The sequence below is a fragment of the Parvularcula marina genome, assembly GCF_003399445.1.
In the GTDB taxonomy this organism is placed as follows: Bacteria; Pseudomonadota; Alphaproteobacteria; order Caulobacterales; family Parvularculaceae; genus Parvularcula; species Parvularcula marina.
Map to the genome: position 1 here is coordinate 285,333 of NZ_QUQO01000001.1, position 461,373 is coordinate 746,705.

Annotated in this window: 417 protein-coding genes, 4 tRNA genes, 1 other RNA gene and 3 pseudogenes (2 of these 425 running past the window's edge); 164 read left to right on the forward strand and 261 right to left on the reverse strand. The window is 59.2% G+C overall.

Going from position 1 to position 461,373, the window contains the following annotated elements:
• The 3 genes from DX908_RS01330 to DX908_RS01340 all read left to right on the forward strand — a co-directional run.
• Positions 1-515, forward strand: the final stretch of a protein-coding gene (locus tag DX908_RS01330) for an alpha/beta hydrolase (protein WP_158548402.1). The gene continues 619 nt to the left of window position 1, outside the view; 515 of the gene's 1,134 nt are visible here — the last part of the coding sequence; its start codon lies beyond the left edge, outside the window; the stop codon is at positions 513-515.
• A gap of 66 nt (positions 516-581) precedes the next feature.
• Complete coding sequence (locus DX908_RS01335; RefSeq protein ID WP_158548403.1) at positions 582-1,757, forward strand: hypothetical protein; 1,176 nt, start codon at positions 582-584, stop codon at positions 1,755-1,757.
• Positions 1,758-1,859: 102 nt separating this feature from the next.
• Positions 1,860-2,327 (forward strand): Cif family virulence factor, encoded by a 468-nt coding sequence (locus tag DX908_RS01340; protein WP_158548404.1) that lies wholly within the window; start codon positions 1,860-1,862, stop codon positions 2,325-2,327.
• On the opposite strand, the gene DX908_RS01345 is transcribed toward DX908_RS01340, so the two are convergent.
• From DX908_RS01345 to DX908_RS01365, 5 genes are all read right to left on the reverse strand, one after another.
• Positions 2,321-2,638: a hypothetical protein gene (locus DX908_RS01345; RefSeq protein ID WP_116390672.1), complete on the reverse strand. Its 318-nt coding sequence runs from the start codon at positions 2,636-2,638 to the stop codon at positions 2,321-2,323. The genes DX908_RS01340 and DX908_RS01345 overlap by 7 nt on opposite strands.
• Before the next feature lie 46 nt (positions 2,639-2,684).
• Positions 2,685-5,606 (reverse strand): excinuclease ABC subunit UvrA, encoded by a 2,922-nt coding sequence (uvrA, locus tag DX908_RS01350; RefSeq protein WP_116390673.1) that lies wholly within the window; start codon positions 5,604-5,606, stop codon positions 2,685-2,687.
• Between the two features lie 79 nt (positions 5,607-5,685).
• The gene (locus DX908_RS01355) at positions 5,686-6,273 is read right to left on the reverse strand and encodes an exopolysaccharide biosynthesis protein (protein ID WP_116390674.1); all 588 of its coding nucleotides are present in this window, start codon (positions 6,271-6,273) and stop codon (positions 5,686-5,688) included.
• A gap of 40 nt (positions 6,274-6,313) precedes the next feature.
• Positions 6,314-8,506, reverse strand: a complete 2,193-nt coding sequence (locus DX908_RS01360; RefSeq protein WP_116390675.1) for a TonB-dependent receptor — start codon at positions 8,504-8,506, stop codon at positions 6,314-6,316.
• Positions 8,507-8,609: 103 nt separating this feature from the next.
• Positions 8,610-8,897 carry a hypothetical protein gene (locus tag DX908_RS01365; protein ID WP_116390676.1) on the reverse strand — a complete coding sequence of 96 codons (288 nt, stop codon included), beginning with the start codon at positions 8,895-8,897 and terminating at the stop codon, positions 8,610-8,612.
• Between the two features lie 204 nt (positions 8,898-9,101).
• Here DX908_RS01365 and ssb point away from each other — a divergent pair, with 204 nt between their 5' ends.
• The 3 genes from ssb to DX908_RS01380 all read left to right on the forward strand — a co-directional run bounded on the left by ssb (position 9,102) and on the right by DX908_RS01380 (position 11,836).
• Positions 9,102-9,578: a single-stranded DNA-binding protein gene (ssb, locus tag DX908_RS01370; protein ID WP_116390677.1), complete on the forward strand. Its 477-nt coding sequence runs from the start codon at positions 9,102-9,104 to the stop codon at positions 9,576-9,578.
• 17 nt (positions 9,579-9,595) lie between these two features.
• Positions 9,596-10,372, forward strand: a complete 777-nt coding sequence (locus DX908_RS01375) for a 16S rRNA (uracil(1498)-N(3))-methyltransferase (RefSeq protein WP_116390678.1) — start codon at positions 9,596-9,598, stop codon at positions 10,370-10,372.
• A 90-nt stretch (positions 10,373-10,462) separates the two neighbouring features.
• The gene (locus DX908_RS01380) at positions 10,463-11,836 is read left to right on the forward strand and encodes a glutamate--cysteine ligase (RefSeq protein WP_116390679.1); all 1,374 of its coding nucleotides are present in this window, start codon (positions 10,463-10,465) and stop codon (positions 11,834-11,836) included.
• A 3-nt stretch (positions 11,837-11,839) separates the two neighbouring features.
• On the opposite strand, the gene DX908_RS01385 is transcribed toward DX908_RS01380, so the two are convergent.
• The gene (locus tag DX908_RS01385) at positions 11,840-12,871 is read right to left on the reverse strand and encodes an SMP-30/gluconolactonase/LRE family protein (RefSeq protein WP_158548405.1); all 1,032 of its coding nucleotides are present in this window, start codon (positions 12,869-12,871) and stop codon (positions 11,840-11,842) included.
• A gap of 356 nt (positions 12,872-13,227) precedes the next feature.
• Here DX908_RS01385 and DX908_RS01390 point away from each other — a divergent pair, with 356 nt between their 5' ends.
• Entirely contained in the window at positions 13,228-13,794 is a 567-nt protein-coding gene (locus DX908_RS01390) for an HNH endonuclease (protein ID WP_116390681.1), read from the forward strand.
• A gap of 3 nt (positions 13,795-13,797) precedes the next feature.
• Here DX908_RS01390 and DX908_RS01395 read toward each other — a convergent pair whose 3' ends face one another.
• The 5 genes from DX908_RS01395 to DX908_RS01415 form a co-directional block, all read right to left on the reverse strand.
• The gene (locus DX908_RS01395) at positions 13,798-14,313 is read right to left on the reverse strand and encodes a hypothetical protein (RefSeq protein ID WP_116390682.1); all 516 of its coding nucleotides are present in this window, start codon (positions 14,311-14,313) and stop codon (positions 13,798-13,800) included.
• Positions 14,314-14,355: 42 nt separating this feature from the next.
• Positions 14,356-15,867 carry an ABC transporter permease gene (locus DX908_RS01400; protein WP_116390683.1) on the reverse strand — a complete coding sequence of 504 codons (1,512 nt, stop codon included), beginning with the start codon at positions 15,865-15,867 and terminating at the stop codon, positions 14,356-14,358.
• Positions 15,864-16,802 carry an ABC transporter ATP-binding protein gene (locus DX908_RS01405; RefSeq protein WP_116390684.1) on the reverse strand — a complete coding sequence of 313 codons (939 nt, stop codon included), beginning with the start codon at positions 16,800-16,802 and terminating at the stop codon, positions 15,864-15,866. The genes DX908_RS01400 and DX908_RS01405 overlap by 4 nt, the downstream gene beginning before the upstream one ends.
• A gap of 225 nt (positions 16,803-17,027) precedes the next feature.
• Complete coding sequence (locus DX908_RS01410) at positions 17,028-18,122, reverse strand: LysM peptidoglycan-binding domain-containing protein (RefSeq protein WP_116390685.1); 1,095 nt, start codon at positions 18,120-18,122, stop codon at positions 17,028-17,030.
• 181 nt (positions 18,123-18,303) lie between these two features.
• Entirely contained in the window at positions 18,304-19,515 is a 1,212-nt protein-coding gene (locus tag DX908_RS01415; RefSeq protein WP_116390686.1) for an NADP-dependent isocitrate dehydrogenase, read from the reverse strand.
• A gap of 201 nt (positions 19,516-19,716) precedes the next feature.
• Between DX908_RS01415 and DX908_RS16700 the strand changes: the two genes are divergently transcribed.
• The 6 genes from DX908_RS16700 to DX908_RS01445 are packed head-to-tail and all read left to right on the forward strand — an operon-like array spanning position 19,717 to position 25,124.
• Positions 19,717-20,724: a septal ring lytic transglycosylase RlpA family protein gene (locus DX908_RS16700; protein WP_158548407.1), complete on the forward strand. Its 1,008-nt coding sequence runs from the start codon at positions 19,717-19,719 to the stop codon at positions 20,722-20,724.
• A gap of 28 nt (positions 20,725-20,752) precedes the next feature.
• The gene (locus DX908_RS01425) at positions 20,753-21,901 is read left to right on the forward strand and encodes a D-alanyl-D-alanine carboxypeptidase family protein (protein WP_147303692.1); all 1,149 of its coding nucleotides are present in this window, start codon (positions 20,753-20,755) and stop codon (positions 21,899-21,901) included.
• Positions 21,898-22,530 (forward strand): dTMP kinase, encoded by a 633-nt coding sequence (gene tmk, locus DX908_RS01430; protein ID WP_116390688.1) that lies wholly within the window; start codon positions 21,898-21,900, stop codon positions 22,528-22,530. The genes DX908_RS01425 and tmk overlap by 4 nt, the downstream gene beginning before the upstream one ends.
• Entirely contained in the window at positions 22,527-23,510 is a 984-nt protein-coding gene (locus DX908_RS01435; RefSeq protein WP_116390689.1) for a DNA polymerase III delta subunit-related protein, read from the forward strand. Before tmk ends, DX908_RS01435 begins: the two co-directional genes overlap by 4 nt.
• A complete protein-coding gene (locus DX908_RS01440; protein ID WP_233508613.1) occupies positions 23,476-24,279 on the forward strand; it encodes a TatD family hydrolase in 804 nt (267 codons plus the stop codon). Before DX908_RS01435 ends, DX908_RS01440 begins: the two co-directional genes overlap by 35 nt.
• Entirely contained in the window at positions 24,276-25,124 is an 849-nt protein-coding gene (locus tag DX908_RS01445; protein WP_116390690.1) for an MBL fold metallo-hydrolase, read from the forward strand. Before DX908_RS01440 ends, DX908_RS01445 begins: the two co-directional genes overlap by 4 nt.
• A 34-nt stretch (positions 25,125-25,158) precedes the next feature.
• Here DX908_RS01445 and DX908_RS01450 read toward each other — a convergent pair whose 3' ends face one another.
• Both DX908_RS01450 and DX908_RS01455 read right to left on the reverse strand, forming a co-directional pair.
• Positions 25,159-27,105 (reverse strand): aq_1923 C-terminal domain, encoded by a 1,947-nt coding sequence (locus DX908_RS01450; protein ID WP_116390691.1) that lies wholly within the window; start codon positions 27,103-27,105, stop codon positions 25,159-25,161.
• Positions 27,106-27,222: 117 nt separating this feature from the next.
• Positions 27,223-28,335 carry a serine hydrolase domain-containing protein gene (locus DX908_RS01455; protein ID WP_116390692.1) on the reverse strand — a complete coding sequence of 371 codons (1,113 nt, stop codon included), beginning with the start codon at positions 28,333-28,335 and terminating at the stop codon, positions 27,223-27,225.
• A gap of 347 nt (positions 28,336-28,682) precedes the next feature.
• Here DX908_RS01455 and DX908_RS01460 point away from each other — a divergent pair, with 347 nt between their 5' ends.
• A complete protein-coding gene (locus DX908_RS01460) occupies positions 28,683-29,579 on the forward strand; it encodes a nuclear transport factor 2 family protein (protein ID WP_158548408.1) in 897 nt (298 codons plus the stop codon).
• 24 nt (positions 29,580-29,603) lie between these two features.
• On the opposite strand, the gene DX908_RS01465 is transcribed toward DX908_RS01460, so the two are convergent.
• Genes DX908_RS01465 through DX908_RS01475 form a run of 3 tightly spaced genes read right to left on the reverse strand, consistent with a single transcriptional unit; the run spans position 29,604 to position 32,849 of the window.
• Entirely contained in the window at positions 29,604-30,326 is a 723-nt protein-coding gene (locus tag DX908_RS01465) for a sulfotransferase-like domain-containing protein (RefSeq protein ID WP_116392939.1), read from the reverse strand.
• Positions 30,326-31,219: an aminotransferase class IV gene (locus tag DX908_RS01470; RefSeq protein WP_116390694.1), complete on the reverse strand. Its 894-nt coding sequence runs from the start codon at positions 31,217-31,219 to the stop codon at positions 30,326-30,328. Before DX908_RS01470 ends, DX908_RS01465 begins: the two co-directional genes overlap by 1 nt.
• A gap of 49 nt (positions 31,220-31,268) precedes the next feature.
• Entirely contained in the window at positions 31,269-32,849 is a 1,581-nt protein-coding gene (locus tag DX908_RS01475) for a phosphoenolpyruvate carboxykinase (RefSeq protein ID WP_116392940.1), read from the reverse strand.
• A 140-nt stretch (positions 32,850-32,989) separates the two neighbouring features.
• Here DX908_RS01475 and DX908_RS01480 point away from each other — a divergent pair, with 140 nt between their 5' ends.
• From DX908_RS01480 to DX908_RS01490, 3 genes are all read left to right on the forward strand, one after another.
• Positions 32,990-34,168, forward strand: a complete 1,179-nt coding sequence (locus DX908_RS01480; RefSeq protein ID WP_116390695.1) for a vWA domain-containing protein — start codon at positions 32,990-32,992, stop codon at positions 34,166-34,168.
• Between the two features lie 105 nt (positions 34,169-34,273).
• On the forward strand, positions 34,274-36,373 hold the full coding sequence (locus tag DX908_RS01485) for an NAD-dependent epimerase/dehydratase family protein (RefSeq protein WP_116390696.1): 2,100 nt from the start codon (positions 34,274-34,276) through the stop codon (positions 36,371-36,373).
• A complete protein-coding gene (locus DX908_RS01490; protein WP_116390697.1) occupies positions 36,370-37,476 on the forward strand; it encodes a glycosyltransferase family 4 protein in 1,107 nt (368 codons plus the stop codon). Before DX908_RS01485 ends, DX908_RS01490 begins: the two co-directional genes overlap by 4 nt.
• Before the next feature lie 6 nt (positions 37,477-37,482).
• Here the strand turns inward: DX908_RS01490 and DX908_RS01495 are convergent, their stop codons facing one another.
• Genes DX908_RS01495 through DX908_RS16210 form a run of 3 tightly spaced genes read right to left on the reverse strand, consistent with a single transcriptional unit; the run spans position 37,483 to position 40,486 of the window.
• Positions 37,483-38,928 (reverse strand): oligosaccharide flippase family protein, encoded by a 1,446-nt coding sequence (locus tag DX908_RS01495; protein WP_158548409.1) that lies wholly within the window; start codon positions 38,926-38,928, stop codon positions 37,483-37,485.
• A gap of 35 nt (positions 38,929-38,963) precedes the next feature.
• On the reverse strand, positions 38,964-39,806 hold the full coding sequence (locus DX908_RS01500; RefSeq protein ID WP_116390699.1) for an alpha/beta fold hydrolase: 843 nt from the start codon (positions 39,804-39,806) through the stop codon (positions 38,964-38,966).
• On the reverse strand, positions 39,800-40,486 hold the full coding sequence (locus DX908_RS16210) for an alpha/beta hydrolase family protein (protein WP_158548410.1): 687 nt from the start codon (positions 40,484-40,486) through the stop codon (positions 39,800-39,802). The genes DX908_RS01500 and DX908_RS16210 overlap by 7 nt, the downstream gene beginning before the upstream one ends.
• A 93-nt stretch (positions 40,487-40,579) precedes the next feature.
• Here DX908_RS16210 and DX908_RS16215 point away from each other — a divergent pair, with 93 nt between their 5' ends.
• A complete protein-coding gene (locus tag DX908_RS16215; protein ID WP_158548411.1) occupies positions 40,580-41,245 on the forward strand; it encodes a thioesterase II family protein in 666 nt (221 codons plus the stop codon).
• Here DX908_RS16215 and DX908_RS01510 read toward each other — a convergent pair.
• From DX908_RS01510 to DX908_RS01535, 6 genes are read right to left on the reverse strand one after another with little or no spacing between them, the layout of a single operon-like run.
• Positions 41,242-44,472, reverse strand: coding sequence for a non-ribosomal peptide synthetase (locus tag DX908_RS01510; protein ID WP_116390701.1), 3,231 nt, complete (start codon positions 44,470-44,472; stop codon positions 41,242-41,244). The genes DX908_RS16215 and DX908_RS01510 overlap by 4 nt on opposite strands.
• 2 nt (positions 44,473-44,474) lie before the next feature.
• Entirely contained in the window at positions 44,475-46,142 is a 1,668-nt protein-coding gene (locus DX908_RS01515; RefSeq protein WP_158548412.1) for a non-ribosomal peptide synthetase, read from the reverse strand.
• Between the two features lie 11 nt (positions 46,143-46,153).
• On the reverse strand, positions 46,154-49,366 hold the full coding sequence (locus DX908_RS01520) for an aminotransferase class III-fold pyridoxal phosphate-dependent enzyme (protein ID WP_158548413.1): 3,213 nt from the start codon (positions 49,364-49,366) through the stop codon (positions 46,154-46,156).
• Positions 49,367-49,412: 46 nt separating this feature from the next.
• Positions 49,413-52,160, reverse strand: a complete 2,748-nt coding sequence (locus DX908_RS01525; protein WP_116390704.1) for a type I polyketide synthase — start codon at positions 52,158-52,160, stop codon at positions 49,413-49,415.
• Complete coding sequence (locus DX908_RS01530) at positions 52,157-54,172, reverse strand: HAD-IIIC family phosphatase (protein WP_158548414.1); 2,016 nt, start codon at positions 54,170-54,172, stop codon at positions 52,157-52,159. The genes DX908_RS01525 and DX908_RS01530 overlap by 4 nt, the downstream gene beginning before the upstream one ends.
• Before the next feature lie 60 nt (positions 54,173-54,232).
• Positions 54,233-54,814 (reverse strand): 4'-phosphopantetheinyl transferase family protein, encoded by a 582-nt coding sequence (locus DX908_RS01535; RefSeq protein ID WP_158548415.1) that lies wholly within the window; start codon positions 54,812-54,814, stop codon positions 54,233-54,235.
• Positions 54,815-55,018: 204 nt separating this feature from the next.
• Between DX908_RS01535 and DX908_RS01540 the strand changes: the two genes are divergently transcribed.
• From DX908_RS01540 to DX908_RS01560, 5 genes are all read left to right on the forward strand, one after another.
• The gene (locus DX908_RS01540; RefSeq protein ID WP_158548416.1) at positions 55,019-56,086 is read left to right on the forward strand and encodes a sensor domain-containing diguanylate cyclase; all 1,068 of its coding nucleotides are present in this window, start codon (positions 55,019-55,021) and stop codon (positions 56,084-56,086) included.
• Positions 56,087-56,197: 111 nt separating this feature from the next.
• On the forward strand, positions 56,198-57,574 hold the full coding sequence (locus DX908_RS01545; RefSeq protein WP_116390708.1) for a multiheme c-type cytochrome: 1,377 nt from the start codon (positions 56,198-56,200) through the stop codon (positions 57,572-57,574).
• Positions 57,575-57,579: 5 nt separating this feature from the next.
• Positions 57,580-59,637 (forward strand): heme-binding protein, encoded by a 2,058-nt coding sequence (locus DX908_RS01550; RefSeq protein ID WP_116390709.1) that lies wholly within the window; start codon positions 57,580-57,582, stop codon positions 59,635-59,637.
• Between the two features lies 1 nt (position 59,638).
• Complete coding sequence (locus DX908_RS01555) at positions 59,639-61,468, forward strand: hypothetical protein (RefSeq protein ID WP_116390710.1); 1,830 nt, start codon at positions 59,639-59,641, stop codon at positions 61,466-61,468.
• Positions 61,468-65,514 carry an LVIVD repeat-containing protein gene (locus DX908_RS01560; RefSeq protein WP_116390711.1) on the forward strand — a complete coding sequence of 1,349 codons (4,047 nt, stop codon included), beginning with the start codon at positions 61,468-61,470 and terminating at the stop codon, positions 65,512-65,514. The genes DX908_RS01555 and DX908_RS01560 overlap by 1 nt, the downstream gene beginning before the upstream one ends.
• 194 nt (positions 65,515-65,708) lie before the next feature.
• Here the strand turns inward: DX908_RS01560 and DX908_RS01565 are convergent, their stop codons facing one another.
• The 7 genes from DX908_RS01565 to DX908_RS01595 form a co-directional block, all read right to left on the reverse strand.
• Positions 65,709-67,319, reverse strand: coding sequence for a hypothetical protein (locus DX908_RS01565; protein ID WP_116390712.1), 1,611 nt, complete (start codon positions 67,317-67,319; stop codon positions 65,709-65,711).
• A 193-nt stretch (positions 67,320-67,512) separates the two neighbouring features.
• Positions 67,513-67,588, reverse strand: a tRNA-Lys gene (locus tag DX908_RS01570).
• A gap of 64 nt (positions 67,589-67,652) precedes the next feature.
• A complete protein-coding gene (locus tag DX908_RS01575) occupies positions 67,653-68,318 on the reverse strand; it encodes a squalene/phytoene synthase family protein (RefSeq protein ID WP_116390713.1) in 666 nt (221 codons plus the stop codon).
• Entirely contained in the window at positions 68,308-69,321 is a 1,014-nt protein-coding gene (gene secF, locus DX908_RS01580) for a protein translocase subunit SecF (protein WP_116390714.1), read from the reverse strand. The genes DX908_RS01575 and secF overlap by 11 nt, the downstream gene beginning before the upstream one ends.
• 15 nt (positions 69,322-69,336) lie before the next feature.
• Positions 69,337-70,965, reverse strand: coding sequence for a protein translocase subunit SecD (gene secD, locus DX908_RS01585; protein WP_116390715.1), 1,629 nt, complete (start codon positions 70,963-70,965; stop codon positions 69,337-69,339).
• 12 nt (positions 70,966-70,977) lie between these two features.
• A complete protein-coding gene (gene yajC, locus DX908_RS01590) occupies positions 70,978-71,316 on the reverse strand; it encodes a preprotein translocase subunit YajC (RefSeq protein ID WP_116390716.1) in 339 nt (112 codons plus the stop codon).
• A gap of 121 nt (positions 71,317-71,437) precedes the next feature.
• Positions 71,438-72,613: a phenylacetate--CoA ligase family protein gene (locus tag DX908_RS01595; protein ID WP_158548417.1), complete on the reverse strand. Its 1,176-nt coding sequence runs from the start codon at positions 72,611-72,613 to the stop codon at positions 71,438-71,440.
• Positions 72,614-72,622: 9 nt separating this feature from the next.
• On the opposite strand from DX908_RS01595, the gene DX908_RS01600 reads away from it, so the two are divergent.
• Positions 72,623-73,390 (forward strand): class I SAM-dependent methyltransferase, encoded by a 768-nt coding sequence (locus tag DX908_RS01600; protein WP_158548418.1) that lies wholly within the window; start codon positions 72,623-72,625, stop codon positions 73,388-73,390.
• Positions 73,391-73,472: 82 nt separating this feature from the next.
• Here DX908_RS01600 and DX908_RS01605 read toward each other — a convergent pair whose 3' ends face one another.
• Entirely contained in the window at positions 73,473-75,617 is a 2,145-nt protein-coding gene (locus DX908_RS01605; protein WP_233508614.1) for a TonB-dependent hemoglobin/transferrin/lactoferrin family receptor, read from the reverse strand.
• A gap of 116 nt (positions 75,618-75,733) precedes the next feature.
• On the opposite strand from DX908_RS01605, the gene DX908_RS01610 reads away from it, so the two are divergent.
• Both DX908_RS01610 and DX908_RS01615 read left to right on the forward strand, forming a co-directional pair.
• A complete protein-coding gene (locus tag DX908_RS01610; protein WP_199564549.1) occupies positions 75,734-76,774 on the forward strand; it encodes a DUF6607 family protein in 1,041 nt (346 codons plus the stop codon).
• A gap of 143 nt (positions 76,775-76,917) precedes the next feature.
• Complete coding sequence (locus tag DX908_RS01615) at positions 76,918-77,388, forward strand: GNAT family N-acetyltransferase (protein ID WP_116390720.1); 471 nt, start codon at positions 76,918-76,920, stop codon at positions 77,386-77,388.
• Positions 77,389-77,503: 115 nt separating this feature from the next.
• Here the strand turns inward: DX908_RS01615 and sucC are convergent, their stop codons facing one another.
• Positions 77,504-78,691 carry an ADP-forming succinate--CoA ligase subunit beta gene (sucC, locus tag DX908_RS01620; RefSeq protein WP_116390721.1) on the reverse strand — a complete coding sequence of 396 codons (1,188 nt, stop codon included), beginning with the start codon at positions 78,689-78,691 and terminating at the stop codon, positions 77,504-77,506.
• A gap of 288 nt (positions 78,692-78,979) precedes the next feature.
• Between sucC and DX908_RS01625 the strand changes: the two genes are divergently transcribed.
• Both DX908_RS01625 and DX908_RS01630 read left to right on the forward strand, forming a co-directional pair.
• Positions 78,980-79,243, forward strand: coding sequence for a hypothetical protein (locus DX908_RS01625; protein ID WP_158548419.1), 264 nt, complete (start codon positions 78,980-78,982; stop codon positions 79,241-79,243).
• A gap of 163 nt (positions 79,244-79,406) precedes the next feature.
• On the forward strand, positions 79,407-82,121 hold the full coding sequence (locus DX908_RS01630) for a beta-glucosidase H (protein WP_199564550.1): 2,715 nt from the start codon (positions 79,407-79,409) through the stop codon (positions 82,119-82,121).
• A gap of 52 nt (positions 82,122-82,173) precedes the next feature.
• On the opposite strand, the gene mnmA is transcribed toward DX908_RS01630, so the two are convergent.
• A complete protein-coding gene (gene mnmA, locus DX908_RS01635; protein WP_116392943.1) occupies positions 82,174-83,337 on the reverse strand; it encodes a tRNA 2-thiouridine(34) synthase MnmA in 1,164 nt (387 codons plus the stop codon).
• A gap of 44 nt (positions 83,338-83,381) precedes the next feature.
• On the opposite strand from mnmA, the gene DX908_RS01640 reads away from it, so the two are divergent.
• From DX908_RS01640 to DX908_RS01680, 9 genes are all read left to right on the forward strand, one after another.
• On the forward strand, positions 83,382-84,512 hold the full coding sequence (locus DX908_RS01640; RefSeq protein ID WP_116392944.1) for a pyridoxal phosphate-dependent aminotransferase: 1,131 nt from the start codon (positions 83,382-83,384) through the stop codon (positions 84,510-84,512).
• Positions 84,513-84,581: 69 nt separating this feature from the next.
• Positions 84,582-84,956 (forward strand): hypothetical protein, encoded by a 375-nt coding sequence (locus DX908_RS01645; protein ID WP_116390723.1) that lies wholly within the window; start codon positions 84,582-84,584, stop codon positions 84,954-84,956.
• 103 nt (positions 84,957-85,059) lie between these two features.
• Entirely contained in the window at positions 85,060-85,950 is an 891-nt protein-coding gene (locus DX908_RS01650) for a heme-dependent oxidative N-demethylase family protein (protein WP_116390724.1), read from the forward strand.
• Positions 85,951-86,019: 69 nt separating this feature from the next.
• Complete coding sequence (locus tag DX908_RS01655; RefSeq protein WP_116390725.1) at positions 86,020-87,003, forward strand: cysteine synthase A; 984 nt, start codon at positions 86,020-86,022, stop codon at positions 87,001-87,003.
• Between the two features lie 4 nt (positions 87,004-87,007).
• Complete coding sequence (locus tag DX908_RS01660; protein WP_116390726.1) at positions 87,008-87,379, forward strand: tRNA-binding protein; 372 nt, start codon at positions 87,008-87,010, stop codon at positions 87,377-87,379.
• Positions 87,376-87,921, forward strand: a complete 546-nt coding sequence (locus DX908_RS01665) for a GNAT family N-acetyltransferase (RefSeq protein WP_116390727.1) — start codon at positions 87,376-87,378, stop codon at positions 87,919-87,921. Before DX908_RS01660 ends, DX908_RS01665 begins: the two co-directional genes overlap by 4 nt.
• Entirely contained in the window at positions 87,918-89,060 is a 1,143-nt protein-coding gene (gene metC / locus DX908_RS01670) for a cystathionine beta-lyase (RefSeq protein ID WP_116390728.1), read from the forward strand. The genes DX908_RS01665 and metC overlap by 4 nt, the downstream gene beginning before the upstream one ends.
• Positions 89,061-89,073: 13 nt before the next feature.
• Complete coding sequence (locus DX908_RS01675) at positions 89,074-89,397, forward strand: hypothetical protein (protein WP_116390729.1); 324 nt, start codon at positions 89,074-89,076, stop codon at positions 89,395-89,397.
• Between the two features lie 78 nt (positions 89,398-89,475).
• Positions 89,476-90,987, forward strand: a complete 1,512-nt coding sequence (locus DX908_RS01680) for a hypothetical protein (protein ID WP_116390730.1) — start codon at positions 89,476-89,478, stop codon at positions 90,985-90,987.
• A gap of 2 nt (positions 90,988-90,989) precedes the next feature.
• Here the strand turns inward: DX908_RS01680 and DX908_RS01685 are convergent, their stop codons facing one another.
• Positions 90,990-92,135 (reverse strand): anhydro-N-acetylmuramic acid kinase, encoded by a 1,146-nt coding sequence (locus DX908_RS01685; protein ID WP_199564552.1) that lies wholly within the window; start codon positions 92,133-92,135, stop codon positions 90,990-90,992.
• Between the two features lie 59 nt (positions 92,136-92,194).
• Here DX908_RS01685 and tyrS point away from each other — a divergent pair, with 59 nt between their 5' ends.
• Positions 92,195-93,466 (forward strand): tyrosine--tRNA ligase, encoded by a 1,272-nt coding sequence (gene tyrS, locus DX908_RS01690; RefSeq protein WP_116390731.1) that lies wholly within the window; start codon positions 92,195-92,197, stop codon positions 93,464-93,466.
• A complete protein-coding gene (locus DX908_RS01695; protein WP_116390732.1) occupies positions 93,463-94,341 on the forward strand; it encodes a 50S ribosomal protein L11 methyltransferase in 879 nt (292 codons plus the stop codon). Before tyrS ends, DX908_RS01695 begins: the two co-directional genes overlap by 4 nt.
• Positions 94,342-94,488: 147 nt before the next feature.
• On the opposite strand, the gene DX908_RS01700 is transcribed toward DX908_RS01695, so the two are convergent.
• Positions 94,489-94,875 (reverse strand): endonuclease domain-containing protein, encoded by a 387-nt coding sequence (locus DX908_RS01700; protein ID WP_199564553.1) that lies wholly within the window; start codon positions 94,873-94,875, stop codon positions 94,489-94,491.
• A complete protein-coding gene (locus DX908_RS01705; RefSeq protein WP_158548420.1) occupies positions 94,869-96,221 on the reverse strand; it encodes a Y-family DNA polymerase in 1,353 nt (450 codons plus the stop codon). The genes DX908_RS01700 and DX908_RS01705 overlap by 7 nt, the downstream gene beginning before the upstream one ends.
• Positions 96,222-96,350: 129 nt before the next feature.
• Between DX908_RS01705 and DX908_RS01710 the strand changes: the two genes are divergently transcribed.
• The 4 genes from DX908_RS01710 to DX908_RS01725 all read left to right on the forward strand — a co-directional run bounded on the left by DX908_RS01710 (position 96,351) and on the right by DX908_RS01725 (position 102,215).
• Entirely contained in the window at positions 96,351-97,514 is a 1,164-nt protein-coding gene (locus DX908_RS01710) for a DUF418 domain-containing protein (RefSeq protein WP_116390734.1), read from the forward strand.
• 353 nt (positions 97,515-97,867) lie between these two features.
• Positions 97,868-99,712 carry a translational GTPase TypA gene (gene typA / locus DX908_RS01715; RefSeq protein ID WP_116392947.1) on the forward strand — a complete coding sequence of 615 codons (1,845 nt, stop codon included), beginning with the start codon at positions 97,868-97,870 and terminating at the stop codon, positions 99,710-99,712.
• A 77-nt stretch (positions 99,713-99,789) separates the two neighbouring features.
• Positions 99,790-101,790 (forward strand): beta-propeller domain-containing protein, encoded by a 2,001-nt coding sequence (locus DX908_RS01720; RefSeq protein WP_158548421.1) that lies wholly within the window; start codon positions 99,790-99,792, stop codon positions 101,788-101,790.
• Between the two features lie 2 nt (positions 101,791-101,792).
• Complete coding sequence (locus tag DX908_RS01725; protein WP_116392948.1) at positions 101,793-102,215, forward strand: cupin domain-containing protein; 423 nt, start codon at positions 101,793-101,795, stop codon at positions 102,213-102,215.
• Positions 102,216-102,227: 12 nt separating this feature from the next.
• Here the strand turns inward: DX908_RS01725 and DX908_RS01730 are convergent, their stop codons facing one another.
• On the reverse strand, positions 102,228-102,896 hold the full coding sequence (locus tag DX908_RS01730; protein WP_116390736.1) for a hypothetical protein: 669 nt from the start codon (positions 102,894-102,896) through the stop codon (positions 102,228-102,230).
• Positions 102,897-102,983: 87 nt separating this feature from the next.
• Positions 102,984-104,474, reverse strand: a complete 1,491-nt coding sequence (hisS, locus tag DX908_RS01735; protein WP_116390737.1) for a histidine--tRNA ligase — start codon at positions 104,472-104,474, stop codon at positions 102,984-102,986.
• A 124-nt stretch (positions 104,475-104,598) separates the two neighbouring features.
• Here hisS and DX908_RS01740 point away from each other — a divergent pair, with 124 nt between their 5' ends.
• A complete protein-coding gene (locus DX908_RS01740; RefSeq protein WP_116390738.1) occupies positions 104,599-105,390 on the forward strand; it encodes a 3-hydroxybutyrate dehydrogenase in 792 nt (263 codons plus the stop codon).
• On the forward strand, positions 105,390-106,424 hold the full coding sequence (locus DX908_RS01745) for a patatin-like phospholipase family protein (RefSeq protein ID WP_116390739.1): 1,035 nt from the start codon (positions 105,390-105,392) through the stop codon (positions 106,422-106,424). Before DX908_RS01740 ends, DX908_RS01745 begins: the two co-directional genes overlap by 1 nt.
• 97 nt (positions 106,425-106,521) lie before the next feature.
• Here the strand turns inward: DX908_RS01745 and DX908_RS01750 are convergent, their stop codons facing one another.
• The 3 genes from DX908_RS01750 to DX908_RS01760 all read right to left on the reverse strand — a co-directional run bounded on the left by DX908_RS01750 (position 106,522) and on the right by DX908_RS01760 (position 108,676).
• On the reverse strand, positions 106,522-106,965 hold the full coding sequence (locus DX908_RS01750) for a hypothetical protein (RefSeq protein ID WP_116390740.1): 444 nt from the start codon (positions 106,963-106,965) through the stop codon (positions 106,522-106,524).
• Positions 106,966-107,096: 131 nt separating this feature from the next.
• Positions 107,097-107,978 carry a DUF2785 domain-containing protein gene (locus DX908_RS01755; RefSeq protein WP_158548422.1) on the reverse strand — a complete coding sequence of 294 codons (882 nt, stop codon included), beginning with the start codon at positions 107,976-107,978 and terminating at the stop codon, positions 107,097-107,099.
• Between the two features lie 2 nt (positions 107,979-107,980).
• Positions 107,981-108,676 (reverse strand): SOS response-associated peptidase, encoded by a 696-nt coding sequence (locus tag DX908_RS01760; RefSeq protein ID WP_158548423.1) that lies wholly within the window; start codon positions 108,674-108,676, stop codon positions 107,981-107,983.
• Here DX908_RS01760 and DX908_RS01765 point away from each other — a divergent pair.
• Both DX908_RS01765 and DX908_RS01770 read left to right on the forward strand, forming a co-directional pair.
• The gene (locus DX908_RS01765; protein ID WP_116390742.1) at positions 108,675-109,112 is read left to right on the forward strand and encodes an NUDIX hydrolase; all 438 of its coding nucleotides are present in this window, start codon (positions 108,675-108,677) and stop codon (positions 109,110-109,112) included. The genes DX908_RS01760 and DX908_RS01765 overlap by 2 nt on opposite strands.
• A 17-nt stretch (positions 109,113-109,129) precedes the next feature.
• Entirely contained in the window at positions 109,130-109,525 is a 396-nt protein-coding gene (locus DX908_RS01770) for a TIGR02301 family protein (RefSeq protein WP_116390743.1), read from the forward strand.
• Here the strand turns inward: DX908_RS01770 and DX908_RS01775 are convergent.
• From DX908_RS01775 to DX908_RS01800, 6 genes are all read right to left on the reverse strand, one after another.
• Positions 109,522-110,856 carry a dihydroorotase gene (locus DX908_RS01775; protein WP_116390744.1) on the reverse strand — a complete coding sequence of 445 codons (1,335 nt, stop codon included), beginning with the start codon at positions 110,854-110,856 and terminating at the stop codon, positions 109,522-109,524. The genes DX908_RS01770 and DX908_RS01775 overlap by 4 nt on opposite strands.
• Positions 110,857-111,837: a M23 family metallopeptidase gene (locus DX908_RS01780; RefSeq protein ID WP_116390745.1), complete on the reverse strand. Its 981-nt coding sequence runs from the start codon at positions 111,835-111,837 to the stop codon at positions 110,857-110,859.
• Positions 111,837-112,064 carry a DUF2093 domain-containing protein gene (locus DX908_RS01785; RefSeq protein WP_116390746.1) on the reverse strand — a complete coding sequence of 76 codons (228 nt, stop codon included), beginning with the start codon at positions 112,062-112,064 and terminating at the stop codon, positions 111,837-111,839. Before DX908_RS01785 ends, DX908_RS01780 begins: the two co-directional genes overlap by 1 nt.
• 128 nt (positions 112,065-112,192) lie before the next feature.
• Positions 112,193-113,512 (reverse strand): DUF3573 domain-containing protein, encoded by a 1,320-nt coding sequence (locus tag DX908_RS01790; protein ID WP_116390747.1) that lies wholly within the window; start codon positions 113,510-113,512, stop codon positions 112,193-112,195.
• A 79-nt stretch (positions 113,513-113,591) separates the two neighbouring features.
• Positions 113,592-114,347 (reverse strand): ABC transporter permease, encoded by a 756-nt coding sequence (locus DX908_RS01795; protein ID WP_116390748.1) that lies wholly within the window; start codon positions 114,345-114,347, stop codon positions 113,592-113,594.
• Between the two features lie 3 nt (positions 114,348-114,350).
• Positions 114,351-115,265: an ABC transporter ATP-binding protein gene (locus DX908_RS01800; protein ID WP_116390749.1), complete on the reverse strand. Its 915-nt coding sequence runs from the start codon at positions 115,263-115,265 to the stop codon at positions 114,351-114,353.
• Between the two features lie 142 nt (positions 115,266-115,407).
• On the opposite strand from DX908_RS01800, the gene DX908_RS01805 reads away from it, so the two are divergent.
• On the forward strand, positions 115,408-117,573 hold the full coding sequence (locus DX908_RS01805) for an FdhF/YdeP family oxidoreductase (protein WP_116390750.1): 2,166 nt from the start codon (positions 115,408-115,410) through the stop codon (positions 117,571-117,573).
• A 3-nt stretch (positions 117,574-117,576) separates the two neighbouring features.
• Here DX908_RS01805 and DX908_RS01810 read toward each other — a convergent pair whose 3' ends face one another.
• Positions 117,577-118,665 carry a glycoside hydrolase family 5 protein gene (locus DX908_RS01810; protein ID WP_116390751.1) on the reverse strand — a complete coding sequence of 363 codons (1,089 nt, stop codon included), beginning with the start codon at positions 118,663-118,665 and terminating at the stop codon, positions 117,577-117,579.
• A gap of 148 nt (positions 118,666-118,813) precedes the next feature.
• On the opposite strand from DX908_RS01810, the gene DX908_RS01815 reads away from it, so the two are divergent.
• Positions 118,814-119,209: an SPFH domain-containing protein gene (locus DX908_RS01815; RefSeq protein WP_116390752.1), complete on the forward strand. Its 396-nt coding sequence runs from the start codon at positions 118,814-118,816 to the stop codon at positions 119,207-119,209.
• 60 nt (positions 119,210-119,269) lie between these two features.
• Here DX908_RS01815 and DX908_RS01820 read toward each other — a convergent pair whose 3' ends face one another.
• Together DX908_RS01820 and DX908_RS01825 are read right to left on the reverse strand one after the other, a co-directional pair.
• Positions 119,270-120,226, reverse strand: a complete 957-nt coding sequence (locus tag DX908_RS01820) for a hypothetical protein (protein ID WP_116390753.1) — start codon at positions 120,224-120,226, stop codon at positions 119,270-119,272.
• 217 nt (positions 120,227-120,443) lie between these two features.
• Positions 120,444-121,211, reverse strand: a complete 768-nt coding sequence (locus DX908_RS01825; protein WP_116390754.1) for a hypothetical protein — start codon at positions 121,209-121,211, stop codon at positions 120,444-120,446.
• A gap of 26 nt (positions 121,212-121,237) precedes the next feature.
• On the opposite strand from DX908_RS01825, the gene DX908_RS16640 reads away from it, so the two are divergent.
• On the forward strand, positions 121,238-121,366 hold the full coding sequence (locus tag DX908_RS16640; RefSeq protein ID WP_267895848.1) for a hypothetical protein: 129 nt from the start codon (positions 121,238-121,240) through the stop codon (positions 121,364-121,366).
• A 235-nt stretch (positions 121,367-121,601) separates the two neighbouring features.
• On the opposite strand, the gene DX908_RS01830 is transcribed toward DX908_RS16640, so the two are convergent.
• Positions 121,602-121,823 (reverse strand): hypothetical protein, encoded by a 222-nt coding sequence (locus DX908_RS01830; RefSeq protein ID WP_116390755.1) that lies wholly within the window; start codon positions 121,821-121,823, stop codon positions 121,602-121,604.
• The gene (locus tag DX908_RS01835) at positions 121,820-122,863 is read right to left on the reverse strand and encodes a ribonucleotide-diphosphate reductase subunit beta (protein ID WP_116390756.1); all 1,044 of its coding nucleotides are present in this window, start codon (positions 122,861-122,863) and stop codon (positions 121,820-121,822) included. The genes DX908_RS01830 and DX908_RS01835 overlap by 4 nt, the downstream gene beginning before the upstream one ends.
• A 209-nt stretch (positions 122,864-123,072) precedes the next feature.
• Here DX908_RS01835 and DX908_RS01840 point away from each other — a divergent pair, with 209 nt between their 5' ends.
• The 3 genes from DX908_RS01840 to DX908_RS01850 all read left to right on the forward strand — a co-directional run bounded on the left by DX908_RS01840 (position 123,073) and on the right by DX908_RS01850 (position 124,438).
• Positions 123,073-123,264, forward strand: a complete 192-nt coding sequence (locus DX908_RS01840) for a hypothetical protein (RefSeq protein ID WP_116390757.1) — start codon at positions 123,073-123,075, stop codon at positions 123,262-123,264.
• Positions 123,265-123,327: 63 nt separating this feature from the next.
• Positions 123,328-123,996, forward strand: coding sequence for a peptide-methionine (S)-S-oxide reductase MsrA (msrA, locus tag DX908_RS01845; RefSeq protein ID WP_116390758.1), 669 nt, complete (start codon positions 123,328-123,330; stop codon positions 123,994-123,996).
• Between the two features lie 88 nt (positions 123,997-124,084).
• On the forward strand, positions 124,085-124,438 hold the full coding sequence (locus DX908_RS01850; RefSeq protein WP_158548424.1) for an endonuclease domain-containing protein: 354 nt from the start codon (positions 124,085-124,087) through the stop codon (positions 124,436-124,438).
• 89 nt (positions 124,439-124,527) lie between these two features.
• Here the strand turns inward: DX908_RS01850 and DX908_RS01855 are convergent, their stop codons facing one another.
• On the reverse strand, positions 124,528-124,737 hold the full coding sequence (locus DX908_RS01855; protein WP_116390760.1) for a hypothetical protein: 210 nt from the start codon (positions 124,735-124,737) through the stop codon (positions 124,528-124,530).
• 178 nt (positions 124,738-124,915) lie between these two features.
• On the opposite strand from DX908_RS01855, the gene topA reads away from it, so the two are divergent.
• Positions 124,916-127,555, forward strand: coding sequence for a type I DNA topoisomerase (gene topA, locus DX908_RS01860; protein WP_116390761.1), 2,640 nt, complete (start codon positions 124,916-124,918; stop codon positions 127,553-127,555).
• Positions 127,556-127,589: 34 nt separating this feature from the next.
• Here the strand turns inward: topA and DX908_RS01865 are convergent, their stop codons facing one another.
• Entirely contained in the window at positions 127,590-127,784 is a 195-nt protein-coding gene (locus tag DX908_RS01865; protein ID WP_116390762.1) for a hypothetical protein, read from the reverse strand.
• Between DX908_RS01865 and DX908_RS01870 the strand changes: the two genes are divergently transcribed.
• The 3 genes from DX908_RS01870 to DX908_RS01880 all read left to right on the forward strand — a co-directional run bounded on the left by DX908_RS01870 (position 127,777) and on the right by DX908_RS01880 (position 130,538).
• Complete coding sequence (locus tag DX908_RS01870) at positions 127,777-128,214, forward strand: ArsC/Spx/MgsR family protein (protein WP_199564555.1); 438 nt, start codon at positions 127,777-127,779, stop codon at positions 128,212-128,214. The genes DX908_RS01865 and DX908_RS01870 overlap by 8 nt on opposite strands.
• 103 nt (positions 128,215-128,317) lie before the next feature.
• On the forward strand, positions 128,318-130,102 hold the full coding sequence (locus DX908_RS01875) for a tetratricopeptide repeat protein (RefSeq protein WP_116390764.1): 1,785 nt from the start codon (positions 128,318-128,320) through the stop codon (positions 130,100-130,102).
• A 55-nt stretch (positions 130,103-130,157) separates the two neighbouring features.
• Positions 130,158-130,538 (forward strand): hypothetical protein, encoded by a 381-nt coding sequence (locus DX908_RS01880; RefSeq protein ID WP_158548425.1) that lies wholly within the window; start codon positions 130,158-130,160, stop codon positions 130,536-130,538.
• On the opposite strand, the gene DX908_RS01885 is transcribed toward DX908_RS01880, so the two are convergent.
• Positions 130,535-131,455, reverse strand: a complete 921-nt coding sequence (locus DX908_RS01885; RefSeq protein ID WP_199564556.1) for an alpha/beta hydrolase family protein — start codon at positions 131,453-131,455, stop codon at positions 130,535-130,537. The two genes, DX908_RS01880 and DX908_RS01885, sit on opposite strands and share 4 nt — an antisense overlap.
• Positions 131,452-131,808, reverse strand: a complete 357-nt coding sequence (locus tag DX908_RS01890) for a hypothetical protein (protein WP_116390766.1) — start codon at positions 131,806-131,808, stop codon at positions 131,452-131,454. The genes DX908_RS01885 and DX908_RS01890 overlap by 4 nt, the downstream gene beginning before the upstream one ends.
• 92 nt (positions 131,809-131,900) lie before the next feature.
• Here DX908_RS01890 and DX908_RS01895 point away from each other — a divergent pair, with 92 nt between their 5' ends.
• The 3 genes from DX908_RS01895 (at position 131,901) to DX908_RS01905 (ending at position 135,179) form a co-directional block, all read left to right on the forward strand.
• Positions 131,901-133,124 carry an aminotransferase class V-fold PLP-dependent enzyme gene (locus DX908_RS01895; protein WP_116390767.1) on the forward strand — a complete coding sequence of 408 codons (1,224 nt, stop codon included), beginning with the start codon at positions 131,901-131,903 and terminating at the stop codon, positions 133,122-133,124.
• An 89-nt stretch (positions 133,125-133,213) separates the two neighbouring features.
• Positions 133,214-133,897, forward strand: coding sequence for a hypothetical protein (locus DX908_RS01900; RefSeq protein ID WP_116390768.1), 684 nt, complete (start codon positions 133,214-133,216; stop codon positions 133,895-133,897).
• Between the two features lie 85 nt (positions 133,898-133,982).
• Entirely contained in the window at positions 133,983-135,179 is a 1,197-nt protein-coding gene (locus DX908_RS01905) for an MFS transporter (protein ID WP_116390769.1), read from the forward strand.
• Positions 135,180-135,185: 6 nt separating this feature from the next.
• On the opposite strand, the gene DX908_RS01910 is transcribed toward DX908_RS01905, so the two are convergent.
• The 3 genes from DX908_RS01910 to DX908_RS01920 all read right to left on the reverse strand — a co-directional run bounded on the left by DX908_RS01910 (position 135,186) and on the right by DX908_RS01920 (position 136,884).
• The gene (locus tag DX908_RS01910) at positions 135,186-135,482 is read right to left on the reverse strand and encodes a DUF4282 domain-containing protein (protein WP_116390770.1); all 297 of its coding nucleotides are present in this window, start codon (positions 135,480-135,482) and stop codon (positions 135,186-135,188) included.
• 77 nt (positions 135,483-135,559) lie between these two features.
• On the reverse strand, positions 135,560-136,006 hold the full coding sequence (locus DX908_RS01915; protein WP_116390771.1) for a peptidylprolyl isomerase: 447 nt from the start codon (positions 136,004-136,006) through the stop codon (positions 135,560-135,562).
• Positions 136,003-136,884: a peptidylprolyl isomerase gene (locus tag DX908_RS01920; RefSeq protein ID WP_158548426.1), complete on the reverse strand. Its 882-nt coding sequence runs from the start codon at positions 136,882-136,884 to the stop codon at positions 136,003-136,005. Before DX908_RS01920 ends, DX908_RS01915 begins: the two co-directional genes overlap by 4 nt.
• A gap of 226 nt (positions 136,885-137,110) precedes the next feature.
• On the opposite strand from DX908_RS01920, the gene DX908_RS01925 reads away from it, so the two are divergent.
• On the forward strand, positions 137,111-137,875 hold the full coding sequence (locus DX908_RS01925) for an SDR family oxidoreductase (protein WP_116390773.1): 765 nt from the start codon (positions 137,111-137,113) through the stop codon (positions 137,873-137,875).
• Here DX908_RS01925 and coaD read toward each other — a convergent pair whose 3' ends face one another.
• Genes coaD through gyrA form a run of 3 tightly spaced genes read right to left on the reverse strand, consistent with a single transcriptional unit; the run spans position 137,876 to position 141,800 of the window.
• Positions 137,876-138,376: a pantetheine-phosphate adenylyltransferase gene (gene coaD, locus DX908_RS01930; protein ID WP_116390774.1), complete on the reverse strand. Its 501-nt coding sequence runs from the start codon at positions 138,374-138,376 to the stop codon at positions 137,876-137,878. It lies immediately after the preceding gene.
• The gene (locus DX908_RS01935; RefSeq protein ID WP_116390775.1) at positions 138,373-138,993 is read right to left on the reverse strand and encodes a hypothetical protein; all 621 of its coding nucleotides are present in this window, start codon (positions 138,991-138,993) and stop codon (positions 138,373-138,375) included. The genes coaD and DX908_RS01935 overlap by 4 nt, the downstream gene beginning before the upstream one ends.
• Before the next feature lie 23 nt (positions 138,994-139,016).
• Entirely contained in the window at positions 139,017-141,800 is a 2,784-nt protein-coding gene (gene gyrA, locus DX908_RS01940; RefSeq protein ID WP_116390776.1) for a DNA gyrase subunit A, read from the reverse strand.
• A 106-nt stretch (positions 141,801-141,906) separates the two neighbouring features.
• Here gyrA and DX908_RS01945 point away from each other — a divergent pair, with 106 nt between their 5' ends.
• The 3 genes from DX908_RS01945 to DX908_RS01955 all read left to right on the forward strand — a co-directional run bounded on the left by DX908_RS01945 (position 141,907) and on the right by DX908_RS01955 (position 143,971).
• Positions 141,907-142,560, forward strand: coding sequence for a superoxide dismutase family protein (locus DX908_RS01945; protein ID WP_116390777.1), 654 nt, complete (start codon positions 141,907-141,909; stop codon positions 142,558-142,560).
• A 4-nt stretch (positions 142,561-142,564) separates the two neighbouring features.
• Entirely contained in the window at positions 142,565-142,981 is a 417-nt protein-coding gene (locus DX908_RS01950) for a DUF1801 domain-containing protein (RefSeq protein WP_116390778.1), read from the forward strand.
• 90 nt (positions 142,982-143,071) lie between these two features.
• Positions 143,072-143,971 carry a DMT family transporter gene (locus DX908_RS01955; RefSeq protein WP_438943327.1) on the forward strand — a complete coding sequence of 300 codons (900 nt, stop codon included), beginning with the start codon at positions 143,072-143,074 and terminating at the stop codon, positions 143,969-143,971.
• On the opposite strand, the gene DX908_RS01960 is transcribed toward DX908_RS01955, so the two are convergent.
• The 5 genes from DX908_RS01960 to DX908_RS01980 all read right to left on the reverse strand — a co-directional run bounded on the left by DX908_RS01960 (position 143,968) and on the right by DX908_RS01980 (position 150,404).
• On the reverse strand, positions 143,968-145,227 hold the full coding sequence (locus DX908_RS01960; RefSeq protein WP_116390779.1) for an MFS transporter: 1,260 nt from the start codon (positions 145,225-145,227) through the stop codon (positions 143,968-143,970). The two genes, DX908_RS01955 and DX908_RS01960, sit on opposite strands and share 4 nt — an antisense overlap.
• 190 nt (positions 145,228-145,417) lie before the next feature.
• Entirely contained in the window at positions 145,418-147,613 is a 2,196-nt protein-coding gene (locus tag DX908_RS01965; protein WP_116390780.1) for a prolyl oligopeptidase family serine peptidase, read from the reverse strand.
• Positions 147,614-147,633: 20 nt separating this feature from the next.
• Positions 147,634-148,620: a class II fructose-bisphosphatase gene (gene glpX / locus DX908_RS01970; RefSeq protein WP_116390781.1), complete on the reverse strand. Its 987-nt coding sequence runs from the start codon at positions 148,618-148,620 to the stop codon at positions 147,634-147,636.
• 20 nt (positions 148,621-148,640) lie between these two features.
• Entirely contained in the window at positions 148,641-149,921 is a 1,281-nt protein-coding gene (locus DX908_RS01975; RefSeq protein ID WP_116390782.1) for a homoserine dehydrogenase, read from the reverse strand.
• Between the two features lie 48 nt (positions 149,922-149,969).
• Positions 149,970-150,404 (reverse strand): hypothetical protein, encoded by a 435-nt coding sequence (locus tag DX908_RS01980; protein WP_147303697.1) that lies wholly within the window; start codon positions 150,402-150,404, stop codon positions 149,970-149,972.
• A 95-nt stretch (positions 150,405-150,499) separates the two neighbouring features.
• Here DX908_RS01980 and DX908_RS01985 point away from each other — a divergent pair, with 95 nt between their 5' ends.
• The 3 genes from DX908_RS01985 (at position 150,500) to DX908_RS01990 (ending at position 153,133) form a co-directional block, all read left to right on the forward strand.
• Positions 150,500-152,518, forward strand: a complete 2,019-nt coding sequence (locus tag DX908_RS01985) for a PHA/PHB synthase family protein (protein ID WP_116390784.1) — start codon at positions 150,500-150,502, stop codon at positions 152,516-152,518.
• An 87-nt stretch (positions 152,519-152,605) separates the two neighbouring features.
• Positions 152,606-152,776: a hypothetical protein gene (locus DX908_RS16220; RefSeq protein ID WP_158548427.1), complete on the forward strand. Its 171-nt coding sequence runs from the start codon at positions 152,606-152,608 to the stop codon at positions 152,774-152,776.
• Between the two features lie 21 nt (positions 152,777-152,797).
• Positions 152,798-153,133 carry a hypothetical protein gene (locus tag DX908_RS01990; RefSeq protein ID WP_116390785.1) on the forward strand — a complete coding sequence of 112 codons (336 nt, stop codon included), beginning with the start codon at positions 152,798-152,800 and terminating at the stop codon, positions 153,131-153,133.
• Here DX908_RS01990 and DX908_RS01995 read toward each other — a convergent pair.
• From DX908_RS01995 to DX908_RS02015, 5 genes are all read right to left on the reverse strand, one after another.
• Entirely contained in the window at positions 153,130-154,056 is a 927-nt protein-coding gene (locus tag DX908_RS01995) for a pirin family protein (RefSeq protein ID WP_116390786.1), read from the reverse strand. The genes DX908_RS01990 and DX908_RS01995 overlap by 4 nt on opposite strands.
• A gap of 90 nt (positions 154,057-154,146) precedes the next feature.
• Positions 154,147-155,499 carry a glutamate--tRNA ligase gene (gene gltX / locus DX908_RS02000; protein ID WP_116390787.1) on the reverse strand — a complete coding sequence of 451 codons (1,353 nt, stop codon included), beginning with the start codon at positions 155,497-155,499 and terminating at the stop codon, positions 154,147-154,149.
• Positions 155,500-155,571: 72 nt separating this feature from the next.
• A complete protein-coding gene (locus DX908_RS02005) occupies positions 155,572-156,324 on the reverse strand; it encodes a DUF1499 domain-containing protein (RefSeq protein ID WP_116390788.1) in 753 nt (250 codons plus the stop codon).
• Between the two features lie 101 nt (positions 156,325-156,425).
• Positions 156,426-157,286 (reverse strand): hypothetical protein, encoded by an 861-nt coding sequence (locus DX908_RS02010; protein ID WP_147303698.1) that lies wholly within the window; start codon positions 157,284-157,286, stop codon positions 156,426-156,428.
• A gap of 238 nt (positions 157,287-157,524) precedes the next feature.
• Positions 157,525-158,196 (reverse strand): hypothetical protein, encoded by a 672-nt coding sequence (locus DX908_RS02015; RefSeq protein ID WP_116390790.1) that lies wholly within the window; start codon positions 158,194-158,196, stop codon positions 157,525-157,527.
• A 179-nt stretch (positions 158,197-158,375) separates the two neighbouring features.
• On the opposite strand from DX908_RS02015, the gene DX908_RS02020 reads away from it, so the two are divergent.
• Complete coding sequence (locus DX908_RS02020) at positions 158,376-158,735, forward strand: response regulator (RefSeq protein ID WP_116390791.1); 360 nt, start codon at positions 158,376-158,378, stop codon at positions 158,733-158,735.
• On the opposite strand, the gene metB is transcribed toward DX908_RS02020, so the two are convergent.
• The 6 genes from metB to DX908_RS02050 form a co-directional block, all read right to left on the reverse strand.
• The gene (metB, locus tag DX908_RS02025) at positions 158,736-159,902 is read right to left on the reverse strand and encodes a cystathionine gamma-synthase (protein WP_116390792.1); all 1,167 of its coding nucleotides are present in this window, start codon (positions 159,900-159,902) and stop codon (positions 158,736-158,738) included.
• A gap of 118 nt (positions 159,903-160,020) precedes the next feature.
• Positions 160,021-161,265, reverse strand: a complete 1,245-nt coding sequence (locus DX908_RS02030) for an alkaline phosphatase family protein (protein ID WP_116390793.1) — start codon at positions 161,263-161,265, stop codon at positions 160,021-160,023.
• Positions 161,266-161,308: 43 nt separating this feature from the next.
• Entirely contained in the window at positions 161,309-162,013 is a 705-nt protein-coding gene (locus tag DX908_RS02035; protein WP_158548428.1) for an HAD family acid phosphatase, read from the reverse strand.
• A gap of 30 nt (positions 162,014-162,043) precedes the next feature.
• A complete protein-coding gene (guaA, locus tag DX908_RS02040) occupies positions 162,044-163,624 on the reverse strand; it encodes a glutamine-hydrolyzing GMP synthase (RefSeq protein WP_116390795.1) in 1,581 nt (526 codons plus the stop codon).
• 58 nt (positions 163,625-163,682) lie between these two features.
• Entirely contained in the window at positions 163,683-164,501 is an 819-nt protein-coding gene (locus DX908_RS02045; protein ID WP_116390796.1) for a hypothetical protein, read from the reverse strand.
• Positions 164,502-164,570: 69 nt separating this feature from the next.
• Entirely contained in the window at positions 164,571-164,870 is a 300-nt protein-coding gene (locus tag DX908_RS02050) for an I78 family peptidase inhibitor (protein ID WP_116390797.1), read from the reverse strand.
• A 117-nt stretch (positions 164,871-164,987) separates the two neighbouring features.
• Here DX908_RS02050 and DX908_RS02055 point away from each other — a divergent pair, with 117 nt between their 5' ends.
• The 3 genes from DX908_RS02055 (at position 164,988) to DX908_RS02065 (ending at position 168,775) form a co-directional block, all read left to right on the forward strand.
• A complete protein-coding gene (locus DX908_RS02055; protein WP_147303699.1) occupies positions 164,988-166,265 on the forward strand; it encodes a Xaa-Pro dipeptidase in 1,278 nt (425 codons plus the stop codon).
• Between the two features lie 82 nt (positions 166,266-166,347).
• On the forward strand, positions 166,348-168,252 hold the full coding sequence (locus DX908_RS02060) for an acyltransferase family protein (RefSeq protein ID WP_116390798.1): 1,905 nt from the start codon (positions 166,348-166,350) through the stop codon (positions 168,250-168,252).
• Positions 168,253-168,316: 64 nt separating this feature from the next.
• Positions 168,317-168,775: a DUF3617 domain-containing protein gene (locus tag DX908_RS02065; protein WP_116390799.1), complete on the forward strand. Its 459-nt coding sequence runs from the start codon at positions 168,317-168,319 to the stop codon at positions 168,773-168,775.
• Between the two features lie 90 nt (positions 168,776-168,865).
• Here the strand turns inward: DX908_RS02065 and odhB are convergent, their stop codons facing one another.
• The 4 genes from odhB to DX908_RS02085 all read right to left on the reverse strand — a co-directional run bounded on the left by odhB (position 168,866) and on the right by DX908_RS02085 (position 175,192).
• Positions 168,866-170,371: a 2-oxoglutarate dehydrogenase complex dihydrolipoyllysine-residue succinyltransferase gene (gene odhB / locus DX908_RS02070; RefSeq protein ID WP_116390800.1), complete on the reverse strand. Its 1,506-nt coding sequence runs from the start codon at positions 170,369-170,371 to the stop codon at positions 168,866-168,868.
• Between the two features lie 9 nt (positions 170,372-170,380).
• Positions 170,381-173,353 carry a 2-oxoglutarate dehydrogenase E1 component gene (locus DX908_RS02075; protein ID WP_116390801.1) on the reverse strand — a complete coding sequence of 991 codons (2,973 nt, stop codon included), beginning with the start codon at positions 173,351-173,353 and terminating at the stop codon, positions 170,381-170,383.
• Between the two features lie 160 nt (positions 173,354-173,513).
• A complete protein-coding gene (gene sucD, locus DX908_RS02080; RefSeq protein ID WP_116390802.1) occupies positions 173,514-174,413 on the reverse strand; it encodes a succinate--CoA ligase subunit alpha in 900 nt (299 codons plus the stop codon).
• A 191-nt stretch (positions 174,414-174,604) separates the two neighbouring features.
• A complete protein-coding gene (locus DX908_RS02085; protein ID WP_116390803.1) occupies positions 174,605-175,192 on the reverse strand; it encodes a hypothetical protein in 588 nt (195 codons plus the stop codon).
• Between the two features lie 141 nt (positions 175,193-175,333).
• Between DX908_RS02085 and DX908_RS02090 the strand changes: the two genes are divergently transcribed.
• The 6 genes from DX908_RS02090 to DX908_RS02115 all read left to right on the forward strand — a co-directional run bounded on the left by DX908_RS02090 (position 175,334) and on the right by DX908_RS02115 (position 179,700).
• On the forward strand, positions 175,334-175,978 hold the full coding sequence (locus DX908_RS02090; RefSeq protein WP_116390804.1) for a histidine phosphatase family protein: 645 nt from the start codon (positions 175,334-175,336) through the stop codon (positions 175,976-175,978).
• Between the two features lie 78 nt (positions 175,979-176,056).
• The gene (locus tag DX908_RS02095) at positions 176,057-176,599 is read left to right on the forward strand and encodes a hypothetical protein (RefSeq protein ID WP_116390805.1); all 543 of its coding nucleotides are present in this window, start codon (positions 176,057-176,059) and stop codon (positions 176,597-176,599) included.
• On the forward strand, positions 176,596-177,369 hold the full coding sequence (locus DX908_RS02100; RefSeq protein WP_116390806.1) for a DUF6090 family protein: 774 nt from the start codon (positions 176,596-176,598) through the stop codon (positions 177,367-177,369). The genes DX908_RS02095 and DX908_RS02100 overlap by 4 nt, the downstream gene beginning before the upstream one ends.
• Entirely contained in the window at positions 177,369-178,142 is a 774-nt protein-coding gene (locus tag DX908_RS02105) for a hypothetical protein (protein ID WP_116390807.1), read from the forward strand. The genes DX908_RS02100 and DX908_RS02105 overlap by 1 nt, the downstream gene beginning before the upstream one ends.
• Positions 178,139-178,912, forward strand: a complete 774-nt coding sequence (locus tag DX908_RS02110; RefSeq protein WP_116390808.1) for a DUF6090 family protein — start codon at positions 178,139-178,141, stop codon at positions 178,910-178,912. The genes DX908_RS02105 and DX908_RS02110 overlap by 4 nt, the downstream gene beginning before the upstream one ends.
• A gap of 17 nt (positions 178,913-178,929) precedes the next feature.
• Positions 178,930-179,700 carry a hypothetical protein gene (locus tag DX908_RS02115; protein ID WP_116390809.1) on the forward strand — a complete coding sequence of 257 codons (771 nt, stop codon included), beginning with the start codon at positions 178,930-178,932 and terminating at the stop codon, positions 179,698-179,700.
• A 15-nt stretch (positions 179,701-179,715) separates the two neighbouring features.
• Here the strand turns inward: DX908_RS02115 and prmC are convergent, their stop codons facing one another.
• Both prmC and prfA read right to left on the reverse strand, forming a co-directional pair.
• A complete protein-coding gene (prmC, locus tag DX908_RS02120) occupies positions 179,716-180,543 on the reverse strand; it encodes a peptide chain release factor N(5)-glutamine methyltransferase (protein WP_116390810.1) in 828 nt (275 codons plus the stop codon).
• A gap of 15 nt (positions 180,544-180,558) precedes the next feature.
• The gene (gene prfA / locus DX908_RS02125; protein WP_199564558.1) at positions 180,559-181,677 is read right to left on the reverse strand and encodes a peptide chain release factor 1; all 1,119 of its coding nucleotides are present in this window, start codon (positions 181,675-181,677) and stop codon (positions 180,559-180,561) included.
• A 72-nt stretch (positions 181,678-181,749) separates the two neighbouring features.
• On the opposite strand from prfA, the gene DX908_RS02130 reads away from it, so the two are divergent.
• The 4 genes from DX908_RS02130 to DX908_RS02145 all read left to right on the forward strand — a co-directional run bounded on the left by DX908_RS02130 (position 181,750) and on the right by DX908_RS02145 (position 185,075).
• A complete protein-coding gene (locus DX908_RS02130; RefSeq protein WP_116390811.1) occupies positions 181,750-182,118 on the forward strand; it encodes a TfoX/Sxy family protein in 369 nt (122 codons plus the stop codon).
• Positions 182,115-183,206, forward strand: coding sequence for a PDZ domain-containing protein (locus DX908_RS02135; RefSeq protein ID WP_116390812.1), 1,092 nt, complete (start codon positions 182,115-182,117; stop codon positions 183,204-183,206). Before DX908_RS02130 ends, DX908_RS02135 begins: the two co-directional genes overlap by 4 nt.
• 73 nt (positions 183,207-183,279) lie before the next feature.
• Positions 183,280-184,539 (forward strand): DUF418 domain-containing protein, encoded by a 1,260-nt coding sequence (locus tag DX908_RS02140; protein WP_116390813.1) that lies wholly within the window; start codon positions 183,280-183,282, stop codon positions 184,537-184,539.
• 35 nt (positions 184,540-184,574) lie between these two features.
• Positions 184,575-185,075 (forward strand): DUF3592 domain-containing protein, encoded by a 501-nt coding sequence (locus DX908_RS02145; RefSeq protein ID WP_116390814.1) that lies wholly within the window; start codon positions 184,575-184,577, stop codon positions 185,073-185,075.
• Here the strand turns inward: DX908_RS02145 and DX908_RS02150 are convergent.
• From DX908_RS02150 to DX908_RS02160, 3 genes are all read right to left on the reverse strand, one after another.
• On the reverse strand, positions 185,063-186,124 hold the full coding sequence (locus tag DX908_RS02150; protein WP_116390815.1) for a glycosyltransferase family 4 protein: 1,062 nt from the start codon (positions 186,122-186,124) through the stop codon (positions 185,063-185,065). The genes DX908_RS02145 and DX908_RS02150 overlap by 13 nt on opposite strands.
• A 14-nt stretch (positions 186,125-186,138) precedes the next feature.
• Positions 186,139-187,263, reverse strand: coding sequence for a flavodoxin-dependent (E)-4-hydroxy-3-methylbut-2-enyl-diphosphate synthase (gene ispG, locus DX908_RS02155; RefSeq protein WP_116390816.1), 1,125 nt, complete (start codon positions 187,261-187,263; stop codon positions 186,139-186,141).
• A gap of 88 nt (positions 187,264-187,351) precedes the next feature.
• The gene (locus DX908_RS02160) at positions 187,352-188,812 is read right to left on the reverse strand and encodes a TonB family protein (protein ID WP_116390817.1); all 1,461 of its coding nucleotides are present in this window, start codon (positions 188,810-188,812) and stop codon (positions 187,352-187,354) included.
• A gap of 172 nt (positions 188,813-188,984) precedes the next feature.
• Here DX908_RS02160 and DX908_RS02165 point away from each other — a divergent pair, with 172 nt between their 5' ends.
• The 5 genes from DX908_RS02165 to DX908_RS02185 all read left to right on the forward strand — a co-directional run bounded on the left by DX908_RS02165 (position 188,985) and on the right by DX908_RS02185 (position 193,800).
• A complete protein-coding gene (locus DX908_RS02165; protein ID WP_147303701.1) occupies positions 188,985-190,232 on the forward strand; it encodes a hypothetical protein in 1,248 nt (415 codons plus the stop codon).
• Positions 190,225-190,479: a sulfurtransferase TusA family protein gene (locus tag DX908_RS02170; protein WP_116390819.1), complete on the forward strand. Its 255-nt coding sequence runs from the start codon at positions 190,225-190,227 to the stop codon at positions 190,477-190,479. Before DX908_RS02165 ends, DX908_RS02170 begins: the two co-directional genes overlap by 8 nt.
• Before the next feature lie 107 nt (positions 190,480-190,586).
• Positions 190,587-191,942 (forward strand): SEL1-like repeat protein, encoded by a 1,356-nt coding sequence (locus tag DX908_RS02175; RefSeq protein ID WP_158548430.1) that lies wholly within the window; start codon positions 190,587-190,589, stop codon positions 191,940-191,942.
• 23 nt (positions 191,943-191,965) lie between these two features.
• Entirely contained in the window at positions 191,966-193,144 is a 1,179-nt protein-coding gene (locus DX908_RS02180; RefSeq protein ID WP_116390821.1) for a NosD domain-containing protein, read from the forward strand.
• 146 nt (positions 193,145-193,290) lie between these two features.
• Positions 193,291-193,800, forward strand: coding sequence for a tellurite resistance TerB family protein (locus tag DX908_RS02185; RefSeq protein ID WP_147303702.1), 510 nt, complete (start codon positions 193,291-193,293; stop codon positions 193,798-193,800).
• A 6-nt stretch (positions 193,801-193,806) separates the two neighbouring features.
• On the opposite strand, the gene rplA is transcribed toward DX908_RS02185, so the two are convergent.
• The 6 genes from rplA to alaS form a co-directional block, all read right to left on the reverse strand.
• Positions 193,807-194,508, reverse strand: a complete 702-nt coding sequence (rplA, locus tag DX908_RS02190) for a 50S ribosomal protein L1 (RefSeq protein ID WP_116390823.1) — start codon at positions 194,506-194,508, stop codon at positions 193,807-193,809.
• A gap of 3 nt (positions 194,509-194,511) precedes the next feature.
• Positions 194,512-194,940, reverse strand: coding sequence for a 50S ribosomal protein L11 (gene rplK, locus DX908_RS02195; protein WP_116390824.1), 429 nt, complete (start codon positions 194,938-194,940; stop codon positions 194,512-194,514).
• A gap of 129 nt (positions 194,941-195,069) precedes the next feature.
• Positions 195,070-196,137, reverse strand: a complete 1,068-nt coding sequence (locus tag DX908_RS02200; protein ID WP_158548431.1) for a serine hydrolase domain-containing protein — start codon at positions 196,135-196,137, stop codon at positions 195,070-195,072.
• A gap of 167 nt (positions 196,138-196,304) precedes the next feature.
• Positions 196,305-196,799: a DUF6265 family protein gene (locus DX908_RS02205; RefSeq protein ID WP_147303703.1), complete on the reverse strand. Its 495-nt coding sequence runs from the start codon at positions 196,797-196,799 to the stop codon at positions 196,305-196,307.
• Positions 196,800-196,858: 59 nt separating this feature from the next.
• A complete protein-coding gene (locus tag DX908_RS02210) occupies positions 196,859-197,122 on the reverse strand; it encodes a hypothetical protein (protein ID WP_116390827.1) in 264 nt (87 codons plus the stop codon).
• A 14-nt stretch (positions 197,123-197,136) separates the two neighbouring features.
• Positions 197,137-199,791: an alanine--tRNA ligase gene (alaS, locus tag DX908_RS02215; RefSeq protein ID WP_116390828.1), complete on the reverse strand. Its 2,655-nt coding sequence runs from the start codon at positions 199,789-199,791 to the stop codon at positions 197,137-197,139.
• A gap of 77 nt (positions 199,792-199,868) precedes the next feature.
• Between alaS and DX908_RS02220 the strand changes: the two genes are divergently transcribed.
• Both DX908_RS02220 and DX908_RS02225 read left to right on the forward strand, forming a co-directional pair.
• Positions 199,869-200,429, forward strand: coding sequence for a lipocalin family protein (locus tag DX908_RS02220; RefSeq protein ID WP_116390829.1), 561 nt, complete (start codon positions 199,869-199,871; stop codon positions 200,427-200,429).
• Between the two features lie 51 nt (positions 200,430-200,480).
• On the forward strand, positions 200,481-200,666 hold the full coding sequence (locus DX908_RS02225) for a hypothetical protein (protein WP_116390830.1): 186 nt from the start codon (positions 200,481-200,483) through the stop codon (positions 200,664-200,666).
• A gap of 2 nt (positions 200,667-200,668) precedes the next feature.
• Here the strand turns inward: DX908_RS02225 and DX908_RS02230 are convergent, their stop codons facing one another.
• Both DX908_RS02230 and DX908_RS02235 read right to left on the reverse strand, forming a co-directional pair.
• Positions 200,669-201,178 carry a hypothetical protein gene (locus DX908_RS02230; RefSeq protein ID WP_116390831.1) on the reverse strand — a complete coding sequence of 170 codons (510 nt, stop codon included), beginning with the start codon at positions 201,176-201,178 and terminating at the stop codon, positions 200,669-200,671.
• Between the two features lie 68 nt (positions 201,179-201,246).
• Positions 201,247-202,179 (reverse strand): lipid II:glycine glycyltransferase FemX, encoded by a 933-nt coding sequence (locus DX908_RS02235; protein WP_158548432.1) that lies wholly within the window; start codon positions 202,177-202,179, stop codon positions 201,247-201,249.
• Positions 202,180-202,199: 20 nt separating this feature from the next.
• On the opposite strand from DX908_RS02235, the gene DX908_RS02240 reads away from it, so the two are divergent.
• Positions 202,200-202,415: a hypothetical protein gene (locus DX908_RS02240; RefSeq protein ID WP_116390833.1), complete on the forward strand. Its 216-nt coding sequence runs from the start codon at positions 202,200-202,202 to the stop codon at positions 202,413-202,415.
• Here DX908_RS02240 and DX908_RS02245 read toward each other — a convergent pair.
• The 13 genes from DX908_RS02245 to DX908_RS02305 form a co-directional block, all read right to left on the reverse strand.
• Entirely contained in the window at positions 202,412-202,792 is a 381-nt protein-coding gene (locus DX908_RS02245) for a HesB/IscA family protein (RefSeq protein WP_233508615.1), read from the reverse strand. The genes DX908_RS02240 and DX908_RS02245 overlap by 4 nt on opposite strands.
• Positions 202,793-203,123: 331 nt before the next feature.
• Positions 203,124-203,558 carry an SUF system Fe-S cluster assembly protein gene (locus tag DX908_RS02250; protein WP_199564559.1) on the reverse strand — a complete coding sequence of 145 codons (435 nt, stop codon included), beginning with the start codon at positions 203,556-203,558 and terminating at the stop codon, positions 203,124-203,126.
• Between the two features lie 2 nt (positions 203,559-203,560).
• Positions 203,561-204,781 carry a SufS family cysteine desulfurase gene (locus tag DX908_RS02255; protein ID WP_116390834.1) on the reverse strand — a complete coding sequence of 407 codons (1,221 nt, stop codon included), beginning with the start codon at positions 204,779-204,781 and terminating at the stop codon, positions 203,561-203,563.
• On the reverse strand, positions 204,778-205,329 hold the full coding sequence (locus DX908_RS02260; RefSeq protein ID WP_116390835.1) for a protein tyrosine phosphatase family protein: 552 nt from the start codon (positions 205,327-205,329) through the stop codon (positions 204,778-204,780). The genes DX908_RS02255 and DX908_RS02260 overlap by 4 nt, the downstream gene beginning before the upstream one ends.
• A complete protein-coding gene (gene sufD, locus DX908_RS02265; RefSeq protein ID WP_116390836.1) occupies positions 205,326-206,510 on the reverse strand; it encodes a Fe-S cluster assembly protein SufD in 1,185 nt (394 codons plus the stop codon). Before sufD ends, DX908_RS02260 begins: the two co-directional genes overlap by 4 nt.
• On the reverse strand, positions 206,511-207,257 hold the full coding sequence (gene sufC, locus DX908_RS02270) for a Fe-S cluster assembly ATPase SufC (RefSeq protein WP_116390837.1): 747 nt from the start codon (positions 207,255-207,257) through the stop codon (positions 206,511-206,513).
• On the reverse strand, positions 207,257-207,622 hold the full coding sequence (locus DX908_RS02275; RefSeq protein ID WP_116390838.1) for a cupin domain-containing protein: 366 nt from the start codon (positions 207,620-207,622) through the stop codon (positions 207,257-207,259). The genes sufC and DX908_RS02275 overlap by 1 nt, the downstream gene beginning before the upstream one ends.
• On the reverse strand, positions 207,619-208,074 hold the full coding sequence (locus DX908_RS02280; RefSeq protein ID WP_116390839.1) for a YybH family protein: 456 nt from the start codon (positions 208,072-208,074) through the stop codon (positions 207,619-207,621). Before DX908_RS02280 ends, DX908_RS02275 begins: the two co-directional genes overlap by 4 nt.
• Positions 208,074-208,346: a hypothetical protein gene (locus tag DX908_RS02285; RefSeq protein WP_147303704.1), complete on the reverse strand. Its 273-nt coding sequence runs from the start codon at positions 208,344-208,346 to the stop codon at positions 208,074-208,076. Before DX908_RS02285 ends, DX908_RS02280 begins: the two co-directional genes overlap by 1 nt.
• Positions 208,343-209,875 carry a Fe-S cluster assembly protein SufB gene (gene sufB / locus DX908_RS02290; RefSeq protein WP_116390841.1) on the reverse strand — a complete coding sequence of 511 codons (1,533 nt, stop codon included), beginning with the start codon at positions 209,873-209,875 and terminating at the stop codon, positions 208,343-208,345. The genes DX908_RS02285 and sufB overlap by 4 nt, the downstream gene beginning before the upstream one ends.
• 19 nt (positions 209,876-209,894) lie before the next feature.
• Entirely contained in the window at positions 209,895-210,353 is a 459-nt protein-coding gene (locus DX908_RS02295) for a hypothetical protein (protein ID WP_147303705.1), read from the reverse strand.
• On the reverse strand, positions 210,350-211,501 hold the full coding sequence (locus DX908_RS02300) for a cysteine desulfurase family protein (protein ID WP_116390843.1): 1,152 nt from the start codon (positions 211,499-211,501) through the stop codon (positions 210,350-210,352). Before DX908_RS02300 ends, DX908_RS02295 begins: the two co-directional genes overlap by 4 nt.
• A complete protein-coding gene (locus DX908_RS02305) occupies positions 211,494-211,937 on the reverse strand; it encodes an RrF2 family transcriptional regulator (RefSeq protein ID WP_158548433.1) in 444 nt (147 codons plus the stop codon). The genes DX908_RS02300 and DX908_RS02305 overlap by 8 nt, the downstream gene beginning before the upstream one ends.
• 155 nt (positions 211,938-212,092) lie before the next feature.
• Here DX908_RS02305 and DX908_RS02310 point away from each other — a divergent pair, with 155 nt between their 5' ends.
• The gene (locus DX908_RS02310; RefSeq protein ID WP_116390845.1) at positions 212,093-212,761 is read left to right on the forward strand and encodes an alpha/beta hydrolase; all 669 of its coding nucleotides are present in this window, start codon (positions 212,093-212,095) and stop codon (positions 212,759-212,761) included.
• A 5-nt stretch (positions 212,762-212,766) separates the two neighbouring features.
• Here DX908_RS02310 and DX908_RS02315 read toward each other — a convergent pair whose 3' ends face one another.
• Entirely contained in the window at positions 212,767-213,975 is a 1,209-nt protein-coding gene (locus DX908_RS02315; RefSeq protein ID WP_158548434.1) for a cytochrome b/b6 domain-containing protein, read from the reverse strand.
• Between the two features lie 347 nt (positions 213,976-214,322).
• Here DX908_RS02315 and DX908_RS02325 point away from each other — a divergent pair, with 347 nt between their 5' ends.
• Positions 214,323-215,102: a PhoH family protein gene (locus DX908_RS02325; protein WP_116390848.1), complete on the forward strand. Its 780-nt coding sequence runs from the start codon at positions 214,323-214,325 to the stop codon at positions 215,100-215,102.
• An 18-nt stretch (positions 215,103-215,120) separates the two neighbouring features.
• On the opposite strand, the gene DX908_RS02330 is transcribed toward DX908_RS02325, so the two are convergent.
• The 14 genes and pseudogenes from DX908_RS02330 to glpK all read right to left on the reverse strand — a co-directional run bounded on the left by DX908_RS02330 (position 215,121) and on the right by glpK (position 230,938).
• Positions 215,121-215,534 (reverse strand): hypothetical protein, encoded by a 414-nt coding sequence (locus DX908_RS02330; RefSeq protein ID WP_158548435.1) that lies wholly within the window; start codon positions 215,532-215,534, stop codon positions 215,121-215,123.
• 479 nt (positions 215,535-216,013) lie between these two features.
• Positions 216,014-216,643: pseudogene (locus tag DX908_RS16745) on the reverse strand (division plane positioning ATPase MipZ); the annotation flags it as partial.
• Between the two features lie 149 nt (positions 216,644-216,792).
• Complete coding sequence (mgtE, locus tag DX908_RS02340) at positions 216,793-218,295, reverse strand: magnesium transporter (protein WP_116390851.1); 1,503 nt, start codon at positions 218,293-218,295, stop codon at positions 216,793-216,795.
• A gap of 109 nt (positions 218,296-218,404) precedes the next feature.
• The gene (locus tag DX908_RS02345; protein WP_116390852.1) at positions 218,405-218,653 is read right to left on the reverse strand and encodes a DUF1467 family protein; all 249 of its coding nucleotides are present in this window, start codon (positions 218,651-218,653) and stop codon (positions 218,405-218,407) included.
• Positions 218,654-218,658: 5 nt separating this feature from the next.
• On the reverse strand, positions 218,659-220,326 hold the full coding sequence (locus tag DX908_RS02350) for a ribonuclease J (protein WP_116390853.1): 1,668 nt from the start codon (positions 220,324-220,326) through the stop codon (positions 218,659-218,661).
• Complete coding sequence (locus DX908_RS02355) at positions 220,323-221,108, reverse strand: type III pantothenate kinase (RefSeq protein WP_116390854.1); 786 nt, start codon at positions 221,106-221,108, stop codon at positions 220,323-220,325. Before DX908_RS02355 ends, DX908_RS02350 begins: the two co-directional genes overlap by 4 nt.
• A gap of 51 nt (positions 221,109-221,159) precedes the next feature.
• Complete coding sequence (locus tag DX908_RS02360; protein WP_158548436.1) at positions 221,160-221,894, reverse strand: biotin--[acetyl-CoA-carboxylase] ligase; 735 nt, start codon at positions 221,892-221,894, stop codon at positions 221,160-221,162.
• A gap of 11 nt (positions 221,895-221,905) precedes the next feature.
• Positions 221,906-223,342 (reverse strand): NADH-quinone oxidoreductase subunit NuoN, encoded by a 1,437-nt coding sequence (nuoN, locus tag DX908_RS02365; RefSeq protein WP_116390856.1) that lies wholly within the window; start codon positions 223,340-223,342, stop codon positions 221,906-221,908.
• A complete protein-coding gene (locus tag DX908_RS02370) occupies positions 223,342-225,003 on the reverse strand; it encodes an NADH-quinone oxidoreductase subunit M (protein ID WP_116390857.1) in 1,662 nt (553 codons plus the stop codon). The genes nuoN and DX908_RS02370 overlap by 1 nt, the downstream gene beginning before the upstream one ends.
• A complete protein-coding gene (nuoL, locus tag DX908_RS02375; RefSeq protein ID WP_116390858.1) occupies positions 225,000-227,198 on the reverse strand; it encodes an NADH-quinone oxidoreductase subunit L in 2,199 nt (732 codons plus the stop codon). The genes DX908_RS02370 and nuoL overlap by 4 nt, the downstream gene beginning before the upstream one ends.
• A 5-nt stretch (positions 227,199-227,203) precedes the next feature.
• Positions 227,204-227,509 carry an NADH-quinone oxidoreductase subunit NuoK gene (nuoK, locus tag DX908_RS02380; protein ID WP_116390859.1) on the reverse strand — a complete coding sequence of 102 codons (306 nt, stop codon included), beginning with the start codon at positions 227,507-227,509 and terminating at the stop codon, positions 227,204-227,206.
• A 7-nt stretch (positions 227,510-227,516) separates the two neighbouring features.
• Positions 227,517-228,122, reverse strand: a complete 606-nt coding sequence (locus DX908_RS02385; RefSeq protein ID WP_116390860.1) for an NADH-quinone oxidoreductase subunit J — start codon at positions 228,120-228,122, stop codon at positions 227,517-227,519.
• Between the two features lie 143 nt (positions 228,123-228,265).
• Entirely contained in the window at positions 228,266-229,339 is a 1,074-nt protein-coding gene (gene recA / locus DX908_RS02390) for a recombinase RecA (protein ID WP_116390861.1), read from the reverse strand.
• Positions 229,340-229,447: 108 nt separating this feature from the next.
• Positions 229,448-230,938, reverse strand: coding sequence for a glycerol kinase GlpK (glpK, locus tag DX908_RS02395; protein ID WP_116392956.1), 1,491 nt, complete (start codon positions 230,936-230,938; stop codon positions 229,448-229,450).
• A 108-nt stretch (positions 230,939-231,046) separates the two neighbouring features.
• Here glpK and DX908_RS02400 point away from each other — a divergent pair, with 108 nt between their 5' ends.
• Complete coding sequence (locus tag DX908_RS02400; RefSeq protein WP_199564560.1) at positions 231,047-231,751, forward strand: polyamine aminopropyltransferase; 705 nt, start codon at positions 231,047-231,049, stop codon at positions 231,749-231,751.
• 6 nt (positions 231,752-231,757) lie between these two features.
• On the opposite strand, the gene DX908_RS02405 is transcribed toward DX908_RS02400, so the two are convergent.
• Together DX908_RS02405 and DX908_RS02410 are read right to left on the reverse strand one after the other, a co-directional pair.
• On the reverse strand, positions 231,758-233,350 hold the full coding sequence (locus DX908_RS02405) for an FMN-binding glutamate synthase family protein (RefSeq protein WP_116390862.1): 1,593 nt from the start codon (positions 233,348-233,350) through the stop codon (positions 231,758-231,760).
• A gap of 80 nt (positions 233,351-233,430) precedes the next feature.
• Positions 233,431-234,174 carry a hypothetical protein gene (locus DX908_RS02410; protein WP_116390863.1) on the reverse strand — a complete coding sequence of 248 codons (744 nt, stop codon included), beginning with the start codon at positions 234,172-234,174 and terminating at the stop codon, positions 233,431-233,433.
• A gap of 119 nt (positions 234,175-234,293) precedes the next feature.
• On the opposite strand from DX908_RS02410, the gene cobT reads away from it, so the two are divergent.
• From cobT to DX908_RS02425, 3 genes are all read left to right on the forward strand, one after another.
• Complete coding sequence (gene cobT / locus DX908_RS02415) at positions 234,294-236,162, forward strand: cobaltochelatase subunit CobT (protein WP_116390864.1); 1,869 nt, start codon at positions 234,294-234,296, stop codon at positions 236,160-236,162.
• 39 nt (positions 236,163-236,201) lie between these two features.
• On the forward strand, positions 236,202-236,375 hold the full coding sequence (locus DX908_RS16225; protein WP_158548437.1) for a hypothetical protein: 174 nt from the start codon (positions 236,202-236,204) through the stop codon (positions 236,373-236,375).
• 294 nt (positions 236,376-236,669) lie between these two features.
• Complete coding sequence (locus tag DX908_RS02425) at positions 236,670-237,689, forward strand: esterase-like activity of phytase family protein (protein WP_116390866.1); 1,020 nt, start codon at positions 236,670-236,672, stop codon at positions 237,687-237,689.
• Here the strand turns inward: DX908_RS02425 and DX908_RS02430 are convergent.
• Together DX908_RS02430 and rpmB are read right to left on the reverse strand one after the other, a co-directional pair.
• Positions 237,603-238,367 carry a VUT family protein gene (locus DX908_RS02430; protein ID WP_116390867.1) on the reverse strand — a complete coding sequence of 255 codons (765 nt, stop codon included), beginning with the start codon at positions 238,365-238,367 and terminating at the stop codon, positions 237,603-237,605. The two genes, DX908_RS02425 and DX908_RS02430, sit on opposite strands and share 87 nt — an antisense overlap.
• A gap of 44 nt (positions 238,368-238,411) precedes the next feature.
• The gene (rpmB, locus tag DX908_RS02435; protein WP_116390868.1) at positions 238,412-238,693 is read right to left on the reverse strand and encodes a 50S ribosomal protein L28; all 282 of its coding nucleotides are present in this window, start codon (positions 238,691-238,693) and stop codon (positions 238,412-238,414) included.
• Between the two features lie 222 nt (positions 238,694-238,915).
• Between rpmB and DX908_RS02440 the strand changes: the two genes are divergently transcribed.
• Positions 238,916-239,851 carry a DUF3108 domain-containing protein gene (locus tag DX908_RS02440; protein WP_116390869.1) on the forward strand — a complete coding sequence of 312 codons (936 nt, stop codon included), beginning with the start codon at positions 238,916-238,918 and terminating at the stop codon, positions 239,849-239,851.
• 330 nt (positions 239,852-240,181) lie between these two features.
• Here DX908_RS02440 and DX908_RS02445 read toward each other — a convergent pair whose 3' ends face one another.
• Positions 240,182-241,390, reverse strand: a complete 1,209-nt coding sequence (locus DX908_RS02445; RefSeq protein WP_158548438.1) for a peptidoglycan DD-metalloendopeptidase family protein — start codon at positions 241,388-241,390, stop codon at positions 240,182-240,184.
• A 156-nt stretch (positions 241,391-241,546) separates the two neighbouring features.
• On the opposite strand from DX908_RS02445, the gene rnr reads away from it, so the two are divergent.
• From rnr to DX908_RS02470, 5 genes are all read left to right on the forward strand, one after another.
• Positions 241,547-243,961 (forward strand): ribonuclease R, encoded by a 2,415-nt coding sequence (rnr, locus tag DX908_RS02450; RefSeq protein WP_116390871.1) that lies wholly within the window; start codon positions 241,547-241,549, stop codon positions 243,959-243,961.
• Between the two features lie 92 nt (positions 243,962-244,053).
• Positions 244,054-245,181 carry a TRAP transporter substrate-binding protein gene (locus DX908_RS02455; protein WP_116390872.1) on the forward strand — a complete coding sequence of 376 codons (1,128 nt, stop codon included), beginning with the start codon at positions 244,054-244,056 and terminating at the stop codon, positions 245,179-245,181.
• A complete protein-coding gene (locus DX908_RS02460; RefSeq protein ID WP_116390873.1) occupies positions 245,178-245,708 on the forward strand; it encodes a hypothetical protein in 531 nt (176 codons plus the stop codon). The genes DX908_RS02455 and DX908_RS02460 overlap by 4 nt, the downstream gene beginning before the upstream one ends.
• Positions 245,705-246,307, forward strand: coding sequence for a TRAP transporter small permease subunit (locus tag DX908_RS02465; protein WP_116390874.1), 603 nt, complete (start codon positions 245,705-245,707; stop codon positions 246,305-246,307). Before DX908_RS02460 ends, DX908_RS02465 begins: the two co-directional genes overlap by 4 nt.
• Position 246,308: 1 nt before the next feature.
• Positions 246,309-247,922, forward strand: coding sequence for a TRAP transporter large permease (locus tag DX908_RS02470; protein WP_116390875.1), 1,614 nt, complete (start codon positions 246,309-246,311; stop codon positions 247,920-247,922).
• A 57-nt stretch (positions 247,923-247,979) separates the two neighbouring features.
• Here DX908_RS02470 and DX908_RS02475 read toward each other — a convergent pair whose 3' ends face one another.
• Positions 247,980-248,624 (reverse strand): GIN domain-containing protein, encoded by a 645-nt coding sequence (locus DX908_RS02475; RefSeq protein ID WP_116390876.1) that lies wholly within the window; start codon positions 248,622-248,624, stop codon positions 247,980-247,982.
• A 93-nt stretch (positions 248,625-248,717) separates the two neighbouring features.
• Between DX908_RS02475 and maiA the strand changes: the two genes are divergently transcribed.
• Both maiA and DX908_RS02485 read left to right on the forward strand, forming a co-directional pair.
• Complete coding sequence (gene maiA / locus DX908_RS02480; RefSeq protein ID WP_116390877.1) at positions 248,718-249,365, forward strand: maleylacetoacetate isomerase; 648 nt, start codon at positions 248,718-248,720, stop codon at positions 249,363-249,365.
• A 42-nt stretch (positions 249,366-249,407) separates the two neighbouring features.
• Positions 249,408-249,483, forward strand: a tRNA-Thr gene (locus tag DX908_RS02485).
• A 150-nt stretch (positions 249,484-249,633) separates the two neighbouring features.
• Here the strand turns inward: DX908_RS02485 and DX908_RS02490 are convergent.
• From DX908_RS02490 to DX908_RS02500, 3 genes are read right to left on the reverse strand one after another with little or no spacing between them, the layout of a single operon-like run.
• On the reverse strand, positions 249,634-249,870 hold the full coding sequence (locus tag DX908_RS02490) for a hypothetical protein (RefSeq protein WP_147303707.1): 237 nt from the start codon (positions 249,868-249,870) through the stop codon (positions 249,634-249,636).
• A gap of 50 nt (positions 249,871-249,920) precedes the next feature.
• Positions 249,921-250,556 carry a GNAT family N-acetyltransferase gene (locus tag DX908_RS02495; RefSeq protein ID WP_116390879.1) on the reverse strand — a complete coding sequence of 212 codons (636 nt, stop codon included), beginning with the start codon at positions 250,554-250,556 and terminating at the stop codon, positions 249,921-249,923.
• Between the two features lies 1 nt (position 250,557).
• Positions 250,558-251,157 (reverse strand): hypothetical protein, encoded by a 600-nt coding sequence (locus DX908_RS02500; RefSeq protein ID WP_147303708.1) that lies wholly within the window; start codon positions 251,155-251,157, stop codon positions 250,558-250,560.
• 97 nt (positions 251,158-251,254) lie between these two features.
• Here DX908_RS02500 and DX908_RS02505 point away from each other — a divergent pair, with 97 nt between their 5' ends.
• A complete protein-coding gene (locus DX908_RS02505; RefSeq protein WP_116390881.1) occupies positions 251,255-252,304 on the forward strand; it encodes a LysR family transcriptional regulator in 1,050 nt (349 codons plus the stop codon).
• A gap of 30 nt (positions 252,305-252,334) precedes the next feature.
• Here the strand turns inward: DX908_RS02505 and DX908_RS02510 are convergent, their stop codons facing one another.
• Positions 252,335-254,047 (reverse strand): class I adenylate-forming enzyme family protein, encoded by a 1,713-nt coding sequence (locus tag DX908_RS02510; protein WP_233508617.1) that lies wholly within the window; start codon positions 254,045-254,047, stop codon positions 252,335-252,337.
• Between the two features lie 241 nt (positions 254,048-254,288).
• Positions 254,289-256,481 carry a TonB-dependent receptor gene (locus tag DX908_RS02515; protein WP_116390883.1) on the reverse strand — a complete coding sequence of 731 codons (2,193 nt, stop codon included), beginning with the start codon at positions 256,479-256,481 and terminating at the stop codon, positions 254,289-254,291.
• A 195-nt stretch (positions 256,482-256,676) separates the two neighbouring features.
• Here DX908_RS02515 and DX908_RS02520 point away from each other — a divergent pair, with 195 nt between their 5' ends.
• The gene (locus DX908_RS02520) at positions 256,677-257,279 is read left to right on the forward strand and encodes a TetR/AcrR family transcriptional regulator (RefSeq protein WP_158548439.1); all 603 of its coding nucleotides are present in this window, start codon (positions 256,677-256,679) and stop codon (positions 257,277-257,279) included.
• Between the two features lie 11 nt (positions 257,280-257,290).
• Here the strand turns inward: DX908_RS02520 and DX908_RS02525 are convergent, their stop codons facing one another.
• The 13 genes from DX908_RS02525 to hppD form a co-directional block, all read right to left on the reverse strand.
• The gene (locus tag DX908_RS02525; RefSeq protein WP_116390885.1) at positions 257,291-258,223 is read right to left on the reverse strand and encodes an alpha/beta fold hydrolase; all 933 of its coding nucleotides are present in this window, start codon (positions 258,221-258,223) and stop codon (positions 257,291-257,293) included.
• The gene (locus DX908_RS02530) at positions 258,220-258,828 is read right to left on the reverse strand and encodes a DUF1214 domain-containing protein (RefSeq protein WP_116390886.1); all 609 of its coding nucleotides are present in this window, start codon (positions 258,826-258,828) and stop codon (positions 258,220-258,222) included. The genes DX908_RS02525 and DX908_RS02530 overlap by 4 nt, the downstream gene beginning before the upstream one ends.
• Positions 258,828-259,370 carry a DUF1254 domain-containing protein gene (locus DX908_RS02535; RefSeq protein ID WP_116390887.1) on the reverse strand — a complete coding sequence of 181 codons (543 nt, stop codon included), beginning with the start codon at positions 259,368-259,370 and terminating at the stop codon, positions 258,828-258,830. The genes DX908_RS02530 and DX908_RS02535 overlap by 1 nt, the downstream gene beginning before the upstream one ends.
• The gene (locus DX908_RS02540) at positions 259,367-259,972 is read right to left on the reverse strand and encodes a DUF1214 domain-containing protein (protein ID WP_116390888.1); all 606 of its coding nucleotides are present in this window, start codon (positions 259,970-259,972) and stop codon (positions 259,367-259,369) included. Before DX908_RS02540 ends, DX908_RS02535 begins: the two co-directional genes overlap by 4 nt.
• A gap of 3 nt (positions 259,973-259,975) precedes the next feature.
• Entirely contained in the window at positions 259,976-261,469 is a 1,494-nt protein-coding gene (locus DX908_RS02545; protein ID WP_233508618.1) for a carboxylesterase/lipase family protein, read from the reverse strand.
• Between the two features lie 317 nt (positions 261,470-261,786).
• Entirely contained in the window at positions 261,787-262,986 is a 1,200-nt protein-coding gene (locus DX908_RS02550; protein WP_116390890.1) for an acetyl-CoA C-acyltransferase, read from the reverse strand.
• A gap of 49 nt (positions 262,987-263,035) precedes the next feature.
• Entirely contained in the window at positions 263,036-264,400 is a 1,365-nt protein-coding gene (locus DX908_RS02555; RefSeq protein WP_116390891.1) for a spinster family MFS transporter, read from the reverse strand.
• 2 nt (positions 264,401-264,402) lie between these two features.
• Positions 264,403-265,503, reverse strand: coding sequence for an acyl-CoA dehydrogenase family protein (locus tag DX908_RS02560; RefSeq protein ID WP_116390892.1), 1,101 nt, complete (start codon positions 265,501-265,503; stop codon positions 264,403-264,405).
• A 12-nt stretch (positions 265,504-265,515) separates the two neighbouring features.
• A complete protein-coding gene (locus DX908_RS02565; protein WP_438943328.1) occupies positions 265,516-266,610 on the reverse strand; it encodes an acyl-CoA dehydrogenase family protein in 1,095 nt (364 codons plus the stop codon).
• A gap of 346 nt (positions 266,611-266,956) precedes the next feature.
• Entirely contained in the window at positions 266,957-267,970 is a 1,014-nt protein-coding gene (locus DX908_RS02570) for a fumarylacetoacetate hydrolase family protein (protein WP_116390893.1), read from the reverse strand.
• The gene (locus tag DX908_RS16135) at positions 267,967-268,308 is read right to left on the reverse strand and encodes a hypothetical protein (RefSeq protein ID WP_147303710.1); all 342 of its coding nucleotides are present in this window, start codon (positions 268,306-268,308) and stop codon (positions 267,967-267,969) included. The genes DX908_RS02570 and DX908_RS16135 overlap by 4 nt, the downstream gene beginning before the upstream one ends.
• Positions 268,309-268,312: 4 nt before the next feature.
• Entirely contained in the window at positions 268,313-268,855 is a 543-nt protein-coding gene (locus DX908_RS02575) for a VOC family protein (protein WP_116390894.1), read from the reverse strand.
• Entirely contained in the window at positions 268,852-269,955 is a 1,104-nt protein-coding gene (gene hppD, locus DX908_RS02580) for a 4-hydroxyphenylpyruvate dioxygenase (RefSeq protein ID WP_116390895.1), read from the reverse strand. Before hppD ends, DX908_RS02575 begins: the two co-directional genes overlap by 4 nt.
• 100 nt (positions 269,956-270,055) lie before the next feature.
• Here hppD and DX908_RS02585 point away from each other — a divergent pair, with 100 nt between their 5' ends.
• On the forward strand, positions 270,056-270,514 hold the full coding sequence (locus tag DX908_RS02585) for a MarR family winged helix-turn-helix transcriptional regulator (RefSeq protein WP_116390896.1): 459 nt from the start codon (positions 270,056-270,058) through the stop codon (positions 270,512-270,514).
• A 3-nt stretch (positions 270,515-270,517) separates the two neighbouring features.
• Here DX908_RS02585 and DX908_RS02590 read toward each other — a convergent pair whose 3' ends face one another.
• The 5 genes from DX908_RS02590 to DX908_RS02610 form a co-directional block, all read right to left on the reverse strand.
• A complete protein-coding gene (locus tag DX908_RS02590) occupies positions 270,518-271,525 on the reverse strand; it encodes a DUF3667 domain-containing protein (protein WP_116390897.1) in 1,008 nt (335 codons plus the stop codon).
• 85 nt (positions 271,526-271,610) lie between these two features.
• Positions 271,611-273,095 carry a tryptophan halogenase family protein gene (locus tag DX908_RS02595; protein WP_116390898.1) on the reverse strand — a complete coding sequence of 495 codons (1,485 nt, stop codon included), beginning with the start codon at positions 273,093-273,095 and terminating at the stop codon, positions 271,611-271,613.
• A gap of 11 nt (positions 273,096-273,106) precedes the next feature.
• Positions 273,107-274,132: a cupin-like domain-containing protein gene (locus tag DX908_RS02600; protein WP_116390899.1), complete on the reverse strand. Its 1,026-nt coding sequence runs from the start codon at positions 274,130-274,132 to the stop codon at positions 273,107-273,109.
• A 4-nt stretch (positions 274,133-274,136) separates the two neighbouring features.
• Positions 274,137-274,862 (reverse strand): SapC family protein, encoded by a 726-nt coding sequence (locus DX908_RS02605; protein WP_116390900.1) that lies wholly within the window; start codon positions 274,860-274,862, stop codon positions 274,137-274,139.
• Between the two features lie 136 nt (positions 274,863-274,998).
• Positions 274,999-278,067, reverse strand: coding sequence for a TonB-dependent receptor (locus DX908_RS02610; protein WP_199564562.1), 3,069 nt, complete (start codon positions 278,065-278,067; stop codon positions 274,999-275,001).
• A 627-nt stretch (positions 278,068-278,694) separates the two neighbouring features.
• Here DX908_RS02610 and mobC point away from each other — a divergent pair.
• Together mobC and DX908_RS02620 are read left to right on the forward strand one after the other, a co-directional pair.
• Positions 278,695-279,141, forward strand: a complete 447-nt coding sequence (mobC, locus tag DX908_RS16540) for a plasmid mobilization relaxosome protein MobC (RefSeq protein WP_116390901.1) — start codon at positions 278,695-278,697, stop codon at positions 279,139-279,141.
• Complete coding sequence (locus tag DX908_RS02620; protein ID WP_158548441.1) at positions 279,138-280,490, forward strand: relaxase/mobilization nuclease domain-containing protein; 1,353 nt, start codon at positions 279,138-279,140, stop codon at positions 280,488-280,490. Before mobC ends, DX908_RS02620 begins: the two co-directional genes overlap by 4 nt.
• Positions 280,491-280,552: 62 nt before the next feature.
• Here the strand turns inward: DX908_RS02620 and DX908_RS02625 are convergent.
• Positions 280,553-281,209 (reverse strand): annotated as a pseudogene (locus tag DX908_RS02625) (DNA methyltransferase).
• A gap of 329 nt (positions 281,210-281,538) precedes the next feature.
• On the opposite strand from DX908_RS02625, the gene DX908_RS02630 reads away from it, so the two are divergent.
• Complete coding sequence (locus DX908_RS02630; protein ID WP_116390903.1) at positions 281,539-285,624, forward strand: HigA family addiction module antitoxin; 4,086 nt, start codon at positions 281,539-281,541, stop codon at positions 285,622-285,624.
• Positions 285,625-285,650: 26 nt separating this feature from the next.
• On the opposite strand, the gene DX908_RS02635 is transcribed toward DX908_RS02630, so the two are convergent.
• The 3 genes from DX908_RS02635 to DX908_RS02645 all read right to left on the reverse strand — a co-directional run bounded on the left by DX908_RS02635 (position 285,651) and on the right by DX908_RS02645 (position 288,466).
• The gene (locus tag DX908_RS02635; RefSeq protein WP_116390904.1) at positions 285,651-286,451 is read right to left on the reverse strand and encodes a hypothetical protein; all 801 of its coding nucleotides are present in this window, start codon (positions 286,449-286,451) and stop codon (positions 285,651-285,653) included.
• Between the two features lie 661 nt (positions 286,452-287,112).
• On the reverse strand, positions 287,113-287,658 hold the full coding sequence (locus tag DX908_RS02640; RefSeq protein WP_147303711.1) for a hypothetical protein: 546 nt from the start codon (positions 287,656-287,658) through the stop codon (positions 287,113-287,115).
• A gap of 211 nt (positions 287,659-287,869) precedes the next feature.
• Complete coding sequence (locus DX908_RS02645; RefSeq protein WP_116390906.1) at positions 287,870-288,466, reverse strand: recombinase family protein; 597 nt, start codon at positions 288,464-288,466, stop codon at positions 287,870-287,872.
• Between the two features lie 167 nt (positions 288,467-288,633).
• Between DX908_RS02645 and DX908_RS02650 the strand changes: the two genes are divergently transcribed.
• A complete protein-coding gene (locus DX908_RS02650) occupies positions 288,634-289,041 on the forward strand; it encodes a hypothetical protein (RefSeq protein WP_147303712.1) in 408 nt (135 codons plus the stop codon).
• Positions 289,038-289,769: a hypothetical protein gene (locus DX908_RS02655; RefSeq protein WP_116390908.1), complete on the forward strand. Its 732-nt coding sequence runs from the start codon at positions 289,038-289,040 to the stop codon at positions 289,767-289,769. Before DX908_RS02650 ends, DX908_RS02655 begins: the two co-directional genes overlap by 4 nt.
• 61 nt (positions 289,770-289,830) lie before the next feature.
• Here the strand turns inward: DX908_RS02655 and DX908_RS02660 are convergent, their stop codons facing one another.
• Positions 289,831-291,510 (reverse strand): hypothetical protein, encoded by a 1,680-nt coding sequence (locus DX908_RS02660; RefSeq protein ID WP_147303713.1) that lies wholly within the window; start codon positions 291,508-291,510, stop codon positions 289,831-289,833.
• A gap of 46 nt (positions 291,511-291,556) precedes the next feature.
• Positions 291,557-292,174 (reverse strand): hypothetical protein, encoded by a 618-nt coding sequence (locus tag DX908_RS16140; RefSeq protein ID WP_147303714.1) that lies wholly within the window; start codon positions 292,172-292,174, stop codon positions 291,557-291,559.
• A 152-nt stretch (positions 292,175-292,326) separates the two neighbouring features.
• Between DX908_RS16140 and DX908_RS02675 the strand changes: the two genes are divergently transcribed.
• The 7 genes and pseudogenes from DX908_RS02675 to DX908_RS16750 all read left to right on the forward strand — a co-directional run.
• Positions 292,327-292,740 carry a hypothetical protein gene (locus DX908_RS02675; protein WP_147303715.1) on the forward strand — a complete coding sequence of 138 codons (414 nt, stop codon included), beginning with the start codon at positions 292,327-292,329 and terminating at the stop codon, positions 292,738-292,740.
• A gap of 842 nt (positions 292,741-293,582) precedes the next feature.
• The gene (locus DX908_RS02680; RefSeq protein WP_116390913.1) at positions 293,583-294,032 is read left to right on the forward strand and encodes a hypothetical protein; all 450 of its coding nucleotides are present in this window, start codon (positions 293,583-293,585) and stop codon (positions 294,030-294,032) included.
• Complete coding sequence (locus DX908_RS02685; RefSeq protein WP_116390914.1) at positions 294,032-294,280, forward strand: hypothetical protein; 249 nt, start codon at positions 294,032-294,034, stop codon at positions 294,278-294,280. The genes DX908_RS02680 and DX908_RS02685 overlap by 1 nt, the downstream gene beginning before the upstream one ends.
• A gap of 9 nt (positions 294,281-294,289) precedes the next feature.
• Positions 294,290-295,174 carry a type IV secretory system conjugative DNA transfer family protein gene (locus DX908_RS02690; protein WP_116390915.1) on the forward strand — a complete coding sequence of 295 codons (885 nt, stop codon included), beginning with the start codon at positions 294,290-294,292 and terminating at the stop codon, positions 295,172-295,174.
• Positions 295,171-296,205 carry a type IV secretory system conjugative DNA transfer family protein gene (locus tag DX908_RS02695; RefSeq protein WP_116390916.1) on the forward strand — a complete coding sequence of 345 codons (1,035 nt, stop codon included), beginning with the start codon at positions 295,171-295,173 and terminating at the stop codon, positions 296,203-296,205. The genes DX908_RS02690 and DX908_RS02695 overlap by 4 nt, the downstream gene beginning before the upstream one ends.
• A complete protein-coding gene (locus DX908_RS02700) occupies positions 296,148-296,561 on the forward strand; it encodes a hypothetical protein (protein WP_147303716.1) in 414 nt (137 codons plus the stop codon). Before DX908_RS02695 ends, DX908_RS02700 begins: the two co-directional genes overlap by 58 nt.
• Positions 296,558-297,574 (forward strand): annotated as a pseudogene (locus DX908_RS16750) (recombinase family protein); the annotation flags it as partial. The gene DX908_RS02700 and the pseudogene DX908_RS16750, both read left to right, overlap by 4 nt.
• Positions 297,575-298,079: 505 nt before the next feature.
• Here the strand turns inward: DX908_RS16750 and DX908_RS02715 are convergent.
• Together DX908_RS02715 and DX908_RS02720 are read right to left on the reverse strand one after the other, a co-directional pair.
• A tRNA-Leu gene (locus DX908_RS02715) sits at positions 298,080-298,165 on the reverse strand.
• A gap of 43 nt (positions 298,166-298,208) precedes the next feature.
• Positions 298,209-299,132: a homoserine O-succinyltransferase gene (locus tag DX908_RS02720; RefSeq protein WP_116390918.1), complete on the reverse strand. Its 924-nt coding sequence runs from the start codon at positions 299,130-299,132 to the stop codon at positions 298,209-298,211.
• Between the two features lie 168 nt (positions 299,133-299,300).
• On the opposite strand from DX908_RS02720, the gene DX908_RS02725 reads away from it, so the two are divergent.
• Positions 299,301-301,265, forward strand: a complete 1,965-nt coding sequence (locus tag DX908_RS02725; protein ID WP_116390919.1) for an alpha/beta hydrolase family protein — start codon at positions 299,301-299,303, stop codon at positions 301,263-301,265.
• Positions 301,266-301,370: 105 nt separating this feature from the next.
• Positions 301,371-303,320: an alpha/beta hydrolase family protein gene (locus DX908_RS02730; RefSeq protein ID WP_116390920.1), complete on the forward strand. Its 1,950-nt coding sequence runs from the start codon at positions 301,371-301,373 to the stop codon at positions 303,318-303,320.
• A gap of 9 nt (positions 303,321-303,329) precedes the next feature.
• Here DX908_RS02730 and DX908_RS02735 read toward each other — a convergent pair whose 3' ends face one another.
• Positions 303,330-304,694: an L-serine ammonia-lyase gene (locus DX908_RS02735; RefSeq protein WP_116390921.1), complete on the reverse strand. Its 1,365-nt coding sequence runs from the start codon at positions 304,692-304,694 to the stop codon at positions 303,330-303,332.
• A 5-nt stretch (positions 304,695-304,699) separates the two neighbouring features.
• On the reverse strand, positions 304,700-305,488 hold the full coding sequence (locus tag DX908_RS02740) for a competence/damage-inducible protein A (protein ID WP_116390922.1): 789 nt from the start codon (positions 305,486-305,488) through the stop codon (positions 304,700-304,702).
• Positions 305,489-305,591: 103 nt separating this feature from the next.
• Between DX908_RS02740 and DX908_RS02745 the strand changes: the two genes are divergently transcribed.
• The 5 genes from DX908_RS02745 (at position 305,592) to DX908_RS02765 (ending at position 310,956) form a co-directional block, all read left to right on the forward strand.
• Positions 305,592-307,028 carry a cryptochrome/photolyase family protein gene (locus tag DX908_RS02745; RefSeq protein WP_116390923.1) on the forward strand — a complete coding sequence of 479 codons (1,437 nt, stop codon included), beginning with the start codon at positions 305,592-305,594 and terminating at the stop codon, positions 307,026-307,028.
• Positions 307,029-307,118: 90 nt separating this feature from the next.
• A complete protein-coding gene (locus tag DX908_RS02750; protein WP_147303717.1) occupies positions 307,119-307,610 on the forward strand; it encodes a helix-turn-helix domain-containing protein in 492 nt (163 codons plus the stop codon).
• 194 nt (positions 307,611-307,804) lie between these two features.
• Positions 307,805-309,892, forward strand: coding sequence for a TonB-dependent receptor (locus DX908_RS02755; RefSeq protein WP_158548442.1), 2,088 nt, complete (start codon positions 307,805-307,807; stop codon positions 309,890-309,892).
• Position 309,893: 1 nt separating this feature from the next.
• Positions 309,894-310,805 (forward strand): alpha/beta hydrolase, encoded by a 912-nt coding sequence (locus DX908_RS02760; RefSeq protein WP_158548443.1) that lies wholly within the window; start codon positions 309,894-309,896, stop codon positions 310,803-310,805.
• A gap of 63 nt (positions 310,806-310,868) precedes the next feature.
• Positions 310,869-310,956: transfer RNA gene (locus DX908_RS02765), tRNA-Ser, on the forward strand.
• 404 nt (positions 310,957-311,360) lie between these two features.
• On the opposite strand, the gene DX908_RS02770 is transcribed toward DX908_RS02765, so the two are convergent.
• The gene (locus DX908_RS02770) at positions 311,361-312,458 is read right to left on the reverse strand and encodes a hypothetical protein (protein ID WP_116390927.1); all 1,098 of its coding nucleotides are present in this window, start codon (positions 312,456-312,458) and stop codon (positions 311,361-311,363) included.
• 540 nt (positions 312,459-312,998) lie between these two features.
• On the opposite strand from DX908_RS02770, the gene DX908_RS02775 reads away from it, so the two are divergent.
• On the forward strand, positions 312,999-314,165 hold the full coding sequence (locus DX908_RS02775) for an LL-diaminopimelate aminotransferase (RefSeq protein WP_116390928.1): 1,167 nt from the start codon (positions 312,999-313,001) through the stop codon (positions 314,163-314,165).
• Positions 314,166-314,168: 3 nt separating this feature from the next.
• Here DX908_RS02775 and DX908_RS02780 read toward each other — a convergent pair whose 3' ends face one another.
• Entirely contained in the window at positions 314,169-315,971 is a 1,803-nt protein-coding gene (locus DX908_RS02780; protein WP_199564563.1) for a glycoside hydrolase family 9 protein, read from the reverse strand.
• 350 nt (positions 315,972-316,321) lie between these two features.
• Between DX908_RS02780 and DX908_RS02785 the strand changes: the two genes are divergently transcribed.
• The 3 genes from DX908_RS02785 to DX908_RS02795 all read left to right on the forward strand — a co-directional run bounded on the left by DX908_RS02785 (position 316,322) and on the right by DX908_RS02795 (position 322,825).
• Complete coding sequence (locus DX908_RS02785; RefSeq protein WP_116392960.1) at positions 316,322-317,779, forward strand: sugar porter family MFS transporter; 1,458 nt, start codon at positions 316,322-316,324, stop codon at positions 317,777-317,779.
• A gap of 110 nt (positions 317,780-317,889) precedes the next feature.
• Positions 317,890-320,271 carry a glycoside hydrolase family 3 N-terminal domain-containing protein gene (locus tag DX908_RS02790; RefSeq protein WP_116392961.1) on the forward strand — a complete coding sequence of 794 codons (2,382 nt, stop codon included), beginning with the start codon at positions 317,890-317,892 and terminating at the stop codon, positions 320,269-320,271.
• 25 nt (positions 320,272-320,296) lie between these two features.
• On the forward strand, positions 320,297-322,825 hold the full coding sequence (locus DX908_RS02795) for a glycoside hydrolase family 3 protein (protein WP_116390930.1): 2,529 nt from the start codon (positions 320,297-320,299) through the stop codon (positions 322,823-322,825).
• A gap of 11 nt (positions 322,826-322,836) precedes the next feature.
• Here DX908_RS02795 and DX908_RS02800 read toward each other — a convergent pair whose 3' ends face one another.
• Together DX908_RS02800 and DX908_RS02805 are read right to left on the reverse strand one after the other, a co-directional pair.
• Positions 322,837-323,538: a DUF6445 family protein gene (locus DX908_RS02800; protein WP_116390931.1), complete on the reverse strand. Its 702-nt coding sequence runs from the start codon at positions 323,536-323,538 to the stop codon at positions 322,837-322,839.
• 2 nt (positions 323,539-323,540) lie between these two features.
• Positions 323,541-324,347, reverse strand: a complete 807-nt coding sequence (locus DX908_RS02805) for a polysaccharide deacetylase family protein (protein ID WP_116390932.1) — start codon at positions 324,345-324,347, stop codon at positions 323,541-323,543.
• A 162-nt stretch (positions 324,348-324,509) separates the two neighbouring features.
• Between DX908_RS02805 and DX908_RS02810 the strand changes: the two genes are divergently transcribed.
• The gene (locus DX908_RS02810; RefSeq protein ID WP_116390933.1) at positions 324,510-327,392 is read left to right on the forward strand and encodes a glycosyl hydrolase 115 family protein; all 2,883 of its coding nucleotides are present in this window, start codon (positions 324,510-324,512) and stop codon (positions 327,390-327,392) included.
• 12 nt (positions 327,393-327,404) lie between these two features.
• On the opposite strand, the gene DX908_RS02815 is transcribed toward DX908_RS02810, so the two are convergent.
• Together DX908_RS02815 and DX908_RS02820 are read right to left on the reverse strand one after the other, a co-directional pair.
• Positions 327,405-328,460 carry a cupin-like domain-containing protein gene (locus DX908_RS02815; protein ID WP_116390934.1) on the reverse strand — a complete coding sequence of 352 codons (1,056 nt, stop codon included), beginning with the start codon at positions 328,458-328,460 and terminating at the stop codon, positions 327,405-327,407.
• A 91-nt stretch (positions 328,461-328,551) separates the two neighbouring features.
• A complete protein-coding gene (locus DX908_RS02820; RefSeq protein WP_158548444.1) occupies positions 328,552-331,779 on the reverse strand; it encodes a TonB-dependent receptor in 3,228 nt (1,075 codons plus the stop codon).
• A 331-nt stretch (positions 331,780-332,110) separates the two neighbouring features.
• On the opposite strand from DX908_RS02820, the gene DX908_RS02825 reads away from it, so the two are divergent.
• The 4 genes from DX908_RS02825 to DX908_RS02840 are packed head-to-tail and all read left to right on the forward strand — an operon-like array spanning position 332,111 to position 338,089.
• A complete protein-coding gene (locus DX908_RS02825) occupies positions 332,111-333,637 on the forward strand; it encodes a tryptophan halogenase family protein (RefSeq protein ID WP_116390936.1) in 1,527 nt (508 codons plus the stop codon).
• A 2-nt stretch (positions 333,638-333,639) separates the two neighbouring features.
• A complete protein-coding gene (locus DX908_RS02830) occupies positions 333,640-335,040 on the forward strand; it encodes a tryptophan 7-halogenase (protein WP_116390937.1) in 1,401 nt (466 codons plus the stop codon).
• On the forward strand, positions 335,037-336,572 hold the full coding sequence (locus tag DX908_RS02835) for a tryptophan halogenase family protein (RefSeq protein WP_116390938.1): 1,536 nt from the start codon (positions 335,037-335,039) through the stop codon (positions 336,570-336,572). The genes DX908_RS02830 and DX908_RS02835 overlap by 4 nt, the downstream gene beginning before the upstream one ends.
• A complete protein-coding gene (locus tag DX908_RS02840) occupies positions 336,569-338,089 on the forward strand; it encodes a tryptophan halogenase family protein (RefSeq protein ID WP_116390939.1) in 1,521 nt (506 codons plus the stop codon). The genes DX908_RS02835 and DX908_RS02840 overlap by 4 nt, the downstream gene beginning before the upstream one ends.
• On the opposite strand, the gene DX908_RS02845 is transcribed toward DX908_RS02840, so the two are convergent.
• Positions 338,086-339,783, reverse strand: coding sequence for a glycoside hydrolase family 43 protein (locus DX908_RS02845; RefSeq protein WP_116390940.1), 1,698 nt, complete (start codon positions 339,781-339,783; stop codon positions 338,086-338,088). The genes DX908_RS02840 and DX908_RS02845 overlap by 4 nt on opposite strands.
• Positions 339,784-339,954: 171 nt before the next feature.
• On the opposite strand from DX908_RS02845, the gene DX908_RS02850 reads away from it, so the two are divergent.
• From DX908_RS02850 to DX908_RS02865, 4 genes are all read left to right on the forward strand, one after another.
• The gene (locus DX908_RS02850) at positions 339,955-341,073 is read left to right on the forward strand and encodes an endo-1,4-beta-xylanase (protein ID WP_116390941.1); all 1,119 of its coding nucleotides are present in this window, start codon (positions 339,955-339,957) and stop codon (positions 341,071-341,073) included.
• A 61-nt stretch (positions 341,074-341,134) separates the two neighbouring features.
• The gene (gene xylB, locus DX908_RS02855; protein ID WP_116390942.1) at positions 341,135-342,592 is read left to right on the forward strand and encodes a xylulokinase; all 1,458 of its coding nucleotides are present in this window, start codon (positions 341,135-341,137) and stop codon (positions 342,590-342,592) included.
• Positions 342,592-343,908 (forward strand): xylose isomerase, encoded by a 1,317-nt coding sequence (gene xylA, locus DX908_RS02860; protein WP_116390943.1) that lies wholly within the window; start codon positions 342,592-342,594, stop codon positions 343,906-343,908. Before xylB ends, xylA begins: the two co-directional genes overlap by 1 nt.
• A 113-nt stretch (positions 343,909-344,021) precedes the next feature.
• On the forward strand, positions 344,022-345,068 hold the full coding sequence (locus DX908_RS02865; RefSeq protein WP_158548445.1) for a LacI family DNA-binding transcriptional regulator: 1,047 nt from the start codon (positions 344,022-344,024) through the stop codon (positions 345,066-345,068).
• 3 nt (positions 345,069-345,071) lie between these two features.
• Here DX908_RS02865 and DX908_RS02870 read toward each other — a convergent pair whose 3' ends face one another.
• On the reverse strand, positions 345,072-345,683 hold the full coding sequence (locus DX908_RS02870) for a carbohydrate binding domain-containing protein (protein ID WP_116390945.1): 612 nt from the start codon (positions 345,681-345,683) through the stop codon (positions 345,072-345,074).
• A gap of 99 nt (positions 345,684-345,782) precedes the next feature.
• Between DX908_RS02870 and DX908_RS02875 the strand changes: the two genes are divergently transcribed.
• Positions 345,783-346,799, forward strand: a complete 1,017-nt coding sequence (locus DX908_RS02875; protein ID WP_116390946.1) for an aldose epimerase family protein — start codon at positions 345,783-345,785, stop codon at positions 346,797-346,799.
• 3 nt (positions 346,800-346,802) lie between these two features.
• On the opposite strand, the gene rfbC is transcribed toward DX908_RS02875, so the two are convergent.
• Entirely contained in the window at positions 346,803-347,360 is a 558-nt protein-coding gene (gene rfbC / locus DX908_RS02880) for a dTDP-4-dehydrorhamnose 3,5-epimerase (RefSeq protein ID WP_116390947.1), read from the reverse strand.
• Between the two features lie 112 nt (positions 347,361-347,472).
• On the opposite strand from rfbC, the gene DX908_RS02885 reads away from it, so the two are divergent.
• Positions 347,473-348,939, forward strand: coding sequence for an NAD(P)-dependent oxidoreductase (locus DX908_RS02885; RefSeq protein ID WP_438943311.1), 1,467 nt, complete (start codon positions 347,473-347,475; stop codon positions 348,937-348,939).
• The gene (gene gltB / locus DX908_RS02890) at positions 348,920-353,395 is read left to right on the forward strand and encodes a glutamate synthase large subunit (RefSeq protein ID WP_116390949.1); all 4,476 of its coding nucleotides are present in this window, start codon (positions 348,920-348,922) and stop codon (positions 353,393-353,395) included. Before DX908_RS02885 ends, gltB begins: the two co-directional genes overlap by 20 nt.
• A gap of 58 nt (positions 353,396-353,453) precedes the next feature.
• Here the strand turns inward: gltB and DX908_RS02895 are convergent, their stop codons facing one another.
• The 4 genes from DX908_RS02895 to DX908_RS02910 form a co-directional block, all read right to left on the reverse strand.
• A complete protein-coding gene (locus DX908_RS02895; RefSeq protein WP_116390950.1) occupies positions 353,454-354,269 on the reverse strand; it encodes a SapC family protein in 816 nt (271 codons plus the stop codon).
• Positions 354,270-354,382: 113 nt separating this feature from the next.
• Positions 354,383-354,922, reverse strand: a complete 540-nt coding sequence (locus DX908_RS02900) for a 3'-5' exonuclease (RefSeq protein WP_116390951.1) — start codon at positions 354,920-354,922, stop codon at positions 354,383-354,385.
• Between the two features lie 130 nt (positions 354,923-355,052).
• Positions 355,053-355,247 (reverse strand): hypothetical protein, encoded by a 195-nt coding sequence (locus tag DX908_RS02905; protein ID WP_116390952.1) that lies wholly within the window; start codon positions 355,245-355,247, stop codon positions 355,053-355,055.
• 48 nt (positions 355,248-355,295) lie between these two features.
• Entirely contained in the window at positions 355,296-356,138 is an 843-nt protein-coding gene (locus tag DX908_RS02910) for a S49 family peptidase (protein ID WP_116390953.1), read from the reverse strand.
• 167 nt (positions 356,139-356,305) lie between these two features.
• Between DX908_RS02910 and DX908_RS02915 the strand changes: the two genes are divergently transcribed.
• Positions 356,306-357,325, forward strand: coding sequence for a polyprenyl synthetase family protein (locus tag DX908_RS02915; RefSeq protein ID WP_233508621.1), 1,020 nt, complete (start codon positions 356,306-356,308; stop codon positions 357,323-357,325).
• On the opposite strand, the gene DX908_RS02920 is transcribed toward DX908_RS02915, so the two are convergent.
• From DX908_RS02920 to DX908_RS02935, 4 genes are all read right to left on the reverse strand, one after another.
• Positions 357,273-358,337, reverse strand: a complete 1,065-nt coding sequence (locus DX908_RS02920; RefSeq protein WP_116390954.1) for a glycosyltransferase family 4 protein — start codon at positions 358,335-358,337, stop codon at positions 357,273-357,275. The genes DX908_RS02915 and DX908_RS02920 overlap by 53 nt on opposite strands.
• The gene (locus tag DX908_RS02925; protein WP_116390955.1) at positions 358,334-359,224 is read right to left on the reverse strand and encodes a 4-(cytidine 5'-diphospho)-2-C-methyl-D-erythritol kinase; all 891 of its coding nucleotides are present in this window, start codon (positions 359,222-359,224) and stop codon (positions 358,334-358,336) included. Before DX908_RS02925 ends, DX908_RS02920 begins: the two co-directional genes overlap by 4 nt.
• Positions 359,225-359,233: 9 nt before the next feature.
• Complete coding sequence (locus tag DX908_RS02930; RefSeq protein ID WP_147303718.1) at positions 359,234-361,105, reverse strand: tetratricopeptide repeat protein; 1,872 nt, start codon at positions 361,103-361,105, stop codon at positions 359,234-359,236.
• An 83-nt stretch (positions 361,106-361,188) separates the two neighbouring features.
• Positions 361,189-362,592 carry an N-acetylmuramoyl-L-alanine amidase gene (locus DX908_RS02935; RefSeq protein ID WP_116390957.1) on the reverse strand — a complete coding sequence of 468 codons (1,404 nt, stop codon included), beginning with the start codon at positions 362,590-362,592 and terminating at the stop codon, positions 361,189-361,191.
• Between the two features lie 579 nt (positions 362,593-363,171).
• On the opposite strand from DX908_RS02935, the gene DX908_RS02940 reads away from it, so the two are divergent.
• The 4 genes from DX908_RS02940 (at position 363,172) to DX908_RS02955 (ending at position 371,706) form a co-directional block, all read left to right on the forward strand.
• Positions 363,172-366,228 (forward strand): Rne/Rng family ribonuclease, encoded by a 3,057-nt coding sequence (locus DX908_RS02940; RefSeq protein WP_116390958.1) that lies wholly within the window; start codon positions 363,172-363,174, stop codon positions 366,226-366,228.
• A 104-nt stretch (positions 366,229-366,332) separates the two neighbouring features.
• A complete protein-coding gene (locus tag DX908_RS02945) occupies positions 366,333-367,709 on the forward strand; it encodes a M48 family metalloprotease (RefSeq protein WP_158548447.1) in 1,377 nt (458 codons plus the stop codon).
• Positions 367,710-367,734: 25 nt separating this feature from the next.
• Positions 367,735-368,526, forward strand: a complete 792-nt coding sequence (locus DX908_RS02950) for a DsbA family protein (RefSeq protein ID WP_116390960.1) — start codon at positions 367,735-367,737, stop codon at positions 368,524-368,526.
• A gap of 252 nt (positions 368,527-368,778) precedes the next feature.
• Positions 368,779-371,706 (forward strand): TonB-dependent receptor domain-containing protein, encoded by a 2,928-nt coding sequence (locus DX908_RS02955; RefSeq protein WP_158548448.1) that lies wholly within the window; start codon positions 368,779-368,781, stop codon positions 371,704-371,706.
• Between the two features lie 121 nt (positions 371,707-371,827).
• Here the strand turns inward: DX908_RS02955 and DX908_RS02960 are convergent, their stop codons facing one another.
• Positions 371,828-373,819 carry a tetratricopeptide repeat-containing sulfotransferase family protein gene (locus DX908_RS02960; RefSeq protein ID WP_158548449.1) on the reverse strand — a complete coding sequence of 664 codons (1,992 nt, stop codon included), beginning with the start codon at positions 373,817-373,819 and terminating at the stop codon, positions 371,828-371,830.
• 29 nt (positions 373,820-373,848) lie between these two features.
• Between DX908_RS02960 and DX908_RS02965 the strand changes: the two genes are divergently transcribed.
• Positions 373,849-375,681 (forward strand): putative 2OG-Fe(II) oxygenase, encoded by a 1,833-nt coding sequence (locus tag DX908_RS02965; RefSeq protein ID WP_116390963.1) that lies wholly within the window; start codon positions 373,849-373,851, stop codon positions 375,679-375,681.
• Here DX908_RS02965 and DX908_RS02970 read toward each other — a convergent pair.
• Positions 375,678-376,673 carry a class I SAM-dependent methyltransferase gene (locus tag DX908_RS02970; protein WP_116390964.1) on the reverse strand — a complete coding sequence of 332 codons (996 nt, stop codon included), beginning with the start codon at positions 376,671-376,673 and terminating at the stop codon, positions 375,678-375,680. The genes DX908_RS02965 and DX908_RS02970 overlap by 4 nt on opposite strands.
• A 281-nt stretch (positions 376,674-376,954) precedes the next feature.
• On the opposite strand from DX908_RS02970, the gene DX908_RS02975 reads away from it, so the two are divergent.
• Together DX908_RS02975 and DX908_RS02980 are read left to right on the forward strand one after the other, a co-directional pair.
• Positions 376,955-380,404 (forward strand): TonB-dependent receptor domain-containing protein, encoded by a 3,450-nt coding sequence (locus DX908_RS02975; RefSeq protein WP_116390965.1) that lies wholly within the window; start codon positions 376,955-376,957, stop codon positions 380,402-380,404.
• Between the two features lie 101 nt (positions 380,405-380,505).
• The gene (locus tag DX908_RS02980; RefSeq protein WP_116390966.1) at positions 380,506-382,467 is read left to right on the forward strand and encodes an alpha/beta hydrolase family protein; all 1,962 of its coding nucleotides are present in this window, start codon (positions 380,506-380,508) and stop codon (positions 382,465-382,467) included.
• A gap of 96 nt (positions 382,468-382,563) precedes the next feature.
• On the opposite strand, the gene DX908_RS02985 is transcribed toward DX908_RS02980, so the two are convergent.
• Both DX908_RS02985 and thiS read right to left on the reverse strand, forming a co-directional pair.
• The gene (locus tag DX908_RS02985) at positions 382,564-383,346 is read right to left on the reverse strand and encodes a thiazole synthase (protein WP_116390967.1); all 783 of its coding nucleotides are present in this window, start codon (positions 383,344-383,346) and stop codon (positions 382,564-382,566) included.
• Positions 383,346-383,570 (reverse strand): sulfur carrier protein ThiS, encoded by a 225-nt coding sequence (gene thiS, locus DX908_RS02990; protein WP_199564565.1) that lies wholly within the window; start codon positions 383,568-383,570, stop codon positions 383,346-383,348. The genes DX908_RS02985 and thiS overlap by 1 nt, the downstream gene beginning before the upstream one ends.
• A 137-nt stretch (positions 383,571-383,707) precedes the next feature.
• On the opposite strand from thiS, the gene accB reads away from it, so the two are divergent.
• From accB to pgsA, 3 genes are read left to right on the forward strand one after another with little or no spacing between them, the layout of a single operon-like run.
• Positions 383,708-384,178: an acetyl-CoA carboxylase biotin carboxyl carrier protein gene (accB, locus tag DX908_RS02995; protein WP_116390968.1), complete on the forward strand. Its 471-nt coding sequence runs from the start codon at positions 383,708-383,710 to the stop codon at positions 384,176-384,178.
• Positions 384,178-385,524, forward strand: a complete 1,347-nt coding sequence (accC, locus tag DX908_RS03000; protein ID WP_116390969.1) for an acetyl-CoA carboxylase biotin carboxylase subunit — start codon at positions 384,178-384,180, stop codon at positions 385,522-385,524. Before accB ends, accC begins: the two co-directional genes overlap by 1 nt.
• Positions 385,517-386,056, forward strand: coding sequence for a CDP-diacylglycerol--glycerol-3-phosphate 3-phosphatidyltransferase (gene pgsA, locus DX908_RS03005; protein ID WP_116390970.1), 540 nt, complete (start codon positions 385,517-385,519; stop codon positions 386,054-386,056). The genes accC and pgsA overlap by 8 nt, the downstream gene beginning before the upstream one ends.
• Here pgsA and DX908_RS03010 read toward each other — a convergent pair.
• The 17 genes from DX908_RS03010 to rnpB all read right to left on the reverse strand — a co-directional run bounded on the left by DX908_RS03010 (position 386,028) and on the right by rnpB (position 403,663).
• Positions 386,028-386,660 (reverse strand): nitroreductase family protein, encoded by a 633-nt coding sequence (locus DX908_RS03010; RefSeq protein ID WP_116392964.1) that lies wholly within the window; start codon positions 386,658-386,660, stop codon positions 386,028-386,030. The two genes, pgsA and DX908_RS03010, sit on opposite strands and share 29 nt — an antisense overlap.
• Positions 386,661-386,703: 43 nt before the next feature.
• Entirely contained in the window at positions 386,704-387,714 is a 1,011-nt protein-coding gene (locus tag DX908_RS03015) for a hypothetical protein (protein WP_116390971.1), read from the reverse strand.
• A complete protein-coding gene (locus tag DX908_RS03020; protein WP_158548450.1) occupies positions 387,684-388,478 on the reverse strand; it encodes a cell division protein FtsQ/DivIB in 795 nt (264 codons plus the stop codon). Before DX908_RS03020 ends, DX908_RS03015 begins: the two co-directional genes overlap by 31 nt.
• 68 nt (positions 388,479-388,546) lie before the next feature.
• A complete protein-coding gene (locus DX908_RS03025) occupies positions 388,547-389,482 on the reverse strand; it encodes a D-alanine--D-alanine ligase (RefSeq protein WP_116390973.1) in 936 nt (311 codons plus the stop codon).
• Complete coding sequence (gene murB / locus DX908_RS03030; protein ID WP_116390974.1) at positions 389,479-390,369, reverse strand: UDP-N-acetylmuramate dehydrogenase; 891 nt, start codon at positions 390,367-390,369, stop codon at positions 389,479-389,481. The genes DX908_RS03025 and murB overlap by 4 nt, the downstream gene beginning before the upstream one ends.
• Before the next feature lies 1 nt (position 390,370).
• The gene (gene murC, locus DX908_RS03035) at positions 390,371-391,795 is read right to left on the reverse strand and encodes a UDP-N-acetylmuramate--L-alanine ligase (protein WP_116390975.1); all 1,425 of its coding nucleotides are present in this window, start codon (positions 391,793-391,795) and stop codon (positions 390,371-390,373) included.
• Between the two features lie 48 nt (positions 391,796-391,843).
• Positions 391,844-392,935 (reverse strand): UDP-N-acetylglucosamine--N-acetylmuramyl-(pentapeptide) pyrophosphoryl-undecaprenol N-acetylglucosamine transferase, encoded by a 1,092-nt coding sequence (locus DX908_RS03040; RefSeq protein WP_147303719.1) that lies wholly within the window; start codon positions 392,933-392,935, stop codon positions 391,844-391,846.
• Entirely contained in the window at positions 392,932-394,065 is a 1,134-nt protein-coding gene (locus DX908_RS03045) for an FtsW/RodA/SpoVE family cell cycle protein (RefSeq protein ID WP_199564566.1), read from the reverse strand. Before DX908_RS03045 ends, DX908_RS03040 begins: the two co-directional genes overlap by 4 nt.
• Positions 394,058-395,422: a Mur ligase family protein gene (locus tag DX908_RS03050; protein WP_116390977.1), complete on the reverse strand. Its 1,365-nt coding sequence runs from the start codon at positions 395,420-395,422 to the stop codon at positions 394,058-394,060. Before DX908_RS03050 ends, DX908_RS03045 begins: the two co-directional genes overlap by 8 nt.
• A gap of 12 nt (positions 395,423-395,434) precedes the next feature.
• Positions 395,435-396,541 (reverse strand): phospho-N-acetylmuramoyl-pentapeptide-transferase, encoded by a 1,107-nt coding sequence (gene mraY, locus DX908_RS03055; RefSeq protein ID WP_116390978.1) that lies wholly within the window; start codon positions 396,539-396,541, stop codon positions 395,435-395,437.
• 9 nt (positions 396,542-396,550) lie between these two features.
• Complete coding sequence (locus DX908_RS03060; RefSeq protein ID WP_116390979.1) at positions 396,551-397,981, reverse strand: UDP-N-acetylmuramoyl-tripeptide--D-alanyl-D-alanine ligase; 1,431 nt, start codon at positions 397,979-397,981, stop codon at positions 396,551-396,553.
• Entirely contained in the window at positions 397,981-399,429 is a 1,449-nt protein-coding gene (locus tag DX908_RS03065) for a UDP-N-acetylmuramoyl-L-alanyl-D-glutamate--2,6-diaminopimelate ligase (protein ID WP_116390980.1), read from the reverse strand. Before DX908_RS03065 ends, DX908_RS03060 begins: the two co-directional genes overlap by 1 nt.
• A complete protein-coding gene (locus DX908_RS03070; protein ID WP_116390981.1) occupies positions 399,426-401,183 on the reverse strand; it encodes a peptidoglycan D,D-transpeptidase FtsI family protein in 1,758 nt (585 codons plus the stop codon). The genes DX908_RS03065 and DX908_RS03070 overlap by 4 nt, the downstream gene beginning before the upstream one ends.
• Positions 401,180-401,563 (reverse strand): hypothetical protein, encoded by a 384-nt coding sequence (locus DX908_RS03075; protein WP_116390982.1) that lies wholly within the window; start codon positions 401,561-401,563, stop codon positions 401,180-401,182. The genes DX908_RS03070 and DX908_RS03075 overlap by 4 nt, the downstream gene beginning before the upstream one ends.
• 5 nt (positions 401,564-401,568) lie before the next feature.
• The gene (rsmH, locus tag DX908_RS03080) at positions 401,569-402,564 is read right to left on the reverse strand and encodes a 16S rRNA (cytosine(1402)-N(4))-methyltransferase RsmH (RefSeq protein WP_116390983.1); all 996 of its coding nucleotides are present in this window, start codon (positions 402,562-402,564) and stop codon (positions 401,569-401,571) included.
• Positions 402,561-403,097 carry a division/cell wall cluster transcriptional repressor MraZ gene (locus DX908_RS03085; protein ID WP_116390985.1) on the reverse strand — a complete coding sequence of 179 codons (537 nt, stop codon included), beginning with the start codon at positions 403,095-403,097 and terminating at the stop codon, positions 402,561-402,563. The genes rsmH and DX908_RS03085 overlap by 4 nt, the downstream gene beginning before the upstream one ends.
• A gap of 191 nt (positions 403,098-403,288) precedes the next feature.
• Positions 403,289-403,663, reverse strand: an RNA gene (rnpB, locus tag DX908_RS03090) — RNase P RNA component class A.
• A gap of 84 nt (positions 403,664-403,747) precedes the next feature.
• On the opposite strand from rnpB, the gene DX908_RS03095 reads away from it, so the two are divergent.
• The gene (locus DX908_RS03095; RefSeq protein ID WP_116390986.1) at positions 403,748-404,470 is read left to right on the forward strand and encodes an FkbM family methyltransferase; all 723 of its coding nucleotides are present in this window, start codon (positions 403,748-403,750) and stop codon (positions 404,468-404,470) included.
• Here the strand turns inward: DX908_RS03095 and DX908_RS03100 are convergent.
• Positions 404,467-405,525, reverse strand: a complete 1,059-nt coding sequence (locus DX908_RS03100; RefSeq protein WP_116390987.1) for a sensor histidine kinase — start codon at positions 405,523-405,525, stop codon at positions 404,467-404,469. The two genes, DX908_RS03095 and DX908_RS03100, sit on opposite strands and share 4 nt — an antisense overlap.
• A 147-nt stretch (positions 405,526-405,672) precedes the next feature.
• Here DX908_RS03100 and DX908_RS03105 point away from each other — a divergent pair, with 147 nt between their 5' ends.
• The 5 genes from DX908_RS03105 to DX908_RS03125 are packed head-to-tail and all read left to right on the forward strand — an operon-like array spanning position 405,673 to position 409,871.
• Positions 405,673-406,443: a Crp/Fnr family transcriptional regulator gene (locus DX908_RS03105; protein WP_116390989.1), complete on the forward strand. Its 771-nt coding sequence runs from the start codon at positions 405,673-405,675 to the stop codon at positions 406,441-406,443.
• 56 nt (positions 406,444-406,499) lie between these two features.
• Complete coding sequence (locus tag DX908_RS03110) at positions 406,500-407,933, forward strand: UDP-N-acetylmuramate--L-alanine ligase (protein WP_116390990.1); 1,434 nt, start codon at positions 406,500-406,502, stop codon at positions 407,931-407,933.
• 58 nt (positions 407,934-407,991) lie between these two features.
• On the forward strand, positions 407,992-408,603 hold the full coding sequence (locus DX908_RS03115) for a YbjN domain-containing protein (RefSeq protein WP_158548451.1): 612 nt from the start codon (positions 407,992-407,994) through the stop codon (positions 408,601-408,603).
• A gap of 2 nt (positions 408,604-408,605) precedes the next feature.
• The gene (locus tag DX908_RS03120) at positions 408,606-409,226 is read left to right on the forward strand and encodes a YbjN domain-containing protein (RefSeq protein ID WP_116390993.1); all 621 of its coding nucleotides are present in this window, start codon (positions 408,606-408,608) and stop codon (positions 409,224-409,226) included.
• Positions 409,227-409,235: 9 nt separating this feature from the next.
• Complete coding sequence (locus DX908_RS03125) at positions 409,236-409,871, forward strand: type III secretion system chaperone family protein (RefSeq protein ID WP_147303720.1); 636 nt, start codon at positions 409,236-409,238, stop codon at positions 409,869-409,871.
• A 19-nt stretch (positions 409,872-409,890) separates the two neighbouring features.
• On the opposite strand, the gene DX908_RS03130 is transcribed toward DX908_RS03125, so the two are convergent.
• Together DX908_RS03130 and DX908_RS03135 are read right to left on the reverse strand one after the other, a co-directional pair.
• Entirely contained in the window at positions 409,891-410,673 is a 783-nt protein-coding gene (locus tag DX908_RS03130) for a hypothetical protein (protein ID WP_116390996.1), read from the reverse strand.
• A 215-nt stretch (positions 410,674-410,888) separates the two neighbouring features.
• Positions 410,889-411,812, reverse strand: coding sequence for a branched-chain amino acid transaminase (locus DX908_RS03135; RefSeq protein WP_116390997.1), 924 nt, complete (start codon positions 411,810-411,812; stop codon positions 410,889-410,891).
• Between the two features lie 102 nt (positions 411,813-411,914).
• Between DX908_RS03135 and mazG the strand changes: the two genes are divergently transcribed.
• Together mazG and DX908_RS03145 are read left to right on the forward strand one after the other, a co-directional pair.
• Positions 411,915-412,721, forward strand: a complete 807-nt coding sequence (gene mazG / locus DX908_RS03140; protein ID WP_116390998.1) for a nucleoside triphosphate pyrophosphohydrolase — start codon at positions 411,915-411,917, stop codon at positions 412,719-412,721.
• 150 nt (positions 412,722-412,871) lie between these two features.
• Positions 412,872-413,147 (forward strand): hypothetical protein, encoded by a 276-nt coding sequence (locus DX908_RS03145; protein ID WP_116390999.1) that lies wholly within the window; start codon positions 412,872-412,874, stop codon positions 413,145-413,147.
• A gap of 12 nt (positions 413,148-413,159) precedes the next feature.
• Here DX908_RS03145 and DX908_RS03150 read toward each other — a convergent pair whose 3' ends face one another.
• The 5 genes from DX908_RS03150 to DX908_RS03170 are packed head-to-tail and all read right to left on the reverse strand — an operon-like array spanning position 413,160 to position 416,369.
• Positions 413,160-413,486: a low molecular weight protein tyrosine phosphatase family protein gene (locus DX908_RS03150; protein WP_116391000.1), complete on the reverse strand. Its 327-nt coding sequence runs from the start codon at positions 413,484-413,486 to the stop codon at positions 413,160-413,162.
• Positions 413,487-413,492: 6 nt separating this feature from the next.
• Entirely contained in the window at positions 413,493-413,891 is a 399-nt protein-coding gene (locus DX908_RS03155) for a metallopeptidase family protein (protein WP_116391001.1), read from the reverse strand.
• Positions 413,888-414,697 (reverse strand): inositol monophosphatase family protein, encoded by an 810-nt coding sequence (locus DX908_RS03160; RefSeq protein ID WP_116391002.1) that lies wholly within the window; start codon positions 414,695-414,697, stop codon positions 413,888-413,890. The genes DX908_RS03155 and DX908_RS03160 overlap by 4 nt, the downstream gene beginning before the upstream one ends.
• Positions 414,694-415,089 carry a GFA family protein gene (locus tag DX908_RS03165; protein ID WP_199564567.1) on the reverse strand — a complete coding sequence of 132 codons (396 nt, stop codon included), beginning with the start codon at positions 415,087-415,089 and terminating at the stop codon, positions 414,694-414,696. The genes DX908_RS03160 and DX908_RS03165 overlap by 4 nt, the downstream gene beginning before the upstream one ends.
• Positions 415,086-416,369 (reverse strand): NupC/NupG family nucleoside CNT transporter, encoded by a 1,284-nt coding sequence (locus tag DX908_RS03170; RefSeq protein WP_199564568.1) that lies wholly within the window; start codon positions 416,367-416,369, stop codon positions 415,086-415,088. Before DX908_RS03170 ends, DX908_RS03165 begins: the two co-directional genes overlap by 4 nt.
• Positions 416,370-416,496: 127 nt before the next feature.
• Between DX908_RS03170 and DX908_RS03175 the strand changes: the two genes are divergently transcribed.
• The 3 genes from DX908_RS03175 to DX908_RS03185 all read left to right on the forward strand — a co-directional run bounded on the left by DX908_RS03175 (position 416,497) and on the right by DX908_RS03185 (position 420,135).
• Complete coding sequence (locus DX908_RS03175) at positions 416,497-418,173, forward strand: PQQ-dependent sugar dehydrogenase (protein WP_116391004.1); 1,677 nt, start codon at positions 416,497-416,499, stop codon at positions 418,171-418,173.
• Between the two features lie 95 nt (positions 418,174-418,268).
• Positions 418,269-419,774 (forward strand): sensor histidine kinase, encoded by a 1,506-nt coding sequence (locus DX908_RS03180; RefSeq protein WP_116391005.1) that lies wholly within the window; start codon positions 418,269-418,271, stop codon positions 419,772-419,774.
• Positions 419,764-420,135, forward strand: coding sequence for a response regulator (locus DX908_RS03185; protein WP_116391006.1), 372 nt, complete (start codon positions 419,764-419,766; stop codon positions 420,133-420,135). Before DX908_RS03180 ends, DX908_RS03185 begins: the two co-directional genes overlap by 11 nt.
• Positions 420,136-420,150: 15 nt before the next feature.
• On the opposite strand, the gene DX908_RS03190 is transcribed toward DX908_RS03185, so the two are convergent.
• The 7 genes from DX908_RS03190 to ndhC form a co-directional block, all read right to left on the reverse strand.
• Positions 420,151-420,492: a hypothetical protein gene (locus tag DX908_RS03190; RefSeq protein ID WP_147303721.1), complete on the reverse strand. Its 342-nt coding sequence runs from the start codon at positions 420,490-420,492 to the stop codon at positions 420,151-420,153.
• Positions 420,493-420,555: 63 nt separating this feature from the next.
• Entirely contained in the window at positions 420,556-421,776 is a 1,221-nt protein-coding gene (locus DX908_RS03195) for an NADH-quinone oxidoreductase subunit D (protein WP_116391008.1), read from the reverse strand.
• The gene (locus tag DX908_RS03200) at positions 421,776-422,201 is read right to left on the reverse strand and encodes a GFA family protein (RefSeq protein WP_116391009.1); all 426 of its coding nucleotides are present in this window, start codon (positions 422,199-422,201) and stop codon (positions 421,776-421,778) included. The genes DX908_RS03195 and DX908_RS03200 overlap by 1 nt, the downstream gene beginning before the upstream one ends.
• Before the next feature lie 3 nt (positions 422,202-422,204).
• A complete protein-coding gene (locus tag DX908_RS03205; RefSeq protein WP_116391010.1) occupies positions 422,205-422,822 on the reverse strand; it encodes an NADH-quinone oxidoreductase subunit C in 618 nt (205 codons plus the stop codon).
• Entirely contained in the window at positions 422,819-423,211 is a 393-nt protein-coding gene (locus DX908_RS03210) for a hypothetical protein (protein WP_116391011.1), read from the reverse strand. The genes DX908_RS03205 and DX908_RS03210 overlap by 4 nt, the downstream gene beginning before the upstream one ends.
• Complete coding sequence (locus DX908_RS03215; RefSeq protein WP_369122902.1) at positions 423,208-423,870, reverse strand: NuoB/complex I 20 kDa subunit family protein; 663 nt, start codon at positions 423,868-423,870, stop codon at positions 423,208-423,210. Before DX908_RS03215 ends, DX908_RS03210 begins: the two co-directional genes overlap by 4 nt.
• Positions 423,840-424,235: an NADH-quinone oxidoreductase subunit A gene (ndhC, locus tag DX908_RS03220; protein ID WP_116391013.1), complete on the reverse strand. Its 396-nt coding sequence runs from the start codon at positions 424,233-424,235 to the stop codon at positions 423,840-423,842. The genes DX908_RS03215 and ndhC overlap by 31 nt, the downstream gene beginning before the upstream one ends.
• Before the next feature lie 139 nt (positions 424,236-424,374).
• Between ndhC and crtY the strand changes: the two genes are divergently transcribed.
• Positions 424,375-425,571 (forward strand): lycopene beta-cyclase CrtY, encoded by a 1,197-nt coding sequence (gene crtY / locus DX908_RS03225; RefSeq protein ID WP_116391014.1) that lies wholly within the window; start codon positions 424,375-424,377, stop codon positions 425,569-425,571.
• Positions 425,572-425,814: 243 nt separating this feature from the next.
• Here the strand turns inward: crtY and DX908_RS03230 are convergent, their stop codons facing one another.
• The 44 genes from DX908_RS03230 to rpoB all read right to left on the reverse strand — a co-directional run.
• Positions 425,815-426,510: a hypothetical protein gene (locus DX908_RS03230; protein ID WP_116391015.1), complete on the reverse strand. Its 696-nt coding sequence runs from the start codon at positions 426,508-426,510 to the stop codon at positions 425,815-425,817.
• A 91-nt stretch (positions 426,511-426,601) separates the two neighbouring features.
• Positions 426,602-427,564: an acetyl-CoA carboxylase carboxyltransferase subunit alpha gene (locus tag DX908_RS03235; protein WP_116391016.1), complete on the reverse strand. Its 963-nt coding sequence runs from the start codon at positions 427,562-427,564 to the stop codon at positions 426,602-426,604.
• A 73-nt stretch (positions 427,565-427,637) separates the two neighbouring features.
• Positions 427,638-428,573 carry a tyrosine recombinase gene (locus DX908_RS03240; RefSeq protein ID WP_199564569.1) on the reverse strand — a complete coding sequence of 312 codons (936 nt, stop codon included), beginning with the start codon at positions 428,571-428,573 and terminating at the stop codon, positions 427,638-427,640.
• Positions 428,570-430,102, reverse strand: a complete 1,533-nt coding sequence (locus DX908_RS03245) for a hypothetical protein (RefSeq protein ID WP_116391017.1) — start codon at positions 430,100-430,102, stop codon at positions 428,570-428,572. Before DX908_RS03245 ends, DX908_RS03240 begins: the two co-directional genes overlap by 4 nt.
• Positions 430,103-430,107: 5 nt before the next feature.
• Positions 430,108-430,233: a hypothetical protein gene (locus DX908_RS16645; protein WP_267895849.1), complete on the reverse strand. Its 126-nt coding sequence runs from the start codon at positions 430,231-430,233 to the stop codon at positions 430,108-430,110.
• 73 nt (positions 430,234-430,306) lie between these two features.
• Entirely contained in the window at positions 430,307-430,582 is a 276-nt protein-coding gene (locus tag DX908_RS03250) for a DUF5076 domain-containing protein (RefSeq protein ID WP_158548452.1), read from the reverse strand.
• On the reverse strand, positions 430,579-431,889 hold the full coding sequence (locus DX908_RS03255; RefSeq protein ID WP_116391019.1) for a replication-associated recombination protein A: 1,311 nt from the start codon (positions 431,887-431,889) through the stop codon (positions 430,579-430,581). Before DX908_RS03255 ends, DX908_RS03250 begins: the two co-directional genes overlap by 4 nt.
• A complete protein-coding gene (locus DX908_RS03260) occupies positions 431,886-433,283 on the reverse strand; it encodes a Do family serine endopeptidase (RefSeq protein ID WP_116391020.1) in 1,398 nt (465 codons plus the stop codon). Before DX908_RS03260 ends, DX908_RS03255 begins: the two co-directional genes overlap by 4 nt.
• Before the next feature lie 90 nt (positions 433,284-433,373).
• On the reverse strand, positions 433,374-435,137 hold the full coding sequence (locus DX908_RS03265) for a M56 family metallopeptidase (RefSeq protein WP_116391021.1): 1,764 nt from the start codon (positions 435,135-435,137) through the stop codon (positions 433,374-433,376).
• Positions 435,134-435,535: a BlaI/MecI/CopY family transcriptional regulator gene (locus DX908_RS03270; protein ID WP_116391022.1), complete on the reverse strand. Its 402-nt coding sequence runs from the start codon at positions 435,533-435,535 to the stop codon at positions 435,134-435,136. Before DX908_RS03270 ends, DX908_RS03265 begins: the two co-directional genes overlap by 4 nt.
• 76 nt (positions 435,536-435,611) lie before the next feature.
• Positions 435,612-436,199: a hypothetical protein gene (locus DX908_RS03275; RefSeq protein ID WP_116391023.1), complete on the reverse strand. Its 588-nt coding sequence runs from the start codon at positions 436,197-436,199 to the stop codon at positions 435,612-435,614.
• Between the two features lie 192 nt (positions 436,200-436,391).
• A complete protein-coding gene (gene rplQ, locus DX908_RS03280) occupies positions 436,392-436,826 on the reverse strand; it encodes a 50S ribosomal protein L17 (RefSeq protein WP_116391024.1) in 435 nt (144 codons plus the stop codon).
• Positions 436,827-436,919: 93 nt separating this feature from the next.
• Positions 436,920-437,936, reverse strand: a complete 1,017-nt coding sequence (locus tag DX908_RS03285; protein WP_116391025.1) for a DNA-directed RNA polymerase subunit alpha — start codon at positions 437,934-437,936, stop codon at positions 436,920-436,922.
• Between the two features lie 63 nt (positions 437,937-437,999).
• Entirely contained in the window at positions 438,000-438,395 is a 396-nt protein-coding gene (rpsK, locus tag DX908_RS03290; protein ID WP_116391026.1) for a 30S ribosomal protein S11, read from the reverse strand.
• The gene (gene rpsM / locus DX908_RS03295) at positions 438,395-438,763 is read right to left on the reverse strand and encodes a 30S ribosomal protein S13 (RefSeq protein ID WP_116391027.1); all 369 of its coding nucleotides are present in this window, start codon (positions 438,761-438,763) and stop codon (positions 438,395-438,397) included. The genes rpsK and rpsM overlap by 1 nt, the downstream gene beginning before the upstream one ends.
• Positions 438,764-438,913: 150 nt before the next feature.
• Positions 438,914-439,501 carry an adenylate kinase gene (locus DX908_RS03300; RefSeq protein WP_116391028.1) on the reverse strand — a complete coding sequence of 196 codons (588 nt, stop codon included), beginning with the start codon at positions 439,499-439,501 and terminating at the stop codon, positions 438,914-438,916.
• A complete protein-coding gene (gene secY, locus DX908_RS03305; RefSeq protein ID WP_116391029.1) occupies positions 439,501-440,856 on the reverse strand; it encodes a preprotein translocase subunit SecY in 1,356 nt (451 codons plus the stop codon). The genes DX908_RS03300 and secY overlap by 1 nt, the downstream gene beginning before the upstream one ends.
• Positions 440,857-441,009: 153 nt before the next feature.
• Positions 441,010-441,522: a 50S ribosomal protein L15 gene (gene rplO / locus DX908_RS03310; protein WP_116391030.1), complete on the reverse strand. Its 513-nt coding sequence runs from the start codon at positions 441,520-441,522 to the stop codon at positions 441,010-441,012.
• 80 nt (positions 441,523-441,602) lie between these two features.
• Positions 441,603-441,791, reverse strand: coding sequence for a 50S ribosomal protein L30 (gene rpmD / locus DX908_RS03315; RefSeq protein WP_116391031.1), 189 nt, complete (start codon positions 441,789-441,791; stop codon positions 441,603-441,605).
• 12 nt (positions 441,792-441,803) lie between these two features.
• On the reverse strand, positions 441,804-442,403 hold the full coding sequence (gene rpsE, locus DX908_RS03320; protein WP_116391032.1) for a 30S ribosomal protein S5: 600 nt from the start codon (positions 442,401-442,403) through the stop codon (positions 441,804-441,806).
• A gap of 11 nt (positions 442,404-442,414) precedes the next feature.
• Positions 442,415-442,780, reverse strand: coding sequence for a 50S ribosomal protein L18 (rplR, locus tag DX908_RS03325; protein ID WP_116391033.1), 366 nt, complete (start codon positions 442,778-442,780; stop codon positions 442,415-442,417).
• A 33-nt stretch (positions 442,781-442,813) separates the two neighbouring features.
• Positions 442,814-443,347 (reverse strand): 50S ribosomal protein L6, encoded by a 534-nt coding sequence (gene rplF, locus DX908_RS03330; RefSeq protein ID WP_116391034.1) that lies wholly within the window; start codon positions 443,345-443,347, stop codon positions 442,814-442,816.
• Between the two features lie 14 nt (positions 443,348-443,361).
• Positions 443,362-443,760 carry a 30S ribosomal protein S8 gene (gene rpsH / locus DX908_RS03335; RefSeq protein ID WP_116391035.1) on the reverse strand — a complete coding sequence of 133 codons (399 nt, stop codon included), beginning with the start codon at positions 443,758-443,760 and terminating at the stop codon, positions 443,362-443,364.
• 14 nt (positions 443,761-443,774) lie between these two features.
• Positions 443,775-444,080 carry a 30S ribosomal protein S14 gene (gene rpsN / locus DX908_RS03340; protein WP_116391036.1) on the reverse strand — a complete coding sequence of 102 codons (306 nt, stop codon included), beginning with the start codon at positions 444,078-444,080 and terminating at the stop codon, positions 443,775-443,777.
• 66 nt (positions 444,081-444,146) lie between these two features.
• Entirely contained in the window at positions 444,147-444,716 is a 570-nt protein-coding gene (gene rplE / locus DX908_RS03345) for a 50S ribosomal protein L5 (RefSeq protein ID WP_116391037.1), read from the reverse strand.
• Positions 444,709-445,023: a 50S ribosomal protein L24 gene (gene rplX, locus DX908_RS03350; RefSeq protein ID WP_116391038.1), complete on the reverse strand. Its 315-nt coding sequence runs from the start codon at positions 445,021-445,023 to the stop codon at positions 444,709-444,711. Before rplX ends, rplE begins: the two co-directional genes overlap by 8 nt.
• 2 nt (positions 445,024-445,025) lie before the next feature.
• The gene (gene rplN, locus DX908_RS03355) at positions 445,026-445,394 is read right to left on the reverse strand and encodes a 50S ribosomal protein L14 (protein ID WP_116391039.1); all 369 of its coding nucleotides are present in this window, start codon (positions 445,392-445,394) and stop codon (positions 445,026-445,028) included.
• Positions 445,395-445,446: 52 nt separating this feature from the next.
• The gene (rpsQ, locus tag DX908_RS03360; protein ID WP_116391040.1) at positions 445,447-445,743 is read right to left on the reverse strand and encodes a 30S ribosomal protein S17; all 297 of its coding nucleotides are present in this window, start codon (positions 445,741-445,743) and stop codon (positions 445,447-445,449) included.
• 3 nt (positions 445,744-445,746) lie between these two features.
• Positions 445,747-445,962, reverse strand: coding sequence for a 50S ribosomal protein L29 (gene rpmC / locus DX908_RS03365; protein ID WP_116392968.1), 216 nt, complete (start codon positions 445,960-445,962; stop codon positions 445,747-445,749).
• Between the two features lie 2 nt (positions 445,963-445,964).
• On the reverse strand, positions 445,965-446,378 hold the full coding sequence (gene rplP / locus DX908_RS03370; protein WP_116391041.1) for a 50S ribosomal protein L16: 414 nt from the start codon (positions 446,376-446,378) through the stop codon (positions 445,965-445,967).
• A 13-nt stretch (positions 446,379-446,391) separates the two neighbouring features.
• Positions 446,392-447,120 (reverse strand): 30S ribosomal protein S3, encoded by a 729-nt coding sequence (rpsC, locus tag DX908_RS03375; RefSeq protein WP_116391042.1) that lies wholly within the window; start codon positions 447,118-447,120, stop codon positions 446,392-446,394.
• Entirely contained in the window at positions 447,120-447,500 is a 381-nt protein-coding gene (gene rplV, locus DX908_RS03380; RefSeq protein WP_116391043.1) for a 50S ribosomal protein L22, read from the reverse strand. The genes rpsC and rplV overlap by 1 nt, the downstream gene beginning before the upstream one ends.
• Before the next feature lie 2 nt (positions 447,501-447,502).
• A complete protein-coding gene (rpsS, locus tag DX908_RS03385; protein ID WP_116391044.1) occupies positions 447,503-447,781 on the reverse strand; it encodes a 30S ribosomal protein S19 in 279 nt (92 codons plus the stop codon).
• A gap of 3 nt (positions 447,782-447,784) precedes the next feature.
• Positions 447,785-448,624 (reverse strand): 50S ribosomal protein L2, encoded by an 840-nt coding sequence (rplB, locus tag DX908_RS03390; RefSeq protein WP_116391045.1) that lies wholly within the window; start codon positions 448,622-448,624, stop codon positions 447,785-447,787.
• A 12-nt stretch (positions 448,625-448,636) separates the two neighbouring features.
• Positions 448,637-448,936, reverse strand: a complete 300-nt coding sequence (locus DX908_RS03395; RefSeq protein ID WP_116391046.1) for a 50S ribosomal protein L23 — start codon at positions 448,934-448,936, stop codon at positions 448,637-448,639.
• The gene (gene rplD / locus DX908_RS03400) at positions 448,933-449,580 is read right to left on the reverse strand and encodes a 50S ribosomal protein L4 (protein ID WP_116391047.1); all 648 of its coding nucleotides are present in this window, start codon (positions 449,578-449,580) and stop codon (positions 448,933-448,935) included. The genes DX908_RS03395 and rplD overlap by 4 nt, the downstream gene beginning before the upstream one ends.
• On the reverse strand, positions 449,580-450,482 hold the full coding sequence (rplC, locus tag DX908_RS03405; protein ID WP_116391048.1) for a 50S ribosomal protein L3: 903 nt from the start codon (positions 450,480-450,482) through the stop codon (positions 449,580-449,582). Before rplC ends, rplD begins: the two co-directional genes overlap by 1 nt.
• Before the next feature lie 4 nt (positions 450,483-450,486).
• Positions 450,487-450,801 (reverse strand): 30S ribosomal protein S10, encoded by a 315-nt coding sequence (rpsJ, locus tag DX908_RS03410; RefSeq protein ID WP_116391049.1) that lies wholly within the window; start codon positions 450,799-450,801, stop codon positions 450,487-450,489.
• Between the two features lie 120 nt (positions 450,802-450,921).
• Entirely contained in the window at positions 450,922-452,097 is a 1,176-nt protein-coding gene (tuf, locus tag DX908_RS03415) for an elongation factor Tu (RefSeq protein ID WP_116391050.1), read from the reverse strand.
• 50 nt (positions 452,098-452,147) lie between these two features.
• Positions 452,148-454,241: an elongation factor G gene (gene fusA, locus DX908_RS03420; protein ID WP_116391051.1), complete on the reverse strand. Its 2,094-nt coding sequence runs from the start codon at positions 454,239-454,241 to the stop codon at positions 452,148-452,150.
• 39 nt (positions 454,242-454,280) lie between these two features.
• Positions 454,281-454,751: a 30S ribosomal protein S7 gene (rpsG, locus tag DX908_RS03425; protein WP_116391052.1), complete on the reverse strand. Its 471-nt coding sequence runs from the start codon at positions 454,749-454,751 to the stop codon at positions 454,281-454,283.
• A gap of 11 nt (positions 454,752-454,762) precedes the next feature.
• Positions 454,763-455,134 (reverse strand): 30S ribosomal protein S12, encoded by a 372-nt coding sequence (gene rpsL / locus DX908_RS03430; RefSeq protein ID WP_116391053.1) that lies wholly within the window; start codon positions 455,132-455,134, stop codon positions 454,763-454,765.
• A 490-nt stretch (positions 455,135-455,624) separates the two neighbouring features.
• Positions 455,625-459,851: a DNA-directed RNA polymerase subunit beta' gene (gene rpoC / locus DX908_RS03435; RefSeq protein WP_116391054.1), complete on the reverse strand. Its 4,227-nt coding sequence runs from the start codon at positions 459,849-459,851 to the stop codon at positions 455,625-455,627.
• 90 nt (positions 459,852-459,941) lie between these two features.
• On the reverse strand, positions 459,942-461,373 hold the end of the coding sequence (rpoB, locus tag DX908_RS03440) for a DNA-directed RNA polymerase subunit beta (RefSeq protein WP_116391055.1). The gene runs 2,657 nt beyond the window's last position; only the last 1,432 of its 4,089 coding nucleotides appear in the window; the start codon falls outside the window, past its right edge — the gene reads right to left on this strand; it ends in the stop codon at positions 459,942-459,944.

A 461,373-nucleotide genomic window follows, 5' to 3' on the forward strand; every position in this document is an offset into this window, starting at 1 on the left:
TCGCCCACTCCATGGGCAATTACATGATGATGGAAGTGCTGGCGGCGCTGGCCGAGGAAACCGAGGAAGAGGGCGAGCAGTTCGGCCAGATCATCTTTGCCGCGCCGGATGTCGACCGCGACCGCTTCATCGAATGGGCAGAGCAGATCGACGGGCTGGGCCGCGGCATGACGCTTTATGCGTCAAAGCGCGATGTCTCGATGGATATCTCCCGCCAGCTCTGCCGCCTCCAAAGCGGGGAGGCCTGCGGACCGCGCGCAGGGTTCGTGCCTGAGGACGGACCGATCACCCTGACCAATGCGACGCTCGACACGCTCGATGTCTCGAACCTGCCGGACCGGAGTTTCACCCCGCTTGATGAGCACGATTATTATGGGGGCGATCTCTATATCCTGAAGGATATCGGCAAGCTGATCCGCACAGGCCTTCGCGCGCCGCGCGAGGATTTCTGGGAAGAGGAAGGCGGCGGGCCGAATGGCCGGTGGTGGCGCGTGCCGGAAATCTTCCGGCAATAGGCAGAAACCTTGGCTCAATAAGCCGTGGACAGCGAGCGAGGCTGCCTATAGCCTCTTACCGGTGGTATGAGTTCGGGGGCACAGGACGTGATGGGGCGGCCGCATCTCTCAATCATGGGTGTGATCTATGAGGCGCTCGGCTTTGCCGGGGGCCATTTTGGCACCGTTTTGCGCATTGCATGGCTGCCGCTCGTCCTGATCATGGGGCTCGAATTTTATCTCAGCTATCAGGAGATCCTGCCGCAGGGCGCCGCCATGCAGACGGGATTCGTGCTGGAAAAGGGCTGGATCACGCGGGTTGCCGATGTCGTCTTTGCGCTGGGGCAGGGCAGTTTAGATGCCTTTTGGGGCGCCGCCTGTAGCTCGATGAACATGAACGGCTTTGGTGGTGGTTCCGCCAATTGCGGCGGGTTTGCTGCGGTCAAAGACCTCTTCGCCTCGATCAATCCATATGTGTGGCTGATCTTTATCGCCGCCATCCTGCAGGCGAGCGTTCTCGTCTCCCTGACCCGTTATGCCGCCGGGGTCGAACGCCCGCATCACCGCTCCCTGCATTTGAGTTTCGGGATCAAGCATCTCCTCTTCATCGTGACCGCGGCGCTGAGTTTCACCGGCGTCGTTTTTCTCGCGACCCGGCTTTATGGGCTCGCTGCAAAAATTACGACGCCTGCGATTGATGCGCTGTTGAGCACCAAGACGGTCGAGATCGCGAGCGGCGGAGGACTTCACCCGGAACTTGGCCCGACGCATGAGCCTTTCGAGGGGCTCAATACGTTAATCGATGCAGCGGATGGCTGGCTCGGCACTCTGGGGCTCGGGATCGGGACCATCGATCTTGTGATCTTCCTGCCATTTGCGTTGGTCTCGCTCTATCTGATCCTGCGTTTGCTCGCCTGGCCCTATCTTGTGGCGGCAGGGAGTGGGGCGCCGCTCCAGCGGTCGCTGGCGCTGTCCAAGGGGCTTAACGTGCTGGGCCTGTTCGTCATTGTCGTTTTGTGGATCGTTCTGAGCACTGCCACGCTGTGGGTGACGACATGGAGCCTGCATTTCATTTTCGGTTTCCTCTGGAATGGCGCGGCGAGCCTTCTATCGGGCCTTGAGGGGTTCAACCCGAACACGGGGCTAGGCTTCTGGGTCGAATGGATCATCCGGATCATGCTCGGCGGCATTCTGATCGCTATTCAGGCATTTCTTGTCGCGCTGCAGGCCGGGATGGGTGGCGCGCTCGTCCATCGTGCCTAAATAGACTGGCACCGGACCTCACCAATTCTTCATCACAGAGAAGGGCCGGATCGATGGCCCAGACGGCCCGTCAGGGCTAGTCTTCCTGCGGAGGAAATGCCGATGTTCAAGAGCCTTTTCATGTCCGTTGCGACGATCTGCGCGATGCCGGTCGACCGGGAGGCGGATGAGGAAAAGATTGCGACGATCAAATCGGAGGTCTGGCCCTCCCTCTACCGCAATCAGGATGTCGAAGGCTTGGGTGAATTCCTTGCGCCATCCTTCGTCAATCTGGGGCCGGACGGTTCCGCCGAATCGCGTGAACAATCCCTCGCCTGGGTTGCAAGCCATGAGTGGAACCCTGAGAATTTCACTTATTCGATCGAGCGCTTCGACTGGTTCAGTGACGACCTCGTGCTGGTCAGCGGCAAGGGGCGGTCGGACCGGACCGATGAGACGGGCGAGCCCTGCCGACATGAATATTTCTCTTCCAATCTGTTACGCCGCACCCCGGAAACCGATCTTGGCTGGCAGGCACTGAACAGCCATGTCTCCGGCATTGGCTGCGAACCGGAAGATCGGGATCACTGATAATTCTGTTCACGGATCAGATTTCCGTCATGCTCTCTGGGGCGGGTCAGCTTTAAAGGATCGGCGATAGGGCCGGGCAAGCTGTCCTCGGCTGTGATGATACGCGCGTTGATCTCAGAGTTGCGCTCACGCCGGCGCCGGATCCACCGGCGGAACTGGCGGCTGCCGATGATCAGGAACGTCACGCCCGGCAGAAGCAGCACAAATCCGAGCGGCACCGGGGAAATCGAGACCACCAACCCAGGAATGAGGAAAATCAGTCCCAGCAGAATAAATACGGCTTTGCGCGCTTTTAGACGTTTCTGGCCCATAAAGAATGAACCAATAAGACCCGCCGAAGTTCCGTGATCCCTGCCGTCAGGCGGCTTTGCGTTTCTTCGTCGTGCGCTTTTTCGCTGTCTTTTTGGTCGCCGTCTTACGGGCCGGTTTGGCGACCCGGTCGAGGATCGGCGCGAGGAACTGGCCGGTATAGCTATCAGGGTTATCCGCAACATCTTCGGGCGTACCCGTTGCGATGATCTCGCCGCCGCCATCACCACCTTCGGGACCAAGATCGATGATCCAGTCAGCCTGTTTGATGACGTCGAGATTATGCTCGATGATAACGACCGTATTGCCGTTATCGGCAAGTTCCTGGATCACTTCCATCAGCCGGCGGACGTCTTCGAAGTGAAGGCCCGTTGTCGGCTCATCGAGGATATAAAGGGTCGAGCCGGTCGCGACTTTCGAGAGCTCCTTTGCCAGCTTCACCCGCTGGGCTTCACCGCCCGACAGGGTCGTCGCCTGCTGACCGACCTTGATATAGCCGAGCCCCACGCGGTTGAGCGTGACGAGCTTGTTGCGGATTGAGGGGACAGCGGAGAAGAACGCGGCGCCTTCCTCGACCGTCATGTCGAGGACGTCGGCAATCGACTTGCCCTTGAACTCGACTTCGAGCGTCTCGCGGTTATAGCGGCGCCCCTTGCAGACATCGCAGGTGACATAGACGTCGGGCAGGAAGTGCATCTCGATCTTGATGACGCCGTCGCCCTTGCAGGCCTCGCAGCGCCCGCCTTTCACATTGAAAGAAAAGCGCCCGGGCTTGTAGCCGCGCGCCTTTGACTCCGGCAGCTCCGCATACCAGTCGCGGATCGGCCCGAACGCGCCGGTATAGGTCGCAGGGTTCGAACGCGGGGTGCGGCCGATGGGCGACTGGTCAATATCGATGACCTTATCGAGCTGGTCGAGGCCGGTGATATCCTCAAATGTTCCGGGGACGGCCTTTGTGCCCATCAGCTTGCGGGCTGCGGCCTTGTAGAGCGTCTCGATGGTCAGGGTCGATTTGCCGCCGCCCGAGACACCGGTGACGCAAGTGAGGAGCCCGACCGGGAACTCAGCCGTCACGTCTTTGAGGTTGTTCGAGGACGCGCCCTTGATGGTCACGACATGTATGGGATCGAAGACGCGGCGCTCCTCGGGCACGGGCACGAGCCTGCGGCCGGCGAGGTAATCGCCGGTGATCGAGTTCTTGTCCGCCATGATCTGTTTGGGCGTGCCTGAGGCGACGATCTCGCCGCCATGGACACCTGCGCCGGGGCCGATGTCGATGACATGGTCCGCCGTGCGGATCGCATCCTCGTCATGCTCGACGACGACAACGGTGTTGCCCAGATCCCTCAGCTGCCGGAGGGTTTCTAGCAGGCGGTCATTGTCGCGCTGATGCAGGCCGATCGATGGCTCATCGAGAACATAGAGAACGCCCGTCAGACCGGAGCCGATCTGGGAGGCCAGCCGGATGCGCTGGCTTTCCCCGCCCGATAGTGTGCCCGACGCCCGGCCAAGGCCGAGATAGTCGAGCCCGACGGAATTGAGGAAATGCAGTCGGTCGCGGATTTCTTTCAACACCCGGACGGCGATTTCAGCCTGTTTCTTAGAGAAGGTCTTATCGATATCGCGAAACCATTCATCCGCATCCCTGATGGATTTCTGGGAGACGTCCGAAATGGAAAGACCACCGATCTTCACCGCCAGCGCTTCTTCGCGCAGCCTCTGGCCGTCACAGGCATCGCACGGCGTGTTGGACTGGAATTTCTCCATCTCCTCACGCACCCATGAGCTATCAGTCTCGCGCCAGCGCCGCTCAAGGTTCGGGATCACGCCTTCGAAAGTCTTGGTCGTGTCATAGCGGCGCACGCCGTCATCATAGACGAACTGGACCTTCTCGCCGCCCGTGCCGAACAGGATCTTCTTTTTCTGGGCCGCCGTCAGGTCACGCCAGCGATCCTCAACCGTGAAGCCATATTTCTTGCCGAGCGCTTCGAGGGTCTGGGTGTAATAGGGGCTCTGGGTCTTCGACCACGCCGCAATCGCGCCCTCGCGGAGCTTTTTATCCGTATCCGGTATTACAAGATCGGCATCGAACTCCATCCGCGTGCCAAGTCCGTCACAGGTGGGGCAGGCCCCCTGCGGTGAGTTGAAGGAGAAGAGCCGCGGCTCGATTTCCTCAATCGTGAAGCCCGAAACCGGGCAGGCGAATTTTGCCGAGAAGGTCAGTTTCTCGGGCTCACCCTTCTTGCCGCCATCAGCGCTTTCCGCGACGGCCAGGCCATCGGCGAGATCGAGCGCGGTCTCGAAGCTTTCGGCGAGACGCTGCTCCAGCCCCGCTTTGACGACCAGCCGGTCAACGACGACATCGATGTCGTGCTTGAATTTCTTGTCGAGCTTTGGCGCGTCGGCGATGTCGTAGAACTCGCCATCGATGCGGACCCGCTGGAAGCCTTTCTTCATCAGCTCGGCGAGTTCCTTGCGATACTCGCCCTTCCGTCCCCGGATCATCGGTGCGAGCAGGTAATAGCGCGCGCCCTCCGGCGCGGCCATCAGCCGGTCGACCATTTCCGAGACCGTCTGCGCGGTGATCGGCTCACCCGTCGCCGGAGAATAGGGCACGCCGACTCGCGCCCAGAGAAGGCGCATATAGTCGTAGATCTCGGTCACCGTCGCGACGGTCGAGCGGGGGTTTTTCGAGGTCGTCTTTTGCTCGATGGAGATGGCGGGGGAGAGGCCCTCAATCTGGTCAACATCGGGCTTCTGCATCAGCTCAAGGAACTGGCGCGCATAGGCTGAGAGGCTCTCGACATAGCGCCGCTGGCCCTCGGCATAAATCGTGTCGAAGGCGAGAGAGGATTTCCCCGAACCTGAGAGGCCGGTCACCACCGTTAGCGCATCGCGCGGCAGCGAGACGGTCACGTTTTTGAGGTTGTGCTCCCGCGCGCCGGTAACGGTGATCTCTTTGAGCGACAAGGATGGCCTCCGCGATGGGTGATGAGTCGGTCTGTCCGTAGCGCCATTGGCGCTTTGGAACAATAGAAGAACATAATGTTCATCTCATCAGGAAGTAGCTACCGGCGGCGATGCCTGCAATGGCCAGCGTGAGGCCCGCCAGAACCAGCGCGCCATCTCGCAGGAGGAGCGACAGGCCGAAAAGCGCGATTGCCGCCATTGGGATCGTGCTGGCAAAGGGAATGAATTCGAGCGGCGGGACGGTCAGAGCGAACAGTATACAGATGAGTGCGACCACACGGTCCCATCCGCTCTGTGTGAACCATTCCAAACGACCGTGAAACCAGTTGTCGAGGCGACGTGCGACAGGACGTAATGCGCGGCTCGCCTGCATCAGACGGTCATGACTGATACGGCGGCGCTGAACAAAGCCCGGCAGCCAGAGATGCCGCTGGCCCATCAGGATCTGAACGGAGAAGAGAATGATCAGCCCGGCGAGAAATGTCGGCACGCCGGGAATGCCGCCGATCGGGGAGATCTCAATCAGGGCAGGCAGGAGGAGGGCCGGGCCATAGGTCCGGTCCCCCAACTGATCGAACAGCCAGCCAATGCTGACTTTGCGTTCATTTTCGTGACGGCGCTCCAATGCATCGAGAAGAGCGCCGACGCTTTCGATTGTGTCTGCCATGGAAAAGGAACGGACAGCGGCCCGCTCCGGTTCCGGCAGATCAGAACCGGTAGGTCACCGAGAAGCGAACATTCCGGCCCGGCAGCGGCACTTCATCCTTGAGGAAGGAGGTATGCACCCGTGCCTCCTCATCGGTGGCGTTGAGCAGAGCCGCGCTCAAAGTCACATTCTCGAAATCCCGGAACGGTGTGACGTCCGCATAAAGATTGACGAGTGTGTAGCTGTCGGTCGGCAGCTCGAACTCGGTCACCTCGTCCTGTTCCGCCGAATATTCGATCTCGCCGCGAAGGAAGAGACGCTCGCTTTCGGCATTGACCCCGAGCGTTGCGCCGAAAGGCGGAATGCGCGGCAGGGTGTCGCCGCCATCCACTTCGGCATCGACATAGTCGATGACAGCATCACCTGAAATCATGAATGCTCCGGCTTCGGCCAGTTTCGCATCAGCTTCGATTTCAAAGCCGGTGAAGACCGCATCGGCTGCCGTGAACTGGAAGGCGGCAAGCTCACCGAATTCCTCCAGCTCTTCCTCATCCATCTCGCCTTCGGCCATCAGGATATCCGCCCCGGTCAAGCCGGTATCGGCTTCGTAAACGTAATCCCGATAATCCGTGTAGAACACGTTGAGGGTCACGCCGGCACGCGCATTGTGCATGCGCAGGACGCCCTCGATACCGGTTGCGACTTCTTTGCCGAGATTGATATCGCCAATCTCATACTGACCGGTCGCAAGGTGCGGGCCGTTCGAGAACAGCTCTTCAGTCGTAGGCGCACGTTCCGTCCGGTAGCCGGTCAGGCCCGCCATGACATGATCGCTGAAGTGATAAGCTGCACCAACCGAAGCGCTATAGGCGTCAAAGGTCTTGACGAGGCCTAGGGTCGGGTTGCTCTGCTCGGTATTCTCATAACGCAGCGCGCCCTCGGTATGCCAGGGACCGGACTCCCATTCCTGGAAGGTGTAGATGCCGTATTGCTCGGTCTCACTCGGAGGCACGAAGGCTTCCTCGCCGATGGCCGAGAAGTCACGTTTGCGGATCTGGATACCGCTGGCGCCGCGCCAGCCATTCCGGGTCGTCTGGACGAGTTCCAGCCGAACTTCATGGCCTTCATTCGAGAAGACGGTGCCCGGTTCGCCGGGGCCTTCAAATTCCGTATGCTCATAATCGGCAAAGCCGCCGAAGAGCTGGACGGCTTCGAACGGGCCGGAGAGGAATTCGAACCGGCCATTGAAGTCGATCCTGGTCTGATCGAGCTCGATGAAGACGCCGCCTTCCTCGTGGCCGTGCTCTTCCTCTTCGTGATCTTCCTCTTCTTCATGCTCTTCTGCATGGCCGTGACCATGATCATGGCCCGCCGGAATACCGTAAGTCGTGCCCGAGCTCTTGGCCGCAATGGCAAAGAAGCCGCGCTCGCCGATCAGGGAGAGACCACCCGTGAAGCTTTCTGTTTCAGCGAAGGAGTTCTCGAGCGTATCACGGACTTCTTCCTCTTCCTCGTGATCGTGATGTTCCTCCTCTTCTTCTTCGTGCTCGTGTTCCTCTTCTTCCATGGCGCGGAGGAGGGAAGATTCAGCAAAGCCCGGAATATCGTAGTCGCCGGCCTTGCGCAGCGCGAAGCTGGCGTGACCGACGAGGGAGAGATCGCCGAAAGTGCCGAGTAGGAAATTGGCACCACCGGCAGTTTCCGACCCGTCATCGACCGATGTGACACCGCCGCGAATAGCGCCTTCGAAACCGTTCTCAGGGACTTCGGACGGCAGTCGGCCATCGATCACATTGACGACACCGCCTGAGCCCGAGCTGCCATAACGCAGAACAGACGTGCCGCGGATGATCTCGATGCGCTCGGCAAGTGCCGGTTCGACAGCCACCGCGTGATCAGGACTGGCCGAAGACGCATCGATCGAGCCGATCCCGTTATCGAGAACTCGGATGCGGTCGCCGCCTTGGCCCCGGATAATCGGACGGGAGGCACCGGCCCCGAAGAATGTTGTCGAGATCCCAGGCTCACGGCGCAGGGTTTCACCGATCGTCGCTGCCGCCGAGCGGGCCAGCTCTTCACCGCTCAGCACAGACGTACCAGTCAGGATTTCGTCTTCAGTCTCGGCAAAAGGGGCCCCGGTCACGATGATCAGGTCTTCGGGTTCAGAGGCGGTTTCGTCTTCCTGTGCGAATGCAGGTACCGCGGCGGACAGGACAGACAGGGCGCAGAACATGCGCAGTTCAGACTTCTTCATGGATTCGCTCCGTATGATGAGAACCACCGGACGCGAAATGCGGGCTTCCCTCACGGAGCCCACTCGTCAGCGTACCGGCCAAATTTAATGGTAAGGTAGGTTCTCAGCTCAGCGGAGGCGCACGGCCCGGTGGTGTCACCGTGACCGTCGGGATCAGAAGGGCTTTCTGGACGAAGCTGCAAGTTGCCGCCTCAAAACGCGGCAGGATAAGCAGGACGACTTCAGGCGGCACATCCCAGTCATCATCATGACGGTCGCCCGCCTTGGAGATCAGACACTCAGTTCCCTGGTGCTCGTGCGGTCCGTCGCCATACTCAGTCGCGTGCGCAGCCGTCACCGTTTGCATGGTGAGGATGAAGAACGACAGAAGGATGGCGAGAGCTCTGCTCATGGCCGTTACGTAATCACAGGCTCTCTGGATGTCGAGTGACCGAATAACCACGGTGGGCTGCAACTTGCCCTTGTGATCGGGCCGGGATATCGCTACCTCTGGAACAAATATGAAACATTGGGGAAAAACCACCGCTACGGGCGGGTGGCGGGAGTAGAGGTAAATCCCTTAAGCGGGTTGCCTTGATCGAAGGAGTGAAGAGCCATGGCCGGCAGCGTCAATAAAGTCATTCTCGTGGGCAATCTGGGACAGGATCCGGAAATCCGGTCCTTCTCCAATGGCGGCCAGGTGGCAAACCTGTCGATCGCGACATCCGAAAGCTGGAAGGACAAGAATTCTGGTGAGCGTCGTGAGCGCACCGAATGGCACCGCGTCGCCATCATGTCTGAACCGCTCGTCCGGGTGGCCCAGAACTATCTCAAAAAAGGCTCCAAGGTTTATATCGAAGGCCAGCTTGAGACCCGCAAATGGCAGGACAAGGACGGTAATGACCGGTACACGACCGAAGTCGTGCTGCGGCCCTTCCGCTCCGAGCTGACCATGCTCGACAGCCGTGGCGGCGGCGACAATATGGGCGGCGGCTATGGCCAGCAGATTTCCGGCGGCAGCGGCGGCATGAATGAGGATCGTGGTGGCGGCGGGGGCCGGGACTTCGAACTCGACGACGAAATCCCGTTCTAAGCATCGCCTGAGGCCAGATGGCGAAACCACCGCCGAGACTGTTCCTTCCTTCCGATTTGGAAGCGGGAGCTGGCCTGCCACTTGATGGCGCGCGCTGGCATTACCTTCACAATGTCCTGCGGCTTGGGGAGGGGGACGAGGTCCTCCTCTTTAATGGCCGTGACGGGGAATGGCGCGCCCATATTCAGGGGGCGGAGAAACGCCGCGGCGCGGTGACGCTAAGCGTCCAGACCCGAGAACAGGTTACGGTACCGGACCTCACCCTGCTGTTTGCGCCACTCAAGAAAGATCCGACCGAGCTGATCATCCAAAAGGGGACAGAACTCGGTGTCCGGAGCTTCCAGCCCGTCGTGACCCGGCGCACCCAGCTTGCCAAAGGCGGGCTCAAAGCCGACCGGCTTGAGATCATTGCGATGGAAGCCGCCGAGCAATGCGAACGGCTTGACCTGCCGCAAATCGCCGAGCCCGTCCCTCTGGAGGCAGCGCTTGATGCCCTGCCATCCGGCACCCGGCTCGTCTTTTGCGACGAAGCTGGAGATGCGTCCGATCAGCGCTGGGGCGGCGAACACGGCCGGGCCACGCCCATGGCCACCCGGCTGGCGGATGCCGAGACTGGCGGCCCCTGGGCGCTCCTTATCGGTCCCGAAGGCGGCTTCAGCCCCGAGGAACGGGCCATGCTGCGGGAACGTGACGGCGTGCTCGCCGTCTCGCTCGGCCCCCGCATCCTGAAAGCCGAAACCGCCGCGATTGCGGCCATCACAATCCTGCAGGCCCATCAGGGTGACTTCCGCTAATGCCCCCCTGCCGATTTCTGGTGACCGGAGTGCTTCCTCTTTGCGGCCGAACGGCCTAGAGGCGCGTGATTGAGCCGGAGGAGAGGGTGCATGACCCAACTCGACGCGAGTACAAGAGGCGATCTTCCGCCCGTCGAAAGTGTGAGTGAGCTGTCTGCCTATCTTGCCTCCGGCGCCAAGCCGAAAGCCGATTGGCGCATCGGCACCGAGCACGAGAAATTCGGCTTCCTGACCGATACGCTCGCGCCCCTGCCATTCTCCGGTGAGCGGTCGATCGAGACCGTCCTCGCCGGGCTTTCCGACCGTTTCGGCTGGGAGCGTCTTTATGAGGGCGACCATCTGGTGGCGCTCAAAAAGGATGGCGCCTCGATCACGCTGGAGCCCGGCGGGCAGTTCGAGCTCTCCGGCGCGCCGCTCGAGACGATCCACCAGACCTGTAATGAGGTGCACACCCACCTAGCCGAGGTGAAGGCCGTCTCCGATCCTATGGGGGTCGGGTTCATCGGACTCGGTGCTGCACCCGGCTGGTCGCGCGACGACATGCCCAAAGTGCCGAAAGGCCGTTACGGCATCATGCGGGCCTATATGCCCAAACGCGGTGACCTTGGCCTCGACATGATGCACAGGACCGCGACCGTACAGGTCAATCTCGACTTTGCCGATGAAGCCGACATGGTGGCCAAGTTCCGCACCTCGCTGGCGCTGCAACCGCTGGCAACGGCGCTGTTTGCCAATTCTCCCTTCACGGATGGAAAACCGAATGGTTTCCGGTCGTGGCGGGCGCATATCTGGACTGATACCGACCCTGACCGGACGGGCATGCTCGATTTTGTCTTCGAGGACGGCTTCGGGTTCGAGAGGTACACCGAATATATGCTCGATGTGCCGATGTATTTCGTCTGGCGCGACGGTGAGTATATCGACGCGACGGGGTATTCCTTCCGCGACTTCCTCAAGGGCGAGCTGGCCGTCGCGCCGGGTGTCCGGCCGACCATCGAGGACTGGAAGGATCATCTCTCAACCGCATTCCCGGAAGTCCGCCTCAAGACTTTCCTTGAGATGCGCGGCGCGGATTCAGGGAGCTGGGGCCGTATCTGTGCGCTGCCCGCCTTCTGGGTCGGGCTCCTCTATGATGCGGAATCGCTCAGCGGTGCATGGGATCTCGTCAAGGACTGGACACCGGAACAGCGTGCCCAGTTCCGCCTCGATGCCGCCGAAAAGGGCATGCATGCCGAGATCGCCGGGCGGCATCTGCGGGAGCTGGCGCAGGACGTGCTGGCGCTCAGCTCCGCTGGCCTCAAACGCCGGGCCCAGCTCGATACGGGCGGCACGGATGAACGCGGCTTCCTTGAACCTCTGCAGGAGATCTCACGGACAGGGAACAGCTTTGCCTGCACCCTGATGCGCGATGTCAAGGAAGCCGGAGGCGATATCTCGGTCCTGTTCGAAAAATACGCTTTTTAGCGTCTATTCGTCCCTGTACCTCGCCAGCCGGTCATCATGGAAGGCGCCGACCCAGACGGTGCCGCCATAGACGAGGCCGATTGAGACCGCGCCATAGCTGTCGCCAGTGTCGATGAGCGTCATCACCTCGCCCGTCTCAGGATTGATGCTCGCCACCCGGCCGGGCAGATCGCAGCGCGGTTCGGCGGAGAGCACACACGCCCAGATTTCCTCCGGCGTGCCGAACTGGCCCGCCGCCACGACATGGCCATCTGCTGTCAGACTGAGATTGTCCGGGTGGAAATCAAGATCCGCGAGTTTGCGCAGACTGCCATCACTTCGTGTCAGGACATGGATGCTGCTCGTGCCCCAGTCAGCGACATAAAGCGCCGTGCCGTCGGGGCTCGCGATCACGCCATTGGGGCCGGAGAAGCTCGTTCTGTCATGGGTGTGCCAGCCGCCGCTGACCGTCCATTCAATGATGGCGCCGGTCGGCTGGCCTGACAGGATCTTCTGCACCGTCTCCGGATCATCCTTCATCCCGAAAGAGCTGACCGCAAAGGCGCCATCGGGCAGGGCGGTCACGTCATTCGGTGAGATCTTCGCCGGCACGATCTCGCACCCCGTCCAGGCGAGGGTGGGTCCGTCGCCATTCATGTTGATCTCATAGATCTCGATGGCTTCGCGGCCGCCATGATTGACGACGAGTAGCTCATAATAGCCATCCGACTTCGGATGAATATCGATGCCGTGAGCATGAACCGGCGCTTCGGGCGCGCCACATTGGCCATCCATCACCGTATTATCCGGGTAGGCCGCATGAAGCGGGGTCAGATGGCCGCCCGAAAGATCGAGGAGATAAAGGGGAGCCGCCCCATCCACCGCCGGTGCGAAGGAGGAGACAATTGCCATGCCGGTCTCCCCAATGGGCGCAATGTCTTCGGGGTTCTTGATGTCGAAATAGCTGACCGCTGGGCCCGTGGCCGAAGCGGTTCCAGGGATGCTGGCCATACCCAGCGCGAGAGCCGAGCAAAGCGTCCAGTTCAGACGAGACATAGTTCCTCCAATGCGCGGTTCTCGCGCTTTTTCTTGCCGCGGAGTCGCCCCCTGGATGGCGTCTCCGATCCCTTTGTGAGGGTCATCGGCCATGGCGGCAAGCCAGTGATGCCGGGCGGTTGGGAGCGTATTCTTTTGTCCCACTTGGATTTATGACAAGAAACTGTCACATAGAATCAGGTATGAGCTTGAAAAGGCCCGGAAAGTGGTTCCGGGTTTTCGCTCGAAGGAGTAGTCGGGTTCACGATTTTGAGCCGACATATCGCCCATGCCCTTGTCCGGCATGACGCCACCAGCCGAATAGGCTGTAGGCGAACGGTGCACCGACCTCTCCAGTTCATGAGGAGGAGGTAACGGTGCAGCAGCTCCGCCATGCCCCTGACGGGTGTCCCGCTCTTGTGTTGAATGCCGATTTCCGGCCCTTGAGCTACTTCCCGTTATCCCTGTGGTCATGGCAGGATACGCTCAAAGCCGTCTTCCTCGATCGCGTTGACGTGATCGCCGAATATGAGACTGAGGTGAAAAGCCCGAGTTTTGCGATGCGGCTCCCTTCGGTCGTGTCACTGAAAACCTACGTCAATCACTCGAGAAAACCTGCCTTCACACGGTTCAATGTCTTCCTGCGCGACGGGTTCGCCTGTCAGTATTGCGGCACGAAGGATAAGGACAATCTGACCTTCGACCATTTCATTCCCCGCTCGAAAGGCGGCAAGACGACGTGGCAGAATATCGTGACGGCGTGCAGCCCCTGTAACCTCCGTAAGGGGAATAAGATGCCGCATGTCGTCGGTATGCATCCCTTCCAGCCACCGCATCAGCCGAATATGTTCGAGCTGAATGAAAAAGGCCGTGCGTTCCCGCCAAACTATCTGCACCACAGCTGGCACGATTATCTTTACTGGGATGCCGAGCTGGAGGCGTAAGGCCTATTGCGCCCGGAACCAGCGCAGAAATGCGCTCGCCGTTTCGCGATCCATCTCAAGGATGGCCTCGGCCAGAACCAGCTCGCCCTGGCTGAGCGCGGTGGCGCTGGCAGAGATGGCGGCCAAATCGGGGCTTTTCTGGTTTTTCGTCAGATGAAGGACGGTCTCAGGGAAATGGCCCAACGCGGCCTTATAGGCGGCACCCAGATCCTTGGGCATGTCAGGCCCCCGATTGGAGAGACGCGCGATTTCAATACAGACGGCCAGCTGCAAGACGGACCAGTGAGTACGGGCAGGCTGTTCGAGACATACCCTGATGAGATGCGGAAGCGCGGCATATGATGCCGTATAAATGTCCCCCTGATGGCAAAGACTGCTCCAGAGCGTGAAATAGGGTTCGCTCTCTTCGTCCTCAGCCGGCGGGCATTTCTCAAGCGCTGCCAGCAAGCCTGGAATATCAGATGCCGTGCCATATGCATGGGAGAGCTTCGACCACCGATGACTGTTCAGCTCCAGCATTGGATTTGAGAGACCTTAGCGCTCATTTTTCCCTGCCGGGCCTCACCGCCGCACAAGGTTCAGGAATTCCTTCCAGCTCGGCGCGCCGGAGCTGGAGAGGACGCCTTTGCGATAGATCCGCCCCATGGTGAAGACGACATAGCCGACGACGAAGAGGAGAAGGGCAGTTGCGGCCGCTATCTCCCAGAAAGGCGGCTGGGCGGATATCCTCAGCATCACCGCATAGGGCGTATAAAGAGGAATGAAGGTCAGAACGCGCGCAACAATGCCGTTCGGATCCTGAATGACGAGGCTGAGGAATGGCAGCGGCAGGAGCAGCATGAGCGTGAGCGGTACGACAAAGCTCTGTGCGTCCTGAATGGAATCGCTCATTGCACCGACCGCCAGATAGATTGACGAATAAAAGAGATAGCCGAGCACGAAATAGAGGAAGAAGAGCGGCACGAGAGGTGAGCCGAAGAGCCCGCCCTTGATCGCGCCGATAATCTCCGCCGCTGTGCCGGGCGCTGCATCCGCCCCGAAAAAAGTGAGCAGCAGATAGCCGATCCCAAGGAAGAGGGCCGGCATGGTGATGCCGACCAGCGCGAGGCCGACAAGTTTGCCGATCATCAGCTGGGTCGCGGACACAGACGAGAGCAGCATCTCAACGATCTTGTTGGATTTCTCCTCGACCGTGTTGGTCAGCAGCATACCGCCGACCGAGGTGATCATGATGAAAAGCGTATAGGCGAGAACGAGCGGAATCACGGTCCGCACACGGGCCGCCGCACCGTCTTCGCCGCCCGCCTGATCGGCCTTGATCTCGTTCACCGACACCTGGATCTGGCGAATGCGGTCGACGACCGTGACATCGAGCCCTTCTGCCGTGAAGGCTTCATTGCGCAGGGTTTCACCCAGCGCGCGGCCGATGAACCCAGAGAGGTCAGAGGCGATGAGGTTGTTCGTCCAGAAGCCGACCTGACGGCCTTCGCGAATATCAGCGGGGATGACGACGACGGCGAACAGCGCACGGTCATCAGCCAGCATTTTCTTGCCGTTGAGATAAGGCAGAAGCTGTTCGATCTGGCTCTGCTGATCTCCGGCAGCAGGGACATCCATGGGCAGGCCGACCCGGACATAGCGGGCCCGAACGGATGGTACTTCTGGCGCACCGTCTTTCAGATAGGGTTTTGCGGCTGCAAGGGCCGCATCGGTGCCGCCGGCCTCGTAAAACTGGCTGGCCCGATCCGGGGACGGATCACCGGGCGCAAAAGGCGGCTCGAGCGGGAATGTGCCGTCCTCATTAGGACTGACCCATTGATAGGCATACTGATCCCAAACGCCGAGCGTATCCTCGGCATCCCGGTCGGCAAGCGCATCATCGATCCGTGGAATGAACTCGCCTGTCTCGTCGAGCACGACGAAATGCCGGATCGGCGAGGCCTTATCGCTGATCTTGTTGGCAAAGGCGCCGAACGCCCCGGCCAGCGGGATGATCATAATGAAAGCGAGGAAGCCGCGCGTGAAGACATATTTGCGGTATTCATGCGTGATGAGCTGGAGAAGCGCGTTCATGCGGACTGGACCTCCTCGGCGCCGGCGAGGCGGAAGAAAATATCGTGCAGAGAACGTTCTTCCTGACCGAAGAACAGGATGCGGATATTGTTGTTAAGGGCAAAAGCAAGGATCGCCTGACGGTCGGCATCGTCCTCGATAACGAGGCGGTAACGGCCCTTGTCCTGCGCGAGAATGTCAACGACTCCCGGCACATCAAGGAGCGGCAGGGGATCGTCCGGCGTCTGGAGGATCAGGGTTGGCTGTTCCATGCCGCGCGCCGCATCCAGCGTGCCTTCGAAGACTTTCTTCCCTTTGCGGATCATCAAGAAGCGGTCACAGAGCCGCTCCGCATGTTCCATCACATGGGTCGAGAAGACGATCGTCCGGCCCTGATCCCGCAGATTGAGGATCATGGTCTCAAGGACTTTCTGGTTCACCGGGTCGAGCCCGGAAAAGGGCTCATCAAGGATTATGAGGTCCGGCTCATGCGCGATGACGGAGAGAAGCTGGACCTTTTGCGCCATGCCTTTGGACAGGGTCTCGATCTTTGATTTCGAGAATTCACCGAGGCCGAATTCCTCAAGGAGTTGCTCGCCGCGCGCCCGGGCCTTGCCGGCGGGTACGCCTTTCAGGCGCGCAAAATAGGCGATCGTGTCACGCGCCTTCATCTTGCGATAAAGCCCGCGTTCTTCGGGGAGATAGCCTACCTGATGCTTGACGGTGCGGGGGCGGGTTGCGCCAAGGACATTCACCTCGCCGGAAGTCGGCGGGACGATATCCATGATCATGCGCAGGGTCGTCGTCTTCCCCGCGCCGTTCTGGCCGAGAAATCCGTAAATCTCGCCGCGGCGGACAGCGAAGCTGAGATCATTGACGGCAGTGAAAGACCCATATGATTTGGTCACATTCGTGACCTTCAGAGGGAATTCACCCACTTCACGCTTTCCCGCCATCAGTACCCCTTAACAAGCCAGCCCGGCACGTCTCTCAACATGCCGGGCCTCGGTCTTAAGAGCAACATTGTAACGAGCAGTGAAAATGACCTTTTAATTCACTGCTCTTCGCTGAGGTCTGTGCAGCGCTCCCGCCGTTTTTCAGTCTGTCGGCGAACCCGACAAGACGCGTACAAAAAAGCGGGCCCGAAAGCCCGCTTTTGAGATGCAGATCGCAAGCTCACTCTAGTTGAGGTGGGAGTATTGCTGCGAATAGCGCACCGGCTTTGAGTAGACGCGGTATTTGTTGTCCGCTGTTCGGACGCCGACAATCACCTGATCGCGGCGATAGTCGTCATCCTCAAAGCTAATCTCGTGACGATAGCGGCCGTCTCGGTCGGTCGAGGCGCGATGATATTCGCGCATGCGGTCCTGACTGTCGCCAAAGGAGAGGATGATGTCCGATTCAGGCGGCAGGTCCTCAACGATGATCTCGATATCCTCGCCACGACGGATCGTATCGTTCGATAGGCGGATCACCGGATCGTAGCGGGTGTGGTCCTGATACCGGCGGCGGTCATCGTCATAGCGGCGATTATCCGAACGGCGGTCAGATTGCGTATAGCGCACGACTTCTTCGGGCAGGGCAATGCGGTCGCCCGTATCGACATCGTCATGCAGGAGCTGCGGGTTGAGAGAGATGATTGTCCGCTCACTGATCTCAAAGCGCTCACTGATATCATCGAGGTCTTCGCCCCGGCGGGCCGTGTAATAGGCGACATTGTCACGGCGCGGTTGATAGTAATCGTCCCGCGCAGGCTGATAGTCGCGGCGTGGCGCCTGGTATTCCGGGCGCTTGTCCTGCGAATAGCGCGCCTGGAAAAACTGGACGCCTTCATAGACATTGCCCTTCACATAAGGCACGCGCAGTCGCTGGCCGACTTCCAGCTTGTGCGGGCTGTAAAGGCTGTTTGTCTCCATCAACGCGCGGACCGGCACGTCGCAATATTCTGCGATATCAGACAGAGTGTCGCCACGTCGGACCGTCACGACGTTCTCGCAATTACCGTCAACGCGCTCAGCGTAATATTCGCTGTTGTTGCGATGCGCACGGCGCGCCTCATCAATGCCGCCACGTGTCGAGACGTCTTCTAGATAGACTGTGTCATTGCCGTAATACCGACGGTCATTGTCATCATACCGATCATAGCCATAGGCTACATCATCGTAATAACGGTAGTCGTCATAAGGATCGACGGCACAGGCTGGCATCACAAAGGCTGTTGCGAGCAGACCGGCTGTACCAAGTAATCTGGATTTCTTCCGAATATTGAAAGTCATGTCGTCACCATAGTTTAGCTCGTATACGGTTGGTTAACGCGAGCTGTATGCGGATGGTTCCGACAGATATGAAAGAGCCCGGCTCTGCTAGGGGCAGGGCCGGGCTCAATGATTTGTCATGCTAGCCTTGCGTGATCCGGGGAACCGCAAGGCTGATGGGCGCGTTTAATTGCGCCTGCCGTTACGACATGGCTTTCTGGAAGTTCTCGTCGACCTTGTCGAGGAAGCCGGTCGTGGTGAGCCAGCCCTGTTCGGCACCGATAAGGAGCGCAAGATCCTTCGTCATATTGCCCCCCTCGACCGTCTTGATGACAGTCTGCTCCAGCGTCTCAGCGAATTTTGCGACTTCCGGCGTGTTGTCGAGCTTGGCGCGGTGCAGGAGGCCACGCGTCCATGCAAAGATCGAAGCGATCGAGTTGGTCGAGGTTTCCTCCCCACGCTGATGAGCGCGGTAGTGGCGGGTCACCGTGCCGTGAGCGGCTTCGGCTTCCGCCGTCTTGCCATCCGGGGTCAGAAGAACTGATGTCATCAGGCCAAGTGAGCCGAAGCCCTGTGCGACCGTGTCGGACTGGACGTCCCCGTCATAGTTCTTACAAGCCCAGACATAACCGCCCGACCATTTCATGCAGCTTGCGACCATGTCGTCGATGAGGCGGTGCTCATAGATCGTGCCGAGTTTTTCCATCTCGCCTTTGAATTCGGTCTCATAGATCTCCTGGAAGAGATCCTTGAAGCGGCCATCATATTTTTTGAGGATGGTGTTCTTGGTCGACATGTAGACCGGCATTTTGCGCTGCACGCCGTAATTGAAGCAGGCCCGGGCAAAATCGCGGATTGAGTCGTCAAGGTTATACATGCCCATGGCGACACCTGAGCTAGGTGCTTCGAACACGTCATATTCAAGGATCTCGCCGGATTCGCCTTCCCACTTCATCGAGATCTTGCCCTTGCCGGGGAAGAGGAAGTCGGTCGCGCGATACTGGTCGCCAAATGCGTGACGACCGATGATGATCGGCTGGGTCCAGCCAGGGACGAGCCGCGGCACGTTGGAGATGATGATCGGCTCACGGAAAACAACGCCGCCGAGAATATTGCGGATCGTGCCGTTCGGGCTGCGCCACATTTTCTTGAGGCCGAATTCCTCGACCCGGGCTTCGTCCGGCGTGATGGTCGCACATTTGACGCCCACGCCATATTCCTTGATCGCGTTTGCCGCATCGACCGTGATCTGGTCATCGGTCTCATCGCGCGCTTCGATCCCCAGATCGTAATATTTGAGGTCGATATCGAGATAGGGGTGGATCAGCTTGTCTTTGATGAGCTGCCAGATGATCCGTGTCATCTCGTCGCCGTCGAGCTCGACGACCGGGTTTTCGACCTTGATCTTCGTCATGGGATTTCCTTCTTCTATCGGGGGGCAGGGAGCCGGAGCGCACCTGCGAACATCTCGCCGCGCGGGCTACATTATGCCGAGTGAGCGCGCAACATGGGGAGGGATGTGCAGTTCGTTGCGGAGTTTACGGGAGATTAAGGCTGCTGGGGTCATGTCGGCGCTAAGCTTTTTTCTGCGTCATCTCTATCGGGGCGGGACCGCATGTTCGCACGTCATTTTCGGCAGTTTATCAGCCTTCTTCTTGTCACCTCTCTTCTCGCAGCCTGTGGGACGACTTCCAAAGTCGATCCCAAGACTGGCACGTCGCCTAGTCCACGCCAGGCCAAGGCGACGCCGCATGAGAAGATTGGAAATCCCTATTATGTCAGTGGCATACGCTACATCCCGAAGGATGAGCCGGGGTATGTGAAGACCGGGCTCGCCTCTTGGTATGGACCAAAGTTCCATGGCCGGCTGACCGCCAATGGCGAGATTTTCGATCAGGAGCGGCTGACGGCCGCCCACAAAACCCTGCCGCTACCTTCGCTCGTCCGCGTCACCAATCTGGAGAATGGCCGCTCTGCCGTCGTGCGGCTCAATGACCGCGGGCCGTTCTCGGGCGAGCGGATTATCGATCTTTCAAAGAAAACCGCAGAAACGCTCGACATGAAGGATAAGGGCCTTGCCAATGTCCGCGTCGAGTATCTTGGCAAAGCGAGCCTTAATGATGCGATCGTCAAGGTTGGTCTGCCGGAGAATTATGCGGCGCTGAAATCGCCTCTGCCGGAAATCATCGACACGCCCAGCGTCGTGATGGCGCATGCGACGCCGAACCGTAGCGAAGTCCCTGAATCTATTGCCGTGGAGGCTGCGCCCATGGCAGTCCCGGCCAGCTATGAAGACCCGATCGCCATCGTCGTCTCAGGCGAAAGCCTGCCATCCGCCGCAAATGTGCCAATCTCTCCCGTGGTCGAGAGCGATCTCGGACCCATTGCCTATTTCGTGCAGGTCGGGGTTTTCTCCGATCCCCAGAATGCCGCCTCTGCCGCTGGCAAGTTCGACGATATCGTACCGATGAGCCTCGAAACGGTGGCTGTTTCTGGCGAAACACGCCAGCGTCTGCGGATTGGGCCTTATGTGCATGAATTTGCCGCCGAGGCGGCCATGCGCGAGGCCATCGCCCAAGGTTTCGAGGACGCGCATATTGTGAGAGGCGGCGTGCTTTTCTAAACCACCACCTCACGAAGGAGTATGGTGCGTGAAGCGTAGTTTGAGTCCCGTCATCCAGATGCTGGCGGTGCTGGCGGCCATTTTTGGTCTGGCCAGCGCCCAGACCGTTACGACGGACGCAACGCACGCCGTCATCATGGATGGCGACACCGGCGACATCCTGTTCTCAAAGGGCGGGAATGAGCCGATCCCGCCGGCCTCCATGTCGAAGCTGATGACGGTCGCGGTCGTCCTCGACATGATCAAGCGAGGCGAGCTGACCCCTGACACAGAATTCGATGTCTCCGCCAAGGCATGGCGGACGGGCGGCTCGAAAATGTTCGTGCTCGTCGATACCAAAATCCGGGTCGAGGACCTGCTCAAAGGGATCATCACGCTGTCTGGTAATGACGCCGCTGTCGTCGTGGCGGAGAACATCGCCGGGGATGAAGCGAGCTTTGCAGCGCTGATGAACCTGAAGGCGAAGGAATGGGGCCTGAAACAGTCTCATTTCTCGAACCCGCACGGCATGACCGATGAGGGCCAGCGCATGAGCGCGGCGGACATTGCCAAACTCGCCAGACATATGTGGAGTGAATATCCGGCCTACCGCTATCTCTACTCCATCCCGGAAATGACGTGGTCGGACATCACGCAGGCCAACCGCAACCCGCTGTTGGCCGGTTTTCCCGGCGCAGACGGGATGAAGACCGGGCACACTGAAGAAGCCGGCTACGGCATGGTCGGCAGTGCATCGAAAGACGGAGTGCGCCGGATAATCGTTGTCACCGGCCTCCCATCCTTGCAGGCGAGAGCCCGCGAAAGCGTCCGGATGATGGAGATCGCCTTTAATCAATATCTGACCCAGACCTATTACGGCCCGGACGATATTGTCACGGAACTGACGGTCTTTGGCGGCAAGGAAGAGCTCCTGCCGGTTAAGCTCGGCGCGGCCATGACTTTCACCCGGCACCGCAAGATCCTCGAAGGCGCTGAAGCCCGGATCACCTATCGTGATCCCATCATTGCGCCTGTACGAACCGGCGAGCAGGTCGCGGTCATGCGCTTTACGATGCCGGGCGAACCGGTCCGCGAATATCCGCTTTATGCTGCCGCGACGGTCGAGGAAAAAGGCGTCTTCGCCAAGATGGGGATGGGGCTGAAAATCCTCTTCACCCCGCCAGCAGAAGCCGAGTGACCGGCCTCTTCATCACATTCGAAGGCCCTGAAGGGGCCGGCAAGACGACACAAGTGACCCGTCTCGCCGAACGATTGGGTGGCCTTGGCCATGATGTTGTCGTCACACGGGAGCCGGGCGGCACGAAAGGCGGGGAGGCAATCCGCACAGCCCTGCTCGATCCGCAGGCGGACTGGTCGCCGCTGGCTGAATTGCTGATGATGAATGCCGCGCGCGATGTGCACCTGCGGGAGGTCGTTCTACCCGCACTGGCCGCTGGGAAGACCGTCATCTCTGACCGGTTCTGTGATTCCACCCGAGCCTATCAGGGCGGCGGCGGCGGTATGGATCAGGATTTCCTGATGCAGGTTGAGAAGGCCGTCTGCACACGGATGCCGGATCTGACTTTCATCTTCGATCTGCCCGTGGCGGCGGGGCTGTCGCGTGCCGATGGCAGAGGCGCCCGTGACCGGTTCGAGCAGAAGGGTGATGCCTATCATGAGGCGGTGCGCGCCGCATTCCAGAAGATTGCGGATCAAGAGACTCGTGCGGAACAGATTTTCGCGGGCGGCGACATCGAGGATGTCGAAAAAGCTGTCTGGGCAGTGCTTGAAGAGCGCCTGCCAGATTTGACAAAGGCGGCGCCATGAGCCTTCTGATGTCCAAAGCGCTGGCGGCCAAGACCGAAGCTGCGCTCAAAAGCGGTGCACTGTCGGGCGGCTGGCTGATCACCGGGCCACAGCAGATCGGCAAGGGGACGTTTGCGCGCAAGCTTGCTGCCGCGGTCCTCGCTCATTCTGAAACGCTCGACGGCGCTGATGAAAAAACGCGCACGCAGGTTACGAATGAGGGGCACCCGGATCTTTTTATCCTGCGGCGCACTCCCGATGAAAAGACCGGTAAGCTGCCCGCCAATATCAAGGTCGATGAGGTGCGCGAAGTCATCGGCCGGTTCCATCAAACCTCAATGACGGGGCGCCGGATCGTCATCATCGACACGGCGGATGAGCTGAACACCCAAGCTGCTAACGCGCTTCTCAAAACGCTGGAGGAGCCGCCCGACGGGGCGACCATGCTACTCCTTTCCGTGGCGCCGGGTCGCCTCTTGCCGACGATCCGCTCGCGCTGCCGCCGCATGGATATGACGCCTCAACCGGTTGGGGAGATTGCCGGATGGCTTGAACGCGAACACGGCATCGATATGGGCGAAGCACGCGATGCGGCGGAAGCCGCGCGCGGACGGCCGGGACGGGCGCTCAACCTTGCGACAGGTGAGGGACGGCTCGCCCGTGAACTGGCCGATGGGCTGGTGAAGGCTGCAACGGGCCGGGGCGATATCGTCGCTGCCGCGCGCCGGTTCGGCGAGAAGGATTCAGAAGACGCCCGGCGCGATGCGCAGGAGTTGTTCCTCTCACGGCTCAACGATGCCGCCCGGCAATATGCGCGCGGGGAGGGGACAGAACCTGCCTTTTCGGCGGCGCGTTCCGCCCATCAGCTTGTCAGCCTGCATGATGAGATCGCTTCACTCGTCACGCGGGCGGAGGCGCTGAACGCCGACCGGGTGCAGACCGCCATAATGATGGCCATGACCCTGCATGATGGTCTACGAGGGCCGCATGCTGGTCGATAGTCACGTCAATCTACATGGTGAGCGGTATACGGATGACCTAGAAGAGGTCATCGCGCGCGCGAAGGACGCCGGGATCGGCGCCATGCTCGCCATTTCCGACCGTCTCGATTCCGGGCCGGAGATCAAAGAGATCATCGCGGGCCGTTCCAATATGTGGCGCTCGGTCGGGGTCCATCCACATCACGCCAAGGATTATACAGATCTTGCCGCCGAGACGCTGATTGCTGAGGCCACTGATCCGCAAGTTGTCGGCATCGGTGAATGCGGGCTCGATTATCATTACGAATATTCTGACCGCGCATTTCAGGGGCCGGTCTTTGACGCGCATGTCAAAGCCGCCCAGGAAACCGGCCTGCCCCTGATCATCCATACGCGCGAGGCGGATGACGATATGGCCGCCGCACTGGAAGCCGCGCATGCGGAGAAAGCCTTCACGCCGCTGCTCCATTGCTATACTGGCGGGCCGGACCTTGCGAGCCGCGGACTGGCGCTCGGCGCTTATGTCTCCTTCTCTGGCATCCTGACCTTCAAGAAGGCCGAAGAGGTACGAGAGATTGCCCGTATCGTGCCGATGGACCGCCTGCTGATCGAAACGGATTGCCCCTTCCTTGCGCCCGTACCGCATCGCGGGCGGCGCAATGAACCGGCCTATCTCACCCATGTCGCTGAAGCCCTGGCCGAGTTGCGCGGGGTCAGCGCGGAGGAGATCGCAGAGGTCACGACTGACAATTTCTTCCGACTGTTCGCAAAAGCGAAGCGACCCGCATGAGCCTGCGCGCGATCATTCTTGGTTGCGGATCTTCCGCTGGCGTCCCGCGGCTAGGCGGCAAGAATGGTGAGGGGGATTGGGGTGCCTGCGATCCTGAGAACCCCAAGAACCGCCGCCGCCGGTGCTCGATCCTCATCCAGCGTGCCGATGATGACCTTGGATGGAACGTTCCGGCGTTCACCAGCCTCTTGATTGATACGAGCCCGGATCTTCGCATGCAGTTGCTCGATGCGAAAATCGGGCGACTTGATGCAGTCGCCTGGACGCATGACCATGCCGATCAGTGCCACGGGATCGATGATTTACGTGCACTTGTCCTCAACCAGCGGCGGCGCATGCCGGTCTGGCTCAGTGATGTGACATCTCCCGTCCTGAAAGACCGGTTCAGCTATTGCTTTGAAGATAATCCGAAGACGGGCTATCCCGCGATCCTCGACGACCATCCGCTGACACCGGGCGAACCCGTTCAGATCGGCGGGCCGACTGGCAATATCGAGCTCCTCCCCATCCTTATGGAGCATGGCCCGGTGCCTTCCCTCGCGTTCCGCATGGGCGGGATGTGTGAGGAGTCGATTGTCTATTCGCCAGATATCAGCGGCGTGCCGGAGGCTTCATGGCCGATGGTCACGGGCTGCGGCGTCTGGATCTGTGATGCCCTGCGCTACAAACCGCATCCCAGCCATGTGCATCTCGAAGAGACGCTATCTTGGCTCACCCGTGCCGAGGCCGGGCGCGGAGTGCTGACTAATCTTCATATCGACATGGATTATGAGACGCTGGAACGCGAAACGCCGGCGCATGTGGCGCCGGCGTTCGATGGAATGGTGATTGAGACCGGCAGGTGAGGGGGCTCAGCGCCCCTCACCTTTTCATCCGTTCTCAGACTTCGTCGTCAGTGCCTGATTGTTCAACCCGAACACCGAGACCTTCAACAATAGAGTCAGGCGTCGCATCGGGTGCTGAGACGAGCGCTTCGATATCGTCCATCTTGAGCGGCGCTGCCGGCGGCTGGACTGCGACCACAAGAGTGCCGCCTTCTGCGACGAAATCGGCAATCGCGTTGACGTAACCGACAGCAGGCGGGAATTCGCTTGCGACCTGTGTCGCGCCTGCCCGCATCAGACCAGAGATCATCTGGCGCAGCGCCTCTGGCGATTGCGCGGCAATCATGCCGGCTTGTGGATTATCCTCCGCCGGAATGAGGGCCGCGAATTTCGGCACCATGGCGAAGATGTCTTCGAGCAGGCCTATATCTTCAAGCGACAGGTAGAACCCGCCAAAGGCCAAATCCTCTTCGAAGAGACCTTCGACAGCTGACCAGTCCTGGCTGCCATCTTCCTGCATCACAGCGGTCGAAATTCTCTCATAATTCGGCAGGACGACATCAACATCGACGACCTTACGCATGCCTTCACGCAACGTGGCGTCAACGTCATAGGCCGTAGCCCCGTCTTCCGGGTTCCAGCTGAGCGCCAGATCCAGATCCACGACCGGCTTGGTCAGGCCTTGCTCTTCGACGATTGCAATCACCTGATCATAGAGCGCCTGTTCTTCCTCATCGAGGCCGCCTGTGCCCATGGACATGGTCGACAGGAGGCTATCGAGTAGGACGGGCACGTCATACATCAGGCCATCAACTTCGACACCAACTGCAGTTGGCATCAGCCAATGGAAGCTCGACAGATCAAGCGTCAGGCTGTCCATCGTGCTGATGATTTCGCCGTTCGACTTGTCGACCTGACCTTCGATATTCAGCACACCGAGGCTGAGAACATCCGTCTCCGTCATCGGCGGGAGTGCCCCATCGGCAAGATAGCCGAGGAGGGTGGCAAGTTTCATGTCACGCCAGCCATTCGCCTTCACGGTCTGAGACGAATTGGTGATGCCGTCATCGCCCAGGAACAGAATGTGCTGGGTCATCTCCATGGCAATATCGGTCGCAACGGTGTTCTCAAGATCACCGCGCATCCAGCCGGTGGCCCCAGAGAAGCCGGAGCTGAACTCGATATCCATGGCAATTTCCGGCGTCTCAAAGTCGAACTGGCCAACCATGTTCCAGACGGCGGAGCATTCATATGATGAGGCGCGGTAGATATCGGCGACCTTTGCGACGATAGCCATCGGGCTGCCATCATCTTCAGCCGAACCGCTGAGCGGATAAAGCGTCATGCCGTCGATCACGAGGCGGTCGATCGCGAATTTGTATTCGTTGATCGTGAAGGGCGCGTCCGAAGAAGGCTCATCAGCCATTTCAAGGTCGAGATCGCCGTCCGTCAGTTCTTCCATCTCTTCGATGGCTTCGGCCTGGCTTTCAGCCAGTGCATAGCTTTCCTCGGTCTCGGCCGGGCCAAGGCCCATCATCTGCATGGTGAAGAGTTCGACGACTTCGTTGAGGCCGAAAAGCTCGATGCCCTTGGCGTCGATCCGGTCAGCAATCCGCAGCTCGGTCCATTCGCCACCGTTCACCACTGATTCGATGGCGTCTGCGTCGGCGCCATAGAGGCTCAGCTCATCGATGCTGAGGCCCGCATCCGGAAAGCCCGCAATGGTGATTTTGACATCAGTGGCGGCGCCTTCGGTAAAGCCGCCAAATGAGGTTGCGAACATGCCGCTGACGGCATCAGCAACTCGCCGCAGCTCGGCTTCCCCAGCTGCTTCAGCATCGACAGCCTTGGTTGCTGCCTTCTCGATATTGGCTGCCTGCTTAGTCAGAGAAGCTTCGCCAATCGACGGAAGCTCGAACTCACCACCATTTTTCTGCCAGAGCCCGACACCAACCATGGCGATGATCGCAATGGCTAGAAAACCGGAAAATAGATGTCGCATGAAAACCCCACCTGCAAAGATAGATACCCTGTGGCAGAGGTTAACGTATCGCGAGGAAAATTACATCCCCGTTATTGTGATGCTTTGAGGACAGCTGGCAGGCCTCGGAACTGCCAGTCATTCCCGCCGATCGGAGCTGATTGCGGGTAAAACCCATTGAGCGACAAAGTCGTAGAAGTTCAGCTTCCCGTCCCAGTCATGCGCATTGATCATGACGACGGCATCCTCTGTGGGAAAAAGGATGAGAAGTTGACCGCCCTGACCCATGGCGAGGCGTGAGGGGATCGTGCGCCCGTCAATCTCATAGGGCTCTGAATACCACAGATAACCGTAATCGATGCCGTAGATCTGGCCACGTGGGGTGAAAGATTGCTCGATCCAGTCCGATGAGACGATCTGCTCGCCCTGCCAAACACCCTGATCGGCGACCATCTGGCCGATGCGGATGACATCGCGAGGGCGCGCTCTGCCATTGTAACCCATGCCGAGTTGGTCCGGATCGGTCTCGTTCCAACCGAAGTTCGAAATACCGAGTGGCGAGAAGAGGGCGCTTTGCGCAAAATCCGTGACGCTCATGCCGGTCGCGCCTTCTAGGACCGGGCGGAGGAGGTCGGTCGCCATGGTGCAATAGGCTGTGTGGGTACCGGGCTCGTGGACCATGGGCAGTGACAGGATGTCGGCCATACGATCAGCAGACCGCATCCATGCGCGAAACCGCTTCATATTGGTATCATCCGCATCGTCACAATCGAGCCCGTGACGCATGGTCAGGACATGTTCAATGGTAATCGCCCTCTTCGCTTCGTCGAAATAGTTACTATAGGGAGTGTCCGTATAGTACGTATATATCGGCGTATCGACGCCCGATATGTGACCCTGATCGATCGCGATGCCTACCAATAAAGATGTGATGCTTTTTGTGATAGATGCCATGTCGTGGCGGCGCCCAGCAGCGTAGAAATTATGATAGCTTTCGAAGACGAGCGTGCCGTCCTTCATGATGAGAATTGAATCGATCTTCTGCCAGCTATCCGACTGGCGTGCCGCTGCCATGGCGTTGAGCGCGTCAATCGAGAGACCGTGGTCAGCCGCATTGCCGACCGTGAGGCCGTCGCTGAGATCACGCGGCGTCTGATATGGAGTGTCTGACGCAGGAGCTGGAAGAGCTTCGGTGGCGCTGAAGAACGACAGCGCGAGCAGACAGATGCACAGAGAGATGCCGCGAGCCATGTCTTAATCCCCATCAATCCAAAGGGGAGTCTATGCTGGAGCAGAGAGGGACACAAATGGCTGAGCTGCGTTCAGCGGCGCGCTGAGACGTAAAATCGGAGGTTCATTTTCATCAGAGAGCCGCAGGGGTTCATGAGGATCAGGAATCCAGCATATATGCCAATCCTTGGATGCATATTTAATTTGCGACAATATAAATTGTGCAATCAATATTCCAGTGCTGTCAGGGGCTGTACCGGCCCATGGGCGCGCCGCCTTTTTCCGCCGTCCACACCGACAACAGCTCAAGATCATTGCGTGCAAACGCGGTTCTCCGCAGTGTCTGTAACGGAACAAGGGGAACCTCCATGCAACGAACACTTATCCTGACAGTGTCGGGCCTTTCGCTCATGCTCGCAGCCTGCAGCGGCGCAGACGAACCAGCGGCCACGGCACCTGCGATCGACGAAGCTGCGCTCGAAGAAGAGCTGCTTGAGAATTACGTTAAAGCGATCAACTCGAACGATCTCGACACCATCATGGCGATGCTGGCCGAGGATGTCGCCTTCCAGGCACCGCACGGGCCAGAAGTCGTCGGCAAGGAAGCCGTTCGCGAATGGGTCGGCGGCTATTACGACGCTTTTGACACCCAATGGAAAAAAACGTCACTGAGCTTCGATGTCAGCGGTGATATCGCCGTTGAACGCTACGCCTACGAATCGAACGACACGCTGAAAGAGACTGGCGATGTCTTCACCGATGAAGGCAAGGGCATAAATGTCTACAAAAAGGGCGAGGACGGAAAATGGCTCGTCGTCATCGATGGATGGAGCACGGATGTTCCGCTGCCGGAAATGGCGGCCTCTGATGATTCTGCCAAAGCACCTGTCGAGATGATCTATGAAGGCTTTGCCGCGGGCGACATGGCCATGGTGCTGGGCACGATGTCACCGGACATTGTCTGGAACGAGGCTGAAGGAAATCCCTATTCTGACAAAAACCCCTATGAAGGCCCTGAGGCTGTCCTGACCGGCCTCTTCGCCCGGCTTGGTGGTGAATGGGACGGGTTCAGCGCGACGCCTGCGGAGTTTGTCGTTGATGGTGACCGTGTCGTGGTCTTTGGCCGCTATGGCGGCATCAACCTTGCGACCGGTAAGCCGCTTGATGTGCCCTTCGTTCATTCGTGGACAGTCGAGGACGGCAAGATCATCGCCTTCCAGCAATATACGGATACGCTGACGCACACAGCGGCGATGACGGAATAATCCGCTTTACGATGATAGGGAGCTCTACGCTGTCAGTCGCAGCTTGTAGAGCTCCTTATACGGCGTCATGGACGCCAGCGCGGCAGAGAGCGCATCACCTGTGAGAGACGGAATATCCGTCACCGGATCACCAAAGCCCGTTGAGCTGTGAACGGCATCATACCAGTGCGGTGCCCAGACACCGTCACTATCGCGCGGACCCGCCGGCCAGTTCAGCATGCCCGGATCGAATTCAAGATCGAGATTGTCACACAAAGCCCGCAGCATGGCTTCGGGATTTCGGAGCACGTCCTGCGCATCGATAACCGCCGGGGTTGTGCCGGTTAACTTCTCGGCCATCCGAAAGAGGGCGAGTTCACGGGCCAGCCCCAGATCCTCCGCCGTCACCTTATTCATCTTCTTGGCGAACGATGCCGCCATCAGGCGCGGATCACGGATCAGGAAGAAATGCTGCATTTCACTCATGAAACCGAGATCGATCTCGTCCATCATATGCTGGGTCATGTGTTTCTGGAACCAGACCGGCGCCGGCGCCTCGGTCGTTAACGCCTCCGCGACAACGCGCCAATCAGTCGGTTGCGCCGTTAAGACTTCGTCCCGCATGGGATGGTCGAGCCCGGTGACAGTCAGATAATGCGCATAGAACGGCTCATCCGTGACCGCCGTATCGCTGCGGTTCTCAAAGCTGCGCATCATGGTCGTTGAGATATTCCGTGGTCCCGACCACATCGCAATCCGGCGGGTCATCAGGCGCATTCCTTATCGATACGAGCGAGATACGCCGTAATCAGACGCTCCATGACAGGACGGGCGCCCTCTCCGATCTGGCGGTCGTCGACCGATTTCACCGGTGTCAGTCCCGCAAAGGTGCCAGTGATGAAGGCCTCATCCGCGCCATAAACATCGGTGAGCGAAAAGCTCTTTTCACGGACGGTGATCCCCTCCTCTGCTGCCAGCTCCAGGATCACCCCGCGCGTAATCCCGCCAAGGCAGTATTCTCCGGTCGAGGTCCACAGCTCGCCCTTCCGCACGATGAAGAAATGGGTCGAGTTACAGGTCGCCACAAAGCCGTGCGGATCAAGCATCAGCGCCTCATCCGCGCCGGCCTTTGCCGCCTGGATACAGGCCATGATGCAGTTGATCTTGGAATGCGAATTGAGCTTCTGGTCCTGCACATCGGGAAAGCCGCGCCGCACATGCACCGTGAAGAGATTGACGCCTTCATGATGCGCCACGGGCGTTTTATATTCAGGGATGATCACGATGGTCGGCGGCGTGATGGTGACGCGCGGATCCTGATAGGGGGTCGAGCGCTCGCCCCGCGTGACCATCAGGCGGATATGCACCCCCTCCTCCATGCCATTGGCCTCAAGGCAGGCATGGAGCCGGGCGATGATCTCGTCCCGGGACGGCATATTGGCGAAGTCGAGCGTCTTTGCGCCTTCAAAAAGGCGATCCATATGCCGCTCAAGGAACGGGATCTTACCCTTGTGAACGCGTAAGCCCTCCCACACGCCATCGCCGAGCATGAAGCCTGAATCAAAGACCGAGACCTTAGCCTTGGCCCGAGGGAAAAGCTCACCATTGACGTCGATCAGGATCGTTTCGTTGCGGGGATCGGCCAGATAATCATGTGTCATGCATGACGATCTAGCCGGTCCGCCGCATGCGGAAAAGCCGCGACGTCACTTAACTTCCGGGTGCCGCCTTGCGGACATCTTCTGCGACATGGGCCTCGAATTTCTCGAAATTCCGGCGGAACATCTCGGCGAGCTTCCGAGCCTGCTGATCATAGGCCGCAGGGTCCGCCCATGTGCTGCGCGGATTGAGAATATCCGTCTCAATGCCGGGGGCTTCCATCGGCACGAGGAAGCCGAAATTCTCATCCTCGCGATAGCGCTCCGTATTCAGAGAACCATCAAGCGCCGCATTGAGGAGCGCACGGGTCGCCGCAATCGGCATCCGCTCCCCTGCCCCATAGGCGCCGCCCGTCCAGCCTGTATTTACCAGCCAGCAGGTCGCGCCTGTCTCCTCCAGCCGTCGGCGAAGGAGTTCGCCATAGACAGACGGATGACGCGGCATGAAGGGCGCCCCGAAGCAGGTTGAGAAGGTCGCGGTCGGCTCGGTCACGCCGCGTTCTGTGCCGGCGACCTTCGCGGTATAGCCTGAAAGGAAGTGATACATGGCCTGCGGCGTTGAGAGTTTCGCAATCGGCGGCATGACGCCGAAGGCATCACAGGTCAGCATCACGACATTCCGGGCGGGCCCGCACTGGCCATCCTCCACGATGTTCGGGATATAGTGGATGGGATAGGCGCCACGGCTATTTTCCGCCAGCGTATCATCATCAAGATCCAGTTCCCGTGTCTCGGGGTCCATCACTACATTTTCGAGCACCGTTCCCCATTTCTTCGTGGTGGCATGGATTTCGGGCTCGGCTTTCGCCGACAGGCGGATCATCTTGGCGTAACAGCCACCTTCGAAATTAAAGAGCCCATCCTTTGTCCAGCCATGCTCGTCATCGCCGACAAGCTGGCGGTTCGGATCCGCCGACAGGGTCGTCTTGCCCGTACCGGACAGGCCAAAGAACACGGCCGCGTCACCGTCACTGCCGACATTGACGGAGCAATGCATCGGCATGATGCCGCGTTCGGGCAGGACATAATTGAGCAGGGTAAAGACCGATTTCTTGGTCTCCCCGGCATAGGCAGTCCCGCCGATCAGGATCAGCTTTTTCGTGAAATTGACCGCGATCACCGTATCACTGCGGACGCCATGTCGCGCAGGGTCCGCCTTGAAACTCGGCAGGTTGATGATCGTATATTCAGGATCAAAACGCTCGAGTTCTTCATCTGAGGGCCGCCGCAGCAGGTGCCGGATAAAGAGATTGTGCCAGGCCAGCTCATTGATGACTCGGACGGCAATCCGGTTCTGCGGATCCGCGCCGCCAAAAAGATCCTGTACGAACAGCTCACGGCCTTCGAGATGTTCCCTGAAGTCACTCCACAGGGCTTCGAAATTGCCCGGCGACATTTCGGCATTATTGTCCCACCACAGAGTGTCTTCGCTGGTGTCGTCGCGGACGGTGAATTTGTCCTTCGCCGACCGGCCCGTGTGAAGCCCTGTCTTGACGACGAGCGGGCCGCCTTCGGCGATCTCACCCTCACCGCGCTCAATCGCCTGTTGATAGAGCGCTGCTTCCTTCAGATTGTGATGCAATAGTCCTGCGGTCTTGACGCCAAAAGGCGCAAGCATGTGTTCGGAAGTCATCTTCCGCATTCCCCTATTTATGTTTTTATCAGCCCGCCGTTTGCCGACAGTGCCCGTTCTGCCGATTATCTAAACAGAAGCGAATTGAGAGGGCAATCAGTCACTTGGGTTGAGCGCTCGAACGCTCTATTGTCCCGCTCATGTTCACGCGATTTTTCCATGACCTCAAAGATGCTGGCGTACCAGTGTCACTCCGCGAATACCTTACATTGCTCGAGGCGATGAAGGCTGGCCTGCCCGGTATGGAGGTCGAGAATTTCTATTATCTCTCGCGCGCGGCCTTGGTGAAGGATGAGCGCCATCTCGATAAATTCGACCGGATTTTCGGGGAGACCTTCAAGGGGCTCGAAAGCCTCGCCGGGATTGCGCCCGACGCACGCGAATTGCCCGATGAGTGGCTGAGAGCGCTAACAGAGAAATATCTGACGCCGGAGGAAATGGCCGAGATCGAAAAGCTCGGCGGCTGGGACGAGCTGATGAAGACGCTCGGCGAACGCCTGAAGGAACAAAAAGAGCGCCATGAGGGCGGCAATAAATGGATCGGCACGGGCGGAACCTCGCCCTTCGGGCATTCAGGCTATCACCCCGAAGGCGTGCGCATCGGCGGTGAGTCGCGGCACAAGCGCGCGGTCAAAGTCTGGGAAAAGCGTGAGTTCCGCAACCTGCAGGACGATATCGAAATCGGCACAAGGAACATCAAGGTCGCGCTCCGCAAGCTGAGGAAATTTGCGCGCGAGGGCGTGCCCGATGAATTCGACCTTGGCGGCACCATCAATTCGACAGCGCGGTCAGGCTATCTTGACGTCAAGATGCGTCCAGAGCGGCGCAACACGATCAAGGTGTTGCTGTTCTTTGATATTGGCGGATCGATGGACCCCTATATCCGTGTGTGTGAAGAGCTTTTCTCCGCCGCCAAGACCGAGTTCAAGCATCTGGAATATTTCTACTTCCACAATTTCCTCTACGACTTTGTGTGGAAGGACAATTCGCGACGCTGGACGGACAAGCTCTCCACCCATGAGGTGCTGCGGACCTATGGCGATGATTATGTCGTGATCTTTGTCGGCGATGCCTCGATGAGCCCTTACGAGATCACCATGCCAGGCGGCTCAGTCGAATATATGAACCAGGAGCCGGGCGCGATCTGGATGGATCGGCTGACCTCAAAATTCGGGCGCATGGCGTGGCTGAATCCGGTCGCAGAAGCGCGCTGGGGCTATACGCCCTCCATCGCCATGACCAATGAATTGCTGGAGGGACGGATGTATCCGCTGACGCTGTCCGGCCTCGACCGGGCGATTGCGGCCCTGCGGCGATAGGCGCGGGGCGAAAACCCCGTCACCTTAAGGCAAGATAAGAGAAATCCTAAGAAATCACCGTTAATCAGGATCTTAATCCAGTCATTCCGGGTTGGCGGGCATTCTATGAGTAACAAACGCAAAGTGGCGCTGATCGGGGCGGGTTTTATCGCGCCGGTCCATCTGACGGCGCTTCAGTCCATCAGGAGAGTACGGGTCTCGGCGATCGTCGATCCGAACATGGCGCGCGCCGAGGGCCTCGCGAGGCAGGCGGGCGCAACCGCCTATCCCTCGATCGAAGCGATGCTGGAAGCGGACCGTCCCGATGCCGCGCATGTGGTGACGCCCCCGCCTCTTCATGAAGCGACCACCCTGCCCCTGCTGGCCGTCGGGGTGCCAGTCCTGCTCGAAAAGCCGATGGCGCAGGATGCGGAAGAATGCACAAGGCTGATCGCGGCCGCTGAGGAAGGCGGCACCAGTCTCGCGATCAATCATAATTTCATCCATCACCCTGTCTTTGTCCGGGCAAAGAAGATGCTGGAGAGTGGCCGCTATGGCCGTCTGCGCCGGGTGCAGATGCGCTATGCCGCCCCGCTGCGCCAGATGACGGCCCGGGCCTTTGGCCACTGGATGTTCAACTCTCCGCGCAATTTGCTGCTTGAGCAAGCCGTGCACCCCCTCTCCCAACTTGATGTGCTGATCGGTGAGGTCAGCGACGTACAGGTGCTGCCCGGTCCCGTGCGGCGTCCGGCAGACGGCATCGAGCTTGTCACCGATTACGCGATCAGCCTTCAGGGCGCGCACGCCGATGCGCAGCTCCAGATCGTGCTGGGCGCGAATTTTCCGTCCTGGACGATGAGCCTTCTGTGTGATGACGGCGTGATCGATGCGGATATTTTCGAGAGCCGCGTGACAGCGCAGCGTCCCCATGCCTCAATTCCGCCGATTGATTTTGCCAAGCGCAGTTTTGGCGTGTCCCGGCGGGCGGCCAGCGCTGGCCTTGGCGGGCTTACCGGTTTTGCGCGGGAGATCCTGCGTCTTGGTCCGCTCTCTGACGGGTTCAATCGGTCGATCCGTGGTTCCATCGAGCATTTCCACGACAGGCTTTTCTTTGATGAGCCATTCATTGACCTTGAGGGCAGCCGCCTTGTCTCCCTGTGCGAGAAAATGGCGCAAGGGATTACCGTCCGCACCCCTCAGGCGCCTGCTGTGCCGGCTGCGGATGCCCGCTATGATGTCGCGGTGCTGGGCGGCACGGGCTTTATCGGCTCACGCCTTGTCGAGGAACTGACCTCGCGTGGGCAGAAAGTGGCCGTGATGGCCCGGTCGCTGGGCAATCTACCGTCCGTCTTCCATCAGGAGAATGTCGGGCTCTTTTCCGGCTCGATCAGTGATGAGACGAGGGTGCGAGAGGTGATCCGCCGCGCGCCGAAAGTCGTGAACCTTGCCCATGGCGGGGGCGGCGCGACGCGCGACGCCATCGCCGAGGCCATGGTCGGCGGGGCACGGACGGTTGCCGCAGCGGCCAGCGCGGAAGGCGCCGAACGGCTGATCTTCATCAGCTCTTCCGCCGCGCTTTATCTCGGTGATCCTGAGACCACAGTGACCATGTCGACCCCTGTCGATCCCGAGCCGGACACACGTGCCGATTATGCACGCGCCAAGATCCTCGCCGAACATGCCATGGAAGAAAGCGACGGCGTGCCGATCGCCATTCTGCGACCCGCTATCGTGGTCGGTCCCGGCGCCTCGCCCTTTCACTCCGCCCTCGGCGCTTATGAGAACGAAACCCATTGCCAAGGCTGGAACAAGGGTAAGAACCCCCTGCCTTTCGTGCTTGTTGATGATGTCGTCTCGGCGATCATCGCGACGCTTGATGCGGATATCGAGACGATTGAGGGCAAAGCCTTCAACCTTGTTGGCGGGGTCCGCTGGACGGCGCGGCAGTATACAGAAGAACTCTCACGCGCGACGGGCCGCCCGCTCAAATTCCATTCCAGCCGCCTCTTCATGCTGATGGCATCAGAATGGGCCAAATGGACGGCCAAGAAAGTCGCCGGGCGCAAAGGCCTTCTCACGCCGTCCTCGCGGGATTTCAAGTCACGCGGCATGGTCGCCCCCATTGGCACCGCCGCCGAGCAATCAGCCCTTGGCTGGAGCCCGTGCACGGATGAAGCGCAATTCCGGACGCAGGCAATCCTGTCTCATGCGGATGACCCGGCATGAGGCTGCACTGGGTTTTCTCGACCTTTGCGATTGGCGGACCGCAGCGCCGCTTTGCCGCGCTCGCCCATGCCATGGGAGAAGAAGCCGAGCACTTCATCACAGCGATGGATGGGTGTTATACAGCAGAAAGCCTGCTCGACGGTGTGCCGTCATGCCAGCGCCATGAGGTCGAGGTCCAGAAAACGGGCTTCATCTCGCCGGGCAATGTCAAACGGTTTCGCGCCAGCCTGAATGAGGTCGACGCAGATCTTCTTCTGACCTCGAACTGGGGCACGATCGAATGGACGCTCGCCAATACGCGGGCAAAGCCCATGCCGCACTTACATTTCGAAGACGGGTTCGGCCCTGATGAGGCGCTGGGAAAATGGAACTGGAAACGCGATCTTGCGCGCCGGTTCCTGTTCTCACGGATTTTCTCCGGACGGGGACGATTGCATTTTGTGTGCCCCTCTCATCTCTTGCTGGACCGGTTCATGTCCGACTGGGAGGTCGGCGAGCACCGGGTCCATCTGATCCCGAACGGGGTTGAGCTTGAGGCGTTCCGCCTGCCGCCCCCACCGTCTCGGCCCTTCACCATCGGCACGGTCGGGGCCATGCGGGCAGAGAAACGCTTTGACCGGCTGATCGAGGTCTTTGCTCGGCTGCGCGCGCAACTGGACGCAAAACTGCTAATCGTCGGAGATGGTCCCGAGCGCGCAAGCCTCGAAGAACTTGCAGCAAAGATGGGCGTGACTGACTCGATTGAGTTTCCAGGAATGCGGGAAGACATCCCGGCGCAGCTTGCGAAGATGGATGTCTTTGCCCTCACCTCCGATACCGAACAGATGCCGATCAGCCTTGTCGAGGCGATGGCTGCGTCCCTGCCGGCGGTGACCACCGATGTCGGGGACATCCGCCTGATCCTCCCTTCCGAATGCTATTGGCTTATTCACGGGACGGAAGATATCGACGCGATGACAGGTACGCTGCTTAGGCTGGCGAAAGATGAGAACCTCCGACACCAGATGGGCGCGGCCAATCGGCTCAGGGCGGAAGCGTCCTATGGCCTCGATGGCATGGTCGATGCCTACCGTAAGCTCATCACCTCACTGATAAAAAAGTAGAGCTGCTCAGGCGAGCCTGCGCTTTTTGACGATGCCGAGAACTTGACGCTCGAACCCGTCCGGGCGCCCTTCCAGCAACCAGAGCGCCAGAAGCGTTGAGCCATAGAGCAGCGCGCCGGTCGTGCAATCCGTCAGCAGGCGGGCAATGAGTGGCAGTTTCTCGATCGCCATGACCTCCGGGCGGATGCCCCAGAACCAGATCGACATTGGGATCAACGCGCCGAGCCCCCTGCGGGCAATCCAGAACGGGCGCCACCAGTGGTCATCCACCGTCATCGCGTAAAGGCGGCTCTGCAGGCCGATATAGATGATCCCTGTGCCAACCGATCCCCAGAGTGCTCCCTCTAAGCCGTAATGCGTCGCGGTATAGATCAGCACCGGCAACTGGATGATCAGGATATAAAGCTCCCGGAAGAAGACCGGCCGGACCTTGCCTGCCGCCATGGCGAGGCTCTGTCCGCCACTCAGCATGCCGGTCAGCCCATAGATCGGGCTCAGAACGGCAAGCACCATGGCGGCCATGTCCCAGCCCTCCCCCAGCACAAGGGTCGTTGCGTCTTTTGAAATAAAGGACAGGCCGAATGCCGCAGGCGCGACGATCGCGGCCATCGCCTCCACACCGCGCAGGAAAGCATTGCGCATCCGCAAATCTTGGCCCTGTAGGCTGGAGAGCCCCGGATAAAGTGCGCGCACGATGGGTGCGGCGAATTCCCGGCCCACCAGATTGGAGAGCTGCACACCGATATAATAGGAGCCCGTCGGCCCTGCCCCGACGATCCGGCCAAGGACAAGCGGGCCAATCTTGTTATTCAGCGCAATGACGACGCTCGATGCACTGAGCCAGCCCATGAAGCCGATTAACTGATTGAAGGCCTTGAAGGACAATCGCGGACGGTAAGCGCGGAAGACAAAGGAAAGGACCACCTCCATCGTTGTCCCGGCGGCAATCCCGAGGATGATCGCCCAATAGGTCCTGAAGATCAAAGCGACAATGATCGAGACCGCAACTGAAGCGATCTTGGTCAAGATGCTGACGATGAACTCACGGGAGAAATCAAGGTCACGCTCAAATTCAAAGAAACGAGGGTTCCGGAAGGACTTGACCATCGAGACCAGCCCCAGCGCGAGGAATATGTTCGTGATACGGACATCCTCGTAGAACGCCGCCGCCGGCAGCGCGAGCGCGAACATGATCCCCATCACGATCACCCCGCGGATCAGCGAGATGGTAAAAAGCGTGTCGAAGACTTCGCTGCTGGCATCCCGGAACTTCACGACCGCGCGGGAGATACTCAGATCCGACATGTTCTCGAGGATCTGGATGATCACGACCCCGATGGCGATCAGGCCGAAATCCTCCGGCGTCAACAGCCGGGCAAGGAGGATCGTATTGACCAACCCGATGATGCGCAGAAAGAACCGGCCGGCAACGATGATCGCCGCTCCGCGCATTACTCGCGCCGTCAATCCACCTTGATGGGCCGCATTCATGCACTTTTGTCCCGGGCTGTATCGGTGCTTTCGAGCCAGTCCGACAGGCGGGCGATAAGCCGCTGCTGGGCTGAAAGCGCCGTATAGGTATGATCCGTCTCCCGGTCGACATCAATCGTCAGGAATTTGCCGAACCGGCCCTCCGGGAAAGCCGCATGGAAATGTGCCGCCGAAGTCAGGGTCTCGCGGACGAAATCTGTGTAACGGATCAGGACCCGCCCGCCACGCTTTGACACCGCATCAAGCTGAGCCGCGAATTCCTCCTTGGCGATCGGCAGGCGTTCTGCTTCTTCAAGCTCGCCCTCCTCATGGCCCGGCCGCATGACGGCATCGACGCCGCCCCCGCCCATCAGACGCGAAGCCGCCCGCCACCAGCGGTCAGGATCAGCGGCCTTCTCGATCAGCCGCGAGGCGCTGGCCCGGGCGCTGCCATAGGCATGAGGATCGAGCAGGACGAGGCGGCGGATACGACGATCCCCCTGCGCGGCGCGCATAGCATTATCCGCTCCCGAACAAAGCCCGATGATCGTCACACTGTCGGTGCGCATGGCATCAATGGCAGCGGAGATGTCGCTGATCGCCTGTTCTTCGAACCCCATTTCGGGTGAAGGCGGCCCGCTATCCCCAAGACCGTGAAGGTCAAAGCGAAGGACGGGATAGCCTGCTTCGGCTAGCGCCCTTGCAAGCCGGACATGAAGCCGGTGCGGGCCGATCCGGTGAACGATCCCGGCATTCGGGATCAGGATCGGCTCACGGCGTTCCTTATCCGCAGAGAAACTCGCAATGCCGAAAAGGCTGCCGTCTTCGCCGAAGGAAATGATGCGTTCCCGGATCACCATGCGGCAATCTCCCGCTGGATCAGGCCCAGCGTCTCGACCGGCATGGTGAAGGAATTAAGGGCATCGTCTGAATTCCATTCCTCCGCCCTCGGCGGGATCAGGGGCCTTTGCCCGAATAGCTCGTCACACCCGATCAGCTTGACCGGCACGCCTTCGGGGGCCGCTGGTAATCCTGCCCTCAACCCTTCCGCGAGAGCGGGCGGGATCGGAAACCCAAGCGCTTCATCGGCATGGCTAGGCATGGCTTTAAGTTCTTCAAGATAGGCCGGGCCATCGGCCACCGCTTCCCAGAGGATCACCCCGGCTGGGCGCGCGTCTTGCGCGGCGGCCAACACCGGCCATGCGCCGAGACGCAAGCCGACCCAGTAAATCTCACGGGCTTCACACAGATCCTGCAGCTCCTCATGCGCGGCCAAAAGGCTTTGCGTCATGCCTTCAAGGGTCAGTTCGTCATCCGCGCCGGCGGAATCGCCCGTGCCGTGATAATCGAACCGAAAGGACGGGATGCCGTCCGCCGCGAGGCTCTCGGCAAGGCGCTTGAACGGGCGGAAGGCGCGGATCGCTTCCTCTCCAAACGGGTTACACAGAAGGACAGCCCGCTTGGCGCGCATCTGCGCCGTCGAAGGATGAAAGACGCCGAACAGAGGCGCATCACTGGGGCCGAACATCAACGCTGTCACAACTCGTCCCTCTATGAGCTTTCGATGACATTGTTTAGGCTTTTGAGGTTACCAAGGCCTCGACAATACGGCCTTTTTTCTGCCTGGAGTGACATGAGCGACGCCTTTCGCCTTCTTTCGCCGCGACCCATGGCCGCAAAAGCGCTCGTGCTTTTCCCTTTTGCCGGGGCGGGGGCCTATCATTTCCGGAACTGGACCGCCCACCTTCCCAAAGATGTCGAACCATGGGCCCTGCAATTGCCGGGACGCGAAGACCGCTTAAGCGAAGCGCCGCTGACCGAATGGTCCGATGTGATGGCCGAGATTGAGGCGGGCCTTGCCGCCCTCTCCTCGGCGCGGCCGATGATTTTCTATGGGCATAGTCTCGGGGGGCTGATGGCGCTGGCCGCAGCGGAGTCGTCGGGCCTCAAGGTTGACCGCGTGGTGATCGGGGCGCCCCCGGCCCGGCGGGGAGGTGGATCAACGAGCGAGGACCTGCTTCTACGGCTCGAGGAGAGCTATGGTCCTCTGCCCGCCTCTTTTGATGATCCAGATATCAGGGAAGTCGCGATGCCGGCGCTCGAGGCTGATCTGGCATTGCTCAATGGCGCGCCCCAGATTTCCACCCTGCCCGATCTTCTCCTTCTGGGGACAGAGGATCCGTCATCCGAAGACAGCCGCGCGACCTTTCCCGGCGTGGATGTGAAAGAGATTGTGGCCGGGCATTATTTCGCCTCAAGCCATGTTGCAGAAACCGTAAGCGCCATTTTCAGCGATTAGTCGCCTTCTGGGACGGCCCCTGCCGCAAGCTGGGCAAGGGTCTCGAAAATCAACGCGCGCGGCTGGATACGCGCGCCCGTCCGGGCTCGGAAGATGGCGGCGACCCTTGCCGCCTGCAGCGACTGGCCGCCCAGCTCAAAGAAATTATCCGTGGACGAGATATTTTCAGCTTTCAGGATCTCCGCCCAGATTTTAGCTAGCTCTTTTTCATAAGCGCTTTGTGGCGCCACATATTCACGAGGCTGGCTTGTCTGCCCGGCAGGGGCCGGCAGGGACAATCGGTCGATCTTGCCGTTCGGCGTCAGCGGCAGCGCATCGAGTTCGACGAAAAGCTGCGGCACCATATATTGCGGCAGGCGTTGGCGCAGCCAGCGGCGCAACTCACTGCCCGTCGGGGCAAAGGGACCAGTGGCAGTAAAATAGGCGACCAGCGCGCCTTCGCCATTGGGTTGTTCACGGATGATGACGACCGCTTCGCCGATATCTTCATGCCCGGTCAGGACAGACTCGATCTCTCCGGCCTCAATACGGAAACCGCGCAGTTTGAGCTGGGTATCCATGCGGCCCAAATGGATGATCTCGCCATCGGGGCTGAGGCGTGCGCGGTCTCCTGTCCGGTAAACTCGATTGGCTAGCCGATCCGAGAATGGATCATCAAGAAAGCGTTCCGCTGTCAGGTCGTCGCGGCCATGATAGCCCTTTGCGACACCCTCCCCGCCGATCCACAACTCGCCGGGCAGACCGGGCGGGCAGAGCGTGCCATTCGGGTCAACGATATAGATCTGAGTATTGTCGATCGGCATGCCGACAGGGATATGATCCGGGGACGTAATCGGGCTGATGGTCGACCACACGGTCGTCTCGGTCGGCCCATACATGTTCCACAGGGCCCTGACCTTTGGTAGCAATGTCTTGACGAGAGAGGCCGGCAGCGCCTCTCCTCCGCAAAGCGCGGTAAGGCCCGCATCCCCCTTCCAACCCGCATCGAGCATCAGCCGCCAGGTCGCAGGCGTACCCTGCATGATGCTGGCCTGATGCTCAGCTGCGAGCCGGACAAGCGCCTCACCATCTACCGCTTCTTCCGCATCGGGAAGGATCACAGTGCCGCCCAGAATAAGCGGCAGGAAGAGCTCAAGGATCGAAATGTCAAAGCCGAGTGTGGTCACGGCCAGCAGGCGGTCATCGGCGGAACAGCCGGGACGTTTTGCCATGGCAGCAAGGAAATTGGCGACTTGCGTATGACCGTTGACGACGCCCTTCGGCTTGCCGGTCGATCCCGACGTATACATCACATAGGCAATGTCGGCAGAGACCGGCGTGAAGGATGCGTCCTCTTGCCCTTCGGCGAGCCGGTCCGGTGAAAGCTGGCCCTCGCCTTCGCCGATCACGAGTTCGCAGCCTGAATCCTCGATCATCAGCTGACGGCGCTGTTCGGGATGTTCGGGATCAAGTGGCAGATAGGCCGCCCCCGTCATCCAGACTGCATAGACGCTAGCGACCATATCAGGCGACCGGTCGAGCGCGATACCGACGATGCGGCCCGGCCCCACACCTTCGGCGGCTAGCCCTGCAGCGAGCAATGACGCTCGCGCGGCAAGCGCTCCATAGGAAACCGTCTCTCCCCGGAAGAACAGGGCCGAACGGTCCGGCGACATGCCCGCCTGCTCCAGAAACCCCTCAAGAGCTGTCGGTACGGGGCCTGCCACATCCGTGTCGTTGAGGCGGTCATAAGCGGATTGCATGGATTTCGGGGCGATGGAAAGGCTCGACATCTTGTCTCCGGGCGCTTGCAGCGCGGCGTCAAGGAAGCTGGCAAAGGCATCTGCGAGCGCCGCGGCCTGCGCCTTTGTGAAGAGCGAGACGGCATATTGAAGCTCGGCTGTGACTTCTTCTTCCGCCTCAAGAATATTAAAGGCCAGTTCAGCCGCCGTCGTTCGCGCCGGCAGGTCAACGCGGCGCACTTTTGCCTCGCCGAGTTGCGGCGCCCAGTTCTCACTGAACTGATGGCTGATCATGATCTGCGCGCCGGTGGGACGGCTGGGTTCAGCAAGAAAACCCGTTGCGGCGACGACGTCCCCCACGGGTGCAGGATGCTGGAGGAATTCAGGAATATGAGCCGCCACACGGCGGACGGCATCACCGAAACTTTCGTCCTTATGCGTTGCGTCTCGCAAAAGAACCGTATTGACGAAATTCCCGATAGCATTGTCATAGGCATCGGAACGTTCATCACTGTCGAGGCCGATGATCCGGTCTGAGGAACCGTCTATTCGGGCCAGAAACCCTGAAAAAGCTGTGAGGAAGACCGTGAAACTGGTCGTCCTTGCCGATCTAGCAAACGCCCTCACACGGGACAGCAGCGCAGGCGGAATATCGACCGGCACGATGGCCCCTTGATGATCGAACAATGCAGGGCGCGCTCGATCCTGGCTCAGCTCAGGCGGCGCTGGCGGGGCCGCAAGCCGGGCCGTCCACCAGTCGAGGTCCTCCTGCGCGAGCGGCTGGGGCGCGCCGGCAAAGGATGCAAAATTCGGCACGGGCGGCAGGACCGCGCCAGGCTCGGCATAGGCCAATGCCAATGCATCGAGGAAAAGCCGGAAGCTGCGCCCGTCCCATGCAAGGTGATGAAGTCCCATCAGTAGCCAGTGATGCGACAGCCCCAACCGGACCAGCCGGGCACGGACAGGCGGTTCTTTGGCAAGCTCGATCTGGCTCCAGCAGATGTGCTGCATCTCTTCTTCAAGTACAGCATCCTGATCCGCCGCACCGGAGAGGTCACTCAGGGTGAGCCCGGACAATTCGCCATCAAAACGCTGGCAGGTCTCCTCCCCCTGATCCTCGATCCGCAAGCGGAAGACATCATAATGGGCAGCCACCCGGTCATAGGCAGCCATCAGCCGGTCGGCATCAATCGGCCCGGTAACCTCAAAGGCGGCCGGGATGACATAAAGCGGCAGGCCGGGATGAAGCGCGCCATGTGACCACATCCGCTCCTGTGAAGCGGTCAGCGGCAGCGCCGTATCGGCAGGCTGAACGTCCAGCCGGGCCTTCAGGAAGTTGACGATCGCAGGTTTGTTTTCCCTGATTTCAGCGGCCAGTTCAGGCGACATGACCCCTTGAGGCGCAGACAGGGACAGGCGCTCGGCTTCCGGCACGGAAAAGCTGACGCCTGCGCGCTCAAGCCGGTGGATCAGCTCGGCAATATTCGTCTTCCCGCCATGCGACATGCCTAGAACTCAAATTCCTCTGTAGGCGTCAGGCCATCGATCCGTTCTGCCAGATCGGTAATTGATTCTGCTTCGAAGATGAAGGTCAGCGGCAGCGATGTCCCCGTCTTTGCCCGCAATTGCGCCAATGCGCGTGCCGCCAGAAGGGAATGCCCGCCGAGTTCGAAGAAATGCTTGGAAGTATCCGTTACTTCCTGCTTGAGAAGGCCGGAGAAGACCTCCGCGATGATGGCTTCGGTCGGTGTCATGGGTGACGGAGACGCCGCCGCCTCCGCCGTCACGATTGAGAGCGTGTTACGATCAATCTTGCCATTTGGCAGGCGTGGCAGAGCGTCATAACCGATCATCTGTGAGGGAACCATGATGGCAGGAAGCTGTGCTGCGGCCAGCTCCTTCATGGCATCCAAGTCGAGCTTCGGCGCCAGATGCGCGATGAGTGCGCTCGCAGCACCCTCTTCCATCACCACCGTAACGGCCGCATCCTGAACCCCCGGCAGGGATTTAAGAACGCGCTCGATCTCTTCGGGTTCAATCCGGTGACCGCGCAGCTTGACCTGCCGGTCAAGGCGGCCGCGAAAGCGCAAGCGGCCATCATTGTCGATCAGCCCTGCATCGCCGGTCCGAAAGAAACGGCGTCCCATTTCGTCCGTGAAGAATTTTTCGGCATTCAATTCGGGGCGCTGCCAATAGCCATCAGTGACACCAGCGCCGCCAATCACGATTTCACCGACCTCACCTTGCGGCAGGTCCGAACCGTCTTCGTTCAGAATACGGAGGTCCGTTGCGGCAATAGCGCGGCCGAGCGGGATGTCCTCGCTGCGGGTGATTTTCGCGCAGGCCGACCAGACGGTCGTTTCCGTCGGGCCATACATGTTCCACAGCTCGCCGGTGTGGGCCAACAATTGATCCGCTAACGGCGCTGGCAGTTCCTCACCACCGCAAAGGGCCTTCAGGCCCGGTGCGCCCTGCCATCCGGCATCAAGCATCAACCGCCAGGTCGATGGCGTCGCCTGCATGATCGTGACGCCATGACGGGCGATCAGGGCACTGAGCCGCTCGCCATTCCGCACTTCTTCTTCGGTGGCGATGACCAGCCGGGCGCCCGCCGTCAGCGGCCCGAAGATTTCCAGAACCGAGATATCAAAGCTCGGCGTCGTGACGGCAAGGAGGGTGTCCTGTTCAGTCAGGCCGGGCTCTTCCCTCATGCTGCGGAGGAAATTCTCAACATTGGTGTGAGTGACAGCAACACCTTTAGGCCGTCCCGTCGAACCGGAAGTATAGATCAGATAGGCGAGATCATCCGTGCCGTGCCGGCGGCGGCCCGTGGGCAGATTCTCAACGCCCCCGGCAGTCACCTCAAACATCGCGCCGCTGTCTTCGCGCATATAGTCAAGGCGGGCTTGCGGATAATTGGGATCGAGCGGCAGATAGACCCCACCCGCCATCAGCACCCCGCATAGAGCGGCAACAAGCTCTGCGCCGCGTTCCATCCGGACCCCGACAATATCACCGGGTTCGAGCCCCTTGTCTTTCAGGGCAACGGAGATTTCCGCAATCGCCGCCTGCAATTGCGAGCGCGACCAGAGCGTCTCGCCCGAGATGACGCAATCCTCCGACATTCTCGAAATGCCCTTCGCAATCAGCGCATCGAGGCGCGGCCTGTCCATCATGTCATGCGGCATCATTCAGCCGGACGAGCCATGGACTCGCCCGTCCCTCCCTGCGGCAGAAACTGGCCCAGTTTTGCTTCGGGATGCGCAACCAGCTTGCCCATCATGTCCGTCATCCGGGCAAGGAGCGTCTCAACGCGCAGTTTGGTGAGCAGCGCGGTGCGGTATTCCGCATCAAACTCCGCGCCGTCGGCATGAGCCGTCAGGTTAAGGAACAGCTCCTGGAAAAGATGGCGGCGTGGATTTTCCATCGCGTCAACCGTGACACCGTCCATTTCGACGCCAGTGAAGGCCGCGCGGTAGTTAAAGACCGCCTGCACCAGCGGTGGACGGCCAAGCTCCGTTCGGGCATTCAGCTTGCGTACAAGCGCACCATGGGAGATGGCCGGGTGCTCGACCGCTTCGGCCACCTGGCTTTGCAGTCCCCGGACGAAATTGCCGAAACTCGTATCAGCTTCGATTTCCATGCGGATCGGCAGGAGGTGTACGGCGCAGCCCTTGGCCGGAATATCGTAAAGCGCCTGCCCCGCAGCGGGCACGCCGATCAGGAAATCCCGCATCCCGGTCATGTCGGCAAGTCCAAGCCCGTATGTCGCCAGCCAGATGGCCGACGGGCTGACCGACAGGCCGGAGGCAAGCGCGCGCGAGACACGCATCATCCCGGCATCGACCGAACGGTTCGCCGTCTGTGCACCCGTTGCTCCCGAAGGATCGATAATCGCGCCTGGCCATTTGATCAGCGAGGGCACGCCCTCTTTCCATTTCTCCGCCCACCAATCGAGATCGGAGGCATCCGCGACCTTCGCTGCGTAGGCACTGAAAGGCTGGCTGCGCTCGGGCACCTCGCCGCGGTAATGGGCTGCGATATCTTCGAGCAATTGCTCGGCGGACCAGCCATCAAAGATAATGTGATGCGCATAAAGAATAAGGACAGCACGCTCGTCCGTCTCACGGATCAGGGTTGGCCGGATCAGCGGGCCGTCTTCAAGATCGAAAGGCGTATCGGCCTCCGCCGTGAAAATCAGCTCACGTTTTTCGAGGCATTCCTCCTCGGGCAGATGGCGGTGATCGAGGATCTGAAGGTCGAGATGCGCCTCTGCCGTGACATGGGCCAGTGCACCGTCACCGTCAAAGGTTGTGCGGAAGGCTTCGGGCTCACTGATCGCGGCACGGACGGCATCAGCCAGCTGCGTGAAATCCGCGCCATGGAAGGTGAAAGTGTCGCTTTCATTGAAGGCAAGGTGTGAGGCGGGATCGAGCTGGGCGGCAACCCAGATTTCCGTCTGCGCCGGGCTCGGCTCATAAGTCAGGTCCCGGGGCATCATCTTGCCCGCGATGACCCCATCACCGATCATATCTGACAAGGCTTCGCGTGCCGCCTCGATGACGAAGTCGACATCTTCTTCCGTATGCGCTGCCGTCATGTAGCAGGGGAAGCCTTCGAGGAGATGTACGCCCCGATCCCTCAAGTGATAGAAGAAGAGCGAGGCGAGCGGACCGGCATCGCCAGTGCGCAAGAACATCTGACTGCCAAAGCGGACCAGATGGAACGGGACTTCGAGATCCGAGAAGAGATCATTGAGACCATTCTGGAAGCGCTCTGCGTTCTGATTGATGCCATTTTGCAGGGCGGACCCAGCCGATTTGAGATAGTTGAGCGAGGCGTAGGCCGCTGCCATGGCCAGCGGGTGGCGGACGAATGTGCCGGCAAAAAAAGTTACGCCGGCACCGGGCACGCTTTCATCCCCATACTGCCAGAAACCGCCATCGAATGTGTCCATAACGCCTTTGCGGCCCGCAACGGCTCCGATCGGCATCCCGCCGCCCAGCACCTTTCCGAAGGTCGCAAGATCAGCCTCGACGCCATAATATTCCTGTGCCCCGCCCGGCCCCGTGCGGAAGCCGGTGATGACTTCATCAAAGACAAGGACAATCTCTTGCTCGCGGGTCAGGTCGCGAAGCTGGTGCAGGAATTCGAGCGGCTGGAATTCCGGCCGGCGGCTCTGGATCGGCTCGACCAGCACGGCGGCGATGTCGTCCGCTTCCTGACGGATCACCTCCAGCGTTTCATCCGTGCCGTAAGGCAGGACGATAACATTGCCGACACTTTCAAACGGAATGCCCGGCGCGAGCGGAATCGTGCGCCCCAGCCCCTTGCCGGTCCGGCGGACGAGCACTTCGTCGAAATTGCCGTGATAGGAGCCCTCAAAGACGACGATCTTGTTTTTCGCTGTCACGGTGCGCGAGATGCGGATCGCGGCCTGCACGGCCTCGGACCCTGTATTCACCCAAGAGGCGCGGTCCATGCCCGTCAGCTCACAGAGGAGTTTTGCGGCTTCGCCTGCTCGCGGCGTCTGGGGACCCAGCTCAAAGCCGTCTTCAAGCTGAGCACGCAAGGCTTCACGCACAAACGGCGCATTATGGCCGAAGAAATTGGGGCCGAACCCGTTGAGCATGTCGATATAGCGGTTGCCATCGACATCCCAGAGATAGGCGCCTTCCGACCGGTTGATCACCAGCGGATAGACAAGATCCTTCCAGCGTCTGTCAAAACCAGCCGCCGTACGCGGATCGGCATGGTACGGACGATCAGCCTGCGTTGCGGCCTTGGAGCCTTTTGTTTTTTCATTGTAGCGCGCGATCAGGCGGGCAAGGTGGTCTTCCTGCGCCGGAGACAGCCTGTCACCTTCGACAAGGGACGGCCCGAAGCCTTTCGGCAAAGCCGGTTTCTCGTATGGTTCGTCTGCGGCTGCTTCGATCACGGGTGCGGTTGCCGTCACTTCCGGGGCGATTTCAACAAGGTCGAATGCCGCCTCCTCACCCGTCAGCAGGCGGAGCTGTTCCTGCATCAGTGCAAGCTGTTGCTGGAAAACCCCGGCCATGCCTTCGGCTGCCGGAAATGCTGTCATGACAGGCCGCGACTTTGCCACCGCCGTCACGGTGGCGGGTTTCGCAGGTTCCGGCGTCGGCACTGGTGCTGGCGCCGCCGGTTTCGGTTCTGGCAGGACCTTGGAAAGCTCCACCATGGTGGGCGCCTGATCGATCAGCTGACGGAAGGTCACCTTGGTGCCGAATTCGCGGGTATAGGCCGCGGCGAGCTGCGTCAGGAACAGCGAGTCAAACCCAAGCGACAGGAAACTTGCCTCCGGCGAGAGATCGCCGGGCTCCATGCCGGACAGGTCCGCAGCGATCTGGCGGCAGCGCTCAATCGTGATCGCGCTCATATGCTCATCCCTTCTGACCCACATCTATGCTTAAACAATGCCATGGTCACTTGCCCTTCATCGCCTTGAGCTGGGCTTCGACGACCCCCAATTGCTGGCGGATCAGGCCCGCCAGGTCGTCGCGCTCATCCGAGACCGATTCAGCACCTGCCACCGCATCTGAGGGTTCTACCCAAAACCGTTTTCTTTCAAAGGGATAGGTCGGCAAGCTCACCCGCCAAAACGCCCCCGGTTGAACCGCTTCCCAGTCGATCTCGCCGCCCTTTGTCCAATATTTGCCGAGCGCGGAAAGCATCGTCGCGCGTGCATCGCCCGGCTGTTTGGCGGGGCCGAGAGTCGTGATGGCGCTCACATCTTCTTCCGCCGACTGCATGGTCAGCGCCGCGAGCGTTGAGCCCGGTCCCACTTCGATAAAACAGTTAAAGCCATCGGCGATGGCGGCACTGACCGCGTCCAGAAACAGGACAGGTCCCAGCATCTGTTCGCGCCAATAGGCACTCTCGCCCCAGCGGGCGGCCTCCATCCGTTCGCCGGTGAAGGTCGAATAGACCTGCATGTTGTCACCAGCGGTCAGGACATCCATCGGTGCCCCGAGCATTTCGGCGGCTTCCCGCATGCTCGGCGAATGAAAGCCATGGCTGACCGCAAGGCGCGTGGCCTCGATCTCTGCTTCGCGCAGGGCAGTTTCTGTTGCGATGATCGCATCCGCCGTGCCGCTAACGACGGTGATGGCCGGGCTGTTCACCCCGGCGATCACGGCGCCGTCGCGCAGATGCCGTTCGGTCAGTGCACGCGGGGCCTTGACCCCCAGCATCCCGCCTTTGGGCATGCCGCCCATCAGGCGCCCCCGGCGCGCGGTAAAGCGCGCGGCTTCTTCGAGCGAAAGGATGCCGGCGGTGACACTGGCCGCCAGTTCGCCTACGGAATGTCCTATGACAGCGTCCGGCGTGACACCTTTTTCAGCGAGCGCCGCCGACATGCCCGCCTCAACAGCAAGGATGCAGACTTGCGCAAACTCCGTCTGCTGTAACTGGCTGGCATCGGCGGAGGGGTTGAGCAGCCAGTCGCGGATGTCGTGGCCAAAATCGGGATCGGCTTTCAGGGTCTCAGCAACCCGGTCGATGCAGTCACGATAGGCCGGGCTTGCCTTATAAAGCGCCGCGCCCATGCCGGGATATTGCGCGCCCTGCCCAGTATAAAGAAAGCACAGTTTCGGGCTGCCCGCAGGCTCAAGCCCCATTTCAGGGCGGTCAAATCCGGCGGCAGCTTCCTCGCGCGTCGAGGCGACAACAAAGCCCCGGCGCTGGAAAGTCTTCCGCCCCCGTTGCAATGTGGCAGCGATATCACTCAGGGGCGCATCACTCTGCGCAATTGCCGGGCCTAGCCCGGCCGCCATGGCGGTCAGCGCAGTTTCTGTCCGGGCGGAGAAAGGCAGAATGAACGGTCCCTCCGTTTGCGGCAATGCCGCTGCTTCTGGCGGCTCCTCCAGCACGAGATGAGCATTGGTGCCGCCCACCCCGAAGGACGAGACAGCAGCACGGCGAGGACCTGTGCCTTTAGGGAATGGAATAAGATCCGTATTCACATAAAAGGGCGAATTCTCGAAATCGATTTTCGGGTTCGGCGCCTCGAAATGTGCCAGAGGCGGGATCACCGCATCGCGCAAGGTCAGCGCGGTCTTGATCGTGCCGATGGCGCCGGATGAGACATCAAGATGCCCCAGATTGCCCTTGACCGAGCCGAGCGCACAATAATGCCTGTCATCCGTATAGGCCCTGTGCGCCGCCGTCAGACCCGCGACCTCAATCGGATCGCCCAGCGGCGTGGCCGTACCATGGGCTTCCATATAGCCGATGCTGCGCGCATCGATATCGGCCATGCCCATGGCGAGCGAGATGACCTCAGCCTGCCCTTCGGGTGATGGCGCGGTGTAGCTGACCTTGCCGTCCCCGTCATTATTCGTGGCATAGCCGCGAATGACCGCATGGATGGTGTCGCCATCTGCAATGGCGTCCTCGAGACGCTTGAGGAGGACGACCGCTGCACCGTTGGAGAAGACCGTCCCCGCCGCGCGCGCATCAAAGGGGCGGCAGGTGCCATCCGGTGACAGCATGCTACCTTCTTTATACTGATATCCCTTGAATTGCGGCAGGACGATTGTCACTCCGCCCGCCAGTGCCATGTCGCAGGCATAAGATTCTAGCGACTGACACGCCGTGGCAATCGAGACGAGTGAGGTCGAGCAGGCCGTCTGCATATTGATGGCGGGGCCGCGCAGACCCAGCTTGAAGGCGACACGGGTTGCGAGATAATCTTTGTCATTGCCAAGCTCCGTCTGAAGCGTGCCGACCTGGATCGACTGGACAAGATTGCGCCGGAAGGCTTCGTCAGAGCACAGATTGTGAAGGACATAGGTGTCCATATAGCAGCCGCCGAAACAGCCAATGGCGCCTTCATAGCGGCTGGCGTCATAGCCCGCCCCCTCGATTGCCTCCCAGCAGATTTCAAGGAACACCCGGTGCTGGGGGTCCATGACTTCCGCTTCGCGCGGCAGCATGCCCCAGAAAGCCGCATCGAACTGGTCGATGTCATCGAGCATGCCCTTGGCGCAGACATAGTCGCTGTCTCCGGCCAGCTCTTGCACGACGGGGTCAAGCTCATCCGTACCGAAATGCGAAACCGTGTCGCGGCCTTGCTTGATGTTCTCCCAGAACTCATCGACATTTTTCGCGCCGGGAAACCGGCCCGACATGCCGATAATGGCTATTCCGGGGGCTTGCGTATCGCTCGTCATGAAACTCTCCGGGGGCGGCGCATCCGGGCGGCCCGCATCGCCGCTGCCCTGTCAAAACCTAAATTGTCTTCTGCCCCGAGATGCCGAGCCAGCGCCTCAATAGTCGGGAAACGGAAGAGGTCAGCAAGCGCGATCTCGACCTCCATCTCCCGCGTCATGCGGGCGTGAATACGCACAAGATGGAGCGACTTACCTCCAAGGGCGGTAAAACTGTCTGTACGCCCGATCTGCTCAATGCCAAGGACATCCTGCCATATCTTTGACAGCGCCACCTCGGTATCGCCGCGCGGAGACTGGAAAGTCGTCTCGAGCATCGGGCGCGTCTGTTGCTCCGCTGATAGGGCAGCCACAGGGGTTCCCTCATGGGCTGCAAAAGCGAACCGCTGATAGGCCGCGCCGCGTCCTTCCATGCCGGCTTCAGCTGCGGCGATAAGGTCATCGCCATCGCCTGTCTCTTCGGCCGGATCAAACCGCAATTGCGATATCTCTTCCGTGGAGAGATCAAGCCAGCCCTCTTCGGGCAAGTCGCTTCCTTCAAGCCGGTCAAGGAAACGCCGCATTGGCGCATTGCGTGGCCCCGTGACATGGCGGATGCGCAACGTCCGGGCGCCTGTATCCGCCATCAATTGGCGAAGCAGGTCATGCTCGACGCCGCGGCCCAGCACCCGGCAGCTCAGGCAGAAAAGATCAAGCGACAGCGTGCCCCCGTTAAGGTCACCGATCACAAGACCAACAAGACCGTAATCGCCGAAGCGGTCGGCGACATTGACTGCCCGCAGAACCGCGCCGGGCTTCTCCAGCCGTGACGCAACGTCACCCTCTGTCAGCCGCAGCAGCGAGGAATTGAACTGGTTCGTCCGCTGGCTGAGCTGTGCGATGCGCGCGACATCGCCCGTGCCGGGCGTGAACATCTCGACCCTGAGGCCGAGCGTTGCATAAAAGCTGTCGAGATCGCCGCTTTTTGCTTTTTCGGCCTGCCGTCCGGCCTCTTCCCGCAAGCGGCGGACCCGTTTTTCATCATCCGTTGTTGCCGTGCCCTGATCAAATGGCCAGAGTCCATCAAGATAGGCATGTGAAGGACCGTCCTCGGGCACTCCGACCGTCAGGACGCCGGGCATGGCCTCGCGCATCCGCGCAAGCTCCACAGGATTGTCGTCAAGGAACAGGATGGCTTCCTGCCCCACGCCATGCGTTGCAGCCAAGCGCGCGAGATGCGCGGATTTCTCACCCCATCCGGCATTGACCTCAAAGAAGTCCTCCTTACCAAGAGGAAAATCAGATCGCCCGAGCAGGAGCGCCCGAATATCGGTGCTTTCATTCTTGGTCAGGAGCGTCAGGATCACGCCGCGTGCAGCGGCGGACTTAAGGCGCTGCTGCAATTCAAGATGACCTTCATCGAGCCGGACACCACCGACCCCGTCCTCACCGAGAACACCGCCCCAAATAGTATTGTCACCATCGACAGCGATCAGCTTGACCGGCGGGCGCAGTGCCCCGTCGATGATCCGCGCCATGTAGAGCGCTAGCGCAGCCATGCCGCTTTCTGTATAGGGCAGATGCCCTGTCCGGTTGGTCAGCTCATCGCCCGGATCACCGATCCCGAAACCGTCGAAAACATGGCGTGCAGGGACGATATCGATATGGGCTTCGCTGTGGAATTTCTCTTTCAGGCGGGAGGCGGTCGCATTCTCCGCTGCCGGATCATCGTGCCCGATCAGGATGCAGAGCGGGATGCCGTCTTCGGCCTGCCAGACAGCAGACACGGTGAGAGCTTCGTCGTCTTCGATATCCTGGGGCCGCAACAAGATGAAGCGGCGGCTTGCCGGCGCCCAGAATGAGCCCTCCGCATCGCTTAGCTGGGCTGCGAACCTGCCATAAGGCACGGCGCGAATATCCACCGGCCATCCAAGTTCGCCCGCAAGGTGGCTGAGATGATCAAGAACCGGCCCAAGGGTGTAGCTGGCTGCAAGCGCAATCGGTGCGCGCGTCGAATCGCCGATGTCCGCCCCCATGCTCTTCATCTCCCCCTTTGGTGAACAGATGAGCCATAACGCGTTCAGATTTCTATTCTATTACGACCTAAGGTCCTGCAGTTTCAGGGAGTTTATCGGTCTGTCGTGAGCAACGCAGCCATATTCGCCGTAATCCCCGCGGAACGCTTCGAAATGCCACTGGCGTGGGTCAGTTTCCGGACCGGCAGAAACGTGTTTCGGCGGCGTCTGGCTGAGATCCAGCGAGAAACCCGGCCAGTCGGCGGCCAGCCCTTTCCCAAGCGCCTTGCTGAACGCCTCCTTGGCAGTCCAGAGCCGCAGGAAGGCTTTCTCTTTTTCCTCACCTGAGAAACCAGACAGATACTCTTGTTCAGACTTGGAAAAATGGTCTTTAGATATCGCGTCCGCTTCCGGCACCGCGCGCGCCATCTCAATGTCGATTCCGAGCCGGCCATCCGGGGCCAACGCCATGGCGCCCGCCCCCTCGCTGCGGGACAAGCTCCAGCTGAGTGGCACGGCATTCCCTCCATCGGTAAGGATGGGGGCCTGCCCCTCCTTCTCTTCAAAGCGCAATGAGGACGCCGGCCGATCAAGCGCCTGACCCAAAAAAAAGCGCATCCACAAACGACCGTGGATGAAACGGGTACAGTCTTCCTCCCGCATATACGAGGCTGCCCGATCTCTCTCGTAAGTCGTTGAAAGAGAGCCGAAATCGAGGCCTTGAGGGGGCGCATCGAGATCAAACAGGAAGATTTGCATCAAATATGCGTATCCAGATTAAGAATCGATTCACGTCGTTTTCTAACCATATCGAAATCAGAAATGGCTAGGCCGGTCCCGGGAACGAGTGGGGGCAAAGACTGGGCCATGATTACATATCCGCAGCAGAAGTTTGAATCGATCAAGTCAGAAGTCGAGCAGCGATACCGGATTCTCGATGGATCCTCTGCTTATGACACAAACCATATGGCGAGGACTGTCGCCCTCGCCTTCCGCGTGCCGATGGTGATCGCGGCGCTCAACGAGCGATACCGTGCATGGTTTTCATCCTCGCACGGGGTTTCCGAAGCCCTTGACGATCAGGTCCACGACCTCTGCTCTCTTGCCAACCTCGCTGACCGGTTCTTTCAGGTCGAGGATATGGCGGAAGACCAGTATTTTTCCGGTGAGAAACTGGTCAGTGAAGCCCCGAACATGCGCTTCTTTGCTGGCGTGCCGCTACGCGATCCCGATGGGAAGCGATTCGGCACCCTCTGTATTCTCGACAACAAGCCCCGCGTGATGAGCGAATCGGATAGCCGCCTTCTCAAAAGCTTTGCCGGGCTTCTTTCCAACGACATTTGCGTCCGCAGTGCGGGCCGTTATGCGGTTCAGGACCTGATCCATGCCGAAGAAGACAAGTGCTCGCTTTATGATCTTGCGGTCACTGATTCGCTCACGGGGGCGCTGAACCGCCGGGCCTTCTTCCATTTGACAGAACGCGAAGTCCCGCGCGCAGAGCGTCATCGCGTCCCCCTCACGGCTGTTCTTTTCGACATTGATCACTTCAAGAAGGTCAATGACGTCCATGGGCACGCCGCAGGCGACGATGTGATCGCCAGTCTGTCCCGCATCGTGTCCAAGGAAATCCGAGAAGAAGATTATCTTGGCCGTCTCGGCGGGGAGGAATTCGGCCTCATCCTGCCGGAAACGACACCTTCACAAGCCGTCTCGCTGACCAACAGGTTACGCCAGAAGATCAAAGGCTTGACCTTCCTAGGCGAAGGCGGATCCTTCTCGATTACCGTCAGCTTTGGCGTCGCTGCCATCGATCCTGGCGAGCGGTCAGTTCATCCCGCACTCGAGCGCGCCGACCGCGCGCTCTATGTTGCAAAGCGAAATGGCCGGGACCGTGTCGAACTGGCCGTCGAGTGTCTCGGCAGGTTGTCCGCCTGACACAGCGCCGGTTTTTCCACACTCAGGCGCCTCACGATTTCACCATAAAGGTCTCTTCGGAGGTTCCGCTCCCCTTTCGATCATGTTAGTTCTCGTTAAGAGGGTGAGGGCATGCGGAAGCGAGAAGTGTTCAAGCAGATTCTGGCGGCGGGGGCCGTGATTTTCAGCCTGGGCACCATGGCATGGGCCCAGCAACATCCAGTACCATTGGACGACGGGGCGATGGCGCAAGGCGTTGCGTCCTGCGCCGGCACGACCTGTCACAGCCGCCAGACCGCTAGCGGCGCGATCGTGCGGCAGAACGAGATTCTCACCTGGCAGGATCCTTCCCGTTCAAGCGGCGCGCATTCACGCGCCTATCAGGTGCTGATGACCCCGCAGGGTCAGGCGATTTCACGGCTGGCCGGCTTCGGCCCGGCCGAGAAGGCACCCGAATGCCTCTCCTGCCACGCCCATGATGTCCCTGAAACTCAGTGGGGCGATCAGTTCAATATCTCCGAAGGCGTCACCTGCGAGAGCTGTCACGGTAATGCCGAGAAATGGCTGTCGACCCATTATGCCGTCGGCGTCAGCCATGAGGACAATCTTGCGAATGGCCTCTTCCCAACGACTGATGTCGAAAAGACGACCAGCCTTTGCCTCGACTGTCATTTCGGCAGCACACGGGAGAAACAGTTCGTCACGCACCGAATCATGGGTGCGGGCCACCCGCGGATGAGCTTTGAGCTGGAGCTGTTCACTGCCCTGCAACAGCACCACACCGTCGACATGGATTACCTCGAGCGCAAATCCATGGTGCGGACTTCATCGATGAAGAACTGGGCCGTTGGTCAGGCGATTGCGCTGGAACGTGCGACCGAGCTTTTCACGGATGATGAGCTTGGCCGGGATGGTCTGTTCCCTGAGCTCTATTTCTTTGACTGCCATGCTTGCCACCAGCCTTTGTCCAATGACCGGCAGACCTTTGCTGGCTGGCGCCCCAATCCGGGCCGCCCACTCGGACCGGGCGTGCCTGTCTTTACAGATTCAAACCTCATCATGCTGAAAGCCGCAGTCGCTGAAGTCATGCCGGAGCGGTCCGCCGAATTCAGTCAGGTCGGCGCAAGACTGCATGCCGCAACTCGTGTCGATCATGACGCGACCAAGCTCGCTGCCGCCGCCCTTGCCGATTACAGCCGAGATCTGCGCGAAGCTTTCCTCGAGACTGAATTTGATAGCCGTACGACGATGAATATCCTGTCGCGCATTCTCGATGCGACGACTGCCGCAGAGTACACGAATTATGCGGCAGGCGAGCAGGCAGTCATCGCTGTTGATGTCTTCCTCAATGCGATGGTCGATCAGGGCGCGATTGAATTCAGCATCTTGGATGAACTTGCGCCCGAGATCGATGAGGCCTTCGACGCGGTGCAGAACCCCTCGGATTACGACGCCGCCCGTCTTCGTCGCGCACTTCTCGCTATCGCGGACCGGACCCGGAGGCTCTGAATCACATGAGCAGTTGGGTCAGTAAAGCGCTCGGGGTCTCGCTCCTCGCCTTAACCATATCCTGTTCAGGCGGTGGCGGCGGCACGACTGCCGCCCCTGAACCGACGCCGAACTCTCCTCCTCCGCCGACACGTCGTTTCGAAGATCCGCTTCCGCGTTCCTTGAGCGTGGCAGATGTAGAATCTCTACTTTCGGCAGCAATTGCCGAAGCGCAGGCGCGCGGGACGCCGGGGACGATCGCTGTGGTTGATCGGGTCGGCAATGTGCTGGCCCTTTATCAAATGACAGGCGCCCCGCCGAACGCGATTGTCGATGGTGCTCCTTCTGGCCGCCATGCCGGGCTTCAGACCGTCCGGGCACCGAGCGATCTTGTCGCCATCACCAAGGCGATTACAGGCGCTTATCTGTCGTCTGGCGGTAATGCGTTCTCGACCCGGACAGCGAGCCAGATCGTACAGGAGCATTTCCCGCCAGCCCCGGGCCTGACAAACGGTCTGGAAAGCGGTCCGCTTTTTGGTGTGCAGATCAGCCAGCTTCCCTGTTCGGACCTCAATACCCGTTACGATGAGATACAAGGGCCTTTCATCGGCCCCAACCGCTCTCCGCTAGGGCTATCGGCTGATCCCGGCGGCTTTCCTCTTTACAAGGATGGGGTCGTTGTTGGCGGCATCGGCGTGACGGTCGATGATACCTACACCTTCGATCCCGATATTCGTGATAACGACATGAGCGATGAGGAAATCATCGCTTTTGCGGCCAGCCGTCTTTTCCCGGCACCAGAAGAGATCATTGCACCGAGAATCCTTGTCGATGGCACCGCGCTGCGGTTCTCGGACGCAGATGAGGACGATTTCTTGACCGATCCCATGGCTGCGCCTGCCTTTGGTACGCTGCCCGGCGGCATAGGTGCCCTGCGCCCGGTTCGCGGCTATTTCGGGCAAGGCATGGTCGCGACAATCCAGGCAGGCACGACTTATGGCACGGAGCAATCCGGCATTCGTTTGTCCACGGCCTTTAATACGCCTGACGCTTACGTGCTTACGGACGGTTTGGGCACGAACCGCTATCCTCCTTCGGCAGGCACGGATGGCGGGTCAGTATCACAGCCCCTGACAGCGCTCGAAGTCCAAACCCTGCTCGAGGAAGCCTTCAACATCCTCAGTCAGGCTCGCGCGCAGATCCGTCAGCCGCTCAATTCACGGGCACAGGTCACGGTCTCGGTCGTTGATACTAATGGCGAAATTCTCGGCATGGTTCGCTCGCCTGACGGGCCGATCTTTGGCACCGATGTCAGCCTGCAAAAGGCGCGGACGGCAGCTTTCTTCTCCGGGCCCGATGCCGCAAATGATCTGAACGCAACACCGCGTCCGCCCGCATTAGAGCCCCCCGCTGTTCCAGCAGGATTGTCGGACCAAATGGCCGGGAACCGTCCGCCGGGCCTTGATACAGTCGTCACCCGTACACGGACATTCTTTGACGACCCGACCGCTTTGACTGGTACGCACGCTTTTGCTGACCGCTCGGGCGGCAATATATCCCGGCCCTATTTCCCGGATGGGGAGCTCGGTAACGGGCCGGGGCCATTCTCCGTCCCGATTGATGACTTCAATCCATTCAACACAGGTCTTCAGACTGAGCTCGCTGTGGTGAATATTTCCGAGCATGTCGGCTTTGTCCTCGGGATCTCACCTACAGATACCAATCGTGGTTGCACCTTCCTGCCTTCAACAGGTGCGCCTTTGCCGATGGGCCGGGATGTCAGCAACCGGCTGATGAACGGCATCCAGATTTTCCCCGGCTCCGTGCCGATCTATCGCGGCGATCAGCTGATCGGCGGGATCGGCGTGTCTGGCGACGGAATCGACCAGGACGACATGATCTCATTCCTTGGCCTGCATAATGCCGGGCTGAAGCTGGGGACGATCAATAACGCGCCACCGGAGATTCGCGCCGACCGCATCGTCGTGCAGCTCAATGACCGTCAGGTTCGCCTGCGCTATGTCAATTGTCCGTTCACGCCATTTGTTGACTCCAGTCAGCAGAATGTCTGTCAGGGGAAATGACATGATGGACCGGTTCCGCCTTCTCACCCTTGCCGCCTTCGCCGTGATCCCCTCGGCCTGTGCGACATATGGGCATGAGCCGAACCCGAAAGTACCCGATCCCGTCAATGCGCCGCCCGTCGATCCGCGGGCACTTGAACAACAGACGGAAGTGATCGAGGCCGAGCGCCGCCGTCCGGGCCGCCCGGTCCCCGAAGACGAGATCGTCGTCCTCAACCCCGGTGCCGTCCCGCCTCCGCCCGTGGGCGCAGGCGCAATCGTTCCCGTGCCGGACCGCTGGCGCCTTGCCGAGGCGATCGGGGTCAAAGAGAAGTGGTACGATCCTTATAATCAAAACACGCTGAAGGGCGACCGGCCGATCCTCGGCAATGATGAGCTGTTCCTTGTTGCGGCCCTGACCTCTGACACGGTGATCGAGCCGCGCACCTTCCCGACGCCAGTCAGCATCCAGACGACCGAAGAGCCTGACCAGCTTGATGTCTTTGGCGAGAGTGACAGTTTCGTCTTTGCTCAGACTTTCATTCCCTCTTTCTCTCTGATCAAGGGGATGACGGCCTATAAACCGCCAGATCTTGAATTCCGCCTGACACCGGCGATTCAAGTCAACTATGTCGACATCAAGGAGCGCCGGGCGCTTTTTGTTGAACCGTCGCGCGATACGGAGCGCACGGATTTCTACGTCGGCATTCAGGAAGCCTTTGTGGATTACCATATCCGCAACGTCTCGGACCGGTATGATTTCGATTCCGTCCGTGTCGGCGTTCAGCCTTTCAATGCTGATTTCCGGGGTTTCCTGTTCCAGGACAGCCAGCTCGGCATTCGCTTCTTCGGAAACCGCGACAATAACCGCTTCCAGTATAATCTCGCTGCCTTCATGCGGCTCGAGAAGGACACGAACTCCGGCCTCAACGCGGTCGATGAGGAAATCCGCGAGGATTATGTCCTTGCCGCAAATATCTACCGTCAGGACCTGCCCTTCCCGGGCATGACCAGCCAGGCGACCTTTATCTGGAACATCAACCGGGAGTCGGACGACGTCGAGATCGACGAGAACGGCTTCCCCGTGCGCCCCGCCCTTCTCGGCAATCTTGAAGGCCGTGAATATGATGTAGGCTATCTGGGCTATTCGGCAGACGGACGGATTGGCCGGATCAACCTCTCGGCCTCTGTCTATCATGCCTTTGGTGAGAACCGCGACGGCGACTTCGTCAGCGAGCCAACCGATATCTCCGCCTGGTTTGCTGCTGTCGAACCCTCGATCGATGTCGACTGGCTGCGCTTCCGCCTCTCGGCGCTTTATGCCTCGGGCGACAGCGACCCCTATGATGACAAGGAAGAAGGCTTTGATGCCATCTTCGAGAACCCGCAATTTGCCGGCGCCGACACCAGTTACTGGATCCGTCAGACGATCCCTTACGCAGGTGGCGGACGGGTCATTGCGGTCAATGGCCGGAACGGCATTCTCAACTCACTGCGGTCCTCGAAAGAACAGGGCCAGTCGAATTTCACCAATCCGGGCACGCTTCTGCTCGGCGGCGGTGTTGATGCCGATGTCCTGCCTGAGTTGCGGCTGACGCTGAATGCCAATCATCTGTGGTTTGACGATACCTCGATCCTCTCCGCGACCCGCATTCAGGGGCCGATTGCCGAAGACATCGGCTATGACCTTTCGGCTTCCGCGATCTACCGGCCGAATTTCATCCAGAACGTGGTCCTCAGGCTATCCGGCGCGGCGCTCGTCCCCGGAGACGGCTTCAAGGAACTCTTCGGCAGCGAGGAAGAACTCGACGCCTATTACTCCATCCTCTTCAACGCGGTGCTGTCCTACTGATGTCATTCCGTCTGCTCATCGCAGCGCTCGGCGCACTCATCTTCCTCCTCACGGGGACGGCTTTCGCTGCGCCTGAATCGGAAAAGCCGGTCAAGCGAACCTATGTGACCGCACCTGCTGCGCCGTTCGGGCAAACCTGGATGGAAGCGGATGCGAAGTCCGATGGCTGCGAGAGCTGCCACCTAGAGACCGACCGCAAGACCATGCACGCAAGCCCCGGCGTGGTGCTGGGGTGCACGGACTGTCACGGCGGGAACGCAAGCGTTTTCTGGAATGGCGGCGAGGTGCCGGTTCGCAGCGTCAAAGGTCATGAGACGAGTTACGGCTCTGCCTTTGCCGAGGAAAAAGCCAGCAAAGACGGCCATGACGATTTCGATGAGAAACATCCCGAATTTGCCGAGACGCGGAACCGTGCCCACGTCCTGCCGACCTATCCTGAGACCTGGCATTTCCCGCACTCAGCGAACCCTGAGCGCAGCTATGCACTCCTGAATAAAGAAGCACCCGAATTCGTCCGCTTCGTGAACCCGTCCGACTACCGCGTTGCGCGCGAGTCTTGTGGCGCCTGCCACTTGCCGATCATTGAGGCTGCTGAGCGCTCGCTGATGGCAACCGGCGCCATGCTGTGGGGCGGGGCCGCCTATAATAACGGCATCCTGCCCTATAAGAATTACATTCTCGGCGAGGCCTATACGCGCGAGGGTGAACCCGCCGCGCTGATCGGCCCGGGCAATCCGGCAGGCACGCTGACCGAAGCGCAGGCCGCGCGCGGCATCCGTCCATGGCTGGCCCCGCTGCCGATGTGGACCGTCATTCCGCCCGCAGACGTCTTCCGTGTCTTCGAGCGTGGCGGGCGGAACGTCATCACCCAGTTTGCAGAGGTCGGCCTGCCCAATCCGACAGGGCAGATCCAGCGTCTCGAAGAACCCGGTCGTCCGGACCTGCGCCAGTCGAACCGCGGTCCCGGTACAGGTCTGCGCGTTGCGATCCCCGTCCTCAACATTCACAAGACCCGCCTCAATGACCCCTTCACCTGGTTCATGGGGACGAATGATCAGCCCGGAGACTATCGCATGTCAGGCTGTTCGGCCTGCCATACGCCTTACGCCAACGACCGTGAGCCGCGGCACTCGCTGACTTACGCCAAATATGGCCGGGATGGTGAAACCCAGACAAAAGATCCGACGATCCCGCATGGCGAGAGCGGCCACCCGATCCGGCATGAATTCACCAGCGCCATTCCGACCGCTCAGTGCATGAACTGTCACATGCACCAGCCGAACATGTTCCTGAATACATATCTCGGCTACACGATGTGGGATTATGAGAGTGATGCGCCGACCATGTGGCCGGAAAAGCAGCACTATCCTACGATTGCCGAGCAGCGTGAGGTTCTTGACCGCAACCCCGAAGGCGCGGCGACAAAAGGCAATTGGCGCAAGCTCGACTTCCTGCGCAATGTCTATGACCTGAACCCAGAGCTCAAAGATACGCAGTTTGCGGATTATCACGGCCATGGCTGGAACTTCCGTGCCATCCTGAAACGTGACCGCGACGGCAACCTCCTTGATGCCGAGGGCAATATCGTCGATCCCGACGATCCCGAGAAATGGCGCCGCGAGGGCGAACCGGATTTCGTTGAAGTTGGCACGAACCCGGGCAAATCCGTCCACATGATGTCGATCCATGCCGAAGTCGGCATGCAGTGCGCGGATTGCCACTGGTCAGGCGACAGCCACGGCAATGGCTATATTCATGGCGAGGTTGCGAACGCGGTCGAGATCCGCTGTCGCGACTGTCACGGCACGGCGGATGATTATCCGATGCTGCGCACCTCGAATGTTGCCGCGACCCCGCGCGGCCGGGACATGACGACCTTGCGTAACCCTGATGGCCGTCTGCGCTTTGAGTGGGTCACTCGCGATGGCCGCCGCACGCTGATCCAGCGCTCCATCGTGGATCCCGAGCTTGAATGGGAGATGAGCCTCGTCAAGGATAGCCTCGACAAGACGCACCCGGATTATAATGCCAAGGCCGCACGCGCAAAAACCGTCGCCATGGATTATGATAGCAATGGCCTCCTCCCTTGGGGCCCCGGCGTCGGCAAGGAAGCGCGCGCCCATGATGACGACGACATGGCCTGCTTTACCTGCCACCTCTCCTGGACGACGTCCTGCGGTGGCTGCCATTTGCCGATCGAAGCGAACTGGAAGACTAAGACCCACAAATATGAGGAACAAACCACGCGGAACTATGCGACCTATAACCCGCAAGTTGCCCGCGACCAGATGTTCCAGCTCGGCAAGCACCAGACCACAAAGGGCAATATCGTTGCCCCGGTGCGTTCGACCTCCGCGCTCGTGCTGACTTCGACCAATGTGAACCGTGAACGGATCTATATCCAACAGCCGCCGATCTCCTCGGCCGGTTACTCCTCACAGGCTTTCGCGCCGCACTTCCCACACACGGTGCGCAAGACTGAGACAAAGACCTGCTCTGACTGTCACGTCTCCGTTGATGAGGACAACAACGCGATCATGGCGCAGCTCATGCTGCTGGGCACGAATTTCGTCAATTTCGTCGGCCTTCATGCCTATGTCGGTGAGGAAGGCGCCCTCGAAGCGATCCGTGTCACCGAATTCGAAGAACCGCAGGCTGTCTTTGGCTCCTATCTTCAGGAATATGCCTATCCCGATTATTACAGGGCGCATGTCGAGAAGAATGACCGTGAGCTGATCAACTGGAAGCGCGGCAAGACCTTCGATCTCGACAATAAGGGCTCTGGTGAGACCGGCGCGCTCGAGGAAATCGCCAATGTCCGTCAGGACGCGCGCGGCGCGGTCAACTGCCTGCAGCATCGCGGCGAATATCTCTTCGTTGCCGAAGGCAAGGGCGGCTTCATGGTCTATGACATCGCCTCGGTCGGCAATAAGGGCTTCTCCGAGCGTATCGTCACCGCGCCCTTCTCACCGCTCGGCCATGACCCTCGCGTCAAATCGAAGAATGCGACCTGCATGGCGATGGCGACCAACCAGCCGGTCAACCCGCTGCGCAACACGCCTGAGATCCAGGAGATCAATCAGGAACAGCCGATGCACCCGATCTACAGCTATGCTGTTGTGACGGATGCGGAGGAAGGTCTCTATCTGGTTGACATCACGACTTTCGCCGATGGCGAAGCGCGCAACAACTTCCTTGAGCGTGCGGTGACGTGGAATCCGAATGGCGTGCTTGATGGCGCAAGCCATATCACCCTTGCCGGCACGATCGCCTATATCACGACACCGCGCGGCATTGCGGTCGTCGATCTTGATGATCCCCTCAGCCCGCGGCTTGCCGCCGACGTCGCCTTGCCCGGTGCGCGCGCAACGGCGGTGCAATTCCGCTATCTCTTTGCGAGCTCTGATCGCGGTTTCCATGTCTTTGACATCACCGATCTTTATAAGCCGCAGGTGGTCGAAAGCGGCTTCATTCCGATGTCGGACGCGCACCGCATATATGTCGCGCGAACCTATGCTTATGTCGCGGGCGGACGCGAGGGCCTCTATATCGTCGATGTCGAAAAGCCCCGTACCCCGACGGTCTACCAGCAGGTGACGAGCTTTGACGGCTCGCCCGTGCGAATCGAGGATGCGCGCGATGTTATTGTGGGCACGACCAATGCGTCGCTCTTTGCCTATGTCGCGGATGGGACAGGCGGGTTCAAACTGCTGCAGTTGACCTCGCCCATGGCGGGACGCGGTGCCGACGGCAAGAATGAGCGGCCTTCCATGCAGCCCAATTTCTACGGCTTCTCGCCCGAGCCTCGGCCGGAGCTGATCGCCTGGAAGAAGACCCGCACGCCCGCTATTGCGATCTCCAAGGGCCTCGATCGTGACCGCGCCGTCGATGAGACCGGCCACCAGATGGCGGTCTTTGGCCGCTTGGGCTCACGGCCGTTCACGCGAGCGGAGATGGAGCAATTCTTCCTTGAAGAAGATGGCAGTGTCCTGCGCGTCTCTGACGAGGTCGACGAAGCGGCATGGGTCGACGGCGAAGACGACTGAGCCAGACTTTCCCGATGACGTGACAGGTAGCGGCGCCCTTTTCTCAGTACGCTGCGGCTGCGTACGGAGAATGAGCTAGGCTTTTAGCTATCCTCCACCCTTACGCCTCGCTGAACACCCATTAGACAAAAAAAGGCGGAGCTGTACCTTAGGTACAAACTCCGCCCTAAGATTTTCGTATCTCGTTATTTCAGCTACTGAAAACAGCGCTGACGAGTGCCGTATTTGGTCTCTTCGACATTATAGCAGCGCATCTCTGTCTGCTTACGGTATGGCGGTTTCCAGTTCAGAAGCTCATCATACGCCGCATTGATCTCCGCACGACGCGCGGCCTCACGGCGATTGGCTTCATCCCACTCGGCCTGTTGCCGGGCCTTTTCGCGCATGACCTGATTGTACTGACGCTCCCAGGTCTTTCGAGCCAGTGGCAGCACATCCGGCGGGATCGCCGCGCACAAGGCTCTGTCGGGGGCGCCCCAACGCTCAAAGACGCGGGCGAGGCCGACGAAGTCTAATTCGGCCTGATTAAATGAGTTCCAGTCATGGGCAATATTACGCGAATACCAGATTGCTGCCTGACAGTTTCCACCCTGAGCATAGTTCTCTGCGAAGGTCTGGTCTCGCCACATCCAGCGTTCGACAAAAGCTTTCCAGTCATTCTCGTTCCAGACATTCGGCTTGGTATTCCGGAATTCCTCCTCGGCCCCATAGGCTTCGAAAAGTTTCGGATCCTGTTTTGCCATCCAGTCACCCAGCTCCTGCGGCATGGCGGGGCAGTCCTGCGCGGCGGCTTGGGTCTGCTCGAACTTCAGTGCCCAGCTGATTGCGCTGTCTGGAACCGGATCCACGATGAAGCTGAAGTGATCCCGGTTGATACCGCTGAAGATGTAGGAATAGGCGATCTGGCAGCCATCAAGCGTCCCGAACCGCTCATAGTCATTCCGGGCCAGAAGTCGCTTGCGTTTGGACTCACGTAGATAAGCATTCTCGCGAGCCTTGGCTTCGGCTGCGGCTTTGGCAGCTGCTTTAGCCTCAGCTTCCTGCGCAGCAATATATTCGGGGTCTTCCAGAAGGGCATAGCCATTGTCGTCATAGAAACTCATGAAGGACGGCATCAGCTCGACCGGCGCGACGCCGCACACCTCCGGATTATCAGGTTTGTTCTGAACCTGATTGATCAAATAGTAGGCAAGAGCACCCCATTCGCCATACTTGGTGATCTGCGCATCTGTCATCGCGGGCGCCTCGTCGCGATAACGCTCACCGCTAAAAAACATTGTCTGCCCGGCGCGATAGCAGATATCCACGGGCAGAGACGCTTCCGTCAGCCCGACTTCATCGAGATAGATGCCTTCCCCGGCAGCGCCGAAACAGTCACCAACAGTCGCCATCGCATAACGGACGGCGCTTTTAGGCGGGGGATTTTTGAAATAGGCGGTCGATGCGCCATTTTCCGGCAGGTCGAGCTGATCCAGCTCCCAGGCAATGTCATTGTTGATGGGGAGTCCGCATTCACGTGCTCCGTTGAAACAGGTGGCGAAGCGTTCCCGGCGCGTAAAATGCACCTCATTCAGGAACTGGTCGCCGCTGATATGCCATTTGAGAATCGTTGTGGCCGCCGAGTCGTCCGGGATGTGCCAAAATGTTGAGCCATCCCTCCGAGTCACTGGATTAAAAAAGTTCTCGGAAATCATGCATTGCTTGGTCTGCTCATATGGCGTCCAATCCCGCTGCACCGTTTGCGCCTGCGCGGTCGTGGCAAATACCGCCGCCAAAGCAGAATAAGACAGGATTTTCCGAGTCATATACGCCCCTCCTCAAGTGAAAGGTCTGCTTAGACACATCCGTGAAGCGCGCCTAGCGTCAATGCTCAAGCAAGAAGATTTGAGACGTTTCGACCCATCTGCGGCCCCGCAAAATCAGATGAGCGATGGTCGAAATTCGTCGCCATGACCGGACGAAGGTCAGTGCACAGCCTATGCAATTGAAAGAGGAAATTGGTGAGCCCGACAGGATTCGAACCTGTGACCCGCTGATTAAAAGTCAGCTGCTCTACCAACTGAGCTACGGGCCCGACCAGAGCGGAGGCAGATAGAGTTCTGCGCGGGCAAGGTCAACCGAAATCGGGCAAAAACCGCCTATCTGCCCTTAAGTGTCGTGAGGAAAAGGGAGAATTGCTGCCGGTAGGCCGGGAGCGCTTTGCCGCCTGCCCGGCGATAATGGAGGCGGGCTGCCCCGGCGATGGGCGCGAGCGCCTCAGGAAGTGGCGTGAGGGCCTGCCACACGGCCTGCCAGTCATCCCGCTCATTCGCCACAAAAGCGCGGCCAAGCGCCGCCAGCGGGGCGTCCTGATCGTCTTTGGCCCCAGCCGTTCTTGCAATGAGTGGCAGGAGTGCGGCCATCAGGGCGGCAGGGTCTTTTGGCACAGCGCCTTCGGCTTCGGGCAGGCTGTCTTCGCCCGCCGTCACCAGTGCCTCAAGCTCGGCCCCAGAGGGCGCTCGATTGAACGCTGAGAGTGCCAGCAGGCCTTCCGCGACCGGATGCGCCCTCGCCCGGCCATCAGCGATCTCGGCCAGCACCTCACGCCAGAACGCATAGCGGATCGCGCCGAGTGTCGGCTCACTGACTTTTTCGGGGATACTGTCGATCTCGGCGGCGAAAGCGAGAAGCACGAGCCCTACGGCACGGGTCTCATCGCGCCACCAGGCAAGCGCGGTCACCTGCTCGGTGAACCGCTCACGCGCAATCGGGAGAAGGAGCGCCGCAAGGCGAGGCTCCAGACCCGGAAATCGGTCAGGGCGCATTGGTGGCGACGGCTTTGCCGCCTGCCCCGTCTTCGGACCAGTCACGCTTGACCCCGGTCCGCAGAAGGATCGGCGAGGCGATGAACACGGACGAATATGTGCCGATGATGATGCCCCAGATCAGTGCGAAGGAGAATCCGCGAAGCACATCCCCGCCGAACAAGAACAGCGCAATCAGCGCTAGCAACGTCGTCAAGGACGTCATGATCGTCCGTGCCAGTGTCTGGTTGATCGACAGGTCGATCAGCTGGTGCAGCGGCATTTTCTTGAACTTGCGCAAATTCTCACGGATCCGGTCATAGACAACGACAGTGTCGTTCATGGAGTACCCGATGATCGTCAGCAGTGCGGCAATGATCGACAGGGTGAAGTCGAGCTGCGTGATCGAAAAGACCCCGACCGTGATGATGACGTCGTGGACCAGCGCGAGGATCGCCCCAAGCGAGAACTGCCACTCGAACCGGAACCAGATATAGATCAGCATCAGGCCGATCGAAATCACCATGGCGGTGACACCGGCCTTGATGAGCTCGCCCGAAACGGCCGGGCCGACGACATCCGTTTTGCGGACCTGTTCCTGACCGATGCCAAGGGTCTCGAAGAGAATCTCTTTTACCTGATTGGCGATCTGCGTCTGACGGTTCTCAGCTTCTCTATCGACTTCACCGCCCTGCTCTTCGTCTTTGGGCAGAGGCACCGTCACGGATATACCGCCCGATGGTGACGTCTGGGTGCCGCCGATGGTCTTCACCTTGACCTGACCAAGCCCCAATTCGGCAACGGCATCCCGAACTGCGCCCAGCGAGTCGGTACCAAACTCCTCGCCCTGTTGCGGCTCGACTTCGATTTCGACACCGCCGGTAAAGTCGATCCCGAAATTCAGGCCCAGCACATAGAATGCGCCGATGGAGGCAAGAATTGCTGCAGCAGATATGGCCGCCGCAATATTGCGGAAGCGTGCGAACTTAATTTGAGTATTGGAAGGGATAATCCTCAGTCCCATGATGGTCTCCCTGCCTTAAATCTTCAGTTCTTTGGGACGCTTCGACAGGACGTAATTCCCTGTGAAGATCCGCGTGACAACGAACGCGGTGAAAACGGAAGTCAGCACCCCGATCCCAAGCGTGACAGCAAAGCCCCGCACGGGTCCGGCGCCGAGCTGGAACATGATCAACGCCGCGATCAGCGTCGTCAGGTTGGCGTCGAAAATTGCCGACCACGCGTGACGATACCCTGCCTCAACGGCCTGTACCGGTTTCTTGCCCGCTTCGAGTTCTTCCCTGATCCGCTCAAAGATGAGGACGTTCGCATCGACAGCCATCCCGATTGTCAGAACGATGCCGGCAATCCCCGGCAGCGTCAGCGTCGCGCCCAGTAATGAGAGGGCGCCCGCAATCAGAAGGACGTTCGCAAGGAGCGCCAAGTCTGCATAGATCCCGAAACGGCCATAGGTCACGACAATAAAGATGATCACCGCAGTAAAACCGATGATCAGCGCAATTGTCCCTGCCCGGACGGAGTCAGCACCAAGGTCAGCACCGACAGTCCGCTGCTCGATTGTCGTCAGTGCTGCCGGCAGCGCGCCAGCCTTGATGAGAATCGCAAGCTGGGTGGCATCGTCAGGTGTGAAATTGCCGGTAATCCGGCCCGAGCCGCCCGTGATCGGGTTGATGATCCGCGGGGCGGAGATGATTTCATCATCGAGCACGATAGCGAACTGACGACCGACATTGTTGCGGGTCACGTCAGAGAAACGACGTGCACCGCGCGTATCGAAGGCAAAATTGACCTGAAAGCCGCCGCCATCGGAGTTCGGTGAGGCACTGGCATCGGTGACCATATCGCCTGTGACGTCAGGCGTTGCAAAAAGGACAAGCTGCGTCCCCGGTGCCGAGGTCATATTCCCCATCGGTACTTTGATCCGACGAGGCGGGGTCGGCGCATTCGGATCGGCCGCACTATCCACCATGTGAAAGCTGAGCTGGCCTTGCGCATTGATAACGTTCTGGAGGGCTTCGCTATCGGAATTGCCCGGCACCTGGACGACCAACCGGTTCGGCCCTTGCCGTTGGATCTGAGGCTCTGTCGTCCCCATCGCGTCAATCCGGCGGCGGATGACCTCGATCGAACTTGAGACAGCATCGTCAGCGTAGAAAGTCTGCGCCTCGTCCGTCATGGCGATGGTGATATTCTGTCCGTCCTGCGTGATGCGGACATCGCGGCCTGCGCCTGCGAGCCCGCCAATCCCGCCGAGTGGCCTTGCCAGCGGTCGCAGGGAACGCATGGCCCGGTCGACATCATCGGCATTGGTGATCGGAACAGTAAGGCTGTAATTCTCCGTATCAACATTAATGGCGCCGAAGGTGATCCGCCCCTCATCCCCGCGCCGCAGCAGGCGACGGATGTCCGATTGCATCGAAGTGATCCGGTTGACCAGCACTTCGTCGGTGTCGACCTCGAGGAGGAGGTAGGAGCCCCCCTGAAGGTCGAGGCCAAGGGTTACGCGCGTATCGGCGAAGCCGGGAACCTGAGCGTATCCGCTATCTGACGTTGGATCTTTCGGGAAAAAATTCGGAACAGTGAAATAGGCGCCGAGCAGGATGAGAAAGATAACCGTCCCGACCTGCCATTTGTTGAACTGGAGCATTGAGGGAGAGCCTTAAGATTTTTTCTCGGCAGGTTCCGTGCGCGAGCGGACATTGGTGATGGTCGCTTTAACGACGCTGGCCTGAACGCCGTCGGCGATCTCCACCATCACTTCTTCGCCTTCAGAGGCTTTGACGACCTTGGCGACAATACCGCCAGCGGTGACCACTGTGTCGCCGCGCTTGATGTTCGAGATCATTTCCTGATGACGCTTGCGGGCCTGATTCTGCGGCCGGATCAGCAGGAAATAGAAGACCACAAACATGAGGCCCATCATGATGAAGAAATCGAGACCCATGCCCGGGGGTTGAGCGGCGGCGGTACCCGCGGCTGCGGCGGTGAGTGAGAACATCTAGGCCTCCCTGTCCTGCTTGGTCAGCCATATGGTAACCGGCGGACGGATTGTTAAGTGTGCGAAACCGAGCGCGCGCTATAAAGGCAAGCCGGGGGAACTAGCAACAGGCAGGTTTCGCTCAGAGCTTCGAAATCGACGCGTAAAACTTCCCATTCGGCCCGCGTTCGATCTCTGTTTCAGGCGTAATGGTGATTTGAGGCGTGTAGCCGAATTCTACGGCGAATGCAGCCTCGACACGGGCCAGAAACTCCTGCTGAGGCATGACGCCCTCCTCGCGCACTGCGCGCAGCTCAAATCGCTCCATTTCGTGCTGGATGACCTGATATTGCGACATGCCGGGTATGTCCCGCAGCGCCACAGAAAGGTGGGTGAAGGGAATGCGCCGCCCGTCCCGGTGCATGAGCGCGCCTCTGATCTTGCCGATCAGCTTGGAAATCGCCGGCATTTTCACAATACCGCAGGGGCAGGTCGCGGGCGCCGCCATATCCCCAATGTCGTAGCGGATCAGCGGGGAGCGCGTGTTGAAGTAATCGGTGATGACAAGGCGGCCGATCTCGCCCTCTTCAGCTGGTTCATCACGGTCATTGAGGATCTCGACCCCCAGCTTGCGAGCGAGGAGATGATGAAAGTCGGGCTCCTTAGGACAACGCGGCGCGATGATGCCGAACTCCATCGAGCTGTAGACCGACCAGATCCTCGCTTTCGGGAAAGCCTGCCGGATCACTTCTTCCTGCGCCGGCTCCAACAGCTCCGCATAAAGACCGACACAAGTGATGAAGCTGATGTCGCGCCCGGCCTCCAGTACAGCCTTTGCTAGCGCTTCAGCGGATGTTGGATAGGTCGTCAAGCCTTGTGCGCCAGCCTCTTTGTACCGCTGCTCGAGGATATGGATCTGCTCATCAAGAGGCGTGCGGATGTCATATTGCGCGGTCCGCGCGTTCGGCGCGGTCTTGTGAAGATGGATAAAGGCGGTCGCGTTCGGCACTGCCCCGACCCAGCGGAGCGAGGCCTGATTGGCTTCAAACTCCAGCTTCATCCTCTGGGGCGACCAGGCGATGCGCACCGGCACGCCCGTTGAGCCCGAGGTGCGCGCTGTCTCCTTGTGCCCGTTCAGCAGCAAGTCATTGGAGGCAAGGATGTCGCCCCGCGAGAGCAGCGGCGCCTCAACAGGCTCTCCGGCCAACCGCTCCCTATAGAAAGGATGATTTTCACGGCGCACCGCTTCGATCAGGCGCGTATAGCGCTCTTTGGCATGCGGATCGCATCGCAGGGATTGCGGGATGAGGACGGTCACAGCGCTATTATGAACAATCTTGATTACCAGAGCATTTTTACGTTCCGGGGCCGGGCCTATAATGAGGCCATGGCGGCCTTTCCCGATGCACGGGAGAATGAGCGAAGCGCCCTCCTCGAGCTGCTCGAACTTTCCGCCACCGACCATTTCCTCGATACGCCAGCGGGAGGCGGATATTTATCTGAAGGGCTTGCAGCCCGGTTTGGCGATGGTCTCTTCGTCACTTGCGTTGAGCCAGCAAAAGAATTTGGAGCCGTCATCGATCCTTCCTTCGAGGTCATCAACGCGCCGATGATCGATGTGCCGCTTGATGATGGGTCCGTGACCGCGATTGGCAGTCTTGCAGGCCTTCATCATTTCAAGAGCCGTGCGCCGGTCTTTGCCGAATGGGCACGGCTCCTCGCCCCGCAAGGACAGCTTGGCGTTGCGGATGTCGCGGCGGGCACCCCGACCGCCGAATTCCTCAACGGTTTTGTCGACCGGCACACGCCGCAGGGCCATGACGGCGTCTTTATCGAGCCCGGTGAGTTCAGCCGCCTGATGGAAGAGAACGGAATTGAGGTCTATACGGAAGAACTGGTCGATGTGCCGTGGATATTCCCGCGCCGTGAGGATGTCGGCGCCTTCTGCAAGAAGCTCTTCTTCCTCGAAACCGCGAGCGAGGAGCAGGTCACCAACGCCATCGATGAGACTTTAGGCATTCAGTATCAGGCGGAATTCGATCACTGGCTCATGAATTGGCAGCTCATCTACGCCTCTGGCCGCAAGACCATATGAAAAAGCGGCTCCCGTCGGCCGAGACGGAAGCCGCACTCTGACTGGACCGGTAGACACAACACCGACCGATCCAGCTCTCCCCTTACCGCGTAAACTGCCAGCTCGCGGCGATCTTGAAGTTGGTGGCGGGTTCCGAGACACCTTCGAAGACGCGCTCATAATCTTCATCGAAGACGTTATCGATGCCGGCATCGATACGGAGCCCCTCCGCAAAGGCAGGCTTCCAGCTCGCATAAAGGTCGACCACGGTATATCCGTCACGGCTTTCCGCAAGCGTCGTACCGCCCATGCCGTCACTGTCATAGTGATCAAAGTCTGAGGCGACTTGAATACGTGTACCGACCAGTGCGTTCCAGTCGCGCAGGTTAAACCCTGTATCCACAGCGAACCGGTCCGGTGTCAGAATGCCCAGATCCGCGCCTGTGGCCTCGTCTTCGCCGTCAATCTGCGAATAGCTGACGCGGGCAAAGAAGAGATCTGAATCATACCGGCCTTCAAGCTCGATGCCTTCGAGGGTGGCCGCATCGACATTCGCCGAATTGGTCGTGCCTGCGGTACACGGAAAGAAAGGCGGTGAGAAACATGTCGCATCATAGGCGAAATTGACAGACAAGTTGATGAGGTCCTCGACATCGCTTTCGAAGGTCGAGATTTTCGCCTGCAGACGGTCACCATCGCTGGCGATGTCATGGAAATCGACCCCGATGCCGAATTCAGTCGTACTCGCCTTTTCCGGTTTCAAGTCTGCATTCGGGATGAAGTTGTTATTCACCATGGTGAAGCTGGGTGGCATGCCTGCCGGGTTGAAAAGAATCGGGTGCGGCACCGGGAAATGAACCCCGTCAAGAAACAGTTCGTTGACGGAGGGTGCACGGAAGCCTTCAGAATAGCTACCGAAGGCGCGGAACCAGCTCACCGGACCGTAGCTTGCCGCAAAGCGCGGGGAGACGGCATCGTCTTCATTCTTGTCAGGCGAAATCGAAGAGTCAGACGAGAACTCGTCGTAACGGACACCAGGGATCACCAGCAATTCACCCGGCAGGCCGAAAGGTTCTTCGAAAGAGGCTTCAAGCTGAGCGAAGACACCGAGGAATTCCGTGCCGCCATCGGGCACACCGCCGCGTTCGCCATCCATGGTCTGGTCATCAGAGCCATTCTGTTCGTCCTCGAACCAATCACCGCCGATGGTAAAGGTCAGCTCCTGCCCCGCCATCTCGAACCGAGACGCATTGCGCAAGCTGATCCCGTTGGTCTCGATCACCCGATTAACTGTCCGCGGAATGGTTTCATCGAACTCTTCGACTTCCGTTTCTGAGCGGTAGGCCGTGACGCTTGCATTGATGAGATCGCTCTGCGGATCAAATTCTAGGCCGAGCCGGTAGGTGTCAGTCGTGATGTCTTTCTCGACATCTCCGCCGGTCACTGTCCCTTGCCCGTTATTCGGTTCAATCGCCGAATTGGCAAAGCGCTGCCATGACGCCTCGGCCCGAAAGGCCGGGCTGAACTGGTAACCCGCTTTAAGAAGCGCTGTATCGATATCATCATCGGAAGAGAGCTCAGCACCTGAGCCCAATTCGATATCACCGGACTGGCGCAGCGAGAAGCTCGCGAGCCCGTCAAAGCCGCCCTGCCGTGTGAAGGCCGTGATCCCGGCGGATGTCTCTTCATTGACGCTCTGATAGCCGCCTTTGAGCCGGACGCCGAAGGTTTCATCTGCGCCGAGCAGATCATCCGCATCCACCGTTTCGAATGCGAGCACGCCGCCAAGCGCGCCGGAGCCGTAAAGCGAAGAGGCTGGCCCCCGCACGACTTCGGCCTGTGCGATCAGGTCGGGATCGAGGAAGAACCGGCCATCATGCGCCGAGATGAAAGACTGGCGCGCGCCATCGAGGAGAACGAGGACATTCTCGCCTGACAGGCCGCGGATCGAGGGAACCTCCCCCGTCCGGCGCGGGCCGCCCGTGAACTCCATCCCAGGCACATCGCGCAGGACATCGGAGATCGCCGAAGCGCTGCGCTGCTCAATCGCCTCACGGTCGATGATCGTCACCTGACCCGGATATTCAAAGGCCGGTAGCGGGTTGGTCGTGCCATAGACGGTAATAACGTCCGACTCTGCTTCTTCTTCGGTTTCTTGCGCTGCGGCCTGCTGCACGGCGAGCGCCGCTGTCATGGCGAGAATGGCCGGCGTTCCCCAGCGTCGACGGTTATTCATTGCCCCGGTCATGATGACCCTTTCTTTAAATGCGAATTACTCGCAATCTCATGACAGAAGAGAAAAGGTCTTGCAACTAAGAATCCATCGCATTAGCAGGTCACCGTTAAGAATTCAGGAGATCGCTGGTGTTGAAGACTCTTATGAATGGCGCTGCCGCCTTTGCTTTCCTCGGGCTGGCTGCCTGCGCTACGACGCCTGCCACTCAAAGCGAAGGCCCTGCCGCAGTAAAAGAAGAAATGTCTGCTGCCGAGGCCGAACGCTTCGCTCAGGACCGTGAGGCGATCCTCGCCATGGCCGGCGATTATGATGTCAGCTTCGACTTCATCGAGACAGTCTCACTGGGGCTCGGCTATGAACTTAAAGACCGCAAGAAGAGCGGCGCCTGGGAAGTTGTCCGCGTCATCGAGGATAGCGGCGATTTCATCAGCCTCCAGCACATTTTGCTGGTCGGCCCCAAGGATGGCAAAATCGCTCTCAAACATTGGCGTCAGGATTGGCAATATGAGCCGTCCCGTGTTCTGACCTTTATCGGCGGCAATGCATGGCAGTCGAAAGGCGTCCCCGCCGATGTTGCGAAAGGCGCATGGTCACAGGAAGTCTATCAGGTCGACGATTCCCCGCGTTACGGGGCCGTCGGTCACTGGGTCCATGAGAATGGCGTCTCTGCTTGGCAACCGCCCGCCGAATGGCGTCCCCTGCCCCGCCGCGACATGACGACCCGTGACGATTATCATGCGGTCGATGCCGTCAACCGCCATGCTATTACTTGGTTCGGCTGGGTGCATGAGCAGGACAACACCAAGCTCGTTCTCTCCGGGGATGAGCCGTCCGCACTGGTCCGGGAACAGGGCATCAATACCTACAAGCATTTTGACGGCTATGATGCAGGGATCGCACTGCGCCAGTGGGAAGCGACCAAAGGCTATTGGGCCGCTGTCCGCGCCGAATGGGAAGCACTTGAGGAAACCGGCGAGCCTTTCGCCCTGACGATCAAGGGCGAGCCTGAAGACCTTTACAGCCCGATCCTCGAACTCGCCTCTGAAGTTGAAGAAGGGTATACGGACGAAGCCGAAGCCATCGAGGAAGCCAAAAAGGTCATCGCGAAATTCACAACGCAGGACCTGCCGCCGCTTCACGAACGCCTACGCGAACCGAAAGCCGAGTAGAACTATCTGTTTCTCTCATTGCGAACCCGATTAGGGTTGCAATGACATATCAGACAAAATAGTGACGGCGGCCCATTTCACTGAGGCCGCCGTTCTTGTTCACTTGCGAAGAAACTGGCGGCCGTCCAAACAGCGTTGCCGCCATGACATTTACCGTCCGCCCCGCCATCGATGATCAGGAAGATCGCAACTTCATCCTTAGCCTGAATTCCAGACTGGCTGAGGTCATCGACGCGCCGACACATTCCACAAGTGAAGTGATCGCGTTTCAGGATCGCTTCACCGCAACGGCATGGGATGAAAGCGTGACTGCAAACACCACTCTCATCGCGATCGCGGAGGATGGGGAGAGACTGGGCTACATCAATCTTCGCGAGACTGATGATGAGATGACGCAAGGAAAATGCGGCTACATCGCCCTGCTCGCCGTGACCAGAGCGGCAGAAGGCACCGGAGTTGGGCAATTCCTCATGCAGCAAGCTGAAGTCTGGGCCAAGCAGATGGGGTTCGAGCGGCTTTGCCTTGATGTCTTTGCCAGCAATCTCCGTGGGCGTCATTTCTATGAGAAAATGGGGTACGCACCGGAAACCATGCGGATCACCAAACGCGTCTGAAGGCTTCCAATTCAGACAGCACAATCCCTGGCGATACTCGGCTCAACCGGCACAAAAAAGCCGCGCCATCAATGCGTGTGGCGCGGCTTTGAATTTCAGTGACTAATCGCGTTCGCTACTTCACCGCGGCAACGATCTTCTGAGCAGCGTCATCAAGGTCATTGGCCGCGATCACATTGAGGCCGGACTTGTTGATGATGTCCTTGCCCAGCTCGACATTGGTGCCCTCGAGACGAACGACCAGCGGGACGGCAAGGCCGGTTTCCTTCACGGCCGCGATCACGCCTTCGGCGATGACGTCACAGCGCATGATGCCGCCAAAGATGTTCACGAGAATGCCCTGCACGCCCGGATCTGAGGTGATGATCTTGAAGGCTTCAGTGACTTTCTCTTTCGTCGCGCCGCCACCGACATCGAGGAAGTTGGCAGGCTCGGCGCCATAGAGCTTGACGATATCCATCGTCGCCATGGCGAGCCCAGCGCCATTGACCATGCAGCCAATATTGCCGTCGAGCTTGACGTAGGAGAGATCGAACTCCGCCGCGCGAAGCTCCAGCGGGTCTTCTTCGGTTTCGTCGCGCAGCTTCTGGATGTCCGGGTGACGGAACTCCGCATTCGGATCAAAGCCAACCTTGGCGTCGAGTACGCGCACGCGGCCGTTTTCCATGACGATCAGCGGGTTGATCTCCAGCATCGCCATGTCGGTTTCGACAAATGCCTTATAGAGGATCGGCATGAGCGCCATGCCGTCGGCTCGTGCATCGCCTTCAAGTTTGAGCGCATCGCAAAGGCGGGCTGCATCCTCATCGGTCATGCCGGAAGGATCGATCGGCAGGGTGAGGATCTTCTCAGGCGTCTCTTCTGCGACTTCCTCGATATCCATACCGCCTTCGGTCGAGGCGATGAACGCCACCTTGCCGGAGCTGCGATCAACGAGAAGTGAGAGATAAAGCTCACGGTCGATATCCGCGCCGTCTTCGATATAGACGCGATTGACGACCTTGCCTTCCGGGCCCGTCTGTTTGGTGACGAGGGTGTGGCCGAGCATCTTCCGTGCTTCCTCGGCCGCCTCGGCAGGCGATTTGGCCAGCCGGACGCCGCCCTTCTCACCCGCATCAGCTTCCTTGAACTTGCCCTTGCCCCGGCCGCCGGCGTGGATCTGCGATTTCACCACATAAAGCGGACCCGGCAGCGTGCTGGCGGCAGCTTCCGCATTCCCGGCGTCGAGGACGATCGCCCCTTGCGCCACGGGCGCGCCATAGGATTTGAGCAGTTCTTTGGCCTGATATTCGTGGATGTTCATGGAAGACGAGTCCTGACGGTTGGAAGGTCGGAAAATGAAACGAGTCGGGCGCCTTAGACCAAAGCCCGGCGCCAAGAGCAATCGGCAGATCGCCTCAATTCCAGTCTGATCGGCCAGTCACCGCGATTTTCGCTCGCAACAGCGCATAAAATGCGATATTGCAGCGCACAAGAGAGAGCAATTTCCAGCGCCCGAAGCATGGCCCACAGACAGACTACGCCTTTCACGATCTATGAGGACGGCCTTGTTTTTTGGGGCAGAATCATGGAATCCGGCTGCAAGTGGTCAATGCAGGTGCTTGAAGCCGTGGAGCAACAAAAACCAGACGCTCTTGAGGATGACGAGCCCCCGGCTCTCATCACAGCTTCAATGATCCCGGCGACAAATGACGTCGAGAAAACGATGGCGACCATGGTCGCGGCCATGAACCGGTCCGCCCATGAGAAGCTTGATGCATTCAACGTGTCCGATGAACCGCTTGAGGATGTCAGAGAAGCTGTTGCCCGCGCCAAGCGGTCAATTTCTGCGGTCAAACCCAAATCTGATAGCTGATCAGGGCATCGACCTGCCCGCCCCTCCCTCCTGCCATTTTCACGGATAAGTCCTGCATTCCTGCTGTGGACTTTAAAAATGTTAGCGCACACATTCGTGCCCGCGAAGACATGAATGCCGGATCAAATTCTGAATTTGGCAGCAAAAAAGCAGGGAGTTTCAAATGCTTGCAGGGACATCTTTTCACCGGCTCAAGCCCTGGGCCCTTCTGACGACCGCTGTGATAGCGCTTGCTGCCTGTGGCGGCGGCGACAAGGACGCTGAGCCGCAGGACGGGGACTCACAAAACAGCGCTGCCAAGCCGATGGAACACGGCAGCGCCGCCCCCGCCGAGGACGGCAGCCCGGCTTATCTCGACACTTCCCTTTCCTTTGAGGAACGCGCCGCGGACATCGTCTCGCGCATGACGCTCGAGGAGAAGGCCTGGCAGATGTACGATAAATCGCCCGCCATCGAACGGCTGGGGATCCCTGAATATAATTGGTGGAACGAGGCGCTCCACGGTGTTGCTCGCGCCGGTGAGGCCACCGTCTTCCCGCAGGCGATCGGTCTTGCCGCGACGTGGGATGAGGATCTCATGTTCGAAGTCGCCACGACCATCTCCGATGAAGGCCGCGCCAAATATCACTACTTACTCGCCGAGGATGATCACCCGATGTATGGCGGGCTGACCTTCTGGACACCGAACATCAATATCTTCCGCGATCCGCGCTGGGGTCGTGGACAAGAGACCTATGGTGAGGATCCGTTCCTGACCGGCCGCATGGCTATCAATTTCGTAAGCGGCATGCAGGGTGATGATGAGAAATACTGGAAGACCGTGACCACGGTGAAGCACTATGCTGTCCACTCCGGGCCAGAACCGTCACGTCACCGTGATGATTATCGTCCGACAACGACGGATCTGTGGGAGACCTATCTCACCGCCTTCAAGATGGCGTTCGATGAGACTGATGTCGCCTCCGTCATGTGTGCCTATAACGCCGTGAACGGACAGCCCGCCTGCGGCAGTGATCTGTTGATGGTCGAGCTATTACGCGGCGAGCTCGGCTTCGATGGCTATGTCGTCTCCGATTGCGGCGCGATTGGCGATTTCTATTATGATTACGCTCATGACTATGTGGAGACACGCGCCGAAGCTGCTGCCGATTCCGTGAAACATGGCACCGACCTCAATTGCGGTGATGGTCAGGGCAACAAGATGGATGCTCTCCCGGAAGCGGTTGAGAAAGGCCTGATCACCGAAGCGGAGATCGATACGGCAGTCACACGGCTCTACACCGCGCGCATGAAACTTGGCATGTTTGACGATCCGGCGAATGTACCGGGCACGGACATCCCCTATTCTGAAGTCGCAAGCGCCGAGAACCTTGCGCTGTCGGCCAAGGCCGCCCGCGCTTCGCTGGTCCTCCTCAAAAATGACGGCATCCTGCCGTTAGCCGAAGGCACGAAAGTCGCCGTCATCGGCCCGAATGCTGATAATGAGATGACGATCCTCGCCAATTACCACGGGGTCCCGACGGCTCCTGTCACGTCACTTGAAGGGATCACGGCGAAGATCGGCGCGGAGAATGTGACCTATTCGCCTGGGTCGACCATTGCCGGTGATGTCTACACGAATTATTCGGCTGTCCCGGCCAGCGTCTTCTTCCATAAAGGCGCGGATGGCGAGCTCGAGCCCGGCCTCAAGGCCGCCTACTACATCGATCCGAAACGCTCGGGCAAACCGGTGAAGGAGCAGATCGATCCCAATATCGATTTCTACTGGCACCGCGCACCGACCACGGACGGTCTCAATGACGAATTCGGCGCAAGCTGGGAAGGCGTCCTCGTGCCTGAGGCGGACGGCGCCTACCGGTTTGAAGTCTCTCGCTGGGCTGAAGCCACGATCAATGGCGAGAAGATCAATGATGCCACGCTCGACCTCAAGGCGGGCGAGCAATACGCGATTAAATTCGAGCTGACCTTCGAGAGCGGCTGGACCCGCGACGGGCTTGAGAAATTCGCGCATCTCAACTGGGTCGACACCTCCCGCGATCTTGAGGCCGAGGCCATGGCAGCGGCAGACGCGGCTGACGTCATCCTCTTCTTCGGCGGCATTGATGCCAATCTCGAGGGTGAGGAAATGAGCGTTGAGATCGACGGTTTCCTTGGCGGTGACCGGACGCATATGAAAATGCCGGCCCCGCAGGAGGCTCTGATCAAGAAGCTGCACGCCACCGGCAAGCCGGTCGTGCTGGTCAATTTCTCGGGCAGCGCCATGGCGCTCAATTGGGAGAATGAGAACCTGCCGGCCATCGTGCAGGCCTTCTATCCCGGCGAGAAAACGGGCGATGCGATTGCTGAGCTTCTCTGGGGTGAGTTCAGCCCCTCGGGCCGCCTGCCGGTGACATTCTACACATCGCTCGACGGCATCCCCGCCTTTGACGATTACACGATGCAGAACCGGACGTATAAATATTATACGGGCGAGCCGCTCTATCCGTTCGGCTACGGCCTTTCCTATACGAGCTTTGAATATTCGGACCTCGTCCTGCCCGAAGCTCCGAATGGTGCTGAGCCGATGGAGGTGAGCGTCACGGTCACGAATACCGGCGACATGGCCGGCCGCGAGGTCGTCCAGCTCTATCTGCAGCATGCGGAGAAGGCGAATGTGTCTGTGCCGAATGTCGAGCTTGTCTCATTCGACGTGGTCGATCTGGCGCCGGGCGCGAGCGAGACACTGAGCTTCACCCTGACGCCCGAAAGCCTCGGCTATTACAGTGAGGATGGCGCGCTTGTCGCCCCCACCGGCACGGCGACCCTCTCTGCTGGCGGCGGCCAGCCGGGCTATTTCGACGGCGCGGTCTCGGAAACGGTGAGCTTCGCTGGGGAGTGATCCCGGCGCCAAACCTCAAAAACAAAGGGGCCCCTCAGGGGCCCTTTTTCTTTCAGCTTACTTCGGCAAGCGGTACACGGACTGTTTGACGAATCCAGCCGCCACCGAGCACGCGATCATCCGTCTCATCGACCGCGTAGAAGACACATGCCTGACCGGGTGCGACGCCTTCCTGCGGCTCATCGAAAGTGACAGTCGCGCGGCGGCCCTCAATCCGCACAGTCGCAGGCTCAGGCGGCCGGGTTGAGCGGACCTTCACGCGGACGGGGATATCAGCTGCGCTGTCATCACCCAGCCAGTTCACCTCATCAAGCGTTACGCCGGCGACATCGAGCGCCGTTTTCGGCCCGACAATCACCTGCGCCTTGTCCGCATCCAGACGAACAACATAAATCGGCTCGGCAAGCCCGCCAATATCGAGGCCGCGGCGCTGTCCCACCGTATAGTGAATAACGCCCATATGCCTGCCCAGCACCGTACCGTCGATATGCACTATCTCGCCGGGACGTGACGCCCCGGGCCGCAGCCGCTCAACGACGGAGGCATATTTGCCCTCCGGTACAAAGCAGATGTCCTGGCTGTCGGGTTTGTCCGCCACAACGAGCCCAAGCTCCGTTGCAAGCTCTCGCGTCACCGATTTCGGCAGATCACCCAGCGGGAAGCGCAGGAACCCGAGCTGTTCCTTCGTCGTCGAGAACAGAAAATAGCTCTGGTCCTTGCCTGCATCCGCTGCGCGGCGCAGCGCTAGGCCGTCTTCATCATCCGTACGGCGAATATAATGCCCGGTCGCCATAGCGAAAGCACCAAGATCGCGCGCGGTTTCCAGGAGATCCTTGAACTTCACCCGCTCATTACAGCGCACGCAGGGGATCGGCGTCGCGCCAGCAAGATAGGTGTCGGCAAACTCCTCCATCACCTGCTCGCCAAAGCGGTCTTCGTAATCGAGGACATAATGCGGGATGCCCAGCGCCTCGGACACGCGCCTTGCGTCATGGATATCCTGCCCGGCGCAGCAGGCCCCCTTTTTCTGGATCGCCGCGCCGTGATCATAAAGCTGGAGCGTGATGCCAACCGCATCATAACCCGCGCGGTGGACAAGCGCCGCCGTCACCGAGCTGTCGACGCCGCCCGACATTGCCACGACCACGCGGGCGCCTTTCGGCACGCCGAGGTCGAGTTCTGCCGCAATCCGGTCGGTAAGGGGTGTGTCACTCATCGGACGCATATAAGAGATGGACTGCAATGAAGAAAGGCTGTGCCTTGAGACCCGAAATCCGCCCCTTTCACGCCATGACCATCGGCGCCGCCGCCTTCCGCATGCAGGAAGCGGGCGAGCCCGTCATTCACATGGAATATGGCCAGCCCTCGGCCCGGCCACCCGAAGCGGTGATGGATGCCGCGCGGGCGATGCTCGATGACGGGGTGAAAGGCTATTGGGAGAGCGATGAGCTAAAATCCCTGATCGCGGGCAGCTATTCAGAGCTTCACGGCAGCACTGTTGCGCCGGAGAATGTGATCCTGACCTGCGGCGCTTCCCCCGCCCTGTCGCTCGCTTTGATGACGGCGTTCGATCCCGGCGCGCGCATCGCCATGGCGCGGCCCGGCTATGTCGCCCACCGCAATGTCGTCACCGGCCTGCACATGCATCCCGTCGAGCTGCCTTGTGATGCGGCGACCGGTTTCCAGCTGACGGCCTCGATGCTCGCAGGGCTCGACCCAGCACCGGATGGCGTGATCCTTGCCAGCCCCGCCAACCCGACAGGCTCGATCATCCCCCGCATGGAGATGGAGAAGATCGCCGATCTCTGCCGGGAACGGAACATCCGGATCATCTCGGATGAGATCTATATCCGCCTGACCTATGGCGAGCCGGCGGCGAGCATTTCGGAATTCACAGGCGATGCCTTCATCGTGAACAGCTTCTCGAAATATTACGTCATGCCGGGATGGCGGCTCGGCTGGGTCGTCGTGCCCGAGGAGCATCGCGAGCGGGCTGTTGCCTATATGAGCAATTTTTTCCTGACGCCGCCGTCGCTCTCGCAGGAAGCCGGGATTGCAAGTTTCAGGTGTACGGAAGAATTAGACGCGCTGATCGGGGTCTATCGCCGGAACCGGCAGATGCTGCTGGAGAAACTGCCTGCTTTGGGCATGACGGAAATGGCGCCGCCTGATGGCGCCTTCTACATCTATGGCCGTGTCGATCAGTTCACCGATGACAGCCGCGATCTGTGTCTTGAGCTGCTGAAAGACACGGGCGTCGCCACCGCCTCAGGCGTCGATTTCGATCCCGTTGAGGGCCACCGTTTCATGCGGTTCAGCTTTGCGGTGACAGAGCAGGAAGTCGCGCAAGCGCTGGAGCGCATCACGCCCTGGTTCACATCAAAATTATAATTCGACTATTCTAGTTTTTTCGTATTATTATCCCGAAAGGCCATATCTTTGGTCGTATGGGAGATATTTATGGGTAATCTGCTTGGCCTTACGGCCACGATATTCGCTGCCTCAGTTTTCACGACATCGGCAGCAAGTGCTTCAGCTGACAATGCGATCTTTGTACTGAAGCTGTCAGGTGATCGCGGATGGTCAGTAGAGTGTGAAATCGAAAGGCATGAGGACGATCCCCTCACCATTCGCAAAAAAGGGCGAGGAGATATTGAAACGATTTCGACGCGCGGTGTTAGTGGTGGCAGTTGTTCATATGCCGCCCCGGGCAATGGTGAACTGAAGATCATCTTCAGTAATGACGGTCAGCCAGATCAGTGTCCGTTCGAAGTGGAATATGACCAATGCGTCGGTCGCTTCTCGAATGGAAGCAAGGGAAGTTTCGATTTCTGAGAACTTTCCGGCTTTCTCACTGCACGACAGATAGGCGTGGGGTGATTGAAGCCGATGCATGTAGATGGACCTGCGTTGCAGCCCAGCGTAGGTTCATCGTTTCATGAGTGTTACGTCAAAATACATTCCGTTTGAAAGCGGCCATCCGGGCTTCAAGATTGCCTTAATGCCGCTCGACCCGGCGCAATGGATCGAGCCTGATGAGGGGCTGGGCGACCGGCTCTCTGAGAAAGCGCGGCTGGATGAGACAGCGCCGGACGAGGTCTTTCGCGCGAGTCCAGAGGCTGATGCCGCCCAGCGCGAAACTCTCCGTTTGCTGAGCAGATATCTGCTGGAGCATCACCCCTCCTTTTACTGGAAGGATGGCTCGGTCATTCATCTGCCGACGGCGAAACGGTGCATCGATCTTTCCTCCGGTGAGCCGCCGCTGAAACTCGCAGGGCAACTTGTCGATGATGATCTCTGCCTGATGATGCGTGACGAGGACGGTCGCTGGCGTCTGATGGCGGCGAGCCTGCACTTTCCTTCACACTGGTCACTGGGCGAGAAGTTCGGAAAGAGCATGGCCGAGATCCACACGCCCGTGCCGGCCTTCGTGGAAGAAATGAATATGCGCGTCGCTCGCATCTTCGACAATCTGAGGCCTGAACAGCCGGTCTGGCGGCTCAACTGGTCACTGCATGACGAGCCGGGCCTTCATCTGTCGGGGCCGACCGGCGGCCCGCGTTTCGCCGGGGTCGAGGGCGCGAGCCTTCTTGCCAAGGCCTTCCTGCGGGTCGAGCGCCAGACCCTCACAAAACTGCCCGAGACGGGCGCGATCCTTTTCACCATCAAGACCTATCAGGATCCCCTGCCTGCGCTTCTCACTCATGGCGGACCGGACATGGTGCAGGACCTTCACGCGGGCCTCAGCGCAATGAATGCGGATCAGCTTTCCTATAAGGGCCTAACCGACGCACGAGACCGGGTGCTGGCAGCGATCAGCGAGACCTAGAGAAACTCTATAGGTCATCAGCTATGCGTGATTGTGAGAGCGGGCCGGACGGGGCTAGATGCCTCCATCATGGAATACAGCGACACCGTTCTTGGCCTCATCGGCAATACCCCGCTCGTCAAACTCCGCCGCGCGTCGGAGGAGACGGGCTGCACCATTCTCGGCAAGGCCGAGTTCCTGAACCCCGGCCAGTCGGTGAAAGACCGCGCAGCGCTCGGCATCATCGAAGCGGCCGAGGCCGCAGGCGAGTTGCAGCCCGGCGGGACCATCGTTGAGGGCACGGCCGGCAATACCGGTATCGGGCTTTGCCTCGTCGGCAAGACCAAGGGGTACACGGTCAAAATCGTCATGCCCCGGACCCAGAGCGAGGAGAAGAAAAACGCGATCCGCCTCCTCGGCGGTGAGCTGATTGAGGTCGATGCGGTCCCTTACGCGAACCCGAACAATTACATCCATGTCTCCGAGCGGCTCGCGAAAGAGACCGAGAATGCGATCTGGGCGAACCAGTTCGACAATGTCGAGAACCGCAACGCCCATTACAAAACGACCGGGCCCGAGATCTGGGAGCAGACCGGCGGCAAGGTCGACGGCTTTATCTGCGCGGTTGGGTCAGGGGGCACGCTGGGCGGGATATCCCGCGCGCTCAAAGAACGCGGCAACGTGAAGATCGGTCTCGCGGATCCCTTTGGCGCCAAACTCTATAGCTGGGTGAAGACCGGTGAGCTTGAGGCCGAAGGCGGCTCCGTCATGGAAGGGATCGGTCAGGGCCGGATCACGGCCAATGTTGAGGGCACCGAGATCGATGAGGCCTACCGGATTTCCGATGCAGAGGCGCTCGAAATCCTCTTTGCTCTGACGACTGAGGAAGGCTTGTGCCTTGGCGGCTCCGCCGGGATCAATATTGCCGGGGCGATCGCGCTCGCAAAGGATCTGGGGCCCGGCCACACCATCGTCACCATGCTGTGTGATTACGGCAACCGCTATCAGTCCAAGCTCTATAATCCGGCATGGCTGACCGAAAAGGGCCTGCCGACGCCGTCCTGGCTGAGCTGACCTTATGCATCTGATCCATGATCCTGCGGCCCCTCCTCTGCCGATCGTCGAGTTTGACGAGTTCCTCAAACTCGATATCCGCGTCGGCACGGTGATCGAGGCGGCGGACTTCCCCGAAGCGCGCAAGCCAGCGCTCAAGCTGCAAATCGATTTCGGCGACGGCGTCGGGGTGAAGAAAAGCTCCGTGCAGATCACCGAGCACTATCAGCCGGAAGAGCTGATCGGCCGTCAGGTCATGGCCGTCGTCAATTTCGCGCCGCGTCAGATCGGCCCGGTCCGCTCCGAAGTGCTGACACTGGGTTTTGCAGATCGCGACGGACACATTATCCTCGGGGGCGCCGACAAGCCTGTCCCGAATGGAGCCCGTCTCGCATGAGTGCCAAGCAGATCACACGGTCCGCGCCCGAACGCCACAAGGTGACCATCACCTATCTGGAGCAGACGCGCCCGCCCCAGCCCCACGCCGTGGCGCGCCCGGCGGCGAATGTCGCGATCCTGCGTTGTGAGACCCCGCCGGTTGATTTCTACCGTCATCTCTACAACGCCGTTGGCGAGCCGCATAAATGGGTCAGCCGCCGTTATCTTGAGGATGATATCCTCAAAACCCTGATCCATGCCGAGACGGTCAGGATTTACGTTCTTTACACTGATGGATGGCCGGCTGGCTTTGCCGAGATAGATCTCGCAAAGCCGGAGACTCCTGTTATCCGCTTTTACGGCATCGTGCCGGAAGCCCAGCGCCAGGGTCTTGGCCGCTGGTTCTTCCATGAAATTCTGGGGCTGATCTGGGCGGAGGGACCGAAATCCGTCCGTATCGATACCTGTTCAATGGACAGCCCTTCCGCCCTCCGGCTCTATCAGCGGGCCGGTTTCGACGTAATTGGCCAGGAGGCTGGCCTGATTGAGTGGTATGGATGAAGGGACCGACAAAAGACGCCCATAAGGGCCGCCCGGCAGAAGGCGTCAGAATGGTCAACCCGGCGGTCGAGTGCGGCTCCACCGTTCTGTTTCCGGATTATGCGAGTTTTCGGGCGCAGAACCGCCCGTGGCATTATGGCCGGATGGGCACCCCGACGCATAAGGCGCTGGAAGAAAGCCTTGGCGAACTTGAAGGGGCCGAGCATGTCTCCCTGACGGGTTCAGGGCTTGCCGCCTGTACGCTTGCGATCCTCAGTGTCGTGAAGGAAGGCGGGCATCTGCTCGTCACCGACAGCGCCTATGAGCCGACCCGCGCCTTTTGCGATATCTATCTTAAATCGCTGGGCATCGAGACAACCTATTTCGACCCGCATGCGGATGAAGCCGCGATAAGGGAGTTGGTCCGCCCGAATACGCAAGGCATATTCTGTGAATCGCCGGGCTCGCTGACCTTTGAGGTCCAGGACATCCCCGCCATCGTGCGCGGCGCAGGCGATATCCCCGTGATCGTCGATAATACCTATGGCGCAGGGGTTCACTACAAACCGCTGGAGCTGGGCGCGGCGATCAGCCTTCAGGCGCTGACAAAATATGTCGGCGGGCATTCGGACCTCCTTATGGGGGCCGTCATTACCCGGAAGGATCTGGCAACTGCCGTGCAGCGCACCGCGCGGGTGCTCGGCATCTCCGTTTCCGGCAAGGATGCCTCCCTCGCCCATCGAGGCCTGCGCACCCTTCACCGGCGGCTTGATGTCCATGAGGCGAGCGGCCTTGCCGTCGCCCGCTGGCTGGAGGACAGGCCCGAAATCGCCTCAGTCCTTCATCCAGGGCTTGAGAGCCATCCCGGTCATGCCCTCTGGGCCCGTGATGGGACGGGTACGAATGGTCTTTTCTCGGTGATTGCCGACTGGGAAGACGAAGCGACGACCGGCCGGTTCATCGATGCACTTCATTACTTCGGGCTCGGCTATAGCTGGGGCGGGTATGAGAGCCTGTGCCTGCCCGCCTGGCCCGCCAAAGTCAGAAGCGCCGTGCCGTGGACAGAGACTCGCCAGCTCCTGCGCTTCCATATCGGTCTTGAAGACGTCTCGGACTTGACGACAGACCTCAAAAACGCCTTCGATATGCTCAAACGATAAAGGGGTGACGGCGATGAAACTGGCCATCGGCATTGCGGCATTGGGGCTCCTCGTCTCCGCTTGCGAGACGACGTCGGGTTTTTCGAATGAGCCTTCCTTCGTCATGGTCAAAACCGAGCCGAATGATGCGACCATCACTTTCGTGAACGGCACGAGCTGTGAGACGCCTTGCCGGGTCGGCGTCATTGATGAAGTCCCGCTCACCATCGCGCGGACAGGGTATAAGGCGCACCGCATGGTGCTGACCCGGAAAACGAAAAAGACGATCCTCGTCAAACTCGAACGAACTGTCGTTGAGACAGAACTTGAGGCCGTCGAGCTGCCCGACCTGCAATAGAGACGCCCCGGCTTCTCCCTCGCCAAGCTCGTCTGCACATGGTAACCCTGTCGCGGGGTGTCGCGATGCGAGTGGGTCATGAGCGTAGTTAGAGAGAGCTGGAAGCCGCTGCCTGTCAGCGACGAAGTCGGGAAAGTCATCGACCGCAACGTGACAGGCCCGGAATGGTTCGGCTTTGTGCCCGAAAACGGCTCTGATGATGCCCGGGCCAAGCATCTCGACGAAGCGCTGCCCAGCGACGTCAATCGACTCGCCGCTATCCTTGTGAATAACCGCGTGGCCGACCCGGCCGGTGTCGTTGCCTATGGCCGGGATGACGGCAAGAATTATGTGCCGCCCCGTGCGGGCGAGCCGCTATATGACCGCACCCTTATCGCGCGCATGCTCAGCGGCCACAGCTATTGGCCCTATCTGACGACTAGGCTCTTCTGGACGCTGCTACTGACCGGCGGCAGCACGGTCCTGTTTTATGTCCTGAGCTGGTATGGCGCAGAGCGCGGATGGTTCGGCGGGATGCTCGCTTTAGGCACTAGCGTCCTCTTTGTTCTTGGCTGGCTCCTGATCCGCCTCGTCCGGGAACAAACGAACAGCCGCGGTGGCGGCTTCTTCCGGCACAAGGGCAGCCTTGCGCCCATACAGGCCGTCTCGACCGCGACCGCGTTCCTTGAAGAGCATCTTGATGCGTTCAAGGACGAAGTCGAGGAATACCAGACAGATTGTATTTCGAAGAGCGACCAGCTCCCCCGGATTGATCCTGACGATAAACGCAAAAAAGCTGACTACTGCGACAACGCCAATGCCATGGCGCGTTCCATGGTGACCTGGGCTGTTGCCCGCCGGGCCGCACAATATCTGTGGTTCCAGCCAATCAATGTTCAGGACAAGTATGAAATGAGCGGCATGACGAAGACCGTCATCGCCGCATGGAACACGACCTATTCCGCCATCATCATAATGAGTGTTGCGCTTATCGTCGGCATCGGCATCTTCCTGCCCTTCATCCTGATCAAATCGAACCCTGCGCTTGATTTTACGTTCTGGGCGGTCGAGCTGTCCGGCAGTCATTTCTACGCCTGGTCGATCATTCAGGCCGTCTTTGCCGCCGGCATGACCCTTTGGCTAAGCGGCGCGGACAAGCGGACCTATCTGAAGGACCGCAACCGCGTGACGCTGGCCCTTGATGATTTCTGGCGCCGCGGGACTCTCCGCACGCCTGACCAGATCAGCGCGCTCGTTGTCCCTGCATCCGCGACCTATTCGGACTGGTTCAAGTCCTCCGCCGTCCTGATGCTGGCGCAAGAGATCCCGCCGAATGTCGCCGATTTCGAAGCGGCTCTCGAAGACAAGATTGCGAATTGGGAAGTCGAGCGCATCTGGCATGACGATCTTGTCGCGACGGACCCGACCCCGAGGTTGATGCGCCGATACCTGAAGTTCCTCGAAACCGTCGGGGCCCGCTCTGTCGTGCATAACCGTTCGATGACGAGCCAGTCGCCCGAAACCCCGATCCCGAGCGGCATAGGCTCGGATGCAAGGCCGCGCACCCGCGCGCTCGCCACCCTCACCCGCCGGGAAATCTGGCACCCGTAAGGCTAAAGATTGACCGGCTTCCGGTGATAGCTGCCGCCCGATAGGGGCTGGGGCACGCGCGTTGTTTTCGGGAAACTCAAGGGCAGTTTGCGGAGCGAGCGGACCGCAAGATAGGCAAACGCCTCCGCCTCGATCATGTCACCGCGCCAGCCGGCTTCTTCTGCCACCAGCACCTGGCCTTCGAGACGGCGTCCAAGCTCTGCCATCAGGACCGGATTGTGCCGCCCCCCGCCGCAGGCAACCCAATAGGCTGGCGCCTCGGGCAGCAGCGCTACGGAACGGGCCACACATTCCGCCGAGAACGCCGTCAGCGTTGCCGCCCCATCCGGCGGAGAAAGATGGTCCGCCGCTTTGAGTTTGAAATCATACCGGTCGAGCGATTTGGGCGCTTTTCGTTTGAGATAGGGATTAAGCGCCATCATCCGGAGGACTTCGTCATCGACCGAACCTGACGCCGCAAGCGCGCCGTCCTCATCCATATGATGGCCGGTGTGCCGTACCATCCATTCATCGATCAGCCCGTTGCCGGGCCCGCAGTCAAAAGCAACGAGGCCCATCGGATCACGATCCGCCGGGACATAAGTGATATTCGCGACTCCGCCGAGATTGAGCACCGCCACGGCGCCATCGAACTCGCATGCCTCCACAAGCGCCGCGTGATAGATCGGCGCGAAAGGCGCGCCCTCGCCACCAGCGGCCATATCCGCCTGCCGGAACTGGTCGACGACATCGATACCTAACTCCTCCGCGATGATACCGCCGCCGCCAATCTGCCAGGTACGGCCGATAGAGGACGCATCGAGCGGCGGGCGATGCAGAATCGTCTGGCCGTGAAAGCCGATCACATCGATTTCGTCGCGCCGCAGGCCAGTCTCGGAAAGGAAATTCCGCACCGCCTCGATATGCGCGCTGGTCACCATATTTCCGGCCACCGCGATGTCATTGGCCTCTTCGCGGCCTTCAAGCGCCGCCTTTGTTGCGGAAATGATCGTCGCGCGTGTTGGCGCATCATAGGGGAAGGACATGGCCGGTCCCCATTTGTGGACGGTTTCGCCATCTGTGCGCAGGACGGCCACGTCCACCCCATCGAGTGACGTGCCTGCCATGAGCCCGATAGCCGTCAGCCTGTGCATCTCTTCACGATCCATGGTGGACGGTCTCCCTTGGCGCCATTAGAAGCCGGAACTCTTGGAGAAACGGTTACCAAATGTCTGAATACAAGTCCGATTTCCTGCGCATCCTCGAAGAGCGCGGATTTATCCACCAGATCACGCACCCCGAGGCGCTGGATGCGGCCGCGCAAAAGGGGCCGCTGACGGCATATATCGGCTTTGATGCGACGGCAGACAGTCTGCATGCGGGCAGCCTCGTCCAGATCATGATGCTCTACTGGTTCCAGCAGACGGGCCATAAACCGATTGCCCTGATGGGCGGAGGCACGACCAAGATCGGCGACCCCTCCGGCAAGGACACGCAGCGCAAGCTGCTCAGCGATGCCGATATCGAGGCGAATATCAACGGCATCAAGCGCGCCTTTGAGCATTTCCTGACCTTCGGTGACGGGCCGACCGACGCGATCATGGTCAATAATGACGAATGGCTGTCGGAGCTCTCCTATATCCAGTTCCTGCGGGATTTCGGGGTGCACTTCACGATCAACCGCATGCTGACCTTTGATTCGGTGAAGCTGCGGCTCGAGCGTGAGCAGCCGCTCACATTCCTCGAATTCAACTACATGCTGATGCAGGCCTATGACTTCTTCGAGCTGAATGAGCGCTATGGCTGCGCCCTACAAATGGGCGGCTCGGATCAGTGGGGCAATATCGTCAATGGGGTCGAGCTTTGCCGCCGGATTGCCGCCACGGAAGAGGAAGGCAAGTCGCGCGATGTGATCGGGCTGACGACACCGCTTCTGACCACCGCGTCGGGCAAGAAAATGGGCAAGACCGAGAGCGGCGCCGTGTGGCTGAATGCCGACCGGCTCTCACCATACGATTACTGGCAATATTGGCGGAATACGGAAGATGCCGATGTCGGCACCATGCTGCGCCGCTTCACTGTCCTGCCGATGGATGAGGTCCGCCGTCTCGAAGCGCTTGAAGGCGCCGAGATCAATGAGGCGAAAAAGATCCTCGCCACCGAAGCAACCGCCATGCTGCATGGTCGCGCGGCGGCAGAAAGCGCAGCTGAAACCGCGAAAGCGACGTTCGAACAGGGCGCGGCCGCAGGCGATCTTCCGACCAAGGATGTTGCGGCAGGCGACCTTGCTGGCGGCGTGCCGCTGCTTGATCCCTATATCGATCTCGGACTGATTGCCTCGAAGGGTGAAGGCCGCCGGCATATCAAGGGCGGTGCCCTGAAGGTGAATGATGCGCCCCTTGCAGAGGAACGCACCCTCACCTCTGGCGATGTGATTGACGGGCAGATCAAGCTGTCTGTCGGCAAGAAGAAGCACGGTCTTCTCAAGGTGATCTCATGAGCGGTGAAACAGAACGCCTCGCCTGGCGCGGGGATCGTGCAAGCCTTCAGCTGGCGGAATTACGGCTGACCGAGGTCATGTTCCCGCCCGCCGACGCGGTCTCCCTCATCAAGGAAGACCCGACCGAAGAGGACGGTGAGTCAGGCTGGGTGCTGCAGGCCTATTTCGAGACCCTGCCCGATATGGCGGTCGTGAATTCAGCGCTTGACGGGCTGGCCCTTGATACGCCGGAACGCGAAACACTCGAAGACCGCGACTGGGTCGCCGAAGCGCTCGAAGGACTCGGCGTCGTCGAAGCGGGCGCCTTCCTTCTTTACGGCTCTCATGATGCAGACAAGATCGAAGGCCGCGACGGGCTCCCCCTTCTCGTGGAAGCAAACCGCGCATTCGGGACCGGCCATCATCCGACGACATCCGGCTGCCTTGTGGCGCTGACGGGCCTGCGCGATCTTGCGCCTGAAAAAGTGCTAGATGTCGGCACGGGCTCAGGCGTTCTTGCCATGGCGGCACGGCGGCTCTGGGAAACGGCCGATATTCTGGGAACGGATATTGATGCGCCCTCCGTCGCCATTGCGCTCGAGAATGCGCATGACAATGGCATTGAGGATATCCGCTTTTTCGAGGCCGCAGGCATCCCTGAAGAAGTCGCCGAAGACGGCCCCTTCGATCTCATCCTTGCCAACATCCTCGCAGAGCCCTTGATGATGCTGGCCCCGGATATCGCTGCAAACTTGTCAGAGAACGGACGGGTCGTCCTCGCGGGCCTTCTTGCCCGGCAGGAAGACGGCGTGATCGATGCCTATAAGGCCGCAGGGCTCAACGTCATAACCCGCGTCGATGATGCGACCTGGCCGGTGCTGGTGGTAGGACGGTAAAACTTTTCTCCCCGTCTTCTTTCTTCCCCCTGTGGGGGAAGTCCCTCGCGCAGCGAGGGGATGGGGGCACGCCGCCCCTCAGGCATCAGGGGATGACACGCCCCCTCCGTCGGCTTCGCCGACACCTCCCCCACGGGGGAGGAAAGCCTAGCTTTCACATTGTTTCATCTGATTGAGCTCATCGCATCGCTGACGGATCGCCTGAAGAGCATCGTGCAATCCAGAACGAACTTCGTCATTCATTAATCGGACAACCTCATATCCATTCTCTTCAAGGAACTTTGATCTCTGCTCATCATATCGCAACGCGTGTTCATCCGTGAAATGCGATCCTCCATCGACTTCAACGCACAACCGAACCTCCGCACTATAGAAGTCGACAATATAGGGACCAATGGGGTGCTGTCGCCGGAACCGGTAGCCAAGTGCCTTCCGCCTCAAGCCATTCCATAAAATGACTTCAGCCTCCGGCAGCGTTTGCCGAAGCATGCGTGCCCTGTCGATTTCTGGACGCGCGCCCTTCTCCCTCAACACAAGAACTCCTCTTCCTTGGGCACGCGAGAGAACGCGATCTTGGTCCCCAGATAGTCAAGGTCGATGGCCTGTTGATCCGCCAGCATTACATGGCGCGGCAGGGTCGAGCCCATCCGCCGCTTTGCGCCCTTGCCCGGCGGGGCCGCGAGCCGGGCAAGCCGCCCATCCGCATCGCGATTGAGCTGGTCGATCACTTCCCAGAGCCGACCCTTTTCCGCTCGCTCCTCCGCCCGGCCGGCGCAGGCGAAAAGATCCCCCTGCACCGCACGCGGATCATCCGGCGCCATCAGGCCGTGGAGGAACACAGAGACATGAGAGAGCTCCATCCCCTGATTTTTTGCGTCCAGGCTCTCAGAGGCATGGCGCCATAATTCATTGAGGGCATCAAGAAAGCGGGTTGAATCCCGGCTCGCCTCAAAGCCGACCTCGACATCCGATACCCCGTCCGGCGCGCGCTTCATATTGAGGCTGAGCCGTGTTGCGAGCAGCCCTGCCATGCGCAGCCGCGCAGCGGCTTTCAAGAGCAGCGCCCGCGCCACTGCCCGCGCCTTGTCCGGTGATCTGTACCCGGAAGTCAGGACGCGAGAATGCCCGAACATCATCGTCTTGGTCGGAGGTTCTGCGACCTCATAGCCATGAAGCGCGTACCAGAAGCGCTCGCCCTGCACCGAATGCCAGATCGCCCGTGCATGTTTGGGTGCCAGATCCCACAGCCCCCGAAAGTCCGTAACACCATTCTGCGCCAACCGCTTTTCAATCCCGCCGCCGACACCCGGAATTTTCGAGAGCGGCAGGCCGAGGAGCTTGCCCGGCAGATCGGATGCCTCAAGCACGGTGAGCCCGTCCGGCTTGTTCATCCCGGCGGCCAGCTTGCCGAGCAGCCGCGTCTGCGCAAGCCCGATCGAGGACCGGAAAGCCGGCCCCACCCGTTTGGTGATGATCTCCTTGACCTCTTCGGCCACCGCGAGCGCCGCCTCCCGCTCCCGTTCGCGCCGCCCCAGCCGGAAGGCCGCCTCATCAATCGAATAGACCTTGTCGACCGGCAGGACAGTGCCGATCGCGCTCATCAATTGTTTGTGCAGCCCGACATAGCGGTCATGCCGCGCGGGCCGGACGACGAGATCGGGGCAGAGCTCCCGCGCCTCCCTGATCCGTGTCCCCCGCGTAATGCCGAAAGGCCGCGCCTCATAGCTCGCAGCGATCGCGCCCGAATATTCGGACTTATGCGGGGTGATCACCACCGGCCGCCCCATCAGGTCAGGCTCGTCATGCTGTGCGGCGGCGGCAAAAAACGCATTGAAATCAATGAACAGATAGCGAAGGCCGCTGGCCGGAACGTAGTCCATACCATGCTCCCAGAATAAGAACATTATGAGAACATAAAAATCCCCGCTTCACAAGCGGCCAATCCGGCATTTTCCGCGAAGACAAATCCGGATAGATGTTACCGATAACAATAAAGAGGGAGAGGGCGCATGGGGGCCACCACAAAACCGGACCGGATGGTACTGGTCGATTCACTGCGCGGCTTTGCGCTGCTCGGCCTTTTCCTCGTTCACTGCGTCGAGCGCTTCGAGCTGTTCTGGCTCGACCCGGTCTATGATCGGACGTTTCAGTGGACCTTCGGGATATTTGCCGGGAAGGCCTATGCGCTGTTTGCGCTCTGCTTCGGGCTGAGCTTTTACATCATCATGGAACGCGCGCGGGAACGTGGTGAAGCCTATGCTGGCACCTTCGCCTGGCGGCTCGTGATCCTGCTTGGGTTCGGGATCCTGCACAGCCTCATCTATCGGGGCGATATCCTGATGCTGCTCGCTCTATTCGGATTTCTCCTGCTCCTGTTTGACCGCATAAAGAATAACTGGCTGTTGCTGGGGCTCGGTGTACTGATCCTCGCCCAGCTCCCTCTTCTCTTCCGGGCATGGGCAGCGATGGACGGGCAAGCCTGGGCATTGGCCACTCCCCGCTATTTCGATAATCCGAGCCTTGGGGTCATGGCGACCGGCAGCCTGTGGGACATGATCAAATCCTTCGCGACGGATGGTCAGGGCGCGAAATGGTGGTTCATGCTGGAATCAGGGCGCATCACCCAGATTATCGGCCTCTTCGTGATCGGGCTGCTACTCGGCCGGATCCGGTTTTTCCGTGACCCCGAGCGATATGGCCGGACACGGATCATCGCGCTTGTAGTCAGCCTTGCGGCATGGCTGGGGCTCTGGGCGGTGCAGGTTCAGCTCTTCCCCAGCGTCGCTGAGGCACTACCGGAAGCGCAGCGTGAGCTGGGACAAGCACTTGAGAACCTCATCCAGCTGGCGCTCCTCAGCGTCCAGATCCTTGTGTTCATCGAGCTCTATCAGCGCCTCAAGGGCGCCGTGATCAGCTGGCTGGCCCCAATGGGCCGCATGACCCTGACCCTCTATCTCGGCCAGTCGCTCATCTTTGTGCCGATCTTTGCAGGCTTCGGCCTCGGGCTTTATGACGATATGTCGAACGCAACCGCGCTCCAGATCGGGATCGTGACCTTCGCCCTCCAGATGGTCTTTGCCGCCTGGTGGTTCCGTCACTTCTATTACGGGCCGCTCGAATGGGTCTGGCGCGCCGCGACACGGCGGACGCTCGATGTGCCATTCAGGAAATAGTGCCGTAAACCGCTATTTAAAATTCAGTATACCATGGCATACTTGTGACATGGGACGACGAATCCATTCTTATTTATTTAATGAAATACAAATGCGATCTCTGTGAACAAAGTTTCCAGTACGCGGCTCATCGGTATGAAGGCCGTGCAATACCCGAATGGAATGTGCGGCTTTGCGAGACCTGCGTAAGCCTAAATCATGACGGCATCCTCATCCAAAACCACCCGCGTTTCAGAGAAAAACTTGAAGCCAATGGCGTCACAGTCACCCCAAAACATGGCCTTCTCCAAATTCCTATGTAGGTTATATTTCTAGGCTATCCCGCACTGCACAATATGTGTATGGGCGCGCGCATGTCAGAATTACGCAATATCGCCATCATCGCTCACGTCGACCATGGCAAGACCACCCTTGTGGACGCGCTCCTGCGCCAGTCCGGGGCGGTACGGGACAATGCCGAAATGGCCGAACGGGCCATGGACTCGAATGATATCGAGCGCGAACGCGGCATCACCATTCTAGCCAAGGCGACCTCTGTTGAGTGGTCGAGCCCCAAACATGGCGAAGCGCGGATCAATATCGTCGATACGCCCGGCCACGCCGATTTTGGCGGTGAGGTCGAGCGCATCCTCTCCATGGTCGATGGCTGCGTCCTGCTGGTCGATGCCGATGAAGGCCCGATGCCGCAAACCAAATTCGTGCTGTCCAAGGCGCTGGGCCTTGGCCTCAAGCCGATCGTCGTCCTGAATAAGGTCGACCGGCCGACCGCCGAGCCCGACCGCGTGCTCGATGAGGCCTTTGACCTTTTCTCGGCGCTTGGCGCCAATGAGGACCAGCTCGACTTCCCCGCGCTTTATGCCAGCGGCAAGGAAGGCTGGGCCGATGAGAGCCTCGACGGCCCGCAAAAAGACCTCTCAGCCCTCTTCGAGGCGATCCTCGAGCATGTACCTTCGCCGGAACTGCCGGAGAATGCGGGTGAGCTGCCTTTCGAGATGCTGGCAACAACGCTTGAAGCCGACCCGTTCCTCGGGCGCATCCTGACGGGCCGGATCGTCGCCGGTCACCCGAAGGTCGGTCAGACACTCAAAGCGCTGACGGTTGACGGCAAGCTCGTCGAGCAGGCACGGATTTCAAAAGTGCTCGCCTTCCGTGGCCTGAAACGCCAGCCGGTCGAGACCGCCGAGCCTGGCGACATCGTCGCGATTGCCGGTTTCACCAAGGCCTCCGTGTCGAACACGCTCTGTGATCCGTCTATTGCCGAGCCTCTGCCTGCGCGGCCGATCGATCCGCCAACCCTGTCGGTCACACTGTCGCCGAACGATTCGCCGCTTGCCGGCCGCGAAGGCGACAAGGTGCAGTCTCGGGTCATCCGTGAACGCTTGATGCGTCAGGCCGAAGGTGATGTCGCCATCCGCGTGACCGAGACGGCCGAGAAGGATGCCTTCGAGGTTGCTGGCCGCGGCGAGCTGCAGCTCGGTGTGCTGATCGAAAACATGCGCCGCGAAGGCTTTGAGCTGACCGTGTCGCGCCCGCGCGTCCTCCTTCGCGAAGAAGGTGGCCAGACGCTGGAGCCGATGGAAGAAATCGTCATCGATGTGGACGAGGAATATTCCGGTGCCGTCATCGACAAGCTGACCCAGCGCAAATGCGAACTACAGGAAATGAAACCGGCCGGTGGCGGCAAGACCCGCCTTGTGCTGCACGGGCCTGCCCGCGCGCTGATCGGCTATCATGGCGAATTCCTGACCGACACGCGCGGCACGGGCGTCATGAACCGTCTGTATCTGGAGCATGGTCCGCATAAGGGCCCGCTCGACAGCCGCCGGACCGGCACGCTGATCTCCAACGTCTCAGGCGAAGCAGTTGCCTATGCACTGTGGAACCTCGAAGAGCGCGGCGTGATGTTCATCGATCCGGGCACCAAGGTTTATGAAGGCATGATCATTGGCGAGAACGCCAAGCCCCAGGACCTCGAAGTCAACCCGCTCAAGGGCAAACAGCTCACCAACATCCGTGCTGCCGGCAAGGACGAGGCCGTCCGCCTCACCCCGCCGCGCCGCCTCTCTCTTGAGCAGGCGATCAGCTACATCATGGATGATGAGCTGGTTGAGGTGACGCCGCAATCAATCCGCCTGCGGAAACGATATCTCGATCCGCATGAGCGCAAACGGCACGCGAAAGCTTCCGCCGCAGCGTAAGCATCTCCGCCTCTCATTGAGGTGACCCCTGACGCGCAAGCATGCTAGCCTCCTCCCGGTTATACCGGGAGGGGTCTATGCGGTTGATTTTCCTTGCATCTCTGGCGGGCCTTTTCGCGGCCTGTGCGAGCACGACGCCTGAGGGCGGGCCTGCCGATGAGCGCCCGGATGGCAGCGCCGAGACGATCATCTCGCAAGTCACGAGCCCGACCCTCAGCCGGTTCAGCAGTGAGGAAGAGCTGCGCGCCTATCTCGAGGCCGTCGAGCAGACCGCCGCGCGCTACTACCCCGAGCCCGCACCCATGGCCATTTCAGATGCCGCGTCGAGCGAGATCGTCGTGACCGCCTCAGCGCAGGTACAGGACTCGACCGCAACCGCAGATGTGTCGATCACGAATAATCAGGTCGAGGGTGTCGACGAAGGCGACATCGTCAAGCGCATCGGCAATTACTTCGTCACATTGCAGGATGGCCGCGTCTTCACGGTCGCCATTCGCGATGCCGGCATACCGGTGCTCGATCCCCGCGCGCGCCTCGATGTCTATGCGAGCGCCGATCAGGACACCTGGTATGATGAGATGCTGGTCAGCGGAAACCGGATCGTCGTCACCGGCTATTCCTATGACGCCGACGCCACCGAAATCGCGCTGTTACGGCTGGCCGATGATGGCAGCCTGACCTTCGAGCGGCGTTTCTTTCTGTCATCGGATGATTATTACGACACAGAGAATTATGCGACCCGGATGATCGGCTCGAAACTAGTCCTGCACACGCCGATCTGGCTCGGCAATCTCGACTGGGAAGCGCAGTCGCTTGCCTTCCCGGTCATCGTGCCCGACCGTGGCGGTGAAGACCGCTTTGAGATGATTGACGGCCGCCCGCTCTTTGACGTCACCGATATCTACCGGCCTGTTCGCGAACTCGACGAGCCGATGCTCCATGCGGTCTCGGTCTGCGATCTTGATACACTAGGCACGGATGATTTCGAGGGCTGCGAGACGACAGCCTTTATCGCTGAGGCCGAGCATGAGGTCTTTGTTGCAGGCAAGGATATGTATGTCTGGAGCTGGGAGAATTTCGGAGAGGCCTGCGAGACCGATACAAGGCCGGATTTTGCGCGGCTAATCGACGGCACCGTCCACCGGGTCTCGCTTTCGGGTGAGCCCCTCGTCGTCTCTGCGATGCGCGGCCGGCCCGTCAACCAGTTCAGCATGTCCCTGCGCGATGATGATTTCCTCGCGCTGACCCACTGGATGCCGCCCTGCTGGGGCTGGCCGACGCTGCATTTCGCCCTCGCCAATATCCCGGATGAGGGGTTCAGCCGTACGCTGGATGAGAGCACCCCGGACGACTATACGCCCCTGCCCTCGCTTGATGACATGGACGATATCGAGAACCGGTTCACCGACAGCTATCTTCTCTATACCGGCAGTGAACGGAGTTATATTTACGACCTCCTTTATGGGGATGTCGATATCGCGCCCGGCAGCCCACTGGTCGCCGTCAGCCTTGATGCCCCTGAGGCACCGAAGATCCTGACCCTGCCCCATAGCGTCATTCGTCTCGACCGGGCCGGGGCAACTGATGCGGTCGCTACCGGCTATCGCGGCGGCGAAGGGCTCTATGTAACCTATATCGATCTCGATGACCTCGCCTCGATTGCCTCAACTACGCTGATTGAGGATCGCTTTGAAAGCGAGAACCGCTCCCACGCCTTTAATGCGCTGATTACGGAAGAAGGCGGGATCATGGGCCTGCCGACAGTTCGTTATGTGCAGGAGGCAGGCCGCTGGGTCAGCCGCAGCGACGCCTCCGATCTCAGCTTCCTCACCGTCAGCGGAGACGGCCAGCTCGATATCGCAGGCACGCTTGTGGCGAGCGAAGAAGAGACCCACCCGGATTATGATTGCGAAGTCTCCTGCATCGACTGGTATGGCAATTCGCGGCCGATCTTCACCGATGACCGGATCTTCGCGCTGAGTGTCAGCGAAGTGATCGAAGCGCGCCTGACCGGCAACAGGATCGAGGAGCTGCGCCGGATCAACCTGACCGATCCCAGCGGTATGGCCGGACGGTGAGTCTGACTGCGGATGAGCTGATTGACCGGCTCGGCCTGGCGCCTCATCCTGAGGGCGGCTATTTCCTGGAGGTATTCCGGGACGGCCGCGAGCAGGATGGCCGGACCGCCTCCACGGCCATCTATTATCTTCTCAAGCCGGGAGAGCGCTCGCACTGGCACCGGATCGATGCGGTCGAGATCTGGCATCATTATGCGGGCGGATCGCTGGAGCTCAAGATTTCTCCGGACGGGAAATCCGTTGAGACGCTTCTTCTCGGTACGGATTTCAACAAAGGCGAAGAACCCCAACGGATCGTGCCGGCAGGTGTCTGGCAGGCCGCCCGGCCTGTTGAGGGCTGGGTGCTCGTCGGATGCACCGTCGCGCCGGGGTTTCTCTTCGAGACGTTCGAAATGGCGCCGCCGGACTGGTCGCCCGGCGGCTAGCCTGTCGTGAGATTACCGGCCCGGTTCACCGATCACGATCCGGTCAACACCGTCACGTTTCCCCGGATCGGTTTCCTGCACCCGGATATGAACGTCCGCATCTTCATCGCGGGGGCGAACAGCGTTTTGGCGCGGCGTATTGGGCGCGACATAAGCTGCCTGCTGACGAGTTGCCGTTGCCACTTCTTCCTTTACGGCCTTCGCCGCAGCAATCGCTTCTTCTGCCTCGGCCTGGGATTCCTCGACCTTCTCGATAGCTTCGGCCATTTCAACGGCCTGATCCGACAGCGGTTCGGCTTCTGAAAGGCTTGCATTCAGGCGGCTTGCATAGATCCGCATCATCCGTGTGGCGCGTTCGGCGTCACTCGTCGTCGCGGCAATGGCCTCATAGGAAGTCGGCACGGCCTCATTGTCCCGTCTCAGGCTCAGCAATTCGCGGCTCGCCGCCCGGCTTTCTGCAATCGCCTCATCAAGGCGCGCAGCCACCTGCTCCGCCTGCTGCGCATTTTTTACCGCATCATCAAGCGCATGGGCCAGATCTCTCGCCGCCGCCTCATGCCTTGAAGCAATGCGGACTTCAGGGTCATCGACCCGAACCGTCTCTTCAGGCGATGTCTTGATCGCCAGATAGGTCACAAAACCGATCGCCACGATAATCACCAAAATCACAACAGCACGCATGGGACACCTCATTTGTTGTCGAGGTGTAAACGTCCCGAACCGAAAAAGGTTTCAGTATGGCACAGTGTGGCGCAGAGCCCCCTGCGTTCAGTCGCGGAAGGCCAATGTCTTAAGGATCGCCGCTTCGAGGTCACCTTCGGGCACAGACACCTGTGCGGGCTGGCCAGAGCGCCATTCCTCATTGCTCTCGATCTCTTCGGAGAGCTTGGCGCCGAGGATCAGATCCTTCACCGTGACTTCGCCCTTGGCGCGTTCATCCTCACCCTGAATGATGACTGCTGCCGCGCCGCGCTGATCGGCATATTTGAGCTGTTTGCCGAGATTGGCGGCGCCGAAGGCGATATCGACGGCGACATTGTGGCCGCTGAACTTCTCGCGCAGCCTTGCCGCTATCTGGAAATAGTCCGCCATACGCGAGCGGTCGGGCGTTGCGACAACGATCAGCTTTTGCGTATCGTCCGCCCCCTGCCCTTTGGCTTCAAGCGCGGAGAGCAGCCGCGAAACACCGATGGAGCAACCGACCGCCGGGACTTCAACACCCTTGAAACGCTTGACGAGATCGTCATAGCGGCCACCCGAGCCAATCGAGCCAAACTGGACTTCCTGCCCCTTGTCATTGGTGACGGCGAAGGTCAGCTCCGCCTCAAAGACAGGGCCGGTATAGTAATCGAGCCCGCGCACGACCGACGGATCGATCTTCGCCTGATCCGCATAGCCCATGGCCTCCAGCGTTTCGGCAATGCCGCGCAGCTCGTCGATCCCGGCAAGGCCGGTTTCACTGCCACCGATCAGCCCCGCCATGGCGTCGAGCGTCTTTGCGTTGTCCGCCCCCGCCGCCTGCATGAAGGCGAGCACTTGGTCCGCCTGATCGCCGGAGAGCTTGGCGCCTTCAGTGAAGTCGCCACTCTCATCCTTGCGCCCCTCGCCGAGGAGCAGCTTCACGCCCGCCGCGCCGAGGCGGTCGAATTTGTCCATGGCCCGCAGAACCGTGCCCGACTGGCCACCATCCTCCGTATCAAGACCGATAGATGCGAGAAGCCCCGACATGATCTTCCGCGAGGAGATACGGACAGCAAAATCCTTTTTCTCGACCCCGGCGGCCACGACCGCATCGGTCAGCATCATGATGGCCTCAGCATCCGCATGAGGAGCAGCGGCCCCCACCGAATCCGCATCACACTGGGTGAACTCGCGGAACCGGCCTGGCCCCGGCTTTTCATTCCGCCAGACCGTGCCCACCTGATAGCGCCGGAAGGGTTTCGGCAGCGCCTCATAGTGCTCGGCCACATGCCGGGCGAGCGGCGCCGTCAGATCATAGCGCAGGCTCATCCACTGCTCGTCATCATCCTGCAGCGAGAAGACACCCTGATTGGGCCGGTCGACATCCGGCAGGAATTTGCCGAGCGCGTCAGTGTATTCAAAGGCCGGGGTCTCCTGCGGCAAAAAGCCGTAAGACGCATAGACAGCGGTAATCCGCCGCAGCATCTCCTGCTCGGCGAGAAGCTCAGCCCCCGAACGGTCGCGGAACCCGCGGGGTTTTCTGGGTTTGGGGCGGAACGTCTTCTGTTTCTTGGCCATCGGTGGGCTCTAAGCGAGGCCACGCATTCGGGCAAGATGGGCGGAGATTAACTGCACAAAGGGGTGGTAGGCTCGAATGACGGGCGCGATATGCCAGACCAGAAAAAATTCGAGGAGTTCTCTCATGTTCGACGATCTCAAGGGCCGCAGCGCCGTCATCACCGGGTCCACTTCCGGCATCGGCAAGGCATTCGCCGAAGGCCTCGCCAGCCAGGGCGTCAATATCATGCTCAATGGCTTCGGCGATGCGGGCGAAATCGAGGAATTCCGCGCCGGGCTGTCCGAGGCGCATAATGTCGATGTCTTCTACAACGCCGCCGACATGACCAAGCCCGACGAGATCAAGGGCCTGATCGACGAGACCGCCGAACGGTTCGGCGCGGTCGATATCCTGATCAACAATGCCGGGATCCAGAAGGTCTCGCCTATCGACGAATTCCCTGATGACAAATGGGATGCGATCATAGCGATCAACCTGACCTCCTCCTTCCACACGATCAAACACGCCCTGCCGCATATGAAGAAGGCCGGCTTCGGGCGGATCGTGAACCTTGCCTCCGCCCATGGGCTTGTCGCCTCCCCCTTCAAATCGGCCTATGTCGCGGCCAAGCACGGCATCATGGGACTGACCAAGACGGTCGCGCTTGAGGTCGCAGAGAACGGCATCACCTGTAACGCGATCTGCCCAGGTTATGTCGCAACACCGCTGGTCGAGGGGCAGATTGCCGACACCGCCAAGGCGCGCGGCATGACCGAAGAACAGGTCAAAAAGGAAGTCATCCTCGCGGCCCAGCCGACCAAGGAGTTCATCACCTATGAGAACCTCTGCGGCATCCTCTTCTATCTCTGCTCGAAGGCCGGGTCCGGTGCGACGGGCACCCATTTTGCGATCGAGGGCGGCTGGACGGCGAAGTAATGTCCGCGGCCAAGCCCATTAATCTGGCGCTGCAGGGCGGCGGCTCCCATGGCGCATATGCCTGGGGTGTCGCTGACCGGCTGCTCGAATCGGGCCGGGTGAAGCTCAATGCGATCACCGCGACCTCGGCGGGGGCGATGAATGCGGCTGTCCTCGCCTACGGGATGCATGTCGGCGGAGAGGATGGCGCGCGGGCAAAGCTCAAGGAATTCTGGCGGGCGGTGGCGCGGGAGCGCGAACGGCTCGGCTTTTTTGACAATCCGTTGTCGGACCAGTTCCCGATCTTCGGCGAGATGAGCCGGATGTTCACCCATATGACGATGGAGGCGCTGCATCTGGCGGCATCCCCCTATCAGCTCAATCCGCTGGGGCTTAATCCGCTCAAGGAAATTCTTGAGCACATCATCGATTTTGATGAGCTTAGGAAATGCAACCGCATCAAGCTATTCATCACCGCGACTAATGTCCGTACCGGCAAGGCCAAGGTCTTCCGCAATGAGGACATCACCGTCGATGTCCTGCTGGCGTCGGCCTGCCTGCCCAATCTCTATCAGGCGGTCGAGATCGGTGACGAGGCCTATTGGGATGGCGGGTTCATGGGGAACCCCAGCCTGTGGCCTCTCTTTTATGAGACCGATGTCGAAGACCTGCTGGTCGTTCACATCAACCCGATTGAACGCAATGACGTGCCGCACACGGCGGCGGAGATATCGAACCGGGTCAACGAAATTTCCTTCAATACCGCGCTCCTCAAGGAAATGCGCGCCATCGCCTTTGTCCAAAAACTGATTGAGCAGGGATGGATCAAAAAGCAGTATGAGGATCAACTCTCGGACATCAAGTTCCACTCGATCCGGGCAGACGCGGTTTTCGAGGCTTTCGATGTCGCCTCAAAATACGATACGAGCTGGAGTTTCCTCGAAGACCTCCACAAGCTGGGCCGGATCGAGGCCGACCGCTGGCTCGACGAGCATTATCGGCATGTCGGCAAGAAGAGCAGCGTCAATCTGCATGAAGAGTTTTTGGGGGTTTGAGACAGCCGTAGCGGTAGGGTGGATTGAGCGCGAGCTAAGTGCACGTATAGACCGATCGTGAGTTGCAGGGAACGCTTTTTATACAGACCGCTTCAGATCAATTCATCTTTTTTTGAGCGAATCTGATGTCTTCAGCAAACTTTTTGGGGAATCCGTGTTTTTCCATGTCCATGACGATGCGATTGTACTTCTCGTCACGCAGTAGCAGCGCCGCACCATCTACTTTTGATTTGTACTCGCCCTTCTCAATCATACCTACCCTCCACAAATGATAGGTCGTTTGCGCTTGGCTCAGGAAATAAAAAACGGCTCTACTATCTTCATCAAGGATATTAGCCATTTCGGGCATCAGCTTCGCATAAGTATTACGAAGAGAATCATTCGTGGCTAGCTCATGATCGAAGTCGATCCATTGCTTCCCATGAGATACGATAGCGTTCAATTTCGCTAAACGGGACGAAATACGAAGTGAGTAAAGCGATGCAGCGGCGGATATCGCCGCCACAAAAATTGCTACGTAGGCAACCAAATTTTCCGCCATTTTCCCCACCACAAAATTATAACCTTAATTTAAACACCTACAGTGAATTCTGAAACCCTATTCTGGAAACCCACGCCTGTTTTTATTTAAACTCGCGCGAGAATCGTTCGGTATTCCGTGCCACGCCTCCCTCAAGGCAGCGCCTTCAGCACTTCCAGCGCCCCCTCTTCGAGCGGTTTTGCCCAGTCATCCTCAACATTCGCGGCTGTCGCATAAAGCGCGAGCGCAAAGGCCTTGGTGTTGTGAAGGACCGCGAGGCCCTCTTCCGAGGTGAAGGCCTCGCCCCAATCCGCCATGGGGGAAGGATCGGCAAGGCTTTCCAGCCAGGGGGCCCAGCCGCCCGGCGGTTCGGCACCTCGGCGTGCCGCATAGACAACCGGCCGGACGAGGCGCGACGGCTCCCCATGAATATAGGAATGGCGCGACGGTGCGATCTGAGGCTTCAGCGAGGATAGCAGGAAGGAAACATTCTCATTACTGACATTATCATTGAGAATGAGCTGCAGCATCAGGTCCGCCGTATGGGCGACGAAATGGCGCCAGCCCTCCTCATCATCAAAGCCTCGGTAGTCGGTATTCGTCCGCATCTTGATGGACGCGAAAAAGACCAGATCCTTGCGCAGGCTGTCCGGCATCCACGGGTCGAGCCGGTCCGTCCGGACAAATTCGGAAATCACCAGAATGGCAAAGGGCTGGGCGACGCCTTCGGGGTCCGGGCCATTTGCAACATTCAGGGTCAGCTCCATGACTTCATCAAGAAGCTCCGGCCGCGCCTCTCCCCGCCGCAGCAATGCCGACATGCCGGTATAGCCGATGTGATCACGCAAATAGGGATCGGTTTCGTCAAGGCAGGGCACGAGACCGCGTAAGGCAATGTCATATTCTTCCCCGGTCGGAAAATCCCGCTCGGCCCAGGAGGAGAGCGCCTCCCCACTCAGGCCCAGCGGCGCACAGTCTCCCTGCTCTGGCGCCGCGCCAAGGCTTGCCAGTATCATCAGGGTAGAAATCAACATGTTCATAGCAGGCTGTCCTGTCTTAAATCCCGGCCCGGCTTGATGAGTTCCGCATCATCGGGCTTCCAACTATTGACGCGCCGGCTGACCGGCCAGAATTCAAAAGGCGGTGGCGGCAGGCCGATTATCGCCTCGGCGGGCGCCATCACCGTCTCATCGGGGTCGAGCCAGTCGGCATAGCGCTCAGGCGGCACATAGATCGGCATCCGGGAGTGAAGCTGCGTGATCGGATAAACCGACTCTCGCGTCAGGAATGCCGCTGTCTCCATCTCGCTGCCATTCTCCCCCAGCCAGTACTCCCACAATCCTGCGACACAGAAGAGCGGCATGTCCTCACCCATTGTGATCAGATAGGGCTGTTTCCCGTCCTTCTCCTGCACCCATTCGTAAAAGCCGTTCATCGGGAAAAGGCATCGCCTTCGCCGCCAGGCATTCCGGAAAGACGGCTTCTCCGGCGCGGATTCAGAGCGGATATTGACGACGGATTTCTTGAAGAACTCGCCCTTTTTGTCCCAACCGGGCACAAAGCCCCAGCGGACCAGCGCGAATTCGCGTCCGTCCTCTCGTGTCTCACGGATGATCGGCACGGGCTGGCTCGGCGCGATATTGTAGCGCGGCGGGAAATTCTCCGATACGTCGACGCCGAGCTGGACCCGAAGGTCGTAAGGGCCCGAGCTGAAGACATAACGGGTATTCATGACGCTAAAGGAGACCTCATTGCCAGACGCGCAGACCGTAACACTCGCCACGGGGGCTGTCATATTCCGCGGCCGCGAAGTTCTCCTGATCCAGCGCGGGCGGGCGCCCTTTCTGGGCCATTGGAGCATTCCGGGCGGCAAGGTCGATTTCGGCGAGAAGATCACCGATGCCCTGCATCGCGAGATCCTTGAGGAAACGGGCATCCGCATGGAGATCCTCGGCCTGATCGACGCCTTCGAAGCGCTGCCGCAAAAGGACAGCGAAAAGCATTATGTCATGATCGACTATGCCTGCAGATATCTTTCGGGCGATGTCGTGGCCGGTGATGATGCGATGGATGCGGGGTTCTTCTCCATCCCCGAGGCCATGTCGCGGCTCGCCTGGGACAAGACCCGGCTCGCCATCCAGCGCGCCCTGCCCTATGTGAAGGACTGAACGGAGACCGCCCGCCGATGCGCCTGCTATCAGCCCTGATGTTCATGCTCGCTGGCTTTGCCGGGCTGGCCCATGCCGCGCCGCCCGGAACGGTCGAGGCGCAGGAAAGCTTTGAGTCTCGCCAGCGGGATCTTGTGGCGCTGGCCGGGCATCTGGGCAGGCTTCACCGCCTGCACCAGCTCTGCGGGGACGGCTACCGCGAAGGGCTCTATCGGGTCCGGATGCAGCAAATCGTGGAACTCGAAGTGCCGATGGGGTCGACCCGGCTCGACATGGTCGCGGCGTTCAACTCCGCCTATCGCGATGCCTCACGGGATTATCTCGCCTGCGGCGTCGATGCCCAGACACTATATGAGAGCGAAGCGAAGCAGGCCCTGCTCGTCGTTGAGCGGCTCTACGCGCCTTTCCGTTAAGCGGGTTCGAGCGTTTCCTGGAATTTGATTGGCGCGCCGATCGGCTCACCGATGACTTCATCTTCCCACATGACGCGCTGACCACGGATGATCGTGCCCTTGGGCCAGCCCGTGACTTCCATCCCGTCAAACGGTGTCCAGCCCGAGACGTTGGCCATTGCCGCATCAGAGATCGTGCGTTTCGCCTTGAGGTCGACGACCGTGATGTCGGCGTCATAGCCGATCGCAAGGCGGCCCTTGCCGGCGATCCCGAAGACGCGGTTCGCGCCATGTGACGTCAGATCGACAAAGCGTTGCAGCGTCAGGCGGCCCTCGGCGACATGGTTGAGCATGATCGGCACGAGGGTCTGCACCCCTGGCATCCCCGATGGCGAGGCCGGATAGGATTTAGCTTTTTCTTCGAGCGTGTGCGGTGCGTGATCCGAGCCGACAACATCAAAGAGGCCAGCCTGTAATCCGCCCCACAGCCCCTCGCGGTGCCGGGCATCGCGGACGGGCGGGTTCATCTGTGCCCGTCCCTTCAGCCGCTCATAGGCTTCGGGGCCTTCAAGTGTCAGGTGCTGGGGCGTGACTTCGCAGGTCGCGATATCCTTGTTTGCGGCAAGGATCGGAAGCTCATCAGCGGTCGAGATATGAAGGACGTGGATACGGCGCGCGACTTTGCGGGCAATCCCGATCAGGCGTTCCGTACACCGCAGGGCCGCTGCCGCTGAGCGCACTTCAGGATGAGAGGTCCAGTCTCCTTCACGCGCCAACTCCTTGTTCGCGCGCAGGATCGCTTCATCCTCTGAGTGGATCGCGACACGGCGACGGCCATGAGAAAGAACGTGTTCGACGCCTTCATCATCGGGCACCAGAAGATTGCCGGTCGAGGCGCCCATGAAAATCTTCACGCCGCACACACCGGGCAGCATTTCAAGCTCCGGCAGGTTCACCGCATTGTCGTGTGTCGCACCGACATAGAAGGCGTGGTCGCACCACATGCGACCCTTGGCACGATCCAGCTTGTCATTGATCGCCGGCGCATCGGTCGTCAGCGGATTGGTGTTCGGCATCTCAAAGACACCTGTCACCCCACCAAGGACAGCGCCCTTGGAACCAGCGGCCAGATTTTCCTTATGCTCCGCCCCCGGCTCACGGAAGTGAACCTGCGTGTCGATCACACCAGGCAGGACGTGAAGGCCGGTACAGTCAATGATCTCGCCCGCATCCTCGTCATGCAGGTCACCGATGGCGGCGATCTTGCCGTCCTTCACGGCGACATCGCGAATACCTTCGCCGTCATGATTGACGACCGTGCCGCCCCGAAGAATGAGATCGTAGTTTGCCATTTAGAGTCCCGGCGTGCAGCGGGCACGCTCCTCCACATTTAGTTCAGGATCGAGCAACCGGTCCCGCCATTTCAGCGACCAGTGAAGATGCGGGCCTGTGACCCGGCCTTCCATGCCGACCTTGCCTAACAGGTCCCCCTGCTCGACCGTATCGCCGGCTTCCACAAGGACTTCTGACATGTGCATCATCGCAGACTCAAGGAGCTGCCCGTGATCTATGAGGACGAGCCCGCCCTCGAAGAACATGTCAGGCTCTGCCAGAGTGACGATCCCGTCCGCAGGCGCATAAATCGGTGTACCGATGTAATCGATCGGGCTCATACCGTCCGGCGCCGCAACATCGACACCAGAGTGATAGTTCCGCGCTTTGCCATTGACGATCCGGCGATAGCCGAAGGGACTGGAGACACAGCCCTCGGCCGGCCAGACAAATCCCGACAGCCAGTAGACAGAGCCAGACATCTGACTACGCGCCTTGTCCTTCAGCTTCTTGTCAGCCGCGATTTTCTTGAGGTCGAAATCCGTGCGCGGATTGGCCTTGTTCTCGGCAACGGTCACGCTGCTTTCGAGCCATTGTTGCGGACGCACCTGAATGGTCTCGCGCTCTTCCTTACCATCAGGTGAGACGACCTTGAGGACTGCCGTGGCCGGATGATCCCGGTCGAAGCCGATCAGGAAGTGACCGCCTTCATCGACCAAGACCTCTGTATCGTCGAGAAAGACCTTGCTGCCCGGCGGGGTTTGCCCGCGCAAAAGGCCGCCCTGAAACTGGGTGCCCTCAAGCACGGTCTGGGTGACCTTTGCGGCAGGGCCATCGGTGCGTGGGGCAGTATCATCCTCATCATTGCGGGCCGCGGTCGGCACAGCGCTGACGGAGGAGACATTCTCTTCATGCTTGGGCGACAGCGAAGGGACCGGCGGCGCAGCAGTTGCGGCACAAGCGCTGAGCGCGGCGAGCGGAAATAACACAACCGATTTCATTAAAAGGCTTCTCCCTTTTTGAGCGCCGCCGCATAGGCCTCATGCGATGCGGCCGCATCGGCATAGGCTTCCTGTCGGCTGACGCTCCAATAACGCAGGTCTCCCAATGGGATATGCCGCCCCGTCACGGCGCAGACGACATAGTCGCCCGGCAGGATGATTTCGAAATCACCATCGAGGTAGCTGAGTCTGGCCGGCGTGCCGCCGGTATCATTCATTCTGTTCATCGGCGGGACTATAGCGGCGGATTCGCGAAATGGCAGGGGCTAGGTGTCGCCCCTGCTATCTTGTCATGTGACAATGATTTCGCTGGTCCCGATTGCCTAGAATGGCAAACGTCGTAGGCGCCCTCCGATCAGAAGCGCGCATCTCCGCCGATGATGAAGGTGTGGCTCTCCACACCGGTGTCGGAGGCTTCCTGAATGCCAACAAAAGGTTGGAAGCCGTTATTGTAGACATATTCCGCCCCCAGATTGAGGAAGGGTAGCACCGACCATTCAAGCGCGGCCGAGTGCTGATCAGCAAGATCGAACTCGGTATCGTCCGGGCCGAAAATGCCGCGGCTGAGCACAGCCGAGAAATTCGCGCCCTTGCCCATCAGGTCGAAATGATAGCGCCCCTGCAGCGTGATCGCCTGAAGAACGGGCGAGTCGTCATAGCTCTCGCCGGTAAGCGCTGACATGGTCGTTGCCGGCCATTTGTCAGTCGAACGGGTGTACTCTGCTTCGACATCAATGTTCTCGAAATTGAGGAGCGCCGCGACATTCATCAGCCCGTTGCGTTCCTGAAAGAAGACCGGCGGGAAGGCCGGCGCATTGGGCGGTCCTGCGCGGATGATCGCCTCTTCGGTGTGGGCGGTGAAATTGTTGTTGTAGATCGTGTCATGCAGATAGCTGGCGGACAGCCTTGCCCGCGCACCGATGCGGTCGAGGGTGAAGACCTTCTCCGCCTTGACCGCGAAATTGCCGAAGACATCGTCATTATCCGAATAGGCGACCCGCATCTGGCGGCTGCCATTGATCAGCGTGCCCGAGACGCGGAACGTATCCCCGATATAGCCAACCTCGACGACCGGATCGTCCGACAGCGTCCAGAAATAGTGCTGGTTCACCGAATGGGTGAAGGGCGTGAACGTATCGAACTGACCGAAATCGACCGTCTTCCGCCCAACCGCAGCATAGAACGGAGATTGCTCGAGATTACCGAAGATCACATAGGCTTCGCGAAGCTGCACATTGTCCTGATCCGGACGATAGAAGACTTCTGAATGCTCAATCTGGGCAAAGCCGGTGATCCATTTGCCAAAATTGCCGGTGAAGGTGACGGCGGCATTCTGGATCAGCGCTTCGGTATTGTCGGTGTCACTGTCATGCTGGAACGGAAAGCGCGACAGGATCGGGAATTTGCCTGCGGTGTTGGTCTGTTCCTTGTAAAGACCGCCGCGGATCAACCCGCCGACATAAATGCTGTTGGTCTTGAGTTCGCCCGCCTCGTAGCGCTTGAGCAGGTAGGGCACATCCGAGGTCAGCCCTTCCTGAAAATCGAGTACCTTCTCAGTCAGCGCCCGGTCGCGTTCGACCGTGACAGGGCCGAGCCGCAGGCCGCGCCCCTCTTCTGCTGCCGCAAAGGACATCCCTGCGATGATACTGGAAATGGCAAAAACAAACGATTTCATGGCCCCGGCCTTCACCTCAAGACGATGAAGCGGGGCTAGCAATGAGGTGTTAACCGAGTGTTCCCTCGCCCTGCGGCGATCAGTTCCAGTCCTTTCGGGACAGCCAGACCGCGATGACGATGAAGAGCGCGCCGCCGCCGAGCCCGCCAATCAGCAAAGTCTGCGTACCCAATCCGGCTTCCGAGCTGAGCATGTTGGCGGGCAGCAGCCACGGCATGAAATTGTAATTCTCGGTCGCGATGCCGAGGAATTTGAGCTGGTTGAGCGTGCCGACAAGAATCGCAAGGAACACCCCGCCAATGCCGGTCAGCAGCGGTAGGACCAGCCCGCCAAACCGCATCGCGACTCCGAACTGGATGGCGACAAGAAGGAAGCTGGCAAGCCAGATCTCGAACATCTCCTTGCCCATATGCTTCCATGGCACCATGCCAAAGAACGCATAATCAGGGCGGAGAAGGCCATGCACCTTGCCCGCGCCGATGCTCGCCCCGACAACAAGCGCACTGATCAGTGCCATGACGACAAGCGCGACAATCGCTTTGACGAGAAAGACCTGCCATTTCCGCTGTGGCAGCGTCAGCATGTAGGACCAGGTGTTCGGGCGGTATTCGATCTGCCCCATCATCGCGGTGATCACCGTCGCCGTCATCGGCAACAGGAAATAGGCCCAGGCATAGGACGCGCCTGTCTCCAGCATCGTCCAGGCCGGCCGCTCATCGACATTGCCGAGCCCGATCAGGAAGATCGAGAAAAGGAACACCGGCACGGCCAGCGAAGTCAGCCAGAGCTTTGACCGGCGGAGCTTGAAGAGTTCTGCGAGGAATAAACGAAACATGGCTCAGCCCTCCCCGCCCGGTTTAGTCAGCTCAAGGAAGACATTCTCGAGCTGCGGTTGTTTGAGTTCGAAATAGCTGACTTCGATGCCGGCCCCGACGAGCGCCGCCAGCAAGGCCGCCCGGCCCTTTTTATCCCAGTCACAGCGCGCCTCAACGAAGGAGCCGCGGATATTGGGCTCAAGCCCGCTATTGGTGAAGACCTCCGCAGCGCGGGTGGGATCATCGACTTCCGCGATCAGGAAGGCGCCTGCACTGGCTTTCAGTTCCTCAAGCGGCCCCTGAAAGAGCAGCTTACCCTTGTTGATGAGGGCGCAGGTGTCCGCCATCTGCTCGACTTCCGAGAGAAGGTGGCTGGAGAGAAGGACGGTCGTGCCGGTCCGTTCGGGCAGCGATTTGATCAGCTCCCGGACTTCGGCGATGCCGGATGGATCGAGCCCGTTGGTCGGCTCATCAAGGATCAGGAGCTGCGGCTTACCCAGAAGCGCGCGACCGATCGCGAGGCGCTGGCGCATTCCGAGCGAATAGCCCTTCGATTTGCGGTTCGCCGCATGGGTCAGCCCGACCAGCGCGAGAATTTCCTCGACCTCATCCCTGCCGCGCCCAATCAGGGTTGCATGCATCCGAAGAGTCTGGCGGCCGGTCAGGGTCGGATAGAGCGCGGGCTGCTCGACGATCGCACCGACCTTCCCGAGCGCCGCATAACGGTTGCTCCCCAGATCCGCGCCATTGACCCGCACACGCCCGCGATTGGGGCGGATCAGGCCAAGAAGCATGCGAAGGGTTGTCGTCTTGCCAGAACCATTGGGGCCCAGGAAGCCGAAAACACTGCCCTCCGGCACCTGCAGATCAATCCCGTCGACCGCCCGGACGCTGCCGTAACGCTTTGAAAGTCCTGATGTTTCAATAGAAAAATTCATAAGCGCCTAGTCAACTCCACATCATGAAGGTGGGTGACGTCATATCGACTGTCAATAAGTGAATTGCCCCGCAACAATGATAGTGTGAGGCCCAATTCGATTCACCCTGCCCTGTTACCAGCCTATCCCGCAGGAACTGTTCATGTCCAAACCACCCATTGGCGGCGGCACAAAGAAAATCCTCTATGCGCTCGACTCGCTGCGGCAGATCGGAGTGCGACGCTCAGCCAAGGCGCTAACCTCGAAGAATACCTGCAAGGCCTGCGCGCTCGGCATGGGCGGCCAGCATGGCGGCATGACCAACGAAATGGACGAGTTTCCATCCGTCTGTAACAAGAGCATTCAGGCGCAGCTGACGGATATCCAGCCGGCAATCCCTGAAGGGCTGTTTGACCACGGCCTTGCCGATTTCCGTGAGCTGTCAGGCCGGGAGCTGGAACGCCTCGGCCGGCTCGACACCCCGCTTCACAAGAAAGCAGGCGAGCTGCGGTTCTCGCCCATCGGCTGGGATGAGGCGATGGAGATCGCTGCCGCGCGTTTCGGAGACACCGATCCCGCACGGACATTCTTTTATTCTTCCGGCCGGTCTTCAAACGAAGCGGGCTTTCTCTTCCAGCTTCTCGCACGGGCCTACGGCACCAACAACGTCAACAATTGCTCCTATTACTGTCATCAGGCGACCAGCGTCGCGCTGGGCACGACCATCGGCACGGGCACTTCGACGGTGGAGCTGGCCGATCTTGGCAGGGCGGATTGTATCTTCGTGATCGGAGCCAATCCGTCCTCGAACCATCCGCGCTTTATCCATCAGCTGAAAGCGTGCCGGGACCGTGGCGGCGAAGTGATCATCATCAACCCGGCAAAGGAGCCGGGTCTCGTCAAATTCGCGGTACCCAAAAGCCCCAAATCGCTGCTCTCGGGCGGGACGGAGATCGCGTCCTTCTATCTGCAGCCGCGCATCGGCGAGGATATGGCCCTCTTCAAGGGGATCGCAAAAGCGCTCCTCGCAATGGACGCCCTCGATCAGGATTTCATCGCTCATCATACAGACGGGATCGAAGCGTTCTGCGCCGATATCGAGGCCACCAGATGGGAAGAGATTACCTCCCGCACCGGGATCGAGCGCGGGCAGATCGAGGACGCCGCTCGGCGCTATGCTGGCGCAAAGTCTGCCGTCTTTGCCTGGGGCATGGGGATGACCCATCACCTCCATGGCTGCGAGAATATCGAATATATCGCAGGGCTTGCGCTCTTACGCGGTATGATCGGGCGGCCGGGCGCCGGACTCCTACCCCTGCGCGGGCATTCGAATGTGCAAGGCATCGGCACGATCGGCGTGAAACCCGTCCTGCCAGAAGACATCCTTACTCGGATGGAAGAAACGCTCGGCGTCACCCTGCCCCGTGGCGGCGGGCTCGATACAATGGCCTCGATGCAGGCCGCGAGCGAGGGCCGGATCGATGCCGCGCTCCTGATGGGCGGGAACCTCCTTGAGGCCAATCCCGACCGGGACTGGGCGGCAGCAGCGCTTGACCGGATCGGGTTCCGGCTGTGCCTGACGACGACGCTCAATCGCAGCCATGTGTCGGGGAATGATGCGAGCGAGATGATCATCCTGCCGGTCACTGCGAGGGATGAAGAGCCCGAGCCGACGACACAAGAATCGATGTTCAACTTCGTGCGCCTCAGCGATGGTGGGATTGAACGACTGATCAATGTCCGCTCCGAAGTCCGTATTCTGACAGAGCTTGCAGCCCGCCTCTTCCCCGATGGCCCCATCGACTGGGAGAGCTTTGCGCGGCACCGCACGATCCGCGAGGCGATTTCCGATATTGTCCCCGGCATGGAGGAGCTGCGTGACATCTATGTCGCGAAGCACGAATTCCATATCCGCAACCGGCTGATCCACACGCCGCAATTCAACACAAATGACGGCAAGGCGCATTTCGTCACGCACCCTTTGCCTACTCAACCAGATGAACGGCCTTTCCGGCTGACCTCCCTGCGCAGTGAAGGCCAGTTCAACTCCATCATCTATGAGGAGAAGGACAGCTATCGGGGTACGGAAACCCGCTGGTCAGTGATGATGCACAAGGACGATATCACGGAGCTGGGGCTTGGCGAGTATGCCGATATCACCTCCGATCATGGCGAGATGCGCAAAGTCCGGGTCTATCCCTTTGACCTGCCCAAGGGCTGCGTCATGGCTTACTACCCCGAGGCCAATGCCCTGACCGGCACGGCGGTCGATCCGCGCAGCCGCACGCCCTCCTTCAAATCGACACCGGTCTCGATCAGCCCGGCCTGAGCCCTATTCGAGACCCAGCGCCGCAAGTGCGCCGGGGATCCAGTCATCCGTGCCAAGATCGTAAAGCGCAAAATCGCTGAGGAAATTCCACATGCACCAGGGAATGGTGTTGGCCTCAGCGGCCATGCGCATATCCTCATACCATTCGAGCCGTTCGGACAGCGGCACACCGATATAGACGCCGCCCTCGCCCATGAAGAGCGGCACCTGCCGGTCGGCCGAGAACTGCGCGGCATCTGCAAAATCAGTCGCCATCTGCGCAAGTTCCTGCGCTGTGCCCCATTCAGTGCCGGTCGGCGGCGGGTTCTGAAGGAAGGTCGCCCCCTGGTGGGTGAAATTGAACGGGTCATAATAGTGGAATGAGGCGATGATATAGCGGTCATCCGGCCCCTGAAAATTATTGAGGAGCCCGGACAAACCGCCAAATCCATCCCCTGACAGGATCAGCGGCCGGTCGGGATTGGTCTGCCTTATGATCGGCACGACTTCGGCATTCAGCATGCCGAGCACATCCCCGCTCAACGCATCACGCGGCTCATTGATCAGCTCGAAATAAAGCCTGCCCGACTTGTTCTGGAAACGCGGCGCGATCTGCTCCCAGAGCGCTAAGAAAGCCGGGCGCTCCGCCGCGGGGTTCGAATAAAGCGGATCATAATGATGGACATTCATGATCACGGTCAGATTGCGTGCCAGCGCCTGATCAATCACTTCCTCGACTCGGTCCATCCAGACAGGATCGATTGTATAATCGGGTGCCGGGCCGGTCTTGTTATGCCACCTGATCGGAATGCGGACGATATCGAACCCGGCATCGGCGATGATATCGAAATAGCGCTCCTCGATCGTCACACCCCATGAGCCTTCGGTCGGATCGCCTTCAAGCGCATTGCCCATATTGATGCAGGTCGATCCCTCGACCATCGCCTCACTTGGTGTCCCGCTATCGCCCATATAGGGCGGCGGTGGGGGTGGAGGCGGCGCGGGCGGCGTGACGGCGACAGTGGATGAGCCGCCACCCCCTCCTCCGCAAGCGGACATAAAGAGGCCAGCGGCGATCATCCCGCAGCGCAACAAATTCGACCGGATACGCATGAGTTCCTCCCGGCATGTTCTTGTTTTACGGCAGCCTAAGGGATCAACGCGATTTTGTTAAGCGCTAACATTGGCGTCATTACTGGACTTCTTGAACCCGCCGCGCTCACGTCCTACATTAACCATGGGTCATGGCAGGGAACACATCATGAAACGTACCGCATCCGCACTCGGCAGCCTCATCCTGATCATCGCGATCGGCGCGGCCGCTATGTATATCCTTCCGCAATGGAATGTCTGGCGCGCCGACCTCGCGGGGCAAGCCGCCCTCGCCGAAGCGGAGAACGCCCGCAAGGTCCAGATCGAAGAGGCGAAAGCCCAGCTCGAATCTGCCCGCTATTATGCCGAAGCCGAAATCGAGCGCGCCAAAGGCGTGGCCGAGGCCAATGACATCATCGCCGACGGGCTCGGCGGTCCGGACGGGTATCTGCGTTATCTCTGGATCCAGAAGCTGGGCCAGAATAATCAGGACGTCATCTATATCCCGACCGAGGCAGGCATCCCGATCCTCGAAGCGGGCCGCATCCCGATGGCCACGGAATAACAGACAGAATAACAGCCTGAATTCGGGCGCACAGGATAAGTCCTGTACGCCCTTTTTTCATCAATAGTAACGGAACCAGCTGCCCCGGTGGAGTTGGGGCGGCATGGCGCCGATCCCCGCCTCTGCAAAGATCGCCCGGATCCGGCCGACAATCGTCGCAGGGACGGTGTCGTTCTTGATCCCCTCAATGTCACCCACTGACCAGCCAGCGCCGGGCAGGCGGACGATCTCGACAGTGGCAACGGGTCGACCTTTCTCCGAATACCGATAGAAATAGCTCGTCCCGTCGAGGACATCGAGGTGATAGGTCCGCACACAATTGTCGAATTCAAGCGCCAGACGCTTGAGTTCGGCAAAGCTGGTGATCGGCCGCAGATCCTCATTCCCCCGCCAAGGTGGCGCAGGAAACGGGGCATGCTGATAGTGATGCTGGACCCAGCGACGCATGATGTCTTCTTCCTCCTCCGTTTTACACTGACTGAGGGAGCGGAGGATATCTTCTTCCGTCATGTCTGGACGAATGCGCCGCACGACATCCAGCGTGAAGATCAACTCCTCGACATCCTGTGACCGTTTGAGGCGGGACATCACTTTCTCCGTGCGGAGGATCGGCGGCAGACGGTAGAGCGTTCGGATGGCCCGGCGGGAAATCGCCTTGCGTCGGCGGAGAACCTCAATCGCGTGCTCATCCTCGACCAGGGCCGCGAGCCGCCGATAGGATGCCGGCCGCCACAGCTCGCCCGATAATTTCAGGACGAGCTTCAGCACTGCCGCCGGCACGTCCGGGGCAACATCCGCCAGCACATCTTTCCGCTTACGGCTCAAAAGCCCGCGTTCAACGGCGGCAAAATGATCAGTATCCTCCGCCATCTCGCCCATCAAAGCGACGATCAGGCCGACATAGTGCCAGTCCCGGCGGCGCAGGGCGAGATAGTCGGCAAGTCGCGACGGCTCGCGCTCGAAAACGGGCACGAGATAAGGCGTCAGCCACCAGAATGGATAGGTACGGATTGTCATGCCCGCCTCCCGTGAGTGGTTCACTCCGGAAGGTCCCGCCTGCCGGAGATTCAGATATCGTTGAATGTCTGGTCGCGGAAATCGCGCATGGGTTACTCCTTCAACCCGGCAGCCAATGGCCGGGAGGCGCCAGATGGCGGAACTCCGTGCACAAGGCAAGAGGCATGCGGAAGGAAATCAGGAGCGTTGCGCCTGCGCAACAGTGAGGCTCTCGCGCCTAATTGGCGGCCAGTGAGCTGACGAATTCGGCACGGACGCGCTCGGCACCGTCCGTTTTGGCATCGCGCATAGCCGTCAGATACCAGATGAGCGCGATACAGACATCTTCCTCATCGACCTGCATACCGGAGATGAGCGCGATGTAGCGGTCTTTTTCCTCCGAGGACGGAATGGAATCAGCAACCTGCTGCCAGTCATCGGCGCGCAGCGGCTCGCGGCCCACCGGATGGTCGCGGCCTTCGGCAATAGCGGTCAGGAGCGCGGTCGACTGCTCGCCCAGCCGGTCGATCATCTCATTCATCAGCGGCGTACCAACGAACCCCATCGGCCCCTCCATCGCGTAGCGCTGGCAGGTCTGATAGCCCCATTTGGTCTGGACAAATTCATGCGCCTCGATCTGCATGTCGAGCACCGCGATCAGGGCATCGTCCGGGGCCTGATAGGCGTGGGGCGCATTCGATTTGCGGATGTTCGCTGTGAACTGGGCCGAGGCCTGTTCGATCTCAACCGCGCTCGCCCCGGCTTCGGTTTTCTCCAGCACCATGTCGAGAAGCTGGCCATATTCGTCGGGGAAGTTCTTCTGGATATTTCGGAAGGCCGCGGCATCCGCCGTGTCGGCGCTGGCAAGCTCAGCCTCGAGCTGTTCGCGCGCGGTTTTGGGTTTGTCCGCTTCCTCGCGCGGACCGCCATTGAGAAAGTAGCCGGCCGTAAAGGCGATGACGACGAGGGCTATGACCCCTGCCCCGGCGATGATTTTCTTGTTCATTTTGCGCCCCTCGCGATCAGCCGCAGATGGTGCGCGTGCCGGTTGATGGGGTCAAGAGAGCCCCGCGCGGCGGCTATTATTACGCCCAGCTCGACACAGGTGAGATCGTCATGGTCGCCATTGCCAGCCAGCTGATTACCGAGTTCCTCGACTAATCCTCCCCTTGCTGGCGAGGCATGAAAGCCGGTCTGCTCCCCCTCGCAGGCCGGCTTTTTCGTGGGCGAGGACGGGTGGTGAGACTAAATCGGCTGACGGCCCTGCCGCTCATTTGTTCTCTTAATAGCGCCGTCATCCCGCGGCTTGACCGCGGGACCCAGGAAGCAATGGGGTAAAAAAAAAGGGATGAGCGGGTGGTGGACATTGGTCAGATGACGGATAGCTACTACCCTCCTACCCGTTCACCTCACACCAATCCGCCACACGGAGCCAGCCCCGGATCATCTCCCAGCCGCTGGCATCAGGGCCGAGAAGATCCGGCGCATTCTCCCGCAAATGCCGGTAGAAGCCGAGCGGCGCGTCGGACGCCCCGCTCTCTTCCGTCTCCGGAGGGTTAACGGCCCGCCAGCGTGCAAACTCGTTCATCACGAGCGGGCGGGCATCCCCGGCCATCATCCGCGGCCTGCCTCCATGACGGCTTTTTTCTGTTTCCAGTTATCGAACTGGGCCCAGACGCCCTCATCGCCGTGCCATTCGCCTTGCGTTGCGCCTTTGGAATATTCCGTGGCCCGCGCTTCGAAGAAGTTAGCGTGCTCAACCCCGTTGAGGATCTCGCGCAGCCAGGGAAGCGGGTGCTTGTCAATGCCGTAAACGGTCGGCAGGCCAAGCTGGCCCAAACGCCAGTCCGCGATATGGCGGATATAGGTCTTGATGTCGTCCGGCGTCATGCCGGGCACCTCACCCATCTCGAACGCCAGATCGATGAACTTGTCCTCCATCGACACTACCGTCTTGCAGCAATCGACGATATCGTCCGCAACGGCAGGTGTCAGGCAGCCGGTTTCTTTGGTGAATTCATGGAACAGGCGGATCATCCCCTCACAGTGAAGACTTTCATCGCGCACCGACCAAGAGACGATCTGGCCCATGCCCTTCATCTTGTTCTGGCGCGGGAAATTCATCAGCATGGCGAAGGAAGCAAAAAGCTGGAGCCCTTCGGTGAAGCCGCCGAACATGGCGACCGTGCGGGCAATGTCTGCCTCGGTGTCGACGCCGAATTCCTGCATGTAGTTATGTTTGTCCGCCATCGCCTCATATTCCATGAAGGCGGAGAATTCGGATTCCGGCATGCCGATAGTTTCAAGCAGAAGCGCATAGGCCGCGATATGGATCGTCTCCATATTCGAGAAGGCCGACAGCATCATCTTGATCTCGGTCGGTTTGAAGACGCGGGAATAGCGCTCCATGTAATTGTCGTTCACCTCGACATCCGACTGAGTGAAGAAGCGGAAAATCTGTGTCAGGAGGTTCCGCTCATTATCGGTCAGGGTGTTCGCCCAATCCTTGCAGTCCTCGCCGAGGGGCACTTCTTCCGGCATCCAGTGCACCTGCTGCTGCTTTTTCCAGTAATCATACGCCCACGGATAACGAAACGGCTTGTAGCTGTGCGAAGGCGTCAGAAGGCCGGGCAGGTTCATGGCTTTATCGTCGAACATCGGATGATCACTCACTGGTCAGTTGAAAGGCGGATCGGTTGTAGCGTGGCAAACAGGTGACGCGATTCGGCACGCCCCCAACAGGCTCCACTATATCTTGTATGGTTAACGCGCGATATGCCGCAATTTCCACAAAATCTGGGTTAGTCGAATTTATTGCCACCCACACGCTTTGGTGGTAATTTTTTGACCACCTGGGAGGGCATGAGATGAATTGGTTTATGATTGAGCGCTGGCTCGGCAGGGGTCTCTGGATCTTCTTGGCTGTCGTGTCGGTGAAACTTTTCCTTGTCCCGAAAATCACCGGCGTCAGTCCGGTCGGCGGCTATTCCGATACGCTGCTCTTCTTCTCTTCCATTGCTGTGATCTCCCTCTTCGTCTCGCTCATCACCTTGAGGTGATAAAACTGGCGAGCGGCGCCTCCACGCCGTAACCTCTGGCCGGTCCGCAGCGAAAAGGCCGGTATGACCAGATTTTTTGCCCTCCCGCTCATCCTTCTTTGTGCCCTCGCCGCCTGTGGTGGCAGCAAAGGAGGGAGCGCTGCCGAAAAGGCGCCTGATCTCATGGACGTGCCCGAAGACGCGAGCACCCTCGTCGTCGCGGGCGGCTGTTTCTGGTGTGTGGAAAAAGATTTCGAAGCGCGGGCCGATGTCTATGAGGCGGTTTCAGGCTTTGCCGGCGGGGATAAGCGCGACGCGACCTATCGTGACCATGAAGGCCATCGCGAAGCGGTCGAGGTCTATTATGACGCAAGCCAGACGAGCTTTGCGGAGCTGATCTACTTCTTCTTGCGCACCATCGATGTGACCGATGCTGGTGGTCAATTCTGTGACCGCGGCCACGCCTATACGACCGCCATCTATTATAAGAGTGAGGCAGAACGCGCCGCTGCCGAGGCCGCTATTGCCGAAGCCGAAAAGCTCTTGGGCAAGGAAATTGCGACCCGCGTCGAGCCCCTGCCCTTTTTTGTCGCCGCCGAGGACTACCACCAGGATTACTACAAGAGCGACGAGCAGATTCTGACCCGTTATGGCCGCCTGCCGAAATCCGAGGCCTATAAGCGCTATCGCAAAGGTTGTGGCCGGGATGCCCGTGTCCGCGCTGTCTGGGGCGACGAAGCCGCTACACATTAAGGGCTTTTCCCCTTTTGTGGAAAAATAGTTCCCTTTATGTTCTCTTTCATGCTAAATGAGAACATACCAGAAACATGGGAGCAGTCAGATGGCGGATCTTGCAGAAAACAGGCTGGCGGAATGCCTTGAGCGGGCAGCCCGAGGCGAAGCGCGATTTGTACGCGGCGCCCGGCTGGGGCCACATATGGTGGATTTCTTCTGCATGGAGGCCCGACTCGTCGTCGAGCTGGATTGCGCGCCCCTGCGCACTGAATCTGCGCGGACGGCTCACCGCCTTCGGTTACGCTCTTTGGAGCAGCGCGGTTACCGGGTGCTGCGGTTCTGGGCCGATCATGTCGAAGCCGCGCCAGCCAGTGTGGAACGGCTCGTCCGCCAGGCGCTGGGGCGGGGGCGCCGCCCTCTTCGCCACGCAACACCAGCACCGATGCCTATCGCGGCATAAGCTGCGATACAAAGAAGCAGCGATACCGGAGTATCGCCGCTTCCTATTATTTACATGTTGGATCTTGTGACAGCTGCCCTGTTAGCTTTTTAGCCTTTTGCCGACGTCAATTCCCGATCGAGGAGATCGACGGCTTTGCCCAGATGTTCCGCGATTCCGTCCAGCCCCTTTTGACGGCACCACACTTCCAAGCTGATAAGTCTCGGCGCGAGGCTCATGAGCTCAGTCTCTCTCCCCATCTGACTGGCGCTGTCTTTCACTTCCTCTTTTTCAGGCCCCTCATCAGGGGGTGAAGACATGCCCGCTCCTCCTAGGTTGCGAAGCAGACGCAATACCAGTTATCCGCTAATACAACAACCATAGATACCCATATAATGCATCACTCGCGCGAACATAGTTATCCCCCCTTATTGACAGCGCAAAGGGGCTTCACCAGTCTCCGGACACCAGACACCCACCCAAAGGTATTCCCCGTTCATGCAGGTTGTGATCGTCGAATCGCCATCCAAGGCGAAGACCATCAACAAGTATTTAGGTAAGGACTACAAGGTCCTGGCCTCCTATGGTCACATCCGTGACCTGCCGTCCAAGAATGGCTCCGTCGATCCTGACGAAGATTTCTCGATGGTATGGGAGAGCGATTCGAGGTCCAAGCAGCACGTCTCGGACATCCTTGATGCGGTCAAGGCGGCCGACGGCGTCATCCTCGCCACCGACCCCGATCGCGAAGGCGAAGCGATCTCCTGGCACCTTCTCGAAGTCCTGCAAAAGCGCAAGGTTCTCAAAGACAAGCCCGTCAAACGAGTTGCATTTAACGCCATCACCAAACGCGCCGTCGAAGAAGCGATGGCTGAGCCTCGCGATATCGACCAGCATCTGGTTGATGCCTATCTGGCACGCCGCGCGCTCGACTATCTCGTCGGCTTCACGCTCTCACCCGTCCTGTGGCGCAAGCTGCCCGGCGCCCGGTCCGCCGGCCGGGTCCAGTCGGTCGCCCTGCGGCTGATCTGCGAGCGCGAGCTCGAAATCGAAAAATTCGTCCCCGAAGAGTTCTGGACCCTCGAGGCGCAAGTCACTTCCGGGGGAAGTGATCCGTTCACGGCACGCCTGACCCGGCTTGACGGCGAGAAGCTCGAGAAATTCTCGCTGACCTCCGAAGCCGATGGGGCACGCGCGAAAGCCGCCGTCGAAGGCGCAAGCTTCACCATCGGTTCGGTTGAGGCAAAACCGACCAAGCGTAATCCAGCCGCGCCCTTCACTACGTCGACCCTGCAGCAGGAAGCTTCGCGCAAGCTTGGGTTTAATGCCCGCCGGACGATGCAGACCGCCCAGCGGCTCTATGAAGGGATCACGATCGGCGGGGAGACAACTGGCCTCATCACCTATATGCGGACCGACGGCATCGACATGGCGCCCGAGGCCGTCATGGCCTGCCGCGACGAGATCAAATCCGCGTATGGCGAGAATTATGTGCCGTCCTCGCCGCGCATGTATAAATCAAAACAGAAGAATGCGCAGGAAGCTCATGAATGTATCCGGCCGACCGACTTTCGTCGGCACCCGGACAGCCTCAAGGGCCTCGATCAGGATCAATACCGGCTATACGATCTGATCTGGAAACGCGCCATGGCCTGCCAGATGGAGGCCGCCCGGCTCGAGCAGACAACTATTGATGTCGAAAGTACCGACAAACAGGTCGCCCTTCGCGCGACCGGCTCGGTCATCACTTTTGACGGTTTCCTCAAGCTCTATCAGGAAGGCCGCGACGATGATGATGACGAGAATTCAAGCCGCCTTCCCAAGGTAAGTCAGGGCGCTGGCGCGGATGTTAAAGATCCGTCCCCGGATCAGCATTTCACGCAACCACCGCCCCGCTTTACTGAAGCAAGTCTCGTAAAACGGCTTGAGGAATTGGGTATTGGCCGACCTTCGACCTATGCATCGATCATCTCGACGCTACAGGACCGGACCTATGTCACGATGGACAAGAACCGGTTCATTCCCGACGACAAGGGCCGGATTGTTACCGCCTTCCTAGAGAATTTCTTCGGCCGATATGTCGAATATGACTTCACGGCAAATCTGGAAGAAACGCTCGACGAGATTTCCAACGGCGATGTTCAGTGGAAAGCATTTCTTCGGGAATTCTGGAATCAGTTCAACGCAAACGTTGAGGAGATGAAGCCTCTCCGCATCACTGAAGTTCTCGATGCCCTTAACGAGGCTCTCGGCCCGCACATTTTTCCCGAACGCGAAGATGGCAAGCCGGCGAGAGAATGTCCGCTTTGTGCGGAAGGTGAGCTGTCCCTCAAAGTTGGCCGTCAGGGCGCTTTCGTCGGTTGCTCACGCTATCCAGATTGCAAATATACCCGCTCACTCGGTCAGTCAGGTGACGAGCCCGACGCATTTGAAGACAAGCAGCTTGGCGTTGATCCGGATACGTCCCTTCCTGTCTGGCTGAAAACCGGCCGGTTCGGCCCCTATGTTCAGCTTGGCGAAGAAGACCCCGAGTCCAAGGAGAAACCCAAACGCGCCTCGATCCCAAAGACATGGGAAGCAGCTTCCCTCGATTTCGACGGGGCGATGAAGCTCCTCAACCTGCCGCGCGATGTCGGTCCGCACCCGGAAGATGGCGAGACCATAACCGCTGCGATCGGCCGCTATGGCCCCTATATCCGGCATGGCAAGACTTCCGCCAGCCTTGAAACCGTCGAGGATGTCTTTGAGATCGGTATCAACCGCGCCGTCTCGGTGCTCGAAGACAAGAAAAAGAACCCGGGCCGTGGCCGGGGTTCCGCCGCCAAGGCGAAACGAGAGCTTGGCAATCACCCGGTCACGGGCGAGCCCATCGGAGTCTTTGACGGCCGTTTTGGCCCCTATGTGAAGCACGAGAAGACCAATGCGACGATCCCCGCCGGGGTCGATCCTGACGAGATCACGCTTGATCATGCGGTCGAGCTGATCACCGCGCGCGAAGCGAAAGTCGCGGCCAAGAAGGGCACCAAGAAAAAGGCGACCAAGAAGAAGGCCACGAAAAAGAAAGCCGCCAAGAAAAAAACAGCCAAAAAGGCGACGAAGAAAGCCGCCAAAAAGGCTACCAAGAAAGCGGAATCATAAGTCGGAGGGCGCTGAGGCTCCCTCCTCTTATCCCTTATAGCTTCCGCGCAATCTTGATCGATGCCTGGAACTCGCCATGATCAGGATAATGAGCAACTTCCGTCACGACATAGCGTTCCCAGCCGCCCTGATCATTTTTGAAGGCGACCTGCTCTCCCATGCGCGGCAGCGCCTCGAATGGCAGGGTTTCCTTGTAATCGGGGCCGAAAACTTCGATTTCGATGGTCATTGCCTGCTCGCTCCTGATCGACTGCACCAATCTTGAGCCGATCCCGACCGTTCCGAAAAGTCTTCTCTGCACAAGGAATTTTGATATGCCCCTCACGCTTTACGGCCTCAAAAACTGTGACACCTGCAAGAAGGCACTCAAAGCCTTGGGCGATCAGGATGTCCATTTTGTCGACATCCGAGCCGAGGCGGACCTTGAGGAAAAAGTCCCTGCCTGGCTGAAGGCCGCAGGCGCGGAGTCGCTGGTCAACAAACGCTCGACGACATGGCGGCAGCTTTCCGATGCTGAGAAGGCCGCGGGCGAAAGCGGGGATGCGGCAGACCTACTGATCGCCCATCCGACGCTGATCAAACGTCCAGTGATCGAAGCGGACAAGGCGGTTCATGTCGGCTGGACACCCGCCATCTCAAAAGCATTGTTGGGTGAGTAGCTCTCACTGGCTTAAATGCTTGAAGGTAACTGGCCTCAGGCTTAGCACCATTCTTGGGACAACATTCTCTATTCCTGAATGTTGAGAGAGAGGAGCTTTGATTATGGCCTTGAAATGGATTCTGGCTGGCAGCGCAGGCATTGCCGCTCTGACCGGTGTGACGCTGAATGTCGAATGGCAACCGCAAGATGACGGTGTCTCGTTCATTCCGCCGATTGCTTTCAGCTCAGCCCTTTGTGGCGGCAAGGATGGCTTGGCTGCTCGCCGTCAGTTTTTCGTCAGCGCGGCGGCTGCATATGCGGCAGCTCTTCCGGAGGTCACGTCAGACGGCTCTATTTCCGATGAGACCCTGAGCCGTCTGGGGTTTGAGATTACGACATCGAGCCCGGAAGCGCAGCTCTGGTTTGATCGTGGCATGGCGCTTGTCTACGGGTTCAATCACGAGGCCGCCGCAACAGCATTCCGAAAAGCTCAGACAGCTGATCCTGATTGCGCCATGTGTTTCTGGGCAGAAGGGCTCGCATACGGCCCCAATATCAATCTGCCTATGGATGAAATTGCCGGCGCAAAGGCCATTGCAGCAACGCAAAAAGCCGCTGAACTCTCCGGCAATGCATCAGAGCGCGAGCGTGCATTAATCGATGCCCTGATGAAGCGTTATTCGGACGATCCAGAAGCGGATCGCGGCGCGCTTGATCTGGCATTTGCCGAGGCTATGGATGAAGTCGCTCTTCTCTACCCGGAAGATAACGTCATTGCCGTTATTGCGGCGGAAGCCAATATGGACACGCAAGCCTGGGATTACTGGGAGGTCGATGGCCTGACGCCAAAAGGACGTTCCGCACGCACACTCTCTCTCCTCGAAGGCATTCTGGCCCGTAAACCTGATTACGCCCCTGCCATTCATTTATATATCCACCTGACAGAGGCATCCAATAACCCCTACAGAGCCGTTCCTTATGCGGATGAATTGGCTGCCCTTGCGCCAGAACTTGGTCACTTGGTTCATATGCCCGCACATACCTATTACCGTGTGGGAGACTGGAAGAAATCGATTTCACACAATATCGCGGCTGTCGCTGCGGATGAAGCATTTCTCGCCAACAATGAAGCGAGCGTGATTTATGAGTATGGTTATTACACGCACAATCTGCACTTCCTGCTGACTTCTGCCCAGACAGGGGGTGACAGCGAGACGGCGCTTGCGCTCGCGAAGAAGCTCGATGAAAAACTGCCCCTCGAAATGGCAACGAGCGCACCCTGGATCCAGCCAGTGAAAGCTGCCCCCTATTACACGATGGCGCAGTTTGGCGCACCTGGTGACGTACTCGCGATGGAAGATCCGGGTGATGATATTCCGTTCCTGAAAGCCGCCTGGCACTATGCAAGAGGTGAAGCGCTGGCCAGCATGGCCCGCACCGACGATGCACGCGCAGAGGCTGCCGCGATTGCAAGCATTGCCGCAAATACCGATTTCAGTGAACTGATCGGTGGCGGCGTTCCCGCGGATGGCGTCCTTGAAGTCAGCCGCCTGACGATTCTTGCGCGCGCGGCCGCAGCGGAAGGCGATTATGAAACCGCCGTTGAGGCGATGGAGCGCGCCGTCATTCTGCAGGACGGCTTTCCTTACATGGAGCCGCCCTTCTGGTATTATCCTTCGAAACAGACTCTGGCGGCAATGGTTCTCCTGACCGGAGATCACGACCGGGCTCGCCAGCTCTTCCATGAAACGCTCGTTCAGTCTCCCAATAATGCGTGGGCATTATTCGGCCTTGCTGAGGCCTATCGACGCGAAGGTGAGCGGTCTGGCGCAAAGCTTGCCGACAAGCTTTTCAAAGACGCCTGGCTTGGAGAACGCGGGACCAGACCGAAATTGATGCATCTCTGATCGAGCGCATGATCTCCTTCTTGCGTCGAGGCCCGAACAGCGCTCGCATATGCTTATGCGTCTTTTTAGCCTGACCATCATTGCGTGCCTTACGGCTGGCTGCACTCTTCTGAAGCCGGTGCCCGGCTGGCAGCCAGAACGCCCCGTTGTCATCGGGTCGACCAGCTATGACTGGAGCGTGCCGCTCCTGACTGATGCGGTGGTGGACACGATCGACTTTGAAGGTGGCGCCATCATCCGTGTGGAACCCAAGCTGGAGAAGACATCGATCCTGTTTGCAGGACCTCAAGGACGATATGTTGTTGAGATCGAGACCGTCGCGCCGAACACATCTACCGTCACGCTTGGCTACCCGCAGGATTCAATAGGCGCGACGCCGGAAATCGCCGACGGGTTTTTCGCATCGCTCGAGAAACGCCTCGGCATGGTGAACTAGTCGAGTAGCAACCGGCGGATCGCCGCCAGTTCCGTCTCGAATGCTTCCGTGCCCGGAGAGACAAGCTCGACATGCCCGCCAGGCACCTCAACGAAATGTGCTTCATCCCCTGAAAGGTCAGCCTTCAATGTCCATTGCTCGCCCAGAATGGACGGCGCGATGCGATCCCGCGCACCATTGATGCTGACCTGAATCGTGCCGAGCGGCAGGAGATTGACTGGTGAGGTTTCGGAGAACCCGTTCGGGCCTTCAAGCCTGTCCTTGATATCGGCAAGGCAGGATTTGAGGGTCAGCGGTTCGGACGCTTCAAGATCGGCAAGCCCGCCGGAATTAACGACACCGTAGAGGCGTGCAGGATCTTCCGTGTAAAGCGCGCTTGATGACGGCAGGCGATGCCGCCCCGCCGCCCAGATCGCCAGATGACCACCCGCCGAGTGACCAAATGCAACGATTTTTGACGTATCAAGACCGAATTCGCCCCCGCGCTCCATCAGCGCATCGGCGGCGCGCCCGACATCGAGGAAAGTGCCGGGATAGCCGCCCCCCTCCTCATCGACGCCACGATATTCGATGTTCCAGACTGCAATTCCCGCTGCACGCAGGGCTTCGGCCGAGTAATTCATCAGAGTACGGTCGGCGATGGCCTTCTGCCAGCAGCCGCCATGGATCATCAGGACAACCGGGTGTGGTCCCTCGCCCTCCGGCAGCCAGAGATCGACAATATCGGTGTCGCCGTCGCCAATCCGTATAGATTGCGTCGGTGCAGGCAATGGGCGACCCAGAAGGTCCGGCCAGCTCATCAATGGCGCATCATCGCGCAAATCGGCTTGCGGTGGGCTGATCACTGGCGGCACGCCTGCATGAGCAGAAACGACGAGCAAGAGCGGCAGGAGAGCCGAGCCAAGGATACGCCTCACGCCTTGCGCCGTCCGAATTTGATCAGCAGCCAGAGGACAAGGATCGAAGCCGCCGCAAAGCCGATCTGGATAAGAAGACTGCCGCCTGCATCCCCTCTGCCGCCCGCATCGATCGAGGAGGTGCCCACTCGCTCACCACCGGCGGTGCCCGTATCGGCGCCGGAAAGATTCGCGATCAGCCCGCTCCATTTATCCGCAAGATCGGCGATAGCGGCGAGCGCCATATTACCGCCCGAGCGCAACAGCGCATCGGTATCAACCCCCATATGGTCTTTGAGAATATCGAGCGAGGTCAACCCCAGCGTGCCGAGCGCAGCCAGCAGCATGAAAAGCCGGACGATGAAAGAAAACATGGGACGCCTCCCGTTGTGACGCCTTAAGAGTCGCATCCGGACGGGCGCGCGTCAATCGTGACCCGGCCCCCGCGACCCTGTAAGGCGGTCTGATGACGACGAGTTTCCCCTCCTCTTTTGACGATTGTGTGGCACGCGACCGGGACGACCCTTTGGCCGAGCGGCGCGATCTTTTCGCATTGCCTGATGGGCTTCTTTATCTAGACGGTCATTCGTTGGGCCCGGCGACGCACAAGGCGCTGGCCCGGCTGGAACAGGCAGCAAAAGACGAATGGGCCCAAGGGCTTATCAGGTCGTGGAATGATGCGGGCTGGATCGATCTTGCACGGGACACCGGCGCCCGGATCGCAAGGCTGATCGGCGCCGGACCGGACGAAGTGCTGGTCTGCGATTCGGTCTCGACCAATCTCTTCAAGCTCGCCGCTGCTGCGCGGGACCTATCGGCCTCCCCCACTCTGATTATCGAGGAGGACGAGTTCCCGACGGACCAGTATATCGCCGAGGGGCTTGCGCAACTAACGAAGTCCAATTTGCTTCGTGTACGGCCCGATGAGGGGCTCCAGCGGCTGGCCGAGACCGGCGGGATCCTGATCCGCAGTGCAGTCAATTACCGAACCGCAGCGGTTGCAGATATGAAGGAGGCTGAAAAGGTCGCGGACCTTTCCGGCGGGGTGATCGTCTGGGATCTCAGCCATGCGACGGGGGTTCTGGCGCTAGATATGTCGATTGCGCGACTGGCGGCAGGGTGTACGTATAAATATCTCAATGGCGGCCCCGGCGCACCCGCCTTTATTTATGTGCGGCAGGATGTGGCGAACCGGATCACAAGTCCGCTCCCCGGCTGGATGGGACATAAATCCCCATTCAACTTTGCCAGTCATTATGAGCCGGCAGACGGCGTCGCCCGCTTTGCAAATGGCACACCGCCTATCCTGTCGCTTTCAGCGCTCGCAGCTGCGCTTGATGCGTTTGAAGGGATCACACCCGCAGAGCTTGAAGCGAAAGCCAGAGCTTTGGGAGACTTCTGCCTGTCGCTGGCGGAAAAGATCGGCCTACAGAGCAGCTCACCTGCCATAAGCACGCGCCGGGGCGGTCATGTCACGCTTCATCATGAAAATGGCTATGCCATCATTCAGGCACTTATCGCTCGCGGGATCATCGGTGATTTTCGGTCACCCGATGCCATGCGGTTCGGGTTTTCTCCCCTTTATACAGGCTTTGCGGATGTCTGGCGCGCCATGGACGCGCTCGGAGATGTGCTGAAGACCGGAGAATGGGACAGCCCCACCTTCCTCGCGCGCGCAAAAGTGACGTAATTGCGGCCTACGGAACTGTTAGCATCACCGCGCGGAACGGCAGCCGCGACTTCACGTTTTCTTCTTGTTGACAGACATGGAGGCGAACGATGTTCGACCGGAGAATACTGCTTGTGACCGCGGCGTCGCTTTCCCTTGCCGCATGTGGCGATAACGCTTCGACCGAGGCCGACTTTGCTGAGAATGATGTCGAGGACCAGAAGGCCCCGACCGAGGATATGACGGCGGTAGAACCCGCCTTTGTCCGTGCCGACAGCATCGATATCGAGGACCAGCTTGATGGCGCGACGAGTTCGGAAGACCTCTTCGAAGACGATCATCCCGTTATGCTTGCCTATGTGCGGGATACGGATGATGTCGAAGAACTGGTCAATGAGAAATTCGAGGAAGCCGACCGTGACGGCAATGGCGAACTCGATGATCGCGAATATCTGACCGTCGCCGTGGCCCTTGGCCAGTCTTATACGGAGCCAACTGTACCGCTGGTACCGATGGATGAAACGGGTGATGTGACGGATGAAACCGAGACGGCCGAAGCCGATACGGAAGAAGCCGAAGCTGAACCCGTCTCCGTCGAAGGCTGGCGCGTCGCCAGCCACACCGAATTCCGCGATGCCGTTGCCGGTGAAAACGAAGCTGTTGAACGCAGCGAGCTTCGCGAGGCCCTGATGGCCCGGTTCGAAGCGGCGGATACGGATGACAGTGGCGCCCTTGATGAAGAAGAGTTCGAGATGTTCTCCTTCTACGCCCGAGCGGTGCCGAGTTCGGTCTAAGCCCTGAATGCCCCCTTAAAGGCGAGGCCCAGAGCCTCGCCTTTTTCATATTGCGATCCCTCCCCGTCTGCCGCAAATCCGGGAGATGATCGGCTTCCTCAAGCAGAATTTCCGCTGGATTGCTGGCGGCGCCTTGCTGACCTTCGCGTCGAGCTTCGGGCAGACCTTTTTCGTCTCAGGGGCCAGTGCCGAATGGCGGGCGCTCTTTGGGCTGAGTGATGGCCAGTTCGGCACGCTATACATGATTGCGACGCTGTGCAGCGCACTGTCGTTGCCCTTTATCGGCCGACTGGTCGATGTCTGGCCTGAGCACAAGGTCATCATGCTGACCATCCCGGTGCTGGCCTTTGCCTGTCTGCTCGCCGCCTATGCGCCCAACGTGCTGGTCCTGGGGTTTGCGATCTATCTATTGCGGCTCTTTGGCCAGGGGATGATGAGCCATATCGCGATCACCGCGACGGGACGGTGGTTTGCCGCCCAGCGCGGGCGCGCCATGTCGCTGGTCGTGCTCGGCCATCAGGGCGGCGAAGCGATCCTCCCGTCCCTTTACGTGGCGATCTCACTGGCAGCCGGATGGCAGATGGCGTGGACACTTGGCGCAGGCGCGCTCCTGCTTATTGCCCTGCCAATCGCGGTCACCGCTTTCCGGGTACCGCGAACGCCGCGAGGACATGCGCCGGAGATCGAGACCGAGGCCCGCAACTGGACTCGCGCGGAAGCCTTACGCGACCCGATCTTCTGGGTCCTTTTAATGGGTGTCCTTGCCCCGCCCTTTATCGGCACAACGATTTTCTTCCATCAGGATTACCTGACCGCTTATCGCGGCTGGCCGGCCGCCCTTTTTGCGACGGGCTTTACCGCCATGGCACTGACGACAGTCTGTTTCGCGCTTATCTGTGGGGCGTTGATCGATCGCTTCGGGGCAAGGCGCATCCTGCCGTTCTTCCTGATCCCCCTGTCGAGCGCGTGTTTCTCTGCCTCAGTGATCGAAAGCGGGACCGGGCTTTATGTCTTCATGATCCTGCTGGGGGTCAGTTACGGCTTCTCCTCGACCCTGTTCGGTAGTCTGTGGCCGGAGATTTACGGCACGAAACATTTAGGCGCGATCCGCTCGGTGATGATGCCCTTCATGGTCTTTGCGACCGCCGCAGGCCCCGGCATCACCGGCACGCTGATTGATCGCGGCGTCTCGCTGCCAACCCAACTGTTAGCGATGGGCAGTTATTGCCTCATCGCCTGCGTGATCATGGGGTTTGCCTCATGGCGCCTGCGTCACAGGTAAGAACGCTCAGTCGCCGTCCTTTTTGACAACCGCTGCCTCGATCTTCGAGACCTTGTTGTATTGTGCGAAGAGTACGATCCACAGCTCGCATGTGACACGCCAAACCAGCACGCCGACAACATAGCCGAAACAGGTCAATAGCAGACCAGAAAATCCTGCCCCGAAACTTAGCCGGAACGCCGCCAGCGCTGCGAACAAGGACCCCAAAGCACCGAGCGTGATGAAGATAAGTCCGATGTAATACAAAAGTTTGATGAGCCCTTCGCCCATCAGCTTGTCGAAACTCAGCAGCTTACCGATCATGACAAAAACTCCCTCTAAAGCCGTCAGCTCTAGAGGGAGTCGTTTCGATTACAAAAAGAGGAAATCCGTAAAACCGATCAGTCGTCGATCTTGCGGAAACTCTTGATCTTTGTCGGATTCTTGGGCGGCTCGCCCTTATGGATCGCGTGAACAGCATCCATGCCTTCGACCACACGGCCCCAGGCAGTATACTGATTATCAAGGAAGGTCGCATCATCAATGCAGATGAAGAACTGGCTCGACGCCGAGTTCGGATCCTGCGCGCGCGCCATAGAGCAGACGCCCTCGACATGCGGGGTGTCGTTGAATTCAGCCGGAATGTTCTCATCCGCGCCGCCCATGCCATTGCCGTCCGGGCAACCGCCCTGGGCCATGAAGCCGTCAATGACGCGGTGGAAAGTCAGGCCGTCATAGAAGCCGTCTTCTGCAAGACGTGCGATCTGTTCAACGTGTTTCGGCGCCTTGTCATCGAACGCCTCGATGATCACGTCGCCGGTTTCAAGTTCAAGTTTGAGTTTGGTCATTCTGTGAGTTCGCCATTGATTCGGATGGGCACGTCGATACCGCAAGCCTCTCGGACATAGCCATTCGACGTCACGCGAAGGCTGGTCGTGAGATACTTCTCGAAGGTATCGGACGCAGGGTTTAGATATTCGACTGTCTGCTGTTCCGCCGCTGGCAATTGCCGCATCATCCGCATCCGGACGATAGGTGTCGGCCGTACAGGCGGCTCACCACGCGAGATCCGCTTAGCATGCTGGAAGCCGCTGACGACTTTGCCCCAGACCGTATAGCCCTGATCCAGCGAGCCGCGGCGGTCGCCATACATGATGAAGAACTGGCTGTTCGCGCTGTTCGGTGATTGCGCGCGCGCCATAGACATGACGCCCTGACAATGGAGGCCCCAAAGGGCGTAGACGTCATTATTGAGGAATTTCGGCAGAGTCGGCGGCTGGGTGCCAACCGGAACAACGCCGACAAAACCGATCTGTGCGGCGCGGTCATCCCGGCCGATAATCGCGACGTTCGAAACATGCGCTGCATCCTGCGCAAATTCGCCGGCAATGTCCGGCAGCTCAGAGCCGCCTGTGCCGGTGCCCGTCGGATCCCCGCCTTGCGCCATGAAGCCGTCAATCACGCGGTGGAAGATCGTGCCGTTGTAGAAGCCCTGGCTGGTCAAAGTGCGAACGCGCTCAATATGGTTTGGCGCCAGCTCCGGCTGCATCGCGATGATCATCGGCCCCGAAGGCAGGTCCATCACGACCAGATTGTCGGGATTGATGGTGATCCAGTCGCTCTGCGGCGCCTGTTCGACCATCTCACGCAGGGATTGCTGGGGCGTATTTGATTGCGCCACCGAAACGGCCGGCAGGAAAGCCATAAGGGCGGCAGCGCCAGCCATGGCCATAAGCTTATTTCTCGACAAGGGATGCCCTTTCGTCCTGATCAGGAAGTGGGATAGCGGATTGGACGCGCGGCGCAAAGACGCTGCGTCCTAAATCGTTGGAGAGGCAAAAATACCGATTCTGGCTCGGATTAGATAGCGAGGTCGCCGCAGGGTCCGGTATCCGCCAGCAGATCGCCCGCCGCTTTGTCATTCCGGTCTTCCCAATCAAGGAGGACGACGAATGGGATTGCTGGATGGAAGAACGGTCATCATCACGGGCGCAAGTTCGGGCGTCGGTGAAGCCGCCGCGTATCTTTTCGCAAATGAAGGCGCGAATGTCGTTCTGACCGCGCGGCGGGCCACACGGCTCGAAGAGATCTGCGGGCGGATCGCGGACCAGGGCGGCAAAGCAAGCTTCATCGCCGGCGATCTCACCGATGCGGCGCTGCATAAGGCGCTGGTCGTGGAAGCTGTCCACCGGTTCGGCGGGCTTGATGCGGCCTTTAACAATGCAGGCGATCTTGGCGCCCTCGCCCCGACGGCTGAGCTAACCGACCAGGGATGGCGCGAGACGATTGAGCTCAATCTGACAGGGCATTTTCTTGCCGCGCGGGCGCAGATCCCGGCCCTGCTTGAAAGCGGGCATGGCTCGCTGATCTTCACGTCGAGCTTTGTCGGCCCCGAGGTCGGGTTTCCTTCCATGGCCGCCTATGCCGCCGCGAAAGCAGGACTTGTCGGGCTGATGCGCGTGATTTCCTCCGAATACGCCCCAATGGGCTTGCGCGCCAATGCGATCCTTTCGGGCGGCATCGATACGCCGATGGGCCGGGAGTCTGCGAACAGCCCGGAGGCTATGGATTACGTGAAGAACCTGCACGCGCTTAAGCGGATCGCTGCGCCTGAAGAGATTGCGAATGCCGCGCTTTATCTGGCCTCGGATCTGTCGAGTTTCGTGACCGGCACGGCCCACTCGGTCGAAGGCGGGGTCACGACCAGCCGGACATGATCAGCGGCCGACTTTCTTGAGGAGTTTCGGGACCACCGTGTCGGGCACGAAGGAAGAGATATCCCCGCCGAGCCGGGCGATTTCCTTGACCAGTTTCGAGGCAATCGCCTGGTAGCGGGCATCCGCCATCAGAAAGACGGTCTCGATTTCCTCATTCAGAAATGAGTTCATGCCGACCATCTGGAATTCATATTCGAAGTCGGAAACCGCCCGTAAGCCTCGGATGATGACATCGGCCTTACAGTCCTCCGCGAAGCTCATCAGCAGATCATCGAAGGGTTTGACGACGATGTTGGCACGCTGGCCCTCATCCATGCCGTCAAGCGCTTCCTTGATCATCTCGACCCGCTCATCGAGGTCGAAGAGCGGTCCTTTGTCCTCATTGATCGCGACCCCGATGATCAACGTATCGACGAGCTTCACCGCCCGGCGGATAATATCCGTATGCCCCAGCGTGATCGGGTCAAACGTGCCAGGATAGAGGCCGGTGAGTGAGGTCATATCGGATCTCTTGAGATGGCTGCATCATAAGTAGAAGATGAAACCTTCAACGCCTCACCTCCGTCACTTACAATGAGATACTCCTTAGGCACATTATTTAACACAAGCAATGCAGGGATGTAGGCATCCCTCAGAATGCGCCGTAATTTGTTCACGCTATTACCGTTATTTGAAACAAAGTCCATGCTCGTGGGGTCTTCAATAGTCAACAGTTCCTTCACCTTATCTACCGCTCTCCCATAGTCATCTGCTATTTCCGAAGATATCACAGGAAACAATAAGAACTGTCGACGACCTAAAAGTGACCGCGCGTCACTCACCTTATTAGTCACTTCCTTCCGAGCTTCAGGGGAGTCTTCAGACTCCTGAAAAACATTTAGAGACTGGAGTATTTTGGCTTGTACCTTGCTGAGACGTACAATTGCTGCACGCGGCTTGTTAGGGATCGCCAATATCATACTAATGAGCAAAAATAACAATCCTAGCGTCAAGTCTCCAGCGTACTCGTCAAAAAGATTTTCTCTCCCCCCTCCATCTATTATCAGCAATATCAGTAAACAGACAGCTGCAGAGCTACCCAGTAATAATATCCTAACACCAAACCCGACTTGTCGCATTTATTTCCCCCGACAAAACAAGACTAAATCTCTTCGGCTTCCTCGCCAGCTTCACCGCCCTCACCTTCAGGGACATGCTCGACAGAGACGACATGCTCGTCCTCGCGGGTGGTGATGATCTTCACGCCTTGCGTGTTCCGGCCCGCAATGCGGATATCATGGACGGGTGTACGGATGAGCTGGCCGCCATTGGTGACCAGCATGATCTCATCGGCATTCTCGACCGGGAAGGAGGCAACGACCTTGCCGTTCCGGTCACTGGTGACGATGCCGATAATGCCCTTCCCGCCCCGGCCGGATGTCCGGTACTCAAAGGAAGAAGAGCGCTTGCCGTAGCCGTTTTCGGTGACCGCGAGGATGAACTGCTCGGCCGCCTCCATTTGGGCGATGCGCTCAGGGCTGAGCGCGGCTTCGCCGCCTTCAGTCTCGGCATCCGAGCCTTCCGTTTCACCTTCACCTGCCGCACGCCGCATGGCCGCGGAGTGCTTGAGATAGGCGCGGGCCTCTTCAGGCGTCGTGTCGAGATGGCGCAGGATTGCCATCGACATCACCCGGTCCATGCCGAATTTCTCACCCTCTGAGAGGCGGATACCGCGCACCCCGGTACTCGTCCGGCCACTGAAGACACGGACTGCATCCACGGGGAAGCGGATCGTATTGCCGTGCTGGGTCGTCAGGAGGAAGTCATCTTCTTCCCGCGCGATCGCCACACCGACCAGCGTGTCGCCTTCGTCTAGCTTCATGGCGATCTTGCCGGCTTTGTTGATCTGCGTGAAGTCCGAGAGCTTGTTGCGCCGGACATTCCCGCTGGCCGTGGCAAAGACAATATCCATCTCCGCCCACTGATCTTCATCAGTCGGCAGCGGCAGAATATTCGTCACACGCTCATCCTGCTCAAGCGGCAGGAGATTGATGAACGCCTTGCCGCGTGAGGTGGGCGCGCCTTCCGGCAGCCGCCAGAGCTTGAGCTTGTAGGCCATGCCTCTGTCGGTGAAGAATAAAAGCGGCGTATGCGTATTGCCGACAAAGAGTTGGGAGACGAAATCCTCGTCCTTCATCGCCATGCCGGAGCGGCCCTTGCCGCCGCGGCGTTGCGCCCGATAGGTGTCGAGCGCGGTCCGCTTGACGTAACCCGCATGGGTGACGGTCACGACCATCTCTTCCTGCGCGATGAGGTCTTCATCTTCCATCTCGATGGCGTCGATAAAGTCTGTCTTGCGCGGGGTCGCGAATTTCTCGCGCACCTCGGAAAGCTCTTCCTTGATGATCGTCAGCACACGGTCACGATTACGCAGGATATCGAGATAATCCGCGATTTTCTCGGCAAGGCCCTGTAATTCGTCGCCGATCTCGTCGCGGCCAAGCGCGGTCAGACGTTGCAGCCGCAGATCAAGGATCGCGCGGGCTTGCGTCTCGGAGAGCTTCAGCGTGCCATCTTCCTGCAGGGAGTGGCGCGGGTCGGCGACGAGCGCCACGAGTGGCGCAAGGTCTTTCGCCGGCCAGTTGCGCGCCATCAGTTCTTCACGCGCGGCATTAGGGTTCGGCGCCTCGCGGATCAGCTTGACGACCTCATCGATATTGGCGACCGAAATCGCAAGACCGACCAATACATGCGCGCGGTCACGCGCCTTGTTGAGCAGGAATTTCGTCCGTCTCGTGATGACGTCTTCGCGGAAATAGATGAAGCTCTTAAGGACGGAGCGCAGTGTCATCTGCTCCGGCCGTCCGCGGTTCAGTGCGAGGATGTTGTAGGAGAAGGTCGTCTGCAGCGGGGTCTGCTTGTAGAGATTGTTGAGCACAACCTCGGCATTGGCATCGCGCTTCATCTCGACGACGACGCGGATCCCCTGACGGTCGCTTTCGTCGCGCAGATCAGCAATGCCTTCGAGTTTCTTCTCGCGCACCAGCATGGCGATGCGCTCGACCATGGCAGCCTTGTTCACCTGATAGGGAATCTCGGTGATGATGACTGCATAGCGGTCCTTGCGGATCTCCTCGATCGTCGCCTTGCCGCGCATGATGACCGAGCCGCGGCCCGTCGTCAGCGCCTGACGCGCGCCAGAATGCCCAAGGATCGACGCGCCGGTCGGGAAGTCCGGACCCGGCACAATCTCAAGAAGCTCCGTGTCGGTGATTTCGGGATTATCGACCATCTGGATGGTCGCATCGACGATCTCGCCAAGGTTATGCGGCGGAATGTTGGTCGCCATCCCGACGGCGATGCCGCCCCCGCCATTGACGAGAAGGTTGGGGAATTTGGCAGGCAGGACGATGGGTTCTTTTCGTTCCCCGTCATAGGTATCCTGAAAGTCGATCGTGTCCTTGTCGATATCGTCGAGAAGGTAGTTCGCAACCTCCTCCATCCGGCATTCCGTGTACCGCATGGCCGCGGCCGGATCATTATCGATGGAGCCGAAATTCCCCTGCCCGTCGATCAGAGGCACGCGCATGGAGAAATCCTGCGCGAGGCGCACAAGCGCGTCATAGACCGCCGAATCACCATGCGGGTGATATTTACCGATCACGTCGCCGACGACGTTGGCCGATTTCCGGTGCTTCTTGTCAAAGGTGAAGCCGGTCTGCTGCATCGACCAGAGGATGCGGCGGTGAACGGGTTTGAGCCCGTCTCGCGCGTCCGGAATGGCCCGCGACACAATGACCGACATGGCATAGTCCAGATAGGACTTCTCCATCTCGTCAGTGATGGAAATCCGCCCGATTCCGGGGGGCAGCTCTCCATATCCCTTGGGGGAATCGTCGTCCTGGTTCTCGTCGGAAGGTGTGTTTTCGTCTTCGGGATCAGCCACGGGAATACTAGCGTTCTTTCGTCAGAATCATTGGAAGGCCGGGTTAGCAAAACCGTCATGGAACTGCCATGACGAAAGCGCCCCAAAGGCCCGAGAGGAGTAATAAATGTTTCGCATGATTTGCCTGTCTGCCGCCAGTTTTCTTGCAGTTTCCGCATGTGGAGGGGGCGATGAGCCCAAGCCTGTGGAAAACGCCGCCGAAGAGGCGCCCCAACCAGAACTGGCGCCTGAAATGGCAAGCGAAGAAGCTCCTGCCGAAATGGAAATGGCCGAAGAACATCACGAGCATCATGAGATCCCCGCTCCTGCCGCGGGCGAAGACATGCGCGTTGATTTCACCGGCACAGATGGCGAGGCGACCGGCGAAGCAGTCGTGGTCAGCGGCCCGCACGGCATGCTGATGCGTGTCGACCTGGTGGACCTCGAGCACGGCTTTCACGGGATGCATCTGCATCAGGTCGGGGACTGTTCGGATTTCGATGGCGGCTTCAAGCTCTCAGGCAGCCACATCAACCCGACCGGCAAAGAGCACGGCCTGATGAACCCCGCGGGGTTCGAGCTGGCCGACATCCCGAACATCTATGTCCATCATAATGGCCATGCGCGGGCGGAGATCTTCGTGGCGGGCCTGACGCTGGAAGACGCGATGGACGAGGACGGCTTTGCCATTGTCGTGCATGAGAACCCCGACGATCACATGACCCAGCCGATCGGTGGCGCTGGTGCTCGCGTCGCCTGCGCATCATTCAACGTCTTCTAATCCGATGTCCGACAACAAGACTGTCCCGACCGATGTCGACCCGAAAGAGTTTCTGAGCGCCGTCGAGCATGACCGGCGGCGCGAAGACGGCTTTGCCCTGCTCGAGATGATGAACCGGGTGACGAAACTGAAGCCGGTGATGTGGGGGCCCTCCATCATCGGATATGGTCAGTATCACTACAAATATGATTCAGGCCGCGAAGGGGATTTCTTTTATTGCGGCTTTTCTCCGCGAAAAGCGAACATGTCGCTCTATTTCATTCCCGGATATGGAACGTATAGTGAGTTTTTCACGCGCCTCGGCAAGCACAAGACGGGCGCCTCCTGCGTCTATATCAACAAGCTCGCCGACATCGACATGGGCGTGCTTGAAGAACTGACCGCCGCTTGCGTGAAACACATGAAAGCGACTTACGGCTGAGCCCCGCCCTTCCGGGCTTACGGCTCACGCGCTTTTCCCCTAAGAGCCGCTTTTCCGGCGCTTGCCGGGTCCGATCCGCAAGGGAAAGCCATCGCCCCCGTGACAAGCGCGCCGAAACATTCGCCCGCCCTGATGGGCGCCTTCTGGATGATCATGGCCGGGGTCGCCTATGCGACCGGCAATATCCTGATCCAGCAGATGACCATGGTCTTGGGCTTTCCGACAGCTTCCATCGCCTTCTGGCAATATGGCATCGCGCTTCTCTTCTCCCTGCCATATGTACTGAAGATCGGTTTGCGATCGATGCGCTCCCAGCATCCGATGATGCATCTGGTGCGGATCGTCCTTTCGGCGTGCGGGGTGCAGGCATGGACATTCGGTCTCGCCTCCGTGCCGATCAGCCAGGCGATTGCGCTGGTCATGACCTCGCCCTTCTTCATCATTATCGGCGCGCGACTGTTTCTCGGTGAGCGGGTCGGCGCATCGCGCTGGGCGGCAACTGCGGTCGGCTTCGCTGGTGCTCTCATCATCCTTCAGCCCTGGTCTGAAGCCTTTACGCCTGCTGCGCTATTGCCGGTGCTGGCCGCCCTCCTTTGGGGCGGGGTGTCGCTCATCACCAAGCGGCTCACGGCGGTTGAACGGCCCGAGGCGATCACCATCTGGCTTCTCTTGCTCCTCACCCCGATCAATTTTGCCGTGGCGCTCGGCGGCGGGTTCGAGATCCCGACAGGTGGCCTGATCTTGCTCCTTGGCTCACTGGGGATTGTCACCGCGCTGGCGCAGTATTTCCTGACCCTCGCCTATGCGAGCGCAGATGCAGCCTATGTGCAGCCCTTTGATGATCTCAAACTGCCGCTCAATGTGATTGGCGGCTGGTTGGTCTTCGGCTTTGCGCCCTCTCCCGTCTTCTGGGTCGGTGGCGTGATGATCCTCGGCGCCTCGCTCTTCATCATGACCCGCGAGCGGCAGCAGGAAGTCAGGCGCAATTAGGCCGGCGTTTCTGCCGCAGGCGTGCCCGGCTTCTCATCGTCCTCTTCTGATCTCGGATCCATCTCATAGACAGCAGGCGTCGTCCTCGGCATCGGCACATATGGCTCTTGCTGCGTGGGTGATGCCCGCTGGGTCAACCGGTAGAAGCTGAACGCGACCAAGACCGCATAGACGATCCCTACCCAGATGAAGATGACATTCGCGCCGAAGGGGCCAATCAGCAGCGGTACCAGCGTCGGGCCGAGAACGGCCGCGATGCCGTAGAGCATCAGAAGACCGCCATTAACCTGCACATAGGTGCCGGGCTCGGCATGGTCATTCGCATGGGCCGCGGCGAGCCCGAAATTGGGCAGCGCAAAGACCCCGAATGCCGCGCCTGCGATGATCAATGCGGTCTGCCCAATCCCTGCGACAAGCGGCAACAGAAGCGCCGTCACCATGCCGCCGATAGCACATCCGATCAGCACATGGCGGCGGTCGAGCTTGTCCGACAGCATGCCGAACGGCCATTGCGCCACGGCGCCGCCAAGGATGATCGCCGCCATGAAAAGACCGACCGTCCCCTTCTCATAGCCTGCCTCAGTGACAAAGACGGGGCCGAGCCCCCAGAAGGCCGAGGCACTGAGCCCAACCCCGACGGCGGTTGCGGCGGCGAGTGGCGACAGCTTCCAGAGCTTTTTCAGATCGAGCTTGGCGGTCGCCGGGACATCGGGCTGGGTCACGCGGGTCAGCGCGACGGGCACGAGCGAGACGGAGACCGCAATCGACATGACGATAAAGACCGGAAAGGCCAGCGGGTTGAAGAGCCCGACACTGGCCTGCGCCAGCGTCACGGTCGTGAAATCAGTGATCCTGTAGGCGGAAAGCACCCGCCCCCGCGTTTCATTCGTAGACAGCTCATTCAGCCAAGACTCAAGGATCATATAGAGCGAGGCCATGCAGAAGCCTGAGACAATTCTGAGCGGCAGCCAGAGCCCGGCATAGTCAAACAGCGAATAGGCAAGCGTTGCGGCCGACGCGATCGACGCAAAGGCTGTGAAGGCGCGCACATGGCCGACACGCGCGATAAAGCCCGGCGCGAAACGGCACCCGCCAATAAAACCGAGAAAGTAGAAGGAGTATAAGAGCCCGACGATGAGATCGGAGAAACCTGTCTCAATCGCGCGGAGCGCAAGGATTGTGTTCTGCATCCCGTTCGCACTGAGCAGAAGCGCGGTCGCGAGCAGGAGCGGAATTAGGGAGCGTATTCGGGCCATGCCCTCGCGCTAGCTGTGAATGCGAGTGGTGAAAAGGGGCAGGTTGCGACCTGTCACAACCTTATCCAACAACACGCCTCGCCCTTCGAGACGCTGCCGCCTCATCCTGAGGACCGGCAGACATGCCAGTCTGCCGGTGGACTCGAAGAACGGCGGCTCCTCAGGGTGAGGCTATCGCGAGAACAGGACCTTACTCGCCATACCCCTCGGGGAGTTCGAGGCCGGTGTGATAGCCGATAAAGGCCCACATATCGGCGAACTCCTCGATGATCTTGTCGGTCGGCTTGCCAGAGCCGTGCCCCGCCCTCGTCTCGATACGGATGAGTTTGGGGGCTGGGCCCGTCTCCGCCGCCTGAAGGGCCGCGATATATTTGAAGCTGTGGCCGGGGACGACCCGATCATCCGTATCCGCCGTCGTCACGAGCACAGCCGGATATTCCGCGCCATCCTTGATATTGTGATAGGGCGAATAGGCGTAATTCACCTTGAAGTCCGACTCGCTTTCAGACGGATTGCCGTAATCATCGGTCCAGTAGCGACCGGCGGTGAACTTGTTAAAACGCAGCATGTCCATGACGCCGACCTGCGGCAGCGCCGCCGCAAAAAGGTCAGGACGCTGATTGGTCACGGCCCCAACGAGGAGCCCGCCATTCGAGCGGCCCCGGATCGCCAGCTGGTCTTTTGATGTGGTGCCTTGGGCGATCAGATATTCGCCCGCCGCGATGAAATCATCAAAGACGTTCTGCTTGTTCGCAAGGCGCCCCTCATCATGCCATTCGCGACCATATTCGCCACCGCCACGAATATTGGCGAGCGCGTGAACGCCGCCCATTTCCATCCAGGCGAGGGTCGTCACATCGAAGCTGGGGCGGATCGAGATATTGAAGCCGCCATAGCCGTAGAGATGGGTCGGCGCGCCCTTCGACAAATCGAGGTCTTTCTTGTGCGCGATGAACATCGGGATTTCCCGTCCGTCCTTGGACGGATAGAAAACCTGCTCGACGACATAATCATCCGGATTGAAGGTCAGCTCCGGTGCCTTGAATTCCTCGGTTTCACCGGTCTCGACATCATAGCGGTAGATGGTCGAAGGCCGGTCAAAGCTTGAATAGGAATAGAAGGTCTCGGCATTGTCTTTAGCACCTTCGAAGCCGCCGGCCGTGCCAAGGCCCGGCAGCTCAACCTCGCCGATCTCTTCGCCCTCGGTCGAGAAGAGAAGCACGGTGGTAGCAACATCCTTGAGATATTCCGCGATCAGCTTGCCGCCTACATAGGAAACATCAACGAGGACCGTGCCGTATTCGGGGATCACTTCGGTCCAGTTTTCTTCCAGCGGATTATCAAGATCTATGGCGACAACCCGGCCCTTCGGTGCATTCCGGTTGGTCCGGACAAAGAGCGTCCGGCCCTCCGCGCCAATGAAGCTGTAATCATCCTCAAAGCCCTCGATGATCATCGTCGGCTCAGTCTCGCCTGCCTCTAGGTCCTGCACGGCAATCTCATAGGCGTCATCCGTGCCCAGAGAGTTGACGACGATCAGGAAGCGCTTGTCGACGACATAGCCGGAAACGCCGATTTCGGGATTGTCAGCGCGCTCGAAAACCAGTGCGTCCTCAGCCTGATCCGTGCCGAGCTTGTGGAAGTAGAGCTTCTGGTCAAAATTGAGCGACTGAAAGGCAGCCCCCTCTTCGGGAGCCGGGAAGCGGGAGTAATAGAACCCCTCACCCGATGGATGCCAAGAGAGCCCGGAGAATTTCACCCATTCAAGGCTGTCATCCATGGTCTCGCCGCTCTCGACATTAAGCACTTTGACAGTGCGCCAGTCAGAACCGCCATCCTGGATCGAGTAGGCAACATATTCCCCACCCGGAGAAACGGATGTCGCCGACAATGCGGTCGCGCCATCTGTCGCCCAGCCATTAGGATCGATCAGGACGCGGGGCTCACCATTCAGCCCTTCCTGCACATAGAAGACATACTGGTTCTGGAGACCATCATTGCGGCGGTAGAAATATTTCCCGCCTTCCTCGGTCGGGATCGAGAATTTCTCGTAATCCCACAGCTCAGTCATCCGTGCCTTGATCGAATCGCGCATCGGCAGCGTATCGAGATAGGCATAGGTCACGGCGTTCTGGGCTTCGACCCATTCGGCGACTTCTTCTGACTCGCGGACATCATCCTCAAGCCAGCGATAAGGGTCTGAGACGATCGTGCCGTAGAAATCATCGGTCTGCTCGACGGTTTTCGTCTCGGGATAGGTCAGGCCGACGATTACTTCTTCTGATACTTCAGGCGCAGCAGCTTCGGTCGTGGCTTCTTCCCCGCCACCGCAGGCGGCGAGCAGGAACAAGGCAGAGCCCAGAAAAAGAGTGTTCTTATTTTTCATTGTGTTTCTCCCAGGCCTGACTAACGGCGGTAACTCGGGTTGTAGTTCTCGGCTTTCGACATGGCGTCGATATAGCGGACGGTACCGGATTTACTCCGCATGACGACAGTATGGGTCTGGACCTGATCGCCTACCCATTTGACACCTTTAAGCATTGAGCCATCAGTGACGCCGGTGGCGGCGAACATGACATCGCCGGAGGCAAGGTCATAGAGCCCGTATTTCTTGTCGAGATCGGTGATCCCAGCCTTGGCGGCGCGAGCACGTTCCTCATCGTTCCGGAAAAGGAGCCGGCCCTGCATCTGCCCACCGACACAGCGCAGTGCGGCAGCGGCCAGCACGCCTTCGGGAGCTCCGCCAGAACCCATATAAAGATCGATGCCGGTCGCGGGATCCGTCGTGTGGAAGACCCCGGCGACGTCGCCGTCAGAGATGAGGAAAACCCGCGCATCGACCTGACGCGCCGCTTCAATGATATGCTCATGACGCGGACGGTCGAGGACGCAGAGCGTAATCTCGGAGGGCTTCACGCCTTTGGCCTTGGCGAGGTTCTCGATATTCTCAACGACCGGGGCATCAAGGTCGATGACCCCTTCGGGATAGCCCGGCCCGCAGGCGATCTTCTGCATATAGACGTCCGGGCTGTGGAGCAGCGTGCCGCCCGTCGCCATGGCGACGACAGCTAGCGCGTTTTGCATCGCTTTTGCGGTCAGCGTCGTCCCCTCCAGCGGGTCGAGCGCGATATCGACCTTGGGCCCGCCCTTGCCGACCTTCTCGCCGATATAGAGCATCGGTGCCTCGTCCCGCTCGCCCTCGCCGATGACGATCGTGCCGTCGATGTCGAGCTTGTTGAGCGCATTGCGCAGCGCCGTGACGGCTTCCTGATCGGCGCCTTCCTTGTCGCCCCGCCCGATCATGGTCGAGGCGGCAACAGCGGCAGCTTCGGTGCAGCGGCCCAGTTCAATCGTCAGGATGCGGTCAAGATATTCTGTCTGGCTGGCTTCCATTACTCGTGCCTTTTGTCTCGTTAGAGTGTCAGTATGGGGAACGTATTTTCAGTACGGGCGAGCCCGCGGGTGAAGAGAAGTGTGCGTGCCGATGACAGCGTCTTTTCATCTATAGGTGAGGTCGTGATCATCAGGTCATCACCAACAAGTTCACAGCGGCTGGTAAAGCAGCCCGCTTCGGCGAGCGCCGCCGTCACCGCCTCTTCGTCAAGCTCACCCTCTTCGGCGCGTAGACGAAGGGCGTAGAGCCTCAATTCCTCGCCTCCCTCACGGACGGGCAGCGGGCGAAGCCGGTCAACCGGCGCGGTGAATACCGGCCCGCCATCCTTTCGGGCGAGGGAGACAATGTCTGAAGCAACCGCAGAGGCCGTGGCCCCTGCCCCGGCTCCGGGCCCGGTGAAGAGAAGCTCGCCCAGCGGGTCAGCGATAACCGCGACCGCATTGCCTGCGCCCTCCATTTTGGAGAAGGCATGCCCCGTGGCCACAAAAGTCGGGCTGACCGCCATCGTGATGTCATCGCCCGCGCGTTTGGCCTCGCCCACGAGTTTGATGACAAAGCCGAAGCGGCGCGCGAAACGGATATCATCAAGCGTGATGTTAGATATGCCGTGCACGGCGAATATATTGTTCTGCTCAGTGATGAGCTCCGGATTTACAGTCCCATCGAAGGCGAGCATGGCAAGGATCGCCAACTTCTGGGCCGCATCGATCCCGTCGACATCGAGCGAAGGATCGGCCTCGGCAAAGCCTGCTTCCTGTGCCTGCACCACCGCATCATCATAGGCGACGCCGTGATTGGCCATCTGGTCGAGAACGAAATTGCAGGTACCGTTCAGGATGCCGGAGACCGCCTCTACGCGGCAGGGCGCAAGGTTATCGCGCAGTGCCCGGACGATCGGCGTGCCTCCCGCGACCGCCGCCTCGAATTTGAGGGCACCGCCATTTTCTTCGGCCAACCGCGCCAGCTCCTCGCCATGCGCGGCGATAAGTGCCTTGTTTGCAGTGGCAACCGACTTGCCGGCTTTCAGTGCCGCCGTCACCGCCTCGCGGGCCGGACCTTCCGCGCCGCCCATCAGCTCGACAAATACATCTGTCCCCGGCGCTTCGGCCAGCGCCACGGGGTCGTCATACCAGTCATATGCGTCAATCGGGACAGCCCGCGCCTTGTTCTTGGTGCGCGCGGAGACGCCTGTGACCGCGATGTCAGACCCGATCATCCGGGCACGTCCATCTTCCGTCAGAAGCGATAAGAGCCCGCCGCCTACTGTACCGAGCCCTGCGATCCCAATTCGTAAAGTCAATCTGTCTTCCTCTTCCTCGCCAGTCTGGCGTCCCTGTCCCCTCGGACTTTACTGAGTTTCATTCTGCGACGGTTTGTTTGGGCTGACTGATGGCAGCACCGGCCGGTTCTGCGAGAGAAGCCCTTCGGCCTTCATCTGCGCCCGGTCGCGCTCGATCTGCGCCAGCAGACGCTCGGCCCGTCGCAAGAGGGCCTCTTCTTCAGGTGTCAGCCGGTCATCATCGATCTTTGCCCGCAATGCTGCCTGCTGGGCGAGGATCTGCGCGCGCTCCGCCTGCATCTCCGCCTTGGTCGGCAGTGCCGGCCCTTCAGAGGGCACGTCGTGAAGGTCAGGCGCCGAGGCCTCCCTTGCCTCAGCTAGGCGTGCCTCGATACGCTCTCCGATGAGCGGATTGGGCGGCTCGGTCAGGGCTGCCTCCTCCTCAGGTGAAGAAGCGCAGGCGACAAGAAGGAGCCCGAGGGGCAATATGGATAACAACCGCATGAAAACCTCGCCTCGCTCCGCGGAGAGCGATATGAGAGCCGAAAATCGCGCACAAGCTCTACGCCAGTGCGGTGCAACAAGGCAAGGAAACCCCCATGCCCGATGATCAACGCCCTTTGCCTGAGGACAATCAGGCTAAACCGAAGAAAAAGGCCGCTGCCAAGAAGAAAGCAGCGCCCAAAAAGCCTGCGGCGAAAAAGCCCGCCAAGACAGGCGCTACGAATAAGCTGGCCGATGAGGCAAAGAAAGCCGCATCAAAGCCCGCTGCTGCGCGTCAGAGTGAGCCTGCCTCATCTGAGAAAAAGGCGAAGTCCCGGGACAATGGTCCCGTCTACTCCGATATGAAGCGCTTCGCCGAATATATGGCGGAGATTAATGTCCGTACGCAGGAAATGCTGGAAGACGCAGTCGAACGCCATGCTGATCTTGGCCGCAAGGGCACCAGCCAGCCTGTTGATCCGCTGAACGTTTCCGAGGCTGGTCAGGAAGTCGCGACCGCCCTCTCCCAGAACCCGCTGCGTATGATGCAGCTGCAGCTTAATCTGTGGGAGAACTACACAAAGCTCTTCACTTCGACCTGCGAGAAAATGGCAGGGATGGATCCCAAACCCATCGCCCAGCCGCGCCCCGGCGACCGGCGCTTCAATCACGCGGCGTGGGAAGAAAACCCGATGCTTGATTTCATCAAGCAGTCCTACCTCCTCTTCGGAGAGTGGGTGAATTACGCGATCCAGAATGCCGAAGGGGTTGATGATTCAACCAAGCGCCGCGCCTATTTCCATGCCGACCAGTTCCTCGCCGCGATGTCGCCGACCAATGTGCCGGCGCTGAACCCTGACGTCATCGACGAGACCCTGAACACGCAAGGCAATAACTGGCTGGCCGGGTTCAAGAACTTCATGGAAGACCTTGAGCGCGGACATGGCGAACTGGCGATCACGCAGGCCGATCTCGATTTCTTCAAGGTCGGCCAGAACCTCGCCACGACACCCGGCAAGGTCGTTTATCAAAACGACCTAATGCAGCTGATCCAGTATTCACCGACCACGGAAGAAGTCGCCGAACGGCCGATCGTCATCTTCCCGCCCTGGATCAATAAATTCTACATCCTCGATCTGCAGCCTGAGAATTCCTTCATCAAATGGCTGGTTGATCAGGGCCGGACGGTGTTTCTCGTCTCTTGGGTAAACCCCGATACGCGGCTGAAGGACAAATCCTTCCCCGACTATATGCGCGAAGGGATCTTTGAGTCGCTCGAAGCCATTGAGCGGGCAACAGGCCTGCGCGAGGTCGACACCATCGGCTATTGCATTGGCGGCACGCTGCTCGCTGTTACCCTCGCCTATATGGCGGAAGTCGGGGACGACCGGATCAAGTCCGCAACTTTCTTTACATCGCAGATGGACTTCACCGAGGCAGGCGACCTCCTCCTCTTCGTGGACGACAAGCAGCTCCAGAACCTTGAGAAACAGATGGATGCCTCAGGCGGTGTCCTTGAAGGCTCAGCCATGGCGCGGACTTTCAACATGCTGCGGCCCAACGATCTGATCTGGTCGGCCTTTGTCGACAATTACTATCTGGGCAAGGAAGCCAAGAAGTTCGACCTTCTATTCTGGAACGCCGATGCGACGCGCATGACGCGAGCCTGTCACCTGTTCTACCTCAAAAATTTCTACAGGGACAATCTGCTCTCAAAAGGAGAGTTGGAGATCGAGGGCGTACCGATCAAACTTGATGCGGTCGACATCCCGATCTTCATGCAGGCCGGAGAGAAAGACCACATCGCACCGCCCAATTCCGTCTACCGATCAGCGCGGCTGTTCGACGGCGATGTGCGCTATATGCTGGCGGGCTCGGGCCATATTGCAGGCGTCGTCAATCCGCCAGCAAAGAAGAAATATCACTACAAGACCAATTCAGCGCTGCCTGAGTCCCTCGAGGATTGGGTGAAGGGTGCTGAGCATCATGAGCATTCATGGTGGCCCTACTGGATGGAATGGCTGTCCTCGCTATCGGACGGTACGGTGCCGGCGCGTATTCCAGGCGAAGGCGGGCTACCCGTCATCGAGGATGCGCCGGGCTCCTACGTGCTTGTTAAGAGCGATGATGCCTGAATGACACACCCCCGTTAACCTCTCATTAACCAGCCGGGATCAGATTAGTTAACGGCTGGTAAAACCAACGAGAGTCAGGGCGGCGTCATGCAGGTCTCACAACAGGCAACAACAAGAGAATTGCTCGAACGGCTTGCAGCAACAGAGCTGCGCCGCCGGTTGACGGCGGAACGGATTTTCCGCGAGTTGCGCAAGACTGGCGAGGAGCGCGACGGGCCGACATCTGACCTCTCACGGCTCTCACCGAGCCTCAGATAAAGCCAGGAAGAATGGTAGCGGATGGCCACAAAACCAGACGCTAAAATTCTCCTGAAACCGCTTGTGATCGAAATTCATCACAGTGCTGATGAGTTTATCACGATACCTTTCAACCAGATCACCCGTATTGAGATATTCAAGCGCGACATTCTGGTCACGGACCTGATCTGCAGCCAGATTTATTATCAGACGAATGGCGGGATCAGATCCGCCATCATCCATGAAGAGATGACGGGCTTCGATGAGGCACTTTCCCGAATCGCCAAATTTCCCGGTTTCATGACCGGGTGGCGCGACAGGGTCGTCCTGCCGCCCTTTGAGGAGAACAGGACGACTGTTTTCAGACGGGACGGCTAGTCGATCGGAATGAATTCCTGATCATCCGCCGGCGGCAAATGAAAGCGACCTTCGCCCCAATTGGCGCGCTTCCATTCTTCTTTGGCTGCCTCGATCCTCTCCTTTGAGGTTGCAACGAAATTCCACCAGATGTGGCGCGGACCATCGGCCACCGCGCCGCCAAAGATCAGCACGCGCGCCGGAGACTCATTGGCCTTGAGAGTAGCAGCACGGTTATGCCCAAGAATGGCGCATGTGCCCTCCTCATAGGTCTGCCCGCCGATCTCGACCTTCCCTTCCACCACATAGACCGCGCGGTCCTCATGATCATCCGGCATCGGAAGGGAGGTGCCCGCCGCAAGTTGGGCATCGAGATAGAGCGTATCGGTATAGGTCGTCGCGGGCGCGGTCTCGCCATAGGCTGTGCCAAGGATCACGCGGAGGCTCGCACCGCCCTCCTCGATCAAAGGCTGGGCGTCACTGGCGTGGTGCTCAAAAGCTGGCGCGATGTCTTCCTTACCTGCAGGCAGCGCCATCCAGGTCTGGATCCCGGCAAGGCGCCTATCCGTCTGCCGCGCCTCTTCCGGTGAACGTTCTGAATGGGTGATGCCGATCCCGGCTGTCATCAGATTGACCGCCCCCGGACGAATATCCTGGGTGTAGCCGAGACTGTCGCGGTGACGCAGCGACCCCTCATAAAGGTAGGTCACCGTCGCAAGGCCGATGTGCGGATGCGGGCGGACATCAATCGCCTCGCCCGGCGCGAAACCGGCAGGGCCGATCTGATCAAAAAAGATGAAGGGGCCGACCATCTGGCGCTCTTTTGAGGGCAGCGCCCGGCGCACCTCAAACCCGCCAAGATCGCGCGCGCGCGGGATCAAGACCGTCTCGACAGGTCCGTCGTGATCGATATCCGCGGGCGACAGGTCATCATGGTGGCTCATGGCGGGCTCCTTGTTTCCTTGCCGAAAACCTAGAGACCACCCTACCGCGCAACAATTGCGCTGGTCAGTAAAAGACTGTTGCGGCTGAGCTTACGCCCGCTTGCCCGCAAATCGCGCCCGAGCCTTCTCCGCCCCTATCAGTGCGAAGATCGGGCCCATTTCCGGGCCGTGCTCGGCCCCGGTCAGGGCCTTGCGCAGCGGCATGAAGAGCTTCTTCCCCTTGGCGCCTGTCTCAGTCTTCACCTTCTCGATCAGCGCCTGCCAGTCGGCTTCGGTGATCTCGCCTTGAGGGACAGCTGCGGCGGCAGCATCGGTGACAGCCTTGTCCTCATCATCGATGACAGGGTCGATCTCGCCCATCACGACATCGCGCCATTGTCCGATATCGGAGAATAGCTCGATATTGCCCTTGGCCGTTTCCCAAAGTTCCTGAGAGACACCGGCTTCTTCAAGCCGCTCTTCCATGCGCTCATAGGGCATCATGTGCAGGATCTTCGCATTGAGCTGGTGCAGCTCATCCATGTCGAAGCGGGCGGGCGCGCGGCCCATGCGGCCGAAATCAAATCCTTCAGCCATCTCCTCCATGGAGATGCGAGGCTCGATCGGATCCGATGTCCCGAGCCGTGAAAGGAGCGAGGTAATCGCTTCAGGCTCAAGCCCGGCTTCTCGCATGGCGGAGATCGAGAGCGAGCCCAAGCGTTTGGACAGCCCTTCCCCATCCTTGCCGACCAGCAGCGAATGGTGCGCAAAGCTCGGCATGATGCCATCGCCGCGGTATTCGATCAGGGCCCGGAAGACCTCAACCTGCGCGGCGGTATTGGTGACGTGATCCTCACCCCGGATGACGTGCGTGATGCCAAAATCGATATCATCGACGCAGGACGGCAGGGTGTAGAGGAACTGGCCGTCCTCACGGATCAGGACCGGGTCGGAAATCGTCGAGGTGTCGAGTTTCGTCTCCCCCCGGATGAGATCGTCCCATGAGACTTCCGAGCGCGACAGTTTGAAACGATAATGCGGCTTGCGACCCTCTTCTTCGAGGGCGGCGCGTTCATTCTCAGTCAGCTCAAGGGCGGCACGGTCATAGACCGGCGGCAGGCCACGGGCACGCTGCAACTTGCGTTTGCGGTCAAGCTCCTCAGCCGTCTCGTAGCAGGGATAGAGCAGACCCTCGCTCATCAGGTGATCGGCGACATCTTCATAGACGCCAAAGCGCTCTGACTGGCGCGCGAATTCATCATGGACAAGACCAAGCCAGGCGAGGTCTTTCTGGATAAGTTCCTCATACTCGACGGTCGAACGCTCCTTGTCCGTATCATCGGAACGCAGGAGGAAGCTGCCGCCCTCTTTCTTCGCAAAGAGCCAGTTGAAAAGCGCTGCGCGGATATTCCCTACATGCAGCTTGCCCGTCGGGGACGGGGCGAAGCGGACCTTGACCGTCATTTATGTTCTCTTGAATTTTTCAGCCGAAGCGGGGGTCTACTCCCCCCCGCACAGGAAGGCAAACACTGGCAACTATTCCGCCAGCTCATCAAGGATGAGGCGCCGCAGCTCACGGATCCGGTCAGCGTTGGCGCCGATATCGGACCGCCCGATGCGGGATTTCGAGCGGATGTCGATGACCGACCCCTCATCTGTCGGGCGAACGCGGATGACGACATCATCCCTGAAGCCGAACCAGCGCGTCGTGGCGGTCCCCTCGATCAGGCCGCGGCTCTTGTCCTTGGTCAAAAGCTCAAGCCCAATGGCGCGCGCTGCTTTCAGCGAAGCGTCAAAGGCGACATCGGCATCAACCGCGACCTCAATCGGCACGATGTCAGGATAGGCTTCGAGCTGTTGGGCGGTCTGTTCGGTGTCGTATTCTGCCGGGTTCATGCCCTCTTTGCGCATCGGTGCGGTCGAAACGAATACCGGTGGATCGCTGACATCTGTCGTAATGTCATGGATCGGGGGGACGTCCTGGGCTGTCTTGAACATCTGGATCGGCCCGAGCGCCATGGTGAGCGAGATGATACCGAAGGCAATGGCCGGGCCCATCAGGCCGCGGCGGCCCTTTATGAGGATGAAGACAGCGAGCAGGAGCTCAGCAGCAGCAGCGACGAGCAGCGCGATCAGGAGCCACCCAAGTGAGCGGTTCGCACCGACAAGCGTGCCGAACAGCGTTCCAAGGTCAATGGCGCCGGCGCGGAAACCGAGCGTCAGACCGCCATAGATCAGTGCGGGCAAGGCACCGGCAAACACCAGCGCAGGCAGCAGAAAACGCGGCATGGAAACTCCCTCATGAAACCCGTGCGCGCTTTCACGCGTCTGGTCAGGCCGATTTAGCCGGAAAATCCTTTAAGGGGAATGTGCGGTTATCCCGCGAGGGATCAGTCGAAGCTGATCTTCACGCCGATATAGTCGGCATTGTCGACGACCTTGTCGTCCCAGGTCGAAAATTTCGACCGGCGGTGGACATAGTTGAGTGACAGATCGGCGGTGCCGCGAGAGAGCAGGATCCCGGCCTCAAGATCACCCATGGTCAGGCTGTCAGAGACATCGACGGAATTCTGAAGGTCAAGAATGCCAGAGGGGCGCTCATCCCAGACAACACGGGTGCCGTCCGCGGCGGCGTACATGTACCAGCTGTTCTTGCCATCTTCGGATTCTTTAAGCTCACCGACCCGGATCTCACCCTTCACCCCGCGAAGGGTACAGGCGCCATCAAGACATTCAGCCAGCGCCGGGGAGAGATAAACCCCGATATCTGACTCATCGTTTTGGCCTTCGGAAGAGAAGGCGAAGCCGCCGGCATCGCAGTCACTCGGCACGCCGCGCAGCGCAAAGCTGGCACCGTCCCCGGCATAAGCTGCTGCACGATTCTGGAGCTGGTCTGAGGATGGACGCGCGTCAGAACAGGTTTTGTTGTTAGCAGAGAGAATGAGGTCGAATTCGTCCTTGCGAGGCAACAGCAAAAGGCCACCCTTGCCGTCTTCATCCGGAAGGAACAGCGCTGTTTGCGAAGCATGAGTGTCTTCGGAGGCGAGCCGACTCTGGGCTGGCGTCTCGACGGTCTCGTCATCTTCGAGGAGCATGACCTCGAAAAGCGGCCGCCATTGTTCTTCCTGCTGGCGCTTATGGTCTTCGAGAAGCTGGCTATAGTCGATATCGCTCTCGACAAGCTGCGCAGACGCAATACTCCCCGCCGCAAGGCAGGAAAGTCCAGCAATTACAGAGATGTATTTTCGCATGGCGAACATCTCAACGTCCAGCTTTCACGCTGGTTCCCTATAACACTGCCCCCGCAGCACCCCGGTTCTAGCAGACTCGGCACAAAAGTGCATGAGAAATCCACCAGAGACTTAATCCGGCATCTCAGGCGCAAGGATCGCGCCAGACGATGTCGTGAATGTGACCATATCAGGGCAGGGTTAATTTTCTGTGGGAATTAAGGCCAAACTTGACCCAAATGAGGCTAAAATGTGGCGGTCAGCCCGTATGCGTCGCCCGGAACATCATTAAGGCGGCAAAAGCCGAATAAAGAAGCATCAGCGAAACGATACGTATTGCGGCGCTGACGATGAACGGACGGATGTCCTGCCAGCTCGACTCGCGCGCTGTCTGCGCGACCGCTGCCGCAATCTCTCGCGACATTGCCGACATGTCCCGTCCAGCAAGGCCGAGGAGGAGTTTCTCGTGCCAGCCCGCCTCCTCCCTATTGTCGATCTCTTTGAGAACTTCCTCGAAGACCTGCGCGGCGACCAGTTCTGTCACTGCCCGTTTGGGGCGCGGCCCGTGCTTTTTGATCTCCATCGCGACTAGCCGCAGCGTGGGCCAGCTGGTGATCAGGTCATAAATGATGAAGCAGAGGATCGCCGCCGTCATGATGACTCGGAACCCCGCCCCCGGCAGATAGCCGCCCCAATGAACGAACCAGATCACCGACAGGATCAGCGCTTTGATGAGGACGCGGCGCATGAAGGCACGTGTGCCCGAGGTGACAACATGCCGTGCCTGCTCGCGGATCCGCTCACGGGCTTCGGCGGATGCGGTCTCGATGATGTTGGTCTTGCGCTTGTCGATTTCGCGCGCGACCGCCTTGCGGCCCACCGACACGCCGGTGGACAAAGCAGACAGGACGAGAAGCGCAGCACGGAACAATTGAGGGTCCTCAAAGAAAGCGACCTAGAGAGAGGTAGGACCGCCTGCACCGGAGGTCAAAGCAAGAGCTGGTAACCATTTGGGCGGGAATGTGGAGGCGCACCGCCATCGACTGGCCGCAAAACGGTTTTAGCCCATGGGCACGGTTAACCCTGTCGGGTGAAAAAATGAGGCCGCTGATGAATGTCCTGATTGCCCAGACCGATCCTGATCTAGCGCTCTCGCTTGCTGAACAGGTCGCCCGCGCCGGCGGCCGGGTGACGGGCATCGTCACGGGCGCTGATGCGGCCTTCGCGGTAATGGGTCGGGACCGGACGGCGGATATCATTTTTCTCGATGCTGCCCTCTCTGAAGAAGCCGATCATGCCGATCCGACCTTCCGTCAGCGGACGAAGGGGAAAGTCTGGCTCTGCGGCGCATTTGATCAGGCCCAGCCCGGCCAGTGGCGGGTCCTCAAAGATCAGGGCGGGGTTGACGAGATCCGGCTTGTTCTGATGGCGGCCCGGCATTTTGGCCGCAAACCGGCCGCGCTTCACTGATCAGCCGACGGCGGCGGCGAGCGCCGCATCAAGATCCGCCCAGAGATCGCCCTCATCTTCGAGCCCGATCGAGAAACGTGCCAGCGTCGGGGTGATCCCCGCTTCCAGCCGCGCTTCCGGCGCCATGCCCGCATGGGTCATGCTGTCCGGCAGGCAGACAAGGCTCTCAAAACCGCCAAGCGACTCGGCCAGCGTGATGACATCGAGCGCAGCAAGGAATTTATCCGTATCCGCATCAGATACCAGCTCTGCGCTCAGCATGGCGCCAAAGCCGTTCTGCTGGCGGGTGGCGACCTCATGGCCCGGATGGGATTTGAGCCCCGGATAATAGACCCGCGCAACGCGGGGGTCAGCATCGAGCCGTTCGGCCAGTGCGCCTGCCGTTGCCTGCTGGCGTTCCATCCGCACAGAAAGCGTTCTGATCCCGCGCAAGGTCATGAAGCTGTCAAACGGTGCGCCAATGACGCCCATACAGTTCGCCCACCAGGCTAGCTCCTCGCCCAAGCTCGCATCCTTCGCAACGACCGCGCCGCCGACAATGTCGCTATGGCCGTTGATATATTTCGTGGTCGAATGAATGACGATATCGCAGCCAAGCGCCAATGGCTGTTGCAAGACCGGCGACATGAAGGTGTTGTCGATGGCCGTCAGGGCTCCGGCTTTCTTTGCCCGCGCTACCACGTCTGCGATATCCGTGATCCGCAGCAGCGGGTTTGACGGTGTCTCAATCAGCACCATTTTTGGTGTACGCGCAAAAGCGGCATCGAGTGCTGCCTTGTCCGTCTGGTCGATGAACAGAACCTCGAAATGGTTCTTCTTTGCCAGCGCCGTCAGCAGGCGGTGCGTGCCGCCATAGCAGTCATGCGGCGCGATCAGGACATCGCCCGGTGATAAAATTGTCAGCGGCAGGCCGATGGCCGCCATGCCGGTCGCACAGACAATCCCCCTCGCCCCGCCTTCGAGTTCGGCGAGGGTCTCTTCCAGCAGGGCCCGCGTCGGATTGCCGGAGCGCGCGTAGTCGAAAGGTGGGCGGGTGGTCGCATCGTCCCAGCCGAATGTCGTTGAGAGATAAAGCGGCGGTGAGACCGCCTTATAGGCCGGGTCTTTGACGACCCCTGCGCGGCACAGCTCCGTTGACGGATTTTTCGGCTCTTTCGGAGAGGACATGTCCCATCATCCCTGTCGTCGCTGGCGCATATTGCGCCCGATCAAGGGGAAATGGCGTGTCGGGAATGGCCCTGAAAGTCAACTGAAGCGCGCGGCAGTTCTGCTGATGCGCCTTTGACTATTTCAGCGCGCGGGACATGTCCTTCAGATTGCCGTCATTGGCCACGGGCTCGACTCCGATGAGATGAGCGAGCAGTGGATAGACAGACGTATTCTCGAAGAGCTTGAGCGTCACCCCTTCGCGGAAGGCCGGACCATGCGCGATGAAGATCGCATGCATCAGAGGGTCGGCCGGATCATAGCCATGGTCGCCACCCGAATTACGCCAGACCGTCATGCCGGAGGACTCATATCGCCAACCCGTATCAGCAAGGCAGATGATCGCCGGAACGCGGGGGTGCGTGCCGTAAACGAACCGCGCGGGCAGCTCGCTTTTACGCCAGCATTCGGCATGGTCCTGACGCCCAAGCAGCGCCGCCTCAACCTCGTCCTTATGGGCCGGCTCCGGCATCACGCCGATGAAGGCACCGTTGAAGACGACACGGACTTTCTCCGGTGCGATGAGGTCATCAAGCGACGCGATCCGGTCATCGGCGATGGGCGCCATGCCGTGATCGGCAACGATGACGATATTCGTCGTCTCGGCAAGCCCGCGCGCCGCAAGCCCATCCATCAGCCGGCCGATGGCGGCATCGACCTGCGCCGCAGCGGAAGTCGTCTTTGGGCTCTCCGGCCCGTAAAGATGCCCTGCCGTATCGACGATGTCGAAATAGAGGGTCATGAATTCGGGTTGCTCCGCAGGCGGTTGATCGAGCCATGAGAGCACAAGGTCGACACGCGCGAAATCCGGCAGCTTCTGATCGAAATTCTCATAAATCCCCGGCCGTGTGTCGTGAATGACATAGTCCGAGCCCGGCCAGAACATGGTCGCAGACTTCACCCCCTGCTGTTCGGCGGTGACCCAGAGCGGCGTGCCGCCCTCCCACCAGTCAGGGTCCTCGGCGACTTTCCGGTCCCAGATCTGGAAGGTCTGACCCGGCTTTGAGGGGTCTTCCATCGTGTTGTTGATGACGCCGTGATGATCCGGAGTCAGACCGGTGATGAGCGTGTAATGGTTGGGGAAGGTCTTTGACGGGAAAGACGGCTGCATGACCCCGCGCGCGCCTTCTTCGGCCATAGCCAACATGACCGGCGTGGCGCCGCGATCAAGATAATCAGGCCGGAAGCCGTCAATCGAGATCAGGATCGTGCGGGTGCCGCTCGCGGCCTCCACGACAGGATCAGCGGCAGGCTCAGGTGTGGAGGCACATGCCGCAGCCGCCAGCATAAGCCCGATGAGGCAGAGATTTTTCAGATCGCGCATGGGGCTCACTAACTCAGTTTTGTGACGATGGCATCACGGGCGCTCAGCGGCCCGGTCCGGGAACGGCGGCACACGGGTCGCCATACATGGCGCCCTGGTCGATGCAGAAGAATGCCCAGTCGCCGGGGCTCGCGGGCTTGTCGCCCTTATTATCACCCAGATAGGCGATGATCTCGACACCGGGGTAGCCCTGCACCGCGAGGAGTGGCGGCACGAGGTCATAGCGGGCATCCTTGGCGCTGACCCCATCGGGGCGCGCGCGGGTCATCAGAACACGGAAGTCCTCTCCCCGCTTGAGACCAAGCGCCGCAAGATTGTTCTCGGTCGCCAGCTGCTCCTTGTCCGAGCGGTTGGTGACAAAGGCGACATGGCCGCCGGCGTCATTCACCGCTTCGAGAAAGCTCGCGACACCGGGGACCAGTGTCGCCGCCTCTTCTTGCGTCCATTCATACCAGCTCTCAGGGGTGTAGCCCTCGCCCAGCTCCTCACGGGCAATCTGGTAGGCGACATTGTTGATCACGGTCTCATCAAGATCGAGCACCACGGCCCAGCCTTTGGGCGGCAGTCCCGCCGCGGCTTCAAGCACATAACTTGTGGCCCCCGCATAGACGGCCTCGGCCTCTTCGGCCCAGCCCTCATTCGCCGCGACCCATGCCGTCTCGGGCTTCAACTCGACAGACGGCCCCGGCGCTTCAGTTGTGGCGCAGGCCGCAAGAACACCCGTCAGGGCAAGGATCAACATCCGCATCGTCTTCATCTCCCAGAATTGCTCCCCAGCCTATTCCCACTCGATTGTGCCGGGAGGTTTGGAGGTCACATCATAGGTGACGCGGTTGATGCCGCGCACCTCATTGATGATACGCGTTGCCGTCCGCGACAGGAAGTCATGGCTGAAAGCATAGCTGTCCGCTGTCATTCCGTCGGTCGAGGTCACCGCACGCAAGGCCAGCACCCAGTCATAGGTACGCTCATCGCCCATCACGCCGACCGTCCGTACCGGGAGGAGAACGGCGAAAGCCTGCCATATCTCGTCATAGAGACCCTCTTTGCGGATCTGGTCGAGATAGATCGCATCCGCCTTGCGGAGGATATCCGCCTTTTCCTTGCTGACCGCACCAGGAATGCGGATCGCAAGCCCCGGGCCCGGAAAGGGGTGCCGGCCGACAAAGGCTTCGGGCAGGCCAAGCTCCCGGCCCAGTGCCCGCACCTCGTCCTTGAAGAGCTCGCGCAAGGGTTCGACGAGCTTCATGTTCATGCGCTCGGGCAGGCCGCCGACATTATGGTGCGATTTGATCGTGACCGAGGGGCCGCCATCGAAGCTGACGCTTTCAATCACATCCGGGTACAGCGTACCTTGCGCAAGGAAATCCGCGCCGCCGATTTTCTTTGCCTCTTCCTCGAAGACATCGATGAAGGTGCCGCCGATAATCTTGCGTTTGCGCTCGGGATCATCAACGCCGTCGAGCTTGCCGAGGAACAGATCCTCCGCCTCCACATGAACCAGCGGGATATTGTAATGCCCCCGGAAGAGCGAGACGACTTCTTCGGCTTCGCCTGCCCGCATCAGGCCGGTATCGACAAAAACGCAGGTCAACTGGCTGCCGATCGCTTCATGGATCAGGACCGCAGCGACGGCGGAATCAACACCGCCGGAGAGCCCGCAGATCACCCGGCCATCGCCGACCTGATCACGGATCTTCGCGGTCATCTCCTCACGGAAGGCCGCCATGGTCCAGTCGCCGTGACAGCCGCAGATGTTCCGGGTGAAGTTCGAGAGGAGCCGCGCACCATCTAGGGTGTGCACGACCTCCGGGTGGAACTGGACGCCGTAGACGCTGCGCGCCTCATCGGCAATTGCCGCATACGGAGCAGATGGCGTGATCGCGATCGGATGAAAGCCCTCGGGAAGTTCGACAACGCGGTCGCCATGGCTCATCCAGACCGGATATTTGCCGCCTTTCGCCCAAAGCCCTTGGAACAGCGGGCTTGATTCAACGACCTCGACTTCGGCCCGGCCGAATTCGCGATGATCAGCGGTTTCAACTTCCCCGCCAAGCTGCGCAACGATGGTCTGCTCGCCATAGCAGATGCCAAGGATCGGCACGCCGAAGGTGAAGACTTCTTCAGTCGCGCGGGGGCTTGTTTCAATCCGTGTACTGGCAGGCCCACCCGAGAGGATGATCCCCTTGGGGCCGTAATCGGCAAGGAAGGCCGCATCGACCAGATTGAAGGGATGGATTTCGCAATAAATCCCGTCTTCGCGCAGGCGCCGGGCGATCAGCTGGGTGACCTGGCTGCCGAAGTCGATGACCAGAATGCGTTCGTGATGGCGGGAGGGGTCGGGCGTCGTGTGTTCCATGTCGCGGTCTAGTCCCGTCCGCGAAAGGGCTCAAGTCCCGGCAGGCAATGAAGACTAACTAGAGGCGAGCGTCGATTTTCGGCAGCTCTGAGATCTTGCCGGAGCGGAGCAAGGAGGTCACCGCCTGCGCCGCCTTTTGGATCGACTCCCGGATGCGGCCCTCAATGACGGCGGGATCTTCGCCTTCATCGTCGTCTTCTGCCCCCTCCGCGACTGAGGCGATGCGGGTCACAAGCTGGCGTAGGCTCTCAAGAAACTCATCATGCGATTTCGATTTGGAATCGCTGACCTCCACGTCCTCGATATCGAGCTTGAGGGCGTCGAGGGTCTCCTCGCGTTCAGCTTTTATCTGATCGATCTGCGCAAGGAGGTCCGATTTGAGCTGCGCCCGGACGGCTTCGGGATCGGGAACATCCGGCGGTGCCTCCGGCGCCGGTTGCTGGCTCAGGACCTTCTGGGCAGCGGCTTTAAGGGCATTGGCCGTGCTCTCAGGCGAATAGGATGAGGAAATCGCATTGCTGCTGAGGGATTTGACGCTCGCCGAATAGGCCGAGACCGCGCGGTCGAGCCGCGCAAGGATGTCCTCGGCCGCACGAGCGGCGGCTTCGGGGTCAATCACTTTGAGGAATTTGAGGGCTTCAAGCTCGGTTTCCGCGCGGGTCATCTCACGCTGGAGTGTCGCCTGCGCACGGGAGAGCTTGGCTGCGGGATCGGTCATCCGGTCGAGGGTCTCAGCGATGGAGGCCATCGCCTTGGTTTTCTCCTCGATCGCCTCGCTTTCGCGGGTGCTGGCCGTCAGGAGTTCCGTCAGGCCGCCCGGCTTGGAGGTAGCCGAGAACAGGCTGAGAGTCGCCGAATTGCCGAAACCGTTGATCATGCGGGTTATCCTGCCAGAGGGCTGGCAGGATTTTCTCGCGTTTATCTGAAGGAAGGCTTACCGCCCGCCTCAGCCGCAATAGACGCGGGTGACATTGCCGTCTTCATCGACATCGATATTGAGCCGGTCGAGGCGGTAATCCTTGGTCACCATGTCGCCGGGATGAATGATCCGGGCATTGAGGTCATCGGGCAGCGTGACGGCTGCAATCGGGCTGCCGACAAGGCTCTGATAATCCGCAGCGCCGCATTCATCGACGGGCTCATCCTTTGGCGTGTAATCATGATCATCATCATTATCGACGATGATGACGCAGGCCGAGAGAGCCATGGCGGCGACGGGCAGAAGGGCGAAATTGAATAGGCGCATCGGTCGTTCCCCGGATGGTTGCTCCCTTTCTATATGCGCATCCGCCGCACGACCCCAAGGGGGACGGAGGACAGAATCTCGGCTAGCGTAGCTATCGTCCTGAATTCGGAGATCCAGATGCGCGCACTATTCCTGCTGATCCTTGCCGTTGCCGGCCTGACCGCCCCCGCCGCTGCCGAAACGGTCTATCTGACCGCCGGACGGATGCTGGATGTCAAAACCGGCCGCTATGTCGAGAACCCGGCGATCCTGATCACCGATGGGACGATCATGGAGATCGGCACGCAAGGCGCTCTTACCGCCCCGGCGAATGCAGAAGTAATCGACCTGCCCGGCCACACGCTGCTGCCGGGGTTCATCGACATGCACACCCACCTGACCGGCAAAGCGACTCTTCATGGCTATCGCCGTCTTGGGGTCAGCTCTGGCGACAAGGCGGTGACCGCCATCGTCAATGGCGAGAAGACGCTCGCCGCTGGGTTCACCACGGTACGGAACCTTGGCAGCGGCGGCTATGAAATTACCTCCGTACGCGACGCGATCAATCGGGGCGAGATTGATGGCCCACGGATCTTCGCGGCCACGGTCTCGCTAGGCGGCACGGGCGGACATTGCTCTGACAATAACCTCCTGCCGCCCGAGGCCGAAGCCGTTGGCGAAGGCGTTGCCGACGGCCCATGGGCGTTGCGCGCGAAAGTCCGCCAGAACATCAAATATGGCGCCGACCTGATCAAGATCTGCTCGACGGGCGGCGTTCTCTCGAAAGGCACGATCCCCGGCGTTCAGCAGATGACGGAGGAAGAAATCCGCGCCGTCGTTGAGGAAGCCCATATGCGGGGGCTGAAAGTCGCCTCGCACTCGCACGGCACCGAAGGCATCAAGGCCGCGATCCGTGGCGGCGTCGACACGATCGAGCATTCAAGCTTCCTTGACGACGAGGCGATCCGGCTGGCGAAACGCCACGGCACGGCCCTCTCGATGGATATCTACAACACGGAATATATCTTAGGCGAAGGCGAGAAGGCCGGGATGCTCGAGGAATCGCTTGCCAAGGAACGCGTTGTCGGCGGCCGCCAGCGCGAGAGCTTCACCCGCGCAGTCGAGGCCGGGGTCACGGTCGTCTTCGGCTCTGATTCTGCCGTTTATCCGCATGGCGATAATCCCAAGCAGTTCTCCCGCATGGTCCGCTTCGGCATGACCGAGCTGCAGGCGATCCGCGCCGCAACGATCACAGCCGCAGAAGTCCTCGGCCAGGGCGAATGGCTGGGCCAGATCACGCCGGGCTATGCCGCCGATATCGTCGCGGTGACTGGCGATCCGCTGGAGGACATCACGGCCCTTGAGGGTGTTGATTTCGTGATGAGGGACGGGAAGGTCTACAAAGACGCCCGCTAACGTAACGGCGCCATTTGCCCGGCGCGGCAGGACCGGCTAGTCCTGCCGCTTCGATTCCCGTGGCAGGATTTCAGGGCGGCAAATGGGGCACCCCAAGTCAAAAAGACTGGATATTCAGGGCCTTCGCGCGATTGCGGTGCTGGCCGTCGTCCTCTTTCACGGGCTGGGCAGCGCCCTGCCCGGCGGGTTTACCGGCGTCGATGTCTTCTTTGTCGTCTCGGGCTATCTGATCACCGGGATCCTTCTGCGCCCGATGGAAGAAGGCCGGTTCTCGATCCTCGATTTCTACCGACGGCGGGTGCGGCGGCTGTTCCCCGCGCTCTATACGGTGATGGCCTTCACGCTTCTTGGCGGGCTGATCCTGTTCCCGCCGACGCTGCTGATTGAACTCGTCGAGTCGCAATTCTTCACGACGCTGTTTGTCTCGAATTTCTATTTCCTCGACCAGACCGATTATTTTGATCTGCAGGCGGAGTTGATGCCGCTTCTGCACACTTGGTCCCTGGGGGTGGAGGAACAGTTCTATCTTCTTTTCCCACCACTGCTCTGGGCGCTTCACCGTTTTGCTAAACCGATGATGTGGCAAGTGCTGGCGGGGCTCGCAGTTCTTTCGCTCGTTGCGTCCCAACGCTGGGTGATGACCGATGGCGATGTTGCTTTTTATCACCCCGCCTCCCGCGCGTTTGAGTTGCTCATCGGATCGCTCTGTGTGTTGATCGACCGCAAGGGATGGGTCAGCGGGCTTAGCCAACGCGTTCTCGGCGCAGCAGCCCTGCCCGGCATGGCGGTCAGCTTCCTGTTCGTTTCTGCGGGTTCGCCCTTTCCGGGGGTGCTCGCCCTCCTGCCTTGCCTGTCGACCGCAGCACTGCTTGTCTCCAAAGATGCATTCGCAAACAGGCTGATCTCGAATGGCCCGATGGTGTGGGTCGGCGATATCTCCTACTCCCTCTATCTCTGGCACTGGCCGCTGCTGGTCTTTGCCAAATTCATGTTTCCCGGCTCGATGCTGGCGATCCTCATCGCGATCATCCTTGCCTTTGGGGCGGCGGGCGCTTCCTACCGGTTCATTGAGCAGCCTTTCCTACGCTCGAAACAGCGCTTCATCCTGCCCAAAGGCGTCATCGCTATGGCAGGGTCGGTCGCCATTGCCTTACCAATCTATCTCAATGATGGTGTACCCGGACGGTTCTCGCCGGAGCTGCAGGCCTATCTTGCCGCCTCTCAGGATTACAATCCCGATCGGCCCCGCTGTCACATGCGCTCGGACCGCCCCATCCCTTACGCGGACACATGCGTCTATGGCGCCGAAGACACCCCTGCCTCGGTCGCGATCTGGGGCGACAGTCACGGCACGGAGCTCGCCATGATGCTGGGCGAGGAGCTCGCCGATAATGGCCGCGCCGTGCGCTCGATCACCATGTCGGGGTGCCCGGCCAGCATGAGCCGCTATGAGCTCTGCAATGCCCAGATCGCCTCGACCCTCGCGGCGATGAAAGCGGATCCGGCGATGAAGACGATTCTTCTCGTTTCAAACCTTCATGGGTCGGATGATTTTGCCATGGACACGATTGCCGGGCTGAAGCGGACCGCTCTCGATCTTAAATCCGCTGGCAAACAAGTCGTCTTCGTCTATCCGATCCCGACCATGGATTTCGACCCGCCGTCGAAACTCGCGCTCGACGTTCGCGCCGGCGGTGCGCCTGAGAATTCCGGCATCTCCCGGCAACGGTATGAGCAGAAAAGCGGCCATCTGGCGCGCGACCTTGCGCAGTTTGTGGCGGAGAATGGCCTGATCGGCGTCAGCCCGGCGGGTCTCTTCTGTGATGAAGAGAAATGCCGGGTCTATAGCGACGGCGTCGGAGTTCTTTATTACAATCAAGGACATCTGAGCCTCAAAGGCGCAAGGCTCCTCGCGGTGGAAGTCGAACGCGCGCTCGAAGACGCAAGCCAAGGCACCGCTTCTCCCTCCAGCGCCGCCATCCGCTAATTTCCACAATTGGCAAATCCCGGAGTCTCGGGTTACGCTTGGCCCCGAACGAACGGGGGATCCCATGACGAAAGCACTCTTCACCGGGCTTGCGGCCCTGATCGCCATTGGCGGCGCAGCTTCTGCGCAGGACGTCTTCCCGAAGGTCAATCCCGGGGAATGGGAATATGTCGCAAAGACAAAAGTGAATGTCGTCAGCAATGGCGTGCCCATCGCCATCCCGGAACAAGTCAGTACAGAAGTCAAATGTGTGACGGCGGAAGAAGCCGATCTAAAACCCGATGAAGATGATCTCGAGGAAGGCTGCACCATTCTGGGGGTTCAGTCAGATGCGACCTTTGTGAACATGCAGGTGTCTTGCATCTCCAACGGCCAGAAGATCGACGGCTCTGTTGAGACAAAGGTGCATGACGCAGGCAACCGGATCCACACTGTCTTCAGTGCCAAGGGCGGAGATGCCGCAACGCAGCTCGACATCAATGCCGTGGTCACCGGCGAGCGCAAAGGTGCGTGCACAGAGTAAAGAACCGCTCACATTCGAATATGAAAACGCCCACGTGACCGAATCGTCGCGTGGGCGTTTTGGTATTCGCTTGGCCGAATGGCTGCCGGATCAGAGATCCAGCAGCAGGCGTTGCGGATCTTCGAGATTCTCTTTCACGCGGACGAGGAAGGTCACCGCACCTTTGCCGTCGACAATGCGATGATCATAGCTCATCGCGAGATACATCATGGGACGGACGACCACCTGGTCATTGATGACCACGGGGCGTTTCTCGATCCGGTGCATCCCCAGAATGCCCGATTGCGGCATGTTGAGGATTGGCGTTGAGAGCAGCGAGCCATAAATGCCGCCATTGGTGATGGTAAAGGTGCCGCCCTGCATCTCTTCCATGGTCAGCGTGCCTTCACGGCCACGGCGACCGAAATCGGCGATGTCCTTCTCGATCTGTGCGAGGGACTTCTGATCCGCATCGCGCAAGACGGGCACGACGAGGCCTTTCTCTGTCCCCACCGCGATGCCGACATCGTAATGGTCTTTGTAGATGATGTCCGTGCCGTCGATCTCAGCATTGACGTCAGGGATTTCGCGGAGCGCGTGGCAGCAGGCTTTGACGAAGAAGGACATGAAGCCGAGCTTGACGCCATGCTTTTTCTCGAAAAGCTCTTTATACTGAGAGCGTGTTTCCATCACCGCCGTCATATCGACATCGTTGAAGGTGGTGAGCATTGCCGCCGTGTTCTGACTTTCTTTCAGGCGGCGCGCGATAGTCTGGCGCAGGCGGGACATTTTCACCCGCTCTTCCCGCGGGCCAAGGTCACGCGGGGCCGCCGGTTTGGCTTGCGCAGGTGCCTGGGCGGCATCGCCGCCACTCTTCACATAAGCGAGGGCATCACCCTTGGTGATGCGGCCATCTTTGCCCGTGCCGGTGATGCCAGCGGGGTCAACGCCATGTTCCTTGACGACGCGTTCGGATGCCGGGGTCAGCTTCGCGGCGCTCGCAGATGAGCTGCTCTGCGCCGGGGCCGCCGGTTTGGCGGGCGCCGAGGCCGGCACATCGTCCGAGGTCGAAATAATCGCGAGTACCGTACCCGGGGTGACAGTCGCGCCTTCGTCAAAGCGGATTTCCTTGACGATGCCGCTGACCGGAGACGGCACATCGACGGCTGCCTTGTCGGTTTCAAGGCTGAGCAGCGTGTCGTCCTGGCTGACCTGATCACCGACCTTCACCAGCCATTCGCCGATATCGGCTTCGGTTACGCTCTCGCCCGAAGACGGGGCGACGACTTCAATCTCTTCGCCTGCGGAGGAACCGGCAGCGCTTGAGGCCGCAGCAGCCTTGCCGTTGCCATTGGCCGAGCCATTGGATTTTGCCGAGCCTGCGCCCTCTTCGAGCTGCGCGAGCAGCGCGTCGAGCTCGACCGTGTCGCCTTCCTGCGCTGCGATCTTGATGATCGTTCCAGCGGACGGGGCCGGTACATTCACTGAGACTTTGTCGGTCTCAAGTTCAACGACCGGATCGTCGGCGTTGACGGTATCGCCTTCCTTGACCAGCCACTGGCCGACGGTCGCTTCGGTCACGCTTTCGCCGAGGGTGGGGACGCGGATGTCAGTCATTTCTGTCTCTTAGCTTTCTGTGCTGAGCGCTTCTTCAAGGAAGGCAGCGAGTTCCTGTTTATGCTGTTTGGCGTGGCCGGTGGCCGTCGCGGCGGCGGGCGGGCGACCGGCATAGCGCGGCCTGGTATGCTTGGCGTCGATCTGCTGCAGCGTCCATTCAAGATAGCTCTCGATGAAGCTCCAGCCGCCCATATTGCGCGGTTCTTCCTGGCACCAGAACATCTCCGCCTGCGGGAAGCGTTTGAGTTCGGTCATCAGAGATGCACGCGGGAAGGGATAGAACTGCTCCACACGGAGCAGATAGACATCCTCAATGCCGCGAGCTTCGCGCTCTTCGAGAAGGTCATAATAAACCTTGCCCGAGCAAAGAACGACGCGCCGGATTTTCTCATCCGGCACGAGCATTACGGTCGAGCCGGGCCGGTATTCTGCATCATCCCACAGCACTCGGTGGAAGCTTGAGCCCGGGCCCATCTCGGCTAGCGTCGAAGTCGCTCGCTTATGGCGGAGCAGCGATTTCGGCGTCATCAGGACGAGGGGCTTGCGGAAATCCCGCTTCATCTGACGACGGAGGATATGGAAATAGTTCGCCGGTGTCGTGCAGTTTGCGACCTGGATATTGTCCTGCGCACAAGCCTGCAGATAACGCTCAAGCCGTGCGGAAGAGTGCTCCGGCCCCTGCCCCTCATAGCCATGCGGGAGAAGCTGCACGAGACCGGACATGCGCAGCCATTTGCGTTCACCCGATGAGATGAACTGATCGAAGATCACCTGCGCACCGTTGGCGAAGTCACCGAACTGCGCTTCCCAAAGGACGAGCGTTGTCGGGTCGGCCAGCGAATAGCCATACTCAAAGCCGAGCACAGCGAATTCGGAGAGGTTCGAGTCGATGACTTCGAAGCTCGCCTGATCCTCAGAGAGGTGCCGGAGCGGCGTGTAGCGTTTCTCCGTCTCCTGATCGACGAATTGAGCGTGACGCTGCGAGAAGGTGCCGCGCGCCGAATCCTGACCGGAGAGGCGCACCCGGTAACCTTCCATGAGCAGCGATCCGAAAGCCAAAGCCTCGCCCGTTGCCCAGTCAATTCCCTCGCCGGATTCAATCGTCGCCGCTTTGGCTTTGAGGATCCGGTCGAGCGTCTTATGCGTCTTGAAGTCTTTCGGCTTTTTCGTCAGCTTACTGCCGATCAGTTTCAGCCGATCGATATCGACCGCCGTATCACCGCGCCGGTCATCTTCGAGCGGCGGCTTGAAGCCGGACCATTTGCCGTCGAGCCAGTCAGCCTTTTTCGGCTCGTAAGGCTCGCCCTTCTCGAATTCCTCATCAAGGAAGGCTTTGAAGTTGTCGCGCTCGGTCTCGATCCATTCGCGGGTGACAACCCCCTCTTCGACCAGACGGTCCGCATAGACCTCCCGCGTCGTCGCGTGGTTGCGGATCTTTTTATACATGAGCGGTTGAGTGAAGCTCGGCTCATCGCCTTCATTGTGGCCAAAGCGGCGGTAGCACCACATGTCGATGACGACATCATGGCCGAATTCCTGACGGAACTCGGTGGCGACTTTCGCAGCGAAAACCACCGCCTCCGGATCATCACCATTGACGTGGAAGATCGGCGCCTCAACCATCTTCGCCACATCCGACGGATAAGGAGAACTGCGCGAGAATTTCGGCGCGGTCGTAAAGCCGATCTGGTTATTGACGATAAAGTGGATCGTCCCGCCGGTGCGGTACCCCCGCAGGCCGGTGAAGCCGAAACATTCGGCCACGATCCCCTGCCCGGCAAAGGCGGCATCGCCATGCAACAGCATCGGCAAAACCTGCGTGCGCGGCTGGGTGACCCGTTCGGACGGATGCATGTCCTGCTTGGCGCGTGACTTACCGAGTACGACCGGATCGACGGCCTCAAGGTGAGAGGGGTTTGCCGCAAGCGACAGGTGGACATTATTGCCGTCAAAGGAACGGTCCGAAGACGCACCCAGATGGTATTTCACATCGCCCGAGCCGCCGACATCATCGGGGATCGCAGCGCCGCCCTGGAATTCGTGGAAAATCTGGTGATAGGGCTTACCCATCACGGCGGCGAGAACATTGAGCCGCCCGCGGTGCGGCATACCGATCGAGATTTCCTCAACCCCTAGCGCGCCGCCGCGTTTGATGATCTGTTCCAGCGCCGGCACCATGGCTTCGCCGCCATCAATACCGAAGCGCTTCGTACCCGTATATTTCGTGTGCAGAAAGTTCTCGAAGCCCTCGGTTTCAAGAAGTTTCAGGAGGATAGCTTTCTTGCCGTCCTCGGTGAACTTGATTTCCTTGTCCATGCCCTCAATGCGGCGCTGGATCCAGTCCTTCTGCGCCGGGCTCGTGATATGCATGAACTCAACAGCGAAAGTACCGCAATAGGTCCGCTGGAGGATCTCAAGGATGGTCCGCAGATTGGCCGTCTCAAGTCCGAGCACATGGTCGATGAAGATCTCGCGATCGAGATCGTCCTCGGTGAAGCCGTAATGCTCCGGGGTCAGTTCGGGGTGCCATTCAGGCTCCTCGATCTTCAAGGGATCAAGATCGGCAATCAGGTGCCCGCGGATCCGGTAGGCGCGGATCAGCATCAGGGCACGGATGGAATCGCGCACCGCAGCAGCCACATCGGTCGCCGAAATTTCCGGCGAGCGCTGCTCGATCTTCTTCTCGAAATTACCCTCAACGCCGGACCAGTCCCCGCCAAGCGCGGCAGTCGTCTCATCAGAGGGGCGCGGCGGCCAGTCGGCGCGCGCCCAGCTCGGACCGCGATCGTTTTGAGCGGCGAGGTCTGAATCTTCCAGATCGTCGAAAAAGGCGCGAAGTTCAGGATCAACCGAAGCAGGGTTCTCGGTGTACTTCCTGTATTGTTCGTTCAGATATTGGCGATTGCCGCCGGACAAGAAGCTCGTTGCCTGGAGCAAATCCCGTAAGGCGAACACTTCGCCTTGTGAGCCATCGTGGGCCATGGACTGTACAGTCCCTCTCTCTGCTGCCGAAAGAGGGCCGTATTCCCATGAGGGCCCTTTACGGCGATTTAAAATGGCGCAGTTTTTGCGCCCGTTAAACAACCTATACCTGAACTGCCCCGTTAGCCTTCGCAAGCTAATGCGGCGCTTGGACGCTGCCTTAGCCGTTCAGGAGTTCAACCATTGCGGTGCCGAGCGCAGCCGGTGACGGTGCCACCTTGATCCCGGCCTTGTTCATGGCTTCGATCTTGGCTTCTGCGGTATCCGCGCCGCCCGACACGATGGCGCCTGCGTGGCCCATGCGGCGACCCGGAGGCGCGGTAACGCCAGCGATGAAGCCGACGGTCGGTTTCTTGACGGAGTTGCTGGCGAGGAACTCGGCCGCTTCTGCTTCGGCAGAGCCGCCGATTTCGCCGATCATGATGATCTGCTGGGTTTCGTCATCCGCGAGGAACATCTCAAGCACGTCGATAAAGTCGGTGCCCTTCACCGGGTCACCCCCGATGCCCACACAGGTCGACTGGCCAAGGCCGGCCATCGTCGTCTGGTGAACAGCTTCATAGGTAAGCGTGCCCGAGCGGGAGACAATGCCCACCGTGCCGCGCTTGTGAATGTGGCCGGGCATGATACCGATCTTGCACTCATCCGGCGTGATGACGCCGGGGCAGTTCGGGCCGATCAAGCGGGTGCTCGAGCCCTCAAGGGCGGCTTTCACGCGGACCATGTCGAGGACCGGAATGCCTTCGGTGATCGCGATGACCAGCGGGAGTTCGGCTTCGATGGCTTCGATGATCGAGGCCGCAGCAAATTTCGGCGGCACATAGACAACCGAAGCATTGGCGCCGGTCTTCTCGACGGCATCCTTCATCGTGTCGAAGACAGGAAGGGTTGCGCCTTTTGCCGGCTCGCCCGCTTCCCAAGTCTGCCCGCCTTTGCCGGGCACAACCCCGCCGACCATCTTTGTACCGTAAGCAATGGCCTGTTCCGTGTGGAACGTACCGGTCTTCCCGGTGAGACCCTGGCAGAGGACTTTGGTGGATTTATCGACGAGGATGGACATGAAGGCTCCCTTCGGATGGCAGACGCGAGGGTATGGACAAATTTCGTCGGGCCCTAGACCTGCTCTTCATGGGGGGCAAGGGAGACTGACCCCAGATTCGGCGATTTATCAGCCTGTTTTGAGCTATCCGAACCTGCCCGCGCCGATCCGATACCCTCAGGCAGGCTGTACCGATACCAGACGGGACAGAGTCACTGCTCAATAGCAGGAGCAACCGTCATTTTGCTGTCTCGTCGATAGGTCAGCTGGCCTGTCACCGGATAGGTCGCTGGATCAATCGCCAGCTCTACACAATCGGGAACGGATCGCGGCTTTTCGGCTTCACACATCATAGCCCGCTCGACACGGACAGGCGCGTCAGCAGGCACATAATAGTCGTCGGATTCTTCGGTAAAGCCGCTCGTTTCGAGTGCCCTCTTCACATATCCGAACTCCACCCGCTCGAACTCGATCGTGCAGTCGCGCACGCCCGGTTCCGGCAGGATGATCCTGGTATCTGTTGTCACCCGCCCCGCAGAGGTCGGACGGCGGCGCGTGAAGGTATAAATCTTGGCATCGGAGGACGGCACGCGGGTCAGCCCTGACTGGATCGTCGACGGTGCAGCAGGGATCCAGGTCCGCTCCAGCGCGAGATCCTCGATCGCTTCCGGCGTGCCGCCGGTGCGGATGCAGATCCCGATAAAGTCACTGACGACGAGGCGCGCGCCGACCGTGCGATCGAGCGTGCTCTGCTCCTGCGCAAAAGCAGCATGTGGCAAAGCGAGCAGCAGGGCGGGCATAAGGGATAAAATTCTCATCACGCGAAAATGGCGCTTCACCTCCGCCACGTCGAGCCATATTCGTGCGCCCAAACGGCCAAGACCCTTTTCTAGCCATGAAAATCGGGTAACGAAGTGGCATTTAGCGTCGAGGGCTGCCGCATGTTGAGTTTATTTGGCAAAGGCCGGGCAAAGGATGAGGGAATGCCGGGCGGCCGGATCGACCTGCCCTTCCCGGTCTGGTTCTCCCGCCATGGCCAGACCGACTGGAACAAGGCCGGCCGGTTCCAAGGCCATTCGGACATTCCGCTGAATGAAACCGGTCGTCAGCAGGCCGCAAGGAATGGCCGCGCCCTCCGTGAACGGATCAAAAACCTTGACGAGCTTGTTTTTGTCACGAGCCCCCTCGTGCGCGCTGCCGAGACGCTGGAGATCATCCGCGACAAACTTGGCCTGCCCCGACGCCGTTACGGCGTCGATGACCGGCTGATCGAAATCGATCTTGGCGACTGGAACGGCAAGACCGTCGATGAGATCAATGCCGAAGACCCCGGTGTCTGGGAGCGTCGGCAGAAAGACAAATGGGCCTATAAGGTGCCCGGTGGGGAGAGCTATGCCGATGCAGCAGCACGGACCCGCGAATTCCTCCTTGAACTGAAAGGCCCTGCCCTGATCGTCGGGCATGGCGCCTCGGGCCGTATCCTGCGCGGCTATCTCTGCGGGCTAGATCGGCAGGGGCTGACCCACCTCAAATCGCCGCAGGATCTCGTTTTTGAACTCAAGGGCGGCAAGGAAAAAACCGTTTAACCAGAACGGCTTCCGCAAATAGTTTGCATCGTTCCGCAAATGGAACGAAAGTTCTCCCTATTCCATGGGGGGAATGAGATGAATGTCGACAATATCAATCGATGGCTGACGCTCGGCGCAAATGTCGGCGTCGTCATCGGACTGATCGTCCTGATCGTCGAGCTGCGGCAGAATTCGAGTCTGACACGCGCGGCTATGGAGATCGAGCTCACCGCCGTTCAATCCGACCTCGAATTGCGCATGTCGGCGCCGGACATTTCCGCAGTCTGGATGAAGTCGGTCTACCACCCCGAAGAACTGACACTGGTCGAGATCAAGATGATGGAAGGCCCGCTGGTCGCCGTGACCCAGCAGATCGATCACTTGATGAACATGCAGGAGGCCGGGCTAGTTTCGCGTAGCCGGGTCGAAAGTCACGTGCGTAACATCGCCCCGTTCTATTTCGGCAGCCGATTTGCCCAGAACTGGTGGCAGGCGAACGAAGTGGGATGGCAGGGAACCGGCCTTTATGAGATTGCCGGCCCGATCATCGACGGCGTCGATGAAAATTTCATGCGAGACTATTTCGACAGCCTGACCATTGCGCCTGAAACACCGCCCACTGAGGGTACCAGCGAATGATCCTCCGCCGCATCACCGAACATGTGAAAGCCCAGAACTGGACCGCCGTCGCGCTCGACTTTGTCATTGTCGTCGTCGGTGTGTTCATCGGTATTCAGGTCGCGAACTGGAACGATGCGCAGGCCAATGGCCGACTTGGAAGAGATTATAAGGAAAGGCTGATCACCGAAATTCAGAATGATCTTGCGGCCACACAGGTGCTCTCCGGCTATTATGAGGATGTTCTCGACAGCGTCACGCAGACTAACCGGTTATTATCCGTACCCGAAGCGGATGCAAATGCGCTGGTCATCGCGGCCTATCGCGCCAGCGAATACACAAGCATCCCTTCCAACCGGGCGACCTGGGACCAGATCGTTTCGTCGGGTCATCTCGGCCTCCTGCCGGAATCTGCCTTCGAAAGCGGTCTTCCCGATTACTACAAGTTCCAGGAGGCGAACGAGGCGGTCATCGACCGGCTTCAGGATTCACCTTACAGAATCGCCGTCCGGTCGCTCATCCCCCTGCCCGTTCAGCTGTCCATCAGAGAAGGCTGCAGCGACTCCTTGGACGAGCTGAGTATCATCGAAGGATTCATGACGGAATGTCATCTGGAGGTGGAACCGTCCCTGATTGAAGAGGCCGCCGTAGCGCTGCGGACGTCTCCTGCCATTCGCGATACCCTGCGCTATCAATATTCCATGGTCGGCCTGGTACAGATCAATAACGCCGGAAATATCGCCCTTCAGGAGCGGGTGCTGGCGGCCCTGACAGCGGAGGAACGAGACTGATGATTCTCCGTAGTCTCATGAAGCACGTTCGCGACCAGAACTGGATCGCCGTCGCGCTCGATTTCATCATTGTCGTCGTCGGTGTGTTCATCGGTATTCAGGTAAGCAACTGGAATGCCGCGAGGGCGGATCATGTGCGCGAAGCCCGTTATCTTGACAATCTTGCCATCGAAATCAGGGAAGAAATTGTTGCTTTGGATGAGATGATGCTAGCTCATCGAATGCGTATAACAGTGATTGAAAAGATGTTGACCGATGCTGGCGGTGCTCCGCCCCGACGGGAGAGCAGAATGTCAGCACCCGCAAGCGCGGTTGATCTCACCAGAAAGTTTCCGGCGCCGGAGTTTCTTCCCATCACTGAGGAAGAGCGCGACTATTTTCTGAATTACGGTATCTTTGCGCGGACATTCAATGAAAAGAACTCCACCTTTCGCACCCTGCAATCGACAGGAGACATCACTATTTTTAAGGATGAGACCCTAGCTCTCGATATTACGGATTACTACGCCAATATCGAGGATTTGATTTATTTTGAAGACGGCACTGCGCGCCATGCACGCGATGCGACGACAGCGGTTGCGAGGCGTCACGGCTTCAATCCTTTTGGCGAAAACTCATATGATCTTGTCGTCACTGCGCTGCAGGAAGATCCGGAGTTCGCCGCCTCTCTGCGTGGGCTTTACAATGTTTCCATCTTGAATCACTTCGTTATCGCCACTGTGAAACGTGAAGCAGAGGAGATTTTGGCCAGGCTTCCGGATGGTGAAGAATGATCCTCCGCCGCATCACCGAACATGTGAAAGCCCAGAACTGGACCGCCGTCGCGCTCGACTTCGTCATCGTCGTCGTCGGTGTGTTCATCGGTATTCAGGTCGCGAACTGGAACGATGCGCAGGCCAATGGCCGACTTGGAAGAGATTATAAGGAAAGGCTGATCAGCGAAATTCAGAATGATCTTGCGGCCACACAGGTGCTCTCCGGCTATTATGAGGATGTTCTCGACAGCGTCACGCAGACTAACCGGTTATTATCCGTACCCGAAGCGGATGCAAATGCGCTGGTCATCGCGGCCTATCGCGCCAGCGAATACACAAGCATCCCTTCCAATCGGGCAACCTGGGACCAGATCGTTTCGTCGGGTCATCTCGGCCTCCTGCCGGAATCCGCCATCGAAAGCGGTCTTCCCGATTACTACAAGTTCCAGGAGTCAAACGAGGCGGTCATCGACCGGCTTCAGGATTCACCTTACAGAATCGCCGTCCGGTCGCTCATCCCCCTGCCCGTTCAGCTGTCCATCAGAGAAGGCTGCAGCGACTCCTTGGACGAGCTGAGTATCAGCCAGGGGTTCATGACGGAATGTCATCTGGAGGTGGAGCCGTCCCTGCTCGAAGAGGCCGCCGAAGCGCTGCGGACGTCTCCTGCCATTCGAGAAACCGTGCGTTATCAATATTCCATGGTCGGCCTGGTACAGATCAATAACGCCGGAAATATCGTCCTTCAGGAGCGGGTGCTGGCGGGCCTGACGGCGGAGGAACGAGACTGATGATACTCCGAAGTCTTATGAAGCACGTTCGTGACCAGAACTGGACCGCTGTCGGCCTCGACTTCGTCATTGTCGTCGTCGGGGTGTTCGTCGGAATTCAGGTGTCGAACTGGAATGACCAGCATTTTACAGCTCGCGAAGCGATCGATTCTCGCGTCCGATTGATCTCTGATCTGCAAAATGACCGGGACGTCCTGGCGGTCCGGCGGAAATTTTACCAGGAGGTCAAGGACGCAGCAAAGCGGATAGAGCATATTCTTGAGGCAGACTTTCCAGAAACGACCGAGGCCCAATGGCAACTCATCCGCGACACGGAAAATGCTGGTCTGATCTGGGCGTTCAAGCCGTCGGCACAGGTTTACGATGAGCTCCTGAATTCGGGAAAGCTCCGTCTCGTGAGTGATACGGAGATCTTACGTCAGATGCGGGATTACTATCAGGATGCCGCGCTGGAAGCAGCCATGTCGTTCCAAGTCGACACCCCCTATCGGAACAAGTCGCGCAGGCTGATTAGCGGCCCACTGATCGAATACCAACATCACGCCTGCAATATCGTTGTCGGCGCTGATCCTAGTAATGTGAAAGTCGAGGAACAGCTCTACTTTCCGCCCTGCCCGGCCCCAGCACTCGAGACAGAAATTCTGGAAACCGCCCAACGCATTCACGCAGAGGAAGAATTGCTGGGTGATCTCCGATTAGTGCTCAGACATACCGAAGGCGTTCTTTCATTTATTGAGTATCTGGATGATGAGGCAGAGACCCTGATCACCAAACTGGAGGCAGACTGATGCTCCTCCGCCGCGTCAGCGCACTGTCACCATGCGCTCATGCCCGGCAAGGTCTTTGTGGACGGACACTTCACGCTCAGGCATGTCGGCTTTCATCAGAGAGCTGACGGCCTCGCCCTGCCCTGTTCCGATCTCAAGAAAGGCGTGCCCGCCCGGTGCCAGCCTTTCGGCAATAACGGGCGCCAGCACACGATAGGCATCAAGCCCGTCTGCGCCCGCGCGCAGGGCAAGCTCTGGCTCATAGCCCGCAACCGATACTGGCAGTTCGGCAGCGTCCTCGATATAGGGCGGGTTCGACAGGATGATATCAAAGGGGCCGTCCGGCGCATATCTGAAATCGAGCATGCGGAACTCCGCCCAGCGATCGAGCTTGAGGAGATGCGCGTTCTTCTCCGCGACCTGCAGGGCGCCGGGTGATTTATCGATACCAACACCATGCGCACTCGTCAGCTCACCGAGTACTGAGAGAAGAAGGCAGCCGGTGCCGGTGCCAAGATCCAAGACGCGGGGGTTAGGCCCCGCCGCTGCCACCGCCGCCTCAACCAGCATTTCGGTCTCAGGCCGCGGGATCAGCGTGTCCCGGGTGACCTTGAACATCCGTCCAAAGAATTCCTGTTCACCGGTGATATAGGCGACCGGCTCTCCGCCTGCCCGGCGAGACAGCATGCGTGCATATTTGCCTGCGGCTTCCTTTGGCACTTCATCCCTGGCGGCAGCAATCAGCCCTGCATGATCGAGCCCCGAGGCGGCACAGAGCAAAACCCGCGCATCCAGTGCAGGCGTCGGGGATGTGCCCAGACGCATCGTCCCCTCTGCGAGATGCTGGCTATAGGTCAGCGGCATCGATCGCCAGATCCCTTACTCAGCTTCCATGCTGGCGAGGCGTTCGGTCTGATCCGCGAGCACAAGGGCGTCGATCATTTCATCGACCGCTTCGCCCGCCATCATCTTGTCGAGCTTATAAAGCGTCAGGTTGATCCGATGATCGGTCACCCGGCTCTGCGGAAAATTATAGGTGCGGATACGCTCCGAGCGGTCGCCGGAGCCAACCTGACCTTTGCGTTCGGCGGCGCGTTCGGCATCGACACGCGCGCGCTCGGCATCATAAAGACGGGCACGGAGCACTTTCATCGCCTTTGCGCGGTTCTTGTGCTGGGATTTCTCATCCTGCTGGATGACGACAACGCCGGTCGGCAAGTGCGTGATGCGGACAGCCGAGTCAGTCGTGTTCACCGACTGACCGCCCGGCCCACTGGCGCGGAAGACATCGATCCGAAGGTCTGCCTCGCTGATCTCGATATCAACATCTTCGGGCTCAGGCAGCACGGCAACGGTTGCGGCAGAGGTATGGATGCGCCCTTGCGTTTCGGTCTCGGGCACGCGCTGCACACGGTGGACACCGCTTTCGAATTTGAGCCGGCCGAAGACATTGTCACCTGTGACGCTCGCCTGGACTTCCTTGTATCCGCCAACCCCGCTTTCGGTCGCGGAGAGGATCTCAACCTTCCAGCCCTGAGTGACCGCATAGCGCTGATACATACGGAAGAGATCGCCTGCGAAGAGCGCTGCCTCATCCCCGCCCGTGCCTGCGCGGACCTCAAGGATGACCGGCGCGGAATCCGCCTTGTCTTTCGGCAGGAGCATGATCTGAAGCTGTTCCTCAAGCGCCGGGATTTCTTCCTTCAGGCGCTGGATCTCTTCTTTCGCCATGCCCGCCATCTCGGCATCGTCGCCGGCGAGCATTTCTTCGGCGTCGCCAAGATCCTGCCGCGCGGTCGTCAGAGCGCTAGCCGCCTCGACCACGGGTTTGAGCTCGGCATGCTCTTTTGACAGCCGAACGATGCGCTCCGCTTCGGTCGCCGAAGACATCTCCTCTTCGACCTCGGCGAGGCGCGCAATCAGTGCATCAAGTTTTTCCTGCGGAATCACGTGGCTGGAGGACTTTCTGACAGTATTCGTTTCGGCGGCATGTGCCATGACCTGCCAATCTCCGGCAAGAGGGGGTAACTCTTGCTTGCGCGGAGCGGTTCAAGCCCTGAAGATCATCTCATGTCTGTCCGGCCTGAAACCCGTGATTACATCCTCGACCAGCTCTCTGCGGCGGGGGACGTTTCAGCCCGCCGCATGTTTGGTGAGATGGGCCTTTACTGTGACGGCAAATTTGTCGGCGTCATCTGTAATGATGAGCTGTTTTTCAAACAGACCGAACAAGGCCGCGCCTTCCTGCCCCGACTTGGGCTGAGGCCGCCCTATCCCGGCGCGCATCCCTATCTGCATGTGACGGGTGATGTGCTCGAAGATGCGGGTCGTGCTGCTGAGCTTCTGAAGATCACGACGGCCGCCCTTCCCATGCCGCCGCCGAGACGCCCCTCCAGACGCAAGCGGGCCATTCGGAGTGAAGGGGAGCCATCCGCGTGAAACGCCTGATCGCCTGCGGGCTCGCGGCCAGTTTTGCCGTCACCGCTGCGTGCGGTGAAGAGCTTGCCGCCACTCTGCCGACAGAAGTTTGCCGGGGCTATCTCTTCCTGCCGCTGACGCTGGAAGAGAAAGAAGACGCGCCCGCCGATCGGACACTCCATTTCCTCTATGATACCGGCGCCAGCTATTCGATCGTTGATCCAGCCTCGATCTTACGTGTCAGTGGCAAGACGATCGAGCCCGGCAAGAATGCCGTTTTCTCCGATGCGACCATGGGGCCGCTCAACGTCAACAGGCTGCGCGCAAGGGTGCAGGACCTCTCGCATCTCTCCATGGCGCTGGGTCGGCCGATTGACGGCATTCTCGCCTATGATGCGTTCGGGGAATATCTCGTCCAGATCCATTACCCCGAAGGCGAGATCCGCCTTTATGCAGGCGACCTGCCACGTGCCGATGGCAACACCATCTTTTCCTCCAAGGGCAAGGACAAGCGCCCATGGGTCAAGCTCGACATTGATGGCCGGAAACGGCGGGTGCTGATCGATTCAGGGTCTGCCTCGACCCTCGTTCTCAATGACCTTGATCGCTATGAGGTTAAGGAACCGCCCGTCGAGATCCGCTCCGCCGTGCGCCTCAAACGGCTTGAGAAACGACGCGGCGCCCGGCTGACCGGAGATGTGACACTGGGGGAGCATCTTTTCACAACACCCGTTGTTACCGAAACACCGGATACGGAACTCTTCGGCAGCGGGATGCTGAAGGATTTCGTTCTTACCTTCGATGTCGATGACAAGCGGGTACGGTTTACCAGCCAGAGCGAGGGGCCTGTCACCGTGCCGCCGGAACGCTCAACCGGTCTTTCCCTTCGCCCCATCAAAGACGGTATGCGGATCGAGAAAGTATTGCCCGATAGTCCGGCCGCGTCGCTGGACCTCAAGCCCGGGGATATCCTCACCCATATTGACGGCATGCCGATTGCCGAACGCGGCTGCCGCGAGATGTCTGACTTCGAAGAAGTCACCTATCGCCGCCGCCGCGGCGAGGATATCGCCGAAGTCACCGTGCCGATCTTTGTCATAGTCGACTAGCGCCACCGCCCAAACTGCTTGCCGCCCTCCCCCTGACAGGCGTAGCCCTGTTGCCGGGTGAGAGGGATTTCAAATGACAGATGACGTCCGGCCGCTGACGGCACCGACCACGTCCTCCGAGCGCTATGCGATCATGGATATCCTGCGCGGCTTTGCGCTGTTCGGGGTGCTGACGGCCAATCTCGTGGGTCTCGGCGAAGCGCCCTTCATGGCGACGGATGCCCAGATCGAAGCGCTGCCCACCGCCCCTATCGACAGTTTCTTCTATTTCCTCGTGGACCTATTCATTGCGGACAAGGCGAACACGCTTTTTGCGTTCCTCTTCGGGGTCGGGTTCTGGGTGATGATGGAACGGCTGGAGAGCCGCGGCGCACCCTTCATGTCGATCTATCTGCGGCGCACAGGTATTCTGTTCCTTTTCGGTCTCATCCATCTCTTCGGGCTTTTTGCCTTCGACATCCTGCATCTTTACGGCGCGGCGGGGTTCGTTCTTCTCTTCAGCCGGAAACTCCCTGCCCGGATGATGCTTTATATCGGGCTGGCGCTGCTCGTCTTTGGCCGCCCTGTCGGCGAATGGATCAGCGAAGCGCTCGGCTTCACCGAGGCCTACGGCATTGTCTATAATGATGACGCGGTGCTGGCCCGGCAGGCCGCCGCATGGGCCGGGAATTACCGCGAATGGATTGCCGGTATGGATCACATGGTCCGCTATGACTGGTTCGCCAGCGGATTACTGGCCTCATGGGTTCTTTACGTCATTGGCCGATTTTACATCGGTGCGTGGGTAGCGCGTCAGGGATGGCTACAGCATTCGGGCGATCATCTGCCGATGTTCCGAAAATATCTCCCTCTCCTCCTGATCTCAGGACTGGTCCTACAACTCCTCGGCCAGCTCATCTCGGAGAACACCGGCGAAGAGGCGTCCGCCGCCCTTGGTGTACTGACGACAATCATGCATGCCTTTGCGACCCCGCTGATCGCGGCGGGCTATGTCTGCGGGCTCGTTCTGATCTTCAATGGCAAGAGCCTGACCTGGCTGATCCGGCCCTTTGCGCCGGTCGGCCAGATGGCGCTGACCAATTATCTGACCCAGAGCGTGCTGATCATGCTGATCCTCACCAATATCGGGCCGGGGCTGGGGCTTGCCGGACGGGTCGGCACGGCCAGCTACATCCCCATCGCCATCGGCATTTACGCCGCACAGGCCGTCTTCAGCCATTTCTGGATGAAGGCCTTTGCCTATGGGCCGGCGGAATGGCTGTGGCGCACGCTGACCTATGGCAAGGCGCCCGCGATCCGGCGCCGCCCGGAGGCACTTGCCCCTGCCGGGTAAGCCGTTTTTCAGAATATCGCGCTAGGCTTCGCCGCATGAAGGACCGCGCAGACTGGCTCGAGCTGATCAAGGAAACCCTGCTGACGCCGGGCCGCGTGGTCTATGAAACGGCCGGGCTTGAACGCTCCGATGTCCATGTCATGATCCTTTACATCGGGATTGTCTTCGCGCTGATCACCGCAAACAGCCTGCGGCGCAATGCGATCCTGAAAGAGCGCGGCGTCCCGGCCACAGGCAGTGTCATCGGTCTTCAGCGCGATCCCGACGGCCCGGACCGCCCCCGCATCGCCTATAAGGATAAATATGGCGGCGAGTGGACCTTCGTCTCTGACGTGCCGTGCAAGGATGAAACGAAGTTTATCGGCAGCGAGGTCGATATCCTCTACGATCCCGACCATCCCTCACGCGCGCAGGAAGCAGGCCGGCAGATCATGCGAAGCTGGCAGAATGTGATGGCGGTGACGGTCAGTACGATCACGCTGGTGATCGCCTTCATGCCGCTGCCCTTCACAGAGCTGTTTACTCAGATGGGCTGACTGTCCGCTGCGGCGAGTTCCGCCTTCATCAACTCGGTGACACGCTCCGCCATCCGATCCATCGAGAGATGCGCATCGAAAATCTCGCCTGCCCGACCCGCCAGCGCATCCCGCGCAGCGTCATCCTTCATCAGCCGGTCAATCGCAGCCGCCAGTGCTGCCGGATCATTCGGCGGCACAAGGACGAGACTGTCATCAGAGAAGATATAATCCCTGATGCTCGGAATATCCGTGACGATGACCGGTTTGCGGTAGGCCATGGCCTGTTGCATCACCATATGACCGGCGCTGGCCGAGGTATCGCTGAGCGGCACGACGACAAGCTCTGCCGATTGCAGCATGTCGATGAAGTCGCGGCCATGCACTTTGCGGTGAATACGGACCTTTTCAGAGGCCAGCCGGTCGGGACAGGCATCAAGATTGTCGCAAACGATATCGACCGCATAGTCTGTGTCAGAGATCGCCTCTGCAAGGCAGGCATAATCCCGCTGTGACCGCCCGGCCGAGAGGATGGTCCCGGCGCGCGCCTGCTCGCTGTAAGGCTTGGGCGTGAACCCCAGACCAACGCCATAAAGCGTGGTTGAGAATTTCTCCGCCTGCGATGGAAATACCCGGCGGCAGGCTTCCTCATCGGAGCCCGCATAGGTGATGACCCGCGCACAAAACCCGATGACGATCCGGTGGAAGAGCCGGTTGAGGCGCCCCACAAGTCCGGTCCCTTTTTCCGAATAAATATAGCCGAGCCAGACAAGACGCGGCTTCGAGGAAAAGCTGAGCAACTTGAGAAGCCCGTAGCAGAAGAGGATGATATCCGTATGCGCCAGAACGACATCGGGTTTCGGGCGCGCAAAGATGCTCTGCCAGCTCTTCTTTAGCGCAAACCAGATCATTTTGGGGTATTCGCGGAACAGGAGCGCGGCCTTCGTCCGGTAACGGGGCGAGGCATCACCGCAAAAGATCCGGTAATCGGGGATCTCTGAATCCAGCTTTCGGCTTAGCGGCCAGTCATCCGCCTCCGCCGAGGCCCCAGTGATATAATGCAGCGTCATGAAGGAATGCCGGATTACTCCGCAGCCTGAGCTTCGGCAGCCCGGGCGGCTTCAATCTCGGCAGCCTTTTCCTCGACCAGCTCGACCAGCTTGTCGACCATGTCTTCATTCTTGAGCTTGAAGGCCGGCACACCACCCAGATAGGCCATGCCCGCTTCCGCGCCACCGCCGGTAAAGCCGATATCGGTCTCCCGCGCTTCGCCGGGGCCATTCACGACACATCCGATCACGGAGAGTGACATGGGCGTTGAGATATGCGCGAGCCGCGCCTCAAGCTTCTCGACCGTGCGGATGACATCGAACCCCTGCCGCGCACAGGACGGGCAGGAAATCACATTCACCCCGCGATGGCGCAGGCCCAGCGATTTGAGGATATCAAAGCCGACCTTGATCTCTTCCTCGGGCTCTGCCGAGAGGGACACGCGGATCGTATCGCCGATCCCGGCCCAGAGGAGCCCGCCAAGCCCGATGGATGACTTGACCGTCCCTATACGGAAACCTCCCGCCTCGGTGACCCCCAGATGCAGCGGCTTGTCGGTTGCCTCGGCAAGGCCGTGATAGGCGGCAACGGTGAGGAACACGTCGGACGCCTTCACCGAAATCTTGAATTCGTGGAAATCCTCATCCTCAAGGATGCGCGCATGATCGAGCGCGCTTTCGACCATCGCCTCGGGACAGGGCTCCCCATATTTTTCGAGCAGGTGCTTTTCCAGCGAGCCACCATTGACCCCGATGCGCATGGAGCAGCCATTATTGCGGGCAGCACTGATGACTTCGAGTACGCGCTCGCGCTTGCCGATATTGCCCGGATTGATCCTGAGGCAGGCCGCTCCTGCCTCTGCCGCCTCGATGCCGCGCTGATAATGAAAATGGATGTCTGCCACGATCGGCACCGGCGAGTGTTTGCAGATTTCCTTCATCGCCTCGGTTGAGGCCTTATCCGGGCAGCTCACCCGTACGATGTCAGCGCCCGCTTCCGCGATCCGCTCGATCTGCTCGAGCGTTGCTTTTGCGTCCGCCGTATTGGTGTTGGTCATGGACTGAACGGCGATCGGCGCGCCATCGCCAATGGGCACATTGCCGACCATGATGCGGCGGCTTTCCCGGCGCTCAATATCCCGCCACGGACGAATGCTCATGAGCCGTCTCCTGCCGTCACAACGGCATTTGTCTCTGGTGATGCAATTAAGCCGAAAGCGGCGTGATCACAATGCGTTCGTACGCCTTTTACGGGCGCTGGAAGACCACGCGGCTGGTCCGGCCGGCATCGGTCACGGAGGCGCCGCCCTCTTCAGCCGGGAAGAAATCCCAGCGCGAGACGGCAGCCATCGCGGCACGGTTGAAACAGGGGTTCGTGGTCGAGGCGACTTCCGGTCCGACAACCTTGCCGTAGCGCGACACGCTGTAGCGGATGGTGACGGTCTCGGTCTCTGCCGCCGAGCTTTCGCAGCGGGACGGATAGACCGGCTCAATGGCCGTGCGGATGGTTGCCGGCACACGGCTCGCAACCACAGTCTCTTCAACGACCGTTTCAGCGGGCGCATTCTCATCGGCGGTGACAATAGCGATGCCGTCATCGGTCATGACGGGCTCATCGGCAGTATCATCTTCGGCGAGCGTTTCCTCCTGGGTGGCAGGCGCCTCTTCCGTCGTCGTACCCCGGTTCTGGAGCGCCAGACGGTTCAAGGCCTCGGCATTCAGCTCATCGGCTGACTGGACACCAGTATTGGCCTCAGTAGCGGTTTCGGTTTCTTCGCTGACTGTCTCTGCGGCGGCGCTGTCGATGTCCCCCTCGCCTTCTTCTGCTTCAGTAAGAGGCGACGGGATCTCAACGGCAGCCACTTGCAGGGCACCGTCATTCTCGGCGGCGCGGGCATTGGCGAGAGACGCGGAACGCGCCTCTTCTTCGCCTGCGGCCAGCGCGCGTTCGAGTTCTTCCGCGGTGATCTCAAGAACGCCGTCATCCTCACCGGCATCGGCGACACGGGCGGGCGCGGCATCGGAGGGCAGTGACAGCCCGCCGCCCAGCGCGTTCTCGTCGGTCAGCGAGGTCGTCATCTGATAGTCCGGTACCCCGGTCGAAGACAGCGTGCGCTCAACGAGCGGAATGCCCTCTCCACCTTCGGCCGTCAGGACGGCCTTGTCCGGGGCAGACGCCTGAAGGATCTGCCAAACGATCCAGAGAACGCCGCCTGTGATCAGCAGGATCGTGAAAAGGCTCATCTGCGGCGCAGGCCCCAGATCCTTTTGCAGCTTGGGCTCAAGTACGGGCGTCTGGCGCGGCGCGGGATAGCCCGCATCACGGCGGAAACGCTCGACCAGCGCATCCTCGGGCAGTCCAAGCGTGCGCGCATAAGAGCGCACGAAACCGAGCGTAAAGGTCGGCGCCGGCAGGGCAGATTTGTCGAGCGCCTCAATCGCGGTGAGCCGCTCGGCCTTCACATTGATGCGTTTTGAGATTTCCTCGACATCAAGGTCCATCGCCTCGCGGGCGGCGGCGAGCATCTCGCCAGCATGGGAGAAGTCATCCGCTGACGGAATTTTCCCGTCATTGGTGTGCGGCGCGTCGGCATCCGCTTCAGATGTGGCCGTCGAAGGTGATTCGGACGCAGCCGTCTCATTCCCGTCCGAGGTCCCGTCATGGGACACATCTCGGTCGCGATGAAGAAGGGTATCGGTCACATCCATGCGAATCACTGTCTCCGGTGAAACAAATTAACCTGTTCGTTATGGTCCTGAAAGGGCAACCATCGTGCCGACAAATAATTAATGCGAGAAAAATTCGAGGGTTTGTCATCGAATCAATCTCACCAGACCGGAGAAATGTTGACTTCGTTAGGATTTCGGTAAGGTGTCTTCCATGGCGACTCACTCTCCCCGCGGGGGGCCGCATTTCACGGCTTCCGTTCACGACCGTCTGGCGAAAGTCAGCGATAAACGGTTAGCGGCCGTCTCGCTGGTCCTGTCAAAATTGTTCAGCGGGCGAATGGCTCTGTCGACGCTCTTTGACGGGCCGCGCCAGGAAGTCCTGAGCGCGGAGGAAGAAGCCGACCTCAAGGATCTTGAAGCCGCCTTGCCCGAAGGCGCGATGATCCGCGATCCACTCACGCGGGACCGTTTCGGGGCTGAGCCGCGGATGCTCGCCTTCCTGCGCCAGCTCGAAGGGCATCGCCCACAGGCCATGGTCGTGCTCTCTCCTGAAGGAGATGACGCCGCCGATGAGGCCGTCGCGGAAGCCCGCGCAATGGGATATCTGCTCGTCCCCGGAGAGCGGATGGCAGCCCTCAAACCCCCTTCGGATGTCGAAATCCTGGACAAGACCACGGGCGAGATCCGATTCGGCGCCGGGACGGACTGGGAGAAGCTCGACGAAGCGGCCGTGACGGCGGGGCTCTGCGCTTTTCCGAAACTCGCGGGACTTTTCGATAATCCGCTGGCCGCAGCGCGGGCCGGTCTCTTCGGTCCTGTGCGGGAGCGTCGCCGGTCAGGACATTCCTGGCGCGTCGAGGCGACTTTGCCGCCCCTAACCACTATGCCTGAGGAACTCGTGTTCCTTTTTGAGGCACGCGAGCCCGCCGAGCGCGTCCTCGCCCGTCTCACCCGGGAAATGGCGCCTCTATATGCTGAGACCTTCCCGGCAAGTGACGGCTACATTCTCGCGACCGCCCGGCTGGTCGCCCATCATGGCTGGCTCGACAAGCCAGAGGCGACAGGCCTTCGTCTCTTTATCGGCGGGCCAGAGCCGGTGCGACGTGCAGCTCTCAAATTCGCCGAAGGCCATGCAAGACGGGCGGGCGGGCGCAAACTCTGGCCGCAGGGCTTGCCGCCACGCGCCGATCTTGAAGCCATTCTGGCCTCTTGCGGGGCGGCGCGGCTTGAGCGGGCCACTGATCTGGCGCTCCCCACGCCTGAAGGCGCGCGCGTGACCCCGACCTTGCGCGCCATTCGCGGCGAAATCGAACAGATCGACGTCATTACCTATTTGCGGGATCTCTCCCGGTCGCTGCCAGAAGCCCAGCAGACGCTCGGCCTGATCGAGGATCCGGTGCGCCCTCAAAGCCCCGATCTGACCGAGGAAAGCCCCGATTCCGTGCGCGCTCATGGCTGACCTGCCTGCTCCGGAACGCCTTGATTTAAGAGGACTTCGCTGCCCCCTGCCGGTCCTCCGGCTGGAGGCTCGCGCACGCGCCCTTCCAGCAGGCAGCCGCCTCGAAGTGCTCGCCGATGACCCCATCGCAAGGGTCGATATCCCCCATGCGATGCGCGAGGCGGGGCACGCCTGTGAAGAGGTATCCGCCCCCGAAAATACGCGCGATTATTGCGTCTTCGAGGTCACATTGGGCGGAAAGGGGTGAAAAGCGTCACAAGGGGGATGCCAAGGAAGTTAGGAGGTGTTAACAATGGCAGAGACGGAATCCGCCGATGCGCCACGTCGGTGGCTCGGCTGCAGGGGAGTATGGGAATGGGCTCTAAGCGATTTGCACCGCGTAACGCGCTGTTAGCGGGGGTGAGCCTCGCTGTTGCGGGCATCTTCACACCGGCATTTGCTGACTTCGATGACGCACTACGCGCCTACTCTTATCACCCGAATGGCCAGATTGATCAGGCCAAGGTGCTCGAAGCACTCGACCTGTGGCGCAAATATGCGATCGCCGGCGATGTTCAGTCCCGCCAAGTTCTGGGCGATGTCTATTCGAACCAGTCCGTGAATGGCTGCTCGAGTGATTCGCGCGATCTTGCCGGACCGAAGCCGGTCGACACCGGCGTCATCCAGGAAGACAAGGTCCGCGCTCTCGCCTGGTACACGATCGCCGCGACCCATGATTTTGAAGATTACAGCCAGAAGCCTGATTTCTGCGAAATCAATGCCCGCGCTCGCGCCCAAACACGCGTGCCGCAGCTTAAATCCGTCATGACCACCGAGCAGGTTGAGAAGGCAGAAGACCTCGTTGTCACGCTCCTCTCCTCCGAATCAGAATTCGACCTCTACCGTCTTGGCGTGATGTACCAGACCGGCAACGGCATGCCGAAGAACAACGTCGAAGCACTGACCTATTACAATCTCGCCTCCAGCCGGGCGCTGAACGCCAATCCGAATGCGGTGAAGGCAGCCAGCTTCCTGAAGACAATCATGACGCGGGAAGAGATTGAGGAAGCCGACAAGAAAGCTCGCGAGTGGCAACCGCCGCTTCACGATGCTTTCCAGGGCCCGAGCCCGATTGCGGTCGATATCGAGAATCAGACCAAGGTTCTTCAGGCCCGCCGTACGGCCCTTGCCATCGCAGAAATCGAAGCGAATTTCGCCGAAGGCAATGAGCATCTTGTTCAGGGCGCCCTCGCCGCGCTCGGCCTTTATCTCGATGATATTGACGGCACACGTGGTCCCAAGACCATCGCAGCCATCAAGCGCTTCCAGTACAATCTCGTCGAGGATGACGAGAACCTGTCAGAAGAGCAAAAGCGTGACAGCATGACGGGTGTCCTCACCCCGCCGCAAAAAGTGAAGCTCATTGAGCGCGCGGCGTCGGTGAACCACCCGCAATCGCAATACATCTACGGTGTGATGTATGCTGAAGGTATCGGCGTGCCGGTGAATGGCGAACAATCCGTCCGCTGGCTGAAGAAGTCGGCTTCATTCGGATATCCGCTCGCCCACTTCGCCCTCGGCAAGTATTACCGCCAGGGCATTTACGGTGACGATCCGATCGAGCCGAGCCGGTCCGAAGCGGCCCACCATCTCGGACAGGCAGTCGCTCTTGGCTACAAGCCCGCCGAGAAGGCGCTCGAAGAGCTCTACACCTATGATTACGCGCAGTGACCTGTCGGGAGAGGGGTGAGAAAATGAAACTGACTCGGAAAAAGGCAATCGCGGCGCTGATGTCCATGGCGGCAGCCGGCGCCCTTGGCTCCTCGGGCTTTGCTCAGGACAGCACTTTTGGCGGTATGCCGACAGTGACGCCGCAAACGGCCAAGAAAATCGAGGACGCCCGTCGTCGTGACGCAGCGACCACGAGCACGAAAAAGCGCAAGCTGCCAGCCTATGTCGTTGTCGACCAGGGCGGGCCGAACATCAATATGGATCGCGCTGCTGATCCTTCACGGGCTCGCTACACCTCGATCAATGAAGCGATCGAGAATGTGGCATGGGGCGGTGTCGTGGTCGTCATGCCCGGCATCTATGAAGAGAATATCGAGCTGAAGCGCTCGGTCAGCCTGCAAGGCGACCGCGGTGCCGGCAGCGGTGTCCGCATCCGTCAGGTTGCTGAAACCAATGCAGCCGGTGAGCAGAAGCCGTGCCTGAAATTCACGCCACAAAGCTTCAACGAGCATGCACAGATCTCGAATATCGATTTCGAGCCGATGGCAAATGCTGGTGTCCCTTGCGTCGATGTCAAAGACGGCATCTTCACCATGATCCAGTCCTCCGTCAAAGGCGGCGGCGGTGAGCTTGTCTCGATCGAGGGCGGTACGGCCTTCCTTGAGAAGAACACAATCTCGGGCGGCAGCACGGGGATCAGCATCACCCAGACGCATCCGCTCTGGGATCGTGCGACCCTCGTCGATAATATCGTGACCGAGAACTACCATCAGGGCATCAACCTCTCTGGCGAAGCCTCCATGCTGGTGACCGGCAACCTTGTGAACACCAACGGTGTCGGCATCTCCTATAATGGTGGTGGCGCGGCGACGCTGGTCGGCAACAAGATCCTCAACAACTCCAAGCACGGCATCGAATTGGGCGAGGATGGTAAGGAAGTGCTGATCCGCCTCAACCAGATCTGGTCGAATGATCAGGACGGCATCAAGGTCACCAACTCGACCGGCCTGATTGAGGACAATGACATTGACGGCAATGGCGGCTTTGAGGTCTCGACCATCGGTCACCTCAACACGGTCCCGACCATCATCAATGATGTTGCCCAGAACGTGTCGTCTCCGGCCTATAACCGGAACAGCCGCCGCAGCCGCGACCAGTCGCAGTGGCGCGTCGGGAACGGCCCGTCAGGGTCGAGCCGCTAACCGGCGGACACGGACGATCAACGAATTGGAAAGCCCGGCCGCCGCGCCGGGCTTTTTCTTTTGGTTAAGCATGAGGCTTCCCAGCTTCACCCTATCCTAGTCCTCTGGGCTTATTCTCCCCGCCGGTGGTGTGTGTGGAGAGTATGATGACCGAACCCGTAAGTGACAGCCGGCTTGCCCTTTATGAAGGACTGATTTCCCTTGCCTGGGTGGATGAGCGGCTAGATCCGGCCGAGAAGATCGTCCTTGAAGACATCTTTGCCCAGCATCACGGCCTGACGGATGAGCAGCGCGCCGCCCTCACCCGTGACATCACAACCCCGGTGCGGCTCGCGGATATCTGGCCGCGCCTGACCGACCCGCAAGACCGCGCGCGCTTTCTCGACATGGCAGATGTGATCTTCAAATCTGATGGGGAAGTCGATGACAGCGAGGCGGACATCTATGCCGTCAAACTCGCCAAGCATTTAGGCACACTCGCTCTCGATGGCGTCAAGCGGGAGCTTGATGATCTGCGGACGGAATTAACGGAGGCAGATAAAAAAGAGGCCGAAGCCTACCGCGATTACGCGAAGAACTTCGGCCTGTTTGCTTTTGCCAAAAAGCTGATCGGGCGCGGTACGGATCGCGAAGACCGTACCGGCACCGAGCTTTAGGCTGGATTATTCAGCGACAAGAGCGCTTTGCGGGTCGACCTTGATGCCCGGACCCATGGTCGAGGTCAGGGCGATCCGCTTGATGTAGGTGCCCTTGGCGCCTGACGGCTTCGCCTTGTTCACGGCATCGACGAAAGCGCGGACGTTTTCTTCGAGCTTCGTCGCATCAAAGCTGGCTTTGCCAACACCGGCGTGAACGATACCGTTCTTCTCGACGCGGAACTGAACAGCCCCGCCCTTGGCATCTTCGACGGCCTTTTTGATGTTCGGGGTCACCGTGCCGACTTTCGGGTTCGGCATCAGGCCACGCGGGCCGAGTTGCTTACCCAGACGACCGACGAGCGGCATCATGTCCGGCGTTGCGATCACGCGATCAAAATCCATTTCGCCATTCTGGATCTGCTCGACGAGGTCTTCGGCCCCGACGATTTCAGCACCAGCCGCGCGAGCTTCTTCCGCCTTGTCGTCTTTTGCAAAGACAGCAACGCGAACAGAACGGCCCGTGCCATTCGGCAGCGAGACGACACCGCGAACCATCTGGTCCGCATGCCGAGGATCAACACCAAGGTTCATCGAAATCTCGACCGTTTCGTCAAATTTCGCCGTGGCGTTCTTTTTCACGGTTTCGACCGCTTCGGTCAGGCCGTGCAGTGTCTTGAAATCGATGCCTTCACGCGCATTGCGCAGACGTTTTCCGACTTTCGCCATGACTTAGCCCTCCACTTTCAGGCCCATGGCCCGTGCGGACCCGGCAATGATGTTGGCGGCCGCATCAATGTCATTGGCATTGAGGTCAGCCATTTTGGCTTCGGCGATTTCACGAACCTGCGCCATGGTGACGGAGCCAGCGACTTCTTTGCCCGGCAGCGAACCGCCCTTGGGCAGTTTGGCGGCCTTTTTCAGGTAATAGGACGCAGGCGGCGTTTTGGTTTCGAACGTGAACGACTTGTCCGTGTAGATGGTAATGATCGTGGGGATCGGCATCCCCTTATCCATCTCCTGGGTCGCAGCGTTGAACGCCTTGCAGAATTCCATGATGTTGAGGCCGCGCTGACCGAGAGCGGGGCCGATGGGCGGCGACGGGTTAGCCGCGCCGGCGGGCACCTGAAGCTTCAGGTAGCCTTGGAGTTTCTTTGCCATGTTACACCTTCCGATTATTGGCGAAGGGAACGCGGTCGGGCTGGATCATGGACTTGCTAAGACCCATAGCCTCCCGCGAAGCGCCGGGCTCTAGCGGCAAAAGCCTGTAAACGCAATCCCTTGGAGGGCTTAGTCTGCGGCGATGGCACCATAGGCGGCGCGGGCCGCAGCGCGGAAGATATCGGCGTCGCCATCGCGTCCGCCGGCCCCCTCGCTGAGGCCAACGAGCATCAGCCCCTGCCCCTGATCTATGAGCAGGAAAGCGCCCTCACCGGCAGAGAAATAGCTGCCTGCCGTGGCGCCGGGGCCTGTGACCCCGGCAGAGCGCAGGACCGCAACGCCGAGACCACGACCAATAACCCCCGGCGTCATGTCCTCGCCGAGCCCTGAATTCAGCGCCCATCGGTCATCCGGCAAATGGTCCCGCGCCATCAGGCTGACCGTCGCGCCATCAAGAATGCGCGCGCCGCCAACCCCGCCGCCCGAGGCGAGGAGCTGGCCGAACCGGGCCATATCCCGCAGGCTCGCCTCTAAAACGAACGTCCCGCCCGCTCCTTCCGTCAGCCGCATGCTCGTCATGCCCAGCTGGTTGAATATCCGCTCATCGAGATAGACGTCGACCGGCGTGTCAGAGACATTCTGGATGATCTCCGCCTGCAATTTGAGGTCCGGGCCAGTCGTGCCGTCCCCGGTCATGATCTGCGCAATGGTCGGGCTGTCTTCCTCAGACCCGACCGGGCCCAGCCGCCCCTCGGGCAGGTAATAGGCCGCCGGTTCATCGAGCGTGAATTGCCCCTCATCATAGAGCATCAGCATGCCGGCAGTGATCACAGGCGCAGCCAGCACGCGGCTCCGCCAGACCGTATCGGCCCCGGCGAGCGCTTCTCCGCCGGGCGCATTGCCAGCCGTCACGAAGGCCGCAACATGCCCGTCACGGACCAACAGGGCCGTCATGCCCTCGGCACCGCGCGCCTCGACGGCGCTGGCGATCGCCATACGAAAATCGGCAAGCCCCTCAGCCGTCATCCCGAGCTGTTCGGGAAGGATCGGGGTTTCAAGATCAGGCCAGCCTGTAGAGATCAACGCCAGGGGTAACCGCCCGGCCGTGCTCGTCACCTCGACAATTACGGGATCTTCTTCAGCCTCCGCAGGCTCATCGGCGGGCGCGTCCGCACCCCCGCATGCCGCCAATACCAAGCATAGGGCCCCTATGGGACCATACCGCCAAGACATCGTCATCTCCCCCTTCGCATCAACCGATGCGCGAGCTTCCGCAGAAGCCACCCTTAACTTTACCAAAAAGTCAGGATGAATGGCAGCCCCGCAGACAGGAATTCCACAACTTCAATCAGGCTGAATTGAGGCTACTTAGCTGGGCCGGATACCCGTTCATAAACAATGGCTTCCGTCCAGCGTTCGCCTTCGTTGTTGGTCAGGACGAGCTCGATTGTCTGGCGGCCATCTTCTTCGAGGCGTAGGGTCAGGCCGGAAAAAACGCCTAGGCCAGGCTCTGTCCGCTGCAACTTGAAAGCGTGAAATCCGTCTTTCTCTTCCCAGCTCGTCATGTCGGCATTGAAGTGTTTGACCCGCAAGGACGGACCTTCCTCAAAGTCAGCAAGATGAAAGATCTCCGTAAAGACGATCTTGCCCTCTTCTTCGAGTTGGAGAAGGCCCGTCATGTGCCCACCCGGTCCGGTAACCCAGCACTCCTTGGCAAAACCGTCAAAGGCCGGGCCTTCCCAACAGCCTTCCAGCCAAGCGAGCTCGTCGAGCGACCATTCGGTGCTCTTATTCTGCGCAAAAGCCGATGACATCAGCATGGCGCCCGCACCCATCAGGGACAGCAATAAATTCGGCATCCTGAACCTCCCGGTTGAATTTGAAGATACATCAGGAATGCGCAGGATAATAGCCGATTTCAGGGGCGCCGGACATAGCGCCAGAGCAGGTAGCTCACCGCCCCGCCCAAGACGACCGGCGCCCAGACCATGGGGAAGCCCAATAGCGAGACTAGGATGGTCGACAGATCGAAGGTCTCGCCCGCCCCTTCCCTACCGAACAGCGGCCGCAGAATCAGCTTCCAGATCCCAAGTCCGGTCAGCAGTACACTGAGGACGAGGAAATAGGCCGCAAAGACCTTCCTTGCCTTCCGGTATTCTTCTGGATTGCGCTCAGGATTCATGACCGGAGGATCAGTTAGAGCGCCTGCAGACGCTCCCGCACTTTCGCGATGGCATCATTCGCGGCATCCGGGTTCGGCCCGCCGCCATGGGCAAGGTCCGGCTTGCCGCCGCCGCCCTGACCGCCTAGGGCCTCAACCGCGAGCTTGACGAGTTCAGGCGCGCCGATGCGGTCCGTCAGGCCGTCCGCGACGCCGATCGACACGCTCGCCTTGCCGTCATCCGTCGAGATGAACGCGGCAATGGCATTGTCACTGGCTTTCTTTGCATCAGCGATCAGCCCACGGAGCTCCTTGGCCGGAATGCCTTCGAGCACCTGGCCGGTGAAGACGATATCGCCGATGGTTTCGGTTGCGGGCTTGCCGCCTCCGCCGCCCATGGCCGCCTTTTTCTTGGCAGCGACGAGTTCCTTCTCGAGGCGCTTCTTGTCTTCAAGCAGCGCCGTCACGCGGTCGGCAACGTCACCGATCTTGACCTTGAGCGTACCGGCCAGCCCGGTTGCGATCCCGGCCTGTTCCTTGAGGTAGTCGCGCGCCGCTTCACCGGTCACGGCCTCGATCCGGCGAATGCCGCTCGCGACCGCCGTTTCGGTCGTGATGACGAAAAGCGCGATGTCGCCCGTGCGGGTCACGTGGGTGCCGCCGCAAAGCTCCATCGAGTAAGGACGCTCAGGGTTGTCGAAATCGTCACCAAGCCTCAGTACACGGACTTCATCGTCGTATTTCTCACCAAAGAGCGCCATGGCGCCTGCCTCGATCGCGTCATTATAGGGCATGACGGAGACGACACCTTCATCATTCTGACGGATGACACGGTTGACCTCCGCCTCGATGAGATCGAGCTCTTCGCGGCTGACGCCCGAATTATGCGAGAAGTCGAAGCGGAAATTGTCCGGCCCCACAAAGGAGCCTTTCTGGACGACATGGTCGCCCAGATGACGCCGCAGGGCCGCGTGAACGAGGTGGGTGGCGGAGTGGTTCCGCTTGATCCGTGCCCGGCGCTCATGATCGATTTCGAGCGTGACGACATCGCCCTCTTTCAGCGTGCCTTTTTTGACAACCGCGTGATGGACGTGAAGCGCGCCTGCGCCTTTCTTGGTGTCACGGATGATCAGTTCCGCGCCGCTCGCGCTGACAGCCCGGCCGGCATCGCCTGCCTGCCCACCCGATTCAGCATAGAATGGCGTCTGGTTGGCAACCAGGCTCACCTCATCGCCTTCCGAGACGCTTTCGACCCGCGCGCCATCTTTCACGAGCGCGGTGACCGTGCCTTCGGCCTTTTCATGGACATAGCCGATAAATTCCGTGGGCGCCGTATCAGAAAGAATATCGAACCAGACCTTGTCGCTGGCCGCATCGCCTGAGCCCGCCCAGTTGGCGCGCGCCATCTCTTTCTGGCGGGTCATGGCGGCATCAAAGCCCGCCTGATCAAGGCCATAGCCCTGCCGCCGCAGCGCATCCTCGGTCAGGTCGAGCGGGAAGCCGAATGTGTCATAGAGCTTGAACGCCGCCTCGCCGGGCAGCGTGCCGCCATCGGGTAATTTGCTCGTTTCCTCGGCGAGGAGTTTCAGCCCGCGGTCGAGCAGATCGGCGAATTTCTCTTCCTCAACGCGCAGCGTGTCACGCACAAGGCTTTCGGCGCGCGGTAGCTCCGGAAACGCGCCGCCCATTTCATCCACAAGGGTCGGCACAAGACGCGTCAGCAACGGATCCTTCGCCCCCAGCGCGTGCGCATAGCGCATGGCCCGGCGCATGATCCGTCTCAAGACATAACCCCGGCCCTCGTTGGACGGCGTCACCCCATCGGCAATCAGGAAGGACGAGGCGCGCAGATGGTCCGCGACAACCCGGTGGGAGACGAGATCGTCGCCCTCAGGCTTGCGGCCCGTGAGCTCGACCGACGCATTGATCAGTGTTTGGAAGAGATCGGTTTCGTAATTATTGTGAATGCCCTGCAGCACCGTTGCGACCCGTTCGAGCCCCATGCCGGTATCGATCGAGGGTTTCGGCAAATCCGTCTGCTCGCCGCCTGCATGTTTCTCGAACTGCATGAAGACGAGGTTCCAGATCTCGATGAACCGGTCGCCATCCTCATCCGGGCTGCCCGGCGGGCCGCCCGGAATGTGGGGACCATGATCGTAGAAAATCTCGGAGCACGGACCACAGGGGCCGGTATCGCCCATCGACCAGAAATTGTCAGACGTCGGAATGCGGATGATTTTCTCATCAGCAAAACCCGTGACCTTCTTCCACAGGTCAAACGCCTCATCATCGGTGTGATAGACAGTGACCAGCAGCTTTTCGGCCGGCAGGCCGAAGGTGCCGGTCAGCAGCTCCCACGCATTGAGGATCGCCTGTTCCTTGAAATAATCGCCGAAGCTGAAATTCCCCAGCATCTCGAAGAAGGTGTGGTGGCGCGCCGTATAGCCGACATTGTCGAGGTCGTTATGCTTGCCGCCGGCCCGGACGCATTTCTGCGAGGAGGTCGCGCGGACATAGCTGCGCGTTTCCGTTCCCGTGAACAGGTTCTTGAACGGCACCATGCCCGCATTGACGAACAGCAGCGTCGGGTCGTTCTGCGGCACGAGCGGCGCAGACGGCACGATTTCGTGATCGCGGCTCGCGAAGAAGTCGAGAAAGGACTGGCGGATATCATTGACGGATGTGACCATCCGCGCGGCTTAATCGGCCCCGCGCCCTTGTGCAATCGGGCTTGCGACGATGGGTGACTTCGCCATATTCGATAGATATGCGCACGCCCGTCCTCCTCATCGCCCTGATGCTCACCGCCTGCAGCGGTCAGCCCGATTACCGGGCTGAAAATCAGCCGCCGGAAACGGTTCCCCATGTCGATATCGAGCGCTATCAGGGCCTCTGGTACGAGATCGCGCGCTATCCCAACCGGTTTGAGGACACCCCCGATTACATCTGCACAGCGGTGACGGCCGAATATGCCTTGCGCGAGGACGGCAGGATCGATGTCATCAATACCTGCCGAAAGGACACGCCCGAAGGCGAGGTCGACGTCGCAAACGGTGTCGCTCGGGTCGTCGGCGGGAATGGCGCAAAGCTGAAGGTCAAATTTGCGCCCGCTTGGGTGCCGTTTGCGAGTGGCGATTACTGGGTGCTCGATCTGACAGAGGATTACTCTGCGGCGCTGGTCGGTAGCCCGGACGGCAAATATCTCTGGCTGCTCTCCCGTACGCCGATCATCCCGGCCGAGACGGGCCGCCGCCTGATGGAAGCCGCCCGTGCGCGCGGCTATCAAACGGATCCCCTGCAATTCACGCTGCAACCGCCCGCCCGATAATCGGCGAACCTCCGCCCTCCTCATGCGTTATATGGTTGAGGAGACACGCGAATGACACATCCGCACGAAAAGACCCCTGCCGAAGATACGATCAAGGGCGGCCACCAACCCTATGATGGGGAAGAGGCCGAAGGCGGCGCGCCGCGCGGCTATGATTCGAACCATGAGCGCTATGACGAGAATGGCGAGCGCATCTATCGGGACAATGAAAATGCGCCCGCAGGCGACGACAAGTAGGACTAGTCCTTATCCGTCACAAGCTTGGTTAGCGCCTCGTCCCAGACGAAATCGACGGCGGGCGCGAGCTCGGTGAGACCAGAACCCTCCGCGCCATTGGCAACGAAATCCATTTTCAGGATCGATCCGCCGCCCTCTTTCTCGCCGACACTGAGCGTGAGGGATGTGGCGAGCCCCATTTCCTGCATCGGCCCGAAAGGCGCATGAAGGCGCAGCATCTCACCATGCATGACGGCCATGATGTGTCCATGGGTGACAGAGCCACCTTCCCAGTCCTCACGCCAGACGCCGCCAGCTTCGAGTTCAAGCGTCATATGCCCCGGATCGCCTGAGAAGGAATGGAGCCACCATTCCTTCGGCTCGATCAGTTTTGCCCAGAGATCCGCCTTGCTCAGCGTGCTTTCATGTTCCTGCGTTAGCACCATGCGGGCGGATGATGAGGAGACGACTTCGGCCTGTGCCGTGGCGGTCATCAAAGCAGCGGCGCAAAGCGCGGGAATGAGACGGGTCATGGCAATACCTCCTGCCGGACACTCTGCCATAAAGACACCATGGCGCGCCATGCCCTCAACGGAAGGCTTTAGCGCAGCCGAGGACGCAAGAGCCATGTGCCGGATTGCGAAATCAGTCGCCCGCCAGTGCCGAGCTTGAACCGTGCAACACCCGGCGCGTGGTCGGTATCGACCCCGCCAAGGTCGAGCGTGGTCACGCCTTTTTTCTTCAGCTGGCGGATCGATTGCCAGAGAAGGAGATTCATCGCATTGGCCTCTCGCCCGGACTTTGAGGCCCAGCCGATGTGATAGGTCGCCGTTGCCCCGTGCCTGAAGAGCAGCATGCCCGCCACTCTTTCCGCGCCGAGTTTCGCTTCGAAACCGATGACGGAATCCTTCCCCGCCTTCTCCTGCCAGGCGGGCACCATGAGGGGTGATAATGCTCTGTAGCCTAATCTTTTCTGCTGACGACGTTCGGCCTCAAGCAGCCATTTATACTGCTCCGCCCGGCGCCCCAGTAGATTGATGGTGAGCCCTGCCTTCTCCGCAGCGCGAAGCCGGTTACGCCATTTGCCGTCCGCCCCCGCAAGCAGTGCCTCTTCATCCTGCGTGAGTTCAAGAAGCACGGTGTGGTAGGGTGAGACAACGCGCCGGAGGCGGAGCTTTTCCTCAGTCCCGCTCCCCTCCCCCTGCGGCATCAGCAAGAAGGCATGAAGCCCCTTGATCGGCAGGGTGCGGCCCAGCTCATCGATCAGCGCGGCACGGGTGTCTTCGGCCAGGTCCTCCCGAAGCCAGACCGGGCCCATCATGGCGGTCGCAAGCCGAAAGCCAGGGAATTTACGGACTGCGATCTGGCAGAGCCCGGCCGTCTCCCCTTCATTGACTAGCTCGGCCCTCACAACCTCGCCACCATGCGCCGCAATCACCTCGCCGAAAGCATAAGCCTGCTGGCAGGGCGCTAAAGAGGCGCGTGCGAGCTGCTTCTCCCAGGCTTTCGCAGAAAGACCGTTCCAGCGAATCATAGTTGTCTGCGGCGCATCGAATGGCATGGCCGGAGGCTGAATTGATCCGCAAGAAAGCTCAAGAAGTCATGGGGCACCGGCTGGCCTCACCTGCCCTCACGAAGACGGGCCTGCGGCTCATCCTGCAATATGTAGCGGCCCCGATTCTGGCGCTGCTGGCGCTGATAGATCTCGGCCTGTTTCTCGTTTTCAAATATGCCTTCGGCCAGTGCTATGGCGTATGGTGCTGGTTTTAAGCGTCAGCTTTCGCCGGGACGATCGTCACGCTCTCCCCACAGCCGCAGGCATCGGTCTGGTTCGGATTATTGAAGACAAACCGGCTGGAGAGTTTCTCCGTCACGAAGTCGATTTCAGTCCCCAGTAGGAAGAGGATTGCCTTGGGGTCAATCAGGATGGTGATGCCGTTCTCCTCGACAACCTCGTCGAGCGGCCCCTTCTCGGTGGCGTAATCCATCGTGTATTCCATGCCGGCACAGCCGCCATTTTTCACGCCGATCTTCACCCCGATGAAATTCTCATCAGCGGACGACATGATCTCCGTCATGCGCTCGGCAGCGCGGTCGGTCAGTGTCAGGACTTTAGGTCGTTGTCTTGCCATATCTGGTGTACCCATATTAACCCGTGATCGTGCCCACAATTGCGGCAAACCCTGCTAGATATTCCGTAAGGCCCCCATCCGGCTAAAGATAATATCGGCTCATTACAATCTGAACATCGAAACAATTTACTGAGCAATATCATACTTGTCAGGAATATTATAAGTGGTGACAAAAAAACGATCCATCCCCACCAAGCCAAATGCGGTAACCAGACCATCATCCAAAAATAGGGATGTACGTGAAAAATGCCTGTTATGAAGCATACTAACCAAGCGAGATTCAATCCCCATATAATAATCGTCACCCTTCGACGATTACCCTCTCCTCGAAAGAACTTAGCTGACGTCACAGCCACCCCAGTTCCAGTTTTGCTTCATCCGACATGCGGTCCGGCGTCCAGGGCGGATCAAAAGTCATCTCGACCTCGCACCGCTCAATGCCGTCAACGCGCGTGACCGCCTGCTCGACCCAGCCGGGCATTTCGCCCGCGACGGGACAGCCGGGCGCGGTCAGCGTCATCTCGATCTTCACATCGCCGGGCTCGTCATAATCGACCTTGTAGATCAGCCCCAGCTCGTAAATATCGACCGGGATCTCCGGGTCATAAACGGTCTTCAGTGCCTCAACGATCTTCGCCGTCATGTTCGACAGGCGAATCTCGTCCGGGCTCAGCGCTTCTGGCGAGGCCGGCGGCGAAGGCGCGTCTGTCCGGCCACCCGACAGATCGATCATGTCGCGGCCGCCTGTTTCAGGGTCATATGTCTGTTCGTTGTCGGTCATACTCATCCCAACATGTCGTGTGCCTTGGCGCAGGCGTCAACCAGCGCCTCGATATCGGCATGGGTGTTATAGGCGGTGAAGCTGGCCCGCGCGGTCGCGGTGACGCCGAGCTTCTTCATCAAGGGTTGGCAGCAATGGTGCCCGGCACGCACGGCCACCCCCTGCCGGTCGAGAATCGTCGAGACGTCATGCGGATGCGCCTGCCCGAGATTAAAGGCAATGACCGGTCCCTTATCGGGTGCCGCACCATAGACGGTTGCGATATTCGAGCGCCCCAGCGCCTCCATAGCGTGATCGGTCAGCTCTCGCTCATAGGCTTTGAGGCCCGAAATATCCTGTTCCATCAGCCAACGGAGCGATGCGCCTAGCCCAATCGCCTCCATGATCGGCGGCGTGCCCGCCTCAAACCGGTGCGGCGGCTCATTATAGGTAATACGCTCCTGCTCGACGATGTCGATCATCTCGCCACCGCCGCGATATGGCGGTAGCCGGTCGAGGATCGCCTTGCGGCCAAAAAGGACGCCAATGCCAGTCGGACCATAGGCTTTATGTCCGGTCATGACATAGAAATCGACGCCGAGATCCTGCACGTCGACCGGTCCGTGCACGGCATGCTGGCAGCCATCGGCAAGGAACAGCGCGCCATGTTCATGGGCAATCGCCGCCATCTCTTTAATCGGAGGAAAGGCCCCCAGCACGTTTGACTGTGCCGACATGGCCACCAGTTTCGTGCGGGAGCTGAACATCTCACGATAGGCGTCAAGATCGACATTCCCGTCGGCATCGACATCGAGCCATTTGAGGACCGCGCCTTTTCGCTCGCGCAGGAAATGCCACGGCACGATATTGGAATGATGCTCCATGACCGAGAGGATGATCTCATCGCCCTCGCCGATCTCGTCCTGTCCCAACACATAGGAGACAAGGTTCATCGCATCCGTCCCGCCCATGGTGAAGATGATCTCATCCGCACTTGCCGCGTTCAGATAGGTCTGCGCCGTCTGGCGAGCCTCTTCAAAGGCTGTCGTTGTTTCATTGGAAAGTGCATGAAGGCCGCGATGCACATTGGCATAGCTGTGCGTCATCAGCCGCGTCATCTCATCGATCAGCACACGCGGTTTCTGGACACTCGCCGCATTGTCAAGATAGACCAGCGGCTTGCCGTAAATCTCGCGGGAGAGGATCGGGAATTCGGCCCGGAATCTGGCGGGATCAAAACTCATTCGAGGTCCAACAGCTCCCTGACGACGCCTTCGCGGCTTTTCATGCCAGCGGCGCGGCCTTCTTCAATTGCTATGATGGCAGGCACGCCCCGTTCGGCGCGGTAAAGCGCCCACGCGGCCCCCGCCCTGTTGCCTGATGCACAATGGAGCAGGATCGGATAATCACCTGCTGTCTCCAGCCGCTTGATCAGTTTGGGGAGGATGTCGGGGATATCCTCGGCATCGCGCGGCATGGGGATGCTGACATAGCGCAGGCCCAGTGCCTCGGCGGCAGCTTTCTCTTCAGCGACGCCCGGCTCGTCGGGTTGGCGCAGATCGATCAAGGTCTTGAACCCGGCTGCTTTCGCGCGCGCCACACCATCATCGGCAAGCCGCCCGCCAATCCCGATATTGGGCGCAATACGGACGTAATTGGCGACAAAAGACATATCCTGATCGCCGGTCGGCGCGGCAACGCCATCCTCTGCGACCTGATAGGGCGTCGAGACCATTTGCGCCGTAGCAGGCGTCGCCATCATGCAGGCTGCAATTGCCAGCCATCTGATCATGACATGCCTCCTTCGCCAAAAAAGCCGGTGAGAGCGTCGCGCAACTTGTCGTTTTCAATCTCCTCCAGCACTTCAGCACTGAAGGCGTCGATCAACAGCCGTTGCGCTGCCGTCTCATCCAGTCCCCGCTGGCGCAGATAAAACAACGCCTCCGCATCGAGGGCACCGACGGTGTTGCCATGTGCACATTCGACATCGTCCGCATAGATCTCAAGCTCCGGCTTTGCATAGACCGTCGATGCACCGGAGAGCACAAGCGCGTGATGCGCCATCTGAGCATCCGTCTGTTGACCATCACGCTCGACAAGGAATTTGCCCTGAAAGACACCGCGAGCGCGGTCGTCGGTGATACCCTTGACGAGCTGACGCGTCACCGCGCCCGGCACGCCGTGTGTAACATGGCTGGTCAGGTCATTATGACGGGTACCGTTCAACCGATAGAGCCCGTCGAGCCGTACTTTCCCCGTCCCTGCATAATCGACATGTGTTTCATGCCGGGAGAAAGCCGCCCCGCCCGCTTGGGTGAGTTGATGAAACTCTGCATCTTCTCCGATGGAGATCATGCTCGTCTCAACACTGACAGCTACGTCGGCAGCAGGTTGGAGGATCACACGAGTGACGCTTGCGCCCTTGCCGATGACAAGATCGGTCAGGCTGTTTGCAAATGGCGCGCCCGTCAGCCGGTGGGTTTCGATCAGCGTGACCTTCACCCCCGGCGCAACATGGATTTTCACACGATCCGCATGGGCGCCCTGCCCCTGGCTGAGATGCCGGATGAAGAGCGGCGCCTCGAGGCTTTCCTCGATACCGATATCAAGCGTGCGGGCCGAAGTGGCCAGAGAGGCAAGCGGTGCATCGGGGATCAACCGCGGCGCAGCGTCTTTCATCTGGACCCGGATCGAGACCGGCAGGCCCGCCGGCCCTCGCACCGCGCCATTGGCGATGACAATCTCATATCCGCCGAGCGCCGCCAGCAACGGCTCATCATCTGCAGCGGTATAATCATAGGCTGCGGAGGGCTGACGCGCCTCCTTCAACGCAGCGCGCAAATCGGACCATTTCCATTCCTCGACCCGGCGGTTCGGCAGGCCGCGCGACCGCAAGGCCTCAAGCAGTGCACCGTCGGGCAGTTGCGCGGCGAGACGTTCCTCCGCCGGGGTAAGTTGAAGTTGCGTGCTCACTTATGCTGCCTCGGTGAATTGTTCGTACCCGCCCTCTTCGAGTGCGCGCGCCAGTTCGGGCCCGCCGGATTTAACGATCCGCCCCCCGGCGAGAACATGCACCGCATCGGGTTTGATATAATCGAGCAGGCGCTGGTAATGGGTGATGACAAGGAAGCCGCGCTCCGGCGAACGCAGCGAATTGACGACTTCGCCGACCATTTTGAGGGCATCGATATCGAGCCCTGAGTCGGTCTCGTCCATGATCGCAAAGCGCGGTTCGAAGAGAGCCATCTGCAGCATTTCCATGCGCTTCTTCTCACCACCCGAATAGCCGTCATTGAACGGACGTTTGAGCTTTTCAGGGGTAAGCCCGACCACTTGAGCTTTTTCGCGGAAGACCTTGAGAAATTCAGCCGCTGACATCTCCTCTTCGCCGCGAGCGCTACGCTGAGCATTCAACGCCGTACGGAGGAAGTTCATCGTCGCCACACCCGGGATTGCAACAGGTGACTGGAAAGAGAGAAAGACACCCTTGGCGGCCCGTTCATTGGGATCGAGGTCCAGAAGGTTTTCACCATTGAGGGTGACGCTTCCCTCCTGCGGCGCGTATCCTGGTCGGCCCGCAATCGAGTAAGACAGCGTCGACTTGCCCGAGCCATTTGGCCCCATGATCGCATGAACCTCGCCTGCCGGCACGTCTAGCGACAGGCCGTTGAGGATCGGATTCCCCTCAATCGTGAGGTGGAGGTTATTAATGTTCAGCATTAGTCAGTATCTTTCATTTTCGGCTCGACGATCAGATATTCTGTCGTCGTTTCGCCAGTATTCATGACCTCATGAACGGTGCCGTCACTCCACCATTCTGCACCTTCTTTGGTCTCGATCTCTCTCGTGCCATTTGCATCAGAGATGCGCTGTATACCGCCCTTCAGGATATAGCCCCAATGCGGTGCGTGGCGGTGTTTCTCGTGCCCAACACCGGGCGGGAACGTACAGCGCAGAACCCGAACCCGCTCATTTTCACGCACCAGTTCACAGACTTTCTCACCCTCCCATCCCGCAACAAGCGGATCGGGCAGATCGGGTTGAGTACCGATCAACACAAGTGAAATGAGGGCTCTGGCGATCATTCGGCCACCTCTTCCGGGTAGAGTGTATTCTGGTCATGGACCAGCCGCCACGCGCCTTCCTCCAGCCGGAAGACCAGCAGCAGCCAACGCTCGCGCGGTTCGCCATCTGGAGTGTCGCGATATTGATAGCGGGTCAGCGCCATGGAGAGGTCTTCGCCCTCGACAATGCGGATGATCTGCGGCGTCCAGACCCATTGATCGTCTGCGAACCATTCCTCGTGAAAGGCCACGACATTCGAGACACCCGTCACATCTTCCCCACCGGGGAAGATGACCTGCAGGTCTCCATCGTTCAGTGTCAGGGTTGATTTGAGGGTTTCAAGATCGCGGCCCGCGACCGCGTCGAGATGCGTCTCCACCGCCATCCTGAAATCAGGACGCGCTGTTTCAGCCTCACCGGAACAGGCCGCAAGGATGGGCAGGAGCAGGAGAACTGTAATCCGTCTGAGCATTATTCGTCTCCCTTGCCGGGCAGGCTGGCGCCCTTGATATATTTCGCCGGAGCCAGATTGAGCAGCAACGCCGTCACGAGCAGGGACACCCCGCCGCAGATTGCATCGACCGGAATGCCGGCAAAACCTGCGCGCAGCGCGGTTATCCGCAGATTGACGAAAACCACGGCGAGCAGGACGGCAAAGATAGCGTGCCCGACAGGCGAAGCCGGCAGTACGAAGGCCCGCTCCCAACCGGCAGTGCCTTTTTTGAAGAGAAAATTATTCATCACCCCACACTCCCCTCTAGGCTCACGGCGACGAGTTTCTGCGCCTCGACGGCGAACTCCATCGGAAGCTCCTGCAGAACCTCCTTACAGAAACCATTGACGAGCAGTGCGACTGCCTGCTCTTCATCGAGCCCTCGCTGTTGTGCATAGAATAGCTGGTCTTCTGAGAGCCGCGAGGTCGTTGCTTCATGCTCAAGGATTGCAGACGACGTCTTGTTTTCGACATAAGGCACCGTATGCGCGCCGCAGTTTGAACCGATCAGGAGGCTGTCACATTGCGTGAAGTTTCGCGCATTCTCCGCCTTGCGGCCAATGGAGACGAGCCCGCGATAGGTCTGATCGGACTGGCCAGCCGAAATCCCCTTGGAGATGATCCGCGAGCGCGTGTTGCGCCCCAGATGCAGCATCTTGGTACCAGTATCCGCCTGCTGATGATTATTGGTAATCGCGATTGAGTAGAATTCGCCCTGACTGTCATCACCGCGCAGGATGCAGGAGGGATATTTCCACGTCACCGCCGAGCCGGTCTCGACTTGCGTCCATGACACCTTCGAGCGGTCGCCCCGGCAATCGGCACGTTTAGTCACGAAATTATAGATGCCGCCCTTGCCGTCCTTGTCACCCGGATACCAGTTCTGGACAGTCGAATATTTGATTTCGGCATCTTCGAGCGCGACCAGTTCCACGACCGCCGCATGAAGCTGGTTCTCGTCCCGCATCGGCGCCGTGCATCCTTCGAGATAGGAGACGTAAGCGCCCTTGTCGGCAATAATCAGGGTCCGCTCGAACTGGCCGGTATTGGCCTCGTTGATGCGGAAATAGGTCGACAGCTCCATCGGGCAACGCACACCTGGCGGCACATAGACGAAAGTGCCGTCCGAGAAGACCGCCGTATTGAGGGTCGCAAAGAAATTGTCCGAGGCCGGTACGACCGAGCCGATATATTCACGCACGAGATCGGGATGCTCACGGATCGCTTCGGAGATCGACATGAAGATGACCCCGGCCTTCTCAAGCTCCTTCTTGAAGGTCGTTGCTACCGAGACGCTATCAAAGACCGCATCAACGGCAACGCCCGGTTTGGCACGCGCATCGCCCGGCGTCTCGCCCGCGCCTTCGACGCCGAGCAGGACTTCGGCCTCTTTCAGCGGGATGCCGAGCTTTTCGAAATCGGCGAGAATTTCGGGCGGTACGTCATCAATCGACTCATATTTCGCACCCGATTTGGGTTCGGCGTAATAGTAGTGGTTCTGATAATTGATGGGCGGATATTTCACCTTTTGCCAGTCCGGCTCTTCCATCTCCAGCCAACGGCGATAGGCCTTCAGCCGCCAGTCAAGCATCCATTCGGGCTCTTCCTTTTTGGCCGAGATGAACCGGACCGTATCTTCGGAAAGCCCTTTGGGGGCCTTCACGGACTCGATATCGGTCGAAAAGCCGTATTTATAGGTTTCGAGATGGCGGACCGTGTCGACGGTTTCCTTCTCGATGCCTTCCTTGACGGCAATATCCGGTTCAGTCGTATTCGTCATAGAGACCGACAATCTTTCCTTATTTCACAGCGCTGATGGCCTGCATCACCTTGGTTGCGCAATCCCGGCGGGTTGCGATTTTCTCATCGCGGTTCTCTGGCTGGTCGATCTCTGCCGCCCATGCCTCCGTATCCGCCTTGAGAGCCGAGATCTCTTCATCCGCTCCCGTCTCTTCGGCGGCAGGTTTCAGTTTTTCCTCGAGCGCCTGTTGCCAAATCGCCGTCACTTCTTCAGCCGTGTCGCGGGCTTTGCTGATCGGCGGCGGCACCTCACCGCCCCTCTCTTCGGCACGGGCTTCGAGTTCCGCCAGATCGATCTGCGCCAGCGCGACACAGCGGCTCAGCGTCTCGACCTTCTCTTCGGACAGTTCACCGGCGGCAAGGGAGACCAGTTCTTCAGGGGCCGGCTGGGCCATGGCCGTGAAGGGAATACTCGCTGTCATGCAGGCAGCAGTGCACATGATCAATTTCATCCTCATGCGACATTCCTCTCCACAATTCGTTGGAACTCATTCTTCCACAGACGCAGGAACATATCGGCATCGGCCATCGTGCTGGTCCAGCCGAGTGAGACGCGGATCGCCGAATTCGCTTCTTCCTCACTGGCGCCCATGGCATCGAGAACGCCGGACTGACGCACCTTGCCGGAGGAGCAGGCAGAGCCCGCTGATATCGCGATCCCGCCCAGATCCATCACCATGACCTGGGTTTCCGACCGGAACCCCGGCGCAGAGAAACAGCTCGTATTGGGCAGGCGCGGGGAATTCTGCCCCCAGATGATCACACCTTCAGGCAGCCCTGCTTCGATCCGGTCACGGATCATGGCAAGCTCGGCATAGCCTTCAGGCCGGGCCAATTTCGCGGCCTGTGAAAATCCAGCGATGGCGATCAGGTTCTCGGTCCCCGCCCTGCGGGACAGCTCCTGTCCGCCGCCGCGCAAATATGGTGCGAGAGCCAGCCCCGGCTTGATCACCAATGCCCCGACACCTGTCGGTCCGCCAACCTTATGCGCACCAAGGCTCATCATGTCAGCGCCCATCTGGCCGAAATCGAGCGGCAGTTTGCCAAAGCCCTGCACCGCATCGACGAAGACATGTCCGCCCTTGGGCCATGCCAGAGGGCCGAGCTTACCCACCGGCTGGATCACACCTGTCTCATTATTCGCAAGCATGACAGCCAGCAGGAAGGCACCTTCCGTTTCCTGATCATATCCGGCGAGCCGGTCCGCCAGCCATTCAAGATCGATCACGCCATCACGGGTGACGGGCACGGTTTCAACCGTGACGCCTGCTGTTTCAGGAAGCCCTTCGGCAGCCGCTTTCACCGCATCATGTTCGATGGCGGAGACCATCAGCCGCCGTACCTTCATCGGGCCATGAACCGCACCGTGAAGCGCCATGTTGATCGCTTCCGTGCCGCCGCCGGTGAAGATGACGCCTTCCTTGGGTGCACGGACTGTCTCGGCAATCACGCCGCGCGCGTCCTCCAGGATCTTCTTGCCTGCCCGCCCCTCAGAATGGGTCGAGGACGGATTATGCGCGCCCTTCATGACAGCGATCATCGCGTCCCGTACGCCGGGGCGCAGCGGGCTCGTCGCATTATGATCAAGATAAAGGCGGTCAGGCATGCTCGGCCCTCTCTTTCAGAGGGGCTTCCGCGCCCGCCGCAATATCGGCGAGGGTGATCCCGCCGAGATAGGTTTCGATCTCGCGGTCGAGGCCGTGCCACAGCTTGTGGGTCAGGCAGCGCGTGGAGCTGCCCGTGCAGCCAGTTGCCGCGCCCGGCACACAGGCCGTCGAGCGGATCTCTTCATCGACCGCTTCGACGATGGCGCCGACAGAAATCTCCGCCGATGACTGGGCAAGCAGATAGCCGCCGCCTGCGCCCCGCCGGCTCGTCACCAGCCCCGCTTTACGCAACTGGCCGAAAATCTGCTCGAGAAAGGCCAGCGACAGCCCCTGACGCACAGCAATATCGCTGAGCGGGACAGGCACGTCCCCGCCGAAAGCTGCCATATCAGCCATGGCCGCCACGGCGTTGCGGGCGCGGGATGTCAGTTTCATCGGGGCCTCTGAACTTCTGGTCGAGCATTTCTGGCCACGGCGCGAGAATGTGGTATAGGCCGCGGTCTTTGATAGGTCGGACATAAGAAATCCGACTATAACGGTCAACTTTCTGCGGTGAAGTTTTTCACCGCCTCTAACAGTCTGGACGGCGAATGCCCGAGATTATTTTCAACGGTCCCGAGGGCCGGCTTGAAGGCCGCTATCAGCGCGCCAAAGAAGACAATGCGCCGATCGCGCTGATCCTTCATCCCCACCCCCAGTTCGGCGGGACGATGAACGACAAGATCACTTATGAAATGTACCACATGTTCGCGCGGCGCGGCTTTGCGGTAATGCGGTTCAATTTCCGCGGCGTCGGCAAGTCCGAGGGCGAATATGACCAGGGTCAGGGCGAGCTTTCCGATGCCGCCACAGCGCTCGATTATCTGCAGTCTCTAAACCCTGCGGCGCCATTCGCCTGGGTCGGCGGTTTTAGCTTTGGTGCCTATGTCGGCATGCAGCTCCTGATGCGGCGGCCGGAGATAGTCGGCTTCATTTCCGTGTCGGCAGCGGCGAATCTCTTTGACTTCTCTTTCCTTGCGCCCTGCCCGTCATCGGGTGTGGTTCTGCACGGCACGGGCGACAAGATCTGCCCGCCCGAGCTGACCCGTGATGTCATGGCCAAGACCCGGACCCAGAAGGGCCGCCGGATCGAGTTCCAGACCATTGAAGGCGCCGATCACTTCTTCTCCCAACATGAGGAAGAACTGATGAAAGCGGCCGCCGCCTATCTCGACCGCCGCCTTGAAGAGCCGCCTGAAGGCCATCTGTTCACGGATTGATCAGATCAGCGGGCAGGCTCTGCCTCAATATGAAGGGTGACGGTGACCTGGGGAGTGACCCCTGCGCCGTCCCCGCCAAGCCCAAATGTAGTCCGATCAACCACGACTTCCGCTGATGCGACCGCCGTGACGCCTTCCATCGTAACAGTGAAGGGCAGATCAATCGGCTGGCTCACTTCTCTGATGGTGAGCATCCCTTTCGCCACAAAACCCTGCGCGGTGGCGATGATCTCATCTGAAACGAACATTGCCGCAGGATATTCCGCAACACTGAACCAGCCCGATCCTTTGAGTTCATCATTCGTGATCGCTTCGCCGGAATCGAGACTGGCAAGACCGATCCGTGCACGGATTGCGCCTGCCTCTTCGGGATGATCAAGATCGAGAACGATCTCCGCTGCAACATCATCAATATGAACGGTCTTCTCCGCACCAAAGGCACTGCCCGTAAGCTGGACATAACTCTCCTCTGGCAACAGCGACCATGCATGAGGATCTCCGCTCGTCTGGCCGATCTGTTCCATGGCCGTCCGCTCATCCGTCGGAGCTGGACCATGATGATCATCCTCTCCCCAGACCAGCATCACGACGAGATATAGCGCCGCAACCGCGACCAGCGCGCCTGTGATCGCAGGTATGGCGATGCGGCCTGTCGCGCCCTCTTTAGCCGGCAGCATACGGAGGAAGGTTTCGTCGCGGCTCATATAATGATGCTTCAGGGCCGCCGCGACATGCAGGACCAGAAGTCCGATCATTGCGGTGGCGAGCGCTGAGTGCGCATTATCAAACGCGCCGCGCCAGAAATCGCTTTCCGGTACCGGAAAATGAAAGACCGGGATCAGGAAGAAAATCTTCGTGTCGACCCCGCTCTGTGCCGAGACATAAAGCCATCCCGTCAGCGGCACGGTGATCATGAAGCCATAAAAAAGCCAGTGCGTGATCGGCGCGATAGCCTTCTCCGCTTTGCTCATTCCCGTCGGCAAGGCCGGGACGGGATGGGTCAGCCGCCAGTATAGCCGGTAAAGTGATAGGCCCAGAATGATGAACCCGAAGCTTTTGTGCATCTGGTAGACGAAGAATTTCTCATCCGTCCCCAGCCCCAGATGGGTCATGAATTTCCCGCCCACGAACTGGGCGATGATGAGGGCCGCGATCAGCCAATGCAGGGCTTTGGCAACACGGTGATAGGAAGTGGGGCGCATTTGATCCGTCATGCGCATAAAATGTCATCGGCCAGAGAAACTGACAAGCTCAGCTCGCAGCCAGCACCCTTGCGCGGCACGCAAAAGACGGCAGGCGAAAATATTTACGCGCGTTAACCACTTACGAAGGACGAATCGCCGTAACTGATTCCCATCAGTTGATATGCGTAAGTATTCTTTCGCATAGGGGCAGAGAGTGAACGGTCAGGCATTCCATTGCCATCCCCTCCTCCGCCGGCCAAGGCCGGAAGCTCCAGACGACTCCCTCTTCTTTACAGCCGTTGATGGTCCCCCCGGCAGGGCGCCGGACAATCCTTTGGCTGTGCTTCTTCCCGATGTCATAGAAAAGGAGTGATCCCATGACACGTCGTACAGCCAAAAGAGCCATTAAACGTAGCGGCAAACAGGTGAGCGATGATCGTCATGCCATTCCCGACAATGTCAGAGTCCTCTTTGAGGACGGATGGTCTCCCATGGAACAGATGGAGGGACCACAGGATCGCGAGCGCGATCAGCGATTCCGCAAGAATATCCGCCCACAGAATGAAACACAGCAACAATTCTTTGATCTGGTTCAGGATCATTCAGTCGTCTTCGCCGTCGGACCGGCGGGGACAGGCAAAACCTACGTCGCGGTCGCCAAGGCCGTTGAGGCGCTGGAGGCCGGCAAGGTCGGCCGGATCGTTCTCTCCCGCCCGGCTGTCGAGGCCGGAGAAAATCTCGGCTACCTGCCGGGCGACATGGAAGACAAGCTCTCGCCTTATCTGCGGCCGCTCTATGATGCGCTTACCGACCGGCTCAGCGCCAAGAAAGTCCGCTCCCTGATGGCTGAAGGTGTGATCGAGGTCGCACCCATCGCCTTCATGCGGGGCCGGACGCTCAACAATGCGTTTGTCGTGCTCGATGAGGCACAGAACTGCACATATGCGCAGCTCAAAATGCTTCTCACCCGGCTGGGTTGGCACTCGACCATGGTCGTCACCGGCGATCCGGAGCAGTCAGACCTTTTGCCGGGCGTCTCGGGCCTCGGTGAGATCACCGACAAACTGGATGATGTCGAAGGCATCGGCATCTGCCGCTTTGCCAAGGGCGATGTCGTCCGCCACCCGCTGGTCGCGAAGATGATCGAATATATCTGACGAGGGCGGAAGGCCGCCTTAGCTGGCGGCCTTTTCCCTGATCCCCGCATCGCCCAGCACCAGACGGCGCAGGCACTGGCAGTGGCCAAGCTCTTCACCGATGACCTTAGTCAGGTGCTGGTCGATCGCCATGGACAGAATTTCCTGCTGTGAGCGGTCAGTTGCCGCTGCCACCAATCGCAACAAGCGCTGCTGACGTGTCGTCATCCGGACGGTCATTCGCGGTTTGTCCGGCGCGGCATGCGCCTTGTGCAGCTTCTCTGAACAGGAAGACGCCGCAACGGGGGTCACTGCGACCGGCTCGCCATCCCGATCCCCCCGCCGAGACCGGCGCTGAAGATCGAGATCGGCAATGGCCGGTTGCGCATTGCCTTTGCGTGCGAGAAGGCCGCCATGCAGGCTGGCGAAACCGTCCCTATGCGATGTTTTCATCTGTTCTTGCATGACGTTGATCCCACACTTTTCCAGTTTCATTTCAGCGGACGCCGCCCGAAGATCGGCGCTCGCCTCCGGTCGGGCAGACCCGGCGGGGGGCCGGCATCCTGACTTCGGCGGTCAATCCCGTCCCAGATCGCGGCCCGGGGCATTTCTTCTTCGAGAAGCAATGGCTCCTCCCCTGCGCTGGCCGGTTCGCGGCGCATGGCAGCGGTTTCGAGCGGGAAAAGCTCATGCAGCGGGATTGGGCCCTGCCGTGGTGTCGGACGCTGTGGCGCGACGGCTTGAGGGGCTGGCGCAGGTGGAGGTGTCGGTCTGGGCCGACGTGACGGCGGGATCGGCGCAGGTCGGCGCGCAAGGCTCTCCTCCCGTTGGGGCGATGACGGCGTAGATGATGCCGCAGCAATCGGGGTCAGCAATTCGACCGAGAAGCGTTCGCCCTGGGCCTCACGTGCACCCGCGGTATCCCCTTTGATCCGGCGTAGGCGCTCTTCGAGATAGGACCAAAGTGTTGCTACCTCTTTGGCCGAGCGTGCATTCGGATTGACCTCACCGACTGTGCGGCCGTCGATCATGCTGGCGGCAAAATCGACGCGGTTATGGATCGTCACCGGCGCGACCGTGCCGTGCTGGCTCAGGCTGACAGCCGTCTCGCTGGTGATCCGGGCGCGAGCAGTGGCGCAGTTCACTGCAAAGACGAGCGGCTTGCCGGCCTCCTCAACGATATCGACCGTGGCACCGACGGCGCGCAGATCATGCGGGCTCGGACGGGTTGGTACGACGATCAGGTCGCCCTGCTCGACAACTTCAGAAATCGCCGCCGTTGCGGCAGGCGGCGTGTCGATGACGATGAGCCTCAGCCCCGTCTCTCGCAGCTTGGCGATATCCCTACTCAGACGCGCAACGGTGGTTTCGACAAAGACCGGCATTTCGGCCTCCCTCGCATTCCACCATTTAGCAAGCGAGCCTTGCGGATCCGTATCGATAAGGGCGACGGGGCCCGCACCCGCAGCCTGTGCGGCAACGGCGATATGCCCGGAGAGCGTGGTCTTGCCCGAGCCGCCCTTCTGGGAGGCGAAGACCAGAACGGAACACTCATTCTGCATGAGAGCTTTCCTCAGATGACTGACCGAATAGAGGCTATCTTCCCGATGGCCCGTAACCCGGTCAGTGCATCACAGAGGTGTTGCCGGCTCGTCGATACGCGCACGGATATTTGAGCCGAGTTTATCGAAAACTCACGCTCGGTGATTCATCATGAACCGACCAGAAAGGCTGCTGCGAGGCCCAGAAAGGCAAAGAATCCCACCACATCCGTCACCGTGGTAACGAAAACAGCGGAGGACACGGCCGGGTCCGCGCCGACCCGCTGGAGCCCGAGCGGAATCAAAATTCCGGAAAGTCCCGCCGACAGCATGGTGATGATCATCGCCGCGGCAAGGACAAGGCCGAGGGTCATGCCCTCGCCTTCCGCGCCGCCGCCGATCGCCTGATACCAGATACCCGCGGCTACCCCGAGTAGAATGGCAAAGGCGACACCATTGATCAGCGAGACTGTTGTCTCGCGAAAGACGACCCGTAGCGCGTTCGCGGCCGTCAGATCGCGGGTGGCAAGGTTCCTGACCGCGACGGTCAGGGTCTGCGTGCCCGCATTGCCGCCCATCGAGGCCACAATCGGCATCAGAACGGCGAGCGCCACGACCTGCTGGATCGTCGCATCAAAGAGGCTGATCACGAAACTCGCCAGAATGGCCGTGCCCAGATTGACGGCCAGCCAGGTGAAGCGTGAGCGTGCAATCTTCGGGACCGGCAGCGCAAGGACATTGTTTTCAGAACTCACACCACCCAGAGCGAGCATGTCTTCATCTGCCTCAGTGTGCAGGACTTCAACGATGTCATCCACCGTGACCATGCCGACCAGCCGGTCACCTGAATCAACGACGGGCGCCGAGATGAGGTTATATTTCTCGAAGAGATAGGCGACCTCTTCCTGGTCCATGTCGACCGGCACTTGGACGAGATCTCGTTCGACAAGGTCGATCAGTTTCGTCTCGCGCGGGGCTTTGAGAAAGCGAGAGAGCGCAACGCCGCCGATCACCTTGAACGCCGGATCGACGACATAGACATCATAGAAAAGGTCGGGGAGCTTCTCCGCCGAGCGCAGCCGGTCGATGATCTGCCCCACCGTCGAGAAGGAGGGCGCAGCGAACACCTCGCGCTGCATGAGACGGCCGGCAGTCTCTTCTTCGTATTCAAGCGCCGCTTCAATCGCGAGACGGTCGGCGATGGGGACTTCAGCAAGAAGCTCAGCCCGCCCCTCCTCGTCCATGTCCTGGACAACGAAGGCTGCCTCGTCGGTATCAAGCTCAGCGATGTGCCCGGCGAGCTGTTCGGTCGGGATGGCCTCGAGCACGCTCTCGCGAACGTCCTCATCGAGCTCGGCCAGAATGTCGGCATCGAAATCCGTACCGAGAAGCGTGACGAGTTTCGGCCGGGCCGCTTCAGACAATTGCTCGATCAGGTCGGCAACGTCGGCAGCCTTGAGGTCGACGCAGGCAGCGAGCACATCCTCGCGGTCGCCATGCTCAACCGCTTCGCCCACTGACCGAATGAAGTCGGATGTCAGCGATCCGCGCGCATCCAGCGGCGCATCGGCGGCACGCTCCTCCTCTTCCAGCTCGTCATCCCGTTCAGGCTCCGCCCCCTCAGGCGGGGTCTTCTCATTCTGAACAGGGTCGAGCAGGGAGGATTGCGCCATACACATCTCCGGTTGGGCTTGTAGTGAAAGGAATAGGCAGGGTTTAACTCATTTTGAGAAAAAACTCAATTGGACAGAGCAGAATATTATAATCCGTAAGGTGAGCGTTTTACCTCCAGTCGTAACTGATCACACCCGATGAGACGAAAGCGAAGACAAAGACCCAGATGATGGCCGCGATCCAGCTCGTGCGTTTGACCTTGAACCAGATCTCCGGCTGGACCGGCGCGCCGCGGTCGATACCGTCGGACTGGTTCTGCTCATCCTCCCACACGCCTTTCACCCGCATGGGCAGGATGGCGAAAAGAACGACCCACCAGATGATGAGATAGGAAATAATACTGCCGACAATGCCCATCTTCTCTAGCCCCTGATGATGGCGACGACGATATCGCCCCTCTTGCCCCAGCGCGGGAATAGCTCAGCGCGGATGGCCCGACGCATTGCCGCTTCGATGACCTTGTCATCTCCCAGTTTCGGGCGCGGCAGGGACCTCATGACATCGCTCGCGGCTTCCTCGATCAGCGGCAGGAGTTCTTCGCCATCATTGTCCTCACGCGGAAGACCTTTGACGGTCACGATGGGCTGACCGAGTGGCTTGCCGGATTTGTCGATCGCGACAGAGACAACGATCAGCCCTTCCTCGCCGAGCCGCAGCCGCGCGCGGATGACTCCCTCGCCCTGCGGCAGCAGAATGCGGCCATCAAGATAAAGCCGCCCGGAAGGCACCTCGTCGATCACCTTGATCCGACCCGGCGCCAGCCGAATCATGTCGCCATTACGCGGGGTCACCGCATGAGGTACGCCGAGGCTCATGGCGAGTTTGGCGTGCTCTTCGATATGGCGTGCTTCGCCATGCACCGGGATCGAAGTCTGGGGTTTGACCATCTGGTACATGTCTTTGAGTTCTTCCCGGCACGGATGGCCAGAGACATGCACAAATGCGTCATCAGATGAGATAACCGTGACATCCATATCAGTCAGGGCGTTCATCATCTCATAGATCGGCTTTTCATTGCCCGGGATCACCTTGGAGGAGAAGATCACCGTGTCGCCTTCACCGAGTGACAGCTCTGGGTGGTCTTCGCGTGCTATACGGCCGAGCGCTGCCCGCGATTCACCCTGACTACCCGTACACAGATAAAGCACCTTGTCATGCGGCAGATATCCGGCTTCCGACGGCTCGACGAAAGAAATCCCCGGCGGCAATAGATCAACATGGCGGGCAACATCGATCATACGCAGCATGGATCGCCCGAGCAGGCAGACGGACCGGTCGGTGGCGGTCGCCGCACGGCAGACCGACACAAGGCGGGAGACGTTCGAGGCAAAAGTCGTCACGACCACCCGGCCCGTTTGCTCAGAGATGATCTGGCTGAGCGCGTCCGCCACATCACTTTCTGAGCCCGAATGACCTTCGGAGAAGACATTTGTGCTGTCACAGATCATGGCGAGAACGCCTGCCTCACCAAGATCGGTCAGGCTTGTCCGGTCGGTCGCCTCCCCCAGTACCGGCATGGGATCGATCTTCCAGTCGCCCGTATGGAGCACAGTGCCAAATTCCGTCCGTATAGCAATCGCATTCGGCTCCGGGATCGAATGGGTCAGCGTGATATATTCAAGATCAAACGGCCCTAGCTTGAAGCGCGCAGAAAGATCGAGCACCTTGATCGGCGCATCGGTGATGCCGACCTCATCGAATTTCCGCCGGACCAATTCCGCCGTGAAGGGCGTTGCGTAGATATCGCATTCAAAATCAGGCCACAGATGAGCGACGGCGCCGATATGATCCTCATGGCCATGGGTCAGCACCATGCCAAGGAACTCGCCGCCTTCGTCGAGATCATCGAGCAGATAGCCGTGATCAGGAGTAATCAGATCAATGCCGGGCAATTCCGGCCCAGCAAAGGTGACACCGCAATCGATCATGATCCATTGCCGCGCTTCGGGAGGCCCGAGCGCAAACAGGTTCATATTCATGCCAATCTCGCCAGACCCACCGAGAGGCAGGAAGATGAACTCGTTACTCATGTTTTCTCCTTGCCATCGAACACACGCCGGGCAATTTCTGTCAGGCCCCGGATGGTCAGATCCGGGTCAAAATAATCAATGCTGGTCGCTGCGTCGCTGTAGAGCGAGGAAATCCCGCCCGTTGCGACCACTTTCATCGGCTCGCCAAATTCATTCTTGATGCGGGCAATCAGCCCTTCGATCAGATCGACATAACCCCAGAAGACCCCTGACTGCATCGCGCCGACCGTCGTTGTGCCGATAATCTTGTCTGGCCGTTCAATCGCAATGCGCGGCAGGCGTGCGGCCGCTTGATGAAGCGCCTGCATGGAGAGGTTGATCCCCGGCGCGATGATGCCGCCGACAAAGGCGCCATCCTTGGCGACGATATCGAAATTAGTGGCCGTGCCGGAATCGACAACGATCAGTGGGCCGCCATATTTGACGAACGCGCCGACCGTGTTGACCAGCCTGTCCGCACCGACTTCGCTGGGCCGGTCGATCCGCACCTCAACACCGGGTATTGATTTTTCATCTACGATCAGCGGCTCGCCACCACAATATCGGCGGGCAAAATTCCGTACATTGAATAGAGATTGCGGCACAACGGTCGAAATCACACAGCGGTCAAGGTCACTGAGCTTGTAGCGGCCATCGATTTCCAGCATCTGCGACAGCCAGACCGCATATTCATCCGCCGTCCATACGCTGGAGGTCGAGGCCCGCCATTGCGCAACTGCCTCATCCCCTTCGATCAGGGCAAAGACGGTATTTGTGTTCCCGATATCGAGCGCTAGCAGCATGGACTGCCTTTCATTGGTCCTGGCCCCTCGATGAGGGGGAAGCCATTTCCCTTAGCCGTGTTTGGCACCGAGAAATATATCCGCGGCCGTGATCCGCACTGTGGTTCCATCCGTGCCGAGCAGCAATGAGCCGTCCTCGTCAATCCCCTCGAACAGGCCATTAGTCGTGCTGTCATGCTGGCGGACGATGATCGGCGCGCCAAGTCCTGCCGCGCGTTCAAGCCAGGCCTGCCGCACAGACGCGAACCCCTCTTCGCGGGCTCGCTTCTCCCAGACCTGCACCCGCTCATCCAGCATCTCACGAAATTCCGCCGGCATTGGCGGCGTCTCAAGATATCCCGTAAGCGTTGCCGCATTCTCCCCTTCCGGGGCGACTAGCAGGTTGACGCCGATGCCGATGACGATGGCCCGGCCCTTGGGGCTGGTCAGCAATTCACAGAGGATGCCTGCGATTTTCTGGCCATCCAGCAGAACATCATTGGGCCATTTGACTTGTGTCTTGCTGGCAGGAACGCCTGCCTGATCGATCGCTTCTGCGACACAAATAGCCGCAATGAAGGCAAAGAGCGGCGCGGTGCGAAGCTGCTCTTCTTCAATCGGCAGTAGAAGCGAGCCCGCAAAATTGCCCGGATGGTGACGCCATGTTCGGCCTCGACGGCCCACCCCGGCAGATTGTCGGGCGGCCGTGAACCAGAGAGGTCCGGTCTCGCCGTCTTCCTCGAACGCGGACTTGGCATCGAGGCTGGTCGATGCGGTCTCGATCGCGTGGCGGACGGGCGTCGACACCCTGCCCTGCCTCAGAACAGGGACGCAGCCGCAAGCGCGGCCCAGTCATATAGCGGCCGAATCAGGAACAGGAGCCCGACGGTGATCAGGAGCGCAGCACCTGACGCCGTCATCGTGACAGCCATGCCCCGATTACTGACAAATTGCGGCGCCGGGTCATTGAACCAGATCGTCCGGATGACCGAGAGATAGTAGAAGGTTGAGATCACACTCGTCACGACACCGACGATGGTCAGGATATAGAGCCCGGCATCAACGCCTGCGGAGAAGACCGCGAATTTGGCAAAGAAGCCAAGGAAGGGCGGGATCCCGGCCAGCGACAGGAAGAGAGCGGTAAAGGCAAGACCAAGCCCCGGACGGGTCTGCATCAGGCCGGAAAGATCTGAGATATTCTCCGCCATGCCCTCAGGCCGCCGCATCGACAGGATGCAGGCAAAAGTCCCGAGCGTCATGACAAGATAGATGCCGAGATAGACAACGACGCCCTGCGCCCCTGCCTGCGTTCCCGCCGCAAGCCCGATCAGCGCATAGCCGACATGACCAATCGAGGAGTAGGCCATCAGGCGTTTGATATTGGTCTGCATCAGTGCCGAGAGCGAGCCGACGATCATCGACAGCGCAGCGATCAGCCAGACAACCGGCTGCCATTGGTCAAGAATGGTCGGGAACGCCTCCAGCATCACGCGGACAAAGAGGAACATGCCAGCGACTTTCGGGGCGGCCGCGAAATAGGCCGTCACCGGGGTCGGGGCACCCTCATAAACGTCCGGGGTCCACATATGGAACGGCGCGCCGGATACCTTGAAGGCGAGCCCGGCCAGCATGAAGACAAGACCGAAGGAGATTGCGACTTGATGATCTGAATCGAGCGCATGACGTGCGATCTCGCCGAATTGCAGCGCGCCCGTGAAGCCATAGATGAGCGACATGCCGTAAAGCAGCAGGCCCGATGACAATGCGCCGAGCACGAAATATTTAAGGCCCGCTTCAGTCGAGCGACGTGAGCCGCGGTTGAACGCGGCGAGGATATAAAGCGACAGCGACTGCAGCTCGATCCCCATATAGACGGCGATCAGGTCTTGTGCGGAGACCATCAGACCCATGCCAATGGTCGCAAGCAGCACAAGGATTGGATATTCGAACCGGCCGAGCTTTTCCTTGTCGAGGAAGAGGACGGACATCAGCAGGGAGACGATCCCTGCTGAATAGATGAAGATCCGGCCGACGACGCTGAAAGCATCAGTGACGAAGGAGCCACCGAACGCTGCGCCTTCCGGCGGCATGCCGTTGAGTGCAATCAGAAGCGCGCCAGCAAGCGCGGCACAGGCCGCCAGCGTCATCTCCCGCAGGCGGCTGCCTTTGAACGAGACGCCAACGATCAGCAGCACCATGGAGACGATGGCGAGGAACAGCTCCGGTCCGAGCGCGAGAAGATCCTGACGGTCCATTAGTGCGTATCTCCGTGAGACTCTTCTTCATGCATGTCGTCACTCATCCCGGCGGGAATAAGTGTCGAGGTATAGTTCTCGCCGCCTGCCTCGATGACCCTTGCCTGAACGAAATCCGTAGCCGGACGGAAGACGGCGAGCGTCGGTGACGGGTGGAAGCCAAGATAGACAGACATCGCCCCGAGAACGGTCAGGAGCGCCAGCTCCCGCCGGTCAAGGTCCGGCATCTCGGCGACTTTCTCATTCACGATCGTGCCGAAGACGACTTCGCGATAAAGCCGAAGGCCATAACCCGCTGACAGGATCATACCAAGCGCGGCAAGGGCTGCCACCCAGGTGTTGATCTGGAATGCGCCAACCATGGTGAGGATCTCGCCCACGAAACCGGAAATCCCTGGCAGGCCGACATTCCCCATGGTGAAGAGCAGGAAGAAGAAGGCGAACCATTTCATCTTCTGGACCAGACCGCCATAGGCCGCGATCTCCCGCGTGTGCAGGCGGTCATAGACAATCCCGACACAGAGGAAGAGCGCACCGGAGATAAAGCCGTGGCTGAGCATCTGGAACATAGCGCCTTCCAGCCCCTGCGGGGTGCCAGTGAAGAGGCCCATGGTCACAAAGCCCATATGCGCAACAGAGGAATAAGCGATCAGCTTTTTCATGTCTTCCTGCGCAAAAGCGACAAGCGATGTGTAGACGATGGCAATGACGCTCAGCGTAAAGACGAGCGGCTGGAAATAGACCGACGCATCGGGGAACATTGGCAGCGAGAACCGCGCAAAGCCGTAGCCGCCCATTTTCAGGAGGATCGCCGCCAGCACGATCGAGCCGCCGGTCGGCGCCTGAACGTGCGCATCGGGCAGCCAGGTATGGACCGGCCACATCGGCATCTTGACCGCAAAGCTGGCAAAGAAGGCCAGCCACAGCCAGCGCTGTGCACCTTCCGGGAACGCATATTCCTGCAACGCCACAATATCTGTCGTGCCCGTCGCCTGATACATCCAGATCAGCGCGATCAGGAGCAGGAGCGAGCCGAGCAGCGTGTAGAGGAAGAATTTGAAAGCCGCATAGATCCGGTTCGGGATCACCCGGCCGAACAGCACCCTCTCCCCCTTCGATCCCCAGACACCGATGATCAGGAACATCGGGATCAGCGAGGCTTCGAAGAAGACATAGAAAAGCATCAGATCGAGCGCGCTGAAGACGCCGATGATCAGTGTCTCAAGCACGAGGAAGGCGATCATATATTCCGCGATCCGCGTCTTGATCGATTTCCACCCGGCGAGAATGCAGACCGGCATGATGAAGGTCGTCAAGAGGATGAAGAGGATGGAGAGCCCATCGACGCCCATCTTGTATTTGATGCCCAGGGCCGCGCAGGCTTCATCAACGACGCCCGTTGCGCAACCGCCGAACCATGGCGATTCCTCAACGAACTGGAAACCGCTCGCCGTCTGGTCATACTGGAAATAGATGTAGACGGAGAAAACGAAGGTGAAGAGCGTGGTCGCCAGCGCCACCCATTTGGAGGCCCTCGCTGCGCCTTCGCGCTCGTCTTCCCGCCCGCTCCACTGACGCAGCAGGATGAAGACCACGCCGACCAGCGGCAGGAAGGTCAGGATGGAGAGAAGCGGAAGCTCGGTGAATTGCTGCTCGATCATGACGCACCCCGCAGCAGGACAAAGAACAGGATAAGGGTGAGACCGGCCAGCATGACGAAGGCGTAGGTGTAGACATACCCCGTCTGCACGCCGACGAGGCGCTTTGCCCCCGCGGAGAGTAGCCCGGAAATCCCGTTCGGCCCTGCCCCGTCAATCGTACGCTCATCGCCACCTTTCCAGAGCAGCCGGGCGAGTTTCTCCGCCGGCCGCAGGAAGACGAGACGATAAAGATCGTCAATATACCAACGGTTCTTGAGGAACTCATAGAGAAGCCCGCCCGGTCGCAGGAGGCCCGGCCGCAGCGGATCATCCGTCAGGCGGTAATGGAAGAGCGCGCCCAGGAAACCGATCAGCATGGCGACAAAAGGCGCAAGGAAGACCCAGGTCGGATAATCATGCCCCCCGCCATGATCGCCCTCATGGGCCATCTCATCAACCGGATGATCAAGCGTGGCATGGGCATCTTCAGCAGCGTCATGTGCATCGGCGGCGCTGATGGCTGCAGCGATTTCGTCGGCTGAGCCTTCGTGTTCGTCGGCATGCGCCGTATCGGCGTGCGCGACGTCTTCTGTCCCGTGGCCCGCGTCCGCCTCGCCATGATGGGCCTCGGCGATGACCACACTGCCCTGCCAGAAATCGGCCTGACCGCCCCCGACAAAGGGTTTGTAGAAGACCATGCCGGCAATGACGGCGCCAAGTGCCAGCGGCATCAGCGGCAGGAGCATGGTGTTCGGCACATCATGCGGATGCTTGCGCACTTCTTCCGGCGCCCGCCATTTGCCATCAAATGTCAGGAAGATGAGACGCCAGGAATAGAATGCCGTCATGACGGCTGCGAGCAGACCGCAGATAAATGCGTAGGTCGCAAATGCCTTGCCTTCCGTACTCGCCCCATAGGCAGCTTCGATGATGTAGTCCTTGGAGACAAAGCCCGCAAAACCGAACGGTGCGCCGAAGGCATAGAACATCGGAATGCCGACCCCCGTAATGGCCAGCGTGCCCGCCAGCATCATCACGAAGGTGACCGGCATCTGCGATCTGAGGCCGCCCATTTTGGGCATTTCCTGTTCGTGATGGGAGAAGTGGATGACCGCGCCGGCGCCAAGGAACAGGAGCGCCTTGAAGAAAGCGTGGGTCGTCAGATGGAACATGGCTTGCGCATATCCGCCAACGCCTGCGGCAAAGAACATGTAGCCGAGCTGGGACGCCGTCGAATAAGCGATGACCCGCTTGATGTCGGTCTGCACGAGGCCGACCGTGGCGGCAAAGACGGCTGTCGTGGCACCGATAAAGGTGACGACACCGGAAGCAAAAGGCGCTTCAGCAAAGAGCGGTGACATCCGGCAGACGAGGAAGACCCCTGCCGTCACCATGGTCGCGGCGTGGATCAGCGCGGAAACAGGCGTCGGGCCCTCCATCGCGTCCGGCAGCCAGGTGTGCAGGATGAACTGCGCCGATTTGCCCATCGCCCCGATGAAAAGGAGCACGCCGAGGAGCTCCAGCACCGGGAAAGTGCCATTGAGGAAGTGAAGCGATGCGCCATTGATGGCGACCGGGCCATCCGTCCACAAAGGATTGGCGACCCCGGCCTCGATGGCGGCAAAGATGCCGTCGAAGCTGACCGTGCCGAAGGTCACAAAACAGCCCATCAGGCCAAGCGCAAGGCCGACATCGCCGACCCGGTTCATCACGAACGCTTTGATCGCGGCGTCATTGGCCGACTTTTTGTGGTGCCAGAAGCCGATGAGAAGATAGGAGGCCAGCCCCACCCCTTCCCAGCCGAAGAAGAGCTGGACGAGGTCATTGGCCGTCACCAGCACCAGCATGGCGAAGGTGAAGAGCGAGAGATAGGCAAAGAAGCGAGGCCGTGAGGGATCCTCATGCATGTAGCCGATCGAATAGGTGTGCACGAGCGCCGAGACGCTGGTGACGACGATCAGCATGACGGCCGTCAGCGTATCGAGGCGCATCGACCAGACCGAGCTGAATGAGCCGGATTCGATCCATGTGAAGAGGATCACCGGATCCTTCGCCCCGCCGAACCCGACAGAGATGAAGGTGATCCAGGCCAGACCACAGGCGACCCAGAGCAGAAGCGTGGTGAGGATTTCCGCAGCGCGCGGCCCCGCCAGCGTTGCCGCCGGCTTGGCCAGGATCGCGCCGATCAGAGGCAGAAGGACAATCAGGGCTTCCATCAGCGTCAGTTCTTCATCGTGTTGGCGGTTTCAACGGAGATGTCGCCACGCTTGCGGAAGAAGGCGACGAGGATGGCAAGACCGATCGCCGCCTCGGCAGCGGCAACCGTTAAGATCATGAAGGCAAAGACCTGCCCTCTGATGTCATCAAGATACATCGAGAAGGCGACGAAATTGATGTTCACGGCAAGGAGCATGAGCTCGATCGACATCAGGATGATGATGACGTTTTTCCGGTTGAGGAAAATGCCGGCCACACCGATGGCGAACAGCATGCCGCCGACGAGAAGATAATGTTCAAGTCCGATCATGTTCCCCTCAGATCCCCTTTCCGGTCGGCACCGAGACGACTTCCACGCCCTCTTCGCGCTTGCGCCCGACCTGCGCGCCAACATCCTGCGTCTTGATCCCGCGGCGTTCGCGGAACGTCAGGAGAATGGCACCAATCATGGCGACCAGCAGGACAAGGCCCGCAATCTGGAAGAAGTGGACATAGTCCGTATAGAGCACCATGCCGAGCTGTTCGGCATTATTGGGTCCGCCATCACTTGCGGCCCGGGCAATGCCGTCCTCAGCCGAGCCGCCCCATGAGAGGACGATGAACCCGATCTCAACGATGAGGGCGACGGCGACAACGATGCCGATGGGCAGATATTTCGCGTATCCTGCGCGCAGCTCGGCAAAATCAACATCGAGCATCATCACGACAAAGAGGAAGAGGACCGCGACGGCGCCGACATAAACGACGACCAGAAGGAAGGCGAGATATTCGGCCCCGATCAGGACGAACAGGCCGGCCGTCGAGATGAAGGCCATGATGAGGCAGAGCACGGAGTGCACAGGGTTTCGGGCGAAGATCACGCCCAACCCCCAAATGACCGTAGCCACCGCGAACACCGTGAAGGCGAATTGCGCAAAACCCATGGGAACGACACGTAAGATTGGGGCGCGACCCAGAGACCTCAATCGCGCCGTGAAAGTTGGATTCGCGGCGCGTTAGCGGAATTGGCCATAGGGTGGAAGGCCCCGAGGCATCATTCCTTGGGGCCAAATGTCACGAGGGATGATCAGCCTTCGGCTGCCTCGTCTTCCTGCTCGCCCGGACCGACCAGCAGATCATCCGCAATCAGGCCCGCATTCTTGCGCACTTGATGCTCTATTTCCGCGGCAATATCGGGATTGTCCTTGAGGAAGGTCTTGGCGTTGTCGCGCCCCTGACCGATCCGTTCGGAGTTGTAGCTGTACCAGCTGCCCGATTTTTCCACCACGTTCGCAAGGACGCCGAGATCGAGGAGTTCCCCCATCTTGGAGATGCCTTCGCCATACATGATGTCGAATTCGACCTGCTTGAAGGGGGGCGCCACCTTGTTCTTGACCACCTTCACGCGGGTCTGGTTCCCGACCACCTCATCACGCGCCTTGATGGCGCCGATGCGGCGGATGTCGAGCCGGACGCTGGAGTAGAATTTGAGGGCGTTGCCGCCGGTCGTCGTCTCCGGCGAGCCGAACATCACCCCGATCTTCATGCGGATCTGGTTGATGAAGATGACCAGCGTGTTCGACCGCGAGATCGAGCCGGTCAGCTTGCGGAGCGCCTGACTCATCAATCGGGCCTGAAGGCCCGGCAGGCTGTCGCCCATTTCGCCTTCGAGTTCGGCCTTGGGCGTCAGCGCCGCCACCGAATCAATCACGAGAACATCGATCGCGCCGGAACGCACCAGCGTATCGGCGATTTCAAGCGCCTGCTCGCCGGTATCGGGCTGGGAGATCAGGAGGTCTTCAAGATCGACCCCGAGCTTTGACGCATAGATCGGATCGAGCGCGTGCTCGGCGTCAATAAAGGCTGCCGTCCCGCCCGCTTTTTGCGACTCGGCGACCGTGTGCAGCGCCAGGGTCGTTTTCCCTGAGCTTTCCGGCCCGTAGATTTCCACAATCCGCCCTTTGGGCAGACCGCCAATGCCGAGCGCAATGTCGAGCCCGAGCGAGCCCGTCGAGATCCCCTCGATCTGCACCACATTTTCTTTCGCGCCGAGCTTCATCACGGAGCCCTTGCCGAAAGCCTTGTCGATTTGTGAGAGCGCTGCCTCGAGCGCTTTTTGCTTGTCCATACCGCCGTCTATGACCTTGAGATTAGATGCCATGTCTTCCTACCGTCCTTCAGATTCGAGTGTGGGCCAACCTTTATATTGAAGGGTACACTTTTTGTTCTCATTCACAAGAAAAAAGAACATCGGAAGAACATTTTTTGGTTAAGCGCTTGGCGGCGCTGTCAGAACCCGCGCGATTGCTGCGTCCCAGCGGCGCCGCCGGCGCTGCCCTTCGCTTGAGTCCATCGCCGGTGAGAAGACCCGATCGCGGGTGCGAAAGCCTTCGGCTTCTTCGAGGCTCGAGAACCAGCCCGCCGTCAGCCCGGCGAGAATCGCTGCGCCCAGCGCCGTCGTCTCGGTGACGACCGGCCGGTCGACCTCGAGCCCGGTAAGGTCGGCGAGTTGCTGGCAGAAGAGGTCATTGGCGACCATCCCACCATCGACGCGCAAGCTCGCGAGCCCCGGCGCATCGGCTGCCATGGCTTCGAGCAATTCAGCTGTCTGGAACGCGACCGCTTCGAGCGCAGCGGCAACGATATCGGCGGGGCCAGTATCGCGGGTCAGCCCGAAGATCGCGCCGCGCGCTTCGGCATCCCAATGCGGCGCACCGAGCCCGGTAAAGGCCGGCACGAAAGTCACCTCGCCCTTGCCCATGGCTTTTTTAGCGAGCGCCTCGCTTTCGGCAGCGTGGGAGATGAATTTCATCCCGTCACGCAGCCACTGGATCGCTGCCCCCGCAACGAAGATTGAGCCTTCAAGCGCGTATGTGACCTCGCCGCCCAGGCGATAGCCGACGGTGGAAAGGAGCTTGTGTCCGGAACGCACCGGTGTGGAGCCGGTATTGAGAACGGCAAAACAGCCCGTGCCGTAAGTGCTCTTGACGAGACCCGGACGGAACGCCCCCTGCCCGATCAGGGCGGCCTGCTGATCACCTGCCATGCCGCCGATGGGAATGGCGGTCCCGAACAGTGCCGGATCCGTCGCCCCGAAATCGTGTGCGCAGTCGGTGACCTCAGGCAAAAGGCTCATCGGCACGCGGAAGATATCGCACAGCTCCTGGTCCCATTGCTGGCGGTGAATATCAAAAAGGCTCGTCCGGCTCGCATTGGTCGCGTCGCTCGCATGGACCTGCCCGCCAGTCAGCCGCCAGAGGAGGAAGCTCTCCACCGTCCCGGCAGCCAGCTCCCCCTTCTCGGCCCGCGCCCGCGCACCCGGTACATGATCGAGCAGCCAGGCGAGCTTGGTTGCAGAGAAATAGGGATCGATGACGAGGCCGGTCTTGGCAGCCACCTTCTCTTCATGGTCTGCCTCGCGAAGCCCGCGGCAGACATCGGCCGTGCGCCGGTCCTGCCAGACAATGGCGCGATGGATCGGCTCACCGCTCTTGCGGTCCCAGACGATCACCGTCTCGCGCTGATTGGTGATGCCGATACCCACCGGCGGGGCATCAGCCCGCGCGATCACATCGCGGCAGGCCTTAAGTGTCAGCGACCAGATATCTTCTGCATCATGTTCAACCCAGCCGTCATCGGGGAAATGCTGGGGAAGCTCATATTGCGCAGCGTCGAGCGGCTGGCCGTTGCGGCTGAAGAGGATGGCACGGGCGCTGGTCGTGCCCTGATCGATGGCGAGGATAGTGGGGTCTTTACTCATGACCGGCATGTTTAGGCCGGTTTCGCGAGGACGGCGAGACGGCGGCGCAGATCACTTTTCACAAGATGAGTGCTTGCGCGTATCGCCATGACCTTGCGAGGGAGCTTCATGTTCGAAGAACTCGATTACGCCCCCACCCCGATTGGCCCGGTCAGCCTGCGGCGGCGCATGGACCCGGTGCTGAAAAGGGAAGTCTTCGAGGTCAAGCTCGGCGAAGAATTCCTGATGTCGAGCGCCTATACAGCGTCGGAGGAAGCCCTCTCGACGCTGGGGCTGGATGCGGTGACAGGCGAGGAACTCGACGTCCTCGTCGGCGGGCTCGGGCTTGGCTATACGGCAAAGGCGGCTCTCGACTGCCCGAAGACGGCGAAGCTTTATATCGCCGAATATCTTGTCCCCGTCATCGACTGGCACCGCCGCGGCCTCCTGCCCATGGGGACCGCGCTCACCGATGATCCGCGCACGCAAATCATTGAGGGGGACTTTTTCGCGATGGCGGCGGCACAGTCTTTCGGTCCGGTGAACGGCGCAGCCTGCCTCGATGCGATCCTCGTTGATATCGACCATTCGCCCGAGGCGCTGCTCTCTCCGCATAGCCGCCCCTTTTATGACGAGGAGAGCCTTGCCCGCCTCTCCGCGATGCTGCGGCCCGGCGGTGTCTTTGGTCTGTGGTCGGATGACCCGCCTGATGCGCGTTTCACAGCGCGGCTCGAAGCAGCCTTCGGTAAGGGATGGGCAGAGCCGGTGACAATCGAGCGCCCGCTTGCCGGAACACCGATCATCCAGACCGTCTATTTCGGGCAAGTCGCCTGAGCTGTCTTAGGCGACGAGGCCAAAACTCTCCGCCCGCGCCCTGCCCCAGCGTGCACGGTAGTCGGGATAATCCTCCCCCGGCTCAAGCAGGAAGCCCGCCGGCAGATAGGGATAGGCTTCATCGCCGGAAATCATCTGGCCCTGATGATCGCGCTGCATGAAGTGATGCGGCAGGAAGGCGCGCGGATCAGTGAGGCCCGCTGCTGCTGCCATCTCGACCAGCGCTTCGACCGTGTTGTGATGAAAATTCGCGACCCGCTGCGCCTTGTCATCCGTATCAAGAGCACGTGCGAGCGACTTGTCTTGCGTGGCAATCCCTACCGGGCATTTATTGGTGTGACAGGCCTGCGCCTGGATACAGCCGAGAGAGAACATGAAGCCGCGGGCAGAGTTCACCCAGTCCGCGCCCATGGCAAGGATCCGCGCAACCTCGAAACCCGTCACCAGCTTGCCGCTCGCCGCAATGCGGATGCGGTCACGCAGGCCCGCACCAAGCAATGTATTGTGTACGAAGTATAGACCCTGCTCGAGCGGCATGCCGATATGGTTGGCAAATTCGAGCGGGGCTGCGCCCGTGCCACCCTCCTTACCGTCCACCGTGATGAAATCAGGCGTGATGCCCGTCTCCAGCATTGCCTTGGCGATGCACATGAATTCGCGACGGTGCCCGATGCAGAGCTTGAAGCCGACCGGCTTGCCGCCAGCTTCCTCGCGAAGCTGCGCGATGAATTCCATCATCTCGATCGGCGTCGAGAAGGCGCTATGCGCCGCCGGAGAGACGCAATCCGCCCCCATCGCTATGCCGCGCGCCTCAGCGATTTCAGGCGATATTTTTGCAGCGGGCAGCACCCCGCCATGGCCGGGCTTTGCCCCTTGGCTGAGCTTCAGCTCGATCATCTTGACCTGCGGATCAGCGGCAGTCACGACAAAGCGTCCTGCATCAAATGTTCCGTCTGCGGCACGGCACCCGAAATAGCCTGATCCGATCTGGTAGATGAGATCCCCGCCCTGCCGGTGATAGCGGCTGATCCCGCCCTCGCCCGTATTATGCGCAAAGCCGCCGCGCTTTGCGCCTTCGTTGAGTGCCTTGATCGCATTGGGTGAGAGCGCACCGAAACTCATCGCGGAGATATTATAGATCGACGCCTCATAGGGCTGGCGGCAATCGGGTCCGCCGATCATGACCCGCGCATTGGTCGTCACATGCGCGACCGGCACGATCGAATGGGTCATCCACGCAAAGTCGGTGCCGTAGACGTCGAGCTTGGTCCCAAAGGGGCGCTTGTCCTCAACATCCTTCGCACGCTGATAGACGAGAGACCGCTCATCGCGCGAGAAAGGCTCCTCGTCACTGTCACTCTCGATGAGATACTGACGGATCTCCGGCCTAATCCCCTCGAAGACGAAACGCATATGTCCGAGGACGGGGTAATTGCGCAGGATCGAATGTCGCCGCTGGAAGACATCCCAGACGCCAAGCGCGGCGACTGCACCGAAGATAAGAGCGGCAGGCAGGAACCAGAGGCTGAATGCCATGCCGAGCAGGCTCAATGCCGTCAGCACCACTGCCAGACCGAAAGTCGCGTATCGCTTGATCATCTTCACTGCCCCCGAATCAGAATGGCTCCGAGGTGATCTAGATTGAGTCTGTCAGGACCAGGAGGCGACTTTTGATGACCCTATCCCGACAGAGATGCGTATCTGGAAGAGACCAACACGATGCCGGCAATCTGGACGAAGATCGCTGCGATAGCATTGAACAGCAGAATAACCCCAGCCAGCAGCGCGGACCGCCAAAGCTTCCCACCGGTCGATTTGCCGACGAAGGCACCCCGGAACGAGGTCGTAAAATCTGTGAGGAAGGCAATGACTGCGATCACAAAGCCAAATTTGGCCACGAGCTCGATGCTCATCTGTCCCATGGACGGCAGTATAAACAGCATCAGCGTCGCACTCGGCACGACAGTGGCAAAGACATATCGCTGCCGCAGGGCAAAGCTCGTCTTCTGCCCCCAGAATGGATAAATCAGGGCAAGGAACACCAGGCCAATGGCCTGAAAAATCGGCGTGATCCCATAGATCCACAAGGCCGCCTGCTCACCCATATCCTGATGGGTCATGCCTTCGACAGGAACCGCACCGCCGTCCTTGAAGCCCTGCACATAGGCCTGGACTAACGGCGTATCGCTCCCGATCCAGAGGAATTGCAGGAAGGACATCAGTGCAACAAGAGACAGCCAGAGTCGGATTGAGGGCGTGAAATACTTTTGCCAGTCCGGCTCCTGTGCCGCGGCAAAATAACGTCGCGGATGCGCCCACAGCGCCCAGATGGATACGAGCCCTCTGATATTCAGGCCGAAAAGGTCCTGCGCCGCATCGTCAACTGAGATGCGTGGCAGCTCCGACTGCTCTTTCTTTGCCATGTTCCGCCTCATTCAGGGCGCATCCCGTGCACCCAGTCCCGGCCTCCGGTTAGCAGTATTCTTCGATCTGCCAAAACACCGCCATTATCCCCGCCGCGATTCTGCGCTAGGGGGCCATCATGAGTGAGACAGAGTCCCCCCTCGAACGGTTCAAACGGCTGCTCGGCCAGACGGCAAAGGCGATTGCCGCCGACCCAGAGGCAGAAATCAAATTCGGTGGTGAGCAACCCAAGGTCACCGGCAATGAAGCGCGCATTCCTGTGCCGCCACGCAGGCTTGATGTAGCGAAACGCGCCATTGCCCGCGGCCATTCGGATGCCGCCGCGCTGAAGCTCGCCCATCACGATGAGCTGCTGCACGCGAAACTCACCCCGCAGAATGCGCAAGGCGCGGCTGTCTATTCGGCGCTTGAGGAGATGCGGATCGAGGCCATCGGCACGCGGCATCTCGATGGCGTCGGCGACAATTTAGAGGCGGCGCTGACCAAAAGGCTCGAAGATAAGGGCTATCAGCGCTTGGAGGACCGTCAGGATATTCCGCTGACGGAGATCATGGCGCTGCTCGCCCGCGAGCGGATGACCGGCCGGGAAGTGCCCGAGCCCGCTCGCAAGCTGGTCGATCTGTGGCGCAAGGATATCGAGGACAAGGCCGGCGACGCGCTCGATGAGCTGGCAAAGCTGGGTGACCTTGGCGATCAAGCCGCCTTCTCTGACCTTATACTGGATCTCCTCGCCGATCTCGATATCGCCGATGAGAAAGGCAATGAGGAAGCCGAGGACCAGAACGCCGACGACGAATCGCAGGCCGAGGAAGACGACGCGCCTGACGATCCGGGTAAAGACGAAAATGATGGCAAAGACGACGCGCCCGAAGACGATCAGGAAGAGGATTCCGTCCCTGAACTCGGCGAGGCCCGCGAAGGCGAAGCGGAAATCCGCGACGAACCCGCCGAATGGGACGAAAGCGATGAGGAGGCTGATGCCCGCGCCCGGGCGGAGATGGCCCAGCGCCAGAACCTGCCGGATGATATGGGCCTCAACTATCATCCCTATACGACCCAGTTTGACGAGACCGTGCACCCCGATGAGCTTTGCGATCCGGAGGAGCTGACCCGCCTGCGCCTGCAGCTCGACAACCAGTTAGAGGGCCTTCACGCGGTCGTTGCGCGGCTTGCCAACCGGCTGCAGCGCCGCCTCCTCGCACAGCAGAACAGGGCGTGGCAGTTCGACCTTGATGAAGGCATTCTCGATGCGGCCCGACTCGCCCGTGTCGTTGTCGATCCGACCCAGCCGCTCTCCTACAAGCAGGAGAAGGATCAGCCCTTCAAGGACACATCCGTCACCCTGCTGATCGATAATTCAGGTTCCATGCGCGGTCGGCCGATCACGGTCGCGGCGCTGTGCGGCGATATCCTCGCGCGGACACTCGAGCGTTGCGGGGTCTCGGTTGAGATCCTCGGCTTTACGACCCGCGCCTGGAAGGGCGGGCAGTCGCGCGAGAAATGGGTGATGGACGGGCGGCCGAAAAATCCGGGCCGTCTCAACGACCTCCGGCACATCATTTACAAGCCGGCCAGCGTGCCGTGGCGGCGGGCCAAGGACAATCTCGCGCTGATGCTCAAAGAGGGCCTGCTCAAGGAAAATATCGACGGCGAGGCGCTCAAATGGGCGCATGACCGGCTGCTCTCCCGGCCCGAAGCCCGCCGTATCCTGATGGTTATTTCCGATGGCGCGCCGGTCGATGACACGACGTCATCCGCCAATGGTGCGGGCTATCTCGACCGGCATTTGCGCGATGTCATCTCCTATATCGAGAACATGTCGCCGGTGGAGCTGCTGGCAATCGGGATCGGCCATGACGTCACCCGCTTTTATCGCCGGGCCCTGACGATTGCAGATGTCGAACAGCTCGGCGGCGCGATGACCGACCAGCTCGCCGCCCTCTTCGATGATGATGTCCCGCCTGCCGTGATGCGGCGCCGGGCGTAGGAATGTATTCGTGCCACAATAAAAACGGGATGTGACGCTTTGAGCGTGGTTGTGCGCATCCCTGAGTTGGGTATTGGTGAGCTGGGAGTTAAGGAGTTATTCGAAGACGTCTTCGAGGATTTCAGAAATGGGGATGAAGAGGGGCGCGATGATCCCTCTGATGATGAAATTCCTTTGGATGAACCGCCGGAAATAGAACATTATTGTTGTTGAGTGAGGATGATTTGTTATGATGAATTTGCGCTTATTTCTTAGAGTTCTATGCGTAGTATTTGTTGCTCAAATTTTCGGTGTTGTAGTATTTTTATCTAGTCTAGGTTTTCTCAACATTCAAATTGATGAATCGCACAGGGAAGCGATGCTTTATGTGGTTTTTTTTACGATTTTAGCCAGTAGTGTAGGAAGTGGATTAGGATATTTGCTGGGAACTAAGGTCTTCGACGGCATCCTTGGCTTCCTGTAGAGGATGATTTCTGATGCATTATTATTTGTGTTGTTGAATATTAGATGAGCCCGTTTCTCGCCCTCCTCCTCGCTGCCCAGCCGACAGTCATCGATGTCGTTGCGAACCCGTTTCCCAATGACCTTTCGGGAAGGCTCGGCTGCACGCAGTTCGAAAGCGGTATCTCGCTTGAAGGTGAACCCGTCATTGGCGGGCTTTCCGCCATGCGCATTGACGGCGACCAGATCACGCTGATCGGCGATGACGCCCTTGCCTATTCGGGGGAAGTGATCCGCAATGAGGACGGCTTCATCCGGGGGCTGAAAGACCTCAGCCGCCTCCCCCTTACCAACAAAAAGGGCGAGCATCTCGCCAAGAGCCGAGGCGACAGCGAAGGGCTGGCCCTTTACGGCAGCGGCGCGATTGTCAGCCTCGAACGTAAACACCGTATCTCCCGCTTCCGCATCACCGACAAGGGGTGGACGGAGGATTTCCCGCTCTATGAGGAGACCAGTAAACGCCTCAAACCCAATCAGGGGTTCGAGGCGCTGACGGAGCTGAAAGACGGCCGGTTGCTGGCAATCAGCGAGGGCAAGGATGAGGACGGTCTCGCTCACGTCGTTCTTCTGACGCGGGAGGGTGACCGCTGGGAAGCGGTTGAAACTTCCTACCGTCCCGGCGCGGATTTCAATGTCACGGACGTCAGTGTCGATCCTAAAACCGGCGATCTCTTTGTTCTTGAACGGGCCTTCTCAAGAATGCGGGGGCCTCGCGCCCGGCTGGCCCGCGTGGCCGCCCCTGACCTTTACGAAGGCGCGGTGATGGAAGGCGATGAGATGGTCCGGCTCTCCGCCCTTAATGGCGTCGACAATATGGAGGGGCTACAGATGGAGCGCCGCGCTGATGGCGCCCTCCTCGCCCAAATGATTTCGGACGACAATTACAATCGATTACAGCAGACCGTGGTGATGGGGTTCCGGATCGATGAGGCGAGATGCTCAGCGTCCGCCATAGCCCGAAACGCGGCCCGAGCGCGGTCGGAAGCTGTGCCGCAAGGTGCGGTAGAGGCCGACAAAGACCACTGACATCACAAGCTGGAGCATGAAGTTCGTGCCCACCCAGTAGACCCAGGGCGCGCCTGTCGCAGCATAGACCACGAAGAAATAGATCATCGACTGAACGCCCAGCCCGCCTGCCAGGGCAAGGAAGGGCGGGCGCCACCAGCGGCTGCCACGCGTCAGGTCATAGATCGCCACGGCCACATGCGCCCCGGCATACCAGCCCGAGACCAGCCCCAGCATGTAACGGCCATTGGGGAAGTCGGATTGCTGGAGGGTCGGCGCAAGATAAATCAGCATCAGGAGCGTCAGGATGATCGCTGCCGTCCAAGCGAGCGCCAATGCCTGATGCGCAACGCGGCCCCCATGCCGGCGGGTCAGAAGAACCAGCAGGAAGATCCCGGCAGTAAAGAAGAGGTCGCCGCGTGAAAGCCACTGGCTCGGCTTGAGGCTCTCAACGCTCGTCCAGCCATCAAAGAGCTTTGCGGGAATGTCAGCGAGAAGGAGCCCGCCAATCAGGAAGGGCAGAAAGAGGAGCGCCACGCCAGCGGCAGAGACGACGCGGTCGGCAACCCGGCCGAACAGCATCTGCAACCGGTAGCCGGTGGTCAGCTCCTGGGCACGATAACGCTCAACGACACGCGGGGAGCTTTTGGCTCCCTCGCTATCGGACGTATCATCAATGGTGAAATCCGTGGCGGTCATACCCGCCTATCTTGCAATTGCCGCGCCGGAACGGGCAAGCCGGTTCAGGCAGTCGCGGCGACAATCTCACGCTTCAACTTGCGCGCCTTGTCTGACAGGACGTCTTCCTTGGCTTTCAGCAGGAAAGCGTCGAGCCCGCCGACATGGTCGACAGAGCGCAGCGCATGGGCCGAAATGCGGAACTTGAAGCGGCGCTCGAGCTTTTCGCTCTCAAGCGTGACGTTGCACAGGTTCGGTTCGAACCGGCGCTTGGTCTTGTTGTTCGCGTGCGACACGTTATGGCCTGACATCGGCCGTTTGCCGGTGAACTCGCAGACACGAGACATGGGGCGTACCTCTTAACGGGCGGGCGCAAAGGCCCGTGGGTTGTCGGAATTCGGAATGGCGGGGGCTACCCGAGAGAAACCTCGCCGTCAAGAAAGACTTATCATTTCTCCATCAGTCCCAAAATGATAAGGCCGCGCGCTGAACCTGCCGAACCGTAAGGTGCCTCTTTCAAATGAAGATGTTAGGCCCGGGGCAAGATTTGAAGTTAAAGGGAGACGGTCGTGAAAAATACTTACAGTATTCACGCACTGTTATGTTTTATTACAGCAGCATCGCCTGCATTCGCTGAAGACTATCCTGATCAGGGGACTCGCGAATGGCGCGAATTGTTTGCCGTTGATCCATCGCCAACCGCCCTGCCCTATATGCCGGTTCCCGAACCGTCAGGCGGACTGACCTATAGTGCGCGGTTCAAGGGCGAGATTGCGGGATTCGATGTCGGCCGGGTCTTCCTCGATGTCTCCGCATCGGACGAAAACTACTCTGTCTTCTATAAAATGGAGCAGAAAGGGGTCGCCCGCTGGTTCTCCGATGCCGAGGCGACCTCGAAAGCGCGCGGCAGTTTCGGCGAGAACGGCCGAATCGCTGAGCACTATTATTTCAACCACGATTATGAAGCCGAAGACGACCAGCAATATGTCGAGATCTTCCGTCGCAATGGCGACCGGCGCATGCATCTGTGGACGAGCCCGGTCTATACCTTTCACCAGCCGGTGGGGGAGCAGATCGCGCTTAATGCCGTCGATCCGATGGCGGGCCTGCTCGCGCTCGGCTTTCTTGACAATAATAAAGGCAAGAACCCCTGCGACCGGACCGTTGAGGTCTTTGATGGCCGCCGCCTCTTCCGCCTCGTCCTGAAAAGCGAGGGCACAGAGAAGCTCAAACGGCGCGGCAACAATGTTTATCGGGGTACGGCCTATAAGTGCCGACTGTATCAGGAGAAGATCGCCGGTTATCGCGAGGACAAGCGCGGCGATGTCGATGGCGATGTCTGGGTTTATCTCGTTGATGTGCCGCAAGCCTTCCGCAGCGATGAAATGGCCTATGTGCCGGTGATGATCCGCGCCAAGCAGGGCCTCTTCACCGCCTGGCTCGAGGGCGAGAACCCGACGATCACCGCCGCCGATGGCAGGTCAGTCAATCTGGGGGATATGTAAGTGCGACGCTCAGTCCACTGCACTTAGGCTCCTGTTCGGCGGATCGCTTTTAGCGTTCCGCCGCACGCTCCCCATCCCTCCGCTCATGCCCGCGCAGGCGGGCATCCGGTCTTAAGTGACGAAGGTTGGTTTCGTCCTTGTGCTCTTCAGGATTGAGAGATCAGCGCCTCAGAGGCAGATCCCCGCCTGCGCGGGGATGAGCGGGGGAGCATTCGACACTGCTCCTGCCCACCGCACAAAAAAAAAGCGGGTCCCGAAGGACCCGCAGTCGTCTGTTGATTTGGAAACTTAACTCTACTCGCTACGCACACTCAGGGAGTTTGTGCAGGCTTACTGAGTATAAGAGGCCGCCATGATGTCCCGGCCCTCAAGCGCGGCCAGCGGGTCGCGGGGCTGGAGTTCGTGGCGAAGCTCGAAGTGAAGCTGGGGGGCCTCGACAGAGCCCGTGCGGCCGACTTTTGCAACGACCTGACCCTGACGGACCATGTCGCCCTTCTTGACCATAATCGAGTCGGTATGGGCATAAGCCGAAACCCAGCCGTCAATATGACGGACAAGGAGGAGATTGCCGTAACCGTCAAGCTCCGCGCCGGTATAGATCACTTCGCCATCGGCAGCGGCCCGGATCGGGGCCCCGATCGGGGCGGCAATGTTGATACCGTCATTGCGCAGACCTTCCTTGGTCGTGCCATAGCCTTCGATGATCGCGCCCCGGATCGGCCAGGAAAAACGGCTGTCGCCGGTCTTAGAGATCAGGATCGCATTGTCTTCGGTATCCGAGCTATCAGCGACAGCCGGAACAACACCGAGTTCGCGAGCCGCCATCTGGGCCTCTTCGGAGGTCTCAAGTGACGCAAGCTGCTCGGCTGGGGCCGGAGCTGTTTCGGTCTGGATCGTTTCAGGCGCGGTCATTGCACCGGGAATAATCAGACGCTGGCTGACGGACAGTGTGTAAGGTGCCGGCACATTATTGGCGGCGGCGAGTTCTTCGAGACCGATCTCAAAACGACGTGACAGCGAATACATCGTGTCGCCCGGACGCACCGTGTAGATCGCATCGAGGCGCTCGACAGCGGGCGGCAGTTTTTCAGGTACTGCCGCAACCGTTGAATACTCAAGTTGGGTCGGCGCAGATGTGGCGGACGCCTGGATCATCTGCACATCCTTTTTGAGGGGTGCCGGGGAAGCAGGCAGCGCGGACTGACCCGAGATCGGGCCGGTGCTGACCGGCTGCGGCAGCGGGGCTGCCATTTTTTGAAGCTTCTGCGGCAGGATGATCTCTTCGCCGACGGCGAGATGATACGGTGCCGGAATATCGTTGAGCGCGATGATGTCGGTCGGCTTCACACCGTAACGGCGGCCAAGCGCGTAAACCGTATCACCCGGCTGGACCATGATGACCGTTTTCTCAATCACGGGGGAGGATGCCGTCGTGCGGTAGGCGGCAGGGATTTCTTCAGCGACCGCAGCGCTCGCCACGGCTGCCCCTGCGAGTGCGACAAGAGAAATACTTGCCAGGGCGAGGGTAGATGAACGCATGGGTGTCACTCCAGAGTCTTGGTGAATCGAAAGTGAACAGACCATGGCGGTGGGCCTGTTAACATTCTCCTAATGTTAGGGTTATGGGCCCGAAACCTTATCCCCCACCCGCTTCTCCATGTGACAATCCGGCCGGAGCATGGTCAGAGATAGATAATGACAAACCTGCCCGATCCTTCAGACATCCTCACCTTTATCAGGGAGACCGCCGAGCGGGGCAGCGGCTCTGTAACCCGCAAGGACATTGCCGACGCCTTTACGATCAAGGGTGCGGACAGGCGGGATTTGCGCGCACTCCTCAAGGAGATGGAAGATAAAGGTGAGATCGCGCTTGAAGGGCGCAGGATCCGGGTGAAAGCATCCGGCGGTCTGCCCCCTGTCGTCGTTCTCGACATTACGGGGAGTGATTCGGAAGGCGATCTCGTTTGCGTCCCCGTCACGGGCGATGCGCCAGAATGCACGCATATCCGCCTGCCCGTAGGCGAAGCGGCCAAGGAAAAGCCGCCTCTCGGTGTGGGGGACCGCTTTCTCGGGCGGCTGAAGGAAGACGGCGATGGCGGCTTTCTTACCAAACCCATCAAGCGAATCGGGCGCGGCGCGAGCCGGATGCTCGGCATCTACCGGCGCGGAAGGCGGCATGGCTATGTCGATCCTGTCAGCCGGAAGGCCGGCTCGAGCCTCGATATTCACGATGCGGATAAAGGCAAAGCGCAGGATGGCGATCTTGTCTGGACCGAGCCGCTGAACAAGCGCGGCTATGGCCCGAAACGGGGCCGCATCGTCTCCGTTGTCGGCGGCATGGATGAGCAGAAGAACTGGTCACTGATCGCGCTCGCCGAGAATGACATACCGATTGAGTTCCCCGACCGGGTCGTCGCCGAGGCGGAAAGCCAGACCCTGCCCGATGACAAACATTATGAGGATCTGACCGCCCTTCCCTTCATCACGATCGATCCGAAGGAAGCCAAAGACCATGACGATGCGGTCTTTGTGGAGAAGACCGAGAAAGGCTGGCGGCTGATCGTTGCCATCGCCGATGTCTCATGGTTCGTCCGGCCGGGCACGGCCCTCGACAAGGAAGCCGAGAAGCGCGGCAATTCGGTTTACTTGATCGACCGGGTCGTCCCGATGCTGCCCGAGGCGCTCTCGAACGGGCTCTGCTCTCTCAAAGCCGGGGAGGATCGCACCTCCATGTGCTGTGAGATGCTGATCGCGCAGTCAGGGCGGAAGCATTCCCACCGTTTCTTCCGGGCCAAGATCAACTGCCGGGCGGGGCTTGCCTATGAAGAGGCGCAGGCCGCCGCGGACGGTGATGTCACGGACCGGACGGCGGATCTCAAAGAGAATGTGATCGATCCCCTATGGGATGTCTGGCGGGCGATGACCAAAGCGCGCGAGGCCAAGCCCTCCCTAGATCTTGATATGCCCGAGCGGCAGATCGTTCTGGGCGCTGACGGCCGGGTGACGGGCGTGCGGGTCAAGGACCGGCTCGAAGCGCACCGGCTGATCGAGACGATGATGGTCGCGGCCAATGTCTGCGCCGCCGAGACGCTGGAGAAGGCGCGCCAGCCGCTGATCTACCGGGTCCATCAGGAACCGGACCCCGAACGGCTGGAGGGCCTCAAGACCTATCTTGAGAGCATGGGCTATTCCCTGCCAGATGGACAAGTGCTGACCCCGCAGGCCTTTAACCGGATCCTTTCGAAGGCGCGCGAGAAGGATGAGATCGAGCTTGTCTCGATGGCAATCCTCCGTACCCAGATGCAAGCGATCTATTCGACCGAGAATCAGGGGCATTTCGGGCTGAACCTTGCGCGCTATGCGCATTTCACTTCGCCAATCCGGCGCTATGCGGACCTTGTCGTCCACCGCGCGATGGTCACAGGGCTTGGGCTTGGCCCCGGCGGCGCACGCTCTGAGGACGAAGCGCGGCTCGACAGCGTTGCCGAGCATATCTCCGGCACCGAACGCCGAGCGATCAATGCCGAGCGCTCAACGCAGGACCGGTATCTTGCGTCCTATCTTGAAGAAGAGATCGGCAGCGAATTCCCCGGACGCATCTCAGGCGTCACCCGCGCGGGGCTGTTCGTTGCGCTCGATGAGACGGGCGCGGATGGTTTCGTACCGATGCGGACCCTGCGCTCAGATTACTTTATCCATGACGAGGATGCCCGCGCCTTGATCGGTCAGCAGACCGGCGCGCGATACCATATCGGCCAGCGCGTCCATGTGCGGCTGGAGGAAGTGACCCCCGTTCAGGGCGGGCTTCGTTTCCTGATGCTCACTGAGCCTGATGACAGCTTCGCGCCGCCCCATAAGAGAAAGAAATCCGTCAAACCGGGCGGCAAGCCGAAACCCCATTCGAAGGCGCATCCCTCCAAGACCCGCAAATCGACCAAGCCCGCGCGCCGCAAAGATGCGGGCGATGCGACCACGCATCCCAAGAAGAAGGCCAGCGCGCCGCACCTTGAAGAGAGCCTGCCCGGCGCGACGATCAAGAGACGGCCCAAGAAGAAAAAGACAACCAAGTCCCGCAAAGCCTCCCCGCCCCGGCCACGCGGTAAAAACTGACGCCGCCTGCCCGCTGGACGCCGCGCGGCGATTGCCCCAATGTCTGCGCCACTAAAGCGGCCGGAAGCGCCGCTCTGACGGAGGGGCAAGGCATGTTTTCACGCCGCAAGTTTCTGACAACAGGCGCATTGGGGTCGACCGCGATGCTCGCTGGCTGCGACTGCGCGGATCGCTGCGGCGGACCGGCGACCGGCACAGCCTCTGGCGGCGGGGTCCGCTCGCGCGAACTCAAGATGGTCACGACCTGGCCAAAGGATTTCCCCGGCCTTGGCGATGCGGCGGAGACCACGGCTCAGATGATCGAGCAGATGTCGGGCGGCGCCCTCACCGTCAAACTCTATGCGGCGGGCGAGCTGGTCGGCGCCTTTGACAGCTTCGATGCCGTCTCAGGCGGTAGCGCCGATATGTATCACGGGGCGGATTATTATTGGACCGGCAAGTCCCGCGCCTATCCTTATTTCACCGCTGTCCCCTTTGGCATGACCGCCGTCGAGCAGATTGCCTGGTTCGAGGCGGCAGGCGGTCAGGAGCTGTGGGATGAACTGGCTGCGGGCTTCAACATCAAGCCCTTTGCGGCGGGCAATACCGGTCACCAGATGGGCGGCTGGTTCAAACGCGAGATCAACACGCTTGATGACCTCCGGGGACTGAAAATCCGTATGCCCGGAATTGGCGGCGAAGTCATGCGCCGCGCGGGTGCCGCCGCCGTCACCATTCCGGGCGGGGAGTTATACCAGTCCCTGCAATCAGGGGCGATTGACGCTACCGAATGGGTCGGCCCATGGAATGACCTTGCTTTCGGCTTTTACCGCGAGGCACCCTATTATTACTGGCCCGGCTTCCATGAGCCCGGCGCCCAGCTTTCCTTAGGTATGAATTTGGATGTCTGGAATGACATGACGGCGCAGGAAAAGGCGATCATCCGCAATGCCTGCCGCGCCGCCAACCACCTCTCCATCGGCCAGTTTCAGGCCCAGAACGGCAAGGCGCTCGATATTCTGGTCAAGGAGCATAATGTCCAGCTGCGGCGGATGCCGCCCGACATTCTAGCGGCCCTCGCCGCCGCCACCCGCGAAGTGCTCGAAGAGATTGCAGCGTCCTCTGACATTGCAGGGCGCATTCATGCGAGCTTTGCCGAGAGCCTGCGCCAGTCGCTCAAATGGAATGCCATTTCTGACGAAGCCTATATGGCCGCCCGCCGGGAGTTGATCGGAGAATGATCGGCGCTCTTATACGTACCGTTCGCCGCGCTGAGCCAAATGTCGCAGCGTATGTGCTGCGCGTCTTGCCGATTATCATCATCCCGGCCCTGATCATATCCGGACTTCTCGCCTACATCGTCAGCGCGCTCGGCGTGGATGCAGGTTATGACGATATCCTGTCAGAGGAAATTCCTGGCCTCTCTCCATTAATGATGACGATCTTCACAGCGGTTTCCGTCGTCATCCTCGCGCCGGTTATTGAAACGCTGATGATGGCGGCTGTGTTCTGGGGCCTTCGCAAGATGAAGCTTCCCTATTGGGGGCTCGTCGTCGGACAAGTCGTGTTCTGGATTGCGCTCCATTCTCTTCAAGTACCCATCTGGGGCATAGGCATCGCTTGGGCGTTCTTCATCTTCTCAATTGCCTATCTGGCATGGGATGAAAAAGGCGGCATGGGGCAAGCGTTTGGCGTTGTTACTCTCCTTCATGCGCTCAATAATCTCTTCTTCTTTGGACTGACCCTGTTGCCGGAGATGGCGACATGATCCTGATGATTTTGCTGATTGTGATGGGGCTGATCTCCCTGCTGCCGCTGGCAGGCGCGACCGGTCTCTTGCGCAGACCCATCCATAATTTTGTCAAAATCCTTGAATGGATCGTCAAGGCGGCGTTCTTCATCTCGGCCGTATGCGGCGCATGTGTCGCGCTGGCCCAGCTTGCCGCCGTCATTACCCGCAACCTTTTCGGAGTGAACTTCATCTGGCTGCAGGAGAGCGCAATCTACTTCTTCGGCCTGATGTTCCTCCTCGCCGGCGGGGCGATCCTTCTGATGGATGCGCATGTCAGGGTCGATGTCTTTTACGCCAAATGGTCCGAACGCAGACAGCGCCTCGTCAATATTCTCGGGCTCTATCTTTTCGTCATCCCTGTCGGCTTTCTGATCCTCTGGGCCTCCGGCCCTTACGTCGCCGCAAGCTGGGCGAATTTTGAAGGCTCGAATGATCCAAGCGGCATTCAGGGGGTGTTTCTTCTGAAATCACTCGTGCCCGCCTTCGGCAGCCTGCTGATCATGGCCGCAACCGTGGCGATCGAGCGTCACCTCAACCCCGCCTTCCACAGCGAATATGATCCGGGCGAGGTGTGAGATGGTGGACAATCTGATCCTCTGTTTCTGCGCCTGCGCGAACTGGCTCGATATCGCGATGGTGATTACGCTCTGCGTGCTCCTACTCGCAGGGTTTCCGGCAGCTTTTACTCTCGCTGGGGTCGCGCTCCTTTATGGCCTGCTCGGCCTGGCGGTCGGTGCCTTCGATCCGGCCTTCATCGCCGAGCCCTTCCCGATCCGCATCTTCGGTATCGTAAATAATCAGGTGCTGCTGGCGCTGCCCATGTTCATCCTGATGGGGGTGATCCTTGAGCGCTCGAAAATCGCCGAGGAATTGCTCGACACAATGGCAAAGCTCTTCGGTGCCATGCGCGGCGGGCTCGGAATTTCGGTCATGCTGGTAGGCGCACTGCTCGCCGCCTCCACCGGCATTGTCGGCGCGACCGTCGTCACCATGGGGCTTCTCTCTCTGCCGACCATGCTCAAGCGAGGATATGATCCGGGTCTCGCCAGCGGCACGATTGCCGCTGCCGGAACGCTGGGGCAGATCATCCCGCCCTCGATCGTTCTCATCCTGCTCGGTGATGTCATCTCCAATGCCTATCAGGAAAGCCAGCTCGCGCAGGGGATTTTCGCGCCTCGCGCCGTGTCGGTCGGCGACCTTTTTGCTGGCGCGCTGATCCCCGGCCTGCTGCTGGTCGTCATCTATCTTCTTTATATCGGCGGTGTGGCGCTCTTTCGCGGCAGCAAAGCCCCGGCGGTCCCCGCAAATGAGCATATCGTCTTGAGCGAAATCGGCCCGAAACTGCTCGGTACGCTGATCCCGCCACTACTCCTGATCATCGCCGTTCTCGGCTCGATCCTTGCCGGCAAGGCAACCGCAACTGAGGCCGCCTCTATCGGCGCCATCGGTGCGCTACTGATCGCAGGCAGTCGCCGTGACATGGCGCAGGGGTTCGCGCGTTTGTTATCGATGGCAGGTATCCTCGCCATCGTCGTGCTGGTCATCCTCAATGAGACAATCGACCTCCGGCTCGGGCGGGACGTGATCAGCGGGATCGAACAGACTGGTATCGTGCTCGCCTTCATCGCCTGCGCCGTGCTGGCGGCAGGCATCCTTTGCGCCGGCTTGTCGCTTCTCAAACGCTCCGTCCTCTGGCCGGTTCTGACCAAGACCGCGGAAGTCAACGGCATGGTCTTCACGATCCTGATCGGAGCGGCCCTCTTCAGCCTCGTCTTCCGTGGCCTTGGCGGTGATGACACGATTGCCGCCGCACTCAGCCAGACCCCCGGCGGTGTCGTCGGCGCAATGATCGTCGTCATGCTGGTCCTGTTCGTGCTCGGATTTTTCCTCGACTTCATCGAGATCACGCTGGTGGCGATCCCACTTGTCGCGCCCGCGCTCCTGACCATGGGGCTCGATCCGATCTGGCTCGGCGTCATGCTGGCGGTGAATTTACAAACGAGCTTCCTGACCCCGCCCTTCGGCTTTGCGCTGTTCTATTTACGCGGTGTCGCGCCGCCGGAAGTCCGTACGATGCAGATCTACAAGGGTGCCCTGCCCTTTGTTCTCATCCAGATCCTGATGCTGGGCATCCTCGCACTGTTCCCGCAGCTCGCGACCGCCCTGCCGCACGCGATTTACGGCAATTAAGGATACAAAAAAGGCGGCACTGGAAGGCACCGCCCTTTGATCCTTATGGGGAGCAGGTCAGTGTTTTTTGATCGACCCGCCGGAGCTTTCGCTGACATTCACGCTGTCAGGATTGCCATTATAACGGATCCGCGCGCCGCTCGACGCGCTCGCCGAGAGATGGTCGGAGGCGGAGAGCTGGATCGAAGCCCCGCTCGAGGCGCTGGCACTGGCCGAGTTCGCTGCCAGCATGGAGGCATCAAGACGTGCGCCACTCGACGCGCTGAGGTTCAGCCGGGACTCTTCAAAGCCTTCGCTGACTTCAAGATGCGCGCCGGAACTGACCTCGATCGCAGAAAGCGAGGGCGCCATGACCTCGACTGAACCGCGTGAGCCATTCCCGCACGGACGGTCGCAGGAGATCTTCAGCGTATTGCCGCGTACCTGATAGGACGTCCGGCCAATCGCCCGGTCATCAAGGCGGATCTCAAAGCGGTCGCCATGGACCACGGTGACGTCGGTGCCGGCGGATGCGTCAATCTTCTCGAAGGAAGACAGCTCATGCGTCTGGGCGGCCTTGAACGGCCCCGAATAATCCGCGACCAGATTCATCCGGAATGAGTCGCGTTTGCCGTCGTCCCAGTCATCGTCGTCGCCATCGACCACGATGACGCAACCGGTAGTCATGGCCGCGGCGGCGGCCAGTGCGATAAGGGTGCGCATAGTCGTTCTCCTCTGCCGTCCCGTTTTATCGATAAAAGATAAGAACATTTTCCGGGCTTGCAAGGAGATTGCGCGTGATGGAGAGAAAAGACCATGAAATTATACGGCTACTGGCGCTCCGGCACTTCCTATCGCACCCGTCTGGGCCTCGCGCTCAAGGGGATCGAGGTCGAGCATATCCCCGTCGATCTGACGACCGGCGCGCAGAAATCGCCTGAATATATGGCGGACAACCCGCAAGGGCTGGTGCCGACGCTGGTGCTTGATGACGGCACGGCCATCGCCCAGTCGGGCGCGATCCTCGAATATCTCGATGAGAAATTCCCGGCCCGCCCGTTGTTACCCGCTGGGGTGAAGGCGCGCGCCCATGTCCGCCAGATCTGCCAGATCGTCGGCTGCGATATCCATCCGCTCAACAATCTGCGGATCCTCAAGCATCTGAAGAACGAATTCGACCAGCCGCAATCCGGCGTCGATGATTGGGCGGGCAGATGGATCGCCGAAGGGTTTGATGCCTTTGAGGCGCTGCTGGGCGCCGATCAGGGGCGCGGCGCGTTCTCATTCGGCGGGCGGCCCGGCATGGCGGAATGCTATCTGATCCCGCAAATCTATTCGGCGCGACGGTTCAATGTGGATGTTGCGCGCTGGCCGCTGATCCTCGGGGTCGAGGAAGCAACGCTCGCGCTGCCGGAAGTGGCCGCTGCCCTGCCGGAGAACCAGGCGGACGCAAAGCCATCGTAATGCTTGACCGGCACCGCCACGACGACTAGCAGGTCTCGCTCAGCCCCTATAGCTCAGCTGGTAGAGCAACTGATTTGTAATCAGTAGGTCCGCGGTTCGAGTCCGTGTGGGGGCACCATTCCTGAATGACCTACCTCTTCGCTCCTTGAGTCGACCCTCTTGGCGCTACCGCTTCGCTGCTTGAGCGCGGGATGCGCCGCCTTCCGAGAAGCAAAAGCACGGAATGTCTGGCCCAGGATCGAAGGGCCCCCCAGCCCTTCTCTCCCAGTCAATTGCCGATGGACGCAGCCGCCCGTTCCAGCAATTTTTTGGCCGATTGCGGATGCATGGAGATCAGCTCGGTCAGGAACGATTCAGACGCATCCCGAAGTGTTGCCCGAGTATCTTCGAGCCCAAGTGCCATTGCCTCTCGCTCGGCGAATGACAGGAGACGGATGATCACGCACACTGATTTATCTGCATCATCAAGATCATTGATATCGATATGATGAATGGGGAGCGTCACCAAACCCTCAAGCCTCTGGCTTAAAGCGGCTTCTCTCTGCATCTTGTTACTCATAGCACTCTTTCCGCTGTTCGTTTTCGAGCCACATGCTCTGATGGTACTGATCCGCGCACCGCGCTTCTTTCCAGAATTCCCGTCATGTCCCATTGGCCTTCAGGTGCCATGAGCACGAACGGATCGCTCTCAAGTTTGAGAGGTTCCTCATGAGGCGGCACTTCGATCAGGATCTCGCTGTAGCTCCGCTCAGAGAACTTCAGATTGTCCGAACGGTTGAGCGCCCTGCCCCCAAAATATTCCCAGAACTTTTCCAGACCTTCCTGGATGGTTCCATAGATTTTCGTGTATGATTTCTTCCGCACAAACTCGATCGCGGCCTTGACCATGATAAAGGCGGCCCGCGAGTTCCGGTGCCTCTTGAGGACCGCGACCCGCTCAAACTTCACGAAATCCGCAAAATAACGTATCCGGACGGTCGCGACCGGCTCTCCCTGTTTATAATAGACAAGGTGAGTGGCGGTAAAATCGTTTCCGTCAAATTCTTCATTATAGGGACAGTCCTGTCCCTCCATATAGACAGCAGTCCGCACCGCAAAGGCGGCCTGGAGGTCATTAAGTGTCCTGGCAACCCGTACGCCATCGTATAAAATCGGTTTGGTACGGCTCGAATCATATGCAGGCAGGCTCATATCACGCTCGTTGTCGTTCGGGAGTTGCAAAAAAATTGCTGACGAAACGGGTGCCCGCCTGCGGCTCCCCCTCGTCAAGCATGGGCTCAAATCCAAGATGTGTGAGTATTCTCATTCCCGCATCGCTGCCCGCCACGGCGTAGGTGACCTTGCCGTCAAATGGCGGTTGCGAGAGGGCAAAACGTAAGAGGGGGAGCGCGCGCAATGCAGACCCCGGCGCGACACTCACCCACCAATAAAGCGCATGAGCGGTGGCAAACGAATCAGCGAGATATTCTTGCGAGATATCCCGACCATCAAAATCGTTATTCCAGAATGCTCTGACGCCCTTCGCGCTCATCGGCAGCACGATCGTAATGCCGCGGACCCGGCTTTCGCCGGTATGATGAGCCCGTACTATTTTCATCGCGCCATCCCGATAGCGATGAACGATCGGCAGCCCTTTTGTCAGGGCTTTCTGGTCTCCGAACCAGTTTAGGTAGAGTTCTTCAAGCTTGCTATCATCTGAATGCCGTAAAGGCATCAGTGTCCAACCAAACCAGCCGCCAAATGCAGCTGACTTACTGGGTCTTGGTACTACTGCTGCGTAATCCGACGGCATTTCTGCTATCCCATTGTAAAAACTTGCGATGGCTGGTCTGATAGAACTAGGAACAAGTGGGGAGGATAGTGCTGAATAACTGTGGCCGGGGGTAGACATGCCAAGTGATCACGGGGTGGGAGAAAAATCATCACCCCCCACTGAGCTCAAGATTGAGCCAGAACCCCTCTCATGGGAGTGGGTCGAGACATTCCTAAAAGTTGCAAAAGCCGGCAGCATCAAATCTGCCGCCGAACGCGAGGGCGTCACGACTGCGACCATACGAAAGCGCATCGATGCGCTTGAAGCCTATCTCGGGATGCAGCTCTTCCTTCGGGGATCGAGCGGTGTCCGGCTGACGGCCTATGGTCAGGAAACGCTTGAAAGCGCCGAACAGGCGGCAAATGCAATCGGCGCTATCACTCGTGATTTCCGGCGGACAAATGTCGCGACCTCCGGCATGGTTTCAGCAAGCTTTCCTGAGGGCCTTGGCGCCTTCTGGATCTCCCCGCGGCTGCGAAGCTTTCATGATCAGTACCCGAACATCGTTCTAGATTATCGCTGCGTCTTCAATGACCATGAGCGCGATCAGGACGATGCGGACATCATTGTTCAGTATAATGAACCAGACCGGCCGGACTTTAAGGTCCGCAAACTCGGGTCTATCCACCTCCTGCTTTATGGCAGTGAGGAATATGCTCAGCGATATGGCCTGCCCAGGACCCCCGCAGAGCTGGTCAATCACAAGCTTTCCTATCAGAGTGCCGCGCATTCGGATGGAGAGATTTTCCTCGATTTCCTTAAAGCAAATGGCGTAACTGATCCGTCCGGCATCATCTCGATGCGGACGAACTCCTCGATCGCGCTTTACCAGCTTGCACGGACGGGCGCGATGCTGTCTGTGCTGCCGACCTACGCAACAGCTTTCCGAACCGGCCTTGTCGCAGCACCCACTGGCAATATCCGGCACCAACGCCCGATCTGGCTATGTTATCGGAACGAAGTCAGCAATTACCCGCCGGCACGCGCTTTCATCGACTGGCTGATCGCGTCATTCGATTCCAAGAAATATCCCTGGTTTTCTGATGATTTTATCTCACCAGAAAAGCTTGCAACCTATGATACTCGCCCGTGGACGGACAATCTGATGGTCGAGACTTGGCCTTAAATTGATAATATGAGGAGCCGCGCCGGCCCCTCACGAAAAGAATTCATCGAACTGACTGTTCGCAGAACCCCGCAACTCGTTTTTCAGCAGTTTCCCGGCGGCGTTGCGTGGTAGCGGCTTACCCGTAAACTCGATGACACTCGGGATCTTGAAATGTGAAAGCGCGCCACCGACCCATTCCTGAAGGACCGTTTCATTGACCGTACCTTCCCGTTTCAAGCGGACAATGGCCCGCACTTCCTCACCGTAGAGATCGCTTGGCATGGCAACGACCGCAACTTCATTCACTTCCGGGTGGCTTTCGATGCAATGCTCGACTTCTTCTGCGGAAATATTCTCCCCGCCCCGGATGATGATGTCTTTCTTGCGCCCCAAAAGGTAGAGAAACCCTTCCGTATCAAGACGGCCCGTATCTCCGGTGCGGAGCCAGCCTTCAGGCGAAATCATCTTTGCCGTTTCCTCGGGATTGTTCCAGTAGCCGGACATCACGAATGGCCCGCGCACCTGCACCTCACCCTTCTCCCCGACGGGCAGCTCATCTTCATATTCATCGACGATCCGGATATCCGCAGTGGCGAAGGCGCGGCCAACCGACCCCGGATGATTTTCAAGATCGATGCCCGTATTCATGGCGATGATCCCGCTAGTCTCGGTCAGTCCGTAAGCATTACTGACAGCACCGAGCGAGGGGAAAAGCGCTTGCGCACGCTCACGCAAATTGGGATGCGAGGGCGCAGCGCCATAGCCGAGCGTATTCAGGCTCGAAAGATCAAGCGCTTCTGGATTACCCAGCAGGCAGACCTTGTGAACCATAGCTGGGACAGCAGACCATCTTGTGATTTTTTCATCCGCAATCATCCGCAAAGTATCGTCGGCATCAAATCGGCCATGCGGGATGACGATCGTCTGCCCCCCAATCAGTCCGCCAAGAACCGCGCCTTGCCCGCCGCCGACATGGAAGAAAGGCAGGCTTGCCAACAGTTTTACCGTACCTGTCGCCGTATTCAGATGCGGCGCGCGAGCAAGTTCAACAGCTGTTGTCAGGGCAATATTCATGCTCGCAGCTATCCAGGCCCCGTGACTGATGACTGCCGCTTTGGCCCTGCCCGTCGTCCCGCTGGTGAACATCATGGATGCAGGATGATGCTCATCGAGCTCGGGCAGCGTGGTGAGCGGTTCACCTAAGAGCGCTGAAAGCGGCTGCGCCATACCGCCAAGTTCGTCTCCCGGCTCATCCCATATGAAAAGCCGACCCCGGATTTCTTGTGCGACCTCTGCCGGCATTTTGCCGATACGCTTTTTATCCCCGATCAGGATACTGGCACCGGTGAGATGAAGGCCGTGCGAAAGCTCCGCCCCGCGCCACCAGCCATTGAGGGCAACTGGCGTCATCCCGGCAAGGACAGCCGCCCAGAAGCTTGCGATCCAGTCAGGGTGATTGGCGCCAAGGATCGCCACGCGATCACCGATTTCTCCGATAGCAGACAAACCGCCAGCCAATCGCCTGATGCGATACGCAAAATCTTTGTAGCTGACCCGCGCATCCCCAAAGATAATGCATTCCTGATCGCCATATGCCTCAATTCGCGGGAAGAGCTGGCCAAGATTTTGCGGCCGCTGCGCAAAACGACGAAGTTGACCCGGCGCTGCTTCCTCCAACTCAAACGGGCTGCCCGGAGCTGTCATCTGCGCGATGAGATCCGAATAGTTGGCGGTGCCGGAGGTCATTTTTTGCGCGGTCATATCCTGCATGAATTCATCCGATGTCAGAGTGCTGGCGTGAGAAATAAGGTGCGTTTGCTGAAATCTGTTCTGTCATTATCGGTGACGAGATACCGCTGAAATGAAAAGCGATGACCAGGGGATGCCTCGTGACGCCTTGGTGAAGGGGACGAGATCCGCAACTGGTCATCAAGTTTTGAGCATCAAAGGGCAGGCTTCTGGCCCGGAGAGGCAACTTCCCGGTCATGCCTGCCCCCCAAGATTACCAGTCTACCGTCAGCGTAACGCCATAGAGACTGGGGGTATTGTGATACTCATTATTGTTGACATTGACGAGGAGATATTCCTCATCCGTGACATTCTTTCCGTAGACGGTCAGACGCCAGTCATCCGCATCGACACCGAGTGAGAAATCCAGGATTTCAAAACTCTCCGAACGCCGCGTGTGGCTGGCATTGTCAAAGCCGCCGCCTTCGGCCTGAATGCCTGCGGAAATCCAGCCATCAAGGTTTTCACTGATCGGATGACGATAGATCGTGTTGAAATTCACGATGTAGTTCCGCGACCGCGGGACACGAGTGTTCGACAGATCAACAATCGCTCCCTGGAAGAGAATGTTCGTGTCATCCCCAAACTGACCATTTGCACCTGAGACACCCAGAGAATTGCGCAACAGCCCCTCCCCCAGCGGTGTTATCGTCGTCAACTCGAACTCACCGCCATAAAGCGTGCTGGAGCCGACATTCTGCAAGGAGAAGCTTGGGTCAGTGATGTCGACACTTGTGGTCTGCTGAACATCATCCGTTTCGGTATAGAAGATCGCGAGCTGTGGGCGGACAATTGTTCTTCCCAGGCGATAATCACCCTTCACACCGACTTCGCCACTGATCACGTCTTCAGGATCATAAGCTGTCCGGTCAAAGAACCCGACTGCCGGTGACGGATTGAAGCCGCCGGGCCGGTAACCGGTTGCCACCCGCGCATAAAGCGTCGTGTCAGGGCGGGCCCGGTACGTCAGCGACGCTGTTGGCAGGAACCTCGTCCAGCTTTCAGAGAACATGGTCAACGGAATTGCTTCATCCGTCAGGGCGTCCATATCGATGCGCTCGAATGAGAAATCCTTCTCATCAACTTGTACCCTCGCCTCTACCGTCAGGTTCACTTTGTCACTGATGTCATAGGAATAAAGGCCGAAGACGGAGTATGATGAAAGCTCATCGGTTGGATCATCGTCACGGAATTGCCGACGCAGTGCTGGCGAATTGGCAAACGGTCCGGCGAGTGTGCCGAAGCGAGAAGAGAAGATATCCGATTCAAGCGTCAGATAGTCGACACCGATCATCCATGAGGCCGGACCGCTATTCTTTGACGCGAGCCGCGCCTCCAGCCCGAACCGCCAGAAATCCTCATACTGCGTATCAATGAGGGAAAGCAGCGGTGAGCTGAGCCCCAGGAAATGGTCGAAATCGGCAAATTCCCGTGATGCATCCCTGCTTTCGTAATTGGTCAGGAAGGTGAAATCCATGTTGTCAAATTCATGGGTATATTCACCAAAGGCCGTGACCGTATCGATCATCACCCGGTCATCCGTATCGGTCCCAACACGGATATATGGATCATAGTCGAGTACGAGGTTCTGGCCCGTGGAGCTGAATCCGCCCGAATCTGAGTGTGCTGCTTCAATCGTCAGGACCGCCTTTGACCGATCACTGAGTTCAAGCCCAAGAGCGACACGGCCGCCATATTTCATCTCGGTATCAGCGTAATCGCCTGTTCCTTCGATGGAGTGATGGCCTTCCTGCTGATCCTGATAATAACCGCCCAGGCGAAGGGCTGCATTCTCCCCCACCGGCACATTGGCAATGGCCTCTGCTTCGTAACGTTCTGTCGAGGCATAGCCGACCTTGGTGCGAAGCGAGGTCTCCCCAAGAACCGGCTGCTTTGTACGGATGTTTACTGCGCCGCCTACAGCGTTCCGCCCATAAAGGGCCCCTTGCGGACCGCGATAGACTTCCATTGCCTGCATGTCGAAAAAGTCAAGCTTGTCATAGCTGCGCCCACCAAATCCGCCGCCAGCAACATAGATCCCATTACGGTAGATCCCGGTCGTAGATTCAGAAAACCCAAGGCGCCCGCCGCCCTGTCCGCGCAGTGTGATGTCACTGAGATAATCCGGCCCCGACGCAACGAGGATCGCCCCCGGCGTCTGACGGATATAGTCAGCGACATCCTGTAGCGCGAGACGCTCGGCATCCTCATCCGAAATCGCAGTGATCGAAGCCGGTACATCCTCGATGGCCTCATCACGCTTCCGCGCCTGAACGGTAATGACATCCCCTTCGATTTGGGTTTCGTCATCCTGCGCCCACGCCGCCCCGGAAAATGCCGTCACGAGCGCAGCCGAAGCGGCAGCCCCACACAGAACGGCACGATATGGTCTCTTCAGTCTCGACATAACTCTCTGCTCCCTATGCCCGGCCTGCCCGCATTCGAGTGCGCTTTAAAAAAGGCCGTCCTTGTTACTCTAGAGTAACGGGGTGTTTCGATCGTGTAAACAGACTAAAAGCGGGTTGTTACAGGCCGTTGCGTAAAGGCCGCAGTCCCTGCATGACTAAGTGGCTGTGTCGTGATGGAAGCGATCGAGGAAAGAATGAGCGAATCATACGCGGATTATCTGGATCGGCATCGTTCCGAACGGCGCGAGAAATTCATCCGTAATGCCGCGGATGTGCTGGCGGAACGCGGCATTCGCAACACGACCATGGACCATGTCGCCGAAAAGGCCGGGGTCTCTAAAATCGTGCTCTATCGTTATTTCGGCGCGAAGGACAAAATGGTCCACGCTGTTCTGGAAGATATCTCGCAAGCCCTGCTCGATGCCGACGAAGAGCCTGCCGAATGGTGGACTGAACGGGTACGGCGCAGCCTGCCGGTCGCACGTGAACATGCCTCCGCCATGAAATTGCTGGTTCGGCATTCGGCGCATGACCCTGAATATGGCACTCATCTTGATCGGCTGACGGATGAGTTGATCCGCCGGACGCAGGAACGCGACCGCGAGATCCTTGGCGATGGTACAGAAGGGCCGACCGATGCGCGCCTACTGGCCGAGACGATCACAGCCGTTCTGCTCAATGCCTATGTGCGCTGGGTCGATATGGGCTCGCCCGAGAATGACGATCAGTTCCTCGAATGGATCAACAAATCCGTGCGCGCTATGTCTTATTACTGGCGTGGCCTAGAACCTGACTGACCCTCACTACGCTATTCGGCGGTATCTTTTTTGAGGAATGTGAGCACTTCGTTGGCGATCTGCTCGGGTTGTTCGGGCAGGAGCGCGTGACCGGCATTCTCGATCAGGACGATTGAGACAAGATCGGGCTTGGCATCCTTGATGACGGCAGAGGTTTTCGCCGCCGGGGCGATCCGGTCACTGTCAGCCTGCAAAATCAGGATCGGACGGTCCCCGCCGGTGCGCCACTCTCCCTCCGGCGTGCGGCGCACGGCCGTTGCCTGATGGCGCGCGCCATCCGCATACCATCCATTCATCCAGTCGCGCGGGACATTGTTTGCGTCGGCAAAGAAAGCATATTTCACGTCAGCTTTTCGCATGGGCGGCGGCATCCACCACGCAAAACTGTCCGTGAGTGCAGACTGGACCTTCGGCATTTTATTGAGATCCTGTGCACCACCAGCGGCGATAAGGATGATCCGGTCGATCCGTTTTGTTCGCTCGGATGCATAGGCGCGCGCGAGCCTGTTACCGAAAGCATGGCCGATGACGATCTGGCTTTCCGTGTCGGGAATGCCTGCATCCATGACCGCAGCGTCAATCAGGGCGGCGAGTGAATAAAGCGTCGGTGTAGCCTCAACAGGTGTCCCGGATTTACCGATCCCCGGCATATCGACCGCAATAGTGCGGTAGCCTGCGCGAACAAGATGCGGTTGAAGCTCATTGAAGTCCCCGACCGACCGGCCAAGGCTTGCCAACATGATCACGGGCTGGCCGTCTTCGGGGCCATCAAGATAATAGGCGACGCGCTCTCCTTCCGGAGACTGAACGAAATAAAGCTCCCCCAGCGGACGGGCGGCATCCTTCGGCCACACAATGACAAGATAGAGGAGCGCAAGAGCAAGGAGCGCCCCAACACCCATCAGGATTAAGCGTAACGGGCGGCTTATATTTGCCAGACTCATGAGCCCTGCCCCTTCGCAATGCGCTCAATCGTAAAGAGGGGCGCGGTATCGAGATTATCGACGAGTTCTGGCGACGGATTATAAACCCGCATGGAAAGGGACATTTTCTGGCCCGTCCCCATATCGATCCAGTTCCCCTCCTTCGGATCAGAAGACAGGCTGATGCGGATCGATCCGTCCTCCTCTCTTTCCAGCGTCGTGCTTTTGACCGAATAGGGGCCCGTTGCCTCCTGGTTGAGGTAATGATCGCTGTCATAAAGCGTGATGCTCCACCAGCGCGCTGGAAGATCAGCACCTTTGAGGACATAATCATAATCAGAGGATAGTGGTCGCCCCTCACTATCCTCATGCAGACGGAAATAGACGGTTTCCTCGCGCGACAATGCCAGCAGGCCGGTCACCGCAACCAACGCCCTTGTTCGCGCATCGGCATCCGAAGCCCCCGCATAACGGCTCGTGAACCACGGGCCGTTATAAATGAAAGCGTCCGCCGTCTCGCTTTTATAGAGCGAGGAATGGATGCGCGCCCCCCCGAAAAAGAAGCCCGCCGTGAAGACAGCCAGCAGGATGGCCGCCTTGATCAGGTGCTGCCGGCCGAACTGCATCAGGCCGACATCGGATGGCAGTTGGTTGAGCGCCGTGTCTCATCAAGCGGACCTGCCTGGTCTTCAGTTGCGATGAAAATCCGTTGAAGGACGATCCCGGTTTGTGAAGGAGATCTGACGATCTGGCTTTCAGGCACACCGTCAGGCATTTTATCGCCCTGCCCGATCAGCACGAAACGGAAGGCTTTCTCCTCCAGCTCGCTATCATTGACGACAAAGAAATTGTCGCTGTTATGCGCGAAAAAGGAGAGCGACCAATAGGAATCATCAGGCGCTGTCCCTTCGAAGACGACCGGACCTGCTTTGAGGTCATAGACGCAAGCCGAGTAAAGCTGGTCCGGAGACGGACGAACAACCGTGCGCGAGGCCGCGCTGGGCCGAGGCGCATGCACCATGGCATTGAGCCCTTTGGCACGCGAGGCGATACCAGCCTCGGCCTCTTCCATCTCCTGAATGGGGATCTGCCGAAGCTCATACTGATACCCGATCAGAGCACCTAGAATGGCGACAACGCCGGTGGCAATCCAGAAGCTGTATTTCATGATGCTTTCCTCACACGGCGGATTTCAGGCATGTCGATATCCTGCAGACGGTCAAGCACGCCGTCATTGGGGTTATACATTCGCAAAAGGAGGGAGACTTCCTCGCCCGCCTCTCCGGCCATGGGAATCCAGTTGCCGGGCTGGGGCTCGCGGGAGATGACGACTTTAAAAGTGCCGTCTTCCTCGCGCTCAAGGTCGGTCGCTTTGACAGAAAATTTCCCATATTCATTGTCCAAGAGGAAGTGATCATCCCCATAAAGAGTGATACTCCACCAGCGCGAGGGAAGATCACCGCCGGTGATTTCATAGACATAGTCAGCGGTCATGGGTTCGCCGTCCGAATCCTCGCGCGCCATATAATAAAGCGTCTCCTGACGAGACAAAGCGAGCAAGCCAACCACCGCCGTATAGGCACGGGTCATTGGAGTGGCTTCTTTCGCGCCGAAGTCATCTGTGTACCAGGGCCCGTTGAACACGAATGTCTCAACATCCGCCTTGATCTTCATCGCCGAATGCGCCTGATGGGTGCCGATCCAGAACGCGCACAGCGCGATCACGACAGCGAGCCCCCATCTGGCATAGTTCCAATGCGGTATCGTCATTCGTCAGTTCCCCTCTTTCGTCTCTGCCCGCCCCCGAACCATAGCCGCGAGCCGGTCCTGAAGGTCGAGTGTGGCTTTCTGGAAGTCGGTTTCGAGATGCGCGCCGGTGCCATCGATCACGAGCGCCGGATTGGCGTCAGTATCTATTGCAGGCCAGTCAACTTCGCCCTCGATTGAAGGTGCGCCGTGGATCGCAAAATTCGTCCACATCTCATTCATCATGCGGCTGTGCTCACGGTCTTCGTCCGTTGCCAGACGACCGATCAGCGGTACCGTGCTGATTGTTCCGAACACCATGGGGATCTCCGCGCCATGATTCGCCCCCGGAGAATTCCCCCGCCGCCGGCTCATCACATAGTCATAATAATAGCGCCAGACGGGTGAACCCTCTGCCTGCATCGCCACCGCCGCACGTCGGGCCGGGCCCCCGAAAATGGCATCGCGCATGATTTCCGAGGACAGCTCCTCATCGGTCAGTTCACGGTCTTGCGTATAGACACCGCGGATCATCTCCAGACCTGCGCCCAGCACTTCGGCGGCACGTTCAGGTGACTGGCCGAAGGCGGCAAGAACGGATGATTCATTACTGTTCGAGCCGATGATGACGGAGATATCAGAGACGACGCCCTCGCCGATCCGGTCAAGAACATTCCCGGTAATGACCTCACCATCGATCATCGGGCCGAACCCCATGCCGCTGGAGAGTGGCGCAAAGGACAGGATCGCCTCTGCAGGGAGAGCCCGCATCTCCTCCGCTGTCGGATCTTCAAGCCCTTGGTCAGTGGCCCAAACAACCCCTTGAGATGAGGCAGAAGGTTTGCCCGCGCATTCCCCCCACGCACAAGCCGCCTGCTGGCTGCCGCCGCCACTCTGCACGATGGCCTTGCTGAATAGCCCTTTCGTCAATGGCGATGTCAGAAGATAGAGAACGCTCGCGCCGCCGGCGGATTCCCCGAAAACCGTGACATTTTCAGGGTTTCCACCAAAGGCGCCGATATTGGCCTGCACCCATTCCAGCGCTTCGATCTGATCGAGAAGGCCAAAATTCGTGGCCCCGCCACCATTCTCATCGGCCAATGCAGGATGGGCAAAAAAGCCATAGCCGCCCATGCGGTAATTGATCGTCACAAGGACAATGCCGCGCTCCGCAAAGGCAGTACCGTCATAATAAGGAAGGCTGCCAGAGCCGATCCGGAAGGCGCCACCATGGATCCAGACCATGACGGGCGCGTCCTTGGCCCCCTCAGGTGCCCAGATATTCAGTGTCAGGCAATCCTCGCTCTGCGCTGTCGCCACGCGGGAAGGCCGCCCGGCTACCTCCGGCTGAAGACAGGCTGCGCCGTATTCGGAAGCATCGAGTACCCCATCCCACGAGGCCGCAGGCTCTGTAGGTGCCCAGCGCAAATCCCCCACAGGCGGCGCCGCAAACGGAACGCCTTTGAAGGCGCGGATCCCGCCGCTTTGCGTGCCAGCCATTTTGCCTTGCTCAACAGTCACAACCGGGGCGTCAGCAGCTCTCGCCGCGCCGCCCGTAACTAGTCCCGCCAGGCCAAGGGCAAGAATGAAAGAGCGACTCTTTCGTGATGTGAGTGAGAGGAAAAGCCATCCCCTGCCCTGCAGGCGGCCCTGCCGTTGTGACCTGACGGAATTCATGATTCCAACCTCCTGCCGCGTTTCCCCGGGAGCCAGCATGGGACTCCGCTTGTCTTGTTGCGGTGAGGTTAGCTCATCATTTGCTGTTACTCAAGCGTAACATGCCTCTGTCAGGGCACAAATCGCAGGGGCCATCCAGGGCCCGAAGGCCCCGACGCCGGTTAGACGATTTCGAAGAGGCCGGCAGCGCCCTGCCCGCCGCCCACACACATGGTGACAACGGCATACTTGGCGCCGACGCGCTTGCCCGCAAGCAGCGCATGACCAACCATCCGTGCACCCGACATACCGTATGGGTGGCCGACAGAGATCGCGCCCCCATCGATATTCAGGCGCTCATCAGGAATGCCGAGCTTGTCGCGGCAATAAAGAACCTGACAGGCAAAAGCCTCGTTCAGCTCCCACAGGCCGATATCGTCGATCGTCAGGCCGTGCCGGTCGAGCAGTTTGGGGATGGCAAAGACCGGGCCGATGCCCATTTCGTCCGGGTCCGTTCCAGCAACCGCCACGCCCTTATAGATGCCAAGCGGGGTCAGTCCGGCATCGCTGGCTGCTTTCTGATCCATCACGACGAGAGCTGCAGCGCCATCGCTCAGCTGGCTCGCATTCCCCGCGGTGATGTACTGTCCCTCCTTGACGCGCTGGCCGCCCTTGAAGACAGGCTTGAGGGAGTTGAGCCCTTCAAGCGTCGTGTCAGGACGATTTCCCTCATCCTTGTCGAGCACGACATCATGCTTGCTGATCTCTTTCGTTTCCTTATCCTGACGCAGCATGGTCGAGGGCATCGGCACGATCTCATCGTCGAAATAGCCCTTGGATTGGGCCTCGGCCGTGCGCATCTGGGAGCTGAGCGCATATTCATCCTGCGCTTCGCGGGAGACATCATAGCGTTCAGAGACGATCTCGGCTGTCTCGATCATGGTCATATAGGTCTGAGGCAGGTGCTCAACGAGCCATGGGTTCGGAGAGACCATGGCAAGATCAGGACGCTGATTGGTCGAGATCGACTCCGCCCCGCCCGCGACACAAGCCTGCATACCGTCGACCATTACCTGCTTGGCGGCGATGGCGACGGCCATCAGACCAGAGGCGCATTGCCGATCGACCGTCATGCCGCCGACCTCGAAAGGAAGTTCGGCGCGCAAAGCGGCCTGACGGCCAAGGTTCATGCCTGCCGTGTTGAACGGCAGGGCTGAGCCGAAAATGCAGTCCTCAATCTGGCTGGGATCGATGCCTGCTCGCTCGACCGCGTGCCGAGTTGCGTGCCCAGCGAGCTCCACCGCGCCCGTATCATTGAAGGCCCCACGATAGGCTTTGCCGATTGGGGTCCGGGCAACCGAGACGATGACTGCTTCTTTCATGACTTATGCCTTCTGTAAGTTTGCTGACTGGCGCGGCAGTGACACGAGGTCATCCGTGCCAGTCATGTTTCAGACGCGGGGCAGTGAGGAACAACAGCCCTCCTGCGACCAGATAAAGGGTGGAGCCTGTCAGCATCGCATAGCGCAGCGACTCCTCGCCGAAGCGTGCGCCAAATCCGTCGGACAGCGCACCGAGGACATAAGTCCCAAGGCCGATGCCGATCAGATTGTTGACGAAGAGGAAGATCGCTGAAGCCGTTGCCCGCATATGGGGCGGAACGAGATGCTGGAACGCTGATGTCACCGGCCCCAACCAGGCGAGGCTAAGCGCGGTCGGAATCATCAGAGCCAGGAAGATGACGATAAGAGACGGCGTCATCAGGGACAGGATAAAGAATGGCGTCGTCAGCGCAAAGCCGATGGCCGGGATCAGCGCATAGGTCGACTTCTTCGCCTGACCGTATTTATCCGCCAGAACACCGCCCGCCCAGATACCGACAAGCCCGCCGATGAGGACGATGCCGCTATAGAAAAATGAAGCATAAAGCGTCGTGCTCGGCTCAGGCGGCAACAGACCGCGAGGGATCCAGTCGAAGAACTCGCGGAGTTCCGGCGCGAAACTGCGCACGAGGAAGGACGGTATCCAGAAGAAGAGACCATAACCCATCATCGAGCCGCAGGCGGCACCGAGCGACAGCCCCCAGAAGCTGGGCTTCTTCGTAATGGTCGTCAGGACTTCCTTGACGGTCGCGGTCTTTGTCGGATCCGCACCTTTGTCATACCGGCCGCGCGGCGGTTCTTTCAGTGTCAATGCTAGGATAGGCGCCACAACGACCCCGAGCAATCCGACAATGATGAAGGCACTTCGCCAGCTGATGAAATTGGTCAGAATCCCCCCGAGCAAAATACCCAGCGCACTGCCGATGGGAATGCCGAAGGCATAGATGCTGAGCGCTCGCGCGCGTTTCTCCGCCGGGAAGAAATCAGACAACAGAGAATAGGCCGGGGCGACACCGCCCGCCTCCCCGACCCCGACACCGAGCCGGGCGAGGAAAAGCTGGATGAAATTCCCGGCCATGCCGCAAACCGCCGTCATGATCGACCAAACGGTCAGCGCGGCGGTGATGATATAGACCCGGTTCTTCCGATCCGCGAGCATCGCAATCGGAATGCCGAGAATGGTGTAGAACAGCGCAAAGGCCAGCCCGCCCATCAGGCCGAGCTGGGAGTCGGTGAGGCCTAGATCCGCCTTGATCGGTATAGCGAGGATACCGACGATCTGACGGTCAATGAAGTTGAGCGTGTAGACCACTACTAGGATGAAGAGCGCATAGGCTCTCGTCTTCCGGACCTTCTTTTCTTCTTCGGTCAGAACGGGCTCGACCGGTGCTGCGCCCTTAGGGGTCTCTGACATGCTCAATATCCCTTCAGGCGGGCATATTGCTCCGCGTGGTAATTGCTGTCGCCCCAGAGTTCCTCAAGGACACGCTGGCGTTTCATGAAGAGCCCGATATCGTGCTCGTCGGTCATACCGATACCGCCATGCATCTGCACGGCTTCCTGAACGGCAAGCCGCGAGGTCCAGCCAGCGGTTGCTTTTGCGACATGCACCGCCTCTTCCGCCTCGGGGCTTTCGCTGTCAGCAAGGCGTTCAGCCCGCAGAGTCGCAGCGCTTGCGACTTCCAGCTCACAATAAAGGTGAGCCGCACGATGCTGGAGCGCCTGAAAGCTGCCAATCGGCACGCCGAACTGTTTACGGTCGGACAGATAGGCGGTGGTCATGGCGGCTGCGCCTTCGGCAAGGCCCGTCATCTCTGCTGCCGCACCGACGCGCAGCCCGGCCATCATTTGTTTGACGGTGTCTTCACCGCCCACAGGATGTTCAGTCGTCACATCGGAGAATGTCACGCGGCTCGAATAACCGGCATCGACCTGCGGGGTCGTCTGCCGCTCGATCCCGTCCGCTTTGGCATCGACGAGGAAAAGGCGCTCGCCTTCATCGGTCCTTGCAAGGACGAGATAGGCATCAGCTGATTGCGCGTGGAGGACGAAATCCTTTTGCCCAGAGAGTTTCCAGCCATTGCCGGATGGCTCCGCTCGAAGTTTCGTTGGCGTCGCACCATGCTTTGCGCCCTCATCAAGCGCAAGAGCGAGGACAGCCTTGCCTTCAGCGATCTTCGGCAACCATTGCTCTGCGGCCTCGCCCTTATCGGTGCGGAGCGCCATGACCCCGCCCAGCGCCGTCGTCATGAAGGGCGACGGCGTGAGGTTCCGGCCGATCTCACGCAGGATAATCCCCGCTTCGGCAAGACCAAGACCGAGACCGCCATGATCTTCGGGGACCAGCATCGCGGTAAAACCCATTTCGGCAAAGCCTGCCCAAAGCTCACGGGAGAAGCCATCGGGATTCTGATCATCCCGCAGCGCGCGCAGATGCGACACGGGCGCCGCCTCCGCCATGAAACGGGCCGCATTGTCCCGCAGCATTTCCTGATCGTCGTTCAGAAGCATTGTCATCTATTTTGTTCCTTATGCCGACGGCAGGCCGAGAATGCGTTTTGCAATAATATTGAGCTGGATTTCACTGGTCCCGCCCTCGATGGAATTGGCCTTGGTGCGCAGCCAGCTTGTTGCCGGCAGCGCGCCTTCGGACGCGTCAAAATCCCAGGAGAGGTGATCGGTCCCGCCTGCGGACATGATCAGCTCATGGCGCTGTTTGTTCAGCTCTGTCCCATAATATTTGAGCATGGAGGGCTGGGCCGGATGGGCAGTCCGCGCCGCATATTGCTCTACGAACAGCTCGGCGCAGGCCCGGAAGGCTGCCGTCTTCACGTCATAGCGGATCATGTCGGCCCGCAAGAGCGGATCAGTTGCAAGCATCTCAGCATTCTCCGCGCCGAGTGATCCCGCTGAACTGAGACCCATTTCGGAGATCATCTCGCGTTCATGGCCGAGGAGGTATTTGGCGACATCCCAACCCTTGTTCAGTTCACCAACAAGATTTTCCTTCGGCACGGCCACGTCATCAAAGAAAGTCTCACAGAAAGGCGAGTAACCGGAGATCAGGCGGATCGGACGCGTTGAGACGCCGGGTGTCTCCATGTCGAACAGGACGAAACTGATACCGAGATGTTTCGGCGCCGCCGGATCCGTCCGCACAAGGCAGAAAATCCAGTCCGCCTTGTCGGCATAGCTGGTCCAGACCTTCTGCCCATTGACGATCCAGTGATCGCCCTTGTCTTCGGCCTTCGTGCCGAGCGCGGCCAGGTCAGAACCCGCGCCGGGTTCGGAATAGCCCTGGCACCATCTGATCTCCCCCCGGACGATTTCGGGGAGATATTTCTTTTTCTGCTCTTCAGAGCCGAATTTGAGCAGCGCCGGCCCGAGCATAGAAATGCCGAAAGAGTAAAGCGGCGAGCGTGCCCCTGCACGCTCTAGCTCTTCTTTCAGAATTTTCGCTTCCTCGGCGCTGAGCCCGCCGCCGCCATATTCCTTGGGCCAGCGTGGCGCCGTCCAGCCTTTCGAAGCCATGGCATCAAGCCATTCTTTCTGTTCAGGGCAGCTCCATTTGGCATTGCGTCCGCCCCAGCAGGCATCGGCATCGGATTTCATCGGGGTCCGCATGGCGGGGGGACAATTGTCCTCGATCCATTCCCGGACCGTCTCTCGAAAGTTCGTCACGCGTGAAATTCCTCCTGCCAATTCTGTTGGATTGGTTTGTCACAGAGTCTGTCCTCATTCCAACTGCTCAGCACTGTATGCGCCTTATTCGCCGCAGCACGGGCAAGGCTCACGATTTGAGCATGGAATTGATGGGACATGGATCTGCGAATGCCTCCCGGATGGGCCTCGCAGATGTCTGTCGATCGCGATGGCCGGTCTGTTACTCTGGCGTAACAGGCCGATCATCTGCCATGGATGTAAGGAAAGTCAAGCGCATCCCGCCGGGCAGGCCCGGCGGACACTAGGATCAGCCGGTATATTTCTCGACTGTCTGGTCGATGCGGCCGAAAATCGACTGACCACCGGAGTCTTGCATCTCGATGCCGACGCGGTCGCCGAATTTCATGAAGGAGGTTTTCGCCTCGCCCTTCTCAATCGTCTCGATCATGCGGATCTCGGCGATGCAGGAATAGCCGACCCCGCCTTCAGCGACAGGTTTGCCCGGGCCCCCGTCTAGCTTGTTCGAGACCGTGCCTGAGCCGATGATGGTCCCTGCGCCAAGCGGCCGGGATTTGGCGGCATGGGCGATGAGCTGGCCGAAATGGAAAGTCATGTCGGTGCCGGCGTCGGCCCGACCGAAAGCCTCGCCATTATAGTCGACGCGTAGCGCTGCTTTGATCTTTCCGTCTGCCCACAGATCGCCGAGTTCATCGGGCGTCACAGCGCAAGGCGAGAAGGCGCTGGAGGGTTTGGATTGGAAAAAGCCAAAGCCCTTGGCGAGTTCGCCTGGGATCAGGCCGCGCAAGGACACGTCATTCACCAGCATGATGAGGCGGATATAAGAAAGCGCATCCTCTGCCGAGACGCCCATCGGCACATCGCCAGTGATAACTGCGACCTCACCTTCCATGTCGATGCCCCAGCCCTCATCGGTTGGCATGACAATAGGATCGCGGGGGGCGAGGAAGCTGTCTGAGCCGCCTTGATACATCAGCGGATCGGTCCAGAAGGTCTCGGGCATTTCTGCGCCCCGCGCCTTGCGGACAAGCTCCACATGATTGACATATGCCGATCCGTCCGCCCACTGATAGGCCCGCGGCAGCGGGGAATGGCATTCGCTTTCATCAAAAGGATGGGTCGGCACCGAGCCGTCTTCGATCTTGCGGGCAAGCTCTTCGAGCTGATGGCCATTGGCCTCCCAGTCATCAAGCGCGGCCTGCAGCGTCGGCGCAATGTCGCTCGCATCCGCATAGCGGCTGAGGTCACGGGAGACGACGACGAGGCGGCCGTCCCGCCCTCCTTTAAGGCTGGCAAGTTTCACAACGGGTCCTCCATTAGCTGTCCGATAAAAAAATTAGGCTCTAAACGGACAAATGTCATTCTATCGGTCGAATCACAAATCTTCAGCACAGAACTCATATCAGTAATCTCAACTGTGAGAACAGCATTGTACCGACTCTCAAGCATGCAAAGGTCTTTACCATGAAGCTTCGCAAGAAGTCTGAACTCTCCAGCAGCCGGTAAAATTTTTAGTTCAACCGATACATCACCAAACTGTCTGCTATATGTTGACCATGACGAAGACCAGCGGCCATCAGGATTTTTGCGATCCGGCTCGCAGGAAAAGAGCTCCTTGAGGTCAGCTTCAAGATCACTCACGGTTTCAGTCAGTCAGTTCATGCAGCCAAGCGGCGTGGCGCGGTGCTTTTTTCGTCCGTGCCCATTCATCGAGCATGTCAGGCGCAACGCGGTGAAGTTCCGCCATCTGCTCGGGCGTGCCGATATCGCAAGCGAGCTCCAGCCTGTGGCCATTGGGATCGAAGAAATAGATCGACTTGAACACCCCGTGATGTGTCGGCCCCACCACATCGAGCCCTTCGGCTTCGGCGCGTTCTTTCGCGGCGAGCAGCTCATCCATGCTCCCCACACGGAAGGCAATGTGCTGGACCCATCGCGGGGTCTTCTCGTCTCGCCCCATTTCATCGCGTGTCGGCAGCTCGAAAAAGGCGAGCACATTGTTGTTCCCCGCATCGAGGAAGACATGCATGTAGGGGTCTGGCTCACCGGTCGAGGGCACCTTGTCCTCGGCGATAGCGAGCTGGAAATCCATGCCCATCACGCGCTGGTAGAACTCGACCGTTTCTTTCGCATCACGGCAGCGATAGGCGACATGGTGGACGCCCTGAAGGTTGAAGGGATGGTTCATTCCGCCGGCTCCTCGACTTTAAGGACGCCGCGATTGATCTGATCACGTTCGATCGATTCAAAGAGCGCCTTGAAATTGCCCTCGCCGAAGCCTTCCTTGTAATCGCCTTTGCGTTCGATGAATTCAAAAAAGACCGGCCCGATCTGGGGTTCGGCAAAAATCTGGAGGAGGAGGCGCGGTTCGCCGCCCTCGGTCGTCCCATCAAGCAGCAGCCCGCGGGATTTGAGCCCATCGACATCCTCACCATGGCCCGGCAGGCGGCCATCGAGCATCTGATAGTAGGTTTCGGGCGGCGCTGTCATGAACGGCACACCCTTTTCTTTGAGCCTGTCCCAGCAGGCATAAAGATCATCACAGATGAGCGCGATGTGCTGGATGCCTTCGCCATTATATTCGCGCAGGAATTCCTCGATCTGACCTTTGCCACCCTCGCCCTCTTCATTGAGAGGGATACGGATCTTCCCGTCAGGCGCTGTCAGCGCCTTAGAGGTCAGGCCGGTATATTCGCCCTTGATGTCGAAATACCGGATCTCCTGGAAGTTAAAGAGCTTCTCATAGAAGTCCGCCCAGTATTTCATCCGGCCTGTATACACATTGTGGGTCAGGTGATCGATTAACTGGAAGCCGCAACCTTCCGGGTGCCGATCAATACCGGGCAGATAGTCAAAGTCGATGTCATAGATCGACAGATCGTCTTCGCCCTCGCCATAGCGATCGATGAGATAGATGATGGAATTGCCGATGCCGCGAATGCCGGGAATGCGCAACTCCATCGGCCCGGTATTGACCTGAACCGGCTCCGCCCCCTGCTTAAGGAGATAGTCATAGGCTTTGCGCGCATCCCGCACACGGAACGCCATGCCACAAGCCGACGGACCATGTTCGCGCGAGAAGTACCAAGCGGCAGAGTTCGGCTCGTAATTGGTGACGAGATTGATCCCGCCCTGCCGCCACAGCTCGACATCTTTTGAGCGATGCCGCGCGACCTTCACAAAGCCCATGGTCTCAAAGACAGGCTCCAGCACGCCTTTTTCCTGTGCGGAGAATTCGATGAATTCGAAGCCGTCGAGGCCGGCGGGATTGTCGAAGAGGTCTGCCATCAGGGAATCTCGTCAGTTTTGTTGCAATTGAAACTATTTTCGTGTGTAATCATATCTTATCCCGCAACGCAAGCGCCGCTCGCAGGAAAGACCGTCCCCCGTGACCACCAAAACGCTGCTCAATTTGACCGAGTTCCTGCCCTTCCGGCTCTCTGTCCTGTCGAACACGATTTCGGAGCGGATCGCCGCGGCCTATCGGCGGGATTTCGGGCTTTCCGTGCCGCAATGGCGGGTGATGGCTGTGATCGGCCAGAACCCCGGCCTGACCGCAACGCAGCTGGCCGAGACGACACGGATGGACAAGGTCGCGGTCTCGCGCGCCATTGCGGGGCTGATTGATGATGGCCGAATGGAACGCCGCGCGACGCCGCATGATGGAAGGTCGAGCACGCTTTATCTCACCCGACGGGGGGAGGAGATTTATGACGAGGTCGCCCCTCTCGCCCGCCAGTTCGAAGATGAGCTGCTCTCACAGCTCTCCGCGAGTGACCAGAAGGCCCTCAAACGGCTGCTCGACCTGATGGCAAAGGCGGCCAGTCCCGACCAGCCGCTCTGGTAAAGATCAGCTCTGGTAAAGGCTGAAGCCGAGCCCGAGCAGAATGATGATGAGCATCGCGATCCAGTAAACGGCATTCACGAGGACCCATTTGATCACGGCCGAGAACCAGTTCGAGCCGTAAGCCTGCCGCTGGACCAGAAGCGGCTGAAGCGCGCCCCAGGCAAGCGGCACCCACCAAAGGAAACCAACTATCGGAATCTTGCTCCAGACGATCGCGATCAGAAGATACGCATAAAGCGCCGCATGCATATAAAGGCTGACGACGAAGTGGTCGTAGATGAAGAATTTGCGCCGGTAGATATAGAGCAGCATCAGCGTCAGCGCGTAGACTAAAGGCGCAAGAAGTAAGAAGCGCGGCAGGTTCTCCCTCGTCTGCGCCATGAAGAGCCGCGGATCCTCCGTCGCCCGTTTCAGGGCGTCCCCCATCCGATCCTCAAGCTCGATCATCCATTCGTGCTTGTCTTCGTCCTCATCTCCAAAGAGTGAGAAGTTCATGTCATCTGACTCTGAAGCCTCACCTTCTTCCGGCGGCACTTCGGATAATTCTTCCTCCGTCAGCGGAGGGGTTTCCACCGTCTCTTCACTGTTCTCAGTGGACACTTCCTTATTCGGCTTCTCGAGATTGGCGCCCTCAACGAGGTGACCAAGATCCCAGAACGCGGCGAGGAAGAAGAAAACCGAGGCGAAAAGATAAAGCCGGAAAGGCGGTGAATACCGCACCCGCTGTCCGTCGAGGAATTTGCGTGCAAGCTTGCCCGGCGCACGCATGAGCAGCGCGATGGTCCGGAACAGCTTGCCATCAATGGCGAGCGTTTCGACGAAGACATCCTGCACAAGGCCGATGACCGCGCGGCGCGGCTCTCTCGCCGCCTGTCCGCAGACAAAACAATAAGCGCCCTGCAGCTTGGTCTCGCAGTTCTGGCAGTGGCTGCGATTGGGCGATTTTGCCTCGCGGCGAATTTTGCGCATCTCCATGCCGCGCTGTCGCCAAGTCTTGAGTGTGTCCCGCATGGATGCCCCGGTCCCGTCTCTGTGCTTCCCTACATTACACCCCAGTTATTTATTATGGCAAATTGCCGCCACTCTACTGTTCCAGTCAGTTGATCGGGCAGTATTTATCGAGAAAGGCCTGATGGGTGGGCATCCGCTCAACAGCGGTTCGGATATTCGCGTCCAGCCCCGTCATGACCTGGCGGATCTGCTCTTTATCCATGACCCGGCCCATGCGGTGATGCGCCTTTGGCCGGAGGCGCTGGCCGAACATGACCTGCACCCATGAATCGACCCGGAAAAGATCATCCGGCGCCTGATAGGCATGGCCATATTCGCAGAAGAGCTCGATGCGTTCTTTGAGCGTATCGGGAATGTCCATGTTGCGACATTGCCGCCAGAATTCTGAATCCTCCCGCTCGGTCGCATGATAGTGAAGGATGATGAAGTCGCGCACCCGCTCCAGCTCATTGACGGCCATGTCATTATACCGTTTGCGGACGGCTTCTGAGGTTTCCCCGAAAGGGAAGAGCTGGATGAGGCGCGTAATACCGATCATGAAGAGATGGATGCTGGTCGATTCAAGCGGCTCTACGAAGCCTGTCGAGAGCCCCAGTGCGATGCAGTTCTTCTCCCAGACGCGTTCCCGCATCCCAGTCGTATAGCGGATCGGCAAGGGATCGGTCAGCGGCTTGCCCTCAATGCTCTGCATCAAGAGGTCCTGGGCTGCCTCGTCACTGAGGTGCCGGTTGTCATATACAAGGCCATTGCCGACGCGGTGCTGGAGCGGGATTTGCCAGCGCCAGCCCGCCTCATGCGCGACCGCCCGCGTATAGGGCCGCGCATCGCGCACGGCTTCTGTCTGGATCGCCAGCGCCGAATTGGTCGGCAGCCATTCGCTCCAGTCCTGATAGCCAACCCCCAGCGTCTTCTCGATCAGGAGCCCGCGAAAGCCCGTACAGTCGACAAACAGATCGCCCTCTACTTGCTGTCCTTCTTCCAGCAGGAGCGCCGCGATATTGCCCGTCTCGCTGTTCTGGCTGACCTTGGCAATCTTGCCTTCGATGCGCGTAACGCCATGCTTTTCGCTCAGTTTCCGGAGGAATGAGGCATAAGCCTTGGCATCGAGGTGATAGGCATAATTGAGCCGCAGCTTTTCGGAGATGGCGAATTTCTCCGCCTTCGCCGCCTGCAGCTCGAAGCAGTAATTCTCAAGCGGCCCACCGAGCCCCTCCTTTTGCGCCTCAAGCCAGATATTGTGGAACTCGCCCATCCAGGTGGGTTTGCCGATCTGGCCAAAGGAGTGGATGTAGCTATCACCTACCGCGCCCCAATTCTCGAACGAGATACCGAGCTTGAACGTCGCGCGCGTCGCCTTCATGAAGGCCTGCTCATCAATGCCAAGAAGGTGATGGAAGGTCGTGATCGTCGGGATCGTCGCCTCACCTACCCCGACTGTGCCGATATCGGACGATTCAACGAGTGTGATCTTCGCGAGCTTGCCGAGCTGAGTCGAGAGAGCCGCCGCAGCAACCCAGCCGGCCGTGCCGCCTCCCGCAATGACAATCCGTTTTGGTACTGATGTGTTCATTTGGGCTTTCCCTACCGGTTGAGCCGCCGAAGCAGCATCGCCCGTAATCGTCGCGCTGTCATCTCATCCATGGGCCCAAGCGGACCTTTGGCATGATCAGGCAGATGGGCACCGGCTTCTTCCGCTTCACCGAAAATGTAATAATCGAAGAGCGCCTTCCACGCGGCCTTTTCTGATGCCGGGCGATCTCGCAGGCTCAATAATCCGTGCAGTAACGTATTTTGTGGTGTGTCGAGATGGCTGGCCACATCGTTCCACCAGTAATTCATCATCACATTGAAATCAGATAGCGCCTCGACATGGTGCCACCAGAGTGCCGGATAAAAGAGGACATCGCCGGGTGACATTTCTGCCACCTGCCCTGCAGCCAGCGCCTCCCGGAAGCGCGGGAACCGCTCGAAATCTGGCGAACGAAAATCAACCATGCTGACGACCTGCCCGCCGGGGGTTGGCTCAAGCGGACCGGGATAGAGATTGGCGACCTGATCGGGTGGGAACAGGGTGAAGCGCCGATCCCCAACAAGGCAGCAGGCCATATTGTTCGAGATATCGTAATGCGCCGTCGCGGTCGTCCGTGTACCGATCCAGATGCTGACCAGCAATTGCTTCGCAAAGTCCTGTTCCGCCAGCGGCAGGTCATTCTCCGCCCGAAAGCCCGGCAGATAACCGTCAACATCGGTTGAGCCGACATAATAGGATGAGGCCTGATCATCTCCCAGATGCGCCGCCATCCCATCAAGATACTCATCAAGCCGGACGCGGGCCGCTGTGAAATTGAGCCCCGTCATCTCGTCATTATAAAAGAACCGCCCACCAATTTCGGGTGGGCCAGTAAAACCGGTGACAGGCGCGCCGCCGTAAAACCGTTTCAGATAGTCGATTGCCGCACTCGGTGACTCAGCTCCTGCGGCAACGGCTGGCCAGTCCCGTGCGACGCCTTTCATCAGGACCGGGCGCCCCTCCGCGATCAGCTCGCTGAAAGGGACGCTATCCGGCGACACCCCATCAATGATCCTGACATGCGGGAGCGCAGACATCTGACTACCCGGCCTGTTTCATGTTCTTGAGATCGATCAGATGGCTGACATTACCCGTCGAGGACAGAACCATATAGGCCAGATGCAGGAATCCCTGATCGTGAAGTGTCTTGAGCTGCTCCGCAGAAAGAGCCGACATCGCCTCGGCGGAAATTGTATGCATGTCAGGCACAACATATTTATTCGTGTCGGATGTATTGATCTCGACCGTCACAGGCTCGATCAGGCCCGCCTCTTCAAAGGCGGCAAACATAGGCGCCATGAGCTGGTGGCCGGCATGGATAAGCTGGAGGACGCCTGTGATCTGATTGAGAAACGGCGCATTCCCCCCATGCGGCAAAAAGAGTGGCACACCGTCCGTTCGCGACAGCCGCGGATCGTCCAGATCGACCTGGATCATCGCGCCCTGCCCTTGCACCTGCGGATTATCCGGCGACGGCAGACCGATCAGGAATGGCCCGCGCGTGATAATCGCGGGGATGTAGCGCGTCCGCCACCCCTTCGGCCCGAGGAAAAGATTTTCGTCCTTATCAAGACCAAGAAGCGCCACCGGCTGGAACGCGCCATCCTGTCCTTTGCGGAAAAAGATCGGGAATTCTCGCTGTACTTCGGGAAATTCAGTCGGGAAGACGAGAACCTGATTGACTTTGTCCGCATCCGTCGGCGCGGATGGCGGGATGAATTTCAGGTCGTGGTGATCGACATTGTTCAGAACGGCTGTGTTGGTCATGGCACACGATAATCCAGATCGCCCTACATGGCGAGCCTCCCTCGAAGGAGAGCATTATTACTCTGTCTCAAGATGAAAAAGGCCGCTCCACCGGAACGGCCTTTCCCTACTCATTTAAGCCTTGGGAGGTTAAGGCTTAGAACTTATAGCGCGCGCCCACGAGATAGCGCGGCTCCAACTCCTGAATGAACCAGAAGTTGCTGTAGTCACGGGAATAAGTCCGCAGATTCTCACCCGTGAGGTTAATCCCCTCGAACGAGACGGCCAGATTGTCCGTGATGTCGTAAGTGATGTTAAGGTCGAGCTGCTCAAACTCATCGACGAAGACCGGGTTCCGGTTACCGCCGGAGCGGTTCGTCGAGGCTAGGAAGTCGCCGCGCCAGTTATAGGCAAGCCGTGCCGAGAGGCCGTACTTTTCATAGATCAGCGTGGCGTTGGCACTGTCGGAGAGACCTTCGAGGGCGAATTGATCCACATTCGGATCAGCACCGACGTCGATACCGACATCCCCTTCGACCATGGTGTAGTTTGCCGCCACACCAAAGCCCGTGTCACCGAAGAAGTGCTGAACAGCCGCTTCGATCCCGTGAATATTGCCTTCACGGTTGTTGATCGGACCGGTCACCTCAAAGGCGAAGAGCGGGTCATTGGCATCAGGCACGACATCATAGGCACCGAAGGTGGCGTCAACGAAAGCCTGATCAAGCGAGCCGCCCGAGAAGTTGGCGCTGAACATGGTGACAGCATCCGTCAGACCGAACTGGTCAATCAGGGCTGTCATCGTGAACAGGTTCACATCGGTTGGATCCGCGCCGAGGCCCGAAAGGGCATCAAGAGCATCACCCGAACGTGAGCCAGCCGCACCGGAGCTCGGATCACGCAGGCCGAAGAGGTTCTGCGTGGTCTGACCGACACCGATGAAGTTCCGTACACGCTTGTCAAAATACCCGATCGAGACATAGCTCGCATCGTCGAAATACCATTCGAGCGAAACGTCGAAGTTTTTCGAGACAAGCGGCAGGAGCCCGGCATTCCCGGAAGAACCTGTCGCAATCCCGCCAAGGGCCGTTGGCCGTGGCGGAGTATTGGCGTCATCGGCGACAAAAAGATCACCGAAGTTCGGCCGCGCTAGCGTTTCACTAAATGACACCCGGCCGATGACGTCGGGCCGGAACTCTAGCGAGAAGTCCATGGACGGCAGCAGATTGTCATAAGACCCGCTGTCAGACACTGGCTGGACATCTGACGTTAGCGCAATGGTGAAGTCGTTATCTGCCTGCCAAATGATGTTCTGCGGAATGGCGACTTCAGCCAGTGCAGAGACATCGGTTTCCTCATAGCGGACGCCCGCGACGAGGTTCGCTGGCATGCCGCCAATATCGCCTTCCCAGGTGATTTGACCGTACACGGCGAAGATGTCTTCTTCGACCACGTTGAAGTCACGCCCGGTGTCGTTAACCGGATTGCCCATGCCAGCATAGGCCGCCGAGAGAAGCGAATAGAGCTCAACGGCATTCGCCTTGAACGCAACCCGGGCATCACCCGCCTCGAAGTCGTCATAGAGACAAGAGAGGCAATATTCGCTGACCACTCCTGGCGCGAATTGCTGGACGTCACCGGGATTGTTGATCCCCCAGTCACCAAGCGTTTGCTGCGTCTGGGTACGGCGCATGGTCATTTCAGACGCACGCCAGTTCACCCCAAAATCGAGCTTGCTGCCGATCTCATCAAGATCCCAGCTGGCATCGAGACGAAGCTCATCGACATCCTGCCCCTGGAAGGACGTGTTCGTCCGGGCAATCTGCGAGCCTAGATCACCGACATCGAGAACGCCGTTGCCATTGCCGCGCAGCATGTCATCCAGCGTATAGCGCTGGACCGGGAAACCGGACCGGATGTCGAGCGAATGTGCCGCAACAACAGGTGCGCCCATCGACACGAGTGTCGAGCTTGTGCCATTCGGCGCATCCGGGCCTGATTCGGCTTTCGACGTATGCGCATCAAGTGACAGGGTCAGACGGTCGCTTACTTCCCATTCGGCATTGAGGCCGAGGGATTCAAGCGTGTCTTTGCTACCGCGGAATTGCTGCTCAAAGCCGATATCCTTCACCCCGTTCAGGGTTTCCTGAAGGTAGACGGTGGTACCCACGACCGGGTTATCGTCAAAGATCACTTCGCCGAAAGGACGGTTAAACCAGTTCGTCTGGTCCGTACGCTGCTCTTCCAGCTTGTTCTCCGCATAGGTATAATCAACCGTCGCAGTAAAGTTCTCCTGCGGACGGAATTGCAGCACAGCCTGGCCATTGAGACGCTCGCGTGTTGCCTCAGCAAGGTGATAACGGCTGTCATTTGGATAGGAGACAAGCTGGTCAGCTGCTGGCGGATTGGTCACCACAGTCGAGCCGTTGATCCGGCCATTGGCCGTATCGAGGAAGAAGTCACCCGTATTGATGTTCCAGTTGTTGCTGGTCGCGCTGACCGAAGCGCTGTCCCGACGCTGCCAGCTGCCGAAGACGGCGGCCCCGAGCGTGTCATTGTCATTGGTCCAGCTGTAAAGGCCGGCAATTTCCGGGGTCAGCTCATCACCGTCCTCGACGCTGGTGTCAAACACACCCTTAACCGAAAGCGTCCCGCGGACACCCGGATTATCAAGCGGACGGGCCGTTGAAATATTGACGGTTGCCCCGATGCCGCCGGACGGGATCGCCGCACGACCGGTTTTGTAGACTTCAAGGCCGCTCACCCCTTCCGAGGCCAAGTTCGAGAAGTCGAACGCCCGCGAGGAACCGGTGGCAAAGTCCGCCTGCTGGTCGCCGCCGACCGTGGCGACATTCGCTGTCGGCATAGTCCGACCATTGAGGGTCACAAGGTTGAAGCTGGCGCCGAAACCACGAGCCGTGACGAGCGAGCCTTCACCGTTCACCCGGTCAATCGAGACACCGGTGATCCGCTGTAGCGATTCCGCAAGGTTCGTATCCGGAAATTTACCGATATCTTCTGCGGAAATCGCATCGACGATACCGTTTGATTCACGTTTGACATCCATCGACTGCATCAAGGATCCGCGGATCCCTGTGACGACGACGACATCATCATCCGCGTCATCCTGTGCGAATGCTGGCGCATAAGCGCCCATGATGAGGGTCGAGGCTGTGGCAAGCAGCGCAGTACGGCGCAGACCTCTTCCCGGTTGACGGTTACTCATGAAAGTTCCTCCCAATTTTATGCGTTTACAGACTTTTCAGAACGCAAAGACCCCTCGTCACGGCAAGCAGGCCTGCCGCGCCTCATGATCCAGCAAGCAGCCTGGTCGGCTAAAACCGCTCAGAACCGCTCAAAAACAGACAACATCCGGGGAAAGACCCGTCGAACGTTCTCCTCCAACCTGGGACGAAGTGAGACGTTGAAATGGCGGCATTGCGCCTGCCCCCCTCTCCGCAGAATGTTAGCGCTAGCAGGATATAAATGTTAGCGCTACCCTTTTTGCAGCAATCGGCCATGATATCCGCAAAGGGTGCGGCATTTTCGTCACGAGCAGGATCACGGAAGCACTGTGTTTTATTGCATCTGCGAAATTCCGCAGACGGTCTTTTGGCTGGAAAAAGAACGCCTTGGCCTAGAATTTCAGCGCCTTTCAGGAGCTAAATGCCAAAGGTCATTGGAATGAGGAGAAATTCGCGAAGGAAGTGCTTTTGGCCTCAATCATCGAATCGATTGGCCAAACAAAGATGGTGCAGCCAAGTGAACAGACTTTGAACCAAGTGTTCGAGGTTCTGGCTGACTGGGAGGCCCAATTAGCCGAGACTGACCTAAGCGTTTTGGAGCTAGATCAGTGAAAGGCCGCCGCAATCAAGCGGCGGGCATCAGTGATATTTTTCAGTCTGATACAGCCAGACCCACCCGCCAGAAAACCAAGCGCCCCGCACCCCTCTCGATCCGCGTCAGCGAGGCCGAGCGTGTCTGGCTGAATGAGCAAGCTGCAGGCGGCTCCATCAGCGCCTTTGTGAAGCAACGGATTTTCAGAGGTTCCAGCATTGCTCCTGCGGCTCGCTCCGGCGGAACGCGCATTGACGATACCACGGCGGCGAAAATTCTCGCGGCGCTTGGTCAGTCGCGGATCGCCAGCAACCTCAACCAAATTGCCAAGGCGGTGAACCTCGGCACCCTCCCCATGAATGAGGAGACTGAACGGGATATCCGTGAGGCATGTGCTGCCGTCATTCAGGTGAAAGCGGTTCTGATGGCCTGCCTGCGCACATCGCCGGAAGTTCGCCTATGATAATTGTCGCCTCACAAAGAGGCGGTGCAGCACAGCTCGGCCTCCACCTTCTGAACGTCGAAGACAATGAGCATGTCGAACTCCACGAGATCAGCGGCTTTGTTGCCGATGATGTTGTCGGAGCATTCAAGGAAGCGCAGGCGGTCAGCAAAGGCACACAGTGCCGCCAGTTCCTATTTTCCGTCTCATTCAATCCGCCGGAAGGGTCGTATGTTGAGATCGCGGCTTTTGAAGATGCCATCAGCCGTGTCGAAAAGCAGAATGGCCTCACCGGGCAGCCGCGCGTGATCGTCTTCCATGAGAAGGAAGGACGGAGACACGCTCACTGTGTCTGGTCACGAATTGATGCAGAGACAATGACCGCACGACCGCTGCCCTTCTTCAAACGTAAGATCATGGACATATCTCGCGACCTCTACCGCGAACATGGATGGGAGATGCCGCGCGGGCTTGAAGATGATCGCCTGACGGATCGGCGCAACTTTACGCTTGCGGAATGGCAGCAGGCAAAGCGGGCCGGATATCATGCGCGGGATCTGAAGCAGCTTATCCAGAATGCCTGGCGGCGTTCTGATAATGCCGCCTCTTTCACGGCAGCACTCGCCGAGCATGATCTGAAGCTCGCGAAAGGCGACCGACGCGGCCATGTCATTGTCACGCATGAGGGCGAAGTTCTGTCCGCCAGCCGCTATATCGGCGTGAAGCAAAAAGAGATTGCCGCTGCCATCGGCAAGCCGGATGCGCTCCCCAGTGTTGAAAATGCCAAGGCTCTCTTTGCCGAGGAAGACCGGAACGGCTTCCGTGACCACCTGAAAGCGACACTGGAGCAATCGGCGCAGATTCTCCGCCCGCTTATCAGAGGGCGACGTGACATGACCGTGCGTCACCGCGAGCAACGAATAGACCTCGCAGCATGTCACAAGGAACGAGATGAGCGCGACCAGCTCGAACGAGCCGCCCGCTTTGCGAAAGGCATTCGGGGTGTCTGGGAGTGGATGACAGGCAAGCGCTGCAAGATCGCGGAAAGTAATGCTCAGGAAGCAGAAGCCGCCAAGCTGAGAGACCAACGCGAGGCGGAAGCCCTCAGAAAGCAACAACTCAGCAAACGGAAAATATTGCAGGATGCCTTCAAGCAGGAACGCGTCCGCGCGATTGACGCACGAGTACGGTCAAGACGCGCCCTCCATGAACTGGATGGCGCCTCAGGGCTTGAAGCCCCGGCAAGCCGCAGCGGTGACAGAACACGTGCAGGAAAAACGCTTGAGACCGAACGAGGCAATGCCCTTGATCTGAACCGGACGACCTCCGCCGGGTACGGAAAGCCGGACGGGCCGGATTTGGAAATTTAGGTTTATCCTTCTCCTATCCGCTCACATTGCGGCTCACATTGTAAGCCGCAATGGGGGAACGATTAGGCTGCGATGCTCTGATAGCGTTCAACGCCGCGCAAACGGTTTTCCGCATGGCGGCAATATTCCGCTTCAAGCTCAATGCCGATATAGTGACGGTCATTCAGGGCTGCTGCAACGGCGGTTGATCCTGACCCTGAAAAGGGATCGAGAACAAGATCCCCCGGCTTTGAAAAACTGCGAATGAAGGGCGAGAGGACGCTAACGGCTTTTTCCGTCGGATGCGCCCTGTTACCACTATATTCCCATTCCAAAACGTCAGGAATGGGATTTTCAGGCTTGGCGGGGTCTCCTTTTGCCAGAATGAACGCCGACTCATGGCGATATTCCGTATAGCCGATTTTAGGCGCGTATTTCTTAGGCCAGACTATATGGCCCACAGTGCGGAATCCGGCTTCGTTCCACAAGGCCGCGAAAGCTGTCAGCCCTGTCCAGCCATAAAAACTGATACAATAACTATCCGGCTTCATAACCCGGTATGTTTCAAGGAAGACGCGCCGTATGGCCTCCGGGTTGGTGTCATTTCTCAGAGTCCGGCCTGTACGGTCCCTGTAGTTGACGAGATATGGCGGATCGGTGACGACAAGATCGACCTATTCCTTATCAAGCTGGCTTAAAATGTCTGCGCTGTCACCGCAGATGATTTGGTCTTTATACATATTTTCCCCTTTCTCTTGGGTATGGGTTGCTCATGCAACCCTGCCCTTTGGCGAAAACGGGGGGGGTGCAAACGGAAAGAAAAATCGACGGCGGGCGCAGGCGCTTGCGCCGAGCCTCGGGAGACCGTCTATTTTTCTTGAAGTGCGCCGGGGGGCTGGTCCCCAAGCTCTTTCGCGCAAGGGATCGAAGCCGAATGGCCGGGACAGTAGGCCCGGTTCACGAGAGCCCGATCGGCAAATGCACCAGACGAGAACAAAATCAGAAACAAGTATTGTAACACGCTACACGATACTTGACAGAGGGAGGTAAATCGGGTTTTCTGGACCTTATGAACCAGAATAACCCTCATCCCGGCCCCTACATTCGAGCAAACATTATCCCTCAAGAGGTAACCGTGGCGGCCGCCGCTAAGCTGCTCGGCATCGGACGGCCCGCCCTGCAGAATCTTGTGTCCGAGAAAGCCTCTCTCTCCCCAGACCTTGCTACACGCCTAGAAAAAGCATTCGGCGCCGATGCTAAGAGCTTGTTGAAAATGCAGGCAGAGCACGACGCCAGCAAGGTCACCCCCAACGCAATTGAAGTAATCGGATATTGCCCGCGATTTATTGAGATTAAGAGTAGCCACCTCCATCAATGGGCTGGTCTACATGATCCGATTGGAGCCAGGACGCGGTTCCCGGTTTTGCTACGACACCTAATCCATTCGACCGCCCGAGGTTTAAGCTACTCCGATTTCCCCGGCGATGATGATGGCGAGCGCAAAGGCCCAGACGGTACGCTTCATTGTACTGACGGAAATGATAAAGTTCCCACTGGCTGGTCGACTTGGGAGTTTGGATGCGGAGGAAATCCCCAAGATAAAGCCAATGAGGATTTCAGGAACAAAACGAAGCAGGCAGCCACGAACGAAAAATATAGATTAAGCACCACTTTTATTTTCGTCACCCCGAGAGCTTGGCCGGGCGCAAAAGCTTGGGCAGAAACAAAGCGCGCGGAAGGTCAGTGGAAGGACGTCCGCGCCTATGATAGCAGCGATCTGGCTCAATGGTGTGCAGCTTCCCCCGTAGCTCAAGCATGGATAGCACAAGAGATTGGCCTTGACCCGTTGGGTGCCACCACACTCGAGAAGGCATACGAACGGTGGAGTTTCGTGTGCACTCCACCCTTGAATCAAAAGCTATTTGACCAACATGCCGTCATTCACGAAAACCGATTCCATGAGTGGATTGAAACGAAAGACGCTGGAATCCTTAGCGTCGTAGCCGATTCAATACAGGAAGCACTTGCATTTTTGCATGTCTGCTTTGAGCGCTACCAAACTTCAACTGGAATCATCAGTCCACCACTAATTATCGAGCGTGAAAACGCTCTTACTCGATTTATACAGCATGTAGACGGAATTATACCCGTCATCACCGATCGTGATATCGAGCGCAACATTGACCCTGACCTACGGAAGTACAAAAGAAAAGCGATCTTTGTTTACGGACGCGGTGACGCACCCTCTAGCGAGAATGTTATCCGTTTAGAGCAGTTAGGCTTCGACGATTTTCGATCCGCTCTGGAATCGATGGGTTTTGGTGACGACGATGTAGCCAAGCTTGACCGAGAGAGCGGTCGTCACTTGACAGTATTACGACGACGACTTGCAGAAAGCGAAACCATTCGCCGCCCCGAATGGTCCCAGACCACATTCTCAAGAGACATCGTGCCTTTGTTGATTTGTGGCGCGTGGGATTCAAGAAACGAGTTTGATCAATGGGTAGTTGAAGAGCTTACCGGAAAAAAAATCTCGCAGGTCGAGCTTCAAGTGCGACAGCTTGCAAATCTTGATGATCCGCCACTGTGGATCGCTGGTGGCGTTCGTGGCATAGTTTCTCGAATTGACTGCCTCTACGCATTAAAGGATCAAATTGACGGCGCTGATATAGAAAAATTCTATCAGTATGCTGCATTTGTTCTGGAGGAGAAAGATCCTTCTATAGAACTCCCAGATGAAGATCGCCCATTCGCCGCGCTCTATGGCAAGACCCGTCAAATATCTGCAGTATTGAGAAAAAGCATGGCTGAAATGCTCGTGCTTCTCTCTGTACATGGAGATGTGCTTTTTCGTGAACAGACAGGGGTTTCTTGCGCAGCAAAGGGTGCCCAGCTTGTGTCTGATTTACTCACACCTTTGAGTGTTGATACCTTAAAATCTCATGGGAACGACCTCGCTCTTTACGCGGAGACAGATCCAACCACCTTCCTGAGTATAATAGCCGACGACATATTTGAAGGACCCGGGGAGACACGGAAACTGATCGTGCCAGCGAACGGCGCAATGTTTGGCGGCGTCCCCAGAACTGGACTCATGTCTGCACTACAGGTGACGGCATGGTTTGAGCGGACGTTCCATCAGACCGTTGAGATCTTATGCGAGCTCGCCACCATTCCGCTTGAAGATAATGTATCCCCAAAACCTATCACCGTCTTGAAAGACATATTCTCTGATTGGATGCCGCAAACATCTGTTTCTGTCGAGGGCCGTATCGCGGCTGCATCATCGCTCTGTTCGAAATTTCCGGAGGTGATGTGGCGCGTAATGTTGAGCATGATTGACACTCGCAGAACGCAATCTGGCGCACGAAAGCCAATCTGGCGATCGGATGCTTACGGCATGGGACGGCCACTTAGTGGTGAGCGCCTCAAAGAGCGCCAAGAGTTCATGAACTTTGTAGTCACTTCCGTACTAGGATGGAATAAGCACACGGAAGACTCGATAATTCGACTGGTCAGAAAAGTGCCCATGATACATACGACACACCACTCTGATATTTATGAAGCTGTGAGACGTTGGTCAGCCGATGCATCGCTTGGTGAGCTCGCCCGTGTGCGCGAGGTGGTTCGTACAAGTTGTTTAGGTAGAAGAGCGTTTCAACTAGCGGGATCTGAGGCAATGCAGCCCGCCCACCAGCTCTACGACGATTTAGAACCAAACGACGTTCTCTATAAATGCCTCTGGCTATTTGAAAATTCTTGGGTTGCGGAGAACGGTAGAGATTTTGAGGACGAAAATTTCGACTACAAATTTCATGAGAGATGGGTCGAGAACAATCGTACAGAAGCTATTGAAGCAATAGTCTCCGAACGCGGTATAGGTGGCGTTGTTGATCTATCTCGCATGAAAGTGGATCAATTTGTCATCGGCTCTATCGCTGCTCGTAAAGTCCTTTCACATGAACAAATATCGGAAATCATCAAATCCACGATTGAAGAACAAGGATCTGATGGCGGTTACCGTTTCACCAATCTCATTGCTGGCCTGATCGCGACACGAACTCCAGACGAGTTACAATCCATATTAGCGTCACTTTCGTCGCCTGACTCTCAAACTAATCTTCTCATATGGTCGCCGTTCAAAACAGAGATTTGGGATCTCGTAGACGCGCAAAGCTCCAAGATTAGAGCCGCATATTGGGAGCAGGTTCATCCGCATGGTATGCCAGGTGATGATATCTCCGAATTAAATCGAGGAACATCGTCACTGATCGGAGCAAATCGGCCAAGAGCTGCATTTAATTATGCTCAATATTATGCGAAAAAGCTCGATCCTGACCTTCTTGTGGAATTGCTAGAAAAATTGAATTCAAAGAGTGAAGACAAGTCCGGAGAGTATCTGCTGGACCCATACTGGTTGAAGGAAGCACTACAACATCTCAATACTTGTGGGCTTTCCGATCGATCAAAGTTGGCAATGCTGGAATGGCAGTTTGTGGGGGCGTTCAAGTATGATGATGAGTTTGAAGCACCAAATTTGCTGAGTGAGCTAGAGCGATCTCCAAATTTATTTATTGATTTGGTGTGCATGGTTTATCGCCGTGACGATGGTGAGCAAGATCCCGAGAGGCTCCAAACGGCTTCGAAGGATGATGCAACTGCGCGGGCGGAACATGCCTACGCCGCATTGAAAATTCTAAAAACGGTTCCCTTTTCGACTAGGGCCGATCTAAGCACTGAAGAAAAAATTATAGCTCTAACCGAATGGTGTGAAGCTGTACTCACCGGAACATCTGAGTTGGGCCGCAGGGAAGTCGGCCAGTCTGCACTCGGAGAACTTCTAGCACATGCCCAGATGGATGAAGACGGAGCTTGGCCGTCCGAGCCTGCTCGCTCCGCATTTGAACAATCCTACACGTCAAAGATCGCACAAGGATTCTCTATTGGGAAGTTTAACTCGGTGGGCGCTCACTTCCGTGGTGAGGGAGGAGCGTTTGAACGAGAACGGCGCGACGAACTGCTGGGATGGGCCAATAAGATCAAATACACACATCCGCGCCTCTTCGAAACACTAGTAACTATGGCAGATGATTATAATCGTATGGCAGAAAATGCTGATACGGATCGACTTATCAGAAAACGCATTGGATACTGATCTAAGATTTATAGTCGTTACACGTCTTAAAATAAATTAAAAAATCTGAGAACATTGAGTGTAAGCGCTAGCAGAACTGCAATTATGCTGATGGCTACGAATATCGGATGATCTTTTATCAAGACTGCAGCCGTAGAAAAATTTAATCCTCGTGTTTTGAAATATCCATTTTGGGATTTTAGTCGCCCCTCGTTAGCCGCTGCAGCGATATCCATGATCGCATCTACTTTACTTAAGGTCGATTGATGTAGTTTGACATATTCCCCGTTATTAAACGCCTCTGCCTCCTCCGCTCCCGTGAGGAAATTACGAGGCACCATATTGTTGAACTCCAAAAGATTGTGGAATCTCGGATGTCCAACATAATCCGGGCCAAGAAAATCATACATGACTCTTGCCAAGTCAACTTTTTGTCCATCAGGAATATCGACTGGTGATCCACCCAACACCCTAAATCGATGAGCAATTGCTTCAAAACCATAGTTTGAATCGCGCATATTCCAATGCACCCACACCCGCTCTTCGAGCTTCTCAACTTGGTCATAGAACTTTTTGAGCATGCTCTCCTCAAGATTATCAATCTGTGCACTGAAATCTTGAAGGTCTAGGTTGGCCAGCTCGGCCTCTTTGTGAAGCGAAAATGAGCGCGTTTGGCCGCTGCGCAAGAACCTTAGGGCAATCGATGTAATTCGTGGTGAGCGTCCGTCCACAATATCGTAAAAACTCTCACAGGAGTAATGTATGAATATAGTACGGTCAGCAGAGGAAAAAAGATCCGATATTATATCGGCTGAAGTGCGATGTTTTTGAAATTGGTTTATAGCCATTCCATACTCTAACTTCAGCAATCCGGCACTGTACAGATTTTTTTTATGCTCTACGGTTGAAGGATATACGCTGCGGCATTAGTGCCAGCATGTAACTCGGCCGACATGAGGCAGAGTGGTGTCATACATTCAAGTCACTAGCAAAAGCACATGTTTCTAAGGAGCATGAGCACGCCTCTTAGTCGTCTCCAAGGTCGAAATCTTGGCGCAGGTCCACGGGGGCATACGCCTGCTCGTGATCAACCGACGAAACGGTTGTCCATGGCTCGGTGCAGGTGGAGAGGGACATCTCTAAGCCCTGCTCGATGGGTGTCCAGAGGGAGAGCGAAGTCTCCCTTGGTCATGGGGGTGTCGGGGGAGCAGGAACGCTCTCCCTGACTGGTGATGCAGCGGCCAGACGATGCGAGTGGTTCCAAGGGGCGCGATAGCCCTTTGGTCAATGGGTGCAGGGAGAGTGATATCTCCCGCGAGTGATCCAGCGGCGATAGGCTGGTCGTGATTAATCGGCGAAACGATTAGCTGGCGGCTCGGGGTTCAATGCCCTGAGTCCGCCAAGGCCGGAGGGATGCAACGGGAACGCGCAGCGGGTTCCCTTGCCAAGCGCGGTGGTACTACCACCGCACAGCTTGCAGTACACAGAATTAGACCTAACAGGAATGTGTTACACGGAAGCATCTGTGGGCTGACGCTTTCCCCTTACTGCACAGAACAGTTTCTCAATGAGTTCCTTTGAGATATCGAGAGTCCTTAAGGCATCATTCGGCCCCAACAGCATTGCTTTATCTTTGTGAGAAACTGCATTTCTCAAGCTCCGCCCTGCGTGCCACCGAACCAGATCATCATCAGCGATAAATCCTTGGCTATGCGCCCAATCAATGAGGCTTTTATAGCCTTTGCCTATTGTGGCTCTTGAAGCGTTCCCCTCACGACATGCTTCCTTCAAAGCTGCTTCTTTGATGCGGTATATCTCCTCCATTCCATTCGTAAAAAGAGGATAATAGAAGCAACCATACACCATCGTTGCACGAGCGCGGTCAAACATCTCCAGTATCTCATCAGGTAGTTCGTCAGAGAGACTAACCTCCAATACAAGCCTGACCCATTCCTCATTTGGATGAGAGTAAGCCCCAATCCCATAGACAGACCAGCAGTCCATCCGCTCATCACGTTCGAGAAAGTTTTCCGGCGTCAGTTTCTTAGAAGTCATCACCGATAAAGTAGATCAACTCGCGCTCTACTTCAAACCGCTACCACTCCTGCTACAAGACCGCATACAAACACAAACCTAGAGGGATGTATTATAAATTAGCGCTCCCAAGAATCTGAGATCGAGCCGATATCCCTGACCAGCAAAGCTCCCCGGATGAGTCCGACGGGATCAGGGAAGTGAAGAAAACAGCCTGCCCAACATAACGCGCCTATTGGATTGATGCTGCACACTCATACGCGTGACGTTTGAGCGCTCTGGTGAGAGACCACGGGGCCATGTCGTAATCGGCGGCGATGTCTTTCAGAAAATCGTCTCTTTGTAATCGGACACGGATCATTTCCAAATCCTCTGCCGAGAGTTTCCGCGGCCTGCCGAGCGTGACCCCACGATTGCGGGCCGCTTCTAGGCCTTCTTTGGTGCGTTGCGAGTTTATGCGTCGCTCAAATTCAGCGAATGCCGAGATCATGGTGTAGATCAGCATTCCGCTCGGCGTTGTGGTATCAAGATTCATATTGACGATTTTGAGCGCAACGCCTCGACCTTTGAGCATTTCGAGCGTCTCAAGCGCGTCAATGGTCGACCGGAAAGCCCGATCAAGATCGAGGATCACTAAAATATCGCCAGCGGAAAGGGAGCTCAGAACCTCCTGCAGAATTGGACGCTTTGTCGTCGCGGCGGAAAGATACTCGACAAATAGCTCATCACAGAGCGCCTCTAGCCTGTCTATCTGCCGATCCGGCGACTGCTCACATGTCGATACTCTAATGTAGCCGAGCTTTTGCATAAAAATGATCTTGCCGGGCATACAAACGTATGTCCGCTGCCCACATTAAGGACCCTTTCTGTCGCTAAGTCATTCTGTGGTCGGAGCACATCTAAAAAAGATGCCATAACCAAGCTCTCATACCACTTCCTCTTATTGTACCAGAACCGATAATGCCGTACAAATTTTATGAACAATAACCGTCGGTTATGTTGAATCTCAATTCCGCGAAATGGCTGGTAGCAGGCACGTTATTGCCGATGGGACTACTTTTCGGCTGTGCAGGAAATGCTGATGAAATTGAGCAGGAATCTACCAGTCAAATCAAAGAAGCCACGGGGAAAATCACAGCTGGTTCCGTGCTTGAAGTGATGAACCATGCCGAACGGAACATCTATTATTTCGGCATTGTGGAAGGGCTGGCCTATGCCCGTTTTCTCAAAGACGACAAAGAAACCGACGGGATGGCCTGCATCTATGATTGGTACTTGGGACAGGAGAAATTTACAGACGCACCTGATGCTATTTTGGAGATTGAAGAAGCGTCTATCCGCTATAAGGACCACACACCCGGCGCAGTCGTCGGTGCCCTCACGCGTATGAGGTGCCCTGAATGAAAAAAGCCTTTTCCGTTACTGTCCGCCAGTCGCTCCTTGCAGAAATGAACCGTGACGACAGGGCTGCGCGTGAGGAAGCGTTAGTCCTGCAGAATGAGCGTCTGAAAAAGAAGGAACTGGAAGCCGAAGCAGCAGAATCCGAAGCGGAAGCCAACTTTGTGCGCGAACTGGTGATTAAGGAGGCTCTAGACCCCGCGAGACTTGCGAAGCTCTCTACGCGTATTGATACGCATCAGGAGTTATTGATCATCGCGCTGCTAGAAAATCAGACGGCACTGGATCAGGCTCAGGACAAAATCGATCTCATGTTGGAAGAGGCTTATGTGCTGGAAGATGGTCGGCGCGTGTTCAAAACGCGCGACGGATCTCAGATTTATGATGAGCATGGCCGAGAAGTGGAGATGGACACGGATCTGATTGATAACAGCTCCCCTCATTGGGACGTGTTTTCAGAGAGCGTGGAGATTAAAAACAATCTGCAGGAAGAGCGCGAGGCTTTACTGGAATATCAGCAAAAGCTGGATGAGGCAGAAGTTGCCATTGAAAACGGCACCCTCACCTCTGACGATCTGGATGAACTGGACGCGCTGATGGAAGACGCGCCAGCCCCAGTGCAGATGCATTTAACTGAGAGGGAAGGTCAGTGCACGAATGCTATCAATGCTATAGATAATTCTTCCAGTACTGACATACTGACTCACGAGAGCAACATTCTGGCGCCGAATTGAGTATAAGATCGCCTTTGGATCTGAAACATTGAGAGTGACGTGACCGGATATTTTCTTGCTATTAAATCTTCGCCGTTTCGAGATGAGAGCCTAATATCCACTTAGCATCTGCCAAAGACCAAATGCCATTTTTTGCATAGTGATTTATAAGTTGTGTCCTTAGGGCAGGCGAGACAAAGAATCGGCAGGCGTTGATCATGTGCATCTGAACACGAGTATCTTTGACAAGGAATTCATGCACTGCTGAGCTTGTGGCAAAAACTCCTTCTTCTGCGGCAATAGACATTCGCATAGCTAGCTGAACTTCAGGCGGCGTATTGGTCTCGATCAGTTGCATATGTTCATAGATGGACTTGTACAAGCTCACCATATTCTCATTATGCGCGGTTCCTCGCGCCAAGTCGTAGTAAGCTTTCTGAAGATAAGTTGCAGGTTGATTTCCGCAGACATCATTCAGATCTTCCTCTAACTGCTCATGACGACGCTTGAACTCCGCTTCACCTGAATGGTATTTAGGGGATCGCAAACCCAGCACGAGTCTCGCCGCCAAGATGTTCGCCTTTCGGGCATTGTATGCGAGACTAAAACCACGAGCACCTCTATCACGAGGTTTTTCCCGAGAGAGAATTTCCAGCGCGCTGTCATGCTGTTCTATCAGTGTTACGAGGTTCTCATCTTTGATGAATGTGCCTGCCTCCCTCTGTATAAAGAAGTCTCTCTGTCTTGGCGAGACCAGCTCACGGCGCACAAGGTTGGAATTCTCAATGATATCTACTTTGTGATAGGAAATAATGTCATCCCGTAAGGACGAAATTACCTTGCTGAGACCAAAAGCATGTCTTGGTTCTAAGCGACTTTCTATGCACCAAGAGAATGACAGTAAGCGTAACATCTCGTCGCGCGATACCTTTTCTGGATAACGCCGACCGGCTGCGATCAAGTTCAGTATGTCACCAACAAGACCTGCATATTTTCGTTCGCTTAAGGAAGAAAAGGTAAAAAATCGTGGAATGGCATTTATGATGGTAGCGGAGCGGTCAATAACATTCTTTTCAAGGCCGCGCGAAAACAATCCCAAACCAGTTGATGCTGCGCCAGAAACTAAAAGCTTTCTTTCAGGCTCACCGACTTCCAGTTCTTGTACGTGGTATGCAGGCGCCTGTTGTAATTCAATTGCTGGATTAAATGTTTCTGACGGTAGGTTCTTCCTGACTTCAGCACGAAGCTTGGAGTCAAGCTGCATTTCAACGTTTTTCGTAGATCGAAAATGATCGAGAATTTCGGAGACGTTTTCTTCAAAACAACGAATAAGATTCGATTTTTCCGTGTTGGGAAAATCCAACTGCATTAGCCCTGTGGTAACAATCGAAATATCCTGATCCGCAAGCCATAAAATATAGCCTGGAAGCTCTCGCTGCCTGAAATTTTTGCCCTTTTTTTTAGGATTGAGGCCGCATCGTCGTTCTGAAAGATCTTGTTTCAAAGAGCTGGGTATTGAAGAAGCATCACAATCAGAAAAATCTTTAACTAAGGACTGTCCCAGAAAAGTCAGATAAGGAGCGAATTGGGAATACCACAAATATAGATTGCCTTTTACATGATAAAAGTCATAGCCTAATTTTTCACTTATTTCATCAGTAGACTGAAAAAGTATCCTTCTAAACTTGTGCCGCGCACGATGATTCATTTCCCCGTATCGCTTCGCCCAATCGGACTGAAACCTCTTAATTTTGTTATCCATCGAGATTTGTCGGGCGTTACAACGCCATCCCTACTAGGCTAGATTTCTAGGGAGTTGGGTCACGGTAAGGAGACTCAGAATTAACTGGTACAACTTGCTTATCTTCGAGATACCATTCTTGATTTTCAACAGCCCCTGTCTTTCCGTTCCTTTCGATGATCGCAGGACCATCTTCTCGATGGCATTTTCCGTCGCGGCACCACATCTCATATTCCACGACATAAAGCCCCCGGATGTACTGCGGGGCATTCTTTCGATCAGCTTTCCCATGCTGATACCAACTTTGAACGAGCGGAAAGCGTGTCTCTCGATCCCATTCAATCCGGGCTGCGGCATCAGCGCGATGTAACAATCCATTCTGGAAATAACCTTCCATCCAGACAAAACTACTGTCCCATTCATCGTATCTCAGAATGGCTGGATCATCCACTCGATGCAGTTTTCCGTTCTGATACCATGCTTCCAAGTGTACTGCGCCGTCTTCCTTTTTACGAACTATGACTGCAGGTCCGCCTTCGCGATGGATAACACCATCTTTCATCCAAACTTCTTGCTGAAAATCCTCTTCATCTTCGAGGTTCATATAGAACTCATAGGGGTCCTCAATACCGCCCACCGGGCCGTAGCTGACTTTATAGCTGAACTCCTCACGTAACTCTTTCATCTCTTGAGAGATTACTACGTATACAGATGTTTTGTCAAGTTTCGGAAAATCCGAACGGATTCCGAATGCTCCTGAATGCACCCTCTGCAAGGCTCATTTTGTCGACATCACAGTGACCGGGCCGGTCCTTTCAACACCGAAAGGCAAAGCAGATGACTACGAGAATGCATGGCTCAGGAGAGCCGATTCCGAACTTCCTCCCCTTCATAGGGCAGAAGAACTTCGCAGCCGCCGTCGCAACATTGCTCATCATGAAGGATGCGCCACGGGGCGAAGCTCTTCTGGACTGGGTCGTGAATCTTTTAAGAGACGAGGCCAGTTCCGTCTTCAAGCTCGAAGGCGGCGTGTATGTCTTGAGCGACTTCGTCGAAGATTTCTCGGATTCTCCGGGCGAATGGCTGAGTAGCTACCTCGACTGGGCTTGGGAGCAGCCTTCGCTTAATCCGAGTCTCAGAACACAGGCGAAGCTCAGCGTGCTATTCCTCGCTTGCGCCATCGCATTCCCGGAAGAGTTTCGTCGCCTTGTTGATGATTTCGACCGCTGGCAATTTGGCCTGAGCGCATAATAATCGAGAGGATGGACGGCCTTGGTCGATCCATCCTCTTCGAGTTTCCCGGGACGAGAGACGCTCATTTGCCTTAGCCGGTGTCCCAGCACTGCCTTACCCCGGAAATGGCTGTGCGTCCCATCCATCTTTGGGCGGGAGAATGGATTTCCGGATCATCAAATGAGGATGGAAAAATGACTTCCACTAACGACCACTGGACCCGCCAAGGCCAGAATGATGCCTCACGCAATCAAGGCCAGCGTTCACCTAGCACCTTGCCAGACTGGCAATCGCGCCAAGCCTATCAAAGCGGCTACAATAACCAGAAAAACGGCAAATAAGACAGTAATGAATTGGTCCTCCGTATATGGAGGGCGGCAGGGATGCGGCCTTAGCGTTCCTGCCAAAACCGCAATACCTCAGCCAGCTATCGCTGAGTAAGAACCGCGGACAGGCACCCAGAATTTTTATCCATAATAGAGTTTCAAGGCATCGCCTTGAGCGCACGGGAAATCTGCGCCTGTCCGCCCCTTCAAAAAACTCTGTAATCAGAAGGACGGAATAGCATGACGTGTACATCACGTGCTTATCCCAAACAACAAGACTGGACGTTGGTGACGCCGCAGGCGTCACGGGTCCATCCGCGCCACTGGTGCCATCGCTGCGGGGGTGTCGGTCGGTACTCCCCCTATATCGTGAGCATCAACACGCGGGACATTGAAGGCTTTGCGTGCTGTCCGGCATGTAAAGGTAACGGCCTGCGGCCCTACGCTCTCTAAATAATCCCTACAAAGAAAGAACTCTTGCCCGGATCGTCGCGTGATGGTCCGGGCAATCAAACCCCGAATGGATAATCTATCATGACTGAAACACGAAAAAATCACACAAACTCTCAGGCAGAAGCTATCCTGCAATCCGTCACCCAGCAACACCGCTCGCCAAAGCGTATGATATTGCTTGCGGGGGCGGCGCTACTGGCTCTGGAACTCTTCGCGCCGAATAATGTCAAACCCACAACAATATTTGGTAAGGCATACGGACGGATAATTGAAGGACAGGGGAAATCTTCTCGGTCGGTTATGGCCTGTGCAATTGAGATAGACCGATTGGTCGAGCGGCTCGGTGAAGCCAAGCGGAACCGATCACAAGCGCTTGGAAATTGTACTGTCAGTACACTACTTGACTTTCTGGAGCCCGGAGCGGGCCAACAGACCAATGCTATTTGTCAGCAAATGGTGCGGGACAAATTTGATCCTGATATTCTTGAGATTGAACGGGCCTTGAACAAAGCCAAGGAATGCCTCGACTGATGGCCGGGCATGAATTCGACGGCACGTCCTTTGCCAAGCATTATCACGGCATGGAGATTGGGGGAGCGGTGGCGAGCCGCTCCTTCGAGACAGCCCGCAGCGCCCATGTGGCCGAGCCTGCGACTTCTGCAGAAACCCAATCAGCGGCGGACGGCGCACCTGCCGCCCGTCCGGCTTCGATCAGCCGGGCCGAACGGTCACTCTCACATGACCGTGGTCCGAGCCTGCAACCTGAACTGACATTATAGGGGTTAGAGATGACGGCACCGCTCCGTGGACGAAATAATAAATCGATCAGCGAAGCGGCCACCGCAAAGTGGGCTGAGGCGGACCTCGTTTCGGCCCATTCTTATGTGGATGGCCAGATCTGGCTTGGGACGATCCCGCAGCCAACTGATGAAGCTAATGCTCTGATTGAAGATATACGCGCCTTTGTGGATCGCCTTAATGAGACCGAGACGCTGAACCCGGCATGGCGGGACGCACGTCTGCGTGAGGCAGAAGTGTATTGCGAGAAGCTGGAACGGACAGGCTATCAGCCAATTGGCGTCGGCCCTAATGAGGATCGGCATGGCGTGTTGCTGGCTGCGACGCGGTCAGGAAAGCTGACCTCAATTCTCGCCCAGAACCTCATGAACTATGCCGGATCGGTGCTCGCGAGCGATAGCAAAGGCGAGCTGGCACGGCTCTTCGCCAACCGCCGGGGGCATGGATCAGAACATTGTGACGGACTCGGGCAGCAAGTTCATGTGATTGATCCGTACCGGGTCAGTAGCGTCAGTGAAGACCTCTATGCGGGGTTTAACCCGCTGCAGGATCTTCACCCCGATGATCCACTCTTAATCGAAAAGGCAGCATCGATTGCGGATATGCTGATTATTCGCGGCGATCCAAAGAACGTGCACTTCGATGATAATGCACGGATTTTCGTCAAAGCGGTCATTCTCTTCGTTGTCTACGAATACCAAGACCTGCCCCAGTACAAGAACCTGCTGACTGTACGCGACCTGATCGTGAATGGTGCGCGGGCGCAGATGGAGGCAGACTTTGCTGCGCGTGAGGCCGCAACGGGCGAGACGATCACGGATCGCCCCAGCGCGTTCATGTACCTGCTTGATCTTATGAAGGAGTATCAAGAATGACCGGAGTCATTGCAGGTGCCGCACAGAACCTTCTCGACATGTCAGACCGGGAACGTGGCTCAATCCTCTCTACGGTAAGGCGGAATCTCGAATTCCTTGAGTTACCCGTATACAGACGTATTTTTGCCCACTCCACCTTTAATATCCATGACTTGAAGAATGATCCGCAAGGCATGAGTCTTTTCCTCTGCCAGCCGCCGCATAAGATGACGCAGGGCAGCAGGTTTCTCCGCGTGGTGGTGGGTGAGGCATTCAGTGCTCTCTATGAGTCACTAAATCCACCCGCCACAGGGCATCCTGTGCTTTGCTTGCTGGATGAGGCGGCAGTCTTGAAACATATGCAGGTGCTGGAGGATGCTGCTGGTTATGCCGCAGGCTTCGGGGTGAAGCTCTGGACGGTCTGGCAGGATTTGCCGCAGCTAAAACGGATTTATCCGCATAGCTACGAGACGTTTCTCAATAATGCAGGGTGGATACAGGCGTTCGGCGTGAGTGATGTCACAACAACGGAATATCTCTCTAAGCGCATCGGGCAGACGGAACTCCGGCAGTTTGTCACCTCGACCAGCACGCAGCATAGCACCTCCACCAGCAATCCGAGTGACGGCCAGCGGATGCGCAGCGTTCTGTCCATGCGCGGGGCAGCAACCGCGCTGCTGAATGACCAAGGATTCTCAAACAGCCTGTCTGTGACCACGAATGAGAACGAGCAAATCAAGACTTCCCCTCTCATTCAGCCGGATGAAATCGACAGGCACTTTTCGAGAGAAGAGCAAAATCAGATTCTTCTTCTCAAGGGTAAGCCCGCTATGGCGATTGATCGTCTGAACTATTTCGAAGGCGGACGGTTTTTAGGAAAGTTTGATCCGGATCGTCCGCCCTATTGGACGAAAGAGGAAGCAGCCATTGAAGCTGCGAAGCGTGATGCTGCGCAGCAGGTAGTGAACAAGCAGCTTCTGGCCAAAGCGTCCACATGGCTCAAAACCGCCTCAAGGGATCTGGACAAAGCCCTGAAGATCAAAAAATCTTGACATTTAGTCAGTATAGGAATATATTCATACTCTTGGGTGGAATGATGGGTAAGGAACAAAAAACAGCAAACAACAAACAGACTGGCCTTTCGGTCAGTTTCGACTTCGAAACTTACGCCCACCATATCAAAGACCTTGATCTGAGTGAGGAAGAGGCTCGCCAGCTTCTCGCCATGTGGTTTAACGTCGTCGTCCAGTTAGTAGATCTGGGCTGGGGGATTCACCCGATTCAGCAAAGCTGTGGACAGATCATAGAAACTGCTTGTGAGCGGCCTGCTGGCGATTCGGATGTGCTACTCTCAGAAGAGATAATCACTGCGATTAACAGCGAAGAGCATAGGAGGGCTGACGAATGACCACACACTTACAATCAGTGACTGCCACGGCCCATGCACTCTTATATTGTCGCGTCTCAACAACCAAGCAACGGATTGTTGGTCACGGTCTGGACGGACAAGAGCTGAATTGCCGCACCTATGCCGCAGCAAAAGGCTATGACGTAGCTGCTGTCTTCCCGGATGATGTGTCGGGCGGCGGGGATTATATGAAGCGCCCCGGCTTGGTAGCTATGCTTGCTTATATCGATGCCCATCCGGGCACGCGATTTGTCGTGGTCGTTGATGACCTTAAGCGTATAGCTCGGGATGTAGCCTATCACCTCAAGTTACGATCTGAACTTGAGCAGCGCGGCGTCAGCATGGAATCGCCGAATTTCCGCTTCGAAGACACACCGGAAGGGCGATTTAACGAAACCATTCAAGCTGCCAGCGGTGAACTTGAGCGAGAGCAAAACCGTCGTCAGGTCATGCAAAAAATGCGTGCACGGATTGAAGCGGGATACTATTGCCGCGCCAAGGCCATTGGCTATCGATATGAGAATGTACCCGGTCATGGCAAAATGCTCGTCCCTGACGAGCCGAATGCCTCCCTGATCCGGGAAATCTTTGAAGGGTTTGCCGCTGGCCGCTTTGAGACGGCGGCAGAAGTCGCGCGGCATTTGCGCGAGCAGCCCACGGTTTCGGATTCCATGACGCGGGGCCGCGCCACGAATATTCTGCGCCGGGCTCTCTACGCCGGATATATCAACCTGCCATCATGGGGCATTCACATGCAGAAAGGGCTGCATAAGCCGCTGGTGAGCCTGACACTGTGGCAGCAGGTGCAGGATAGGCTTGATGGCCGCGCCAACCGCCCAGCGCGTGGTGATCTGCATGAGGACTTCCCTTTGCGGAATTTTGTCGCTTGCGAGTGCTGCGGCTCTGCCATGACACCCGGATGGTCAAAGGGGCGGAATAGACTCTATGGCTACTATACCTGCCAGACGAAAGGCTGTGACTTCCGGGGCAAGTCTATCCGTAAGGAGAAGATAGAAGCCGCTTTCGGCTCGCTCGTTCACGAGCTGACGCCTGCGCCGGAATTACTCTCGACTACAAGAGCCATGTTCACGGATGTCTGGCAGGTACGAGCAGCACAGTTAAAAGCGATTCAAACTGAGCTGTCGGAAAAATTGAAGGCAACGGAAAAGCGGATTGCAGCGCTGATTGACCGCCTGATCGCCGCAACAAACAGCACCGTTGTGAAAGCCTATGAAGGGGAAATCGCCAAGCTGGAGCACGAAAAGCGGCTGATGAGCGAGCGCCAAGCGAACGCTCTTGAACCGCAAAAATCATTCGGAGAATGCTTCGGGCTGGCTATGGCTTTTGCCTCAAAGCCTTGGATTCTCTGGGAGAAAGGCGGGTTTGAGCATAAGCGCCTACTGCTGAGGCTCTCAGTACCCGGCACGATTACCTACACACGTGAAAACGGGTTCTTGAACCCGGAATTTTCCTTACCATTCAAACTGTTAGGAGGAATGAACTTGGAAACTGAAAAGATGGTGCGGGCGGCGGGACTCGAACCCGCACGGCCAAAGGCCTCGAGATTTTAAGTCTCGTGTGTCTACCAATTCCACCACGCCCGCGTGGATAGCGCTTCTGCGCAGTTCTGCGCGGCGGCGCAAGCTATCAGCGACCTTCACCGATTCGTTCGAGTTCAAACGGCGTCGTCTGATAGGTCTGGTTGATCCAGTTACCGATAAAAAGATGTGCGTGGGCTCGCCACCGATTGGGCGGCATCAACCCTGGATCGTCAAAGGGGAAGTAGTTCTTCGGCAATGGTGTGTCGGGATTTTCGCGCCTATCGCGCAAATATTCATCCCGCAACGTCGTTGCATCATATTCGAGATGATTGATCATATAGAGCCGCCCGCCATGCGGCTCATGGATCAGGCACGGGCCGGTCTCTGGCGAATCAAGCAACATGCGCAAGGACGGCACGTCCTCGACATCATGACGCTGCATCGTCGTCCATCGCGACACCGGCACCTGGATCGAATCAGAAAAGCCGACAAGAAATGGCGAGCCCGGTCGACAGTTCGAATGCGGGAAGACGCCGAAAGCTTTTTCGGCCAACCGCACCTTTGAGAGGCCGTGGAAATGATAGAGCGCCGCCATCGCGCCCCAGCAGACAAACAAGCTCGAATGCACATTGCTGGTCGTCCAGTCGAAGATGCGCTTGAGCTCATCCCAATAGGTGATCTCTTCATAGGGGACCATGCCAACTGGCGCGCCAGTGACGACGAAGGCGTCGAATTTCTCCGCCTCCACCTCTTCCCATGTCCGGTAGAAGGCCGCGAGATGTTCCGCTGACGTCGTTTTTGATTCATGGCTTGCCGCGCGCACAAGCGTCAGCTCAACCTGCAGCGCCGTCGCCGCGATCAGCCGTGCGATCTGCGTTTCAGTCTGGATCTTGTTTGGCATCAGGTTGAGGAGCCCGATTTTCATCGGCCGGATGTCCTGCCGGACCGCCTCGGCCTCCGCCATGACCATGATGCCCTCATTGATGAGGGTGTCACGTGCAGGCAGCTGGTCGGGGATCTTGATGGGCATCGGTTCTCTATCGGTCCTGTCCTGTGGGTGTCAGACCCAGCCTACATGGCCGTTTCCGCCCCTTTCGTGAAGGTCCCCCCGCAATTGCAGGCTCTGGCCATTCGACGCAGAGGTTGCACCCTGCCCTGATTGCTTTACGCTCCTTGGCGGGGACATTTGGGGTGCAAAATGAAACATCGTCTAGCTGCCTTGGCGGCCATGCTGGCCTTGCCAACCACGGCTCTTGCCCAGAATTACACGCCGCCACCGCTCGAAGCATTCGGCAGCATGCCGCTTTTCAGCAATGTGAGGATCTCTCCGGGCGGCGGGCGCGTCTTCGCCCTGGCCCGCCCGGCGGATGCCAAGGATTATCGCTTCGTCGTCTTTGAGAATACGCCGCAAGAGCTCTCCCCCATCTTCTCTGTTGAGCAATCGGATGAGGTCCGCTTCCGACGCCCCTTCTGGAAGCGCGACGACAAGATCATTTTCTCGATCGCCTCAAGCGGCAAACGCTATGGCACCGAAACGGTCGAGACGCGTCTTTTCTCGCTGACACCGAAATCGGGCAAATCGACACCGCTCTTCACCCTGAACACACGCAGCGCTCGTCTCGACCAGCAGACTGACGTGCCGATCCAAATTCAGGATGATTTCGTCAGCATTCTGCCGAATGATCCCAAAAACGTCCTTCTTGAATATTATGATGAGGGCCTGAACAGCGTTTACCGGGTCTATATCGATGACGACCGCAGCCACACGCGAATGCTGCGCGGCAAGGAAGGCATTGATGACTGGTCAGCAGATGGTCTTGGGAATATCCGCTCAGGGCGCGGCGTCCTTTATAACAAGAGCATCAAGCTGATCGTCCGTATGCCGGATGATAGCTGGAAGGACATCTCCTACCGCGTCGAAGAAGGCGCACCTAGCTTTTACTTCCTAGGCTTCCCGCATGACCGGACCAAGGCCTATGTCGCCTCCTCACATGAGACCGAAACAGAAGCCCTCTATCTCTATGACATCCCGAGCGACAGTTTCATTGAGCGGATTTTCCATACGCCAACCTCGGATGTGTATGACATCATCCAGCAGCGCTCGGACGGCGACGTGCTCGGTGTCACTTTCGCCGAGGATGACGGAGACGTTCACTGGCTAGGGGAGAGTTTCGTCCGTGACGTGATCGAAAAGGTCAAGGGCGCGCTGCCCGGCATGGATGTCACGCTGGTCAATCTCAATCTCACGGATACCGCTTCGACCTTCTTTATCGAGCAGGGGAATATTCCGGGCCAGTATATTCTTTTCGATCATACGGCCAATCGGCTGACCGCATTGCCATCGCAGTATCAGGCGCTCGAAGGCGTACCGATGGGCCAGACCTTCAGTACAATGTACACGGCGCGGGACGGGCTTGAGATCCCGGCCTATGTGACCCTGCCGCCCTGGTTGTCCTCACTGGAAGAAGCCCAAGGCGTGCCCTTTATCGTCCTGCCGCATGGCGGCCCGAACGCGCGGACCTTCACTGGATTTGACTGGGAAGTGCAGTATCTCGTCTCGCGCGGCTATGGCGTTCTGGAGATGAACTTCCGGGGGTCATCCGGGTTCGGACAGCAATTCCAGCGCGCCGGTGACCGGCAATGGGGTCAGGCGATGCAGGATGACATCACCGATGGCGCCAAATGGCTGATTGACCAAGGCTATACGAGCGCCAGCAATATTGCGATCATGGGGCATTCCTATGGCGGCTATGCTGCCTTGATGGGAGCGGTGAAGACCCCCGAGCTTTATCAATGCGCCGTCGCCCATGCGCCGGTGACGGACCTTCCCCGTCTGATCCGTTATGAAAGCCAGTTCATCGGCGGCAAATACTGGACTCGCCGCATCGGCCGGCTCTGGGGCGATCGGAATATGCTGCAGGAAAACAGCCCCGCCTTACGGGCCGAAGATTTCGGCATACCTGTCCTTATTCTGCATGGGGACAATGACCGGGTCGTCAATATCGAACAATCCGAGACGATGGCCGCCCGGCTGAAACGGGCGAACAAGGATCATAAATATGTCGTCCTCCCGAATGGTAGCCATTACCTCGATGTGGGCGACAACAGACTGACATTCCTGCTAGAGGCGGATGCCTTCCTGAAAGACTGTCTGGGTCACTAAGGAAATGTCAGGGCGGTATATCGCTGGTCGGCCTGCTCTGACGCAAAGGTTGCATCTCTGCCCGGCCGCACTAAAGTCGCGAACAGGGTTCATTTGGGGGTCTACATGAAATCGCAGCTATCACGCGGCATTGCCGGCATATTGGGTCTAATCCTTTCCACCGGCGTGGCCATGGCGCAGGATCAAGCGCCGCTTGAAGCCTATGCCCGTATGCCGCTGTTCCGCGACATCAAACTCTCGCCTTCTGGCCACAGATTCTTTGCGCTCGTCCGCCCCGAAGGCGCAGAAGAGTATCGCTTCATCGTTTATGACAATGGCGCAGAGGGCATCAAACCGGTTTACGGGACGACCCAGACTGACGAGATCCGCTTCCGCAATGTCACCTGGAAGCGCGATGATCGGATCATCTTCTCCCTGCGGACCAATGGCAGCCGATATGGTACAGAGACGGTCGAGACCCGACTCTTCGGCCTGAACCCCGACGACAGCAAGATCACGCCGCTATTCCGAAAGCCTGACGAAGGCGACCTGCCAGTTCAGATCCAGGACCGCATTGTCAGTATGCTGGAGGATGATGCCGATCACATCCTTGTACAGTATTGGGATGAAGGAAGGATGGCCGTCCGTAGCGTCTTTACGGAGAAAGACAGCCGTCACAAGACGGTCATGAGCGGCAGAAACGGCATTGATTTCTGGAGTGCAGACAAAAAGGGCCGCATCCGGTCCGGCTGGGGCATCGTCAATGATAAGCGCGAAAAACTAATCGTCCGCATGCCGGATGACAAGTGGAAAGATATCTCCCACCGCGTTGCAGAAGGCGCACCCTATTTCAATTTCCTCGGCTTCCCGGATCATCCCGAAAAAGCCTTCGTCGCCTCAAACCATGAGGGCGGATTAGCGGCGCTTTATATATATGACATCGTCAATGATCAGTTTGAGGAGAAACTCTTTGAATCAGATGTCTCTGATGTTTACAGCGTTGTCCAACGAGATGAGGATGGCGCCGCGGTCGGCGTGACCTTCGCTGATGAAACCGGCGACATTCACTGGTTCGGCGCGAACCTTGCCCAGGACATTATCGACCGGGTGAGAGGTGCTTTCCCCGGCCATTCCGTCACCCTAACATCGATCAATGGCAGTGATAGCCATGCTGTTGTCTATGTCGAAGAAGGCAATAATCCGGGCCGGTATTATATCTTTGATCGGGCGGGCCCCTCGCTGACCTCCCTACCCCCGCAATATCCCGAGCTGGCCGATGTGCCGATGGGGCGGACCTTCGTCTCCAGCTATCAGGCGCGGGACGGGCTCGACATTCCAGCCTTCGTGACCCTGCCGCCGCAATATGAGAGTCTTGAGGATGCCAAGGATCTCCCCTTCATCGTCCTCCCCCATGGCGGCCCGAATGCGCGGACCTTTGCCGGCTTTGACTGGGAAGTGCAGTATCTCGTCTCACGCGGCTATGGCGTCCTCGAGATGAACTTCCGCGGTTCTTCCGGCTACGGAGAAGAGTTCCTGCGTGCAGGTGACCGGCAATGGGGTCAGGCGATGCAGGACGATATCACCGATGGCACGAACTGGCTGATCGAAGCTGGCCTGGCATCGCCCCAGCGGATCGCAATCATGGGGCACTCCTATGGCGGCTATGCCGCGCTGATGGGAGCCGTGAAAACACCAGACATGTATCAATGCGCCATCGCCCATGCGCCGGTGACAGACCTTCCGATGCTGATCCGGCATGAAAACCAGTATGAAGGCGGCAGCTACTGGACGCGGCGGATTGGCCGGCTCTGGGGAGACCGCGAGATGCTGCGGGACAACAGCCCCACTCTGCAGGCAGACAAGATTCAGGTGCCGATCCTGCTTGTCCATGGCGAGGATGACCGGCGCGTCACCATTGACCAATCAGAGCGCATGGTCTCTAGCCTGAAACGTCAGGATAAGGAATTCCGCTATGTCGAGCTTGAGAAAGGCAGCCACTTCCTCGATGTTGGCGACAATCGGATAACATTCCTCAAGGAAACTGATACTTTCCTTAAAAGCTGCCTCGATCAGTAAAAGGCCGGGTCAGCACTCAACGACATTTACGGCCAGTCCGCCCTCTGACGTTTCTTTGTACTTCTTGTTCATGTCGAGGCCGGTCTGGCGCATGGTCTCAATCACCTGATCGAGACTGACGCGCGAGGGATCTTCGGATTGCAGAGCAAGGCGGGCCGCATTGACGGCCTTCACCGCGCCGATGGCGTTGCGCTCGATGCAGGGGATCTGAACGAGGCCGCCTACCGGATCGCAGGTTAACCCGAGATTGTGCTCCATGCCGATCTCGGCGGCCCTTTCCACCTGACGCGGCATCCCGCCCCAGACGGCCGCCAGCCCTGCCGCTGCCATCGAACAGGCGACCCCAACCTCGCCCTGACAACCCATTTCCGCGCCGGAGATCGAGGCCCGCGCCTTATAGAGCATGCCAATCCCGGCCGCCGTGAGAAGAAAAGTGTCAATCTTCGCCGTCTCGCTGACGCCGTCCATGGCGCAGTAAAATTTGATCACCGCCGGGATGATCCCAGCCGCGCCATTCGTCGGGCTGGTGACAACCTGTCCGCCTGCGGCATTTTCTTCATTCACAGCCATCGCAAAGGCGTTGAGCCAGTCAAAGAGGGACTCCCGCTCATTCGGGATCGATCTTGTCAGCTTGGCGTAAAGCGAGGGCGCGCGGCGGGTCACTTTCAGCCCGCCGGGAAGCGTCCCGCGAGTCGACAGGCCCCGCTCAATGCAGCGCGCCATGGCATCCCAGATGGATTTGAGGATGGCTTCGGTCTCCGCTCTCGGGCGGAGCACATCTTCATTGGCGAGCACGATGTCGGCAATCGACTGGTTTGTCGTCTCACAGATTTTAAGAAGCTCGGTTGCGGAGCCGAAGCGGTAGGCCGGGTCCGGACCATCCGTTTCGGGTACCCCCATCTCATCTTCGCGGCGGATAAAGCCGCCACCGACCGAGTAATAGACCTGCGCAAAGATTGGTTCCCCGGCAGCATCGCAAAGCGTGAGCCGCATGCCGTTGGGGTGCGCATCAGGTACATCACCCGGCGGTGAAAAACGTACATGCGTGTCCCAAGCGAACGGCACATCCTTGACGCCCAGCAATTTGAGCTGCTCAGAGCCGCGCACGTGATCGAGCATCCCGTCAACCATGCTGGTACGGATCGTCTCGGCCTCTTCGCCGAGCAGGCCAAGGATGATCGCCCGGTCGGTACAGTGCCCGACCCCGGTCAGCGCTAGGGAGCCATAAAGATCCGCATAAACAGATGCCGCGCGATCAAACGCGCCCTCTGCTTTTGCTTCATCAAGAAAGCGTCGCGCAATCTTCATCGGCCCCAGCGTGTGGGAGCTCGAAGGGCCAATCCCGATCTTGAAGATATCCGCAACACTCAGCATGGGTCTTAATCCCTGTTCGCGCCAAAGCCTTCGACGAGTTCCGGCTCGACACCGATCGCCCGGAAGAGCCCGCAGACAGCTTCTGCCGCCTGTTTGGCAATGGAGGGCTCGAGCGACTTGCAGACAATAGCAAGCGGCCCGCCGCTGCCAGCCTTGCCCGGATAGCTGCCGATCTTCACGCCCTTGAGGGCAGCTTCAAGCGACAGAAGGCCGTCGGCGATCAGGCTCTCCTTGCTGGTGCCGATGACGGTATAGATCGTATAGGTTGGCCCCCGGACGATTTCTTCATCTAGTGCGTCGAGCATGGCCTGAAAGATCGCCGGCACCCCGGCGAGGACATGCACATTGCCGATGGCAAAACCCGGCGCGCCCGAGACAGAGTTCGGGATCAGCCTTGCGCCTTCGGGCACCCGCGCCATACGGCGGCGGCGGTCGGTAACTTCCTCACCTTTCGCGGCATACCATTCGCGCAAGACCTCAAGCGCGTCATCGCGCTCAGTCGTCTCAACACCAAAAGCAACGCCGATCGCATCTGCTGTGATGTCGTCATGTGTCGGCCCGATCCCGCCGGTCGTGAAGACCGTGTCAGCCCGGTCGCGCAACGCATTCACAGCATCGACAATACGGTCTTCGACGTCGGGCACAATCCGCACTTCGATAAGGTCGATGCCGCGCTTGTCGAGCCAGCCGCCGAGATGATGGATATTGGCATCGCGCGTGCGGCCATTGAGGAGTTCATCGCCGATCGCCACCATCGCGGCTGTCGGTCGTTGGGGAGGGTTTTCCGTGATCATGCCCGCGCCATAGCCTGAGTGACGGGTAAGGAAAATCCCTGTTTCCCCACGGGCGGCGCGAGGACGCATGGTGTTACCGGTAAAACACCGTCAGAAAGTCAGAATGACCGATCCCGTTCTCCTCTGGCTCCGCGAAGACCTGCGATTTGACGACAATCCCGCCATGCGCGCCGCCGCCGCGACGGGCCAGCCAGTCGCTTGCGTCTTTGTCCTTGATGACGACACGCCCGGTGAGATGAAGATGGGCGGCGCCCAGCGTTGGTGGCTGCATCATTCCCTTACGGCCTTTTCAGAAGATCTGAAGACCCGTGAAGGCGCGCTCATTTTGCGGCGCGGCGATGCGCGCCATATTATCCCTCAGCTAGCGGAAGAATTAGGGGCTTCTGATGTCTTCTGGAACCGGCGCTATATGCGCTGGCAGACGGAAGCCGACAGCGACATCAAGAAAGAACTGAAAGACGCGGGCCGGGGCGCCGAGAGCTTTAACGGCCGGCTGCTTTATGAGCCGTGGGAGATCGAGACTAAATCGGGCGATCCCTATCGGGTCTTCACCCCCTTCTGGAAAAACCTGCAGGCCAAGGGCGAGGTCCGGGAGGCCCTGCCGCGCGTGGACAAGCTCACCGCGCCCTCGTCGCTGCCTTCATCCGACAGGCTTGAGGATTGGGATCTGCTACCGACCCGGCCGGACTGGGCGACAGGCTTTGCTCCCGTCTGGTCACCGGGAGAGAAAGGTGCCCGCGCACGGCTGCGTGAATGGCTGAAGAACGAGGCCGCAAGATACAAGGACACGCGCAACCGGCCGGACCTTGATGAGACTTCTCGCCTCTCGCCGCATCTTCATTTCGGAGAAATCAGTCCCGTGACGATCTGGCATGACGTTCAGGCCGGGATCAAAGCCGGGGACATCCCCGCAGATCAGGGGCACACTTTTCTCTCGGAAGTGGCTTGGCGGGAATTCTCCTATCACCTCCTCTACTACCAGCCGCAGATGACCGAAGAGCCGCTGCAGGAGAAGTTCGCCGATTTTGAATGGGACACGGACGAGACTGCCCTGACCGCGTGGCAGAAAGGGCTGACCGGATATCCCATCGTCGATGCCGGGATGCGCCAGCTCTGGCAAACGGGGTGGATGCATAACCGTGTACGCATGATCGTTGCCAGCTTCCTGATCAAGGATCTCCTGATCCATTGGCGCGAGGGCATGGCATGGTTCTGGGATACGCTGGTCGATGCCGACCAAGCGAACAACACCGCCAGCTGGCAATGGGTAGCCGGGTGCGGCGCAGATGCCGCTCCCTATTTCCGGATTTTCAATCCGACAACTCAGGGTGAGAAATTCGATCCGGATGGGGACTATATTCGAAAATTCGTACCGGAGCTCTCACGCCTTCCGGCCAAATACATTCACGACCCGTCAAACGCCCCCAAAGATGTACTGAAAGAAGCCGGTATTCGCCTCGGCGAAACTTATCCCGCGCCAATCGTCGATCACAAAAAAGCCCGTGAAGACGCGCTATCGCGCTATCAGTCCATTAAATAGCAGCTTGAGCGCCATTGCGCGTTCGCGGCGGCAGCGCCCGGCGGACAGGTTAGGCTCGCCTTGCACGCCCTCTTTCGCGTTCCATGATGCATGACGACGCAACAGTTCGTGCAGGACGTGCAGTTTTCTCTTGCCGAATTGCCCTTCTGGCGGAACGGGCATAAACCGCTGCCTCTGGAAGGAAATTCGGCACCAATGGAAGAAGCGGAACGCTCACGCCTGATGGCATGGACCGAAGCACTCGAAGAATATGCCCGCGACTGGGACGAAACCTTTGGGGGGCGTCCTGACTATTTCACGCAGGAATTCTGGTACATGCTGGTTGGCTGCTTGCGCGCGCACTGGGCGGGACAGCCGCTGACGGTCGGGCAACTCGCCCAGACGATGAAATCCGGCTCTAACCGCACGCGCGAAGAACGCATCAAGCGCGCTGTCGATGATGGCTACCTCATCAAGATGCGTGACGAAGGAGACGGCCGTTCAGCCATCGTCCGCCCAACCGAAGATCTCGAAGCGCTTATCGTCGGGCACCTGACCCGCACCATGGCAACAACCCGGCAGGCGCTCTCCATTCCGGACTGAGCATAAAATGCTCGCAATATTTGCGGAAACCTCTTCCATTTTCCGCGAGCGCCGTCCGCGCCATTTTCCTCCCAAAAGAAAGAGAACATCCAGGAGGAACCATCATGCGCTCTAAAGCGGTGAAAACTCTGCTCATGCTCAGTGCGGCAAGCTGCCTTTCCGGCCTCACTCCCCTGTCTGCCCAGGAGAGCAACATGCCGCAGGCTGAAAATGACGAACCGGGCGACGTCATCGTCGTCACGGCCCGTCGGCGTGAAGAGAGCCTTCAGGATGTTCCGGGGTCAGTGACGGCCATTGGGGGGGACGATCTCGCCACCTTCGCGGCGGATGAGATCGGCGATATACAGACCAGTGTGCCGAACCTGACCCTTCATGAGGGCGATGCGCAGAACACCGTCGCCTATATCCGCGGGGTCGGTCAGCTAGACAGCCTTGCCTTCGCGGACCCCGGCGTCGGGATCTATCTCGACGACGTCTATCTCGGCCGTGCGCAGGGCTCATTCCTCGATGTCTTCGACCTCGAGCGGATCGAAGTCCTGCGCGGGCCGCAAGGGACACTATACGGACGAAATACGATTGGCGGGGCGATCAAATTCGTCTCCCGCAAGCCGACCGAGACGCCGGAATTCACCGCCTCCGCGACCTATGGCAGCTATGACCGGCTGGATCTGAAAGCCGGGATCAGTGGCCCGATCTCGGGCGACACACTGCTGGGCAAGGCCTCGATCGGCTATTTCCGCCGTGACGGGTTCGCCGATAACAGTGTCGACGGGCAGGATGACGGGGATAAGGACACGCTCGCATGGCGCGGCACGCTGCTCGCGCGGCCTGCGGAGAACTGGGAATTCGAGCTGACCACGGATGGCTCGAAGGATACGCCTGACACTTCCCGTACCCCGGCGCGCGAAACCAGCGTATTCGGCCTCTTCGATCCAAACGAAGACCCCTTTGAGATTGATGCCGATTTCAACGATCTCAGCGATCTTTCCGTATGGGGCGTATCCGCCCGGGCAACTTGGGAAGCCTCCCCGTCGGTGACGATCAGCTCGATCACTGCCTATCGCGAGATGGAATATGATGCGCATCTCGATCTTGATGCGACGGCGAGCCCGATCTTCGGTGTCTTTGTCTTTGAGGACCAGAACCAGTTCAGCCAGGAATTCCAGCTGACCTATGAAGGCGACCGACTCGCTGTCGTCGGTGGGCTCTATGCCTTCGTTGAAGAAGACGTCACTGAATCCGGCATTTTTGGACCGGACATCGCTTTCGTCTCGAATTCCATCAACGACCAGAAAACCACCGCTTACGCTATTTATGCGGACGGCACTTATGATCTCACCGAGCGCTTGAGCGTCAGTGCGGGCCTGCGCCTGACACAGGAAGAGAAAGAGTTCGCGCGCGTTCAGGAGTTCTTTGATGCGGCAACCCCGCTGGTCCCGCAGATCGGACAGGGCGCCCGCGCAACTGATATCGATACGGACACGGATTTTGACAATGTCTCGCCCCGTGTCTCGGTCAGCTATGAGTTCAATGCGGATCTGACGGCATATGGTTCGATCAGCCGCGGCTTCAAAAGCGGCGGATTTGACGGCCGGTCGAATACCGACCTTGAAGCCCTGCCCTTCGATGCCGAGACCCTCACCGCCTACGAAGCGGGCCTCAAGGGCCGGTTCTGGGACGGTCGCGGCAATGGCAGCATCGCGGTCTTCTATAATGACTATCAGGACCTGCAGGTCTCAAGCTTTACTGCCGACGATATGGGCGGGTTCGCCGCCCTCTTCACCAATGCCGCCGAGGCCGAAATCTTCGGTGTCGAGCTCGAAAGCTCGGTCCGCGCAACTGATAATCTGCGGCTCGATCTGGCGCTCGGCTATCTTGATGCATCCTATGCTGAGTTTATCGGCGAGAACGGACAGGATGTCTCGGGCGATTTAACCCCGGCGAACAGCCCGGACTGGACCGGCCGTCTGGGAGCTGAATACCGCCGTGATCTGTCCACCGACACGGAGTTGGTCGTGGCCGCCGCGGCAGCCTATCGCGGAGATGTCTATCCGACCGTCAGCTCGAGCGAGATCCTGAAACAGGATAGCTACACGCTGGTCGATGCCTCGATCGGTCTTGAATTCCAGGACGGCAAATATTCGCTGCGGCTCGCCGGGCGGAACCTGACGGATGAGAGATATCGCACACAAGGCTTCGATCTCTCCGACAGCCTCGGCTATCAGCTTGGCTATTACGGTGCGCCGCGCACCTACAGCATCACCGCCGGCGTCCGCTACTAGAGTGGGGATCGACAAAGAGACGCGCGATGTCGTCCGCGACATCGCCGCCTACCCCGCGCTGGCGAAAGGCGACCCGGATATAAACAAGATCCGCGCCGCCTATAATGAGGTTTTCGCCGCATGGACGGCGCCATCACTCGTGCCGACTGAGGAGCACTGGATCGAGGAAGACAGGATCACGAGCCTCGTCATCCGTCCTCTGAACAAAGCTGCAGGCGCCGGAACAATCGTCTTCGTTCATGGTGGCGGCTGGTCACTCGGCACAGCGCTCTGCTATGCGCCGCTTGGACGGCATCTGGCCGGGATCTCCGGCATGACGGTAATCCTGCCTGACTTCCCGCAAAGCCCGGAGGCGCCCTTCCCGGCTGCCTTCGATGCGCTGCGCGATTGGCTGGCCGCGAAATTACATGATGCTGATGAGCCCTACTTCCTTTCAGGGGACAGTGCGGGCGCGACTCTCTCGGCTGTGCTCAGCCAGGAAGATGGCATCGCTGGCCATCTGGCCGGACAGGGGCTTCTTTATCCGGTGACGGATCTTCGGCTGGATGCGCGGTATCGTTCGCGGCGGCGGTTCGGCTCTGGCAAATATTTCCTGACGACGGACGGGATCATCGGTGCAGCCATGATGTATCTGGGCACCAGCGGCGATGCGAATGATCCGCGCATTTCGCCCATCCTGCAGGAGGACGTCTCGGCGAGCCCGCCGACCTTCTTCCTGTTCCCTGAATATGACCCCTTACGCGATGAGGGCGAAGCCTATGCCCAGAAGCTCAAAAAGGCCGGGGTGCAAACTGAGATCAGAATCGCGCGCCACACTATCCATGGCTGCGCATCCTTCAGCGGGCGCATTCCTGCTGGTCGGGTCGGCATGGAGCAGATGGCAACAATTTTTCAGGAATGGGCCACAGTCTGACGCTGTCGGTCAGTAAGCTATTGAGCCGCAAGCCCAACGCCGTATAAGGGCTCTCTTTCTGCCGGAGGAGTGGCAGAGTGGTCGAATGCGGCGGTCTTGAAAACCGTTGGGCTTCACGGTCCCGGGGGTTCGAATCCCTCCTCCTCCGCCATCCGCTTTCGCTGATTTTGGCAGCGCCAAAATCTAGCTTCAGCGCGATAGGCTGAAGCGTGCGAAGCGGATGCCACGCCGTAGCATAGCGAAGGCGGGCCGTTTGAAGTTTCTCCTGAATTCGCCGCCATCCTTATTTGGCCCACCGCTTCGCTATTTGAGGCCGTTGGCGCCAATTTCGGACTTCGTCCCGAACTCCCCCATCTTATCCCTTCGAACGAATTCCCCCGAAAACCCAAACAGAACAGCGAGTTGTGGGGTTCAGTGGCCATCGTTCTGACGCAACCAGTTTCGCAAGCCTGCCGAGCGATCAGCAGGCATTCCTCTGCGCTGGGAACGACGTGCCCAGAGCCCATTTTTATAGAACGCCTCAGATGGCCTCAGTCACAAAAAACTGTGGAAGCTTCACTGCGTACAAGTTCCGAGCGCTTTATGGATAACAGCTTTTTGCTGAGCAATATCGGCGCGTTTCAAATACGTCTCTAACCCGCTTAAATCGAAACGAATTCGTCCCATTTCCAGCGTATCAAGCTCAGCAGAATGACCTGAATATAACGCATTCATGGCGTTGTCGGATAAGGTCTTCCACTGACCACCGCCTTTACCCCACTCCTGAACCACCTCTCCATCAACGCTCAGCGTACGTTTTTCCGGTATGGTATTCTGTCCATTTTCCCTGGCGGCAATCATGATGCTGTAATAAATCTCTTCTCTGCCGCGCGTCGCATCTATTTTACCGCCAATATTCACACCAAGTCGGAACTGATCTGCAGAACGTTTTTCAGAATCAACGAAGATGGGGTTGCGCACATACACAATCGCGCTTTTGGGAGACGAAGAAACAACCCAGTCCTCAAAAAACAATTTCCCGTCACATTGAACCGGAACGTCCTTAGCTGATGCTGCCGAGGCGGATTGCGTGTCCGACGCCATAGGGGCTTCACGCTTGTTAATGTCATCCATCAGATCGTGTACAGCCAATCTGATTGTCCCAAGCTGTGTACTTAATCTGTCCGTATCCTCTTTAATGAGTGCATACAGCATCGCCCCCCCGGCAAATTCACGAGCAATCAAAACGCAACGCGGCTTTGCCGTATCATCCACGGCCTCATAGCCAATGATGGGAATGTCCTTATCCATCTCGGCATACGCTTCGGGATCTTTGATTTTAGTCAGCGCAAGCATCGCTTTTGCGTAGGGCTCATATTCAGCTTTGGTCTCGGCAGTTAATAATCCGGGACACGAATCCAGCTCCGCACGCATTGCTTTTACTTCCTCAAAGGCTTGCGCCAGAGAGATATTTTCCCGCCGATCAGCCCAAAGGACGCTGATCGTATCCTTCCAGGCGCTGTCATTGTGATATAGACGCCAATATTCAGGCGAAGCGTTATAACGAACCTTCCAGCCCCCGGAGGCGTTCCACTGCTGTGCGTCTTGCGCATACGCAGTGCCCGCACAAATGAGCATACAGATAATCGCAAATAAGGCTCGTAGCTTTATCACGCCTATATTCCCTTTAAGGTTCAGTGCGCAGGACACGCACTATTTTACGACAGCTTCACGACTAAAATCGCACGTTCGCCAATCGCGCGTCCGGAGCGATCATAGAGAGCGTCATGATCATCACAAGGGGTCATTGGCCTGACCCATCTGAGTGATCCAACATTAGAGTTAGATCTGACAGGTTAGCCGGCGGTCAAGCCACCACGCCCTCAATGTAAGGCGACGTGACGCGCGCGGGCAAGTGATCATTTGGTGCAGGCGGCCTGCACTCAGTAGATATAGCCGGCGGTACGCCCAGCGACCGCCCCTGCGCCCAGGTGATGTTATCGGCTCGGTGAGACCGAAGCCAAAAGCACTTCAAACTCTGTGGTAGTGGGTCGCCGAATGCACTTGCGGCATCACCGCATGATCACACTCCTGCCGCTTTCATTCGCGATAGTTTGCGCTAATTTGTCTTCCCCAAAGGAGATGACTGGCGTTCAGGCCCGAACTCTCCCTAAATTACCGCTTCACCCTTCAACCTCTCAGAGCAAACCAAAGATGCACGACTTTCACGCCCTTCGCCGCCTGCCTCCTTACGTCTTTTCCGAAGTGAACAAGATGAAAGCAGCGGCGCGTAAAGCGGGCCGTGACGTCATCGATCTCGGCATGGGCAATCCCGACCTGCCGACCCCGGACTTTATCGTCGACAAGCTCTGTGATGTGGTGAGCGATCCCAAGACCCACCGCTATTCGGCCTCAAAGGGCATTCCGGGGCTGCGGGCCGCGCAGGCCCGCTATTACCAGCGGCGCTTCGATGTGAAGCTGGATCCCGAAACTCAGGTCGTCGCGACGCTCGGCTCGAAAGAAGGCTTTGCCAATATGGCCTCGGCGATCACGGCGCCGGGCGATGTCATCCTTGCGCCAAACCCGTCCTATCCGATCCATGCCTTCGGCTTCATCATGGCCGGCGGGGTGATGCGCGCTCTGCCCGCCGCCCCGACGGAAGAGGTCTTCCGCGAGGCAGAGAAGGCGGTCAAATATTCCGTTCCCAAACCGATTGCCATGGTGCTGAACTATCCGGCGAACCCGACCGCCTATGTCGCGAGCCGGGACTTCTACCGTGAGGCCGTGCGGTTCGCGAAAAAGCATGAGCTCTTCATCCTCTCGGACCTTGCCTATGCGGAGATCTATTTCGGCGAGCCGCCCTGCTCCATCCTTGAGATTGACGGCGCGATGGATGTCGCAGTCGAGTTCACCTCTGTCTCCAAAACCTTCTCCATGCCCGGTTGGCGGATCGGTTTTGCCGTCGGCAATGAGACGCTGATCGCTGCGCTCACGCGGATCAAATCCTATCTCGATTATGGCGCCTTCACGCCGATCCAGGTGGCCGCTATCGCCGCGCTCGACCATTCGGAGGAATGCGGCCAGCAGGTGCGAGAGGTCTACCGCAAACGGCTCGATGTCCTGATCGACACGTTTGGCAGAGCCGGCTGGACCATTCCCCGCCCGGACGCCAGCATGTTCGCCTGGGCCCCGATCCCGGAAGTCTTTGGCTCCGACAGTCTGGAATTCTCAAAGCATTTGCTCGAGGCCGGCGACGTTGCCGTCAGCCCCGGGGTGGGCTTTGGTGAGCGCGGCGAAGGCTTCGTCCGTGTAGCGCTTGTGGAGAATGAACAGCGCATCCGCCAGGCCGCAAAGGGCGTGGCAAAAGCGCTGTCGCAATAACCCCTAGTCTTCCGAGGTCAGACGGTCATAGGCTGCCGCTACCCAGAAGAAGGGTGCGTTCCAGTTGATCGCGACCTCGTTCAGCGAATAGGCGCGATAATCATCAGCATAGCAGGTCTGCATCACGCAGCCTTGCTCTTTGAGTTCCTGAATGACTTCATCGGGCGCATTCGTGCCATTGGGACCACCGGCCAGCGCACCAGGCGGCGGCGGCGGCAGGTCCTCATCAAGGACACGCAGCCAGAACCGGTGATGCGGCGCCTTCATCGGGTTCTCGCCATAGCCCGCGACATAGGACTGCTTCAGGGGGTTCCGCCCCAGCAGATAATCGAGAACCCCTGTCAAGGCTTTGAAATATTCATCCTTGCCCGTCAGATTATAGGCATAGGCAAGGATGATACCCCGGTTCGACATGTCACCATTCGAGCCCCAATTATAGCTGCGGGAGAACGGCACGCCATAACCTTCCGCCTCGGCCTCAGCCGCAAAACGATCCGCGGTCTCGAACAGCCGGGATTGCACCAATTCGATTTCCTCCGCTGACAGATCGCTATCCGCAACCAGCAGCGAGAGCGTGCCGAGCACATCGACCGAGCCCCAGCTTATATCCCGGCCATTCGCCACGCCCGGCATGGAGAGGAAATATTTCGAGCCGCGCATATCCTCCTCATAAGAGGGTTTGCCTGTCGCCAGATAAAGCTCTGTCGCGGCCCAGTAGAATTCGTCCTCCAACTGACCATCACCATAACCGCCACTACCGCCATCGGTGACAGTGATCGGGAAAATATCCGGCAGGCGCTTGGCCGCCGCATAGGCGCGCTCTGCTGCATCAAGGCATCTGGCTGCAAAGGCACCGTCGAGCCCCTGCCATATCCGGGCACATTGCGCCGCCGTTGCTGCCAGATTGAGAGAGGCGGCAGTCGACGGATAATGTAGATAACGGGTTGCAGGGTCCTCATGCGGCGGGGTCGGTAACGCCGTCCAGTACTCATCCGCCATTTTGTGATGCGCCATGCCGGAGGCATCAACTTCATTGAATACGAGCGCTTCAAGGTTCCGGTACTGATTACCCCGCGGCAGTCTGAGCGTCGTTCCTTCAGGCACCTGCATGGCCAGCATGAACTCCATCTCCCAGCGGGCCTCATCGAGCAGATCGCTAACGCCATTGCCCGCCTCGGGGATACGGACGTCGCCGTCCATGAAGGCCGGTGCGCCCTTCGCCCATTCATAATAATTAAGTAGGGTCCAGACTGAGATGCCGCCATTGACGACATATTTCCCCTGATCCCCCGCATCGTACCAGCCGCGTGAGACATCGAGCGTATAAGGACAACCGCCCCAGTCATTGCCGCGCACGTCTTCTGGTCCGTAACAGGTCGCCTCGTCCGGGTCATGCGCGGTCGGGCGAGCCCAGACCTCGCCGACATATTCAGCCTCAATCGGTGTGCTCGCCCGCTGGTGATAGAAGAAGGCCAGCGCATCATATTTCAGGTTGTCATAAACATCCGTACCGATATCAAACGGCACGCTAGTCTCTCCGCCCGCCTGAAGGACATAGCCCTCCCCCGCCATCTTCAGGGAGGAGAAATCGATCCGGTGGACATGCTGACCCGAGGCCGCGTCATCGCCGAAGACCTCGCTCTCGCCTTCGGCCAGCACCTCGCCCGACGCATCTACAACCTGCCAGACGAGCGGTGCCGTCGCGTCGGTGATGACAGTCGCCCCCTTGGGCGCTTTAGGCAGGAAGCCATGCTGGTTGAGATCCACCGAAGTCGCGCCCACAGGTTCGGCGCAGGCCGCGCTCATCAGACCGCACGTTAGCGCTATCATTTCTGGTCCCATTTCCTCGCCTCCCAAGCGGCCTGCAAACGGCCATCGCCATGTTTTATTGTCCGGGTTAGAGAAAGGTCGTCGGTGCGCGGAGCCGCGTCAACCCTGCAAAATCGTCCTTTTCGGCTCACGAGGCAGGGTTTTCAACGAATTGCGATTGCCTCTGCGGCAGAACCGGCTAGGGTTATGTTAGCCCTAACATTCAAGAACCGGGGCACATTTTCGAATGCGGCAACCCGGCGCAGAAATGCCCGGCGGCACCGCGATAGGGAGGCATTGTGAGTACCACCACCGCATCGGCCGGGGATTCGGCCAATCAGACGAATATGCCATTCGTCATCCTGATCAGTGTCGTCGCCACGATTGGCGGCTTCCTCTTTGGCTTTGATAGCGGCGTCATCAACGGCACCGTCGATGGCCTGCAGATCGCATTCAATTCCGACAGCGTCGGCACCGGCTTCAACGTCGCCTCGATGCTGCTCGGCTGTGCCGCAGGCGCCCTTCTCGCCGGGACACTCTCCGACCTTTTCGGACGCCGGACCATGATGATCGTCGCGGCGATCTTCTTCATTGTCTCAGCATGGGGCTCAGGCATCGCAAACAGCTCTGGCGAGTTCATTATCTACAGGGTGATCGGCGGCTTCGCCGTCGGCGCGGCCAGCGTCATGGCCCCAGCCTATATTTCGGAAGTCGCCCCGGCAAAATATCGCGGCCGGCTCTCCTCGATCCAGCAGGTCGCCATCATTTTCGGCCTCTTCCTCGCCTTCCTGTCCAACTTCCTGATTGCCGGTGCCGCAGGCGCATCGACCAATGAATGGCTCGGCGGCTACGAAGCATGGCGCTGGATGTTCTGGGTAGAACTCATTCCGGCCGGCGTCTTCCTCGTCGCCCTCCTCTTTATCCCGGAAAGCCCGCGCTTCCTCGTCGCCCGCGATAAGGAAGACAAGGCGCTCGGCATCCTGCAGAAAGTCTCGGGCCTCGTCCGCGGCCAGCAGAAGGTCGATGAGATCAAGGACTCGTTGGCGAACGATCACAAGCCGCGTATCACGGACATTTTTGGCGGCGCGGCAGTCCTCAAACCCATCGTCTGGGTCGGGATCGGCCTTGCTGTCTTCCAGCAACTCGTCGGCATCAACGTCATCTTCTATTATGGCGCGGTGCTCTGGCAGGCCGCCGGCTTCAGCGAAAGCGACGCTCTGATGCAGAACGTCCTCTCGGGCGGTCTGTCGATCGGTGCCGTGATTGTCGGCCTCCTGGTTATTGACCGGATCGGCCGTAAGCCGATGCTGGCCATCGGCTCACTCGGCATGGCGGTCACGCTCGGTCTGGTTGCGTACGCATTCTCGACGGGCACGGCCTATTTCGACGGTGATGTCATCGCTGCGGGCACACAGCTCGCCAACGGCACTGTCTATGAGGTGGAAACCGTCCTTGAAGGGAACATCGTCGATCTGACCCCGGAAATGGGTCAGCTCGCCCTTTATGCCGCGCTTGCCTATGTGATGTTCTTCAACTTCTCATGGGGCCCGGTCATGTGGGTGATGCTGGGCGAGATGTTCCCGAACCAGCTTCGGGGCTCTGGCCTCGCCGTCGCAGGTCTCTTCCAGTGGCTTGCGAACTTCCTGATCACCATGACCTTCCCGATCATGCTGGCCGCCAAAGGCTTCGGCCTGGTCGGCGCCTATGGCGTCTACTGTGTCGGCGCGATCGTCTCATTCCTCTTCGTCATCTGGGCCGTCAAGGAAACCAAAGGCAAAGAGCTAGAGGACATGACGGATCACTGAGTCGTCCCTCGACTGAGCGGGCTCTTCGGGGCCCGCTCTTTTTTCATTCAATTACTCACCTGATAACTCATCTGAGTACGGAGATGATGATGGCTATGCTTAACACCTCAATGACCAAAAAATTTCTTGCTGTAACAGTCAGCATTGCTGCGCTTACAGGCCTCGCCTTGCCTGCCGCTTCCGCTACAATCGCGGAAAGCACGGTCACGGCGCAGGAAACTCCGCTTTATAAACAGGCCGATGCCGACACCGATGCGCGGATCGAGGACCTCCTCTCCCGCATGACGCTCGAAGAGAAGATCGTTCAGATCACCACGATCTGGACCAACAAGACCGATGTCTTCGACGATGACGGCAATTTTGATCCGGAAAAAGCCAAAGAGAAATTCCCCAACGGCATCGGCCATTTTGCTCGCCCGAATGACCTTAGCGGCCCGTCGAGCCCGCTTGAACGTCCGTTCCGGGATGAACGCAACACGGTCGCCCTCACCAACGCCATCCAGAAATACGCCGCCGAGGAAACCCGGCTGGGCATCCCGGTCCTGTTCCACGAAGAGGGCTTGCACGGCTATGCGGCGCGCGGGGCAACATCCTTCCCGCAAGCCATCGCGCTTGCCTCCAGCTGGGATCCTGAGCTGCTCAGACAAGTCTACACCATCGCCGGCCGAGAGATCCGGGCGCGCGGCGCCCACCTCGTTCTATCTCCTGTCGTCGATGTCTCGCGCGATCCGCGCTGGGGCCGTATCGAAGAGACCTATGGCGAAGACCCCTATCTGGTCGGGGAGCTGGGTGTTGCCGCTGTGCGCGGTTTCCAGGGGGATGAGCTTCCACTCGCTGATGGCAAGGTGCTCGCCACCCTCAAACATATGACCGGGCACGGACAGCCAGAAAGCGGCACCAATGTCGGCCCGTCGAATATTTCCGAACGCATTCTCCGCGAAGCTTTCTTCCCCCCCTTCGAACAGGTCGTGCAGCGCACGAATATCCTCAGCCTGATGGCCTCCTATAACGAGATCGACGGCGTTCCGTCGCACGCCAATGGCTGGCTTCTCAATGATATCCTGCGCGGCGAATGGGGCTTTGAAGGCGGCGTCGTCAGTGACTACTGGGGCATCGACGATCTCGTCCGCCTGCACCATGTCGAGCCCGATCTCGAAGGCGCCGCCGTCCGTTCGCTGAAAGCCGGGGTCGATTTCGATCTGCCCGACGGTCAGGCCTTCGTCTTCCTCCCCAAAGCGCTTGAGGAAGGCAAAGTCTCGATGGACGAGATCGACACGGCCGTCCGCCGGATGCTTCGCATCAAATTCGAGGCGGGCCTATTTGAGAACCCCTATTCAGATGCGGACTATGCCGAAGAGATCACCGACAATGACGAGGCCCGGGCGCTGGCTGAAGAAGCTGCCCGCAAATCTGTCGTTCTCCTCAAGAATGACGGCCTCCTCCCGCTGACTGCTAGCGATTACAAGCGTATTGCCGTCATTGGTCCGAATGCGGATGCAACCCGCCTCGGCGGTTATTCCGACGTACCGACCCGCGTGATCAACGTGCTTGATGGCATCAAGGCCGAGGTCGGTGACGACGCGGAGATCGTCCATCATCAGGGTGTGAAGATCGTCGAGGACGGCGACTGGTGGCGCGATGAGATTGTGCCTGCCGACCGCGACGAAAACCTCGCCATGATCAAGCAGGCGGTCCGTACCGCCCGCAAGGCTGACCTCATCATCCTTGTTATTGGCGGCACCGAAGCCACCTCGCGTGAGGGCTGGGCCGATAACCACCTTGGCGACCGCACCGATATCGAACTCGTCGGTGAGCAGAAGGAACTGGCCGAAGCCATGTTCAAGCTCGGCAAGCCGGTGGTCACGGTGCTGATCAACGGCAAACCACTCGGCGTCGATGATGTGGCCGAGAAAACCGACGCGCTCGTCGAGGGCTGGTATCTCGGTCAGGAAGGCGGCACCGCCATGGCCGAGATCCTCTTCGGCAAGGCAAATCCGGGCGGCAAGCTGCCAGTCACGATTGCCCGCAGCGTCGGCCAATTGCCTCTTCTCTATAACCGCAAGCCGAGCGCCCTTCGCGGCTATCTCTTTGATACGACCGAGCCGCTTTATCCCTTCGGCTACGGGCTGAGCTACACGACGTTCGAGATTTCCGAGCCCACTTTATCGGCAAGTACGATCGGCACGGACGGCACGGTCACTGTCTCGGCCAGCGTCACCAATACCGGTGAGGTGGAAGGCGACGAAGTGGTCCAGCTCTACATCCGCGATGAGATCAGCTCGGTCACACGGCCGGTCAAAGAGCTTCGCGGTTTTGAGCGCATCACGCTCGCGCCGGGTGAGAGCAAGACGGTCGAGTTCGAGCTTGGCGAAGAGGATTTCCGGATGTGGGACGCGCAGATGAAGCGCGTTGTTGAACCGGGCACCTTCCAGATTATGGTGGGCCCGAATTCGGTCGATCTGAAATCCGTCGCACTTGAGATCACGGGCTGAACGGCCGGACAAGGGAGAGATTATCATGACCCGTCAAAACTGGCTTCTGACAACCGCCGCATCCGCCCTCCTCCTTACCGCCTGCGGCGGCAAGGAGGATGCAGCGGATACGGATAAAAAAGCCGCTGCCTATACCAAAGCTGACGACCCGAATGTCCACCCGGAAATCTGGCCCAAGGGCCAGAGCCCGGTCGAGCGCGATGAAGCCATCGAAGAACGCGTCGCTGAAATCCTCGCCGGCATGACGCTGGAACAAAAAGTCGGTCAGGTCATTCAGGGCGACATTGGGGCGACGACCCCTGATGATGTCGCCAAATACCATCTTGGCTCGGTCCTCAATGGCGGGAACTCCGCGCCCAAAGGCGACCTGCGTATCTCTCCGACGGAATGGCTAGCCCTTGCCGATGAGTTCTGGGATGCATCCGTCGGCCCGGACGGCGACGGCATACCAGCGATCTGGGGTACGGACGCCGTGCACGGACATTCAAACATCATTGGCGCCACGATCTTTCCGCATAATATCGGGCTTGGCGCCGCCAATGACCCCGAGCTGATCCGCCGGATCGGCGAGGTGACCGCGCTCGAAATCGCTGTGACCGGGCTCGACTGGACCTTTGCCCCGACCGTTGCGACCCCGCGCGATGACCGCTGGGGCCGGACCTATGAGGGCTATTCCGAAGGCCCGGAGATTGTCGGTGCCTATGCGGCCGAAATGGTCAAGGGCCTTCAGGGTGAGGCGGGGACGGATGAATTCCTCGGCCCCGATAAGGTGATCTCCACCGTCAAGCACTTCCTCGGCGATGGTGGCACGAAAGACGGTATCGACCAGGGCGAGACCATCGCCACGGAAGAAGAGCTGCGCGATATCCACGCTGCGGGCTATATCCCCGCCATCAATGCCGGGGTGCAGTCGGCCATGGCCAGCTATTCGAGCTGGAACGGCCGCAAGATGCACGGCAACAAATCGCTCTTGTCGGATGTACTGGTCGATCAGCTCGGCTTTGACGGTTTCGTCGTCGGCGACTGGAACGGACACGGACAGATCAAGGATTGCGTGCCGACCGACTGCCTGCAATCGATCATGGCCGGGCTCGACATGTATATGGCGCCCGACAGCTGGAGGGGTCTCTATGAGAGCACCCTTGGCTACGCGAAATCGGGCGATCTGCCGATGGACCGTCTCGACGAGGCCGTCTCGAGGATCCTGCGGGTGAAACTCACCGCAGGTGTCTGGGAGAAGGGCCGCCCCTCGACACGGCCACTTGCCGGACAATGGGAGCTGCTCGGCGCGCCTGAGCACCGCGCTGTCGCACGCGAGGCTGTACGCAAATCTCTCGTCCTCCTCAAGAATGACGGCACGCTGCCAATTTCTCCGGGGGCGAATGTTCTGGTCACGGGCGCCGGCGCCAATGACATGAACATGCAGACCGGCGGCTGGACGATCTCTTGGCAGGGCACAGGCAATGCTCGCGAGGACTTCCCGAATGCCGACACGATTTGGGAAGGCATCGAGGCAACTGTCAACGCTTCGGGCGGCACGGCGACTTTGAGCGAGGACGGCTCTTACGAGACCGCGCCCGATGTTGCCATCGTCGTCTTCGGTGAAACACCCTATGCGGAGTTTCAGGGTGACCGGCCACACGTCGATTTCATGGACAATGCTGGCCTGAATGCCCTCACTTCCTATCAGGAAGCGGGTATCCCGGCTGTGGCTGTCTTCATTTCGGGCCGGCCGCTCTATGTGAACCCGGAACTGAATGCATCGAATGCTTTCCTTGCAGCCTGGCTGCCGGGCAGTGAAGGCGGTGGCGTCGCTGATGTTCTCTTCACAGATGCAGCAGGAAACACCCGTTACGACTTTACAGGCAGGCTCTCCTACTCTTGGCCAAAACGGCCGGATCAGGCGGTGCTGAATGTCGGGGATGCGGATTACGATCCGCTCTTTGCTTACGGCACGGGCCTTTCCTATGGCGATGACGGCAATCTCGAAGAGCTGCCTACGGACTATGTCGTCGCGGGTGGCGGCTCTGACATCGTCTTTGACGAAGGCTCATCAGGTGACTGGCGCATGTCGGTCGTCACGGCCTACTCTCCTCCAGTGCAGGTCGAGGATGTGACAGCCGAGACGCAGGATGGCGCCCTCCGCCTCTCGCGGATCGACCGCGAAGCGCAGGAAGACTCGCTCGTCCTTGATTGGTCGGGAGCTGCGGAAGCTTCGTTCATCGTCAGTGGCGGCCCCGTCGACTGGTCTCGTCAGGCCAATGGCGAGCTTGCGCTGCAAGTCGATTATCGCCTTGATGAACCGCTGAGCGGGCCGATCTCCCTTGGCATGGGCTGTGGTGAAGATTGCGGCGCAGACTTCACTCTTCCGGGAACGGATAGTGTCGGCGAGTGGCAATCCGCCACGATCCGGCTCAGCTGTTTCGGCGATGCCGGACTTGACCTGACCGCCATTGACCGGCCGCTGGTTCTCACCTCGGCAGCGGACAACAAGCTGTCCATGTCCTTTGCGGGACTTGCGACGTCACCGGGCGGCACTGCCTGCCCCGAATAACCACAATCGGCTTACGGACGATATTTCAGAAAAGTATTGACCGTAAGCCGCCCTTCCCTCGGATCCGGATTAAACGAAAATCCCGGCGGGATCATGCCGCAGTGAAGTGTGTGGCCCTGATAAACGAGAATACGGTTATATCGCCCCGCGAAAAAGGCGGTCTGTTCATACCGCTGGGTTGACCCCTGAATGTACCCTTCCGGCGGCTCCCCATCTTCGGCAAGATCCTGTTCGGTGGCAGCCCGATAGGCTTCATGCCGTTCGGCATTGACGGATTCAAATCCCGTCCGCCCATGACGGAAAAAGGACGTACCAGTCTCTTCATCGTCCTGTCGTCCGATGAAATGCAGCACAGCCAGTGTGCAAATATCCGTTCCGTCAATATGCGGCACCCGCTGATAGGGCACGAGCTGTTCAGGCGGCGTTGTCACCAGCGAAAAAGATGTCTCCTCCGCCGTGAGGCTGCCCCCATTCCAACCGAAGGCCTCAAAGATAGGCTTCTCCAATGCCCGGGAAAGCGCGGTGGCATAATCCATGGGCGCCGCCGCGCGAATGCCTGGATAATATTGCGATCTGACCGACCAGTCCGATTGCGCCGCCAGATCAATCAGCCGTTCCGCCCCGCTCAACGCGTTATCAATGATCAGAACGGGGAGCCGTTCATCCCCGATCAGCTCATGATTGATCTCGGCCCGCGGCGCTCCCTGCGACATGCCTATTCACCCTCCGTTGACTGAAGATGAGTGGCAATCGCCCGAACGGTGTCGACCCAGATCTCATCCTGATGCGCGGAAAGCCAGTCGAGTAGTTCCTCATGCGCCTCGACTGAGACGGAGAGATAATCGCCGCCAATACCATGGAAAGTCAGCGTCCCGATACCGCCTGAGGCGAGTACTTCCTCCGCATAGGCGATCAGCTCCTTGCCGGTCACCTCCGTCGGCCCCCATGTGGCCAGCCGCGCAAAGTCGATCTCACCGCGGTCGATCCAGTCAGTGGCTGTTGAGACGCCGCGGGAAGCAACGAACATCGGTGCCAGAGCATCAACATATGACTCACCGCCCGCCAGTACATCGCCGCAGGGATAAGCATAGGTCCGGCTCTCTTTCCCATCGACAAGTTGGAGGACGAAATTCGTCATCTCCGCTTCCATCCTGATGCGTTCGACCGTGTAAAGATCGAGGTCAGCTTCAGGCGTCACCCAGTCACGGCCCGGCCGAGATCCCTGACAGGGATGATGGAGCGTATGATTGCCGAGCTCATGACCATTCGCCGCCGCCGCTCGCCAGTCCTCCAGCCGTGCAGGGAAGCCCTCCCGGCCGATCGTCACATAAAAGGTTGCCTTGAACCCATGGCGGTCGAGCGCCGGCAGAGCATTGTCGAGCTGGCTTTCGAGCGAGTCGTCATAGGTCAGCGCCAATGCCGCCTTTCGACCATTGGGGAACCGCTCGGCCGCCCCCGCCACACCGCTGAAACCGATACAGATCGCCAGCATCGCCGCTGCAACTCGCCCTGCTCTCATCATCTCCTCCGCCGATCCTTTGGACCTTTTATGTCCGGGCTCTGTCCTGCCCGGCCCGCTGATGTTAGCGTTACCACGTTAAAGGGCCTCGCCCAAACGAGCCTATCCAGCAACCTTGCGCCATCGCTACGCAGGATAAACAAAAAAACCTCCGGGAGGGACAACATGCGACACCAGAGAGGTGTGAAGCTATTTCACCTAATCCTTATTTCCTTCCTTGTGCAGATTTCCGTAGCTCACAGTGAAACCTGCGAAGCGCCTCTCTCTGTCTGCGCAACGGACCAAGGAAGCGGATTTCCTTTGATCACGGACGGCACACCGGTTCCGCTTCTGATCTCCGTTAAGGATCTCAAGCCGGTCCTGAGAGCTTCCGAGGATCTAGTCGCGGACCTAGAGCGCGTCGGCGGCCAGCCAATGGCACGAATGTCGTCTGGTGAAGAGGCTGAATTCGCCGTTATCGTCGGTTCACTTCAGTCCCCGCTGATCCGTCAACTCCTCGATAGTGGCAAGCTCGACACGGCGGAAATTGAAGGAAAATGGGAAGCCTACCTCCAAACCGTGATTGACGATCCCCTGCCCGGCATAGATCGCGCGCTGGTCATTGCGGGATCGGATGCCCGCGGCACCGTTTACGGCATCTATGACTTGCTGGAACGTAGCGGCGTCTCCCCTTGGGAATGGTGGGCTGATGTTCCTATCCGTCAGCAGACATTTCTTTACGTCACGCCCGGCCGGAAAACGGATGCGCCGGTCGTCAAATATCGAGGCATTTTCCTCAATGATGAGAACCCCGCCCTTTATGGCTGGGTGAACGAGACATATGGCGGCTTCAACGCCGATTTCTACGAACGCGTTTTCCAGCTGATTCTTCGTCAGAAGGGGAATTATCTCTGGCCCGCCATGTGGGGGAAAGCGTTCTATGATGATGATCCGATGAACCAAGTGACCGCCGAAGAATATGGCATCGTCATCGGCACCTCGCATCACGAACCGCTTCTCCGCGCGCATGTCGAATGGGAACGCCATGGCGAAGGCGCATGGGACTATACAAAGAATGCGGAGAAACTGCGCGATTTCTGGCGCGGCGGCATGAAACGTATGGGCGGTGAAGAAACGATCGTCACTGTCGGCATGCGCGGCGATGGCGATGAGGCCATGACCGAAGGCACGGCCATCGACCTGCTCGAAACAATTGTCCGTGATCAGCGTAAAATTATTGCGGATGTCACCGGCAAGCCTGCCTCAGAGCAGCCTCAGATCTGGGCCCTCTATAAGGAAGTGCAGGATTATTACGACAAGGGCATGGAAGTGCCGGACGATGTCACCCTGCTCTTTGCGGATGACAATTGGGGCCAGATCCGGCGCCTGCCCGACCCTGCGGCCAAACGGCCCGGTGGGTACGGGGTCTATTATCATTTCGACTATGTCGGCGGTCCACGGAATTATAAATGGATCAATGTCACCCAGAATGAACGGGTCTGGGAACAGATGCATCTGGCATGGAAGCATGACGCAACAAGGATCTGGATCGTCAATGTCGGTGACCTGAAACCAATGGAATTCCCGATCAATTTCTTCCTCGATTATGCGTGGGATCCAGCGGACATCCCACTTGAGGGGCTCGATACATATTCAACGCTGTGGGCCGAACAGCAATTCGGCGGCAGCCATGCAGAAGAGATTGCCCGGCTTCTCGATCTTTATACGAAATATAATTCCCGCCGAACGCCAGAGCTATTGAATGCCGAGACCTATAGCCTCACGCATTTTGATGAATGGGCACGTGTCGCTGCGGATTATCAGCAACTGGCCGCCAAAGCCGACACCATCCGGCGTGAATTGCCACCTGAATATGAGGACGCCTTCCTCCAGCTTGTCTGGTATCCCGTTCAGGCAAGCGCCAATCTCTATGAGCTTTATTATAGGGTCGCGCTCAACCATCTTTATGCTGATCAGGGCCGTAGCCAGACCAATGACATGGCGACCCGCGCTCGTGCGCTATATGCGCGGGATGCCGAGTTAACACGGATTTATCATGAGGAGATCGCTGGCGGGAAATGGAACCACATGATGTCCCAGACCCATATCGGCTATACCTATTGGCAGCAGCCGGACGAACAGGTGATGCCTGAGGTCAGAGAGGTCAACCTGCCCCGGCGCGGCGCGCTTGGTGTTTCGATCGAGGGCGATGAACGAGCCTGGCCGGGGTTGGAGGGTGAACCCTCGTTGCCCGTCATGGACAATATTCATCAGCAGACACGCCGAATTGAGCTTTTCAATAAAGGCCAGCAACCTGTCCGTTTCAGTGCAGAAGCCGATCAGCCATGGCTTGAATTATCCCAATCTCGGGGCCGAATCCGCGAAGCGACGGCGCTCACCATCTCTATCGACTGGGAGGCAGTGCCCGCTGGCCGGCATGAAGGCCGGGTGACTGTGAACGGTGCAGATGGCGAGGCCGCCACTATCCGTGTGCCTGTCATCAACACGTCCGACATGACGCTGTCCGGTGCCCTGCCCGATGGTGGGATCGTTTCAATTGATGCGTCAACACCGGCCTGCCACATTGCTAAGACGCCATTCAGCTGGGAGACCATCACCAATCTGGGCCGTGAGAGTTCGGCCATCATGCCGATGCCGGTCACAGCCGAGCCGCAGAAAGCGGGAGACGGCCCAGAACTTATCTATCCGTTTACGGTCTATGAGGCAGGCACCTATCAGGCGGAGATCTTCCTCTCGCCTGCGCTCGATGTGACGGGTGGTGACGGGCTCGATTTTGCGCTCTCCGTCAATGACGAGACACCCATTCCGGTCAATATGCATATGGTGCCTGATGATCCGGTCTGGAACCGCGCCGTCTCGGACAATGCGCTGCGCAAGATAGTGGAATTCGAGATCGATGCCGCCGGGCCGCAGGCCCTGCATCTCTGGATGGTTGATCCCGGCGTCGTCTTTCAGAAAATTGTGATCAGCAAAGGCCCCGCGCCCGATAGCTATCTGGGCGCGCCCTTCAGCAAGGTCGCCGCGAGCGAGACCTCCTGCACGCGGTAAGGGAGCCAGAGATCAGCGCCGCTTCGGTCCGCCGCCATTGAGCAGCGCAGCCGTGCGGCCAATCGCCTGCGCGATCGTCACCCACAGTCGACGCTTCATATCCGGTGAATGCGGACCGAGTGCGCCCTGCGCGTGCTCGGGCAGATGAGCCACCGCCGAGCCATTATGTTCGAACACATACTGATTGAACATGGCTTCCCATGCGCCCCGCTCATGGGGCGGTAGATCCCTGATGGCGAGGATCGAATGCAGCAACGCATCAAAGGGAGAGCCCAGCTCCTCGCCACTTTCGCTCCACCAGAAATTCAGGAGGATGTTGAAATTGGTCAGTGACTCGACATGGTGCCACCAAAAGTAAGGAATGTAGATCGCATCACCCGGCTCCAGCACGGCAGAGCGCGCATGTTTGAGTGCCTCGCAGAAACGCGGATATTTATCATAGTCCGGATCATCTAGCCGCACCATGCTGATCGGCGGGCCTGCGAGTGTCAGCTCGAACGGGCCCACATAGAGGTTTGAGAGCTGCTCTGGCGGGAAAAGGGTGAAACGCCTGCGCCCGGCAATCACACCCGCAATATTCTGTGACAGGTCAAAATGCGTCTGAACGGTGAGCTGATTGCCGATCCAGATCCGAGGCGCAATGCCATCCGGGACGTGCGGGATCGGGTGCTCAGCTGCAAAGCCAGGCAGGAATTTTTCAGTTTCAACCGACTGGATGTAAATCGTGCCGTCATCGGGGCGTTCCACGCGCTGAAGGATAGCATCAAGTGAGAGCCCGAGAGGCACGGCTCGCTTCGAGAAATTCACCTTCTGCATGTCTTCGTCGTAGAAGAATTTTCCCTTGATGCGGGGATCACCAAAAATGGTTTCAACAGGCTGACCGCGATCGAACCGCATCAGATAGCTTGCCGCCGCTTCAGGGCCATCAGCTGCGGCATCTACCGCGGGCCAGTCTCGTACCAACCCGCGCATCACCACAGGCTGGCCTGCAGGCAGGATCTCCCTACTGAAGATTTCCGGAGTGACGTCAGAGCGTTCGGGCAATTCTGCGGTGACAATATCGGTCATGTGAGGATGCTAACAGCTTCGTGCCCAATAAAAAACGCGCTGCCCGAGGGCAGCGCGTAAAGTTAGGGGAAGTGATGTCCCGTTGCGCTTCTTAGAAGTTGAAGCGCGCGGAGACAGTGAACCGGCGATCATTCTGGAAGAATGAGCGCGGTGCGCGAAGGTCACCTGACGGAACATACTGATCAGTGACCGTGATTTCATTCAGGAGGTTTGCCCCCTGAACACCGATTTTGAAGTTCTCGTTCACGGAGTAGAAGAACGAGCCATCAAGCTGCCCAGTCGAGTCTTGGAAGATCGGATAGAACGGCGTGATCACGTCACGCAGCGTGACGAGGTAGTCACTCCGCCAGTTATAGACGAGGCGGGTCGAAATCGGCCCTTTCTCGTAAATAGCCGCGACGTTCCAGTTATGCTCCGAAAGTCCTTCGAGCGGGAACTGAGAGCCATCAACAAGTGGCTGGCTCTGGGCCTCACCTGTATCAGGGTTGATATTCCCTGCAGGCGTTGCACCTGTCGAGTTCACCCCAGAAGACGCAACACCTTCACTGTCGATGAATGTGTAGGTGATCTGCGATCCGAGACCATCGAACGGCTCTGGCAGCCCGTCATAGAACTGCTGATAAGCAACTTCGAAGCCTTTAACCTTACCCGTCTCATCCGAGTTCGTCGGCTGACGTGTAAAGACATTACTGACAGTAACGCCATTGTTGGCAAATGGGATGTCACCCTGCCCACCAACGATGATGTCTTCGATTTCTTTGTAGAACGCCGACACAGTCAGAGACCCGACATCTGCAAAGTACCATTCAAAGGAGACGTCATAGTTGTCCGCTTTGACTGGTTCGAGGAACGGGTTACCGCCAGCTGCCCCGAAGCCGAAGAAGCCTGAACCGCCCGGCGTTGGATCCGGACCATCTGTCCGCGGATCATCCTGACCAAGAACAGAAAGCGTGAAGTTGTTCCGAAGCGACCCCACATCTGGACGTGAGATTGACTTCGAGTAAGCGAAGCGAAGCAGCATGTCATCATTCAGACCAAGCTTCGCATTGAAGCTGGGCAGAAGGATATCATACTCGTTTTCAGAAGCGACTTCCTGTGAGCCATTGTTGGCAAACTGACGAAGTTGAGCCTCCGTCGCATCATCAAGCGCACAGAACCCAGGTGCCTCAAAGTCTGGTTGAGGAGTACCTGTGCCCGGACCCATGTCATCCTGAATTGGCGTCACACAACGGTTGTCACCCCCAGGGAAGTCCGGGTTGTCGGGGTCGGCAACGTCCCCAAGACCGGTCGTCACAGGGAAGACGGCGTCACCATCCGGGAACTGATAGCTACCAGTGGATGTGAGCGTCGTCTCGACATACCGAAGGCCAAAGTTGCCATCGAGAGTCATATTTGAATCGAAGACATTGTCGAAGCTGTAATCGAAGCGAACATATGCTGCGAAGTTTTCTTCAGTAACGTCAGCGATCTCACCCGGCAGATATGGCGTACCGGGAACAACACCGGGACGCTCCGCCAGACGACGCCAGCCGCCGCCGCCGCCTTGCGCACCACCAGTATTGCCACCATTGGCAAGCCACTGGGCCACAACACTGTCAGCGAAGTCAGCTGCTGCACCGTAGTTCTGAGCAGGGTTTAGAGAGAAATACGGAAGCGATGGCGGTTGAGTGACATCCCCACGCTGGAAGTTGTCAAATGTATACACATCGACAAGACCTTCCGGCACACCAACTTCATCAAACCAGACCGGACCGTCATTGCCCCAAATCTCGGACAGCGCACCCCAGTTATAGGTAGAGAAGCGGGTCGTTTGATCCCGTTCTGCCCAGCGCACACCGACGCGAGCAGACTGAAGCCAGCCAGCATCTTCGAAATTGTACTGCGCATCGCCGCGGAACGCATTCTCAGTGCCTTCACTGTCTTCGAAGTGATCCATCGCCGCACGCCAGAACGAGTTATACGGATCTGCATAACTGTCATGAGGTGCATCAAAATAGCTTGGACAGCTACCGCTTACTCCACCAGAGCAATCAACAGCAGCATAGCCGAAGTCAGGATTACCGGTTTCATTCGGCGGCAGGAATCGGACTTCAGGAATGTCCCCTGCCTGGGTGTCAATGAAGACATCCTGGTAAGTCGACCCCCAGAGGGTGAAGTCAATGTTCTCAACCGTTGAGTCAATGAACTGATAATCGAGATTAAAGGACCAGCGATCGTTCGGCGTGATCTTCACGTTGAACGAATAATCCGCCGTCACATATTCCTGCTCAACGCCGCGGAAAACGTTGTTCGACTGATAGCCATAGATCGGTGTCCGAGGATCGGAGCCGTTCTGGTCACTGCGCCAGCCGACAACTGATGAAATTGTGCCGCTGGTAAAGCGGTTCATATCATCAAATGCGAAGGTCGTGCCCGGCAGCGGGTAGACTTCAGAGAAGTTGTCCGTCGCAATTTCTGAAACGTGTTCATTCCACGACGTCGTCGCTTCTGAGCGAAGGAACTCAGCAGTCGCTTGGACCGTGCGATCAGGATTTTCCCATTGAGCTGAAGCACCATAGCCAGTCCGCTCACGGTCATAATCTTGCGTACGGAAGACAGCACCCTCAGGAATATAAGCTTCCGTTCCACCAGTGAACCCGGATGTAAAGGGCTGGAAACTCGAGATTTGAGTGCCGTCAGAACGTGTTTTCAGTTCAGAATTCACAGCATTAACAAGCAGACCAAAGCGACCGAAGTCACCTTCCCAGTTATTGCTGTAAAGACCTGAGAAGGTCGGCGCCCATTCCTCACGGAAATCGGCATAGTTATATTCGAGTGAACCGGCGATAACCTGGCCGGCCGAATCGAATGGCTTACGGGTAACGAGGTTCACAGAACCTGCGATGCCGCCTTCGATGAGGTCAGCGGTCTGGTTCTTGTAAACCTGGACGGAGCCGACGAGTTCGGATGGCACGTCTGCAAAGCTCAGTGCCCGGCCGTTGTTCGCCGAGAATGTGTCACGGCCATTAAGTTCAGACCGAACGAAAGTCAGACCACGAACGAGAACGCCCTGGCCTTCAATCGAGAAGTGATCGGGGTCGTCGGCAGCGGCAAAGCGACTGATCTGAACGCCCGGCACCCGCGAAAGGGCTTCGGTGATCGACCGGTCCGGCAGCGCGCCGATATCTTCGGCTGTAACCGCATCAACGAATGTGTCGGAGTCACGTTTGATATCCTGTGCACTCTGCAGCGAGCGACGGATACCCCGTGCGACGACGACGTCGTCATCTTCTTCGACAACCGGGTCACTACCCGTGTCATCTTGGGCGTAAGCCGGCATCGCGCACATAAGCGAGACAGCGGACGCACCCCCCATTAAAGCTAACATTTTACGGCGCAGCGCCGCAGAATCGTGTGCTTGCACGATAGACATAAATTCCTCCCTGTCAGCGGCCTAGTTCACTCGGATTCTGGATCACAAGACGTGATCCCGCCCTATCGACCGGTCTGCCTTGACGAGCGGACCACAAAATGTTTGCGCTATCAAGGCTGTTTTGATGCCTGACCTTTGCTTCTCAGCGAGTATGGCAAATCTGTGACAGCTGGGATGTGGTTGAGCCGGGCAGCAAAGACCCGATAAATTAAGCCACACCTTGGGAGGAGGAGTGCCGATGGATCAGGCGGCCACGGCGATAAAGCAGATCACCATTGTCGGTGGCGGGACCGCCGGCTGGATGACGGCTGCGGCGCTCAGCCGGTTGATTCGGCCCTTGGGGGTTCGAATCACCCTGATTGAATCGGATGCCATCGGGACCGTCGGGGTCGGCGAAGCGACCCTCCCCCATATCCGTTTCTTCAATGAACGGCTCGGCATCGACGAAGCCGAATTCATGAAAGCCACCCAGGCGACGATCAAGCTCGGTATCGAGTTCCGCAATTGGGGCCGGATAGGCGACTCTTATATCCACCCTTTTGGAGATTTCGGCCGGAATGTCGGCGGGGTCGATTTCCACCAGTTCTGGCTACGCGCACATCAGGCCGGGAAAGCAGGCCGGATCGACGACTATTCTTTGCCTATCGTGATGAGTGAGGCCGCCCGCTTCGGCCCGCCCTCACACGATCCACGATCGGTGATGTCGGCATTCTCTTATGCCTATCAAATGGATGCGACGCTTTACGCGAAATATCTGCGCGGCTTCTCAGAAGCCAATGGTGTCGTCCGGCAAGAAGGCCGCATTGTTGATGTCCATCGTGATGGCGAGAGCGGTGACATCAGCGAGGTTGAGCTTGAGAGCGGTGACCGCATCGGCGGCGATCTCTTCTTTGACTGCTCAGGGTTCCGGGGACTCCTTATCGAAGGCGCGCTGGAGGCGGGATATGATGACTGGTCGGACATCCTGCCCTGCAATCGTGCCGTCGCCCTGCCCTGCGAGACGATCGAGCCGCCCATTCCCTATACCCGCGCGACTGCGCATCAGGCCGGATGGCAATGGCGCATCCCGCTCCAGCACCGGGTCGGCAATGGTCATGTCTATTGCTCAGACTATATTTCGGATGATGAGGCCGCCTCGGTCCTTCTAGAGAACATCGACGGGCCAGCCTGCGGGGATCCTCGGTTCCTCAAATTTCTAACCGGCAAGCGCCGCAAGCAATGGGACCGGAATGTCGTCGCGGTCGGGCTCTCGGCCGGTTTCCTCGAGCCTTTGGAATCGACCAGTATTTATCTGATCCAGGCAGCGATCACCAATCTCGTCGAGCTATTCCCGCATTCGGGCATTCGCGATGCCGACCGGGACGAGTTCAACACTGTGATGGATCTCGAATATGAGCGGGTACGCGATTTCCTCGTCCTGCACTATCATGCGACCGAGCGGGACGACTCACCCTTCTGGAACTATGTCCGCACCATGCCTATCCCGGACTCCCTCAAATACAAGATGGACCTCTTCCGCGACCGCGGGGTCGTAGTGAAATATAAGGACGGCCTCTTCCTCGATGCGAGCTGGATTGCCGTCTATCTCGGCCAGCGAGTGGTCCCTCAGAATTTTGCGCCGCTGGCTGGCGCCATCCCCGAGGACCGGCTCGGCCCCTTCATGGACGACTTACGCGGGTTGATCCGTCGGACCGTGGACGCCCTGCCGAGCCATGACGCTTATCTCAAACAGCATTGTCCGGCAGGCCCGGACCTGATGGCGTGATCATGTCCAGCACCCCTCACCTCATCATCACCGGTGCAACGCTCGAAGGTTGGTTCGCTGCCGCCCTCCTCGTCAATCGCCTGCGCCCGCTCGGCATCGGTGTGACGGTTGTGCCGTCGCCGGATGATGCCCCTCCGCCTTTGGCACTTTGTACCACCCCTGCGCATGGCCACCTCCATCGCGAGCTGAAACTCGATGAGCGGGATGTCGTCCGTTTTTGCGGCGGCAGTTTCCGGCTCGCCACGCAGTATAAGGACGAAAATGACGAAACGGGCTTCCTGATCGGCTTTGCATCAGCCGGAGAGCCGCGCGATGGCGCCGGTTTCCACCATTACTGGCACCGCGCAAAGGAATGGGACGGCGCGCGCGCTTTCTCATCTTACAATCTGGCCGCCGCCGCAGCAGCGAAAGGCAAGTTCGCGCCGCCGATCCCGGAAGCCGCCGACATTCGCGGACGTTTTGAATTCGGGCTTCATCTTTCCGGTCCTCTTTATCAGGACTATCTGCAAAAATGCGCCCTGCATTACGGAGCGGTCCTTGCCCCCTCTTCCTTTGCCAGCTCGGTGCGCGATGATGACGGCAAGGTCAGCGGTTTGATGCTGGAAAATGGCGAAACCCTTTCGGGAGGCTTCTTCATCGATGCGACGGGTTCTGCTGCTTGCCTTGCGGGTGCGGGCGAGATGCAAACCGCCCTTCAGGGGCCGGGCCAGCTTGACTGGCAGGAAAGCGCAGCGCGGGCCAATCTCAGCCTGACGGTCACGAGCGGCCAACAGGGCGGCTATGACATCTCGGTCCCGCTTTATGAGACGACCGCGACCGGGCGGTATCGGGCGGGCGACGGCAATGTCCCGAATAGCTGGCGGCTTCATCCCTGGGCAGAGAATGTGCTCTCCATCGGACGGACGGCAGCAGAGCTCGAACCGCTCGGCGCGCCGATGATGACGCTCGCCGCAACAGCGCTCGATACCTTCACGGAGCTTCTCCCCTTCGGTAATGACGCGCCTTTCGCGCGGGAAGAATATAACCGCCGCATGCACGAGACCTGTGAGCGCTTTTCAGAGTTTCAGTTGATTCAGCACGTCCTCTCGCCCGGTGGCCCGTCGGAAGATGATCTCCCCGAGACGCTGAGGCGCAAGCTGACCCAGTTTAATAGCCGGGGACGGATTGTCACCTATGATCATGAGAGCTTCGATGAGGACACTCACCTTGCGCTCTACCTTGGCGCGGGCCTGATGCCTGATCGCCATGACGCACTCGCCAACCGGGCAGAGGACGGACAGGTGAAAGACTTCCTCTCCGCCACGCTCAAATCCGTCCGCGCTGCACGCGACGCCATGCCGGACCAGCGGGAGTGGCTCGAGAAATCGGGCATTGCCCGCAAAACAGAGGGAGGCAGCTCATGACCACCGCCCCCTCCTCTCTTGATAAGATCGTCATCGTTGGCGGCGGCACCGCCGGCTGGATGACGGCGGCTGCACTCTCGAAATTCCTCCGTGCCGGGAAGACAAACATCGAGCTCGTTGAATCAGAAGAGATCGGCACGGTCGGCGTCGGCGAAGCTACCATCCCGCCGATCAATACTTTTAACGGCCTGCTTGGCATTGACGAGAATGACTTCATCTCGAAGACGCAGGCCACCTTCAAGCTCGGGATCGAATTCACGAACTGGGCAAAGAAAGGCCACACCTATATCCACCCGTTCGGGGATTACGGTCAGGATGTAGAGGCCATCAAATTCTACCAGCTCTGGCTGAAGCTCCGCCAGATATCGCAGAATGTTCCCTATATTGATGAATTCTGCGTCTCCGCCATGGCAGCCCGGCACGGCAAATATCTCGCCCCCGCCCGCGATCCGCGGCAGGTGCTCTCGGCGCTTGCCTATGCCTTCCATTTCGATGCGACTCTCTATGCGCGCTATCTGCGCCAGTTCGCCGAAGACCGGGGCGTCATCCGCACCGAAGGGAAAGTGACGAAGGTCAACCTTCGCGGCGAAGACGGTTTCATTGCCTCTCTCGATCTTGAGGGCGGCAGGACAGTCGAAGGTGACCTCTTCATCGACTGCACGGGGTTCAGGGGTCTCCTCATCGAAGGCGCGCTTGAAACGGGGTATGAGGACTGGACGCACTGGCTGCCCTGCGACCGCGCGGTCGCAGTCCCTTGCGAGAATGCCGGGCCGCCCGATCCTTTCACCCGGTCAACTGCACATGAAGCCGGTTGGCAGTGGCGCATCCCGCTCCAGCACCGCATGGGCAATGGCCATGTCTGGTCGAGCGGGTTCACCGATGAAGAAACGGCGACCACGCGGCTGATGCAAAACCTTGAAGGCAAGCCGCTCGCCGATCCGCGCCATCTGCGGTTCACGACCGGCCGCAGACGGAAGTTCTGGTACAAGAACTGTGTCGCCATCGGCCTTTCCGCCGGATTCCTCGAGCCGCTTGAATCAACCTCCATCCATCTCATTCAGGCGGGGATTTCAAAACTCATCGCCCTCTTCCCGGACAAGGACTTCGCACCGATCGAGGCCGAGGAATATAACCGCCTGACCGCGATGCAGTTCGAGCAGATCCGCGATTTCATCATCCTCCACTATCACGCCACCGAGCGCGATGATTCCGAGTTCTGGAATTATGTCCGGACCATGAGCATCCCGGAGAGCCTGACCCGCAAAATGGACCTCTTCAAATCCAAGGGACGCATCTTCCGCTTCGAAGATGAGCTTTTCGGCGAGGCTAACTGGCTGTCGGTCTTCCTGGGGCAGAATGTCTGGCCACGCGCCTATGATCCCATGGTCGACACTTTGTCCGATGAGCAGATCACCCAGATCGCCGGGCAGATCCATCACGCCATCCGCACAACGATTGAAAAAATGCCAAGCCATCAGGACTACATCACGCGCTTTTGCGCGGCCCCCGCTTCAGGAGTCTATTCGTCATGAGTGTATCCCGTATCAAGAAAGTCCTGATCGTCGGTGGCGGCTCTGCCGGCTGGATGACGGCCGCGACGCTCTCGAAAATTCTCAAGAATGATTATTGCGACATCACGCTGGTCGAGTCCGAGGAGATCGGTACGGTCGGTGTCGGCGAAGCAACGATCCCCCAGATCGGCACTTTCAACCGCACGCTCGGCATCGAAGAGAATGAATTTGTCCGCGAAACGAAGGGCACTTTCAAGCTCGGCATCGAGTTTGTCGACTGGGGCAAGAAGGGCGACCGCTATCTTCACCCTTTTGGTCCGTATGGGCTCGATATGGAGGGGCTGTCCTTTCACGCATTCTATATGAAGCAGCACAAGGATCAGTCACCGCAAGCGCTGTCTGATTATTCGCTGCAGGCCGTTGCCTGCCGGGACAACCGCTTCATGCGTCCAGTCAATGCCGGCAATTCGCCGCTGTCCAAGATCGCCTATGCCTTCCATTTCGATGCCGGGCTTTATGCGCGTTACTTACGCAAGGCCTCAGAAGGCCGCGGCGTGACCCGCATCGAGGGGAAGATCGCCGATGTGACCCTCAACAGCGATGACGGCTTTGTAAAATCTGTCACGTTGGAGGATGGCCGCGAGATCGAGGCGGACCTGTTCATTGACTGCTCAGGCTTCCGTGGACTGATCATCGAAGGCGCGCTCAAAGCGGGCTACAATGACTGGACCCACTGGCTTCCGGCGGACCGGGCGATTGCCGTCCCGTGCGAGACATCCCGCCCACTTCTTCCCTATACCCGCTCAACGGCGAGGGATTCAGGCTGGCAATGGCGTATCCCGCTTCAGCACCGGATGGGGAACGGCTATGTCTATTCCTCCGCCTACGCCTCGGATGATGAGGCCGTCGACACGCTGATGGGCAATCTCGAAGGAAAGCCGCTCGGCGATCCGCGTTTCTTGCGATTCACGACCGGGCACCGCAAAAAATTCTGGGACAAGAACTGCGTCGCCATCGGCCTTTCAGCGGGGTTTCTGGAACCGCTTGAATCGACCTCGCTTCATCTCATCCAGAGCGGGATCGCGAAGCTTCTCCAGATGTTCCCGGACAAGGAATTTAACCAGGCCGATATCGACCGTTATAATCGCGTGACGACTTTCGAATTCGAACGCATCCGGGATTTCATTATCCTGCATTATAATGCGACGACCCGCGACGACACACCCTTCTGGGATTATGTCCGTACCATGTCGATCCCGGATTATCTTGAAGACAAGATCAACCTCTACAAAAGCTATGGGCGGATCTTCCGGGAGAATGAGGAGCTGTTCAACGACACAAGCTGGTTCGCGGTGATGAACGGCCAGAACATCAAGGCCGAGAAATATGACCCCGTCGCAGATGTCCTCTCGGATGCCGAGACCGCGCATCGCCTCACTCATATTCGCGAGACGATTGCGACCTCTGCCAATTACATGCCGTCCCATGAGAAGTTCATTCTGGAGAACTGCTCGTCCGGAGATCTGGAAAAAGCCTAATCGGCTTTTTCCGCATACATGCCGAAGGTCGCGCCGACAAATCCGCCTGCGGTACGGGTACTGAGGAGCTTGCCGTCCTGATCGCCGCCGATGGCGGTGAACTCGCCATCGGCCACGGCATAGGCAAAGCGGTAGATGTCCCGATCCGCCTCGATGCGAAAGCGGACTGCCTCCCCTGAAGAGAACTCGACCGGCACTTCCGCCACCACGTCCCCGCGTGGCGACTGGTCCCCTCCGGCCCGGCGGCGCAGGCGGATGACGTGCGCGCCCTCTTCATCTGCTCCCAGACCAAGCGCGAAATAATATTCATCGCTCTGCATGGCGAGAAGCCCGGCCTCGCTGTCAGGTGTCGGGGTGAACTCAACCAGCGTCATGGCCGTTGCCGTCAGATGCTGCTGGCGGCGCGCAACGACCGAAGGCTGCTTCCTGTCGCCTAAACGTTCTGCACGCGAGGTGAGGACCAATGCCCCTTCCTCAACCTGCCACCACTCTTCCTGCGGCACACGGACAAACAGCCAGTAAGGATCGAGCGGTGTATCGAATTCTTCCCTAAGGGAGAAATTCCCAGTCATCGGGATGCCTGGCGTCTCCGCTGCTGGCAAAGCGGGCCTCGCCGCCTGATAGGGCACCAGCTCATCGCCTTCGGTGATGATCGGCCAGCCATCTTTCCACTCGACCGGCATCAGGAAAGTCTCGCGGCCGGTATTATAGAAATCTCCTTCATAGGGCCGGACGCCAAGGAAGCTGACCCACCAATTCCCCTCCGCATCGGTCACGAAATCGGCATGGCCGACAGAAGTGATCGGATGCTCCCTGTCCGGATCAAGGTGCCGCTGGGTCAGGACCGGATTTCCCTCAAAGGGCGTATAGGGCCCAAGCACATTATCCGCTCGCGCCAGCACCTGGCTGTGATTGATCGCTGTGCCGCCCTCAGCGGAGGAAAGATAATAATACTCGCCCACATGATAGATATGCGGGCCTTCGATCCAGATCGGGTTCTCCTCCGGCCGCACCCCGCCATCGATGATGACGATGGGCTCGGAGATTGACTGGAACGTGTCAGGATCAATTTCTCTGATCCAGATCGCGCGGTGCCCGTCATAACGGGGCTCTCCCACCGGCGCGTCATTGTTCATGAGGTAGACCTTGCCGTCCTCGTCAAAGAACAGCGACGGATCGATCCCGCCCACTTCCGGCAGCCAGACGGGGTCTGACCAAGGGCCCGAGGGATCCTCCGCTGTCACGATGAAATTGCCGCCGCAATCCACGCAGGTATTGGCGACATAAAAGAGCCCGTCATGATGCTCGATGGTCGGCGCGAAAACGCCGCGCGACAGGCCGAGGTCCTTGAAATCGAGCATACCGGGCCGGTCGATGACATTACCGATCTGCATCCAGTTGACGAGATCCGTGCTGTGGAAGACCGGAATGCCGGGGAAATAGGCAAAGGTCGAATTGACGAGATAATAGTCACCCCCGACCTGGGTGATGCTGGGGTCAGGGTAAAACCCGGCCAGGATCGGGTTCTGATAGTCCCCCTCGCCCAGCGCCTGCGCGAAGACCTCATCGCGCCCTTCATAGGAAAACCAGTCAAAACGGGCCTCAGCGTCCGCTGGACCCGCCGTTGGCTCATCCCCTCCGCCGCAAGCGCATAACAGACCGGCAAGGGCGGGCAGAATGAGGCGTCGGATCATGTTTTTCCTCCTAACGGACTTTTATCGCGTTGTTTTTTTGTCATAGCGGTCGTGAGGCTGGACCCTGTCACCGCGCTTGTGATAGCGATAACATAACTGCCAGCCCTTGCGCAGGGCAGATCCCAGAAAACCAACAAGTACCCCTCGGGACAGGGAATTGGGAGGATCATCATGACAGACATCTCGCGGCGCGAAGCCTTGGGAATGGGCGCTGCTGCTTTGGCAGCAGGCACCGCCGCCAGCAGCACAGTGCTGGCTGAAAAGGGTCCATCCCTTTCAGCACTAGCCAAAGCCAAAGGCCTGCGATTCGGCACCGCGATTGCCGCGTATCAGCTTGATGATCCGAAATATCTCGATCTTGTCCGCCGCGAATGTGGTGCGCTCGTCGCCGAAAATGAGCACAAGATGTATGTCATCGAGCGGGAGAAAGACGCCTATAACTTCGCGCCCGCCGATGCGCTGGTGGCTTTCGCCAAGACCAATGATTTGATGATGCGTGGCCACACGCTGGTATGGCATCACCCGAACTGGCTGCCCCAATGGGTCAATGAGACGCAATTCGCCTCGGCCGCGGACGCCGAAGCCGTCCTTGGCGGCTATATTGGCAAGGTCGCGGGCCGTTACGATCCGTTCCTCTACTCGTGGGATGTGGTCAACGAGACCATTGATCCCGCGACGGGTGGTCTTCGTGAGACCTCCTTCTCCCGCGCCATGGGGCCGGAAGTGATCGATTTCTGTTTCCATCAGGCGCGCGAGCACGCACCCGACGCGAAGCTCGCCTATAACGACTATATGAGCTGGGAAGACGGGCATGAGCTGCACCGGACAGGGGTGCTCAAGCTCCTCGAAGACCTGCTCTCACGCGGTGCGCCGATTGATGCACTCGGCATCCAGAGCCATTCCAATGACGACATGCCGACCGAATTCACGCCTGCCAAGCAAAAGGCGTGGCGAGATTTCTGTGACGAAGTCACCGGCATGGGCCTCGACATCTACATGACCGAGTTCGATGTGAACGACACCGAGATGGGCCCGGATATCGAAACCCGCGATCGCGAGATGGCCAGTTTCACCAAGGACTATCTCGATATCATGTTCTCCTATCCGGAGACCAAGGAGCTGCTCGTCTGGGGGCTGGTCGACAAATATAGCTGGCTACAGAATTTCAAGCCGCGCACGGATGATGTCGAAAAGCGCCCGACGCCTTTCGACTCGAATTACCAGCCCAAACCGATGCGCGATGCCATCGGTGAGGCATTGAAGGCGGCTCCGGGCCGCACATTGGGTTAATCAGTACGGGGCTGAAGGCGGGAACATAATCGTCACAGTCCGTTTGGAGGAAACAGGGAACGTGTTTCTAGGAATTGATATCGGCACGTCGAGCGTCAAGGCCGTCATCACCAATGAAGATGGTGACGTCATTGATCAGGCGACCGCGCCGCTGATGGTCTCCCGGCCAAAAGATCTCTGGTCGGAGCAGAACCCGGACGACTGGTGGAAGGCAACCAACAAGGCTGTCCTCGACATCTCGCCCGACCGCCGGGCCAAGGTCGAAGGCATCGGGCTTTCGGGCCAGATGCATGGCGCGACGCTGATCGGCGATGATGACCGCCCGCTTCGCCCCGCCATTCTGTGGAATGATGGCCGCAGTTTCGCGCAATGCGCCGAACTGGAAGAAATCGAGCCGCGCTCGCGTGAGATTACTGGCAACCTTGCGATGCCCGGCTTTACTGCGCCCAAGATCCTCTGGGTGCGTGAGCATGAGCCGGAGATCGCCACAAAGATCCGCAAGGTTCTTCTGCCCAAGGATTATATCAGGCTTCTTCTGACCGGCACTTATGCGGGCGAGATGTCAGATGCCGCAGGCACGCTCTGGCTCGATGTCGCGAACCGCAAATGGTCGAATGAAATGCTGACCGCGACGGGTCTCGATGAAGACGCGATGCCGGAGCTCTTCGAAGGCTCCGAAGTCACCGGCATGCTGAAGCCCGAGATCGCGAGCAGCTGGGGGATGCCTTCCGTGCCCGTTGCGGGCGGCGGCGGCGACAATGCTGCAGGCGCCGTTGGCGTTGGCGTCATCTCCCCCGGAGATGCCTTCCTGTCGCTTGGCACATCCGGCGTCCTTTTCGTCGCGGGCAAGGAATTTGTACCGAACCCGGAGAAAGGCGTTCACGCCTTCTGTCACGCCCTGCCCGAAAAATGGCACGAGATGACGGTGATGCTGTCAGCGGCAAGCTGCGTTGATTGGGCCGCTCGCCTGACCGGCACAAATGGCGCTGGCGAGCTGATTGCCGCAGCTGAGAAGGCCGGCCGGCTCGATCATCCGTCGGTTTTCCTGCCTTATCTTTCCGGCGAGCGGACCCCGCATAATGATCCTTATGCGCGCGGTGTCCTTTTCGGCCTCGACCATGATTCAGGCGCCGCCGAGATCGGACAGGCCGTCCTCGAAGGGGTCGCCATGGCGTTCGCCGAGGGCCTCAGTGTTCTGGGTGAAGCGGACCACGTACGCGAGATCACGGTGATCGGCGGCGGCTCGCGCTCCAACTACTGGGGCCGCATCCTCGCCGCTGCGCTCAACCGCCCCCTCGTCTATCGCCGCGATTCAGAAGTCGGGCCCGCCTATGGCGCGGCCAAGCTGGCGCAGATCGCCGTGACCGGCGGTGATCCTTCACAGATCGCCGCACCGCCGCCCGTCCTCGATATTGTCGAACCGCAAGCATCCGATGTAGCTCTCATGGCCGAGAAGCAGGAACGGTTCGCCGCTATTTACAAAAATCTCAAAGAATTGTTCCCCAAGGAGACTGACTGATGACCGCTGTCCGCGAATATTTTGCTCATATAGAGCCGATCGCATTTGAAGGTAAGGACACGGACAATCCGCTCGCCTACCGTTACTATGACAAGGACCGCGTCATCATGGGCAAGCGGATGGAGGATCATCTCCGCCCGGCTGTCTGCTACTGGCACACATTCTGCTGGGACGGGTTCGACGTTTTCGGCGCTGGCACGTTTGGCCGTCCATGGCATGAGCTTGAAGGCCAGGAAATGGCCGAGGCGAAACTCGACGTCGCGTTCGAGTTCTTCACCAAGCTGGGCGTGCCCTTCTTCACCTTCCATGACGTCGATGTCATGGCGCCTGCCACCAACATGAAGGAGCATACGGAGAATTTCGCCCGTATCCTCGATCCCATCGAAGCCAAGATGAGTGAGACTGGCCTCAAACTTCTATGGGGCACGGCGAATGTCTTCAGCCATCCGCGCTATATGAGCGGCGCGTCGACCAATCCGGATCCGGAAGTTTTTGCCTGCACCGCCATGCAGATCCGTCAGGCGCTGGACGCCACGCATCGCCTCGGCGGCTCGAACTATGTGCTCTGGGGCGGCCGCGAAGGCTATGAGACCCTTCTCAATACCAATCTCAATCGTGAGCTTGACCAGCTCGGCCGTATGCTGACGCTTGCCGTCGAGCACAAGCACAAGATCGGCTTTAAAGGCCCGCTCCTCATCGAGCCGAAACCGCATGAGCCGACCAAGCACCAATATGACCGCGATGTCTCGACGATCTACGGCTTCCTGTCGAAATATGACCTGCTCGACGATGTGAAGATGAATATCGAGACCAACCACGCAACCCTCGCTGGCCTGCCGATGGATCACGAAATGGCGACTGCTTATGCGCTCGGCATTTTCGGCTCGATCGATGCCAACCGGGGTGACGCGCAAAATGGATGGGACACCGACCAGTTCTGGAACGATCCGCTCGATATCACCCGCTCGATGATTCACTTCGTCAAGAATGGCGGCTTCACGACCGGCGGCTTCAACTTCGACGCCAAGGTCCGCCGCCAGAGCATCGATGCCGAGGATCTTTTCCATGGCCATATCGGTGGTCTCGACGCCCTCGCCCGCGGTCTGATTTCTGCGGCTGCCATGGTCGAGGACGGCACTTGGACGAACTTCATCGATGACCGTTACGCGGGCTGGGATGGTCAGCTTGGCCGCTGGATGATGACCGAGGCTTCGCTTGAGGACATCGCCGACAAGGTTTCAGGCGGCGGCATTGACCCGCAACCGAAGTCCGGCCGTCAGGAATATCTTGAGAATTTGGTAAACGCCTATCTCTAGACCTCAACGCGCCTGATTGCTCTGGCGCGGCACTCTCCCTTGCCGATAAGGACGATCGGGCTACTATAACAGCAGCCCGGTCCAATTGGGCGATGAGGAGAGAAACGCGGCGCATGAGCGAGCAAATCGACGTTCCCCAAAGGCGGGGTGCGGTAACAATCCGCGAAGTCGCTGAAAAAGCTGGGGTTTCCCAGATGACGGTGTCGCGTGTCCTGAACCAGCCGAGCCTTGTGAAAAAGGAAACGACGCGGCGCGTGCAGGAGGCAATCAAGGCGCTCAATTACCGCCCCAACCTCATGGCGCGCGGACTTGCCGGCGGCAAATCGCTGCTGATCGGGCTCATCTACAACAACCCGAGTACCAACTATCTGGGCGAAGTCCTGTTCGGCGCAATCAATGCCTGCGGTGAACAGGGGCATCATTTGCTGGTCGAGGATTACCTCGTCGATTACGAATCACTTTCCGTCAGCGCCCTTGCCAATCGCTTCCGCGAAAGCGGTGTGGACGGACTGATCGTCGTACCGCCCTGCGGCGAAGTGCCCAAAATCGCCCGCGCCCTGAAAGAAAGCGGCGTTCACTGCGTCAACATTTCTGGCAGCTCGAGTGATTCGGACACACAGTTCGTGGCCATCAACGAAGCAGGCGCAGCTGGTCTGATGACCAGCTACCTCTTGGAAAAAGGCCACCGGAAGATTGGTTTCATCACCGGTGACATGACCCATGTTTCGAGTGGGGAACGCCAGCGCGGCTTCATTGAGACCCTTAAGGCAAACGGCATTAAACCGAACCCGGATTATATCGTCGAAGGCGCCTTTACCTACCGATCAGGCATGGAAGGCGCCCAGCAATTGCTGGGGCTGAAAGATCCGCCGACCGCCATCTTCGCCAGTAACGATGACATGGCCGCTGGCGTCATTTCCGCAGTCCAGCAACTCGGACTTCAGGTGCCGTCCGATATTTCCGTTGCCGGCTTTGACGATACCGCCATCGCCAGGACGATATGGCCGGGTCTGACAACCGTGCGTCAGCCGATTTCGGAAATGGCGAGCCAGGCCGTCACGCTGTTCAGCAATCGCGAGGCCGCAGGTGATGCGAATGGCAGCGTGCTCGATGTCACGCTGACCATCCGCGATTCGGTTGTCGCCCCGAAAAAGAAGTAGCGATCAGGGGTCGACGCTGCCGCTCGGCAGATCGGCGGGATCCACATCGGGTCCCATATCCATCACGTAGAACTGGCCAAGCTCGACCGTTTGGGCGTGATGGCCGACATTAAAGGACGCGCTGACGCCGCCTGCGGGATAGGTCTCCGACGCAACCCCGCTGAGATAATGGATCTGCCACTCCTCGCGCAGCAGCACATTGCCTTCGACAATGCCGGTATAAGGTGCCTCGCGTTTTTGCAGTCGGAACTGCATATGGCCGCTGCCGGTTGTCTTGCTTGGTGACTGAGCCCGTGCCCAGAACGCCACCAGCACAACGTCACCTTCTTCGATCGCGTCCCTTACATTCCCCTGAACGGCAATGTCATAGGGGTTCGATTTGGCCTTCTTCACTTTGACCCGAAACGCCTTCTGGCCGGGGATTTCGGCATCGACGACGCGTTTTTGCGCGTCTTCGCCATAGACCTGCCATTGCGGATCGAGCGGGTTGTTCATCAGCTTACCGGGGAGCGCCTCTTCGAGAGCTGCGAGATACTCCTCCTCGGTCATTTCCTGAGCTGAGGCGAAATTTCCGCATAAAACGGCGATTGCGCCCATAATGATGAGATTTTTCATCCAATCCTCCCTTCTGTTACCGCTAACTTTTCTGTATCTGTCTTGTTCTATGATGGATGGCAGACGCCGTGTGTCAGTCGGTAAAAGCAGAACGAGAAGATGCACGAACCCAGCATCCAGGAAAAGAGAGAAGGTGAAGCCTTTGGCAGGCTAAAGGATGGCCGGCCCGCAAGGCTCTACACGCTTACCTCCGACGCCCTCTCGCTCTCGATCACCGATTACGGCGCCCGCATGGTTTCACTGTCAGCGAAAGATGCGCCCGGCCACTCGATTATCCTCGGCTATGACAATGTCGCGGCCTATGAGGCAGATCCTGCCTTTCTCGGCGCTTGCTGCGGGCGATATGCCAACCGCATCTATGGCGCCCGTTACGAGATCGATGGCGTGGCCTACAATCTGCCTGCCAATGATGCCCCCCATACGCTGCATGGAGGCCCCAAAGGGTTCTTCGCCCGGCTCTGGGAGATGGTGGCGGTCTCGGACGACAGCCTGACCTTGCGACTGATCAGCCCCGATGGCGATCAGGGCTTTGGTGGCCAGCTTGAGGTCGAGGCGCAATTCGTCCTCTCCGGCGATGGCCTGACCGTCACCTATGTGGCGAGCACGACAAAGCCGACGCCGATCAGCCTGACCCATCACCCTTATTTCAACCTCAGGGGCGCAGGCGACATCCACGACCATGTGCTGCACGTCCCTGCGACCGGGATCATGAACGGCTTTCAGGATGCCGCCCGTCCGCACGACATCCACGACCTCGAAGGCCATCCCGAGCTCGATTTCCGGGCGCCGATCCGGATCGGCGATAAGCTGTCAGCCCTGCCCGTCGGGATCGACCACACCTATGCGGTCGAGAAGGATGCTGTCTTCACCCTCTCCCATCCGGAGGTGGCGCGGAGCCTCACCGTCAGTGCCGATATGCCGTCGGTGCAGGTTTATGCAGGCGCCAATCTCAAAGGCGGGCGGAACCGGCCAGGCGGGCTCCCCTACAAGCCCTTTGAGGGTCTTTGCCTTGAGCCGCAGGCCTTCCCCGACGCGCCCAACGCGCCATCGCTGCCGCCAGCCATCCTCAGGCCCGGCGAGACCTATCAACGGCAGATCCTCTATACTTATCGCTAGGCGTCAGAACGGATTGTCGAAATCCCGCCAGAGGGTTGCCGTCTTGTCCTTGTCCGAAAGAACGGGCGCCAGATCCGCCATCCCCCAGTCGATCCCGAGATCAGGATCGTCCCAACGAACCGACCCGTCGCTGCCCTGATCATAGGGCGCATCCACCTTGTAGGCGACTTCGGTCCCCGGCTCGAGCGTAAGGAAGCCATGCAGGAACCCGCGAGGCACATACATTTGCTCCCCGCCTTTGGCGGTCAGTTCGGCCTTCACCCATTTGCCGCAGGTCGGCGAGCCCTTGCGGGCATCGACAGCGACATCAATGACGCGGCCCGCAACGACACGAACGAGCTTGGCTTGAGCGAAAGGCGGGCGTTGGAAATGGAGACCCCGCAGCGTGTGGACGCCCTCCGACCGGGACTGGTTATCCTGCATAAAGACTGCATCAATCCCCGCCTCGGCGAAGTCCTGTACATTATAAGTGACCGAGAACCAGCCGCGGTCATCCCCGAACCGGGCAGGCCGAATGAACTTCACATCGGGGATTTCGAGAGGAGAGACGTCAAGCGCCATGATAATTAATCCTGTTATTAGCCAGCTTATTAGCAGATAATTGCTGGAAACTTACCCCTTGAACACTATTGCGGCTCTCGGCTACGCGGGTGCGCTCATCAGCCCCTGAGATATGACCATGACTGATATGTTGAAATTCGTGACCGTTTCGCGCCAGCCCCCGCACCGCCGGGCGGCTGAAACGCGCCGTCAGGATTTCGACGAAATCTACGATCCCTTCCAGGATGCCGAAGCCGGCTCGCAAGCCTCGCGCTGTTCGCAATGTGGTGTCCCCTTTTGTCAGTCAGGCTGTCCCATCGACAATAACATCCCCGATTGGCTTCGGCTCGCTGCCGAGGGACGCCTGAAGGATGCCTATGAGGTTTCGGCGGCAACCTCCACCATGCCGGAGATCTGCGGTCGCATCTGCCCGCAGGACCGTCTCTGCGAAGGCTCCTGCGTCATTGAACAGTCAGGGCACGGCACGGTCACTATCGGAGCCGTCGAACAGTACATCACCGAGACCGCTTTCAAGGAGGGCTGGGTCCGGGAAGTGCGCCCCGCCCGCGAGCGCGAAGAATCCGTCGGCATCATCGGCTCTGGCCCCGCCGGGCTGACCGCTGCCGAAAAGCTCCGTGAACGGGGCTATAAGGTCACCGTCTATGACCGCGCCGACCGGCCGGGCGGGCTCCTCACTTACGGCATCCCCGGCTTCAAGCTGGAGAAGCCCATTGTCATGCGCCGCGTCGAACGGCTGGAGCGCGGCGGGGTCAAATTCGAAACCGGTTGCGATGTCGGCGGCAGTGTCAAATTCTCAGACATCCGTGCGCGTCATGATGCGATCCTGATCGCGACCGGCGTCTATCAGGCGCGCGACCTTTCGGTTCCCGGGGTAGGCAGTGACGGCGTCGTCCCGGCGCTCGACTATCTCACCGCGTCGAACCGGATCGGGTTCGGCGACAAGGTCGCTGACTTTGACAGCGGCAAGCTCAACGCTGCAGGCAAACATGTCGTCGTCATCGGCGGCGGCGATACAGCGATGGACTGCGTCCGCACCGCGATCCGTCAGGATGCCCTCTCGGTCTCTTGCGTCTATCGCCGCGACAGGATGAACATGCCCGGCTCCGCCCGTGAGGTCGCCAATGCCGAAGAAGAAGGCATCACCTTTGAATGGCTCTCCTCTCCCCTCGCCGTCCTTTCCGAAGGCAATGACGTCAGTGGCCTGAAGGTCCAGCGGATGCGTCTTGGCGCGCCGGGCCCGGATGGCCGTCAGGGGATCGAAGCGATCGACGGCGCGACCGGCACGCTCAAAGCCGGGCTTGTCATCAAGGCGCTCGGCTTTGAGCCGGAGGATCTGCCCACCCTGTTCGGCCTGCCCGAGCTGAAGGTCAGCCGCTGGGGCACGATCCGGGTCAATCCGTCCACTTATGAAACCAACGAGCCGGGGGTCTATGCTGCCGGTGACATCATGCGCGGCGCCAGCCTTGTGGTCTGGGGCATCCATGACGGCCTGAAGGCCGCCGAGGGAATCCACGCCCAGCTTTCCGCCCGCGCTACCCCCGCCCAAAAGACGAGGTCTCATGAAGAAGCTGTCGCCTGAGGAACTGGCCCGCACCGGCCTTTACGACCCTGCCGAAGAACATGACGCCTGTGGCGTTGGCATGATCGTCTCGATTGACGGCACGCCCCGCCGGGAAGTCGTTACGCGCGCCGTCGATGCGCTCAAAGCCGTCTGGCATCGCGGCGCGGTCGCATCTGACGGCAAGACCGGCGACGGCGCCGGTGTGCGCGTCGGGCTCGCGCAGGATTTCTTCCGCGAGAAGGCCGCCCGCAGTGGCCATGAAGTCGGCAATGCAGAAATCTGCGTCGGAATGGTGTTCCTGCCCCGGACGGATTTCAGCGCGCAGGACCGTGCCCGCGCGATTGTCGAAACCGAGATCCTTCGCTTCGGCTTTAAGCTGTTCGGTTGGCGTCAGGCCCCGACCGACGCCTCCGTCATCGGCCGAAAGGCAAATGATGTCCGCCCCGAAATCGAGCAGATCCTCTTCCATGATCCGGCGGGGCGCCCGCAAGAAGAGCTCGACCGGCTTCTTTATATCATCCGCAGGCGCATCGAAAAGCGCGCTAAGGAAGGCAATCTCGCCGACCTTTATATCTGCTCTCTGTCCTCGCGCGACATCATATATAAGGGGATGTTCAAGGCGCAGGATATCGACGCCTTCTTCCTCGACCTCAAAGACGAACGTTTCGTCTCCAGCGTCGCCATCTTCCACCAGCGCTATTCGACCAACACCTTCCCCGAATGGCGGCTGGCCCAGCCCTTCCGGATGCTTGCCCATAATGGCGAGATCAACACGATCCGCGGCAATATCAACTGGATGCGCTCCCATGAGCGCAAGATGGCTTCCGAGACATTCGGCGAGTATGGCGCCGACATCAAACCGGTCATCAATCCGGGGGCGTCGGATTCGGCCGCGCTTGATGCGGTTTATGAGCTGCTCGTCCGCTCGGGCCGCAATGCGCCGATGGCAAAGGCCCTCCTCATCCCGGAAGCATGGTCGAAACGCTCCAGCGTGATGCGCAAGGATGTCCGCGCTCTTTATGAATATTGCAACGCCGTGATGGAGCCGTGGGACGGCCCCGCTGCGATCTGTGCCTTTGATGGGCGCTGGGCGCTGGCCGGGCTCGACCGCAATGGCCTGAGACCCCTGCGCTATGCGATCACCGAGGACGGCCTACTCGCGGTCGGCTCGGAAAGCGGCATGTGCCCGCTTGGCGACAAGCATGTCATCCGCCGGGGTGCCGTGCCCGCTGGCGGCATGATCGCCGTCGACCTCAAAGAGAAGCAATTCTTCACCCATGGCGAAGTGATGGATCAGCTCGTCGCTGCCCATCCTTATGCGGAATGGCTCGGCAATATCACGGAGCTTGACCCACTTATCCGTCCGGGCAAGGAAGAACGCCTGTTCGAGGCACCTGAGCTGGCGCAGCGCCAGCTGATGTCAGGCTATACCGAAGAGGATATCGACCTCATCCTCAAACCTATGGCAGAGACCGGCAAAGAAGCCATCGGCTCCATGGGCGATGACACGCCGCTTGCTTTCATGTCGCCGAATTACCGGCCGATGTCGCATTTCTTCCGCCAGCGCTTCAGCCAGGTCACGAACCCGCCGATCGACCCGTTGCGCGAAGGCCGGGTGATGAGCCTCAAAACGCGGTTCAAGAACCTCGGCAACATCCTTGCCCAGAACGAGACGCAGACGGATGTTTACGTCCTTGAAGGACCGATCCTCTCTAACGGCATGTATGAGCGGATGCGCGAACGTCTTGGCGAAACCGTCACCGTGCTCGACTGCACCTTTGAGGTTCGCGATAAACCCGGCGCCCTGCAGGAAGCCCTGACCCGCATTCAGGAAGAAGTCTGCACCGCTGTTGCTGGCGGCTCGGCCCATATCGTCCTGACCGACCGGCATGTCTCTGGCACGCGCGCGCCGATCCCGATGATCCTTGCAACCAGCGCCTGTCACAAGGCCCTGATCGAGAAAGGCCTGCGGTCATTCTGTTCCCTGACGGTCCGCAGCGCGGAATGTCTCGACAGCCATTATTGCGCGGTGCTGATCGGCGTCGGCGCGACCTGCGTCAGCCCCTATCTTGCCTTTGAGACCATCGCCGAGCGCATTGAGCGCGGCAAATATGACGGGCTCGATCTGTCGAGTGCCATCGGTAATTACAAAAAGGCGCTGGAGAATGGACTGCTGAAGATCCTTTCCAAGATGGGGGTCTCTGTCCTCTCGGCCTATCGCGGCGGCTGCAATTTTGAGACGCTCGGTCTCTCCCGCTCGCTGATTGATGCCTATCTGCCCGGCGCGACTAGCCGCATCTCAGGCCTCGGTCTTCCCGGCCTTGAGAAAATGATCCGTGATCTGCACGACAAGGCTGTCGGCGGGCAGGAAGACCTCGCCCGCCTGCCGCTGGGCAGCTTCTACCGCGTCCGCGCGGGCGGCGAGCCCCACGCCTATCAGGCAAAGGCGATCAGCGACCTGCAACAGGCCGTGCGCCAGAACGACTATGCCGCCTATAAAAGGTGGTCCTCTGCGATTGCCGAGAACTCCCAGATCCAGATCCGCGACCTCCTCGCCTTCCGGCCGCAACGCGCGGTCCCGCTCGAAAAGGTCGAAAGCGTCAATGCGATCCGCAAGCGCTTTGTCACCCCCGGCATGTCGCTCGGCGCGCTCTCTCAGGAAGCGCATGGCACACTGAATGTTGCGATGAACCGGATCGGCGCCAAATCCGTCTCCGGTGAAGGCGGCGAGGATCCTGCCCGCTACAAACCCCTGCCCAATGGCGACAATATGAATTCGGCGATCAAGCAGATCGCCTCGGGCCGTTTCGGGGTGACAGCGGAATATCTCAATCACTGCCGTGAGATCGAGATCAAGGTCGCACAAGGCGCAAAACCCGGCGAAGGCGGACAATTGCCCGGCTTCAAGGTGACTGAATTCATCGCCAAGATGCGCCACGCCACCCCCGGCGTCACGCTCATCTCCCCGCCGCCGCATCACGACATCTATTCAATCGAAGACCTCGCGCAGCTCATCTTTGATCTCAAGCAGATCAGCCCCAATGCGCGCGTCTGCGTGAAACTCGTCGCCTCGGCGGGTGTCGGCACGATTGCCGCGGGCGTCGCCAAGGCCAAGGCGGACATCATCCTGATTTCCGGCCATGTCGGCGGCACGGGCGCCAGCCCGCAGACCTCGATCAAATTTGCCGGCTCCCCATGGGAGCTGGGTCTTGCCGAAGCCAATCAGGTGCTCACCCTCAATGAGCTGCGTGAGCAGGTCACCTTACGTACCGATGGCGGCCTCAGAACGGGCCGCGATATCGTCATCGCCGCCATGCTGGGGGCGGAGGAATACGGCATCGGCACGCTCAGCCTTGTCGCCATGGGCTGCCTGATGGTGCGCCAGTGCCATTCGAATACCTGCCCCGTCGGTGTCTGCACGCAGGATGCCTCCTTGCGCGAGCGCTTTACGGGCAATGCGGACCATGTCGTAAACCTGATGACTTTCATCGCCGAGGAAGTCCGCGAAATCCTCGCCGAGCTTGGCGTGAAGAGCCTTGATGACGTGATCGGCCGTTCGGACCTTCTTTATCAGGTCAGCCGCGGCGCGGAACATCTCGACGATCTCGACCTCAACCCGATCCTGATCCGGGCGAGCGAAGGGCCGACCCCGCCGCGCAGCACGCGCGAGCTTCGTAATGATGTCGGCGAAACGCTCGACGCCCTGGTCGTGGCAGATGCCGACCCTGTCTGGAGCCACAGAGAAAAAATGCAGCTCACTTATCCTGTGCGCAATATCGACCGGGCGGTCGGCACACGGACCAGCTCGCATATCGTCCGGCAATTCGGCCCCGAGGGCCTGCCCGATGGTCACCTCACCGTGAACCTGCGCGGCTCGGCGGGTCAGTCGCTCGCCGCCTTTGGCATGCGCGGCCTCAGGATCGAAGTCGAAGGCGATGCCAATGACTATGTTGGCAAAGGGCTTTGCGGTGCGCAGGTCATCATCACGCCAGCCCGGAATGAACCGAAGACGGATGATGTCATCATCGGCAATACCTGCCTTTATGGCGCCACCTCAGGCGAGCTTTACGCCGCCGGCCATGCGGGCGAACGCTTTGCCGTGCGCAATTCGGGTGCCCGCGCGGTCGTTGAAGGCTGCGGTGCAAATGGCTGTGAATATATGACCGGCGGTGAAGTGCTGATCCTTGGACGTGTCGGCGACAATTTTGGCGCCGGGATGACCGGCGGCCGCGTCTTTGTCTATGACCCGGCAACCCGGCTCGGCGATTATCTGAATACAGATGATGTCTGCGCCATGCCGCTCGGCGATACCGAAGAGGATTGCCGCGCTCTGCTCACCAGCCATTTTGCAAATACCGGCTCTGAACTGGCTCGCCAGCTCATCGACAATTGGGATGAAGCGCGCGCCGCGTTCCGCCTCGTCCTGCCGGCGCTTGCCGAACCTGTGGTCCAGCCGGTCCGCGCAGCCTCCTGATACAAAAAAGGGGCGCCGTGATGGGCGCCCCTTTTTGATTCAAAGATGAATGGTCTGCTTATGCGGACTTCATCGATTTGAGGACGTCCACACCCTGAAGATTGTGGCGGCGTGCCCGGCGTTCCATCAGCGCGCGCCAGTTCCCCATCGACATCAGCTGCGAGTAGAGAATCGGCAGGATGTTCGACTTGCGCAGCTCAAGGAATTTGTCGTCCGGCAGTTCGTTGAGTTTGTTCTCTTCGAGGCCGACATATTTTGCGAAAGGCTGCGGCTGGTCAGTGCCATCCGGCGTGAACTGAGCGACCTGCTCGGCGAGGAAATCGTATTTTGCGAGTTCCTGGCTGAAACGCAGCGTGTTCTGACGGTCCTGCTCATAAGTCTGGCAGTATTCCATCGCCTGCTTCATCGCGTCGCTCGGCTCGCCATTGTTGAAGAACGGCAGCTCACCATTCTCGGTGATCCCAGCGTAGCCCTCGTCGACGATCATCGCCATGCGCGGGTTTTGCGGATCGGCCCCACGGTCGGTGGCCAGCGCAAACGGATAGCGGCGCAGATAGCCCGGCACGTAGACATTCTGTTCCCACTCACCGGATTCCTTGTCGATGAAGAGGTTCTCATCATCGATGATGCCGACGACGGCGAGCGGCAGCGCGGTTGCCTTCTCGGAGAAGATCACCGGGTAATCGCGAGACGCCGAAGGAATTTCCGAGACGGTCAGCGGGATCGCACGAATTTTCTCAGCGAAAGCGAACGGACGATCCGGACGCGAGACGCCAAGCTTGCCGTGCTGTTCCTTGTTGAGGAGAGCCGGTTTCGAGAACAGGAACATGGACCCTTCGAGGCCCGGAGGTGTGGCGGTTGGCGTAGTGCTCATGAAATTCGTCTTTTCTTCTGTGAGACTGTCAATTCGGCGCGCAATAGCAAAACGCCATGCTCTGCGGAACCCTCAAGGCGAGGGAAATCAACTGTTGGTGGGCGAAATCCTGTTCAGAGAGAGGCCATCTCCGATTTCGAGCGGTCCTGCGCATCACAGGCGATGCGATACATCTCCTGAAGATGCTTGGCATCCTGGGCTGCCCTGTGGACATGCGGCGCCCCGCGGCTGGCAAGTTCAACCAGCTCTTTGGGCTCGCGCGGCCAGATCGGCCGGAGAAGATCGCCAAGATCATTGAGCCGGTAATTGGGGCGGACCCCGGCTGCATCATAAAGCCGGAACAGCCAGAAACTGTCATAGTCGGGCGCGTCGGAATAAACCTGCGCATCGCCCAGCGCAGCATTCAGGATCAGCGCAGATTCAATCGGATCCCGGCCATCCGTGACCAGATTGCTTGGGCTGATACCGTGCAGCTTTTCAGCCGGTTTCTCCCATGCAGTCATGCTCCAGCTATCAGCTGGCTTGATCAGCATGGAACGCGGATCACCCGTTTCGAATACCCAGCCCACTTCGATGGGCCAGGAATGTGGTCCCAGACCGGACGCCTCGACGTCGATGAACGCGATTCTCGCGTTCCTTTGATCGGCTTCCATTCAACCTCCCCGGACGGCGCTATTGTTACGCGCTTCTTGTTGCCGGCATAATATTTTTGGTCAGTTCCCGGCGGGGTTTTTATCCGCCGGTCAGCAGCAAATGTCGAGAAAAATGGGAAAAAACGCGCGCTTAGACGCGCTGTCCGCCCGAGACGCGCCAGACCCCGGATGCTTCGTCTACCTCAAGATCGAGAATCGGCTCGTCGCCATTCGCCTTATTGGCGAAATTGCGGGCCGCCTCGATCCGGCGTTTGACCTTCCGGGCGAGTGTCACCGCCCCGGCGGTTGCCGCAGCGGTGAGGATAAGGGTGCCGATCGCGCTCATGTGACAGAGCCTATCACAGATTCTCGGAATTGGCGCATGACAGCTCGGTTAGCGCCCAAAACGCGACCACAGGCTCTTGCGCTCGATCGCGCCGAGGATCGCATCGGGGCCGATGACCCGCTCAAGCGACGCCCCCATGAGTTTTGCGAGCATGCCTTTCTTGTCCGCCGGGATCGGCCGAATCTTCACCCGGTCGCCAAAGCGGCGCTTGAGCATTGCGCGCATGTCCTCGACCCCGTCGATCAGGCCCAGCTCTTTTGCGTCTTCGGCCAGCCAGAAATCGCCATTGAAGAGCGTGTCGTCGCTGCCCTTGAGACGCTCGCCGCGGCGTTCCTTGACGACGCCGACAAAGCCCTTGTGGGATTTCTCCAGCAGGTCTTCGAGGCGGCGAACGTCGCGCGGGCTTTCGGGCCGGAAGGGATCAAGCTGCCCCTTGTGATCACCGGCGGTATAGACCCGCCGCTCAATGCCGAGCTTTTCCAGCGCATCGGGGAAGCCGAACCCGCCGGCAATCACGCCGATCGAGCCGACAATCGCGAAGGGATCGGCATAGATCTCGTCCCCTGCCAGCGCGAGCATATAGCCGCCCGAGGCGCCGACATCCTCGATATGAGTGATCAGCGGCAGCTTGTGCTTCTCGGCCAGCTCCCGGGCACGGGCGAGGATCATCCGCGACTGGACCGGCGAGCCGCCCGGCGAATTGATCGACAAAATGACGGCCCTTGGGCTGCCTACCGTAAAGGCCTTGCGTAGCGAATCTTCGAGACCGGAAAGATTGAGGGACTTCCCCGTCCGTGTATCGGGCGCAATCGTGCCATTCATCGGCAGCAGATTGACGATCGGGGCCGGGTCACCGGTAAAGGGCAGTTTATGCCACAGGAATTTGAACACATTTCTCTCCGGGGATGGAAACTCGAGTATACGGGCTGTAAGCGCAGCGGCTTGCAAGGTTCAACCGTCTCAAAGACTGTGCCATGAGCACTTTGTCACATAAGACGTTGCGCCAATTGTCCCCATATCTCGTCTGGGCATAGTCTCGCCTGGAAAGGAACTGCTTCATGGCTCTCGCCGCCGAACTCACTGCCCCGGTCCGGTTCACCGATGTGGCGGCTCGTCTCAAAGAGATGCAAGCGGACGACCTGGCCGCCACCAATGATGTGATCATCGATCACCTCTCTTCTGACATTGAGCTGATCCCGGAAGTCGCGCGGCATCTGATCGTGGCCGGCGGCAAGCGTCTGCGGCCGCTGATCTGCCTTGCCGCTGCCGATATCTGCGGCGCGAGCGGTCCTCGCCCCCTCTTTCTTGCCGGTGCCGTCGAGCTGATCCATGCCGCCACCCTCCTGCATGACGATGTGGTGGACGACTCCGCGCTGCGCCGCGGGCTGAAGACCGCGAACATCGTTTTCGGCAACAAGGAGTCGGTACTGGTCGGCGATTTCCTCTTTGCACGGGCTTTTGCCCTGATGGTGAAGACCGGCTCGCTCGATGTTCTCGATATTCTCAGCCGCGCCTCCTGCACGATTGCCGAAGGCGAAGTCCTGCAGCTGACGACCGAGGCTGATCTCGATACGTCGCGCTCGACCTATATCAATGTCGTGACCGCCAAGACCGCTGCCCTCTTTGAAGCCGCCGCGCGCGCCGGCGCAATGGTGGCTGGTGCCAGCGAAGAAGACGCCGATGCGCTGGGCCGTTACGGGCTCAATTTCGGCATTGCCTATCAGATGGTCGACGACACGCTCGACTATGAGGGGCAGGCGGACAATATCGGCAAGTCAGCCGGTGATGATTTCCGCGAAGGCAAGATGACCCTGCCGGTGATCCACGCCATCGCCCGCGCCCGTGACGATGAAGAGCGCGCCTTCTGGGCCCGCACAATTGGTGAGCGCGAACAGACCGCAGGCGACTTTGAACGCGCGCAAGGGCTGATTGCCCGTGACAATCTGATCGATGTCTGCCTTGGTGAAGCCCGCGATTATGCAGCGCGCGCCGCAGAGGCACTTGAGGGCTTGCGCGATACGCCGCTCAAGCGGACGCTTGAGGATCTTGCGCTGAGTTCGGCTGCCCGTCAGGCCTAGCCCGAAGCCCGAACATCCCCCGCCAGACGAAGACACAGAGCGCTGTGGTCAGGACGCCTGCTGTCCACAGACCAAATGAGCCATAGCGCTCTGGCAGCGTAATCGCGGCAATCCCGCCATTCAGGATCAGAAGCGCATAGGCCGCCGAGACGGCCTGATGTGACCAGCCCTCGGCCCGCAGGCGCTGATAGATATGCTCCTTATGCGCATCGAAGACCCGCGCGCCGCGCATGGCCCGGCGGCAGAACGTGTAGGCGACATCGAGCAGGAAGGGGATGAAGGCGATCGCAAAGACATAGACCGCCTCAGGCCGCGCCTGTCCCGCATGAAGCGCTCCAGCCCCCAGCAGCATCGCGACCCCGAGGCTGCCCGCATCGCCAAGGAAGATCCCGCCCTTGAGAAGATTGCGGACGGCAAAGCCGTAAAGCGCGGCCGCCGTGATGACATAGAGAATGACGATCCCGCCATTGCTCGGCGCAAAGAGGACCAGCAGGACGGAGAGGCCGATCATCCCGCCGCCTGCCGCCATGCCGTTAAGCCCGTCCATGAAATTAAACGCATTGAGAAAGCCGAAAAGAAAGAGCGCGGCGAGCACATATCCAGCAGGCTCGGGCAGGCTGATCCCCGGCCCGAACGGCAATGGGATGTGCCCCAAAGGGCCTGTATAGATCGACGCAAAACCGCAAAGGACGACAAAGGCCGCCATTTTCATCCGTGCGGGGATGTCTGAAATATCATCAAGTAGACCAATCCCGGCAGCGACCAACGCAATCACCGCAAGAGTTGGCGGCAAAGGCCAACCGAGCAGGATCGCCACGCCTGTTGCAACGAGGATGACCAGCGTGATGACGAGCCCCCCGGCACGTGATGCGGGCTGCCGGTGGTTTGAGCGGGCCTTGACCTTGTCTGTCAGCCACAGCTTCGCCGCCGCCCGGCCCGATAATCCGTAAACGGCGATCCCGGAAACTACGGCGAGAAGCACCAGAATGATGAGATCCGCCTGCCCCATCATGAAGCCCCCTTGCGGAAGAGCGGTGATGAGACCGCCCAATGGCCCTCCGCAACGAACCGTCGGGCCGCACGTGTCGCCGCACTCGCCGACGCGTAAAGCCCGAAGACGGTCGCGCCACTGCCGGACATCCGCGCGCCAAGACAGCCCGGCTGAGCGGACATCTCTGCTTCCAGCGCAGCAATGGCTGGGCAGATCACCCGCGCGGGCGGTGCTAGATCGTTCCGTGTACCCGAAAGAAAGCTTGCAACGTCACCTGATGATGCGAGCCTTGCCGTCTCCGGCAGTTCAAAGGGCGATGGCGCGGCGGCCTTATCAAAGGCGCGGAAGACGGTGCCTGTCGGCACGGCCTGCCGCGGATTGGCGAGCGCGATGTGAAGTGGCGGCAGGCTAGGTCCGTTGGTTACTGCGAAGCCGATCCCACGTGCCCGGAAACTGTCCGCTGACATAATATAGGGTGCAAGGCAGACCGGCCCGTCCGCCCCAAGCCCCTGCGAAAGCGCCATCAGACCCGGCACGCTGAGCGGCACCGATGCTCGCTGATTGAGTAATGCGAGCGCTGCCGCACCGTTCGACGTGCCCCCGCCAATGCCGGAAGCGACGGGCACGTTTTTGGTCAGCCGGAAGCGGACCGGGCGAATATCTGCCGCCACTGCAAAAGCGCGGGCTGCACGCAAGACGAGGTTATCCGTAGACGGCGAAAGGCCAGCCCCCTCCTCCCCATCAATGATGAGCGAAAATTCGTCCGTCTCTTCCTCAATCGAAAGAACATCGCCCGCAGAGGCAAAGACACAGAGTGTATCGACCGGATGATAGCCGTCAGGCCTCACCCCGCCGACATGCAGCGCCAGATTGATCTTCGCGAGGCTCTGGATTTCCGCGAGGGGCATTGCCTGCCTCTACTCGCTGTCCGCCATGTCTGCCAGCGATCCCGGCGCAGGCGGCTCGCCATTGAGCTTGGCTTCGACGCGCTGTTTCAGCTCTTCGCCCAGCCCTTCGATTTCAAGGACCCGGCGCCATTCATAGCGGGCTTCTGATTTGCGCCCCGCCTGCCAATAGGCATCGCCAAGATGGTCCGTGATGACATCATCGCCAGGCTCAAGTTGGACGGCCCGCTCGAGATATTCGACCGCCATCTTGTAGTCCCCACGCTGATAATAGGCCCAGCCAAGGCTGTCCGTGATCGCGCCCGAAGTCGGGCGGGCTTCCAGCGCCCGCTCGATCATGCCGAAGGCTTCGTCGATATTCTCGCCGCGCTCGACATAGGAATAGCCAAGATAATTGAGGAGGCCGGGCTCGTCAGGCGACAGCTCCAGCGACTGACGCAGGTCAGGCTCGGCCCTTGCCCAATCCCCGGCCTCTGCCGTGATGGCACCGCGAGCGAAGTAATAGCGCCACAGATTGCTGCCGCGGTTTTCTTCCGAGGATAGCTGCTCGGCAATGGCGATCGCCTCGCTTCCCGCTTTGTAGGCCTCGTCTATGCGACCTTCCTGCGCGAGCAGGTTCGCAAGCTCCAGCATGACATCGGGTGCCAGCGCATCCTGCTTGAGATAATCCTTGATCAGATTGATCCCTTCATTGCGGCGGTCCATCGCCACATAGGCTTCGGCCTGCGCAATGGCGGCATAATTATAGAGCCATGAGACAGGCTTTACCCGGCCTTGCGCGCGGGCAGCATCGTCGTAGCGCTCGTAATAGGTCGCAATCGAACCGATGATGTAGTGGCCGCCATCAAGGTCGGGATCGATCGCCACGGCAAGCTGCGCCAGTGTCAACGGCACTTCGAGGTTGAGCGGGATTTCACCGAACCCGGCTTCCAGCGCGGCATCACGCTGGGTCATCGCGCGTTCATAGGCCGTCCATGCAAAATTGAGGAACACGAGTGCGGCGCCCTCTTCTGCCGACGATACCATGCGCAAGGGCGCCTTTGCGGCAACGCGCCTGAACTCGGCTGTTTCACCAGCAAGAGGCTCACCAAGGCGCGACAGCCCCAACCTTCCGACCCGGCGCAGATATCCTCTGTCCTCGGAAAGTCTCTGGAAGAGATCGATCGCTTCTTCTTTTGACTTGTTGCGCTCCACAAATCCGGCATAGGCGCGCACGGCCATGTCCGCCCCCGGCGCCCGCAGCGCCTGAGCGTAGGCAACCTCTGCCCCTTCGGTACGGTCTTCGAGATCGAACATCAGTGCAAGGTGGAAGGGCGTGAAGCCCGCGAAATTGCTTTCCTGCGTCTCGGCAAGTTTCTCGGTTGCGGCCTCAAGCCCTGTGTCGGGATAGATCGCCCACGCTTCGAGCAGATCGCCCATCGCTGTGCCCAGCCCGCTGGCGAAGGGGTCTTTGAGGGCCGCCTGCGCGGCGATGTAATTCTGCCCACGGAAGGCGTCAGCGATCAGGGTCAGGCGCGGTAAATCATCATCAAGAAAGCCTGCGAGCTGCACCTGATCATGGCCACCCTCTTCGACGACCGGCGGCGCGCTCAAAATCTCTTCGGCATAGGCCCGCGCGCGGGTGAAATCCCCTGCGACCAGCGCATAGCGAAAGGCGCTCTGCTTCACCCCGGGATCGCCCGTCTCGGCAATCGCGCGGCTGAAAGCGTCGGAGGCGTCCCCGAAACGCTGCTGGCTCGCCGCGAACCGGCCCTGCAGGTAGTCGCCAGCGACCGTCTCAGGATCGGCAGACCCCGTTTTGCCGGAGATCATGGTGCCGGAAGCGGCAGCACAGCCGGCAAGACTCATCAGGGCGAGAGCAAGAAGAGGAAGTCGTGATCGCATGAGGATATCCGGGGTCACTCTTATTTGGGACGGAAGTGAGTCATCCCACCCGTCATCCGCTTAGGCAAGCATTGTGGCCCAAATCAGTTCCCGCCCGAAGCACCGGCGGTGAGCCCGGCCCGCCGTCCATTGGCGAAATAGTCATCGATCCCGTCCGCAATCGCGGCGGCGGCATTGTTCCGCCAGGTGCGCGAGCCGAGATTGGCTTCGTCATCCTCGTTCGACATGAAGGCGAGTTCGACAAGGACCGCCGGGACGTCAGGAGAAAGAAGAACGACCAGCCCGCCATGGCGGTGCGTGTTGTTCACCATTTTCACCCGGCCCTTCATGTTCTGGACGAGATGAGCGGCAAGGCGTTCTGACTGGTTCTTGGTATCGGTATTGGCAAGATCAAAGAGGATGCTTGAGACATCCTTGTCCTCACTCGACAATTCGCGGTCGAAGAGACGGAAGTCCCCTTGCGAGGTCGCCTCAGCGGCCATCTTCTCGGAGCGGTCTTCGGACAGGGTATAAACGGACGCGCCGCGGACCGAGAGCACCGGGTTCGCATCGGCATGGATCGACACGAACATGTCGGCCTGTCGGGCGCGGGCAAATTTGATCCGCTCTTCAAGGTCGATGAACTCGTCACCGCTGCGCGTGAAGGCAACTTCATAGCCGCGCTTGGTCAGCTCCTTGCCGAGCGCTTGGGCGGCGGACCAGGTGACGCGCTTTTCCTCAAGGCCCGTGGTCCGGCCGATGGAGCCCGGATCCTTTCCGCCATGACCGGGGTCAATGACGATGACGAGCTTGTCGGAGGGCGTCGCCGGTGTCTCGGTATATACCCGGCCCGGACGCAGACTCGGAATGCGGGTCATGCGGGACGGCGCGCTACTGGTCGCTGATTCGGCAGCAGCGGCCTGCACGACGGACGGAATATCCATCGGCGGCGCTGTTTTGGGCTCTTCAACCTTTGCAGTCTCGACCTTTTTCGAGGGCTTTTTCTTCGCTGGTTCTGGCTCGGGCTTCGCCTCAGCGGCCGCAAGGATCGATGCAGCGTCGGCTGCAGCGGTCAGGAAAGCGGCTCCATTGACCGGTTCCAGATCAATGACGAGGCGATAGCTCTCATTGCTGCCGCTCGGCTCGATCACGAAATCCCGCGCCGGTAGCGCTGTTTCTGCAAGATCAATGGTCACCCGGCCCTCGCCGGTCGTCACCTTATTCACGACGCCCTTCGATGCGGGCAGACCGTCACTGCCGAGCGAAAAGCTCACATTCTCAATGAGGATGACGATCTCGCCGCCATTCGACTGGCGAGGCACAAGCTCATAGCCGGGTGCCGCGTCCATATCGAGGACGACGCGCGTATGCCCGCTTTTGTGCACACCGAGGCGAACGTTTTCCACAATGGGCGCAGTCGCGCGCTCACCCGCAAGGGCGAGGATCCCGCAAAAAGTCAGGATCGCGACAGACCACAGGGACAGCGCTCGCTTCATCAACTTCGTCATTCACTACTTCGCCGTCCGACTCACTACGGGTTTACCATGTTGAGCCTGACGACACACCCGTCTTTCCGGTTAGGTCGGTGGACCTTAACGGCCCTTTAAGCCTGAGCGCGCAATGCTCATTTACCGTCAATCGCCAACCGGCGGAGACGCGGCTTGTGCAGGGGCGAAAAGTCCGGCACATAAGCCCATCTGAGGCTAAGACGCTCAACGTCTTATGCGCTCGACCAGATTCCGGTTTCTCCTGCAAGTCAGGTGAACCTTGGATTTCCCCCCGGACGCTTCTCCGGGAGGACCGGATCCCCCGCCGACCCGCTATTTCGTCGGGTGCGCATGGACCGGAAAGCGGAAGCACTTGGCGGAAAGGCCCTCCCCATTCGGGGGAAGCGCTCCGAACTCCGCCCGTAAGTCACCCCGCCCCCTTTTTGAGGGGCGACCTTGGAAACCTTGTCATGGCCCTGGCCACAATCATTTTGCTGACCGTCTGGCTGACCGCCCTGAAAGGGCGATCGCTGCGGCTGCTTCGCCCTGTCATGGCATCTTCGTGCGGCGAGAGCTTGCTCCGCCGTGGAGCCCTTTTACATGTCAAAGAAAATGCTGATCGATGCGCGCCACCCGGAAGAGACCCGGGTCGCGCTCCTTTCCGGCGGCAAAGTCGAGGACTTCGACTTCGAATCCCTGTCGCGCAAACCGCTCAGGGGTAACATCTATCTCGCCCGGATCACCCGGGTCGAACCGTCACTTCAGGCCGCTTTCGTTGAATATGGCGGCAACCGGCACGGCTTCCTCGCCTTTGGCGAGATCCACCCCGATTACTATCAGATCCCGGTCGCGGACCGCGAAGTCCTGCGTCAGGCCGAAGCGCTGGAAGCAGAACTTGCCGCCAAGCTCGCCGCCCTCGATGCGGATGCCGACGAGGTCGAAGACGACAGCATCGAGGATGATGAGGACGGTGCCCGCGTTGCATCCTCTTCTGATGATGACGAATCAGCGAGCGAAGCCCGCGCCGATTCGGAAGACGAGGACTCCCGCCCTCGCCGTGGTCGAGGCCGCCGCCGCCGGGGTGGCCGGGGCCGTCGGGGCCGTGGACGCTCTTCTGACGATAACGAAAACAACAGCGATGAGGCCGAAGCCCGCGCACCGTCGGACGACGATGACGACAACGCTGACAACAGCTCTGAGAATGACGTCGCTGATGCCGCCGAGGCAGTCACCGATGAATCGCCAGCCGAAGACGCTTCAAAAGATGACGTTCAGCCCGATGAGGATCTGGGTTGGCACGGCACCGATGAGGACGTCATCGAAGCCCTCACCCATGAGGAAGACGCGCCAGATGCGGACGCCTCCTCCGATGACGACACTGATGATGAGGATGGCCCCAAATCCATCGCGCTCTCGGCTCGCACCGAACCCCAGCTGACCGAAGAGCTGCCCGCAGAAGATGCGGATCAAGCCTCGGACGAAGATGACGAGCCCACCGCTGAACTCGATGAGGAGCAAGCGGACGACGACGATACGGCAGAAGCTGAAGCAGAAGACGACACTGCCTCTGCAGATGACAGTGACGCTGACGCTGCTGATGAGGATACGGACGAAAACGGCGACGATGCAGAATCTCGCGCAGAGCCGGAAGAAGAAAAAGCGCCGCGCGAGCCGACAGAAGAAGAGCTCGCAGCCCGTCAGCGCGCTGAGGAAATCGCCGACCTTCAGCGGCGCTATGACGAAGCCCGCCGCGAACGCGACCGCCTCCTGAAAAACTACCGCATCCAGGAAGTCATCAAGCGCCGCCAGATCATGCTGGTGCAGGTCGTGAAAGAAGAACGCGGCAATAAGGGCGCAGCCCTGACGACTTACCTTTCGCTTGCTGGCCGTTACGGCGTCCTGATGCCGAACAATTCGCGTGGTGGCGGCGTCAGCCGGAAAATCTCGAACCAGTCCGACCGTCGTCGTTTGAGAAAAGCAATTGCCAGCCTCGACGTGCCGCACGGTCAGGGGCTGATCATCCGCACGGCCGGTGCCAAGCGCACCAAGGCGGAGATCAAACGCGACTATGACTACCTCGCCCGTCTTTGGGATACGATCCGTGAGCAGACGCTAAAGTCTGTCGCACCGTGCTGCATCTATGAGGAAGCCAGCCTGATCAAACGGGCGATTCGCGACCTTTATGACAAGGACACGTCCGAGATCCTGGTCGAAGGCGAAGAAGGCTATCGTGAAGCCAAAGACTTCATGAAAATGCTGATGCCGAGCCACGCCAAGAACGTTCAGCCCTATCGCGAGAAAGAGCCCCTCTTCCTGCGTCATGGCGTCGAGCGTCAGCTCGATGAAATGTACCAGCCGGTGGTGAACCTCAAATCGGGCGGCTACCTCGTTATTCAGCAGACGGAAGCTCTGATCTCCGTTGATGTGAACTCCGGCAAAGCGACAAAGGAACGCAATGTCGAGGCCACCGCGCTGAAGACCAACTCCGAAGCTGCCGTGGAGCTTGCCCGGCAATGCCGCCTGCGTGACCTTGCGGGCCTCATCGTCGTCGACTTCATCGACATGGATGAGAACCGTAATAACCGCAGTGTCGAGAAGAAATTCAAGGACGCGCTCAAACATGACCGCGCTCGCATTCAGGTCGGTTCGATTTCGAATTTCGGCCTTCTGGAGATGTCACGCCAGCGCCGCCGCTCCGGCATTGTCGACGGCACGACCCGGCTCTGCCCGGTCTGTGACGGCTCGGGCTTTGTCCGCTCGGTTGAAATGGCCGCGCTGCGCGTCCTGCGCTCGATTGAGGAAAAGGCCGTCTCTGACCGTGCCGCACAGGTCACGGCGACAACGGCGCTCGATGTTGCTCTTTATATCCTCAACCAGAAACGTGGCTGGCTGAACCGGATCGAGGACAGCTACGGCGTCACGATCGAGATCAATGGCGATCACGAGAAGACCGGTGATCAGTATGAGGTGCAAACCTCCGGCAAGGCGCGCGATGTTGATACGCTCCGCCAGTCTGCCGCTGTTGAGATCGGTGATGTCACCGTCGAGCACGAGAGTGACGAAGACGACACTGCTGAAGCCGATGACAATGTCGAGGCGGATGACAATCGTCAGGATAATGACGAAAGCCGCGCTGACAGCGACGACGACAAACCGAAGAAGAAACGCCGTCGGCGGCGCCGCCGGAAATCCGATTCGGATGATGACGAGACGGCCCGCGCCGATGGTGAGGACGAAATTTCCTCATCAGATGAGGATGGCGAAACCGAAGCCCGCTCGGATGACGCGGACGATGACGCCGATAGCGATGGCGAGCCCAAGCGCAAACGTCGCCGCGGACGCCGGGGTGGCCGGGGCCGTAAGAGCGAACAGGCCGATGCATCCGATGAGACATCGTCAGATGAGGACGGCAAGGCTGAGAAGGCTGACGCCGACACTGCCAAGGCAGATGACGCGGACGCTGTGACGGAAGAAGTCGCCACGAGCGCAGAACCTGTCGCCGCTCAGGAAGAGCCGGACGCCGAGCCGACCCCGGAACCTGCCCCGCCGCGTGCGGCTGCCAGCATCCATGAGCCTCTCCCGGAGGATGATAAAAAGGATGATAAGGCGCCCAAGCGTGGCGGTTGGTGGCAGCGTGCGTTCGGGAATGGCGACTGACCCCGCGCGCTTAACCGCATTTCATGGCAAAAGGGGTGGAGCGCGCGCGTTCCCCCGCTAGACTGGGCGCTTGCCGGGCGGCGAGCGCCCTTTTGAGGTCTTATATGTCAGTGATGAGCTTCCGGCCCATCTTCTTGCGCCTGTCCGTCTGCCTTGCCGCCCTGTTCGGATGGATAGGCATTGCATCGGCCCAGACCCTCCTGCGGGATGCCGAGATCGAGCAATTCCTTGAGGACTATACCCGACCGCTCATGGAAGTCGCCGGTATCAACCCCGAGGGCATTGAGATCCTGATTGTCGGGGATCCCAATTTCAACGCTTTCGCTGGTCCCGGCGTGATGGGCATGAATACCGGCACGATCCTGATGGCCGAGACGCCCAATGAGATCGAAGGCGTTCTTGCGCACGAGGTCGGCCACCTTGCCGGCGCGCACTCGGTCCGCGGCCCTGAGGCCTATGCCAAGGCCTCCCGGCCCGCCATGCTCAGCCTTGTGCTTGGTGCGGCAGCCATTGCCGCTGGCGCGCCGCCCGAAGCCGGTTTCGGCATTCTCGGCCTTGGCCAGAACGCGGCGATGGGGACGGCCTTGACCTACAGCCGTGGTCAGGAGTCGGCCGCTGACCAAGCCGCCCTCTCTTATCTTGAAGCGATCGGCCATTCCGGCCGAGGGCTGATGACCTCGTTTGAACGGCTGTCGAACCAGCTCCTCCTCTCAGGCCGGGATGTGAAGCCCTATCTTCAGACCCACCCGATCGGCCTCAAACGGGTTGCCGCGCTTAATGACCGCGCGTCCCAGATGCAGCATTTCGGCGATACTGATAGCGAAGAGGAAATCTTCCGGCTGCACATGATCCAGGCGAAGATTACCGGTTTCATGAGCGAGCCCTTCACCACTTTACGCAAATATCCGCTGTCCGATCAGACCCAACCTGCCCGCTATGCCCGTGCCGTCGCCTATTACCGGGATAGCCGCCTTGAAAAGGCGCTGACGGAGATCGACCGACTGATTGTGGACGACCCGGACAACCCCTTCTTTGAAGAGCTTAAGGGCCAGATGTTGTTCGAGCACGGCAAAGTCCGTGAGGCAGTCGAGCCGCACCGCAAATCGGTCGAGCTGGCGCCGCAATATGCCCTTCTCAAGATCAACCTTGCCCGCGCCCTCGTCGCACTAGAGGGCGATGAGGAAGTGACTGAAGGCATCACCCTCCTGCAGACAGCCCTCGTTCAGGAGCCGGACAACAGCTTTGCCTGGAGCGAGCTTGCCCGCGCCTATGCGGTCAAACGCAATGAGCCGATGGCGGCTCTCTCTCATGCCGAAGCGCTCTTCTCTGTCGGCAACACGCCGGAAGCCCACCGCTTTGCGAGCCTTGCGCGCGACAAGCTGACCCCCGGCACACCGGAGCACCTGCGGGCGCTTGACATTATCCGTGCCTCCGAAGACGACGCTCGCCGCGCACGGGCGCGGGGCGGAAACCGCCGCTGACCCCTAATTTTACGGAGTAGAAGTCATGTCAGGCCGTACCCTGCCCCTCGCTGTAGCCGCGCTAATGGGGATTGCCGCCCTTGGCGATATCGCGACCAGCCCATCTCTCGCTGCCACGCAAAAAAGCGAGGCAGAAATCGAGGAAATCGTCCGCAATTATCTGCTCGAGAATCCAGAAGTCATCTTTGAGTCCGTTCAGCGCTACCGCGAAAAGCAAGAAGCCCTCGAAGCCGCCGCAGCGGCTGAAACCGCACGCGGCTATCTGCCGGAGCTTCGCTCAAACCCGGCCGGACAGGTTGTGCCCGCCCCAAGTGGGGATGCGGAAATCGTGGTTGTCGAGTTCTTTGACTACAATTGCTCGGCCTGCCGCTTCGCTGCCGATTTTGTCTTTGAACTTCAAGAAGATGACCCCAATATCGAACTCGTCTTCCAGGAACTCCCGGTTACCAATCGCCTCTCGCGCGGACCTTCTCTGCTGGCGCTCTCTGTCGCGGATACTGACGGCTATGTTGGTTTTCACCGAGCGATGATGAAGCATGACAGCCTGATTGATCAGGACGTTGCGGCCTCCATCGCCAAAGACCTCGGCCTTCCCCAGGCGGCGATTAGATCCGCGATGCAGGAAGGTGATTTCCAGGCCAGCCTGCATGAGCGGCTCGATGCGTCGATGGATCTCGCGGATGAGCTTGGCATCGGTGCAACCCCTGCGTTCATCGTCGCGTCCGCGGATGGTGAATATGTTCGCGTCTTCGAAGGTTTTTACGGTCCGAACGTCATAGAAATGATAGCGGAAGCAAAGAATGCGTCGCGTAAATAGGTGAGCATTTTCTGCCACGCTCTGTCATGAAACTGTGGCAAATTTGCAATCTTGGGGAAGAAGTTAACCGCCCTTCCCCGCCCCAAGCCTGAACGGGCCCGGCTTCAATTGACACTTTTGTGAAACGCCCGTTAGCTTTTAAACAAGGTGTCGAGCATAGGCACCAGACAACTCGGCCGTGATTCCAGCACAGGGATGAGCGGTACGTGACCAGTCGTCCTATCCGGGGCGATGAACCAGAATGGGGTTAAGATGACCAATACCTTTGATAAAAAGTCTGCGTTCCGCGCAGCGCTTATCGGCGGTGCGTCTGTCCTCGCAATGTCGGCTGCGCCGGCATTTGCACAGGATGATGACGATGCTGCCAGTGACGATAAAGTTATCGTCACCGGTTCGCGGATTGCGAACCCATCGCTGACGGGCTCCAGCCCGATCACCACTGTTGGCGCCGTCGACCTGTCGCTCTCCAACACGGTGAACTCCGAGCAGTTCCTCAACGCGCTGCCGCAAACCGTTCCGGGCTTCGACTCTTCGTCGAACAACCCAGGTATCGGTGAAGCCACCGTCAACCTGCGTGGCCTTGGTGCAGTCCGGACGCTCGTTCTCGTCAACGGCCGTCGTTATGTGTCTTCGAACCAGAACGCTGGTGTCGTCGACCTCAACACCATCCCGACCGCTCTCGTTGAGCGCGTCGACATCCTGACCGGTGGCGCCTCGGCGACCTACGGTTCAGAAGCTATGGCCGGTGTTGTGAACTTCATCCTGAAGGACGACTTCGAAGGCATTCAACTCGACACCTCTTACGAGATGACCGAAGAGAATGACGGCGAGATCTTCAACACCTCTCTCACCGTGGGCGGCAACTTCGACAATGGTCGTGGTAACGCTGTTCTGAACGTTGGTTACACCGATCGTCAGTCTGTCTTCCAGGGCGACCGCGCGGAAGCCGGCGTGACCCTGAACGACGTAGGAACCGGCTTCTCCGAATCCGGCTCGGTCAACATTCCGTCGACCCTCGTTCTGGACCCGAGCTTCTTCGGTGGCGACGAGTTCAACTTCACCCAAGCTCTGGGCATCACGCCGCCTTGTACGCAAGAAGGCACGACGCTCGACAGCTCGATGACGTACTGTACTTCGGACAGCTTCGGCTTCCTGTTCGACCCGGATGGGTCGGGCGCGCTGCCGTTCATCAATGGTGGTCCGAACAACACGCGTTATAACTACGCGCCGGCAAACTACCTGCAGATCCCGCAAGAGCGTTACAACGTTTATGCTTCTGCAACGTACGACATCACCCCGACAGTCGAAGCATTCGCTCAGGCGATCTTCGTGTCGAGCCAAACCGAGCAGCTGCTTGCACCGACTCCTGTTGGTTCGCTGACGGTTACTGTCAACTTCGACAACCCGTTCATCGCGGGCGAAACCGACGTTCTCGACCTGCTGCAACAGCTGCAGGACCAGAACATCGCTTCGGGTTTCTCGTCGAGCACGGACAGTGACGGCAACGGTACGCCGGACGCTCAGCTCTTCACCTATCGCCGGACGCTTGAGCTCGGTGGCCGTGTTTCGGACATCCGCAACGACAGCTTCCAGCTTCAAGGCGGCCTTCGCGGTACGCTTTGGGACAGCTGGGACTGGAACCTCTTTGGTTCGTTCGGTCAGGCTGAAACCTCGATCACGCAGACCGGTAACGTCGACATCCTGCTTTACCAAGCTGCTGTTGCCAACAACTCCGCCAACATCTTCGAACCGAATGGTGTTGATCCGGCTGTTGCTGCCGGCTTCGGTGTGACGGGTGCTATCGACGGTGTTACCGAGAAAACTGAGATCTCGGCTGACATTTCCGGTGAGCTTCCGCAACTCTCCTCGCCTTGGGCAACGAACCCGACTTCGGTCGCATTCGGTGTCGAATATCGTGAAGAGTCGCTGTCGACCGCTGGTACGGGCCTTGGCCCGACGATCGTCGGCTTCAACCAGGCTCCGGCAACTTCTGGTTCGTTCACTGTCAACGATGTCTTCGTTGAAGCAAACGTTCCGCTGATCGAAGATGTCGACCTGATTGACGAGCTCGTCTTCACTGGCGCCTTCCGTCGGTCGGACTACTCGACTGTTGGTGACGTCAACTCCTACGCTGCCGGCCTGAGCTGGACCCCGACTTCGGGTCTCCGCTTCCGTGGTCAGTATCAGCGCGCTGTGCGTGCACCGAACATCGGTGAACTGTTCCAGCCGCAGGTCAATGGCTTCCCGGGCGTTTCCGACCCTTGCTCGGGCGGTGCGAACGGTGCGTATGACGGTTACGATGCTTCCACGCAGGCGACTGTCATGGCCAACTGTATTGCTGACGGTGTTCCGTCCGCTCAGGTTGGTGCCAACCTTCAGGTCAACGCACAGATCCAGGGCCTCTTCGGTGGTAACCCTGCTCTGGAAGAAGAAGTTGCTGACACCTACACCTACGGTGTGGTCTGGGAGCCGAACTTCGTTGATAACCTCGCGATCACGCTCGATTACTACGACATCGAGATCGAGAACGTTATCACCACGGTTCCGTCTCAGACGGTCTTCGACCTTTGTTACGTTTCGGGCATCTCGTCCTTCTGTAACAACATCACGCGTGGCCCGGGTGGTCAGGTCTCTATCTTCAACTCCTCGCTCCAGAACGTTGCTGCTCTGGTCGCGAAGGGCGTCGATATGTCGATCGACTACTCCTACGACACGGCTGAGTGGGGTACCTTCGGTATCTACTCACTCATCACGTATCAGGAAGAAAACTCGCTGCAATCGCTGCCGACCGAATCTCCGGTTGACTGCGTAGGCTACTACGGTGCCACGTGTGGCGAGCCGACTCCGGAGTGGAAGTACAACACGCGCTTCGACTGGTCGATGGGCCCGTACGGCGCTCGCCTTCGCTGGCAGCGTCTTGGTGAAGTTCAGGACGACCTGTTCCAGGACGGCGGTACGCCGAACCTGTTCGTCGAAGGTGTTGATGCCTACGACCAGTACGACCTGACCCTGTTCTACACGATGAACGACAATGTCTACTGGCAGTTCGGTATCGAAAACCTGACTGACGAAGACTTCGTCATCATCGGTGATGCTTCGGCAGAACAGTCGAACACCTACCCGGCGTCTTACGACACGCTTGGCCGGACCTACTTCGGTCGTGTCGTTCTGTCCTGGTAAGGATTACGACATAGAATACGGGAAAGGCGGGCCTTCGGGCCCGCCTTTTTCTTTGTGCCAGACATGTGCACCGACGCTGAGGCAGGTCGACTGAACTTCCAGATTTATCCTGAAATCAGGTCTAGCCCTGAAGCGCTGCGGCAACTGCGACATCAAGCTCGCTGGCATAGCCTTCCATCAGAGAGCGGAACAGCGATCCGCCATCTGAGGATTTAGGCGAGATCTCGCCCCTCACCTGCACGCTAGAGAACGTCGCGATGCGATTGCCGCTTGAAGATGCATCTGCGCAGGCCTCATCCCAGTCGAGCCCTGCTTTCGCGATCAGCTCTGGGATCTGCCCGGCAGGATCCGCCGCCAGCCCGTCATAATCAAAGATTGCCGCCGTATCCGGACGTGCCCGGACAAAGCGGGCACTCGCGCCCATATAAACAGGGTAATAATGTGCAATATCTTCAAACCGGTGTGACCAGCTATAGGGGAATGGAAACTGGTGGCGAAAGACACTGACCGCCACATCGAACGGCACGCGCGTCGTTAGCAGGAATCGCGCTTTGGGAAACAGCGCCGCAAATAGCGGGATCGCGAGCGCATTTCCCGGCATCTTGTCCGTGAAATATTCCGTGCCGATATCACCTGTTCCGGTGAGATATTCCCGGCGCAGATCATCAGCATTTTCCTTGAGCCAGCCGACAGATGCTTCAGCCCCAGACTCGCGGATTTTGTAGAGATATTTCTCAAGCAGTTTTGGCCCGACGACCCGTTCACCAAGCGGGCTCACCTGGCCATGCGAGGCAATGATCCGCTCGATGAGCGTCGTGCCAGAGCGCGGCATGCCGGTGATGAATATCGGGACTGGGCCGTCCGCCTCGCCAAGGTCGACGCCCTCAAGCAAGGCGCCAGCTTCTTCAAGCAAGGTGACGTCCTTTTCCATCACCTTTGAATCATAAGGATAACCGCGTGCGGCGCCCTCGGCAGCTCGCCGTTCATTGCCCTGACGGTAAAAATCAAGGGCGTCTTCAGCTTTGCGTTCACGGAACGCCACATCGCCGAGCGCGAAAGCAAGCCCTGCCTCAAGCCCCTGATCGGCGACACCAGCCCTTAGCAACGTCGCCATTTTCTCCTTATACGGCGGATCGATCTGGCCGCGGGTGACGATCACCAATTGCAGATAAGATCTGACGCTTTCGGGATCAGCTGAAATCGCCGCCTCGCAAAGCCTTTGAGCTTCATCCAGTTCGCCTTCGAACGTTTTGAGCCGCGCGAGCGAGGTCAGCGCATCGGCGCTCTTAGGTAATTGGCGGGCCGCTTCGGTGAGATATTTTCCGGCCTCGTCAAACCGCTGGGCATTGAGGCAAATCCGCCCATACATCAGTTTATCGTCCGCATCCGGGCTCGCCTGCTCTTCGATCAGGGGGCGGAAGAGATCGGCTGCCTCTTCAATGTTGCCTAGCTCCAGCTCGGCCCGGGATGCGTAGCGACGCGCCTTGGTGTTTTGCGGCTCGGCTTGGTGCCACGCCGTTGCCACCTTTTGCAGATCATCCCATTTGCCTGCCGCAATCGCCAGCTCTGCTGCTATCGGATGAAGGCTTTGAAGAGGTGCGCCTTTTCCTCGCGCGCGGTCGAGCGCCAGCCGCGCACCATCGAACTCATTGGCCATGATACCGTGAAGGGCCGCGCGCATCTCGATCGTGACATCTGCCGCACCCATCGCCGAAAGGCGCTCAAGAGCCTGAAATCCTTCACCGAACTGCTTTGTGCGTTCCGCAGCATCGGCAAGATGCCTGAGCGCGAGAGGCTGATCCGGCGCAAGCCTTGCTGCAATCCGCGCCTCTTCCAACGCTGGCGCTGCCGCCCCTGCTTTCAGGTATAGCCCGGCCAGATTGATCCGTGCGGGCCAGAAATTCGTATCCAGCGCGATAGCGGATTTCAGGTATTTCTCCGCCTCCTGAGGGTTGCCGCGCTCCTGCGCGAGCAGGCCCATTAGCTGTAGCCCGTCAATGTGGCGCGGATCTTCAGCGAGCAGTGCCCGCAGGGTCTCTTCGGCTTCAGCCAGCCTGCCGGCACGCAAGGCATTCGCTGCGCGTTCGGCCATCTCATCCAATTTGGCAGTCATGGCGAGACGCCCTAGCATCGCTCCCTTCAATGCGCGATGAAGAATTGGAAGCGATGGATAACGCGACGATTTCGGGCCTGCTCAATCAGGCGGCAGCCGCCCTTAAAGGGGCCAACCCTGCGCTCGCGCTCCAGCTGACGGACCAGATTATCGCGAGCCGCGCCGATGTCGGCCCAGCGCATTATTTACGCGGTGCGGCGAAAGCCATGCTCGGGGACGGGGCCGCCGCAGAGGCCGCCTTCCGGCAGGCGCTCAAGCTCGCGCCCGACATCATTCCAGCCCGCATTGCCCTTGCAAAACTGCTCGATCAGTCCGGGCGGTCACGCGACGCGGTGCGGCTTGTTGGAGAGCATCCAGGTGCACCCGTGCCTGACCTGCTTTTTCTTTCGGCAGAAATCCGCCTCAGGTTCGGGGAATTCGAAGCTGCCGAATCCGATTGCGAGCGGCTGATTTCCATCGCTCCGGCCGATTCAAGAGCAAGGGTGCTCCGGGGCCGGGTCTATATAGACTCACACAAATATGCGCAGGCGGAGGAAATCCTCACCGATGCGGCAGAGAAAGCGCCAAATTCACCCACGGCATTTTTCTATCTTGCCCGCGCCAGAACGCAGCAAGGCAAAACGAGAGCCGCGCGGGAAGCCCTCAAAAAGGCCGCGGCCTTGCGCCCCAACGCGCCATCGATCCTTCAGGAACAGGCCCGCGCCGCCTATAGCGATGGCGACACGGAGGCCGCGCTCGGCTTTCTCGAACACGCCATAGAGATAGAACCGCGCAATCCGAATCTGCACCGTGACCTCTCCCAGATCCGTTTCATGAAAGGTGATGACGATCACCTGCGCAGCTTCCGGGAAGTCCTTGCGAATGCGCCGTATGATATCGGCATTCTGTCCGTTTATGCGGGCGCCGCGCGTGCCGGAAAAGATCCGCAGACGGCCCTTCCCCAGCTTGATGCTGCCATCAATGCGGGCGTCGATCATGCTTATCTCTGGGACGCCCGCGCACAAATCCACATCATGCTCGATAATATCAGCCAAGGCGTGGCGGATACGGATCGTGCAGGCACCGCGCCGGGCATTGACCACTCCACTCACCTTAATCGCTGCTCGGCCTATCTTTCGGCGAACCTGCCGGAGAAGGCGCTGCCCCTCGCCGAAGATCTGGTCCAGGCCGCGCCGCTCGATCAGCTGGCACTTGCCTACCGGCTGACCGCCATGTGTGCTCTCGATGATCCGGCAGCGGAGGAGTTCATCAATCCCGATATCCTGACCAACCAGCAGGCGATTGATTGCCCTGACGGCTTTGACAGTCTTGAGGATTTCAATACCGCCCTGAAAGCGCGTCTGCTGGAGCTTCACGGTGCCGAGCGCGAGCCGATCGACCAGAGCTTGCGTGGCGGCACGCAGACCGAGCTCTTCCCACTCCTCGAAGACGACCCGCTGATCAGGCAACTCGCCGACATGCTCTTGACCAATGTCCGTCGCTTTGCCGATGGCCTGCCGCGTCAGGACGGCCACCCTTTCCTTGGCGCAATCCCGGAGAAATTCGAATTTTCCGGCATCTGGACTGTCTGCCTGCGCGATGGCGGGCATCATGCGAGCCATGTCCACCCTGAGGGATGGCTCAGCTCAGCCTACTATGTCTCCCTGCCCGCCTCAGCCCGGAACAGTAACTCAGGCGAAGGCGCACTGAATATCGGTCGGCCGCCCATGAAGGCGCTGAATGAGAAACTGCCCGGCCGTCTGGTGCCGCCACGCGAGGGCTATCTCACCCTCTTCCCGTCCTATCTCTGGCACGGCACGGAGCCATTCCATTCAGAAGAACCGCGCATCACCGTTGCATTCGATATCGCGCCTCGGCGTTAGTTTCGAGAGCCTTCGAGAACCCAGGCGATGGCATCACCGTCTGAGATAACCTGCTCTGCCGGCGCCATATCGAGGCCAGCTTCCGTCATCTTTGCAGACAGATTGACGACCGCCGCCTCATCCAACGCAGCATCAAGCATTGCCGTCATGCGGGAGCGGTAAGCTTCGATCTCGCCTTTCATCGCCGCACTCCAGTTAAGAATGTCCTGCGGCTCATAGGCGGTGATGCGCCCAAAAATACGAGAAAAATCAGTGTATAAGCGCTCACCTAAGGCACGCGCCGATGAGCCAGCCGGCGCAACAGCGATTGCCGCCTGAAGCGCTGGAACGGTCTTCTTCACCTCGACCAAGGGGACGGAAAGGCTGTCCGGCTGAACCTCGCCGCGGCGGATTCGTGCCATGACCCGAAAGGTCTCATCCGATGCTCCAAAGACACCGCTTTCGAGGATGCCCGAAGCTGTGCGGCGATTGGCCTCACAGTCACGCCAGATGGCGCCTTCTCTTAGATGGGTAACGAGCCTGACGCGACCTCCCGGCGCGGTGACTCGCGCCGCCTCAGCGAATGCATTTTCGCCTGCATATTCAATACCATACAAGGAGACAATAAGGTTGAATTCAGCATCTTGAAACGGCAAATCAGCGGCGTCTGCGACCAGGGCATGATCGACCTTTGCATCGGCCGGAATGGCCTCGATGGCTGAAGGGGCATAATCGACACATGTAATCGTCGGGGCTAGCCCCAACACCGCCCGTGCAATCGAGGCAACTTCACCTTTTCCGCAAGCGATATCGAGCAAGCGGCATCCTGTTTCATCAATTGCTATAGCTTTGAAATACCTGCGCCATTTCTCCTTAAGGATGGGTGCTGTGATGTCAGCCTCGGCAAGCGATGCGCCTTCATCATGGCTCGCCCAGAAGCTGATCCAGTCCCGTTGCATCGGTGCACTCCTTAAAATTCCGGATGAGGAAGAGTCGTCACGGATCAGTTCCATGAACGCCGGTTCTGCTGCCTCAACGCCACCTCTTGAAGCTATCTGCCAATGAGCGTCCAGCCACCTGTTGCAAAAATGTCGAGGTAACCAACAACGCGGTCCGCAGCATGATTTCCGGGGGCCTAACTAACGTGACCGAATTGACAGTTTTGTGAAGATGAAATTACGTAGGGGCCATGGGCAATCCCGTATGGGACGGCCGGGCAATGCACAGTGCCCGCTCGTCTCGCGGCGTCATGCGTTCGCCAATGCGGAAAGCCATGGGAAGAAATGGGGTTAAAATGACCAATACCTATGAAAACGACGATCTTCGTCGCTTTGCGCCCGGTTTCCGCGCGCTTCTGATCGGTGGCGCTTCCGCGCTCGCGATCGCAATGACGCCTGCATATGCGCAGGATACATCCTCTGACGATGTCGACACGATCGACGAAGCTGACGAAGACGATTCTGGCGACGACAAGGTTGTCGTTACTGGTTCGCGTCTGCGGAGCGACACGTTCACCTCGATCTCGCCGCTGCAGGTCATCACCACTGATGACTCGCTCGACGTTGGCCTGATCGATCCGGCTGCTATTCTGCAGCAATCTGAAGCTGCTGCTGGTCAGCAGATCGACTCGACCTTCCAGGGCTTCGTTCTCGACAACGGCCCGGGCTCTGAAACCATCAACCTTCGTGGTCTTGGTGCGTCACGGACCCTGATCCTCATCAACGGCCGCCGCATGGCACCGGCTGGTGTGGAAGGTGCTCCTGGCCAACCGTCCATCAACCTTCTTCCTGGCTCACTGATCGAACGCTACGACCTGCTCCTTGACGGCGCATCGTCGGTCTATGGTTCGGACGCTGTTGCCGGTGTCGGTAACGTCATCCTGAAACGTGACTTCGAAGGCCTCGAGCTCTTCGCTTCTGGCGACTACAACGTCGAAGGCGCCGGTCACGACTACACCCTCAGCGCTGCTTGGGGTAAGAACACTGACCGCGGTTTCTTCGGTATCGGTGCTGAATATGAGTACACCGACGAAGTCACCTTCGCCGACCGTGACTTCCTCGCTGGTTGCGACACGCACTACGAGATCACGGAATCCGGCCAGATCCGGACGATCGACGTTGCAACTGCCCTCGATTACGAAGATCGTACGGGTGGTCTTGTCACTTCGAAAACTGGTCCGTGTAAAGCTTCTGGCCTTGCTGGCCGGACGTTTGAAGCTGGCTCGCCGGCCTTCGGCTCTGCCTACTTCATTGACGGCTTCTCGAACCTGAATGTCGGCAACTTCAACGAATCGAGCCTCTACTCCGTGCCGGTTGACGGCGACGGCGACGGCATCGCGGACGTTTACTTCCCAGACTTCGCTCTGAACGGTAACGACCTCGAGACCAGCCTTTATCCGGAGCAGAAACAGTACTCTGTCATGGCTTATGGCGAGTATACGCTCGAAGGCGAGATGAACCTCACGCCGTTCTTCGAAGCTCTGTGGGTCCGCCGCGAAGTTGAGTCCGACTCGGGCGCTCCGCAGCTCTTCCCGTATGTGCCGGCGAACAGCCCGTTCAACATCTGTAACCCGGCAGCAACCGCTGTTGGCGGCACGGATTGTGGCCTCGGCGAAGACTCACTCCTGACCAACCCGAACTACATTGCAGCCTTCCAGGCTTACTATAATGGTGGTCCGGGTAGCGCGAACTGCTTCGGCCTGCCGGCTGCAGCCTGTCTTCCGGCCAACTTCGGCCTGCTGAACGGTCCGGTTGGTGCGATCGTCACTGAGCCGATCGTTGGTGTGAACGGCGACCGGGACAATGTTGAAGTCTCGATCGAACAGCTTCGCCTCGTTGGCGGTGTCCGTGGCGACCTGCCCTTCCTGAACTTCGGTTCGCTGAATGACTGGGGCTTCGAAACCAGCCTCGTTTACTCGCGCTCGGATGGTAAGTCCTCGCGTATGGGTATCCGTGACGACCGTCTCGCCTTCGCTCTTGGCTGGGACCCGACGGTTGACTTCAACGGCAATGGCGGCACCGATGACGTGGCGACCAACAACATCTCGACGCTCGTCGAACTGCCTGGCGGCGCCTGCGACCCGACCGGCGCAGCAAACCCGTCGGCTCTGACGGCTGAAATCACTGCAGGCTGTGTGCCGGTGAACCTCTATGCACCGTCGCTCTATGGCCAGATCCAAGGTGATTTCGCGACTCAGGCTGAGCGCGACTACATCTTCGACAGCCGTGACTTTGACACGGTCGTCGAGCAGACCCTGTTCAACGCCTTCATCACCGGTAACGTTTTCGAACTGCCTGCTGGTGATGTCGGGGTTGTGGCCGGTGTCGAATACCGGATCGACGAGATCGACTCGCAGCCGGACAACATTGCGGCTCAAGGCCTCTTCTTCGGCTTCTTCTCTGACCTCGGTGCGGTTGGTGAGAAGTGGACGCGGGAAGCGTTCTTCGAGGTTGCTGTTCCGGTTCTGGCCAACAAACCGCTGGTCCAGTCTCTCGACCTGACGGGTTCTGCCCGCTGGACGGAAGACGAGTTCTACGGCTCTGCTTGGACTTACTCGGTTAAAGGTGGCTGGCGTCCGTTCGACTCCCTGCTCGTCAAGGGCTCTATCGGTACGTCCTTCCGTGCGCCGAACCTGCGGGAAAACTTCCTGCTCGGCTCCACGGGCTTCAATGGCGTGACCGACCCCTGCGCCGTGCCTGACGCTGCCTATAACGGCATCACCGGCATGTACGATGCGGGTCTTGATGACCGTGACCAGTCGATCCTCGACAACTGTATCCGCGAAGGTCGTGACCCGACCCGCGTTGGTACGCTTCCGGGTGACCCCAACGTCATCCGTACGCCGAGCGTCGAAATCAGCAATGGTGGTGTGACCGACATCTCTGAAGAGACGTCCAACTCCTACACGGCTGGTTTCTCCTTCGAGCAACCGTGGTTCGAAAGCTTCGACCTCAACGTCGGTGTCAGCTACTACGACATCGAAATCGAAGACTCGATCATCGAGCCGGGCAACCAGTTCATCGTCAACGACTGCTTCACGCGTCAAGACGGTACCCGGAGCCCGTTCTGTGACCGGATCACCTACGACCCGCTCAGCTCGATGCAGCGTGGCCTGATCGCAACCCTCGATGCTGGTTTCATCAACCAGGACAAGGAAACGGTTACCGGCCTCGACTACAACCTGCGCTTCAGCAAAGAGTTCACTGCTTGGGACCAGCCGATGGACTTCGGCTTCAACCTTCGTGCGAACCAGCTGAAAGAGCGTGAGACCATCTTCGTTGGTGACGACCTCACCGTTGCGAAATCCGAGTTCGACGGCGAATTCGGCTTCCCGGAATGGACTGCAACGGGGACCTTCACCCTCGACGTCAGTGACTACCGTTTCACTTGGCAGACCCGCTATATCGGCGACGTCTCTCAGGATGTGGATGGCATCGACGAGTTCTCTGATGGTCTCGACAGCCAAGGCACCGGCTTCTTCGGTGACACTTGTGCGGGTCCGGACTTCGGCGACGAACTCTGCCGTGACGTTGGCTTCGCTGACGCTTGGTACGAGCACGCTGCTTCGATCCGTTACCGCGGTGATACTTGGACGGTTCGTGCCGGTGTCTCCAACGTCTTCGACAAGGCTCCGCCGCTCGTCGACTCGAACGAAGTGTTCGCTATCTCGAACACCCCGATCGGGAACGGCTACGCTCTCGATGGTCGTGAGTTCTTCCTCACGGTCTCCAAGGACTTCAACTAAGTCCTGAAGGCGAGAAGCCACTAAAAATAAGAACCCGCGAGCATTTGCTCGCGGGTTTTTTCTTGTTAAGTCACTTGCAAATCATCTGAGAGGACGCCTGAATGCGACGCCTTGCTATTGCTGTATTCACCTTCTTGAGCATGCTTGCCGGCACGACGCATGCGAACGAAGTCTATCCACTTGAATATTGGGCAGCACAAACTGCTGTTTCGAATGTCCGTCTTTCACCTGACGGCTCCAAGCTCGCCATGCTGGTCACGCCCGGTCTCGGCGTCGATCCGGTGATCCAGATCTATAACACGAACAGCCTTGCAGAAGGTCCGCGTAGATATAATGCGGCCTCTCTCAAGATTGAGAACTTTACCTGGATTTCGAATGACACAATCGTTGTGACGTTCAGTGGCCAGGTTCGCGAACGTATCCGCGGATTTAATCAGGGTACATTCCGTTACACAGCCGCGACGCTTGATGTTGAAGAAGGCAAGTTCGACCGGATCGGCGACAATGAAGGCCGTATCGCCTCCAGCCTGCCGACCGAAGCCAACAAGGTCATTCTTTCCGTGCCCGACCGCCGGGTGACGGACTATTATCTCGCTGACATCGACCGTGGCACCGAACGCCTGATCCTCAAAGGTAACGAAGACGTCTTCAGCATCAGCTTCGATGATCTTGGTAATCCGCGGACCGCAAACAGCGTCACGCTTGGTGGCGGCCCGGCTATCTTCCAGACGCTTTATCGCAAGCCTGGCGAACGCAGCTGGACTGTCATTCACGAACTCTCTGAGGAAAGCTTCGAGCAATTCGACGTCGTCGGATTTTATGACGATCCTCGTTATGTCTATGTTCTTGCCCATAATGGCGCGGACAAAGTCAGCCTGTGGAAGTTCGATACCGAACAGAAACAGTTCATGGACCGCGTCTATTCCCGTACTGATGGCGACGTTATCGGCATTCGGGTCCACTCTAACCGTGCGGCCAACCCGGATGAGCTTGTCGCTGCGTCTTATCTGACGGCCGACGGGAGACGTGACTTTGAATTCTTCGACACAGAGTCCGCAGCGAGTGAAGGCGCGTTGCTCGACCAGCTCGAAGCGGTAATTCCGAACGCCTATTATCTGAGAATCATCAGCCGTTCCTCAGATGGTAATACGCTTCTGGCCTATAATATCGGGCCGAAAGATACGGGCAGCTATTACCTCGTTAAAAATGGCCAGCTCCAGTATATCAGTTCTGGCAACCCCTTTGTGAAAAGCAACAATCTGTCTGAGCTGGAATATGTCAAATACCCGTCACGTCACGGCGACTTGACGGTCCCGGCCTGGGTGACAATCCCGAGCGTGGGCAAAGCCCCCTATCCTACGATTGTCCTACCGCATGGCGGTCCGTTTGTTCAGGAAGTCATTGACTATGACAAATGGAGCCAGATGCTCGCAAACCAGGGCTATCTCGTCATCCAGCCACAATATCGTGGGTCCAGAGGATATGGCCTGTCACATTACACAGCGGCCTTCCTGCCGCGTGGCGAAGGTGGCGGCAAAATGCAGGACGACAAGGATGATGGCGCCCTTTATCTCGCCAGCCAGGGCCTTTCCGATCCGAATCGCCTTGCCATGTTCGGCTGGTCCTATGGCGGCTATGCCGCTGTGACTGCCGCATCCCGTCCAGCGGACCAGATTTACCAGTGTGCGATTGCTGGTGCGTCCGTCCCTGACACCCGTCAGCAGGTGAATTACTATCGTGACCGCCTGCGGGGCTCGAGCCGCGTTGAGCAGCTGCGCTTCTGGGATGACAGCTATAACCCGATCGAGAACCCGAGCGGCGTCAACATTCCGCTCCTCCTGATCCACGGTACATCTGATCAGCGTACACCGTTGCGCGGCGTTCGTGACTACATGAAAGCACTCGATCAGGCCGGCTCAACATATAAATATGTCGAACTCCCCAAAGCTGACCACTTCTTTGGCACTATCGGGTACGACAATGAGCTGAAGGCTTACAGTGCTATGCTGGACTTCCTCGCGAATGATTGCGGAATTCCGACAGAGCAGAACCCGGCAAATTAATCATCTGCCGGATCCAAATCAAAACGCCGCCCTTCGGGGCGGCGTTTTTCGTTTCAGCGTTTGCGGATTATCAGAACCAAAACCTGTCAGCTTAGGTCAGATCAGGCCCGCCAGCGGGCTTGAAGGATCAGCATAGCGGCGCTTTTGCATCCGGCCGGCAAGATAGGCTTCCCGCCCGGCAATCACCGCATGTTTCATCGCCCGCGCCATGCGGATCGGATCGCCAGCCTCTGCGATGGCGGTATTGAGTAGCACCGCGTCACAGCCGAGTTCCATGGCAATCGCCGCATCTGATGCCGTGCCCACCCCTGCATCGATCAGCACGGGGACTTTTGCCTGCTCGATGATCAGGCGGATATTGACCGGGTTCTGGATCCCAAGCCCTGAACCGATCGGCGCGCCAAGCGGCATGATCGCCGCAGCCCCTGCCTCCTCGGCCCGCCGGGCCATGACCGGATCGTCAGAGCAATAGACCATCACCTCGAACCCGTCCGCGATCAGCATATCGAGCGCACGAAGGGTTTCGATCATGTCGGGATAAAGCGTCTTGGGGTCTGAGAGGACCTCGAGCTTGACGAGGTTCCACCCCCCCGCCTCGCGCGCAAGGCGCAAGGTGCGGACGGCATCCTCACCGGTATAGCACCCGGCTGTGTTAGGCAGGAACGTGAAGCGTTCCGGCGAGAGATAATCGACCAGCATCGGCTGGCTCTTATCCGTCAGGTTCACCCGGCGCACGGCCACGGTGACGATCTCGGCGCCAGCGGCCTCGGCGGCGGCGGCGTTCTGCGCATAGCTGTCATATTTGCCGGTGCCGACGATCAGCCGCGAGGTAAAGCTGCGGCCCGCAATCACAAGCGGTTCGGGCAGTTCACCGTCCATCAGCCGCCTCCCACAAAATTCACGATTTCGATCTCGTCTCCATCGGCCAGTGGCGCCTCCGGAAAGGTCGATTTCGGCACGATCTCGCGGTTTCGCTCAACCGCCACCTTACCCAGCGGGATATCAAGCGATTCCAGAAGCCCAAGCACTGTTCGGGCAGCCGTTTCATGGGCTTGCCCATTGACCTTGAGCGTGATCAGAGCACTGTTAAGCGGATCGGACATGGGACGGATTTATGGGTCGGCGGGGCATCTAACAAGCCTCTCTCTCCCCCCATTGCCCGTTATGTCGCAACGGGCTAGAGCCGGGCGCCAGTACCGGGAACGCTCCCGAAAAGACCAAGAATACAAGGCGGAAGTAGATGCCAGACACCAATTCACTCGATGACGATCTCGAGGCCATCAGGGCCATGGCCGAGGTGCTCGAAGAAACCGGGCTCACGGAAATCGAACTCGACAGGGGCGGTGTACGCCTGAGGATTGCCAAAACCGGCACGACGGTCGCGATGCAGGCGGCAGCGCCCATGGTCGCGGCCCCCCAACCTGCTCTGGCACAGGGTCAGGAAAGTGCCGGCGGCGCAGCGGACCTTTCGGGTCATCCGGGCGCCGTCACGTCCCCCATGGTTGGCACGGCCTATCTTGCCCCGGCCCCGACCTCGCCGCCCTTCGTCAGCGTCGGCGACCAGGTCTCTGAAGGCCAGACCGTCCTCATCGTCGAAGCGATGAAGACCATGAACGAGATCAAGGCCACGAAAGCGGGCAAGATCACCCAAATCCTCGCCAAAGATGCCGAGCCGGTTGAATTCGGCGAAGTGCTGCTGATCATCGAATAGTGTTCGGAAAAGTCCTCATCGCCAATCGGGGCGAAATCGCCCTTCGCGTCCATCGGGCCTGCAAGGAGCTCGGGATCCAGACGGTTGCCGTCCATTCGACGGCGGACGCGAATGCCATGCATGTTCGGCTCGCCGATGAAAGTGTCTGCATCGGCCCGCCCGCCGCAAAAGACAGTTATCTGAACATTGCCTCGATCATCGCCGCGGCGGAGATCACAGGCGCGGACGCCATCCATCCGGGCTATGGCTTCCTCTCTGAAAATGCGCGTTTTGCGGAAATCGTCGCCGCGCATGATCTGACCTTTATCGGTCCGTCAGCGGAGCATATCCGCGTGATGGGCGACAAGATCACGGCCAAGGAAACGATCGGTAAGGCGGGCATCCCGCTGGTCCCTGGCTCCGATGGCGCAGTCCGTACGGTCGATGAAGGCCGCAAGATCGCAAAAGAGATCGGCTATCCGGTTCTCGTCAAGGCAGCTTCGGGCGGCGGTGGACGCGGCATGAAGCTGGCGCGTACCGAGGACGATATCGAATCGGCAATCCTCAATGCGCAGTCCGAAGCCAAAGCCGCTTTCGGTGATGACTCGGTCTATCTTGAGAAATATCTCGAACTGCCGCGCCACATCGAAATCCAGATCGCCGCTGACAGCCACGGCAATGTCATCCATCTGGGCGAGCGTGACTGCTCGCTCCAGCGCCGTCACCAGAAAGTGCTCGAAGAGGCGCTTTCGCCGGTTCTGACCGATGAGCAACGCGCAGAGATCGGCGAGATCACCCGCAGCGCAATTGAAAAGCTTGGCTATCTCGGTGTCGGCACGGTCGAGTATCTCTATGAGAACGGCAAATTCTACTTCATCGAGATGAACACCCGGCTTCAGGTCGAACATCCGATCACGGAGCAGGTGACCGATCTTGACCTCGTGCGTGAGCAGATCAGCATTGCCGCCGGCAACAAGCTGACCCTCCGCCAGGAAGACGTCAAATTCAACGGCCATGCCATTGAATGCCGGATCAATGCTGAGGATCCGCGAACCTTCGCGCCCTCGCCCGGCCGGATCACAGATTTCCACGCGCCCGGCGGCCCCGGCGTGCGGTTCGATTCAGCGGTCTATGACGGCTATATGATCCCGCCGCATTATGATTCGATGATCGGCAAGCTGATCGTCTATGGCGACAGCCGTGAGCTTTGCCTCGCACGCCTGCGCCGGGCCCTTTCCGAAACGGTCCTGACCGGGGTGAAGAGCACAATCCCGCTGTTTGAGGAGCTGCTCGACAATCCGGAATTCCAGCGCGGCGAGTACAATATCCATTGGCTCGAAAACTGGCTCGCAGAGGACGATGCCTGAGAAGGCACCGTCCACGCCCCGGCTGACGCTTGCCACAAGGGTCACGATCTTCCGCATCCTGCTGGCCATCGCGCTCGGCCCGCTCCTGCTCGCTTTGCCTGCGCTGGCAGGTGCAGCCCTCATCGCAGTGCTGGGGCTGACGGATTATCTCGATGGGTATCTGGCGCGCGCACGCAATGAGGTGACGAAACTCGGCGCCGCGCTCGACCCCATCGCCGACAAGCTAGTGACCGCCTCCGCGCTCATCGCCTTTGCAGCGAACGGCACGCTCAGCGGCATTCATCTTTATGCGGTTTTTGCCATCCTCTTACGCGAAGTGCTGATCTCAGGGCTTCGCGAAACAGCCGCTGGCAGCGGTTCTATGGCGGTCAGTCAGCTTGCTAAATGGAAGACAACCTTCCAGTTCATCGCGCTGATCTCGCTGTGTTTCGGCCCGACCCCGCTGGCGCTCGGCTTTTTGTGGATGGCAGCGGTCCTGACCGTCTGGACAGGTGCCGGTTACGTCATCCGCTGGTGGGCCAGCGTGTCGTGATCGCCGCCACATCGGGGCGCGCGCGCTCTTTTGGCGGCTCGGTCGCTGTCCCGACATAAAGAATGCCCGCAACCCGCTCATGCGGTCCCATATCGAGCCGTTGACGGACATTCTCGTCATAGGCGACCCATTCGGATATCCACTGCGCGGCATAGCCCATAGCCGAGGCGGCAATCAGGAAGTTCTGGCAGACCGCGCCTGCGGTCAGGATCTGCTCCCATTCGGGCGTCTTGTGCTCGCGGTTGACCGACGAGATCACAAAGACAATCGACGGCGCCCGGAAGGCAAGGCTGCGCGCAAGATCCGGCGCCGGCGTGTCGCTATCAGAGGATGCTTCTGCGGCGGCGGCAAAGATATCGCCGAGGGCGTCTCTGGCCTCTCCTTCGAACAGGATAAAACGGTAAGGTACGACCCGGCGGTGATCCGGTGCCCGTGCGGCAATCGTCAGCAAGCGATCCATTTCCTCTTGCGAGGGGCCGGGGCCGGTCAGGAGTTTCGCGGCGGTCGAACGACGGTTCCAGAGAAGTGCAAGTGTGTCGTCGCTGGGATGGGCGGCAGGCAGATCCTGCCCGAACTCAGGGGGTACAAATTGGGACTCGGTCATCCGGGTCACTTAGTCAGTAATGTGCCGTCCCGCAAAGCGCTCTTCACACATGGCGCCGGACCCAGCGCAGAAGCGCATTGCCGCTGCCCGGCAGGAAGCCGCCCGGCAGGCTGATGCGGCGCGGTGCCTGCCACGCTTCCTGTGCGCCTTGCCCCAGCGGGCGCAAATGCTCATCGGCAATCAGCGTCACCTCATGGTCAAGCACGCGGGTGAAAATCTCGGCGGCGCGTTTGGCTTTGTGCCCGAGCCCCGTCAGCTCGACGGGCCAGCTCGCTTTTCCCTGAGCCGCGCTGCGCACATGATGGGCAAAGCCCGCCATTTCCTCGAGCCGCGCATCAAGAACGCGTAAGACTGCCTTTTCCGCCGTATGAGGACGGCTGAGGGCGGCGCGCATCAGCGGACCTGCCTCCTCTTCACTGACGAGACCCGCCAGCACGAGATCGGTTTCCAGATGCCGGACCCCGGCGGCCATGGACCCGGCGCCGGAAAATCCTGTCTCGGTCGCGGCAACCGCCAGCATATCTTCCCGGTTCAGATGAATGAGCAGCGACTCTTCGCTCTCATCCTCCGTCGTCCGTCGATAGGCGAGCGCCTCATGCGGGGTGATGATGTCGCGCAGCTCATGGCCGTGCCGTGTCACGATCTCTTCAAGCTCTGATGCCTGCCGTAACGGCATAGAGAGATCGAGGAATTCCGTCGTCAGCTTGGCAGCCGACTCCCCGATTGGTGGCAGATGCGAAATCGCATGATCATATATGAAGGCCGCAGGCTGACGGTAGAGAACCGCAAGCCCCTCTTCCTCACCGGGCAGATCGGCAGCCGCCTCATTGAGCTCATCAAGATCGGCATAAGCGACAGGCCGCGACAGCTCCATCGACAGGGCAAAACGCCGTGTCCGGATCAGGCTCGCCGGGATCAGGAGGATGATTTCGCTGCCTTGCGGCAGATGACGCAGCTTGGCGTCAAGCGCCGCCTCCAGCTCATGGCCGGCACGGCTCAGATCAATGAGATGCGGCTCTGCCGTCAGCTCGATTTGGGCTTGAGATACGCCCATTCGGGATCCCTCAGATCAATATAATCCAGTGTTTCAGACAGTTTGCCTGTGCCCGCGCCGAGACCTTCCAGACGGTCGAGAGCCGGGCCTGCCGGCCCTTCGGGCAGGCGGGCGGTAAAATCATTACGGAAACGAAGATCGAAACGGCGGTCACCGACACTCATCACCACAGCGACGCGGCTCATCAGTGCAGGGCGCTCATAAAGTGCGGTCAGAAGCGGAATGGCGGTTTCGGGCGAGGATGATCCGGCAACGACCATCAGGTCGGTATGCTCAACGGGAGGGACTTCGGCGATCAGCGTACCACTCAGATCAATCAGGTGATAGCGCCCTGCGCCATCCTGCCAGAGCGCGGCGGGGCGGCGTTCACGAACGGAAATATGCACCGTATTCGGCCATAACCGCTCAACGGCGGCGGACTGGACCCAGCCGAGCTGTTCGATCTTCTGGCGGGCGTCTTCCGCATCAACATGCAGGAGCGAACGACCAAGGACACTGCCCGCTTCGTCGTCCTCGAGCGCCAGCATGATCTCACGGTTAGAGAGCTGGTCACTGCCGTAAAGCGAGACGCGGGTGACCGAGAAGCCCATGGCCTTTGCGGCCCGGCCGGTCAGCGTATCGATCCTTGTGCCAATATTCGAGAAATAGCCCCCCGCCATCAGCATGACGACGGCGAGAACGGCAATGGCCGCAAGCCCGACAGCGACAACCGACAGAACGCCCGCGCCAAGTTCCGCAAGGCCCGTCTTTAGGCGCTCGAACATGGTCAGCTGTTTCTTCCGGCCCCGGCCTTTTTTGTTGGCCGTTTTGCCTCTGGCTTTAGATCTACCCTTTACCGGGGGCATGTCGCGTCCTCTATCATCCACCGGGTCAGCGCCCCGAAATCGATGCCTGCCGCGGCCGCCTGTTCCGGCGCGAGAGAAGTCGGGGTCAGGCCTGGTTGGGTATTCACCTCCAGGATGAACAGGCCGTTAACGCCGGCCCTGTCGTCCCAGCGAAAGTCAGCGCGGGCAAGGCCTTTGCAGCCCAGCGCCTCGATCGCCGCGACGGAGATTTCCATCGCGGCTTTTGCCACTTCCTCGGGGATATCGGCGGGCAGAACGTGGGTGGAGCCCCCCGCCGCATATTTCGATTCATAATCATAGAAGCTGTTCTTGGGGATGATCTCGGTGACGCCGAGCGCCCGGTCGCCCATCACCGCGACCGTGATCTCGCGGCCCGGAATGAAGGGCTCGACCATGGCGATACCGCCAAAGAGTTCCTCATCGATATCGGCTTCGACGGGCGGACCCTGATTGGGGCTGGTGATGATGAAAACACCAAAAGACGAGCCGTCTCCGACGGGCTTGAGCACATAAGGCAGCGACAGCGGGTGATCGCCTTTCAGCGTCGAGGTTTTGATCACGCTGCCGCCCGGCACCCGGATGCCGCGCGCGGACAGAACCGCCTTGGTGCGCGGCTTGTCCATGCAGAGGGCGGAGGAAAGAACGCCTGAATGGGTGTACGGAATGTCGAGGATTTCGAGCAGTGCCTGAATGCGGCCATCCTCACCGAACGGTCCGTGGAGGGCATTAAAGACCGCATCGGGACCATTGCCGCCAAAACTCTGATAGAGATCGCGCGCCACATCCCGGCTCATGTCGATTTCCTCGACATTGAAGCCCTCCTCGCGCAGGGCCTTGGCCGCGGCCGCGCCGCTGACGAGGCTGACCTCGCGTTCCGAGCACCAGCCGCCCTTGAGCAATGCGATATTGCGGTATTCCGTCATGCCGGATCTCCCAGCCGTTTGATTTCCCATTGAAGATCAACACCGAATTCCCGCGCGACATCGGCCCGCAGGCCCTCGCCGAGATTTTCAAGATCGGCGGCGCTCGCCTCTCCCCGGTTGATCATGAAATTGCAGTGCAGCTCTGACATCTGTGCATCTCCGACGATCCGCCCGCGTCCGCCGACAGCGTCAATCAATTGCCAGGAGGAGCGCCCGCCGCTTTGCTCCGGGTCCGGATTCTTGAAGGTCGAGCCGCCGGTTTTCTCGCGCACGGGCTGGGTCGCTTCGCGTTTTTCCATGATTTCGTTCATCCGGGCGGTGACCGAGTCTGCATCATCTTCCACCCCGCGATAAACCGCGCGCGTGAAGATATAGTCACCGGTAAGCCCGCAATGCCGGTAGGTGTAGCCAAGCTCTTCGACGGGGAAGACATGCGCGCGGCCCTGCCGGTCAAGGGCATGGGCTTCGATCAGAACATCCTTCGTTTCGGTGCCATAGGCGCCTGCATTCATGCGCAGGGCCCCACCGATCGTGCCTGGAATGCCGCGATAGAATTCAAGGCCGCCTATGCCTGCGCGCGCCGCCTGTTTGGCAACATTGGCATCGAGCGCCGCCGCCCCTGCCGTCACGGTCACACCGTCTACGGAGATTTTCCCGAAAGCAGGTCCAAGTCGGATGACCGTCCCCCTGATCCCGCCATCGCGGATGAGAAGGTTAGATCCAACCCCGACAATGGTCAGGGGCTCATCCTCAGGCAGGTCCGCAAGGAACTCAGCAAGGTCCGCCTCATCGGCCGGGATGAACAGCCGATCCGCCGGGCCACCGACACGCAGCCACGTATAGGGCGCGAGCGCCTCGCCCTCCATGAGCCTGCCGCGAAGCGCCATCTTACGCGCCTCCCTTACCGAGTTGGCCCGGCAGCGCGGCGGCGTATTTCGTGATGTCCCCTGCCCCTAAGAAGACGACCATGTCCCCGGCTTCCGTCAGCTCTTTGATCCGTGCCGGGAGCGCATCCCATCCAGCCAACGTCTCCGCGCCCCTATGGCCATGACGGGAGACACCGGCGGCGAGCCCATCCTTGTCGCGGCCTTCAATCGGGGCCTCGCCCGCCGCATAGACGTCCGCGATCAACACGTGATCGGCATTGTTGAAACAGGCACAGAATTCATCGAACAACCGGTCGAGCCGGGAGTATCGGTGCGGCTGCATCACGGCGATGACCTTGCCTTCGGTCACGCTGCGCGCAGCGCCAAGGGTGGCGGCAATCTCCACCGGGTGATGGCCGTAATCATCGATGATCCGTACCCCATCGACCACGCCCGTCTCGGTAAAGCGGCGATTGACGCCATTGAACCGCGCAAAGCCTTCGCGGATCGCCTCGTCTGAAATCTCAAGCTCTTTGGCGATGATTGTCGCGGCAAGCGCGTTCAGCACATTGTGATCGCCGGGCATCGGCAGGCGCAGGCCCTCAATCCGGTGGGGGGCGTCCTTCTGGCGAAAGACGACATCGAAACTGACCCCGCCGCCGCCATAGGTTACATTCTCCGCTCTCACATCCGCTTGCGGATTAAGCCCGTAGGAGACTAGCCGCCGGTCAGTCACCCGCCCGACCAGCGCTTGCACTTCAGGGTGGTCTAGGCAGACAGCGGCAAAGCCGTAGAAAGGAATCGTTTCGACAAACTGATCAAAGGCCCGCCGCAGCGAAGCAAAATCGCCATAATGGTCGAGATGCTCAGGGTCGATATTCGTCACGACACCGACGGTTGCCGGCAGGCGGTTGAAGGTGCCGTCGCTCTCATCGGCCTCGACGACCATCCAGTCGCCCTCGCCCGGCCTTGCATTCGAACCGTAAGCATTGATGACGCCGCCATTGATGACCGTCGGATCAAGCCCGCCCGCATCAAGCAGGCTGCCGATCATCGAGGTCGTCGTCGTCTTCCCATGCGTGCCCGCGACACAGATATTCCATTTGAGACGCATCAGTTCGGCCAGCATGTCAGCGCGCCGGACGACCGGGATATGCCTTGCCCGCGCGGCGGCAAGCTCAGGGTTCCCCGGACGGATCGCCGAGGAGACGATGACGGCGGTTGCGCCTTCGACATTGGCCGGGTCATGCCCGATGATGACGGGAATGTTCTGTGCCCGGAGCCTCTGGACCTGCGCATTCTCGGCAATGTCCGAGCCCTGCACCTCATAGCCGAGATTGTGCATGATTTCGGCGATGCCGCTCATGCCTATGCCGCCGATCCCGACAAAATGGATGCGCCCCACCGGAAAGGGGACGTTGATCTTGATCTGGCGGGACTCGCTCATGGACACCTCGGTTTACTCGACTTCATTAGGGACCGCCGCTCGGCGGGCTCAGTCCTCTAGCAAGGCCGCAACCAGATCGGCCAGCTTCTCGGCGGCCCGCTCGGGCGCAACGGATCTGGCGGCGTTTGCGGCACCTGCCAGCCAATCAGGATCATTCAATCGCGGCAACAGCATGGCAGCGGCTTTTTCAGGTGTTGCCTCCGCTTCGAGGAGCAAATCCGCTGCGCCCGCGGCGACCAGCGTTTCGGCATTGATTCGCTGGTGGTCATCCATGGCGATGCCGAGGGGGACGAGCAGCGCCGGGCGGCCGATGACCGCAATCTCGGTCACCGACGACGCGCCCGACCGGGAGATCACATAATGGCTCTTCGCCGTTCGTTCCGGCAGGTCGGTAAAGAAGGGCGCAAGCTCCGCCCTGATACCCGCCGCCTCATAGACACCGGCGACCGTCTCACGATCCGCCTCGGGCACCTGATGGGTGACCTCCAGCCGTGCGCGTAGCTCATCCGGGAGGCTGGCCAGCGCCGGAGCGAAGACCCGTCCGAACAGGGCCGCGCCCTGACTGCCGCCAAAGATCAGCACCCGCAGCACGCCGCTGGGCCGCGGCGCATCGTAAGGGATATCCGCCGCCTTTCGCACCGCATCGCGGACCGGATTGCCTGTCTCGACAAGCTGGCCTTTCATCTCGGGCAGGCGGTCAAGCCGGGGAAAACCATGCGCGACGATATCGGCGCCTGGCGCCGCGCGGCGATTGACCCGGCCGAGAACCGCATTCTGTTCGTGTACCGCAAAAGGGAGGCGCAGCGTCCTTGCCGCGAACAGGCCCGGCGCGGAAGGATAGCCGCCAAAGCCGACAACGGCATTGATTTTTTCCTGCTTTAACGCCCGCCTTGCGGTGCGCAGGCCCCGGAACATCGCCCAGGCCATCTGCGCCTTGGCGACGGGACCTTTGACATTGGGATTGGCCGCTTCAAGCAGGACGATCCGGTCGGCAGGAAAGCCGTCCGTATAGCGAAGGCCCCGCTCATCGGTCAGGAGGATCACGCGCCAGCCGCGCGTCTTTGCTTCTTCGGCAAGCGACTGGGCCGGGAACATGTGCCCGCCCGTTCCCCCTGCGGCGAGGGCCAGTATGTGTGTCACGAAAGCGGCTCCTGCCGCCTCGTCAGGGCAAGGAGGAGGCCAGCGGTCAGGGCCGCTGCGATCAACGACGAGCCGCCATAGGAAATGAACGGCAAGGTCATGCCTTTGGCCGGCAGGACGCCCAGCGTGACGCCGATATTCACCAGCGCCTGAAACGTCAGCTGGGCAGCAAGCCCGACAATGGCGCAGCGCACGAAAAGGCTCTGCGCCCGCGCGGCATGATAAAGGCAGCGCATCGCAATCGCGCAGAAAATCCCCAAGACGATCAGGCAGAGAAGGAAGCCGAATTCCTCACCCGCGACAGCAAAGATGAAATCCGTATGCGCATCGGGCAGATGCGTCTTGACGCTGGGGTTGTTGGCAAAGTCATGGCCGATGAGCCCGCCGCCTGAAATCGCACCAAGTGCCGTATCCACCTGATAGGTGTCGCCTGTATCAGGCGACAGGAACCGGTCGATGCGGCTCTTGAAATGCGGCGCGAAGCGATAGCCGAACAGAAGGATGCCGCCGACAAATCCGCCGAGCCCGGCAATCCATGCCCAGCTCCACCCGGCCACGAAAAAGATCGTGCCCCACATTGCGGTCAGCAGCAGGAGTTGGCCGTAATCGGGCTGGAAGATCAGCACGACAACGGCAATCAGATAAAGCCCCAGCGAGATGCCGCCCCCGGGGAAGCGCTGATCACGATATTGCTCGGCCAGCAGCCAGGCGGTGACGACGGCAAAGCCTGGCTTGAAGAATTCAGAGGGCTGAAGGCTCACCCCGCCAAAGGTCAGCCACCGCGTCGAGCCCTTGATCTCCGGCCCGATGATCAGGGTCGCAAAAAGAAGGAGCAGCGCGCCTGCGCCGATCAGGATGCCTGCGCGCCGGACCTGATCGAGCGACAACAAAGAAGCGCCGAACATGACCAGCATGGCCGGAATGACAAAGACAAGCTGGCGCTCAACGAAGTGAAACGGATTGTCGATCCCCTTGCGCATCGCGGCCACGGGACCGGCTGCCGTACAAAGAACGATGCCGATCAGAACGAGTGCTCCGAACAAAGCGAGCAGTGTCCGGTCGGTCCGCTCCCACCAGTCTTTGAGAACAGCGAGGCGAGCCGAGGGCGCCCCCATCAGAAGATCATGCATGGAGGGCCTGCCTTTCCATCCGGTCGGAAACGAGTTTCCTGAACTCGTCGCGGCGATATTTCCCCGCTAGTGGCGCGACCCCCGGCGCAAAAAGAACAACTGGAGCGGCATCTTCCGCCCCTACATCTCGGCTCGCGGCGGCATCATCGCACGCTGCCTTGAAAGCCTGCGCCAGCGGGCTGACCCCTTCGCCATCTTTCGTCTGCTCGCCCAGCAGATAGCTGCCGACCGCGCCGTCGCCGATCTGCTCGCGCGTGCCGGCATCGCCGCCGATCCAGAAAACATTCGGGCACGCATTGATGGCCCGTTCGGCAGCCGCCGGATTACTGGCATAGCTGTCATCGATGAAGACGATGCCGTCGGCTGCGCCTAAGCATTCGAACCGCCCGGCCAGTCCCTCATAGGAATGAAGCGACTTGATGATCATGGCGGGTGGAATGCCGATCGACAGGCAGGCGGCAATGGCGGCGGCGGCATCCTGATTGAAATGCGCGCCAAGGAAGCCTTTCGCGCGAGAGAAATCACCAAGGCTTTGGGTCTTGCCACGCTGGATCGAATAGGCCGCGCCCTCCAGCACGAAGACCCCGTGCCCGATGGTTGCCTCGCCCGAGACAGGGATGATCTGGCCCTTGCCGTCGGCATCGCCCTTGCCGGACCGCAGGATGGTGCAGACCTCCTGCCCGATCGGATCATCGACCCCGATAATAGCCGTGCCGCCTACGGCCCGCGCACGACAGATGCGGATCAACGCCCGCATGGCCAGCGCAATCTCCGTACTCTGACGGGGACCGGCGGCATTAAGAAGGATGGGGATGTCGACGGTCAGAGAGCGCATCCCAGCAAGGCGTCGCACCGGCACTTCGAGAAGATAGACCCGGCCTGGCGACGGCGCATCAAGCGCAAGCGGCGGCTGGCCGAGATCGCCACCGATTGAAACGTCCCAGCCCTGCTCATCAAGGATATGCGAGATGATCGATATCGTGACGGATTTACCGGCGGCACCGGTCACCGCGATGACCTTGATATCGTCGCGCAGCCCGCTTTCGGCGAGCGCCTCGCCGAAGAGATCAAGCTCTGTATAGACGGGGATCTTCAGCTCCCCGGCCCGCTCGGCCACGCCGCGCGACAGCCCGCCCCGGCCGCCATCGGCGAGGATCACGGCCGTCATCTCTTCCATCGGCCAGACCCGCGGTGGCACGCAATCGCCGGGCGTTTCCTTGCGCCGCAGCGTATGGGCATCCCAGGCATAGACTTCCGCTGCCCCGCTCGCGTGCAAACTTGCCACCGCAGCGCGGCCTCCGGGCCCAAGACCCAGAACCCCCACCTTCTGGCCGGCAAATTTTTCGAGCGGGATCATTTTCGTCGCCTTCTACCTGATTTTCAGTGTGCTGAGCCCGATCAGCGCGAGGATCACCGCGATGATCCAGAAACGGATCACGATGGTCGATTCGCGCCAGCCGAGCTGTTCGTAATGGTGGTGGATGGGGGCCATGCGGAAGACCCGCTTGCCGGTCAGTTTGAACGACGCGATCTGGATCATCACCGACAGCGCTTCGAAGACAAAGAGCCCGCCGATGATGGCGAGGACCACCTCGTGCTTGGTCGCCACCGCAATCGCGCCCAGCGCCCCGCCGAGCGAGAGGGAGCCCGTATCCCCCATGAAGATCATGGCAGGCGGCGCGTTGAACCACAGGAAGCCGAGCCCGGCGCCGACAATCGCGCCGCAGATGATGGCCAGCTCCCCGACCCCCGGCACATAAGTCAGGCCGAGATAGTCGGTATAGTCGATCCGCCCGACGAGATAGGCAATCAGCATGAAGCTCGCCGCTGCGATCATCACCGGCACGATGGCGAGCCCGTCGAGCCCGTCCGTCATGTTCACCGCATTGGATGACCCGACAATCACGAAACCGGTAAAGGGAATGATGAAAAGCCCGAGCGGGATCATCGCGTCTTTCAGGAACGGCAGAGGCACGCGGGTCGCAATCGCATTGTCGATGCTTGGCTCATTCGAGAGCACCCAGAAACAGAACCACGCCGCGCCAAAAGCAATCAGGAACTGGAAGATCAGCTTGAAGGAGCCGACGACCCCCTTGGTGTTCTGCTTAGCGACTTTGAGATAATCGTCGAGGAAGCCAAGCAGGCCAAAACCCATGGTGACGGCCAGAACCATCCACACATAGGGATTGTTAAGCGGCGCCCAGAGCAGAACGGCGATCAGCATGCTGAGCAGGATCAGCACCCCGCCCATTGTGGGCGTGCCAGCCTTCTCGATGATGTGGCTCTGCGGGCCGTCCTGACGAATCGGCTGGCCCTTGCCCTGCTTGACCCGCATCCAGCGGATCAGCGGCGGGCCGATGATAAAGGAGATCAGCAGCGCGGTCATGATCGCGCCGCCGGTGCGGAAGGTGATGTAGCGGAAGACGTTGAACAACGCGACGTCGTCTGCAAGCGGGGTGAAGAGATGATAGAGCATGGCCGCCCGCTACTCCGGTCGCACGTGCTTGGCTAGGAAACTTGCCAAAACTGCCCCGATTCCCGATGCATTGGAGCCCTTGAAGAGAACGATATCTCCGGCGCGGAGGTCTTTTGCGATTTCGTCCTCAAGACCGGCGGCATCTTCGGACCAGCCCGCGAGCATATTGGTCGCAAGACCGTCCTTGAGAGAGGTCATGTCCTTGCCCGCCAGCCAGACCTGATCGACGCGGGCCTGCGCGATCGGCACGGCCAGTTCGGCATGAAGGGCAGCCGCGCTTTCGCCCAGCTCCTTCATCTCGCCGAGGACCGCAATCCGGCGCCCGCCCGGCCCCGGCTGCATCCCGGCGAGCACCGACAGGGCCGCCGCCATTGAGGCAGGGTTCGCGTTATAGGCTTCATCGAGAATGGTCAGTGTGCCGCCCTCGACCTCAATCTTGTGCTGGGCGCCCCGCCCCTCACCGGCTCGGAATTTCTCAAGCCCCTGAATCACCTGTTTGATCGGCAGGCCGATGGCGTGGCCCGCTGCGATCACGGCCAGCGCATTCATCGCCAGATGCTTGCCCGGCGAGGACAGCATCAGATCATGCGTCTCGCCATCGAGCTGGAAAATGACGGTGCTGCCCCCGGCATAGCCCTGATATTCGGTCAGCATGACACCGGCTTCCGCCGCACCAGTCTCACCGAAGGGGATGATATGCCGGACACCATGGCTGCGCGCTTCTTCTGTGAGGAAACCGGCATAGTGGCTGTCAGAGGGCAGGATCGCCGTGCCGCCGGGCCGCAGACCCGAGAGGATTTCGGCCTTAGCCGCGGCGATCTCATCGACGGAGGCAAAATGCGCCAGATGCGCCGGGGCAATCGCGGTGATGATCGCGGCATGCGGACGAACCAGCCCGACCAGCGGCGTGATCTCGCCTGAATGGTTCATGCCGATCTCGAAAACGCCGAAATCCGAATCAGACGGCATGGAGGCCAGCGACGCAGGCAAGCCTAAGTGATTGTTGAAGCTCTTCTCAGCGGCATGGACTTGCCCGAAGGGCGAGAGTGCCGCGCGCAGCATTTCCTTGGTCGTCGTCTTGCCGACCGAGCCCGTAACCGCGACCAGCTTGCCGAAATGGCGATCCCGCGCCGCAGCCCCGAGCGCGCCCAGACCATCGAGCGTGTCCGCGACCTGCAAGAGCGGCAGGCCCGCCGGGGCATCGCCCGGCACCTTGGAGACAAGCGCCGCGCCTGCGCCTTTTTCTGCCGCGACCCCGAGGAAGTCATGTCCATCCCGCGCGCCTTCCAGCGCGACGAACAAATCGCCGGGCTTCAGCGTGCGGGTGTCAAAGCTGATCCCGCGCACCTGCCAATCCGCCTCGCCGACCAGCTTGCCTCCCGTGGCAGCCGCCGCCTCGTGAGACGACCAGAGCGGACTTGTGGATAGCGGATAGGACATCAGGCATTCACCTCGCCAAGAAGCTTTGCGGTGACGTCGACATCATCAAAGGGATAGGTCACCGTGCCGATCGTCTGGCCCTGTTCGTGACCCTTGCCCGCCACCAGCAGGACATCGCCGGGCGCAAGGCCCTTGATCCCTTCTTCTATTGCTTCGCGGCGCCCCGCAATGACTATCGCATCGGGTGCGCCCTTGGCGACTTCGTCACGGATCGAGGCAGGATCTTCCGTTCGCGGATTGTCATCGGTGATGATCACCCGCTCGGCACCTTTCGCCGCAGCCGCCGCCATCAGCGGACGTTTCGCCCGGTCACGATCCCCGCCTGCGCCAAAGACGACATGCAGCCGCCCTTCCGTATGCGGGCGGATCGCGGCCAGCGCCGTCTCGATCGCATCCGGCGTATGAGCAAAATCGATATAGGCCGCCGCTTCCCCGCCGCCGGAGAAGACCCGCGTCCCGGCGCGCTGCATCCGGCCCGGCGCCGCAGAGAGATCCGCGAGATGCTCAATGACTTCCTCGCCGTCAAAGCCGGTGACGATGGCAAGCCCAGCGGCGACCAGCGCATTGTCCGCCTGGAACGCCCCGATCAATGGCAGCTCCAATGTCCGTCGTACCGCCTTCCAGCTCAGCGTCACCCGCAATCCGTCCGTTGTCGGCACAAGATCATGCAGGATGATATCCTCGCCCTTGCGTCCGACGGTGAAGACCTGCCGCCCAGCGGCGCGGGTCTCTTCTGCGGCCCTTTGTGAGCCCGGCCCGTCCATATTGATGACTGCGACCCCGTCCTTGGGCATCAGCTCCGTCAGCAGGCGGAGCTTCGCCTGAAAGTAATCCTCGAAATCCGGGTGATAATCGAGATGGTCCTGCGTGATATTGGTGAAGGCGGCATGGGAGAAATGAATGCCGTCTGCCCGGAACTGGCTGAGCCCGTGCGAAGAGACTTCCATCGCCAGATGCGTCGTTCCCATGGTCGTCATGGTAGAGAGGATCTGGTGGATCTCGACCGGATCGGGCGTTGTGTGCCGCAGGGCATATTCATAGCCCGGCGCGAAGGCCCCGAGTGTGCCGAGCGTGCCCGCTTTCACCCCGAAGGCAGACCAGAGCTGCTGGGTAAATCTGGCAACGGAGGTTTTCCCGTTGGTACCGGTGATCCCAACCACCGTGCGCGGCTGGCCTTCATGAAAGCTCATCGCGATCTGGGCGAGGGTCAGGCGCGGCTCTTCGCTTTCGATGACCGGCACTTCTGCTTCGGTCCCCGGCACGGCAAGAACTGCCACCGCACCTGCAGCCACCGCATCAGGGATGAACCTCCGGCCATCAACCTGCGTGCCGGGAAGCGCCGCAAATAGATAGCCGGGCTTCACCGCCCGCGAGTCCGCCGTAATGCCTGTAATTTTCACATCCGGCAGCCGCCGGGCCAATGTCGTCAACTCTTGTAGCGGCTTCACCGCAACGCCTCCTCCAGCAAACCAGTTAGCGGGTCCGCCTGATGGTCCAGCTCCGCTATCTCGGCACGCCGCAATCCCAGGAACCCATCAAATGCCACATCGTCCCCCACCGGCATCACCCCTAACGCCGGTGCGGCCCGTTCGACCACCCGCCGGAAGACGGGTGCGGCCACATAACCCGCCGTCGCATAGCCATAAGTGGCTTTCGTTCCAGCAGGTTCGTCGATCGAAACCAGCAGCACATATTTCGGGTCATAGCCCGGAAACGCGCCAATAAAGCTCGAAACGAGCTCCCCATTCTCTTCATCATAACCGCCCGCCTGCGGTTTGTCGGCGGTCGCTGTCTTCCCGATGACGTAATAGCCATCGAGATCTGCATTGCGGCCCGTCCCGTCAGTCACCGCGCGGCGCAGGATGATGCGCATCTGGTCGCTGGTGTCCTTTGAGAAGACCTGCGCGCCCTTCTGCTCATGCCCGGCGATGAACGTCGGCACACGGTATTCACCGCCATTGACGACAGCGGCAAAGGCGGCGGCAAGCTGGATCGGTGTCACCGCAATGCCGTGGCCGTAAGACGTGGATGCGAGCTCCGCAGGACGCCATGCGCTTGAGTAGGCAGGCGCCTGCATCTCTGGCAGCTCGGTCTGAAGAGCCGTTGTCAGATGCAGTTGGGACAGGCTGTCCTCAAAGGCTTCCGCGCCAAGGCGCTGGACAATCTGCACCGTCCCGATATTGGAGGAGTGCTGAATGATCTCCGACACGCTCATCACCGGCTTCTTGCGGCTGTAATCCTTGATCTCCCAGCCGCCGACCTTGATAGGGCGTGAGACATCAAAACTGTCGCTCATACGGATGACGCCGCGATCAAGTGCGGCCGCCACCGTGATCGGCTTGAAGGCAGAGCCCAGCTCATAGCGGTCAGCCATGGCGCGGTTGCGCCAATGCGCTGCCGGTACATCGCCCGGTGCATTCGGGTTGAAATCGGGCAGGCTCGCAAGGGCGGCAACTTCGCCCGTATGCACATCAATCATGACGCCCCAGCCGGCCTTGGCCGAGAAGGTCTCGATGGCGCCCGCCAGTTCCTCCTCAAGGATCTGCTGCGCGACAAGGTCGATGGACAGCCGCAGGGGCTCTTTCGCTGTTGTCCCGAAAGCATCGCTTTCAAGCGCCGCCTCGACACCAATCGCGCCGCCCCGGCCCGGAATCGTATAGCCCGTCACATGCGCGGCGAGCCCCTTTTGCGGATAGACCCGGCCCATGGTTTCAGGAAAGCGCATCCCCGGCAGGCCGAGCGCGATGATCGCGGCACGCTGCTCCTCGCTGATCGTGTCCGTTACATGCGCGTATTTATGCGCCGCCAGCCGGTCTCGCAGGCGGTATTCATCTGCTTGCGGAAAAATCCGGGAGACCCCGCGTAAGGTCTCTTCGACATCCCAGACCTCCCGACCATCAATTGCAAAGCCGGTCAATTTCGCATTCATGATCAGGGGGCGGCCATCACGGTCCGTGACCTCACGGCGTGGCCCTTCGGCCTCAACGACGCGGCGAAGGGTGGGATCTTCGCCCACAAAGAACGAGACCTGCACCAGCCGGGCAGCAAGCAGCGCAAAGGCACAAGCAAACAGGCCCGCCGACAAGCCTATGCGGCGCCCGCCCTCGGCCGGCACCACACGCGATTGCGGCGGTTTGCAGGGCCGCCGGTCATCATAGACGCAGCGGACCGAAATCTGTCGCTTGAGCCCGTCTGCCCTCATTCGTTCACGGCCTTTTCAGTCAGAGTGGGATCCGCCATGCCGATGGCGTTGCCGATGACATCGGCATTCTTCGCAACCGGGCTTTCAATCTCTTCCGTCGGCATACCGATCACCTGCGCAAAGCGGCGATCATCGAGCAATTGCTCAGCACGCACCGTGCCCAGCGCCAGCTTGGAGGAATTGAGCTTTGACAGCCGGCTTGCCGATTCAAGGACTTCGACATCTAGCCGCGCCTTCTCGACCTCCGCACCCAGCCTTTCGGCCTCGCGGTCCAGCCGGTCGATTTCATCCTGGGATTTGCGCACCTGCGCCTCAGCATGAAAACGGCCCGCGGCAGCAAGGGCGAGGATGAGGGTGAGGAAGATCGCGATATATTTCATCTGTACTATGCCCAATCAGACTGGAGGGGAGAAAAAACCATTGGCGGGATGCCAAGCCCGGAGAGACGCGCATGATCCCACGCACGCGCTGGCTCACCGGTACGGATGGCCGCCCGCAGCCGCGCTGAACGCGCCCGTGGATTAGCAGCCATTTCGTCGGCAGACGGTTCAACCGCCTTGCCGGCAAGAGTAAAAGTCGGTGCTTCAGGCACGGCCATCGGCGCATGGCGCGAGCCGCCGCCAGACCGCCCCGCCACATCGGCAAGGAAGCGCTTGACGATCCGGTCTTCGAGCGAATGAAAGGAGACGGCGATCAGTCGCCCGCCTTCTTTTAGAACCTTCTCGGCGGCAATCAGCGCCCGCACGATCTGACCCAGCTCGTCATTGATGAAGATGCGAAGACCTTGGAACATCCGAGTCGCCGGATGGATCTTCTCGCGCGTGCCGAGCACCTTCTCAGCAATCGCGGCAAGCTGCGCCGTCGTCTCGATCGGCGCCTCTTCGCGGGCTTTCACGATGGCACGGGCAAGGTGGCGCGATTTGCGCTCCTCCCCATACTGATAGATCACATCGGCGATGTCGGCCTCGTCCGCCTGATTGACGAAATCAGAGACCGTACGCCCCTCGCCCATGCGCATATCGAGCGGTCCATCAAAGCGGAAGGAGAACCCGCGCTCTGGCTGGTCGAGCTGCATTGAGGAAACACCGAAATCGAACACCGCCGCATCGACAGGGCCAAGCCCGCGCGCGGTCAGCTCTTCTTCGAGCTGATCAAACGGGGCTTCGATCAGGGTCAGGCGCCCCGGAAACTCAGCCAGCAATTTTTGCCCGCCTGCAATCGCAGTCGGATCACGATCAAAGCCGATGACGTCCGCACCCGCCTCAAGAAAGGCGCGCGAATAGCCGCCCGCGCCGAAGGTGCCATCAACGATCCGCTCGCCCGGCGCGATTTTCGCGGCAGCCAGCACGGGGTCGAGAAGGACGGGAATATGCGCGCTCATTCCTTGCCCCTCCCTGCAATGGTCGAGGGCATGGACCGGGCGCGGATGATGTCGCGCTCGTCCTCGGTGAGGGAGGTCACAAGATCCCAGAGGTCATCGAGACACTCGCCCGGGCTCATCGTGAAGAATGGCCCCGCCCCAGCAAAGGCGACCTGCCCCTCAAGCCCGGCATGGTCGCGCAACTTCTTGGGCAGCACGATCCGGCCATTGTCATCGAAATAGAGCCGCTCGGTGAAGGCGGTGACGGCGCGCTCCATCGCGGCGCGCTTCTTCTCGAAAATGTCCTGCGTTGCGACGATCTCAAGATGGACGGTGACGAGGTCCGCCCCGCCGCAGATCAGCTCCGCATCGGAAAAGCTGGGACAGCAATACATCGACGACGCGGGGTCTTCGCTACCGGGCGCAAGATGGCGGCGAAAATCGGCCGGGACCGAAATCCGGCCCTTGGTGTCGATCTTGTTCTGCCAGCGCCCGACGAAGCGGGACGCATCGCGCAGGGACGTTGCCGCTGCTGTCGCCTCCACTTCGCTCATCTGCTGCCCTCGCCTGCCTTCGAATGCCCAGGATTGCCATCAGACGCCTTTGCGCGCCTTGAGATAGTCTTGGATGGGATATCATGGGCTGTCATGGGGCGCAATCAGGCGCTGCATTTGTGGAAAAATCCTTAACAGCCCTATGAATGCGGCCTCAGCAAGGCGCATCAACGCTAGGGAATGAAGGTTAAAAGGTCAGACGGCCGTGTAAGCCGGGTTCTGTCCCGCCGAGGCGGTGACGACCATTCATCTGGGACACACGCTTGCACGTGGCCTCAAGCAACCAACCCGGACAAGTAGCGCTGGCGGCGGCGCCGGCCGTACAGGCCACCCTGTCCCTATTCGGTTTTGCTCCGGGCGGGGCTTGCCATGCCCGTCCCGTTGCCGGGACGGCGGTGGGCTCTTACTCCACCTTTTCACCCTTACCGTCGCCGACTGGCGAAGGCGGTTCATTCTCTGTGGCGCTATCCCTTGGATCGCTCCAGCCGGGCGTTACCCGGCACCCTGCCGCCATGGAGCCCGGACTTTCCTCGAACCCGAAGGCCCGCGGCCGTCCGGCCATCTGACCCCCGACATGTCGAGCGGAGACGGCTTAAGGTCAAGTCCGTCATGACTTGACCTTAAGGGCGGCACAGCTTCCAACCTTGCGGATGACCTGGCGAGACCTCTTTCAGCGGCAGACGCTCAAGCGCCATCCAACAAAGCGCGACGCCTTCCGCGTGCTCAAGGAAAAGGGCGTGCCGGTGAAATCCGTCATCGATGTCGGCGTCCTGCACGGCACGCCGGATCTGATGTGGGGATATCCGGACGTCCCCCACCTTCTCATCGAGCCGGTTGCCGATTTCGCGTCGATCATCACTTCACGTTACGAGGCAGCAGGCGTGCCGCACCAGCTGATCCTTGCTGCCGCCTCCGACACTAAGGGCGAGCTGACCCTTCACCTCAAAAAGGATGAGGCTGCGGATATCACCCATGCGCGCGAGACCGCGCCCGCAGATGCGAGTGCCGATGCCGGCACGGTGAAAGTGACGGCCCGCCCGCTCGATGACATGCTCGCCGATCTCACTTTGCCGACGCCGCATCTTCTCAAGATCGATGTCGACGGCGCCGAGCTTCAGGTTCTCAAGGGCGCAGAGAAGGCTCTCGAATCCTGCTCCATCGTCTGTATAGAGACAGGCGTTTCAAACCTTTTCAAACGCTCCGTCCCGCTCGTCAGTGCAGGCTTTGGCCTCTTTGATATCGTCGATCTTTGCTATTATGACGACCGGCTGGCGCAGGTGGATCTCATTTTCATCCGCAAACAGCTTATCGCCGATCTCGGCATCGAGCTCTTCAAGGACGGATTTGACGACACGCTCTGGCAGTCGCTCTAGATATCCGATGGCGGCGGGCTTGCCGGGAAAACCTTTGACCCGGGAAGGACAAGTCGCCAGCTGAACCCCTCCGGATCATAGCTGACCTCAACTTTTCCCTCTAATGTGTGCTCCGCCATCTGACGAATAACGAATTCACCAAAACCACCTTCATCGGGAGCGACAACAGGCGGCCCGCCGAACTCGCGCCAAGTGATCTCCAGCGACGGCTTCTCGTCCTTGCCGAGCCGCCAATCGAGTTTCACCATCCCGGTTTCATTCGAGAGAGCGCCATGGGTGACAGCATTCAGCCCAAGCTCATGAAGCGCCATTCCTAGAGCAGACGCCGCCTTGTCTTCGATCAACACATGTGGACCGGTACAGAAAATCCGCTCATCGGCGCCGCCCTCCATATAAGGGTGCAGATGCGTCGCAAGCAGCGCCGTCATCGGCGCACAGCGCCATTCATGCTGCATCAGCAGGTCCTGATTGCGCGCCAATGACCCGATCCGGTCAGCGAATTTGTCGACGAACTGCCTATCTGTCGACGATTTACGGCCCGAGACGCGCGCCATGCTCTGCACCAGTGCCAGCATGCTTTTCGTACGTTGATGGGTCTCCCCCAATAAATAGCGCACCCGTTCTTCAGCCTGCTTGTGCTCGGTTATGTCGAGCAAGGCCAGCATCGCCGTTTTCGGAATCCGCTTGCCGGACCCCTTTTCTTCCGCGAATTCAACTTGCTTGCGAACATTCACCCAACGGATGATTTCGCCCTTTTTGTCGATGATCCGGTGCGTGATATCCATGACGTGGCCGGAGGTGGGATCGAACAGCTTGTTGAGCTGCGCCGTCACGGCCGCCCTGTCCCCCGGATAGATGCGGTTATGCAGATCGGAGCGGCTGATTTTTTCATCCGGGAGGAAACCGAAGAGCTCCGCCGCGCGCGGATCAAGAACAACCTCATCCCGCAAGTAATCAATCGTGCCAGTACCGAGACGCGCGACATCCACCGCAAGCGCCATAGTTTCGGGCGAAATTGTGGCGAATCGTGACGGAGGTTTGACGGTGGAGTTCATATAAACTTCCTGAACGGATCGTCATGATCATAACGAACCTTCGCAAACCCTGCGAGAGTGCGGGTTATAACATAGATCAATCTTGTGTGAGTTTTTCAAAATAGGGTCTCCCCGGAACTTGCCGGTGCTGGTCTATGTTTCAACTGCATGAGCCTGAACTTTGAAAATATCGACGCCCCCTGTGAGGATGTGAAAAGCTGTATTGCGGAGAAATTCCGCAGGATCGGCCTCATCTCGAATGAGCACCTTCGCCTGCTGGCGAAGTTTGAGGACAATCCGGCGGAGATCCGTGCCGGGACAGAAATTCTGTCGCAGGATAATCCGACCAATGAGTTCTTTGTGATCAACAAGGGCTGGGTTGTCAGCTCCATGAAGAACATCACCGGTGTGAACACCGTAATCGATATCCATCACCCCGGTGATATCGTCGGCGTCTCGCAACTGCCTTATGAAAGCTCGCCTTATAGTTCGGTGACGGCGACCAATTGCGTTATCTGCCCGTTTCCGCGGAACAGCCTTGATGACTTGCTCAAAATATCGCCGCGCCTTTCTGGCATGTTCCAGACCGTGTGCATGATCGAGCAGGCGATCTTGCATGACCGCATCGCGATGATGTCAGCCAGCGAAGCGCATGTGCGTCTGTGCCACTTCCTGTTGCAGACCTTCAGCCGCCTCAAATTCATGAATAGCGACCTGACGGACCGATTCTACTGCCCGCTGAACCAGCGGACGATTGGCGAGGCCATCGGCGTCACCAGCGTTCATGTCAGCCGGACCTTTGCCAAGCTGGCCGAGATGGGGCTGATCGAGCGGAACCGGAATTTCGTGCGCTTTGTCGACTGGCAGCGGGCGGTCAAATTCACCGGCTTCACCGACCGCTATGAGAATGTCGATGTTGCCTGGCTGCCGGACGCGTAAGCGCGTCTGGCTAGCCTCCCCTTCCCTAGACCCTCGACTAGCGCTACTCCCGCGCGATGACGAAAAATGCGCATCTGATCGGAATCTGCGGGGCCGGCATGTCGGCGGTCGCCCATCTTCTCCAGGAACAGGGCTGGGCCGTTAGCGGCAGTGACGAAGGCGCCTATCCGCCGGTCTCAACCTATCTTGAGAAGATCGGCCTTGAGCCGATGATCGGGCACCGGGCAGAGAATATCCCCGACCCGGTTGACCTCATCGTCATCGGCAAGCACGCAAAGTTGATCCCCGAAAGCAATGACGAAGTCCGTGCCGCGCTGGAGCAGCATAAGGACAAGGTCAAGAGCTTCCCTGAGGTGCTGGCCGACTTGACCGCGACTCGCGAGCGCATGGTAGTTGCCGGCTCATACGGCAAGTCGACCCTCACCACACTGATCACCCATTGCCTTGCCCATGCCGGCAAGGCGCCCGGCTGGTTCATCGGCGCCATTCCAAAAGGCTTTGAGCATTCGGCCAGCATGGGCGGCGACGGTCCGTTCATTTTCGAGGGGGACGAATATCCGAGCGCCAATTGGGACGACCGGTCGAAATTCCTGCATTATCTTCCGCAGACGGTGCTTCTTAGCTCCGCCACCCATGACCACGTCAATATCTATCCGACGCTTGCGAGCTACCACGCCCCCTTCCAGCAATTGCTGACCGGCCTAGCCGAACGGCAGGGCCAGCTGATCGCCTGCATGGATGAGCAGTATGCGGCGAATTTTCTTCATGCCTATCCCGGCCCGAAACTCAGCTATGGGCTTTGCAAGGGCTGCAATTACAGCGCGGCCAATATCGTGCTGGGCGATCCCGCGGCGGGTGAGCCGACGCGCTTTGACCTGCTGGTCGGCTATGAGGTCTATCCGGGGTTCACGACGACAGAACTGGGACGCCACGCCGTCCAGAATATCTGCGGGGCTGCCGCCTATCTTCTGGGTCAAGAGCTTCTGACCCCGGATGAGCTGCGCGCCGCCATTGCCGATTTCCGGGGGCTGAACCGCCGCCTTGACCGCAAAGCGCCCGCAAGCCGTCTCGTCATCTATGAGGGCTTCGGCTCATCTTACGAGAAAGCCCGCGCGGCGATCGGTGCGATCCGCGAGCATTACCCTGCCCGGCGCCTGACCGTGATGTTCGAGCCGCACACCTTCACCTGGCGCAATCGTGCCGCGCTCGGGCAATACGACACCGCCTTTGATGATACCGGTACGGTCTGGCTTTTTGCGCCCCCGACCCATGGCGAGGGCAGCCACGATCAGGCGAGCCTGGAGGAGATTGAATCCCGCGTCCGTGCCCGGCATTCTGACGTGCGCAGCTTCACCGGCGACGCCATGGGTGAAATCCTTGCCGATGCAGACCCGCAAGAGGACGTAATTCTGGTATTATCTTCAGGTAGTTTTGGCGGAAATCTCAGCCAGTTCCTGAAGGATGCGGAGACGCATTTCCCCAGCGATTGAAGCATTGCTTCCCCCCTTGGGGACCGTTAACCTCTTCCCCTGTGAAGAGGGGGCCAACATGAAATCTTTTGCCATTCTGGTGAGTGCCGCAGCGGGCCTTTTGGGCGCTGCTTTTGCCCAGCCGGTGACCGAACCGACAGGCGTCGTCCCCAATCTCTCTTTCGAGAATATCGAGCCGGTGATCCGCAGCTTTGATGAATCAATCACCACGGTGAACCAGAACGGCGTCCGCCTGATCCGGATCGAGAGCCGGGGCCGCGTCGTCCTTCTTCAGGAAAATGGCTGTACGCGCGGCGGCTGTGCGGGCCTGATGATCTTTGCCGGTTTCGATGAGACGACCGATCTTGAGACCATCAACCAGTTCAATGCGACAACACCCTCCCAGCGCGCCCTCCTCGATCAGGACGGCCGGGTCGTGCTTCTCCATTACGTGATCGGTGATTTCGGCGTCACCCGCGGCTCGCTGATCGTGAATATCGGCGCCTTCTTTGCCGGGATCGACAAATGGCAGGAAGATTTCTCGCGCGGCGTCCTCGTCAAATCGGTGAATTTCGATCCCCTGCTCGATGAGAATGCCATCGCCGAAAGCCATATTTCGCGCGAAGTGCTTGATTTGCTTTGGGAAGATCCCTCGCTCTATAATCAGGCCAAGACGCAGGAGGCTCGCTGATCATGCCCCGTTCCCTGACCGCCCTTTTCGCTGGCGTGATGGTCCTGATGCTGTCAGGCCCGGCTGCCGCGCAACTCGTCAGTGAACCGAGAAAACTGATCGGCATCAACTTCAACGATCTCGAAGCCCTCGCGGTTGAAAGTGGCTGGGGTACCGAGCGCATCACACAGGACGGCGACAGCGTACTCGTCGTCAATATCAAGGGCCGCCGGGTCGTGATGTGGCCGCGCGCCTGCGACAGCGAAGGCCGCTGCGGCGGGCTTTATCTCTTCTCGCTGATCCCGTCACAGGCATCCTCGGCGCTAACCAATGGGTTTAATGTTCAGTACAACCCCGCCCGCGCCACTTTGCGCGATGGGCAGGTCGTGCTCGACCGCTATATCATCGGCGATTTCGGTGTGACCCGTGGCGGGCTGTCGATCGAGCTGCAGGTACAGGCCCAGCTGATTGATGACTGGTGGGACTATGCCAAGGCGCACAAGATCCGCGGCACCGCCGTCTCTTTCAACCCGCTGCTTGAGGAGCTGCCGCCCGTGACGGCCGTGACCTCACATTTCGAAGATCTCAAATTTGCCGCCCCGCTGCTCGACCAGATCGCCAGCGGCAACGGCCCGCGTGACTAGGAGTCCCGAGTGATGAAAAAATTGCTGCTCGCCGTTCTGGCCCTGAGCCTCTTCACCCCGGCCTATGCCAAATCCGACCTGCCCGGCGCCGATGAGGTGATGAGCTTTTCACTCGATGAACTCGTCACCCTGATCAAGGATGCCGGCTGGCAGGCAGAGCCCTTCAATGAGGACAGCCTGACGGGCGTGACCCTGACCATCGGCACGCGCCAGCTTGCGCTGGTCCCGACGGCCTGCGTCTCCAGTGGCAATTGCAAGGGGCTTTATACCTATGCCCTGATCCCGGATAATCCGGGTGCGGCGGATCTCAACAAGTTCAACCTCAGCCACAACCCGGCCCGCGCCATTACCCAGAACGGCACGCTGGTCCTCGATAATTACATTGTCGGTGATTACGGCGTCGTGCGCGGCAGTCTTGCTGTGCACCTGCTGGTGCAGGCCAGCCTGATCGATGCGTGGTGGCAGTTCCGTCAGGGTGACAAGAACGAAATCGACCTGTCAAAAAGCGTCGCCTTCTCGCCACTTGGCGAGCCTGCACTGCCGCTCGGCATGGCCGGGATCGACATCAAGCCGCTCGACATGCCGGAGACACACCGCTTCCACATGCTGCAGGCGAATGCGAGCCGGATCAATTCTCTGGACTGATCCGCACAAAGAACGCACTCTATTCCGATAGCTCTCTGCACTTCTCAGGCAAAATTCTGAGTTGATAGTTTGGAACATCTGTCATCAGCAATAATAAGGACGCCTCTTCGGGTCGCTCGCGAGGAGAAGTATTGCTGATCTGGAAACCGTACTGTTTTGACAACTGACCTTCTGTCGGACTCCAGAACTGCGCGAAGACATCATAGCCAAGCGCCACATTTTCTTTTACGCAACCAAGGACGACACCTGAGTCATAGATAATCTTCTTCCTATCTGGGCGATCCCTGAACAGATTATTTTCTCGATCAACGACTTCATCACGTCGCTCCGCCGAATTTGAGCCGAACGGCGCATTCGCCGGCCCGCCGTGCCAACCAATCAACGTGTCTTTCTGTAAATATATTTCGTCGGCTATGCCAAGAATATAATTCGCACAGCTACTAAAACAGTAAGGCCACACAAATACGCGAACATGCGCACCATCAATATGCTCAACAATCTCCATGAAGAGTTCGACATTGCCGCCAAGGCTATTCACAACAAAATCTATGAGATCTCGATCGGAAACGGCTGGTAATAGATCCGTCAGATCTTCTTTTTCGAAGCCATCCTGTGCACAGATGACGAAGCGCTTTGATCCAGTTTTTTCATCCGTAGACACATGGCTGACTGTTAAGACACTCTTGCCATTTAGCGCCTCCTGATCTTCACAGAAATATCTTGGATCGAAGCTTTCTGGCCCTACCTTTTCAGGCACCGCTTGAAGTTGAATGAAAGCTAGAGCAGGCAAAATCCAGGGCATCGCGAAACCATTGTTTCTACAGATATACGAACCCTAGCTCAGAATAGCCCAAGCACAAAAATCCCTCTGCACCACCACAGGACAGCTAGCTCTCGCCTGAAAATTACATCAGAAAGCGTGAAAGCCAGATGTAATTCTGGTCATGCACCTGACCTCATGATGAAGGTCAGGCGCGAACGGGAAATTCAGTTGCTCAGCCCAGAGAATAAGGACGCTTAGTTCCCCACGCGGTCGAGCCAGCCCCATTTGTCTTCCGTCGTGCCGTCAAAGAGGCCGAAGAAGGCTTTCTGCAGCGCTGAGGTGATCGAACGCTCACCCTTGCCGACCTCAATGCCGTCAACCTGACGGATCGGCGTGATCTCAGCAGCCGTCCCTGTAAAGAACATCTCGTCCGCGCCATAGAGCATCTCGCGCGGCATTTCCTGCTCGACGACTTCGATGCCCAGATCTTTGGCGAGGGTGATGATGCTGGCCCGCGTGATCCCGTGCAGGATCGAGGACGAGAATGGCGGGGTCATCAGCTTGCCGCCTTTGACGAGGAACAAGTTCGCGGACCCTGCCTCGGAGAGAAGCCCTTCATGGGAAAGCCCGATCCCTTCGGTGACACCGGCGCGGCGCGCCTCCATCGCGATCAGGCGCGAGGAGAGATAATTCCCGGCAAGCTTCGCACCCGCCGGAATGGTCGAGCCCGCCAGACGCCGCCAGCTTGAGACCGCGACATCGACGCCCTTCTCGATCGCATCGGCGCCCATGTATCGGCCCCAGGGGAAGGCGGCGATCACGAAATCGTCCGGCGCATTGGCTGCCGCCGGGGACATCTCACCATAGCCGAGATAGGCATTGGTGCGGATATAGGCGGATTTTAGACCATTCTCGCGCACCGTGCGGCGCGTCGCTTCGATGATCTCATCTTCCGTGTACTTAATACCGATGCCATACATGCGGGCCGAATAGAAAAGCCGCTCGACATGCGCATCATTGCGGAAGACCACCGTGCCGTCATTGGTCTCATAGGCGCGGGAGCCCTCAAAGGCACAGGTGCCATAAAGGAGCGCATGGGTCAGGACATGGGTCGTCGCCTCCGCCCACGGAATCATCTCCCCATTCTTCCAGATATAGTCGGCTTCCTGTATGGGCATCGCTAGCGTCTCCTCTTTCGGGACAGAATTGAGACGCGCTTTCTAACACTGGTCCCCGCCCCTGCAAGTGAGCATCTGAGGCGGACTGACAAGGAGCCGATCATGGCGTTTGACCCCCCTTCCGATAGACGGTCCATCGAAGGATTACGGGCAATCATGGCCAATTTGCGCGCGCCCGAGGGCGGCTGCCCATGGGATCTGGAACAGGATCACCGCTCGATTGCCTCCTATTGCCTCGAAGAGGCCTATGAGGTCGTTGACGCGATCGAGAACGGCACGGACCGCGACCTCTGCGAAGAACTCGGCGATCTGCTGCTTCAGGTCGTCTTTCACGCCCAGATGGCGGCCGAGCGCGGCGCCTTTGACTTTGACGATGTGGTCGAGGCGATCAGTGACAAGATGGTCCGCAGACACCCGCATGTCTTTGACAGTGATGACGGGCGCGACGCGGATGGCCAGACCGCTGCATGGGAAGAGATCAAGGCGCAGGAGAAAGCCGAACGTGGCAAGACCGAGGACGGCGTCCTTGACGGCATTCCGGTCGGCCTGCCCGCCCTCACCCGCGCGGAGAAGATTGCCAAACGCGCCATGAAGGTCGGCTTTGACTGGCCCGACTGGCGCGGCGTGACAGCGAAACTCCGCGAAGAACTCGCCGAAGTCGAAGAGGCGATCTTGGAAGAAGACGAAGCCCATATTCGCGAGGAAGTCGGCGATTTCCTCTTCACCGCAGCCTGCCTCACCCGCGCGACCAGACTCGATGGCGAGACCGTGTTGCGTGAGGCCAATGAGAAATTCCGCCGCCGCTTTGCCTCTGTCGAAGCTGGGGTCAGAGACAGCGGCCGGTCATGGGAAGAGCACACGCTCGACCAGCTCGAAGCCTATTGGGCTGCGGGCAAAGCAAAAGAGTAAGATAAGGCCTCATCCTGAGGACCGGCAGGCCGACCTGCCTGACGGTGGACTCGAAGGACGGGGCGGCTTCCCGGCAAAGCCCCCACCTCCCATTTTCCAATTGACCGCCCCGCCCCGCCCGGTACTCTAGGAGGCATGGGGAATGGGCGGATGGACACCAAAACAAGGCAGAGCCTGAAAGACCGGGATCGGGTGAACCCCTATTACATCCCGGAGCTTGAAGGGCATCAGAACCCGTTTCTTGCGGCGACCCTGCCGCATATCGAGGTCGTCCTGATCCTCAGCCTCGTTTTTGCCGGCGGCATTCTCGGCGCGCTCGCGGGCAAGCTGCTCCTCGGCATCGGCGCGAGCGTCATTTCAGGGGGCCTTCTAACCCTTGCCGCCCTCGTCCGGCTCAACGATCCGGCGAAGAGAAGACGGCGTTAGTCGCTCAGCAATTCAGCGCAAAAATTTGACGACCCTGGCCTTCAGCAGTTTGATCAGGGTCTCATCCATGAACTCATACTCATCCGGAATATTCAGGACGATCACCCGTTTCCCGTTCAGCACGCTTCTGAATTTTTTTGAGAGCTTGTTACGGTGCCGACTTTCCATGACGAAAATGACGTCGGCCCATTCGATCTGCTCGGTTGAAAGCTCAACCGTTGCTCCCGAATCAAGGCCTGCCGAGTCGCATTCCATGTTTTCATACGTTGAAAAAATCTGTTCCGCCGTAGGACTGCGCAATTTATTCTGAGAACAGACAAACAGGAAACGTTGGGTCATTTCACCCTACTCCTCGTCCCGCCGGGCTTCATCCTCAAGCTCATGCATGTCGTCATCGGAGAGGCCAAAATGATGGCCGATCTCATGGACAAGGACATGCTGGATGATTTTCTCAAGGCTGTCCGGCCCCTCCTGCCAGAAGCGCAGGATCGGCTCGCGGTAAAGCCAGACCATGTCCTGATGCGGAATAGTATCAAAGCCTGATTTCTGGGTGACATCGATCCCGTGATAGAGCCCCAATAATCCGTACCGGCTCGAAATGCCGTGCCCGCGCAACACCTCGTCGCTGGCAAAATCGGCAATGCGGATGACGATGTCAGCGCTGAGCTGCCGGAAGGCTTCCGGCAGGGCCGCATAGGCCGCGCGCGCAACAGCGGCAAAACCGTCCGGGCTCGTATCGGTCACGTCACTGCCTCCCGATAGGTCTGCCACATCTCGGCATCGCCGCAGGCAAGGGCCGCACGCGGGGCGCGCGGCACGGGATGATAGGCCGCGCCATCATCAAGGAAGCGCAATGCACCGCCTGCTTCCTCAACCATCAGCCCGCCGGCGGCATGGTCCCACGGGCTCATCAGGAATTGCAGCACATAGTCGATCTGCCCCCGCGCGCAATCAAGATAGGCGTAGGCGGAGCAATGCTTCTGGCTCGTCCCTGCTGAGGTAAGAACCGCCGCAGAGAGATGCTCTCGGAGAGGCGGCTTTACATATTTCGAGGAATAATCGCCGAAGGCTTCACTGAACGGCACGTTTTTGCGGCCATGGATCGCCTCGCCATCAAGCGTTGCGCCTTCACCCCTTACCGCGATCGCCATCACATTCTCGACCGGCGCGAAGATGAAGCCTGCGCGCGTCAGCCCTCCCTCGACCAACGCCACCATGACGCCGAATTCGCGTTTGCCCTCAACGAAATTCGCGGTGCCATCGACCGGGTCGACCAGCCAGACCGGTGCCTCACCGCTCAATCGGTCGAGCACGGACGGATCGGCAGAGGCCGCCTCCTCCCCCACGACGACAGAGCCCGGCAGAACCTCCATCAGACGCGGGGTCAGCCATTCCTCGGCCTCGCGGTCGGCAATGGTGACAAGGTCCGTCGGGCTCGTCTTGGTGTCGATCTCATGGGTCTCAAGCTGCAGATAGCGCGGCAGGATCAGCTCTGCTGCTGCCTGCCTCATCAGCCCGGTGACCTCTTCGATCAGTCCGTCATTCATCATTCTTCACTCAAATGCCGGAGCGCCCCGGCATTCTCTTCCCAGCTCTGCCCGTCAAAAGGCTCGATCGTGATCTCATCGAACTGGCTTTTGTCCATGCAGCGCAGGTTCAACGACACGCCATCCGGGTTCGAGCGCGGCGTGTAGAAGGATTTTACACCGCAGACGGAGCAGAAAGTGTGCTTGGCGATCTTCGTATTGAACTCATAGGTCGTGATCGCCGCCGGATCGGTCAAGAGCCGGAAGCGCGATCGCGGCACGATCACATGAATGAACCCCAACTTTTCGCACATCGTGCAATTGCACGATTGTGCAGTGATCTTCGCGGGCAGATCGGCCTCCCACGCAACGGCGCCGCAATGGCAGCCGCCGGTCTTGGCCGACAGGTCTGTCACCAGAGGACGCCGACGACCGCGCCGGAGGTAAGGGTGGCCAGCGTGCCCGAGATCAGCGCTTTGGGCGCAAGCTGAAGCACTTCCTTGCGGCGTGTCGGCTCCAGCGCCGTGAAGCCGCCAATGACAATGCCGAGCGAGCCGATATTGGCAAAGCCGCACATCGCATAGACCATGATCAGGGTGGAGCGCTGGTCGAGCGCGCCTTCTGGCAGCTTGGCCAGCATTTCATAGGCGACGACCTCGTTGATCGCGGTCTTCACCCCCATCAGCTCTGCGCCCGTCATGACCTGATCGGCGGGCAGCCCGGCGAGCCAGATGAAGGGCGCAAAGGCCCAGGCAAAGATCCGCTCAATCGTCAGCGGGGCGCCTGCGACATCAGGCAGGGCTGAGTCAAAGATGATGTTGATGAGGGCCGCCAGCGCGATGAAGGCGAGGATGGCGATGACAATGTTCACCCACAGCTTGCCGCCCTGCACGGCGCCTTCAGTGAAGGCATCCATCGTGCTGTCATAACCAAAGTCGTCTTTCACGGCGTCGGAATCGGTCTGCACCTCGCCCTTTTCGGGCGGCACCATGATCTGCGCGAGGATAAGCGCGGCGGGCACGGAAATAATCGAGGCAACGAGAATCTGCCCCAGCATGCCGGGGCTGAGTTGCGACAGGATGATCCCGTAAAGCACCATGACGGTGCCCGCGACGGTGGCATACCCGCAGGCGATAACGGCAAAAAGCTCGGACCGCGTAATGCGCGAAAGATACGGCCGGATCAGGAGCGGCGCTTCGGTCTGCCCCAGAAGGACATTGGCCGAAGCGGCGAGAGACACTGCCCCGCCTGTGCCGAGCACGCGGGACAACAGGATCGCAAAACCGCGAATGATGATCTTGAGGACGCCCCAATGCCACAAGACGGCCGCGAGCGCCGAGATAAAGACCAGCAGCGGCAGCGCCTGGAAGGCAAAGATAAAGGCGCTTCCGCCGGTCACCTCAAACGGCACCTGCTCGGGATTGCCAACATAGCCGAAAAGGAAGCTGGTGCCCGCGCGCGTCGACTGCTCCAGCGCATAGACAATGCCGTTGAGCCCATCGAGCGAGGCCCGCGCCGCCGGCCAGTTCAGAAACAGCGCCGCAATGCCGAGCTGCAACCCGACGGCCAGCGGGAACTGGATGATCGGAAACCGCCCTTTGCGTTCGGACAGGAGCCAGGCGATGGCCGCGAATGCGAGAATGCCGATCGCGCTTTGCACGCGCGGCGTCAGAAGATTTTCGATTGTCAGGCCCACCCGGTTGCCGAATTCAGTGCGCTCCCTGCCTAGCGCCTGCAACCGGTTGCCGCAATTCGCGTTTATGTGTGATAAACGGGGAGCCTGAGGGGGGCGGTGATCCGGCTAAAAGGAGCGCCGATAGACTATGGATAATGTCCTCCCCGCTGTTGGGCAGAGCAGCCTTTTATTGAGTTTCGATCTGATCGCCACCGTACCATCAAGCTCGGGGGCGATGCCTTTTGCGCGCGTCCAGGAAGTGCTGAGCGTCCCTGACCTGCCAGACACCTATGCGGCGCTCGATACGCGCGGGGTCATCTGGTTGATCGAAGATGGTGAGGCCCTCGAAACCCCGCTGCTTGATCTTCGCACCGCCGGGATCGGGTTTACCGATGCTGGCGCCGAGGCCGGACTTCGCAGCTTTGCCTTCCACCCCGATTTTGCGAACGAGGGCACGGATGGATACGGCAAGATCTATGTTGCCTATAGCGCAAGTGTCGCGAGCCATCCCGATGACGTGCCGCTTTTTGAGGCGGATGGCGCCTCGAATATCGTCTTCCATGATGTGATCTCGGAATTCACAGTCAGCGATCCCGCAAATCCGGTTATTGATTCGTCTACGGAGCGGGAACTCTTCCGTGTCGAGCAGCCCTTCGGCAACCACAATTTCGGTCAGATGCGCTTCCGCCCTGATGCGGAACCCGGCGATGATGATTACGGGCTCCTTTATCTCGGCATCGGCGATGGCGGCTCAGGCAATGACCCCCTGAATGCCGGTGAGGATCTCAGCCAGATCCTCGGCAAGATTCTGCGCATTGATCCGCTCGATCCCGGTGGGGATGAAACCTATTCTATACCGACAGATAATCCGTTTACGGATACGACCGGCGCCCTGCCTGAAATCTATGCTTACGGCTTCCGCAATCCGCAAAGCCTGAGCTGGCTGGGCGATATCATGTTCGCGGGCGACATCGGCCAGAATGCGGTAGAGGAACTCGATATCGTCTTTGCCGGCGGTAATTATGGCTGGGATGACCGCGAGGGCAGCTTCCTTGCGGGCGGCGGCGCCCTGCCCGCCAATGACGCCGACCTTGGCTATCAATACCCCTTCACCCAATATGATCACGAGGAAATCCCGACGGGAGGCGAAGGCATCTTTGGCGGCTTTGCTTATCAGGGGTCGGACATTCCGGGTCTGGAAGGTCAGCTTCTATTTGCCAATTTCCCGACCGGCGAAGTCTTCGTCGTCTCGCTTGATGATCTCTCTACGATCATCGCCGACGGGCTTGTCGCCTCGGATGAATATGTCGCCCCCTTGCGGGTGACGATCATCGGCGAGGATGGCGAGGAGACGACCTTCCTTGATTTTGAGGGGACGGGAAATCCCGGTAACGGACGGGTCGATTTACGCTTTGCCCTGACGGATGACGGAGAGATCCTCGTCTTCTCGAAACAGACCGGCAATATCTATCAGCTGACCTCCGCCGCCGATGACGAATTGAGCGGCACGGCGCAGGGTGAGATCATCCGCGCCGGTGCCGGAGACGATCTCGTTGATGCAGGCGCCGGGAATGACACGATCTATGGCGGGATCGGCAGTGACACGCTGATCGGTGGTGATGGCAATGACCTCATCATCGGCGATGATGGCGGCAATCTGATCTATGGCGATAGCGCGCCGGCCGCCGCCGCAAGCACGGCTGCGCAAATTCCGGCATCGTCAACGCCCCAGCCTTCTCTGCCTGAGACCCTCCCCGAGGCGCCTAACGCGGAAGAAAGCCCGTTGCCTTTCGAGCCGCTGACCCTCGAAATCCCGCTCTTCTAAGGCCTCTCGGCGGAGAGGTTAAGTTCGGTGTAAACAATTTCCCGGAATACATACCAAATGAGTACAACCGGACACATCGAACGGACAAACGGGACATGACAGACCTTCCGCCGCAGAACTGGCGACTTTCAAAGAATGTCGCCCAACTCCTTGCCGGAGCGGTTCTCGTCATCTCGGTCCTCGTCCTCTTCGCTGGTTGGGGCGCGGGGGTCGAAGCGCTGACCCGTCTGCATCCGGACTTTGCCGCCATGGTGCCATCAACGGCACTTTGCTTTCTGCTTGCCAGTCTTGCCATCGTCATCCAGTTCAGATTGCCACCTGCCCTGAAAAGCCTCACGCTTTTCATCTGTAGCGGGATTATTTTTGCCATCGCCTTTACGGATCTGATGGTCATAAGGCTGACGGATGCGAACGGGATTGATGCCTGGCTCTGGCCAGAGGCCGACACGTTCAACTCAGCCAATATGGCGATCGCCACGGCCAGCCTGTTTATCTCCGTTGCGATGTGTCTGCTCTTCCTCGGTCTCTCGCGAGTAAAGATGCGTTATGCCGTCGTCGCGACAGCAACGATCGGCCTGATCGTCGCGGTGACAGCGCTCGTTGGTTATTACTATGACGCCTCTGCGCTCGAGGAAGTGCCTCTCTTCAGGGGAATGGCGCTGCACACTGCCCTCGCCTTTACCGCACTCTTTCTTGCGGTCCTCATGCTTCGTCCGGATACGGGCTGGATCGCGATCCTGCAGGGCAAAGGCGGCGGCAGCCGCGGCGCGCGCAATCTCTTCCCGATTGTCGTCATCCTCCCGCTCCTGCTTTGTCAGTTCGCGCTGTTCGCTGCCCAGACAGATACATTCAGCGAGAATTTCCGTCTCAACATCATCGCCATTGTCTTCGTGGTGATCCTGTCCATTGCTGTTCTACGTCACGCCCATATTCAGAACACGATCGAAGGGGACCTGCGCACCGCCCTTGCCGACCGGGAATTACTCCTTCGCGAAGTATATCACCGTGTGAAGAACAATCTGCAGATGACCATTTCGCTTCTGCGGATGGGCATGCGCGACATCAACGATGAACAGGCCGAAACCCTGCTGAACAGCACAATAAATCGCGTGGAATCGCTTGGTTTTGTGCACCGCATGCTGCTCTCCGCGCATGTCCCTTCAGAGGTCAAGCTGGACGACTTCCTCAAAGATCTGGGCGCCCATATCGTCACCGCGAATTCGGGCGCACATGCCGTTCCTGTCGATCTGGAGGTCACCGCCTCCACCCGTGTCCTTCATATCGAGACGGCAATCACCATCGGACTTCTCGTCAATGAGTTGGTGACCAACAGCATCAAGCACGCTTTCGAGGGCCGAACGACCGGTACGATCTGGATCGGATTTGAGGGCGACGCCGATGGCGCTGCCACCCTATCCGTCAGGGATGATGGCACCGGCATGCCGCAGGATGAGGACAGTTTGACATTGGGAACCGGCACACTGATCATCAGGGGCCTGGTAGCACAACTCGACGCCAAGCTCGATTATCAGGTGCAGAACGGCACGGCGGCGACGATCCGCATTCCCGCCGCAACGATGCAGAGGATGTATGACGCATAACCCCATAAAGGTCGCCATCGTCGAGGATGAGTTCCTGATCGCGCAGGACCTTGCCTATCTGTGTGAAAAGCTGGGGATGACAGTCGTCGGGCAGGCCGCAAATTACGACACAGCGGTCAAACTCATCGAAGAGACGGTACCGGATTACGTGCTCATGGATGTCCGGCTGCAGGGCAGGCGCGATGGCGTGAATGTCGCGCTCAAAGTCTTTGAAACTATGCCCAGCATCAAGATCATTTATGTTACCGGCTCGAACGAGCCGCCCACCCTCGCCCGGATCGACGAGGATCATCCTTATGCGGTCTTGATCAAGCCTGTCGGCGAACGTGATCTCGCCAAGGTCTTCGGTTTTGGGAATTAATCTGCCTGCGGCGTGTCAGCCATTCTGTTCCTGCGCGCAAGCTGCCGGCGTGTTCACAAGAAACATGCTGGTTGCCATCAGCTCTTCTGGCTTCATCTTCTCGCGTAACTCTGTGGCGCGCGCCTGATCCTCTTCCAACCCGGCAATCAGGAAGGCGCGGCCGTCTTCCGACAGCTCTGACATCGCCTTGTCTGCGACGCAGGCGCAGATTTCCGCCGGCATGTTCGAATTGGCCTCACAGGCGGCTGCGAAGGTCTTTTCATTGACCTTGCCGCCAGATGCGCCATCCCCGCCGCCGCAAGCGGCCAGCAGCATCGCAGCCCCTATTCCGGCACTGATTTTAAAGTGGAATGCCATGGGTTCTCCCCTCTCGAATCATCCTCGAGGTGGAGCGTAATCCCAAACGCGCGACGCCCGCAACTAGCGGTCGATTTCGCCGAACACCACGTCGAGCGTGCCGATAATGGCCGAGACATCGGCCAGCATGTGCCCGCGGTTCATCCAGTCCATAGCCTGAAGGTGGGCATAGCCCGGCGCGCGAATCTTGCAGCGATAGGGTTTGTTCGACCCGTCTGAGACGAGATAGACTCCGAACTCGCCTTTGGGCGCCTCTACAGCGGCATAGACTTCCCCGGCCGGCACTTTGGGGCCTTCCGTATAAAGCTTGAAGTGGTTGATGAGCGCTTCCATCGAGTGCTTCATCTCCCCGCGTTTGGGCGGGCCGACTTTCGGATCGGTCGACATGACCGGCCCCGGCTCGAGCAACGCGATGCACTGCTTCATCAGGCTCAGGGACTGCTTCATCTCCTCGATGCGGCAGAGATAGCGGTCATAGCAGTCGCCATTCTTGCCAAGGACGATGTCGAATTCGAGCTCGTCATAGATCTCGTAGGGCTGCGATTTTCGCAAATCCCACGGCACGCCCGAGCCGCGCAGCATGACGCCGGTAAAGCCCCATTCAAACGCCTGCTCTTTGGTCACAACCCCGATATCGGCGTTGCGCTGCTTGAAGATCCGGTTGTCCGTGATCAGCGATTCAATATCGTCGAGCGCCTTGGGGAATTCGTCACACCACGCATCAATATCGTCGATCAGCGCCTGCGGGATATCCTGATGCACCCCGCCAACGCGGAAATAGGCCGCGTGCATGCGCGAGCCGGACGCGCGCTCATAAAATATCATCAGCTTCTCGCGCTCTTCAAAACCCCATAGCGGCGGGGTCAGCGCGCCGACATCCATGGCCTGCGTCGTGACGTTGAGAAGGTGATTGAGAATCCGGCCGATCTCACAGAACAGCACACGGATGATCTGCCCGCGCCGCGGCACTTCGATGCCGAGGAGTTTCTCCGCTGCAAGGCAGAAAGCATGCTCCTGGTTCATCGGGGCGACATAGTCGAGCCGGTCGAAATACGGGATAGCCTGCAGATAAGTCTTCTGCTCGATCAGCTTTTCGGTGCCGCGGTGGAGCAGCCCGATATGTGGGTCGACCCGCTCAACGACTTCGCCATCCAGTTCCAGCACGAGGCGCAACACGCCGTGAGCGGCCGGGTGTTGTGGCCCGAAATTGATCGTGAACGGACGGTCCTCGGACGCATCGGAGGGGGAATCCTCAACTACAACGGTGCGCGTGGCATTGGCCATTATGAACTCTTTCCTTCTGCGAAAGCCGCAAGGACTTCCGCCTCGGTCATCTGATGGGTTTTTTGCGCGAAAGAATAATAGTCGGGTTTGTGATCGATAAAGACTTCGTGATCGAAAGTCAGCGTACCCGGATCATCCAGCGAATTGACTGAGAGCTGCATCATCGACCCGTCCCGCAACCGCCAGAAAAGCGGGGAACCGCACCCCTTACAAAAACCGCGTTCTGCCCAGTCAGAGGAAACAAAGACGCCGAGCATGTCTTCACCTGTCGTCACTCTGAAATCGCTGTCGCACCCAATGGTCATGAAAGGACCTGCTGCAACTTTCCGGCACATATTACAGTGACAGGCGCCGACCTTGTCGGAACCCGGTGTCACCGTGAATTCAATACCGCCGCAAAGGCAGGATCCGGTCCGCTCCCCCATAGATCAGCCCGCCTTCTCGTCGCCAGGGAGGACGTACTCGCCACCTTCCCATGGGCTCAAGTAATCGAAATTGCGGTATTCCTGTTGCAGCTCGACGGGTTGGTATACGACCCGGCGCTGCTCATCATCCCATTTGACCTCAACAAAGCCGGTCACGGGGAAATCCTTGCGCAAAGGATAGCCCTCAAACCCGTAATCGGTGAGGATCCGGCGCATATCGGGATGGCCGTCAAAGACGATGCCATACATGTCGAACGCTTCACGCTCGAACCAGTCGGCACACGGATAGACGCTGACCGTCGTCGGGCAGGTATCATTCTCGCCGACCGCGACCTTCACCCGGACCCGCACATTATTGTGCATGGAGAGAAGATGATAGACGACATCAAAGCGCTTCTTCCGCCCCGGATAATCAACTCCGCAGAGGTCGATCAGCTGGATGAACCGGCACATCGGATCGTCGCGCAGGAATTTGAGCACTTCAACGATTTTGGTCGCCGGCACCGTGACATTGAGCTCGCCATGCGCGATTTCACTCGCGACCAGGGCTTCGCTCAGCACGCTGTCGATATGCTCTTTCAGCTCGGAGAGTTCGTTCAATTCGTTCAGTTCGTCGGTCATTCTGGATCTCCGGCACTTGCATCCGGCGGTGTGTACGTATCGACTGTGAATATAACTGACGCACCAGCGTCTGTTGTTTCATGCAAACCTATCGTTTCAAGTACAACCGTCTCGCCAAGCTTTACGGATGCACTAGGGACATGAAACACCTGACCCGAATTCTCAGTAATATGAATATTGACGACTATTTTGTCATAGTCCGCATCATCCAGAGTCAGGTACATTACTCGTCCTGCACCAATGTTTCGAATTAAGGGGTCGTCGTCCTTAACCAGTAGGCCAGCCTCATATCTGGTTGTTGAGCCACCCTCTCCGAACGAAGAGATATCCAGCTTCACGATGTAGGGCTGCGGCGCGAGGAAGAGTGCAGCTAATGCTGTATGTATCATCGCCGAATGGTCCCTTCCCGGCGGATCTTCTTCTGAAGCTGCAACAGCCCATAAACGAGGGCCTCAGCCGTCGGCGGGCAGCCCGGCACATAGACATCGACCGGCACGATGCGGTCACAGCCGCGTACGACCGAATAGCTGTAATGGTAATACCCGCCGCCATTCGCGCAGGAGCCCATAGAGACCACGTAACGCGGCTCTGGCATCTGGTCGTAAACCTTGCGCAAGGCCGGGGCCATCTTGTTGGTGAGCGTGCCGGCGACGATCATCAGGTCGGACTGGCGCGGGGAGGCGCGCGGCGCCATGCCGAACCGCTCCATGTCATAACGCGGCATCGAGGCCTGCATCATCTCAACCGCACAACAGGCAAGCCCGAAGGTCATCCACATCAGAGAGCCCGTGCGGGCCCAGTTGATGACTGCATCGGCAGGAGCGGTGAAAAAGCCCTGATCGGCCAGCTCCGCATTCAGCGATTTGAAGAACGGATCTTCATTGGTGGGATCATAGGCTGCCTTGGCGCGCGCCGCCGTGCCGTAGGCGAGGTCTGACGGACGAATGATCGACGGCGTTTTGCCCTCCGGTGCGACACCGGCGATCGGCGTTTCGGTCGCCGTCTTGGTCTTGTCGTCTACCGCCATTCGAGGGCTCCTTTCTTCCATTCGTAAAGGAAGCCGATGAAGAAGACCGCGAGGAAGACGAACATCGACCAGAAGGAGAAGATCTGGAAGCTCCGGTCGAGCCCCAGCTCCGGGTTGAACAGGGTCACCGCCCAGGGAAACAGGAAGGCGACGTCGAGATCGACGATGATGAACAGGATCGCGACGATGTAGAACTGCACATCGAACTTCATGCGCGAATCCTCAAACGCCTCGAACCCGCATTCATAGGTCGAGGTCTTCTCGGAATCAGGATCGCTCGGCGCCAGGATCACCGGCAGCACGAGGAAAAGGACGCCGAAAATGGCCGCAAGGCCAGTAAAGATCAGGATCGGCAGGTAATTTTGCAGAAACTCTGCGTCGGCCATGGATGCCCTCTCATCGGAAAAGCTAGGGAGCGGCGAACGGGTCCGCCACGGGTCACGACGCCGCAAGGGCGCCACTTTGCCGGGGGCTATAAGCCTTTTTGCCGTGCCATGAAAAGGGTTCACCTGTAGGCCAGAGCAAATGAATGCGTCCCCCCTTCCCGATCCTGAAAATCTCGATGTCGTGATCGTCGGCGGCGGCCTGTCCGGCGGGCTTTTAGCGTACAGATTCAAGGCATTAATGCCGGAATTGAAGGTTCTTCTGATCGAGGCCTCAGACCGCCTTGGCGGGGATCATACGTGGTCATTTCACGACTCAGACATATCGCCGCGTGCGCTAGAATGGATCCGTCCCTTTATCTCGTCGCACTGGGCGGGCCAGACGGTGCGCTTTCCCGCTTATGCTCGCGAGATCGGAACGGGGTATAATTCGGTTGCCTCCGCCCGTTTCGATGCCGTCCTACGCGAAGCGCTGGGTGATGCCGTGATGACGGGCTCGCCGGTTGAGGCGCTGTCGCAGGATCAAGTGACGCTGGCGGATGGCCGGACCCTCCGGGCCCATGCCGTGATCGATGCGCGGGGTCAGCGCGACTATGCGCATCTGGCCCTCGGCTTTCAGAAATTCGCCGGGCTCGAAATCGAGTTTGCGGAGCCGCACGGGCTCACCCGCCCCATCATCATGGACGCGACCGTCCCCCAACTCGACGGCTACCGCTTTGTCTACACCCTGCCCTTCACCGAGCGGACCGCGCTGGTCGAGGACACGTATTACGCAGATGGCGATGCCCTCGATGAGAACGCGGTTGAGACACGCATCAGGGACTATTGCGAACAGCAGGGTTGGAAGGTCGCGCGGATCCTCCGGCGAGAGTCAGGTATCCTGCCGATTGCCATGGCGGGGGATATTGATGCGCATCTGGATGAGGGCATGCCGGGGGTGGCCAGCATCGGGCTTGCCGCCGGGCTCTTTCATCCGCTGACGGGCTATTCCCTGCCCGATGCGGTCGCGATGGCGGACCGGCTTGCAGGCGCAGATGATGTCTCCGGGCCCGCGCTTGCCGCCCTTGCGCGGGAGCACGCGAAAGAGACATGGGAGGCGCGCGGCTTTTACCGGCTTCTCTCCCGGCTCCTCTTTGATGCCGCCGATCCTGCAAAGCGCTATATCGTGATGCAGCGCTTTTATCAGTTCTCTGAAGGATTGATCGAACGGTTTTATGCGGGGCAGTCTTCAGCCGGAGACAAGATGCGCATCCTCGCCGGCAAACCACCCGTCCCGGTTTCAAAGGCGATGAAATGCCTTGGCGAAAAACAGTGGCTGGCGCGAAGAGGTATGCGCTGACCTCTCAGCCCGCTCATGCAGGACACTAGTGCAGAAAGAATTTCCTCCCCCGTTGGGGAGGTGCCAGCCATTGGCTGACGGGGGGGGGCACGCCGCCCCGCGATGATCAGTGGATGACACGCCCCCATCCCCTCGCATTCGCGAGGGACTTCCCCCACGGGGGAAGAAAGATATCCCCGTCCGCTCTATCCCCTGCATACTGACCAAATCGCAGTGGGACCGGGGGTTAAATGGCGCAGGAGATTAACTGCCCCCCGGCAACATCCGATGGATGAGACCGCCTGGAGAAAACCGAAAAACGAAATTCATCAACTCGAACAGATAATGGGACGCGATAGCCAAACCGACCATCACCGAGCACAACGTCACGGCTGAGAATGCGTAGTTTGAGGACAGATAATAGCAGGCATAGGCCAACCCGATCAATTGTCCGAGCCGGAACAAGCCACTGGGAATGAAGATGTATAAGCCGAACATCATCGCGAACTGGATATGAAGGTTCTCCCCGACATATTCCCCTCTCCGCCAGTCGTTAAAGACCGTATCCAGATCGGCAAAATCGAATAATTGTCCTGAAACCCACAAGGCGAAGCACAGACCCATAAGTGTATGGACAATCCGAAAAGCCAGCGTCCTCTTCAGGAAGATACCTGGATAATCCCGCATGCTGCGCCAGAATATGTTCAGCAGACCAAAGATCATGACTGGCATGAATAAAAGCAGGAACGGATCAATTTCCCATCTGAAAACCGACGTCAGGAAAGAGACGATGGGCTCGAATGGCGCAGATGAAATGCGCCCAATCAGTTCGATAAATTCAGGTGCATCAAGCCATTGTGCCTGTGACACAAAGGCGGCGAGCGAAGCGGCTCCCCATGCCGTAAAAAAGATATCCGGAATAGCTGCCCATCCCAGATTCATCTTCCATTGATTTGCCATAATCACCCCACGTCATAACTTTATCACGTGAGATGGATAAGTAAACTTATGAGCCCTTCCAGACGGCGGGCTATGAGTACAAGTGAAGCGATCAAAGACCCTTGCGGCCGATGTCGAGGAATTTCTGGCGGCGGGCCATGCGGCGGTCATGCGCATCCATCTCGCCGAGTTCCTCGATCGCGCTTTCAATGGCATCGCCGAGGGCTTCGATCGCGGCACGTGGCGCGCGATGCGCTCCACCGACCGGCTCTTCTACGATCGTGTCGATGACGCCGAGTTCCTTGAGATCCTGCGCGGAAATCTTCATCGCTTCGGCCGCTTCCGCTGCCTTGCCGCCGCCCGCATCATCCTTCCACAGAATGGAGGCGCAGCCCTCGGGCGAAATCACCGAATAGACCGAGTGCTCGAACATCAGCACACGGTCGGCTGCCGCCAGCGCCACCGCGCCGCCAGAGCCGCCCTCGCCCACAATGGCAGCGACGACCGGCACGCCCGCATCAAGGAAGCTCGCCGTCGAAGAGGCAATCGCCTCTGCCTGCCCGCGCTCTTCCGCGCCGAGACCGGGATAGGCACCAGCAGTATCAACCAGCGTGACAATCGGCAGGCCGAATTTGTCGGCCATCTCAACCAGCCGGATCGCCTTGCGGTAGCCTTCAGGCCGGGCCATGCCGAAATTATGCGCAACTCGGCTTTGCGTGTCTGAGCCCTTCTCATGGCCCATCACCATGACCGAGCGCCCGCGGAAACTGGCCGGGCCGCCGATAATCGCTGAATCCTCACCAAAAGAGCGGTCACCCGCGAGCGGTGTGAAATCCGTCATCAGCTGGTCAACGAGATCGGAGAAATGCGGCCGCGCGGCATGGCGCGCGACAAGCGTCTTCTGCCAGCGCGAAAGGTTCGCATAGGTCTCGGCCAAGAGCTTTTCCGTCTTGCTCTCCAGCCGGTTCAGCTCCTCGCCGACATTGATCTGTTCATCGCCCGACAGCGCCCGCAGATCGTCAATCTTGCCTTCAAGCTCTGCAATCGGCTTTTCGAATTCGAGATAGCTGCGCATCGTTAACTCCGGTCGTGAACAGTGAAGCGGGCTTTTAGCCTAACCATGGTCATATTGACAAACGCTTCAATTTTCATGGCTTTTTCTTAAGGGAAAGCGGGTGTTTTGCTTCGATCAGGCGGGTCAGCCGCTCGCCCGCCACATGCGTGTAAATCTGCGTCGTTGAGATATCCGCATGCCCCAGAAGCTGCTGGACAACACGTAAGTCCGCGCCGCCTTCCAGCAGATGGGAGGCAAAGGCGTGGCGCAGCACGTGGGGCGAGATGCGTGCAGGGTCGATCCCGGCCTCAGGCGCAATGTCTTTGAGAAGCTGCGCGAAGCGCGCCGGGGTTAAATGCCCCATTTTCCCGCGCGAAGGGAAAAGAAAGACGGAAGCGCGCTCAGCCTCGGTCTGGGCGGCCAGCCAGGCTTCGGTCGCAGTGATCGCCGCATCGGTCAGTGGCACGAGGCGTTCCTTGTCGCCCTTGCCGCGCACCTGAACATAGGGCCGGTCGGCTGAGAAACTGCCGCGCGGGAGGGAGCAAAGCTCTGAGACCCTGAGGCCTGTCGCATAGAGGATCTCAAGCAGGGCATGGAGCCGCAAAGCTCTCGGCGATCCGCCCTCGGCCTTTTGCGCCGCCCGGTCGAGCAATGCGGCGGCATCCTCCGCTGACAGAATTTTCGGCAAGGGACGGCGGGTTTTGGGGCGTTCGACCCCTTCGGCGGGATTATCGCTGCGCAAGTCTTCTTCGAAGGCGAAGAGATAGAACTGGCGGATGGCGGAAAGACAGAGCGCAGCTGTCGCGGCACTCCGCCCCGTTGCATGAAGGTGATCTAGATAGGCAGTGATATCGGCGCGTGCAGCTGTCAGAAGACGTTTCTTCTTCCTCGTAAGGAAGGTTTCAAAGCGCGCAAGGTCACGGCCATAATTGCGGACCGTCCGGGGGCTGACGCCCCGCTCGACCTCCATCATGTCGAGGAACAGGCTGAGCGGCCCGCCGCCGGGCTGGCTGGCCGGACTGGCGCTCAATTGCCCGTCGGCTGGGGCGCGGCGGCCACCTGCGGCGCAGGCTCATCAAGCACCGCGCGCAGCTCAACGTCAAAGCTCGCCTTGTGGTCCATCCAGCGGATATCCGCCTTGTCGCGGGCCCAGTTGATCACCGCATTGCGGATCCCGCCCTCACCGTCCTCGGTGGTCGAAAGCCCGGTCAGATAGACAAGCGCTGCGGGCCCTTCGCTGCCGGCTTCGGCTGCCGGGAGAGCGGCCGCCACGAGAGATGCAACGGGGACGGAAGGGTTGGTGTTATAAGCCGTCACGCTTGGCACGCTTTTGGGCTCCTCAACCATGCCGATGAAGGAGCCGATGCGGCCGGCCGCTTCGGGATCGATGATGGCGTAGATATCGACGAGACGGCGGGCCCGGTCGAGCCCGGTCGGGCGCGACTGGTCAGAGGCAAGCGCCGTGATCCACGCTTCGGCGACGCGCGGCTGGTCCGTGATCATCGCGGCCAGCGCGATCTCCGTCGCATTGGGGGCAAAATTGGTGATCGGCGTGGCCCGGCGCAGATCGCCGGCAAGAAGCCGTGCCCGCGCCTCAAAACCTGCCGCATCTGCCCCGCCCCGACGCAGCGCCGTGCCGAGTGCCTCGGCATATTCAAGCGAGCCGGGCGGCACGGCAGAGAGCGTGAGGACGTCGCCTGCCAGCTCGGTCGTGCCCATGCCGTCAAGCAGATCGATGGCTTCGTCGGCGCCAATCGTCCGGACACTGAGTGAACGGAGGAGCGCGACTTCGCGTAAATTCGGATCGAGCCCGCGCATCCGGGCAATCGCGGCGGTGTAACCCGGGCCAACCCGGTCGAGCAGTGCACGGTCAATCGTGATGCCGCGCTCATGCATCATCACCCAGTCAAAAAGCGTGATGTCACCCTTCGGGGCCGCAAACTCTCCGCCATCGGCAAAGGCGGTAAAGCGCGCGCTTTCCTCCGCCGTCAGCGCATCCTGCCGTTTAAGGAGGTTGAGGGTGAGGTCAGCCGCTGCGCCCTCACCGGCGCGGACGTAACAGACGAAACGCAGCTTGATCCAGAACGGTGCGGCGCGGCCATCGCGGAGGCCTTCGCCGCGAGCGCAGGCCACATCGGTCTTGCCGTCCATCAGCTCCTGATAGGCAATGACGCGGGCCAGAGCCGGCTCAGAATGGGTGCTGGGGGCCAGATTGGCGAGTTGGGCAGCATCCGAATAAAAGCCCGCCTCGGCGGCTTTGAGGAGTTTCTGCCCGGCCAGCGCGTTGTCCGCATCCTTCGGCCCCTCGCCCGGCGAGAGCAGGACGCGACGCAGCAGCTCCAGGTTGAGCGGATTGTCATAGGCCGCAGGCACCGTGACCAGCAGGTCGCTCACCGAATTGCGCTCGGTATCGGTCCAAAGCGAGCGCGGCAGCGCGCCATCTTCCGGACGCAGCGTGCCGAGCGAAAACGCACTCTTATCAATGTCTACGCGGTCGATCTGGGCCCAGGCGGGCGTGATCGTCATCAGGGCGGCGGCGGCAAGGGCGGTAAGGCGCATAAACTCTATCGAGCTGGCAGCTCGATCTCCTTTTCGGTCAGCGTCTGGGCCGGCTGTCGGCGGTCCCCCACGGCAAAGAGAAGAACCAGGGTGAAAATGATCAGAAAGATAATGAACAGAGTGAAGCGCATCGGGTTCCTATCCTTCTGTCAAAAGCTACGATGCTTGGGCTTTCGCTGCAATGCACCTTGCGTGACGAAGCGGTTACGCTTCAGCGCTCGCAAGCTCGGCGCGCAAGCCCTCGCCGATGCGTTTCATGACTTCTTCGGGCGGTGAGCCGTGCCGGTCGACATAGGCATCGCGGATATGGCGCATGAAATCGGCGAGGAAGATGCCCCAGGCGGCGGGATCATCCCACAGCGTCTCGTCAAAGACGACGGCAAGCTGCTGATTGGCGACCCAGACGCGGGCCAGCTCGCGGGCGTCCTCAGCCTCACGAATGGATTTATCCACGTCGAGTTCAGGCGAGCTATCATTCATCTGGGTCGGTCCTTTCGCCGTGCGGCATACCATTCGAGCCGTTCGCGGATGGTTTTCTCAGCACCCCGCCCGCGCGGCTGATAGAATTCCTGCCGTTCCATCTCGGGCGGGAAATAGTCAAGCCCGGCAAATCCGTCGGGCGTGTCATGGTCATAGAGATAACCGTCCGAATACCCCTCGGCCTTCATCAGCTTGGTCGGCGCATTCATGGCGTGTTTCGGGGGCATAAGGGAGCCGGTCTGGCGCGCGGCGGCCTTGGCCTGTTTCAGTGCCGAATAGGCGGCATTCGATTTGGGCGCGGAGCCCAGATAGGCGACAAGCTGGCCGATGGCGTGATGGCCCTCTGGATCGCCGAGGAAGAGATAGGCCTCGCGCGCGGCATGGGCGAGACGCAGCGCCTGCGGATCGGCATTGCCGACATCCTCGCTGGCGATGACCGTCAGGCGACGGAGGATAAAGAGCGGATCTTCTCCGGCATTGAGCATCCGCGCGGTCCAGTAAAGCGCGGCATCCGTATCCGAACCACGGATTGATTTCTGGAGCGCACTGGCAAGATTGTAATGCCCTTCCTGCGCCTTGTCATAGACGGGCATCCGGCGCTGAACGGCCTCGGACAGCCCCGCCTCATCGAGCGGCTCGTCCCCGGCCCTTGCAGCAAGGTCTTCGATCAGCCCGAGGAGGAACCGTCCGTCCCCGTCCGAAAGATCGGCAAGGGCGGCGCGCGCGCCGGCGGTCAGCGGCAGGGTCAGGCCAAGCTCCTCTTCAGCGCGGTCAACGAGATGGCTGAGCGCGTCTTCATCAAGGCGCCGGAGCGTGAAGACCTGCGCCCGAGACAGGAGCGCGGCGTTGAGCTCGAAAGACGGGTTCTCTGTCGTCGCGCCGATCAGGGTGATCGTGCCGTCCTCCATGACGGGCAGAAAGCTGTCCTGCTGAGTGCGGTTAAAACGGTGGATCTCATCGACAAAAAGCAGCGTGCCGCGCCCTGCCTGCCGCCGGGCCCGCGCCGCCTCGAACACTTTGCGCAACTCTCCGACCCCGGAGAAAATCGCCGAGATCTGTACAAAGTCGAGATCGACATGATCTGCGAGCAACCGGGCCAGCGTCGTCTTGCCGGTGCCCGGCGGCCCCCAGAAAATGATCGAGGGCAGCCGGCCTTTCTCGATCAGGGTACGCAAGGGCGCGCCCTGCCCGATCAGATGGTCCTGCCCGACGACCTCTTCGAGGGTTTTGGGCCGCAAGCGGTCAGCCAGCGGCCGCGGTGCCCCGTCCTCAAGGCCCGCTGCCCCGAAAAGATCATCGCCCGCTATCGGCCGATCCTCATGGTGGAGACGCGGCCATTCCGGTCCGCGACCTGCAGGATGAAATAGCGCTGCTCGGCATTAAGTGCCTTGGTGACATCCTCGACCGTCTCAGTCTTCTCTCCGTTAACGGAGAGAATGGAGAGCCCCCGACCGAGCCGGTAACGCGAGGCATAACTACCCCGCTCGGCCTCAAGGATCACAACACCCGACGCCATCGGATTGAAGCCGATCTCTTCAGCAAGCGCCGGCGAGAGATTGGCGATCACCGCGCCTGACAGCGGATTGCTGCCTTCGATCCGCGTGTCATTGCGGGCTGGACGCTCTGGCGGAAAAGCCAGCTTCACCTTCGCCGTCTTCTCCTTGCCGTCGCGCAGATACCGGACCTCGAGAACATCGCCTTCGGAGCGGGTCGCCGGGCGGTAGCGCAGCGCCTCGGCATCATAAATCTCCGCCCCTGCAATATCGAGGATGACATCGCCTTCCTTCAGACCAGCCTTATCTGCTGGTCCCTTCGGAAAGACCTCACCGACAATTGCTCCCATGGGGCGGTCGAGCCCGACGACCCTTGCAATGTCAGAAGTGACAGGCGTGCCCTGCACCCCCAGCCAGGGGCGGCGCACCATCATCTGTCCGCCTGCGGCAGAATTGACGACCTGCCGGACAAGATTGCCGGGGATCGCAAAGCCGATCCCGTTCGAGCCGCCAGAGCGGGAATAGATTGCGGTGTTCACCCCGAGCAAATTGCCATCGACATCGATCAGTGCCCCACCTGAATTCCCCGGATTGATCGCGGCATCGGTCTGGATGAAGAACTGATAGTCCGACACCGAAGCAGACGTCCGCGACAGGGCGGAGACAATGCCGCTGGTCACCGTCTGGCCGACCCCGAAGGGGTTGCCGATGGCAAGAACGATATCGCCGACGGCCGCTGTGTCACTGTCCGCGAACGGCAGGAAGGGAAGCGGACCATCGGCCGCGACCTTGAGGATCGCAAGGTCCGTCTGCGGATCGGTCAACAGGACTTCCGCTTCGAACTCCCGCCGGTCGGCGAGGACGACCTTGATCTCACCGGCATTCTCAACGACGTGGTTATTGGTGACGATGATCCCGCCCTCATCAACGATGACGCCAGAGCCGAGTGAGGATTGCAGGCGCTGACGCGACCGACCTGGCACCCCGCCAAATTCGCGGAAGAACGGATCATCGAACACCGAGCGCATCCGCTGGGTGACGACCTTCTTGGTGTAGATATTCACGACCGCCGGGGCCGCCCGCTCGACCACCGGCGCATAGGTCGCGCGCAGTTCAAGATCGGTCGCAGGCTGGGTGGTCTGCGGCTGGGCCGCTACCCCGACGGGCAGCAAGCAGAGACAGAAGACGGGAAGAAGTCGCAGCAGCATTGGTGCCAATCCCTCTCAGAACGAAATGACCCCGCACCATTACCGGAGCGGGGCCATACTTCACAAGTTTCAGTCTTGTCGGGAAACGCCTCACGCAGGCGGGCGGTGCTCGGCGCCATGCGCCCGGAGATATTCCGCGACATCCTCATGCCCATAGCGTTCCGCTTCACTGATCGGCGAGCGGAACCCCTGACGCGACGGATCGGTCAGGACCGGCACTGGCACGGTCAGCGAGACATCCGCGCCATATTCGATGAGCAGCTTGGTGATATCGAGATCCCCGCGCTGCGCCGCGGCGATCAGAGGCGTTTCGTCCGCGATGACAAAGGCGTCGACATTCGCGCCTTTCTCCAAAAGCGCGTGCACCATGTTGATCTTGCCGGCCTGCACCGCCGCAATCAGCGCATTGCCGTCACCGATCTGCGCCGCTTCGATATTGGCGTCATATTCAAGGAGGATGTCGACCATTTTGAGGTCGCCCCGATGGGCTGCGACAATCAACGCATTGCCGTCGCCCCGGACGCCCATGTCAGGATTTGCCCCGGCGTCGAGCAAGGCAATTGCCATCGCATACCGGCCATTTTTTGCTGCAGAGATCAGCGGGCTGCCATCGCCGCGTGCGGCCCGGTTAGGATCAGCGCCAGCAGCCAGAAGGCGCGTCAGGATGCCATGATCCCCGCTCCTCACTGCCCCGATCAGCGGCGTGCCATCGCCATAAGAGGCAGCATTCGGATCGGCGCCCATGGCGAGCAGACGTTCAACCTCTTCAGTCCGTCCACGGCGGGCCGCAAAATAGAGCTCGGCCGGATCGATTGCAGATGCCGAGAATGTCATCTCTTCTGTGGGCTTTTCGTCTTCTGCCAAGTCGGCTGCGGGCCCCAGCTTCGGACCGGCTGCCGCACAGGCAAAGAAGACCGCCGGGACAAGAGCCGTACTCAGAAGAAGACGCGGACGTCCCGAGACATTCTCGCGGGTCAATAGTCGCAAGCGGTCGGCCAGCATCTCCTTGCGCCGGATAGCTGGCAGCGCGAGCGCCGGGCTGCGCCCAAGAATTTGTCTACTAGCGACTTTGAGCAGTGCGTCGGCCATGGCCTCCCCGCCCCCTGCCCGCTCTGCCGCATAGGCATCGCACAGCTTCTCGCGCTCTCGCGCGATCAGCGGCCGCAGCGCATGGATCGGCAGGTTCCACCAGAATAGTGCGGAAATGGTCCGTATGGTAACTTCAAGCAGATTGTCCTGACGGGCCAGATGCGCGATTTCATGTTCGAGCACGGGCCGCAGGCTTTCATCAGCCATCATGTCTTCGGGCAGGATGATGACGGGCCGGAAGAACCCGGCGAGCATTGGCCCTTCGACCTCGCCCGAGACCATGACACGCGCCGGGCGCGACAGGCTGGCCCCAATGGGCTGGCGAAGCGGCTGAGCTCTCCTGATCAGCGCGCTGACGCTGGTCATTTCACTGATCAGTCTGATGAGCAGCAGCGCTGCCCCGAGCCCCCAGAGGAGCATCATTCCCGGCAGGACAAAGACAGATAGATCCAGCCCGCTTGTCGGACTGGCCATCGCCTCGGTGATCACAGGCATGACGTTTGCCTGAGGCGCCGCAGCCGCGCTTTCTGTAACTGGCTGCGGCAGCGAGCCCTCTATCACGGGCAGCACATTCGCTTCACCAGGCAAGAAGAAGGGCAGCACAAAGAGGATTGGTACGATCAGGATGGCCGCCAGCGCCATGTCGTGACGCTCCCGCACCATGCGGCGCGGCAGGATCCGGTCGAGCAGGAGGATGACACCGGCCAGAATGGCTGTCTCGGCAAGGACGGCCCCGGCAACCGGAAGAAGGGCTTCAGCGGTCATGACTTATCTCCTTTTCCGGAAGATTTGCGGGATAGGAATTCCTCGCGAAGCGCCTCGATATCCTCAAGGGTCAGCTCTTCGTCTTCGATCAGATGCTGGGCAAGGCGCCGGGGCGAGCCGTCGAATAGCGATCCCAGCATGGAGCCAAGCGCCTTTTTCCGAGCGCCCGTTTGCGTCAGGACGGCCCGATAAATATGCGCGCGGCCTTCTTTTCGGAAATCGACATAGCCTTTATCCGTCATGATACGGATGGTTGTCAGGACAGTCGTATAGGCAAGATCATATTCAGCGCTGAGCGCGTCGGTAACGTCGCGTACCGTCGCCTCCCCCTTCTCCCACAGGATCGCCATGATCCGGCTTTCCGCTTCGGTCAGCGATGGAGATGTGGGGCGCGCCATTGACGAATTCCTTAGTTGACACCCCTGCCTGACCCGGTCTCGGGGCATTGTCAACTAAGGAATTAAAAGATGGGCGTTACTGCTCGCTCGCGCAGAAGCCTGCCTGCGGCACAACAAGAGAGACGTAGAGAATATCGCGCGGCTGGCGACGGCCCGCTTCCATCTCTGGCTCGACCCATTCGTAGAGCATGAGGCTGTCCGTCCCGCCCGACGCATTGGCAAGGCAGAAGGCAACCGAAAGACGCTCGCGATAGCTGTCAGGATCGCCCGAGACGACCTGATAGCCATTGGCTCTCTCAGTGAGCCCTCCCCGAAGATCCGGGATCAGCCGGTCAGCATGGTCGGCGCGGAAGCTGGTTGAAACTGTGCAGCCATTCTCCGTGTCAGAGACAACGACATCGCTGGTCACGGCGCCGATCGTCCAGGTCGCGTTGCGAACATTGCTGTTGTTCCGGCGGCGTTGAAGTGTCAGCGACTGGCGATTGGCCTGCTCAAACTGGCTGGCCGTCTGCCCTGCGCGCTGCGCCGGCAGGCAGACCTCATTGATCCCGTATTGCAGATCCGCCAGCCGTTCGACTGGATCATCGAGCTCCCAGCCCTTGGCGAATCCGGTCGCCGGAAACATCATCGTGGCTGCCGCGGCAAGTCCCCAAATTTTTTGCATCGTCTTTTCTCCAATTCGAGCCGCGGTCTGTGCATCCGCTTGACAACACATGTAGTCATTATCGTTATTCAATCAATCCTTATTGGATGACAATGTTGTGATTATTCACAGGGCGCGCTCCTCTCCCAACTGCACACAAGAAAAAACCCGGCACGAAGGCCGGGTTCTTCCAGAAACTTATGCGAGACGAGCTTACGACTCGATGAGGTCACCACCATCAGAAGACGAGGCTTCCATGGTCGGGCCGGAGTCTTTACCCTTGGCCGTTTCGTCGCGATCAACGAATTCGATGACGGCGCGCGGCGCGTTATCACCAAAGCGGAAGCCCGCTTTCATGACGCGGGTATAGCCGCCGTGACGCTCGGCGTAGCGAGGGCCAAGGACTTCGAAGAGTTTGCCAACCATCTCGACGTCACGGATCTGGCTGATCGCCTGACGACGAGCGGCAAGATCACCCTTTTTCGCGAGCGTGATGAGCTTGTCCGCAATGGGTTTGAGCTCCTTGGCTTTCGGCAGGGTCGTCGTGATCTGCTCATGCTTGATGAGCGAGGCCGCCATATTGGCGAACATGGCTTTCCGGTGACTTGCCGTCCGGTTCAGTTTGCGATGTGCAACGCCGTGGCGCATGGGTCTTCTCCACTACTCCGCCTGCCTTATAGCATTCTTTAGACGGATGGTTTGGGTCTCATAATGGTGATGCCGGGCAGAGCCCGGCACCGGTTAATTCTGGTCTTCGAACTTGCGGGCAAGCTCTTCGATATTGTCTGGCGGCCAGTCCGGCACATCCATACCAAGATGGAGGCCAAGCGACGCCAGGACTTCTTTGATCTCGTTCAGCGACTTGCGGCCGAAGTTCGGCGTACGAAGCATTTCGGCTTCGGTCTTCTGAATGAGGTCGCCGATATAGACGATGTTGTCGTTCTTCAGGCAGTTGGCCGAACGCACGCTGAGTTCCAGCTCGTCGACTTTCCGCAGAAGCGCTGCGTTGAAGAGAAGCTCTTCTTCCGCGCCGCCAGCTTCGTCTTTCTTGGGCTCGTCGAAATTGACGAAAACCTGAAGCTGGTCCTGAAGAATACGGGCCGCATAAGCGGCTGCATCTTCCGGGTTCACTGCGCCATTGGTTTCGATCTCGAGGATCAGGCGGTCATAATCGAGCACCTGGCCTTCGCGAGTGTTCTCAACCTTGTAGGACACACGGCGAACCGGCGAGTAGAGGCTGTCGACGGGAATCAGGCCGATCGGCGCATCTTCCGGACGGTTGCGGTCGGCCGGGACATAGCCCTTGCCGGTCTGCACGGTGATTTCCATGCGCAGATCCGCGCCTTCGTCGAGCGTACAGATGACGTGATCCTTGTCGAGGATCTCGATGTCAGCCGTTTCCTGAATATCAGCAGCGGTGACGACGCCCGGGCCCTTCTTGTGAAGGACAAGGCGTTTCGGGCCATCGACATGCATGCGGATGGCGAGCTGCTTGATGTTCAGGACGATGATCGTCACATCTTCGCGGACGCCCGGAATGGACGAGAATTCGTGCACCACGCCATCAATCTGGATCGCGGTCACGGCTGCGCCCTGAAGGGACGACATCAGGATACGGCGCAGGGAGTTGCCAAGCGTCAGGCCAAAGCCCCGCTCCAGCGGTTGCGCAATGATCGTAGCCTTCCGCTCCGGGTCGTAGCTGGGCTCGACCTCGAGTTTCTGCGGCTTGATCAGTTCCTGCCAATTCTTTTCGAGCATTTGGTCTCCTTGGTGGCCGAGCGTCCCCGACCGACAGAGTGTGAATAGCGCGTCGCTTGGGGGTTAGACCCGGCGGCGCTTACGCGGACGGACGCCATTGTGCGGAATTGGCGTGACGTCACGAATGTTGGTGACGGTCAGACCTGCCGCCTGCAGGGCACGAAGCGCGCTTTCACGGCCAGAGCCCGGCCCGCGGACCAGAACGTCAACCGATTTGAGGCCATGTTCCATAGCCTTTTTCGCAGCATCTTCAGCGGCCATCTGCGCAGCGAACGGAGTCGATTTGCGCGAGCCTTTGAAGCCCATATGGCCGGCTGACGACCAGGAAATTGCATTGCCCTGCTCGTCCGCGATGGTGACCATCGTGTTGTTGAACGACGCGTTCACGTGAACGACGCCATTGGTAATATTCTTGCGTTCGCGGCGCCGAACGCCGCCCCGTTGCGGTTGACGAGCCATTATTTCTTCTTCCCGGCGATCGGTTTGGCGGGCCCTTTACGGGTCCGGGCATTGGTGTGAGTGCGCTGGCCACGAACCGGCAGGCCACGACGGTGACGCAGGCCGCGATAGCAACCAAGGTCCATCAGGCGCTTCACGTTCATCGACGTTTCGCGGCGCAGATCGCCCTCGACGGTGTAATCTTCGTCGATCGTCTCACGAATCCGGAGGATTTCCGCATCCGACAGGTCCTGCACTCGACGCTCTTCCTCGATCCCGACCTTCTCGACAATCTGTTGAGCGGTCGACGGGCCGATGCCGTGAATATAGGTCAGCGCAATATGAACACGCTTGTTATTGGGGATATTGACCCCTGCGATCCGAGCCACGTTGTGGTCCTCTCAAAAACCTTCTGACCTCCCCCACCATGGAAGAGGCCGGTTGAACGATTGCAGTGGCGCCCAGATGGGCAAAGCCGACCGCGCGAAACGGGTGAAATTCGAGCGAAGCCCGCGCTTATAGCTGCGCTTTGGCTCGCGTCAAGACAGGCTATCCAGCTCCTTGTCGATTTGTGCTGATACCTCTTGAATTGTGGCCATTCCGTCGACTGCCTTGAGCAGTCCCTTGCCCTCGTAATAGGGAATCAGCGGCGCGGTCTGCTCGCGATAGACCTCAAGGCGCTTGCGGAACGTCTCTTCATTGTCGTCCGCCCGAACCTCACCGCCAGCGGCCTTGGTCTCGGCAATCCGGGAATTCAGCCGGTCAACGAGGGCTTCCTCATCGACCTGCAGTTCAAGTACGATCTCGAGCTTGCGCCCGGCCCGCTCCAGAAGCTCATCGAGCATTTCAGCCTGGGGCAACGTCCGCGGAAAACCATCGAGCAGGAACCCCGGCTCGCAGTCAGGCTCCTCGATACGTTCAGCAACGATGCCAGCGACAATATCATCGGAGACAAGGTCACCGCGGTCCATGACAGCCTTGGCTTTCAGGCCGATCGGCGTTTCGGCCGCAACAGCGCCGCGAAGCATGTCACCCGTCGAGAGCTGCGGGATGCCGCGAGTTGAAGCGATGTGCTGGGCTTGTGTGCCCTTCCCCGCGCCAGGCGGTCCCAGAAAGATCAGGATCATTAGCGTGCCCCCCTCAATTTCGATTTCTTGATCAGCGACTCATATTGCTGCGCGAGCAAATGCCCCTGAACCTGCTGAACGGTGTCGAGTGTCACCGTCACGACGATGAGGAGTGACGTCCCCCCAAGATATACCGGGATAGCGCTGTACTGTGAGCGCAGGATTTCCGGCATCAGACAGACAAGGCAGAGATAGGCCGCACCGATGACCGTGATCCGGGTCAAAACGAAGTCGATATATTCTGCCGTCCGGGCACCGGGGCGATAGCCCTGGATATAGCCGCCATATTTCTTGAGGTTGTCGGCCGTGTCCTGCGGATTGAAGACGATCGAGGTGTAGAGGAAGCAGAAGAAGATGATCCCCGCGGCATAGATCGCCATGTAGAGCGGCTGGCCCGGCGAAATATAAAGAAGCAGCGTCTGCAGCCATTGCGGGGAGTTATCCCCGATGGCCCCTTGAGCCGTAGCCGGAATGAAGAGGAGCGAAGACGCAAAGATCGGCGGGATGACGCCAGCTGTGTTGAGCTTCAGCGGCAGGTGGGATTTCTCCCCCTGAACCATGCGGTTGCCCTGCTGGCGGCGCGGATACTGAACAATCAGACGCCGCTGTGACCGCTCCATGAAGACAACGAAGGCAATGAGCGCGACGGCCCCTATCAGGACGAAGAGGATGATCGGCGCGGACAGCGCGCCCGACCGGCCAGAGGCGAATAGCCCGGCTGCCGCACGCGGCAGCTCGGCGATAATGCCAGCGAAGATGATGAGAGAGATCCCGTTGCCGATACCGCGCGAAGTGATCTGCTCACCCAGCCAGACGAGGAACATGACCCCGCCAACGAGCGTAACGACGGTGGTGACATAGAAGAACGCATTCGGGTTCGCGACGACAGGCACGGAGACGCCGTTGATCGTCCCGGTCGAGCTGGCGATGGTCGCGGCAATGAAATAGCCCTGCACGGTCGCAAGCAGCACGGTCAGATAACGCGTATATTGGTTGATCTGCCGACGGCCGCTCTCGCCTTCTTTCTTGACCGCCTCAAGCGAGGGGATCACGGCGGACATCATCTGCATGATAATCGACGCCGAAATATAGGGCATGATGTTGAGCGCAAAGATCGCCATCCGTTCGGTGGCGCCGCCCGAAAACAGGTTGAACGTGCCAAGAAGGCCGCCTGTCTGCGTCGCGAACAGCTCACGGAAGGCATCAGCGTTGACGCCCGGCAGCGGAATGAACGTGCCGATGCGATAAACGATCAGCGCCCCAAGCGCGAAAAGCAGGCGTTTCTTGAGCTCATCCGCCTTGGCAAAGGAGGAAAGGCTGACATTGGACGCAAATTGTTCGGCAGCTGATACCATGGTCTGTCCCTATCAAAGTCCCGGGACAGATGGCGTCTCTCGGGACGAGCCGCAACCAGTAGACCGGTTGCCCTCACCCGGCCATCCCCATCCGGGACGACCGCTTCCCCCAAAAGGGAGAAAAGCTGCCCGGAAGATCCGGGCAGCCTAGACTTATTTTTTCTTTTTGCCTTTGGCGGCTTCGCGTTCCGGACCGCGCAGGCGTTTGCGTTTTTCAACGCGCGTCATGGTCACAGACCCGCCAGCCTTCTCGACCGCTTCACGGGCCGATTTGGTTGCATAGGTCACCGTGACATTGACCTTGGCAGAAAGCTCACCGGTGCCGAGAAGACGGATACCGTCAAATTTCGTCCGGTTGGTTTCAGCCGCCTCGAAGATCGTCTCTTCGGTGATGTCGGAAACACCAGCTTCGGAGAGAACCTGCAGGTCGCTCAGATTGGCTTCTGCGTAGTTCTTGGCGTTCGGCATGTTAAAGCCGCGCTTGGGCAGGCGCATGTGAAGCGGCATCTGACCGCCCTCAAAGCCTTTGATCGCGACACCCGAACGGGATTTCTGACCTTTGACACCGCGTCCGCCGGTTTTGCCTTTGCCGGAGCCGATACCACGGCCGACACGGGTTTTGGTTTTGCGGGCACCCGGGTTGTCCCGGAGATCACTCAGTTTCATTTCTCTTGCCTTTCGACTCTGCGGCACCCGGACCATTCCGGAGCCTCGCCTGGTGCTGCCCCGAAGGGCAGGCACGGAAGTTATTCGCCGACAACCTCGACCATATGCTTGACCTTGGTGATCATGCCGCGAACGGCAGGAGTATCTTCAAGCTCACGCGTACGGCCGATCTTGCCCAGGCCGAGGCCTTTGAGCGTTGCCAGCTGGTCTTTCGGCCGGCGGATCGGGCTGCCGGTCTGTTTGACGGTAAGTGTTTTCTTGGTCGCCATGTTGGCTTCTCCTTACGCGACGTCGACGACAGCCGCATCGGGCTGCACGGCGGCACGGCGGGAAATCAGCTCGCTGACTTTCAGGCCACGCTTGTTCGCGATCGACCGCGGGTTGGACTGGTTCTTCAGCGCATCAACCGTTGCCCGAACCATGTTGTAGGGGTTCGAGGTGCCGATCGATTTAGCCACAACGTCCTGAACACCGAGCATCTCGAAGACGGCCCGCATCGGACCGCCGGCGATGACGCCGGTCCCCGGAGGGGCCGTGCGCAGAACGACTTTGCCGGCACCGTGACGCCCGTGAGCATCGTGGTGCAGCGTGCGACCGTCACGAAGCGGCACACGGATGAGATTGCGCTTGGCTTCCTGGGTTGCCTTGCGAATGGCCTCAGGCACTTCGCGGGCCTTGCCCTTGCCAAAGCCAACGCGGCCTTTCTGGTCACCGACAACGACGAGTGCAGCAAAACCGAAATTCTTGCCGCCTTTCACCGTTTTCGAGACACGGTTGATCGCCACAAGGCGATCTGTGAACTCATCGCGCTCTTCTTCGCGATCGCGTCCCCGGCCCCGTCCGCGGCCCCGGCCGCCATCTCTCTGTTGGGTATCAGACATCTCAAGGCCCCTTAGAATTTGAGCCCGCCCTCACGGGCGGCATCGGCAAGGGCTTTCACCCGGCCATGAAAAATATAACCGCCGCGGTCGAAGACGACTTCCTCGACACCGGCTTTCTTGGCCCGCTCGGCCAGAAGCGCGCCGACTTTTGCGGCGGCATCGACATTCGAGCCGGACGAATTCGCATCGCGGAAGTCCTTCTCGATCGACGAGGCAGCGGCAAGGGTCTTGCCGGCGCGATCGTCAATGATCTGGGCTGCGATGTTTTTCGAAGAACGGAAGACCGACAGGCGGAGCTTGCCATTCGATTTGCGCGCAAGCTGGGCACGGGTACGACCGGCACGACGCTGACGTTTTTGTACAGGATTGACTGCCATAAGCTTTTCCAAGATCCGTAAGCTGAATTTCGCTTACTTCTTCTTGCCCTCCTTCCGGAAGATATACTCGCCTTCATATTTGACGCCTTTGCCCTTGTAGGGCTCTGGCGGACGGAAGCTGCGGATCTTCGCGGCGACTTCACCGACGACCTGCTTGTCACGGCCACTGATCTCGATCTCGGTCGGCTTGCCGACAGTGATTGAAATACCTTCGGGCGGATTGAACTCGACATCGTGAGAGTAACCGAGCGCGAGAACCAGAGTCTGGCCCTTCATCTGTGCACGGTAACCAACGCCGACGAGCTCGAGCTTGCGGACGAAACCGGTGGACACGCCTTCAAAGATGTTCGCGACCATGGTGCGGGACATGCCCCACATGGAACGAGCTTCCTTGGATTTGTTGATCGGGGTCACTTCGACGCCGTCATCGCCCATCTTGACGAGGCAAAGCTCGTTGACGACGAATTCCATCTGACCTTTCGGGCCTTTTGCGGAAACCGTCTGGCCATCAACCTTGGCATCGACGCCACTGGGGACAGGAACTGGTTTTTTGCCAATACGCGACATTGCTCTTCCCTCCCTTAGTAGACCTGGCAGAGCACTTCGCCGCCAACATTATGTTCGCGAGCCAGTGCGTCTGACATGACGCCTTTGGGCGTGGACAGGATGGAGATGCCAAGACCGTTCTGCACGGGCTCGATATCTTTCACCGACGAGTAAACCCGGCGGCCAGGTTTGGAGACCCGCTTGATCTTGGAGATCACCGGTTCACCATCGAAATATTTCAGCTCGATTTCGAGGTCTGTTTTGTTGTCGGCATGCTCAACGCGGGTATAGCCGCGAATGTAGCCTTCAGCCTGCAGAACATCGAGAACGCGCTGGCGGAGCTTTGACGCCGGGGTCGAGGTTTTCGACATACCGCGCATCTGAGCGTTCCGGATACGGGTCAGCATATCGCCGACTGGATCATTGATCGTCATGGTCTATGCCTCCCTTACCAGCTTGACTTCACGAGACCCGGCACCTTGCCTTGCGAGCCAAGCTCACGCAGCGCGATACGGGACATTTTCAGTTTACGGTAGAAGCCGCGCGGACGGCCGGTCACCGCGCACCGGTTCCGGATGCGGGTTTTCGACGCGTTACGCGGAATTTCGGCGAGCTGCAGCGCTGCCTTGAACTTGTCTTCCGGGGATGCCTCTTCACTGCGCATGATCGCCTTGAGAGCCTGCCGCTTGTTTTCAAACTTAGCGGCGAGCCGGCGACGCTTGAGGTCCCGTTCTACCATGGATTTTTTTGCCATTTGCTTTTCAGCCTCCTCGAGGGCCGGTTTCCGTCAGCTTGCGGACCTAGCCTCCTAACCCGTCCGTTATTTACGGAAGGGGAAATTGAACTCTTTCAGAAGTGCCCGTGCTTCATCATCATTGCTCGCATTGGTGCAAACAACGATGTCCATGCCGCGCTGGCCTTCCACTTTGTCGTAATCGATCTCCGGGAACACGATGTGCTCTTTCAGACCCATGGCGTAGTTGCCGCGGCCGTCAAAGCTTTTCGGGTTCAGCCCCCGGAAGTCCCGAACGCGCGGCAGCGCGATGGTCACGAGACGATCGAGGAATTCATACATGCGGTCTTTACGCAGTGTGACCTTCACACCCAGCGCCATTTCCTCACGCACCTTGAAGCCGGCGATCGACTTCTTGGCTTTCGTGACGACCGGACGCTGACCTGCGATACGGGTCAGCTCTTCGAGCGCCGAATCGACAACCTTACGGTCATTGACGGCGTCACCGAGGCCCATATTGATGACGACCTTTTCAAGTTTCGGCACCATCATCGGGTTTGCGTAGTTGAACTGCTCCTGCATCGCAGCACGGATTTTCTCCTTGTACTGCGTTTTCAGGCGCGGTTCGTAATTTTCAAGAGTGGCGGCCTCAGACATCGATAGCCTCCCCGGAACGCTTGGCGACACGGACTTTCTTGCCGTCTCGGACTTCAAAACCGACACGGGTCGGCTTGCCATCCTTGGGGTCCGCAATCGCGACATTGGACACATGAATCGGCGCTTCGCGGGTGACGATCCCGCCAGCCGACGTTTGCGACGGCTTGGTGTGACGCTTGATCACGTTCACGCCCTGGACCGTCACGCGGTTTTCTTTCGGGTCGACTTTCAGGACTTCGCCTTCGGCGCCTTTATCGCGGCCGGTCAGGACGATGACCTTGTCACCCTTTTTGATTCTGGCTGCCATGGTCAGAGCACCTCCGGTGCGAGCGACACGATCTTCATGTGGTTGGCGCGGCGAAGTTCGCGCGTCACCGGGCCGAAGATACGAGTGCCAATCGGCTCTTTGTTATTGTTGATGAGCACAGCGGCATTGTTGTCAAAGCGGATGACTGAGCCGTCACGGCGCTTGATGTCCTTGGCGGTACGAACCACCACGGCTTTCATCACCTGGCCTTTTTTCACCCGGCCGCGCGGCATGGCCTCTTTCACAGACACCACAATGATGTCACCGACGCCCGCATATTTGCGTTTGGCGCCGCCGAGCACCTTGATGCACTGGACCCGCTTTGCGCCGGAATTATCGGCGACATCCAGGTTAGTTTGCATCTGGATCATATCGATCCCTCCATCAAAAGGGGCCGGGGGAAACCCGGAACCCCATTAAAATTTACTCGTTTGCGTCTGCCTTGTCGGCTTCAGCCTGCTGACGATCAGCTGCCGCTGCGGCGAGTTCTTCCGCCGTGACAACTTCCCATCTTTTGAGTTTCGATTTCGGCGGGCATTCACGGATCTGAACCATGTCGCCAACCTTGTACTGATTGTTCTCATCATGAGCGTGATAGCGCTTGGAGCGCCGCACGACCTTGGCGAGAAGCGGGTGTTTGAAGGCACGGTCAATTCGCACAACGACAGTCTTGTCGCCTTTGTCCGAGACAACCGGTCCCTGCAATACGCGTTTGGGCATGCCTTAGCCCTCCGATTTAGCCGCGTCAGCGGCAGTGTGACGTTCGGCCTGGACCGTTTTGATCCGGGCAATATCGCGGCGTACTTCTTTCACACGCGCGGTTTTCTCGAGCTGGCCCGAGACGCGCTGAAAGCGAAGATTGAACTGCTCGCGTTTAAGCTCGAGCAGTTTGGACGACAGCTCGTCGTCGGAAAGATCGCGAACTTCTACAGGTTTCATGATCATTCCCCGATCCGTTTCACGATGCGCGTCTTGATCGGCAGTTTCGCAGCGCCAAGCAGGAGAGCTTCGCGAGCGGTCTGCTCGGGCACACCGTCAATTTCGAACATGATGCGGCCAGGTTTGACCTTGGCGACCCAGCGGTCGACAGAGCCTTTACCTTTACCCATCCGGACTTCCGTCGGTTTTGCCGTGACAGGCACATCCGGGAAGATGCGGATCCAGACGCGGCCGGCCCGTTTCATGTGGCGAGTGATCGCCCTACGAGTGGCTTCGATCTGGCGCGCGGTGACACGCTCGGGCTCAACGGCTTTGAGACCGAAGGACCCGAAGTTGAGATCCGTGCCGCCTTTGGCTGTACCTTTGATACGGCCTTTATGCTGCTTACGGAATTTTGTGCGTTTCGGCTGAAGCATTTCTCAAATTCCCTCAGGCGTTTTCGCGGCGCGGACGGCGATCGCCACGGCGTTCCGGGCTCGGCCCACCGGTCTGGCTGTCCACGAGACGTTTTTCCGATGCCATCGGATCGTGATCCATGATCTCGCCTTTGAAGATCCAGACCTTGATGCCGATCGCGCCATAAGTGGTACGGGCGGTTGCGACGCCGTAATCGATATCCGCACGGAGCGTGTGCAGCGGCACCCGGCCCTCACGGTACCATTCGGTCCGGGCGATTTCCGCCCCGCCGAGACGGCCGGCACAGTTCACGCGGATACCAAGCGCACCCATGCGCATGGCGGTCTGCATGGCCCGCTTCATCGCGCGGCGGAACGAAGCCCGACGCTCGAGCTGTTGGGCGATGTTCTCTGCAACGAGGGTCGCATCGACTTCCGGCTTACGGATCTCAACAATGTTGAGGACCGTTTCCGAAGACGACATTTCCTGCAGCTTCTGGCGAAGCTTCTCGATGTCAGAGCCCTTCTTGCCGATCACCACACCCGGACGGGCCGTGTAGATCGTAACCCGGCACTTTTTGTGCGGACGTTCGATGACGATCCGGCTGACGCCGGCATTTTTCAGACGATCGAGCAGATAGTTACGGATCTTGAGATCCTCATGGAGAAGATCCCCATAGGATTTCTTGTCCGCATACCAACGGCTGTCCCAGGTCCGGTTGATGCCGAGCCGGAGGCCGATCGGAGAGACTTTCTGACCCATCAGGCCACCTCCTCAACTTCGCGGACAACGATTGTGATTTCCGAGAACGGCTTTTTGATCCGACCGACCCGGCCACGAGCGCGGGCTTTCCAGCGCTTCATCACAAGGTTCTTCCCGACAAACGCCCTGTCCACAATGAGGCTGTCGATATCGAGATCATGATTGTTCTCAGCATTCGCGATCGCGCTCTCAAGCACGCGTTTGACTTCATGCGCAACACGTTTGCGCGAGAATTCAAGCTCGTTCAGGGCGCGCTCGACCTTCTTGCCGCGGATCATCTCCGCAACAAGGTTGAGCTTTTGCGGGCTGGTCTTGATCATCCGGCCTTTGGCCATCGCCTGATCTTCACCAACGCGGCGGGGATTTTTAATCTGTCCCATGACTACTTCCGCTTCGCCTTCTTGTCCGCACCGTGACCGTAATAGGTCCGGCTCGGAGAGAATTCGCCCAGCTTATGGCCGACCATGTCTTCAGTGACGTGGACCGGAATAAACTTCTGGCCGTTGTAAACGTTGAACGTAAGCCCGACGAATTGCGGCAGGATGGTCGACCGGCGTGACCAGGTCTTGATCCCGCCCTTGTGACCGCCATCGCCAGCTTCCGCAGCCTTCTTGAGAAGGTAACGGTCGACAAACGGGCCTTTCCAAACAGCTCTTGGCATCCCTTAGCGCCCTTTCTTCCGTGCATGACGCGAACGGATGATCAGATGATCCGTCTTCTTGTTCTTGCGCGTCCGTTTACCTTTGGTCGGTTGGCCCCACGGGGTCACCGGATGGCGACCACCGCTCGTCCGGCCCTCACCACCACCATGCGGGTGATCGATCGGGTTCATGGCGACACCGCGCACTGCCGGGCGTTTGCCCAGGTGGCGCTTGCGGCCGGCCGTACCGAGATTGATGTTTGCGTGATCGGGGTTCGAGACCGCGCCGATGGTGCCAAGGCAATTGCCGTGGACCTTGCGGACTTCACCCGACTTCAGCCGAAGCTGGACATAGTCACCGTCACGGCCAACCACCTGGACATAAGCCCCGGCGGAGCGTGCGATCTGCCCGCCCTTGCCCGGCTTCATCTCCACATTGTGGACGATGGTGCCCGGCGGCACGTTTTTCAGCGGCATGGCATTGCCCGGTTTCACGTCAACGCGCTCGCCCGAGACAACCTTGTCGCCAACGCCGAGGCGCTGCGGTGCCAGAATGTAGGCCTTCACGCCGTCGCCATATTCGATCAGGGCAATGAACGCGGTCCGGTTAGGATCGTATTCGATGCGCTTGACTTCAGCGATGGCGTCATAGCGGTTCCGCTTGAAATCGACGATCCGGTAAAGACGCTTGGCGCCCCCACCGATCCGGCGAGCGGTAATGCGGCCAGTATTGTTCCGGCCACCTTTCTTGGTAAGGCCTTGAGTCAGGCTCTTCTCTGGCTTGCCCTTGTGGAGCTCGCCGCGATCCACCGTGACCAGCGTACGCCGGCCAGGAGAAGTGGGATTGTATGTCTTCAGTGCCATGATGACCTACCCTTACAGCCCTGTCGTCACGTCGATCGAATGCCCGTCTTCAAGGGTCACGATCGCTTTTTTGACGTCCGAACGCTTATAGGGGCGCCCGCGGAACCGTTTGTTCTTGCCTTTGGTGACGAGCGTATTCACCGCCCGCACTTTCACGTTGAAGAGCGCCTCAACCGCTTCTTTGATCTGCGGCTTGGTCGCGTCATTAGCGACCTTGAAGACGATCTGGTTATGCTCGGCAGCGATGGTCGATTTCTCGGTGATCACCGGCGAGACGATTGCGTCGTAATGCTGTTCTTTCGCGGAGCTCATGACGCCACCTCTTCATTCGTGTGCGTGCCGTCGAGCCGTGCATAAAGACCATCAACCGCAGCGCGGGTCAGGATCAGCTTGTCGTGGTTGAGAATGTCATAAACATTCGCCCCGATGACCGGCAGGACATCGATGCCGCCAAGGTTGCGGGCTGCTTTCGCAAAACCCTCATCGACCTTGGCGTCGATGATCAGCGCGCTTTTCGCACCGAGCTTGCCGAACTTTTCGGCCAGGACCTTCGTCTTGGCTTCAGAAACGCTCGCCTCGTCGATGACGATCAGTTCGCTTGCGGACAGTTTTGCCGACAGCGCGTGCTTAAGAGCCAGACGACGAACCTTTTTGGGCAGGTTCGTTGCGTGGCTGCGGACGCGGGGGCCGTGGGCCTTGCCGCCGCCAACGAATTGCGGGGCTTTGCGGTTGCCGTGACGGGCACCGCCGGAGCCTTTCTGACGGACAAATTTCTTCGTCGTGCCAGAAACTTCACCGCGTTCTTTGGCTTTATGCGTGCCTGCCTGGCGGTTGTTCATCTGCCACACGACATAGCGGTGGAGGATGTCACGCCGCGGCTCGAGACCGAAAATGTCATCACGAAGATCGACATCGCCGGATTTCGCCGCATCAAGTGTCATGACGTCGACTTGCATTATTCTTTTCCTTCCGCGTCGTCGGCCGCAGCCTCAGCTTCGGTCTCAGTCGGCGCACCACCGGCTTCGTCAGCAGGCACATCAACACCATGCGCGCCAACCGGGGTCTTCTCACCGACTTCGGCGATCGTGCTTTCAGGCTCTTCAGCCTCGACCTCTTCGCCGCGAACAACAAAGCCGCCCGGCAGCGGGGCCTCTTCAGGACGGGCCTTTTTGACGGCGTCCTTGATGAGGATCCATGAGCCTTTCGAGCCCGGCACCGCGCCTTTGACGAGGATCAGGCCGCGAGCAACATCCGTACGGATGATTTCAAGGTTCTGAGTAGTCACGCGAACATCGCCCATGTGACCGGCCATTTTCTTGCCTTTGAAAACCTTGCCCGGATCCTGACACTGACCGGTCGAACCGTGCGAACGGTGGCTGATCGAGACACCGTGCGAAGCGCGAAGACCACCGAAATTGTGGCGCTTCATGCCGCCGGCAAAGCCTTTACCGATCGAGGTGCCGATGACGTCGACTTTCTGGCCCGGCACATAGTGCTCAGCCGTGATCGTCGCACCGATCTCGATGACATTGTCAGGCTCAACGCGGAACTCTGCGAGTTTACGCTTCGGCGTGACATTGGCTTTTGCGAAATGGCCACGGGCAGCGTTCGTCACCCGGCCAAGTTTCGCTTCGCCCTTGCGGTTCAGATATTCACCTGCACCAAGCTGAAGCGCGACATAGCCGTCACGTTCTGCGGTGCGGTGGCTGACCACCTGGCAGTTTTCAAGGCTCACGACCGTGCACGGAATATGCGTGCCTTCAGCCGTGTACACACGGGTCATGCCGAGCTTCTTGCCGATAACACCCGTACGGGCGCCGGCGAGCTGGGCAGGAAGGGGTTGGGGAGCGTGCGCCATCGTCTTACGCCCCCAGCTTGATCTCGACATCGACGCCGGCCGACAGGTCGAGCTTCATCAGCGCGTCGATCGTCTGCGGGGTCGGGTCAACAATATCGAGGACACGCTTGTGCGTGCGCATCTCGAACTGTTCACGGGATTTCTTATTGACGTGCGGCGAGCGAAGCACCGTATACCGGTCAATGTGGGTCGGCAGCGGGATCGGCCCGCGAACCTGTGCGCCTGTGCGCTTGGCCGTGTTGACGATCTCAACCGCGGAGCTGTCCAGCACGCGGTGATCGAACGCCTTCAGCCGTATCCGAATATTCTGTTGCATCAGCCAGTCCTTTCAAACTGGGGCTCTTGTTCCGCGGGACCCATTTCCCGTCTTTGACAGAGGAGCCAAAAAAGATGACGGGCCGCTCAAGATGCGGCCCGCCGAATGGTTAGTCAGTCCTCACTACTCGAGGATTTTCGAGACGATGCCGGCGCCAACGGTACGGCCACCTTCACGGATAGCGAAGCGGAGCTTCTCTTCCATGGCGATCGGCACGATCAGCTCGACATTGAGGTTCACATTATCGCCCGGCATGACCATCTCGGTGCCTTCCGGCAGCGTGCAGATGCCGGTCACGTCGGTCGTCCGGAAGTAGAACTGCGGACGGTAGTTGTTGAAGAACGGCGTGTGACGGCCACCCTCTTCTTTCGTGAGGATGTAGGCCTCAGCGACGAATTTCGTGTGCGGATTGACCGAGCCCGGCTTACAAAGAACCTGACCACGCTCAACGCCTTCACGGTCGATACCGCGGAGGAGGACACCAACGTTGTCACCAGCTTCACCGCGATCAAGCAGCTTGCGGAACATTTCAACGCCCGTACAGGTCGTCGTTTGCGTGTCGCGGATACCAACGATCTCGATGGTGTCACCAACATTGATGACGCCACGCTCGACACGGCCGGTCACAACCGTACCACGGCCAGAGATCGAGAAGACGTCTTCGATCGGCATCAGGAAGGACTGATCGACCGGACGCTCCGGGGTCGGAATGTAGGTGTCGACTTGAGCCATGAGTTCTTTGATGGCGTTCTCGCCGATTTCCGGATCGCGGCCTTCCATAGCAGCAAGAGCAGAGCCCTTGATGATCGGAATATCGTCGCCCGGGAATTCGTAAGAGCTGAGAAGCTCGCGAACTTCCATCTCGACGAGCTCGAGGAGCTCTTCGTCGTCGACCTGGTCAACTTTGTTCATGAACACGACGAGAGCCGGCACGCCAACCTGACGAGCAAGCAGGATGTGCTCGCGGGTCTGGGGCATCGGGCCGTCGGCTGCGTTCACAACCAGGATCGCGCCGTCCATCTGAGCAGCACCCGTGATCATGTTTTTGACGTAGTCAGCGTGGCCCGGGCAGTCGACGTGGGCGTAGTGACGAGCGTCGGTTTCATATTCGACGTGTGCTGTCGAAATCGTGATGCCGCGGGCTTTTTCTTCCGGGGCGCCGTCGATTTCATCATAAGCCTTGAAGTCACCAAAATATTTGGTGATCGCGGCAGTCAGTGTTGTCTTGCCATGGTCAACGTGGCCGATGGTGCCAATGTTGGCATGCGGCTTTGTACGTTCAAACTTTTCCTTGGCCATGCTCGTCTCTCCGTATTCTGACGATAAGGTTTACCTAAGAAACTGGCGGCTTAGCCCGCCAGCTTCGCTTTGACTTCCTCTGCGACCGCGTTGGGCACGCGCTCATAGTGGTCGAACTGCATCGTGTACTGCGCCCGGCCCTGCGTCGCGGACCGGAGGTTGTTCACATATCCGAACATGTTTGCAAGCGGCACCATGGCATTCACCACAGTCGCATTGCCCCGGATCTCCTGGCCCTGGATCTGGCCACGACGGGAGTTGAGGTCACCGATGACGGTCCCGGTATATTCATCCGGCGTCACCACTTCGACCTTCATCACCGGCTCGAGCAATGCCATGCCCAGATCGCTCTTGTGCTCACGCATTGCGCCGCGAGCAGCAATCTCGAAGGCGAGAACCGACGAGTCGACGTCGTGGAAGGCCCCATCATAGAGGTCGACCTCGAAGTCGAGGATCGGGAAGCCAACCAGAAGGCCCGCTTCCTGAATGGATTTGAGGCCTTTTTCGACGCCCGGAATGAATTCCTTCGGAATAGCGCCACCGACGATCGAGTTGTTGAACACGAAGCCCGTGCCCGGCTCGCCCGGTTTGACCTTGAACTTGACGCGCGCGAACTGACCCGAACCACCCGACTGTTTCTTGTGGGTGTAATCGATGTCCGCATCGCGGGTGATGGTTTCGCGGTAGGCGACCTGTGGGGCGCCGACATTCGCTTCGACCTTGAACTCGCGCTTCATGCGATCAACGAGGATGTCGAGGTGAAGCTCGCCCATGCCCGCAATGATCGTCTGACCGCTTTCCTCATCCGTACGGACGCGGAAGGACGGATCCTCAGCCGCAAGACGGTTGAGGGCGATACCCATTTTCTCCTGGTCGGCCTTGGTTTTCGGCTCGACTGCCAGCGAGATAACCGGCTCAGGAAATTCCATGCGCTCAAGAATGACCGGCTTGGTCGAAACGCAGAGCGTGTCACCCGTCGTCGTGTCTTTCAGGCCCGCGATAGCGACGATGTCACCAGCGTAAGCGTTCTTGATCTCTTCCTGCTGGTTCGAGTGCATCAGCAGCATCCGGCCAACACGCTCTTTCTTGCCTTTCACGGTGTTGAGGAGCGAATCGCCCTGCTCAACGTGACCAGAGTAGATCCGGCAGAAGGTCAGCGTACCAACGAACGGGTCGTTCATGATCTTGAAGGCGAGCATGGAAAGCGGCTCACCATCGTCGGCCTTGCGGCGGACTTCTTCTTCACTGTCAGGAACGATGCCCTTAATCGCCGGCACATCGAGCGGGCTCGGCAGGAAGTCGACGATCGCATCGAGCAGCGGCTGCACACCCTTGTTCTTGAACGCGGTGCCAAGAAGGACGGGGTGGAAATCAACATTGATCGTGCCGATGCGGATGAGTTCACGGATCTTGTCATTATCCGGCATCTCGCCTTCGAGGTACGCCTCCATGGCCGCCTCATCGAGCTCGACAACCGTCTCGATCATCTTCTCGCGATACTCTTCGGCTTTCTCTTTCAGGTCGGCTGGAATTTCGACACGATCGAAAGAAGCGCCCAGCGACTCGTCATTCCAGATGATCGCGTCCATCTCAATGAGATCGACGACACCTGCGAAATCCGACTCTTCGCCGATCGGCAGCTGAAGAACGACAGTCTTACAGCCGAGACGATCATGAATCGAATCGACAGACGTGTAGAAGTTCGCACCCAGCTTATCCATCTTGTTGATGAAGAACATGCGGGGCACGTTGTATTTGTCGCCCTGGCGCCAGACCGTTTCGGTCTGCGGCTCGACACCGGCATTGCCGTCAAGCAGCGCAACAGCGCCGTCGAGAACCCGCAGCGAACGCTCAACTTCAATTGTGAAGTCAACGTGGCCCGGCGTGTCGATGATGTTCAGGCGGCGTTTCTTGCCATCGCGGCCCGACCAGAAAGTCGTGGTCGCAGCTGAGGTGATCGTGATCCCCCGCTCCTGCTCCTGCTCCATCCAGTCCATGGTTGCAGCGCCGTCATGGACTTCGCCGATTTTGTAGGACTTGCCGGTGTAATAGAGGATGCGCTCAGTGGTCGTCGTTTTCCCGGCATCAATGTGGGCCATGATGCCGAAGTTACGATAATCCTCGATAGCGTATTCGCGAGACATTTTACGTACTTTCCGAGGCTTCCGCCCCTAAAATTCAAACTACCAGCGGTAATGCGAGAACGCCCGGTTGGCATCAGCCATCTTGTGCGTGTCTTCACGTTTCTTGACAGCCGAACCGCGGTTCTGGCTTGCGTCCATCAGCTCACCGGAGAGACGGTCGACCATGGTCGGCTCGTTGCGGTTCCGGGCGGCCGTGATCAGCCAGCGCATGGCAAGAGCCAGCTTGCGGTCAGGACGGACTTCAACCGGCACCTGATAGGTCGCACCACCAACACGGCGGGAACGGACCTCAACGGACGGCGTCACATTGTCGAGGGCTTCGCGGAAGAGCTCGAGCGGCGGGCGCTTCAGCTTCTCTTCGACGCGATCGAAAGCGCCATAAACAATTTTCTCGGCGGCAGATTTCTTGCCGTCGAGCATGACGTAATTCATGAATTTGGAAACAGTCTGGTCGTGAAACTTGGGGTCGGGGTTGACCGGACGTTTCTCTGCTTTTCTCCGACGGGACATCTATTCGATCCTTACTTGGGCCGCTTGGCGCCGTATTTCGAGCGACGTTGCTTACGGTCCTTGACCCCTTGGGTATCGAGAACACCGCGAAGCACGTGGTAACGGACACCCGGAAGGTCTTTGACCCGGCCACCACGAATGAGGACCACGGAGTGTTCCTGCAGGTTATGGCCTTCACCCGGGATGTAGCTGATGACTTCAAAGCCATTGGTCAGCCGGACCTTGGCGACTTTCCGAAGAGCCGAGTTCGGCTTTTTCGGGGTCGTCGTATAGACGCGTGTGCACACCCCGCGTTTTTGCGGGTTGCCCTGCAGATGAGGGACCTTGTTGATCTTCCGCTTCGGCTTGCGCGGCTTGCGGATCAGCTGTTGAATCGTCGGCATCTGGTTTCCGTCGTTCGTAAATTTCCGATAGCCAGTACGACTTTAAATCGACGAAACGGCGCCTCCGAACGGGAAACGCCGGCAAAACACCACTCGATTTTCTGTCGTGCCGGGGTTGTTTCGGGCAAAAAATCCCTCATGGAGAGACCCTTGCCGACAGCGCCCCATCTGGCGTGAAGCGGGCTGGTACTAGGTTGGCCCCGTCTGGTCAATAACCCTTATCGGCGAAAGCAGTGATTTTTCACCCAAGGGCATTTTCACCACCGCGGACGGCCCTTCAACCGGCCTTCGGCGTCCTTGTGGAGGACTTATTTAACGCGGATTCAGCGTGCCACAGTCACCACAGAGAGAATCACAATCGGCACTGCCCCCTCACCCGCCTCGGAAGCGCCGGCCTGTCCCCTGACTCAGGGTGAGATAATCTCGCTCGAAACAAAAACGCCGCCCGGTTTCCCGGACGGCGCTTTGATATTCGCAAGAGAGCGGCAGCTTATTCGGCGGCCACTTCCTCTGAAGAATCGGCATCGCCCTCGCCGCCCGACATGTCGGGGGCAGGCAGGGCCGCCGCTTCGCGCTTCTCGCGCTCTGCAATGAGCATGGCATCGCGCTTGTCGGCTTCGAGCTGGTGCTTGGCCATCTGGCCGCCCGTCCCAGCCGGGATAAGCCGGCCCACAATGACGTTCTCCTTGAGGCCTTCGAGCGTATCGACCTTGCCGTTGACGGCCGCCTCGGTGAGGACGCGGGTCGTCTCCTGGAAGGATGCCGCCGAGATGAAGGAGCGGGTCTGCAGCGAGGCCTTGGTGATCCCGAGCAGGATCGGATGACCTTCGGCGGGTTTCAGGCCCTGCTCTTCGAGACGGACATTCGCCTCGTCGAACTCGACCTTGTCGACCTGCTCGTCTTTCAGGAAGCCCGAATCGCCCGGATCGGACACTTCGATCTTCTGCAGCATCTGGCGGACAATCACTTCGATGTGCTTGTCGTTGATCGGCACGCCCTGCAGTCGATAGACTTCCTGGATCTCATTGATGAGATAGTCAGCCAGTGCCTCGATGCCCATGACGTCGAGAATATCGTGCGGGGCCGGATTACCGTCGAGGAGGTATTCCCCTTTGGCAATGAAATCCCCTTCCTGAACGGCAATGTGCTTGCCTTTCGGGACGAGATATTCGCGCGGCTCCTGATTCTCATCGACCGGGACGATCGAGATACGGCGCTTGTTCTTGTAGTCGCGGCCGAATTCGACCCGACCGTCGATCTCCGCGATGATCGCGTGATCTTTCGGCCGGCGGGCTTCGAAGAGTTCCGCAACGCGCGGCAGACCACCGGTGATGTCGCGGGTCTTGGCGCCTTCGGTCGGGATACGCGCAAGCACGTCGCCCGGCTGGATCTCGGTGCCATTGTCCACGGACAGAATGGCCGAGACCGGCAGCAGGTAACGAGCATCGCCGCCCGTCGACTGCAGCTTCATCACATCGCCGTCACCGGCACGGATGGAGATGGCCGGACGTAAGTCAGCGCCACGCGGGTTCGACCGCCAGTCAGAGACAACCTTCGAGGACAGGCCCGTCGCCTCGTCCGCCACGTTCTGGAACGAGACGTTCTCAACGAGATCCTCATAGGAGACCTTACCGGCAACCTCGGTGATGATCGGCTGGGTATAGGGGTCCCAGTCGGCAAGACGCTGGCCGCGCTCGACCTTGTCGCCTTCATCAACCCGCAGCTTGGTGCCGTAGGTGACCTTGAAGCTCGCCAGATCATTGTCGTTCTGGTCGACGATCTTGATCAGCGTGTTCCGGCCCATGACGACGTGGTCGCCGGAGGAGTCTTTAACGACATTCCGGTTCTCAAGCTTGACCGTGCCTTCATGGCTCGCCTCGATGAAGGAGACGTCGCCAACCTGCGCGGTGCCGCCAACGTGGAAGGTCCGCATGGTGAGCTGCGTGCCAGGTTCACCGATCGACTGGGCCGCGATGACCCCGACGGCTTCACCGACGTTGACCGGCTCACCGCGCGCAAGGTCGCGGCCATAGCAGGTGGCGCAGACGCCGACCGGCGTCTCACAAGTCAGCGGCGAGCGGACTTTGACCTTCTGGATGCCGGCCTGCTCGATCGTGTCAGCAGTCACCTCGTCGATCTGCTCACCAGCAGCGATGAGCACCTCACCCGTATCCGGATGAGTGATGTCGAGGAGCGCCGTACGGCCAAGGATACGCTGGCTGAGCGGCAGGACGATCTCACCTGAATCAACGACCGCCTCATGCGTGATGCCGCGCTCAGTACCGCAATCGACCTCACGGACGATACAGTCCTGCGCAACGTCAACGAGACGACGGGTGAGATAACCCGAGTTCGCCGTTTTCAGTGCGGTGTCGGCCAGACCCTTCCGGGCGCCGTGGGTCGAGTTGAAGTACTCGAGCACGGTCAGGCCTTCTTTAAAGTTCGAGATAATCGGCGTTTCGATGATCTCGCCCGACGGCTTGGCCATCAGGCCGCGCATGGCGGCGAGCTGACGCATCTGGGTGGGTGAACCACGGGCCCCGGAGTGGGACATCATATAGACCGAGTTCGGCTCCAACGTGCGGCCGGATTCAGGATCGACCTTGGTGGTCGAGATTTCCTTCATCATCTCTTCGGCAATACGGTCCGTACACTTCGCCCAGGCGTCGACAACCTTGTTGTACTTCTCACCGCGGGTGATGAGGCCGTCCGCATATTGCTGTTCATATTCAGACGCCTGCGACCGCGTCTCTTCGACGATGGCTTTCTTGGTGTCCGGGATGACCATGTCGTCCTTGCCGAACGAGATGCCCGCCTTGCACGCTTCCTTGAAGCCCAGCTCCATGATGTGGTCAGCGAAGATGACAGTCTGTTTCTGGCCAGTGTGACGGTAGACCGTATCGATCAGCCCACCGATGGCTTTCTTGGTCAGCAGTTTGTTGATGACCGAGAACGGTACATTGGCGTTACGCGGCAGGACAGCGGCAACCTTCATGCGGCCCGGTGTCGTCTCAACGATTTCCACGATCTCATTGCCGTCAGCATCAAGACCTTCCCAGCGCGCCTTGATCTTGGCGTGCAGAGAGACGACCCCGGCTTCGAGCGCGTGCTCGATCTCGGCCATGTCGCCAAAGACCATGCCCTCGCCCGGCTCGTTCTCTTTCTCGATCGTGATGTAGTAGAGCCCAAGGACGATATCCTGGGACGGCACGATGATCGGCTTACCGTTGGCCGGTGAGAGGATGTTGTTCGACGACATCATCAGCACACGGGCTTCAAGCTGCGCTTCGAGCGACAGCGGCACGTGAACAGCCATCTGGTCGCCGTCAAAGTCGGCGTTGAAGGCCGTACAGACGAGCGGGTGCAGGTTGATGGCCTTGCCTTCGATCAGCTTGGGCTCGAACGCCTGAATGCCAAGACGGTGAAGCGTCGGCGCGCGGTTGAGCATGACCGGGTGCTCCCGGATGACCTCATCGAGGATGTCCCAGACTTCCGGGCGCTCTTTCTCGACGAGCTTTTTCGCCTGTTTCACCGTGGCCGAGAGGCCCTTCGCGTCGAGGCGCGAATAGATGAACGGCTTGAAGAGTTCGAGCGCCATTTTCTTCGGCAGGCCGCATTCATGCAGCTTCAGGTCCGGGCCGACCACGATGACCGACCGGCCAGAATAGTCGACGCGCTTACCGAGCAGGTTCTGACGGAACCGGCCCTGCTTGCCTTTCAGCATGTCTGACAGCGATTTGAGCGGACGCTTGTTGGTGCCCGTGATGACCCGGCCCCGACGGCCATTGTCAAACAGCGCATCAACAGCTTCCTGCAGCATCCGCTTTTCGTTCCGCACAATGATGTCCGGTGCACGAAGCTCCATAAGGCGCTTCAGGCGGTTGTTCCGGTTGATGACGCGGCGATAGAGGTCGTTGAGGTCGGACGTCGCAAAGCGGCCACCATCGAGCGGCACGAGCGGACGCAGTTCCGGCGGAATGACCGGCACGACCGTCATGATCATCCATTCTGGCTTGTTGCCCGATTGCATGAAGGCTTCGATCAGCTTGAGGCGTTTTGCGAGTTTCTTCGGCTTCAGCTCGGAAGTTGATTCCTTGATCTCGACACGGAGCTGTTCGGTGACAGCTTCGAGGTCCATATTGCCAAGGATCTCACGGATGGCTTCGGCGCCGATACCGGCGGTGAAGCTGTCCTCACCATATTGCTCCTGCGCTTCCATATACTCCTCTTCGGTGAGGAGCTGGTGCTGCTCGAGCGGGGTGAGGCCCGGTTCGATGACGATGTAATGCTCGAAATAGAGCACGCGCTCGACATCTTTGAGCGTCATGTCGAGGAAGGTCGAAATCCGGGACGGAAGCGATTTGAGGAACCAGATGTGAGCAACCGGTGACGCAAGCTCAATATGGCCCATGCGCTCACGGCGGACTTTGGACAGCGTGACTTCGACGCCGCATTTCTCGCAGACGACGCCTTTGTACTTCATGCGCTTGTACTTGCCGCACAGGCACTCATAATCCTTTACCGGCCCGAAGATCCGGGCACAGAACAGGCCGTCACGTTCCGGCTTGAATGTCCGGTAGTTGATGGTCTCGGGTTTCTTGATCTCACCGAACGACCAGGAGAGGATTTTCTCCGGTGACGCGAGCGAGATACGGATCTGGTTGAACGTCTGCGGGGCCGCAAGCGGGTTGAAGACGTTAGCTAGTTCCTGAGACATATATCAGTGTCCTTTCGGGCGGGTGCGGAGAAATCTCCCCGCGTAAATTTCAAAATCGGTGAGGGGCGGCTTTAAAGCCGCCCTTCCCCGTTACTTGTTCTGCAGCTCGACGTTCAGGCCGAGTGACCGCATCTCTTTGACGAGCACGTTGAAGCTCTCCGGGATCCCGGCTTCGAAGCTGTCATCGCCGCGAACGATGGCCTCATAGACCTTGGTCCGGCCGGCCACGTCGTCCGACTTCACGGTCAGCATTTCCTGCAGCGTATAGGCAGCGCCGTAGGCTTCGAGGGCCCAGACTTCCATCTCGCCGAAGCGCTGGCCACCGAACTGCGCCTTGCCGCCCAGCGGCTGCTGGGTAACGAGCGAGTACGGACCAATCGAGCGAGCGTGGATCTTGTCGTCGACAAGGTGATGCAGCTTGAGCAGGTATTTGTACCCAACCGTGACAGGCCGCGCGAATTTATCGCCCGTCCGTCCGTCATGCAGCGTCACCTGACCCGTCTCCGAAAGACCGGCCTTTTTCAGCATCTCGACAATTTCAGCTTCCCGGGCGCCGTCAAAGACCGGCGTTGCGATCGGCACACCACGGACGAGGTTCTGACCCAGTTCTTTCAGGTCATACTCGTCATCGGGAAGTTCCTGATCCGCGCCGTATACGGCTTTGAGCTTCTCAAGATATTCCGTCTTCTTGGAATCATCCCGGTTCCACTCAGCGAGTGCATCGCCAATGTCGCGGCCAAGGCCACGGCAGGCAAAGCCAAGGTGCGTTTCAAGGATCTGCCCGACATTCATCCGCGAGGGCACGCCCAGCGGGTTGAGCACGATGTCGACAGGTGTGCCGTCTTCGAGGAACGGCATGTCTTCCATCGGGGCAATCTTCGAGATGACACCCTTGTTGCCGTGACGGCCGGCCATCTTGTCGCCCGGCTGAAGCTTCCGCTTCACGGCAACGAAGACCTTGACCATCTTCATCACGCCCGGGGGCAGTTCGTCCCCACGCTGAAGTTTCTCGACCTTGTCATCAAAGCGGGCCTCAAGGCGGGCGCGGCTTTCGTCATATTGCTGACGAAGACCTTCGATCTCGCCCATCGCCGCTTCATTGGCGAGGCCGATCTTCCACCACAGGGTGCGGCCCAGATCGTTGAGGATGTCTTTGGTGACCTTGCCGCCCTTCTCAAAGCCCTTCGGCCCTGAGGCAGCTTCTGCACCGACCAGCATGTCTTCGAGACGGCCATAAATGTTCCGCTCAAGGATTGCGAGTTCGTCGTCGCGGTCTTTGGCAAGACGGTCGATCTCTTCACGCTCGATGGCAATCGCGCGCTCGTCTTTTTCAACGCCGTGGCGGTTAAAGACGCGAACCTCAACGACCGTCCCGGCAACACCGGGGGGCAGTTTGAGAGAGGTGTCGCGAACGTCGGCGGCTTTCTCACCGAAGATGGCGCGCAGGAGTTTCTCCTCCGGCGTCATCGGGCTTTCGCCCTTCGGCGTGATCTTGCCGACAAGGATGTCGCCCGGGTGCACT

What these genes read in the sequence shown, in the direction of transcription:
- DX908_RS01335 (WP_158548403.1), top strand. Translation starts at nt 582, where the DNA reads ATGAGTTCGGGGGCACAGGACGTGATGGGGCGGCCGCATCTCTCAATC.
- DX908_RS01340 (WP_158548404.1), top strand. Translation starts at nt 1,860, where the DNA reads ATGTTCAAGAGCCTTTTCATGTCCGTTGCGACGATCTGCGCGATGCCG.
- DX908_RS01345 (WP_116390672.1), bottom strand. Translation starts at nt 2,638, where the DNA reads ATGGGCCAGAAACGTCTAAAAGCGCGCAAAGCCGTATTTATTCTGCTG.
- DX908_RS01355 (WP_116390674.1), bottom strand. Translation starts at nt 6,273, where the DNA reads ATGGCAGACACAATCGAAAGCGTCGGCGCTCTTCTCGATGCATTGGAG.
- DX908_RS01360 (WP_116390675.1), bottom strand. Translation starts at nt 8,506, where the DNA reads ATGAAGAAGTCTGAACTGCGCATGTTCTGCGCCCTGTCTGTCCTGTCC.
- DX908_RS01365 (WP_116390676.1), bottom strand. Translation starts at nt 8,897, where the DNA reads ATGAGCAGAGCTCTCGCCATCCTTCTGTCGTTCTTCATCCTCACCATG.
- ssb (WP_116390677.1), top strand. Translation starts at nt 9,102, where the DNA reads ATGGCCGGCAGCGTCAATAAAGTCATTCTCGTGGGCAATCTGGGACAG.
- DX908_RS01375 (WP_116390678.1), top strand. Translation starts at nt 9,596, where the DNA reads ATGGCGAAACCACCGCCGAGACTGTTCCTTCCTTCCGATTTGGAAGCG.
- DX908_RS01380 (WP_116390679.1), top strand. Translation starts at nt 10,463, where the DNA reads ATGACCCAACTCGACGCGAGTACAAGAGGCGATCTTCCGCCCGTCGAA.
- DX908_RS01385 (WP_158548405.1), bottom strand. Translation starts at nt 12,871, where the DNA reads ATGTCTCGTCTGAACTGGACGCTTTGCTCGGCTCTCGCGCTGGGTATG.
- DX908_RS01395 (WP_116390682.1), bottom strand. Translation starts at nt 14,313, where the DNA reads ATGCTGGAGCTGAACAGTCATCGGTGGTCGAAGCTCTCCCATGCATAT.
- DX908_RS01400 (WP_116390683.1), bottom strand. Translation starts at nt 15,867, where the DNA reads ATGAACGCGCTTCTCCAGCTCATCACGCATGAATACCGCAAATATGTC.
- DX908_RS01405 (WP_116390684.1), bottom strand. Translation starts at nt 16,802, where the DNA reads ATGGCGGGAAAGCGTGAAGTGGGTGAATTCCCTCTGAAGGTCACGAAT.
- DX908_RS01410 (WP_116390685.1), bottom strand. Translation starts at nt 18,122, where the DNA reads ATGACTTTCAATATTCGGAAGAAATCCAGATTACTTGGTACAGCCGGT.
- DX908_RS01415 (WP_116390686.1), bottom strand. Translation starts at nt 19,515, where the DNA reads ATGACGAAGATCAAGGTCGAAAACCCGGTCGTCGAGCTCGACGGCGAC.
- DX908_RS16700 (WP_158548407.1), top strand. Translation starts at nt 19,717, where the DNA reads ATGTTCGCACGTCATTTTCGGCAGTTTATCAGCCTTCTTCTTGTCACC.
- DX908_RS01435 (WP_116390689.1), top strand. Translation starts at nt 22,527, where the DNA reads ATGAGCCTTCTGATGTCCAAAGCGCTGGCGGCCAAGACCGAAGCTGCG.
- DX908_RS01440 (WP_233508613.1), top strand. Translation starts at nt 23,476, where the DNA reads ATGATGGTCTACGAGGGCCGCATGCTGGTCGATAGTCACGTCAATCTA.
- DX908_RS01445 (WP_116390690.1), top strand. Translation starts at nt 24,276, where the DNA reads ATGAGCCTGCGCGCGATCATTCTTGGTTGCGGATCTTCCGCTGGCGTC.
- DX908_RS01450 (WP_116390691.1), bottom strand. Translation starts at nt 27,105, where the DNA reads ATGCGACATCTATTTTCCGGTTTTCTAGCCATTGCGATCATCGCCATG.
- DX908_RS01455 (WP_116390692.1), bottom strand. Translation starts at nt 28,335, where the DNA reads ATGGCTCGCGGCATCTCTCTGTGCATCTGTCTGCTCGCGCTGTCGTTC.
- DX908_RS01460 (WP_158548408.1), top strand. Translation starts at nt 28,683, where the DNA reads ATGCAACGAACACTTATCCTGACAGTGTCGGGCCTTTCGCTCATGCTC.
- DX908_RS01465 (WP_116392939.1), bottom strand. Translation starts at nt 30,326, where the DNA reads ATGACCCGCCGGATTGCGATGTGGTCGGGACCACGGAATATCTCAACG.
- DX908_RS01470 (WP_116390694.1), bottom strand. Translation starts at nt 31,219, where the DNA reads ATGACACATGATTATCTGGCCGATCCCCGCAACGAAACGATCCTGATC.
- DX908_RS01475 (WP_116392940.1), bottom strand. Translation starts at nt 32,849, where the DNA reads ATGACTTCCGAACACATGCTTGCGCCTTTTGGCGTCAAGACCGCAGGA.
- DX908_RS01480 (WP_116390695.1), top strand. Translation starts at nt 32,990, where the DNA reads ATGTTCACGCGATTTTTCCATGACCTCAAAGATGCTGGCGTACCAGTG.
- DX908_RS01485 (WP_116390696.1), top strand. Translation starts at nt 34,274, where the DNA reads ATGAGTAACAAACGCAAAGTGGCGCTGATCGGGGCGGGTTTTATCGCG.
- DX908_RS01490 (WP_116390697.1), top strand. Translation starts at nt 36,370, where the DNA reads ATGAGGCTGCACTGGGTTTTCTCGACCTTTGCGATTGGCGGACCGCAG.
- DX908_RS01495 (WP_158548409.1), bottom strand. Translation starts at nt 38,928, where the DNA reads ATGCGCGGAGCGGCGATCATCGTTGCCGGCCGGTTCTTTCTGCGCATC.
- DX908_RS01500 (WP_116390699.1), bottom strand. Translation starts at nt 39,806, where the DNA reads ATGGTGATCCGGGAACGCATCATTTCCTTCGGCGAAGACGGCAGCCTT.
- DX908_RS16215 (WP_158548411.1), top strand. Translation starts at nt 40,580, where the DNA reads ATGAGCGACGCCTTTCGCCTTCTTTCGCCGCGACCCATGGCCGCAAAA.
- DX908_RS01510 (WP_116390701.1), bottom strand. Translation starts at nt 44,472, where the DNA reads ATGTCGCATGGCGGGAAGACGAATATTGCCGAGCTGATCCACCGGCTT.
- DX908_RS01515 (WP_158548412.1), bottom strand. Translation starts at nt 46,142, where the DNA reads ATGATGGACAGGCCGCGCCTCGATGCGCTGATTGCGAAGGGCATTTCG.
- DX908_RS01520 (WP_158548413.1), bottom strand. Translation starts at nt 49,366, where the DNA reads ATGAGCGCGATCACGATTGAGCGCTGCCGCCAGATCGCTGCGGACCTG.
- DX908_RS01525 (WP_116390704.1), bottom strand. Translation starts at nt 52,160, where the DNA reads ATGACGAGCGATACGCAAGCCCCCGGAATAGCCATTATCGGCATGTCG.
- DX908_RS01530 (WP_158548414.1), bottom strand. Translation starts at nt 54,172, where the DNA reads ATGGGGGCGGACATCGGCGATTCGACGCGCGCACCGATTGCGCTTGCA.
- DX908_RS01535 (WP_158548415.1), bottom strand. Translation starts at nt 54,814, where the DNA reads ATGCGGGAGGAAGACTGTACCCGTTTCATCCACGGTCGTTTGTGGATG.
- DX908_RS01540 (WP_158548416.1), top strand. Translation starts at nt 55,019, where the DNA reads ATGATTACATATCCGCAGCAGAAGTTTGAATCGATCAAGTCAGAAGTC.
- DX908_RS01545 (WP_116390708.1), top strand. Translation starts at nt 56,198, where the DNA reads ATGCGGAAGCGAGAAGTGTTCAAGCAGATTCTGGCGGCGGGGGCCGTG.
- DX908_RS01550 (WP_116390709.1), top strand. Translation starts at nt 57,580, where the DNA reads ATGAGCAGTTGGGTCAGTAAAGCGCTCGGGGTCTCGCTCCTCGCCTTA.
- DX908_RS01555 (WP_116390710.1), top strand. Translation starts at nt 59,639, where the DNA reads ATGATGGACCGGTTCCGCCTTCTCACCCTTGCCGCCTTCGCCGTGATC.
- DX908_RS01560 (WP_116390711.1), top strand. Translation starts at nt 61,468, where the DNA reads ATGTCATTCCGTCTGCTCATCGCAGCGCTCGGCGCACTCATCTTCCTC.
- DX908_RS01565 (WP_116390712.1), bottom strand. Translation starts at nt 67,319, where the DNA reads ATGACTCGGAAAATCCTGTCTTATTCTGCTTTGGCGGCGGTATTTGCC.
- DX908_RS01575 (WP_116390713.1), bottom strand. Translation starts at nt 68,318, where the DNA reads ATGCGCCCTGACCGATTTCCGGGTCTGGAGCCTCGCCTTGCGGCGCTC.
- secF (WP_116390714.1), bottom strand. Translation starts at nt 69,321, where the DNA reads ATGGGACTGAGGATTATCCCTTCCAATACTCAAATTAAGTTCGCACGC.
- secD (WP_116390715.1), bottom strand. Translation starts at nt 70,965, where the DNA reads ATGCTCCAGTTCAACAAATGGCAGGTCGGGACGGTTATCTTTCTCATC.
- yajC (WP_116390716.1), bottom strand. Translation starts at nt 71,316, where the DNA reads ATGTTCTCACTCACCGCCGCAGCCGCGGGTACCGCCGCCGCTCAACCC.
- DX908_RS01600 (WP_158548418.1), top strand. Translation starts at nt 72,623, where the DNA reads ATGAACAATCTTGATTACCAGAGCATTTTTACGTTCCGGGGCCGGGCC.
- DX908_RS01605 (WP_233508614.1), bottom strand. Translation starts at nt 75,617, where the DNA reads ATGACCGGGGCAATGAATAACCGTCGACGCTGGGGAACGCCGGCCATT.
- DX908_RS01615 (WP_116390720.1), top strand. Translation starts at nt 76,918, where the DNA reads ATGACATTTACCGTCCGCCCCGCCATCGATGATCAGGAAGATCGCAAC.
- sucC (WP_116390721.1), bottom strand. Translation starts at nt 78,691, where the DNA reads ATGAACATCCACGAATATCAGGCCAAAGAACTGCTCAAATCCTATGGC.
- DX908_RS01625 (WP_158548419.1), top strand. Translation starts at nt 78,980, where the DNA reads ATGCAGGTGCTTGAAGCCGTGGAGCAACAAAAACCAGACGCTCTTGAG.
- DX908_RS01630 (WP_199564550.1), top strand. Translation starts at nt 79,407, where the DNA reads ATGCTTGCAGGGACATCTTTTCACCGGCTCAAGCCCTGGGCCCTTCTG.
- mnmA (WP_116392943.1), bottom strand. Translation starts at nt 83,337, where the DNA reads ATGAGTGACACACCCCTTACCGACCGGATTGCGGCAGAACTCGACCTC.
- DX908_RS01645 (WP_116390723.1), top strand. Translation starts at nt 84,582, where the DNA reads ATGGGTAATCTGCTTGGCCTTACGGCCACGATATTCGCTGCCTCAGTT.
- DX908_RS01650 (WP_116390724.1), top strand. Translation starts at nt 85,060, where the DNA reads ATGAGTGTTACGTCAAAATACATTCCGTTTGAAAGCGGCCATCCGGGC.
- DX908_RS01655 (WP_116390725.1), top strand. Translation starts at nt 86,020, where the DNA reads ATGGAATACAGCGACACCGTTCTTGGCCTCATCGGCAATACCCCGCTC.
- DX908_RS01660 (WP_116390726.1), top strand. Translation starts at nt 87,008, where the DNA reads ATGCATCTGATCCATGATCCTGCGGCCCCTCCTCTGCCGATCGTCGAG.
- DX908_RS01665 (WP_116390727.1), top strand. Translation starts at nt 87,376, where the DNA reads ATGAGTGCCAAGCAGATCACACGGTCCGCGCCCGAACGCCACAAGGTG.
- metC (WP_116390728.1), top strand. Translation starts at nt 87,918, where the DNA reads ATGAAGGGACCGACAAAAGACGCCCATAAGGGCCGCCCGGCAGAAGGC.
- DX908_RS01675 (WP_116390729.1), top strand. Translation starts at nt 89,074, where the DNA reads ATGAAACTGGCCATCGGCATTGCGGCATTGGGGCTCCTCGTCTCCGCT.
- DX908_RS01680 (WP_116390730.1), top strand. Translation starts at nt 89,476, where the DNA reads ATGAGCGTAGTTAGAGAGAGCTGGAAGCCGCTGCCTGTCAGCGACGAA.
- DX908_RS01685 (WP_199564552.1), bottom strand. Translation starts at nt 92,135, where the DNA reads ATGGATCGTGAAGAGATGCACAGGCTGACGGCTATCGGGCTCATGGCA.
- tyrS (WP_116390731.1), top strand. Translation starts at nt 92,195, where the DNA reads ATGTCTGAATACAAGTCCGATTTCCTGCGCATCCTCGAAGAGCGCGGA.
- DX908_RS01695 (WP_116390732.1), top strand. Translation starts at nt 93,463, where the DNA reads ATGAGCGGTGAAACAGAACGCCTCGCCTGGCGCGGGGATCGTGCAAGC.
- DX908_RS01705 (WP_158548420.1), bottom strand. Translation starts at nt 96,221, where the DNA reads ATGGACTACGTTCCGGCCAGCGGCCTTCGCTATCTGTTCATTGATTTC.
- DX908_RS01710 (WP_116390734.1), top strand. Translation starts at nt 96,351, where the DNA reads ATGGGGGCCACCACAAAACCGGACCGGATGGTACTGGTCGATTCACTG.
- typA (WP_116392947.1), top strand. Translation starts at nt 97,868, where the DNA reads ATGTCAGAATTACGCAATATCGCCATCATCGCTCACGTCGACCATGGC.
- DX908_RS01720 (WP_158548421.1), top strand. Translation starts at nt 99,790, where the DNA reads ATGCGGTTGATTTTCCTTGCATCTCTGGCGGGCCTTTTCGCGGCCTGT.
- DX908_RS01730 (WP_116390736.1), bottom strand. Translation starts at nt 102,896, where the DNA reads ATGCGTGCTGTTGTGATTTTGGTGATTATCGTGGCGATCGGTTTTGTG.
- hisS (WP_116390737.1), bottom strand. Translation starts at nt 104,474, where the DNA reads ATGGCCAAGAAACAGAAGACGTTCCGCCCCAAACCCAGAAAACCCCGC.
- DX908_RS01740 (WP_116390738.1), top strand. Translation starts at nt 104,599, where the DNA reads ATGTTCGACGATCTCAAGGGCCGCAGCGCCGTCATCACCGGGTCCACT.
- DX908_RS01745 (WP_116390739.1), top strand. Translation starts at nt 105,390, where the DNA reads ATGTCCGCGGCCAAGCCCATTAATCTGGCGCTGCAGGGCGGCGGCTCC.
- DX908_RS01750 (WP_116390740.1), bottom strand. Translation starts at nt 106,965, where the DNA reads ATGGCGGAAAATTTGGTTGCCTACGTAGCAATTTTTGTGGCGGCGATA.
- DX908_RS01755 (WP_158548422.1), bottom strand. Translation starts at nt 107,978, where the DNA reads ATGTTGATTTCTACCCTGATGATACTGGCAAGCCTTGGCGCGGCGCCA.
- DX908_RS01765 (WP_116390742.1), top strand. Translation starts at nt 108,675, where the DNA reads ATGACGCTAAAGGAGACCTCATTGCCAGACGCGCAGACCGTAACACTC.
- DX908_RS01760 (WP_158548423.1), bottom strand. Translation starts at nt 108,676, where the DNA reads ATGAATACCCGTTATGTCTTCAGCTCGGGCCCTTACGACCTTCGGGTC.
- DX908_RS01770 (WP_116390743.1), top strand. Translation starts at nt 109,130, where the DNA reads ATGCGCCTGCTATCAGCCCTGATGTTCATGCTCGCTGGCTTTGCCGGG.
- DX908_RS01775 (WP_116390744.1), bottom strand. Translation starts at nt 110,856, where the DNA reads ATGGCAAACTACGATCTCATTCTTCGGGGCGGCACGGTCGTCAATCAT.
- DX908_RS01780 (WP_116390745.1), bottom strand. Translation starts at nt 111,837, where the DNA reads ATGAAATCGGTTGTGTTATTTCCGCTCGCCGCGCTCAGCGCTTGTGCC.
- DX908_RS01785 (WP_116390746.1), bottom strand. Translation starts at nt 112,064, where the DNA reads ATGAACAGAATGAATGATACCGGCGGCACGCCGGCCAGACTCAGCTAC.
- DX908_RS01790 (WP_116390747.1), bottom strand. Translation starts at nt 113,512, where the DNA reads ATGAAATCGTTTGTTTTTGCCATTTCCAGTATCATCGCAGGGATGTCC.
- DX908_RS01795 (WP_116390748.1), bottom strand. Translation starts at nt 114,347, where the DNA reads ATGTTTCGTTTATTCCTCGCAGAACTCTTCAAGCTCCGCCGGTCAAAG.
- DX908_RS01800 (WP_116390749.1), bottom strand. Translation starts at nt 115,265, where the DNA reads ATGAATTTTTCTATTGAAACATCAGGACTTTCAAAGCGTTACGGCAGC.
- DX908_RS01805 (WP_116390750.1), top strand. Translation starts at nt 115,408, where the DNA reads ATGTCCAAACCACCCATTGGCGGCGGCACAAAGAAAATCCTCTATGCG.
- DX908_RS01810 (WP_116390751.1), bottom strand. Translation starts at nt 118,665, where the DNA reads ATGCGTATCCGGTCGAATTTGTTGCGCTGCGGGATGATCGCCGCTGGC.
- DX908_RS01815 (WP_116390752.1), top strand. Translation starts at nt 118,814, where the DNA reads ATGAAACGTACCGCATCCGCACTCGGCAGCCTCATCCTGATCATCGCG.
- DX908_RS01820 (WP_116390753.1), bottom strand. Translation starts at nt 120,226, where the DNA reads ATGACAATCCGTACCTATCCATTCTGGTGGCTGACGCCTTATCTCGTG.
- DX908_RS01825 (WP_116390754.1), bottom strand. Translation starts at nt 121,211, where the DNA reads ATGAACAAGAAAATCATCGCCGGGGCAGGGGTCATAGCCCTCGTCGTC.
- DX908_RS16640 (WP_267895848.1), top strand. Translation starts at nt 121,238, where the DNA reads ATGGTGCGCGTGCCGGTTGATGGGGTCAAGAGAGCCCCGCGCGGCGGC.
- DX908_RS01830 (WP_116390755.1), bottom strand. Translation starts at nt 121,823, where the DNA reads ATGATGGCCGGGGATGCCCGCCCGCTCGTGATGAACGAGTTTGCACGC.
- DX908_RS01835 (WP_116390756.1), bottom strand. Translation starts at nt 122,863, where the DNA reads ATGTTCGACGATAAAGCCATGAACCTGCCCGGCCTTCTGACGCCTTCG.
- DX908_RS01840 (WP_116390757.1), top strand. Translation starts at nt 123,073, where the DNA reads ATGAATTGGTTTATGATTGAGCGCTGGCTCGGCAGGGGTCTCTGGATC.
- msrA (WP_116390758.1), top strand. Translation starts at nt 123,328, where the DNA reads ATGACCAGATTTTTTGCCCTCCCGCTCATCCTTCTTTGTGCCCTCGCC.
- DX908_RS01850 (WP_158548424.1), top strand. Translation starts at nt 124,085, where the DNA reads ATGGCGGATCTTGCAGAAAACAGGCTGGCGGAATGCCTTGAGCGGGCA.
- DX908_RS01855 (WP_116390760.1), bottom strand. Translation starts at nt 124,737, where the DNA reads ATGTCTTCACCCCCTGATGAGGGGCCTGAAAAAGAGGAAGTGAAAGAC.
- topA (WP_116390761.1), top strand. Translation starts at nt 124,916, where the DNA reads ATGCAGGTTGTGATCGTCGAATCGCCATCCAAGGCGAAGACCATCAAC.
- DX908_RS01870 (WP_199564555.1), top strand. Translation starts at nt 127,777, where the DNA reads ATGGTCATTGCCTGCTCGCTCCTGATCGACTGCACCAATCTTGAGCCG.
- DX908_RS01865 (WP_116390762.1), bottom strand. Translation starts at nt 127,784, where the DNA reads ATGACCATCGAAATCGAAGTTTTCGGCCCCGATTACAAGGAAACCCTG.
- DX908_RS01875 (WP_116390764.1), top strand. Translation starts at nt 128,318, where the DNA reads ATGGCCTTGAAATGGATTCTGGCTGGCAGCGCAGGCATTGCCGCTCTG.
- DX908_RS01880 (WP_158548425.1), top strand. Translation starts at nt 130,158, where the DNA reads ATGCGTCTTTTTAGCCTGACCATCATTGCGTGCCTTACGGCTGGCTGC.
- DX908_RS01890 (WP_116390766.1), bottom strand. Translation starts at nt 131,808, where the DNA reads ATGTTTTCTTTCATCGTCCGGCTTTTCATGCTGCTGGCTGCGCTCGGC.
- DX908_RS01895 (WP_116390767.1), top strand. Translation starts at nt 131,901, where the DNA reads ATGACGACGAGTTTCCCCTCCTCTTTTGACGATTGTGTGGCACGCGAC.
- DX908_RS01900 (WP_116390768.1), top strand. Translation starts at nt 133,214, where the DNA reads ATGTTCGACCGGAGAATACTGCTTGTGACCGCGGCGTCGCTTTCCCTT.
- DX908_RS01905 (WP_116390769.1), top strand. Translation starts at nt 133,983, where the DNA reads ATGATCGGCTTCCTCAAGCAGAATTTCCGCTGGATTGCTGGCGGCGCC.
- DX908_RS01910 (WP_116390770.1), bottom strand. Translation starts at nt 135,482, where the DNA reads ATGATCGGTAAGCTGCTGAGTTTCGACAAGCTGATGGGCGAAGGGCTC.
- DX908_RS01915 (WP_116390771.1), bottom strand. Translation starts at nt 136,006, where the DNA reads ATGACCAAACTCAAACTTGAACTTGAAACCGGCGACGTGATCATCGAG.
- DX908_RS01920 (WP_158548426.1), bottom strand. Translation starts at nt 136,884, where the DNA reads ATGGCTGGCGCTGCCGCCCTTATGGCTTTCCTGCCGGCCGTTTCGGTG.
- DX908_RS01925 (WP_116390773.1), top strand. Translation starts at nt 137,111, where the DNA reads ATGGGATTGCTGGATGGAAGAACGGTCATCATCACGGGCGCAAGTTCG.
- coaD (WP_116390774.1), bottom strand. Translation starts at nt 138,376, where the DNA reads ATGACCTCACTCACCGGCCTCTATCCTGGCACGTTTGACCCGATCACG.
- DX908_RS01935 (WP_116390775.1), bottom strand. Translation starts at nt 138,993, where the DNA reads ATGCGACAAGTCGGGTTTGGTGTTAGGATATTATTACTGGGTAGCTCT.
- DX908_RS01945 (WP_116390777.1), top strand. Translation starts at nt 141,907, where the DNA reads ATGTTTCGCATGATTTGCCTGTCTGCCGCCAGTTTTCTTGCAGTTTCC.
- DX908_RS01950 (WP_116390778.1), top strand. Translation starts at nt 142,565, where the DNA reads ATGTCCGACAACAAGACTGTCCCGACCGATGTCGACCCGAAAGAGTTT.
- DX908_RS01960 (WP_116390779.1), bottom strand. Translation starts at nt 145,227, where the DNA reads ATGGCCCGAATACGCTCCCTAATTCCGCTCCTGCTCGCGACCGCGCTT.
- DX908_RS01965 (WP_116390780.1), bottom strand. Translation starts at nt 147,613, where the DNA reads ATGAAAAATAAGAACACTCTTTTTCTGGGCTCTGCCTTGTTCCTGCTC.
- glpX (WP_116390781.1), bottom strand. Translation starts at nt 148,620, where the DNA reads ATGGAAGCCAGCCAGACAGAATATCTTGACCGCATCCTGACGATTGAA.
- DX908_RS01980 (WP_147303697.1), bottom strand. Translation starts at nt 150,404, where the DNA reads ATGCGGTTGTTATCCATATTGCCCCTCGGGCTCCTTCTTGTCGCCTGC.
- DX908_RS01985 (WP_116390784.1), top strand. Translation starts at nt 150,500, where the DNA reads ATGCCCGATGATCAACGCCCTTTGCCTGAGGACAATCAGGCTAAACCG.
- DX908_RS16220 (WP_158548427.1), top strand. Translation starts at nt 152,606, where the DNA reads ATGCAGGTCTCACAACAGGCAACAACAAGAGAATTGCTCGAACGGCTT.
- DX908_RS01990 (WP_116390785.1), top strand. Translation starts at nt 152,798, where the DNA reads ATGGCCACAAAACCAGACGCTAAAATTCTCCTGAAACCGCTTGTGATC.
- DX908_RS01995 (WP_116390786.1), bottom strand. Translation starts at nt 154,056, where the DNA reads ATGAGCCACCATGATGACCTGTCGCCCGCGGATATCGATCACGACGGA.
- gltX (WP_116390787.1), bottom strand. Translation starts at nt 155,499, where the DNA reads ATGACGGTCAAGGTCCGCTTCGCCCCGTCCCCGACGGGCAAGCTGCAT.
- DX908_RS02005 (WP_116390788.1), bottom strand. Translation starts at nt 156,324, where the DNA reads ATGCCGCGTTTTCTGCTGCCTGCGCTGGTGTTTGCCGGTGCCTTGCCC.
- DX908_RS02010 (WP_147303698.1), bottom strand. Translation starts at nt 157,286, where the DNA reads ATGCGAAAATACATCTCTGTAATTGCTGGACTTTCCTGCCTTGCGGCG.
- DX908_RS02020 (WP_116390791.1), top strand. Translation starts at nt 158,376, where the DNA reads ATGAATGTCCTGATTGCCCAGACCGATCCTGATCTAGCGCTCTCGCTT.
- metB (WP_116390792.1), bottom strand. Translation starts at nt 159,902, where the DNA reads ATGTCCTCTCCGAAAGAGCCGAAAAATCCGTCAACGGAGCTGTGCCGC.
- DX908_RS02030 (WP_116390793.1), bottom strand. Translation starts at nt 161,265, where the DNA reads ATGCGCGATCTGAAAAATCTCTGCCTCATCGGGCTTATGCTGGCGGCT.
- DX908_RS02035 (WP_158548428.1), bottom strand. Translation starts at nt 162,013, where the DNA reads ATGCGGATGTTGATCCTTGCCCTGACGGGTGTTCTTGCGGCCTGCGCC.
- guaA (WP_116390795.1), bottom strand. Translation starts at nt 163,624, where the DNA reads ATGGAACACACGACGCCCGACCCCTCCCGCCATCACGAACGCATTCTG.
- DX908_RS02045 (WP_116390796.1), bottom strand. Translation starts at nt 164,501, where the DNA reads ATGATCAACGGTTTCGGCAATTCGGCGACTCTCAGCCTGTTCTCGGCT.
- DX908_RS02050 (WP_116390797.1), bottom strand. Translation starts at nt 164,870, where the DNA reads ATGCGCCTATTCAATTTCGCCCTTCTGCCCGTCGCCGCCATGGCTCTC.
- DX908_RS02055 (WP_147303699.1), top strand. Translation starts at nt 164,988, where the DNA reads ATGCGCGCACTATTCCTGCTGATCCTTGCCGTTGCCGGCCTGACCGCC.
- DX908_RS02060 (WP_116390798.1), top strand. Translation starts at nt 166,348, where the DNA reads ATGGGGCACCCCAAGTCAAAAAGACTGGATATTCAGGGCCTTCGCGCG.
- DX908_RS02065 (WP_116390799.1), top strand. Translation starts at nt 168,317, where the DNA reads ATGACGAAAGCACTCTTCACCGGGCTTGCGGCCCTGATCGCCATTGGC.
- odhB (WP_116390800.1), bottom strand. Translation starts at nt 170,371, where the DNA reads ATGACTGACATCCGCGTCCCCACCCTCGGCGAAAGCGTGACCGAAGCG.
- DX908_RS02075 (WP_116390801.1), bottom strand. Translation starts at nt 173,353, where the DNA reads ATGGCCCACGATGGCTCACAAGGCGAAGTGTTCGCCTTACGGGATTTG.
- sucD (WP_116390802.1), bottom strand. Translation starts at nt 174,413, where the DNA reads ATGTCCATCCTCGTCGATAAATCCACCAAAGTCCTCTGCCAGGGTCTC.
- DX908_RS02085 (WP_116390803.1), bottom strand. Translation starts at nt 175,192, where the DNA reads ATGCCCGCCCTGCTGCTCGCTTTGCCACATGCTGCTTTTGCGCAGGAG.
- DX908_RS02090 (WP_116390804.1), top strand. Translation starts at nt 175,334, where the DNA reads ATGTTGAGTTTATTTGGCAAAGGCCGGGCAAAGGATGAGGGAATGCCG.
- DX908_RS02095 (WP_116390805.1), top strand. Translation starts at nt 176,057, where the DNA reads ATGAATGTCGACAATATCAATCGATGGCTGACGCTCGGCGCAAATGTC.
- DX908_RS02100 (WP_116390806.1), top strand. Translation starts at nt 176,596, where the DNA reads ATGATCCTCCGCCGCATCACCGAACATGTGAAAGCCCAGAACTGGACC.
- DX908_RS02105 (WP_116390807.1), top strand. Translation starts at nt 177,369, where the DNA reads ATGATTCTCCGTAGTCTCATGAAGCACGTTCGCGACCAGAACTGGATC.
- DX908_RS02110 (WP_116390808.1), top strand. Translation starts at nt 178,139, where the DNA reads ATGATCCTCCGCCGCATCACCGAACATGTGAAAGCCCAGAACTGGACC.
- DX908_RS02115 (WP_116390809.1), top strand. Translation starts at nt 178,930, where the DNA reads ATGAAGCACGTTCGTGACCAGAACTGGACCGCTGTCGGCCTCGACTTC.
- prmC (WP_116390810.1), bottom strand. Translation starts at nt 180,543, where the DNA reads ATGCCGCTGACCTATAGCCAGCATCTCGCAGAGGGGACGATGCGTCTG.
- prfA (WP_199564558.1), bottom strand. Translation starts at nt 181,677, where the DNA reads ATGGCACATGCCGCCGAAACGAATACTGTCAGAAAGTCCTCCAGCCAC.
- DX908_RS02130 (WP_116390811.1), top strand. Translation starts at nt 181,750, where the DNA reads ATGTCTGTCCGGCCTGAAACCCGTGATTACATCCTCGACCAGCTCTCT.
- DX908_RS02140 (WP_116390813.1), top strand. Translation starts at nt 183,280, where the DNA reads ATGACAGATGACGTCCGGCCGCTGACGGCACCGACCACGTCCTCCGAG.
- DX908_RS02145 (WP_116390814.1), top strand. Translation starts at nt 184,575, where the DNA reads ATGAAGGACCGCGCAGACTGGCTCGAGCTGATCAAGGAAACCCTGCTG.
- DX908_RS02150 (WP_116390815.1), bottom strand. Translation starts at nt 186,124, where the DNA reads ATGACGCTGCATTATATCACTGGGGCCTCGGCGGAGGCGGATGACTGG.
- ispG (WP_116390816.1), bottom strand. Translation starts at nt 187,263, where the DNA reads ATGAGCATTCGTCCGTGGCGGGATATTGAGCGCCGGGAAAGCCGCCGC.
- DX908_RS02160 (WP_116390817.1), bottom strand. Translation starts at nt 188,812, where the DNA reads ATGGATGTGACCGATACCCTTCTTCATCGCGACCGAGATGTGTCCCAT.
- DX908_RS02165 (WP_147303701.1), top strand. Translation starts at nt 188,985, where the DNA reads ATGGCGACTCACTCTCCCCGCGGGGGGCCGCATTTCACGGCTTCCGTT.
- DX908_RS02170 (WP_116390819.1), top strand. Translation starts at nt 190,225, where the DNA reads ATGGCTGACCTGCCTGCTCCGGAACGCCTTGATTTAAGAGGACTTCGC.
- DX908_RS02175 (WP_158548430.1), top strand. Translation starts at nt 190,587, where the DNA reads ATGGGCTCTAAGCGATTTGCACCGCGTAACGCGCTGTTAGCGGGGGTG.
- DX908_RS02180 (WP_116390821.1), top strand. Translation starts at nt 191,966, where the DNA reads ATGAAACTGACTCGGAAAAAGGCAATCGCGGCGCTGATGTCCATGGCG.
- DX908_RS02185 (WP_147303702.1), top strand. Translation starts at nt 193,291, where the DNA reads ATGACCGAACCCGTAAGTGACAGCCGGCTTGCCCTTTATGAAGGACTG.
- rplA (WP_116390823.1), bottom strand. Translation starts at nt 194,508, where the DNA reads ATGGCGAAAGTCGGAAAACGTCTGCGCAATGCGCGTGAAGGCATCGAT.
- rplK (WP_116390824.1), bottom strand. Translation starts at nt 194,940, where the DNA reads ATGGCAAAGAAACTCCAAGGCTACCTGAAGCTTCAGGTGCCCGCCGGC.
- DX908_RS02205 (WP_147303703.1), bottom strand. Translation starts at nt 196,799, where the DNA reads ATGCCGAATTTATTGCTGTCCCTGATGGGTGCGGGCGCCATGCTGATG.
- DX908_RS02210 (WP_116390827.1), bottom strand. Translation starts at nt 197,122, where the DNA reads ATGAATCCTGAGCGCAATCCAGAAGAATACCGGAAGGCAAGGAAGGTC.
- alaS (WP_116390828.1), bottom strand. Translation starts at nt 199,791, where the DNA reads ATGGTCACATCCGTCAATGATATCCGCCAGTCCTTTCTCGACTTCTTC.
- DX908_RS02220 (WP_116390829.1), top strand. Translation starts at nt 199,869, where the DNA reads ATGCGCACGCCCGTCCTCCTCATCGCCCTGATGCTCACCGCCTGCAGC.
- DX908_RS02225 (WP_116390830.1), top strand. Translation starts at nt 200,481, where the DNA reads ATGACACATCCGCACGAAAAGACCCCTGCCGAAGATACGATCAAGGGC.
- DX908_RS02230 (WP_116390831.1), bottom strand. Translation starts at nt 201,178, where the DNA reads ATGACCCGTCTCATTCCCGCGCTTTGCGCCGCTGCTTTGATGACCGCC.
- DX908_RS02235 (WP_158548432.1), bottom strand. Translation starts at nt 202,179, where the DNA reads ATGATTCGCTGGAACGGTCTTTCTGCGAAAGCCTGGGAGAAGCAGCTC.
- DX908_RS02240 (WP_116390833.1), top strand. Translation starts at nt 202,200, where the DNA reads ATGGCATGGCCGGAGGCTGAATTGATCCGCAAGAAAGCTCAAGAAGTC.
- DX908_RS02245 (WP_233508615.1), bottom strand. Translation starts at nt 202,792, where the DNA reads ATGGGTACACCAGATATGGCAAGACAACGACCTAAAGTCCTGACACTG.
- DX908_RS02250 (WP_199564559.1), bottom strand. Translation starts at nt 203,558, where the DNA reads ATGACCGACAACGAACAGACATATGACCCTGAAACAGGCGGCCGCGAC.
- DX908_RS02255 (WP_116390834.1), bottom strand. Translation starts at nt 204,781, where the DNA reads ATGAGTTTTGATCCCGCCAGATTCCGGGCCGAATTCCCGATCCTCTCC.
- DX908_RS02260 (WP_116390835.1), bottom strand. Translation starts at nt 205,329, where the DNA reads ATGATCAGATGGCTGGCAATTGCAGCCTGCATGATGGCGACGCCTGCT.
- sufC (WP_116390837.1), bottom strand. Translation starts at nt 207,257, where the DNA reads ATGCTGAACATTAATAACCTCCACCTCACGATTGAGGGGAATCCGATC.
- DX908_RS02275 (WP_116390838.1), bottom strand. Translation starts at nt 207,622, where the DNA reads ATGATCGCCAGAGCCCTCATTTCACTTGTGTTGATCGGTACTCAACCC.
- DX908_RS02280 (WP_116390839.1), bottom strand. Translation starts at nt 208,074, where the DNA reads ATGCTCAGACGGATTACAGTTCTCCTGCTCCTGCCCATCCTTGCGGCC.
- sufB (WP_116390841.1), bottom strand. Translation starts at nt 209,875, where the DNA reads ATGACGAATACGACTGAACCGGATATTGCCGTCAAGGAAGGCATCGAG.
- DX908_RS02295 (WP_147303705.1), bottom strand. Translation starts at nt 210,353, where the DNA reads ATGAGGATGAAATTGATCATGTGCACTGCTGCCTGCATGACAGCGAGT.
- DX908_RS02300 (WP_116390843.1), bottom strand. Translation starts at nt 211,501, where the DNA reads ATGCCTGACCGCCTTTATCTTGATCATAATGCGACGAGCCCGCTGCGC.
- DX908_RS02305 (WP_158548433.1), bottom strand. Translation starts at nt 211,937, where the DNA reads ATGAAACTGACATCCCGCGCCCGCAACGCCGTGGCGGCCATGGCTGAT.
- DX908_RS02310 (WP_116390845.1), top strand. Translation starts at nt 212,093, where the DNA reads ATGCCCGAGATTATTTTCAACGGTCCCGAGGGCCGGCTTGAAGGCCGC.
- DX908_RS02315 (WP_158548434.1), bottom strand. Translation starts at nt 213,975, where the DNA reads ATGACGGATCAAATGCGCCCCACTTCCTATCACCGTGTTGCCAAAGCC.
- DX908_RS02325 (WP_116390848.1), top strand. Translation starts at nt 214,323, where the DNA reads ATGACACGTCGTACAGCCAAAAGAGCCATTAAACGTAGCGGCAAACAG.
- DX908_RS02330 (WP_158548435.1), bottom strand. Translation starts at nt 215,534, where the DNA reads ATGAAAACATCGCATAGGGACGGTTTCGCCAGCCTGCATGGCGGCCTT.
- mgtE (WP_116390851.1), bottom strand. Translation starts at nt 218,295, where the DNA reads ATGGCGCAATCCTCCCTGCTCGACCCTGTTCAGAATGAGAAGACCCCG.
- DX908_RS02345 (WP_116390852.1), bottom strand. Translation starts at nt 218,653, where the DNA reads ATGGGCATTGTCGGCAGTATTATTTCCTATCTCATCATCTGGTGGGTC.
- DX908_RS02350 (WP_116390853.1), bottom strand. Translation starts at nt 220,326, where the DNA reads ATGAGTAACGAGTTCATCTTCCTGCCTCTCGGTGGGTCTGGCGAGATT.
- DX908_RS02355 (WP_116390854.1), bottom strand. Translation starts at nt 221,108, where the DNA reads ATGCTGCTAGCGCTCGATATCGGGAACACAAATACCGTCTTTGCCCTG.
- nuoN (WP_116390856.1), bottom strand. Translation starts at nt 223,342, where the DNA reads ATGGACCGTCAGGATCTTCTCGCGCTCGGACCGGAGCTGTTCCTCGCC.
- DX908_RS02370 (WP_116390857.1), bottom strand. Translation starts at nt 225,003, where the DNA reads ATGATCGAGCAGCAATTCACCGAGCTTCCGCTTCTCTCCATCCTGACC.
- nuoL (WP_116390858.1), bottom strand. Translation starts at nt 227,198, where the DNA reads ATGGAAGCCCTGATTGTCCTTCTGCCTCTGATCGGCGCGATCCTGGCC.
- nuoK (WP_116390859.1), bottom strand. Translation starts at nt 227,509, where the DNA reads ATGATCGGACTTGAACATTATCTTCTCGTCGGCGGCATGCTGTTCGCC.
- DX908_RS02385 (WP_116390860.1), bottom strand. Translation starts at nt 228,122, where the DNA reads ATGGGTTTTGCGCAATTCGCCTTCACGGTGTTCGCGGTGGCTACGGTC.
- recA (WP_116390861.1), bottom strand. Translation starts at nt 229,339, where the DNA reads ATGGCATCTAATCTCAAGGTCATAGACGGCGGTATGGACAAGCAAAAA.
- glpK (WP_116392956.1), bottom strand. Translation starts at nt 230,938, where the DNA reads ATGAGTAAAGACCCCACTATCCTCGCCATCGATCAGGGCACGACCAGC.
- DX908_RS02400 (WP_199564560.1), top strand. Translation starts at nt 231,047, where the DNA reads ATGTTCGAAGAACTCGATTACGCCCCCACCCCGATTGGCCCGGTCAGC.
- DX908_RS02405 (WP_116390862.1), bottom strand. Translation starts at nt 233,350, where the DNA reads ATGATCAAGCGATACGCGACTTTCGGTCTGGCAGTGGTGCTGACGGCA.
- DX908_RS02410 (WP_116390863.1), bottom strand. Translation starts at nt 234,174, where the DNA reads ATGGCAAAGAAAGAGCAGTCGGAGCTGCCACGCATCTCAGTTGACGAT.
- cobT (WP_116390864.1), top strand. Translation starts at nt 234,294, where the DNA reads ATGAGTGAGACAGAGTCCCCCCTCGAACGGTTCAAACGGCTGCTCGGC.
- DX908_RS02425 (WP_116390866.1), top strand. Translation starts at nt 236,670, where the DNA reads ATGAGCCCGTTTCTCGCCCTCCTCCTCGCTGCCCAGCCGACAGTCATC.
- DX908_RS02430 (WP_116390867.1), bottom strand. Translation starts at nt 238,367, where the DNA reads ATGACCGCCACGGATTTCACCATTGATGATACGTCCGATAGCGAGGGA.
- rpmB (WP_116390868.1), bottom strand. Translation starts at nt 238,693, where the DNA reads ATGTCTCGTGTCTGCGAGTTCACCGGCAAACGGCCGATGTCAGGCCAT.
- DX908_RS02445 (WP_158548438.1), bottom strand. Translation starts at nt 241,390, where the DNA reads ATGCGTTCATCTACCCTCGCCCTGGCAAGTATTTCTCTTGTCGCACTC.
- rnr (WP_116390871.1), top strand. Translation starts at nt 241,547, where the DNA reads ATGACAAACCTGCCCGATCCTTCAGACATCCTCACCTTTATCAGGGAG.
- DX908_RS02455 (WP_116390872.1), top strand. Translation starts at nt 244,054, where the DNA reads ATGTTTTCACGCCGCAAGTTTCTGACAACAGGCGCATTGGGGTCGACC.
- DX908_RS02460 (WP_116390873.1), top strand. Translation starts at nt 245,178, where the DNA reads ATGATCGGCGCTCTTATACGTACCGTTCGCCGCGCTGAGCCAAATGTC.
- DX908_RS02465 (WP_116390874.1), top strand. Translation starts at nt 245,705, where the DNA reads ATGATCCTGATGATTTTGCTGATTGTGATGGGGCTGATCTCCCTGCTG.
- DX908_RS02470 (WP_116390875.1), top strand. Translation starts at nt 246,309, where the DNA reads ATGGTGGACAATCTGATCCTCTGTTTCTGCGCCTGCGCGAACTGGCTC.
- DX908_RS02475 (WP_116390876.1), bottom strand. Translation starts at nt 248,624, where the DNA reads ATGCGCACCCTTATCGCACTGGCCGCCGCCGCGGCCATGACTACCGGT.
- maiA (WP_116390877.1), top strand. Translation starts at nt 248,718, where the DNA reads ATGAAATTATACGGCTACTGGCGCTCCGGCACTTCCTATCGCACCCGT.
- DX908_RS02495 (WP_116390879.1), bottom strand. Translation starts at nt 250,556, where the DNA reads ATGAGCCTGCCTGCATATGATTCGAGCCGTACCAAACCGATTTTATAC.
- DX908_RS02500 (WP_147303708.1), bottom strand. Translation starts at nt 251,157, where the DNA reads ATGCCGTCGGATTACGCAGCAGTAGTACCAAGACCCAGTAAGTCAGCT.
- DX908_RS02505 (WP_116390881.1), top strand. Translation starts at nt 251,255, where the DNA reads ATGCCAAGTGATCACGGGGTGGGAGAAAAATCATCACCCCCCACTGAG.
- DX908_RS02510 (WP_233508617.1), bottom strand. Translation starts at nt 254,047, where the DNA reads ATGACCGCGCAAAAAATGACCTCCGGCACCGCCAACTATTCGGATCTC.
- DX908_RS02515 (WP_116390883.1), bottom strand. Translation starts at nt 256,481, where the DNA reads ATGTCGAGACTGAAGAGACCATATCGTGCCGTTCTGTGTGGGGCTGCC.
- DX908_RS02520 (WP_158548439.1), top strand. Translation starts at nt 256,677, where the DNA reads ATGAGCGAATCATACGCGGATTATCTGGATCGGCATCGTTCCGAACGG.
- DX908_RS02525 (WP_116390885.1), bottom strand. Translation starts at nt 258,223, where the DNA reads ATGAGTCTGGCAAATATAAGCCGCCCGTTACGCTTAATCCTGATGGGT.
- DX908_RS02530 (WP_116390886.1), bottom strand. Translation starts at nt 258,828, where the DNA reads ATGCAGTTCGGCCGGCAGCACCTGATCAAGGCGGCCATCCTGCTGGCT.
- DX908_RS02535 (WP_116390887.1), bottom strand. Translation starts at nt 259,370, where the DNA reads ATGAAATACAGCTTCTGGATTGCCACCGGCGTTGTCGCCATTCTAGGT.
- DX908_RS02540 (WP_116390888.1), bottom strand. Translation starts at nt 259,972, where the DNA reads ATGACGATACCGCATTGGAACTATGCCAGATGGGGGCTCGCTGTCGTG.
- DX908_RS02550 (WP_116390890.1), bottom strand. Translation starts at nt 262,986, where the DNA reads ATGAAAGAAGCAGTCATCGTCTCGGTTGCCCGGACCCCAATCGGCAAA.
- DX908_RS02555 (WP_116390891.1), bottom strand. Translation starts at nt 264,400, where the DNA reads ATGTCAGAGACCCCTAAGGGCGCAGCACCGGTCGAGCCCGTTCTGACC.
- DX908_RS02560 (WP_116390892.1), bottom strand. Translation starts at nt 265,503, where the DNA reads ATGACAATGCTTCTGAACGACGATCAGGAAATGCTGCGGGACAATGCG.
- DX908_RS02565 (WP_438943328.1), bottom strand. Translation starts at nt 266,610, where the DNA reads ATGCGGACCCCGATGAAATCCGATGCCGATGCCTGCTGGGGCGGACGC.
- DX908_RS02575 (WP_116390894.1), bottom strand. Translation starts at nt 268,855, where the DNA reads ATGAACCATCCCTTCAACCTTCAGGGCGTCCACCATGTCGCCTATCGC.
- hppD (WP_116390895.1), bottom strand. Translation starts at nt 269,955, where the DNA reads ATGGCAGACCTCTTCGACAATCCCGCCGGCCTCGACGGCTTCGAATTC.
- DX908_RS02590 (WP_116390897.1), bottom strand. Translation starts at nt 271,525, where the DNA reads ATGCGGGACACACTCAAGACTTGGCGACAGCGCGGCATGGAGATGCGC.
- DX908_RS02595 (WP_116390898.1), bottom strand. Translation starts at nt 273,095, where the DNA reads ATGAACACATCAGTACCAAAACGGATTGTCATTGCGGGAGGCGGCACG.
- DX908_RS02600 (WP_116390899.1), bottom strand. Translation starts at nt 274,132, where the DNA reads ATGTCTGCGCTCCCGCATGTCAGGATCATTGATGGGGTGTCGCCGGAT.
- DX908_RS02605 (WP_116390900.1), bottom strand. Translation starts at nt 274,862, where the DNA reads ATGACCAACACAGCCGTTCTGAACAATGTCGATCACCACGACCTGAAA.
- DX908_RS02610 (WP_199564562.1), bottom strand. Translation starts at nt 278,067, where the DNA reads ATGAGTAACCGTCAACCGGGAAGAGGTCTGCGCCGTACTGCGCTGCTT.
- DX908_RS02620 (WP_158548441.1), top strand. Translation starts at nt 279,138, where the DNA reads ATGATAATTGTCGCCTCACAAAGAGGCGGTGCAGCACAGCTCGGCCTC.
- DX908_RS02630 (WP_116390903.1), top strand. Translation starts at nt 281,539, where the DNA reads ATGAACCAGAATAACCCTCATCCCGGCCCCTACATTCGAGCAAACATT.
- DX908_RS02635 (WP_116390904.1), bottom strand. Translation starts at nt 286,451, where the DNA reads ATGGCTATAAACCAATTTCAAAAACATCGCACTTCAGCCGATATAATA.
- DX908_RS02640 (WP_147303711.1), bottom strand. Translation starts at nt 287,658, where the DNA reads ATGACTTCTAAGAAACTGACGCCGGAAAACTTTCTCGAACGTGATGAG.
- DX908_RS02645 (WP_116390906.1), bottom strand. Translation starts at nt 288,466, where the DNA reads ATGCCCGGCAAGATCATTTTTATGCAAAAGCTCGGCTACATTAGAGTA.
- DX908_RS02650 (WP_147303712.1), top strand. Translation starts at nt 288,634, where the DNA reads ATGTTGAATCTCAATTCCGCGAAATGGCTGGTAGCAGGCACGTTATTG.
- DX908_RS02655 (WP_116390908.1), top strand. Translation starts at nt 289,038, where the DNA reads ATGAAAAAAGCCTTTTCCGTTACTGTCCGCCAGTCGCTCCTTGCAGAA.
- DX908_RS02660 (WP_147303713.1), bottom strand. Translation starts at nt 291,510, where the DNA reads ATGGATAACAAAATTAAGAGGTTTCAGTCCGATTGGGCGAAGCGATAC.
- DX908_RS16140 (WP_147303714.1), bottom strand. Translation starts at nt 292,174, where the DNA reads ATGAAAGAGTTACGTGAGGAGTTCAGCTATAAAGTCAGCTACGGCCCG.
- DX908_RS02675 (WP_147303715.1), top strand. Translation starts at nt 292,327, where the DNA reads ATGACTACGAGAATGCATGGCTCAGGAGAGCCGATTCCGAACTTCCTC.
- DX908_RS02680 (WP_116390913.1), top strand. Translation starts at nt 293,583, where the DNA reads ATGACTGAAACACGAAAAAATCACACAAACTCTCAGGCAGAAGCTATC.
- DX908_RS02685 (WP_116390914.1), top strand. Translation starts at nt 294,032, where the DNA reads ATGGCCGGGCATGAATTCGACGGCACGTCCTTTGCCAAGCATTATCAC.
- DX908_RS02690 (WP_116390915.1), top strand. Translation starts at nt 294,290, where the DNA reads ATGACGGCACCGCTCCGTGGACGAAATAATAAATCGATCAGCGAAGCG.
- DX908_RS02695 (WP_116390916.1), top strand. Translation starts at nt 295,171, where the DNA reads ATGACCGGAGTCATTGCAGGTGCCGCACAGAACCTTCTCGACATGTCA.
- DX908_RS02700 (WP_147303716.1), top strand. Translation starts at nt 296,148, where the DNA reads ATGGCTCAAAACCGCCTCAAGGGATCTGGACAAAGCCCTGAAGATCAA.
- DX908_RS02720 (WP_116390918.1), bottom strand. Translation starts at nt 299,132, where the DNA reads ATGCCCATCAAGATCCCCGACCAGCTGCCTGCACGTGACACCCTCATC.
- DX908_RS02725 (WP_116390919.1), top strand. Translation starts at nt 299,301, where the DNA reads ATGAAACATCGTCTAGCTGCCTTGGCGGCCATGCTGGCCTTGCCAACC.
- DX908_RS02730 (WP_116390920.1), top strand. Translation starts at nt 301,371, where the DNA reads ATGAAATCGCAGCTATCACGCGGCATTGCCGGCATATTGGGTCTAATC.
- DX908_RS02735 (WP_116390921.1), bottom strand. Translation starts at nt 304,694, where the DNA reads ATGCTGAGTGTTGCGGATATCTTCAAGATCGGGATTGGCCCTTCGAGC.
- DX908_RS02740 (WP_116390922.1), bottom strand. Translation starts at nt 305,488, where the DNA reads ATGATCACGGAAAACCCTCCCCAACGACCGACAGCCGCGATGGTGGCG.
- DX908_RS02745 (WP_116390923.1), top strand. Translation starts at nt 305,592, where the DNA reads ATGACCGATCCCGTTCTCCTCTGGCTCCGCGAAGACCTGCGATTTGAC.
- DX908_RS02750 (WP_147303717.1), top strand. Translation starts at nt 307,119, where the DNA reads ATGACGACGCAACAGTTCGTGCAGGACGTGCAGTTTTCTCTTGCCGAA.
- DX908_RS02755 (WP_158548442.1), top strand. Translation starts at nt 307,805, where the DNA reads ATGCCGCAGGCTGAAAATGACGAACCGGGCGACGTCATCGTCGTCACG.
- DX908_RS02775 (WP_116390928.1), top strand. Translation starts at nt 312,999, where the DNA reads ATGCACGACTTTCACGCCCTTCGCCGCCTGCCTCCTTACGTCTTTTCC.
- DX908_RS02780 (WP_199564563.1), bottom strand. Translation starts at nt 315,971, where the DNA reads ATGAGCGCGGCCTGCGCCGAACCTGTGGGCGCGACTTCGGTGGATCTC.
- DX908_RS02785 (WP_116392960.1), top strand. Translation starts at nt 316,322, where the DNA reads ATGCCATTCGTCATCCTGATCAGTGTCGTCGCCACGATTGGCGGCTTC.
- DX908_RS02790 (WP_116392961.1), top strand. Translation starts at nt 317,890, where the DNA reads ATGACCAAAAAATTTCTTGCTGTAACAGTCAGCATTGCTGCGCTTACA.
- DX908_RS02795 (WP_116390930.1), top strand. Translation starts at nt 320,297, where the DNA reads ATGACCCGTCAAAACTGGCTTCTGACAACCGCCGCATCCGCCCTCCTC.
- DX908_RS02800 (WP_116390931.1), bottom strand. Translation starts at nt 323,538, where the DNA reads ATGTCGCAGGGAGCGCCGCGGGCCGAGATCAATCATGAGCTGATCGGG.
- DX908_RS02805 (WP_116390932.1), bottom strand. Translation starts at nt 324,347, where the DNA reads ATGATGAGAGCAGGGCGAGTTGCAGCGGCGATGCTGGCGATCTGTATC.
- DX908_RS02810 (WP_116390933.1), top strand. Translation starts at nt 324,510, where the DNA reads ATGCGACACCAGAGAGGTGTGAAGCTATTTCACCTAATCCTTATTTCC.
- DX908_RS02815 (WP_116390934.1), bottom strand. Translation starts at nt 328,460, where the DNA reads ATGACCGATATTGTCACCGCAGAATTGCCCGAACGCTCTGACGTCACT.
- DX908_RS02820 (WP_158548444.1), bottom strand. Translation starts at nt 331,779, where the DNA reads ATGCCGGCTTACGCCCAAGATGACACGGGTAGTGACCCGGTTGTCGAA.
- DX908_RS02825 (WP_116390936.1), top strand. Translation starts at nt 332,111, where the DNA reads ATGGATCAGGCGGCCACGGCGATAAAGCAGATCACCATTGTCGGTGGC.
- DX908_RS02830 (WP_116390937.1), top strand. Translation starts at nt 333,640, where the DNA reads ATGTCCAGCACCCCTCACCTCATCATCACCGGTGCAACGCTCGAAGGT.
- DX908_RS02835 (WP_116390938.1), top strand. Translation starts at nt 335,037, where the DNA reads ATGACCACCGCCCCCTCCTCTCTTGATAAGATCGTCATCGTTGGCGGC.
- DX908_RS02840 (WP_116390939.1), top strand. Translation starts at nt 336,569, where the DNA reads ATGAGTGTATCCCGTATCAAGAAAGTCCTGATCGTCGGTGGCGGCTCT.
- DX908_RS02845 (WP_116390940.1), bottom strand. Translation starts at nt 339,783, where the DNA reads ATGATCCGACGCCTCATTCTGCCCGCCCTTGCCGGTCTGTTATGCGCT.
- DX908_RS02850 (WP_116390941.1), top strand. Translation starts at nt 339,955, where the DNA reads ATGACAGACATCTCGCGGCGCGAAGCCTTGGGAATGGGCGCTGCTGCT.
- xylA (WP_116390943.1), top strand. Translation starts at nt 342,592, where the DNA reads ATGACCGCTGTCCGCGAATATTTTGCTCATATAGAGCCGATCGCATTT.
- DX908_RS02865 (WP_158548445.1), top strand. Translation starts at nt 344,022, where the DNA reads ATGAGCGAGCAAATCGACGTTCCCCAAAGGCGGGGTGCGGTAACAATC.
- DX908_RS02870 (WP_116390945.1), bottom strand. Translation starts at nt 345,683, where the DNA reads ATGAAAAATCTCATCATTATGGGCGCAATCGCCGTTTTATGCGGAAAT.
- DX908_RS02875 (WP_116390946.1), top strand. Translation starts at nt 345,783, where the DNA reads ATGCACGAACCCAGCATCCAGGAAAAGAGAGAAGGTGAAGCCTTTGGC.
- rfbC (WP_116390947.1), bottom strand. Translation starts at nt 347,360, where the DNA reads ATGGCGCTTGACGTCTCTCCTCTCGAAATCCCCGATGTGAAGTTCATT.
- DX908_RS02885 (WP_438943311.1), top strand. Translation starts at nt 347,473, where the DNA reads ATGACCATGACTGATATGTTGAAATTCGTGACCGTTTCGCGCCAGCCC.
- gltB (WP_116390949.1), top strand. Translation starts at nt 348,920, where the DNA reads ATGAAGAAGCTGTCGCCTGAGGAACTGGCCCGCACCGGCCTTTACGAC.
- DX908_RS02895 (WP_116390950.1), bottom strand. Translation starts at nt 354,269, where the DNA reads ATGAGCACTACGCCAACCGCCACACCTCCGGGCCTCGAAGGGTCCATG.
- DX908_RS02900 (WP_116390951.1), bottom strand. Translation starts at nt 354,922, where the DNA reads ATGGAAGCCGATCAAAGGAACGCGAGAATCGCGTTCATCGACGTCGAG.
- DX908_RS02905 (WP_116390952.1), bottom strand. Translation starts at nt 355,247, where the DNA reads ATGAGCGCGATCGGCACCCTTATCCTCACCGCTGCGGCAACCGCCGGG.
- DX908_RS02915 (WP_233508621.1), top strand. Translation starts at nt 356,306, where the DNA reads ATGGCTCTCGCCGCCGAACTCACTGCCCCGGTCCGGTTCACCGATGTG.
- DX908_RS02920 (WP_116390954.1), bottom strand. Translation starts at nt 358,337, where the DNA reads ATGATGGGGCAGGCGGATCTCATCATTCTGGTGCTTCTCGCCGTAGTT.
- DX908_RS02925 (WP_116390955.1), bottom strand. Translation starts at nt 359,224, where the DNA reads ATGCCCCTCGCGGAAATCCAGAGCCTCGCGAAGATCAATCTGGCGCTG.
- DX908_RS02930 (WP_147303718.1), bottom strand. Translation starts at nt 361,105, where the DNA reads ATGCGATCACGACTTCCTCTTCTTGCTCTCGCCCTGATGAGTCTTGCC.
- DX908_RS02935 (WP_116390957.1), bottom strand. Translation starts at nt 362,592, where the DNA reads ATGACGAAGTTGATGAAGCGAGCGCTGTCCCTGTGGTCTGTCGCGATC.
- DX908_RS02940 (WP_116390958.1), top strand. Translation starts at nt 363,172, where the DNA reads ATGTCAAAGAAAATGCTGATCGATGCGCGCCACCCGGAAGAGACCCGG.
- DX908_RS02945 (WP_158548447.1), top strand. Translation starts at nt 366,333, where the DNA reads ATGTCAGTGATGAGCTTCCGGCCCATCTTCTTGCGCCTGTCCGTCTGC.
- DX908_RS02950 (WP_116390960.1), top strand. Translation starts at nt 367,735, where the DNA reads ATGTCAGGCCGTACCCTGCCCCTCGCTGTAGCCGCGCTAATGGGGATT.
- DX908_RS02955 (WP_158548448.1), top strand. Translation starts at nt 368,779, where the DNA reads ATGACCAATACCTTTGATAAAAAGTCTGCGTTCCGCGCAGCGCTTATC.
- DX908_RS02960 (WP_158548449.1), bottom strand. Translation starts at nt 373,819, where the DNA reads ATGACTGCCAAATTGGATGAGATGGCCGAACGCGCAGCGAATGCCTTG.
- DX908_RS02965 (WP_116390963.1), top strand. Translation starts at nt 373,849, where the DNA reads ATGCGCGATGAAGAATTGGAAGCGATGGATAACGCGACGATTTCGGGC.
- DX908_RS02970 (WP_116390964.1), bottom strand. Translation starts at nt 376,673, where the DNA reads ATGGAACTGATCCGTGACGACTCTTCCTCATCCGGAATTTTAAGGAGT.
- DX908_RS02975 (WP_116390965.1), top strand. Translation starts at nt 376,955, where the DNA reads ATGACCAATACCTATGAAAACGACGATCTTCGTCGCTTTGCGCCCGGT.
- DX908_RS02980 (WP_116390966.1), top strand. Translation starts at nt 380,506, where the DNA reads ATGCGACGCCTTGCTATTGCTGTATTCACCTTCTTGAGCATGCTTGCC.
- DX908_RS02985 (WP_116390967.1), bottom strand. Translation starts at nt 383,346, where the DNA reads ATGGACGGTGAACTGCCCGAACCGCTTGTGATTGCGGGCCGCAGCTTT.
- thiS (WP_199564565.1), bottom strand. Translation starts at nt 383,570, where the DNA reads ATGTCCGATCCGCTTAACAGTGCTCTGATCACGCTCAAGGTCAATGGG.
- accB (WP_116390968.1), top strand. Translation starts at nt 383,708, where the DNA reads ATGCCAGACACCAATTCACTCGATGACGATCTCGAGGCCATCAGGGCC.
- pgsA (WP_116390970.1), top strand. Translation starts at nt 385,517, where the DNA reads ATGCCTGAGAAGGCACCGTCCACGCCCCGGCTGACGCTTGCCACAAGG.
- DX908_RS03010 (WP_116392964.1), bottom strand. Translation starts at nt 386,660, where the DNA reads ATGACCGAGTCCCAATTTGTACCCCCTGAGTTCGGGCAGGATCTGCCT.
- DX908_RS03015 (WP_116390971.1), bottom strand. Translation starts at nt 387,714, where the DNA reads ATGGGCGTATCTCAAGCCCAAATCGAGCTGACGGCAGAGCCGCATCTC.
- DX908_RS03020 (WP_158548450.1), bottom strand. Translation starts at nt 388,478, where the DNA reads ATGTTCGAGCGCCTAAAGACGGGCCTTGCGGAACTTGGCGCGGGCGTT.
- DX908_RS03025 (WP_116390973.1), bottom strand. Translation starts at nt 389,482, where the DNA reads ATGACGGAATACCGCAATATCGCATTGCTCAAGGGCGGCTGGTGCTCG.
- murB (WP_116390974.1), bottom strand. Translation starts at nt 390,369, where the DNA reads ATGGCGCTTCGCGGCAGGCTCATGGAGGGCGAGGCGCTCGCGCCCTAT.
- murC (WP_116390975.1), bottom strand. Translation starts at nt 391,795, where the DNA reads ATGAGCGAGTCCCGCCAGATCAAGATCAACGTCCCCTTTCCGGTGGGG.
- DX908_RS03045 (WP_199564566.1), bottom strand. Translation starts at nt 394,065, where the DNA reads ATGCATGATCTTCTGATGGGGGCGCCCTCGGCTCGCCTCGCTGTTCTC.
- DX908_RS03050 (WP_116390977.1), bottom strand. Translation starts at nt 395,422, where the DNA reads ATGATCCCGCTCGAAAAATTTGCCGGCCAGAAGGTGGGGGTTCTGGGT.
- mraY (WP_116390978.1), bottom strand. Translation starts at nt 396,541, where the DNA reads ATGCTCTATCATCTCTTCACCCCGCTTGCAGACGACGTCGCGTTGTTC.
- DX908_RS03060 (WP_116390979.1), bottom strand. Translation starts at nt 397,981, where the DNA reads ATGTCCTATCCGCTATCCACAAGTCCGCTCTGGTCGTCTCACGAGGCG.
- DX908_RS03070 (WP_116390981.1), bottom strand. Translation starts at nt 401,183, where the DNA reads ATGAGGGCAGACGGGCTCAAGCGACAGATTTCGGTCCGCTGCGTCTAT.
- DX908_RS03075 (WP_116390982.1), bottom strand. Translation starts at nt 401,563, where the DNA reads ATGAAATATATCGCGATCTTCCTCACCCTCATCCTCGCCCTTGCTGCC.
- rsmH (WP_116390983.1), bottom strand. Translation starts at nt 402,564, where the DNA reads ATGAGCGCGCATATTCCCGTCCTTCTCGACCCCGTGCTGGCTGCCGCG.
- DX908_RS03085 (WP_116390985.1), bottom strand. Translation starts at nt 403,097, where the DNA reads ATGAGCGAAGTGGAGGCGACAGCAGCGGCAACGTCCCTGCGCGATGCG.
- DX908_RS03095 (WP_116390986.1), top strand. Translation starts at nt 403,748, where the DNA reads ATGACCTGGCGAGACCTCTTTCAGCGGCAGACGCTCAAGCGCCATCCA.
- DX908_RS03100 (WP_116390987.1), bottom strand. Translation starts at nt 405,525, where the DNA reads ATGAACTCCACCGTCAAACCTCCGTCACGATTCGCCACAATTTCGCCC.
- DX908_RS03105 (WP_116390989.1), top strand. Translation starts at nt 405,673, where the DNA reads ATGAGCCTGAACTTTGAAAATATCGACGCCCCCTGTGAGGATGTGAAA.
- DX908_RS03110 (WP_116390990.1), top strand. Translation starts at nt 406,500, where the DNA reads ATGACGAAAAATGCGCATCTGATCGGAATCTGCGGGGCCGGCATGTCG.
- DX908_RS03115 (WP_158548451.1), top strand. Translation starts at nt 407,992, where the DNA reads ATGAAATCTTTTGCCATTCTGGTGAGTGCCGCAGCGGGCCTTTTGGGC.
- DX908_RS03120 (WP_116390993.1), top strand. Translation starts at nt 408,606, where the DNA reads ATGCCCCGTTCCCTGACCGCCCTTTTCGCTGGCGTGATGGTCCTGATG.
- DX908_RS03130 (WP_116390996.1), bottom strand. Translation starts at nt 410,673, where the DNA reads ATGCCCTGGATTTTGCCTGCTCTAGCTTTCATTCAACTTCAAGCGGTG.
- DX908_RS03135 (WP_116390997.1), bottom strand. Translation starts at nt 411,812, where the DNA reads ATGCCCATACAGGAAGCCGACTATATCTGGAAGAATGGGGAGATGATT.
- mazG (WP_116390998.1), top strand. Translation starts at nt 411,915, where the DNA reads ATGGCGTTTGACCCCCCTTCCGATAGACGGTCCATCGAAGGATTACGG.
- DX908_RS03145 (WP_116390999.1), top strand. Translation starts at nt 412,872, where the DNA reads ATGGACACCAAAACAAGGCAGAGCCTGAAAGACCGGGATCGGGTGAAC.
- DX908_RS03150 (WP_116391000.1), bottom strand. Translation starts at nt 413,486, where the DNA reads ATGACCCAACGTTTCCTGTTTGTCTGTTCTCAGAATAAATTGCGCAGT.
- DX908_RS03160 (WP_116391002.1), bottom strand. Translation starts at nt 414,697, where the DNA reads ATGATGAATGACGGACTGATCGAAGAGGTCACCGGGCTGATGAGGCAG.
- DX908_RS03175 (WP_116391004.1), top strand. Translation starts at nt 416,497, where the DNA reads ATGGATAATGTCCTCCCCGCTGTTGGGCAGAGCAGCCTTTTATTGAGT.
- DX908_RS03180 (WP_116391005.1), top strand. Translation starts at nt 418,269, where the DNA reads ATGACAGACCTTCCGCCGCAGAACTGGCGACTTTCAAAGAATGTCGCC.
- DX908_RS03185 (WP_116391006.1), top strand. Translation starts at nt 419,764, where the DNA reads ATGACGCATAACCCCATAAAGGTCGCCATCGTCGAGGATGAGTTCCTG.
- DX908_RS03190 (WP_147303721.1), bottom strand. Translation starts at nt 420,492, where the DNA reads ATGGCATTCCACTTTAAAATCAGTGCCGGAATAGGGGCTGCGATGCTG.
- DX908_RS03195 (WP_116391008.1), bottom strand. Translation starts at nt 421,776, where the DNA reads ATGGCCAATGCCACGCGCACCGTTGTAGTTGAGGATTCCCCCTCCGAT.
- DX908_RS03200 (WP_116391009.1), bottom strand. Translation starts at nt 422,201, where the DNA reads ATGGGGGAGCGGACCGGATCCTGCCTTTGCGGCGGTATTGAATTCACG.
- DX908_RS03205 (WP_116391010.1), bottom strand. Translation starts at nt 422,822, where the DNA reads ATGACCGACGAACTGAACGAATTGAACGAACTCTCCGAGCTGAAAGAG.
- DX908_RS03210 (WP_116391011.1), bottom strand. Translation starts at nt 423,211, where the DNA reads ATGATACATACAGCATTAGCTGCACTCTTCCTCGCGCCGCAGCCCTAC.
- DX908_RS03215 (WP_369122902.1), bottom strand. Translation starts at nt 423,870, where the DNA reads ATGGAAGAAAGGAGCCCTCGAATGGCGGTAGACGACAAGACCAAGACG.
- ndhC (WP_116391013.1), bottom strand. Translation starts at nt 424,235, where the DNA reads ATGGCCGACGCAGAGTTTCTGCAAAATTACCTGCCGATCCTGATCTTT.
- crtY (WP_116391014.1), top strand. Translation starts at nt 424,375, where the DNA reads ATGAATGCGTCCCCCCTTCCCGATCCTGAAAATCTCGATGTCGTGATC.
- DX908_RS03230 (WP_116391015.1), bottom strand. Translation starts at nt 426,510, where the DNA reads ATGGCAAATCAATGGAAGATGAATCTGGGATGGGCAGCTATTCCGGAT.
- DX908_RS03235 (WP_116391016.1), bottom strand. Translation starts at nt 427,564, where the DNA reads ATGCGCAGCTATCTCGAATTCGAAAAGCCGATTGCAGAGCTTGAAGGC.
- DX908_RS03245 (WP_116391017.1), bottom strand. Translation starts at nt 430,102, where the DNA reads ATGCGCCTTACCGCCCTTGCCGCCGCCGCCCTGATGACGATCACGCCC.
- DX908_RS16645 (WP_267895849.1), bottom strand. Translation starts at nt 430,233, where the DNA reads ATGCGCTTCACTCTGTTCATTATCTTTCTGATCATTTTCACCCTGGTT.
- DX908_RS03250 (WP_158548452.1), bottom strand. Translation starts at nt 430,582, where the DNA reads ATGAATGATAGCTCGCCTGAACTCGACGTGGATAAATCCATTCGTGAG.
- DX908_RS03260 (WP_116391020.1), bottom strand. Translation starts at nt 433,283, where the DNA reads ATGCTGCTGCGACTTCTTCCCGTCTTCTGTCTCTGCTTGCTGCCCGTC.
- DX908_RS03265 (WP_116391021.1), bottom strand. Translation starts at nt 435,137, where the DNA reads ATGACCGCTGAAGCCCTTCTTCCGGTTGCCGGGGCCGTCCTTGCCGAG.
- DX908_RS03270 (WP_116391022.1), bottom strand. Translation starts at nt 435,535, where the DNA reads ATGGCGCGCCCCACATCTCCATCGCTGACCGAAGCGGAAAGCCGGATC.
- DX908_RS03275 (WP_116391023.1), bottom strand. Translation starts at nt 436,199, where the DNA reads ATGCAAAAAATTTGGGGACTTGCCGCGGCAGCCACGATGATGTTTCCG.
- rplQ (WP_116391024.1), bottom strand. Translation starts at nt 436,826, where the DNA reads ATGCGCCACGGCGTTGCACATCGCAAACTGAACCGGACGGCAAGTCAC.
- DX908_RS03285 (WP_116391025.1), bottom strand. Translation starts at nt 437,936, where the DNA reads ATGCTCGAAAAGAATTGGCAGGAACTGATCAAGCCGCAGAAACTCGAG.
- rpsK (WP_116391026.1), bottom strand. Translation starts at nt 438,395, where the DNA reads ATGGCTCGTCAACCGCAACGGGGCGGCGTTCGGCGCCGCGAACGCAAG.
- DX908_RS03300 (WP_116391028.1), bottom strand. Translation starts at nt 439,501, where the DNA reads ATGATCCTGATCTTTCTGGGACCGCCTGGCGCGGGGAAGGGCACACAA.
- secY (WP_116391029.1), bottom strand. Translation starts at nt 440,856, where the DNA reads ATGGTATCAGCTGCCGAACAATTTGCGTCCAATGTCAGCCTTTCCTCC.
- rplO (WP_116391030.1), bottom strand. Translation starts at nt 441,522, where the DNA reads ATGAAACTGAGTGATCTCCGGGACAACCCGGGTGCCCGCAAAACCAAA.
- rpmD (WP_116391031.1), bottom strand. Translation starts at nt 441,791, where the DNA reads ATGGCGACCAAGAAAACACTTACCGTCAAACAGACCGGCAGCCCGATC.
- rpsE (WP_116391032.1), bottom strand. Translation starts at nt 442,403, where the DNA reads ATGTCTGATACCCAACAGAGAGATGGCGGCCGGGGCCGCGGACGGGGC.
- rplR (WP_116391033.1), bottom strand. Translation starts at nt 442,780, where the DNA reads ATGGCAGTCAATCCTGTACAAAAACGTCAGCGTCGTGCCGGTCGTACC.
- rplF (WP_116391034.1), bottom strand. Translation starts at nt 443,347, where the DNA reads ATGTCGCGTATTGGCAAAAAACCAGTTCCTGTCCCCAGTGGCGTCGAT.
- rpsH (WP_116391035.1), bottom strand. Translation starts at nt 443,760, where the DNA reads ATGACGATCAATGATCCAGTCGGCGATATGCTGACCCGTATCCGGAAC.
- rpsN (WP_116391036.1), bottom strand. Translation starts at nt 444,080, where the DNA reads ATGGCAAAAAAATCCATGGTAGAACGGGACCTCAAGCGTCGCCGGCTC.
- rplE (WP_116391037.1), bottom strand. Translation starts at nt 444,716, where the DNA reads ATGTCTGAGGCCGCCACTCTTGAAAATTACGAACCGCGCCTGAAAACG.
- rplX (WP_116391038.1), bottom strand. Translation starts at nt 445,023, where the DNA reads ATGGCAGCCAGAATCAAAAAGGGTGACAAGGTCATCGTCCTGACCGGC.
- rplN (WP_116391039.1), bottom strand. Translation starts at nt 445,394, where the DNA reads ATGATCCAGATGCAAACTAACCTGGATGTCGCCGATAATTCCGGCGCA.
- rpsQ (WP_116391040.1), bottom strand. Translation starts at nt 445,743, where the DNA reads ATGCCCAAACGCGTATTGCAGGGACCGGTTGTCTCGGACAAAGGCGAC.
- rpmC (WP_116392968.1), bottom strand. Translation starts at nt 445,962, where the DNA reads ATGAAACCTGTAGAAGTTCGCGATCTTTCCGACGACGAGCTGTCGTCC.
- rplP (WP_116391041.1), bottom strand. Translation starts at nt 446,378, where the DNA reads ATGCTTCAGCCGAAACGCACAAAATTCCGTAAGCAGCATAAAGGCCGT.
- rpsC (WP_116391042.1), bottom strand. Translation starts at nt 447,120, where the DNA reads ATGGGTCAGAAAGTCTCTCCGATCGGCCTCCGGCTCGGCATCAACCGG.
- rplV (WP_116391043.1), bottom strand. Translation starts at nt 447,500, where the DNA reads ATGGGACAGATTAAAAATCCCCGCCGCGTTGGTGAAGATCAGGCGATG.
- rpsS (WP_116391044.1), bottom strand. Translation starts at nt 447,781, where the DNA reads ATGCCAAGAGCTGTTTGGAAAGGCCCGTTTGTCGACCGTTACCTTCTC.
- rplB (WP_116391045.1), bottom strand. Translation starts at nt 448,624, where the DNA reads ATGGCACTGAAGACATACAATCCCACTTCTCCTGGCCGGCGTACGCTG.
- DX908_RS03395 (WP_116391046.1), bottom strand. Translation starts at nt 448,936, where the DNA reads ATGAGCTCCGCGAAAGAACAGCATTACGACGCAATCGTCTCGCCGGTG.
- rplD (WP_116391047.1), bottom strand. Translation starts at nt 449,580, where the DNA reads ATGCAAGTCGACGTCATGACACTTGATGCGGCGAAATCCGGCGATGTC.
- rplC (WP_116391048.1), bottom strand. Translation starts at nt 450,482, where the DNA reads ATGGCGCACGCTCCCCAACCCCTTCCTGCCCAGCTCGCCGGCGCCCGT.
- tuf (WP_116391050.1), bottom strand. Translation starts at nt 452,097, where the DNA reads ATGGCCAAGGAAAAGTTTGAACGTACAAAGCCGCATGCCAACATTGGC.
- fusA (WP_116391051.1), bottom strand. Translation starts at nt 454,241, where the DNA reads ATGTCTCGCGAATACGCTATCGAGGATTATCGTAACTTCGGCATCATG.
- rpsG (WP_116391052.1), bottom strand. Translation starts at nt 454,751, where the DNA reads ATGTCCCGTCGGAGAAAAGCAGAGAAACGTCCGGTCAACCCCGACCCC.
- rpsL (WP_116391053.1), bottom strand. Translation starts at nt 455,134, where the DNA reads ATGCCGACGATTCAACAGCTGATCCGCAAGCCGCGCAAGCCGAAGCGG.
- rpoC (WP_116391054.1), bottom strand. Translation starts at nt 459,851, where the DNA reads ATGTCTCAGGAACTAGCTAACGTCTTCAACCCGCTTGCGGCCCCGCAG.